The sequence below is a fragment of the Shewanella gaetbuli genome (assembly GCF_023284065.1).
GTDB classification, from domain to species: Bacteria; Pseudomonadota; Gammaproteobacteria; order Enterobacterales; family Shewanellaceae; genus Shewanella; species Shewanella gaetbuli.
In genome coordinates this window covers 57,672-519,044 of record NZ_JAKIKP010000002.1, presented here as the reverse complement: position 1 = coordinate 519,044, position 461,373 = coordinate 57,672, and the positions used below count along the sequence as shown (strand labels likewise).

390 protein-coding genes, 17 tRNA genes, 1 other RNA gene, 4 pseudogenes and 1 riboswitch (2 of these 413 running past the window's edge) are annotated in these 461,373 nt (G+C 41.0%); of the genes and pseudogenes, 271 read left to right on the top strand and 141 right to left on the bottom strand.

Annotated elements, in window-relative coordinates; all coding sequences use genetic code 11:
• Positions 1-554: the 5' end (the start) of a polysaccharide lyase 6 family protein gene (locus L2672_RS04990; protein WP_248994719.1), read on the bottom strand. It extends 1,000 nt beyond the left edge of the window; only the first 554 of its 1,554 coding nucleotides appear in the window; its start codon is at positions 552-554; its stop codon lies off the left edge, out of view.
• Positions 555-860: 306 nt separating this feature from the next.
• Here L2672_RS04990 and L2672_RS04985 point away from each other — a divergent pair, with 306 nt between their 5' ends.
• The 3 genes from L2672_RS04985 to L2672_RS04975 all read left to right on the top strand — a co-directional run bounded on the left by L2672_RS04985 (position 861) and on the right by L2672_RS04975 (position 4,459).
• Positions 861-1,799 (top strand): polysaccharide lyase family 7 protein, encoded by a 939-nt coding sequence (locus tag L2672_RS04985; protein ID WP_248994718.1) that lies wholly within the window; start codon positions 861-863, stop codon positions 1,797-1,799.
• A gap of 75 nt (positions 1,800-1,874) precedes the next feature.
• Positions 1,875-3,740, top strand: a complete 1,866-nt coding sequence (locus L2672_RS04980) for a putative nucleotidyltransferase substrate binding domain-containing protein (RefSeq protein ID WP_248994717.1) — start codon at positions 1,875-1,877, stop codon at positions 3,738-3,740.
• The gene (locus tag L2672_RS04975) at positions 3,740-4,459 is read left to right on the top strand and encodes a 3'-5' exonuclease (protein WP_248994716.1); all 720 of its coding nucleotides are present in this window, start codon (positions 3,740-3,742) and stop codon (positions 4,457-4,459) included. Before L2672_RS04980 ends, L2672_RS04975 begins: the two co-directional genes overlap by 1 nt.
• Positions 4,460-4,627: 168 nt before the next feature.
• Here the strand turns inward: L2672_RS04975 and L2672_RS04970 are convergent, their stop codons facing one another.
• Positions 4,628-5,881 (bottom strand): alginate lyase family protein, encoded by a 1,254-nt coding sequence (locus tag L2672_RS04970; RefSeq protein WP_248994715.1) that lies wholly within the window; start codon positions 5,879-5,881, stop codon positions 4,628-4,630.
• 363 nt (positions 5,882-6,244) lie between these two features.
• Between L2672_RS04970 and L2672_RS04965 the strand changes: the two genes are divergently transcribed.
• Positions 6,245-8,023, top strand: coding sequence for a sodium:solute symporter family transporter (locus tag L2672_RS04965; protein ID WP_248994714.1), 1,779 nt, complete (start codon positions 6,245-6,247; stop codon positions 8,021-8,023).
• A gap of 1,086 nt (positions 8,024-9,109) precedes the next feature.
• On the opposite strand, the gene L2672_RS04960 is transcribed toward L2672_RS04965, so the two are convergent.
• On the bottom strand, positions 9,110-9,835 hold the full coding sequence (locus tag L2672_RS04960; protein ID WP_248994713.1) for a FadR/GntR family transcriptional regulator: 726 nt from the start codon (positions 9,833-9,835) through the stop codon (positions 9,110-9,112).
• 826 nt (positions 9,836-10,661) lie between these two features.
• Between L2672_RS04960 and L2672_RS04955 the strand changes: the two genes are divergently transcribed.
• Complete coding sequence (locus L2672_RS04955) at positions 10,662-11,369, top strand: FadR/GntR family transcriptional regulator (protein WP_248994712.1); 708 nt, start codon at positions 10,662-10,664, stop codon at positions 11,367-11,369.
• A 119-nt stretch (positions 11,370-11,488) separates the two neighbouring features.
• On the top strand, positions 11,489-12,847 hold the full coding sequence (locus L2672_RS04950) for an MATE family efflux transporter (protein WP_248994744.1): 1,359 nt from the start codon (positions 11,489-11,491) through the stop codon (positions 12,845-12,847).
• Positions 12,848-13,647: 800 nt separating this feature from the next.
• On the opposite strand, the gene L2672_RS04945 is transcribed toward L2672_RS04950, so the two are convergent.
• Positions 13,648-14,382: a FadR/GntR family transcriptional regulator gene (locus L2672_RS04945; protein WP_248994711.1), complete on the bottom strand. Its 735-nt coding sequence runs from the start codon at positions 14,380-14,382 to the stop codon at positions 13,648-13,650.
• A 310-nt stretch (positions 14,383-14,692) separates the two neighbouring features.
• Between L2672_RS04945 and L2672_RS04940 the strand changes: the two genes are divergently transcribed.
• From L2672_RS04940 to L2672_RS04920, 5 genes are all read left to right on the top strand, one after another.
• The gene (locus L2672_RS04940; RefSeq protein WP_248994710.1) at positions 14,693-15,007 is read left to right on the top strand and encodes a hypothetical protein; all 315 of its coding nucleotides are present in this window, start codon (positions 14,693-14,695) and stop codon (positions 15,005-15,007) included.
• Positions 15,008-15,253: a hypothetical protein gene (locus tag L2672_RS04935; RefSeq protein ID WP_248994709.1), complete on the top strand. Its 246-nt coding sequence runs from the start codon at positions 15,008-15,010 to the stop codon at positions 15,251-15,253.
• A gap of 113 nt (positions 15,254-15,366) precedes the next feature.
• Positions 15,367-17,634, top strand: coding sequence for a chondroitinase-B domain-containing protein (locus L2672_RS04930; RefSeq protein WP_248994708.1), 2,268 nt, complete (start codon positions 15,367-15,369; stop codon positions 17,632-17,634).
• Between the two features lie 65 nt (positions 17,635-17,699).
• Positions 17,700-18,047, top strand: a complete 348-nt coding sequence (locus tag L2672_RS04925) for a cupin domain-containing protein (protein WP_248994707.1) — start codon at positions 17,700-17,702, stop codon at positions 18,045-18,047.
• Positions 18,044-19,339 (top strand): MFS transporter, encoded by a 1,296-nt coding sequence (locus tag L2672_RS04920; protein ID WP_248994706.1) that lies wholly within the window; start codon positions 18,044-18,046, stop codon positions 19,337-19,339. The genes L2672_RS04925 and L2672_RS04920 overlap by 4 nt, the downstream gene beginning before the upstream one ends.
• A 992-nt stretch (positions 19,340-20,331) precedes the next feature.
• Here the strand turns inward: L2672_RS04920 and L2672_RS17355 are convergent.
• From L2672_RS17355 to L2672_RS04905, 3 genes are all read right to left on the bottom strand, one after another.
• Positions 20,332-21,177 (bottom strand): DUF2971 domain-containing protein, encoded by an 846-nt coding sequence (locus L2672_RS17355; RefSeq protein WP_248994705.1) that lies wholly within the window; start codon positions 21,175-21,177, stop codon positions 20,332-20,334.
• Positions 21,178-21,545: 368 nt separating this feature from the next.
• Positions 21,546-23,726 (bottom strand): heparinase II/III domain-containing protein, encoded by a 2,181-nt coding sequence (locus L2672_RS04910; protein ID WP_248994704.1) that lies wholly within the window; start codon positions 23,724-23,726, stop codon positions 21,546-21,548.
• 11 nt (positions 23,727-23,737) lie between these two features.
• A complete protein-coding gene (locus tag L2672_RS04905; RefSeq protein WP_248994703.1) occupies positions 23,738-25,882 on the bottom strand; it encodes a heparinase II/III domain-containing protein in 2,145 nt (714 codons plus the stop codon).
• A gap of 299 nt (positions 25,883-26,181) precedes the next feature.
• Between L2672_RS04905 and L2672_RS04900 the strand changes: the two genes are divergently transcribed.
• The 5 genes from L2672_RS04900 (at position 26,182) to rimI (ending at position 29,148) form a co-directional block, all read left to right on the top strand.
• A complete protein-coding gene (locus L2672_RS04900; RefSeq protein WP_248994702.1) occupies positions 26,182-26,517 on the top strand; it encodes a cupin domain-containing protein in 336 nt (111 codons plus the stop codon).
• Between the two features lie 25 nt (positions 26,518-26,542).
• Positions 26,543-27,475, top strand: coding sequence for a 2-dehydro-3-deoxygluconokinase (gene kdgK, locus L2672_RS04895; RefSeq protein WP_248994701.1), 933 nt, complete (start codon positions 26,543-26,545; stop codon positions 27,473-27,475).
• A 16-nt stretch (positions 27,476-27,491) separates the two neighbouring features.
• Complete coding sequence (locus L2672_RS04890) at positions 27,492-28,115, top strand: bifunctional 4-hydroxy-2-oxoglutarate aldolase/2-dehydro-3-deoxy-phosphogluconate aldolase (RefSeq protein WP_248994700.1); 624 nt, start codon at positions 27,492-27,494, stop codon at positions 28,113-28,115.
• 232 nt (positions 28,116-28,347) lie between these two features.
• Positions 28,348-28,689 (top strand): hypothetical protein, encoded by a 342-nt coding sequence (locus tag L2672_RS04885; RefSeq protein WP_248994699.1) that lies wholly within the window; start codon positions 28,348-28,350, stop codon positions 28,687-28,689.
• Positions 28,690-28,695: 6 nt separating this feature from the next.
• Complete coding sequence (rimI, locus tag L2672_RS04880) at positions 28,696-29,148, top strand: ribosomal protein S18-alanine N-acetyltransferase (RefSeq protein ID WP_420833127.1); 453 nt, start codon at positions 28,696-28,698, stop codon at positions 29,146-29,148.
• Positions 29,149-30,022: 874 nt separating this feature from the next.
• Here rimI and L2672_RS04875 read toward each other — a convergent pair.
• The 15 genes from L2672_RS04875 to leuS form a co-directional block, all read right to left on the bottom strand.
• Positions 30,023-32,326, bottom strand: coding sequence for a TonB-dependent hemoglobin/transferrin/lactoferrin family receptor (locus L2672_RS04875; RefSeq protein WP_248994698.1), 2,304 nt, complete (start codon positions 32,324-32,326; stop codon positions 30,023-30,025).
• A gap of 281 nt (positions 32,327-32,607) precedes the next feature.
• Positions 32,608-33,573: a lipoyl synthase gene (gene lipA, locus L2672_RS04870; protein ID WP_248994697.1), complete on the bottom strand. Its 966-nt coding sequence runs from the start codon at positions 33,571-33,573 to the stop codon at positions 32,608-32,610.
• Entirely contained in the window at positions 33,573-34,223 is a 651-nt protein-coding gene (gene lipB / locus L2672_RS04865; RefSeq protein ID WP_248994696.1) for a lipoyl(octanoyl) transferase LipB, read from the bottom strand. The genes lipA and lipB overlap by 1 nt, the downstream gene beginning before the upstream one ends.
• 98 nt (positions 34,224-34,321) lie before the next feature.
• A complete protein-coding gene (ybeD, locus tag L2672_RS04860; RefSeq protein ID WP_248994695.1) occupies positions 34,322-34,588 on the bottom strand; it encodes a DUF493 family protein YbeD in 267 nt (88 codons plus the stop codon).
• Between the two features lie 144 nt (positions 34,589-34,732).
• Positions 34,733-35,947: a serine hydrolase gene (locus L2672_RS04855; protein WP_248994694.1), complete on the bottom strand. Its 1,215-nt coding sequence runs from the start codon at positions 35,945-35,947 to the stop codon at positions 34,733-34,735.
• Positions 35,948-36,075: 128 nt separating this feature from the next.
• Positions 36,076-36,906: a septal ring lytic transglycosylase RlpA family protein gene (locus L2672_RS04850; protein WP_248994693.1), complete on the bottom strand. Its 831-nt coding sequence runs from the start codon at positions 36,904-36,906 to the stop codon at positions 36,076-36,078.
• Positions 36,893-37,891, bottom strand: coding sequence for a lytic murein transglycosylase B (gene mltB, locus L2672_RS04845; RefSeq protein WP_248994692.1), 999 nt, complete (start codon positions 37,889-37,891; stop codon positions 36,893-36,895). The genes L2672_RS04850 and mltB overlap by 14 nt, the downstream gene beginning before the upstream one ends.
• A 9-nt stretch (positions 37,892-37,900) precedes the next feature.
• Entirely contained in the window at positions 37,901-39,013 is a 1,113-nt protein-coding gene (rodA, locus tag L2672_RS04840; RefSeq protein ID WP_248994691.1) for a rod shape-determining protein RodA, read from the bottom strand.
• Positions 39,006-40,877: a penicillin-binding protein 2 gene (gene mrdA, locus L2672_RS04835; RefSeq protein ID WP_248994690.1), complete on the bottom strand. Its 1,872-nt coding sequence runs from the start codon at positions 40,875-40,877 to the stop codon at positions 39,006-39,008. The genes rodA and mrdA overlap by 8 nt, the downstream gene beginning before the upstream one ends.
• 98 nt (positions 40,878-40,975) lie before the next feature.
• Entirely contained in the window at positions 40,976-41,446 is a 471-nt protein-coding gene (rlmH, locus tag L2672_RS04830; RefSeq protein WP_248994689.1) for a 23S rRNA (pseudouridine(1915)-N(3))-methyltransferase RlmH, read from the bottom strand.
• Positions 41,446-41,775, bottom strand: coding sequence for a ribosome silencing factor (gene rsfS, locus L2672_RS04825; protein WP_248994688.1), 330 nt, complete (start codon positions 41,773-41,775; stop codon positions 41,446-41,448). The genes rlmH and rsfS overlap by 1 nt, the downstream gene beginning before the upstream one ends.
• Before the next feature lie 101 nt (positions 41,776-41,876).
• A complete protein-coding gene (gene nadD, locus L2672_RS04820; RefSeq protein WP_248994687.1) occupies positions 41,877-42,521 on the bottom strand; it encodes a nicotinate-nucleotide adenylyltransferase in 645 nt (214 codons plus the stop codon).
• 13 nt (positions 42,522-42,534) lie between these two features.
• Positions 42,535-43,566, bottom strand: coding sequence for a DNA polymerase III subunit delta (gene holA / locus L2672_RS04815; protein WP_248994686.1), 1,032 nt, complete (start codon positions 43,564-43,566; stop codon positions 42,535-42,537).
• Positions 43,567-44,061, bottom strand: a complete 495-nt coding sequence (locus tag L2672_RS04810) for an LPS-assembly lipoprotein LptE (protein WP_248994685.1) — start codon at positions 44,059-44,061, stop codon at positions 43,567-43,569. It abuts the gene before it with no gap.
• Between the two features lie 152 nt (positions 44,062-44,213).
• The gene (leuS, locus tag L2672_RS04805) at positions 44,214-46,793 is read right to left on the bottom strand and encodes a leucine--tRNA ligase (protein WP_248994684.1); all 2,580 of its coding nucleotides are present in this window, start codon (positions 46,791-46,793) and stop codon (positions 44,214-44,216) included.
• Between the two features lie 138 nt (positions 46,794-46,931).
• On the opposite strand from leuS, the gene L2672_RS04800 reads away from it, so the two are divergent.
• Positions 46,932-47,432: a zinc ribbon-containing protein gene (locus L2672_RS04800; RefSeq protein ID WP_248994683.1), complete on the top strand. Its 501-nt coding sequence runs from the start codon at positions 46,932-46,934 to the stop codon at positions 47,430-47,432.
• A gap of 276 nt (positions 47,433-47,708) precedes the next feature.
• Complete coding sequence (locus L2672_RS04795) at positions 47,709-47,954, top strand: hypothetical protein (protein ID WP_248994682.1); 246 nt, start codon at positions 47,709-47,711, stop codon at positions 47,952-47,954.
• Here the strand turns inward: L2672_RS04795 and L2672_RS04790 are convergent.
• The 7 genes from L2672_RS04790 to L2672_RS04760 form a co-directional block, all read right to left on the bottom strand.
• Positions 47,951-48,469, bottom strand: a complete 519-nt coding sequence (locus L2672_RS04790) for a prepilin-type N-terminal cleavage/methylation domain-containing protein (protein WP_248994681.1) — start codon at positions 48,467-48,469, stop codon at positions 47,951-47,953. The genes L2672_RS04795 and L2672_RS04790 overlap by 4 nt on opposite strands.
• A complete protein-coding gene (lnt, locus tag L2672_RS04785) occupies positions 48,459-50,045 on the bottom strand; it encodes an apolipoprotein N-acyltransferase (protein ID WP_248994680.1) in 1,587 nt (528 codons plus the stop codon). The genes L2672_RS04790 and lnt overlap by 11 nt, the downstream gene beginning before the upstream one ends.
• A 160-nt stretch (positions 50,046-50,205) precedes the next feature.
• Positions 50,206-51,084 carry a CNNM family magnesium/cobalt transport protein CorC gene (gene corC / locus L2672_RS04780; RefSeq protein ID WP_248994679.1) on the bottom strand — a complete coding sequence of 293 codons (879 nt, stop codon included), beginning with the start codon at positions 51,082-51,084 and terminating at the stop codon, positions 50,206-50,208.
• A gap of 60 nt (positions 51,085-51,144) precedes the next feature.
• The gene (ybeY, locus tag L2672_RS04775) at positions 51,145-51,609 is read right to left on the bottom strand and encodes an rRNA maturation RNase YbeY (RefSeq protein WP_248994742.1); all 465 of its coding nucleotides are present in this window, start codon (positions 51,607-51,609) and stop codon (positions 51,145-51,147) included.
• 2 nt (positions 51,610-51,611) lie between these two features.
• A complete protein-coding gene (locus tag L2672_RS04770) occupies positions 51,612-52,676 on the bottom strand; it encodes a PhoH family protein (RefSeq protein ID WP_248994678.1) in 1,065 nt (354 codons plus the stop codon).
• Between the two features lie 175 nt (positions 52,677-52,851).
• Positions 52,852-54,276: a tRNA (N6-isopentenyl adenosine(37)-C2)-methylthiotransferase MiaB gene (gene miaB, locus L2672_RS04765; RefSeq protein WP_248994677.1), complete on the bottom strand. Its 1,425-nt coding sequence runs from the start codon at positions 54,274-54,276 to the stop codon at positions 52,852-52,854.
• A gap of 92 nt (positions 54,277-54,368) precedes the next feature.
• A complete protein-coding gene (locus L2672_RS04760) occupies positions 54,369-54,746 on the bottom strand; it encodes a hypothetical protein (protein WP_248994676.1) in 378 nt (125 codons plus the stop codon).
• 261 nt (positions 54,747-55,007) lie between these two features.
• On the opposite strand from L2672_RS04760, the gene L2672_RS04755 reads away from it, so the two are divergent.
• From L2672_RS04755 to L2672_RS04710, 10 genes are all read left to right on the top strand, one after another.
• A complete protein-coding gene (locus L2672_RS04755) occupies positions 55,008-56,261 on the top strand; it encodes an FAD-dependent monooxygenase (protein ID WP_248994675.1) in 1,254 nt (417 codons plus the stop codon).
• A gap of 118 nt (positions 56,262-56,379) precedes the next feature.
• Entirely contained in the window at positions 56,380-56,967 is a 588-nt protein-coding gene (pth, locus tag L2672_RS04750; RefSeq protein ID WP_248994674.1) for an aminoacyl-tRNA hydrolase, read from the top strand.
• A gap of 63 nt (positions 56,968-57,030) precedes the next feature.
• Complete coding sequence (gene ychF, locus L2672_RS04745) at positions 57,031-58,122, top strand: redox-regulated ATPase YchF (protein WP_248994673.1); 1,092 nt, start codon at positions 57,031-57,033, stop codon at positions 58,120-58,122.
• Between the two features lie 258 nt (positions 58,123-58,380).
• Positions 58,381-58,457 (top strand) — tRNA-Met (locus tag L2672_RS04740).
• Between the two features lie 45 nt (positions 58,458-58,502).
• A tRNA-Leu gene (locus tag L2672_RS04735) sits at positions 58,503-58,587 on the top strand.
• 46 nt (positions 58,588-58,633) lie between these two features.
• A tRNA-Gln gene (locus tag L2672_RS04730) sits at positions 58,634-58,708 on the top strand.
• A gap of 37 nt (positions 58,709-58,745) precedes the next feature.
• Positions 58,746-58,820, top strand: a tRNA-Gln gene (locus tag L2672_RS04725).
• A gap of 26 nt (positions 58,821-58,846) precedes the next feature.
• Positions 58,847-58,923 (top strand) — tRNA-Met (locus L2672_RS04720).
• An 89-nt stretch (positions 58,924-59,012) separates the two neighbouring features.
• A tRNA-Leu gene (locus L2672_RS04715) sits at positions 59,013-59,097 on the top strand.
• Positions 59,098-59,140: 43 nt separating this feature from the next.
• Positions 59,141-59,215 (top strand) — tRNA-Gln (locus L2672_RS04710).
• Positions 59,216-59,601: 386 nt separating this feature from the next.
• On the opposite strand, the gene L2672_RS04705 is transcribed toward L2672_RS04710, so the two are convergent.
• The 4 genes from L2672_RS04705 to pepA form a co-directional block, all read right to left on the bottom strand.
• Complete coding sequence (locus L2672_RS04705) at positions 59,602-62,334, bottom strand: glycosyl hydrolase family 18 protein (RefSeq protein WP_248994672.1); 2,733 nt, start codon at positions 62,332-62,334, stop codon at positions 59,602-59,604.
• Between the two features lie 482 nt (positions 62,335-62,816).
• Entirely contained in the window at positions 62,817-65,729 is a 2,913-nt protein-coding gene (locus L2672_RS04700) for a valine--tRNA ligase (RefSeq protein ID WP_248994671.1), read from the bottom strand.
• Positions 65,730-65,760: 31 nt separating this feature from the next.
• Positions 65,761-66,210 (bottom strand): DNA polymerase III subunit chi, encoded by a 450-nt coding sequence (locus L2672_RS04695; RefSeq protein ID WP_248994670.1) that lies wholly within the window; start codon positions 66,208-66,210, stop codon positions 65,761-65,763.
• A 153-nt stretch (positions 66,211-66,363) separates the two neighbouring features.
• Complete coding sequence (gene pepA, locus L2672_RS04690; protein WP_248994669.1) at positions 66,364-67,872, bottom strand: leucyl aminopeptidase; 1,509 nt, start codon at positions 67,870-67,872, stop codon at positions 66,364-66,366.
• Between the two features lie 275 nt (positions 67,873-68,147).
• On the opposite strand from pepA, the gene lptF reads away from it, so the two are divergent.
• Together lptF and lptG are read left to right on the top strand one after the other, a co-directional pair.
• A complete protein-coding gene (gene lptF / locus L2672_RS04685) occupies positions 68,148-69,263 on the top strand; it encodes an LPS export ABC transporter permease LptF (protein ID WP_248994668.1) in 1,116 nt (371 codons plus the stop codon).
• Complete coding sequence (gene lptG / locus L2672_RS04680; protein ID WP_248994667.1) at positions 69,260-70,318, top strand: LPS export ABC transporter permease LptG; 1,059 nt, start codon at positions 69,260-69,262, stop codon at positions 70,316-70,318. The genes lptF and lptG overlap by 4 nt, the downstream gene beginning before the upstream one ends.
• A gap of 62 nt (positions 70,319-70,380) precedes the next feature.
• Here the strand turns inward: lptG and L2672_RS04675 are convergent, their stop codons facing one another.
• Both L2672_RS04675 and L2672_RS04670 read right to left on the bottom strand, forming a co-directional pair.
• Entirely contained in the window at positions 70,381-71,682 is a 1,302-nt protein-coding gene (locus tag L2672_RS04675; protein WP_248994666.1) for a DEAD/DEAH box helicase, read from the bottom strand.
• A 212-nt stretch (positions 71,683-71,894) separates the two neighbouring features.
• Positions 71,895-73,688 carry an aminopeptidase P family protein gene (locus L2672_RS04670; protein ID WP_248994665.1) on the bottom strand — a complete coding sequence of 598 codons (1,794 nt, stop codon included), beginning with the start codon at positions 73,686-73,688 and terminating at the stop codon, positions 71,895-71,897.
• A gap of 229 nt (positions 73,689-73,917) precedes the next feature.
• On the opposite strand from L2672_RS04670, the gene L2672_RS04665 reads away from it, so the two are divergent.
• Together L2672_RS04665 and ggt are read left to right on the top strand one after the other, a co-directional pair.
• On the top strand, positions 73,918-75,138 hold the full coding sequence (locus L2672_RS04665) for a M24 family metallopeptidase (RefSeq protein ID WP_248994664.1): 1,221 nt from the start codon (positions 73,918-73,920) through the stop codon (positions 75,136-75,138).
• A 291-nt stretch (positions 75,139-75,429) separates the two neighbouring features.
• Positions 75,430-77,157 (top strand): gamma-glutamyltransferase, encoded by a 1,728-nt coding sequence (ggt, locus tag L2672_RS04660; RefSeq protein ID WP_248994663.1) that lies wholly within the window; start codon positions 75,430-75,432, stop codon positions 77,155-77,157.
• Positions 77,158-77,244: 87 nt separating this feature from the next.
• Here the strand turns inward: ggt and L2672_RS04655 are convergent, their stop codons facing one another.
• Entirely contained in the window at positions 77,245-77,754 is a 510-nt protein-coding gene (locus tag L2672_RS04655) for a prepilin-type N-terminal cleavage/methylation domain-containing protein (protein WP_248994662.1), read from the bottom strand.
• Between the two features lie 465 nt (positions 77,755-78,219).
• Complete coding sequence (gene metH / locus L2672_RS04650) at positions 78,220-81,936, bottom strand: methionine synthase (protein ID WP_248994661.1); 3,717 nt, start codon at positions 81,934-81,936, stop codon at positions 78,220-78,222.
• Positions 81,937-82,278: 342 nt separating this feature from the next.
• Here metH and L2672_RS04645 point away from each other — a divergent pair, with 342 nt between their 5' ends.
• The 8 genes from L2672_RS04645 (at position 82,279) to cobO (ending at position 89,824) form a co-directional block, all read left to right on the top strand.
• Positions 82,279-83,010 (top strand): histidine phosphatase family protein, encoded by a 732-nt coding sequence (locus tag L2672_RS04645; protein ID WP_248994660.1) that lies wholly within the window; start codon positions 82,279-82,281, stop codon positions 83,008-83,010.
• Between the two features lie 18 nt (positions 83,011-83,028).
• Positions 83,029-83,143: riboswitch (cobalamin riboswitch) on the top strand.
• Between the two features lie 122 nt (positions 83,144-83,265).
• Complete coding sequence (locus tag L2672_RS04640) at positions 83,266-84,081, top strand: ABC transporter ATP-binding protein (RefSeq protein WP_248994659.1); 816 nt, start codon at positions 83,266-83,268, stop codon at positions 84,079-84,081.
• Entirely contained in the window at positions 84,081-85,157 is a 1,077-nt protein-coding gene (locus L2672_RS04635) for a FecCD family ABC transporter permease (protein WP_248994658.1), read from the top strand. Before L2672_RS04640 ends, L2672_RS04635 begins: the two co-directional genes overlap by 1 nt.
• Positions 85,158-85,186: 29 nt before the next feature.
• A complete protein-coding gene (gene cobT / locus L2672_RS04630) occupies positions 85,187-86,233 on the top strand; it encodes a nicotinate-nucleotide--dimethylbenzimidazole phosphoribosyltransferase (RefSeq protein ID WP_248994657.1) in 1,047 nt (348 codons plus the stop codon).
• Positions 86,234-86,256: 23 nt separating this feature from the next.
• Positions 86,257-87,039, top strand: a complete 783-nt coding sequence (locus tag L2672_RS04625) for an adenosylcobinamide-GDP ribazoletransferase (protein WP_248994656.1) — start codon at positions 86,257-86,259, stop codon at positions 87,037-87,039.
• The gene (gene cobU, locus L2672_RS04620; RefSeq protein ID WP_248994655.1) at positions 87,039-87,614 is read left to right on the top strand and encodes a bifunctional adenosylcobinamide kinase/adenosylcobinamide-phosphate guanylyltransferase; all 576 of its coding nucleotides are present in this window, start codon (positions 87,039-87,041) and stop codon (positions 87,612-87,614) included. Before L2672_RS04625 ends, cobU begins: the two co-directional genes overlap by 1 nt.
• 12 nt (positions 87,615-87,626) lie before the next feature.
• A complete protein-coding gene (locus tag L2672_RS04615) occupies positions 87,627-89,180 on the top strand; it encodes a cobyric acid synthase (protein WP_248994654.1) in 1,554 nt (517 codons plus the stop codon).
• Complete coding sequence (gene cobO, locus L2672_RS04610) at positions 89,177-89,824, top strand: cob(I)yrinic acid a,c-diamide adenosyltransferase (RefSeq protein ID WP_248994653.1); 648 nt, start codon at positions 89,177-89,179, stop codon at positions 89,822-89,824. The genes L2672_RS04615 and cobO overlap by 4 nt, the downstream gene beginning before the upstream one ends.
• 199 nt (positions 89,825-90,023) lie before the next feature.
• On the opposite strand, the gene L2672_RS04605 is transcribed toward cobO, so the two are convergent.
• Positions 90,024-90,449: a MarR family winged helix-turn-helix transcriptional regulator gene (locus tag L2672_RS04605; RefSeq protein ID WP_248994652.1), complete on the bottom strand. Its 426-nt coding sequence runs from the start codon at positions 90,447-90,449 to the stop codon at positions 90,024-90,026.
• A gap of 144 nt (positions 90,450-90,593) precedes the next feature.
• Between L2672_RS04605 and L2672_RS04600 the strand changes: the two genes are divergently transcribed.
• The 3 genes from L2672_RS04600 to L2672_RS04590 all read left to right on the top strand — a co-directional run bounded on the left by L2672_RS04600 (position 90,594) and on the right by L2672_RS04590 (position 92,428).
• On the top strand, positions 90,594-91,106 hold the full coding sequence (locus L2672_RS04600; RefSeq protein ID WP_248994651.1) for a cytochrome P460 family protein: 513 nt from the start codon (positions 90,594-90,596) through the stop codon (positions 91,104-91,106).
• A gap of 379 nt (positions 91,107-91,485) precedes the next feature.
• Positions 91,486-91,845 carry a hypothetical protein gene (locus L2672_RS04595; protein ID WP_248994650.1) on the top strand — a complete coding sequence of 120 codons (360 nt, stop codon included), beginning with the start codon at positions 91,486-91,488 and terminating at the stop codon, positions 91,843-91,845.
• Positions 91,846-91,891: 46 nt separating this feature from the next.
• Positions 91,892-92,428: a GNAT family N-acetyltransferase gene (locus tag L2672_RS04590; RefSeq protein WP_248994649.1), complete on the top strand. Its 537-nt coding sequence runs from the start codon at positions 91,892-91,894 to the stop codon at positions 92,426-92,428.
• Between the two features lie 155 nt (positions 92,429-92,583).
• Here L2672_RS04590 and L2672_RS04585 read toward each other — a convergent pair whose 3' ends face one another.
• From L2672_RS04585 to L2672_RS04565, 5 genes are all read right to left on the bottom strand, one after another.
• The gene (locus L2672_RS04585; RefSeq protein ID WP_248994648.1) at positions 92,584-93,576 is read right to left on the bottom strand and encodes a DUF4382 domain-containing protein; all 993 of its coding nucleotides are present in this window, start codon (positions 93,574-93,576) and stop codon (positions 92,584-92,586) included.
• A 213-nt stretch (positions 93,577-93,789) separates the two neighbouring features.
• Complete coding sequence (locus L2672_RS04580; protein ID WP_248994647.1) at positions 93,790-95,094, bottom strand: DUF4339 domain-containing protein; 1,305 nt, start codon at positions 95,092-95,094, stop codon at positions 93,790-93,792.
• A gap of 62 nt (positions 95,095-95,156) precedes the next feature.
• Positions 95,157-95,582: a DUF4339 domain-containing protein gene (locus tag L2672_RS04575; protein WP_248994646.1), complete on the bottom strand. Its 426-nt coding sequence runs from the start codon at positions 95,580-95,582 to the stop codon at positions 95,157-95,159.
• A gap of 304 nt (positions 95,583-95,886) precedes the next feature.
• Positions 95,887-97,593: an RluA family pseudouridine synthase gene (locus tag L2672_RS04570; RefSeq protein WP_248994645.1), complete on the bottom strand. Its 1,707-nt coding sequence runs from the start codon at positions 97,591-97,593 to the stop codon at positions 95,887-95,889.
• A 2,049-nt stretch (positions 97,594-99,642) separates the two neighbouring features.
• Entirely contained in the window at positions 99,643-100,950 is a 1,308-nt protein-coding gene (locus L2672_RS04565) for an NAD(P)/FAD-dependent oxidoreductase (RefSeq protein ID WP_248994644.1), read from the bottom strand.
• A 228-nt stretch (positions 100,951-101,178) separates the two neighbouring features.
• Here L2672_RS04565 and L2672_RS04560 point away from each other — a divergent pair, with 228 nt between their 5' ends.
• The 16 genes from L2672_RS04560 (at position 101,179) to L2672_RS04485 (ending at position 125,738) form a co-directional block, all read left to right on the top strand.
• Positions 101,179-101,727, top strand: a complete 549-nt coding sequence (locus L2672_RS04560) for a cupin domain-containing protein (RefSeq protein ID WP_248994643.1) — start codon at positions 101,179-101,181, stop codon at positions 101,725-101,727.
• Between the two features lie 475 nt (positions 101,728-102,202).
• Positions 102,203-102,967 (top strand): gamma-glutamyl-gamma-aminobutyrate hydrolase family protein, encoded by a 765-nt coding sequence (locus L2672_RS04555; protein WP_248994642.1) that lies wholly within the window; start codon positions 102,203-102,205, stop codon positions 102,965-102,967.
• Between the two features lie 5 nt (positions 102,968-102,972).
• The gene (locus L2672_RS04550; RefSeq protein WP_248994641.1) at positions 102,973-104,328 is read left to right on the top strand and encodes a glutamine synthetase family protein; all 1,356 of its coding nucleotides are present in this window, start codon (positions 102,973-102,975) and stop codon (positions 104,326-104,328) included.
• A gap of 65 nt (positions 104,329-104,393) precedes the next feature.
• Complete coding sequence (locus tag L2672_RS04545; protein ID WP_248994640.1) at positions 104,394-105,755, top strand: aspartate aminotransferase family protein; 1,362 nt, start codon at positions 104,394-104,396, stop codon at positions 105,753-105,755.
• Between the two features lie 276 nt (positions 105,756-106,031).
• Positions 106,032-107,132: a polyamine ABC transporter substrate-binding protein gene (locus tag L2672_RS04540; protein WP_248994639.1), complete on the top strand. Its 1,101-nt coding sequence runs from the start codon at positions 106,032-106,034 to the stop codon at positions 107,130-107,132.
• Positions 107,133-107,253: 121 nt separating this feature from the next.
• Positions 107,254-108,390 (top strand): polyamine ABC transporter ATP-binding protein, encoded by a 1,137-nt coding sequence (gene potA, locus L2672_RS04535; protein WP_248994638.1) that lies wholly within the window; start codon positions 107,254-107,256, stop codon positions 108,388-108,390.
• The gene (locus L2672_RS04530; protein ID WP_248994637.1) at positions 108,387-109,286 is read left to right on the top strand and encodes an ABC transporter permease subunit; all 900 of its coding nucleotides are present in this window, start codon (positions 108,387-108,389) and stop codon (positions 109,284-109,286) included. Before potA ends, L2672_RS04530 begins: the two co-directional genes overlap by 4 nt.
• On the top strand, positions 109,283-110,098 hold the full coding sequence (locus tag L2672_RS04525) for an ABC transporter permease subunit (protein WP_248994636.1): 816 nt from the start codon (positions 109,283-109,285) through the stop codon (positions 110,096-110,098). The genes L2672_RS04530 and L2672_RS04525 overlap by 4 nt, the downstream gene beginning before the upstream one ends.
• Before the next feature lie 277 nt (positions 110,099-110,375).
• Positions 110,376-111,662 carry an NAD(P)/FAD-dependent oxidoreductase gene (locus tag L2672_RS04520; RefSeq protein WP_248994635.1) on the top strand — a complete coding sequence of 429 codons (1,287 nt, stop codon included), beginning with the start codon at positions 110,376-110,378 and terminating at the stop codon, positions 111,660-111,662.
• 30 nt (positions 111,663-111,692) lie between these two features.
• Positions 111,693-113,141 (top strand): NADP-dependent succinate-semialdehyde dehydrogenase, encoded by a 1,449-nt coding sequence (gene gabD / locus L2672_RS04515; protein WP_248994634.1) that lies wholly within the window; start codon positions 111,693-111,695, stop codon positions 113,139-113,141.
• Positions 113,142-113,161: 20 nt separating this feature from the next.
• Positions 113,162-114,436 carry a 4-aminobutyrate--2-oxoglutarate transaminase gene (gene gabT, locus L2672_RS04510; protein ID WP_248994633.1) on the top strand — a complete coding sequence of 425 codons (1,275 nt, stop codon included), beginning with the start codon at positions 113,162-113,164 and terminating at the stop codon, positions 114,434-114,436.
• A gap of 166 nt (positions 114,437-114,602) precedes the next feature.
• Positions 114,603-116,720 carry a methyl-accepting chemotaxis protein gene (locus L2672_RS04505; RefSeq protein WP_248994632.1) on the top strand — a complete coding sequence of 706 codons (2,118 nt, stop codon included), beginning with the start codon at positions 114,603-114,605 and terminating at the stop codon, positions 116,718-116,720.
• A gap of 150 nt (positions 116,721-116,870) precedes the next feature.
• On the top strand, positions 116,871-117,533 hold the full coding sequence (locus L2672_RS04500; RefSeq protein ID WP_248994631.1) for an RluA family pseudouridine synthase: 663 nt from the start codon (positions 116,871-116,873) through the stop codon (positions 117,531-117,533).
• A gap of 66 nt (positions 117,534-117,599) precedes the next feature.
• Positions 117,600-118,322 (top strand): DUF599 domain-containing protein, encoded by a 723-nt coding sequence (locus L2672_RS04495; RefSeq protein ID WP_248994630.1) that lies wholly within the window; start codon positions 117,600-117,602, stop codon positions 118,320-118,322.
• A 126-nt stretch (positions 118,323-118,448) separates the two neighbouring features.
• Positions 118,449-119,216, top strand: coding sequence for a substrate-binding periplasmic protein (locus tag L2672_RS04490; RefSeq protein WP_248994629.1), 768 nt, complete (start codon positions 118,449-118,451; stop codon positions 119,214-119,216).
• Positions 119,217-119,429: 213 nt separating this feature from the next.
• On the top strand, positions 119,430-125,738 hold the full coding sequence (locus tag L2672_RS04485) for an Ig-like domain-containing protein (RefSeq protein WP_248994628.1): 6,309 nt from the start codon (positions 119,430-119,432) through the stop codon (positions 125,736-125,738).
• A 210-nt stretch (positions 125,739-125,948) separates the two neighbouring features.
• On the opposite strand, the gene L2672_RS04480 is transcribed toward L2672_RS04485, so the two are convergent.
• The 5 genes from L2672_RS04480 to rpsU all read right to left on the bottom strand — a co-directional run bounded on the left by L2672_RS04480 (position 125,949) and on the right by rpsU (position 130,697).
• Positions 125,949-126,025: transfer RNA gene (locus tag L2672_RS04480), tRNA-Ile, on the bottom strand.
• Positions 126,026-126,232: 207 nt separating this feature from the next.
• Positions 126,233-128,068, bottom strand: a complete 1,836-nt coding sequence (rpoD, locus tag L2672_RS04475; RefSeq protein ID WP_248994627.1) for an RNA polymerase sigma factor RpoD — start codon at positions 128,066-128,068, stop codon at positions 126,233-126,235.
• Between the two features lie 136 nt (positions 128,069-128,204).
• Positions 128,205-129,941 carry a DNA primase gene (gene dnaG, locus L2672_RS04470; protein ID WP_248994626.1) on the bottom strand — a complete coding sequence of 579 codons (1,737 nt, stop codon included), beginning with the start codon at positions 129,939-129,941 and terminating at the stop codon, positions 128,205-128,207.
• An 89-nt stretch (positions 129,942-130,030) separates the two neighbouring features.
• Positions 130,031-130,474, bottom strand: a complete 444-nt coding sequence (locus tag L2672_RS04465) for a GatB/YqeY domain-containing protein (protein WP_248994625.1) — start codon at positions 130,472-130,474, stop codon at positions 130,031-130,033.
• Positions 130,475-130,481: 7 nt separating this feature from the next.
• On the bottom strand, positions 130,482-130,697 hold the full coding sequence (gene rpsU / locus L2672_RS04460; RefSeq protein WP_006080725.1) for a 30S ribosomal protein S21: 216 nt from the start codon (positions 130,695-130,697) through the stop codon (positions 130,482-130,484).
• Between the two features lie 336 nt (positions 130,698-131,033).
• Between rpsU and tsaD the strand changes: the two genes are divergently transcribed.
• Entirely contained in the window at positions 131,034-132,047 is a 1,014-nt protein-coding gene (gene tsaD, locus L2672_RS04455) for a tRNA (adenosine(37)-N6)-threonylcarbamoyltransferase complex transferase subunit TsaD (protein ID WP_248994624.1), read from the top strand.
• An 83-nt stretch (positions 132,048-132,130) separates the two neighbouring features.
• Here tsaD and plsY read toward each other — a convergent pair whose 3' ends face one another.
• A complete protein-coding gene (gene plsY, locus L2672_RS04450) occupies positions 132,131-132,742 on the bottom strand; it encodes a glycerol-3-phosphate 1-O-acyltransferase PlsY (protein ID WP_248994623.1) in 612 nt (203 codons plus the stop codon).
• A gap of 243 nt (positions 132,743-132,985) precedes the next feature.
• Here plsY and folB point away from each other — a divergent pair, with 243 nt between their 5' ends.
• From folB to L2672_RS04430, 4 genes are all read left to right on the top strand, one after another.
• Complete coding sequence (gene folB, locus L2672_RS04445) at positions 132,986-133,339, top strand: dihydroneopterin aldolase (RefSeq protein ID WP_248994622.1); 354 nt, start codon at positions 132,986-132,988, stop codon at positions 133,337-133,339.
• 41 nt (positions 133,340-133,380) lie between these two features.
• Positions 133,381-133,881: a 2-amino-4-hydroxy-6-hydroxymethyldihydropteridine diphosphokinase gene (folK, locus tag L2672_RS04440; protein ID WP_248994621.1), complete on the top strand. Its 501-nt coding sequence runs from the start codon at positions 133,381-133,383 to the stop codon at positions 133,879-133,881.
• A gap of 23 nt (positions 133,882-133,904) precedes the next feature.
• Positions 133,905-134,705 (top strand): undecaprenyl-diphosphate phosphatase, encoded by an 801-nt coding sequence (locus L2672_RS04435; protein ID WP_248994620.1) that lies wholly within the window; start codon positions 133,905-133,907, stop codon positions 134,703-134,705.
• Positions 134,706-134,812: 107 nt separating this feature from the next.
• The gene (locus L2672_RS04430) at positions 134,813-135,652 is read left to right on the top strand and encodes a putative RNA methyltransferase (RefSeq protein ID WP_248994619.1); all 840 of its coding nucleotides are present in this window, start codon (positions 134,813-134,815) and stop codon (positions 135,650-135,652) included.
• Between the two features lie 140 nt (positions 135,653-135,792).
• Here L2672_RS04430 and L2672_RS04425 read toward each other — a convergent pair whose 3' ends face one another.
• Positions 135,793-136,059 (bottom strand): Lpp/OprI family alanine-zipper lipoprotein, encoded by a 267-nt coding sequence (locus L2672_RS04425; protein WP_124017059.1) that lies wholly within the window; start codon positions 136,057-136,059, stop codon positions 135,793-135,795.
• 251 nt (positions 136,060-136,310) lie between these two features.
• A complete protein-coding gene (locus L2672_RS04420) occupies positions 136,311-137,537 on the bottom strand; it encodes a multifunctional CCA addition/repair protein (RefSeq protein ID WP_248994618.1) in 1,227 nt (408 codons plus the stop codon).
• 128 nt (positions 137,538-137,665) lie between these two features.
• On the opposite strand from L2672_RS04420, the gene L2672_RS04415 reads away from it, so the two are divergent.
• Positions 137,666-139,297 (top strand): ExeA family protein, encoded by a 1,632-nt coding sequence (locus tag L2672_RS04415; RefSeq protein WP_248994617.1) that lies wholly within the window; start codon positions 137,666-137,668, stop codon positions 139,295-139,297.
• Positions 139,297-140,400, top strand: a complete 1,104-nt coding sequence (locus L2672_RS04410) for a general secretion pathway protein GspB (RefSeq protein ID WP_248994616.1) — start codon at positions 139,297-139,299, stop codon at positions 140,398-140,400. Before L2672_RS04415 ends, L2672_RS04410 begins: the two co-directional genes overlap by 1 nt.
• A gap of 49 nt (positions 140,401-140,449) precedes the next feature.
• Here the strand turns inward: L2672_RS04410 and nhaD are convergent, their stop codons facing one another.
• The 5 genes from nhaD to L2672_RS04385 form a co-directional block, all read right to left on the bottom strand.
• Complete coding sequence (gene nhaD, locus L2672_RS04405) at positions 140,450-141,697, bottom strand: sodium:proton antiporter NhaD (protein ID WP_248994615.1); 1,248 nt, start codon at positions 141,695-141,697, stop codon at positions 140,450-140,452.
• A gap of 273 nt (positions 141,698-141,970) precedes the next feature.
• Positions 141,971-143,260, bottom strand: coding sequence for a glutamate-1-semialdehyde 2,1-aminomutase (hemL, locus tag L2672_RS04400; protein WP_248994614.1), 1,290 nt, complete (start codon positions 143,258-143,260; stop codon positions 141,971-141,973).
• 27 nt (positions 143,261-143,287) lie between these two features.
• Positions 143,288-144,307, bottom strand: a complete 1,020-nt coding sequence (locus L2672_RS04395) for an aspartate carbamoyltransferase (protein ID WP_248994613.1) — start codon at positions 144,305-144,307, stop codon at positions 143,288-143,290.
• 200 nt (positions 144,308-144,507) lie between these two features.
• Positions 144,508-145,620 (bottom strand): glucosaminidase domain-containing protein, encoded by a 1,113-nt coding sequence (locus L2672_RS04390; protein WP_248994612.1) that lies wholly within the window; start codon positions 145,618-145,620, stop codon positions 144,508-144,510.
• Between the two features lie 29 nt (positions 145,621-145,649).
• Positions 145,650-147,374 (bottom strand): chloride channel protein, encoded by a 1,725-nt coding sequence (locus L2672_RS04385; RefSeq protein WP_248994611.1) that lies wholly within the window; start codon positions 147,372-147,374, stop codon positions 145,650-145,652.
• Positions 147,375-147,501: 127 nt separating this feature from the next.
• Between L2672_RS04385 and L2672_RS04380 the strand changes: the two genes are divergently transcribed.
• A complete protein-coding gene (locus L2672_RS04380; RefSeq protein ID WP_248994610.1) occupies positions 147,502-148,326 on the top strand; it encodes a DUF6776 family protein in 825 nt (274 codons plus the stop codon).
• Entirely contained in the window at positions 148,319-148,669 is a 351-nt protein-coding gene (erpA, locus tag L2672_RS04375) for an iron-sulfur cluster insertion protein ErpA (protein WP_248994609.1), read from the top strand. Before L2672_RS04380 ends, erpA begins: the two co-directional genes overlap by 8 nt.
• A gap of 71 nt (positions 148,670-148,740) precedes the next feature.
• Here erpA and L2672_RS04370 read toward each other — a convergent pair whose 3' ends face one another.
• The 6 genes from L2672_RS04370 to L2672_RS04345 form a co-directional block, all read right to left on the bottom strand.
• A complete protein-coding gene (locus tag L2672_RS04370; RefSeq protein WP_248994608.1) occupies positions 148,741-149,595 on the bottom strand; it encodes a polysaccharide lyase family 7 protein in 855 nt (284 codons plus the stop codon).
• A 164-nt stretch (positions 149,596-149,759) separates the two neighbouring features.
• Positions 149,760-150,263, bottom strand: a complete 504-nt coding sequence (locus L2672_RS04365; RefSeq protein WP_248994607.1) for a hypothetical protein — start codon at positions 150,261-150,263, stop codon at positions 149,760-149,762.
• A gap of 5 nt (positions 150,264-150,268) precedes the next feature.
• Complete coding sequence (locus L2672_RS04360) at positions 150,269-150,655, bottom strand: DUF2750 domain-containing protein (protein ID WP_248994606.1); 387 nt, start codon at positions 150,653-150,655, stop codon at positions 150,269-150,271.
• A 147-nt stretch (positions 150,656-150,802) separates the two neighbouring features.
• Positions 150,803-151,501 carry an aquaporin Z gene (aqpZ, locus tag L2672_RS04355; RefSeq protein WP_248994605.1) on the bottom strand — a complete coding sequence of 233 codons (699 nt, stop codon included), beginning with the start codon at positions 151,499-151,501 and terminating at the stop codon, positions 150,803-150,805.
• 86 nt (positions 151,502-151,587) lie between these two features.
• Positions 151,588-152,700 (bottom strand): anhydro-N-acetylmuramic acid kinase, encoded by a 1,113-nt coding sequence (locus L2672_RS04350; RefSeq protein ID WP_248994604.1) that lies wholly within the window; start codon positions 152,698-152,700, stop codon positions 151,588-151,590.
• Positions 152,701-152,802: 102 nt separating this feature from the next.
• Complete coding sequence (locus L2672_RS04345) at positions 152,803-154,269, bottom strand: peptidoglycan DD-metalloendopeptidase family protein (RefSeq protein ID WP_248994603.1); 1,467 nt, start codon at positions 154,267-154,269, stop codon at positions 152,803-152,805.
• A 134-nt stretch (positions 154,270-154,403) separates the two neighbouring features.
• Between L2672_RS04345 and tyrS the strand changes: the two genes are divergently transcribed.
• Positions 154,404-155,600, top strand: a complete 1,197-nt coding sequence (gene tyrS, locus L2672_RS04340; protein ID WP_248994602.1) for a tyrosine--tRNA ligase — start codon at positions 154,404-154,406, stop codon at positions 155,598-155,600.
• Positions 155,601-155,688: 88 nt separating this feature from the next.
• Here the strand turns inward: tyrS and L2672_RS04335 are convergent, their stop codons facing one another.
• The 6 genes from L2672_RS04335 to ispB all read right to left on the bottom strand — a co-directional run bounded on the left by L2672_RS04335 (position 155,689) and on the right by ispB (position 160,273).
• Positions 155,689-156,165: a nuclear transport factor 2 family protein gene (locus L2672_RS04335; RefSeq protein ID WP_248994601.1), complete on the bottom strand. Its 477-nt coding sequence runs from the start codon at positions 156,163-156,165 to the stop codon at positions 155,689-155,691.
• Entirely contained in the window at positions 156,165-156,791 is a 627-nt protein-coding gene (locus L2672_RS04330; RefSeq protein ID WP_248994600.1) for a trimeric intracellular cation channel family protein, read from the bottom strand. Before L2672_RS04330 ends, L2672_RS04335 begins: the two co-directional genes overlap by 1 nt.
• Positions 156,788-157,177: a DUF2721 domain-containing protein gene (locus L2672_RS04325; RefSeq protein ID WP_248994599.1), complete on the bottom strand. Its 390-nt coding sequence runs from the start codon at positions 157,175-157,177 to the stop codon at positions 156,788-156,790. Before L2672_RS04325 ends, L2672_RS04330 begins: the two co-directional genes overlap by 4 nt.
• Positions 157,178-157,256: 79 nt before the next feature.
• A complete protein-coding gene (locus tag L2672_RS04320) occupies positions 157,257-158,291 on the bottom strand; it encodes a cobalamin biosynthesis protein (RefSeq protein ID WP_248994598.1) in 1,035 nt (344 codons plus the stop codon).
• A gap of 44 nt (positions 158,292-158,335) precedes the next feature.
• A complete protein-coding gene (locus tag L2672_RS04315) occupies positions 158,336-159,034 on the bottom strand; it encodes a 5'-methylthioadenosine/adenosylhomocysteine nucleosidase (protein ID WP_248994597.1) in 699 nt (232 codons plus the stop codon).
• Positions 159,035-159,301: 267 nt separating this feature from the next.
• Entirely contained in the window at positions 159,302-160,273 is a 972-nt protein-coding gene (gene ispB, locus L2672_RS04310; protein ID WP_248994596.1) for an octaprenyl diphosphate synthase, read from the bottom strand.
• 454 nt (positions 160,274-160,727) lie between these two features.
• Between ispB and rplU the strand changes: the two genes are divergently transcribed.
• The 7 genes from rplU to L2672_RS04275 all read left to right on the top strand — a co-directional run bounded on the left by rplU (position 160,728) and on the right by L2672_RS04275 (position 164,928).
• Positions 160,728-161,039, top strand: a complete 312-nt coding sequence (gene rplU / locus L2672_RS04305; protein ID WP_055024329.1) for a 50S ribosomal protein L21 — start codon at positions 160,728-160,730, stop codon at positions 161,037-161,039.
• 16 nt (positions 161,040-161,055) lie between these two features.
• Positions 161,056-161,310 (top strand): 50S ribosomal protein L27, encoded by a 255-nt coding sequence (rpmA, locus tag L2672_RS04300; protein WP_007650346.1) that lies wholly within the window; start codon positions 161,056-161,058, stop codon positions 161,308-161,310.
• A 232-nt stretch (positions 161,311-161,542) separates the two neighbouring features.
• Positions 161,543-162,718, top strand: a complete 1,176-nt coding sequence (cgtA, locus tag L2672_RS04295) for an Obg family GTPase CgtA (protein ID WP_248994595.1) — start codon at positions 161,543-161,545, stop codon at positions 162,716-162,718.
• Between the two features lie 16 nt (positions 162,719-162,734).
• Entirely contained in the window at positions 162,735-163,493 is a 759-nt protein-coding gene (locus L2672_RS04290; protein ID WP_248994594.1) for a threonine/serine exporter family protein, read from the top strand.
• Positions 163,493-163,963: a threonine/serine exporter family protein gene (locus L2672_RS04285; RefSeq protein ID WP_248994593.1), complete on the top strand. Its 471-nt coding sequence runs from the start codon at positions 163,493-163,495 to the stop codon at positions 163,961-163,963. Before L2672_RS04290 ends, L2672_RS04285 begins: the two co-directional genes overlap by 1 nt.
• A 12-nt stretch (positions 163,964-163,975) precedes the next feature.
• Positions 163,976-164,479 carry a type 3 dihydrofolate reductase gene (gene folA, locus L2672_RS04280; RefSeq protein WP_248994592.1) on the top strand — a complete coding sequence of 168 codons (504 nt, stop codon included), beginning with the start codon at positions 163,976-163,978 and terminating at the stop codon, positions 164,477-164,479.
• Positions 164,480-164,541: 62 nt separating this feature from the next.
• Entirely contained in the window at positions 164,542-164,928 is a 387-nt protein-coding gene (locus L2672_RS04275; RefSeq protein ID WP_248994591.1) for a DUF3718 domain-containing protein, read from the top strand.
• 804 nt (positions 164,929-165,732) lie between these two features.
• Here L2672_RS04275 and L2672_RS04270 read toward each other — a convergent pair.
• The 7 genes from L2672_RS04270 to lptD all read right to left on the bottom strand — a co-directional run bounded on the left by L2672_RS04270 (position 165,733) and on the right by lptD (position 174,704).
• A complete protein-coding gene (locus tag L2672_RS04270; RefSeq protein WP_248994590.1) occupies positions 165,733-167,754 on the bottom strand; it encodes a HAMP domain-containing methyl-accepting chemotaxis protein in 2,022 nt (673 codons plus the stop codon).
• A gap of 107 nt (positions 167,755-167,861) precedes the next feature.
• Positions 167,862-168,680 (bottom strand): symmetrical bis(5'-nucleosyl)-tetraphosphatase, encoded by an 819-nt coding sequence (locus tag L2672_RS04265; RefSeq protein WP_248994589.1) that lies wholly within the window; start codon positions 168,678-168,680, stop codon positions 167,862-167,864.
• Between the two features lie 4 nt (positions 168,681-168,684).
• The gene (apaG, locus tag L2672_RS04260) at positions 168,685-169,065 is read right to left on the bottom strand and encodes a Co2+/Mg2+ efflux protein ApaG (RefSeq protein WP_248994588.1); all 381 of its coding nucleotides are present in this window, start codon (positions 169,063-169,065) and stop codon (positions 168,685-168,687) included.
• A 67-nt stretch (positions 169,066-169,132) separates the two neighbouring features.
• Positions 169,133-169,945 (bottom strand): 16S rRNA (adenine(1518)-N(6)/adenine(1519)-N(6))-dimethyltransferase RsmA, encoded by an 813-nt coding sequence (gene rsmA / locus L2672_RS04255; RefSeq protein ID WP_248994587.1) that lies wholly within the window; start codon positions 169,943-169,945, stop codon positions 169,133-169,135.
• A gap of 8 nt (positions 169,946-169,953) precedes the next feature.
• Positions 169,954-170,937: a 4-hydroxythreonine-4-phosphate dehydrogenase PdxA gene (gene pdxA / locus L2672_RS04250; RefSeq protein ID WP_248994586.1), complete on the bottom strand. Its 984-nt coding sequence runs from the start codon at positions 170,935-170,937 to the stop codon at positions 169,954-169,956.
• Between the two features lie 9 nt (positions 170,938-170,946).
• Positions 170,947-172,251: a peptidylprolyl isomerase SurA gene (surA, locus tag L2672_RS04245; protein WP_248994585.1), complete on the bottom strand. Its 1,305-nt coding sequence runs from the start codon at positions 172,249-172,251 to the stop codon at positions 170,947-170,949.
• A gap of 152 nt (positions 172,252-172,403) precedes the next feature.
• A complete protein-coding gene (lptD, locus tag L2672_RS04240; RefSeq protein WP_248994584.1) occupies positions 172,404-174,704 on the bottom strand; it encodes an LPS assembly protein LptD in 2,301 nt (766 codons plus the stop codon).
• Positions 174,705-174,848: 144 nt separating this feature from the next.
• On the opposite strand from lptD, the gene L2672_RS04235 reads away from it, so the two are divergent.
• From L2672_RS04235 to L2672_RS04215, 5 genes are read left to right on the top strand one after another with little or no spacing between them, the layout of a single operon-like run.
• Positions 174,849-175,904, top strand: a complete 1,056-nt coding sequence (locus tag L2672_RS04235; RefSeq protein WP_248994583.1) for an aminoglycoside phosphotransferase family protein — start codon at positions 174,849-174,851, stop codon at positions 175,902-175,904.
• Entirely contained in the window at positions 175,901-176,611 is a 711-nt protein-coding gene (gene murU, locus L2672_RS04230; protein ID WP_248994582.1) for an N-acetylmuramate alpha-1-phosphate uridylyltransferase MurU, read from the top strand. Before L2672_RS04235 ends, murU begins: the two co-directional genes overlap by 4 nt.
• 27 nt (positions 176,612-176,638) lie before the next feature.
• Positions 176,639-177,412: a co-chaperone DjlA gene (gene djlA / locus L2672_RS04225; RefSeq protein WP_248994581.1), complete on the top strand. Its 774-nt coding sequence runs from the start codon at positions 176,639-176,641 to the stop codon at positions 177,410-177,412.
• A 53-nt stretch (positions 177,413-177,465) separates the two neighbouring features.
• Entirely contained in the window at positions 177,466-178,101 is a 636-nt protein-coding gene (locus L2672_RS04220) for a porin family protein (protein WP_248994580.1), read from the top strand.
• 48 nt (positions 178,102-178,149) lie between these two features.
• Positions 178,150-179,097, top strand: a complete 948-nt coding sequence (locus tag L2672_RS04215; RefSeq protein WP_248994579.1) for a D-2-hydroxyacid dehydrogenase — start codon at positions 178,150-178,152, stop codon at positions 179,095-179,097.
• A 136-nt stretch (positions 179,098-179,233) separates the two neighbouring features.
• Here the strand turns inward: L2672_RS04215 and purT are convergent, their stop codons facing one another.
• Positions 179,234-180,430, bottom strand: a complete 1,197-nt coding sequence (gene purT, locus L2672_RS04210; RefSeq protein ID WP_248994578.1) for a formate-dependent phosphoribosylglycinamide formyltransferase — start codon at positions 180,428-180,430, stop codon at positions 179,234-179,236.
• 228 nt (positions 180,431-180,658) lie between these two features.
• Between purT and L2672_RS17350 the strand changes: the two are divergent.
• Positions 180,659-181,068 (top strand): annotated as a pseudogene (locus L2672_RS17350) (DUF3302 domain-containing protein).
• Positions 181,068-182,212, top strand: a pseudogene (locus tag L2672_RS04195) (HlyD family secretion protein). Before L2672_RS17350 ends, L2672_RS04195 begins: the two co-directional pseudogenes overlap by 1 nt.
• A 96-nt stretch (positions 182,213-182,308) precedes the next feature.
• On the opposite strand, the gene L2672_RS04190 reads toward L2672_RS04195, so the two are convergent.
• Positions 182,309-182,815, bottom strand: coding sequence for a DUF4136 domain-containing protein (locus tag L2672_RS04190; protein ID WP_248994741.1), 507 nt, complete (start codon positions 182,813-182,815; stop codon positions 182,309-182,311).
• A 153-nt stretch (positions 182,816-182,968) separates the two neighbouring features.
• Here L2672_RS04190 and L2672_RS04185 point away from each other — a divergent pair, with 153 nt between their 5' ends.
• Positions 182,969-183,277, top strand: coding sequence for a DUF1289 domain-containing protein (locus L2672_RS04185; protein ID WP_248994575.1), 309 nt, complete (start codon positions 182,969-182,971; stop codon positions 183,275-183,277).
• Positions 183,278-183,303: 26 nt separating this feature from the next.
• Here the strand turns inward: L2672_RS04185 and L2672_RS04180 are convergent, their stop codons facing one another.
• From L2672_RS04180 to L2672_RS04155, 6 genes are all read right to left on the bottom strand, one after another.
• Positions 183,304-184,572, bottom strand: a complete 1,269-nt coding sequence (locus tag L2672_RS04180; RefSeq protein WP_248994574.1) for an ATP-binding protein — start codon at positions 184,570-184,572, stop codon at positions 183,304-183,306.
• Between the two features lie 13 nt (positions 184,573-184,585).
• Entirely contained in the window at positions 184,586-185,299 is a 714-nt protein-coding gene (locus L2672_RS04175) for a winged helix-turn-helix domain-containing protein (protein ID WP_248994573.1), read from the bottom strand.
• Positions 185,299-185,730 (bottom strand): DUF3019 domain-containing protein, encoded by a 432-nt coding sequence (locus L2672_RS04170; RefSeq protein WP_248994572.1) that lies wholly within the window; start codon positions 185,728-185,730, stop codon positions 185,299-185,301. The genes L2672_RS04175 and L2672_RS04170 overlap by 1 nt, the downstream gene beginning before the upstream one ends.
• Before the next feature lie 2 nt (positions 185,731-185,732).
• Positions 185,733-186,611, bottom strand: a complete 879-nt coding sequence (locus tag L2672_RS04165; protein ID WP_248994571.1) for a MipA/OmpV family protein — start codon at positions 186,609-186,611, stop codon at positions 185,733-185,735.
• A 201-nt stretch (positions 186,612-186,812) separates the two neighbouring features.
• Positions 186,813-187,406 (bottom strand): TetR/AcrR family transcriptional regulator, encoded by a 594-nt coding sequence (locus L2672_RS04160; protein WP_248994570.1) that lies wholly within the window; start codon positions 187,404-187,406, stop codon positions 186,813-186,815.
• Positions 187,407-187,436: 30 nt separating this feature from the next.
• Complete coding sequence (locus L2672_RS04155; RefSeq protein ID WP_248994569.1) at positions 187,437-188,879, bottom strand: coniferyl aldehyde dehydrogenase; 1,443 nt, start codon at positions 188,877-188,879, stop codon at positions 187,437-187,439.
• A gap of 189 nt (positions 188,880-189,068) precedes the next feature.
• Here L2672_RS04155 and L2672_RS04150 point away from each other — a divergent pair, with 189 nt between their 5' ends.
• Entirely contained in the window at positions 189,069-189,500 is a 432-nt protein-coding gene (locus tag L2672_RS04150; protein WP_248994568.1) for a universal stress protein, read from the top strand.
• A 222-nt stretch (positions 189,501-189,722) separates the two neighbouring features.
• Here L2672_RS04150 and L2672_RS04145 read toward each other — a convergent pair whose 3' ends face one another.
• The gene (locus L2672_RS04145) at positions 189,723-191,264 is read right to left on the bottom strand and encodes a PH domain-containing protein (RefSeq protein ID WP_248994567.1); all 1,542 of its coding nucleotides are present in this window, start codon (positions 191,262-191,264) and stop codon (positions 189,723-189,725) included.
• A 4-nt stretch (positions 191,265-191,268) separates the two neighbouring features.
• On the bottom strand, positions 191,269-191,865 hold the full coding sequence (locus tag L2672_RS04140) for a PH domain-containing protein (RefSeq protein WP_248994566.1): 597 nt from the start codon (positions 191,863-191,865) through the stop codon (positions 191,269-191,271).
• A gap of 118 nt (positions 191,866-191,983) precedes the next feature.
• On the opposite strand from L2672_RS04140, the gene L2672_RS04135 reads away from it, so the two are divergent.
• The 4 genes from L2672_RS04135 to L2672_RS04120 all read left to right on the top strand — a co-directional run bounded on the left by L2672_RS04135 (position 191,984) and on the right by L2672_RS04120 (position 195,112).
• Complete coding sequence (locus L2672_RS04135) at positions 191,984-192,592, top strand: alpha-ketoglutarate-dependent dioxygenase AlkB family protein (protein ID WP_248994565.1); 609 nt, start codon at positions 191,984-191,986, stop codon at positions 192,590-192,592.
• Between the two features lie 119 nt (positions 192,593-192,711).
• Positions 192,712-193,011, top strand: a complete 300-nt coding sequence (locus L2672_RS04130) for a BolA family protein (protein WP_248994564.1) — start codon at positions 192,712-192,714, stop codon at positions 193,009-193,011.
• Between the two features lie 204 nt (positions 193,012-193,215).
• Positions 193,216-193,725 carry an S-ribosylhomocysteine lyase gene (luxS, locus tag L2672_RS04125; RefSeq protein ID WP_248994563.1) on the top strand — a complete coding sequence of 170 codons (510 nt, stop codon included), beginning with the start codon at positions 193,216-193,218 and terminating at the stop codon, positions 193,723-193,725.
• A gap of 100 nt (positions 193,726-193,825) precedes the next feature.
• Positions 193,826-195,112, top strand: coding sequence for an NAD(P)/FAD-dependent oxidoreductase (locus tag L2672_RS04120; RefSeq protein ID WP_248994562.1), 1,287 nt, complete (start codon positions 193,826-193,828; stop codon positions 195,110-195,112).
• A gap of 47 nt (positions 195,113-195,159) precedes the next feature.
• Here the strand turns inward: L2672_RS04120 and L2672_RS04115 are convergent, their stop codons facing one another.
• Positions 195,160-196,179 carry a LacI family DNA-binding transcriptional regulator gene (locus tag L2672_RS04115; protein ID WP_248994561.1) on the bottom strand — a complete coding sequence of 340 codons (1,020 nt, stop codon included), beginning with the start codon at positions 196,177-196,179 and terminating at the stop codon, positions 195,160-195,162.
• A 398-nt stretch (positions 196,180-196,577) separates the two neighbouring features.
• Between L2672_RS04115 and L2672_RS04110 the strand changes: the two genes are divergently transcribed.
• The 5 genes from L2672_RS04110 (at position 196,578) to L2672_RS04090 (ending at position 204,191) form a co-directional block, all read left to right on the top strand.
• A complete protein-coding gene (locus tag L2672_RS04110) occupies positions 196,578-199,136 on the top strand; it encodes a TonB-dependent receptor (RefSeq protein ID WP_248994560.1) in 2,559 nt (852 codons plus the stop codon).
• 265 nt (positions 199,137-199,401) lie between these two features.
• The gene (locus tag L2672_RS04105) at positions 199,402-200,949 is read left to right on the top strand and encodes a tryptophan halogenase family protein (RefSeq protein ID WP_248994559.1); all 1,548 of its coding nucleotides are present in this window, start codon (positions 199,402-199,404) and stop codon (positions 200,947-200,949) included.
• 24 nt (positions 200,950-200,973) lie between these two features.
• Positions 200,974-201,669, top strand: coding sequence for a SapC family protein (locus L2672_RS04100; RefSeq protein ID WP_248994558.1), 696 nt, complete (start codon positions 200,974-200,976; stop codon positions 201,667-201,669).
• Positions 201,670-201,679: 10 nt separating this feature from the next.
• Entirely contained in the window at positions 201,680-203,239 is a 1,560-nt protein-coding gene (locus L2672_RS04095) for a tryptophan halogenase family protein (RefSeq protein WP_248994557.1), read from the top strand.
• Between the two features lie 250 nt (positions 203,240-203,489).
• Positions 203,490-204,191 carry a SapC family protein gene (locus L2672_RS04090; RefSeq protein ID WP_248994556.1) on the top strand — a complete coding sequence of 234 codons (702 nt, stop codon included), beginning with the start codon at positions 203,490-203,492 and terminating at the stop codon, positions 204,189-204,191.
• Positions 204,192-204,236: 45 nt separating this feature from the next.
• Here L2672_RS04090 and L2672_RS04085 read toward each other — a convergent pair whose 3' ends face one another.
• Positions 204,237-205,091 (bottom strand): sulfite exporter TauE/SafE family protein, encoded by an 855-nt coding sequence (locus L2672_RS04085; protein ID WP_248994555.1) that lies wholly within the window; start codon positions 205,089-205,091, stop codon positions 204,237-204,239.
• A gap of 659 nt (positions 205,092-205,750) precedes the next feature.
• Here L2672_RS04085 and L2672_RS04080 point away from each other — a divergent pair.
• The 6 genes from L2672_RS04080 to nagP all read left to right on the top strand — a co-directional run bounded on the left by L2672_RS04080 (position 205,751) and on the right by nagP (position 214,630).
• On the top strand, positions 205,751-208,441 hold the full coding sequence (locus L2672_RS04080; protein WP_248994554.1) for a family 20 glycosylhydrolase: 2,691 nt from the start codon (positions 205,751-205,753) through the stop codon (positions 208,439-208,441).
• Positions 208,442-208,707: 266 nt separating this feature from the next.
• A complete protein-coding gene (gene nagK, locus L2672_RS04075) occupies positions 208,708-209,613 on the top strand; it encodes an N-acetylglucosamine kinase (RefSeq protein WP_248994553.1) in 906 nt (301 codons plus the stop codon).
• An 87-nt stretch (positions 209,614-209,700) separates the two neighbouring features.
• Positions 209,701-210,702 (top strand): glucosamine-6-phosphate deaminase NagB-II, encoded by a 1,002-nt coding sequence (gene nagB-II, locus L2672_RS04070; protein WP_248994552.1) that lies wholly within the window; start codon positions 209,701-209,703, stop codon positions 210,700-210,702.
• A gap of 49 nt (positions 210,703-210,751) precedes the next feature.
• The gene (gene nagA / locus L2672_RS04065; protein ID WP_248994551.1) at positions 210,752-211,921 is read left to right on the top strand and encodes an N-acetylglucosamine-6-phosphate deacetylase; all 1,170 of its coding nucleotides are present in this window, start codon (positions 210,752-210,754) and stop codon (positions 211,919-211,921) included.
• A gap of 56 nt (positions 211,922-211,977) precedes the next feature.
• Positions 211,978-213,135: a transmembrane glucosamine N-acetyltransferase NagX gene (gene nagX, locus L2672_RS04060; protein ID WP_248994550.1), complete on the top strand. Its 1,158-nt coding sequence runs from the start codon at positions 211,978-211,980 to the stop codon at positions 213,133-213,135.
• Between the two features lie 196 nt (positions 213,136-213,331).
• Positions 213,332-214,630: an N-acetylglucosamine MFS transporter NagP gene (gene nagP, locus L2672_RS04055; protein ID WP_248994549.1), complete on the top strand. Its 1,299-nt coding sequence runs from the start codon at positions 213,332-213,334 to the stop codon at positions 214,628-214,630.
• A 226-nt stretch (positions 214,631-214,856) separates the two neighbouring features.
• Here the strand turns inward: nagP and L2672_RS04050 are convergent.
• Both L2672_RS04050 and L2672_RS04045 read right to left on the bottom strand, forming a co-directional pair.
• Positions 214,857-214,932, bottom strand: a tRNA-Thr gene (locus L2672_RS04050).
• 6 nt (positions 214,933-214,938) lie between these two features.
• Positions 214,939-215,014: transfer RNA gene (locus tag L2672_RS04045), tRNA-Phe, on the bottom strand.
• Positions 215,015-215,383: 369 nt separating this feature from the next.
• Here L2672_RS04045 and L2672_RS04040 point away from each other — a divergent pair.
• From L2672_RS04040 to L2672_RS17410, 4 genes and pseudogenes are all read left to right on the top strand, one after another.
• Positions 215,384-215,974: a cytochrome b gene (locus L2672_RS04040; RefSeq protein ID WP_248994548.1), complete on the top strand. Its 591-nt coding sequence runs from the start codon at positions 215,384-215,386 to the stop codon at positions 215,972-215,974.
• Positions 215,975-215,988: 14 nt separating this feature from the next.
• On the top strand, positions 215,989-216,576 hold the full coding sequence (locus tag L2672_RS04035; protein ID WP_248994547.1) for a YceI family protein: 588 nt from the start codon (positions 215,989-215,991) through the stop codon (positions 216,574-216,576).
• A 151-nt stretch (positions 216,577-216,727) separates the two neighbouring features.
• On the top strand, positions 216,728-217,357 hold the full coding sequence (locus tag L2672_RS04030; protein WP_248994546.1) for a peroxiredoxin-like family protein: 630 nt from the start codon (positions 216,728-216,730) through the stop codon (positions 217,355-217,357).
• Positions 217,358-217,564: 207 nt separating this feature from the next.
• Positions 217,565-217,882, top strand: a pseudogene (locus L2672_RS17410) (IS66 family transposase).
• A 26-nt stretch (positions 217,883-217,908) separates the two neighbouring features.
• Here the strand turns inward: L2672_RS17410 and L2672_RS04020 are convergent.
• From L2672_RS04020 to L2672_RS17375, 4 genes and pseudogenes are all read right to left on the bottom strand, one after another.
• Positions 217,909-218,328, bottom strand: coding sequence for a hypothetical protein (locus L2672_RS04020; protein ID WP_248994545.1), 420 nt, complete (start codon positions 218,326-218,328; stop codon positions 217,909-217,911).
• Between the two features lie 6 nt (positions 218,329-218,334).
• A complete protein-coding gene (locus tag L2672_RS04015) occupies positions 218,335-219,996 on the bottom strand; it encodes a hypothetical protein (RefSeq protein ID WP_248994544.1) in 1,662 nt (553 codons plus the stop codon).
• Between the two features lie 348 nt (positions 219,997-220,344).
• Complete coding sequence (locus L2672_RS04010; protein ID WP_248994543.1) at positions 220,345-220,638, bottom strand: class IIb bacteriocin, lactobin A/cerein 7B family; 294 nt, start codon at positions 220,636-220,638, stop codon at positions 220,345-220,347.
• Between the two features lie 121 nt (positions 220,639-220,759).
• Positions 220,760-221,751 (bottom strand): annotated as a pseudogene (locus tag L2672_RS17375) (ISAs1 family transposase).
• Between the two features lie 144 nt (positions 221,752-221,895).
• Between L2672_RS17375 and L2672_RS04005 the strand changes: the two are divergent.
• From L2672_RS04005 to L2672_RS03985, 5 genes are all read left to right on the top strand, one after another.
• A complete protein-coding gene (locus L2672_RS04005; protein WP_275974948.1) occupies positions 221,896-222,528 on the top strand; it encodes a DUF2913 family protein in 633 nt (210 codons plus the stop codon).
• An 85-nt stretch (positions 222,529-222,613) separates the two neighbouring features.
• Positions 222,614-223,387, top strand: coding sequence for a substrate-binding periplasmic protein (locus tag L2672_RS04000; RefSeq protein WP_420833129.1), 774 nt, complete (start codon positions 222,614-222,616; stop codon positions 223,385-223,387).
• Between the two features lie 238 nt (positions 223,388-223,625).
• The gene (locus L2672_RS03995) at positions 223,626-224,135 is read left to right on the top strand and encodes a GNAT family N-acetyltransferase (protein ID WP_248994541.1); all 510 of its coding nucleotides are present in this window, start codon (positions 223,626-223,628) and stop codon (positions 224,133-224,135) included.
• A 75-nt stretch (positions 224,136-224,210) separates the two neighbouring features.
• Positions 224,211-224,468, top strand: coding sequence for a DUF2960 domain-containing protein (locus tag L2672_RS03990; RefSeq protein WP_248994540.1), 258 nt, complete (start codon positions 224,211-224,213; stop codon positions 224,466-224,468).
• An 11-nt stretch (positions 224,469-224,479) separates the two neighbouring features.
• A complete protein-coding gene (locus tag L2672_RS03985; RefSeq protein ID WP_248994539.1) occupies positions 224,480-224,989 on the top strand; it encodes an RDD family protein in 510 nt (169 codons plus the stop codon).
• 131 nt (positions 224,990-225,120) lie between these two features.
• Here L2672_RS03985 and L2672_RS03980 read toward each other — a convergent pair whose 3' ends face one another.
• From L2672_RS03980 to L2672_RS03970, 3 genes are all read right to left on the bottom strand, one after another.
• Entirely contained in the window at positions 225,121-225,912 is a 792-nt protein-coding gene (locus L2672_RS03980) for a CBM9 family sugar-binding protein (protein WP_248994538.1), read from the bottom strand.
• 233 nt (positions 225,913-226,145) lie between these two features.
• The gene (locus L2672_RS03975) at positions 226,146-227,783 is read right to left on the bottom strand and encodes an aryl-sulfate sulfotransferase (RefSeq protein WP_248994537.1); all 1,638 of its coding nucleotides are present in this window, start codon (positions 227,781-227,783) and stop codon (positions 226,146-226,148) included.
• Between the two features lie 667 nt (positions 227,784-228,450).
• The gene (locus L2672_RS03970; protein ID WP_248994536.1) at positions 228,451-228,891 is read right to left on the bottom strand and encodes an acyl-CoA thioesterase; all 441 of its coding nucleotides are present in this window, start codon (positions 228,889-228,891) and stop codon (positions 228,451-228,453) included.
• Between the two features lie 171 nt (positions 228,892-229,062).
• Between L2672_RS03970 and L2672_RS03965 the strand changes: the two genes are divergently transcribed.
• Positions 229,063-229,488 (top strand): OsmC family protein, encoded by a 426-nt coding sequence (locus tag L2672_RS03965; RefSeq protein WP_248994535.1) that lies wholly within the window; start codon positions 229,063-229,065, stop codon positions 229,486-229,488.
• A gap of 18 nt (positions 229,489-229,506) precedes the next feature.
• Here the strand turns inward: L2672_RS03965 and L2672_RS03960 are convergent, their stop codons facing one another.
• From L2672_RS03960 to ettA, 4 genes are all read right to left on the bottom strand, one after another.
• Complete coding sequence (locus tag L2672_RS03960) at positions 229,507-229,980, bottom strand: LabA-like NYN domain-containing protein (protein ID WP_248994534.1); 474 nt, start codon at positions 229,978-229,980, stop codon at positions 229,507-229,509.
• 35 nt (positions 229,981-230,015) lie between these two features.
• A complete protein-coding gene (locus L2672_RS03955) occupies positions 230,016-233,126 on the bottom strand; it encodes a multidrug efflux RND transporter permease subunit (protein WP_248994533.1) in 3,111 nt (1,036 codons plus the stop codon).
• Positions 233,126-234,217: an efflux RND transporter periplasmic adaptor subunit gene (locus L2672_RS03950; protein ID WP_248994532.1), complete on the bottom strand. Its 1,092-nt coding sequence runs from the start codon at positions 234,215-234,217 to the stop codon at positions 233,126-233,128. The genes L2672_RS03955 and L2672_RS03950 overlap by 1 nt, the downstream gene beginning before the upstream one ends.
• 299 nt (positions 234,218-234,516) lie before the next feature.
• Positions 234,517-236,184 carry an energy-dependent translational throttle protein EttA gene (gene ettA, locus L2672_RS03945; protein ID WP_248994531.1) on the bottom strand — a complete coding sequence of 556 codons (1,668 nt, stop codon included), beginning with the start codon at positions 236,182-236,184 and terminating at the stop codon, positions 234,517-234,519.
• 156 nt (positions 236,185-236,340) lie between these two features.
• On the opposite strand from ettA, the gene L2672_RS03940 reads away from it, so the two are divergent.
• From L2672_RS03940 to L2672_RS03895, 10 genes are all read left to right on the top strand, one after another.
• The gene (locus L2672_RS03940) at positions 236,341-237,891 is read left to right on the top strand and encodes a DUF3943 domain-containing protein (RefSeq protein WP_248994530.1); all 1,551 of its coding nucleotides are present in this window, start codon (positions 236,341-236,343) and stop codon (positions 237,889-237,891) included.
• 275 nt (positions 237,892-238,166) lie between these two features.
• The gene (gene glyA, locus L2672_RS03935) at positions 238,167-239,420 is read left to right on the top strand and encodes a serine hydroxymethyltransferase (RefSeq protein ID WP_248994529.1); all 1,254 of its coding nucleotides are present in this window, start codon (positions 238,167-238,169) and stop codon (positions 239,418-239,420) included.
• Positions 239,421-239,521: 101 nt separating this feature from the next.
• The gene (nrdR, locus tag L2672_RS03930) at positions 239,522-239,971 is read left to right on the top strand and encodes a transcriptional regulator NrdR (protein ID WP_248994528.1); all 450 of its coding nucleotides are present in this window, start codon (positions 239,522-239,524) and stop codon (positions 239,969-239,971) included.
• Positions 239,972-240,019: 48 nt separating this feature from the next.
• A complete protein-coding gene (gene ribD, locus L2672_RS03925) occupies positions 240,020-241,156 on the top strand; it encodes a bifunctional diaminohydroxyphosphoribosylaminopyrimidine deaminase/5-amino-6-(5-phosphoribosylamino)uracil reductase RibD (protein WP_248994527.1) in 1,137 nt (378 codons plus the stop codon).
• 55 nt (positions 241,157-241,211) lie between these two features.
• On the top strand, positions 241,212-241,868 hold the full coding sequence (locus tag L2672_RS03920) for a riboflavin synthase (RefSeq protein WP_248994526.1): 657 nt from the start codon (positions 241,212-241,214) through the stop codon (positions 241,866-241,868).
• Positions 241,869-241,935: 67 nt separating this feature from the next.
• Entirely contained in the window at positions 241,936-243,039 is a 1,104-nt protein-coding gene (gene ribBA / locus L2672_RS03915) for a bifunctional 3,4-dihydroxy-2-butanone-4-phosphate synthase/GTP cyclohydrolase II (RefSeq protein WP_248994525.1), read from the top strand.
• A 122-nt stretch (positions 243,040-243,161) separates the two neighbouring features.
• On the top strand, positions 243,162-243,641 hold the full coding sequence (ribH, locus tag L2672_RS03910; protein ID WP_248994524.1) for a 6,7-dimethyl-8-ribityllumazine synthase: 480 nt from the start codon (positions 243,162-243,164) through the stop codon (positions 243,639-243,641).
• A gap of 11 nt (positions 243,642-243,652) precedes the next feature.
• Positions 243,653-244,057: a transcription antitermination factor NusB gene (gene nusB, locus L2672_RS03905; protein WP_248994523.1), complete on the top strand. Its 405-nt coding sequence runs from the start codon at positions 243,653-243,655 to the stop codon at positions 244,055-244,057.
• A 78-nt stretch (positions 244,058-244,135) separates the two neighbouring features.
• Positions 244,136-245,092, top strand: a complete 957-nt coding sequence (gene thiL, locus L2672_RS03900) for a thiamine-phosphate kinase (protein WP_248994522.1) — start codon at positions 244,136-244,138, stop codon at positions 245,090-245,092.
• Positions 245,092-245,583, top strand: coding sequence for a phosphatidylglycerophosphatase A family protein (locus L2672_RS03895; RefSeq protein WP_248994521.1), 492 nt, complete (start codon positions 245,092-245,094; stop codon positions 245,581-245,583). Before thiL ends, L2672_RS03895 begins: the two co-directional genes overlap by 1 nt.
• A gap of 74 nt (positions 245,584-245,657) precedes the next feature.
• Here the strand turns inward: L2672_RS03895 and recN are convergent, their stop codons facing one another.
• From recN to barA, 3 genes are all read right to left on the bottom strand, one after another.
• Positions 245,658-247,316: a DNA repair protein RecN gene (gene recN / locus L2672_RS03890; RefSeq protein ID WP_248994520.1), complete on the bottom strand. Its 1,659-nt coding sequence runs from the start codon at positions 247,314-247,316 to the stop codon at positions 245,658-245,660.
• Between the two features lie 310 nt (positions 247,317-247,626).
• Complete coding sequence (locus L2672_RS03885) at positions 247,627-248,226, bottom strand: YjaG family protein (RefSeq protein ID WP_248994519.1); 600 nt, start codon at positions 248,224-248,226, stop codon at positions 247,627-247,629.
• The gene (gene barA, locus L2672_RS03880) at positions 248,219-251,065 is read right to left on the bottom strand and encodes a two-component sensor histidine kinase BarA (RefSeq protein WP_476707518.1); all 2,847 of its coding nucleotides are present in this window, start codon (positions 251,063-251,065) and stop codon (positions 248,219-248,221) included. The genes L2672_RS03885 and barA overlap by 8 nt, the downstream gene beginning before the upstream one ends.
• Positions 251,066-251,184: 119 nt before the next feature.
• Between barA and rlmD the strand changes: the two genes are divergently transcribed.
• From rlmD to L2672_RS03810, 14 genes are all read left to right on the top strand, one after another.
• Complete coding sequence (gene rlmD, locus L2672_RS03875) at positions 251,185-252,561, top strand: 23S rRNA (uracil(1939)-C(5))-methyltransferase RlmD (RefSeq protein ID WP_248994517.1); 1,377 nt, start codon at positions 251,185-251,187, stop codon at positions 252,559-252,561.
• Between the two features lie 200 nt (positions 252,562-252,761).
• Entirely contained in the window at positions 252,762-254,966 is a 2,205-nt protein-coding gene (gene relA, locus L2672_RS03870; protein WP_248994516.1) for a GTP diphosphokinase, read from the top strand.
• Positions 254,967-255,014: 48 nt separating this feature from the next.
• Positions 255,015-255,872 (top strand): nucleoside triphosphate pyrophosphohydrolase, encoded by an 858-nt coding sequence (mazG, locus tag L2672_RS03865; RefSeq protein ID WP_248994515.1) that lies wholly within the window; start codon positions 255,015-255,017, stop codon positions 255,870-255,872.
• 164 nt (positions 255,873-256,036) lie between these two features.
• Complete coding sequence (locus L2672_RS03860) at positions 256,037-257,674, top strand: CTP synthase (protein ID WP_248994514.1); 1,638 nt, start codon at positions 256,037-256,039, stop codon at positions 257,672-257,674.
• 273 nt (positions 257,675-257,947) lie between these two features.
• The gene (gene eno, locus L2672_RS03855) at positions 257,948-259,249 is read left to right on the top strand and encodes a phosphopyruvate hydratase (protein WP_248994513.1); all 1,302 of its coding nucleotides are present in this window, start codon (positions 257,948-257,950) and stop codon (positions 259,247-259,249) included.
• 97 nt (positions 259,250-259,346) lie between these two features.
• Complete coding sequence (gene ftsB, locus L2672_RS03850; RefSeq protein ID WP_248994512.1) at positions 259,347-259,649, top strand: cell division protein FtsB; 303 nt, start codon at positions 259,347-259,349, stop codon at positions 259,647-259,649.
• A gap of 3 nt (positions 259,650-259,652) precedes the next feature.
• The gene (ispD, locus tag L2672_RS03845; RefSeq protein WP_248994511.1) at positions 259,653-260,351 is read left to right on the top strand and encodes a 2-C-methyl-D-erythritol 4-phosphate cytidylyltransferase; all 699 of its coding nucleotides are present in this window, start codon (positions 259,653-259,655) and stop codon (positions 260,349-260,351) included.
• 16 nt (positions 260,352-260,367) lie between these two features.
• Positions 260,368-260,847, top strand: coding sequence for a 2-C-methyl-D-erythritol 2,4-cyclodiphosphate synthase (gene ispF, locus L2672_RS03840; protein ID WP_248994510.1), 480 nt, complete (start codon positions 260,368-260,370; stop codon positions 260,845-260,847).
• A 12-nt stretch (positions 260,848-260,859) separates the two neighbouring features.
• Positions 260,860-261,954 (top strand): tRNA pseudouridine(13) synthase TruD, encoded by a 1,095-nt coding sequence (gene truD / locus L2672_RS03835; protein ID WP_248994739.1) that lies wholly within the window; start codon positions 260,860-260,862, stop codon positions 261,952-261,954.
• Complete coding sequence (gene surE / locus L2672_RS03830) at positions 261,947-262,696, top strand: 5'/3'-nucleotidase SurE (RefSeq protein ID WP_248994509.1); 750 nt, start codon at positions 261,947-261,949, stop codon at positions 262,694-262,696. Before truD ends, surE begins: the two co-directional genes overlap by 8 nt.
• Positions 262,693-263,328: a protein-L-isoaspartate(D-aspartate) O-methyltransferase gene (locus L2672_RS03825; protein ID WP_248994508.1), complete on the top strand. Its 636-nt coding sequence runs from the start codon at positions 262,693-262,695 to the stop codon at positions 263,326-263,328. The genes surE and L2672_RS03825 overlap by 4 nt, the downstream gene beginning before the upstream one ends.
• Before the next feature lie 40 nt (positions 263,329-263,368).
• Positions 263,369-264,268, top strand: a complete 900-nt coding sequence (locus tag L2672_RS03820) for a peptidoglycan DD-metalloendopeptidase family protein (protein ID WP_248994507.1) — start codon at positions 263,369-263,371, stop codon at positions 264,266-264,268.
• Between the two features lie 75 nt (positions 264,269-264,343).
• Positions 264,344-265,312 (top strand): RNA polymerase sigma factor RpoS, encoded by a 969-nt coding sequence (gene rpoS / locus L2672_RS03815; protein ID WP_248994506.1) that lies wholly within the window; start codon positions 264,344-264,346, stop codon positions 265,310-265,312.
• Between the two features lie 154 nt (positions 265,313-265,466).
• Entirely contained in the window at positions 265,467-265,874 is a 408-nt protein-coding gene (locus L2672_RS03810; RefSeq protein ID WP_248994505.1) for a hypothetical protein, read from the top strand.
• Between the two features lie 79 nt (positions 265,875-265,953).
• On the opposite strand, the gene mutS is transcribed toward L2672_RS03810, so the two are convergent.
• Positions 265,954-268,536 carry a DNA mismatch repair protein MutS gene (gene mutS, locus L2672_RS03805; RefSeq protein ID WP_248994504.1) on the bottom strand — a complete coding sequence of 861 codons (2,583 nt, stop codon included), beginning with the start codon at positions 268,534-268,536 and terminating at the stop codon, positions 265,954-265,956.
• Positions 268,537-268,864: 328 nt separating this feature from the next.
• Between mutS and recA the strand changes: the two genes are divergently transcribed.
• Positions 268,865-269,920 (top strand): recombinase RecA, encoded by a 1,056-nt coding sequence (gene recA, locus L2672_RS03800; RefSeq protein WP_248994503.1) that lies wholly within the window; start codon positions 268,865-268,867, stop codon positions 269,918-269,920.
• Between the two features lie 14 nt (positions 269,921-269,934).
• Positions 269,935-270,384, top strand: a complete 450-nt coding sequence (locus L2672_RS03795) for a regulatory protein RecX (RefSeq protein WP_248994502.1) — start codon at positions 269,935-269,937, stop codon at positions 270,382-270,384.
• A 67-nt stretch (positions 270,385-270,451) separates the two neighbouring features.
• Here the strand turns inward: L2672_RS03795 and L2672_RS03790 are convergent, their stop codons facing one another.
• On the bottom strand, positions 270,452-270,847 hold the full coding sequence (locus tag L2672_RS03790) for a DUF2391 family protein (RefSeq protein WP_248994501.1): 396 nt from the start codon (positions 270,845-270,847) through the stop codon (positions 270,452-270,454).
• 249 nt (positions 270,848-271,096) lie between these two features.
• Here L2672_RS03790 and alaS point away from each other — a divergent pair, with 249 nt between their 5' ends.
• The 16 genes from alaS (at position 271,097) to L2672_RS03710 (ending at position 287,275) form a co-directional block, all read left to right on the top strand.
• Positions 271,097-273,721: an alanine--tRNA ligase gene (alaS, locus tag L2672_RS03785; RefSeq protein ID WP_248994500.1), complete on the top strand. Its 2,625-nt coding sequence runs from the start codon at positions 271,097-271,099 to the stop codon at positions 273,719-273,721.
• 418 nt (positions 273,722-274,139) lie between these two features.
• Positions 274,140-274,334: a carbon storage regulator CsrA gene (gene csrA, locus L2672_RS03780; RefSeq protein ID WP_167675978.1), complete on the top strand. Its 195-nt coding sequence runs from the start codon at positions 274,140-274,142 to the stop codon at positions 274,332-274,334.
• Between the two features lie 342 nt (positions 274,335-274,676).
• Positions 274,677-274,768 (top strand) — tRNA-Ser (locus L2672_RS03775).
• Positions 274,769-274,786: 18 nt separating this feature from the next.
• A tRNA-Arg gene (locus L2672_RS03770) sits at positions 274,787-274,863 on the top strand.
• A 33-nt stretch (positions 274,864-274,896) separates the two neighbouring features.
• Positions 274,897-274,973, top strand: a tRNA-Arg gene (locus L2672_RS03765).
• Positions 274,974-275,002: 29 nt separating this feature from the next.
• A tRNA-Arg gene (locus tag L2672_RS03760) sits at positions 275,003-275,079 on the top strand.
• Positions 275,080-275,087: 8 nt separating this feature from the next.
• A tRNA-Ser gene (locus L2672_RS03755) sits at positions 275,088-275,179 on the top strand.
• A 61-nt stretch (positions 275,180-275,240) separates the two neighbouring features.
• Positions 275,241-275,317 (top strand) — tRNA-Arg (locus L2672_RS03750).
• A gap of 874 nt (positions 275,318-276,191) precedes the next feature.
• Entirely contained in the window at positions 276,192-276,428 is a 237-nt protein-coding gene (locus tag L2672_RS03745) for an OadG family protein (RefSeq protein WP_248994499.1), read from the top strand.
• A gap of 21 nt (positions 276,429-276,449) precedes the next feature.
• Positions 276,450-278,252 (top strand): sodium-extruding oxaloacetate decarboxylase subunit alpha, encoded by a 1,803-nt coding sequence (oadA, locus tag L2672_RS03740; protein WP_248994498.1) that lies wholly within the window; start codon positions 276,450-276,452, stop codon positions 278,250-278,252.
• Positions 278,253-278,261: 9 nt separating this feature from the next.
• The gene (locus tag L2672_RS03735) at positions 278,262-279,392 is read left to right on the top strand and encodes a sodium ion-translocating decarboxylase subunit beta (RefSeq protein WP_248994497.1); all 1,131 of its coding nucleotides are present in this window, start codon (positions 278,262-278,264) and stop codon (positions 279,390-279,392) included.
• A gap of 1,576 nt (positions 279,393-280,968) precedes the next feature.
• Positions 280,969-282,285, top strand: coding sequence for a CmpA/NrtA family ABC transporter substrate-binding protein (locus L2672_RS03730; RefSeq protein ID WP_248994738.1), 1,317 nt, complete (start codon positions 280,969-280,971; stop codon positions 282,283-282,285).
• A 68-nt stretch (positions 282,286-282,353) separates the two neighbouring features.
• Positions 282,354-283,289 (top strand): ABC transporter permease, encoded by a 936-nt coding sequence (locus L2672_RS03725; protein WP_248994737.1) that lies wholly within the window; start codon positions 282,354-282,356, stop codon positions 283,287-283,289.
• Between the two features lie 13 nt (positions 283,290-283,302).
• Positions 283,303-284,175 (top strand): ABC transporter ATP-binding protein, encoded by an 873-nt coding sequence (locus tag L2672_RS03720; RefSeq protein ID WP_248994496.1) that lies wholly within the window; start codon positions 283,303-283,305, stop codon positions 284,173-284,175.
• A 115-nt stretch (positions 284,176-284,290) separates the two neighbouring features.
• On the top strand, positions 284,291-285,553 hold the full coding sequence (locus L2672_RS03715) for an alginate export family protein (protein WP_248994495.1): 1,263 nt from the start codon (positions 284,291-284,293) through the stop codon (positions 285,551-285,553).
• Between the two features lie 354 nt (positions 285,554-285,907).
• Positions 285,908-287,275: a hypothetical protein gene (locus L2672_RS03710; protein WP_248994494.1), complete on the top strand. Its 1,368-nt coding sequence runs from the start codon at positions 285,908-285,910 to the stop codon at positions 287,273-287,275.
• An 85-nt stretch (positions 287,276-287,360) separates the two neighbouring features.
• On the opposite strand, the gene L2672_RS03705 is transcribed toward L2672_RS03710, so the two are convergent.
• Entirely contained in the window at positions 287,361-288,611 is a 1,251-nt protein-coding gene (locus L2672_RS03705) for a dicarboxylate/amino acid:cation symporter (protein ID WP_248994493.1), read from the bottom strand.
• Positions 288,612-288,866: 255 nt separating this feature from the next.
• Between L2672_RS03705 and L2672_RS03700 the strand changes: the two genes are divergently transcribed.
• From L2672_RS03700 to L2672_RS03680, 5 genes are all read left to right on the top strand, one after another.
• On the top strand, positions 288,867-289,289 hold the full coding sequence (locus L2672_RS03700) for a YqaA family protein (RefSeq protein ID WP_248994492.1): 423 nt from the start codon (positions 288,867-288,869) through the stop codon (positions 289,287-289,289).
• Between the two features lie 39 nt (positions 289,290-289,328).
• A complete protein-coding gene (locus L2672_RS03695) occupies positions 289,329-292,184 on the top strand; it encodes a M16 family metallopeptidase (protein WP_248994491.1) in 2,856 nt (951 codons plus the stop codon).
• Between the two features lie 186 nt (positions 292,185-292,370).
• Positions 292,371-293,996 carry a glutamate--cysteine ligase gene (gene gshA / locus L2672_RS03690; RefSeq protein WP_248994490.1) on the top strand — a complete coding sequence of 542 codons (1,626 nt, stop codon included), beginning with the start codon at positions 292,371-292,373 and terminating at the stop codon, positions 293,994-293,996.
• A 19-nt stretch (positions 293,997-294,015) separates the two neighbouring features.
• Positions 294,016-294,453 (top strand): hypothetical protein, encoded by a 438-nt coding sequence (locus tag L2672_RS03685; protein WP_248994489.1) that lies wholly within the window; start codon positions 294,016-294,018, stop codon positions 294,451-294,453.
• Positions 294,454-294,505: 52 nt separating this feature from the next.
• A complete protein-coding gene (locus tag L2672_RS03680; RefSeq protein ID WP_248994736.1) occupies positions 294,506-295,123 on the top strand; it encodes a transglycosylase SLT domain-containing protein in 618 nt (205 codons plus the stop codon).
• 79 nt (positions 295,124-295,202) lie between these two features.
• Here L2672_RS03680 and purK read toward each other — a convergent pair whose 3' ends face one another.
• Together purK and purE are read right to left on the bottom strand one after the other, a co-directional pair.
• Complete coding sequence (gene purK, locus L2672_RS03675; protein WP_248994488.1) at positions 295,203-296,285, bottom strand: 5-(carboxyamino)imidazole ribonucleotide synthase; 1,083 nt, start codon at positions 296,283-296,285, stop codon at positions 295,203-295,205.
• Positions 296,285-296,776: a 5-(carboxyamino)imidazole ribonucleotide mutase gene (gene purE, locus L2672_RS03670; RefSeq protein ID WP_248994487.1), complete on the bottom strand. Its 492-nt coding sequence runs from the start codon at positions 296,774-296,776 to the stop codon at positions 296,285-296,287. Before purE ends, purK begins: the two co-directional genes overlap by 1 nt.
• Before the next feature lie 370 nt (positions 296,777-297,146).
• Here purE and L2672_RS03665 point away from each other — a divergent pair, with 370 nt between their 5' ends.
• From L2672_RS03665 to L2672_RS03635, 7 genes are all read left to right on the top strand, one after another.
• Positions 297,147-297,992 (top strand): hypothetical protein, encoded by an 846-nt coding sequence (locus L2672_RS03665; protein ID WP_248994486.1) that lies wholly within the window; start codon positions 297,147-297,149, stop codon positions 297,990-297,992.
• An 85-nt stretch (positions 297,993-298,077) separates the two neighbouring features.
• Positions 298,078-298,995, top strand: a complete 918-nt coding sequence (locus tag L2672_RS03660) for a hypothetical protein (protein ID WP_248994485.1) — start codon at positions 298,078-298,080, stop codon at positions 298,993-298,995.
• 86 nt (positions 298,996-299,081) lie between these two features.
• Positions 299,082-300,137 (top strand): YfbK domain-containing protein, encoded by a 1,056-nt coding sequence (locus L2672_RS03655; RefSeq protein ID WP_248994484.1) that lies wholly within the window; start codon positions 299,082-299,084, stop codon positions 300,135-300,137.
• A gap of 95 nt (positions 300,138-300,232) precedes the next feature.
• Complete coding sequence (locus L2672_RS03650) at positions 300,233-300,775, top strand: sigma-70 family RNA polymerase sigma factor (RefSeq protein ID WP_248994735.1); 543 nt, start codon at positions 300,233-300,235, stop codon at positions 300,773-300,775.
• Position 300,776: 1 nt separating this feature from the next.
• Positions 300,777-301,418, top strand: coding sequence for a hypothetical protein (locus L2672_RS03645; RefSeq protein WP_248994483.1), 642 nt, complete (start codon positions 300,777-300,779; stop codon positions 301,416-301,418).
• 400 nt (positions 301,419-301,818) lie between these two features.
• Positions 301,819-305,073 carry a S41 family peptidase gene (locus tag L2672_RS03640; protein ID WP_248994482.1) on the top strand — a complete coding sequence of 1,085 codons (3,255 nt, stop codon included), beginning with the start codon at positions 301,819-301,821 and terminating at the stop codon, positions 305,071-305,073.
• Between the two features lie 131 nt (positions 305,074-305,204).
• Positions 305,205-305,780 carry a lipid-binding SYLF domain-containing protein gene (locus L2672_RS03635; RefSeq protein ID WP_248994481.1) on the top strand — a complete coding sequence of 192 codons (576 nt, stop codon included), beginning with the start codon at positions 305,205-305,207 and terminating at the stop codon, positions 305,778-305,780.
• 110 nt (positions 305,781-305,890) lie between these two features.
• Here L2672_RS03635 and L2672_RS03630 read toward each other — a convergent pair whose 3' ends face one another.
• Positions 305,891-306,328 carry an OsmC family protein gene (locus L2672_RS03630; RefSeq protein WP_248994480.1) on the bottom strand — a complete coding sequence of 146 codons (438 nt, stop codon included), beginning with the start codon at positions 306,326-306,328 and terminating at the stop codon, positions 305,891-305,893.
• Positions 306,329-306,725: 397 nt separating this feature from the next.
• On the opposite strand from L2672_RS03630, the gene L2672_RS03625 reads away from it, so the two are divergent.
• From L2672_RS03625 to hpf, 3 genes are all read left to right on the top strand, one after another.
• On the top strand, positions 306,726-309,671 hold the full coding sequence (locus L2672_RS03625; RefSeq protein WP_248994479.1) for a TonB-dependent receptor: 2,946 nt from the start codon (positions 306,726-306,728) through the stop codon (positions 309,669-309,671).
• Positions 309,672-309,758: 87 nt separating this feature from the next.
• A complete protein-coding gene (gene pulA / locus L2672_RS03620; protein ID WP_248994478.1) occupies positions 309,759-314,096 on the top strand; it encodes a pullulanase-type alpha-1,6-glucosidase in 4,338 nt (1,445 codons plus the stop codon).
• A gap of 505 nt (positions 314,097-314,601) precedes the next feature.
• Positions 314,602-314,958: a ribosome hibernation-promoting factor, HPF/YfiA family gene (hpf, locus tag L2672_RS03615; protein WP_248994477.1), complete on the top strand. Its 357-nt coding sequence runs from the start codon at positions 314,602-314,604 to the stop codon at positions 314,956-314,958.
• A 76-nt stretch (positions 314,959-315,034) separates the two neighbouring features.
• On the opposite strand, the gene L2672_RS03610 is transcribed toward hpf, so the two are convergent.
• Positions 315,035-315,757: a YebC/PmpR family DNA-binding transcriptional regulator gene (locus L2672_RS03610; protein ID WP_248994476.1), complete on the bottom strand. Its 723-nt coding sequence runs from the start codon at positions 315,755-315,757 to the stop codon at positions 315,035-315,037.
• Positions 315,758-316,118: 361 nt separating this feature from the next.
• Between L2672_RS03610 and L2672_RS03605 the strand changes: the two genes are divergently transcribed.
• The gene (locus L2672_RS03605; protein WP_248994475.1) at positions 316,119-316,346 is read left to right on the top strand and encodes a TIGR02922 family protein; all 228 of its coding nucleotides are present in this window, start codon (positions 316,119-316,121) and stop codon (positions 316,344-316,346) included.
• Here the strand turns inward: L2672_RS03605 and L2672_RS03600 are convergent, their stop codons facing one another.
• Positions 316,347-316,925 carry a TetR/AcrR family transcriptional regulator gene (locus L2672_RS03600; RefSeq protein ID WP_248994474.1) on the bottom strand — a complete coding sequence of 193 codons (579 nt, stop codon included), beginning with the start codon at positions 316,923-316,925 and terminating at the stop codon, positions 316,347-316,349.
• 140 nt (positions 316,926-317,065) lie between these two features.
• On the opposite strand from L2672_RS03600, the gene L2672_RS03595 reads away from it, so the two are divergent.
• Both L2672_RS03595 and L2672_RS03590 read left to right on the top strand, forming a co-directional pair.
• Positions 317,066-318,109, top strand: coding sequence for an alkene reductase (locus tag L2672_RS03595; protein WP_248994473.1), 1,044 nt, complete (start codon positions 317,066-317,068; stop codon positions 318,107-318,109).
• A 261-nt stretch (positions 318,110-318,370) separates the two neighbouring features.
• Positions 318,371-319,708, top strand: a complete 1,338-nt coding sequence (locus L2672_RS03590; RefSeq protein WP_248994472.1) for a leucine-rich repeat-containing protein kinase family protein — start codon at positions 318,371-318,373, stop codon at positions 319,706-319,708.
• Here L2672_RS03590 and L2672_RS17345 read toward each other — a convergent pair.
• Positions 319,705-322,461: an EAL domain-containing protein gene (locus tag L2672_RS17345; protein WP_248994471.1), complete on the bottom strand. Its 2,757-nt coding sequence runs from the start codon at positions 322,459-322,461 to the stop codon at positions 319,705-319,707. The genes L2672_RS03590 and L2672_RS17345 overlap by 4 nt on opposite strands.
• A gap of 313 nt (positions 322,462-322,774) precedes the next feature.
• Between L2672_RS17345 and L2672_RS03580 the strand changes: the two genes are divergently transcribed.
• Complete coding sequence (locus L2672_RS03580) at positions 322,775-322,963, top strand: ribbon-helix-helix domain-containing protein (RefSeq protein WP_248994470.1); 189 nt, start codon at positions 322,775-322,777, stop codon at positions 322,961-322,963.
• 179 nt (positions 322,964-323,142) lie between these two features.
• Entirely contained in the window at positions 323,143-323,487 is a 345-nt protein-coding gene (locus tag L2672_RS03575) for a zinc ribbon domain-containing protein YjdM (RefSeq protein ID WP_248994469.1), read from the top strand.
• Between the two features lie 95 nt (positions 323,488-323,582).
• Here L2672_RS03575 and L2672_RS03570 read toward each other — a convergent pair whose 3' ends face one another.
• Positions 323,583-324,890 carry an anaerobic C4-dicarboxylate transporter gene (locus L2672_RS03570; protein ID WP_248994468.1) on the bottom strand — a complete coding sequence of 436 codons (1,308 nt, stop codon included), beginning with the start codon at positions 324,888-324,890 and terminating at the stop codon, positions 323,583-323,585.
• A gap of 633 nt (positions 324,891-325,523) precedes the next feature.
• Between L2672_RS03570 and L2672_RS03565 the strand changes: the two genes are divergently transcribed.
• The 3 genes from L2672_RS03565 to L2672_RS03555 all read left to right on the top strand — a co-directional run bounded on the left by L2672_RS03565 (position 325,524) and on the right by L2672_RS03555 (position 328,996).
• Positions 325,524-326,699: an HlyD family secretion protein gene (locus tag L2672_RS03565; RefSeq protein WP_248994467.1), complete on the top strand. Its 1,176-nt coding sequence runs from the start codon at positions 325,524-325,526 to the stop codon at positions 326,697-326,699.
• Positions 326,689-327,750 carry a DUF2955 domain-containing protein gene (locus tag L2672_RS03560; protein WP_248994466.1) on the top strand — a complete coding sequence of 354 codons (1,062 nt, stop codon included), beginning with the start codon at positions 326,689-326,691 and terminating at the stop codon, positions 327,748-327,750. Before L2672_RS03565 ends, L2672_RS03560 begins: the two co-directional genes overlap by 11 nt.
• 130 nt (positions 327,751-327,880) lie before the next feature.
• Positions 327,881-328,996, top strand: coding sequence for an AI-2E family transporter (locus tag L2672_RS03555; protein WP_248994465.1), 1,116 nt, complete (start codon positions 327,881-327,883; stop codon positions 328,994-328,996).
• A 326-nt stretch (positions 328,997-329,322) separates the two neighbouring features.
• Here the strand turns inward: L2672_RS03555 and L2672_RS03550 are convergent, their stop codons facing one another.
• The 4 genes from L2672_RS03550 to smpB form a co-directional block, all read right to left on the bottom strand.
• Complete coding sequence (locus L2672_RS03550; RefSeq protein WP_248994464.1) at positions 329,323-330,552, bottom strand: hypothetical protein; 1,230 nt, start codon at positions 330,550-330,552, stop codon at positions 329,323-329,325.
• Between the two features lie 706 nt (positions 330,553-331,258).
• Positions 331,259-331,399 (bottom strand): integrase arm-type DNA-binding domain-containing protein, encoded by a 141-nt coding sequence (locus L2672_RS03545; protein ID WP_248994463.1) that lies wholly within the window; start codon positions 331,397-331,399, stop codon positions 331,259-331,261.
• 163 nt (positions 331,400-331,562) lie between these two features.
• Positions 331,563-331,918, bottom strand: a transfer-messenger RNA (tmRNA) gene (gene ssrA / locus L2672_RS03540).
• Between the two features lie 76 nt (positions 331,919-331,994).
• Entirely contained in the window at positions 331,995-332,489 is a 495-nt protein-coding gene (gene smpB, locus L2672_RS03535) for an SsrA-binding protein SmpB (protein ID WP_248994462.1), read from the bottom strand.
• 226 nt (positions 332,490-332,715) lie between these two features.
• Here smpB and L2672_RS03530 point away from each other — a divergent pair, with 226 nt between their 5' ends.
• Positions 332,716-333,153: an SRPBCC family protein gene (locus L2672_RS03530; RefSeq protein ID WP_248994461.1), complete on the top strand. Its 438-nt coding sequence runs from the start codon at positions 332,716-332,718 to the stop codon at positions 333,151-333,153.
• A complete protein-coding gene (locus L2672_RS03525) occupies positions 333,143-333,478 on the top strand; it encodes an RnfH family protein (RefSeq protein WP_248994460.1) in 336 nt (111 codons plus the stop codon). Before L2672_RS03530 ends, L2672_RS03525 begins: the two co-directional genes overlap by 11 nt.
• Positions 333,479-333,617: 139 nt before the next feature.
• Here the strand turns inward: L2672_RS03525 and L2672_RS03520 are convergent, their stop codons facing one another.
• Positions 333,618-334,109 (bottom strand): outer membrane protein assembly factor BamE, encoded by a 492-nt coding sequence (locus L2672_RS03520; protein ID WP_248994459.1) that lies wholly within the window; start codon positions 334,107-334,109, stop codon positions 333,618-333,620.
• Between the two features lie 257 nt (positions 334,110-334,366).
• On the opposite strand from L2672_RS03520, the gene L2672_RS03515 reads away from it, so the two are divergent.
• The 6 genes from L2672_RS03515 (at position 334,367) to L2672_RS03490 (ending at position 343,650) form a co-directional block, all read left to right on the top strand.
• Positions 334,367-335,197, top strand: coding sequence for an SAM-dependent methyltransferase (locus L2672_RS03515; protein ID WP_248994458.1), 831 nt, complete (start codon positions 334,367-334,369; stop codon positions 335,195-335,197).
• 40 nt (positions 335,198-335,237) lie between these two features.
• On the top strand, positions 335,238-335,453 hold the full coding sequence (locus L2672_RS03510; RefSeq protein ID WP_248994457.1) for a hypothetical protein: 216 nt from the start codon (positions 335,238-335,240) through the stop codon (positions 335,451-335,453).
• Between the two features lies 1 nt (position 335,454).
• Positions 335,455-337,197, top strand: coding sequence for a GGDEF domain-containing protein (locus L2672_RS03505; RefSeq protein WP_248994456.1), 1,743 nt, complete (start codon positions 335,455-335,457; stop codon positions 337,195-337,197).
• Positions 337,198-338,787: 1,590 nt separating this feature from the next.
• Positions 338,788-340,449, top strand: a complete 1,662-nt coding sequence (gene aceB, locus L2672_RS03500; RefSeq protein WP_248994455.1) for a malate synthase A — start codon at positions 338,788-338,790, stop codon at positions 340,447-340,449.
• Positions 340,450-340,563: 114 nt separating this feature from the next.
• A complete protein-coding gene (gene aceA, locus L2672_RS03495) occupies positions 340,564-341,886 on the top strand; it encodes an isocitrate lyase (protein ID WP_248994454.1) in 1,323 nt (440 codons plus the stop codon).
• A gap of 300 nt (positions 341,887-342,186) precedes the next feature.
• Positions 342,187-343,650 (top strand): HDOD domain-containing protein, encoded by a 1,464-nt coding sequence (locus L2672_RS03490; RefSeq protein ID WP_248994453.1) that lies wholly within the window; start codon positions 342,187-342,189, stop codon positions 343,648-343,650.
• 102 nt (positions 343,651-343,752) lie between these two features.
• On the opposite strand, the gene L2672_RS03485 is transcribed toward L2672_RS03490, so the two are convergent.
• From L2672_RS03485 to L2672_RS03475, 3 genes are all read right to left on the bottom strand, one after another.
• Positions 343,753-344,355, bottom strand: a complete 603-nt coding sequence (locus L2672_RS03485) for a nuclear transport factor 2 family protein (protein ID WP_248994452.1) — start codon at positions 344,353-344,355, stop codon at positions 343,753-343,755.
• A gap of 319 nt (positions 344,356-344,674) precedes the next feature.
• Positions 344,675-345,073 carry a CopG family transcriptional regulator gene (locus L2672_RS03480; RefSeq protein WP_248994451.1) on the bottom strand — a complete coding sequence of 133 codons (399 nt, stop codon included), beginning with the start codon at positions 345,071-345,073 and terminating at the stop codon, positions 344,675-344,677.
• The gene (locus L2672_RS03475) at positions 345,033-345,779 is read right to left on the bottom strand and encodes an AAA family ATPase (protein WP_248994450.1); all 747 of its coding nucleotides are present in this window, start codon (positions 345,777-345,779) and stop codon (positions 345,033-345,035) included. Before L2672_RS03475 ends, L2672_RS03480 begins: the two co-directional genes overlap by 41 nt.
• Before the next feature lie 341 nt (positions 345,780-346,120).
• On the opposite strand from L2672_RS03475, the gene L2672_RS03470 reads away from it, so the two are divergent.
• Positions 346,121-346,339: a DUF3820 family protein gene (locus tag L2672_RS03470; protein WP_248994449.1), complete on the top strand. Its 219-nt coding sequence runs from the start codon at positions 346,121-346,123 to the stop codon at positions 346,337-346,339.
• Here the strand turns inward: L2672_RS03470 and L2672_RS03465 are convergent.
• From L2672_RS03465 to L2672_RS03450, 4 genes are all read right to left on the bottom strand, one after another.
• Positions 346,319-346,825 carry a GNAT family N-acetyltransferase gene (locus L2672_RS03465; protein WP_248994448.1) on the bottom strand — a complete coding sequence of 169 codons (507 nt, stop codon included), beginning with the start codon at positions 346,823-346,825 and terminating at the stop codon, positions 346,319-346,321. The genes L2672_RS03470 and L2672_RS03465 overlap by 21 nt on opposite strands.
• Positions 346,826-346,928: 103 nt before the next feature.
• Complete coding sequence (locus tag L2672_RS03460) at positions 346,929-347,231, bottom strand: NrfJ (protein ID WP_248994447.1); 303 nt, start codon at positions 347,229-347,231, stop codon at positions 346,929-346,931.
• Positions 347,232-347,310: 79 nt separating this feature from the next.
• Entirely contained in the window at positions 347,311-349,044 is a 1,734-nt protein-coding gene (locus L2672_RS03455; RefSeq protein WP_248994446.1) for a bifunctional metallophosphatase/5'-nucleotidase, read from the bottom strand.
• A gap of 151 nt (positions 349,045-349,195) precedes the next feature.
• Positions 349,196-350,254 (bottom strand): CNNM domain-containing protein, encoded by a 1,059-nt coding sequence (locus tag L2672_RS03450; RefSeq protein ID WP_248994445.1) that lies wholly within the window; start codon positions 350,252-350,254, stop codon positions 349,196-349,198.
• A gap of 147 nt (positions 350,255-350,401) precedes the next feature.
• On the opposite strand from L2672_RS03450, the gene rlmN reads away from it, so the two are divergent.
• The 8 genes from rlmN to der all read left to right on the top strand — a co-directional run bounded on the left by rlmN (position 350,402) and on the right by der (position 359,377).
• On the top strand, positions 350,402-351,523 hold the full coding sequence (gene rlmN / locus L2672_RS03445) for a dual-specificity RNA methyltransferase RlmN (RefSeq protein WP_248994444.1): 1,122 nt from the start codon (positions 350,402-350,404) through the stop codon (positions 351,521-351,523).
• A gap of 32 nt (positions 351,524-351,555) precedes the next feature.
• On the top strand, positions 351,556-352,341 hold the full coding sequence (pilW, locus tag L2672_RS03440) for a type IV pilus biogenesis/stability protein PilW (protein WP_248994443.1): 786 nt from the start codon (positions 351,556-351,558) through the stop codon (positions 352,339-352,341).
• Positions 352,341-353,330, top strand: coding sequence for a RodZ domain-containing protein (locus L2672_RS03435; RefSeq protein ID WP_248994442.1), 990 nt, complete (start codon positions 352,341-352,343; stop codon positions 353,328-353,330). Before pilW ends, L2672_RS03435 begins: the two co-directional genes overlap by 1 nt.
• A gap of 102 nt (positions 353,331-353,432) precedes the next feature.
• Positions 353,433-354,548 (top strand): flavodoxin-dependent (E)-4-hydroxy-3-methylbut-2-enyl-diphosphate synthase, encoded by a 1,116-nt coding sequence (ispG, locus tag L2672_RS03430; RefSeq protein WP_248994441.1) that lies wholly within the window; start codon positions 353,433-353,435, stop codon positions 354,546-354,548.
• Between the two features lie 108 nt (positions 354,549-354,656).
• A complete protein-coding gene (hisS, locus tag L2672_RS03425) occupies positions 354,657-355,931 on the top strand; it encodes a histidine--tRNA ligase (RefSeq protein WP_248994440.1) in 1,275 nt (424 codons plus the stop codon).
• Positions 355,932-355,947: 16 nt separating this feature from the next.
• On the top strand, positions 355,948-356,568 hold the full coding sequence (locus tag L2672_RS03420; RefSeq protein WP_248994439.1) for a tetratricopeptide repeat protein: 621 nt from the start codon (positions 355,948-355,950) through the stop codon (positions 356,566-356,568).
• A gap of 11 nt (positions 356,569-356,579) precedes the next feature.
• Positions 356,580-357,809: an outer membrane protein assembly factor BamB gene (bamB, locus tag L2672_RS03415; protein WP_248994438.1), complete on the top strand. Its 1,230-nt coding sequence runs from the start codon at positions 356,580-356,582 to the stop codon at positions 357,807-357,809.
• Positions 357,810-357,910: 101 nt separating this feature from the next.
• Complete coding sequence (gene der, locus L2672_RS03410; RefSeq protein ID WP_248994437.1) at positions 357,911-359,377, top strand: ribosome biogenesis GTPase Der; 1,467 nt, start codon at positions 357,911-357,913, stop codon at positions 359,375-359,377.
• A gap of 84 nt (positions 359,378-359,461) precedes the next feature.
• Here the strand turns inward: der and L2672_RS03405 are convergent, their stop codons facing one another.
• From L2672_RS03405 to L2672_RS03390, 4 genes are all read right to left on the bottom strand, one after another.
• Positions 359,462-360,958, bottom strand: a complete 1,497-nt coding sequence (locus L2672_RS03405) for a DUF3300 domain-containing protein (RefSeq protein ID WP_248994436.1) — start codon at positions 360,956-360,958, stop codon at positions 359,462-359,464.
• Positions 360,959-361,042: 84 nt separating this feature from the next.
• Positions 361,043-362,389 (bottom strand): ATP-binding protein, encoded by a 1,347-nt coding sequence (locus L2672_RS03400; RefSeq protein ID WP_248994435.1) that lies wholly within the window; start codon positions 362,387-362,389, stop codon positions 361,043-361,045.
• Positions 362,390-363,070 carry a response regulator transcription factor gene (locus tag L2672_RS03395; RefSeq protein ID WP_248994434.1) on the bottom strand — a complete coding sequence of 227 codons (681 nt, stop codon included), beginning with the start codon at positions 363,068-363,070 and terminating at the stop codon, positions 362,390-362,392. It abuts the gene before it with no gap.
• 2 nt (positions 363,071-363,072) lie between these two features.
• Complete coding sequence (locus L2672_RS03390) at positions 363,073-363,414, bottom strand: PepSY domain-containing protein (protein ID WP_248994433.1); 342 nt, start codon at positions 363,412-363,414, stop codon at positions 363,073-363,075.
• Positions 363,415-363,702: 288 nt separating this feature from the next.
• Between L2672_RS03390 and L2672_RS03385 the strand changes: the two genes are divergently transcribed.
• Complete coding sequence (locus L2672_RS03385; protein WP_248994432.1) at positions 363,703-364,581, top strand: choice-of-anchor H family protein; 879 nt, start codon at positions 363,703-363,705, stop codon at positions 364,579-364,581.
• A gap of 95 nt (positions 364,582-364,676) precedes the next feature.
• Here the strand turns inward: L2672_RS03385 and xseA are convergent, their stop codons facing one another.
• Positions 364,677-366,002 carry an exodeoxyribonuclease VII large subunit gene (gene xseA / locus L2672_RS03380; protein ID WP_248994431.1) on the bottom strand — a complete coding sequence of 442 codons (1,326 nt, stop codon included), beginning with the start codon at positions 366,000-366,002 and terminating at the stop codon, positions 364,677-364,679.
• A gap of 118 nt (positions 366,003-366,120) precedes the next feature.
• Here xseA and guaB point away from each other — a divergent pair, with 118 nt between their 5' ends.
• From guaB to tadA, 3 genes are all read left to right on the top strand, one after another.
• Entirely contained in the window at positions 366,121-367,593 is a 1,473-nt protein-coding gene (guaB, locus tag L2672_RS03375) for an IMP dehydrogenase (protein WP_248994430.1), read from the top strand.
• A 101-nt stretch (positions 367,594-367,694) separates the two neighbouring features.
• Positions 367,695-369,272 carry a glutamine-hydrolyzing GMP synthase gene (guaA, locus tag L2672_RS03370; RefSeq protein ID WP_248994429.1) on the top strand — a complete coding sequence of 526 codons (1,578 nt, stop codon included), beginning with the start codon at positions 367,695-367,697 and terminating at the stop codon, positions 369,270-369,272.
• A 92-nt stretch (positions 369,273-369,364) separates the two neighbouring features.
• Positions 369,365-369,910 carry a tRNA adenosine(34) deaminase TadA gene (gene tadA / locus L2672_RS03365; RefSeq protein ID WP_248994428.1) on the top strand — a complete coding sequence of 182 codons (546 nt, stop codon included), beginning with the start codon at positions 369,365-369,367 and terminating at the stop codon, positions 369,908-369,910.
• A 316-nt stretch (positions 369,911-370,226) separates the two neighbouring features.
• Here the strand turns inward: tadA and mltF are convergent, their stop codons facing one another.
• Positions 370,227-371,669, bottom strand: a complete 1,443-nt coding sequence (mltF, locus tag L2672_RS03360; protein WP_275974946.1) for a membrane-bound lytic murein transglycosylase MltF — start codon at positions 371,667-371,669, stop codon at positions 370,227-370,229.
• A gap of 488 nt (positions 371,670-372,157) precedes the next feature.
• Here mltF and purL point away from each other — a divergent pair, with 488 nt between their 5' ends.
• The 4 genes from purL (at position 372,158) to cydX (ending at position 379,949) form a co-directional block, all read left to right on the top strand.
• Entirely contained in the window at positions 372,158-376,039 is a 3,882-nt protein-coding gene (gene purL, locus L2672_RS03355) for a phosphoribosylformylglycinamidine synthase (RefSeq protein ID WP_248994427.1), read from the top strand.
• 1,069 nt (positions 376,040-377,108) lie between these two features.
• Positions 377,109-378,665: a cytochrome ubiquinol oxidase subunit I gene (gene cydA, locus L2672_RS03350; protein WP_248994426.1), complete on the top strand. Its 1,557-nt coding sequence runs from the start codon at positions 377,109-377,111 to the stop codon at positions 378,663-378,665.
• A gap of 15 nt (positions 378,666-378,680) precedes the next feature.
• Complete coding sequence (gene cydB / locus L2672_RS03345) at positions 378,681-379,820, top strand: cytochrome d ubiquinol oxidase subunit II (RefSeq protein ID WP_248994425.1); 1,140 nt, start codon at positions 378,681-378,683, stop codon at positions 379,818-379,820.
• A gap of 15 nt (positions 379,821-379,835) precedes the next feature.
• Positions 379,836-379,949, top strand: a complete 114-nt coding sequence (cydX, locus tag L2672_RS03340) for a cytochrome bd-I oxidase subunit CydX (RefSeq protein ID WP_248994424.1) — start codon at positions 379,836-379,838, stop codon at positions 379,947-379,949.
• 132 nt (positions 379,950-380,081) lie between these two features.
• Here the strand turns inward: cydX and L2672_RS03335 are convergent, their stop codons facing one another.
• Together L2672_RS03335 and L2672_RS03330 are read right to left on the bottom strand one after the other, a co-directional pair.
• Entirely contained in the window at positions 380,082-383,135 is a 3,054-nt protein-coding gene (locus tag L2672_RS03335) for an efflux RND transporter permease subunit (protein ID WP_248994423.1), read from the bottom strand.
• Positions 383,132-384,304, bottom strand: a complete 1,173-nt coding sequence (locus L2672_RS03330) for an efflux RND transporter periplasmic adaptor subunit (RefSeq protein ID WP_420833122.1) — start codon at positions 384,302-384,304, stop codon at positions 383,132-383,134. Before L2672_RS03330 ends, L2672_RS03335 begins: the two co-directional genes overlap by 4 nt.
• Positions 384,305-384,494: 190 nt before the next feature.
• Here L2672_RS03330 and L2672_RS03325 point away from each other — a divergent pair, with 190 nt between their 5' ends.
• From L2672_RS03325 to L2672_RS03310, 4 genes are all read left to right on the top strand, one after another.
• Positions 384,495-385,115 (top strand): TetR/AcrR family transcriptional regulator, encoded by a 621-nt coding sequence (locus tag L2672_RS03325; protein ID WP_248994422.1) that lies wholly within the window; start codon positions 384,495-384,497, stop codon positions 385,113-385,115.
• A gap of 127 nt (positions 385,116-385,242) precedes the next feature.
• Positions 385,243-386,148 (top strand): DUF6268 family outer membrane beta-barrel protein, encoded by a 906-nt coding sequence (locus L2672_RS03320; RefSeq protein ID WP_248994421.1) that lies wholly within the window; start codon positions 385,243-385,245, stop codon positions 386,146-386,148.
• Between the two features lie 349 nt (positions 386,149-386,497).
• The gene (locus L2672_RS03315) at positions 386,498-388,222 is read left to right on the top strand and encodes a thrombospondin type 3 repeat-containing protein (protein WP_248994420.1); all 1,725 of its coding nucleotides are present in this window, start codon (positions 386,498-386,500) and stop codon (positions 388,220-388,222) included.
• A gap of 42 nt (positions 388,223-388,264) precedes the next feature.
• Entirely contained in the window at positions 388,265-388,906 is a 642-nt protein-coding gene (locus L2672_RS03310) for a hypothetical protein (protein WP_248994419.1), read from the top strand.
• A 93-nt stretch (positions 388,907-388,999) separates the two neighbouring features.
• Here L2672_RS03310 and L2672_RS03305 read toward each other — a convergent pair whose 3' ends face one another.
• Both L2672_RS03305 and L2672_RS03300 read right to left on the bottom strand, forming a co-directional pair.
• Positions 389,000-389,452, bottom strand: a complete 453-nt coding sequence (locus L2672_RS03305; RefSeq protein ID WP_248994418.1) for an LPP20 family lipoprotein — start codon at positions 389,450-389,452, stop codon at positions 389,000-389,002.
• Entirely contained in the window at positions 389,449-390,159 is a 711-nt protein-coding gene (locus tag L2672_RS03300; protein ID WP_248994417.1) for a FlgO family outer membrane protein, read from the bottom strand. The genes L2672_RS03305 and L2672_RS03300 overlap by 4 nt, the downstream gene beginning before the upstream one ends.
• Positions 390,160-390,426: 267 nt before the next feature.
• Here L2672_RS03300 and L2672_RS03295 point away from each other — a divergent pair, with 267 nt between their 5' ends.
• From L2672_RS03295 to L2672_RS03215, 17 genes are all read left to right on the top strand, one after another.
• On the top strand, positions 390,427-391,641 hold the full coding sequence (locus tag L2672_RS03295; RefSeq protein ID WP_248994416.1) for a flagellar assembly protein FlgT: 1,215 nt from the start codon (positions 390,427-390,429) through the stop codon (positions 391,639-391,641).
• A gap of 125 nt (positions 391,642-391,766) precedes the next feature.
• Positions 391,767-391,842 (top strand) — tRNA-Arg (locus tag L2672_RS03290).
• A 210-nt stretch (positions 391,843-392,052) separates the two neighbouring features.
• Positions 392,053-393,246, top strand: a complete 1,194-nt coding sequence (locus L2672_RS03285) for a UDP-N-acetylglucosamine 4,6-dehydratase (protein ID WP_248994415.1) — start codon at positions 392,053-392,055, stop codon at positions 393,244-393,246.
• 7 nt (positions 393,247-393,253) lie between these two features.
• The gene (locus L2672_RS03280) at positions 393,254-394,405 is read left to right on the top strand and encodes a LegC family aminotransferase (RefSeq protein WP_248994414.1); all 1,152 of its coding nucleotides are present in this window, start codon (positions 393,254-393,256) and stop codon (positions 394,403-394,405) included.
• Between the two features lie 60 nt (positions 394,406-394,465).
• A complete protein-coding gene (locus L2672_RS03275; protein ID WP_248994413.1) occupies positions 394,466-395,290 on the top strand; it encodes a GNAT family N-acetyltransferase in 825 nt (274 codons plus the stop codon).
• Complete coding sequence (gene neuC / locus L2672_RS03270) at positions 395,290-396,441, top strand: UDP-N-acetylglucosamine 2-epimerase (RefSeq protein ID WP_248994412.1); 1,152 nt, start codon at positions 395,290-395,292, stop codon at positions 396,439-396,441. The genes L2672_RS03275 and neuC overlap by 1 nt, the downstream gene beginning before the upstream one ends.
• Positions 396,434-397,111 (top strand): PIG-L deacetylase family protein, encoded by a 678-nt coding sequence (locus tag L2672_RS03265; protein WP_248994411.1) that lies wholly within the window; start codon positions 396,434-396,436, stop codon positions 397,109-397,111. Before neuC ends, L2672_RS03265 begins: the two co-directional genes overlap by 8 nt.
• Entirely contained in the window at positions 397,108-398,190 is a 1,083-nt protein-coding gene (neuB, locus tag L2672_RS03260) for an N-acetylneuraminate synthase (protein ID WP_248994410.1), read from the top strand. Before L2672_RS03265 ends, neuB begins: the two co-directional genes overlap by 4 nt.
• Positions 398,183-398,839, top strand: coding sequence for an acetyltransferase (locus L2672_RS03255; protein WP_248994409.1), 657 nt, complete (start codon positions 398,183-398,185; stop codon positions 398,837-398,839). The genes neuB and L2672_RS03255 overlap by 8 nt, the downstream gene beginning before the upstream one ends.
• A complete protein-coding gene (locus L2672_RS03250) occupies positions 398,832-399,890 on the top strand; it encodes a nucleotidyltransferase family protein (protein WP_248994408.1) in 1,059 nt (352 codons plus the stop codon). Before L2672_RS03255 ends, L2672_RS03250 begins: the two co-directional genes overlap by 8 nt.
• A complete protein-coding gene (locus L2672_RS03245; RefSeq protein ID WP_248994407.1) occupies positions 399,887-400,885 on the top strand; it encodes a Gfo/Idh/MocA family protein in 999 nt (332 codons plus the stop codon). Before L2672_RS03250 ends, L2672_RS03245 begins: the two co-directional genes overlap by 4 nt.
• Positions 400,882-401,592: an acylneuraminate cytidylyltransferase family protein gene (locus L2672_RS03240; RefSeq protein WP_248994406.1), complete on the top strand. Its 711-nt coding sequence runs from the start codon at positions 400,882-400,884 to the stop codon at positions 401,590-401,592. The genes L2672_RS03245 and L2672_RS03240 overlap by 4 nt, the downstream gene beginning before the upstream one ends.
• On the top strand, positions 401,586-402,335 hold the full coding sequence (locus L2672_RS03235) for an oxidoreductase (protein ID WP_248994405.1): 750 nt from the start codon (positions 401,586-401,588) through the stop codon (positions 402,333-402,335). Before L2672_RS03240 ends, L2672_RS03235 begins: the two co-directional genes overlap by 7 nt.
• 2 nt (positions 402,336-402,337) lie before the next feature.
• Complete coding sequence (locus L2672_RS17280) at positions 402,338-402,889, top strand: acyltransferase (protein WP_275974945.1); 552 nt, start codon at positions 402,338-402,340, stop codon at positions 402,887-402,889.
• A 59-nt stretch (positions 402,890-402,948) separates the two neighbouring features.
• The gene (locus L2672_RS03225) at positions 402,949-405,438 is read left to right on the top strand and encodes a 6-hydroxymethylpterin diphosphokinase MptE-like protein (protein ID WP_248994404.1); all 2,490 of its coding nucleotides are present in this window, start codon (positions 402,949-402,951) and stop codon (positions 405,436-405,438) included.
• A gap of 95 nt (positions 405,439-405,533) precedes the next feature.
• Positions 405,534-406,013 (top strand): DUF2947 domain-containing protein, encoded by a 480-nt coding sequence (locus L2672_RS03220; RefSeq protein ID WP_248994403.1) that lies wholly within the window; start codon positions 405,534-405,536, stop codon positions 406,011-406,013.
• 28 nt (positions 406,014-406,041) lie between these two features.
• The gene (locus tag L2672_RS03215) at positions 406,042-406,602 is read left to right on the top strand and encodes a chalcone isomerase family protein (RefSeq protein WP_248994402.1); all 561 of its coding nucleotides are present in this window, start codon (positions 406,042-406,044) and stop codon (positions 406,600-406,602) included.
• 83 nt (positions 406,603-406,685) lie between these two features.
• Here the strand turns inward: L2672_RS03215 and L2672_RS03210 are convergent, their stop codons facing one another.
• The 3 genes from L2672_RS03210 to flgA all read right to left on the bottom strand — a co-directional run bounded on the left by L2672_RS03210 (position 406,686) and on the right by flgA (position 408,329).
• Positions 406,686-407,111, bottom strand: coding sequence for a flagella synthesis protein FlgN (locus tag L2672_RS03210; protein ID WP_248994401.1), 426 nt, complete (start codon positions 407,109-407,111; stop codon positions 406,686-406,688).
• 112 nt (positions 407,112-407,223) lie between these two features.
• Positions 407,224-407,550 carry a flagellar biosynthesis anti-sigma factor FlgM gene (gene flgM, locus L2672_RS03205; RefSeq protein WP_248994400.1) on the bottom strand — a complete coding sequence of 109 codons (327 nt, stop codon included), beginning with the start codon at positions 407,548-407,550 and terminating at the stop codon, positions 407,224-407,226.
• A 71-nt stretch (positions 407,551-407,621) separates the two neighbouring features.
• Positions 407,622-408,329 carry a flagellar basal body P-ring formation chaperone FlgA gene (gene flgA / locus L2672_RS03200; protein ID WP_248994399.1) on the bottom strand — a complete coding sequence of 236 codons (708 nt, stop codon included), beginning with the start codon at positions 408,327-408,329 and terminating at the stop codon, positions 407,622-407,624.
• 417 nt (positions 408,330-408,746) lie between these two features.
• On the opposite strand from flgA, the gene L2672_RS03195 reads away from it, so the two are divergent.
• The 6 genes from L2672_RS03195 to flgE all read left to right on the top strand — a co-directional run bounded on the left by L2672_RS03195 (position 408,747) and on the right by flgE (position 413,940).
• On the top strand, positions 408,747-409,667 hold the full coding sequence (locus L2672_RS03195; RefSeq protein WP_248994398.1) for a chemotaxis protein CheV: 921 nt from the start codon (positions 408,747-408,749) through the stop codon (positions 409,665-409,667).
• 77 nt (positions 409,668-409,744) lie between these two features.
• Positions 409,745-410,584 carry a CheR family methyltransferase gene (locus tag L2672_RS03190; protein ID WP_248994397.1) on the top strand — a complete coding sequence of 280 codons (840 nt, stop codon included), beginning with the start codon at positions 409,745-409,747 and terminating at the stop codon, positions 410,582-410,584.
• Between the two features lie 304 nt (positions 410,585-410,888).
• Entirely contained in the window at positions 410,889-411,287 is a 399-nt protein-coding gene (gene flgB / locus L2672_RS03185) for a flagellar basal body rod protein FlgB (RefSeq protein ID WP_248994396.1), read from the top strand.
• A gap of 2 nt (positions 411,288-411,289) precedes the next feature.
• Positions 411,290-411,706: a flagellar basal body rod protein FlgC gene (gene flgC / locus L2672_RS03180; RefSeq protein WP_248994395.1), complete on the top strand. Its 417-nt coding sequence runs from the start codon at positions 411,290-411,292 to the stop codon at positions 411,704-411,706.
• Between the two features lie 24 nt (positions 411,707-411,730).
• Positions 411,731-412,519, top strand: a complete 789-nt coding sequence (flgD, locus tag L2672_RS03175) for a flagellar hook assembly protein FlgD (protein WP_248994394.1) — start codon at positions 411,731-411,733, stop codon at positions 412,517-412,519.
• A gap of 59 nt (positions 412,520-412,578) precedes the next feature.
• Positions 412,579-413,940 carry a flagellar hook protein FlgE gene (flgE, locus tag L2672_RS03170; protein ID WP_248994393.1) on the top strand — a complete coding sequence of 454 codons (1,362 nt, stop codon included), beginning with the start codon at positions 412,579-412,581 and terminating at the stop codon, positions 413,938-413,940.
• Between the two features lie 9 nt (positions 413,941-413,949).
• On the opposite strand, the gene L2672_RS03165 is transcribed toward flgE, so the two are convergent.
• Positions 413,950-414,126: a hypothetical protein gene (locus tag L2672_RS03165; RefSeq protein ID WP_248994392.1), complete on the bottom strand. Its 177-nt coding sequence runs from the start codon at positions 414,124-414,126 to the stop codon at positions 413,950-413,952.
• A gap of 57 nt (positions 414,127-414,183) precedes the next feature.
• Here L2672_RS03165 and flgF point away from each other — a divergent pair, with 57 nt between their 5' ends.
• From flgF to L2672_RS02945, 44 genes are all read left to right on the top strand, one after another.
• On the top strand, positions 414,184-414,927 hold the full coding sequence (gene flgF / locus L2672_RS03160; RefSeq protein WP_248994391.1) for a flagellar basal-body rod protein FlgF: 744 nt from the start codon (positions 414,184-414,186) through the stop codon (positions 414,925-414,927).
• Positions 414,928-414,938: 11 nt separating this feature from the next.
• Positions 414,939-415,727: a flagellar basal-body rod protein FlgG gene (gene flgG / locus L2672_RS03155; protein ID WP_248994390.1), complete on the top strand. Its 789-nt coding sequence runs from the start codon at positions 414,939-414,941 to the stop codon at positions 415,725-415,727.
• 9 nt (positions 415,728-415,736) lie between these two features.
• Positions 415,737-416,414, top strand: a complete 678-nt coding sequence (gene flgH, locus L2672_RS03150; RefSeq protein ID WP_248994389.1) for a flagellar basal body L-ring protein FlgH — start codon at positions 415,737-415,739, stop codon at positions 416,412-416,414.
• A 31-nt stretch (positions 416,415-416,445) separates the two neighbouring features.
• Positions 416,446-417,525: a flagellar basal body P-ring protein FlgI gene (locus tag L2672_RS03145; RefSeq protein WP_248994733.1), complete on the top strand. Its 1,080-nt coding sequence runs from the start codon at positions 416,446-416,448 to the stop codon at positions 417,523-417,525.
• Positions 417,526-417,572: 47 nt separating this feature from the next.
• A complete protein-coding gene (gene flgJ / locus L2672_RS03140) occupies positions 417,573-418,658 on the top strand; it encodes a flagellar assembly peptidoglycan hydrolase FlgJ (protein ID WP_248994388.1) in 1,086 nt (361 codons plus the stop codon).
• Positions 418,658-420,583 carry a flagellar hook-associated protein FlgK gene (gene flgK / locus L2672_RS03135; protein ID WP_248994387.1) on the top strand — a complete coding sequence of 642 codons (1,926 nt, stop codon included), beginning with the start codon at positions 418,658-418,660 and terminating at the stop codon, positions 420,581-420,583. Before flgJ ends, flgK begins: the two co-directional genes overlap by 1 nt.
• A gap of 12 nt (positions 420,584-420,595) precedes the next feature.
• The gene (gene flgL / locus L2672_RS03130) at positions 420,596-421,798 is read left to right on the top strand and encodes a flagellar hook-associated protein FlgL (RefSeq protein WP_248994386.1); all 1,203 of its coding nucleotides are present in this window, start codon (positions 420,596-420,598) and stop codon (positions 421,796-421,798) included.
• Positions 421,799-421,884: 86 nt separating this feature from the next.
• On the top strand, positions 421,885-422,706 hold the full coding sequence (locus tag L2672_RS03125) for a flagellin N-terminal helical domain-containing protein (RefSeq protein WP_248994385.1): 822 nt from the start codon (positions 421,885-421,887) through the stop codon (positions 422,704-422,706).
• A 253-nt stretch (positions 422,707-422,959) separates the two neighbouring features.
• Positions 422,960-423,778, top strand: coding sequence for a flagellin N-terminal helical domain-containing protein (locus tag L2672_RS03120; RefSeq protein WP_248994384.1), 819 nt, complete (start codon positions 422,960-422,962; stop codon positions 423,776-423,778).
• Between the two features lie 110 nt (positions 423,779-423,888).
• Positions 423,889-424,299, top strand: a complete 411-nt coding sequence (locus tag L2672_RS03115; protein WP_248994383.1) for a flagellar protein FlaG — start codon at positions 423,889-423,891, stop codon at positions 424,297-424,299.
• A gap of 52 nt (positions 424,300-424,351) precedes the next feature.
• Positions 424,352-425,719, top strand: coding sequence for a flagellar filament capping protein FliD (fliD, locus tag L2672_RS03110; RefSeq protein ID WP_248994382.1), 1,368 nt, complete (start codon positions 424,352-424,354; stop codon positions 425,717-425,719).
• A 23-nt stretch (positions 425,720-425,742) separates the two neighbouring features.
• Positions 425,743-426,069, top strand: coding sequence for a flagella biosynthesis chaperone for FliD, FliT (locus tag L2672_RS03105; RefSeq protein ID WP_248994381.1), 327 nt, complete (start codon positions 425,743-425,745; stop codon positions 426,067-426,069).
• 6 nt (positions 426,070-426,075) lie between these two features.
• Positions 426,076-426,480, top strand: coding sequence for a flagellar export chaperone FliS (gene fliS / locus L2672_RS03100; RefSeq protein ID WP_248994380.1), 405 nt, complete (start codon positions 426,076-426,078; stop codon positions 426,478-426,480).
• Positions 426,481-426,821: 341 nt separating this feature from the next.
• Complete coding sequence (locus tag L2672_RS03095) at positions 426,822-428,252, top strand: sigma-54 dependent transcriptional regulator (RefSeq protein ID WP_275974944.1); 1,431 nt, start codon at positions 426,822-426,824, stop codon at positions 428,250-428,252.
• Positions 428,253-428,415: 163 nt separating this feature from the next.
• Entirely contained in the window at positions 428,416-429,531 is a 1,116-nt protein-coding gene (locus L2672_RS03090) for a sensor histidine kinase (RefSeq protein WP_248994731.1), read from the top strand.
• Position 429,532: 1 nt separating this feature from the next.
• Positions 429,533-430,879, top strand: coding sequence for a sigma-54-dependent transcriptional regulator (locus L2672_RS03085; RefSeq protein WP_248994379.1), 1,347 nt, complete (start codon positions 429,533-429,535; stop codon positions 430,877-430,879).
• Positions 430,880-431,032: 153 nt separating this feature from the next.
• Positions 431,033-431,374 (top strand): flagellar hook-basal body complex protein FliE, encoded by a 342-nt coding sequence (fliE, locus tag L2672_RS03080; protein WP_248994378.1) that lies wholly within the window; start codon positions 431,033-431,035, stop codon positions 431,372-431,374.
• Between the two features lie 62 nt (positions 431,375-431,436).
• The gene (gene fliF / locus L2672_RS03075; protein WP_248994730.1) at positions 431,437-433,116 is read left to right on the top strand and encodes a flagellar basal-body MS-ring/collar protein FliF; all 1,680 of its coding nucleotides are present in this window, start codon (positions 431,437-431,439) and stop codon (positions 433,114-433,116) included.
• The gene (fliG, locus tag L2672_RS03070) at positions 433,109-434,152 is read left to right on the top strand and encodes a flagellar motor switch protein FliG (RefSeq protein ID WP_248994377.1); all 1,044 of its coding nucleotides are present in this window, start codon (positions 433,109-433,111) and stop codon (positions 434,150-434,152) included. Before fliF ends, fliG begins: the two co-directional genes overlap by 8 nt.
• Before the next feature lie 49 nt (positions 434,153-434,201).
• Positions 434,202-435,350: a flagellar assembly protein FliH gene (fliH, locus tag L2672_RS03065; protein WP_248994376.1), complete on the top strand. Its 1,149-nt coding sequence runs from the start codon at positions 434,202-434,204 to the stop codon at positions 435,348-435,350.
• The gene (gene fliI, locus L2672_RS03060; protein WP_248994375.1) at positions 435,319-436,659 is read left to right on the top strand and encodes a flagellar protein export ATPase FliI; all 1,341 of its coding nucleotides are present in this window, start codon (positions 435,319-435,321) and stop codon (positions 436,657-436,659) included. Before fliH ends, fliI begins: the two co-directional genes overlap by 32 nt.
• Before the next feature lie 48 nt (positions 436,660-436,707).
• Positions 436,708-437,154 (top strand): flagellar export protein FliJ, encoded by a 447-nt coding sequence (gene fliJ, locus L2672_RS03055; RefSeq protein WP_248994374.1) that lies wholly within the window; start codon positions 436,708-436,710, stop codon positions 437,152-437,154.
• Positions 437,155-437,396: 242 nt separating this feature from the next.
• Positions 437,397-439,022 carry a flagellar hook-length control protein FliK gene (locus L2672_RS03050; RefSeq protein WP_248994373.1) on the top strand — a complete coding sequence of 542 codons (1,626 nt, stop codon included), beginning with the start codon at positions 437,397-437,399 and terminating at the stop codon, positions 439,020-439,022.
• Positions 439,023-439,121: 99 nt separating this feature from the next.
• Complete coding sequence (gene fliL, locus L2672_RS03045; protein ID WP_248994372.1) at positions 439,122-439,646, top strand: flagellar basal body-associated protein FliL; 525 nt, start codon at positions 439,122-439,124, stop codon at positions 439,644-439,646.
• A 27-nt stretch (positions 439,647-439,673) separates the two neighbouring features.
• Positions 439,674-440,699, top strand: coding sequence for a flagellar motor switch protein FliM (gene fliM / locus L2672_RS03040; protein ID WP_248994371.1), 1,026 nt, complete (start codon positions 439,674-439,676; stop codon positions 440,697-440,699).
• Positions 440,700-440,709: 10 nt separating this feature from the next.
• Positions 440,710-441,093, top strand: coding sequence for a flagellar motor switch protein FliN (gene fliN, locus L2672_RS03035; protein WP_248994370.1), 384 nt, complete (start codon positions 440,710-440,712; stop codon positions 441,091-441,093).
• 107 nt (positions 441,094-441,200) lie between these two features.
• The gene (gene fliO, locus L2672_RS03030; RefSeq protein ID WP_248994369.1) at positions 441,201-441,602 is read left to right on the top strand and encodes a flagellar biosynthetic protein FliO; all 402 of its coding nucleotides are present in this window, start codon (positions 441,201-441,203) and stop codon (positions 441,600-441,602) included.
• 43 nt (positions 441,603-441,645) lie between these two features.
• Entirely contained in the window at positions 441,646-442,350 is a 705-nt protein-coding gene (fliP, locus tag L2672_RS03025) for a flagellar type III secretion system pore protein FliP (protein WP_248994729.1), read from the top strand.
• A gap of 8 nt (positions 442,351-442,358) precedes the next feature.
• Positions 442,359-442,628 (top strand): flagellar biosynthesis protein FliQ, encoded by a 270-nt coding sequence (gene fliQ, locus L2672_RS03020; RefSeq protein WP_248994368.1) that lies wholly within the window; start codon positions 442,359-442,361, stop codon positions 442,626-442,628.
• 4 nt (positions 442,629-442,632) lie between these two features.
• Entirely contained in the window at positions 442,633-443,436 is an 804-nt protein-coding gene (gene fliR, locus L2672_RS03015; RefSeq protein ID WP_248994367.1) for a flagellar biosynthetic protein FliR, read from the top strand.
• Positions 443,437-443,447: 11 nt separating this feature from the next.
• Entirely contained in the window at positions 443,448-444,581 is a 1,134-nt protein-coding gene (flhB, locus tag L2672_RS03010) for a flagellar biosynthesis protein FlhB (protein ID WP_248994366.1), read from the top strand.
• Between the two features lie 138 nt (positions 444,582-444,719).
• A complete protein-coding gene (flhA, locus tag L2672_RS03005) occupies positions 444,720-446,819 on the top strand; it encodes a flagellar biosynthesis protein FlhA (RefSeq protein ID WP_248994365.1) in 2,100 nt (699 codons plus the stop codon).
• 29 nt (positions 446,820-446,848) lie between these two features.
• Entirely contained in the window at positions 446,849-448,240 is a 1,392-nt protein-coding gene (gene flhF / locus L2672_RS03000; protein ID WP_248994364.1) for a flagellar biosynthesis GTPase FlhF, read from the top strand.
• Between the two features lie 4 nt (positions 448,241-448,244).
• Positions 448,245-449,126 carry a MinD/ParA family protein gene (locus L2672_RS02995; RefSeq protein WP_248994728.1) on the top strand — a complete coding sequence of 294 codons (882 nt, stop codon included), beginning with the start codon at positions 448,245-448,247 and terminating at the stop codon, positions 449,124-449,126.
• Positions 449,119-449,835, top strand: coding sequence for an RNA polymerase sigma factor FliA (locus L2672_RS02990; RefSeq protein WP_248994363.1), 717 nt, complete (start codon positions 449,119-449,121; stop codon positions 449,833-449,835). The genes L2672_RS02995 and L2672_RS02990 overlap by 8 nt, the downstream gene beginning before the upstream one ends.
• Positions 449,836-449,885: 50 nt before the next feature.
• Positions 449,886-450,269, top strand: coding sequence for a chemotaxis response regulator CheY (gene cheY / locus L2672_RS02985; protein WP_130597773.1), 384 nt, complete (start codon positions 449,886-449,888; stop codon positions 450,267-450,269).
• A gap of 13 nt (positions 450,270-450,282) precedes the next feature.
• Positions 450,283-451,020 (top strand): protein phosphatase CheZ, encoded by a 738-nt coding sequence (locus tag L2672_RS02980; RefSeq protein WP_248994362.1) that lies wholly within the window; start codon positions 450,283-450,285, stop codon positions 451,018-451,020.
• A gap of 15 nt (positions 451,021-451,035) precedes the next feature.
• A complete protein-coding gene (locus L2672_RS02975; RefSeq protein WP_248994361.1) occupies positions 451,036-453,258 on the top strand; it encodes a chemotaxis protein CheA in 2,223 nt (740 codons plus the stop codon).
• Positions 453,259-453,282: 24 nt separating this feature from the next.
• Entirely contained in the window at positions 453,283-454,491 is a 1,209-nt protein-coding gene (locus L2672_RS02970) for a protein-glutamate methylesterase/protein-glutamine glutaminase (protein WP_248994360.1), read from the top strand.
• A complete protein-coding gene (locus L2672_RS02965) occupies positions 454,484-455,002 on the top strand; it encodes a membrane anchored protein in chemotaxis locus (protein WP_248994359.1) in 519 nt (172 codons plus the stop codon). The genes L2672_RS02970 and L2672_RS02965 overlap by 8 nt, the downstream gene beginning before the upstream one ends.
• Before the next feature lie 49 nt (positions 455,003-455,051).
• Positions 455,052-455,846, top strand: coding sequence for a ParA family protein (locus L2672_RS02960; protein WP_248994358.1), 795 nt, complete (start codon positions 455,052-455,054; stop codon positions 455,844-455,846).
• Positions 455,830-457,032, top strand: a complete 1,203-nt coding sequence (locus tag L2672_RS02955) for a chemotaxis protein CheW (protein WP_248994357.1) — start codon at positions 455,830-455,832, stop codon at positions 457,030-457,032. Before L2672_RS02960 ends, L2672_RS02955 begins: the two co-directional genes overlap by 17 nt.
• Before the next feature lie 2 nt (positions 457,033-457,034).
• Positions 457,035-457,529: a chemotaxis protein CheW gene (locus L2672_RS02950; protein ID WP_248994356.1), complete on the top strand. Its 495-nt coding sequence runs from the start codon at positions 457,035-457,037 to the stop codon at positions 457,527-457,529.
• A 69-nt stretch (positions 457,530-457,598) separates the two neighbouring features.
• Complete coding sequence (locus L2672_RS02945; protein ID WP_248994355.1) at positions 457,599-457,997, top strand: DUF2802 domain-containing protein; 399 nt, start codon at positions 457,599-457,601, stop codon at positions 457,995-457,997.
• 186 nt (positions 457,998-458,183) lie between these two features.
• On the opposite strand, the gene L2672_RS02940 is transcribed toward L2672_RS02945, so the two are convergent.
• Both L2672_RS02940 and L2672_RS02935 read right to left on the bottom strand, forming a co-directional pair.
• Positions 458,184-460,754, bottom strand: a complete 2,571-nt coding sequence (locus L2672_RS02940; RefSeq protein ID WP_248994354.1) for a TonB-dependent receptor plug domain-containing protein — start codon at positions 460,752-460,754, stop codon at positions 458,184-458,186.
• A 500-nt stretch (positions 460,755-461,254) separates the two neighbouring features.
• Positions 461,255-461,373, bottom strand: partial view of an RsmB/NOP family class I SAM-dependent RNA methyltransferase gene (locus L2672_RS02935; protein WP_248994353.1) — the final stretch only. Its footprint extends 1,228 nt past the window's final position; the window shows 119 of its 1,347 coding nt (coding positions 1,229-1,347); its start codon lies off the right edge, out of view — the gene reads right to left on this strand; its stop codon occupies positions 461,255-461,257.

The window sequence follows — 461,373 nt, the reverse complement described above, 5'->3', positions numbered from 1 at the left end:
TTAATCAGGTTGTTGTGCTTACCGTATAACGAAATCCACAAGTATTTAGGGTATTCAGCACGTTTGGCGTCAGGAAGGTATTCGTAGTCGTCGTTGAAGAAGTAGAAAGTAGAATTGGTTAGAGTATTGTTGTCACCTCTAAAAACAACACCGCCCATTCTTTCTGCCGGGCCACCTTCGGTGAATACTAATCCATCTAAGGTGATGTTGTTGCCACGTAGATTAAGTTGAACAAGACCGGTAAACCAGACATTACCAGGGGTTGCAGCCTTAATTGTGACGTTGTTTGCTTTAATATCAAACTTACCTAAGTTTTCATATTTACCTGGTTCAATAACTAAGGTTTCCCCATCCTTTAGTTGCTGAATTTTGGCTTTTAATGCTGCAGCGTCTTGGTTTTGTAATAATGCAGAATCAATAATCGTTTTATCGTTCTTTTCTGCCATGGCAACATTGATTGTTGCTGTTTCAGCTACCTTAGTTGAAGGCTCTGTTGCGGCACAACCTCCTAGCAAAGCTAATGAAATTGCCGTAACAATAATGCTCTTCTTCATACTGTCTACCCCGTTATTTGTATTACTAGAAACTAGTTTATTTGTATTATTAATATTTTTGCACTTAAAACTGTGAGGATCTTCATAATTCGTCTATTTAGTGGATTATTTTTAACTAAACCTTATAGCTTGTTCACTATCAATTAACACGTCGTTAGCGGATTTGAACATGTTTTTATCACAGTGAGTGTCGATTTGTTGAAAATATTGATATTAGTCACACTCGATTGTGGTTAAGTATGATTAAGCACTAATATCCACCTATTTTAATGTGGTATTGTATTATTAAATTAAGTGGAGGGTGTCATGTTTTTAAGATTTTTTGTTATATATGTCATATTAATGGTGATTTCTGGCTGTGGGGGTTCTTCTTCTCCAGGAGAAGGGCCTGGAGTCGACCCAGAGTTACCGCCGTGTGATGATTGTGGGTGGAATATAGAACAATGGAAATTAACCATTCCTGAAAGCCGTGATAGCTTTTATGGTTCTGGTGGTAGTAGTGCTGCTGAATTAATACCTGCAACCTGTAGTAATAATCAAACCTTGTCGAATGATACTGATATTGCTTACTTTTGGACTGAGTCTAATCCATCGCAAATGGTATTTAAGGTGGATTTAGGCATTGATGGTGCAACAACACCCAATACTAGTTATGTTCGTTCAGAGCTACGTGAATTATATCGTTTTGATAGCCAAAACCGTTGTTCATCATCGAATCAAAACTGGTCTATAACGGGTTCACATCAGTTAGACTCAACGTTGAATATTATTAACTACCCGCAAATTAGTGGCATCGACCCGAAGGTGATTGTTGGCCAAGTACATGGTAAAGATATTAAGCAAGCTTTAGTTAAAGTGTTGTGGGAAGGCGATGACAAACCCGTTAGAGTCATTTTAAATGACACCTTTGTGCCGAATAATGGAACTTGCGATCACTGTCAGCCCTTTAGTATTGAACTCGGTAAGGCTAAAGCCTATCAAAGCTGGCAATATCAAATTTATGTCGATAAAACTGGCATCACCTTACAGACCATTGTTGAAGGTGATAAAACAGAGCGCACCTTAGAATGGGGCAAGCCAGTTGAAGCGAATAATGGAAAAATGTACACACTTGATACTGCATGGCTAAATGAAGACTATTATTTTAAGGCGGGTATTTACCCACAAATTAAAACGTCTAGTGAATATAGCGGGCAGATATTTGAAGTGGGCTTTACTGATGTCACAGTGACACATAAGCCGTAATACACTTAACCTGAGGGGGAATGGATAACTCCGCTTCAGGACATCTTATATAGACATTGATAAAGGTTAACCCTAATGGATGAATCTCTACTTCCTAATGTGACTCAGTTTTTAGTGCAAATTGATCCATTCGACAAATTGCCTAAAGCTGTCGTGCGTGAACTGGCTCAACAGATAAAGATTATTTATGTTGGACAAGGGGAAGTGGTTGACCTTTCTTCTGATAAACAAGAAAAGCACTTGTATATTATCCGCAGCGGTGAGATGGAGCAGCGTAAGAAAAACGGGGTGTTGCGGGCTCGGTTAGAGTCTGAAGATTTATTTGGTTTTACTTTTTTAGATTCTGAGGTTAACGATGAACAAGGGTATCAAGCCATTGCCATTGAAAACTGTCTGCTGTATTTAATTCCTCACTCTGCTTTGCAAACCTTATTTAAACAAACCCCAGAATATGCTGAACACTTTGCCTCGCAAGCACAGGTGAGGCTGAATTCTGCGTTAGATGTGGTGTGGTCTAATCGCGAAAAAGGCTTGTTTATTCGTAAAGTAAAAGATGTGGCCAGTGGCCGAATTGCGGTGGTCACTGCCGATATGAGCATTCAAGCTGTGGCACACGAAATGCGCATGATAAAACGTACCTCTTGCGCGGTCATTTATGAGAACGATCAAATTGTAGGTTTAATTACTGATCGCGACATGACTAAACGGGTTATTGCTGAGGGTTATCCCATTGATTTACCTATTAAAGGGGTAATGACATCAACGCCACTCATTGTTAGCCCAGACGACTTAGTGCTTCATGCTGCATCACTTATGATGCAATACAACGTGCGCAATTTACCGGTTGTTGAAGACAACAAGGTCGTTGGCTTGTTAACCACCTCGCATTTGGTCCAAAACCACCGTATGCAGGCTATCTTCTTAATTGAAAAAATTAAATATGCGGTCAGTGTTAATGAACTTGCAGAATTAACCGCTGAACGCCAAGCCATCTTTGAAGCCTTAGTGGAAGGTAAGGTGGTGCCTGAAACTATTGGCAAAGTGATGGCGATGATTTTTGATGCTTATACCCGCCGGTTAATCAATATTATGATTGATAAGTTGGGTGAGCCACCTTGTGAGTTTTCATGGATTGTAGCGGGCTCTCATGCCCGCAATGAGGTGCATTGTTTAACTGACCAAGATAGTGCCATAGTGCTTTCTGATGAGGCTACGGCAAATGACCGCATTTACTTTAAGCATTTAGCTGAGTTTGTTACCCAAGGGCTTGACCGTTGTGACTACCCTTTGTGTACAGGCAATTATATGGCTTCTACTGACAAATGGTGTCAGCCGTTGAATATGTGGCAGCACTATTATAAAAAGTGGGTTGCCAATCCAGAATATGAGCGTCTGCTTAATATTAGTGTGTTTTTAGAAATTAGAACCGTATTTGGAAATCCGCAATTTGAAAAACAACTACATGAATGTATGCATACCCATATACGCAATAACAAAGAGTTTTTAGGCATACTGGTTAAAGATGCCACCAATACTAACCCGCCGTTAGGAATTTTTAACTCGTTGGTATTGGAAAAAAGTGGCGAGAACAAGCAAACCTTAAATATTAAAAAATACGCCATTAATTTAATTATCGACCTTGCCCGTATTTATGCGTTAGCGGTGGGCAGCGATGCGTTGCATACCGAAGCCCGTTTTGAAGCAGCTAAAAAAGCGGGGGTATTAAGTGATGATGCCTTTAAGAATATTATGGGGGCGTATCGATTTATTTTATCATTCCGTTTTGGCCATCAACTTGCTGCATTAAAAGAAGGTAAGCTACCTGATAACCATATCAACCCTGATTCATTTGGGAGTTTTGAGCGCAAACATTTAAAAGATGCCTTTAGAATTATTGCTGACCAGCAAGACGCGGCGAAATTGCGCTTTGGAAACCACTAATGGCCATATTTGATTATTTTCATCCGCTATCAAGTTTACAGCGTCAACGCGAAGCTTACCTTAAAACGCATCAACTCCCTGATCTGCTAAAACAGTCATTATCTTGTGAGTTACCCAGTTTAGAGGCTAAATGTGCTGAATTAAGCTTTATTGTGCTGGATATTGAAACAACAGGCTTTGACCCCAAACAAGATGAAATATTAAGTTTTGGTTGGGTAGAGGTCAGTAATCTGCAAATCGATTTGACCAGCAGTCGCCATGTATATATTCAAAATAGCGATAAAGTGAAACCAGAGTCTGCCGTGATCAATCATATTACGCCACAGATGTTAGCGAATGGTGCTTCGCTTCATGATGTTATGAATTATGGTATCAGTCAGCTAGGGAATAAAATTCTGGTGGCACATGGCACTATGATTGAGGCTAGCTTTATTAATGAATACGCCAGAAAGTATTGGAAGGTTCCGCCATTACCCTTGTTATGGTTAGACACGTTATGCTTAGAAAAGCATTTTGCCACGGCAATTGACCACTATTCAGAAGTGGATTTGACCTTAGGTGGTACGCGTAAACGTTATGGTTTACCTGAATATAATAGTCACAATGCGCTGGTGGATGCATTGTCTGCTGCAGAACTGCTGCTAGCACAGCAAAAGCGTTTATCCCGAGGGAGTAAGGACAGTTTTGGTCGCTTGTATCGGTTAAGTCAAAGAAAGTAAAACCAGTAAAATACCTTAATTCAGCCCATTATCGGCAAACATCATTTTGGTTACATATAAAACTCAATTCACTTCCTTGTGAATTGAGCCTGAGATTCTCAGTAAGTCGCTACTCTAATTAAGAGACATCTTTTTGTTAGGCTAGCCCTTACTAAGGGTGTGGCCGTATTACTTCACTCGATAAAGCAGTTCAATATCACGTTGCGCCCACACTTCGGCTAAATTCTTCTCAACCGTGAATTTGTTGAAGTCGAATGCTTGCGCCATTGATACCCATTCAGCTTTATCTAATGCCGAACCCGCTTTTAAATAAAGTGGCGACATACGTTCAATACGACGGGTGTCTTTTTCAGGGAATGGCCATTTAGCAGCAGGATCATTGTAATCAACCATAAATGCGATTGCTGATGTTAACGAAGCGCCTTCTTTATTGGTGTAATTCCACAAGTCGATATCTAGCTTATCACCCAACTGTGCAATGGAGACTAATGGATCAAGGCTAAAGTAATGATAATGATAAGAACGGGTTCTTTGAGCTTCATGTGGCTGCGAGCCGTCTTTAGCAAACTGAGTATCTACACGCACTTTACCTTTTTGAATCATTTGCTTAGTCAGATGAGTATTACCTAAAAAGTAAGCAATACCTGCCACTTGATAGTCGTACCAAGTGCCGTGGTTGTTGGGTGCATAAGCTTCACCTTTTGGTCCGCCACTTAAATCATCAACAATTAACCAGTCTAAATACTCGCTATACCATTGATTAATTGCAGCTTCATCATTGTCTGTCCATGTTGGAGACTGAGACAAAATAGCAATGGCGTCTAGGTTACGCTCTACTAAGGTGCGAGTGTCGATAATTCCGCTTCTACGTCCGTCTGCTACGCCTGGCACACCTTGGCCAAAGTTAACATTAGGGTTCATGCGGGTTTCTTCATTAATATACCAAGTGCGAACCAGCTCGATGGCTTTGTCAGCATAGGCTTGATCTTCGCTGAAGTAATAAGCTAAAGCTAATGCCCGAACAGTACGAGTAAAGGTACCTATTCGCACTGAATCGGTTTCATCAGATTTAGAGGCTGGATTTGTTTTCCCATCAAAACGGATCCAAGGTAAGCCATCAGTTTTGCTCTCATCTGGCCACCAGTACGGACTAATACTCATGTAGTCGTTTTTGTCACCACTGGGAGGAGTGAAGCCTTTGTGGGCAACACTAAATACGTCACTTTTTAGCCCTTGATTGGCTTCCTCAAGTAAGCGTTGATAGCTTTGCTTCATTGAGGTAGTGGCGTTTTCTGAGTTTAATTGAGCACGACTTGCGGCCAAAGTATCTTCATCCAGAAAAACAAAGTTAGCGGCAAAAGCTGAACTGCTTGCCATGACACTTAATAATGCCGCGGTACATAGGTTTTTTGTAATTTTCATTTACTCCCCCTTTTAATAAGTAATACAAATATAGCATAATACGACATCAATTCAGTGAGTTTGATCATGGATTTTGATATGTTCTTTCTTGTTGGGTAGGGCTTAAAGCCCCGCGCAGCAGGGGTTTGGCATGTTGTTGTGCGCAAAATCGTTTTTTGTGTGATGAAATTTGATATGTGTCGCACAATTCATATTGTATTATGTTAATATCATTCCTGTGAAATTTGATGGTTGATTGCTTCAATGTTAAAAAAGCAATTGGTTTAACCTTTAAGTTTGCACATTTTATATGTCGTCCCAGTGAGATTTGTCGTTGGGGTTTACTCTGGTTCCCATAAATCTACTTTAGATAAGGTTATAAAAATGGAGCTAAATACACTTATTGTTGGTATCTATTTTCTATTCTTAATTGCGATAGGCTGGATGTTCCGAACGTTTACCAGTAATACCAGTGACTATTTCCGTGGGGGCGGAAGTATGTTGTGGTGGATGGTAGGCGCAACTGCCTTTATGACACAGTTTAGTGCATGGACCTTTACAGGTGCCGCGGGTAAAGCTTACTCAGACGGTTTTGCAGTGGCGATTTTATTTTTAGCCAATGCATTTGGCTACTTAATGAATTACGTTTACTTCGCTCCTAAGTTCCGCCAGTTGCGTGTAGTGACCGTGATTGAAGCCATTAGAATGCGCTTTGGTAATGCAAACGAGCAAGTGTTCACGTGGACAGGCATGCCTAACAGTGTGATTTCAGCCGGTATTTGGTTGAATGGTTTGGCTATTATTGCATCAGGTATCTTCGGTTTTGACATGACCACAACCATTATTCTTACTGGTTTAGTGGTACTTATTATGTCGGTAACCGGTGGCTCATGGGCGGTTATTGCATCTGACTTTATGCAAATGGTCATCATTATGGCAGTTACCATTACCTGTGCGGTAGCCGCATATGTACATGGTGGCGGCATCACCAACATTATTGATAACTTCCCAACAGACTCGTTTATGACCGGTGGCGACCTGAACTACATGAGCATTTTTGCTGTGTGGGCGGTATTTATCTTCTTAAAGCAGTTCAGTATTACCAACAACATGTTGAACTCTTACCGTTACCTTGCGGCTAAAGATTCTAACAATGCACGTAAAGCCGCATTATTAGCTTGTGTATTAATGAGTATTGGTCCGGTTATTTGGTTCTTACCTAGCTGGTATTTAGCGGGTGCAGGTGTTGATTTAGCAGCAGTTTACCCAGAAGCAGGTAGCAAAGCAGGTGACTTCGCTTACCTATACTTTGTTCAAGAATACATGCCAGTAGGTATGGTGGGCTTATTAATTGCCGCTATGTTTGCCGCAACAATGTCATCTATGGACTCAGGCTTAAACCGTAACTCTGGTATCTTTGTTAAAAACTTCTACGAGCCAGTATTACGTCCTACAGCGAGCGAAAAAGAGTTAATGTTCGCGTCTAAGTTAGCCTCTACCTTCTTTGGTGTGGCAATTATCTTAGTGGCATTATTTATCAACTCGCTAAAAGGCTTAAGCTTATTTGACACCATGATGTATGTTGGTGCGCTTATTGGCTTCCCAATGACTATTCCAGCATTCTGTGGCTTCTTTATTAAGAAAACGCCTGACTGGGCAGCATGGGGTACGTTAGTTGTAGGTGGCTTTGTTTCTTACATTGTTGGTTTTGTGATTACTGCCGATATGGTGCAAAACGTATTAGGTTTAGACCAAGCGTTAACCGGTCGTGAGTGGTCTGAAATTAAAGTAGCTATTGGTCTGATTGGTCATATGATCTTCACCGCTGGCTTCTTCTTAGCATCGACTTTCTTCTACAAGCCATTAAGTGATGAGCGTCAGAAGAATGTTGATAAGTTCTTCGAAAACTTAGCGACACCACTCGTTTCAGAAGGCAATGCTCAGAAGCAATTAGATAACAAACAACGTCGTATGTTAGGAACGCTTATTGCGGTAGCCGGTATCTTTGTGATGGCGATGTTCATCTTACCTAATCCGTTATGGGGACGTGGCATCTTTGTTCTGTGTGGTGCAATTGTATTGTCAGTGGGCTTATTACTGATTAATGCAGTAGATAGCAGTGTTGAAAAAGACGCCGCAGAAGCAAACTCAGAAACAGCGTAATCTATCGATAAGATATTGAAACAATAAAAAACGCAGACTCCGGTCTGCGTTTTTTTATTTTCGGCTCTAACGGAGTGGTGCTTCATTCGTACTAAATATAGAGTACAAGTTTTCCAAACTCCGTTTGGATTAACATCGCAGGATTCCATCCTGCACCGGCCAAAAGGGTATCAACAGCAATACCCTCTATACTCTTTATTAAAGAAATTGGCCCTGCCGCCCCAGACGAAAAATGCTGAAGAGCGCATAATTTTCGATGGGGATTGATCCAGCTTTTAACTTCATTGGTATCTGCCTTCGGTCATTGTCGGCTAATACAAAATCTCTCTAACGCTTCCGATAGGTATCTGAAGTAAATGGATTTACAAATGTCACGGTGGCAGGGATGCCAAGGAGTGACCGTGGCCTAACGTAAGCTAGCTTGGCATCCATGCCAAGCTCACGAGCTTTTCTCGATGCCCTCAATTCAAATTGAGTCTAAAAGTGCTCAGTTGTGTTTTATTGTTTTTTATTTTTTTCTTTTCGTGACAAAAGAGGCTAATTCGAAGAGGCGAAAATTTCAAGTGTAAGCGCGGCGGTGACCGTCCATGACATGGCGAAGTTTCACGGTGTGAAACGCTTTGAGCGAGAGGCATGGATGCCGAACTGGCTGTTTAACATGGATGTTATTCGTCATGGCCGAGCTTTCAGGGACGAACTTGCAGCGTGTCACGGTCGTGCTTGCACGATAGCCTGCGGCAGGCAATTGATTAGATTGAAGCTATGAACTACAGAAAAAACCAATATAAATGAAGTATAAATTCGTGGTCCAAAACGTTTTTGTTCAGAAATGAGTTGGTTGAACTTCCAATTATTAGTTTTATTAAGTTACACAGTTGCTGAACGGCCGAGATTGGCATATATGAGACTGTCAGCTTTGATCAAGCTCTATTTAGTCAAACCTAACAGCTCAAGCTAAGACGTATTCACGTTACAGTAGACAGCGCCCCTTTTATGGGGCTAAATTAAAACCACCTTCTTCAGAAGGTGGATTCTTTACTTTCATTTCAATGTGGTTGTAATAGATATAGCTGATTTTGCTTTAGTTTAAGCCACTTGTTCGTCTGCTAATCGATGGTTGATAGACTGCAAATGTTGCAATGAAATTTGACGCGCTTTGTCAGCGTTACCCGACATGATTGCCTCATAAATTTGCTTGTGTTCATTAAAGCAGGTACCGCCTTCTTCTGAAGAGTGAGCAATAAAGTTTTCAAACATTGTGGTTAAGATATTGCCAAACGGAAGATAGAAGTCATTACCGGTAGAGAAGAAGATCACGCGGTGAAAATCAATATCTACTTGAATCCAAGCATCAGTATCAAGTTCAGGGGCAGCATCTAGTTCACTCATTTTTTGAAAAATTAGCGAAAGCTCTTTGCGTTGTTCAACGGTGGCGTTTAGTGCTGCAAGCGCACAAGCTTCAGGCTCAATGGCGCGACGGAAACCCAAAAATTGCGCACAAAAATGATTGGTGTCTGTTAGGCCTTCCATCCACTCGATAAGTTGTGGGTCTAAAAAATTCCAATGCTTTTTCTCTACAACCCGGGTGCCAATTTTAGGGCGTGATTGCAGCAAGCCTTTAGAAGTCAGCAGTTTTACGGCTTCCCTAAGTGCTGTTCGGCTAATACCAAACTGTTCACATAAGGCCATTTCACCAGGAATAATACTATTTTGTGGCAGCTCACCAGACAGAATAGCTCTAGCGATTTCACGGGCAACATGCAAATGTAAGCTGCGTTTTGAACCTGAGATAGAATTAAATGAGTTTGCCATGGTATGAGTATCATTTGTTATGGAGTTATAACCATAATATAACATGATAAATAGGCCGGGAAAATTAGCCGTGAGCCAGTTGAATGCTGGTGAGGCATAGGGCGCATGCTTTTTCAGCTGTTTATTGTCATACAAGTAGTGTTACCTGTAAGTGTGTAAATTGAGTTTAGTGATCGAAGCAACGTGGCAAATTAACACTACAAAATCTAATCAGTTTAGACTTTGTAAATCATCAAAATTCAGCCTAGTCATAGTATTAAATGGATACGATGATGTATCTCGCCGACAGAGTTAAGGTCAGGCTGTGGCGTGATATTCATCCATATTTTTTAGCATTAAAGTTTGCAAACATGACTTATGACACAATATTGTATGACTAATGGCGTTAAGATTTATCAATGGTTAAACTTTTAATTTAATTTAATTTAAATGTTAATCATGCGATTTAGATCCCATTTAAAATTAACGCCATTCAATTTCCTTTTGCTATTTAGGTATTTTATTCAAAGTATTTACTTGTTTTGTATTATAATATGACTGAATTGTTTGGGCGCTAAAGTTTAGTGAAGGCTAATGTATTTGTTGGTGCAAGGTGAACCTTTTTAGTGGCGGCCATTAGCCTAATAGAACATCACTTTTTACATAAGTTAAGTGTGATTATGCATTGCTGATAAGCACATTATTTATGTCTTTATTATGGGATTTTCCATATTTGCTAATTAAAGGCACTATTTCGGATATGACTCTTTTGGGTGTATCTAACTAATAAATAATAAAAATAATTGCCAGCTCTAGCTGACATTTATGATTAAGGGTTTGTGAAATCATGTTTATACAGGTAGAAGATTCGACAAGACGGATTCACGTTCAAGTTGCTCGGCAAATTGCCAGAAAAATCTTGTCTGGTGAAATACCAGAACAGCAAAAGCTGCCAAGTGAAATGGAGCTTTGTGATATGTTTGGTGTCAGTCGAACGGCATTAAGAGAGTCTACCAAATTACTGTCAGCTAAAGGCTTGATTGAGTCGCGACCTAAAGTCGGCACCCGCGTTTTATCTCGATCAAATTGGCACTTTTTAGATCCTCAATTACTTGATTGGATCCAAGACCTTGAAAATACTAAATCTTTCTTAAGTAAGTTTTTAGGTTTACGTAAAGCGATTGAGCCTGAAGCTTGTGCTTTGGCAGCGACTTACGCGACAATTGAGCAACGTAAGCAGCTGTCTGTTTTGTTTCAAAATATGTTAAGTGCTGCTGAAAATTTTGATTATGAAAAATGGACGGTGAATGATCATCAGTTCCATCAAATTATTTATTTATCTACTGATAACCAGTTTTATATCCCTTTTGGCAATATTCTAACCACTATCTTTAAGTTGTTTATTGATGAGTCGGCAGAAGGTGGCCGTTTTTGCATTAATGAACATAAAGGAATATATGACTCGATAATGTCAGGTGATGCTGAAAAAGCACGCAGTTTCTGTCAACAGTTATTAAAAGATGAAAACCAGCGGTTATCTAAAATTGAAGAATAAGGTTTGAGTCGCTGCTTAATTTACTTGCCATCTAAGTCACTGAATATTGTTAATGATAAAGCACGGTTTCGTGCTTTGTTCCATAGTAAGGTGCTAATATTTAACTTAATTTTATGAAGGTGATAACTTTGTCCCCATACGTTCGCCGTAATATCTCCTTAGCTTGGCCTTTGGCGTTAAATGCATTGTTAATGCAGTCGATGTTGATGATCGATACCCTATTAGTGTCTCCGCTTGGGGAGATCCCTCTGGCCGCTATGGGGATCGCGACTACCATTGTTGCCTTTATTATGGGGATTCAAATGGCACTCGCGAATGGGTCTCAGTTGGTGATGAGTAGGGCCGTTGGTTCGCAAAATTCGCTATCTTTAGCAAAAGCCTGTTGGTCAGGCATGAGTATTAATTTTGCCGTTGCTTTTATATTTTGGATACTACTGGTGGTGTTTGAGCAGCCATTAGTGAATTTGATCACTGATAATCCTCAGCTTCAAGTTGAAGTTATTCGTTATCTGAGCGTTGCTAAATATGTGGTATTACTGAATGCCATAACCCAAGTCTGTATTGCATTATTCAATGGGTTAGGCAAAACCAAAATTCCCTTTAAAGGCTATTTAATCGAGCTACCCATAAATGCTTGTTTATCCTACGTGTTTATTTACGGTACTGCGGTAACGCCCGAATTGGGTGTCGTGGGGGCTGCTGTGGGCAGTTTAGCTGCCATTTTTGTGCGCTTTGTGTATTTAGCATTATGCGTAAAAACCTTACCAGACTTAGATTTAAAGCTAAAAGTAGATGTGCCTGAAGGGCTCAATAACATCAGAAAACACTTTGTCGAGATTTTTCCTGTTGCCGCTAATGTCACCATGTTGTCTATTGGAGTTAGCGTGTATCAATTACTTTATTCACAGTTATCAATTAATGCTTATGTGGCAATTACCTTAGTACTGCCTTGGATGAGAGCTGGCGGACAATTTATAACCGCTTGGGCACATTCTTCTGCCATAACCATTAGTCAGGCCATTGGCTCAAAGCAATTAGCAGACTTAGAAGAAAACGTAAATGTGAGTATTAAACTGGCAGTGTTAATTTCTATCGTCACCATGATTTTCTTTTTTATATTAAGCTTTTTTATCGCCGATATTTATCCTGATATGAAAGCAGAAACCTATCAAGCTTTAGCTATTATTGCGCCTATTTATATCTTTCTTCCTCTTGTAAGAGGCTATAACACGGTTCATGGTCACGTATTACGGGCAATGGGACATACCACCGCAGTGTTCAAAATTAATTTCACTGGCCAGTGGGTGATCTCAATTCCGCTGTGCGCGTTGTTGATTTTGTATTTTGACGCATCCATCTTTTGGGCATTTGCTATTCAACCATTTGAAGAAATTATTAAAGCATACCCGTTCAGATACCTAGCGCGCAAAGCGGTTAAAGAGTTTTCAAACGAACATGCTGAAAGGCTGAGTTATTAAGGTTGGCCTAACGTTTCAGGTAATAACCTTTAGCTAAATTATGGGGATTATATTTTTGGTATTACCATTACTCTGTGGTAAATGATTTTATGTATTACCAATTCTCATATATTGGTTGACAGGCTGAGTACTACAAACTAATATCGTTGTTAACGCGCTGTTAATGTAGTTTTGCTGAAAATGGCATGCTTTATTCACATTGTTGAAAGAGGGTTTTGCATAAACTAGTACACTTATGTCAAACGAGCGTTCAGGTGTGTGGATGTTTTGCAAAAATTAGCAAGGCGTTAATGTTCAGGGTTTATTAGTACTTTTTGTTGTTTATCATAGAGTCGCATAGCACATGTTCCCCCATGACTAGCTTTGCATTGATTTTTGATTTTGATGATATTTTACATTGAAACTGAGCTAATAAATGAGTTGAACAAGGGTATAACACGGACGTAATACTGATTTACCCTTTTGGTCATTTTTGAAGTCGTTCCTTCATAAGCTTCTTATTTTAAGAAGCTTTTTTTATGCCTGTAATGTAATACCAATCGTGATAAATAATTGCTCACCCTAGCTTGTTAAAACACTCGATAACAGCGTTAGACTTTTTGATTGTAGAATAACTACTTATCGAAAAAATCTGCCTTGTTCTCAAGTATTTTTCCTACGCTAATTATGATCACTTACATATCGTGATTGGTATAAATGCAGGGTATCGGTTTTAGTGGGTGAGCAAAAAATTACTGATATTTAGCCATAAAAAACAGTGCTAAGTCGAACTTAACACTGCTTTTAAATCTGTAGCCGAGTTAGCGCTTACTAACTAGGCTTTCAATGGAGTATAAATTGCGATTAGCGTTATTTTTTCGACGTACAGCATCTAAAGCTTGCGCCTCTAGTTTTTCAAATAAAACATTAATTAATCTATTAAAATGCTTGTGCATTGCACTGCGTGCGATGGCGGGGTCATGGCTTGCTAAAGCATGAACAATTTCAGTATGCTCGGCTAAGGTTTTAGTATTGTCGGTACTACACACAATATCATAGTCTTTAATGATTTCTTCGCTTGATGAGCGCAATGTCCACATTTTCTCGAATAGGGTGATAAGCGCACTGTTGCGGGTAGAATACGCAATTATTTGATGAAAAAGCGCATCGGCCTCTTCAACATTTTGCATATCTTTCATTAAGGTGAGCGTTTCTTCTAGCTGAGTGATCTCTTCAGCTGTAATCGTTTTAGCGGCTAATGCAGCTATTTCACCTTCTACCAAAGCTCTTGCTTGGGTGAGTTCAAATGCATTCACTTGTGGGGCGTTATTGGGTTGGTCTCCGGCAATAACATAAACCCCAGAGCCGGTTTTCACTTCAACTTTTTCACGCACCTCTAAAGCAATGATAGCTTCACGCACTGTTGGTCGACTTACATCAAATCGTTCTGCTAACTCTCTCTCAGGAGGTAATCGACTGCCTACAGTAAATTCCCCTGCATCAATGGCAGATTCAATTTTATCTACAATACGCCAAAATAATCGACGGTTTTTCATTTTGATTCCTCTGAAGTCTCTTAACCATTTGGTAAGAACGAAAGTGCCTGAACGCAGATTTTAACATTTCGGTGAAAGACAAATTAACGCGTTTTACGCTTTAGTACAGGCAGTTTAGCCATTTAAACTTAGCACAAGTTAGGATGCATTTGTCAACCTTTGTTAATAATTGGTAAAACAATTTGGTTGACATGGTTAAATTGATTGGTTAGTTTCTATTCCGCACATAGCAGTATTTTGAAGGTGATATTTTAAAAATTTGGGTTTCCGTATTGTATTAGAGTACAAAAAAGTATCTGGGGAGATAAACGTGAAACTAAACAAAAAAGTGGTGATTTATAAATCACAACAAGCTGATTTAGTTGAAGGTGGTACTTCAGGTTCTATCGATGTTAGCTCACTAAATGCGGTTGACTTTGGTAAAGACCAAACCACCTTTGAAGCCACAGGCATTCACAACGAATACAATGAAGATGTTGAAGGTTCAAGCCCTTGGGTAAGCAGCTTTGTATTTTCAACGGTACAAAATTTTGAAACTGAAAAAGCGGGAGCATTTGGCTTCACTTTAGGTTTAAGCCGTACCGATTCTTCTAACCCTGAAGAAAATTTTGGTGGCAGTTCGTAAATGGGTGTTTGTGCTTTGCATGACTCTGCTGGAAACGCAATATCAGATGGCGGTGGTGACTGTACTGGCGGTAGTTCAGATCAAGCTGTTAGTGCCTGTCGAAGCCCAACGCTAACATGGCTAGTTGTTAAAGCACTTAACTTGTTGGACGAGCCGCAAATAATGACTCGTGGTAACGACACCACTGTGGCTGATTATTCTCGCTCAGGATCTAGGTACTTTGTGAGTGCAAAAGTGAAGTTCTAAAGTAAGGTAAAAGTACTCACTCCGACTTCAACAATGAGGTAGGAGTTTATTGGTCCAATAACTTGGATAGCACTTTTACTCGTGAAATAACAATAATAACCACGTGAGTGAATATGAGTGTCAAAATTCAAATATTAACAGCCTGCCTTGTTTGTCTACTAAGTCTTTCTACTTCTGCTGTAGCAAAAGTCTATCCAGTGAGTAATCAACAACAATATCAACAAGTGTTACCAAAATTAATCGCTGGCGATACCGTTCAGTTGGCTAATGGTGTGTGGCAGGACTTCGAAATCATTTTCAGTGGCCAAGGTCGTGAAGATGCGCCCATATCACTTAGGGCAGAAACTAAAGGTAAAGTAATTTTATCGGGCCAATCTAATTTAAGTTTAGCGGGGCAATACCTGCATGTTTCAGGTCTAGTATTTAAAAACGGTTATACCCCAAGTAGTGCGGTTATCGCTTACAGAGTGAATGAAAACCAACTGGCCAATCATTCCCGCGTAACTGAAGTAGTAATAGATAATTACAATAACCCCGACCGACATGACTCAGACCATTGGGTTGCCCTATATGGCCAGCATAATCGTTTTGATCACAATCATTTAGTGGGCAAACGCAATAAGGGCGTTACGGTAACTGTGAGGTTAGGTGGCGAGGCTAATCAGCAAAACCATCATCGCATAGACGGTAACTATTTTGGCCCTCGTCCCACTTTAGGTTCAAACGGTGGTGAGACTATTCGCATTGGCACGAGTCACCATTCAATGAGTGAGTCATTTACTGTAGTTGAAAACAACTTTTTTGACCGTTGTGACGGTGAAGTGGAAATCATTTCCGTAAAAGCGGGTGCCAACCGTATCGTTAACAATACCTTTTTTGAATCCCGAGGTACGCTGACCTTACGCCATGGCAACGGCAATGTTGTCGAGAACAATGTATTTTTAGGCAACGGTGTTGATCATACCGGCGGTATTAGGGTGATTAATCGCAGTCAGTTAATCACTAATAATTACCTAGAGGGCTTAACGGGTTACCGTTTTGGTAGTGGCTTTACCATGATGAATGGTGTGCCTAATTCAGCTATAAATCGTTATCACCAAGTGGTTAATGCCAATGTTCATCACAATAGTTTTATTAATGTTGAACATATTGATTTAGCTGCCGGCAGTGACAAAGAGCGTTCTGCAGTACCTATAGATTCACGTATCAGCGACAACCTGTTTTTCAATCAAAATAACCAAGCGCCTTTTAGTGTTTTTGATGATATTTCAGGAATTCGTTTTAGCAACAATATTGCTAACTCACTTGAAAACAATGTTATTAGTCAGGGAATTAATACTGCCAATATTAAGCTGGAACGTGCTGCCAATGGTTTGTTATACCCGCTTGATGAACAACAAGCTAAATTTGGCGTGAGTAAAAATTTAACTCCGGTACCAAAGGCTGATACAGGAGTCAGTTGGTATCCTAAAACTGAGCCAGAAGTGGCTTTTGACTCAGGTATAAACCACACCTTAGCCAGTGTTGATAGCTTATATCACGCTATAAAACTTGCCCAAAATGGTGATGTAATTGTGTTGGCAGATGGTGACTACGCCATCGATAAAACCCTCATGATTAATAAAACCCTCACCATAAAAGCGCTCAATGAAAAGGCGGCTAAATTAACCTTTAGTAAGTCTGCCTTGTTTGAAATACAAAATGGCGGCAACTTAAAATTAGATGGTTTACATATTAGCGGTGAGCAAAGCCCTGATTCAGTGGGCAATAGCGTAGTCCGAACCAGCAAATGGGGCATGCTAACCAATTACCGCTTTAGGTTAACTAATAGTGACATTAGCCAACTCAATATTAATCATTCATTTCACTTTTTTGATTCAAGCAATCATGCCTTTGCAAACCAAATTCATATTAGCCATAACCGATTTAGCAACATTAGCGGTGATATTTTCAGACTGGATAAAGAAACTGAAGACTTAGGCATTTATAACGCGGAATACCTAACAATTAATCACAACCAGTTTGAGCAAATTGATGGCGCAGTGGTGAAGTTATATCGCGGTGGCACAGACGAAAGCACATTTGGGCCTCATTTAGCGTTCAATCACAACCAGTTAAAAAATGTGGGCATAGGCCAACGCAATAAGGCCTCGGCCAGTGTGTATTTACACGGTGTGCAAGTGGCTGAGCTAAGCCATAACCACATGATAGATAGTGCCAAAGTGGTGATTGAACATACCACGGGTGAGCCTATTTCTAACATTACCCATAACCAGTTTATTAACAGTGGTGAGCCCACAGTGACAGAGCTTTATGCCAAAGGGAAACCTACGGCTTATATGGCCGACAACCATATTTCAACTGGGGTAGATAACCATTAAATAGAAAATGCGCAGGTTTTAGTAATACACACAACAGTTAATTAAAATGTAGTAGGAGTTGAACCATGAAACAAAGTGAACATTTTACTTTTGCAAGCGAAGCTGAAGTTGAAGATATTGGTGGTGGTTTAAAGCGTCAAATGCTGGGCTACAACCATGAATTGATGGCGGTAAAAATTTATTTCGACAAAGGGGCAATTGGTTATAACCATGCCCATCGACATTCGCAAGTTTCATATGTAGTGGAAGGCGAGTTTCACTTCAATATTGACGGTGTGACTAAAATTTTAAAGCCAGGTGATAGCTGCTTTATTCCTCCACATACCGACCATGGTGCAACTTGTCCAACGGGCGGGGTATTAATTGATACCTTTAGTCCTGCTAGAGAAGACTTTATTGAGGACGACAAATGAAAATAGCCAATCTTCGCTGGTGGGTTATTTTTTTAATCGCCCTAGCCACGGTGATTAATTACATTGACCGTTCGGCTTTAAGTGTTTTATGGCCCGATATTGTTGAAGATATTTTCCCCGACGAAACGGCATTAGAGCGTAAGCAAATTTATGCCAATATCTCTATTGTATTTATTTTATCTTATGCTTTTGGCCAAGCCATATTTGGCAAAATATTTGATTGGATAGGGACTCGCTTAGGGTTTGTATTGTCTATCGGTGTCTGGTCATTAGCGACTGCTGCGCACGCTTTTGCTCAAGGTATGTTGAGCTTTAGTATCTTTCGCGCCATTTTAGGTGTGGCTGAAGCGGGTAACTGGCCTGGAGCGGCTAAAAGTAACGCTGATTGGTTTCCTACTAAAGAACGTGCGTTAGCCCAAGGAATATTTAATTCTGGCGCGGCTATTGGTGGCATTATTGCGATTCCGCTCATTGCGTATATGACAGTTTTCTTTAGCTGGCAAATGGTGTTTGTAGTTATAGGCTTAATTGGTCTTTTATGGTTAATTCCTTGGGTTATTTTAGTGAAAGCGCCGCCTAAGTATCACCCTTGGATCACCGACGAAGAACGGGAATATATTTTAACGGGACAAAAAACATCTGAATCAACAACCGATAGCGATGAAGATGAATACAACCCAACAACGGGGCAGTTATTGTCGCACAAGCAAAGTTGGGGCGTGATTATTGCTTCTGCTGCCATTGACCCTATTTGGTGGTTATTTGTCTTTTGGATCCCTATTTATCTAAACGAAGTGTATGGCATGGATGTGAAGTCTATTGGTATATACGGCTGGGTGCCATATGTGGGCGCTATGTTAGGAGCATGGTTTGGTGGCTTGCTAGCGCAAAACCGAATTAAAGCCGGTTGGGATACCAATAAAACCCGTAAGCTAACCATTACCTTAGGTTGCTTAATTATGTTACCAGCGTTACTGGCTATGGCAAACCCAGGTGCACCAACAGTTGCGGTGCTGATTATGGCTGTCATTTTATTTGGCTTTCAAACCGCAATTGGTAATGTGCAAACGTTGCCAAGCGACTTATTTGGTAAAAAAGCAGTCGGAACCTTGGCTGGAATATCTGGCATGGCGGCAAAATTAGGCGCGCTGGGCTTAACAGCTTTAGTGCCTTATTTAACGGCAAATGGTAATTATACTCCGGCGTTTGTTATTGGCGCATCGTTAGCAGTGATTGCCATTATTGCTGTATGGGTGTTAATTCCAAAAATTGAACCAGTGAAAAAACCTTAACTACAGTGATTAATGTTGACTCAAAAATGGGAGGCTTTTGCTTCCCATTTTTTATTTTCAGCCCCTAAACCACCTACTTCAGTAGGTGGTTATCATCAATAAGGCTTTGTCTGAATATCTACTCATGTTATTTGAACTCTGACTTTCCAAACTCCGTTTGGATTAACATCGCAGGATTCCATCCTGCACCGGCCAAAAGGGTATCAACAGCAATACCCTCTTGGAACACCCTGCCGCCCCAGACGAAAAATGCTGAAAAGCGCATAATTTTCGATGGGGATTGATCCAGCTTTTAACTTCGTCGGTATCTGTCTTCGGTCATTGTCGAAAAGCTCTAACGCTTCCGATAGGCCATCCCTGGCCTAACGTAAGCTAGCTTGGCATCCATGCCAAGCTCACGAACTTTTCTCGATGCCCTCAATTCACATTGAATTTGAAAGTTTTTACGTCTAATTAGATGTAAACAAGGTCAAATCGAAGAGGCGAAAATTTCAGATGTAAGTGCGGCGGTGACTACTGACCGCCATGGATGGTGGGAATGTCAAAATTTGTCTGGAACATCACTGACCATGTGATCGCGACATTCCGTTCATCCTGAACATCCCTGCGGCAGGCAATTGATTAGATTGAAGCTATGAACTTTTAGTCAAACTTGACTGTTCAAGCTAAGACTTATTCACGTTACAGTCGACAACGCCCCCTTTTAGGGGACTAAATTAAAGCCACCTTCTTCAGAAGGTGGATTTTTTACTTACTTGAGATTTGAGTTGAAATGTACTTATTTCCCCCGAGCTAGGGTGCCATTTATCGATAGTAAATTTTGATTGTTTTTAATCTTAATTTTGGACAAAGGGGGTTTGGATTATTGAACAGATTATCTGTAACTTAGACGAAAAGTCACTCAACGGGTTAAATTAACTCTGACCCCATTATCTGACCCCATTATTCCTAATAAGCTAACTTTATTTTTGTTTCTGTTTATAACCAGCAGTTCAGGCTTTGGGTACTTGTTTAAGTTCATAGCTGTTTTGGTGCATCATCATCTTCTTGATCTCTGCATGAGGGTATTTGGATTGCATAATATCTTTAAGAAGGTTTACTTGTTCAGTTGGCATCTTGCCGCCGATAACAATCTTTTTTAAAGCATTAGACGGGTACTTCACCAAGGTTTTATCAGAAAGAGAAATGAAACGAACCTCTTGTTCATGTTTCCAATGCTCTGACTTAGTCGATGCTGCTTTAGCCACAATCTGATAACCTTTGAGAGACTCATTTTGAATCAAGTCAAGCTCATTCTTGACAGAAAAAATATCCGACACTTTCAACTCATCTGGCTCATTCTGATAACGAACTTTGAATCCAACCGCTTTTTTTTCTGTTGATTGAAATATTGCTTTTTCTAGCAAATCTTTGTCAAAAACTAAGCAAAATCCCCGAAGCCCATTAGCGTAATGCCCCCACATCCGATTGTCAGTTAAAGCGTCATTTTTCGAGCTTGAATCATAATAGGAAAAGCTACAAATGCGACTAGTAGAGTTCAAGTTTACAATCATTTTGTTTGCCATTTGTAAGCAGCCTTGCTCTAACAGTTCAAGCCTTGACAACTTATGTGGATAATGAAAGCCAGTTAACTGAAAGTAAGCACTATATGATTTAGGATCTTCTGGTATGATTCTTTGGGTCGCAAACCTCTTTAGCTCTTCCGATAACCTCTTATCGATTTTACATTGCCCTTCGAAAGGGTCATTTTGTGTATCTAGTTTTCCAAACCAAAGCTCATTGTTAGAAAGGGCTGTTAAAGCGTTCGTATCAAATGTCCTAAACTTATAGAAATACACGGAAAATCCTTTTTGTTCGATGGGGTATTTACTGTACTTCTATACTTATAACAGGGTCAATTCGATGACTAAAATATCTTACTAATCAGTAGACAAACCTTTATAAAGGTTTGTGGACTTTATTGTTCTTTTTTACTATTGATTGAGTAAACTAAAAAATGAAGGGTAATAACGCGTGAGTTCTTTATAGCCTCTCACGCAAAAAACAAAAATGATCAAACACTATTAAGCATTATCAAACTTAACTACCAACGCACAATAGCTTAAATTGCTCAAAAAAAATGGTAAGCCTAGGCTTACCATTTTTATGTAACTTATTTCATTTGAACAAGCTTGGTGCTTTTAAAGCGCCGATTACCGGTCGTTTGTTATTTAGACGCTGGGTCAACTTCCGACTGCTCAACTTGAGCGAATGCACCTGTCCACGTGTAGTAATGAGAATCAAACTTCACGGTACGGGTTTGTGCATGCTTGCTTTCTGCTTCGTTAGAAATCGCGAAGAAGTAGTCGTTGCCTTTAACGGTTTCGATACGAATAACCGTACCTACTTCATCATGGCCCATTACGTTAACTGACTTCACTTCACCACGAGCGCTTAATGATGCTTCGGTAGATTCATTGAAGTAACCGTGAGTTTCTAATACAGATGCAAACACATGGTTTTTACCTGACTGACGTAAAATCAGTGCTGGTTCGCTACGTAGGTTGAATTCTGGGTCATTTGCGCCAGTGCGGGCAAAAATGACTTCGCTGTCTTCTACTGCACTAGTGATTAAGCTGTAGTAGCTGTTGCCTTGTAACCAAGTGACTAATGCACTTGATTCAACTTTACCTGAACCCACATTCCATAAATGCTGGTAACCATTGTCTTGGCCTAGTGGGCGCAGTTTTGATTCAACTTGGTAATCAAAGTCTGTGCGAATAATTTGTCCATTGTAGTGTACTGGCAAGTCGTATTGATGCTCGGCATCCGCTTGAATTAGGTACACGTCAATCACTAATGGTTTTTCAAATTCAGCTAGCTCAGCAATAATCACACTACGTTGCATGTCGATGCCGTTGTAGTAGTTGCTGATGCTACCGCTCATACCTTGTAATGCTGGGTTATCGGCAACAAAGAAGTGCTTTTGACCAAACTTAGACTCAGCGGTTGCGGTGTCAAAGTCATTTTGGGTCTTTTGGTCAACGGTTACCGTGTTATGAGCAACAGTTTGCTTACAGTATGACTTGTTTTCAGGAATATAACGTCCGCCAAACTTAGGCTCTACGTTAACCCAACGACCAAAGCCATAATCGTTTAGTACTTCTTGGCCACGGTTGAACACACTTAGGTGTAAGCCGTCGTAATGGCCGTGATCTAGTGCTGAGTGATATTGATGATCACTACCATGCTGACCAAACCAGATTAACGCCATTGTGTCGTCATCTTGTGCGTCACGGTGACGTAAAATGCCTACGCCGCCTTTTTCACCTTCAGGGCCGTCGGTAACAAATAAGCTACCCCAGTTAAATGCTGGAATCGTGGTGGCGTCAGCAACTGCATTTGACAAGGTTTGGCCTGATGAATGTACCCACACATCTTGCTGGTGGTTTGCCATACCCAGTAATACTTCACTTTGCTCGTAGCGGTGGAAGCACACAGAGGTTGCCATAATCACACCTTCATCGTTGATAGAAATCGTTTTCGATGAATCATTTAACGCAGGTAAAGTGCCATCAGGGAAGGCTGTTTTAAATACTGCGTAAGAGGTGGTTTTAATCACAGAGTCATTGAACTGGTAAATACCCAGTTCTGGTTGACGACGTTCAATAGCTTCGGCAAATAAGTAAATTGGGCGAAGTGAGAAGCGGTGGTAGTAAGGACCTTCCATGTAGTAGCCGTCTGGCGAGAATAGTTGGTCTAACTGGGCTAAGAAACCGCCGCTGACTTTGTCTAATTTAAGGCCGTATAAGGCTTTGTCTACAGATTCTTGGTCGTTGATGGCATAGCCACAAATACCCACTGCAGCAACAGCCCATAAACCGTGGTTATGAACAATGTCGAAGTCGTGTGCGTAAGTAACCACAAACATTTCAATCATTTGCTTTAGCAAATCATCTTCAATTAGGCGTTTCTGCTCATCAGATAATGTGTGGTAAATACAGCTATAAGCACATGAAGCATATAGCATCCACATGTTTTCATTTAACGTTTGGTGGAACAACTTACCCGGTGGGTTAGAGTCTTTACTAACGTTGCTTTCAAGCGTGGGGTACACGGTTGCGTATGCGGTTAGCATATCAACAATGTAGTCACGGTATTTGGTTTCTTCGGTGATTAAAAATAAACGACCAGCAAGATCCATATGAATATAGTTTTGCTTATGGCGGTTATGTTCATAACCACCCCCTTCGCCATGACCAGGCACTTCAATGCCTACTTCAGTCATGTAAGCGTCTGTTTGCTTAATGTCACGGCTTAATGCGTTGCCTAGCAGGGTATTTTTACCAAGCTCATTGCGCAGTTGAGCAGCTTCGTCGAAGCTAATTAATAATGGTTGATAGCTCATGTCTATTTCTCCTAGGCTACAGGGCGGCTTGATAATGCGTAAAATCCGCTCCAACTGTATTGTTGGCCGTTGAATTCTAATTCGTGCTCAGTGGTGTCTGTGGCTGATTGCTGGTTGCTAATCATCACGGTAACAACTTGGCTTGCAGTGGTGATTTCTACTACTGAACCTAGGTTGTTGTGACCAATCACTTCAATGTTTTTAACTTGACCACGTGCAGTTACCGATTGCTCAAACTCTTCATTGAAGTAGCCGTGAGTTTCTAATACTGACGCAAACAAGGTGTTACCGCCGTTGCTGCGTAGTGTGAATGCTGGCTCGCTACGTAGGTTAAAGCTTGGGTCGTTAGCGCCTGTACGAGTGAAAATAACTTCACCGTTGTCGTTTGAGCTAGTGCCTAACCATGTGTAGTAAGTGTTGTTTTGTAACCAACTGACTAAAGCTGTACCGTCTACTTTGCCGTCGGCTACACGCCATAAGTGTTGATAACCATCTTTGTCGCCGAAGGTGTCTAATTCTGTATGGGTGGTGTAGTCAAAGTTAGTACGAATAATTTGTCCTTCGTACTGGTGCGAGTAGTCATATTGATGCTCGCCTTCACCGTTTAAGCGGTATAGGTCTAGTAATAATGGCGCTTCTAGGCCATCAATGTTAACCATGAATACGCTGCGCTGCATTTCAAAACCATCGTAATGGTCGTTGGCAAATGCGCTCATGCCTTTAATTGAATCACTGTCCACTTTAAAAAAGTGTGGAATACCATGTACGCTGTCTGCACGTTCTACGTCAAAGTAGTTTTGGCACGTTTGGTCAATTGTTACCATGTTATGAGCAATGGTTTGGCGTGCATAGGTTTTGTTTTCGTCTAAGTAACGGCCACCAAATTTTGGCTCAACGTTAACCCAACGACCAAAACCGTACTCACGTAATACTTCTTGGCCTCGGTTAAAGTAAGTAATGCCTAAGGTGTCAAAGTTACCATGACCCATACCGTGTTGACCGTAGTTCATCACAAGTTGGAATACGTCTTGGTTTTTATCCTGCATACGGATAAAGCCTTGAGCACCACTTTCGCCAGTTGGGCCTTCGTTTAGCTCAACACTTGGCCAGAATGGCATGCCAATTTCACGGTCAGCAGTGGCTTGTTCAAATGCTTGTGATAATGCTAAACCACAAGGGTGCATCCATACCGCGTCTTGAATTTTAGCCATGCCTAATAGGTTGTCGTCTAAACCGTAGTGCTTGCTGTAAACACTTACTGCAACTTGAACACCCATATCGGTAATGCCCATAGTGCGAGATGCATCGTTTAATGCTGGGAATTCACCATTAGGGTAAGCGGTTGAAAGCAGTGCTTGAACCGTGTTGCCAATAACGCCATTTTTGTAGTTGTAAATATCCACTTCAGGCATATGGCGGTGTAATACTTCTGCAAATACACACGTTGGACGAATGGCATAACGGTGGTAGTAAGGGCCTTCCATGTAGTAGCCCGATGGCGCAAATAATTGTGAAATTTGTGCTAAGAAACCACCCGTGTCATTGCGGTCTAAACCGTATACCGACATTTCTAAGTATTCACGTTTGCCTACGGCTAAACCACAAATACCCACTGCTGCAACGGCCCAAATTCCGTGGTTGTGAATACGGTCAAAGTCGTGAGCATATTTTACGGTGAACATTTCAAGCATTGGCTCAAAAATACGTTCTTGAATGCGTTGTTGTTGTGCTTCGCTCATTTGTGAGGCAACACAAGAATAAGCAAGACTGGTATAAAATAACCAGCAGTGTTCGTTCAAAATTTGATGGAATAAACGGCCTGTTGGGTTGGTGTTCTTTTGAACATGAAAGTCAAAAGTTAAATATTTATCCGCATATTGCTCTAATACTTCAATCACCCAGTCAGCATATTTTTGTTCTTTGGTGATAAGGAATAAGCGACCCGCTAAATTCATGTAGGTGTAGTTTTGCTTGTGACGGTTATGTTCATATCCGCCTGCTTCACCGTGACCAGGAATATCGATGGGCAGTTGCATGAAAGCATCAACGTCTTTCTGATTAGTCGCGATGGTTTTTCCCATCAAACTTGAGCGACCGACTTCTTTACTTAGTAGTGCTATTTCAGCTTCAGTAAGCAATATGGGTTGCGTTGCCATAGGTTTTTTCACCTTTTTACAGTCATGAATTTAATGTATTGCGTATAAAGTAATACAATATGGTTAATATTTGTATATAATCCTACCAGAAAAATGACCCTGATCACATTCATTGTCACAATCAATATTTAGCTTTCACTGTAACGAATGCACTTGTTTTACTGGTTTTTGTTTGCAAAAAGATTACTTGATATGGTTCACACAAATAAAAACATATTGTATTACAAATCGAAAGTAAGCATTATGATAAAGCAATCTTGACGATACGCAATGATTTAAAGACACCTTGGAGACAAACGATGCAGTTGTTTTTTAATGCAGACGACCATCCTTGGGAGCAAATAAGTGATGGCATTAAGCGGAAAATTGTAGGATTTACCGATGATTTAATGGTTGTTCACCTTAACTTTGATAAAGGTGCTGTCGGTAAACCTCATAGCCATGAAATTCATGACCAAATTGGTTATGTGGTGAAAGGTCGCTTTGAAGCTTGCATAAATGGTCAGAAAAAAATTTTAAAATCAGGTGATGCCTATATTGCTCGAAAACATTTTGAGCATGGTGCGGTAGCACTTGAAGATGACAGCGTTTTACTGGATGTGTTTTCTCCTTCAAGAGAAGACATCCTAAAGTAACTAGACTCTAAATAGGCAGTGGAATATGAATAATCAAAAAATTGCGATAATTGGCGAATGCATGGTTGAGCTTAGATCAACAGGCGAAATGCTAGCGCAAAACTTTGGTGGAGATACATTAAATACCGCATTGTATTTAGCGCGTCTTACCCAAAATGCCAATTTAGCAACCCACTATGTTACTGCGTTAGGACATGATCCATTTAGCAGTAACATGAAAGCCAAATGGCAGTCTGAAGGTGTGCATACTGAAAATGTACTGCACATTGAGGGTAAGCAACCAGGCTTATATTACATTGAAACCGATGATACCGGTGAGCGCTCTTTTTATTACTGGCGTAACGATGCAGCGGCTAAATATTTATTTGAGCAAGCTGACAGCAATGGGTTAATTCAGTCATTACTGACATTTGATGCAATTTACCTTAGCGGAATCTCTTTAGCTATTTTGACCGATGAAAGTCGTGTTGTGTTATTTGATGTGCTAACTCAATTTAAGCAAGCCGGTGGCAAGGTTATTTTTGACAACAACTACCGTCCAACGTTATGGCAAAGCAAGGCCAAAGCACTAGAAAGCTACCAAGCCATGCTAAAGCTGACCGATATTGCTTGTTTAACCTTTGAAGACGAGCAAGCGCTTTTTGGTGATGACGAGGTTGAGCAATGTATTACACGTACTCAAGCGGCTGGTGTCACTGAAATTGTTATCAAGCTTGGTTGTGAACCTTGCCTTGTTATTACTCCTGAAGAACGTATCAGTGTTGCGGCAACTCGTGTTGAAAAAGTGGTTGATACTACTGCCGCGGGTGACTCATTCAGTGCAGGCTATTTAGCCAAACGTTTAACGGGCGGAACCCCTCAAGAATCAGCACAGGCTGGCCATATTCTTGCTGGTACTGTCATTCAATATGCTGGCGCGATTATTCCAACAGCAGCCATGCCTAATTTAAGCATCTAAATAAGTGAGAAGTATTGTGACCACATTAAATGAAAAATTAACTCAATTAAAAGTCATTCCAGTTATTGCAATTGACAATGCAGACGATGCCATTCCGTTAGGAAAGGCTTTAGTTGAAAATGGTATGAATTGTGCTGAAGTCACCTTCAGAACGCCATGTGCGGCTCAAGCTATTCGTAACATGCGTGAAGCTTTTCCTGACATGCTTATTGGCGCGGGCACTATTTTAACCCCAGCTCAAGTTGATGAAGCCATTGAGGCAGGCGTAGACTTTATTGTTAGCCCAGGCTTTAATCCAAAAATTGTGCAATATTGTTTAGATAAAGACTTCCCAATTATTCCTGGTATCAACAGCCCTAGCTTAGTTGAACAAGCGATGGAAATGGGTCTTAAAACAGTGAAGTTTTTCCCAGCTGAGCCATCAGGCGGGATTCAAATGCTAAAAGCATTAGCGGCAGTTTACCCTGTCACATTTATGCCAACCGGTGGTGTTAGCTTAAAAAATGTTGATGAGTACTTAGCGATTCCTGCGGTATTAGCTTGTGGTGGTACGTGGATGTTACCTCCAAAAATGATTGCTGATGGTCAATGGGACGAAATTGGTCGTTTAGTTAAAGAAGCGGTTGCTCACGTAGCGTAATCTTTAAGGCCATTAAACGGTTTAAAAATCATAACGATAGCTGATTATTCAGCGCCAGCCTAACACGATAGTGTAGCATTGAGTTAGGCCATTACGCACCGATAATTCTAGATGCTTGCTGGGGTTGTCGGTGTTTTTTTATGAAGTGGTATTATTAAGATTACCCTGACAGTTTCAACCATTCAGCTAACCTGATACCCTTATTGCACTGCAAAACAAATGACACTTAAATATGGATAAAAACGCTTTTTTAGATGCAATGAACATCACCCGCTGGCGCAGTGCCGACAAGCCGGGTAAGCCTTATCTAATATTGCATGATGTCGATGCTGACTTGTCGCAAATGGCCTTTATTGAACAAGTGCTGCTACTGTTAAATATTGCCCTAGAACAGTGTGATTTTGATTGTGAATTACATAAAGGTCCGCAAGTGGTATGGGATATGCGCAAAGTTAAACGCCGTCCTCGAGTCGCCTGGTTGGTCAGCGCACCTTTGGCAGAGGTTATTAATAGCGTTGAAGAAAAGCGCCTCTTGTGGCAACAAATTTGCCAGCAACTTGATAAAGCAGCTTAGCCCTTTATGTCATCTCCGTTATACCAAATTCACCGTTTATCCGTTGATGATTGCCAAGATATGTTGGCAATAGAATCTGCCGCTCACACGCACCCATGGTCGTTAGCCAGTTTACAAGATTGTTTTGGCCGCTTTTATCGTGTTGAAGGGTTGTTTGAAAACCATCAGTTACTTGGCTTTAGTATTGTGCAGCAAATTATTGATGAAGTGACCTTAATGGACATTTGTGTCAGCCCTACAGTGCAAGGCAGAGGAATAGGGCGCTTACTGCTTGATTCTGTTATTACTCAGGCCAAAGCCCATGCTGGGGTTAAAATTATGCTTGAGGTGCGCCAGTCAAATTTAGCGGCTATATCCCTTTATCAAAAAAGCGGCTTTGTTGAAATAGGCCGCAGACAAGGTTACTACCCTAGTGAGTCGGGGGCAGAAGATGCCATATTAATGGACTTAAGTTGGTGATTGACTAGTTAAGCTTATTTTTTATTGAGTCAGCTTAGCGGTAAGGTTTATATTAAATCACATAAAAAAGAGGTCAGTGCTATGGGCACTGACCTCTTTTTTCAGTCCCTAAACTACCTATTTCAGTAGGTGGTTATCATCAATAAGGCTTTGCCTGAATATCCACTCATGTTAATTGAACTCTGACTCTCCAAACTCCGTTTGGATTAACATCGCAGGATTCCATCCTGCACCGGCCAAAAGGGTATCAACAGCAATACCCTCTTGGATCACCCTGCCGCCCCAGACGAAAAATGCTGAAAAGCGCATAATTTTCGATGGGGATTGATCCAGCTTTTAACTTCGTTGGTATCTGCCTTCGGTCATTGTCGAAAAGCTCTAGCGCTTCCGATAGGCCATCCTTGGCCTAACGTAAGCTAACTTGGCATCCATGCCAAGCTCACGAACTTTTCTCGATGCCCTCAATTCACATTGAATCTGAAAGTTTTTACGTCTAATTAGATGCAAACAAGGTCAAATCGAAGAGGCGAAAATTTCAGGTGTAAGCGCAGCGGTGACCGTCCATGACATGGCGAAGTTTCACGGTGTGAAACGCTTTGAGCGAGAGGCATGGATGCCGAACTGGCTGTTTAACATGGATGTTATTCGTCATGGCCGAGCTTTCAGGGACGAACTTGCAGCGTGTCACGGTCGTGCTTGCACGAAGGCCTGCGGCAGGCAATTGATTAGATTGAAGCTATGAACTTTTAGTCAAACTTGACTGTTCAAGCTAAGGCTTATTTACGTTACAGTAAACAACGCCCCTTTTAGGAGGCTAAATTAAAGCCACCTTCTTCAGAAGGTGGATTCTTTACTGTCTCTGAGCTTGTAACAGTTAGAAGGTGTAGTTTAACTTAACGTTAAAGTAGCGACCTGGCTGAGAGTAAGTTTCTTCAGTAACTCCCATTGAGCCCATTAAGAACTTAGATTGACCCGCCACATCAGCATATTCAATATATTCTTTATCAAATAAGTTATATACCCCAGCGCGTACCGTCCAGTTATCAGTAATACGCACATTGGCAGTTAAGTCCACAACCGCATAACCTGAAGTGTTAAATACTTCGTTGAAATCCATGCCCGGCATAACAACAGGGAAAATATCTAAGTCAGTGGTGCGATCCATTTTATCGGCAAAACGTACTGTCGCGCCGAAGTCTAGTTCAGTATTGCCAACATAAGTGTAGTAATTAGCACCTATGTTACCTTTTAGTGGGCTAACGGTATTAAGGTAATTACCGTCTTGGTCTTCACCATGGGTGTAAGCAATGTTACCCCAAATTTCCACACTGTCACCAATCCACTGGCTTACAGAGGCTTCTGCACCGTACAAGGTCACTTTATCGTAGTTAATGTAGCGGTACTCTAAAGAGCGTGGCATAACACAGCCAAGTGGACCACCGCAGCCGACAAATTCCCAGTCGATGTAGTTATCGGCTTGAGTATAGAAGGTGGTTAATTCGTACTGAGTATCACCATGGTGACCCCGTACCCCTAACTCCATAGTGTGGCTAGACTCTGACTCTAAGTCATAGTTTGCTTGGATCAGTACAGGGAACGGCATTGCTCCATCTTTAACTTCTAGCTCACCCCATTTTTGGTCTGGCGTCGGCATTTTATAGCCATAAGCATACTGGGCATACACGTTGACATCATTGGTAATGTGATAAACAAGGCCCGCTTTGGGCGACCAAAAACCATCACTCATCGCTTCAAAGTCTGCCGGATCACGGCCAGCATCTTCAGCTTGCTGTTGATCAGGGGTGTTTTTAAAGTAGTCGTAACGTAAGCCTAAAATGGCATTTAATTTACCGTCTAAAAAGCTGATGTCGTCTTGAACAAAAGCCCCTACACGTAAACTTTTGGTGTCAGCAAATGAGAAGGTATCAGTGTCTGAAGGAATCCAGTTGCCATTATCATCCATTTTTTGATAATCACGCGGGCGGCTCATTTCAGACTGCTCAACGTCGACACCATAAATAATATTGTGGTCATGGCCGGTTAGCGATAAAGCTTTACTGAAAGTACTGGCAAAACCAACGCGGTATTCATTGAATTCATAATCACGTTTTTCGGTGATTTCGCGGTCAGGGCCTGAAATACCATTAAAGTAATTACGTTTTTCACTTTGATCTGTTTGACCATAATAAAGCACGAAATCGACATTATCGTGAACCACACGTTCTTTGGTTGAACGTAAACGCAATGAGGCATTTAAGGCTTCGGTTTTACGGTCATAGTCAATAGAATCATTATCTTCTGGGGTTTGTTCCCAGCGGTCCAATTGTTGTGTTAGGTAATCAACGGTTAGCTGTAAATTGGTATCGTCGTTAAAGTGATACTTACTTTTCAGCAACAAGCTGTCGGTCACTAAGTCACTGTCTGGCAGGGTGTTGCTGTAGTTTTGCTGTTCTTCACCGTGGCGACGTTGGTAGCTAACGAGGTTATCAAAGTTACCTTGGTTAAATGCACTGGTAAATCCACCGCTGAATTCATCATTCATGCCAGTATAGCCACCATTCGCTGAGAAGTAATAATCTTGGCCAGCTAAGTAATCGTCAGCGTCTTTAGAGGTCATCACCATTACGCCGCCAAGTGCGTCAGAACCATACATGGTTGAGGCTGCAGCTTTTAATACTTCAACTTGCTTTAAGCCTTCAACTTCCGTTAAGCCACGGCCAGTGCCTTCTGCACCTGGGCCAAGAGGCGAGGCATATTGGTTATTTACCCTAACGCCATCTTTCACCATCATTACGCGGTTGCCACCAATACCACGAATGGTGACCGAGCTAGGCTTACCTGCACCACCTTTAACGTCTACGGCGGCTTCGGTTCTAAATAAGGTTGAGAAGTCGGTCGTCATGTTGCGGGCAATAGACTCTTCATCAATGACCACTACGCTGCCAGCAACTTGGTCTAAAGTTTGTTCCATGCGTGAGCCAGAAATAACAATCACATCATGGAAGTTATTAACGATATATAAGTCTTCTTTAGCAAGAATTGGCTCTGGGCTGGTGGATTCTTGTTGGCTTGGTTGTTCAACCACAGGCTCTTTGGTCGTGGTTTCTTGGGCAATAGCGCTTGGAGCTAAAATAGCTGCAATGGCCGCACTGATCACGTTTAACGGAAGCTGTCTCATTATCGCTAACCTTAATTAAAACTGAATAGGAATTACTCTCATCTTTATGGCGGCGGAGTTTACCATGAACATTTATTTACAAAGCGATCATGATCTCAATATTAGTATTGGCTGATTTTTTAATGAGTTATTTAAAATTACTGCTAAAAATATGTTGGGAGATTGTTGTGGTGATACGGTGTGTTTGGAGGGGAATGTTAAAATATTAGTTAATAAATCAAAAATAAAAACGGCGCTAAATGAGCGCCGTTTTTGATGTTAGTGAGCCGTCAATTCAGCGGTTATTTCACTTCTTTACCTTGGGCTTGCAAATCGGCATGGTAGCTTGAGCGCACCAATGGACCACATGCTGCGTGAGTAAAACCAATTTCTTCAGCTAAGGCTTTTAATTCGTCAAACTCCGCTGGTGGTACGTAACGTTCAACTGGTAAATGGAATTTACTCGGCTGTAAGTATTGGCCTAAGGTTAGCATTTCTACGTCATGGGCACGTAAGTCATGTAGCACTTGGGCTATTTCTTCGTTGGTTTCACCTAAGCCCATCATTAAGCCAGACTTTGTTGGCACATCAGGGTGACGCTGTTTGAATTTTTTCAATAAATCTAACGACCACTGATAATTAGCACCAGGACGCGCTTTACGGTAATGCTTTGGCGCTGTTTCTAGGTTGTGGTTAAACACATCGGGTGGCTCAGTGGCTAAGATATCTAATGCCGCATCAATTCGTCCACGAAAATCTGGCACTAAAATTTCAATTTGAATTTCAGGATTTAATAAGCGGATTTCACGTATACAATCAGCAAAATGTTGTGCACCACCGTCACGTAAATCATCACGGTCTACTGAAGTGATAACAACGTACTTAAGCTTCATATCAGCAATGGTTTGTGCCAGTTTTTTAGGTTCTTCAGCATCTGGCTTAAGTGGGCGACCATGGGCAACATCACAGAACGGGCAGCGTCGAGTACAAATGGCACCTAAAATCATAAAGGTTGCGGTGCCGTGGTTAAAACATTCTGCTAAGTTAGGGCATGAAGCTTCTTCACATACCGAGTGCAGTCCGTTTTTACGTAGTGCTGATTTTATATCAAGAATACGTTGGTTTGATGCTGGTAATTTTACCCGTAACCAATCAGGCTTGCGCAGCATGGTTTCGCGCTCAGAGGGAACAATTTTTACCGGAATACGTGATACTTTATCCGCATCACGCAGTTTAACACCTGGTTGTAATCTTTCAGGCCTATTCATTATTCTGCTAATCCTTGATGATGTACAAGTTGTTGGTAGCCCATAACTTGGGTAAATGTTTCAATGAGTTTATCGCCAGCTTCTAGCACAGTTTGCGGGCCGCCTAATGCTTTGCATTGTACCATTTCTAAGCCAGCATACCCACAAGGGTTTATGCGTTGAAATGGGGCTAAGTCCATATCAACATTTAATGCTAAGCCATGAAATGAGCATCCTTTACGAATGCGTAACCCCAAAGAGGCCACTTTACGTTCTTGCACATAAACACCGGGAGCGTCAGCTTTGGGATAGGCTTCAATATCATACTGGGTCAGCATATCAACAATGCTTTGCTCAATATTGGTCACTAACTGTCTGACGCCCATTTTATTGCGTTTGATGTCAATTAGCGGGTAAGCCACTAATTGGCCTGGGCCGTGATAAGTCACTTGTCCACCACGATCCACCTGAATGACGGGAATGTCTCCAGGGTTAAGAATATGTTCACTTTTACCCGCTTGGCCTTGAGTAAATACAGGTGGATGTTCAACAATCCATAACTCGTCTTGGCTGTTGGCATCGCGGTTGTCGGTATATTCCTGCATAGCGTGCCATACAGATTCATAGTCTTGCATGCCAAGGTGGCGAATGTGCAATATTGATGCTGACAAGGGTAATAACTCCAATGGTTATACACGTTCTAGGCGCGTGTTTATTAATTCTTGAGTATTATACTCAAGTTTATGTCAATTGAAGATGAAATTAATGATTAAAGAACGCGTTTTACGCCTTCAATAGCGGCAAGATCTTCGTACGCTTTTTCAATATGCTCTTTACTGGTTACGGTAATGCGGATGGTAATTGAGTAGTAATTACCTTTGCTTGATGCTTTTACCGTTGGAACGTAATCACCAGGAGCAAGTTGCTGGGCAACAGCTACAACACGATCGGCTAGGGTGTCATCAGCATCGCCAATAACTTTAAAAGGGCAAGAATTAGGGAATTCCATGACTTCGTCAAAGGTAGTGTTTAACATCTATTTACTCATTTGTGATTGTTGATACAGATATGGAGGCAATTATACCCGATTCAAGGCTATTTTTTGTCAAAAAAATAAAGCCGCATAATCAGCGGCTTTACCATATTGAAAATTAGTCAGTTATCAGACAAATATTCGGTTTTACTCAAACCAACTTGCAAAAAGCTGTTTAAAGTAATCCATTAGTTTGCTGACCCAACTACCTTCTTGAACTGTGTTTAAGGTAACAAGAGGGAACTGAGCAATGTCTTTGCCGTCTAGTTGGAAATAAACTCGACCGACGGTTTCACCTTTTGCTAATGGCGCGGTTAGTGGCTTAGTGAGTTCAAAGTTAGCTTGTAGCTGTTTTGCTTGGCCACGAGGAATGGTTAGTGGTGTATCGGTCATAACGCCTAAATCGACATTTTCAACATCACCGTACCAAATTTTTTGGCTAACAAAAGTGTCGCCTGCGCGGTAAGGGGTAATGGTTTCAAAAAAGCGGAAACCGTAATTAAGCAGTTTTTTACTTTCGGCTTTACGGGCTGACTCACTGTTGGTGCCCATTACTACGGTAACGAGTCGCATTCCTTCGTCATTTGTTGCTGACGTTACAAGGTTATAGCCTGCACCCGAAGTGTGACCGGTTTTAATGCCATCAACGTTTAAGCTTTTATCCCACAATAAACCATTACGGTTGTATTGTTTGATGCCGTTAAAGGTAAACGACTTTTCTGAATATACTCGATATTCTTCTGGTACATCGCGAATTAAAGCTGCACCAAGAATGGCCATATCGTAAGCGGTTGTTTTGTGGTTGTCTGAATCTAAGCCATGTGAGTTTTCAAAATAGCTGTCGTTCATGCCAAGTTGTTTGGCCCATGAATTCATTAAATCAACAAAAGCATCTTCGGTTCCGGCAATGTGTTCAGCCATTGCAACACAAGCGTCGTTACCTGATTGAATAATAATGCCGCGATTTAAGTCTGCAACTTTAACGGTTTTTCCCACTTCGATGAACATTTTTGACGAGTCAGGGAAGTTTTTAGACCAAGCATTTTTAGTAATTAATACATCATCATCTAATGAAATATTACCCACTTTCACTTCGTGACCAATAACATAGCTAGTGAGCATTTTTGTTAAACTGGCAGGGTTTAAACTTTCATAAGCATTTTCTTCAGCAATGACTCTACCTGAATAGTAGTCCATTAATACATATGCTTTTGCTGCTACATTGGGCGCATCTGGCATCACCATTGGGGCGCGATTTGGCACTGGGCGAGGATCGGGTTGCGGGGTATTTGCCGCTGAGGAAAATGATACTAAAGAAAGTAGCAGTGCTGACGCAATTGGGGCTTTGACAAGATTCATCATGAAATTAGCAAGTCTCTGGTTAATTCAAAAAAAGACAATAAAAACGATTATAACATTAGTCGTACCATTAATAGGCAATGAAATCACATTAAGGTTCATTCATGGACTAAAAAAGTTTAAAACTGGCGCTAGGGCACAATAAAACTTTGTGGGTAGCCGTTCATATGTAAGTTATCGAGTAATTTATTGGTTAAATATATTTTGTCTATTGGCCCAAGTTGAATGCGGTGTAAGCCATTTCTAGAGACAATGCGCGATTTTACGCCGTATTTTCTTTCGAGTTCTTTGGCTAATGTGTTCACTCTTAACTTATCTTTTGATGCGACCACTTGAATATAATGCTGTTCATTGTCGGTGGCTTCATTAACCGCTTTTTGTGCATCCGACTCAATATGAATCACATCTAATCTTACTTTTGCCGTGCCTTTGGCTAACATACCTAAGTGATAAGCTCCTGCGTAGGATAAATCAATCACTCGACCTTGATGGAATGGGCCTCTGTCATTAACTCTGACGATAATTTGCTTATTGTTTTCGAGGTTTGTGACCTTGACATAACTGGGTAATGGCAGGTTTTTATGTGCTGCCGACATGGCATACATGTCATAGGTTTCACCGTTTGAGGTTAGGTGACCGTGAAACTTAGAACCATACCAAGATGCATGTCCGACTTCAGTAAAACCTTTACCTGTTGGCAATACCTTATAGCTTTTGCCTAATACGGTATATTTATTCGGGTTTCCTTGGCGTGAATAAGGCTCGTATTTAGGTACCGCATTTTTGACTTTACTTACATCAGGGGCATTATCAGGGTAACGGTCATCTTTCATCTGATAACGGCCTGACTGGCTGTTGTTATTATCGCTTTTTTTAGCTGATTTAGGCGCAGAGGAACAGGCCGTTAACAGCAGCGTCAAGCCCAAACAAATGAGGGGTATTATCGTTTTAGTTTGCATCATATTCGGCTTTTAATTGCTCGCTAAATTGGTATACCGCCATGGCATACAGTGGGCTTCGGTTATAACGTGTAATCACGTAAAAGTTTTTTAGGCCTAACCAATATTCATCAACTTCAGGCTGCTCAAGTTTGACTAGCATGGCGGGCTGAGACACATCTAAATCTTGGCTTTTAGCTAGACCTAAAGTAGGTGAAAGAATATCTGATACTTTATAATGCAGTCTTTCGCTGGTCCACACTTTGGCTTTTGGAGTGTCATTGCCTTTGTTATATAACCGCAAGGCTACTGGCTCACCCCGCTGCCAACCATGTTGATGAAAATAATTGGCGACACTGCCGATAGCATCAGCTTTGCTATTGAGTAAATCTCTGCGGCCATCACCACTGAAGTCTACTGAATAATGACGGTAACTAGATGGAATAAATTGACCATACCCCATAGCGCCAGCATAAGAGCCTTTAAGGTTGTCGTTGTCGAGTTGTTCTTCTTTAATCAGTGACATTAGGTTGCCATATTCACTGCGGAAGAATTTAGCGCGTGGGGCATAATAAAAACCCAGTGTATAAAGTGCATCTTGCACTTTATAGTTGCCCATGTAGCCACCGTAAAAGGTTTCAATGCCTATAATTGCCACAATAATTTGTGGGTCGACATTAAATTTGTCAGCGGCTTTAGCGATGGTGTCGGCATTTTCTTGCCAAAAGGCGAGGCCTTTTTCTAAGCGTTTTTCGGTTAGAAATATCGGATAATATTGGTGCCAAGGTTTGGCTTCCCAGGGTTTAGTGATGGCATCAATAACCGCTTGGTTGTAGGTTGATTGCTGCATAAAAGCGTCGACTTCTTGCTGGGTAAAGCCCTTTGCAACTTGGTCGGCTATAAACTGTTTTTTTAGTGCATCCACATCAACGTCAGTGGCGGCTTGAGTGCTTATTATTGAGGAAAAAAAGAGCGTAAAAGAACCTAATAAGCGCGTTGTAAATTTCATTAAATCGTCCTATCTATCTATAAACCGTCTATGGGTTTGAATGCTCATTAATATGCCGAATCCTGTCATCAGTGTCAGCATTGATGTGCCACCATAACTTATCAGGGGTAGCGGTACACCTACAACCGGTAATATGCCGGAAACCATACCGATATTGACGAAGATATACACAAAGAAGGTTAAGGTAATACTGCCAGCCAATAAGCGGGCAAAACTGGTTTGTGCTCTAGCGGCGATAACCAACCCTCGGCCAATAACATATAAATAAAGCGCTAAGAGTAAGAAACATCCCACTAAACCAAACTCTTCACCAATAACGGCAAAAATAAAATCTGTGTGTCGTTCGGGTAAAAACTCCAGTTGTGATTGGGTACCTTGTAGCCAACCTTTACCCCACACACCACCTGAACCGATAGCAATTTTAGATTGAATAATATGGTAGCCTGCACCTAGAGGATCTTTCTCGGGGTCAAATAAGGTCAGCACGCGCGTTCGCTGGTAATCATGCATTAGAAAGAACCATAATATCGGTAAAAATATCAGCCCTGCGGCAATGATTCCGCCAACAATTAACCAACTCATGCCCGATAAGAACAACACAAACACCCCAGAGGCCGCCACCAGAATAGAGGTGCCTAAATCAGGTTGTTTGGCAATCAGTAGTGTTGGAATTAATAAAATAATGGCGCCACCAGCTAAATAGCGCTTTTTAGGCGGTAAGGGAAATTTACTGATGTACCATGCCATAGTAATAGGGAAGGCGAGCTTAATTAATTCTGACGGCTGAAACTCCATAAAACCTAAGTTTAACCAGCGTTGTGCGCCTTTATTGATGGTGCCAAAAAAATGCACTCCAAGCAGTAAAATAATACCGGCGACGTAAATAGGCAGTGCCCAACGGCGAAGCACCTCAGGGTTAATTTGCGCCACGCCTAGCATGATGACTAACGATAGTCCCATTCGGGTGAGTTGGCGCTCCATCATGGCGGCACTTTCACCACTGGCAGAATAAATAACAAATAGGCCAAATACCATTAATGCCAACAAGCCACACAACAGTGGCAAGTCAATGTGCATTCGCTGCCATATATTTTTTTTGTGATGATGGGTGTGATTATTCATCTGCTGACTCATTAGGCACGACGGCATCGTCCCTTAACATATATTCATCCAATAATGCTCTGGCGAGTGGCCCAGCATTAGCGCCACCCCAACCGGCATTTTCTAAGACCACAGCCAGTACAATTTGAGGGTTTTCATAAGGGGCATAGGCCACAATTAAGGCGTTGTCCCTTAAATGTTCTGGAATATTGTCAGCATCGTATTTTTCATTTTGCCCAACAGAGAAAACCTGTGCGGTACCGGTTTTCATTGCGGCAGTGTAGGTGGCGTCAGTGAATCGAGACTTATCAGCGGTTTGGCGCATAGCATCATTGATAATATCCCAGTTTCTAGGGTTTTTAAGCTCAATAGGTGGTAGCTCTTCAATGGGCGATTCAAGCGTTTCGTTTTCATTACGAGTGGACTTGAGTAAATGAGGAGAGAAGCGTTGACCTTTGTTGGCCAGCGTTGCAGTTGCGTTGGCTAACTGTAATGGTGTGCTGGTCCAGTACCCTTGACCAATGCCAACTGAAATGGTGTCACCAATATACCAAGGTTGGTTATATCTAAGGCGCTTCCAGTCTCTAGAGGGCATGATACCTGCAGCTTCTTCATGTATATCGACATTGGTTTGTTCGCCAAAACCAAATTGAGCCATAAATGATGACATTTTATCGATGCCAATCTTGTATACTAGGTCGTAGAAAAAGATATCGCATGAATCAATAATAGCGTGGTAAACATCTACCCAGCCGTGCCCCCATCTTTTCCAGTCTCGCCATTTTCTTTCTACGCCCGGTATTTGCCAAAAACCGGGGTCCCATACACGGGTTTTATCGTTAATAATCCGCTCTTCAAGACCCAATAATGCCACTAATGGTTTTATGGTTGATGCAGGAGAGTACTGTCCTTGGGTGGCACGGTTAATTAGCGGTCTGGACTTATCATTTAGCAGCTCACTATAGGCTTTGCTGCTGATTCCATGCACAAATTGGTTAGGGTCATAACTTGGGCTCGATACCATGGCTAAAATACCGCCATCTTGTGGGTCAATGGCAACCACTGAGCCTCGTCGACCATCTAATAACTCCATCGCTTTAAGCTGTAAGTTTAAATCGAGGGTAAGATAAATATCTTGTCCTGGCGTGGGGGGGGTTACTTTTAGGGTGCGAATAACTCGTCCTCGGTTATTCACTTCTTCTTCTAGATGGCCCGGTGCGCCATGCAATAAATCTTCATAATATTTTTCAATACCCTGCTTACCAATGTCTTTGGTTGCCGCATATTTTTTCCACTTGTCACTTTTTTCTAAGGCGGCTTTATCTCGGGTATTAATTTTACCTACATAACCTAATACGTGGGTCATAAGGTCTTCATAAGGGTAATGACGTTTTAAACCGGCTTCAATATAAATCCCAGGAAATTGATGTTGGTTAACCGAAAAGCTGGCGACTTGCTGTTCAGTTAATTTACTTTTGATTGTGAGCGGTTTAAAACGGCGATGAAACTTAAGTGTGTCTTTAAGTTGCTGACGTTCTTCGTCGCTTATTTCGATAATACTATTGAGCTTATCGAAGGTTTCATCTAAATCGGTCACCCGTTCAGGGATAATTTCTAATGAATAGTAAGGTTGGTTTTCAGCCAGTAAATTGCCGTGACGGTCAAAAATTAACCCGCGACTTGGTGCGGTAGGAACCACTCTAATACGGTTGTCATTTGAGCGGGTTTCGTAATCTTTGTGTGACACTACCTGTAGTTGATACATATTCGAAAACAACACAGATAATAATACGAAGACGCAAAAAAAAGTGAACAATGCACGACGTTTGAATAACGACGCCTCTGCGGCATGGTCATGCATGGTAATGCGCTTCTTTGGCGGCACTTAAGTCTCCAAGATTTATTATATTAAAATCGTTAGCGTTGCTTTTTGCTGTTGAATTGTCAACAACCTTAAAACTTGTTTAATGGGTTTCACCAAGGTTATTCACGGTGATAAGGGTGGTTGTTATTCACGCTCCAAGCTCTGTATAAGCTTTCTCCAACCAATATGCGAACCATAGGATGAGGCAAGGTAAGTGCGGATAAACACCAACTTTGGTTAGCTGCGGCTTTACAGGCGGGGGCAAGTCCTTCTGGCCCACCAATTAACAAGCTAACATCTCGGCCATCAAGCTGCCATTTTGTCATTTGTTCTGCTAAGTCTGGAGTTGTCCAGTTTTTGCCGGGTAGGTCTAAGCTCACAATGTGATTGCCTTTGGGAACTGCTGCAAGCATTAATTCGCCTTCTTTTTGCAAGATGCGAACAATATCTGCATTTTTGCCACGTTTTCCCGCGGGGATCTCAATGAGCTCTAACGGCATATCTCGAGGAAAGCGTCGCTGATACTCTTCAAAACCACGGGTGACCCAGTCGGGCATTTTAGTGCCTACGGCAATCAGTTGTAACTTCATTATGCGTTTTGATCAGACCAAAGTTTTTCAAGTTGATAGTATTCGCGAGTTTGTTCTTGCATCACATGAACAATCACTTCACCTAAATCAACTAATACCCATTCACTGTTGTCACGGCCTTCAACGCCTAATGGTTGAATGCCCGCTTTTTTAGCTTCCAAAACCATATGCTCACCAATGGCGCGGACATGTGTTTTAGATGTACCAGTACAAATTACCATGGTATCGGTAATGGTAGATTGGTTTTTAACGTCTAATACAACAATATTTTTTGCTTTTAAATCATCGATTTTATCGACAACAAAATCTTTTAGCTCGGTGCTTTGCACGCGATTTACCTCATTAGTCAAAATTAACGGAGCATTATACTCAATTAACCCCGCTAGACGCAATTAACCGCTGATAAAGTGATAGGTTTACTGAGTAAATGTTAATCTAGGTATAAATGGTGTTGCTGAATATATTTAGCCGTACAAGGGGCTAATAAGTGTGAGGTATCTTGTTGTTGAAGGAGTCGTTGGCGAATGTCAGTTGAGGAGATATCTTGTAAATTGATATCAACAGTGATCACTCGTCCGCATTGTGGTTGGGTCGATAAGGTATTTAAAAATTCTTTGGCGTTAATGCCATATTGATTAAGCAGTGCATGCATTGGGCTTGAATTAGCTAGGGTCCACCCAGGACGCTGACATAAAATGATATGACACTGAGTAAAAATTTCTTGGTACTGATACCAGCTTTGCAACTGAATAAATGAATCCATCCCCATAATGAAATAAAACTGATGCTGGGGGTAACGTTGACTTAACAAGGCTAATGTTTTGGCCGTGTAGGACGGGGTATCACAGGTTAGCTCTATGTCGCAAAGTTGTAATTGCGAGTATTGCTGGCAAACTTGTTCAACCATGGTTAAACGGTGCTGAGTGTCGACATTGGTGCGCTGTTTGTGTGGTGGAATATTATTAGGCATTAACCACACTTGGTCTAATTCTAGCTGATGCTTAACCTCTAATGCAGGTTTAATATGTCCTAAGTGTATTGGGTCAAAGGTGCCACCCAGAATTGCAATTCTCATACTAGATACTCGTCTAATTGAGCTCAATATGCGCGAGACGATTATGGGCTCTGGGATCAAATAATATGCATAAATGGCTCATGCCTATCCAGTCTTCAGCACCATATTGTTTTAAATTTAGCTCTAAGCTTGAGGCTAAAGCCAGCATATGTTCAAGGTGGTGAAGCTCTAATCGACTTAACGCAGCTTGATATAGCGGCTTGCGTTTATCCCATATTCGATATTGTCCCCACAATTTATTTAATTGCTCGCCTTGAGATTGAGCCAGTTTTAGGTTTAGCAGTAGGGTGATTTCTTTAAATACGGCCCACATAAGAATTGGCATTGCTGTGCCTTCACTTTGCAGTTGTGCCAGCATATGTTGAGCTTGTTTTTGATGATTTAGCAAAATAGCATCGGTAAGCTGAAAGACACTAAAACGTGACTGATCTTCAAAGTAGTGGGTGAGTTGTTCTGGAGTAATATTACTGTTAGGGCTAACCAGTTGTAGCATTTGCATGGCTTGTTCAGCCGCCAATAGATTACCTTCAAATAAGTTGAACATCATGGCTTTAGCATCGTGATGAACCGTGAGTTTATAATGCATGATGCGGCCATCTAACCAGCGCTCAAATTGTTTACCCTCTGGGGTGGCGCAAGGAATGTATAAGCCTTTACTGTCCAGAGACTTAAACCATTTGCTATTGGTTTGTTCTAACCCCGCTTTTGGCCCTTGAACAATTAATATAATGTCTGGGTTTGCTTGGCTTAAAATGGTTTGAAACGCTTTAGCGCCTTCAGTGCCCGGTTTGCCATTAGGCAATGTCAGCTCAATAATACGTCGACTGGCGAATAAACTCATTGATTGCCATTCTTGAATTAAGTCTTGCCAATTAAAGCTGGTTTCTTGGGTTAACTGTACTCGCTCATCAAAGCCTTGTTTTTTAGCCGCTGTAATTAACTGTTGCTTACTATTTTCAACCAGCCACAAGTCATCACCAAATAATAGGCAGATTTGCGGCAATGGCTGCAGATGTTTTTTTAATTGATCAGGATAAACCCGCATTTATTCGGTACCGATTGACGCTAATGTTTGAATAATTTGATCGGCAGCTTGAACTCGCATTTCTCGCGTTAATAATTCCATTTCACGACTTTTAGCTAATGCTGTTCGGGGGTCGTCTTGATAATCTCGGCGAATTTCGGCTTGATATTCAATCGGTTCGTTATCTGGGAGAGTGACAGTGTAATTTACAATATATATTAACTCATATTCTGCCACGTTACCCGTTGGGTAAAGGGATAATGTCGCTCGCTCTAATGAATCACTGATTAATCTTAGAGTGGGTGTATTTGGGTTAGCGGCAACAACATCAACACTGTTAATGCGTAAACGGTCGTTAACTAAACGGGTCAGTTCACTGTATTGGTCACTGCTGCTTAAATGTAATTGCTGTAATTCAGCGGGGATCGAGTAACTTCGTTGTAATTTAAATCCGCACCCTGATGTAGCCAGTAATACGACAGAAATGAGCGCCATTGCGATACGTTTCATCAACATAATTGTTATCGAATTCCTTTACTACCATGTCACCATGGTCAAACTTAATATGCCCATCTTAGGAGGAACTCCTAAGATGGGCAATCATTTACCTCACAAGCGTGAGGCTATTGGTTTACTGAGCAATGCTCTGCTCTTATTGATCAACAATGTTATTTAGCAACAATGTTTAGCAGCTTGCCAGGAATATAAATCACTTTACGAATGGTGAGTCCGTCAGAATGTTTCTGTACATGCTCGTCTTCCATTGCCAAGGCTTGCACTTGCTCTTGCGTTGCGTCAGCGGCAACCGTGATTTTAGCGCGTAATTTACCGTTGATTTGTACAATAATTAATTTACTGTCTTCAACTAGTGCGCTTTCGTCCACTTCAGGCCAACGGCTATCTTCAATGTTGTTTTCGTTACCTAACTCTTTCCATAAGCTAAAGCAAATGTGCGGCACAATTGGGTAAAGTAAACGAGTAATAGCAGATAATGCTTCAGCCATCAATGCACGGTCTTGAGCTGACTCTTGAGGTGCTTTTAATAGATGGTTCATCAATTCCATTACCGCAGCAATAGCGGTGTTGAACATTTGACGACGGCCTATATCATCACTCACTTTAGCAATGGTTTTGTGTAGCTCACGACGAAGAGCTTTTTGGTCGGCCGTTAACGATTTAACGTCAAGGGCTTCAGTTGCCCCAGCACTAATGTGATCGTTAGCCAATTTCCATAAACGTTTAATAAAGCGATGTGCGCCTTCAACGCCAGACTCTTGCCACTCAAGCGTTAACTCTGGTGGTGAAGCAAACATCATAAATAAACGTACTGTGTCTGCGCCGTATTTCTCAACCATGACCTGTGGGTCAATACCGTTGTTTTTAGACTTCGACATTTTGCTCATGCCTGTGTAAACCAGCTCATTTCCGTTTTTATCAACTGCTTTGGTAACACGGCCTTTGTCGTCTTTTTCTAACTCAGCAACATCTAATGGCGATACCCACACGCGAGCACCTTTTTCATTGATGTAGTAGTAAGCGTCGGCTAATACCATACCTTGAGTCAGCAATTGTTTCGCAGGCTCATTAGAGTTAACTAAGTCCATATCGCGTAACAATTTGTGGAAGAAACGGAAGTACAATAAATGCATACAAGCGTGTTCGATACCACCAATGTATTGGTCTACAGGTAGCCAATAGTTAGCTTTAGCTGAGTCAAGCATTTGGTCTGCATGCGGGCTACAGTAGCGAGCGTAATACCAAGATGACTCCATAAAGGTGTCAAAGGTGTCGGTTTCACGTAATGCCGCTTGGCCGTTTACCGTGGTTTTAGCCCACTCTTTGTCAGCCTTAATAGGGCTTTGGATACCGTCCATAACCACATCTTCTGGCAGAATGACAGGAAGTTGGTCTTCAGGAGTAGGCATTACCGTGCCATCTTCTAAGGTGACCATTGGGATTGGTGCGCCCCAGTAACGTTGACGAGAAACACCCCAGTCGCGTAAGCGGAAGTTAACTTGGCGTTTGCCTTTACCTTCTGCTGATAATTTTGCGTCAATGGCATCAAATGCCGCTTGGAAGTCTAGACCGTCAAACTCGCCTGAGTTAAATAACACGCCTTTTTCAGTATATGCTTCTTTGCTGATATCCAGCTCTGCATCAGCAGGCTTGATAACGGCTTCAATAGCAAGACCGAATTTTTGGGCAAACTCATAGTCACGTTGATCGTGAGCGGGTACTGACATTACCGCGCCAGTGCCGTAATTCATCAATACAAAGTTAGCTACCCAAATAGGGACTAATTTACCACTAATAGGATGAACAGCATTTAAGCCTGTCGCAACGCCTTTTTTCTCCATTGAAGCCATCGCTGCTTCAGTGGTATCGGCATTTTTACATTCTTCTAAAAATGCCGTTAATTCTGGGTTGTTTTCAGCGGCTTGAATCGCTAAAGGGTGACCCGCTGCGATAGCAACATAAGTCACACCCATTACTGTGTCTGGACGGGTGGTGTAGATATCGAAGCTTTGCTCACTGTTTTCCACTTGGAAGGTCATTTCAATACCTTCGCTACGGCCAATCCAGTTACGCTGCATGGCTTTAACCTGTTCAGGCCAGCCGTCTAGTGTATCGATATCGTTAAGTAATTCTTCAGCATAGTCAGTGATTTTAATGAACCACTGTGGAATTTCTTTTTGCACGACCTCAGTGTCACAGCGCCAGCAACAGCCGTCTTGTACTTGCTCGTTCGCCAGTACGGTTTCGTCATTTGGACACCAGTTTACTGAAGCGGTTTTTTTGTAGACTAGGCCTTTTTCATAAAGCTTGCTGAAAAACCATTGCTCCCAACGGTAGTACTCAGGAGTACACGTGGCAATTTCACGGCTCCAATCATAACCAAAGCCTAGTAATTTAAGCTGGTTTTTCATGTACTCAATATTTTCATAAGTCCAAGGTGCTGGAGAGGTCTTGTTATTGATCGCCGCATTTTCAGCCGGTAAGCCGAATGAATCCCAACCAATGGGTTGTAGAACATTTTTTCCTTGTAAACGTTGGTAACGAGCAACAACATCACCTATGGTGTAGTTACGCACGTGGCCCATATGAAGTCGACCTGATGGGTACGGGAACATTGAGAGACAGTAATACTTCTCTTTGCTCTCGTCTTCAGTGACTTCGAAAGTTTTTTGGTCTTGCCAGTGCTTTTGCACTAAAGCTTCAATCTCTAAGGGATTATATTGTTCTTGCATCAATCTATTTCCGGCCAAGCCGCCCGTTGTTGGATTTGCGCATAATGTTTGATCTAACGCGCATTCGTGTGATGAATAACTGCATAGAATAAACTAGAAGTGATGCTTTAAAAAGGTTCGTCTTAAGGAGTATTCAATATGAGTGGAAGAAGTTCAGCATTATTAGACTTATATCAATCATTATTTGAACAAGTAAAGTTGCAGTTTGAGGGTGATAACTCATTGACTGCTAAAAGTTTGTTTAAATCGGTCACCGAAGGAAAAAACTATTTACAGCTGAAGAAAAAGGCTGATGAACAAGAGTTAGCTTTAGTAGAAGAATTTTTAAAGCGTGACATTGCTAACTTTTTAAAAGCACAAACTGAAGATGATATCAGTTATAGCCCGACGGCAATCGCCATAGAAAATACTTTGTGGAATTGGTTAAGCGGTATCACTGATCGCAGCCAAGTTGAGTGGCATGAGTTACAACAAGATTTTAAACATCATGGCACTTATAAAGCGGGCGAGATTATTAATCAAGGTACGCTGATTTGTGATAATTGTGGTCATAGCATGCAAATTAACTTTCCGGGAGTGATTCCTGAGTGCCCAAGTTGTGACTCAGATGCATTTAGCCGAGAAGCGTTAGCACCTTAATCGATCTTTATGTCAATCGGTTACCGCGGTTTTTGTCATCATTCTTGTGGATTTTTAAAGTCTAGTTGTTTTCAACGATAGCTTTAGCACTAAAGTTTCACAGGAGTGATGCTCATCTTACCCCAAAATATTTTCACCATTAGTTTGGTTGAATAATGACCTAACTCGCTAATTTATTTGGAGTTGTTTAAAGTATTCATTTAAAATTCGGTTATGCTTGAATGGGCTCATGCAATAGCTTATTTATCAATTTAACAAAATTATTAACCGATACTTATGAACCAAAAAGATTATTTAAAAATAGCGTTACTTGTTTCAGTTCCTTTGCTTATTTTGGTACTGATAATATGGGATTTAGGCTCATTTGATGCTGTGGTTAAAACCTATTTAGGTGTGGCGATATTGCTGCTGTTTTACAACTTTATCATTGGGGTCATTTTTTTTGTGGGCGAGCGGTTGTTTAAGCTATTTAAATGGTGCAAAGCCGCTTGGGAGCGAATGTCTGTAAAAAGCGCAGATTAACAGCCTGAAGATTCAATGCTCAACTGTGGCGGTGTTGTCTCATTAGCGGCTTGTACATAATGAAAGTAGCAGTTGTTATTAAGTACTTGACCACTTTCATCTATATCATAGCCAATGTAAGTATTAGCTATTCCTTGGTACTGTATGGTTAGCGCATCATCTAGTTCTATCCATTTTTCAATGTCGGTATTATCTAAGTATCCCCACTTTAAACGGGTTTCAAAAATACCGTCACCATCTAAATCGATATCAATTAAATCGTCTCTGTTGGGGACTTGTCTAACTTGTAGGCTAGTCATTTGTGACTTTGCATACACAAGAGTATTGGCGGTTTTAACCGATGATGAGATATTGTTTAGGGTTGATGCTCTGGCCTCGGAACTTAACCCAATAAACTTTGGTGCCGCAATAATAGCCAAAATGGCTAAAATAATAATCACCACTATCAGCTCAATTAAGGTAAACCCTTGCTGATTTTTAACGAACTTTAAAGTTTGAGGTTGGCTATTTAGCATGCTGACGTCGATGATGTATGGTTATTGATAATAATAGCAAAAATGCTGCTAAAAGCAGTAATGGTGTTTGGCCTATACGTTTAAACCAAGTGTCTCCTTGGTAAAGTTGAACCTCGCTGACTAGTACAGCGGTTTCAAATTGAGGCAGTACTTGTTCGATTTTACCATAAGGATTAACAATGGCCGTTACTCCGTTGTTGGTGGCCCTGAGTAAAGGCTTACCCATTTCAATTGCGCGCATTTGGGCTATTTCCATGTGCTGTAAAGGGCCGTTTGAGGAACCAAACCAAGCATCGTTAGATACGGTGAGTAATAAGTCTGTATCAGTGTGGGTGTTGGCGCGAACCTGTTCAGGAAAGACTATTTCATAACAAATGGCGGCAGATATTTTATAGCCAAGAGCAGATAAATTGGGCTGTACAAAGTCGCCCCGTTGAAACGAGCTCATTGGTAGATTAAAAAAGGGAGCGATAGGGCGAAGCAGTTGCTCGAATGGCACAAATTCACCTATCGGCAGTAGGTGATGCTTTCTAAATTCGTTTTGTCCACCAATTTGATAATCAGCACTATCTTGCTGCTTACTATGATGATTACCCAAGACAATTAATGAATTGTAAAAGTCGTGCTGGTGGCGACTGATAATGCCAGTAATAATGGCGGTATTATTTAGGTTAGCTACTTGGTTAGCGTTATATAAAAACTCTTCGACCATTGACTCAGGTGCCGGAATGGCAGCCTCCGGCCATACCACAAGATCAACACTATTTTGATCGTCAAAATGATCGCGTGTTAAATCCATAAACTTGAGCATAGTTGGCCATAGCGCATCGGGCTCCCATTTCATACTTTGGGCTATGTTACCTTGGACTAATGCTACCTTTATTGTCTTACCTGTAGGGCTGATTGGGTTCATATAGGGTGCAGCAAAGGTGAATGCAGTGAGTATGCTGAGGGTCATAATTAATGGGATGACCTTTTTCAAACTGGCTAACATTAATGCGCCAGCTACTGCAGCAATAACAAAGCTTAATCCCATTGCGCCAACAATACTTGCAAGCTCGCTTAATGGTCCATTAGTTTGGGTATATCCTGCCCAAAGCCAAGGAAAGCCTGTCATCACCCAACCTCGCAACCACTCGGTTAAAATCCACAACGAGGGGAATAGTGCAAGGTATTTAAATAAATAGATTTTGGCTGGTATTGGGTTTGTGGCTGTTAAGGGTAACAACTTATTCAGTAAATAACCGGCTAATGCGGGGTAAATGGCTAAATATAGAGCCAACAGTGCCATGAGCCCGATGGATACTGGTAAAGGCATACCTCCAAAGGTGTCCATGCTGACATGTACCCAGCTTATGCCTATAGCAAAGGTACCAAAACCAAAGCTTAACCAATATTTAAAGGCATATTTAGGGGCTAAAAATTGACTTTGCCAAAGTGCAAATGCCAATGCTATGGGCATGATGGGCCAAATGCCATAAGGCGCAAATGATAAAGCGGTGCTAGCACCTAAGGCAAATGCACTTAATAGACTAAAAAAATTTAGCTGAGAATGGGGATGTAATTTTGCTAGCACATCAAGCCTTTATTAGTGATATCAATGACAAGAGATAAGTGTGATGCTGATTATGCCACGTAGGCGGGTGATAAAAAAATATTAGCCATTAAAAAGCAGCAAAAATTAACTTTATCGCGTTAGCTCAGGTTAATTAATGCTGCTTAATCATGCTAGAAGACTATTCTTCTGTAGCGTCTACTTGGTCTGGGTCAGGCAGTTTTACGCGTAACTGAATGAGTCGGCGAGTATCGGCATTAGTGACTTTAAATTCGATATTATCAATCATAATGGTTTCGTTTCGCTCTGGTAGATGACCAAATGCATGGGAAACCAGTCCACCAACAGTATCAAACTCTTCATCGCTGAATTGAGTACCACAGGCTTCGTTAAAGTCGTCAATTTCGGTGAGGGCTTTAACAATAAATACCGTATTGCTGATTTTTTTGACTTCAGTATCTTCAACTGAACTGTGGTCAAATTCATCTTCAATTTCACCGACAATTTCTTCAAGAATATCTTCAATGGTCACCAGACCAGAAACACCGCCGTATTCATCAACTACAATAGCCATATGATAGCGTTGAGAACGGAATTCTTTGAGTAATACATCAACGCGTTTACTTTCAGGCACTACAACTGCTGGGCGAATAACTTGTGCCAATGAGAAAGGTTCTTCTGAATTTTTAAAGCCATATTTCAACAGGTCTTTAGCCAGTAAAATACCTTCAATATGGTCTTTGTCTTCATTTACAACAGGAAAACGAGAGTGGGCTGACTCAATAACAGTTTCAAGTAATTCATCAACTGAAGAGTCTATTTGCAGAGTAACAATTTGTGAACGTGGGATCATAATGTCACGTACACGAAGATCAGAGACTTCTAACACACCTTTGATCATTTCTCGTGTGTCTTCTGTAATCAGGTCGCGCTCTTCAGCACCAGAGATTACATCAACTAAATCTTCGCGGTTTTGAGGTTCGCCCTGGAATAATTGGTTAATTTTATCAAACCAGCTTTTCTTAGGGGCGCTTGTACTCGGGGGGATATCGTCACTCATAATATTTACCTAAATAAGTTTTAAGGTGTCAGTTAATTTTTTGGCCTTAAAGCTATTTATTTATGTTTCCTTATAGGGGTCTGAAAAACCTAAATGTTGAAGAAGTTGGGTCTCTAAAGATTCCATCTCTTCTGCTTCGTCTTCGATAATATGGTCATAACCTAGCAAATGCAAGCAACCATGTATCACCATATGAGCCCAATGGGCTTCTATGGGTTTATGTTGATCTTGAGCTTCTTTTTCAACAACCTCAACACAGATGATTAAATCACCAATTAAAGGTAGCTCAATTTCAGCGGGTGCTTCAAAAGGAAAAGACAACACGTTAGTGGGCTTATCTTTTCCTCGATATGTATGGTTTAGTTGCTGGCTTTCAAGGGCTTCAACTAAACGAATGGTCAGTTCTACCTCAGGCATAGACTTGCCAATGGCGGTACTGACCCATGTTTCAAATTGCGACTGACTCGGCAGAGACTGTGATTCAACGGCAATTTGTAAGTCTAAATTAACCTTGGGTGATGACATCATTAAGCGCTCTGGTCGTTTTGTGCTGGCAATAGTTTCTTTTGCTCGCGGTCTTGGTAGGCTTTTTCTTTAGCGGCCTTTTCAAGTTGTTCTTTTTGTTCAAACGACTCGTAGGCTTCAACAATGCGTGCCACAACAGGGTGGCGCACAACATCTTGGGCAACAAAGAAGTTAAAGCTAATTTCAGGCACTTCACTTAACACTTCAATAGCGTGTCTTAGACCAGATTTTTGGTGTCTGGGTAAGTCAATTTGGGTGATGTCGCCAGTGATCACTGCGCGAGAGTTAAACCCTATACGGGTCAGAAACATTTTCATTTGCTCGACAGTGGTATTCTGGCTTTCATCTAGAATGATAAAGGCATCATTTAAGGTTCTACCGCGCATATAAGCAAGTGGTGCGACTTCGATGACACTGCGTTCAATCAGTTTTTCAACCTTTTCAAAACCCATCATTTCAAATAATGCGTCATATAAAGGTCGTAAATAAGGGTCAACTTTTTGGCTTAAATCACCCGGTAAAAAACCCAGTTTTTCACCCGCTTCAACCGCGGGACGTGTAAGCAATATACGGCGAACTTCTTGACGTTCATAGGCATCAACTGCCGCTGCAACTGCTAGATAGGTTTTACCAGTTCCTGCCGGGCCAATACCAAAGCTGATATCGTGGCGAGCCACATTATGCATGTAGGTGCTTTGATTAGGTGTGCGAGGTTTAATGATTCCACGTTTCGTTTTTATGCTGATACCTGAATCATCAACACCAGAGTCGGCTTCTAAAGCAATGGCTTCTTGAATGGCTAAATGAACGACTTCTGGAGCTAAATCTGGCGTACTGCCTTTTACCGTTTGGGTTTCAATATATAACTGTTTCAACAGATTATTGGCGTTAAGGGCATTACGCGGTAAACCCACAATGGTAAATTGATTATTCTTGTGAATAATTTCTACCCCTAAACGGCGCTCTAGTTGTTTAATGTTGTCGTCAAATGGGCCGCATAGTGAAGCTAAACGGCGAGTATCTGAAGGTTCCAGATACACATTCATAGTGGTCACTTTAGTGGACAAATAAGGCTCCAATGGCAATGTTGTTTATTGAGTTCAGTGTACGATTCATACTAAACAAAATAAAGGTGGCAATGCCACCTTTATTGTTATTGATATTATACCCACCAATGTTGCAATAAGATCAACCCAATTGCAGGGTTGATATAGGGTGCAAATTGTTGAGGGGCATAAGCGATTAAGGCTTAAATTGTGTCACACCTAGGTCATCGTCTTGCTTATGTTTTGCCAGAATATCTGATGGACGTAAGCTACGACGTAAGTCCATTTCATCTTCACCGCGAACAAATTTTCCGCGTAAAGAGTTGGTGTAAACGTCAACAATTTCTACATCAACAAAACCACCAATAAACTTGTGCGGGGCTTCAAAGTTAACCACACGGTTGTTTTCGGTTCTGCCACGCAGTTCCATAGGGTTTTTAACCGATGGGCCTTCAACCAAAATACGTTGCACAGTGCCTAACATTTGACGACTGTAACGCATAGCCTGTTGAGTAATGCGGTCTTGTAAAATGGCCAGACGTTGCTTTTTCTCTTCGTCTGACACGTCATCAGGTAAGTCTGCTGCTGGCGTACCTGGACGAGCGCTGTAAATAAAGCTGAAGCTGTGGTCAAAGTTAACGTCTTCAATTAACTTCATGGTGTCAGCAAAATCTTGTTGAGTTTCACCAGGGAAGCCAATAATAAAGTCTGAACTGATTTGAATATCAGGACGTGCTTTACGTAAACGACGAATGATTGATTTGAACTCAATCGCCATGTGACCACGTTTCATTTGCGTTAAAATACGGTCTGAACCCGATTGAACGGGTAAGTGTAAGAAACTCACCAATTCAGGGGTGTCTTCGTATACGTCAATAATATCTTGAGTAAACTCAATTGGGTGGCTGGTGGTAAAGCGAATGCGGTCAATACCATCAATGCTGGCTACTAAACGTAATAACTCTGCAAAGGTGCAAATTTGGTCATCATGGGTTGCACCACGATAAGCATTAACGTTTTGCCCTAATAAGTTAACTTCACGTACACCTTGCTCAGCTAATTGTGCGACTTCTAAAATTACATCATCAACTGGGCGGCTGACCTCTTCACCACGGGTATAAGGTACAACACAGAAAGAGCAATACTTGCTGCAACCTTCCATAATGGATACAAACGCCGTTGGTCCTTCTGCACGTGGCTCAGGTAGACGGTCAAATTTTTCAATTTCTGGAAAGCTGACATCGATAACGGCTTTTTCGCCGCGATTAATTTGGTCAATCATTTCCGGAAGACGGTGTAGCGTCTGCGGGCCAAAAATAATGTCTACACATTGGGCACGATCTTTAATCGCCTTGCCCTCTTGAGAAGCCACGCAGCCGCCAACACCAATAATTAGATCGGGGTTTTTATCTTTTAAGGTTTTCCATCTGCCTAATTGATGGAAAACTTTCTCCTGTGCTTTTTCACGAATAGAGCAGGTATTAAGCAGTAATACATCTGCCTCACTTGCTTCTTCTGTCAAGGTATAGCCTTGATATTCGTCTAGTAAATCTGCCATTTTTGAAGAGTCATACTCATTCATTTGACAGCCCCAGGTTTTTATATGAAGTTTTTTACTCATCACTGCTCGCCGGTAAACCTATAGTAAAAATAGCGCGATATTTTACCTGTTGTCATGCCCTGTGGCTAGCATTTGTGCGAGTTTTACTTATATTACTTTGGTTGAGACAATACCCCTTCAAAAGGTAATGAATTAGCTTCATATTGATTTTGAGGCGTTTGTTGGCTGTTTAGAGCCATTTGAACTCCCCAACTATTGGCCATATCTTTAGATTGACTGCGAGCTTCAAAGACAATTTTCTGCTCAAGTTCGCGATTAAAGCCTGCCAACATTTCCGTGGTTCGTTGATATAGGGCATAATCAAACGCATTGCGGTAGGTTATGGTTATTGTTTCCATACTGGTCGTGTTTAGCTGTTGATTATCCCCCGTTTCAGCTTGGGTGTTGACAGAGAATAGGCCAGCGGTCAACAACATAGCCACAAGCCCTGGTTTATTGAATAAATTGCGGTTAACTTGATAACGTTTCATAACTTCCTCACTTTACGCAACAACAAAGTCGCGTAGTAACGTAGCCAACATTGGCTGGTGGAACAGGTGCGGTGTAGGCACCTTTTTTGATACGAACTTAAGTTAGACAATTCCAGTTTAGTCAAGGGTTGCGTGTAAATTATGTTGCCTTTGTAAGCAAGTGTGACAATAACCCCTTATAGCAATATTTGTTCATAATTTGGCCATGAATGACATGTTTGTACACACTTGGCTGAAGTGTTTTTTATCCAAGGAAGTCCCATGACTCAAAATCAACCCAATCTGCAAAACGTGGCATCAACATCTGATGCACAACATCAAGCTAAACATTTTGATGTGATCATTAATGGGGGGGGCATGGTGGGCGCTGCCGTTGCTGTCGGGTTAGGTGAATTAGGATTATCTGTGGCGGTTATTGATACTCGACCACCGCAACAATTTGAACCCAGCCAGCCACTGGATGTTAGAGTTTCTGCTATTAGTGTTGCTTCTGCGCAATTACTTGCAAGACTCGGGGTGATGGATAAGTTACTGGAATTACGTCATGTGCCTTATACCGGGCTGGAAACATGGGAATTAGAAGGCTGTATTACTCAGTTTCATGCTGAGCAAATAAATGAACCCTTATTAGGCTATTTTTTTGAAAATCGCTTAATTCAACTGTGTTTGTGGGACAAAATTGCCACCCTCGATAATGTGACACTGTTTTGCCCAACCAAGGTCAGCGAGTTTCAGCGCATTGCTGCTGATAGTCAAAACACCGCTAGAGTATTAGTTAAACTGGATAACGGTCAGCAGTTAACTGCACATTTATTAGTCGGTGCTGACGGGGCAAATTCACACGTTAGACAGTGGGCCGGAATAGGGGTTACAGGCTGGGACTATGCTCAGTCGGCTATGCTGATTAATATCGAAACTCAAACGCCACAGCAGACAGTCACTTGGCAGCAATTTACCCCCCAAGGCCCTAGAAGTTTACTGCCATTACCCGGTAATCATGCTTCATTGGTGTGGTATGACTCGCCCAGTCGAATTAAACAGTTAATGCAACTTAACTCGCTTCAATTAGCGGAACAAATAAGGCAGCACTTTCCTGCAAGACTTGATAGCAACTTTACCGTACTGGCTAAGGGGAGCTTCGGCTTAACCCGCCGCCATGCACAGCAATATTACCAAGATAATGTGGTGATTGTTGGTGATGCCGCCCACACAATTAATCCGTTAGCAGGGCAGGGCGTTAACATAGGCTTTAAAGATGTTGATCAACTGGTGAGCCAAATTGCCAAAGCGATGGGGAGTGGTGAAGTATGGTGGGATACCACTGTGCTCAAAAAATACCAACAAGCACGATATGGCGATAACTTATTAATGATGACGGCGATGGATGCTTTTTATAGTGGCTTTAGTAATAATCTTTTACCGCTTAAATTATTGCGTAATGGTGCATTAAAGCTGGCCAATATTGACAGCCCTATTAAGCAAAAAGTGCTTAAATATGCTCTTGGGTTAGGGTAAATGGTCAGTGGATGTTTAATGGGTGTTTGTTGACAGCGAGTTTGAGTGTTAAAATGCCGCGTTTTACGGCTGTGTGAAGATAATTTAGCCAGTCCAGTTGATTAAGATTTAGGTCATCATGAGTCAGATTAAGTTAATAGTGGGGTTAGCTAACCCTGGTGCTGAATACGCTCAAACCCGTCATAATGCTGGGGCTTGGTATGTAGAAGAGCTTGCGCGCATTTGTAATACGCCGTTGACACCAGACAGCAAATACTTCGGTTTAACGGCTCGAGTGACGTTACATCACCGCGATGTACGATTATTGATCCCGACGACATTTATGAACTTAAGTGGAAAGTCTGTCGCGGCTTTAGCGAGTTTCTTCCGTATTCTGCCTGAAGAGATTCTGGTTGCTCATGATGAGTTAGACATGCCACCAGGTGTTGCTAAGTTTAAATTAGGCGGCGGCCATGGTGGGCATAATGGCTTAAAAGATATTATTTCACGCCTAGGTAACGACAAAGGTTTTCATCGCCTACGCATCGGTATCGGTCACCCTGGTGATAAAAACCGTGTTAGTGGTTATGTTTTAGGTAGAGCGCCTGCCACCGAGCAACAACAAATTAATGCTGCGGTAGACGAAGCTGTACGCGCGACAGAAATTCTATTTAAAGAAGATATGGTGAAAGCCATGAACAGATTACATTCGTTTAAAGCTGAATAGCTTTGCGATACTCAATTTCAAAAGACATTATCAATTAGATAATTTACATATAAAGGTAAGCATATGGGTTTTAAATGCGGCATTGTTGGATTGCCAAACGTAGGTAAGTCAACGCTGTTTAATGCACTAACACAAGCAGGTATTGAAGCGGCTAACTTTCCGTTTTGTACAATTGAGCCAAACACCGGTGTTGTGCCAGTGCCGGATCCACGCCTAGATGCGTTAGCCGCCATTGTTAATCCACAACGTGTTTTACCAACCACAATGGAGTTTGTTGACATTGCAGGTTTGGTTGCGGGTGCGTCTAAAGGTGAAGGTTTAGGTAATAAATTTTTAGCTAACATTCGTGAAACCGATGCTATTGGCCATGTAGTGCGTTGTTTTGAAGACCCAAACATTGTCCATGTTGCTAATAAAGTTGACCCAGCACGTGATATTGAAGTGATCAACACTGAGCTAGCGTTATCTGATTTAGATACCTTAGAGCGCGCTATTTTACGTCAACAAAAGAAAGCTAAAGGCGGCGATAAAGACGCTAAGTTTGAAGTTGAAGTATTAGAAAAAATGCGTCCAGTATTAGATGAAGGCAAAATGCTGCGTTCGCTATCATTAGAGAAAGAAGAGTTAGCCGCTGTTGCTTACCTAAACTTCCTAACGTTAAAGCCAACAATGTATATTGCTAACGTATCAGAAGATGGTTTCGAAAATAATCCACATCTTGATGCGGTAAGAGAAATCGCCTCGACTGAAAATGCAGTTGTTGTTGCGGTATGTGCTGCAATTGAATCAGAATTAGCTGAAATGGACGCTGAAGAGCGTGACGAATTTATGGCTGATTTAGGTTTAGAAGAACCAGGCCTTGATAGAGTGATTCGTGCAGGCTACAGTTTACTTAACTTGCAAACATACTTTACCGCAGGTGTGAAAGAAGTACGCGCATGGACGGTTGCCATTGGGGCGTCAGCGCCACAAGCAGCGGGTGTTATTCACACTGATTTTGAACGCGGCTTTATTCGTGCTCAAGTGATGTCATATGACGACTTTATCACCCACAAGGGTGAAGCTGGTGCTAAAGAAGCGGGCAAATTACGTGTTGAAGGTAAAACTTATACCGTTAAAGACGGTGATGTGATGCACTTCTTATTCAACGTATAACTTTTTTGAGTTTGAATTTTACTCATCTGTAAGTGGTGACATCATCATTTGTCACCACTACAAATAAAAAATTCACCAATATGATGCAAAAATACGAGTTTTAGGGGCAAAATTCGTTGGAACATTATTCAGTTTGGTGAAGTTATAGCCGAATAAGCAAGAATGATGAAATAAGCAGAAAAAAGCTGTTGACCTAGACAACGTGAATCAGCATAATACGCCCCGTTCCTCGCTAAGAGGGATGAAGAAATACAAAGTGGCAATGTAGCTCAGCTGGTTAGAGCACAGCACTCATAATGCTGGGGTCGCAGGTTCAAGTCCCGCCATTGCTACCATCTTCACTTAATGTGAGTTCAAGATGTAAAACATGAACATGTTGTGCGGGAGTGGTGAAATTGGTAGACACGCCAGATTTAGGTTCTGGTGCCGCAAGGTGTGAGAGTTCAAGTCTCTCCTCCCGTACCATTATTCGAAAGATTGGCTTATAGCGGATTTTTCAAAAAGTTTTAGTTGGGGTATCGCCAAGTGGTAAGGCACCGGGTTTTGATCTCGGCATTCCCAGGTTCGAATCCTGGTACCCCAGCCATTATTTAGTAAGACGTAATCATCTTATGATCGATTATTGGGGTATCGCCAAGTGGTAAGGCACCGGGTTTTGATCTCGGCATTCCCAGGTTCGAATCCTGGTACCCCAGCCATCTTTTTTATTAAGGCAAAAAGATGTGGCAATGTAGCTCAGCTGGTTAGAGCACAGCACTCATAATGCTGGGGTCGCAGGTTCAAGTCCCGCCATTGCTACCATATTTCTAGGTGCAATGGTAAAGTTGCCAGCTAGTAAATATCACGGTTTACTCTATAAATAATTAGGGTATACTCGTAAAAAGTTTGATGCGGGAGTGGTGAAATTGGTAGACACGCCAGATTTAGGTTCTGGTGCCGCAAGGTGTGAGAGTTCAAGTCTCTCCTCCCGTACCATCAAACACATCTAAAGTAATTCCTTTCGATATAAAAAATTTTTTGGGGTATCGCCAAGTGGTAAGGCACCGGGTTTTGATCTCGGCATTCCCAGGTTCGAATCCTGGTACCCCAGCCATATTAAAAAAGCCTGTCATTACGACAGGCTTTTTGCGTTATAAGGCTTCAATAGGCGTTGAAATTGCGGCTATAGATTTCTAGTTAACTATATATTCTAATAGTATTTTTATTGCTTAATGAGCTCAATAACGTCTAGGTTAGTGAGATAGGTCATTGTCATTAAGTGATAAAATCTTAAGACTTAATTTGATTGTATTTCAATTATAATGAGTCGTTTATTTTAAATACCATGTAGCCTAATGTTAGATTTCAAAATGTGAGCCAGCTAAAGCGTATTGAATAGTCAATTGGTATATCCCTTCTACACAAAAATGTGGTTAGCTTTCGCTAACCACATCGAGAATTAATTAAACTATTTCGATTAATTGCGCTAAGGAATAATCGTTAAGGGCATTTTGCCGGACCGATATTTTTCCATACGGTACTTCCCATTCGTGGCTCATGGTTGATAATCCACCAGTTTGCTTGCCATCTCGAGCCATTATGGTCGACCTGCGCCTTACCTTGATAGGCAACATCAGGGTTCCAAGGCAATTCAACCTCAGACATTAACTTCCAAGCTTGCGATGAAGGGGTTGGTTCATCATTTTGATTCCAGTATTTGGCCTTATATACTAAGCCTAAGTGACTAACCGTTTCTTGAGTATATACTGCTGTGTTTATCCATTTATCAAACTGTGAAGCTTTTGGATCAACGGCAGAGCATTTTGAGTTTAGATCAGGTTGTTGAGCAGTCAATGGTATATCTTTCACATGTATTTCCATCGATGCGGAGTTACTCTTGTCACCGTTAGAGGCATTTACAGAGATAATATAGATTTGATCAGCATCAACTTTAGGTGCTTTAATCTTAACGATATTACTCGTTTCACCTGAAATAATAGTAAAACTCTCAGGCACGCTCCAAGAGGTATACGCGACAGGATTAACGTTATCAGTGGATACATGGGCAATGACGTCAAATTCAACGCCCTCATTAACTTGTAATCTATCTGTAGCAAGTTTTACTGGGGGAGCATATCTTTCTGTAGGTGATATATTCGTTAGCTCAATTTCAGCACTGTCGACTTCTCCAAATGAATCACTAACAGTTAATTTAAACTTGTAATGTGTTTTGGAAGAAACTTGTGGAAAATCAATAGTAGCTTGGTCTTTATCAGCATCAATAATCACCACAGCTGGCCCTGAAATTTGTTCCCATAGATAAGATAGTGTTTCATATTCAGGATCATATGATTGCTTAGCATCTAATACTCCTGACATCGGGCCAATAAACTCTTTACGCTGATAACTGTCTTTTTCATAAACATCAATAATCGCTTTTGGTGCCTTATTTTTCTGTTCTGTAACGACAGTAGGAATGTTGGGCGTTGGCGAAGGTTGCCCCGGTAAATTAGTGACAACCGAGTGACCTAAACCATCATGCATTGCATTTATTAGATCTCCATTGTCTCCGTCGATTTCCCAATGAAAAATTCCGCCTAAGTTTTGATTAAGCACATAGTTTGCTTTGGCTTTAACGGAGCGAGGATTGTCATATGTAATTAATCCGCCAGTAGTAGAGTTAAACAAATAAGGGGCTTCAGCTTGTTCATCATAACTATATTTCCAATCCCCTCCCATGTGGTTATCAACGATATCTCGATAATCAAGAGTGCCATCTTCCCACGTACCTTTAATAGGGCCAGTGGCTTCTCCAGTAAATGGGTTACCAGATTGATAGTTATTAACGCCTGTCCAACCTCTACCATATGCTGCAGCACCCAACACTAACTTTTCTGCTGCAACACCTTGTGCTAATAACAGCTCAACACCTTTAGATGCATAGTATTTATTATTAATGGTATTTACTGAAGAGGAATGAAGTGCTGTTTGGTGGTTTAACTCATTATTACTCCATGCGCCATAAAAGTCATAACTCATCATGTAAATGTTATCTAAATACTTAGAGGCTTCGGCATAATCCACTACGGCTATTTTATCTGACCCGACACCAATTGCGGATGTTAACTCATAATAACGCCCTTTCTCAGCGCCTAACTCATCAAGCATGAGCCTTAGGTCTTTTAATATCGAAACATAAGTATCACTATCTTTTGTTTTATCGCCAAGATTCGGGTTGGCTCCGCCTCCACCAGGAAACTCAAAGTCAATATCTACTCCATCAAAAAATTTCCAAGTTTCTAAAAACTCTTTAACAGATGCAACGAAAGTTGCGCGTTTAACAGGGTCATCCATAAAAAAGAAAGGATCTGATAAAGTCCAGCCACCGATAGAAGGTAAAATTTTAAGGGCGGGATTGGCTTTTTTCATCGCCATCATTTGCCCGTAGTTTCCTTTATAAGGTGATGTCCAATCATCAACCCCTTTTTGTGACTTTTGAAGCGCGGCGTATGGATCGTGTATGGCAACTTTAAAATCATCTCGTCCTGTACAGGCACGTTGAAGTGAGTTAAATGAACCCGGAATGGTTTTTAAACTGTCATTTAATCCATCTCCGCCACAGATAGGAATAAAGCCATACAAAAGCCTTGTTAAATTGGCTGCGGGTATTTTGTCAAATGGGTAGTCTCTACCATACACTGCCCATTCTACTGCATATGTGCCGACTATTTTTCCCGAGGAGTTAGTATAAGCGGTATTGTTTTCTACCCATGTATTTGACAGTGGCGATAGGTGACTACCATCGGTATCAGCTATTGTAAGCGACTTTTTATCAGACATTGTACAGCCGTCATTATTACAAGCATTAACATACATATCATATAAGCCACCTTTATTCATTGTAAAGCTGGCTGAGCTTAAAGAACCATCGCCTGTCCATACTTGGGTAAAAGATTGATCTTTACCCTGAACTAACACCGAAATCTGGTTAGCAGGGTCTCCAGACCAAATATTCCAAGATACATCAACTTGTACTTCATCTTTAACTGATTTAATCAGTTGTTCATATGGAACAGCTGATTTATGAACATCAACTAAAGCGTAAGTATAGTCTCCCCAAGAGATTGAGGGTTTTCCTGGTGCTGCCGCATAAGCAGATGGCGTTAATGCAATGGCACTGAGGGGGATTAAGGGTAACCAAGATTTATGGCTAAATACATTGCAATATTTCATGTTAAATCACTCCAAGATAAGTCAGTATTGTGAAGCAAGCTAGGCTTGAATGAGCACTAGCCAATCTTCCCAATTAAAAAATGCATCCCTACTTCCTGAAGCTTTCCAAAAATATTGATTTTTTGGGAGCCCCTCAAATTAAGCTCAATCTGTAAAAATAGGATAACCAGCATTAAAAATACTTCATTAAGTCCAATCTAAAACAATGAATAATCCGCTGCTATTGATTTAAAGTGATTAAATTTTAATTCAATGGTTAATAGCATTTAAACTAACAGTAATGAGCTCAGTAATATGACAACACCGTCGCCAAAGACAGGTGCCCTCATTATTTTGGCGTAAGCAAATGCCATTGGTTTTTTATCACGTGAGGGGGAAGCGAGTTAAATGTCATTAGGCCTTCAGCGTTAGGTGGAGTCGCTAAAAACAAAAGGCAACCCGAAGGTTGCCTTTTAGCAATTTAACAGTGGTGTAATTTATGCTTAAGCTTCTAATTTAGCCAGTTCAGTTTTTTGCTCGTTCATCTTGTCCATGTCACGAGATAAATCTGCTAACTTAGCACGCTCTTTTTCAATCACTGCAGCAGGGGCTTTAGCAACGAAACCTTGATTAGATAGCTTACCTTCAATACGGTTAATTTCTTGGGTTAACTTTTCTAATTGCTTGTCGATACGTGCCATTTCAGCTGCAACATCAATTAAGCCTGCCATTGGAATTAATAACTCCATTTCGCCGACTAATTGCGTGGTAGACATTGGCGCGGTATCGCCTTCAGCAAGAATCGTCATAGATTCTAATTTAGCTAAGGTTTTGAAGAATGCTTGGTTAGCTTCAATACGGGCTTTATCTTGGGCGCTTACACCACGTAATAGGGCATTAAGCGGTTTAGATGGCGCGATATTCAGTTCAGCACGAATATTACGTACAGCCACAATGACTTGTTTAACCCACTCTAAATCTGCCATGGCCACTTCATCGACCTTGTTAGCATTAAATGTTGGGAACTCAGCCAACATTAGGGTATCACCTTCTACACCAGCTAGCGGTTTAACACGCTGCCAAATGGTTTCAGTAATGTATGGCATGATTGGGTGCATTAAGCGCTGCATTTGCTCAAGTACAGTGACCAATGTATGGCGAGTACCACGTTGCTCTGCTTCGCTACCATTTTGTAAAACAGGCTTGGTTAGTTCTAAATACCAATCACAGAATTGGTTCCAAGTGAATTCGTATAAAGTGTTAGCGGCTAAGTCAAAACGGTAAGCGGCCATGTGATCGTCGAAGGTTTTAACGGTTTGGTTAAATAACCCGATAATCCAGCGGTCAGCAAGTGAAAGTTGCATTTCACCTTGTTTACCATCATGGAGTATTTGGCCACAATCTAATGGTTCGCCAGCTTCATTGCTTTCTGGATCAGCTTGAACTTCAGTGTTCATTAACACATAACGAGAAGCATTCCATAACTTGTTACAGAAGCTACGGTAACCGTCTAAACGCTTCATGTCCCAGTTAATGTCACGACCCGTTGATGCCATTGCCGCTAAGGTAAAGCGCAGGGCGTCAGTACCATGAGCTTCAATACCCTCTGCAAATTCTTTGCGGGTACTTTTTTCAATTTTAGCGGCCAGTTTTGGCTGCATCATGTTTCTGGTACGTTTTTCGACCAGCGATTCCAGCTCGATGCCGTCAATCATATCTAGTGGATCAAGTACGTTGCCTTTTGACTTAGACATTTTGTTACCCGCTTCATCGCGAATAAGGCCAGTAACATAAACAGTTTTAAAAGGCACTTGTGGTTTGCCATCTTCATCTTTAATGAAGTGCATGGTCATCATGATCATACGGGCAACCCAGAAGAAGATGATGTCAAAACCGGTAACCAACACATCGGTTGGATGGAAGGTTTTTAGATCTTCTAAATTGTCAGGCCAACCTAAGGTTGAGAATGTCCATAGTGCAGAACTAAACCAAGTATCCAGTACGTCATCATCTTGGCGAAGCACAACTGAGTCAGCTAGCTTATGCTTTTGACGCACTTCAGCTTCGTTACGCCCGACATAAACTTTACCGTTTTCATCGTACCAAGCAGGAATACGGTGTCCCCACCAAAGCTGACGTGAAATACACCAGTCTTGAATGTCACGCATCCAAGAGAAGTACATGTTTTCGTACTGTTGAGGTACAAACTTAATGTCGCCATTTTCAACCGCTTCAATGGCTGTTTTAGCCATCGGCGCAACCGCGACATACCATTGGTCGGTAAGTAATGGTTCAATAACCACGCCACTACGGTCACCGTAAGGCACTTTTAAACCGTGTGGAGCAATTTTTTCGAGTAAACCTAAGGTTTCAAACTCTTCAACAATTGCAGTACGTGCTTTAAAACGATCTAAACCTACATAACGCTCAGGTAGGGCGATTTCAATGTCTTTATTCGGTGTGCCGTCAGTGTTAATCACTTCCACAAATGCACGAACAGCCGCATCTAAGGTGAAAATGTTATACATTGGTAGTTGGTGACGCTTACCGACTTCATAGTCGTTAAAGTCATGTGCAGGGGTGATTTTTACACAGCCAGTTCCAAATTCCATATCAACATAGTCGTCAGCTACAATCGGAATACGACGGTTAACAATAGGAAGTAAAATAAACTTGCCCACTAATGATTGATAACGTTCATCATCTGGATGAACGGCTACCGCGCTATCACCTAACATGGTTTCAGGTCGAGTTGTTGCTACTTCTAAATAGTCTTTACCGTCAGCGGTGAGTTCACCATCGGCTAACGGGTAACGGAAGTGCCACATGTGGCCTTGTTTTTCTTTGTTTTCGACTTCTAGATCAGAGATAGCAGTATGCAGTTTAGGGTCCCAGTTTACTAAACGCTTACCACGGTAAATTAACTCGTCATCATATAAGCGTACAAACACTTCTTGTACTGCTTTTGATAAGCCTTCGTCCATAGTGAAACGCTCACGATCCCAATCGACCGATGCACCCATACGGCGTAGCTGTTTAGTGATAGTGCCGCCTGATTGCGCTTTCCAATCCCACACTTTGTCGATGAAGGTGTCACGACCAAGATCATGACGAGTTTTACCTTCTTCCGCTTCAAGTTTGCGCTCAACTAACATTTGAGTAGCAATACCTGCGTGGTCGGTACCCACTTGCCATAAGGTATTTTTACCTTTCATGCGTTGGTAGCGGGTTAACGTATCCATGATGGTATCTTGGAACGCATGCCCCATGTGTAGGCTACCAGTAACATTTGGTGGTGGGATCATAATGCAGTAGTTGCCTTTTGATTCATCACCATGTGGCTTAAAGTAACCTTGCTCTTCCCAGTTTTGGTATAGAGCCTGTTCGATGGACTTGGGATTGTATGTTTTTTCCATGGGAGCGTTTTATCTCAATCTAAATTTAGTGTTATTTGGCTAATGCTTGGGTTGTCACTTGGCACCCAAGTGTTTGATATTCACGGTAGCGTTTTCTTGCTATCCCTTTTAAAGCATCATCATTAGCCACAAAATCGATAATTTGCGCTAAGTTTACCGCAAAATGAGGGGCTTGGTCTGCAAGATTAATCAGAACTTGACGACTTTTATTTGGCCCAAGCTTGTCAAATCCAATCTCAACAGGTGAGCCTTGTGCAGGCCCTTCTCCTTTGAGGTTGTGAGGCACAAAAGCGCTGGGCTCAAATTGCCATAATAATTCATCAATGGCATAGGCTTGCTGTTTATCATTACAGTGAATATAGACCAGTTTTTGCTGTCTGTAATGTTGCTCAGCAATTTGGCAGGCGGCTAAATAAACGCTGTCGATTGCGTTTGATGCTTGATGATTTTCTGGCATTAATAAGAATAATGCTTGAGTCATAAGTAAGGGCCATTTGCCAAGGTAAAAGATGGGGGCAAGTTTACACTAAAATATCGATGAGGTTAATGATTGAGATGATACAAAAAAGGTGAAGAATGGCTTCTTCACCTTTATGTTAATTGCGATTAACAAATTGCTCAGAATACACTGAGCTTATTCGTCAATTTCAATACCAGAACGATTAATCAAGAACTGAGATAAAATCGGTACTGGACGACCCGTTGAGCCCTTATTGGCGCCGCTATTCCAAGCAGTACCAGCCACATCTAAATGTGCCCAGTTATACTTTTTCGCGAAGCGAGATAAGAAACACGCTGCCGTAATTGACCCTGCTGGACGACCGCCTAAGTTAGTCATATCTGCAAATGGGCTGTCCAATAAGTCTTGGTATTCATCCCATAGTGGCATGCGCCAAGCGCGGTCACCACTTTGTTCACCGGCATTTAAAATCTCATGAGCCAGTGGATTATGAGAGCTAAATAAACCTGAAGCATGTTTACCTAAAGCAACTACACATGCACCGGTTAAGGTTGCGGTGTCGATAACTAGCTCTGGGTCAAAACGTTCAACATAGGTTAAAACATCACACAATACTAAACGGCCTTCAGCATCAGTATTTAACACTTCAACAGTTTGGCCTGACATGGTTGTTAAAATGTCGCCTGGACGATAAGCACTGCCTGACACCATGTTTTCACAACCGGCCAGCACACCAATAACATTAATTGGCAGCTTCATTTCACATAAGGCTTTCATGGCACCAATAACACCCGCAGCGCCACCCATGTCGTATTTCATTTCGTCCATGGCTTCGCCTGGTTTTAATGAAATACCGCCCGAGTCGAAGGTTAACCCTTTACCTACCAGTACAATTGGCTTTTGAGTGCTATCAACTGCGCCTTGATATTCCATAATTGTCATAATGGATTCATTGGCGCTGGCACGACCTACCGCTAAATATGAATTCATACCTAGTTTGGCCATTTGCTCTTCACCGACTGTGCTGACTTTTAGGCTTTCATAGTTTTCGGCCATTTGACGAGCTTGAGAAGCAAGGTAAGCAGGATTACAGATATTTGGTGGCATGTTGGCAACATCACGGCATAACGACATACCTTCAGAAACTGCAGCACCATGCTCAATCGCTTTTTCACCAATGGTGAGTTCACGACGAGTCGGGACATTAAAGACAATTTTACGCAATGGGCGACGGGTTTCACCTTTACGTGTTTTCAATGCATCAAAGCTATAAAGGCTTTGGTGCGTTGTTTCAACAGCTTGACGAACCTTCCAATAAGTGTCGCGAGTTTTAACGTGTAACTCAGTTAAAAAACACACGGCTTCCATTGAGCCAGTTTCGTTTAAAGTATTAATAGTTTTAGTGATAATTTGTTTGTATTGGCGCTCGTCTAACTCACGCTCTTTGCCACAACCCACTAATAATACTCGCTCACTTAGTACATTAGGTACATGGTGAAGCAATAACATTTGCCCAGGCTTTCCTTCAAGATCACCACGGCGAAGAAGGTTACTGATGTAGCCTTCACTGATTTTATCCAACTGCTCTGCGATGCCTGATAAACGGCGCGGTTCGTAAACACCTACAACAATACAAGCTGAACGTTGTTTTTCGGGGCTGCCGCTCTTTACGCTAAACTCCATGAGCACTCCTAGATTCTTAAAGACAAATTTTTATATTTATAAGATAATGTTCTAAATTCTGGCGGTTAGGCCAGAGATAAACGTTAAGGTGATAAGCTATTGGCTTATAGATAAAATGGGCGTTTTAAAATACCCAGCCATTCTGCTGTCAACCATAGTAGTTTAGCACCTTCCGAGCTGGTCAGAAAACTATCAAAACTGCTAAAAGTAGACAGTTTACATGAATGAAACTCTGATACCAGTAAAAAGATAAGTTTAGCCCTTGGATCCTATTTGTGATTGTATTTAGATACTTGATTGGTGAAGTGTTAAAAGCCCAGTTAGCGGTACTCACTGTGCTGTTAACTATTTTTATTAGCCAACAGTTTGTGCGTGTGTTAGGTGATGCTTCAGATGGTGAGTTTCCGGCGTCTTTAGTCGTGACCTTGCTGGGGCTAAATATGCCTCAATTAACCGTGTTAATTTTACCGCTGAGTTTCTTCCTGGGTATTTTACTCGCACACGGGCGAATGTATGCCGAAAACGAGATGGTGGTATTACACGGTGTCGGTGTGAGTGAGTGGTACGTGACTCGGGTGACACTTATTTTAGCGCTGATTAACATGGTGTTTACCGCTTATCTGGCGATCTATGTTTCTCCTTGGGCTGAAGAGAGGCAAAACCAAGTATTAGAGCAAGCGCAATCGGAAGCCGGATTAGCTGCGCTGACTCAAGGGCGCTTTCAGGCCAGCCCTAATGGCAGGGCGGTATTGTTTGTTGAAAAAATAGGCAAAAATAACGACCTTGATAAAGTGTTTGTGGCTCAATTACCCGAAAAAGATGATGAGCAAGGCGTAGCTAATATTATTGTCGCTAAGCAAGGTAAAGTGATTGAAGATGAGTTTGGTAGTCAATTACTGCAACTTGAAGATGGCTTACGTTATCAAGGCAGCCCGAATAAAATGAATTACCAAATTGTTGAATTTGGTGGTTATAAAATGGAAATTAAAGAGCAAGAAGTTGACCAACGTAACCGTAAACTTTCTGCTATGCCGATTGACACATTATTGGATACTCCAGGTCCTGAAGCCGTTGCTGAGTTTCAGTGGCGTTTAGCAATTCCAATTTCTATCCCTTTACTGACCTTGATTGCGGTTCCGTTAGCGAGAGTGAATGTTCGCCAAGGTAAGTTTGCCAAAATGTTCCCAGCCATTTTATTGTACCTAGGTTACTTTGGTTTAATGGTTGCAGGGCGAAAAGCCTTACAAGATGAGGTGATTCCTGCCTATTTAGGTATGTGGTGGATTCATGTTTGTGCGCTAGTCATGGGAGTATTGTTGTTGGGTAAAGAAAGGCCGAAAACCGCCAAGTTGATGAATATGTTCAAGCGAAATAAGCAGGTGAGCGCATGAATATTATCGATTTTTATATTTCAAGGGTCATTATCGGCACCTCTGCAATGTGCTTACTTATTTTAACGGGTCTATCGGGTATTATTAAATGGGTTGACCAATTAAGGGTTGTGGGGCGCGGCAGCTATACTATGATGGATGCGGGTGTATATGTGCTTTATCTTGTGCCACGTGACATTGAAATGTTTTTCCCTATGGCGGTATTGTTAGGTGCGTTAATCGGCATGGGCATGTTGGCGTCTAATTCTGAATTAGTGGTGATGCAGGCCTCGGGAATGTCGCGTTTGCAAATTACCCAATCAGCAATGAAAACGGCCATTCCGCTGATGATAATGGTGATGGCATTAGGAGAGTGGGGCGCACCAGTTGCAGAAAAGTCAGCTAAAGAGCTACAAGCCGTTAAAACCTCTGGTGGTAGTTTAATTGCTTCACATCGAGGAATTTGGGCTAAAGATGGCGACTTATTTGTCAATATTGGCGAGGTTAGAACGGTAAATGATCTGGCAAATGTGTCTTTGTATCAATTTGATGAAAACCTAAAACTGATCAAAATTATTCGAGCAGAAAATGCAAAATTTGAGCAAGATGCTTGGGCATTAACCGATGTGACTACGACTCACTTAACCGATGAGAAAATTGAGTTAGAGCATGAGGCTAGTGAAACATGGCGTTCTAGTTTAACCCCAGACAAACTTGAAGTGGTTTCCGTGAAACCAGAAGGATTATCTATTCAAGGGTTATTAGGGTATTTAGACTATCTTGAAAATAACCAGCAAGATGCCAGCCGATATGAGTTAGCGTTATGGCGTAAAATCATGCAGCCTATAACCGTTGCAGTGATGATTTTGGTGGCGTTGTCTTTTGTGTTTGGCCCATTACGTACAGTAACAATGGGGGCTAGAGTATTGTTAGGTGTGGTGGCAGGTTTTAGTTTTTATATCTGTAATCAGATTTTCGGCCCCATGAGTATTGTATATGAGCTACCCGCAGTGATAGGTGCCGTAGCGCCTAGTTTGTTATTTACCGCAGGTGCATTTTATTATATTCGTAAGTAGTGTTTACTGCTTAATTAATCAAAAAGGCCGCGTTAAGCGGCCTTTTTGATGGATTAAATATATTATTTAATCTTTTTATACTTTACGCCATCTTTTGATTTTCCAACGGTTACGCGGCGGCCTTGCATGCTTTTCTCGGCAATCATTTGTGCACTAGCACCGTCGCTACGTTGTTTGTTTTTAGCGAAACTGCGGCGCTTTTGAATTTGCTTTAGTAATAACTCACGGTTGCTAACTTCATAGCCTGGTACGGTGATACGGCGAATTTTTTGGCCAATTAATTTTTCAATATCAGCCAAGGTGCGTTCTTCTTCACGGCTCACAAATGAAATGGCTACCCCGCTTTTACCCGCACGACCAGTGCGGCCAATACGGTGAACGTAATCTTCTGCTAAAAACGGTAGGTCATAATTAACCACATATTCTAAGTCTGGAATATCTAAGCCGCGGGCTGCAACTTCGGTTGACACTAGTACTCGAACTTTACCTTCCATAAACTCACGGAGTGCTCGGCGACGGCTACCTTGGCCTTTTTCACCGTGAACTACGGCAGAGGTAATTCCGTCTAAGTTGAGTTCTTTTACTAAGTGGTCACAGTCTTCACGTGTGGCACTGAACACTAACACTTTATGCCAGTTTTTAGTGCCAATCAGCTCAGATAATAATTCACGCTTACGGCGTTGCTCTACGGGGTAAATAACTTGGCTGATGGTGTCTGCGGTGCTGTTTTGGTCATTGGCTGCAATCACTTTTGGTTTTTCAAGCATCTCGTTAGCGAGCTTTTTAACCGCATTTGAGAAGGTGGCTGAAAACAACAAGTTTTGACGATTCTTATTTACCGCTTGCAAAATTTTAGCAATATCGGCGCTAAAGCCCATATCTAACATGCGGTCCGCTTCATCTAATACTAAAAAGTCCACATGCGATAAGCTTAAATTGCACGATAAAATATGCTCGAGTAAGCGCCCTGGGGTTGCCACAATAACATCGGCACCGCGCTTTAATTTAACGGCTTGGGTATCCATTTTTACCCCACCATAAATAGTTAGCACGTTAAGGTTCATGTGTTTACCGTAGGCGCTAATATTGTCGGCAACCTGCGCAGCCAGTTCTCTGGTTGGGGTTAAAATTAAGGCGCGGGTATTGGATGCGATAACCTCTTTAGGCTTTTCCATCATTTTTTGCAAAATGGGTAAAGCAAACGCAGCTGTTTTACCTGTACCGGTTTGGGCGCTGGCTAACACATCTGAACCACGACGAATGGCTGGAATAGCTTGACGCTGAATTGGTGTCATTGCCTGATAACCGCATTCAGCGATCGCGCGTAGTATTTCAGGTGCGAAGCTAAAAGATTCGAATTTCATGGTTTCAGTTTCCTAATTAAGCATCAAGTTAAAATGGGTTGAGTTTCATTGTAGCCAACTGATGGCGTGAGCTGGCTATTTTTTCTCGGGCGCGGAGTATAGCAAATTTTTTGCTTAAGTTTGTATACTTGTTGCACTTTATCAAATAATTGCAGTAACAAAAAACGGCGCTCATATAGTGAACGCCGTTTTTAGTGAAGTGTAATTATACTTTAAATGGCTTGTGTTACCTTGTTTAACCAAGCTAAATCATCACCTTGCATATAAGGTGCTAACGTTTGTTGAACTTTGGCGTGGTATTGATTAAACCAGTTTATCTCAGCGGTGGTTAATAACGACTTGTCAATTAACCTTGCATCCATAGGAATGAGTGTTAACGCATCAAACTGGTACATTTCTCGCTCGCTGCCAGCTAATGCTTGGCAAGGTTTAATGACCACAAGGTTTTCAAGGCGAATACCAAACTCGTTGGCGCGGTAGTAGCCTGGCTCATTTGATAACACCATGCCGGGCAGTAGCGGCACGTTATTGACGTTTTTACCGATACGCTGTGGACCTTCATGAACACTTAAAAAGTGGCCAACACCATGACCTGTGCCATGGTCATAATCAAAACCATGTTGCCATAAATATTGACGGGCCAATGCATCAAGTTGTTGACCTGACGTGCCTTTAGGGAAGCGGGCTAAATCAAGGGCGATATGACCTTTTAGCACTAAAGTGACCATCTTTTTCTGCTCATCGGTGACTTCACCAATAGCGATGGTGCGGGTGACATCGGTGGTGCCGTCAATATATTGCGCACCTGAATCGACCAAGTAAATGCTGTTCATGGTCATTGTACTTGGGGTGCCATTATTGTGGTTGTAATGACACATGGCCGCATTGCCACCGGTGGCTGAAATAGTGTCAAAGCTAGGTTCACGGTACTTAGGATCTTGTAAACGATAGCTTTCTAGTTTGTCGGCAAGCTGTGCTTCATCGTGCATTATCCCTTGTTCGACTTGATGGTCTAACCATGCTAAAAATTTTGATACTGCAACGCCGTCGCGAATATGACATGCGGTCATGCCTTCAAGTTCAGCGGCATTTTTTTGTGCTTTAGGCAGTGCGACAGGGTCTAAACCTGCAATCAACTTAGCCCCGCCAGTTTTTGCTTGTAACTGACAAAAAGCATTCGCTGAATGCGGATCGGCTAATAACTTCACACCTTGTAAATTTGTTAATGCTTCACCTAGCTCAGACTCATCTTTTACTGTTACACCTGTACCTACGTGTTCAGCAAATCCTGCTGGTACTTTGGTCAAGTCGGTAAATAAGGTCATGTCACCATTTTTATACAACAAGGCGTTACCCAAAATAACGGGTAAGCGTGGAACGTCATTACCACGAATATTTAATAACCAGCAAAATGAATCTAGCGCCGCAATTAACGCGACATCGGCACCTTGCTTGCTAATTAACTCACCAATTTGCTGGCGCTTTTCAAGGCTATTACGTCCGGCACTTTGATGGCTAAATAAGGTAAAGGGCTGTTGGGGTAATTGTGGGCGGTCTTGCCAATTTGCATCGATGGGGTTTTGTGGAACATCAACCAATTCAATTTGCGCTTTGTCTAATTCAGCTTTAGCTTGTAAATACCATGCGTAGGTATGAAGTCGACTGTCTATGCCCACTTTGCTGCCAGTAGGCAATGTGTTGCAAAGCCACTCAATTTGCGGATCATCGGTTAAACTCAAGTATTGAAATAGTTCACCGTCGACTTGTTGGCGAACTTGTACGGTATAGCGTCCATCAGTGAAAATAGCCGCCGAGTCTTGAAGTACAATAGCCATCCCCGCAGAACCAGTAAACCCAGTTGCCCAATGTAGGCGTTCATTTCTAAGCGGAACGTATTCACCTAAATACTCATCTGCACGAGGAATAATAAATGCGTCGATATTATGTTGGCTGAGCTGCTGGCGAATAGCGTTTAAACGCTGGGAAATAACCGATGATTGTGGCATATAAATAAGGCTCCAAAATGTTGGGCAAAGAAACTGGCTTGATTATCTCAAGCTCGAATAGGTTTACAAGCTGACAAGTTATCATGTTTTAACTTGACCTGAGAAATTGTAACTTTATATTGTATGCAATTTCAAACTCTGGACTTAAACTGCCAAGGCCATTTACGGCGTTGTTTTTGGGTTGCCTTTGAGTTTATCACTTCACAATAACAATAATTTAGGAGCCTTCATGAGTAACGGCATCGGCGGATTAACGCAGCAACAAGCATTAGATAAACTGTCCAATATGACCCAAGGCATTGCACCGATTTCATTGGATGAATATCAAGCTCGCATTGCCAAAGCACAGCAATTGATGCAAGCAGAAAATATTGATGCCATTTATTTAAATGCCGGCACTAATTTAAGTTATTTTACTGGCACTAAATGGTATGCCAGTGAGCGTATGGTGGGCGCTATTTTACCTGCAAAAGGCGAGTTACAATATATTGCCCCGGCATTTGAATTAGATACTTTACAAGGTTTTATGGTGATAAAAGGCCATGTTAACACTTGGCATGAAGATGAAAGCCCGTATGAATTGGTTAACACTTGCCTGGTTAATTTAGGCATTAATCCTGCTAATGCCACATTAGGTATTGATGAGTCTGCAGCATTTTTTATTGCAAACGGTATTGCCAAAGCCCAGCCGACATTAACCCTTGTGGATGCAAAAGCGGTTACTGCGGGTTGCCGGATGATTAAGTCAGCCACTGAAATTGCATTAATTCAGCAAGCAATGAACATGACTTTAGCGGTACACAAAGCGGCTGCAAGCATTCTTTATGAAGGGATTACCACAGATGAGGTGACGCAATTCATTAATGCCGCTCATAAGAAAGTCGGCGCCAGCGGCTCTTATTTTTGTATCGTGCTATTTGGTGAAGACAGTGCTTATCCTCATGGAGTTGTGTCACCTAAAGCCTTATCAAAAAATGATACGGTGTTAATTGATACTGGCTGCCAATTACACGGTTACAACTCAGATATTACTCGCACTTATGTGTTTGGTGAGCCAAGTGAGCGCCAGCGTGAACTATGGAATGTTGAGCAAGCGGCTCAGCTAGCGGGGTTCAATGCTGCGCAAATTGGTGTGGCTTGTGGCGATGTTGATGTGGCCGCCAGAAGTGTTATTGAGCAAGCTGGTTTTGGCCCAGGTTATGCTGTACCGGGGTTACCGCATCGCACAGGTCATGGTATTGGATTAGATATTCATGAATGGCCATATTTAGTGAAAAGTGACCGCACGCCTTTAGCTGCAGGAATGTGCTTTAGTAATGAGCCTATGTTATGTGTGCCAGGTGAGTTTGGTGTGCGTCATGAAGACCATTTTTATATGACTGAACAAGGGGCTAAGTGGTTTACTCAGCCTGCTAAGTCTATAGATGATCCTTTTGATTTCATGGCTTAGTTTTCACTATTTTTTGTGTAATAGCCTGCCTCTAAGCAATAACTTAACTCACTGAAGTATTACGGTATATCTTGCGGTATTTCAGTGAAGTTAAATTTTTGTGTTGTTTTTAAAGCAATGTCCTTAATCCAGTTTATTTTGTTATTTTGGTTTTACGGTTGTTTTATTAACACTGTGGTTTAGGTCAAAAAAGCGCAAATTTCAACCACTTCATCAATGAAACACGTTACCCTTTACTATCAAGCTTGTTGAGCTTGTTTGTCGGTCGACATTGATATTGTGGAGAGTGTTATGCGTTTTTGTTTGTTGCTACTTGGTGTGTTTTCGTCGTTGTGTATCGCCAAAGAGCCCGCGAGCTCATTACCCGTTTTACCGTCTCAAACGGGTCAATCTTTTATGGTGAGTGCGACTAACCCTTATGTGACCCAAACTGGCTATCAGGTATTAAACAAGCAAGGTAATGCCGTTGATGCAATGGTTGCTATGCAAATGGTGATGACCGTTGTCGAGCCTGATATGACCGGATTAGGCGGAGGAACCTTTGCATTATATTTTGATAATAAAAGCAAAAACTTTAGTGCTATAGACGGTCGAGATGCTGCCCCTGCCAGTGCCACACCAGATATGTTTTTAGCAGATGCCACAGCAGGTAATGAGGTATTAGGGCCTCGTACTGTTGCCATACCGGGTACGTTAAAACTGCTTTATCAAATGCATCAGCAATATGGCAATTTACCTTGGTCAGAGTTAGTTCAACCCGCCATTGATTATGCTCAAAATGGCTATGTCATGAACAGTTATACCTACGATATTGTGGTACGTGAACAACACCGGCTTACCCGTGACCCCGCTATAAAAGCCCTGTATTGGCAAGGGGATGAAGTTAAGCCTGCTGGCACTTTGATGACGAACCCCGCCTTAGCTAAAACATTAACGATGATCGCTAAGCAGGGGGAGGCATATATGTATCAAGGCGCGCTAGGTGAGCGTATTGTCAGCAGTATTAATGCGCGTTTAACCGCTGAACAACCTAAATTGTCTATGGCTGATTTTAATCAGTATCACCTTAAACAACGTCAAGTGGTGAAATCTCAGTATGGCGATAATCAAATTTTTTCTTTTGGCTATCCCGCTTCTGGTGGGCTAATGGTATCGCAAACGCTGACGTTGCTAGAGCCATTCAAACTATCAACAATGTCTATGACAAGTGCAGAACCTTGGCGTTTAATGACCGAAGCTATGAGAATTACCCAAGCCGATCGGGTTGCCTATGCTGGCGATCCTGATTACGTGGCAGCACCAATGAAAGCGTTGTTAAACAAAGATTATATAGATGCCCGTAGAAAACTTATTCCGCAATCTGGGGTACAAAATAAGCAGCCACAAGCCGGAGAATTAAGCACATTTTCACCTGTGTTAGATAACACTCCTGAAGGGCAAGATACCGGGCATATTTCCATTGTCGATAAGCAAGGCAATGCCATTGCAATGACCAGTACAGTAGGCACTGGCATGGGCTCTGGAGTGATGGTTGATGGATTAATTATGAATGCACAAATGGGTAATTTTACTCATACACCGCTGGTGGAGGGCAAGCCTGCACAAAATGCCATAGCCCCAGGGAAACGCCCTCGTTCAGCAATGACGCCGTTAATGGTATTAGACAAGCATAATCAATTGCGCTTGGTTGTTGGTTCACCGGGTAGTGCCCAAATTCCGGGGTACGTATTAAAAACCTTAGTTGGGGTATTAGATTGGAATTTATCCGCTCAAGAAGCCATTGATTTACCAAATATTCAATACGGCACTAAAATTGACCGAACTAAAGCAGAAAACATTACTGGTTTACTGGTAGAGAAAAAGACCTTTGCAGAAATGCTGGCACCAGAATTGATGGCGCAAGGGTATCCGGTACATATATTGCCAATGGTGAGCGGGTTAAATGCCATTGAGCTTAAAGATGGCAAGATTATAGGAGCAAGTGACCGTCGTCGAGCGTCTACCTCTATGGGGAAATAAATATCAACGATGCTTTATATCGCCAAGAGATGATATTGCCAATCATATTGCCAAGAAATGGAACTTGGCAAGATGATTGGCAAACAGTTAACACTGAGTTGGATCAGTTGTTAAATCATAACTTGGTAGTTCAGTCGTACTTTTAGCTTCGTGGTAGGTGAGTCGGCAAGTTGCTGGCGCATCTCTTTGCCAAATATACGCATCGCCAGTCCCGTCAGTGTAAATTGTCCATTGCGCATTGTTATCAACACTTATGGTTGGGTCTGTGCTTGAGGTGGCGTGATTAAACTCAGTGCTTAATACGTTTTCTAAATCTGTGTTGGTTGCATGAACATAGCCGTAAACTGTGTAAACCGGTTGCCCGGTTCCAATATCTAAGTCAGTATTCAGTTTGGCTTTTTCGACTCCAGCCAAGCTGGCCTTAGAGTAAACTAGTGAGTTGGCACTTTGAATTGCCCCTTTCATTCCTGCTAATGTGCTGAGTCGGGCATCACCTTGTAAATTGATAAACTTTGGCGCTGCAACTACGGCAAGTATGCCGAGAATAACAATCACCACGACCAATTCAATTAACGTAAAACCTCGTTGTTTTTTCATTGCTGACACCTTAGCTACCTTAGGTAGCTGATTTCAATTGTTGATATAAAATGCTCCTAGCGTCGCTTTATTCAAATTAAAAAATAAACAATTAAGATGAGTAAAATCCTTATTTAGAGTTAATGCTCTAAATCGAAGTTGCGCCTTTTTTAACCAAACCGCAAATTAAAAAATGTTTATATTTAAACCTTGATGCCACAGTAATGAGTATTAACCTGAGTGATACTGCAAGGCTATAGAGTGTGGAGATTTGGAGGCTGGCACTTATTGATTGAGCTTATTGAGTTGATTGAGTTGATTGAGTTGATTGAATTAGGTCTTTACCTCAGCCATAGACTCAACTATACACGCCGCTGAGATGCTTCAGCATTTGCTGATTCACTAACAATTTTTCTAGCAATTTATCTAACAAAAAGGGCAATACGCTGTTTGAGTGTACTGCCCCTTTTGGTTAGGTGTTAACGGTTACTCTGGATCGTAATCCAACACCGGCGCTAACCACTTTTCCGCTTCAGCAACAGTCATGCCTTTACGCTGGGCGTAATCTTCAACTTGATCTTTACCCACATTGGTCACGCCAAAGTAACGTGATTTAGGATGAGCGAAATACCAACCTGATACCGCAGCCGTGGGGAACATGGCATAGCTTTCGGTAATGTTAAGGCCAATGGTTTCATCGGGTTTTAATAAATCCCACAGTAAGCCTTTTTCAGTATGATCTGGGCAAGCTGGATAACCTGGAGCAGGGCGAATACCTTTATAGCGTTCACGAATTAATGCTTCGTTGTCTAGCTGCTCGTCTGCGGCATAGCCCCAAAACTCTTTACGAACGCGTTCGTGCATACGCTCTGCAAAGGCTTCAGCTAGTCGGTCAGCTAAACATTTCAACATAATGGCATTGTAGTCATCGTGGTTAGCTTCAAAACGGGCGACATGCTCGTCAATTCCATGACCGGCGGTAACGGCAAAGCCACCCATGTAATCTGCAACACCAGACTCTTTAGGAGCAACAAAATCTGCGAGGCAGAAATTGTCATTACCCACACGTTCGATTTGCATTCTTAAATGATGAGTGGTCATCTCAACGGTGCTACGGCTCTCGTCGGTATATAACTCAATATCATCATGATTAACGGTATTGGCCGGGAATAAACCGATCACGCCTTTGGCGGTTAACCATTTTTCTTTGATGATGGTTGCTAACATGGCTTTCCCGTCGGCATACAGTTTACGGGCTTCTTCGCCGACAACTTTATCCTCTAAAATTTCAGGGAAATGACCGTGTAATTCCCAACTGCGGAAAAACGGTGTCCAGTCGATTCGTTCCACTAAATCTGTTAATGGGTAGTCTTCAAATACTTGGCGCCCTAGTACATTTGGCGTGTATGGCGTATAGTTTTGCCAGTCATGTTGACAACGGTTTTCACGGGCGGCGGCAATCGAAACAATGGTTTTACGCTTAGTTTGCGACAAGCGTTTTTCACGCATGTTGTCGTATTCAGCATAAGTTGCATCAATGGTTGCTTGGCGTGTTTCATTGCTAACTAGCTTGCTTACCATAGGCACTGCACGCGAGGCATCGGCAATGTATATAGCACCATGTGGGTAATGGGGCGCTATTTTTACCGCGGTATGAATTTTTGAGCAGGTTGCGCCGCCAATAATAGCGGGAATGGTCAATCCTTCGCGTTGGAAGGTTTTCACGTTATGCACCATTTCATCAAGACTTGGGGTAATTAACCCTGACATACCAATAATATCAATATTGTGCTCTTTAACGGCTTCAAGAATTTTCTCAACCGACACCATTACACCTAGGTCGAACACTTCAAAACCATTACACGCGAGTACCACGCCTACAATGTTTTTACCAATGTCGTGTACATCGCCTTTCACGGTTACCATCAAAATTTTACCGTTAGACTGGCCTTCTACTTTTTCGGCTTCAATGTACGGGTTTAAGTAAGCTACGGCTTTTTTCATGACTCGAGCCGATTTAACCACCTGCGGCAAGAACATTTTACCTGCGCCAAATAAATCACCCACCACATTCATGCCATCCATTAATGGCCCTTCAATGACATCTAATGGGCGAGTGGCATTTTGGCGCGCTTCTTCAGTGTCTAGGTCAATAAACTCAGTAATCCCTTTTACCAGCGCATGAGATAAACGCTCATTAACAGGAAGGCTACGCCATGCTAAATCTTCTTTTTTCGCCACTTGGCTGCCGTCGCCACGGTATTTTTCGGCAATATCTAGCAGTTGTTCAGTGTTCGATGAATCCGCTACTGGGCAAGGGCGGTTTAACACTACGTTTTCAACTTTTTCTTTTAGATCTGGGTCAATATCGTCATAAATGGCGAGCTGACCAGCGTTAACAATACCCATGTCCATACCCGCTTGAATGGCATGGTATAAAAATACCGCGTGAATGGCTTCACGAACGGGGTTATTACCTCTAAAAGAGAAAGAAACATTAGAAACCCCGCCAGAAATCATGGCGTAGGGTAAGGTTGCTTTAATGTCTTTAATTGACTCAATAAAGTCGACCGCATAATTGTCGTGCTCGTCAATACCGGTGGCGATGGCGAAAATATTTGGGTCGAAAATAATATCTTCAGGCGGAAAGCCCACTACATCAACTAATAGTCGATAGGCTCGGGTACAAATTTCAGTTTTACGGGCGCGGGTATCAGCCTGACCGTCTTCATCAAATGCCATCACAATGGCTGCAGCGCCGTAACGTTTAACTAAGGTGGCTTGTTCAATAAAAGCTTGTTCGCCTTCTTTCATTGAAATGGAGTTAACCACCGATTTACCCTGAACGCATTTAAGTCCAGCTTCAATGACTTCCCATTTAGAAGAGTCAATCATGATAGGCACACGGGAGATATCAGGCTCAGAGGCAATTAAGTTTAAGAACTTCTTCATCGACTCAACGCCGTCGAGCATGCCCTCATCCATGTTGACATCAATAATTTGAGCGCCGTTTTCGACTTGCTCACGCACAACGTCTAATGCTTCTTCAAATTTTTCTTCTTTAATTAAGCGTAAAAATTTAGCCGAGCCAGTTACGTTAGCCCGCTCACCCACGTTGACAAATAAAGAGTCGCCATCAATGGTTAGAGGTTCAAGCCCAGATAATCGACAAGCAACCGGAATGTCAGGGATTTGTCTTGGCGAGTGATTAATTACCGCCTCGCGAATGGTGCTAATATGGCTAGGGGCGCTACCACAACAACCACCGACAATATTCAACATACCTTGTTGTGCCCACTCTTGAATGACTTCAGCCATTTCTTCAGGGGTTTCGTCATAGCCACCAAATTCATTTGGTAAACCCGCGTTAGGGTGAGCTGACACATAACATTCAGCAATACGCGATAACTCTTCAACATAGGGGCGCAGTTCTTTTGGCCCCAAAGCACAGTTAAGACCAATAGATAACGGTTTAATGTGGCGTAATGAATTATAAAAACCTTCAGTTGTTTGGCCGGTTAAGGTACGCCCTGACGCGTCAGTAATAGTGCCTGAAATCATTACCGGTAAACGAGCACCAATATTGTCGAATACTGTCTCGATGGCGAATAACGCGGCTTTAGCGTTAAGGGTATCAAATATGGTTTCTACCATAATGATGTCTGCCCCGCCTTCAATAAGGGCGGTGGCTGACTCAACATAGGCGTCAACTAATTCGTCAAAACTGATGTTACGAAAGCTAGGGTCGTTAACGTCAGGACTGATAGAGCAGGTTCTGTTGGTGGGGCCTAATACACCTGCTACATAGCGCGGAATACCGGTTTGAGCTGCCACTTCATCAGCGGCTTCACGGGCAACTCGTGCACCTTCTAAGTTCATTTCGGCAGACAATGACTGCATGTCATAATCGGCCATTGCAATGGTGGTGGCATTAAAGGTGTTGGTTTCAATGATATCGCTACCGGCTAACAAATATTTAGTGTGGATATCTTTAATAATTTGACGTTGGCTCAGCACTAACATGTCGTTATTGCCTTTTACATCACAATGCCAGTCTTTGAAACGTTCGCCACGGTAATCGGCTTCTTCCAATTTATAGTCTTGGATCATGGTGCCCATTGCACCGTCTAAAATCATAATGCGCTGTTTTAGCGTTGCTGTAAGTTGTTCAAGAACCTGACTATAAGTAGTCGACTTCGCCATAACCTATTACCTTTTATTGCAGAGCTGTTAGTCATTAACAGCAAGGGTTTTTGCTTTTTTGTCTTTATTTCAATAATAAATAACTTTTCACTTTAGTTTGTGAAAATACTCGATAACGGCGTTAGATTTTTGGGTTGTAGAATAACTACTTATCGAAAAAATCTGCCTTGCTCTCAAGCATTTTTCCTACGCTATTTCTGTAAGCTTATTTATCGTGATTGATATTATTATCTAGTGTTTATTGATAAAAGATAGAAGACGACACTAGAAATTTTTTAGACATTTATACGTATAGACGTCCATAATACGCGAGTTGTTATCTTAAGGGCAAGGTTGAAATAGATGAAACATGTTCAATTACTATTTCTGCGTCATGGTCACTGCCAAGGCGGTGAAATATTACGGGGTAGAACCGATGTTGACCTGTCTGAACTCGGTGTTCAGCAAATGCATCATAGTTTTACAGAACTCAATGAACTGCCAAGCATTATTTTTAGCTCGCCCTTAAAACGTTGCGCGTTATTTAGTGACCTTATCGCAAAACAGCATCGTTTGCCCATAAGGATATTAGACGGTTTACAAGAAATTGATTTTGGTGATTGGGATGGTCAATCTTGGCAATCTTTATATGACACCTATGCAGATAAAATAGACCTGTACTGGGCAACTCCTTGGGATAAAGCACTCACCCCTCAAAATGGTGAGCACTTTATTGATTTTGATAATAGAGTCAGTGCCTGTGTCGCCGCGATAATAAAACAGCTGTTATTACTACCAGCCCCTAAAGCGGCTAATCTCAATAAGCCAGATGCAATTAATAAAGCATTAGTTGTTACCCATGGCGGAGTTATTCGCTCAGTACTAGGGCATATTCTAGGTGATGGTTTTAGTGAGTGCGATGCTAAGTCACCGCAAAACCAGCTTGCCCGTGGCGTATTTAAGCAATTTAATTTACCCTATGGGGCCTTGATTGAAATCGACGTGTTTATTGATGCTAATGATGTGGTGACTGAGCCATTAAAAGCACAACAAATTAGCTGTAGATTAAACTGGCCTATGCCAAGTTTTAAATGATAAACATCAATTATTAAATTATTCTGTTAAGTGACTAGTATTGGGAATCGGGAAAGCCCGAACTGTGCCCGCAACTGTATAGAATACATTGTGTATTTTTAAGTCAGATACCAGCTAGTGACTTTTTACCTAACGCCTGAGCGGGTTACTCAGTGGAGCGTATATGTGCCGTGATAATGTGCCATATTGTTTTTGCCTTAATAAGGCCAACAATGGCGTAAAAGTTATTCCAAAACTGGCGGGTGGGGTTGCTCAATGACCGATACAACCACGCAGCCTCTTGCATTATCCGTGAGCCAACTGAGTTGGACCCATGACGATTGTGCTATTTTAAAAAATATTCAGTTTGATTTACCTGCAAAACAAATGCTGGGTGTGATTGGCCCAAATGGTGCGGGTAAGTCGAGTCTATTACGCTGTTTATATCGGTTTATTTTACCCAGTTCAGGCCATATTAGTTTGTTTGGGCAAAACATTGCTCAGTACAGTGCCAGACAATTAGCCACTAAAATAGCCGTGGTACAGCAAGATACCCCACAGTTTTTTGAAATGAATACGCGCCAATTAGTGGCAATGGGGTTAACTCCCCATAAAGGCTTATTAGATAGCACCACTTCAAAAGATAACCAGCTAATTGATGATGCTATTTTGCAAGTGGGGTTAGCCACTAAAGCTGAATTACAGTACAGCCAGTTGTCGGGCGGTGAAAAACAGCGTGCGTTAATTGCTCGTGCCATAGTACAGCAGCCTCAATTACTGATATTAGATGAACCAACAAACCATTTAGATATTCATTATCAAATTCAAATTTTACAACTGGTGAAAAGTTTGGGTATCACTGTTATTGCATCCATTCATGACTTAAACCTCGCTAGCGCCATGTGCGATAACCTCGTGTTATTAAATCAAGGTGAGTTGATTGCTAATGGTTCGCCAAGCGAAGTCTTAACTGAAGATCAAATTTCAACAGTATTTAAAGTCTGTTGTGAAATTGAGCCTCACAGACAACATGGTAATCCGTTAATTAGTTACTTTTATCATGATGCAAATCAAATCATAGTGGGGCACTAATGATTGTGGCTAAACAACACAAATATTCAATGTTTGTTGCTATTTTAGCGCTGCTTACAGTGGTGTCTCCTTTTTTAGCTGCCAGCTTTGGTGCGGCCAATATTAGTGCCAGTGATATATATCATGCTATGGCTGAAAAACTGCTAATAAGCTCGGCTTCAGACCATACTAGTAATATCACCCAACGTATTGTATTTGAACTACGTTTACCGCGAATAGTATTGGCTTTTGTGGCGGGCGCAGGCTTAGCGCTGGCGGGGAGTGTATTGCAAACCGTGACCCGCAATCCATTGGCTGATCCTTACTTATTTGGCATCAGTTCAGGGGCATCATTTGGTGCGGTGATGGTATTTACCATTTTAGTGGAAGGCATGTTTTCGCCAAGTGATGTTATCGCGCTATCCAATGGGCAAGTTTCTTGGTGGTCTTGGCAAAATTTACTTTTACCCATAGGGGCATTTGTGGGCGCCAGTTTGTCGGTTTTATTGGTGTTGTGTTTGTCTGGCCTTGGCCGAGCGGCTCAAATAGAGCGTATGTTGCTTTCTGGGGTGGCAACCTCATTTTTGTTTGGTGCATTAACCAGTTTGGTTTTATATTTTTCCAGTCCACAAGCGACGGCATCAGTGCTTTTTTGGTCATTAGGCAGCTTTGCTAAAGCAAATTGGGCTGGAGTGATTTTACCCACGATTGTGGTCAGCTTAAGCCTGATGATTATTTTATTATTTAAACGACAAATATCAGCCTTACAAGCGGGTGATGAAACCGCGCACACCTTAGGCGTGAGTGTCGCCAAGCTAAGAATGAGTATGTTGTTATTATGCTCGCTGATCACAGCTGTGTTGGTCGCAACATGTGGCGGAATAGGCTTTGTGGGGCTAATGATCCCCCATTGTATCCGGCTGTTATTACCAGGGCGTCAGCCTATTATTATTACTGCCATTGTGGGCGGGTTATTTATGGTGTGGATTGATGTGATTGCCCGCTGTATTTTAAGTCATCAAGAATTGCCTGTAGGCATTATTACTGCGGCTATTGGCAGTGTATTTTTTTTATTTATTTTACGACATAGGCGTTAAACGTCATTTTAAGTAGTTATGGAGTTGCTATGTTTGCAGTTGATGCGGTTTCTAAGAGCGTTGATCAGATTATTCAACATAAAATAGATCAAAAAACAAAACCTGTAGGAGCCTTAGGTGAGCTTGAGTCTTTAGCCAAAACTATTGCTCGAGTTCAGTTCAGCGCTAACGCTGAGACAAAAAAACTGACTATTAAAGAGCCAGGATTATTGGTTTTTGCTGCGGATCATGGCATTGCACAATACGGTGTGTCTATTGCGCCAAGTGAAGTCACTTCTCAAATGGTGGCAAACTTTGCCAATGGCGGAGCTGCAATTAATGTCTTTTGTCGTCAAATGGGACTTAACCTTGAAATTATTGATGCGGGAGTGTTAAAGCCACTAGGGTTAGAAAATGTTACCGAACATCGCTTAGGTAATGGTACTTCGGCAATTCATTTAGCACCTGCAATGACGTTAGAGCATGTTAAGCAAGGCTTTGAAGCTGCTGATGAAGTGGTTGAACGCCATGCATTATCTGGTTGCAATGTACTTGCGTTAGGTGAAATGGGCATTGGCAATACTTCTGCCGCAGCGGCAATTATGGCAGCCTTATTAGAGTTAGATGTGCATAAATGTGTCGGCCGAGGAACCGGTGTAAACGACAAAAGCTTTGAGTTAAAAAAGGCGTTAGTGAATGAAGCTTTAAAGCGCCATGGTTCAAAGATTGTCTCGCCTGTTCATGCTTTAGCATACGTAGGCGGCTATGAAATTGTACAAATGACCGGTGCAATTTTAGCTGCAACGCAACGAAAAATGCTGGTTCTAGTGGATGGGTTTATCTCAAGTGTAGCGGCATTAGTGGCAGTGAAACTGCACCCTGCAGCACGTGATTATCTAATTTTCACCCATGTTTCGGAAGAGCAAGGCCATCAACTTTTACTTGAATATCTTCAAGCAAAGCCTTTGTTGTCTTTAGGCTTACGTTTAGGTGAAGGCACGGGGGCGGCATTGGCATTTCCATTGGTGCAGGCTGCCGTTAATTTTTATAACGACATGGCTAGCTTTGATGGTGCTGGCATTAATAATCTTGCGTAATTGAGCAGGGAACAAAAGTTTTTATGACCAAAATGGATTACTGGCTTAAGCAACTTAATTTATTCTTTGTGGCGTTAAGCTTCTTCACTCGCTTACCCATACCCAAGTGGGTAGAGTTTGACAATGATAAGCTAAATCACTCAAGCCGTTATTTTGGCCTAGTCGGTGCAGTGGTTGGTAGCATTAGTGCCGTGTCATTTTGGCTGGCGCAACTAATACTCCCCGCAAGTATAGCGGTAATTATTGCCATAGTGGTTGGGGTCATGGTTACAGGAGGCTTCCATGAAGATGGCCTTGGTGATACTGCAGACGGCTTTGGTGGTGGTTGGACGGTAGCAGATAAGCTGCGCATTATGAAAGACTCTCGTCTTGGCAGTTATGGGGCGTTAGCACTTGGGTTAGGGTTATTATTAAAGTGGCAATTGTTAGTCGAGCTCGCATTATATAGTCCTTTAGCGGCAATGAGCGGCTTGCTGGTGGCGCATACTTTAAGCCGAGTATTGGCTGCCAGTATTATATTTACTGAGCAATATGTTCGAGACGAGGACGGTAAATCTAAGCCATTAGCTCAGCAGCAGTCGTTAGATGATTTGTTTATTTTATTCGCCTCTGGCTTAGCGATTTTATTATGGCTAAATGGCGTTGTCGCCTTTGTTTTATTAATGATTCTTTGGGGGCTTAGGTTATTACTGGTCAGTTTTTTTAAGCGTCAGATTGGCGGTTATACCGGTGATACATTAGGTGCAGCTCAACAAATAAGCGAGCTGGTGTGTTACATGGTGATTTTAGCGGTAGGATTAAGTTAATGCTGCACTTAGTCATTGGCGGCGCAAGAAGTGGCAAAAGCCGTTTTGCTGAGCGGCAAGTAGCGGAGTTAGTTGATGCGCAAGCATCCGCTATACAACCTTACTATATTGCCACCGCTACAGCGGGAGAAGATATTGAAATGCAGCAGCGTATTATGCGACATCAACAAGATAGGCTACAGCGTCAGCTTAGCTGGCAAGTTGTTGAGTCACCCTTGGCATTAGCGCAAACCCTTACTGCAATCGATAATCCTAAGCAGGTTATTTTGGTCGACTGTTTAACTTTATATCTAACTAACCATTTATTAATTGATGCAGCCGATACGGAATCTGGTGAGCCATGTTCATCGTGGCACAACGAAAAACAGCAACTCTTAAATGTATTACCTAAACTGCAATCACATATTGTTTTAGTGAGTAACGAGGTAGGCTCAGGCATTGTGCCTATGGGCGAATTAAGCCGTGAGTTTGTTGATCAAGCTGGCTGGTTAAATCAAGCCATTGCAGAATTAGCAGATCAAGTAACCTTAGTGGTTGCAGGCCTGCCATTAGCATTAAAACCCTCTAATTCATGAGCATCATCTTCAATGACTAAAGCCTATTCAGCAGCAGAGTTAAGTGCACTATTTAAAGGTGTCTCAGGCAGCCTTATGGTGCAGGGTACCACTTCCGATGCAGGTAAAAGTACCTTAGTAGCAGGGCTAGGGCGCTTAATGGCGCGTTATGGCGTTAATGTTGCGCCATTTAAACCGCAAAACATGGCATTAAATAGTGCTGTTACCGTTGACGGTGGTGAAATTGGCCGAGCACAAGCACTGCAAGCCGTTGCCTGTAACCTCGCGCCACATACTGATTTTAACCCCGTATTATTAAAGCCCAGTTCTGATACCGGGGCGCAGGTTATTATTCAAGGTAAAGCTTTAACTACTTTAGAGGCAAAATCATTTTTTGGCCCTGACAGTGTAGGTTACAAACAAATGGCACTGAATGTGGTACTGGATAGTTTTACACGATTAAAACAGCAATATAGCGTGGTGGTAATAGAAGGAGCGGGTAGCCCGGCTGAAATTAATTTGCGTCAAGGTGATATTGCCAACATGGGCTTTGCCGAAGCCGCAGACTGCCCTGTGATCATTATTGCTGATATTGATAAAGGCGGGGTATTTGCTCATCTGGTTGGCACATTAGCCTTGTTAAGCCCGTCGGAGCAAGCGCGGGTTAAAGGGTTTGTCATTAATCGTTTTCGTGGCGACATTAGCTTATTACAGTCAGGTATTGATTGGCTTGAGGACTATACCCAAAAGCCGGTTTTAGGGGTGTTACCCTATTTACATGATTTACACCTAGATGCTGAAGATGCATTAATTGATTCGCCAAATTTGCCTGTTAGTCACACTCAAAAATTACACGTATTGGTGCTGGTGTTTCCGCGCATTAGTAACCATACCGACTTTGACCCTTTGAGGTTACATCCTCAAATTGATTTTAAATATGTCAGTATGGCGGATTCACATAAGGCATTCCCCAAAGCTGATTTAATTATATTGCCGGGCAGTAAAAACGTGCGAGCAGACTTAGCCTTTATGCGTGAACAAGGCTGGGATGAGGCATTGAAGTCTCATTTACGTTACGGCGGTAAAGTCATTGGAATTTGTGGTGGTTATCAGATGTTGGGGCAAGTGATTGCTGACCCAGATGGCATTGAAGATGAAGCCGGTGAATCGACTGGCTTAGGTTTGTTAGATATTAGCACCACGTTAACCGCGAATAAAACCTTAACTCAAGTAACTGGGACATTATCGCTGAATCAACAGCAAGCGGATTTTAGTGGTTATGAGATTCACTGTGGGGTGACTGAATTTAGCCCCCTTATACCTCAGTCTAATAAGCAGCCGATTCAAATTCAGTCAAGCCAGCAATACGATGGCCAAGTCAGCGACGATAACCAAATACTAGGCAGCTATATTCATGGGCTGTTTGATCAGCCACAAGCGTGTCAATTATTGCTGCAGTGGGCAGGATTAGCTGATGCCAGTGAAATAGATATTGATCAAATACGCCAACAACAATTAGACAGATTAGCGGATACGCTAGAAACCCATATGGATTTAGCCAAACTAACAGGAATTATTTCATCATGAGCCAGCAAGACCATAATAATGACGAAAATCAGCAAGCCAGCAGTATTGACCAGCAAAAGGCCCAACGTCATAAAGCCCGTCAGCAAAAAGTGAAGCAAGGTGTTGATGCTAAAATTGCCGCAGCTCAAGATGAAAAGGGTATTTTATTAGTCCTTACTGGTAATGGAAAAGGTAAATCAACCTCTGGTTTTGGCTCGGTTGCTCGCGCTGTCGGTCATGGCCACAAGGCCGCTGTAGTGCAGTTTATTAAAGGAACTTGGGCATGTGGTGAACGTAACTTGCTTGAAGGTGCCGGGGTTGAGTTTCATGTGATGGGAACCGGTTTTACTTGGGAAACTCAAGACAAAGAAAAAGACACTAAAGCTGCAATGGAAGCTTGGGAAAGTGCCGAAAAACTGTTACAGGACAAGTCGGTAAACTTGGTGTTATTAGATGAACTGACTTATATGGTGAGTTACCATTATATTGATTTGGAAAGGGTACTTAATGCCCTTAAAAACCGCCCTGCGATGCAACATGTCATCATTACTGGCCGCGCTTGTCATCGTGACATTATTGAATTAGCCGATACCGTGTCAGAAGTTCAGCCCATAAAACATGCGTTTAATAATGGCATCAAAGCCCAGCTAGGCTTTGATTACTAATAAAAAAGTAATAGAAAAATATGGGGTCAGAGTTAATTTTCTCAGTTTGATCTAGTAAATCTAATTGTAGAGTTAGCAGAAAAAGGCTTGTTAGTGTTTAGCTAATAAGCCTTTTTACTTGAATCAGTAGGTTTTTAAGTCGTATTTTAAAGTGTTCAATCTAGAGTATTCTATTGAGGTTTTTGCTAGTGAACACTTATCATCGCAGCTGAGTTAACTCCTGACACGCTTCTATAAGCATTTTTGCTTTTTCAGGGCTAATACCAGTTGTACAGAAGGCTTTCTCTGTTGCTGCGTGACTTTGGGCTGCAAGCTCTTTGCCTTCTTTAGTGACCGATACCACTTTTTGTCGGTCATTATCTAAGGTTCGTTCTAATTTGATTAAGTTTTTTTCGACTAATTTTTTCAATAAAGGGGTCATCGTCGGTTTACTTAGATGAGTACGTTTGGCCAGTTCTGTAATTGAAATCCCATTGGTTTCCCATAGTGCCATCATTACTACAAACTGAGTATAGGTTAGCCCAAGCGGGGCTAAAATAGGGCGATAAATTGCCGTTAAACTGTGTGATGCCGAGTACAGGGCGAAGCAAAGTTGATCTTTTAATCGTGCCGCAGCAATTGTCACGCTATTTTCTCCATTCCTTATTATCAATATTCATTATGCAAATATCCTCAATTATTATCAATTTTATTCGCCTATTTACTATTTGTGTATTTTTATTTTGTGTGCATATAGTACGTATACGAACATATAAAAAGGAGATACAGTATGAAGCGAGTAATGACATTTATGGCAGCGGTTGCCATAACCACTTCTGCAGTGACGATTGCTGATGAACAGCGTGTTGTTTATCCGAAAGGTTATCAGGAAAATTTTGTTGAATACCTCTCGCTAGACCGAGTGCAAAACCCCGACCAATTTATTCGATTATTGGCTAATGATGTTGCAATGCAAGGTCGTGATGAAAATGGCAATTTTGCAGATGGCTCTGTACTGGTAGGTGAAGTTTATTCTGTTAAAAAGAATTCAGATGGCACGGTTAAAATGAGTACTTTAAATCGCAGAATTAAAGATAAGCTATTGCTGGTGGCCGTAATAGAAAAGCAGGCTGAATTTGGAAAAATGCCTGCATCTGTTATTAAAACAGGCAATTGGGATTTTGGTGCATTTAAGCCTGATGGAAAAGTGGCTGCTAAAAACTTAGATGAATGCCGAGCCTGCCATGCTCCGCTAACCAATAGTGACTTCTTGTTTTCGGGTGAGCATATACCCATGAAGTAATACCAATCGTGATAAATAATTGCTCACCCTATCTTGTTAAAATGCTCGATAACGGCGTTAGATTTTTTGATTGTAGAATAACTACTTATCGAAAAAATCTGCCTTGTTATCAAGCATTTTTCCTACGCTAATTTTGATCATTTACTTATCGTGATTGGTATAATAATAAAGCTTAAGCCTTTAAGCATTTTAATACCAATATTGTATTAGTGTTATAGCGTTTATATGGTGTTGTAAATATTAAGTCTGCAGAAGTGTCTGTGGGCTTTTTTATTGCCATTTAAGTGTCTTGGTCAGTTCTTTTTTCGCTAATTTGTTATCATTAACGGTAGTAAACGTTCGCCCTCATTTGAGACTTACAGCACTGTGGAGAATTATCGTGAAAATGTTTAAGCGACTGCTTGGGTGGTCAATTGTGGCTATTGTTATTTTGGTCAGTGGCTATCGTTACCTTAAGCCCAGTATTATCGTCGAAAACCGCTCAGATTTAGATATTGTTTCTAGCCGTGTTGAGTTACCGAGTAGTGGATTAGATTTTGGGAAAATTTTGCCGGGTGAGCAAAACGAAATTTATTACGATTTAGATCAAAATGACGGCAGTATTTCGTTTAGGTTCGTATTGTCTGATGACACTGAAATTATGGGTAAATGTGGTTATGTGACCAAAAATCAGGTGAACCATCGAACAATTATTTATATAGAAGTTTCTAAGCAGGCAACTTGTTTGCTTGAAGAGTAACTTGTTTTCAAGGTTAATTTACAACATTGATTAGCGGATTAAGATAATGATTTATTCCAGTTTTACGGCTGAAAACAGCCAAGAGGTGATTGGGTTATTTAAACAAGTCTTCTCGGCTGCAGAAGGTGATGACGAAGGCCGTGTAATAGCTCAGCTTGTCACTGATATTATAACGACTACAGCAGCTGAAGACTTACTCGGATTTATCGCCACTCAAGATAAAAGTATTGTTGGGGCCATCTTTTTTAGTCGGTTTATTTTACCTAATAATGCGTTAGCTTTTTTACTTTCACCCGTGGCCGTAGCCACTGAAACTCAAGGACAAGGCGTAGGGCAACAGTTGATTAATTTTGGGCTAGAGCAGCTTAAATTATTAGCCGTGAATACCGTTGTCACTTATGGTGATCCGGCTTTTTATACTAAAGTAGGCTTTGAGCAAATTGATGAGTCTATTATAAAAGCGCCTTTTCCATTGAGTCAGCCGATTGGTTGGTTAGGGCAGTCACTCAACCATCAGCCGTTGCAAGCTGTTGTGGGTGATACTCAGTGTGTCGCGGCGTTAAGTCGGGCAGAGTATTGGTAATGACTCTGGCCTCATCATTGTTTGCCGCTCAGGTCAGATGATTTCAAGCGATGAGACTGATAGCATCTTGAAGATAGAATTGATAAAAAAGCCCATTAACAGTTATGTTAATGGGCTTTATTTATAGTAGAAACGTGTTGTTTATCGGCTCGTTATTACTGAACGATTTCAACAAAGTCTATTTCTAAGTTTTCACCTTCAGCTAACGTGATGCTTTCTTTCACTTGCTCGGCAGGATCTGCAATGGTGATTTCGTCATAGGTTTCTGGGTCATCATTGACAGCGCTACAACTAAAGGCCATTAGGTATTCGCCAGCAGGTATGAAGTTGAAGCTATAAGTATAAATACCTGATTCTTCACCCACTTCAATCATTTTTGAAGCGAGTGGAGCAACAACATTGTCAGGTGCGTTAGCTAATTCTGGATCAAACTCATCACCTAACACTTCGCCTTCAGCTAAGGTTGCTTGTGGGTATAAGTAAACAACATTGCCTGTATCTGCTTCACAGTTTTCGCCAGCGGCAAATAAGTTTTCATCGACTGAACCAAAAATTGAGCCAATAGCTTCACTATCGACAATAGTGACACCATGAGGCTTAAGGTTATAGCCATTGCCAGTTTCAACCAGTGACTTACGTAAATTAAAATCGATGGTGTAAGCTTGGGTCGCTTCAGTGGTTACTGTAAAGCTGCCTAGTTTTAGTTTATTGCTTGGGGTTTTTAATGGGTGGGTACCCTCATCATCTACTACGTTACACGCATCCGTAGGTTGGTTTGGGCCGTTGTTTTCAGCACAACCATCAGTATTAATGATTAATTCTTTATATTCACCAATCGGTAACTCAGCTTCTGATAATACTAATAAGCTGTCACCGTTTTGGTAGTCTAATAAATTGATTTGAACAGGGGTTTCTTCGCCTTCTTCATTGGTAAGAAGTAGTTCAATATCTTCTTCATCCTCACGAGTTAATGTAATTGATTTATAAGTCACATTAACTTCTTGTGCATTTTCAACGGGCGCATCAGCAATTGAGAAAGAAACTTTGGCAGTGTTGATAACATCGTCTTTATCATCGCTTCCACAACCATATAAGGTTGCTGCAATACAACAGCCCAAAGCTGTTTTTAGGAAAGTTTTGGTATTCATGCTATTTATTCCATTTTATCTTTCATTGATTTTTGAACGGTATATTATAGCGCTTTTGGACCAAATAGTCATCTGGTCTAGCCGAATTAGTGCTAATTGAGCTAGTTGATAACATGGCTTATTCTTGCAAGTAACAACTTAAAACATTGGCTAATAAAAAAGCCAACATCTATATTTGTTGGCTTTTTGAGCATTGACTATATACAAAGATATTTAGCGTCTTCTTCTACTTCGGCGACGCATTCGGCCTTCTTTATCTGAAGCGGGGGCGCCGTCTGTACCCGTTTTATCTTGTATTTCTAATGAGTCTTCGTCATCAATAGCATCGTTGCTATGCGCTAATGTTACCGGTGAATCTAGGTTAACCTCTTTTTTAGGCTCGACTTTTTTGTCGCCCCTAAAGACCGATTTTAAAATGCTAGTGACCCCTTGAAGTTTAGCTGGAGACTCCGTAATAGCAGGCTTTTTGGCAGCCGTTTCAGTTTTTTCAGTGTTAGCCTGGGTCGTACTTTTGTTATCTGCTGCGGGTGCTTCATCAAGCACTTTTTCTAGCTTTTGCTCAATGGCATTTTTTACTTCATCAGAAAGCTGATTGTTATCAGCTTTCTCTTGCGACTTTTTTAGACTTATATCGTCAACAGACTCCCCCGGCTTCAAGCGTACGGCCACGTTGTCCATACTTGCACCAGGGCGAATAGGTTGAGGGTCTAAAGATGCGATTTTGGGTCTAATTTCGGCAACATTATCCATAGGCGTCGCAACCGGGTCTAATGACAATGATGGACTGGCGATCGGATCTAATGGTGCAGATTTAGTGGCAATAGGGTCTAAAGAAGCTGATGTTGTTGCAACAGCATCTAAGGTTGTTGACTTAGTCGCTACAGGATCTAATGGCGTGGTTATTGTAGCAACTGGATCTGAAGAAAGCTCTGCTACAATGGCTGCATCAATGGCGGGAGAGTCAGCTGATTCAGCCACTTCTGTTTCTATGTTTTTTGCAGGCGTTGGCACTGCGGCTAAGTCTTGTGCTCTTGCTTCTAAACGAGCATCAAACTCAGTGGTTACCTCTAGCATTTCTGTTTTAGCAATCTCTACCGCTTCAAGCAATTCAGCAAATAATTTTTGATAGCTTTCATATTTGGCTTCAATGCCATTGATATTATTTTTAACTTCGTCACTTAATTTATTGGTTAAGCGCTTATAAATATTAATTTCTTGCTCAAGCTCATATAAGTACGTTTTAGAGTACTTAATTGACTCGTCCATTTCTGTTAACTTGTGGCGAATCGATTGCTTAGTATTACTAAACTCTTTAATAAGCGTTGGCGGAATTTGAGCCGGAGATTCTGGAATAGCCACCTTGCCGGCAAACTCACTAATATGGCTTACCGGTAACCATTGTGAAAATGACGGATGCCAACCGTAGCAATTGGGTTGATGTTGCAGAAATTCTAACGCTTCGCTTTCGTTTAATGGCCCTGTTACGTCGCCATCATGTGAAAAAAACCATTTTTTCATAGTCATCATTCTTATTAAATTGTTATCAACAGTGGTTAAATTATTTTCGCCAACCAGTCAGGTTATTTGGTTGCTACGCCAGCAAGTGTTCTTTGTAATGCTTCATATTGCTCATTAACACTGCGGATGGTTGTTTTAACTTCTTGATTTAAGTTTTGAGTAATTGTTTTGGTTTTATTGGTGTCTTTGTCAAAATCAGCAAGAGAGCCACTAATCGTATTCAATGTTGTTTGAATGCGAGTTAATGCACTATTTAACTCTTGTTCTTTTGCAATAAAACGCTCAACCAACTTCTGTGGAATGGCTTGAGGCGGAGTTGGAGGTGTGATGACAATATCAAATTCATCAACATGGCTAACCGGTATCCATTGTGCGTAAGAGGGGTGCCATGCATAGCTATTGGGATTTTTTTCGATAAATTTATTGGATTCAGCGAGTCCTAATGGACCACTAACTTCACCATTATTTGAGAAATACCACTCTTTCATAGTTCCACTCTTATCCTTAATAGTGTTTGTTGTGATTTTGTTATTAAAGCCTGTGCGATTCAATGTACAGGGAAATTGACAGATTCAAACTCTAACCAGTTAATTAACATGCTTATTCTTTGGGTTTTGATTTAATTCTTGCACAAGGAGTATTAATGCTGGTCGTTACATTAACTCATATTTTTTAACATGACTAGTGCTTGTGATTAATCTAATGCTGAATTTGCTTTCCAATAACTTTGCTACCTCTTTCTGTATCGACGTCGCAACATTTTAGCGCTAGATTAATTTTTATTATTGGTCGTTATTCGAAGTCAGCAGCAACCTCAAACTCTACCCATTGCTGTGTTTGAGGGTGCATAAATCCTATAAAACCAGCATGTAAATGCAGCCGATTGGCTTGCTTGCCATAAAGGTCATCGCCCCAAATTGGCATTGCTAATCCCTGTTGATGTGCGCAATGCATTCTGAGTTGATGGGTTCTGCCGGTTTTAGGATATAGATGCAGTAAGGTTTGGTGATTGACTTGTCGATAACGCTGCCATTCAGTCAAGGCAGGTTTACCATGTTCGAAACAGACCAATTGTTTCGGGCGGTCATTAAGATCCACTCGAAGAGGTAAGTCGATTACCCCCGATGGTTGGCGAACAATACCATCCACTAAGGCGATATAGCGTTTTTTCACGGTTCGATTAATAAATTGTTGCTGTAAGGCTTTATTAGCTTCTTTTGTTAGTGCAATAACCATTAAACCAGATGTCGACATATCAAGGCGATGAACAATTAAAGGCCCTGTTGCATTTGGAAATTTTTGCTTCATACGAGTTTGCACAGAGTCAGTGACATTTTTCCCCATGACAGACAACATTTCAGCTGGCTTATTAATAATGGCCAGGTGAGCATCTTGGTAAATAATATCGATGGTTTTATTTGCTGCCGTGTTAACTAATAATGGATCAGGATCGACATCTAACCCTGCTAACATATGAGCCAGAATAGGGCGGCATTTACTATGGCAAGCAGGATAATAATTCTTATGTTGTTTTACTTCTGATTTTGGTGATGCTCCCCACCAAAACTCAGCCATTGCAATAGGTTGATAGTGCTGCTCAAACGCATATTGTAATAATTTAGGCGCCGCACATTCTCCTGCCCCGGCAGGTGGAAGAGCGCTAGGACTGTTGTTAAAAATGTCGTTTAAATCTTTTGATTCACCTTTAATATTTAGAAACTTGTATTGACTGAACAGTTTCTTCTGTAGTTGACTTGACAGTTGTTTACGTTGCTTTTTTAATGCGTTTATTGAGTGAGTTAACTTATGCAATTGCATTGAAATAGCTTGTGTTTTATCTGACCATTGTTGTTTTAATAGCGTTTGTTGGTTTTTTTGTTGCACGCTTTGACGACTCAATTCAATGGATAGGCTTTTATATTCACTTGCAGACATTTGACCGTTATTGAGCGCCGCTTCAGCTTGCTGCCTTTGCTGTTTACGTTGTTTACGGCTATCAACAATATGTTGCCGGTATTGTGCTAGCTCAAGCTCAGCTTGCTGTTGTTGCTCAGCTAACATTGTGGTGAGTTGCTGTAGTTCAGGATCTTGTTCTTGCTTAGTGATTAACTGATTTATCTCATTAATTTGCTTATTTTCGATACTGAAAAAACTATCTTTAGTTAACATATCAAAAACAGGCGGTACAAAGGGGCTATGATGATTTTGATCGGCTAATTTACCTGAAAAGCTGGCAAGAAAACCGATAGTTCCCTCAGTGTTCTTTACGACTAAAACACCAAACATTTTACCAATAATCATCGATTTATCATGATTATCATCAAGACCGAAATTATGCTGCCATGGGTTATTTTGTAATAGCTCTTGTTGTAATTGTAAAGCGGCCTGCTGACAAATGGGAGCAGGCTGATAGTAAAATGGAAAGGTGAAGCGGGTTGGCAATTGATGATGAGCAATTGAGTCATAAAACGGGATGAAACAAGGGTCAAAACTACGCATTAATTGCACTCACTATTGGATTCTTAAACAGGTTCGTTGAACGGCTAACCCCATATAGGGCCATTATTCTGAAAGAGTTTATTTTACCCTGTTGTTATTATTGATGCACCATTGATAGTCGGTTTGACTGTTTGACAGCAACAGTCACCTCTTTATTCCAGCAATGTTAAGTTCGTTATTCCAGCAATTGCTATATCGTCATTCCAGCAATGCTTGTGGGCTGGAATCTTATGTGTTTTTAGGGAATGCAGACCCTCGATAAAAGATCTCGAGGGTGACGGTGTGGGTGCATCGTCCGTCATTCCGTTGATGTTAAGTTCGTCATTCCGGTGATGTTAGGTTCGTCTTTCCAGCAATGCTTGTGGGCTGGAATCTTATGTGTTTTGAGGGAATGCAGACCCTCGATAAAAGATCTCGAGGGTGACGGTGTGGGCGCTTCGCCCGTCATTCCGGTGATGCTAGGTTCGTCTTCCGGTGATGCTAGGTTCGTCATTCCAGAAATGCTAGGTTCGTCATTCCAGCAATGCTTGTGGGCTGGAATCTTATGTGTTTTGAGGGAATGCAGACCCTCGATAAAAGATCTCGAGGGTGACGGTGTGGGTGCATCGTCCGTCATTCCGGTGATGTTAGGTTCGTCATTCCGGTGATGCCAGGTTCGTCTTCCGGTGATGTTAGGTTCGTCATTCTAATTATTGCTATATCGTCATTCCAGCAATGCTTGTGGGCTGGAATCTTATGTGTTTCGAGGGAATGCAGACCCTCGATAAAAGATCTCGAGGGTGACGGTGTGGGTGCATCGTCCGTCATTCCGGTGATGTTAGGTTCGTCTTCCGGTGATGTTAGGTTCGTCTTTCCAGTAATGCTATATCGTCCTTCCAGCAATGCTAGGTTCGTCATTCCAGCAATGCTTGTGGGCTGGAATCTTATGTGTTTTGAAGGAATGCAGACCCTCGATAAAAGATCTCGAGGGTGACAGTGTGGGGGCATCGTCCGTCATTCCGGTGATGTTAGGTTCGTCATTCCAGCAATGCTTGTGGGCTGGAATCTTATGAGTTTTGAGGGAGAGCAGACCCTCGATAAAAGATCTCGAGGGTGACGGTGTGGGTGCTTCGCCCGTCATTCCGGTGATGTTAAGTTCGTCATTCCAGCAATGCTAGGTCCGTCTTCCGGTGATGCTAGGTTCGTCATTCCAGCAATGCTTGTGGGCTGGAATCTTATGTGTTTTGAGGGAGAGCTGACCCTCGATAAAAGATCTCGAGGGTGACGGTATGGGTGCATCGTCCGTCATTCCAGTGATGTTAGGTTCGTCTTTCCAGTAATGCTAGGTTCGCCATTCTAATTATTGCTATATCGTCATTCCAGCAATGCTTGTGGGCTGGAATCTTATGTGTTTTGAGGGAGAGTAGACCCTCGATAAAAGATCTCGAGGGTGACGGTGTGGGCGCATCGCCCGTCATTCCGTTGATGTTAAGTTCGTCTTTCCTGTAATGTTAAGTTCGTCTTCCAGCAATGCTATATCGTCATTCCAGCAATGCTTGTGGGCTGGAATCTTATGTGTTTTGAGGGAGAGCAGACCCTCGATAAAAGATCTCGAGGGTGACGGTGTGGGTGCATCGTCCGTCATTCCGGTGATGTTAGGTTCGTCATTCTAATTATTGCTATATCGTCATTCCAGCAATGCTTGTGGGCTGGAATCTTATGTGTTTTGAAGGAATGCAGACCCTCGATAAAAGATCTCGAGGGTGACGGTGTGGGCGCATCGCCCGTCATTCCGTTGATGTTAAGTTCGTCTTTCCTGTAATGTTAAGTTCGTCTTCCAGCAATGCTATATCGTCATTCCAGCAATGCTTGTGGGCTGGAATCTTATGTGTTTTGAGGGAGAGCAGACCCTCGATAAAAGATCTCGAGGGTGACGGTGTGGGCGCTTCGCCCGTCATTCCGGTGATGTTATATCGTCTTCCAGCAATGCTAGGTTCGTCATTCCTGTAATGTTAAGTTCGTCATTCCAGCAATGCTTGTGGGCTGGAATCTTTCTAGTGTGTTTACCCTTTACAGCAGGTCTTTCAAACGGTGGTAAAGCATGCCTGCGGCTAGCATAGGAGAGCGGAGGTGTGGGCCTCCGGGAAAGGTCATGTGGCCAATTTTGGCAAAGATATCAAATCTTTCTGCCTGTTGGGTAATCGCATCACTGATGAGCTTTGCTGCCATATGTGTAGCGTTAACTCCGTGTCCTGCATAGGCTTGGGCGTAAAAGATATTATTCGCGTCAGGTAAGCGACCAATTTGTGGCATTCTATTGGCACCAATACCCATCATGCCTCCCCATTGATAGTCTATTTTGACTCCTTTGAGTTGCGGGAATACTTTCTCTAAATTAGGCCTTAATGCGGCTTCTATATTTTTAGGGTCTTTACCTGAGTACGTGCATAAACCACCAAATAACAGGCGATTATCAGCAGAAAAATGGAAGTAATCTAATGCGACTCGCATGTCTGCAAAGGCCATATTTTGCGGAATTAAAGATTGGCATACACTATCACTTAATGGCTCAGTTGCTAAAAGATAAGTACCAACAGGTAGCACTTTTCCCCCGACATAATTATTGAGTTTATGGCCAATATATCCGTTACCGGCTAATACTAGATATTGGCAATTTACCTGACCTTCAGCTGTTTTTACTACTGGCTTGTTACCTTTTTGAATGTCAGTGGCTTCACTATATTCATAAATTTGTACGCCTAATTCCCGTGCGACCCTTGCTTCGCCTAACACTAAGTTTAACGGGTGTAAGTGGCCGCTGCCCATGTCGACTAAAGCCCCCTGATAAAAATCTGAATTTATTACCTCACTCAGTTCAGACTTATTTAATAGTTTGATTTCATGCTGATAGTTGGCTTGTTTAAGTGCATTGTATTCATCTTCAAGATCTGTAATGTGACGTTTCTTAACCCCTAAATCGCAATATCCCATGCGTAAATCACAGTCAATATTATGAGTGGATATACGATTTTTAACGATTTCAACAGCTTCAAAACCCATTTGGGTGATTGCTTCAACCCCTTCAGCTCCAATCACATTTTTAAACTGATTGGCGTCGTGACCAATACCTCTAATTAATTCACCACCATTCCTACCTGAAGCGCCCCAACCAACGCGTTTCGACTCTAATACCGCAACACTAAAGCCTTTTTGAGCTAACTCAATAGCAGTATTGATGCCGGTATAACCCGCTCCAACAATACAAACATCCACATTAATGGATTCAGTTAACTTGGGATGCTGATGTAATTCTTTAGCGTGGTGGAAGTAAAATGAGTCAGGGTATTTATCGCTATGAATGGGTGATTGCGCTGGCATAGCGTCTCCAAAGTTTGGGGTTAAAAATAAATCACCAATAATTGTTATTTATTAGTGGCTTTTAATCGACATTGTGTGCATTTTATTTAACACTGAATTAAGTTAGAATACAATTGCTTTATACAGGTGCTTTTAGACAGGATGTACAGAAGTACGATTATGGCGCATGGAATAATGATTTAATTATATTGCAGCGCTGTTAGTGAATGAATTTTCAGGAGATATGAATTGGATATCGGAGCAAGTTTAAAATCTGTCCGTAAAATGCGTGGCCTTTCGCAACGCGAATTAGCTAAACGAGCAGGTGTAACAAATAGCACTATTTCTATGATTGAAAAAAACAGTGTTAGCCCGTCCGTGAGCTCATTGAAAAAAGTGCTAGCAGGTATTCCAATGTCATTAGTCGAGTTCTTTTCTATTGAAGAGGGGACGGTTGGTGAGCAAAAAGTGGTTTATCGTTCTGAAGAGTTACTTGATATCGGCACCGGAGATTTAGTGTATAAATTAATTGGCCGAGATTTTCCGAATAGAGCAATGTCAATTATGCACGAGACTTACCCACCGGGTACAAGTACTGGTGACGAAATGCTCCAACATCATGGTGAAGAGGGCGCTTACGTGATTTCAGGAAAAATCGAGCTGACAGTAGCCGATGAAACTTTTTTATTAGAGCAGGGAGATAGTTACTATTTTAGTAGCGAATTGCCTCATCGCTTCAATAATCCTTTTACTGAACCTTGCAGTATTGTCAGTGCCACTACCCCAGGCGACTTTTAAGCTCATTTAAAGTGGTTTAATTATCTATTTCATTACGTTAATGGGTTAATTCAGGTTAGAACCTTCTAACCTGAATTGTCACATTTTGTAAATAATATTGGTCAATGCATGGATGTGTTTATTGGGCTGATAACGTCACTCTTCATGCTGGTGAACAATTTAAATTGTCCGTTCGTGCAAAATTTTTTTCCTTTAATAGAGTTGTTTAGGCCTATAAAATCAGTATGGCCTGGTAAAACTTCCTGCCAAAAAATAAAAGTTAATTCAGTTGTGTTTTTGCTATTGCCTAGTTTCAAAATTACGTGTAGTGTGTGAAAAAATGAACACGAATTATTAATTTATTAAACAAATATACCCGGTATTAACATCTCTAGATGAACAAAAGAGATATAGCGTTTAATACACAGTAATCACGGTTTGATATTTCGTACGGTTTGAAAGGAATACTGCATTTAGCAGTTCAAGTAGGTGTGATATGTCTTTGTCTAATGTCCCAATGATTGGGGTGGTGGCATGTAATCAACAAATTGGGTTACACCCGTTTAATATAGTGGGTGAAAAATATTTACTCAGTATTGTTAATGGAGCAGGCGGGTTTCCGCTAGTGATCCCATCTTTAGGGCTAGACTTGCCCACAGCAGCATTATTCTCTCGTCTAGATGGCATTCTGTTTACAGGTTCGCCTTCCAATGTTGAGCCTCATCATTATCAAGGTCAGCCCAGCGAAGCAGGAACTTCTCACGATCCCAAGCGAGATGCCACGACATTACCATTAATTAAGGCGGCTATTGACGCCGGTGTGCCTGTGCTGGGTATTTGTCGTGGTTTTCAAGAAATGAATGTCGTTTTTGGCGGTAGCTTGTATCAAAAACTTCATGAAGTTGGCAAATATATTGAACACCGTGAAGATAAAACCGCTTCGGTTGATGTGCAGTATGGTTTATCTCATCAAGTGAATATCACTCCAAATGGGCTACTGCATGACATTTGTGGGCTAGATGTTGCTGATGTTAACTCTGTTCATACCCAAGGCGTTGACCGTCTTGGCAATGGCTTAACCGTGGAAGCGACCGCGCCTGACGGCTTAGTTGAGGCATTTTCGGTCAAAGACGCTAATAGTTTTGCCCTTGCAGTTCAGTGGCACCCAGAGTGGAAAGTACAACAAACCCCTTTTTACCAATCAATTTTTGATGCATTCGGCAAAGCGTGCCGTTTACATGCGGCTAAGCGAGAGAAATAAATACTATGGACAAGTTAATTAAGTTTTTAAAAGACAAAAAGATTACCGAAGTTGAATGTGTTATCAGTGATATGACCGGTATTGCTAGAGGTAAGATTGCCCCAGTTGATAAATTTATTGACGAAAAAGGCATGCGTTTACCTGAAAGCGTTTTATTGCAAACGGTTACTGGTGATTATATTGATGATGGTGTCTTTTACTCATTATTAGATGATGCGGATATTGATTTTGTTTGTGTTCCTGATGAAAACGCAGTGTTCTTATTACCTTGGACTGTAGAAGCAACCGCGCAAGTTATTCATGATTGTTATGATCGCATGGGGAACCCAATTGAACTTTCTCCACGTAACGTACTGAAAAAAGTATTAAAACTTTATGAAGATAAAGGTTGGGAGCCCGTCATTGCGCCAGAAATGGAATTCTATTTGACTCAACGCAGTGATGATCATGACTTACCACTAAAACCTCCAGTCGGTCGCTCTGGTCGCCCAGAGGCAGGACGTCAGTCTTTTTCTATTGATGCTGCCAACGAATATGATCCGCTGTTTGAAGATATGTATGACTGGTGTGAATCACAAGGGCTTGATATTGATACCTTGATTCATGAAGATGGCCCTGCGCAAATGGAAATTAACTTCAGTCACGGTAACCCTTTAGCGCTTGCTGACCAAGTGTTTGTCTTTAAACGCACTTTGAAAGAAGCCGCCTTAAAGCATAATGTGTGTGCCACATTTATGGCTAAGCCTGTAACGGATGAACCCGGCAGCGCAATGCATATTCACCAAAGTGTGATTGACAAAAAGACCGGTAAAAACATTTTTACTAAAGAAGACGGCACTCAAAGCCAACTGTTTTTAAATTATATTGCCGGCCTACAAACTTATATTCCTGAATTATTACCGTTAATGGCGCCAAGTGCGAACTCTTTCCGTCGTTTTTTACCGGGCACTTCAGCACCGGTGAATTTAGAATGGGGTGTTGAAAACCGTACCTGTGGATTACGTATTCCTGAATCTTCTCCACAAAACCGTCGCATTGAAAACCGTATTCCTGGAGCTGATGCGAACTGTTATCTCACGATTGCCGCGAGCTTATTGTGTGGTTATATCGGAATGGACAAAGATTTACGTCCATCAACTCCGGTCACTGGCCGTTCAAATGAAAGCCGCACCAATAATGAACATTGTTTACCACTGACATTAGAAGAAGCCCTAATGGCAATGCAAGATAGCGAAGCGTGTATTGAATATCTTGGTCAGTCATTTACCACAGGTTTTGTAGCGGTTAAACAAGCTGAGCTAGAGAACTTCCGTCGTGTAGTCAGTTCATGGGAACGTGAGTTTTTATTACTGACGGTTTAATCATTCGCTAAGTGGATTTGGCTATAGCTCAACTTAACTCAGTTGAGCTAATTTAAGGGTGTGTTATGACAGATTTAAAAACATTACAACGTGATGATGCAGCGCATTTTATTCATCCATTTACTGACTCTAAAACGTTGGCAGAAAAAGGCACTCGTGTTATTGAACGTGCTGACGGTATTTACCTTTGGGATATTCAAGGTAATAAATTGTTAGACGGCATGGCAGGCTTATGGTGTGTTAATGTGGGCTACGGCAGACAATCAATTGTTGATGCTGTAAGTAAGCAAATGCAGCAACTGCCTTATTACAATAGTTTTTTTCAGTGTACTCACCCACCCGCCATTACTTTAGCTAAAACCATTGCCGACCTTGCGCCAGCACATATGAATACGGTGTTTTTTACTGGCTCGGGTTCAGAATCCAATGACACCAATTTACGTATGGTTCGTCGTTACTGGGACTTAAAAGGCCAGCCAAATAAAAAGACCATTATAAGCCGCGAAAATGCTTATCACGGTTCAACAGTGGCAGGTGCAAGCTTAGGCGGTATGTCGGGTATGCATGAGCAAGGGGATTTGCCTATCCCCAAAATAGTGCACATTGCCCAACCATATTGGTATCAAGAAGGTGCAGATTTATCTCCAGAAGAATTTGGCTTAAAAGCTGCTCGGTCACTGGAGGAAAAAATTCTTGAGTTAGGCGAGGATAATGTTGCCGCATTCATTGCTGAACCTTTTCAAGGTGCGGGTGGCGTTATTATCCCTCCATCAACCTATTGGCCTGAAATTAAACGTATTTTAGCTAAATACGATGTGCTATTAATTCTTGATGAAGTGATCAGCGGCTTTGGTCGAACAGGCTGCTGGTTTGCTGCAGAATACTTTGATTTACAACCTGATTTAATTTCCATTGCTAAAGGCATGACATCAGGCTACATCCCAATGGGTGGCGTAATAATTGCAGATAGAGTTGCAGACGTGATTAAACAGCAGTGCGGCGAATTCACCCATGGGTATACTTATTCAGGTCACCCAGCTGCTGCTGCGGCGGCATTAGAAAATATAAACATTCTCAAGCAAGAAAAAATTGTTGAACAAGTAGCGAATGAAATCGCCCCTTATTTTCAACAGCGTTTACGTACTTTAGCTGAGCACCCATTAGTAGGTGAAGTACGAGGCATAGGGTTAGTCGCTGCCATTGAACTAGTACAAGACAAAGCAACCCGTGCTCGATATAACAGTGACTTAGGCGTAGGGACTTGGTGTAGAGACTTTTGTATTCAGCATGGTTTAGTGATGCGTTCGGTAGGCGATACCATGATTATTTCGCCGCCTTTAGTGATTACAAAAACGCAAGTTGATGAGTTAATCGACAAAGCACTTTTGGCTTTAAATGATACTTATCAGCAATGTTTGTCAGCTTAATAACGGCCTGTTTTAGTTATTTTTATTGCGCTCTTATGAATATTTATTGCCAAACAGTGATTTTTTAACCAGTTAGGTAACTTAATAGCTAGTATTCGAAAAGGTTTTTGATAGAATCCAAAAATTATAGCATTAGCACTTTTGCTGTGATGTAACCGATGCAGAAATACGATGTAGCATTGGATAATTTCCTCGTTAAAAGGAAATGATAATAACGCTTAAAAAGCGAGACACTGTCAGTCATAAACTGGCCATTATCCAAGTAAGGGAGAACTCATGAAGCTACTTAATAAACTGTCTACCATCGCGCTTATTTCAGCGTCGGTATTTGCAAGCACCTCTTTGCACGCGCAAGAGGTCGTAAAAATGTATAACTGGTCTGATTATATTGCCGAAGATACCTTAGCTAATTTCGAGAAAGAAACCGGTATCCGAGTAATTTATGACGTTTTCGACAGTAATGAAGTGCTAGAAGCCAAGTTACTATCTGGCCGCAGTGGTTACGATATTGTTGTGCCATCAAATCACTTTTTGGCAAAACAAATTAAAGCGGGCGCGTTTCAAAAGCTTGACCGTAGTAAGCTAACTAATTACGCCAACTTAAAGCATGATTTAATGAAGCAGTTACAAAATGCCGATCCTGGAAATGAGCACTCTGTACCTTATTTATGGGGTACCAATGGTATCGGTTACAACATTGATAAAGTAAAAGAAGTGATTGGTGAAGATGCGCCATTTGATTCTTTAGAGCTTATTTTTAACCCTAAATATGCTGAAAAAATCGCTTCATGTGGTTTTTCACTGTTAGATTCTGCTGACGATATGCTGCCTCAAGCATTAATCTATTTAGGGTTAGACCCTAACAGTAAGAATCCTGCTGACTATGAAAAAGCGGCAGAAGTATTAACCAAGATTCGTCCTTATGTGACTTACTTCCACTCTTCTCGTTATATTTCTGACCTAGCCAACGGTGATATTTGTGTGGCGTTTGGTTTCTCTGGTGACGTATTCCAAGCCGCAGCACGTGCTGATGAAGCGGGCAATGGTCAAAAAATTGGTTACTCTATTCCTAAAGAAGGTGCCAACCTTTGGTTCGATATGTTAGCCATTCCACAAGATGCCACTAACGTTGAAAATGCGCATAAGTTTATTAACTACTTACTGCGTCCAGATGTTATTGCTCCTATCACTAACTATGTGGCATACGCTAATCCAAACGTACCTGCACAAGAGTTAGTTGAAGAGTCAATTAAAAACGACCCTGCGATTTACCCAACTCAAGACGTTATCGATAATTTATATATTGGTGATATTCGTCCAATGAAGATTCAACGTGTGGTAACACGCGCTTGGACCAAGGTTAAGTCTGGTCAGTAATCATACCCACAAAAAATAGGGCGGATTTTCTCGCCCTATTTTTGACCTCTTTTTACATTATTTTTTGTTGTAATGTGCCCTGTTTGTCAGGTTGCGCACTCCTACTAGGCGGAGCAGTATTATGGTAAACACCTCGAGCGTCACTAATAAACCAACCACAAAGACGCAAGCTGAAGTTCTCGTCAAAATTGATCGCGTAAGTAAGATTTTTGACGATGTTCGTGCTGTCGATGATGTTTCACTGACGATTAATAAAGGTGAAATTTTTGCCCTTTTAGGAGGGTCAGGTTCTGGAAAGTCAACACTGCTACGTATGTTAGCGGGTTTTGAAAAGCCAACCGAAGGACGTATTTTTCTTGATGGCGTTGATATTACCGATATGCCTCCTTATGAACGTCCAATTAATATGATGTTCCAATCCTACGCGTTATTCCCTCATATGAGTGTGGAACAAAATATTGCCTTTGGTTTAAAGCAAGACAAAATGCCTAAAGACCAAATTGCCCAACGAGTAGAAGAAATGCTCAAGCTGGTACATATGGAAAAATATGCTAAGCGTAAGCCGCATCAGCTTTCGGGTGGTCAACGTCAACGTGTGGCATTAGCTCGTTCTTTGGCCAAACGTCCTAAATTATTATTACTTGATGAGCCAATGGGCGCACTGGATAAAAAGTTAAGAACCCGCATGCAATTAGAAGTGGTGGATATTCTTGAAGCGGTAGGTGTAACTTGCGTGATGGTAACCCATGACCAAGAAGAAGCCATGACTATGGCTGAACGAATTTCTATTATGAATGAAGGCTGGATAGCACAAACCGGTTCACCAATAGATATTTATGAAGCACCAAACAGCCGTATGGTGGCTGAGTTTATCGGTTCCGTAAACTTATTTGAAGGCGAGATTGTTGCCGACGAAACCGACCACGCGATTATTCAATCTCCTACCTTAACGCAGCCATTTTATATTGGTCACGGTATCTCAACAGGGGTGGACAATAAGCAAGTATTCTTAGCTGTTCGTCCAGAAAAAACCATTATTACCCGTGAAAAACCTGAAGGTGAATATAACTGGGAAAAAGGCGTGGTGCATGACATCGCTTACCTAGGGGGGATTTCGGTTTTTTACATTAAATTGAGCAATAACCAGATTGTACAATGCTCAATGACTAACCGTGAGCGCCGTGCAGATAACCCAACATGGGAAGACGAAGTTTATATTAGCTGGGAAGACAGCAGCGGGGTGGTATTACACTCATGAAGACTCTATTCAAACGCCTTAAAGGCCGCTATTTAACAATAGGCATGCCCTATTTGTGGCTGCTGATGTTTTTCGCATTGCCATTTGCCATTGTGTTGAAACTGAGTTTTTCGACCGCGGCAATAGCAATTCCGCCATATGAAGCCACTTTTAGTTATGTGGATGAAACTTTATCGATTTTTCTAAATCTCGGTAATTACTTATTATTACTGCAAGACTCCATGTATTACATGGCATATTTAACCTCGTTGAAAATGGCATTAATTGCCACTTTGGGGTGCCTATTGTTGGGCTTTCCAATGGCCTATGCTATTGCCCGTGCACCGGCCAGGTTTCAACCAGTCTTGTTGCTATTAGTGATGCTGCCTTCTTGGACCTCGTTTTTAATTCGAGTTTATGCTTGGATGGGAATTTTAAGTAACACGGGGCTAATCAATAATTTCTTACTGTGGATAGGGGTGATCTCTGAGCCCATTCAAATGCTCAATACTAATTTTGCGGTATACATTGGTATTATTTATGCCTACTTACCCTTTATGATCCTGCCTTTGTACGCCACCTTAGTTAAATTAGATATGAGCTTAATTGAAGCGGCGTCTGATTTAGGCTCTCGCAGTATTAATACTTTCTGGAAAATTACCTTACCTTTGTCAATGGGCGGCGTTGTTGCTGGCTCTATGTTGGTGTTTATTCCTGCAGTGGGTGAATTTGTTATTCCTGAGCTATTAGGTGGTCCTGATTCATTGATGATCGGTAAAGTCTTGTGGCAAGAGTTCTTTAATAATCGTGATTGGCCTGTTGCTTCGTCACTTGCCATTGTGATGTTGGCGTTATTAATTGTGCCGATTACCTTATTCCATCGTTATCAGTCACGTGAAATGGAGAAAGAAGCATGAAGAAATTAAGTTTCTCCAAAGTGATGTTATGGTTTGGTTTGCTATTTTTATATGCACCCATGTTCATTTTGGTTATCTATTCATTTAATGAATCAAAATTAGTTACCGTCTGGGGTGGTTTTTCACCTAAATGGTATGCCGAACTGTTTAAAGATGAGCAGATTTTAGATGCGGTTTGGGTGAGTTTACGGATTGCCTTTTACAGTGCCACTATGGCGGTAATTATTGGCACCATGGCGGCTTTTGTTATGACGCGTTTTCGTCGTTCATGGGCTAAGTTAACCTTATCAAATATGATTACCGCACCTTTGGTTATGCCAGAAGTGATTACCGGTTTGTCATTATTGCTATTGTTTGTGCAAATGGCCGATACCTTTGGTTGGCCAGCAGAACGTGGCATGTTAACGGTATGGATTGCCCATTCAACCTTTTGTGCGGCTTATGTGGCTGTGGTGGTTTCATCAAGGCTTAGAGAGCTTGACCAATCGATTGAAGAAGCAGCAATGGACTTAGGCGCGACCCCATTAAAAACTTTCTTTTTAATTACAGTTCCTATGATTTCACCTGCGTTGATAGCCGGTTGGTTATTGTCATTTAGCTTGTCTTTAGATGACTTAGTGATTGCCAGTTTTGCTTCCGGCCCTGGCTCAACAACCTTACCTATGGTGGTGTTTTCATCGGTACGTTTAGGGGTATCACCTAAAATTAACGCCTTGGCTACCATCATTATTTTAGCGGTATCGCTAGTGGCGTTCTTATCTTGGTACTTTACTCGCCGTGCTGAGCGTAAAATGAAACAAGCCATGGAATAAAAGTGATTTTTAGTGGCACTTAGGTGATTTTGTCACGCCTGTTAAACAGTGTGGGAAACCTGTTATCCCACACTGTTAATTTCTAAATACTTTACTGTCATTTCCCATCGTTCAATTATTCATAATAGTCATTATTTTATACTGATAATGTTTTTTATTGGGTGTTTAATATTTTCAACATTATGTAAATAATTGTGCCTTTTTTGCTAGTTTTTATTTTGGCCTAGGTGTAGGATGAGACAGTTGTATTTTACAATATGCATATAAAGGAAATGTTATGTCCGCAACACCTCATGCTAGTTCATATTATGCCGCGTCAGCTAACGATAAAGTTGAACGCCCTCGTCTTGAATCTGTAATTGAAACAGATGTTTGTATTGTTGGTGCTGGTTATACTGGCCTATCTTCTGCGTTACATTTATTAGAGTCTGGCATGAAGGTTGTCGTACTTGAAGCTGCCCGAATTGGCTGGGGAGCATCGGGGCGAAATGGTGGCCAAATAGTTAACTCTTTTAGCCGCGATATCGATACCATCGAAAAAGTGGTTGGCAAAGAAAAAGCCAAACTTTTCGGTGAAATGGCCTTTGAAGGCGGGCGTATCATTCGAGAGCGAATTGCGAAATATAACATTGACTGTGATTTAAAAGATGGTGGTGTTTTTGCCGCCATGAATAAAAAACAAATGGGTCACCTACAAGCTCAAAAAAGTTTGTGGGAAAAACACGGTTATACCGACCAGTTAGAGCTATTGGACCATGATGGTATTCGCAATGTTGTCGATACTGATCTTTATGTGGGCGGGATGCTAGATAAAAGCGGGGGACATATCCATCCGTTGAATTTAGCCTTAGGTGAAGCCCGCGCCGTTGAGTCATTAGGTGGACTGATTTTTGAAGACTCTGCCGTGACCAATATTGACGATGGACAATCGCCTATTGTTCACACAGCAATGGGGCAAGTTAAGTGTAAGTTTGTGGTGGTGGCGGGTAATGCCTATTTAGGAAAATTACTGCCAGAACTTCAAGCTAAGTCAATGCCATGTGGCACGCAAGTGATCACCACCGAACCGTTATCTGATGATATTGCCGCCAGTATTTTACCACAAGACTATTGTGTTGAAGATTGTAACTACCTTTTAGATTACTACCGACTTACGGGTGATAAACGACTGATATTTGGTGGCGGTGTGGTTTATGGCGCACGTGACCCTGCAAATGTTAAAGCGTTAATCGAACCTAAATTATTAAAAACATTCCCTCAGTTGAAGGGCATTAAAATCGATTATGCATGGACGGGTAACTTCTTAATGACTTTATCAAGACTGCCGCAGGTCGGCCGTATAGGGCATAACATATATTATTCTCAAGGTTGTAGTGGACATGGCGTCACTTACACTCATTTAGCGGGTAAATTAATTGCCGAAATGCTTAACGGTCAAGCAACACGATTTGATGCGTTTGCCGCATTACCTCATTACCCATTCCCAGGCGGTCATGCTTTACGGGTGCCTTTTAGTGCATTAGGCGCTTGGTATTACACCATGCGCGATAAGTTTGGCATTTAGTCCAGCCTATTTTTAGATAAGGAGTGTGTGATGTTGTTAAATGATAAAAGTCTATTAATTGAGCAATGTTATATCAATGGTCAATGGACGAGTGCGCAAAGTGGTGAAACAGTGGCAATTTATAATCCCGCCACGGCTGAGTTAGTTGGCCATGTGCCGGTGATGGGCGCACAAGAAACTCAACATGCCATTGATGCGGCGAATAAAGCCTTGCCTCAATGGCGTGCGTTAACGGCAAAAGAGCGCAGTGAAAAATTACGCCGTTGGTTCGAGCTATTACTTGAGAATACCGATGACTTAGCCATGTTAATGACTTGCGAACAAGGTAAGCCATTAGCGGAAGCCAAAGGTGAGGTGGCTTATGCTGCGTCATTTATTGAGTGGTTTGCTGAAGAAGGCAAGCGCATTTACGGTGAGACAATTCCTGGGCATCAGGCAGATAAACGCCTAACAGTAATAAAGCAACCTGTTGGGGTAACGGCGGCTATTACTCCGTGGAATTTCCCTGCAGCGATGATCACGCGTAAAGCTGCTCCAGCATTAGCCGCGGGTTGTACTATGATAGTAAAGCCTGCACCACAAACCCCTTTTACCGCACTAGCCTTAGCTGAACTTGCCCAACGTGCAGGAATTCCTGCGGGAGTATTTAGCGTGATAACAGGCGATGCGGTGGCCATTGGTAACACCTTATGTGAAAGCCCAATAGTACGTAAGTTATCCTTTACTGGCTCAACTCCCATCGGGATCAAACTCATGGCGCAGTGTGCGCCAACGTTAAAGAAAATGTCGCTTGAATTAGGCGGTAACGCACCCTTCATCGTGTTTAACGATGCCGATATCGATGCCGCAGTTGAAGGCGCGATGATCGCTAAATACCGTAATGCAGGACAAACCTGTGTTTGTGCTAACCGTATTTATGTGCAGTCTGGCGTGTATGAAGCATTTACTGAAAAGTTTGCTAAGGCCGTTAGCCGCTTAAAGGTGGGTAACGGATTAGATGAAGGGGTAACAACAGGGCCATTAATAAATAGCGCAGCGGTTGATAAAGTCACTAAACATTTACAAGACGCCTTAACTAAGGGGGCATCTGTGGTTGTGGGTGGAAAAACCAGTGAACTAGGCGAGTTGTTTTTTGAACCCACTATTTTACGTGATGTGAATAAAACCATGTTAGTGGCGAAAGAAGAAACCTTTGGACCATTAGCTCCCTTGTTTAAATTTGATGATGTTGAAGATGTTATTCAGCAGGCAAATGATACCGAGTTTGGCTTAGCCGCTTATTTTTATGGCCGTGACATCAGTTTGATTTATCAAGTTTCAGAAGCATTAGAGTACGGCATGGTTGGGGTTAATACCGGATTAATATCAACAGAAGTTGCCCCGTTTGGCGGCATTAAATCTTCAGGATTAGGCCGTGAAGGTTCAAAATTTGGCATCGAGGAATACCTCGAAATGAAATACATTTGCATGGCGATATAAGGCGCATAAAGGAGCTGAGAATGAGTAAAACCAATGAAGGATTAATGACCCGTCGTCAGGCCGCTGTTGCCCAAGGTGTAGGACAAATTCATCCTATTTTTACCCAACGTGCTGAAAATGCCACAGTGTGGGATGTTGAGGGGCGTGAATATATTGATTTTGCTGGTGGCATTGCCGTATTAAATACTGGGCATTTACACCCTAAAGTGAAAGCGGCTGTGCAAGCGCAATTAAATGATTTTTCGCACACCTGCTTTATGGTTTTAGGTTATGAAAACTACATCGAAGTTTGTGAGAAAGTTAACCAGCTAGTACCAGGTGACTTTGCTAAAAAAACCGCTTTATTTACCAGTGGTTCAGAAGCGGTAGAAAATGCGGTTAAAGTGGCTAGAGCGTATACCAAACGTGCAGGCGTTATTGCATTTACCTCGGGTTACCACGGACGCACAATGGCAGCTTTAGCGTTAACAGGTAAAGTTGCGCCATATAGTAAAGGCATGGGCTTAATGTCGGCTAATGTATTTAGAGCTGAGTTCCCTTGTGAAATACATGGGGTATCTGAAGATGATGCCATTGCTTCAATTGAGCGCATTTTTAAAAATGATGCTGAGCCAGAAGATATTGCCGCCATTATTATTGAGCCGGTACAAGGGGAAGGCGGATTTTATGCCGCATCGCCTAGCTTTATGCAGCGTTTACGTTTGTTATGTGATGCCCACGGCATTATGTTAATTGCTGATGAGGTGCAAACGGGTGCAGGCCGTACTGGTACCTTTTTTGCCATGGAGCAAATGGGCGTAGCAGCTGATATTACTACCTTTGCTAAATCTATTGCTGGAGGGTTTCCGTTATCAGGTATTACCGGTAAAGCAGAGGTGATGGATGCTATTGGCCCAGGCGGTTTAGGTGGCACTTATGGTGGTAGCCCGCTAGCGTGTGCCGCAGCCTTAGCCGTTATTGAAGTGTTTGAACAAGAAAACTTGCTAGAACGTGCTAATCAGGTTGGCGACAGAATTAAATCAGCCATTAGTGAAATGCAACAGCAGCATCATCAAATTGCCGAAGTACGGGGCTTAGGCGCTATGATCGCCATCGAGCTGATGGAAGAAGGAAAACCTGCACCACAGTATTGCCCACAAGTGTTAAAAGAAGCACGTGATCGCGGTTTAATCCTGTTGTCTTGCGGCACTTACGGTAACGTTTTACGAGTGTTAGTGCCTTTAACTGCACCGGATGAGCAAATTGATGCGGGCTTGCAAATTATGGCTGAAGTATTCGACTTGGTGCTTAATTAAGCCTACGGGTAAATGCTTGTAGTGCCTCGATAAGTTCGCTCATATGTTGAACTCAACAAACCCTATTCATTAATAGGGTTTTTTATTATCAATAAAATGATTTTTATGGATTTTTAACTAAACTTAGTCTGACAAAAATAAATAATAACTACGGAGCAAGGTGTTTATGAAACAACTGCCGGTTAAAACCAAACTGTTATGGATAACCTCTACACTATTTTTGCTAATCGTGTTGACGCTATCTCTTAGTCTTTGGTTTTCACTTTCTGATAAAAATAAGCAGTTATCAACTCAAGTGGATGACACGTTATCAGTAGAGATTATGCAAAAGCTTTCAGCTAAAGCCGGTGAGTATGGTGAGCAAATTGCAGGTTTTATTGAAGAGGCTTATCGAATCCCTTTTTCGTTTGCGGGAATGGTTGAACACACGGCGAAAAACACCCCATTATCACGTGAGCAGCTCGAATCTTTAGTGATTGCGACTATTCAAAAGAATGAGCAAATATCGTCCATGTATGCGCAATTTGAAGCCAATGGTTATGACGGCTTAGATAGTCAATATTATCAAGGAGCGAGCCACAGTATTTTAAACCATGGTGGGTTAGAAATTTATTACACCCGCAATGACGATGGCAGTGCAGAACATCAACAAGTAGATGATGCCCAAGAAAAATACGTCGACACTTTAAATGAGTTCGGTATCCGTGAGGCTGAATGGTATTTGTGCGTTATGGATACTAAAAAGCCGTGTTTGATGGAACCCTATCTTTATGAAGTGACCCCAGGCTATAACGAGTTAATGACCTCGTTAACCGTGCCGGTGGTAGTGAATCAACAGTTCAAAGGTATGGTGGGCGTTGATGTTAACTTGCCAGTTTTTCAAGAGCTTATTAGTCAGTTGTCTAAAAGCTTGTATCAAGGTGAGACAAAGGTAACGCTATTAAGTGAACAAGGATTAGTGGTGGCTGCCAGTCATTATAATAAGTTAGCCAGACCATTATCTGAGTCGATGCCAGCAGCAAGAGCAAAGCAACTCCACAAATTACATGCTAGCCAGCAAACTTTTGCAGATGATGAATACATTGCGGTGGCTTACCCCATTACTATTGAAATGGCGAATGCGACTTGGTCATTAGTGATTGAAGTGCCTAAACAACAAGCGTTTATCGCCATTGAAAAAATGGATGATGCCATGGAAGAAATGGCGGCCTCTTTAGGTAGCCTATTGTTGATTTTGGGCGTGATTGTGTCAGTCATCGCCATTGTGCTAATTAGTTTTATGATCCGCAGTATTATTTCACCGCTAAACATGATCCAACAAAGGGTTGAAAACCTAGGCAGTGCCGAAGGCGATTTAACTCAGACCCTTCATGTAGAAGCCCATGCTGAATTAATTGCATTAGCCAAAGGCTTTAATCAATTTATCAATAAGCTTAGAGGATTGATTATTGGCTTAAAAGATTTAGCTGATAAATCACAAACCGAAAGCCAAAAGTCGGCTCAAATTGCCCAATTAACTCGTGAAAGTGTTAATCGTCAATATGCTGAAATTGACAGCGTTGTGACCGCAGTAAACGAGATGAGCGCTGCAGCACTGGAGGTGGCAAAAGCGTCTGAGCAAACCGCGCACGAAACCGAATCAATGACCACTAATGTTAAAGATGGTGAAGCAAGGCTTACTCAAGCTATGGGCTTTGTAAAAGACATGTCTGTTGAATCTGAGCAGGCACAAAAAGCGGTCAGTTTAGTGGCGCAAAGCAGTAGCAATATTAGCGGTATTTTAGAGGTGATCAGTTCTATTGCTGAACAAACGAACTTGTTGGCATTAAATGCCGCCATTGAAGCAGCTAGGGCGGGTGAGCAAGGCCGTGGTTTTGCGGTGGTGGCAGATGAAGTGAGAGCATTAGCTTCTAAAACACAAAACTCTACCGATCAAATTAGCCAGCTAATTGAATCATTACAGTCTGAGGTGAATAACGCGTCACGTATTATCGACAAAGGCGCTAAAGGCGCACAGCTAGCGGTTGAACAAACTGAAATGGCCTTGAGCTCGCTAAATGCTATTGTGGTTCAAATTAATGAAGTGTCATCGCAAGTCACCCATATTGCCACCGCAGCGGAAGAGCAAAGTATGGTAACGGAAGAGGTCAGCCGTAATATTACCGGTATTTCTGACTCAGCAGCTGAATTATCAAAACTGGCTGATGATGCTCAGCAAAGTAGCCATAGCTTAGCCGACCTAGTGCAGCATCAACACACTGAATTAGGACGATTAAAAACCTAATCCACTGTCTTTAAATATCACGACAGCTCTTGGTTGCCGCCATTGACGTGTCGTGATATTTCACGGTGTTATGGCGTTATGCCAATTACGATTGGTATTGAATAACCCTATGGATTATGCTGAGCTCTGACACACTTCAATTTGCTTATTATGTCTGAATTTATTGCTCCACCTTGCGCTGAACAAATCAGTATTTTGTATCAAGATGAACATCTATTATTGATCAATAAACCTTCTGGCTTATTGAGTTTATCGGGTAAAAATCCACAAAACTTTGATTCAGTACATTATCGATTAGTGCAGCAATTCCCGAATTGCACTTTAGTGCATCGGCTTGATTTTGGAACATCAGGCATTATGCTGGTGGCACTCAATAAACATATCAATGGCTTACTTACTAAACAGTTTCAGTCTGGCTTAGTTGAAAAAACCTATACCGCGATATTGCAACATGAGTTAGTTGAATCAACGGGAGATATCACTCTTCCCATTGCTAAAGCAGAATTTCCATTAATGCAGGTGTGCCATCACACTGGCAAACCATCCCATAGTCGATATCAGCTTGTTGAGGTTGTTAAAGATGCAGATGGAAATCTAAGTTCTAGAGTTATATTTACACCAATAACAGGAAGAACACATCAACTCAGATTACATAGCCAACAAATAGGCCATCCTATTTTGGGTTGCGATTTATACTCAATGGGTGAGTCAGCCAAATTAGCTCCGAGGTTGCTGTTGCATGCCACCACGCTAACCTTTACTCATCCAATATCCGCTGAAAAAATACATTGGCAATGTGAGTGTCCATTTTAAAAAAACATGCAGATGTGATGAAAATTGATATAGTATATTTGTTGTTGGAATTCATAAGGCTGTGAAATGATTGGAACTGCATTGGACTATTTAGCATTAATCACTTTTATTACGTGTTGGCTAGGTTATACCCAGTTTTCAAAACGAAAAGCTAAAACCGCAAACTGCATTGCCCGAGTCATGCATCAACAACGTATTCATTGGATGAGCCAAGTTATCGCTAAAGATGTTCGTGTTGCAGAAGCCGCACTTTTAGCGAATTTAGAACGGAATATCGCGTTTTTTGCTTCTACTACACTACTTATTCTTGCGGGTGTTTTAACCTTATTTTCTCAAGTTGAAAAGCTTGAAACCGTTATCGCTTCTATCCCATTTTCAGTGTCCCCAAATCACGCATTAGTACAAGTTAAGCTGGCGCTTTTAGCAGGAATTTTTGTACTAGCCTTTTTTCAATTTACCTGGTCAATGCGTCAATATGGTTTTGTTAATGTAATGATAGGCGCGGCGCCTTTAGATAAGTCGGGTCGTGATCAAAATCTATTAGCTTATGCAAGGCAGATGGCGGTAGTACAAGATCAAGCGGCTCACTCTTATAACTATGGCTTGCGGTCGTATTATTTTGCTATGGCTGCTTTGTGTTGGTTTTTTCATCCAACTGCATTTATTTTTGCGAGTTTGGTGGTTGTTTATACTCTTTATCAACGGGAGTTTAATTCAAGAGCCGTGCAAGCGATAACGTTAGCACAACAACACTTAGAAAAAGATCCTGCTTATAAAGTGAATGAGTAATGCTATTGGGTTGATTAAAAACGATATTATTACCTGCAAACTGGATTAATATTGATGCTAAATGACTCTTTTGAACTATATTTATAGTTAACGTTAGATTCTAACCTTCATATAAAGAGATCTAGAATGAAGCATATTCTCACGCCGGGAATATATTGTTTACTTAGTATCATTAGTTTGCCACTGAATGCCGCAACGTCGGTACGTATAATGACGTCAGATTATGCCCCTTATACTTCATCAAATGCACATGATTCAGGCGTGGTGTTAGCCATAATTGAGACGGCTTTTGCTACCCAAGGTGTCAGTGTTGAGTATGAATTTGCCCCATGGAAAAGAGGCGAGATGATGGTGGCATCGGGAAAAGCATTTGGTGCGGTGCCATATTTTAAAAATGAACAGCGTCAACAAAACTATGATTTTTCCGATCCGGTTATTTATTCGGTGAATAAGTTTTTCTATAACACAGAGAAATTCCCAGACGGCTTCACTTGGCATACCTTAGAAGATTTTCAAGGTTATCAAATGGGCGGAATACTCGGCTATTGGTACTTACCTGCATTTAAAAAGGCGGGTTTAACCGTGAGTAAAGTCAGTACCGATCAACAAAACTTAGGCATGTTATTACTCAAGCGTAATGATTTTACAGTGATTGATGAATTAACAGGCAAACTTTTGTTAACGCAATACTTCCCTGAAGAAAGCCACAAAATTGCAGTATTGGAAAAGCCTGAAAGTATTGCCGCATTTCATGTGATGATTTCTCGAAAATACCCTGATGCCAAAAAGATGGCTCAACTGCTCAATACAGGGTTACAGCAAATAAAGGCCTCGGGTAAATACCAACAAATTTTACAACGCTATCAAATATCCTCAGAGTTTGCTGCTGAGTAGATTTATACTTGCTTTGGTCGTTCTATCATGAATGAATGTTTTAAATATTTGAAAAGTCTAAGCAGTAATCTGCTGTAAATGTTCTATTAAATAGTCATTTTGACTGAGAAATATCAATAAAATAATCATTTATTAAAAAGGTGCATAAAATTCGATCTATAATGAGCTATGCTTAGTGTCTGTTAATGGATTATCTGATATGAGCAAACGACTATGCAAAAGAATGTGTTAATTAAGCTGATTTATTTTACCTTAGTTGTTTTTTTCCTGACAGCTTGTGATAGTGGCCCTTCTAGAATTAATACTGATGTAGCACCTGAACCCGTACCTGCTCCAGAACCCACGCCTGAACCGGCTCCTGAACCAGATGAAGAACTCACTATCGAACCGGTTATTTTATTACCATTTACTGCCAAAATTAATAAAACTCAAACCATTACTTTAGATGTCTCTAATTATGTTAATCCTAGTGAAGCATGGGAGCTATCTTCAGTTACAGACAATAGCGGATTAACCAGTAATATCTCATTTGACAACAGCACAATTACTTTTACTGGTGCATATACTGGACTTGCTACAATTAATTGGCAGGTAACCCATGGAAGTGACACATTAACCTCGACATTATTAGTGGCGATTCAAGACCCAAATAACCCTGCGCCTGTGACCACTAAGTTAGCGACAATTAAGCTATTAGCCTCCGAAACCCGCACTGTCGATTTAACAGATTATATCGATAACCCAGACAATAAAAATTTAGAATTAATTTCATTTAATCAAAATGATGACCGCTTTGACCAACAAGGCATGAAAGTCACTTATAGCCCTATTGGTTACCAAGGATATGAAACTGCAATCTATGGCATTAAAGATCAAGATGGTAATATTGCTATTGGGCAAATATCAGTAGTATCGAACACCACCACTCAAGCTGGCACGTCAATTAATGCAATAGAACACAGTACATCTTTACACCAAGGTGAAACGGTGACGTATCAATTAAGTGATTTAGTCAGTAGTGTTAACGGCGTTTCACTTAATAGACTTGTGGGAGCGTCAAACCGCGCAAAAATTACTGATAACAGCATTATTTATCAGCCTGGTAATTTTATTGGTAGCGATGAGTTTGTTTATGTAGTGTCAAATGAATCTGGCGGCGTAGATCAAGCTAAAATTCATATTAATGTTACCGAAAATCTCACTAGTGTAGAAAGTAGTTTAAGTGTGAGTCCACTGATCTTTAATGTCTTAGTGGGTGATACCGCTTCTTTTGATATTTCTTCTGCTATTACAGCTGATGATGACTGGGCATTAACTCAAGCGGCATCACAAGGCTCAAATGTCGCGGTTGATTCCATTGTTTCTCCAACCATTAATATTACTGCGCTAACCCCAGGTATTGAGCAAATAGATTATACCGTCACATCAAACGAAAAAGCCTATCAAGGGGCAATAACCGTTATTATTAATGACACTAATAATATTGCGCCAGAAGCCAAAACGGTGACGTTAACAACCGATAATCAAACGGCTATTTCTGTCGATTTATCTGGGCAAATATCAGATGCCGATGGCGATACGGTTGCCGTCAATAAACTTGTGCAAGATGGCGACAAGTTTACATTAGCCAATAATACGGTCACTTATACGCCGGCGGGTTACATAGGCGCCAGCAGTGCAGTTTATGTTGTTGAAGATAGCCGTGGCGCTTTTAATGCAGGGTTAATTATTGTTGATTCAATTGATCCAACAAGCCCCAATAATGCGCCAACTGCAAAAGATTATGTGCAAGCAACTGATGACCAAACTAAGGTTTCTGTTGATCTAAGCGCATTAAACTTGATTACAGACGCCGACAGTGACCCACTTTCAGTGAGTTTATTTGGTCATTCCCGCGCAACACTTTCAGGTAAAGTGATTCAGTATGTGCCTAACGGTTTTTATGGTGTGGATGATGTGGTTTATCGAGTGACTGACGGGCAGGGTGGCAGTGCCATTGGTAAAATTACCTTTATTGTTTCCAGCACAGCGGTGCAAAATAATCATCCGGTAGCAAACGCTTTAACCGTTGATCTTTCGATGAAAACCGTTACAGCTCAGCCTGAGCAAATGATTGATGTCAGTTCGTTAGTCAGTGATATTGACGGTGACAGTTTACAATTAACTCAAGTCTACAGCAGCCAAAACCCTTCGGTTATCTATTCAGCAATGACGATCAAATACACCATGTCTCAACTATTAGATCAAGATAAAATAGTTTATGTGGTTGAAGATGGTAAAGGGGGAGTTGCTCATAATGAAATTATTATTAATTTAGTTAATGCTGCTCCGACGGCAATGGCGATTTCGCAAACTATTGATCCATTTGATACAACAACTCCAAGCCTTACCATCGACTTGACCTCAGCTATAGCTGATGCTGATGGCGATGCATTGAGCTTAACCTCCTTAGGCACAGTTGCTGTGCCTGCCACGCTAAGTCAAAATGGTTTTATATTGACTTATACTCCTAACGGAGAAGAGCGCACAGAAGCCATAAACTATACGGTGAGTGATGGGCATAAATCAGCCAGTAATGTCATCAGTATTGTGTCAGCGTCTCAAGGCATGTTGACCGCCAATGATGTGATGACGACGGCAATGGATATGGATGCTGCGCCATTAACAATTGATTTAAGCTCCTATGTTGCGAATAGCAGTGGACGAGATATTTTCATTAGTAAAGTCTACGGCTCAACATTGGGGACAACCGTAGCCAGCACGACCGACTTAACTTTGGTATACACCTCAAATAATACCAGTTTTGGCACTGATACTTTCTTTTACGAAATTACCGATAATGAGGGGCACTTTGCTCAAGCCCAAATTACGATCACGTTGAATGAACCAGCAGCCCCAGTGATTACTGACCTTAAACTGAGTTACTTTTCAGGAACGGCAACGGCAACAGTGACGTGTAGTGACTGTGATAACAACCGCACTGACTATCAATTTGAAGTGTCCAGTGTGCCTGTTGGTACGAATAGCAATACATACCAGTTAACCGGTAATGATAAATCCAATGAAATTGGTGTGTTAGTGACGGTTAAAAACCAATATTGTACAGCGCAAAACACTGGTATTTCGAATGGGAATGCCTGTAAATTTGTGCAGGCTAAATCCGTCATTCAACCTGTGTATATCACCAATATTACCGGTAATACCAAAGCCTTTGCCGCACTAAAATCAGATGGTACAACCGTGACTTGGGGTGACAGTGCATATGGTGGAGATAGCTCTGCAGTTGCACATGCGCTGGTTAATGTTAAAGAAATCACCAATACTGATAGCGCTTTTGCCGCACGTAGAGTCGACGGTAGCGTGGTTACTTGGGGTGATAACACTGCCGGTGCTGACAGCGCTTATGTGCAGGCCCAATTAGTTAATGTGGTTAAAGTGGTGGGTTCGGCTGCGGCATTCTCGGCACTAAAAACCGATGGTTCGGTAGTGACTTGGGGAAATACACTGAACGGTGCTGACTCATCTGCAGTAGCTGCGCAATTAACCAATATTACGGCTATTACTGCAACAGATTCTGCTTTTGCCGCGCTCAAATCAGATGGCACAGTGGTTACTTGGGGCGATACGGCTAACGGAGGAGAGAGCACTTCGGTACAGGCGCAATTAGTTAATGTTAAATCAGTGGCCTCAACTAGCACCGCATTTGCCGCATTAAAAGGTGATGGTACGGTGGTGACTTGGGGTGACACGGCACGAGGTGGTGATAGTAGTGCGGTACAGGCTCAGTTAACTAATGTGAAATCAATTACGGGTAATGATTATGCTTTTGCCGCATTAAAATCTGACGGTAACACTGTCGTTTGGGGCGATACCACTCAAGGCGGCACGGTTACGGTAAATAATAGTGCTCCGGTTGTTCGTTCGCTTAATAGGGTGACGACCTCAAATACTATTAGTAGCAATAATATCAACACTGCTGACATTATTAGTATTGCAGCGACCCAAAGTGCCTTTGCAGCGCTTAAATCTGATGGCACTGTCATCACTTGGGGGGATGCTCGCTACGGTGGTGATAGCAGTTCAGTGCAATCATTACTGACAGACATTGTCACTATTATCGGAAATGCCTACGCGTTTGCAGCAATCAAAGCGGATGGCACCGTGATTACTTGGGGGCAATTAGTGTCCGGTGGTGATAGTAGCGCCATTTCAAATGAATTGATTGATGTTGAAGGCGTTTTTGCCGGTAGTACAGCTTTTGCGGCAATTTTAGATAACGGCGAAATTATTACTTGGGGCAACCCAGCAGATGGGGGTGACAGCAGTGGGCTTGATGATGAGTTTTATGAAAGCACACCAGTGTTCAGCGATTGCTGCGCCGCACCGACTCCTCCTCCCGCTAACAACGCCCCAGTATTTGATGCAGTAGTTGATTTCACATCATTCAGCGGCAGTAATTTTAGTTATCAAATTTTGGCCAGTGATGTAGACGGCGATAGCCTTAGCTATGAGCTAGTCAATGCGCCTTTATGGATGAATGTTGATGCCACAACAGGCGAGATATCAGGCTACTTAGTTAAAGCTGACGTTGGATCCTATGCCTTTAAAGTGTTGATTTCAGATGGTACAGACATCGTTGAAAGTGTGGGCCGTTATGTTGGAGTTAACCCTAACTCTGCACCTACTATTGACGCTGTTATTGAAATGATTGTTGAAGTAGGGCAGCCGTTTAGTCATCAAGTTATGGCATCAGATGTCGACAACGACACACTCACTTACGCATTAGTCGGTGCGCCACAGTGGATGACCATCGACAGCGCAACAGGTGAAATAACCGGCACAATGACAACGGGGGACTTTGGTGACTATAGCTTTACTGTTACGGTAAGTGATGATGATGTGACCACCCAGGATATGGGGGAATTATCAAGCTTAATAAGGACTAATTATCAGGGTAATAAGTTTATTGAACTTCAAGCAGAATATACTACCCCTGTATTGAGTGAGGTTACCGCTAACGTTCAATCAACTCAAACCATGCCCTTTACAGAGTATGTTGCTTACAACGACTATACCCTTGAGTTGCAAAATGGTGTGATTACATTAGCCAATGGTACATTCACTCCAATAGAGTCATTAATCGTGTATATCAATGGTGAGGATACGCCGACAAAGCTTATCTTCTCACCGGTCATTGATCCGTATACTTCTGCAAACCTTACGATACCTGGACTGATAAGTATTGAAAAGGTCGTAGATTATAACCAAAAACTACTTTATCTACCTGTAGTAAGGCTAGAGAACTGGTCATACAGCTGTGATGGGGTAGACGCATGTTATACATCACCTAATATAGGTGCTGAAAGAACGACATTTGAAAGAACACTAAGCTACATACATGATTTTTCAAATCAAGTTGATTATATGGAAGAAATGAAATCCTTATTTGCAACTGAGTGTTTAATTAATAATAGCTATACAGAATGTGCCACATACGAAAATGACTTGATTACACAAGGGACTACTAATCTTGAAATACCATATTGGTATCGTCAGTTACTTACAATAGGTCTTGAAGGGCACGCTTTGCGAACTGCAGTTATGCGTGATTTTTATGCAGCTGAAGGCGTAGGCGGTGGAGCTAGAGCTAGATTAACTGACTATTATGCTAGCAGTGGTGGTTGGGGCAGTATTTATCATGAGTACGTTAATGATAGCCTATCTAAATATCGCCCAGTGCCAATTAAAACGCTCTATCATGAGTTCGCACATGGTAATGGATACGGTCACTCCAGCGGTATGACATATGGGTGGTCAGACTATTTAAGTGATATATATATGCCTTCTAGAGGGGTTGATTATTATCAATCTCCGCATTTTAGAGTGCCTGAAATTGTAATTGATGCCGAGTTTGAAAAAGCAGAAAAAACAGTGCATTTATCTTTTGTCAAAGAGGGAGACTATAATGCAGATTTGAATGTACAAATTGTGCATGATAATGACTTAACCAACGACCCATTAGACTTTGATGTCATTAAAGGCTCTAATAAGTTAAATCAATTGTCGATTAAATTTAATACTCTACCTTACTCACCGATTTATATACGGGCATGGGATAATTCTGGAGAATATGTCTCAACGGTAAAATATGATGTTCTTGATATCATTCCTAATCTGGTTGAATTAACGTATGAAACTGGTGGATATCGTTACTCGGTAATGCATTCTGATACCGTCAGTGAAAATAGCGATTTATATTCATTAGAGGCAAAATGCCTGCGCATGGGTGCCACGCTAGCACTTAGAGCTGACTATATTGTATTACGGGACTATTTGGTGGCTAATAACTTACTGAATGAGTTACCTCATGATAAATACATCACTAACGACAGACCTGGTGGCTATGCAGATCAAAGGCTTATAATTACATTCATTCCTAATTATGCTTCTGCGTGGATTGGAGCCTCGGAGCTGATGGGAACAGATAAAGGTTATATGTGTATTGAGCCAATTAACCCATAAACAATAGCTAATCAGTTGAAGATAATAAAATCCCCACACAAGTGGGGATTTTTTTGTGTAGTGGTACGGTGATTTTGGCCACCTAATTAGAGGATGTTATGATTAATGCATAGAGGATATTTAATTGAGTAATAATCTGCTACTTATTCGCTACACAGAACGACAGACATGAAAAAGCCGCTTAAATTTCTTTAAGCGGCTTATCAAAATTGGTGGCCCCTCCCAGACTCGAACTGGGGACCTGACGATTATGAGTCGTATGCTCTAACCAACTGAGCTAAGGGGCCGACTTAAGATAGTCGTCACTATCGAAAGCGGGGAGAATTATACGAAGTTTATTCTGGCTTGTCACCCGTGTTTTTCAATGATTTAGCGGATATTTATTTATTTGGTTATCTGTTAATCAAATTAGTAATTTAAAGCCATAAAAAAACCTGCATCAGCAGGTTTTTTGTGTTGTGGTCAGCAAGAATATTACTAACTACCAATCAATCTTATTCGTCTAAGAACGATTTTAAGATCTCTGAACGAGAAGGGTGGCGAAGCTTGCGTAATGCTTTTGCTTCAATCTGACGAATACGCTCACGGGTTACGTCAAACTGTTTACCTACTTCTTCTAACGTGTGGTCGGTATTCATATCAATACCAAAACGCATACGAAGTACTTTTGCTTCACGGGCGGTTAAGCCTGCTAATACTTCATGAGTTGCGTTTTTAAGACTTTCGCTAGTGGCAGAGTCTAAAGGCAGTTCGAGGGTGGTATCCTCGATAAAATCACCTAAATGCGAATCTTCATCGTCACCGATTGGGGTTTCCATTGAGATTGGCTCTTTGGCAATTTTCAGTACCTTACGAATTTTATCTTCAGGCATCATCATACGTTCTGCCAATTCTTCAGGAGAAGGCTCACGGCCCATTTCTTGAAGCATTTGACGAGAAATACGATTCAACTTGTTGATAGTTTCAATCATATGTACTGGAATACGAATCGTACGGGCTTGGTCAGCAATTGAACGAGTAATTGCCTGACGGATCCACCAGGTTGCATAAGTTGAGAACTTATAACCACGACGGTATTCGAATTTATCTACTGCTTTCATCAAGCCGATGTTACCTTCTTGAATGAGATCCAAGAATTGTAAGCCACGGTTGGTGTATTTTTTAGCAATCGAAATAACTAGACGTAAGTTAGCTTCAACCATTTCTTTTTTCGCACGGCGAGCTTTCGCTTCACCGATAGACATACGACGGTTGATGTCTTTAATGCCTGCAATGGTCAAGTCTGTTTCTTCTTCAATAGAGGCCAATTTGCCAATACAACGAAGCACATCTTCTTCAACCATGCGTAAGCCTTCAGCGTATGGCTTGCTGCTGCTGACTTCTGTGTTAAACCATTCTAGGCTAGTTTCGTTGCCTGTGAATGCCTTAACAAAGTTTCTTTTTGGCATTTTAGCTTGTTCTACAACAAGCTTAAGAATAAGTCTTTCTTGAACACGAACACGATCCATCATGTTGCGCATGCTTTTGACTAAGCGATCAAATTGCTTAGGAACTAAGCGGAATTCTTTAAAGAGTTCACCAATGACAAATAAAGAGCCAATAGCTTCAGGATGATCACGACCTTTGTCAGCAATAACCGCTAAGCTTTTTTCATAAGCTTCACGTAGTTGAGTAAACTTCTCTTTTGCTTCTTCAGGATCAGGACCTTTGTTACCTTCCTCTTCTTCGTCATCAGCGTCATCATCTTCGTCGTCTTCATCATCTAAATCTTCATCAGATAATTCAGAACCAACGTGAGTCGCTGTTGGTGCTACATCGTCTTCGTCAGGGTTTACAAATCCAGAGATAATATCAGACAAGCGAATTTCGTCAGCTTCATACTGGTCGAATTGCTCTAAGATCATTGCGATTGCTTGTGGGTATTCACTCACTGAAGATTGAACGGTGTTAATCCCTTCTTCAATGCGTTTTGCAATTACAATTTCGCCTTCACGAGTCAGTAGTTCTACTGTACCCATTTCGCGCATATACATACGAACTGGGTCAGTTGTGCGACCTAATTCGCTTTCTACTGTTGCTAAGGCTGCCGCTGCTTCTTCTGCAGCATCTTCGTCTGTGTTGTCTTCCGACATCATCATGTCATCGGCATCGGGTGCTTCTTCAAACACTCGGATACCCATGTCATTTATCATCTGGATAATATCTTCAATCTGGTCTGAGTCGACCATGTCTGCAGGTAAGTGGTCGTTCACTTCTGCATAGGTTAAGTAACCTTGCTCTTTACCTTTAGCGAGCAACAATTTAAGTTGCGACTGCGGAGTGTGATCCATAGATATCATCCAAGTTTGGGTAACTGAAATAACGACGGGACACTAAGTTTTACTTGGTGTCGCGCAAATCGTCAATTATAGCTGTGTGGACTAAGCTTAGCTAGTCCATGGCGTTGTTTTAACCATAAAAATTTGGTTATTTAGGTTGCTTACCTACGCCTTTCATTATTGAAATCAGCTTAATAAGCTGCAATTTTTCAGCTTTTGTTAAAGTCTGTTTAAGACTGAGTTCCTGATAGCGCTGCTCGATATATTGGTTAGTCAGCCATATCAGGGTTTGTTTAAACTCGGTCAACACATTTTCATCCGCCACTTGATGGTCCCATTGGGCTAGCTTCATTAGAGTGCTCTTTTGTTCGTGCTCTCTATGCATTTCAAGTAGTTGTGCGCTATTCAATTGTTGATGTCGAGTTACTTCAAGCAAATGGTTAAGCAATTCAATGCCTGCCATTTGAATTTTGTTTAATGCTGGTTGCTGTTCCAAGCCATAACCTAAACTAGGTTGTTGTATTAATAAGGCTATCGCTAGTCTTAGAGGCGTTCCTCTGCCTTGTAAACCTTTGGCATTTAATGGCTGCGGTTTCTTTTCCGCGAAGCCTAATTTTTTCTTTAAATCTTCACTGCTATTCATGCCCAGTTTGTGCGACAAGTTTTCAAGCAGTATATTTTGTAAAACAGTGTCTTGTACTTTTTCTATTAATGCCATGGCTTGTTTGGCGAGTGCACCTTTATCAGCGCCATGGGTCGAGCTTAATGTGTCAAACAGAAACTCTGGCAGCTGCATTGCTTGTTGCATTAATGCTTCAAATGCATCTTTACCGATTTTTCTGACCATGGTGTCAGGGTCTTCCCCCTGAGGTAAAAACATAAACTTTACCTGATCACCTGGCTTTAATAAGGGTAGTGCGGTTTCTAAAGAACGCCAAGCTGCTTCTCTACCTGCGTTATCTCCGTCATAACAACATATGACTTCTTTTGCACTACGAACCAAAAGCTGAAACTGTTCAGCCGTGGTTGATGTTCCTAATGAGGCTACAGCATAGTCCACGCCAAATTGAGCAAGTGCGACAACGTCCATGTAACCTTCAACAATTAATACATGTTGCGGGTCTCGGTGACGTTGCTTTAGCTCATATAGGCCATAAAGCTCATTGCCTTTATGAAATATGGGCGTTTCTGGAGAATTCAAGTATTTAGGGGTGCCATCACCTAAAACTCTTCCACCAAAGCCTATTACGCGTCCTCTTCGATCACGAATAGGGAACATTAACCTATCGCGAAAGCGGTCATAACGTTTACCACTGTCATTTTGAATTAACATGCCAGCAGTTAATAATTTGTCTTGTGCGGTTTGGTTTTGACGATAGCGGCCTAATAGTCCGTCCCATCCGTCGGGTGCAAACCCAATCCCGAAGTGCTTAATAACGTCTTCTGATAAACCTCTAAACTCAAGGTAATCAAGCACTTTTTGTTTGTCTTTATGTTGTCTAAGCTGGCTTTGAAAATATAAGCTAGCTTCGTCCATTAATTCATATAAATCACGGCTTAAACCATGATCTTGGCGTTTTGCATTCCCTTGTTCACGGGGGACATCCAAGCCTAACTGTCCAGCAAGTTCTTCAATGGCATCAACAAATTCTAAGCGGTCGTACTCCATGACAAAGTCGATAGCATTGCCGTGTGCGCCACAACCGAAGCAGTGGTAAAACTGTTTGTCTCTGCTGACAGTAAAAGAGGGCGATTTCTCGCTATGAAAAGGACAACAAGCCGAATGATTCTTACCGGCTTTCTTTAACGGCACTTTGCGATCGATTAGATCGACTATGTCAGTACGAGCTATAAGCTCATTGATAAAATCACGAGGGATCGCCATTGATTGCTGTTTTTCTCGAAGTTACTTTATCAATTAATTTAAACAAACAAGCCGTGCAGGTGCACGGCTTATTCAACATTAAAAACGAATTATTTCAATTTAGCGCGGATTAAAGCACCAATAGCGCCCATATCTGCACGGCCTTGAACTTCAGATTTTAATGCTCCCATTACTTTGCCCATGTCCGCCATGGATGCCGCGCCAACTTTAGCGATTGTTGCATCAATAATAGCTGCAACTTCATCTTCAGTTAGTGGCTTAGGAAGAAAAGTTTCAATAACTTCAACTTCAGCAGCCTCAGCGGCGGCAAGCTCTGGACGATTCGCTGCTTCATATTGAGCAATTGAATCGCGACGTTGCTTGACCATTTTGGTTAAGATAGCTATCGCTTGTTCATCATTAACAGTTTCGCGGGTATCCACTTCAACTTGTTTGATGGCGGAAAGTGCCAAACGAATAGTGCCTAAACGTACTTTATCTTTAGCACGCATAGCGACTTTCATTTGGTCTTTTAGCTGATCGACTAGGCTCATAATAAGATTAGTATAAACGTACGCGACGTGCGTTTTCGCGAGAAAGCTTCTTAGCTAGACGTTTAACTGCAGCAGCTTTAGCGCGCTTACGAGCAGTAGTTGGCTTCTCGTAGAATTCACGAGCACGTACATCGGCTAAGATACCAGCTTTTTCACAAGAGCGCTTGAAACGACGAAGTGCTACGTCGAATGGTTCGTTTTCACGTACTTTAATAATTGGCATACGCCATCACCCCTTAGGTGTAGTTGAGTTGGTTATTTAATGTTTTAAGTTAAAAACTTAGACTCAATCTAAATGATTAACTTAGCCCCATAAATAGCCAAAGGCTAATTAAAATGGTGCGGAATTTTACACCGACACATAGGCTCTTGTAAACCCCTTGTTCACTTTGTCTAAATTAGTTTGCTTGTTGTTTGCTAAGACGGGCTTTAAGTAATTGTTTTTATAGCGTTGAGTGCGATCAAAATTGATCGTTTTATTCTAGGGCGATTTTTGGTGGAGAAAATATGTTGCAACGGCTAGAATTAGCCGCTGAATTTTATAGGAACAAAAAACATTATGCGCATTATTGGTATTGAAACCTCTTGTGATGAAACGGGCATTGCTGTTTATGATGATCAGCAAGGGTTATTGTCCCATGTGTTATATAGCCAAGTGAAGCTTCATGCTGACTATGGTGGGGTGGTGCCGGAGTTAGCGTCGCGCGATCATGTGCGTAAAATTGTTCCTTTAATCAAGCAGGCATTAACGCAAGCTGATTCGTCTATTGATGATATTGACGGTATTGCTTTTACTAAAGGCCCTGGCTTAATTGGTGCTTTATTAGTGGGTGCGTGTGTTGGGCGATCTCTGGCCTATGCTTGGAATAAACCTGCTGTAGGTGTGCATCATATGGAAGGACACTTACTAGCGCCTATGCTAGAGGATGATGCACCGGAATTTCCCTTTGTGGCTTTGCTAGTTTCTGGCGGACATTCAATGTTGGTGCAAGTTGATGGTATTGGCCAATATGTTGTATTGGGAGAATCTGTTGATGATGCTGCAGGTGAAGCCTTTGATAAAACGGCTAAGTTAATGGGGTTAGATTACCCAGGAGGCCCTAGGCTGGCCAAACTTGCTGCTAAAGGTGTTGATGCTGGCTATAAGTTTCCACGTCCTATGACGGATAGACCAGGACTAAACTTCAGTTTTTCTGGTTTAAAAACCTTTGCTGCAAATACTATTGCTGCTGAGCCTGATGATGAGCAAACGCGCGCCAATATTGCACGTGCGTTTGAAGAGGCTGTTGTTGATACTTTAGCGATTAAATGTAAGCGTGCGCTAAAACAAACAGGCTATAAGCGTTTAGTGATTGCCGGTGGTGTAAGTGCTAATACTCGTTTACGAGAGTCTCTTGCGCAAATGATGCAAGATTTAGGCGGCAAGGTTTATTATCCACGTGGTGAGTTTTGTACCGACAACGGGGCAATGATCGCTTACGCAGGCTTACAAAGATTAAAAGCAGGTCAAGTTGAAGACTTGGCTGTTAAAGGTGTACCTCGTTGGCCTTTAGATACTTTACCTGCGGTATAATTTAGTACCAACCGTAATAAATAACTGAACATTTACTTAGCGTGATTGGTATAAACTCTTAAAACAAAGCTTAGTCGCAATGGCTAAGCTTGTTTGTTACTGCGCTTTCTTGATACCTTACTTTCTTCACCAATACGTAACCGCTCAATATTATCTTTGTGGCGAATTAAGATAATAGTGGAAAGCATGGCTACCGGCAGCACAAATCGTTCATCTAGCCACCAAGTATAAACCGGTGCTAACACCGCTGTTGCCATTGCTGCAACGGATGAATAACGGGTAAATAATACAAAGACTATCCATGTTGCAATTAAGCAAAGCGCTAAGTCGTGGCCGATTGGTGCCATTGCCCCAAAAGCGGTTGCGACCCCTTTGCCACCTTTAAACTGGAAAAATACCGGATAGATATGGCCAATACAGGCAGCTACGGCAATCAACCCTAAAGAAACTGCATCTAGCCCCATTAAATAACTCAGATATGATGGCAAAGCCCCTTTGAGCATATCAAAAAACAGCACTAACACTGCAGAGCTTACTCCGCCAATGCGTAAAACATTGGTGGCACCAGGATTACCTGAACCATGTTGGCGAGGGTCGGGTAAGCCTCTCATTTTACAAACCAATATCGCACTTGAGATAGAACCTGCCAAATAGGCAAGAATTATCATCAAAATGGTGATGGTTATGGTGTTCAAATTGGTTTCCTTACTCTTCTTAGGGTATTATCGCGCAAAGAATTTAATTGAGCGCTGCTGCAAATCATTTTGCAATAATTCAAAAACGCATTTTGAGTGAATTTAATTCGCTAGCATCGTTTTTACATTGGCTTATCCTACTGCTTTACGTTGCTAGGAAAAAGAGCTAAAGGGCAGATTATCACGGTTTATATGTAATTAATTTTACATTTAGTTAGCTAAAAGGCTTTTAGGGAGGCTTATATGGATAAAGTGCTTATTAGGCAGTTAAAAATAGAAACTGTAATCGGCATCTACGAATGGGAAAAGAAAATCCATCAAACCCTATTAATTGACTTAGATATGGCTTGGGATAATAGATTAGCGGCCAGCAGTGACGATTATCAACACGCATTATGTTATGAAACAGTATCAAACAAATTAACTGCGCTGATTACTGAAAAGCCTATCGAACTAATTGAAACCGTTGCTGAAATGATTGCTCAATGCTTGCTCACTGAATTTAACGTGCCATGGGTTAAAGTGGTGGTTATGAAGCCCGGTGCGGTGCCACATGCTTCATCTGTTGGCGTTGAAATAGAACGCGGCTCAATTTAATGGCACTTACCCAATCTTAATGGCGTGGAATAGAAGATTTAATGGCAACTATTTATATTAGCTTAGGCACTAACATTGAACCTGAGCAACACCTTAAAGCCGGCTTATTAGATTTACAGCAACATTTTGGCAAGCTCACCCTATCACGCGTGTTTGAAAGTGAATCTGTTGGCTTTAAAGGGACAAACTTTTTAAATATGGTGGCAAGTGCTCAAACTGAATTATCAATAGCAGAGGTTGTCGCCACGTTTAAAATGATTGAACAAGATAATGGCCGAATTAAAGGGGAGAAAAAATTTAGCCCTCGTAGTTTAGACATTGACCTATTACTTTATGATGATGTGGTGACACAGCAACCGGTTGAGTTGCCTAGAGGTGAAATTCTGTTTAATGCGTTTGTATTGTGGCCTTTATCAGAGCTAGTGCCAGAGTTAATTCATCCTATTGTGAAGCAAAGTTATCATTCCTTGTGGAATGAATTTGATAAAACCAGCCAAAAAATTTGGCCAATAACGTTTAGTTTACCCCACCAATTACGTTAAATTTCGGAGTGATTTAATTAACCATGGATACCTTACAGGTTATTTTACTGGCCATTATTCAAGGCTTAACAGAGTTTTTACCTATTTCGAGTTCTGCTCACCTTATTTTACCTTCGCAAATTTTAGGCTGGGAAGATCAAGGTTTATCCTTTGACGTTGCAGTGCACCTGGGTTCGTTATTGGCGGTGATTATTTATTTTCGCAAAGAAATTGGCGTGATGATATCCGCGTGGGTTAACAGTATTTTTAAAGGCCAACATAACGACGATAGTAAATTAGCGTGGTGGATATTATTGGCTACCATTCCTGCGGTGGTATTTGGTTTTGCCTTTAAAGGGATGATTGAAACCTATCTTCGTGGCCCTGGGGTTATTGCCATCTCTACCGTGGTATTTGGCTTATTATTATGGGTTGGTGATAAAATGTCTCGTAACGAATTGACCGAGTATCAAACCGGTTGGCGTAAGGCATTGATGATTGGTTTTGCTCAAGCCATTGCATTAATTCCTGGAACTTCGCGTTCAGGAATCACCATTACAGCAGCATTAATGCTGGGATTAACCAAAGAAGCTGCGGCACGATTTTCATTTTTAATGTCTATTCCTGTTATTTCAGGGGCGGCATTATTGATGTCAAAAGATATTATTTCTGGCCAAGAAGCCGTTGATTATCATGCGATGGGCTTAGGTGTCGTAATGTCGTTTATTGCGGCCTATACTTGTATTTTCTTATTTTTAAAATTAATTAGCCGTATCGGTATGACACCATTTGTACTTTATCGTCTTACACTAGGTGCAGTGTTATGTGGCTTTATATTTTTATAATCATTTAGCCGCATATTTAACTGAGAAAGTCGGGCAATAACCCGACTTTTTTCGCATTTGCGATATTCACTTTCATCTTAAAATTGTTCGGCCTTTGGAACCTCGTTATGTCATTGCCTTTAATTTGTCCAACTTGTAAACAATCTCTTCATCAGCACCCTGCATCAAAAGGGTTGTATTGTGATGCAAAACATCATTTTGATGTCAACGCGCAAGGTTATTACCCCATCGTAAAAGTGAAGGCTAAATCGCCGCAATCATCAATGACTCGACAGCAAATGCGCGCTCGGCAGTTTTTATTACAAAGCGGTCTATTTCAGCCATTGGTCGCGTGTCTTCAGCAAACGGTTTCAGAGGTATTAAATAGCGCATCAGCACAGGTTAACTGGCTAGACTATCAATGTATGGATGGTTTTTATTTGACTAAAGTGGAACAGTTTATTACCCAGAACTCCCCTGAACTTAATATAACAGCCTATGGCGTTTCAGATGCTGAAAATGCCTTATTTGCAGCATCGAAGGCGAGTGTTCCTGCAACATTAATATTCAGTACCATGAAAATGTTGCCATTTGCCGATGAGTCGATGGATGTTGTGACGATATTTGATGCGCCATTAAAAGGGCAAGAATGTATTAGAGTGTTAAAGCCTGATGGTCGAATTGTGTTGATTCAGCCTACTCATCAACATTTGTGGCAAATCAAACAGCAAGTCTATGGCGAATTGGCTGAAAAGTCTGCCCAGTTAAATATCCCTAAACGGTTAGTGGTCGAGTCTGAGCAAACGGTATCATTTACAACTGATGTAACAGGTGATCAAGCGTTAAGCTTATTAGACAGTGCTATTTTTGCTTGGCGTGCCAATGATGAAGTTAGACACAATGTAAGATCCAACGCGATATCAGCATTGAAGTGTGAATTTACCGTATTGGTGTTGAAGCAGGCGTGATGTTGGGTCTGTAACGGTTAAGTGCAATGCGGAGTATAAAAACAATTAAGGCTTGATTTAAATTATGCTGTATTACAGCTAATTTATCATCAAGCCCTAATAATCAACCTATTAAAATAAGCTAATTTTTTTCGTTTTTCTTACTTTTTGTAAGAAGAAGCCATGTTGTCTAAACGGTCGTTAGCACGTTTAGCTTCAGCTTGAGCGTCCATAGATGCTGCTTTAGCGCCTTTAACGTCAGCAGATAATTTGCTTTGCTCAGACTTTAATGAACCAACTTCTGCAGATAATTGGTCAACTTTGTTACCTAAATTAGCAACACTTTCTTCTAAAGCAGTAGTGTTTGCACAGCCACCTAGTAAAGCAGTCATGGCAACACCAGCAATCATCAGTACTTTTTTGTTCATGGGTAAATCCCTTAAATATAGGTTGGAGTTTTATAGCAAAAGCCTCTGCTTTTGCAACGGCATAATTATGTCACACATTTCTGTATTTGCTAGAGGCAAATATGAAATTCTTTACTTAAACTAGTTAAATAAATTAAAAATGCAAGTGTTTAGCAAGCTATTAGGCGATTTTAGCGGCAAATTTGCTGATATTAGTGATTTTTCCTCTAAATACCTTAAAAATAGCAGTATAAGCCATAGTGTCGAGGGTATTATTTAAGATTGTTTTTTAAGATTTTAACTTGCTCTATTCGAGTCAAATACAGTTGTTGCTTTATATCTGCTCCTTTAAAACCTTGGCCAATAATATCCTGCACATCAACCTTTTTAGCTACATCAAAACAGGCAGTTAAATATTCACGCTGAGGGTAGCTAGCTTGTTCAAACCCCGTTCGTCCTTGCATATCAGCATGGCAACAAATTAGTAGCTGCTCAAGTCGGTGAGGCTTACGCCACAAGTCAGTTTTGTCGAATATTTTGATGATTGTTTCGGGCTTTAATTCAAACGCATTGTGTATATTCTGATGCTGATCGCTGACAAGTACCGCCAAGTCTCTGTATTCGTTTTGCACCCTAAGTCTTTTGCATAAGGCTTTAATAATGCTAATGCCTTTTTGGCCGTGACCATGATGTTTAGGTAACGTTGCTTTTGGGCTGAGGGCTTTACCCACATCATGAGTTAATGCCGCAAACCTTACTGCTTTGTCCGTTGATAATTTACTCGCGGCGGCAAGCACTAATAGGGTATGGATACCGGTATCAATTTCAGGGTGCCATTTTTCTGGTTGAGGTATACCGAACAAATTGTCAATTTCAGGCAGAATGACCGCCAATGCGTCAGTATCGCGTAAAACTTGAAAAAAGATCTCTGGATGCTGTCCATCTAACACTTTATCGATCTCTTGCCAAACTCGCTCAGGGGTTAAGTGTGATAACTCACCTGATACCGCTATTTGCTTCATCAATTCGACTGTTTCAGGGGCGATGGTAAACCCTAGTTGATGGAATCTGGCGGCAAATCGCGCCACGCGTAACACCCTTAGTGGATCTTCTACAAATGCATCTGACACATGGCGTAATACTTTATTGTTGATATCGTTTACCCCATTGTATGGGTCGACTAAGTCACCATTATTGCTTTGTGCAATAGCATTAATGGTTAAATCCCTTCGCAATAAATCTTGCTCTAAAGTGACACTCTTTGAGGCATCGCAGCTGAACCCTTGGTAACCCGTGCCAGTTTTACGTTCAGTGCGAGCTAACGCATATTCTTGTTGAGTTTTGGGGTGTAAAAAAACCGGGAAGTCTTTACCCACCTGTTGGTAACCCAAAGCCAGCATTTCATCAACGCTACTACCAACTACAACATAGTCTTTATCTTTGATAGGAAGGCCCAGTAATTTGTCGCGTACTGCGCCGCCAACTAAATAGGTATTCATGTTCATTCGCACTGTAAAGGAATAGACTGTAAATCTTACCAGAGTTCGATTTTTGCGGCTAACTTTTGACAAGCTGTGCAGCAAGCATTAACTTGAGCCGTCTGTTTTTGTTTTAGGTGCTTAATCATATGTATAAAGCTTTTTATGGATTAAATGATAATCCATTTTCTATTGCTCCAAACCCCCATTATATGTTCTTGAGTGAACGTCATCGTGAGGCGTTAGTGCATTTAACATATGGGTTAGGTGAAACCGGCGGTTTTGTTCTATTAACGGGAGAAGTGGGGACTGGAAAAACCACCGTTTCACGTTGTTTACTGCAACAGTTGCCCGAAAACACCGATACGGCTTTTATTCTTAATCCGTCGCTGACAGAGCAAGAGTTATTGGCGACGTTATGTGATGAGTTAAAAATTACTTATGGTGATAACCCGAGCATTAAGCAGTTAACTGACTTATTGAGCCAATATTTGTTAGCCAATCATCAAAATGGCCGTAATACCGTGTTGATTATTGATGAGGCACAGCATTTACGTTCAGAAGTACTTGAGCAATTACGGCTGTTAACCAATTTAGAAACAGACACTAAAAAGTTACTGCAAGTTATTTTAATCGGCCAACCCGAATTACAGCAATTATTAAAGCGCCAAGATTTACGTCAATTAGCCCAGAGAATTACCGCGCGTTATCATTTATTACCGTTAAATCAACAAGAACTGGCCTTGTATGTTCAGCATCGCTTACAAGTTGCCGGACGGCATGAACCATTATTTACAGCTAAATCTATTAAACGGCTACATCATTACAGTGGCGGTATTCCACGCTTAACCAATTTATTATGCGAACGAGCCTTAATGGCCGGATTTGGTCTGTCGAAAGTACCAATCGACCACAAAATGGTCGACCAAGCCGCTAAAGAAGTGCTTGGTGATGTTGAACCTGTATCAGATAAACATTGGTATGCCATTGCCGCTGGCATTGCTCTAGTGACTTTTGCTGGGGCATTTTATGGATTTACCCAAGCAACACCAGAGGCAAGTCATCAAACGGAGGGGGCTAACTTACAATCCGCTACAGCCCAACCACAAACAGTCAATCAAAAGAATCTGCAGAGTAACCTCACTTTACCAGCAAAAAATAACACCGCACAAAGGGTGATGCAGCAAGCTATGGCTAGCAGCCAGAATATAGATGTGGCATTTGCAGGTTTATTTGGCTTATGGCAAGTTCAACCCATTAAAGGGTTAACTCCATGCCAAGCTGCTCAAGAGCACGGATTAAGTTGCTATCAACAACAAGGTAATTGGAATAGCATCATGCGGTTAAATTACCCTGCAGTGGTGTATTTACAAGACAGTAAAATTGATCCGTTTTATGGGGTGATTGTTGAGCGTCAATATGAACAAATTTTATTGCAACTTGGCGAGCAACAGTTTTGGGTTAGCAAAGACTGGTTTGATCGTCATTTCAGTGGAACATTTGAAATATTATGGCAACTTGATCAACCACTTCCTCGGGAAATTAGTGTTAGCTCGCCTGCGTCTCAGGTGCAATGGTTAGAAAATAGTTTAGCGATTATTGATGAACGTCCTGCGCGATTAGTTAATCAATTTGATACGCAACTTGAGCAAAGCTTAATGATGTTTCAACGTTTACATGGCTTAAAAGCTGATGGTATTGCGGGCAGCCAAACCTTAGTTCAAATAAACCTGTATTTGAGTCAAAAAGGGCCTAGGCTGACTCGAACGGAGCGTCAATAATGTCAATATTATTAGATGCCGTAACCAAGCAAAAGCAACAATCGTCGCATATTCAAGATGCGGTGTTAACGCCAATACCAAGTCATTCCAAGCCGCAAAAAAATCATCTTGCTGGCAAAATAGCCTTGTTATTCAGCGTGGTTATTTTAGCTATTGCTGCTGCATGGGCCTTAGATAGTTATGTAGAATCCCGATATCTGCAGCATGAAACAGCAATGCCACCTGAAGCACAGCCAGTGACATTGGCCGCGACTTCCGCTGAGGTAAGCAAAGTTGACACAAAGCCAGTATCAAATACTCACTCTACAACAGATCAAACGCAAGAGTTTACATTAGCTGGAAAAGTAGCTTTACCTCGAGCCACGTCATTACCTGATGAGCCAATCTTAAAACGTGCTGCCCCACAAACTACTGAAACAAGTTCCACAAATAGTGCTAACCGCAACAAAATCGTTAATAGCGGCCCAGCAGTCTCAGCTAATCAACAAAATGCAGCAAATAGCGCATTAAGCTTGGCTCAATTGCAAATGCTGAGTGATGAATACGATCAACAAAATGGTTTTGTGTCACAGCCAAGTCAATCAAAGGCGAGTCAGCCTGAAGTTTCTGAAGCTAATGCTGAGGTGCAAGAGCCAATTATTTTAGGCGCTAATGCTAATAAACGAGGCCTGCAGGAGTTAGAGGCATTAAAACTACAAGTTAATATGGCTGCTAATGAGGTTGACTTTAAATCAGTGCAACAGCAACCTGATAATAGTAATAATTTAGCTGATGCATTTGCCGCTGCATTAAAAGAAGTAGAATATGAGCAATCTGCCAATAAAGATGTTAGCGCACCAGAGTTGGACCCTATCCCTAAAGCTAAGCCGCAAGGCATTCCTAAGTATGGCGATTTACCGGCCAGTGTGCAGTTAAGTGTGCCAGAGTTTAATATTGTGGCTCATGTGTATTCATCAGAGCCTAGCCAACGCTGGTTAAATGTGGACGGTGAAGAATTACAGCAAGGGGATATGATTCAAAATAAGTTAACGATTGTTGAAATTCGTCCTCGAGATGTGGTGCTAGAAATTGACGGCCAAGAGTTTAAAGTTCCGGCAATTTAATCTCTCAAATCGGCATAAAAAAGGCGCTTAACGCGCCTTTTTTATTGGGTTAACCATGCATATGTTGGGCTAACACTAGGGTTAATCCGTAACCCACTGAGTAACAAAATAACAGTGCAGGAACATATTTAAGGTAACTAACGAAAGTCAGCTCCTGTACTTTACTCATGGCGATGATCCCCGCCGCTGAACCTATCACTAATAATGAACCGCCCACACCAACAGAGTAGGTGAGCCCCAACCATTGCACCGTGGTTAAGGTCGGATCAGCTTTTAGTAAGGCGGCAGTGAGCGGCACGTTATCTAATAAAGCTGAACCCACTCCGGCAAAAAAGTTTGAAATACTGGGGTCAAACTGACTATAAACCTGAGTCAACATATTCAGGGTGCCGATTTCTTTTAACATGCCAACTAATAGCAAAATACCTAAAAAGAACAACAATGTATCGTATTCTACTTGGCGTATATATTCTAATACCTGTACTTCTTCATCTTTTGTTTTTTCACTTCGGCCAACTAAAAACATAATCGATAAACCAGCTAGAAAAGTGAGCACGGGTGGGATGCCATAAAGTACGTTTAACAGCATGGTCATTACAATGGTAATTAAGAAGATTAAGCCAATAATAATATCCACGGTACTATAACTTTGAGCCATAGGTGTGGTACTGACAGCGCCTTCTGCTTTAAGTGAAAATAATATTGCCAGTAATAAAACACTCACAGCTGCGGGTATCATTAATATCAGCAATTCTGAAATGGCGACTTTACCTGCTAAGAAAATCATTAAGGTGGTGACATCACCGGTGATCAGTGCCACGCCACCAGAGTTAACCGCAAAAATAATCAATACTGCCATTCTACGACGCATTTTACTGTCTAGATTGAAGGTGGTAAGTAACCCTAAAGACACTAGTGTTGCTGTGACGTTGTCGCAAAAGGTTGACAGTATCAGCGCAAACACGCCAACTTGTAACATCAACATTCGAACCGAGACATGCTGCGGAAAGATTTTTTGCACCATCACTTGAATCATACCTTTAGCATTAAGGTAGGCGACAAAGGTCATAGTAGACATGAGAAATAACCATAACGTGGCAATTTCTAATAAGTTCTCGTTGAGCTCTTCAGTGATTAATTGGGTTTGCTCAGTCGTCTGTGCAGCAATGAATAAACTTATCCATGAGATACAACCTAAAAACAGTGTGGTTTTAGCTTTGTTGATATGGGTGACTTCTTCGAAAACAATACTTAGCAGTGCTAATACAGCAAGGGTGATCAGAAAGGTTTCTAACATAGCGGTATCCAATGGAGTGTTAATGGCAACTATAAAGTGCCATGTTTTAGACAGTCTGCTTTTAAGTTTAAATTAAGCTTTAAGCGAGTGGATCACATCACACTATGGTGAATTCTGCAACAAGCTCATTATTTTTTCGAATGGTTTTGGTTGAGGGTTGCTTAACGGTTGGAAGTGGATCTTTTGAAATGACTGTTTTGAAGTGAGTCGGGCAATAAAGCAAAAAGGCCAATCTGTTGAGATTGGCCTTTAAAAAGAGTTAGCGACTTAATGTTACTTGCTCATTGCTGCAAAAACGCGATCAACTGCTGCTAACGTATACTCAAGCTCTTCTTCGCCATGAGCCATTGATAAGAAACCCGCTTCATAAGCAGAAGGCGCAAGGTATACACCTTCATCTAACATTGCATGATAGAAGTGACGGAAGTGCTCCATGTTACACTTAGTGACCTGTTCGAAAGAGGTCATTGGTGCAGTATCTTCAGTGAAGAAGAAGCCAAACATACCACCTACATAAGTAATGCTTAATGGGATACCGTGTTTATCAGCAGCGGCTTTAAAGCCTTCTGCAATACGTTTTGTTTTAGCGGCTAATTCATCATATAGGCCTGGTGCATGTAACGCTTCCATTTGCGCAAGACCAGCGGTCATCGCAATAGGGTTACCAGACAAAGTACCAGCTTGGTAAACTGGGCCAGTTGGGGCAATAAACTGCATCACGTCTTTACGACCACCAAATGCACCTACCGGCATCCCACCACCAATCACTTTACCTAATGTGGTTAAGTCAGGCTTAACGCCGTAATGACCTTGTGCACCGCTCATTGAAACGCGGAAACCTGTCATCACTTCGTCGATAATAAGCAGCGCGCCAAATTCATCACAAATTGCACGTAAACCTTGTAAGAAGCCTTCAACCGGAGGAATACAGTTCATGTTACCGGCAACAGGTTCTAAGATGATGCATGAGATATCTTCAGGGTGTTGCTCGAATAATGCGCGCACTGACTCTAGGTCATTGTAGGTTGCAGTTAACGTATGCTTAGCAAAATCTTCAGGGATACCTGGAGAGCTTGGTTGGCCTAAGGTTAATGCACCAGATCCAGCTTTAACTAATAAGCAGTCAGCATGGCCATGATAGCAACCTTCAAATTTTAAAATTTTGTCACGGCTAGTGAAACCACGTGCTAAACGAATGGCACTCATGGTGGCTTCCGTACCAGAACTGACCATGCGTACCTGTTCCATTGATGGCACCATTGAAATAACTTTTTCAGCCATTTTAACTTCAAGTTCAGTCGGTGCACCAAAAGACAAACCGTTTTCAACAGCCTCTAATACGGCTTGGCGGATTTTAGGGTGGTTATGACCTAAGATCATCGGGCCCCATGAGCCAACATAATCAATGTATTTTTTACCGTCAGCGTCATAAATGTACGCGCCGTCAGCTTTTTCGATAAATAATGGGTAGCCACCAACGCCATTAAATGCGCGTACAGGTGAATTAACGCCACCTGGAATTGTTTGTTTAGCCTGTTCAAATAGCGTTTCGGAACGGGTCATTGCTTATCCTTAAATTTTGCTTGTCGATTAACGGTCTGCTTTACGAGAATACCAATTAACTGGACACTCATACTTCTCTAGTTGATTTTCAACACCAAGTGTTAATGCAAACAGTGCCATGCGTATTAGTAGTCCATTATCGGCTTGACGGAAAATAGCCAAGCTTGGGTGGCTATTTAAATCATTATCAAGCTCATTAGCTTGTTCACGTGAGTCACGTGGTAATGGATGCATGATCACTGTATTAGATTTACAGTGTTGTGTATAAATATTGTGATTTAAACGGAATTTGCCCCGATATTTGTTGGCTTCTTCTTGTGAAGGGAAGCGCTCTTCTTGGATTCGGGTTAAATACAATATATCTGCCTGATGCAGATTGCCTTCTAATTGCTCAGTTATTGTGATCTTATGGCCAGCATTTTCAATGTCAGCGATCACATAGTCAGGCATTGCTAGTTCAGCAGGTGAAATTAATGTGAACTGGATGTCTTTATACATACACAATAGGCGTGATAAAGAGTGCACTGTTCGGCCAAATTTTAAATCACCTACCATCGCTATGTGCATACCATTGATGCTTTGTCCCGAATGGCTTAATTCTTTTTGAATGGTAAATAAATCAAGCAAGGCTTGAGTCGGGTGTTCATTTGAACCATCGCCACCGTTGATAACAGGTACACGACTGCCTTCGGCAAATTCTTTAACAGAAAAGGCATCGGGATGACGCATGGCAATGACGTCTGAGTATGTTGATAACACTCTGGCTGTGTCGTATAGCGATTCACCTTTTGATAACGATGAAGATGCCATTCCTGTGGTTTCACGTACGTGACCACCTAATAAGTTGAATGCACAACCAAAGCTGACCCGAGTACGTGTACTTGGCTCAAAAAATAAATTTCCTAAAATTGCACCATCTAGCACGTTAGTGCGTTTTTCTCGCAGTGCATATGGGGTCATTTTGTTAGCAACATCAAAAATGGTTGCGATAGAATCCAAATTTAATTGGTTTACTGAAAGGATGTGTGAACCTTCGAACTGAGTCATCAGCCTGATTTCCAATTTTTAGGGGGTAAAAGTCACCGGCTTGCACCGTGTTTATTTTACCCAAGTTACGTAGGGTGGCTGAGGCGAAATTGTAGCAGACTATCTAGCTCAATAAAATATCGCAGAGGATAAGATTATCAGATAGTGTTTTTGACGATATCAACAGCGCCAATTGATATCGTCAAATAGATTTCTAGAGATTAAGGTGCGGTCATTAAATGGATTGGATCTTTGTCAGATAAATAGGCCTCGTCGACATCATTTAATTTGTTGTAGTTAATTAACGAGCGGATACCGTCAATGTACTCTTGGCCTCGTTCTGAATATTTATCCAAGGTTCCAGCGAGTTCAAGCCCAGTAATCGGGGCGTTGTTGTGCCTTAATTGAGCACGTAGATCCCGTAGTTTTTGATAAGCATTATGAGTATTTATATTGGTTAGGTAACCAATGACCGACGCTAGCGGAGAGTCGAATCTCGCGATGCCGTAATTACCAAGCTCTGTGCGTTGCTGCTTTGGTACCATGCCGTTACCACTAAAATCCCATTGGCCGAAAAAGGCGTTACCTTCCACGGTAAAGCGTGATGTTGCCCAGCCACTTTCTTCAGCCGCCTGAGCTAACACCAATGACGGTGGAATAATATCGACTCGTGCTAACAAAGCCGCTTTTTGCTCGTCGGTTATTGGGGCTGGCTCATCAATAATTTTATATTTTTGAGCCAGTTTAATGACTTTGTCATCATCGTTGTCGTGGACTTCAATGTAGCGTCTTTCAAGTAGAACCTTTTCATTACTCAATAACACTAATGGCGCCATTAAGCGGAAAAAAATCATTTTTTTCTCATCTACCGGTATTTCGTTTGAGTGCTGTTGCCACTCTTCGGTGACGGTTTCAAAGGTCAACCTTGGTACTTCACGATTACCCTGCTGCCAACTTTCTGTAGTGTAATCTAACGAATCGAACAGGGCTTTAATGGTTTCAAGTGAGTCTACATGAACTAATTTAGGTTTTTTAGTTGGGCGGTCATCTAATATTAACGAGAAGCTTTTTTGTATTTCGTTAGGTTCATTATTGGCAAATTCACTGAGCGGTGCAATTTTGATATCGGCTTTATCATTATCCTCAGCGGTTTCTTGGCGTTGAGTTGTCTTTTTTTCAGGCGGAGTCGGTTCGATGGTGTCAACTGGCTTATTGTTCAGCGAGGTGGCGGTGGCGTGTTTATCATCTTCTGCTGGTGAGCAACTTGTTAGACACAAAGTTAATAGGGCACTAATGACCCCCTTAATTGAATATTTACTATTAATCAATTGCATATATCTCTCTAAATTTTTGATGTTTATTTTTATAGCTGCCCAGAGCGAATTTCTTGTGCCAAGTTGGCCCAACTGATTACGCCGACAATATGGCTTGGTTTGTTACGATAAATATAGACCTCTCCAGCGCGTTTTGCTGCTAAAGCGTCATATACCTCATCAAGAGTGGCTGAATCAGGCAGCCCTTGCATTAAGTGGCGTGATAACGTGGTTGAATCTTCAAAAGATTGAATTTCTAGGCTTAACATTTCTATTTGGCCGTCAGTGTTTCGCACTAATACTGGGCGTCCAGCTGCACGTTTTAACACTTCAAGCAGTAATTCATCGTCATCATTAACCACAACAAAGCGGCGATTCATTAATACCCGCACGCCTTTTTTTTGTAGGCCTTGATTCATGGGCGGAATTTTATAATCTAAACCCATAATTTCTAATTGTTTCAAGAAAATAGACTTAGTATCGAACCCCTGGTAAGCCACTAGGAATGCCGGAATGGTGACAAACATTGCTGGTAAAATAATGCTGGCATCATTGGTTAATTCCAATAAAGCCACTAATGCGGCTAGCGGGGCACTGAGGCACACGCCCATCATGGCGGTCATGCCGATAACAGTATATAAGCCAACATAAGGGGCAATGGATGGGAAAATAGCACTGCTTATTAATGCCAATATAGCCCCCACTAATGCGCCTATTCCATACAAGGGGCCTATTAAGCCACCTGGTACACCTAGCCCGATAGCCGCAATAGTAGCAATCATTTTACCTATTAATAATGCCATTAAAAACCATAAACTGGGGGACTCACTAATGGCCTCATGTATGGCTAAATCACCTGAACCTAATGATTGGGGAAGAAAAATACCCACAATAGTGGTCGCTGTTCCGGCAATCATTAACCGATAAATGAGTCGCCAGTTTTGTCCTGTGGCGGTAACTTTTAATAATGAATAATTAAATAACGCCGCAGTACACCCTAGCCCCAATCCACCCAGTAACAGAATGGGATAATGATCTAGCGGAATATGAATCACGTTAATTAAGTCATACTCATGAATATTACCAAAGACTAGCTGGCTGGATACTGCGCCACATATCGCAGACAACATAATAGGGAAGAAGTAGTGAATTTTGTATTCACGTACAATCACTTCAAAAACAAATAAAACCGCTGCAAGTGGTGCATTAAAGGTGGCCGCAATACCAGCAGCAATACCACTGGCACACATTATTCTAACGCTGTTATCTGGCAGCTTAAACTTTTCGGCCATCACACTAGCGCTCACCGCGCCTAAATGAATGGCGGGGCCTTCGCGACCCACTGAAAAGTTAGTGATTAACGCGATTAGCGCCTGAAAAAATTGTCCTGGGGCAGATTGTAATGGCACCTTACCGTAATGAATTTTAAAACGGTGTAATACATATGCTATGCCCATGCGGCGGTAGCGCTTTGAGCCGACTAATGACACCAACCAAATAAGTAAGGCGCCTATCATTGGTAGGTAAGTGCGCCAGTCTGTCAGTATGTCAGATATATTTAGCGCATGAGTATGGCTATATTGATCTGCCCACACTAAAAGCAATCTAAATAAAATAATGACACTGGATGCGATAACGGCAAACAATAAGGCTAATGCACATAACTGAACACTAATTCTCGCTTGAGATAATTTATCGCGAAATTCATTGTTAAGATATTTGCGTGTCGCCCGTTTGGCGTGAATAATAGCAGCCTTATTTATTCTAAGTTGCACTATTGACTCTTTTTCCTGTGAATCTAAACGGCTCATTAATCGCTAGAGTAACCCTAGCGTAAAAATTAATGAAGTAATTATACTTTTTTAATGAAGTAATTATATTTTAATAAGGCCTTGTTACCTAATGCGAAACTATCATCGTTGGTTAGATAAAATACTTGCATTTGAACGTAAAAAACGTTCATCAGCCATGTACCTAAGAGCGCTCATACTGATATCTTTTTTTGTGGGCATATTAACCCATCAAATTTGGTTGTCTTTTGCCCCAGAGCAAACACCTAACAGCAGTAGTGGTAAGCGTAAGTTAATGCAGGAGCTTGAATTGCAGGCTAAAACCCTCGCGAGTCGCAATCTAGCGTTAACTATAGAACAAGAAGCCAATAAAAACTTACAACAAATGTTCAGTGAGCAGCTTGTTCGTCAAAAAGCTTTAGAAAAAGAGTTAGCCTTTTATCGTGATTTAATGGCGCCAGAAAAAGAAGTTGATGGGGTGACTATTTACAATGCTGAGCTGAAACCGGGAATGTTACCGCAACAAAAGCAATTACAATTGGTGTTGACCCAGCAAAAAAAACGTCAATCAAATATAAAAGTCTCTGTTGATGCCGATTTAATTGGTGTGCTTGATGGACAAGTAAAGCAATACACCTTAACTGAACTGACCCAGAATAAGTACAATATCGATTTTAAGTACTTTTATATTCTAGAGGCTGAATTAGATTTTCCCGATAACTTTGAACTGCAACGTGTGACCTTTAATATCAATGTTAGAGCTAACCGTGGCACCAAAGGGGGCCGCTTAGAACAGTCATATTCTGTAGACGAATTAGCCCCTGAAGATGCTCATCTCACAGACATTGAAAAAGAGTCACGGGTAATACTTGAACAAAACAGTCAGGTATCGGATAATCCATCGCAGAAAACTGAAGTAAGAGGTAGTAATGACTGAACAAACTGATGCAGCAATGCCGATACAATTTACCGATGCCGCGGCAACCAAGGTAAAAGGGCTGTTAGAAGAAGAACAGAACCCTGAATTAAAACTGCGAGTTTATGTTACCGGCGGTGGTTGTTCAGGATTTCAGTACGGATTCACTTTCGATGAAAAAGTTAATGATGGTGATTTCACTATTGAAAAACAAGGCGTGCAGTTAGTTGTTGACCCAATGAGCTTACAGTATCTTGTGGGCGGAGAAGTTGATTATACTTCTGGTCTAGAGGGCTCACGTTTCTTTGTTAAAAATCCTAACGCCACCACGACCTGTGGTTGCGGAGCAAGCTTCTCAGTATAAGTTTGCCAGAAGGCTATATAAACAATGCCGTGCAAATAGCACGGCATTTTTATGGTTATTTTTAATACAGGTTATTTAACCTCTTTGGTAAACGTCAGTTTACTAAACTCAGCATGGCTTTCACCATGTGAAAATTGGTTGTAAACCCCGGCTTTGTAATAGCTTAGGAAGGGTTGCCAGTAGCTGATGTCATGGTTTACAGCTTGTTTATCATCAACCCAGATAGCAAGCTTGCTATTACCGGTGACAATATCAATATTGAGTGGCTTTCCTGCTACATATTGGCCTAAGTCGTAATGCTTATAAGCATTTTCTGCTTTGCACTCTGGGTTGTTGATATTGGCTTTACCGCGTTCCCCTTTACAAATAAGCGCATTGGCTTTGATGATAGCCCAGTAATGCCCCTTAACCCCGTTAGCCTCTTGTTTCCAAACGACCCTTAATAATGGGTGAGGGATATTATTATCACCGGCGTCGTTGGTGCCTTTATTGTGCACCTGCAAATAAGTGATTTCATTTTGGCTGATATCTGAATGGGCCATTGAAGCTTCTGGCTCAATAGGCATAAACTCAGTGCTGAGTCGATAAAAGGTGTTAGGTAAATCTGTTCTGAAGTTTTTATGCACTCGTATTTCATTGCGGCGATGGTCACCGGACATTTTGAATACTAGCGCTTGGTTGTCTTTATTGATATGAAAGTAACGATTAACGACTTGGCTAAAGTCACTGTCTTCTGCCACTTGTATTTGATTGCCTTTTCCTGCTTGTGGATCAGATATTTGCAACTTTGATTGAGACAGAATAGCACTAAATTGTGGCGACTCGTTTGGCACACCATAGTCTGGGTTTGGTTCGTAAATAGTGATATCGGCTATGGCCGAGGTTGATAACATTGCAGCGAAGAGTAGTGGCAGCTTAACAATCATGGTGTTGTTCCTCATTTTTTATATCACTGTATAATATTTGTATTATTATAAGTCAAATATAAATATTGAGAATGATAGTTACAGCCGCACTGGTTAAGCTTGAATAACAGCCATAAAAAATGAGAGCAAATAGCTCTCATTTATCAGGTTCAAACTTGAACTTATTAGCTCATAATATTCATATTGATACGGGGCTTAAACCACGCTTTAACGTGTTTATCAAAGCTAATCCACACCTGAGCAATACCTATTGCAATCAGCACACTGAAAATAACCCAATCAGACACGACCGCTTGAAACAGACCAAAATTAACCGTTGTTGGCCCAGCGACTAAGTTGTCTGGGTCATACATAATAACGGGTAAAAAGCTGTAAAAGGCCAGTTGTAGCACGCTATACCCACGTAACATGTACAGAGCGGCTTTTTGGCGACCAAATACAGCAATAACCATTAATAAAGTTAACCAACATAACATTGCGCCTAAGTCAGACATTGACGGAGCTGACATTAGCCCGCTAATTGCCGCAAGGGTGTAAATGATCATGAGTGCAATTAAGCGCTTGGGTAAAATGGCTTTAGTGGTTAATTGGGTATTTTCTGCCGCTGTGCTTACTGGTGCCGCAGCTTCAGTGGCAACTTTAGGCTTAGGGTCCATTGGGTTAATCATGTGTATTAGTGCTTCTTATTACTTTTGGGAGTAAGGCGTTGGTCTACTTCATATGGCGCAACAACCACACCTAAGTCGTCTTGAACAGGGAACACCGCAATGAATAAATCATCTTCTTCCATGCCGCTAACCCAACGTTGCTGAAACTCATCTAAGTCGATAGCTAAAGGTTCACAATCTTTCCAATCATCCACGGCCCATAGCGCAGCAGTTTCCTCAGATGGCCACATTGGAATGCAATCTTCATCTTCAGTTGTTAGCATGACGCAACCATCATTGTCTTGCAAAGACCAAATAACCTTATTGGCTTTAACTTGTTCAATCATATAGTCGTAACGGCCTTCTGGCGTTAAGTTTAATAACTCTGCAACGGTTTTTTGTTTTGTGCTCATGGAATTCTCATATGGCTATTATCGGCATAAAATACGCCGAAAAAAATCTTCAGTTATGATAACACTGACCCCAGCTTCAAAAAACAAAAGTTTCAAAAAACAAAAAGTCCGAAATATATCGGACTGTTTGATAAAAGCGGCAATAGTTTATTGGGCTTTAGGCGTAAAGCTGCGATAAATAATACCCGCTGCAATAGCGCCAACAATAGGAGCAACCCAGAATAACCATAGCTGTGATACCGCCCAATCACCGACAAATATCGCCGGGCCTGTACTTCTAGCAGGGTTTACTGAGGTGTTTGAAACGGGAATACTAATTAAGTGGATTAGGGTTAAGCCTAAACCAATAGCGATAGGGGCAAAACCTTGAGGAGCTCGTTCATCGGTTGCGCCTAAAATAATTAATAAGAAAAACATCGTCATGACGATTTCACAAATGATGACCGCGGTAATGTCATAGCCACCTGGAGAGTGCTCGCCAAAACCATTTGAAGCAAAGCCTGATGCTAACGAAAACCCTTCTTGGCCAGAGGCAATAAGAAATAAAATCCCTGCACCAACAATGGCCCCAGAAACTTGAGCAATAATATAAGGCAGTAATTCTTTGGCCTCAAAACGCCCGCCAGCCCACAAGCCAAAAGATACTGCAGGGTTTAAATGACAGCCAGAAACATGGCCAATCGCATAAGCCATGGTTAATACGGTTAAGCCAAACGCAAATGAAACGCCTACAAGGCCAATACCGACTTCAGGAAAAGCGGCAGCCAATACTGCGCTACCACAACCGCCGAGTACCAACCACAGGGTTCCTATAAACTCTGCAAGCATTTTTTGTTTCAAATCCATGATGTTATTCCTTGTTTTAGTGTTAATTAAACAAGTAAAGTCCAAATCATGGTAGCTTGCCAGCATTTTTCAATGATAAAAGATAATTATTTTGCTTTAAATTTAGCACCTAAGATAGTTTCTCTGCTGGCACCGGTTACTGCAGGAAGATTGGCTGGTAGGTTATGTTCATGACGCATGGCTAGCCAAGCAAATGCGATTCCTTCTACCCATTGTGGGTCGATGCCTAGTGCTGAAGTCGTGCTAAGTTGATAACCAGGGAGAAGTTTCGCCAATCTACGCATTAATGCTTTATTTAAGGCTCCGCCACCGCACACATAGATTTCACCTGTTTTACTGAGGCTGTTCACATCGTTAGCGATGGTATGACAGGTTAAATCTAGCAAAGTAGATTGAATATCAGCATCTTTTATATGATTAAATTCCGCTAATTGTCGTTCTAGCCATGTCAGATTAAACAATTCTCGGCCGGTGCTTTTGGGGTAAGGTTGGCTGAAGTATGAATGGGATAACATATGCGCTAATAGTGCAGGGTGGCTGGTGCCTGAATCAGCCCATTCGCCATCTTTGTCATATGGCTTTTGTTGCACTTGTTGTATAAAGGCATCAATTAAATTGTTACCTGGGCCGGTGTCAAAACCTAATACTTCATTTGCATTAGCGGGTAGATAAGTAATATTTGCAATCCCGCCAATATTTAAAATCACTCTATTTGTTTCTGCTTGAGTAAATATTTGCTGGTGGAAAGCGGGCACTAAAGGCGCTCCTTGACCACCCAGAGCGATATCTTTGCGGCGAAAATCAGCAATGACATCAATGCCAGTTTCTACAGCGATGGTATTAGCATCACCAATTTGTAAGGTAAAGCCCATGTCTAAATTAGGCATATGCCTCACGGTTTGGCCGTGGGAGCCAATGGCGATAACGTCATTGGGGCTAATATTCTCTTGAGTTAATAATTGGTTCACTGCTTGAGCAAAGAGTAAGCCGACACTTCGGTCGAGTTGACCCATGCGATTTATTTCATCTCTATCGGGTTGGCAAAGTTGTTGTAAGCCTTTTAATAAATGCGTTGGAATGCTTTGAGTATATGCACCAATAAATTTGGGGTAGCCAGAGGCGAAATCAACCAGTACGGCGTCAACGCCATCCATACTGGTTCCTGACATAAGGCCAATATAATATTCAGGCTTTGACATAAAAAGCATTCCTTATTGGGTGAAATCACACAAAGTATGGTTCAACAGGCCAGCGATATGCTGATATGAAAGGTGCTGACCTATTGAAACGTGATGATAGAATTAGTTGCTTGCTAGCCTTTGATCTTGGTTCGCACGTAACTGCGCCATTAATTGTTGACTAATTTTTTCGAAGTTAGCTTTTTCACTGCGTTTGATAGGATCAGACTTAGGCAGATTGACGGTTCTAGGGTTACGATGAACGCCGTTAACAATAAATTCGTAATGTAAGTGAGCCCCTGTGACACGACCGGTACGGCCTAAAGTACCAATAACTTCACCTTGCTTAACCGTTTGGCCGCGTTTAACTTTGCGTTTATTGAGGTGCAAATATTTAGTGGTATAGGTGTCGTTGTGTTTAATAAACACATAATTACCATTGTATTGATTATATCCCGCCTGAACCACTTTACCTCGACCTGCCGCTTTAATTGGCGTGCCAATAGCCGCGACATAATCAACGCCCCGGTGTGCTTTAACTTGCCCTGTTACTGGGTGAAGGCGGCGTGGGTTAAAGTTGGAGCTGACATATTTAAAATCAACCGGCGAACGTAAAAAGGCTTTACGCATACTATTACCTGATTCGGAATAATATTGGCCATCGGTGTATCTTACCGCCGTATAGCGCTCACCTTGGTTGACAAACTCAGCGGCTAAAATACTGCCGCTACGGATAAACTCTCCGTCAGCATATTCTTGCTCAAAAATAAGCGAGAAACTGTCGTTTTTGCGAATATCTAAAGCAAAGTCGATATCCCAACCGAATATGTTCGCCAATTGCATAATATGATTAGCTGACAAACCAGCATCGGTTGCAGCATTCCAAAAATTGCTTTTTATGCTGGCATTAATAAATGACTGCCTAGTTTCTAACTGTTTTTTGTTGATTTTTTCTTGGTATTTATCATCTGTTTTAGAGATGACTAAGGTTGATATTTTATCCATGCGGTAGCTTAGTTCTGCCAGCTCACCTTGTTCGGTTTTGCTGATGGCAATTTCTTCACCGGGGATAATTTTAAGTAAATTTTTCTTTGCTAGAGGCAGTTTAGTGATGTCATAAACATCTTTGGCAGTTAATCCGGCGCGTTTGAATAAGCCGCCTAGGGTGTCTCCTTTCGCAACTTCATAATATTCAACATGTCGCTCACTTTCTAGCGGTTGTTTTTGTTTTACCAGAGCTTGCTTTTCAGCTGAAATATCAGCCTGTAATGCAGCAATTTTTTTATCGATTTCGGAGTCAGACGATAAGGTAGATGTGCGTGCTCCAGACTGCTTTGCGGGAGAACCACTGTGTGACTCTGTTGATGTTTGATTATTTGGCGGTGTAGGGCTTCTAAAGGCGAGAGGCACATCATAGCGTGTATTGGTTTTTAACGTTGATGCACTGAGCTCTGCTGTTTGTGGCTGTTTAGAGGCTTGAACGTCATCAGCCGGCAATAGCATAATCAATACGGTAAAAACAGCCAAGGTTGTCAAGGCTATTTGATGTGCTTTAGGCAGCAACTTAAATAATGTAATCAGCTTTGCCATTGACTTATGTACCAATTTCTCACTCTAGTTGTTATCCCTTAAGTGTACACTCTTTCATTTGCTGTGGCTAACAAGTAACATAGCTGTCTTATTTTTATTTTTAAACGATATATGCGCTAGGAGTTGCAGCAGAAATGGCTGATTTAGATCAAGTGTTGGCAGAGATCAAACGCGGTACTGATGAAATATTACTTGAGGCTGATCTTATTGAAAAGCTTAAAGAAGGTCGCCCACTTAAGATTAAATTAGGGGCAGATCCTACCGCACCTGATATTCACTTAGGTCATACGGTTATTTTAAATAAGCTACGCACTTTCCAAGAGCTAGGCCATGAAGTGATCTTCTTAATTGGTGACTTTACCGGCATGGTGGGTGATCCAAGTGGTAAAAATAGTACTCGTCCCCCTCTGACGCGCGAAGATGTTTTAGCGAATGCTGAAACGTATAAAGAACAAGTTTATAAAATTTTAGACCCAGCAAAGACTCGCATTGAATTTAACTCAAGCTGGCTTGAGCCGCTAGGTGCTGCTGGCATGATCCGTTTAGCCTCAAAACAAACTGTGGCGCGTATGATGGAGCGTGATGACTTTAAAAAGCGTTATGGTTCTGGTCAGTCAATTGCTATTCATGAGTTCATGTATCCTTTACTTCAAGGTTACGACTCTGTTGCGTTAGAAGCTGATGTTGAGTTAGGCGGAACCGACCAAAAGTTCAATTTGTTAATGGGTCGAGAGCTTCAAAAAGCAGAAGGGCAAAAACCACAAACTGTCATTATGATGCCGTTGCTGGTGGGTTTAGATGGCGTGAAGAAAATGTCTAAATCAGCGCACAACTATATTGGTGTGAGTGAGCCTGCTAATGAGATGTTTGGTAAAATCATGTCAATTTCTGATGATCTGATGTGGAGCTACTTCGAGCTACTATCTTTCCGTCCTCTGGCTGAAATTTCACAGTTCAAACAAGATGTTGATAATGGCACGAACCCGCGCGATATTAAAATTCTGTTAGCTAAAGAAATCATTGCTCGTTTCCATGACGAAGCCGCTGCTGAGGGTGCACATCAAGAGTTTATTAATCGTTTCCAAAAAGGTGCAATTCCTGATGATATTGAAACAGTCACTTTACCTGCTGGCGAAGGGTTAGCAATTGCTAACTTACTAAAAGAAGCTGGTTTAGTTAACTCAACCTCTGACGGAATGAGAATGATCAAGCAGGGTGCTGTCAAGATTGACGGAGAAAAACAACAAGATACTCGCCAAGTGTTTAACGCGGGTTTTGAAGCGGTTGTTCAAGTAGGTAAACGTAAGTTTGCTAAAGTGGTATTAAGTTAATCGTCTAAGCTAGCTGTTAACTTTACGACATTAAAAAAGGCTCATTCGAGCCTTTTTTAATGGCTGTATTTTAGGAGGATTTTATTCATCACTGTGACTCTAATTGGTCAGCCATGGTTTGATAATCCATTAAATCCATGTGTTCAATTATTCTGCGGGTGCCCATATCAAATTTTAAGGTGGTGACCCCAGGAACTGCAATATCAATAATTCTACCTGGCTTACCGTATTGATCCCCAGGGCCTCTAAGACGGTAACTGCCAATTATGACTACAATTGACCCATTATTAAACATATGTTCAATGTTTAATCGGTATTCTAAAACCCCTTCATGTGCACGGGTTAAAAATTCAATAATGTGTCGCGTGCCGGTATATTTCACATTAGCTGTTTTATCAAAAAATACGCTATCACGATTATAGAAATGCCTCAGAGAGCGAAAGTCATGATCGGTATAAGCCTTAATATATTGCATCGCTAATTGCTGCTCTTCTGGCATATCGCCAATATTAGCATGGGCAGAGAAGCTCATGAAAATGATAAGGAGTAGGCTAATTAAACGCATTAATGTCTCTTTGTTTTTAAATCGAATGCAGGTAAAGACAGGTGCCATCGAATGGCACTTAATCGGATAATCAAGGTACTAAACATTGCTAAAAACATTGAGGTCATGCTATTGACCCCTGAAGCTAAACATAATGTGTAGCAGATACCGCCAACGATAGACGCGGTCGCGTAAATTTCAGTACGAAGTACCATGGGTACTTGACGACATAATACATCTCGAATAATGCCTCCTCCTACGCCAGTGATCAGTCCCATTACTACGGCAATCATTCCTGAGTGTCCTAATAACAGAGCTTTTTGTGCGCCAATAATAGTAAATAAGGCTAACCCAAGCGCATCGGCAACCGGCAAGGTAATACTAGGAAGTTTATGGGGTTTTCGGACTAATATTAAACAGGCAATAACGGTGGCTAAAATCACAATAAGATAGGTGTGATTGGTGATCCAGAAAACCGGCGTCGTCCCCAACAGTACATCTCGTATACTTCCCCCACCAATGGCGGTTACAGAGGCAAGCACAATAACACCAAACGGATCCATACGATGTTTGCCTGCGGCTAATGCGCCTGATAACGCAAATACCGCGGTGCCACATAAGTCAAAAAAGTATATCCACTGGCTCATTTAGTTAACTCTTTTAAATGAATGTTGAGTGCATCAACAGATATTCTGATTTCAATAACAGATAAGATCAGTGAATAAAGTAATAATAGTAGGCTGATACCAAAAATAATCGAGCCAGTTTGATTAAAGCCGGTATATAAAAAGATCATGCATAACACACAGAATGCAAAGCTACTGACTCCCGCTTCTTGCATTCTTCGGATGATATTAATCCGTTGTTTGAGGTTTTTAATTTGCTGATCATTTACAGGTTTACCCGCTTCACTTAATTGTCTGATCAGTGCAGCTAAGGCAAAAAAACGGTTGGTATAAGCAAGCAAAAGCAACGAAATTGCCGGAAACAATAAAGCTGGCGTGGTTAATGAGACATGTAAATTATTAAACAAAGTTGCTTTCCTAAAAGATGAAAATTTTTACCCCGCAGATGATACCGTTTTTGCGAGAGAATTTACACACTTTGTAAGGTTAGCTAAGGATTTGTAAACACACCCATAGCACAGGCAATAATAAGGTTAAGCTGAGGATAAAAAAGTGGCCATTTTTAACGATGGTAAGGGCGTGTTGAATATCTTGGGCGTTTGGCGGTGAGCCAGCAAATACCTTACTAAGACGGACTTTTTCAAATTGAGTTGCAGCTTGTGGCTGAGCATCAAATGCTAAAGTGGTGGGGGCATTAAATGTGTGTGGGTTGCGGGTAAACTGTTGCGGCCCGCCTAACTCTATACGCAGTAAATTAGCGCCTAGAGAAACGGTCGGATAATCATTGTTAAGCCCTTTTGCAATAATATCTTTTGCTAACATGTGGCGAGCACCAAATTGGCCAAATTGAACTGCTAATGCAAAATGCCATATTAGGCGGGGTAACCAAAATAATACTCGGTTAAATTGAGCAACAAAGCTGGCAAATATACTGAATTTAACGCGATATGGTGACCAACTAGACTCTAGCTTTTTTAATAGTTGAGCTGTTAATACCATTGCTATGCCGCCGAAAGCAAAAAATAATATGCTGGCTACAAGGCCATAAATTGGCGTTGTTAAGGTTTTTTCTATGCAGGTTTTAGTTAAGCCTAGAGAAGAGAGTTGGCTGGTATCTTCTTCAACCGCAACTGCAAGAATATCTTTGGCAGTTTGATTTTCATGTTGTTTGAGTGCGTGTAATACTTGTTGGGCACTTTTAGCAAACTGGTATTCACTAAAACAGCAATAAAGAACAATGATATTGAAAAACCAAGGATAAGCAGCCATTTCCATTAGAAAAATACAGATAACTGCAAAAGGAATGACTAACAACAAGCTAGCAAGTATGCCAGCGGTCATTTGTTGTGATGGAGGCCGATCGGGGTGATTAACCTTTTGCGCTAAAATTTTAGCTAACTCACCAAACCAATACAAAGGCTGCCAATGTTGAGAGAGTGGCGCAAAGTACGCCACTATAAACGCTAAAAGTATTTGCAGGCATCCTTGAATAAGCTCATTTTGCAGCAGTAAATGTTCCATATTTGATTGCATCTTGTTGTTAGCTTATTGGTTTTGCCATGTTATTAAGACTTTATATTTTGCAATAGTGCGATAACCATTAATGCAGAGTGATGGCCAGCCTTGACTAAGTACGTATCAAAATCCACTGACGAGTCATCATTAGCATTATCAGAAATTGAGCGAATAACCACAAAAGGCGTTTCAAACTGATGACAAACCTGGGCAATTGCTGCCGCTTCCATTTCACATGCTGCCATTGTAGGGAAGTTAGCTAGCATCACTTTAGTGCGCTCTGAGTCGCAAATAAAACTATCACCGGTACAAATTAACCCTTCAACCGCAGTCACTTCACCTAATGATGAAATGGCTTGTTTGGCAGCTTCGACTAATGAAGGCTCAGGGATAAAAGCGGCTGGTTGTTGCGCCATTTGGCCTATTTCGTAACCGAATGCGGTAACGTCAACATCATGGTGGCGAACTTCAGACGAAATAACAATATCGCCAATTTTTAACTCTTTTAAAAAGCCGCCTGCAGAACCGGTATTGATAATAGAAGTGGCACCAAAATGCTGAATGACCAAAGTTGTGGCGATGCTTGCAGCGACTTTTCCTATGCCTGAACGAGTGACAATAACGTCTTTATCGGCAATTTTGCCGCTGATAAATTCAATGCCCGCAATCGTGGTGTGAATAGGGGCGTCGATAGCTTGGATAAGATGTACAACTTCGGGCTCCATAGCGCCGATGATACCGATTTTCATGGGGTAACCTTAATCGAAATAAACAAAATTGGTGAGCCGATAATAATAGCATGTCACAAAGGATTTTGTGAAAAGCCAAATGCAATTTAGCGGTTGTTATCGCTGATGTAATGTACCGTGCTGGGGGGAGTTTAGTTGTTATATTCTCGGGGGAGAATATTAACGCGGTGAATATAAACTACAGTGTCGCTTTCCCGTATTGAATTTAGGATACCTTAGATCAAGTTCTATCGCCTAAGGCGTTACCATTCAATACGGGAGTGAGGTTTAGTTTTTGCGATTAACCGAAATATTAGCGAGGGCGGTTAAGGCTGTTTTGTAGTCAGATGCAGGCAAAATAGCAATAGCATCGATGGCTTTTTGTGCTTCTTGCTCGGCTTTCTGTTGGGTGTAGTTCAATGCACCGCATTGATGTAGTGCCGCAACAATTTCTTCAATGGCTTGTGTGCCGTCGCCTTTTTCTATCGCCTGCTTGATTAAGCTTCTGGCACGCTCATCACCATGCTCCATTGCATAAATCAACGGTAGAGTAGGTTTGCCTTCAGCAAGATCATCACCGATATTTTTACCTAGCTCATCGGTTTGCGCGGTGTAATCCAATAAATCGTCAGTTAACTGGAATGCAGTGCCTAAGTACTTACCGTAATCACCTAAAGCGTTCTGCCACTCTTTTGGTGCATCGGCTAACACACCGGCTAATAAAGTGGCCGCTTCAAACAGTTTTGCTGTTTTGCAGTAAATAACCCGCATGTAGGTGTCTTCTGTGGTGTCCGGGTCATTACAATTCATTAATTGCAGTACTTCACCTTCAGCCAATATATTGGTGGTGTCAGCCAATACTTTCAGAACATGTAGACTATCTAACTCGGTCATCATTTGGAATGAGCGAGTGTATAAGAAGTCACCGACTAATACGCTGGCACTGTTGCCAAATAAAGCATTAGCTGTTTCTCGGCCTCTGCGAAGTGTCGACTCGTCGACAACATCATCATGCAGTAAAGATGCTGTGTGAATAAATTCGATAATTGCGGCTAACTTGGTATGTTGCTGACCTTTATAGTCAATTGCGCCTGCTGCCAGGATTGATAACAATGGGCGTAGTCGCTTTCCTCCACCATTTATGATGTAGAAGCCAAGTTGATTAATCAGGGCAACATCAGACTCCAGTTGTTTATAAATAAGCTGGTTGACGGCTTGCATGTCGGAGTCAGCCAACTGACGAATGGCGGTTAAATCCATAGTATTCTCTGGTTAAATTTGGTTGAAGACATTAATAGTCTTACTTTTACAGTCGCAATAAGCTTCATATCTTACAGGAGAAAGTAGGCCTTTTTCAAAGTTGTTATCACTAAAAGTGTGATTTAACGCCACCTTTAACAATCCTGTAGCAGTTTAGTCTTCATTTTGTTGTATTACAGGTAAATTAATTGGCCAATTTTACAATCCGGCAGTGCTTTTAAAGTCGAGCTTTGATAAAATCCCTTCATTAAATTAAGTAAGGGAACGGCTAGTCTGTGTGGTTGGAATTTAGTCAATAAATACCATTCATACGGCTTTTTTAAATGAAGGTGAATTAACACTTGCCAGCATTAAAATCTTCGCGTAGAATCCGCGCCCATTGTCATTAAAAGTTTTTTAGCACCTAATCTCATTAAGAAGAGTTAGCGTGTTAGTCATTTGGAGTAAAATAGCTATGTACGCTGTTTTTCAAAGTGGCGGAAAGCAACACCGTGTTGCTGAAGGTCATACAGTTCGTTTAGAGAAAATTGAAGTTGCTACCGGTGAAACTATTGAGTTTGACCAAGTTCTATTGGTTGCTGACGGTGAAAATGTTCACGTTGGTGCTCCATTAGTAGCAGGTGGTAAAGTTGTTGCTGAAGTGGTTAGCCACGGTCGCGGCGAGAAAGTAACTATTCAAAAGTTCAATCGTCGTAAGCATCACGAAAAGAAAATGGGCCACCGTCAGTGGTTCACTGAAGTTAAAATCACTGCGATTAGCGCATAATTTAGGAGTCTAACTCATGGCACATAAAAAAGCTGGCGGTTCTACTCGTAACGGCCGCGATTCAGAAAGTAAACGTCTTGGTGTTAAGCGCTTTGGCGGTGAATCAGTTCTAGCTGGTAACATTATTGTTCGTCAACGTGGTACTAAATTCCACGCTGGTGTAAACGTAGGTATTGGTCGTGACCATACTTTATTTGCACTAACTGACGGCAAAGTTAAGTTTGAAGTTAAAGGTCCTAATAACCGTAAGTTTATTAGCATCGAAGCTTAATTCTTTAACTAAGCTAGAATCGAAAGCCCTGCCTACCGGTAGGGCTTTTGTGTTTTTTGATATTAGCCCTCGCTGATATTACATAAGTTTTTTGCAGCAAGCGTGAATTGTATTGACTATACACAGCGCTTTTCTGCTCCCTGATCTTTATTGATTTTAGGGTTATAATTAGCGCCATGCTCACAACATAATATGTCTATTATGCTTGATGGTTAGAGTGTTAGGAGTCAGTATGAAGTTTGTTGATGAAGCCAATATCCGTGTAGAAGCCGGTGATGGTGGTAGTGGTTGTGTTAGTTTCCGTCGTGAAAAGTATGTGCCAGATGGTGGACCTGATGGTGGTGATGGTGGCGACGGTGGAAGTGTTTATCTTCAAGCTAACGAAAACTTAAACACCCTTATTGATTACCGTTTCACTCGTTTTCATATGGCTGAACGTGGCTCAAATGGACGTGGGCGTGATTGTACTGGACACGCAGGTAAAGACTTAGTGTTACAAGTGCCTGTAGGGACTCGCGCAATTGATATTGAAACAGAAGAAGCGCTAGGGGATTTAACTACCCATGGCCAAAAGCTTCTGGTTGCCAAAGGCGGTTTCCACGGTTTAGGTAATACGCGCTTTAAAAGCAGTACTAACCGAGCCCCACGCCAGAAAACCTTGGGTACTCCTGGTGAAGTTCGCGCTCTAAAACTAGAGCTAATGCTATTAGCTGACGTCGGTTTACTTGGTTTACCTAATGCGGGTAAGTCTACCTTTATCCGCGCGGTTTCTCGTGCAACACCTAAAGTGGCCGATTACCCATTTACCACCTTAGTGCCTAACTTAGGTGTGGTTAACCCTCGTCCGGGACAAAGCTTTGTTATTGCTGATATTCCTGGGTTAATTGAAGGTGCGGCAGACGGTGCTGGTTTAGGTATTCGATTCTTAAAGCATTTAGAACGTTGTCGTGCATTGTTGCATATTATCGATATTGATCCTATTGATGGTAGTTGCCCTGTTGAATCGGCTAGAGCAATTGTGGCTGAACTTGAAAAGTATTCTCCAAAACTGGCTGAAAAACCACGCTGGATGGTGTTCAATAAAGTCGACTTATTACTTGAAGAAGAAGTTGAAGAGAAAGTGGCTCATATTGTCAGCGAATTAGGCTGGGAAGGTGAAGTGTTCACCATGTCTGCTTATAACCGCCAAGGTACTCAAGAATTAAGTGTCAAACTACTTGATTTCATTGATGCTATGCCTACAGCTGATGCTGAACAAGATGCGAATAAAGAAGTCGAGTTTAAGTGGGATAATTATCATCAAGGTAAAGACGATAATCTTAATGAAGATTATGATGATAGTGACGATTTAGATGATGATGATTTTGACGACGATGATTACGACGTAGAAGTTATCTATCAGCGTTAGTTTATAAAGGATTACTGTGTACGCAGACAACCAAAATGATATTACCCGTTTAGTTGTTCGTAGTGCCCAATTATTGCTTGCCTATGGCGCAGACTCTGACTTAGTTGAAGAGCTCAGTCAGCGCCTAGGCAAGGCTTTAGGGCTTGCTAGTGTAGAACTATCTATCTCTTCCAATGCATTAGTGTTAACTAGTTTAGTGCATGGTCGATGCATTACCACAACCCGTCGTATTCGTGCTCATGGTATTAATATGATGGTGGTTTGTGAGTTACAGCGTTTATGTGTGTTAACGGAAAAGGGCTTGTATGGCCCCAACGAAGTTAGACGTCGCTTGGCTCGTATTGAACCGAGAACTTATCCTGCCAAAGTTGTTGTTCCCGTAGTTGCCTTATCTTGCGCCAGCTTTTGCCACTTATTTGGTGGTGACATCATGGCCTGTTTAATCACTTTTATAGCTTCATCTATTGGTATGACGGTGAGATTATTTTTTGCCAAACGCCATTACAACTTATTGATTAACTTTGCCATTACCGCCTTTGTGACAAACGCGGTGGCGCAGATAGGTTATGTCTACCCTATCAGTGAAACTCCTCAAGTTGCATTAGCAGCCAGTGTATTGATGCTTGTGCCAGGTTTTCCGTTGATCAATGCGATTTCAGATATGGTGAAAGGGCACATTAATGTCGGCATATCCCGCTGGGGAAATGCAAGCCTGTTAACCTTAGCATCTGTTATTGGTATCACTATTGCCATGCAATTAGGGGGCATCTTCTAATGCTAGCGTTAATAGTCAATTTGCTGCATGACGCCTTTTTTTCTGCCATTCCTGCTTTTGGTTTCGCTATTTTATTTAATGTACCTCGTCGTTACCTTGGTTATTGCGCCTTAGCCGGAGCATTAGGGCACAGTGCAAGAACCTTGTTAATGCATTTTGATATGCCAATAGAATGGGCCACCTTTGCGGCAGCAGCATTAGTGGGCATTATCACCATTCAGTTTGCTAAACGTCATTTAGCCCCACCATTGATGTATGCCGTTGCTGCAATTATTCCTATGGTTCCAGGCACTTATGCATTTAATACTGTTATTGCGCTTATTCAATTAACTGCCCATAGTGAGGTTAGCCCAGAGTTAACGGCGCAAGTGATTATCAATGGTTTGAAAACAGTATTTATTTTGGGAGCACTAGCTGTCGGGTTAGCGTTACCGAGTTTATTGTATTATCGAAATCGCCCTATTATTTAAATAAGGATATGTATGCGTATCGCAATGATTGCCGCTATGGCAAATAATCGAGTTATCGGTAAAGACAACCAAATGCCTTGGCATTTACCTGAAGATTTAAAACACTTTAAGGCGATGACATTATCTAAGCCTGTGGTAATGGGGCGTAAAACTTTTGAGTCAATTGGTCGTCCTTTACCTGGGCGTCATAATATTGTCATTACTCGCCAAACTGATTACAGTCCAGAAGGTGTGACTTGTGTTGCTAATTTTGAACTAGCCGTTGAAGCTGCAGGAGAGTGCGAGGAGCTCGTTGTCATAGGTGGCGGGCAACTTTATGCGCAACTGCTACCCAAAGCAGACGTATTATACCTGACTCATATTGATTTGGATGTTGACGGTGATACCTATTTTCCTGAGTGGAATGACGGATCTTGGATATTAAAAGATACCATTTCTGCAACAAATGAAGATGGTTTGCAATATAGCTTTAACACTTTTGCTAAAAACGGTAAACTGACACTTGAGTTACCCTAAATCAATATTTTCACAATGTATGAAAATATTTAGATAAAAACAATTAGTTAAAGGAGTGTCAGATGCGTTTAATTCCGGTGGCCTTAGCCGCCCTGATTGCAGCATCTTTTGTATCTGCCCCTGCAGTAGCGAACACAGATCAATTAGTTGCAAATATTTGTGATTATGTAAAATCTGATGATAAAAACCGTTTGCGTAAAAAGCTTAAAGAATCTCGTGTAAAGCTACGTAATATTTATACGGGTGTGAGTTGTGATGGCAGCAGTTTATTGCGTACTGCCTACAACTCAAATGCAAACGATGTTGGCGAATATATTGCTAAACGTTTAGGCGCAGATGATTTACAAGTACCAGAAGCTGATGGTCAAACGATATTAGATTGGGCTAATGAAAATGGTCATGGTTCAAGTGCTATAACTGCTGCAATCAAAGATCGTATTGGTGGTTAATGTTCTTTAGAGCATTGAGTATCTTAAAATACCGACTTATTAGTCGGTATTTTTTTGTGTTAAATTCATATCAATCGTAATAAATAACTGTTCAGCCTAGCTTGTTATAATATTTGATAACAGGCGTTAGATTTTTGATTGTAGAATCACGGTTTACGGAAAACACTTGCCTTGTTTTCAAGCATTTTTGGACAAAAATGTTTTAGAACATTGATCCGATAATAAGTAACTTAGAAGAAAAGTATCTCTACTGATTAAATTAACTCTGACCCCATTATCCCCACTCGACTGAAGATATACATAAACTCTCATCAAAATAGCTTACTAACAATGTTAATGATCTCCTACTCAAAGGTGTTTGAGACAGAGAATAGTCAGCATCAAATTCACGGTCTGTTCTAGTACATATAAAAGCTGTCCAAACTGATATTTACAGATAATGATATGGCTGAGTAAATTCGGTGTAGTGATGTTTTTGTGGATGGGCGACCTTGGTATTAGCACTGCTTATATTGCAACCTCAATGTCATGCTATTCACATTGATGGCAAACATGTTTTGGCCGAATAGTCTACGGGGGACAGTGTTTCACTCTAACTGTGCCCCATTGGATATAGTGGATGTTGGTAACAGCCGCAGTACTTGTCGGCTTCATCAGTATAGACGGTTACATCCACTTGAGGAAATTCAGCAGGAAATGGCTTCTGGCTAAGCCAAGGCTAGAAAAGATCGTGTTGAAAAATTCAAGGTAATAAAAAAGGCCTTAACGGCCTTTTTATTAACAATAAACATTTGGGGATGAGGATTACACTTTAAACTCACCCACAGACGCTTGCAGCTCTTCAGCAAGTATTGCCACTTGATGACTCGATTCTGCTGTTTGATCAGCGCCTGAGGCTGTCTCTTCAGAAATCTGTGCAATATGCTCGAGCTTTTCTGAAACCTGTTGACTCACTAAGTTCTGCTCTTGTGCTGCATGCGCAATATGAGTACCTGAATCATAAGCCTCATGAACAGACTTAATAATGGTTTCAAGCGCTAAGTTGGCTTGCTCATTCTTATCAACACAGCTATTGGCTTGTGAACGGCCTAGTTCCATAACCGCTACCGCTTCTTGGGCACCTTGCTGTAACACCTCAATCATTTGTTGGATCTCTTGTGTCGAATCTTGGGTGCGTGAGGCTAAGCTTCTTACCTCATCTGCCACTACCGCAAAGCCACGGCCTTGTTCGCCCGCCCTTGCAGCTTCAATTGCAGCATTTAACGCCAGTAAGTTTGTTTGCTCGGCAATACCACGAATTACGTCAAGAATCGAACCAATTGAGGCACTGTCTGTGTGTAGCTTGTTGATCACAATACCTGCTTTAGAGACTTCTTCAGCTAAGGCTTGAATAGTGAGTTTGCTTTCATCGGCTAAGGTACGCATATGTTGAGTTTCAGCATCGGCTTGCTTGATTTGGTCAAGGGCTTGATCTGCACTCATAGATACTTGTTGTGCACTTGAGCTAAGTTCTGTGGTTGCTGTTGCAACTTGGTCTACTTGGCTTTTTTGTTCTTGAATACCAATCGTGGTTTGCGATGTAATGGCTGAAGTTTGCTCTGCCGCAGCAGCTAATTGGTTCGAACGGTCTAAAATGCCGGTGATTAAGTTTCTTAAACTATCCACTAGGCGGTTACAGTTCTTTGAAAGTTGAGCAAACTCGTCGTGTCCTGAGTCATCAAGTTTATGGGTTAAATCACCTGATGCTAAAACGTTTAGAGCTTGGTTTACTTGATTTAAAGAACGCTTTAACGGGTTAACCACTGCAATACTGACGACTATGGCGACCAAAATGGCTATAACTACCACTATCATGGTTTTAATGGCTGCTGAGTCAATAACTTCAATTGCTTGCGAGCTAATGTCGTCAGTAAACCTGTCAATGGCAGAAGCTAGGCTACTCATGGTGGCGTTAGCTGTTTTGGCTTTGTTTTTGGTTACAAGTAATTGTTTAGCGGCTTTTTCTGCGTGATCTAACTGGCGGCCTTTTAAAGCAATAATCGAGTTCGGACCACTTAATAGTTCAAATACTTTTTCTGTTTCATCTGCCAGATCAGTCAAAATATCACTGTCTAAAACCCCTTGGCCTTGTAGGCTTATGTGGCTCAGTTTTCCCTTAGACTCACTTACCATGTAATCCAATTCTTTGGTAATGATTGAGTATTTAGATTTGTCAGTGGTAGCAATTAAATCAAAAATAGTGGTGATAAGATTAATAAAGGTATTGTCGACGGTACTGGCTGAAGCCGCTAAGCTTTTTTCTGTGTCGTCATCACTCATTTCTAGGTCAATAACGTCGAGTAAGATTGATGAAGCATCATCTGCAGCATTCTCGAAATCGTCACGTAATCCCAATAGCTTCTCTTGAGTAGATAATGCTTGGGATTTTTCGGCTAACATGAGGTTAGCGCTGTCTTGATAGCCTTTATAGGCAGACTTTAACTCTGATAATGGTTGAGTCAGTTCACCTTGGTTAGAAATAATGCTTGAAAGAAGGTCTAACTCAGTTTGAAACTTGCTATTTTCCTTGAGCAGTTGTTTTTCTATAACAGGAATTTTTGAAGAGTGGTCGCTGTAAAAAGCTTGTAATGATTCAATTTGTTGGCTGCTTAAGTTTTCACTTAATCGGTTAGTTGATTCCAGAGCTGGCAAGCTGATTTGTTGTAGGGTTTGGGTGCCATCTTTGATGCTGCTATTACCGATTAAGGTCACAATACCAAGTATGATGAGCAATAAGGTAACCGCTGTGAAACCACCGATTACCCTAGTAGCTACGTTTATTTTCATATGTTACTCCAACCTTTTATTATTTTATCCCATTAAGCAGGGTAGGGTATTCAGGTAATGCTAAATGCAATAGTTAAGTATCGGCTAATTGTCTGTAAAGTTTAACCTTAATTTAACTTTTTTTGGATAATTTTCTGATTATTTTCCAAATGCCATAACGTTAAATGTTCTCCCCAGCAGCAGCCGGTATCAAGTGCATGTATGCGTGGTTGGCCCGTTTGTCCCATCAATGCCGCCCAATGGCCAAACACAATCTGATAGGGGCTAGCCAGCTGTAATTTGAAATTAAACCACGGTGAAATATGCTGGTGTGGGTTATCTTTTGGTGGGAGTTTACAGGCAAATTCTAAACGAGTATCGGATGTCAAATAGCGCATACGGGTTAAGGCATTAATACAAAATATTGCCCGCGCTATACCCTGTCGTTCTGGCTGCCATTCATCGGGGGTATTTTGGTACATTTGCGCAATTAACGTATTTAAGTAATCTGCTTGTTGTAGCTGTTCACTGACGTAGTTTGATTCAGTTTGTAATGTAGCTAAATCCCACTTTGGATGCACTCCCGCATGAGTCATAATCAGCTTATGTTCAGGCAAGTAGCGAGCTAATGGTTGCAGCCTTAGCCAATCAATTAACTTACCGCAGTCGGGGGCTGCAAGCAGTGCGGATAAGTTATCACTAGGGTTCGCTTTTTTGAGCTTACCACTAACGGCCATCAGATGAAGATCATGATTTCCTAAAACAACCTTAGCACTGTCACCTAACGACTCAAAATAACGTAAGGTTTCTAATGACTTTGTTCCACGAGCGACTAAGTCTCCCACTGCCCATAGATTATCTTTAGAAGGGTTAAAGTCTACTTTTTCAAGTAGCCGTTCAAGTTCATCAAAACAGCCTTGGATATCACCGACAAAATAATTGGCCATAGAGTTATTGTAAAATTCCTGGAACGGCTAATCGGAATGGTTCAATAGGGGCGGCAAATGACTTGCCATTGCTGTATTCCATTCCATACGAGCCTTGCATAAACCCTAGTGGCGTTTCTAATACTGTGCCACTGGAATACTGGTAGGCAGTATTCGGGGCAATAGTGGGCGTTTCTCCAACAACACCAGGCCCTTTTACTTCACTTTTTTCACCGTTAGAGTTGGTAATTATCCAGTGACGATCTTTAAGGGTAACAGCTTGGTCGCCAACATTTATGATGGTAATGGTGTAGGTAAACAAATATTTGTTATCAGAGGCATCTGATTGTTGTTCTAAATACTCTGTTTCAACTTTTATTTTTACAGGGGAAGGTGTGGTACTCATATTTGGGGTTTCTCGTCCATAAGCAAAAGGGCACATTCAATGAATATGCCCTTTATGGGTAGTAAGGTTAACTATTTGCTGTTTTATCAATATATAGGTTTGCCATTGCAACGTATTGCTCAACAGAGATTTGCTCTGGTCTGAGGGTTGAGTCAATGTTTAATGATTCAAAGTCACTGTCATCTAACATCCCTTTTAAGTTATTGCGTAGTGTTTTTCGACGCATATTAAAAGCGGTGGTACATAAGTGACGCAGCACATTAACATCTTTACACGGCCAAGGTTTGTCATCATAGGGCAGTAATCTCACTACGGCTGAGTCAACCTTTGGCGGCGGAGTAAAGCATTGTGGTGGCACTTCTAAAACTGGCACGACTTGGCAAAAATATTGTGCCATAACCGTTAAACGTCCATAGGCTTTGCTGCCTGGGCTTGCTGATAAGCGTAATACCACTTCTTTTTGCAACATAAAGTGCATGGTTTCAATATGTTGAGCAAACTCAAATAAATGAAACATCAGTGGAGTTGAAATGTTGTAAGGTAAGTTACCAAACACTTTCATTTTTTTGCCATCTTGCTGCAGTTTCGAAAAGTCGAACTGCAACGCATCACCTTGATGAATGGTGAGCTTGTCTTTTAATACTGGGTGGACTTGTAAACGTTCAACCAAGTCTCGGTCAAGTTCAACAACGGTTAAATTGTCAATTGAATCAGCAACCGGTTCGGTTAGCGCGCCTAGTCCTGGGCCAATTTCAACCATAACATGGTCGTTGTCTGGTGAAATAGCACCGACAATGCTGCTGATCACTCCTTCATCCGTTAAGAAGTTTTGTCCAAATCTTTTTCTGGCCGTGTGACCTAAATGTACTTTATTACTCATGAGATAATTTATTTACTCTTGTCGATCATTTCTATGGCTTTATTCAGTGCGCAGAATAAACTGCCACTGTCTGCTTCACCGGTGCCTGCAAGTTCGAGTGCGGTGCCGTGGTCAACAGAAGTTCGGATGTAAGGTAAGCCTAAGGTGATATTCACTGACCGACCAAAGCCAATGGATTTTAACACAGGTAAGCCTTGATCATGGTACATGGCCAAAACGACATCTGCTTGTTCTAAATATTTTGGTTGGAATAAGGTATCTGCCGGTAAGGGGCCGACGATGTCCATTCCTTGTTCACGAAGTTCATTAAGGGCAGGAATCATTACGTCAATTTCTTCACGCCCTAAATGGCCATCTTCACCTGCATGTGGGTTTAGACCACACACATATATTTTAGGTGTGCCAAGGCCAAATTTATTGACTAACTCTTTATGCAATATGCCAATAATATGGTGCAGCCTGTCACGGGTGATGGCTTTTGAAACATACGCCAATGGGATATGAGTTGTCATCAGTGCAACTTGAAGTCCCGGGGTGGCAAGCATCATTACCACGTCTTGACAATTAGCCTGCAAAGCAAAGTATTCTGTATGACCACTGAATGGAATACCCGCTTGATTGATAATGCCTTTATGCACTGGGCCAGTGACTACCGCATCAAATTCTTTTGACATGTTTTTTTCGCCAGCACAGCGAAGTGTTTCAACCACATAAGCACTATTTGCTTCATTTAACACACCACATTCAACAGGCTCTGCTAAGTCAAATGGCATAATTGTTAACGTGCCTGCTTGTTGCGGTTGGGCAGGCTGGTCCGATTGATAGGTTTTTAATGTTAGCGGCAGGTTTAATTTTTTTGCTCGGTCTAGCATTAATTGAGGATCGGCACAAACAACTAACTCAGCAGGCCAATCCTGCTGAGCTAGTTTTATAACGATGTCTGGTCCGATACTTGCCGGTTCACCCGGCGTAATCGCGATTCGTTTGGTCATTGCTATTAATTAGCCTCGTAGATTTTCAGGCTCGAATATTTCGATGTAGGCATCACTGCGCATTTCATCTAACCAGTTTTGTAACTCTTCGTTAAATTTTCGACGAAAAATTAATTGGTGAGCTCGATTGCTGTTAAATTTGTCTGTTGCATCGGTTTTACGACGCTCTTCTAACTGAACAATATGCCATCCATGAGTCGTACGGAATGGCTCGCTTATTTCTCCAGGAGATAAGCTTTCAAGAGTCTGGGAAAACTCGGGGACATATAAACTGGGTTCAGCCCAACCAAGCTCTCCACCTTTAGCGGCAGAACCTGGGTCTTCAGAATATTGACGTGCTAGTTTAGCAAAATCAGCATCACCATTTCTAATATCTTTTAAGAAGTTTGATAGCATCGCTTGGGCACGATCTTCTGACAAAATTGGCGAAGGTTTTAGTAAGATATGACGTGACTTAACCTCATCAATTTCTTGAGTTTGTAAGCCTCGAGTATCCATTACTTTGATAATATGGAAACCTGAACCAGATTTAATTGGACCAAAAATATCACCCTTTTTGGCATTGGTAATCACTTCTGCAAATAGCGTTGGCATTTCATTGATGTTCATAAAGTCCCAAACACCTCCTTCTAGCGCTTTGGGGCCAGATGAAGAGGCAATTGCGGTGCTTTTAAAGTCTGCGCCATCATTTAATCTTTTAAGTACCGCTTCTGCTCGACGACTTGATGATTCTAGTTGAGCGCTAGTCGGATCGCTGGGTAATTCAATTAGAATATGTCCTACTTGGAACTCAACATTTTTTAAGCCTTGTTCTTCAATTAGCTTAACTAAGCTACTAATTTCTTGAGGCGATACTTGAATACGGCGTTGAACTTGAATTCGTTGAATTTCACCAATGGTGATTTCTTCGCGTAATTGTTCACGGTATTGACTATAACTCATACCTTCAGACTCTAACTGCTGCTGCATTTGGCTGACAGTCATATTTTGTTCTTTGGCAATGTTGGCGATGGTTTGATCTAATTGTAAATCACCAATTGATAAGCCTATGCGGTCAGCGGTTTGCAATTGTAGTCGTGTTAAAATTAGACGTTCAATGACCTGAGTACGTAATGCTTCAGCTGAAGGCAACGTTTGGTTTGCTGCTTTTGCGTTAGCCGATACAGTATCGACCATATTGTTAATTTCGCTTTCTAAAATAATGCCATCATTTAATTGGACCGCAACACGGTCTAGTTCTTGTGGCGCAGACATCACGGTTTGGCTCATCGCCAATGCACATAATGCAAAAAAAAGTTTCTTACTGTGTTTCATCCAAAAAATCCTTGGCACTATCATTGGTATATCGGGTTTTGAGCCCAAATCTATTGTTGTCATTTATACGTGTATTTTTAATTTAACACGACATTGGACTGCAGTTTTTAATCTTGGTTCAGCAATTTATCATAAGCTAGCATAAAAGCCGCTTAATTCCTTAAGTAAAGTGGTTTTCTGTAGTTAAATAAACCTTCGTCTAGCATGTCTTCAACGCCTAATGGACCTGAGCCTCCTAATCCTTTTATAACAAAGTTGAGGTAGACGCCTTTTTCAAACTCTTCACGACCATCAATTGACTCAGATAGATCATCGTCATAATTGGTTTTAATGCGGTAATGGTAACTTAGACGAACTGCCCAGCAGCAAGATTCATATTGAAAACCTGTGTAGGTCTCAATGCTACGATCTTCATTTAAGTCATAATACCAATTACCAACAAAATATAAGTCATCCCTTATTGGCCAAGATGTTCTGACACCCGCTTGAGAAATATTAACTCGGTCGTTGGTATTGGTATTGAGTAAATCAGGGACATAACGGTAACTGAATTGAAGCAGTTTGTCGTTACTAGGTCGGAAATCTAAAGTCACTTCCGATTTTTTGTTTTCGTTATTCTCGGTGTCATGTTGCACCGAACCACTAATGAACCAGTCATCATATACGTGAGCATCTATTTCAGCGGCTAATACTGAGGTACTTTGGGGTTCTTGCAAGTATTGATTTTCAAGTAATACTTTAGATTCTTCAAAGTAAATGGTTTGGCCAAGGCTAAATTTAAATTTCTCAAGATTTTGTTCATCTAAAAAACGTGTGGTAAAACCTACGGTTAACTGGTTCGCATCTGCAATTCTGTCGAGCCCCGAAAAGCGTCTGTCTCTAAATAAACCAAAGTAATCTTCTTGTAATTGAGCGGTATCATAAATTCCAATTGCAGATTGGTCTTCGTAGCCGACGTACAAATACTGAAATTGAGGCTCTAAGGTCTGCTTATAATTATTACCCCAAAAACGGGCATCTCGGTCAAAGTTAATTTGCCCTGCAAGCCTAACTTGAGGGATGGTTCGGCTTACTGAGTCATCTAATTGAGTGTCTGACTCAACAGTTTGTTGCCAATACTGAGTTTGCATTAACTTTAGTTCACTGGTGAAGCTTCCCGCAGGACCTTGAATAGGCAAAGATAAGCTTGGTGCCATATGTAAACGTGTTGCTGTTGAATAGTCGTTTTCTTGATGACTAAAGTTAGTTAATTCAGAGTTGAACCTAAAATCAACCATGTCCCATATTCGGTTTTGACGGTAGTTAAAGTTCAGCTGTGGCATAACTTGATAAGGCATTTCATCTTCACCGAGTACTTTAATGTCTTGTACTCGCATGTTGAGATCCCAGTTTTGTTCAAAGTAACTGGCTTCTCCAATTCGTGATAATTGGTTGTCTGTTGAGCGGTTAACGTCTGAGTTCAGGTCATTAAAATAATTATTATCAGAAACATCGGTGTAGTTTGCTCTAACCCGCCAGTTTTCTGTTAATGCTCCTTGGTGGCTCCAATGTAACAAATAGCGGTCTGGACGGTTGGTTAACTTTTTGTCGCTACCTAAATATTCGACATTTAACTGGCCATTTTGCTCTTCACCGGCTAAATATCTGAACTCCGTTTTTGCAAATAAGCCCCTTGAAGACATAAAGTCAGGGGTGATGGTTAGGTCATATTCAGGGGCGATATTCCAATAATAAGGCACGCTTAGTTGCACACCGTTAGTTGTACTAGTGCTGAAACTGGGGAATAAAAAACCCGATTTTCGTTTTTCGGAAACCGGAATGGTCATATAGGGAATATACATTATTGGAATGTCAGCGACCCTAAGTTTAGCATTCCAAATTTCCCCCCATTCTTCTTCACTGTCGATTTTGATCATATCGGCTTCTAACAACCACGACTCATCCCCCGGAGGGCAAGTGGTGAAGTTAGTACCTGAAAGAATAAGGTTATTGTCAGAAGTGATTTGGAGTTTATTGGCATCCCCGTGCGCTTGTTGGCCATTAAACCAATATTCTGCGCCGGTTAACGTGGCACTGTTGCTGGTCATCTGTGCTTGCAAGCTTTCAGCGGTAACGGTGAATTGCTCTTCTTTAAATATCAGATTGCCATTGGCTGATAATTGCTGCTTTTTTTGATCTAATGTTGCTTCATCAGCGGCTATGTGTCTAGCGCCCTGGCTGAAGCTTACGTCACCACTAAAGTGAGCTTGATTCTCAAAAGATGCGCTTGAGTTATCTGAAATAATGACAATATCAGATTCTTTAATACCACTGAGTTTCTCGCGATCATTGAAAGAACGTGAAACAGGAGGCTCAATCAAACACACTGATGGCAGCGGTGTTTCTGCATCAGGCGTTTGTGCAAATACACATTGGGGCAAAAGGCTTAAGGCCAGAAAATATCGGATCTGCATTATAGTCAAATAATTATTGAATTCTGTTCTGGAAAGTTTGGAGAGGTAAAGAAATCCAGCTAGCTGTAAAACAATCCATTCTTTAGCTGTTTCCAAATGTTATGCTGGCTATAATAAAGCAATTTTTGCATAAGAGCCATTGAGATGAGCGAATCAGATTTAAGATTTTCTTTACTAACCACTTGGTTAAGGCAATTTTTTGCCGAAGAAATTACTCCCACACTAATTTGTGGTGATGCCAGTTTTCGTAGATACTTCAAATTTTCCTATAATAATGAAAGTTTTATCGTTTCTGACTCCCCCGTTGAGCTAGTCCCCATAATGCCTTTTATTACCATGGCAAAAGCTTATAAAAAAGTCGGATTATTGGTGCCCGAAATTATCGGATTCTGTGATAAACACGGATTTGTTTTGCAAACCGATGTGGGTGACACGCAATTACTGTCAGTATTAACTCTTGATAATGTAAGCCAATATTATCAACAGGCTTTAGCATTATTAATGCCTATTAGTCAGGTTAAACTGATTGGTGAAGAACACGCTCAGTCACATTATTTAGCTGATTTTGATGATGAATTTGTTAAACGAGAGCTAGGTATTTTCACCGAGTGGCTGTTAGGAAAACATTTAAATTATTCGTTGTCGGAAACAGAGCAGCAGTTACTCGCACACAGCTTTAACATATTAACAGCTAATGTCGCTGAGCAACCCAAAGTTGGCATGCACCGAGACTTTCATAGCCGAAACCTACTGTTAAGCAGTAAAGGTGAGTCGTCAGCGCCACTTGCAGTGATTGACTTCCAAGATGCAGTAATTGGGCCTGTTACTTATGATGCGGTGTCTTTATTACGCGATTGTTATATTCGGTGGCCTGATTCAGTCATAAATCCTCTGATAAGGTTTCATTTTGATTTAGCCAAACAACATGGCTTAATTCAACACGATGTGACTTTTGAGCGATATCAACAATGGTTTGATTTAATGGGCATACAACGTCACATTAAAGCCGCGGGAATCTTTGCGAGATTAAACCTGCGTGATGGCAAACCCGGTTATATGGCTGATATCCCTTTAACGTTAGAGTACATTATTGATATTGCAGCACAGTATTCAGAGTTAGCACCGCTGAGTCAGTGGTTAGCAGAATACATTTTGCCACGAGTACTAACCAATACGCCGATGAAGGAAACGTTGTTATGAAAGCGATGATCCTTGCCGCAGGACGAGGCGAACGATTACGTCCATTGACCGACACTTTACCTAAACCTTTGGTGCATGCTAATGGAAAACCGCTGATTGAATATCACCTAGAAAAGCTGGCTAAGATTGGTATTACTGAAGTGGTAATCAACCAAGCTTGGCTAGGACATATGTTACCTGAACAGTTAGGCAATGGTGAACGTTGGGGGATTGAGATTCACTACAGTCAAGAAAACGAGGCCTTAGAAACGGCAGGTGGAATAAAAAAAGCACTTCCATTGTTAGGTGATGAACCATTTTTATTATTGAACGGCGATATTTATATCGATCAATTGCCAGATGTGTTTTCCGCTTTAACCACCGTAGAAACTGAAAATCTGGATGGTTTTATTTGGTTAGTGGATAACCCAGAACACAACCTAAAGGGGGATTTCGCATTTGCCTCTAAAGGGAGTACTAAACACGCGGGTGATTTGTCACTGAATGGTCAGCCTTGTTTTACTTATAGCGGCATGGGTATATTTAGTCCGAAGATGTTTGCTGATTTACCGCAAGGCTCACAACCTTTAGGGCCTTTATTGCGTCAATCTATTGTACAAGCGCAAACTTTTGGTTGTCACTTTACCCATTTTTGGTGTGATGTTGGTACTATTGAACGTTTAAAAATGCTTAATCATCGACTGTTAAGTCAAACATCAAAGTCATAACGACATATTTTATAGAGAACACAGCCAATGCGAATTTGGGGTAAGGTTTTTGGTTTTATTATCGGATTTATGTTCGGTAAAATTTTTGGTGGCTTATTTGGCCTTTATTTAGGTCATTTATACGATAAGAAACAACGATTCTCTAGCTTAATTCAGCAGGCAGGAAAGCGTCAGGCAATATTTTTAAATACCACATTTGCTGTGATGGGACATGTTGCTAAAGCTTCTGGACGTGTGACCGAAGCCGATATTCATATCGCCACCTTGTTAATGGATAAAATGCAACTCAGTGGTCAAATTCGACAAGATGCCCAAGCTGCATTTCGTTCTGGCCGTCAAGCTGACTTTAACTTACAGCAACAACTCGCTGACTTTAAAAATGTCACCCACAGTCGGCATGAACTGTTGCAAATGTTTTTAGAGATTCAAATTCAAACGGCTTTATCAGACGGCGAATTACACGTTAAAGAGCAACAAGTTTTAACCGTGATAGCCAAAGAACTGGGGTTATCTGCGGTACTAAAAGATTTATTGGCACGTTGGCAGGCGGAGTTTGCTCATCATCAATCTGCTCAAGGCAGTAAAATGTCGATTGATGATGCCTACATGTTATTAGGGGTTAGCGTTGAAGCGACTGACCAACAAGTCAAACGGGCTTATCGAAAATTGATGAATGAGCACCATCCCGATAAATTAGTCGCTAAAGGATTACCTGAAGAGATGATGTCTCTAGCGAAGACAAAAGCGCAAGATATCCAAGCGGCTTATGAAAGTATAAAAAACCAAAGAAACATGCGTTAGCACTGAATTACTGTATTGATGGAACAATAATAATCGTTAGAGGAATTTATAAAATGACAGTTACTCATATTTCAACTTTACTGACTTGCTCAATACTGGCCACGTCAATTTTTTCAGCATCAATAGCGAAAGCTGAAATCTATATTGCGCCTTTTGCGGGCTATAGTTTTGGTGGCAACGGTTTAGAGATTTCAAATGATGAAAGTGAAGACAGTTATAGTCGTCTTAATATCAGTGAAAGTGAAAATTTTGGCTTGATGCTAGGTATGAAAACTAACGACCCCGGCAATGTTCATTTACTTTATAGCCGTCAAACGACTGATTTGCGTAACAAAGCTCTATCGACCGATGTTATCGCTGAGCTGGACGTTAATTATTTGCATCTTGGTGGAACATTGTATTTTCCTAGTGGTCAGTTAAAGCCTTACATCACGGCCAGTGCAGGGGTGACGCATATCCGTCCCAACGGTTTATATTCTAATGAAACCCATTTTTCAATGGGCGTTGGTGCTGGCGTGGCCTATGAGTTAATGTCCAACTTGAGTGTTTTTGCGGATGTGAGAGGCTATGCGACGTTTATGGATTCAAATGGTGGGCTTTTTTGTAATGAGGCCAGTTGCGTGTTTAAAATTCAAGGTGATTTAATGTGGCAAGGCCAAGCGAATATTGGCTTTGAAGTTTCTTTTTAACCAGAGTAATGCCGTTATCCATAATTGAAAGTGGCGGCAAGGAAAACAATGAATATAGTGGTATTAGATGGCTTTACCTTAAACCCTGGTGATTTATCTTGGCAAGGTTTTGAGCAATTAGCTCAGTGTGTGGTTTATGATCATACTGAACAACACGATGTAGTTGCACGTGCTAATAAGGCCGATATTGTGCTAACCAATAAAACCGTGCTTTCGGCGCACACATTAAAGCAGTTGCCTAATGTTAAATATATTGGCGTGTTAGCGACAGGCACTAATGTGGTTGATGTTGAATATGCTAAGCAACACGGCATAGTTGTCACTAATATTCCAGCTTATGGCCCTGATGCGGTTGCTCAAATGGTATTTGCGCATATTTTATCTCACACTCAGCAAGTAGCATTACATGACTCAGCGGTAAAGCAAGGTCATTGGAGTGAACAACGTGATTTTTGCTTTACGCTGGCGCCGTTAATGTCATTGAAGGGTAAAACCATAGGCTTAATTGGTTATGGCGATATTGCCCAGCATGTAGCTAAAATTGCGCTGTCTTTTGGGATGAATGTGCTTGTTCACACACCAACGCCTAAAACTGAGCTAGCACAGGGGGTCTCATGGTGTACATTGACTGACTTGTTACCGCAGTCTCATTTTGTTTCATTGCACTGCCCACTCACCCCTGCAACAGAACAGCTAATAGACCAACCGCTATTGGCACAACTGCCTAAAAATACCTTGATAATAAATACTGCTAGAGGCGGGCTGGTTAATGAGCAAGCACTTGCTGATTGGCTTAACGCCGGTAAAGGCTTTGCCGCGGTTGATGTGTTATCGACTGAGCCACCGAGCCCAAACAATCCATTATTAAGCGCTAAAAATATTACCATTACTCCGCATATTGCTTGGGCGACCAAAGAGGCTAGGCAAAACTTAATGAATATTGCGGTAGATAATTGTCAGCAATTTATAGTGGGTAAACCTGTCAACAGGGTCTAATTATCATCGATAATCGGCACTATCAGATGGGGTTGTTATACGATACCAAACTAAGCAAAAAACTAAGCAAAAAACTAAGCTAAAAAAACGGCCATATAGATTTACTCTATATGGCCGTTTTTAATAAGTGGTAGCTTTAAAAGATAACTTTTATTTCAGCCGCGCATTGTTTCGCTTTTTCAACAGATTGCTCAATGGTGCTGTCTTTGGCGAGCGCCACCCCCAAGCGGCGGCGACCATTAATGTCACCTTTGCCGAAAATTCTTAGTTGAGTATCTTCAAAGCTTAATGCTTTGCCTAAGCCTTGGTAACGAATATTTTCAGATTTTCCTTCGGCTAGAATCACTGCTGAAGCCGATGGGCCATATTGTTCAATTTTGCCGATAGGTAGCCCAAGAATAGCGCGAACATGTAGGGCAAACTCAGACAGATTTTGGCTGATCAAGGTCACTAAGCCGGTATCATGTGGGCGTGGCGAAACTTCCGAAAAGTACACTTCATCGCCTTTAATAAATAACTCAACGCCAAATAATCCGTAGCCACCAAGCGCTTTAACCGCTTTCATAGCCACTATTTGTGCTTTTTCTAACACATGGTCTGGCATGGCTTGAGGCTGCCAAGATTCACGGTAGTCGCCATCTTCTTGTCGATGTCCAATAGGATCACAAAAGTGAATACCATCAACTGCATGAATGGTTAGCAAGGTAATTTCATAATCAAAATTTACAAAGCCTTCAATGATTACGCGTCCATTACCTGCGCGTCCACCTTCTTGGGCATATTCCCAAGCAGGTTGAAGATCCTCTGCGTTTCTTAAAACACTTTGCCCTTTACCAGAAGAGCTCATTACCGGTTTGACTACACAAGGGTATTGAATTTGTTCAACGGCAAGTTTGAGCTCATCAAAGGTATCGCAAAAAAAGTAAGGTGACGTTGGTAGGGCTAAGGTTTCAGCGGCTAACCGACGAATCCCTTCTCGGTCCATGGTCAATTTAGTGGCCATAGCACAAGGCACGACATTTAAGCCTTTATCTTCTAGAGTGACTAATACGTCTGTAGCAATGGCTTCTAACTCCGGAATGACAATATCTGGTTTCTCAGATTCAATTAACTGAGTTAATTGAGCTGAATCAAGCATATTGATGACATGGCTACGATGGGCTATTTGCATGGCTGGCGCATTCGGGTATCTATCCACCCCAATGACTTCAATGCCAAATCGTTGTAGTTCAATTGCGACTTCTTTACCTAACTCTCCGCAACCAAGCAGCATCGCTTTTACGGCATCAGGGCAATTCGGGGTACCGAGTGTTTCTAGTGAAGATGTGCTCATTACAAACCTTATGAGTGTTTTATTTTCAGAACAGTTTACCTCTAGTGAATATGCTCTGGCTATTAGTGGCAAATAAAATGTGATCTAGCACGAGAAAATTATAGCTGTTAGATCACTGCTTTAACGTCAAGTGATTGGAATGTCAGTTTTAAATCATAAACCCTATGTTGCATTGTTGTTAATGGTGTACGCTTTGCCATAGTATTTATTATGTGCTGGAGAGTGCCTATGTTTTTAGATTATTTTGCGTTAGGGATAATATTTTTTGTGGTGATATTTCTGTTTTACGGCATTATCGCCATACATGATATTCCTTATGAAATCGCTAAGCATCGTAACCACCCCCAACAAGACGCGTTACATATTGCCGGTTGGGTGAGCTTGTTTACTTTACACGTGCTTTGGCCATTTTTGTGGATTTGGGCAACCTTGTATCGTGAAGATAGAGGGTGGGGTTCTCAGATAGCCGTAAGCGAGAATTGATTCTTGAAGGAGAAGTGAAGGAGCTTATACAGCAGGTTACTGAATTAAACCAACGGGTCAATGAGCTAGATGCTAAACAATCGACTGACGCAGGAGCTTCAACGATTGTCGAGTCATTGCCTGCCAATACTGATGAGAAGAAGGAGAGTAACTAATGGATTTATTGCTTATCCTGACCTATTCAGCTTTATGTATTGCCATTTTTAAAATATTTAAAATACCTTTAAACAAGTGGACCGTACCTACAGCCATACTTGGTGGTATTGCCTTGATTAGCACATTACTGCTGCTGATGAATTATAACCATCCTTATACCAAATTTGCGCGTGAATATTTTGTCACAATACCGATAACTCCAGCGGTTAAAGGGTTAGTAACAGAGGTTAATGTTAAAGCCAATATGCCGGTTAAAAAAGGGGATGTATTATTTAAGATTGATCCTGTCCCTTATGAGGCTGTGGTTCAGCAAAAACTGGCAGCATTAAAAGAGGCTGAGCAACAAGTCCCCCAATTACAAGCTGCTTATGAAACCGCTCATGCAAATTATAAGCAAGCAGAAGCGAATGTAATACGGACTGAATCGGCATATAAAAGATATCAAAAAGGGCACCGAGATGGCGGTCAGAACTCACCCTTCACTGAGCTTGAGCTGGATAATCGTCGTCAACTTTATTTTGCCTCAGTTGCTCAACTGGATGCCGCTAAAGCTGAAGAGCTAAGAAATCGGTTAGCTTATGAGTCAAATATTGATGGCGTGAATACTAAAGTTGCTGGCTTGCAAGCTGAGCTTGCAAAGCGCAATACGATTTAGATCAAACAATTGTGCGAGCTCCTACCGATGGCGTGGTAACGCAGTTGGCGCTTAGATAAGGGGTGATGGCGGTGCCACTACCTTTACGCCCTGCACTGACTTTTATTCCTGACGAAGAACGATTTGTGGCGGGGGCATTTTGGCAAAATTCATTGTTGAGGTTAAAAGAAGGCGATGAAGCTGAAGTGATTGTTGATGCCATACCTGGGGTCGTATTTAAAGGTAAAGTGGCTAAAAATTTGCCGGCTATGGCTGAGGGTGAGATTCAGTTTAGCGGCAACTTACAGTCATCTAACAAGTTGTTTCAACGTGGGCGAGTACTCGTGCTAATTGATGTGGAAGACCATGAGTTACTCGCTCAACTACCTGCTGGTGTTGCGGGGCAAGCAGCGATTTATACTGAGCACTTCAGCCATGTTGCGATTATGCGTAAAGTCTTATTACGCATGCAAGGTTGGTTGAATTACTTGTTTGGTGAAGGCCACTAACTTGTGGCGACTGAGTTTTAATATCCACCATACAAGCTGTTTGTATGGTGGATTCATTATTTATCATGTAGGTCTTGTAGTTAATTGCTCTTGTAGTTAATTGCTCTTTTGGGGCGGGAATTGCGCTAAAATTTTAATGACCGTTTCAGTGGTTTTAGTCGCTTTTTTCTCGCCACCTTGTTGAAATTCATATTGGTCCGTTCCACGCCAAATGAGTCTATTCTCAGTTGGGTCGATAATATCAATTTGAATCGTTTGCAGTTTTTCATCGTTGCTACCGACAGGAACCCCTACACTGGTACCAACACCAACTCCTCCATGCTTACCCCATGAACCTGTGCCTAAACCGATTGAAAGGCCTGAATCTTGAGGTTTGTCTTCTGTTTTTAAGGCAAAGTTAACTGAAAAATCTCCTTCATTGGCTTTTTGTTCGAACCCTTGAGCCTGCAAAGCATTGCTAATATCTAATTTTACTCGGTCTGATGTGAAAGGGTCTTCAGCATCATGAGTATCTACAATGGTGAAGCTTTTAAGCTGGCTAAAATCATAGCCTACGTCATAGTCTTGTTTCGGGGTACTTTGACACCCCAGTAAGACCAACATGAACGGAATATAGATATTTTTTAAAAGCTTAGGAATAGTGCCTTTTTGGTGGTAGTGACTAGCGAACATAAGCAGATGCTCCAAAAGTGTACAATTTTGCTGCAATTAGTATAACCTTAACTATATCGTCATTTTTTATAATGTGCCTTAACAATGGAACAATTAAGCTTTTTTTCAGTACCAAGCCCTTGTATTGGTGTGTGTCAATCAGACGCCAAAGGATATTGCTTGGGCTGCTTTCGTAGTCGCGATGAACGGTTTAATTGGATGAGTTATACCGATTTGCAGAAGCAAGATATTAACCGCTTATGTAAACAGCGCCGTAAACGTAAGCAGTATGCTTTATATAAAGCGAGTATGCAGCAGCGCCAAGCTTTGCAATCAAGTGTTAATATTCAATTAGATTTTGCGGATGATGGAGAAACCCCTCAAGCCTCTTCAACGCCCAAAGCAGATGACTAAGTTGATTGCCTAGAAGGGAGCTTTGCTTATTTAGGCGTTGGCCAGGTTAAGATAAATTGGGTTTTTTTAGGGGTACTTTCAAGTTTCACACTGCCTTTATGCCGGTGCATAATTCGTTTAATAATGGCCAAGCCCAAACCGTGTCCTTTATTGCCCTGCTTTTTAGACTGACTTCGATAAAACGCTTCAAATAAATGTGGTTGATCTTCTAATGCCACCATGGGACCGTCATTACTGACAATTAGTTGAATATTATCCTGTCCATAATCGATGTCGATTGTAATGGCATGTTTGGCAAATCGTTGGGCGTTAATAATAAGGTTCTGAATGGCTCGCTCAACAAAAGAATTCTCGCCTTTAATAAATATTTGCTCAAACCCTTGAGTATAATTTAAGGTTATCGGATGTTGACTTAACCCTTCTAGCCGGAGTATGAGCTGCTGGCTGATGCCGATGAGATCGCATTTTTCTAATACCGGCTCCACTTGAGTAGTTTCTAAGCTGGCATAGGTTAATAGCTCTTTGAGTAACGTTTCCATTTCCTGAATATCAGTATTCATTTCTTGTAAAAAATCATTACGCTTATCAACATCACTTTGAGGCTGGCAATATTGCGGAAGTAGTGCAAGGGCAAACTTTAGTCTGGCCAGCGGAGTTCTTATCTCATGAGATACAGCATTAGTCAGGTGCTTCTGATTATCAATTAAGCTACTGATATGGTGCGCCATATCATTGAAGGTTTCTGCTAAAGGGTAAACTTGAGAACTGGCGGGAAGGTCAATACGTGTATTCCAATTGGCTTGACCAAACTTTTTAGTGGCAATTTTTAAAATATTTAAATCTTTCGAAAGTGGCCAAACCCAAACAAGTGCGACCAATGCTAATGAGAAATAGAAGATAATAGTAAAGATTCCTCTAATTTTCCCTCTAGGATCAATATCAAATGGGCCAGCTATAAGTACTTGATTACCTACAGCAATGAATTGTGATTGATGTTCATCATCGGTTACTGTGGTCAGTACATTATTGTGCTCAAGTGCGACATTACCTTGTAATGCAATTTGATTTTTTTGTAATAACTTAATGGGGAAATCATGATCTTTGCTGATCTTATCCAGAATAGCTTGACGCTCATCTTCGGGATGTTCAGCTAAGATAAGTGCCAACGCAATGAGCGGTGCATTTACGTCGACATTATCTTCAATGTGAGTTTGCCATAAACTATCTAATGTCCAGCCTATACCTAAAAAGCTTAGGCTAAGTAACAGGTATAGACTGATGAATAGACGTTTCATATGGCTAGAAGGCTTAGTTATTCCACGCTTCAGGCGCGAATAAGTAACCTTGTCCCCAAACGGTTTTGATTCTGAACGGGGTTTCTATACTGTCTCCAAGCTTTTTGCGCAGTCTAGATATACGAACGTCGATTTTTCTATCTTTGCCATCAAAATCAATATTCAGTAAATATTGATAAATATACTGACGACTCAATACTTGACCTGCTTGTGATGCCAGCAACCATAATAACTCAAATTCATGGCTCGTCAGGTCGACTTCGGTATTGCCTAAACGAATGGCTTGAGTATGTGGGTCAATACTCAGTTTACCGAAAGTTAAGCAATGAGATTCAGTTTGATGCGGTTGAGCTTGGCGACGTAACAGATTGTTAATTCGAGCTACTAGCAAGGCTGGGTCGACGGGTTTTACAACGTAATCGTCAGCACCTAACTCTAAGCCTTTAATTTGGTCTTCATTGGTACCTAAAGCACTCATTAGTAGAATAGGGCCTGAGAAGTAATCAGGTAATTTTTCGCAGAGGCTTAAACCATCTAATCCAGGTAACATAATATCGAGCAGAATAATGTCTGGCTTATAGCTGATTAAGCGAGTTAATACAGTATCTCCTCTACGTTCAACTTCAACATGCATGTCATGCGACTTTAAATAATCAACCACTAAATTGGCTAATCTAATATCATCTTCAACTAATAATACTCTATGTGTCGTTTGTGGCGCGGTCATTAAAATAAACTCCAAGGGTTCCGATAACGCCTTCTTACTTGTTGTTTTGAGGCTTTATTTATTTTCAATTTGACACCTGCTAGGGTGAGGTTTGTAGTTTTACTGACAAGTACAAATTGAATATCTTTATCGGTTTTTATTGTTAAGTTGACAGATTTAACGCTTGGATCATCCGAGCACCAACGCGGTATCGTTTGATAATCAGAAATAATACACACGAGCTCTTCGTTAACTAAACTCCATGTCAACAAAAGGTCAATTTCACAGTAATTAAATTGATCATCTGTTAAACAAAAATTAGGCGCAGCATTTAGCTGAGCCTCTTGTTCTAGAGTATCAGCTTTTAAATTAAATGGGCTGCTAAGTAATACAAAAATACCAACAACTAGGTATTTGTATATCCGGCTGTTAACGGCAGGTAAATATCTCAAACCTAAAACCTGTAAGCCATACCAATAAAGTAACCTTTACTGTTGTTTTCATTAACTAATGGGCTGTTTTTAATTGCATCTGAAAACATAGTGTAACGCAGTGCTAACAATGCGTCCCAGTGTTGATTGATGATATATCGTGTGGTTAATTCAACTCCAGAGTCCCAGCCACTGCTTGCTTTATATTGTTGGCTCCAATACTCATTTTCGCTTTGCCGTACACCATAATAGTATTGAATGACTTTGGCGCTTTTCCAATCTGTTTTAAGGGTAAAATCAAATACCCATTGATTTATTGCGTAGCCATAATTCCAGCTAAAATGAGCGATATCGCCATTATGCACGTTGAACATATCGTGCCCGTAGGCCGCTTTTAGAAAGCCCCAAGGCAAGTAATAAAACCCTTCTACACCACCAAAAAGCGTAAATCTTCGACTTTCTAATTCATTAAAGACTTTAGGTTGATCTATAACGCCTTTAGATTTCATCGGCATTTGCAAAATGGAGTCGTTATTGGCACTGGTATTACCTAAAAATAAGTTACTTGGGTCCCAATCATAAAAATAGGCGCGGTCTTCACTATAGCTCGTGGAGATGTTGATGGAAAAGGTTTCAGCTTCTTTTAGGCTGTATCCAATATTACCATTATCGAAAAACCATTTTTCACCATAGTAGGCTATAGAAGGCAAGATATATAAGGGGATGTCGTCATAGTCTTGAAGGGGATTTGATTTTTGGCCATATCCTAAAGCAACAGATATATCCCATTGTTCGACGTATGCGCACTCTGAAGAAGATTCACAAGACTTATTATCTGCAATAACTTCATTATGTTGCATTGCAAACATTAACAGCAAAGCTATTAAGATGGATTTGAGCATAGACATCGCCTTATCTGTTTAAACTGTCGCTTGAAATGCTTATTATTTTGAAACAATAACGTTAAAAGCAACTAACAATTGGCGACATATTATCACTATCTACTTCATGTCTTAATACTAAACTGTAGCAAGATACAAAATGATGCAGGTGTAACGATAATTGGGTGGTGAAAGGCGGGCGGTTATAAACTCGGGTTGAGGCTAATTTGCCCTAATAGCTTGCCACACCAGTTTAAAACTGGCTTGACGATAGAGGCTGTTTTGGCCTAGTTCGGGGTTGTCGGTAAAGAATCGGATTGCCGCGAGGTATTGGCCATGGAAGTTTTCAAGTAGTAAATCTAAGGGGGTGTCCACGATAAACCCTTGCTGTTGGCCTTGTTTAATCAGATCTACCACGAAATGGAGGATATCATTCATGGCTTGTTGGCGAGTGTGTTGGTCTATTTCTGCAGATAACGAAAATTGTAAAAAGAACTTTTGCTTGTAAGGGTTTTCAATTGCCCAGTCAATCGCCTTTTGCCATAAGTCATTGGCGCTATGTTCTATATTATTAGTCATGAGGCGATTTTGGCTAATAGCATAAGCAAACTCTTGCTTTATGTTTAAGAAGAGCTGATTAATGAGATGCTGTTTACTTGGGAAGTGATGAAACAAGGTGCCTGTCGCCACTGCTGATTTTTTAGCAATAGAGGCAGTGGAGGTTGCGTGAAACCCTTGGTCGACAAATAAATGCAGTGCACAGTCTAAAATAGCTTGTTTCTTGTCTTTTGGAGTAGAGTTCACACCTTGTTTCATCAATATTTACCTAGGTCTATTCAAGTGGGATTATCTTAAAAAAAACGTCATTAATGCTTTTTGAATAGCCGTACCATAAGGCGGGTGAACAAACACACCAGTATTGATTTTGCCACTTTTCAGCACGGTTTTCGCATGACTAAAAGTCAAAAAGCCTTCTTTGCCATGGTAATGTCCCATACCTGATGGACCTATGCCCCCAAAAGGCGCATCATCTGCGGCCACGTGAAATACCGTATCATTAATACACACGCCACCAGAATGGGTTTGTTGTAAAATCTGTTGTTGGGTTTGATTGTCAAAACTTAAAACATATAAGGCTAGTGGGCGATCATGGTTATTGACATAACTAATGGCATCGTTAACCGATTTATAGCTAATGATGGGTAAAATAGGCCCAAAAATTTCATCTTGTAATACCAACATATCAGGGCTGACATTGGTTAATAGTTGTGTTGCCAGCTTTCTATTGGTACTAGCGGCGATTTCACTCATGGAATGAGCTTTGCCCGTAGCACAAATAATATTAGCTCCTTTGGCTTGAGCATCCTCAAGGACATTGACTAAGCGTGAGTATTGACGGTCATTAATCACATTGCCATAGTCTGTATTTGTTTCAAAGTCGGGATACATCTGAGTAAACTTTTGTTGGTACGCTGCCACAAACTGTTCGACTTTATCTTCAGGACAAAGAATATAATCTGGTGCAACACAAATTTGGCCAGCATTTAAACATTTGCCAAAAATCACTCTTTCAACGGCAGTATCAATATCAATATCAGGCGCAATAATGGCTGGAGACTTCCCTCCTAACTCTAAGGTGACTGGCGTTAAGTTTTCAGCCGCAGCTCGCATAACGTGTTTACCCACAACGGTTGAGCCGGTAAATAAAATATGATCAAAAGGCAAAGCTGAAAATTGAGCCGCAATATCCGCTTCACCTTCTACCACGGCAACTTCATCTTCTGGGAAGATTTCAGCCAATGCCGTTTTTAGGACTTGATTAGTATTTGGGGTAAATTCAGACATTTTTAACATCGCACGATTACCCGCAGCAATGGCGGTGATCAGTGGCCCAACAGACAGCATTATAGGGAAGTTCCATGGCACAATGATGCCGATAACGCCTAAAGGTTGATATTGCACCGATAACTTAGACGGAGACAAGAGTAACCCCGCGTGACGCTTACTGGGTTTCATCCAAGACTTTAAGTGCTTGATGGTGTAGTTAATATTATTGATGCAGGGGAGAATATCGGAGATGACCGTATCGTTTTCAGAACGGTGGCCATAATCGGCAATAAGGGCTTCAACAAACTTATTTTGGTTTTTAAGAAGCAAGTTTTTTATTTTTTTTAGCTTGTTGATTCTTGCTTGATAATTAGGGGCAGGTGCCAACAAGTATTGTTGCTTTTGTGTTTCTAGTAATTGTTGCAAAGCCGAAGTAGATTGATTTTCAATCGCCATATTCATGTTGGTGTTCTCCTGCAGGTAAAACGGTAGCTGAACAAATAACAGCCGACTGATTAGTCGGTTTAAGCTTATTCGCTTACCAAAGTTAATGCAATGTTTTTGTTTTTTGACTTTTATCATCAATTTTTTTGGCTAAATCGGCTAAAACAAATTATGTTTTGATGAGGAACGAGTGTTAAGGAGTAACTTATGCGAACAAAAAACATATTATGGCCAACGGATTTTTCAGAAACCGCCTCACATGCACTTAAGTATGCGATTGAAATGGCTAATTTATACCAAGTGGGTATTCGAATAGTGCATGTGGTAGATCAACCTTTTGGTGATGAAAATTATATGATTTTAGCGGTTACCCCCGAGGAACTGGCTAAAAACATGGAGCAAGTAGCCGCAGATAAAATGTGTACTTTATTAGCTGAATTACAAACCCAAGCACCTGTTGAGACGGTAATTAGACGTGGAGATGCCGTAACCGAAATTGTTGCTGAAGCTAATTCTGGCGATATTGGTATGGTGGTTATTGCAAGCCATGGCCGTACTGGGCTAGCCCACTTTTTACATGAAAATGTAGCCGAAGCAGTGGCTAATCAAGCTAAATGCCCTGTGCTTGTGGTTAAATAACCTGAGCTGCGGATAACAACTTGCTTTCTAGAGGCTATTTTTACTGATAACTGCGTTAAATTTGTTTGCAATAGGCTAGCTATTGACGCACAAATTTGCCTTGTTCTAAGCAAAAATATCTCTCTAGAAATCTACTCAAAGGTAAACTTTAAATAAGTTTAGTGTGTAAGCTAATCTCTTATCCGCAGTTCAGGTTAAATAACCCATCCCATTTGGGCTTGTTTATATCCATTGTTTGTATTGCTTAGCTACCGCATTTAATGAACGAGCTGTAATTTTATTAGCAACAGACAGCTCGATATAAGGAATATTTATCAGTCCACTTGCTAGGCCTAATTGCACGTAAGCGAGTTGCTGTTTTTTCTGTGACGCTGTTTGGGTAAGGGTGACGTGCTGAATTTTATCAAAGGGAATGCGTTTCCAGTCAGCACCTAGCAAGCCCGTACGCTGCCAAATAGCATGCTTTTCTATGACATATCCCCACTGTTTAAACCTTAAAAATAATAAACCTGCTCCGAGCATCGCTGCTACAAAACTCACTACTAGCAACTCTTTGTCTACTGCGGTCGTAAGCCAGCCAATTAGTAACAATACAAAGGGCATAAAAGGAAGCCAAACCCGTTTATAAAACCAGTCGATATGAATGGGATGATATTCATTGGGCAATGTAATTTCATCTTGGTTTAAACTGGGAAGCTTTTGAAATAGTGAACTAATTTCAGCAGGTCTTACCGAAGGGATTAACATATGCTTTTGAGTTTTTTGTTCAATTTCGCTGCCTTTAACTTGCTTTAAATAAATCGTCCATATTTTTAAAATACGGGCTAATAAAGGCTGATGAAAGTGAATTAACTGAATACGTTTAATGGCTAAAGCATCTTGTTGATGTGCAATGACTCCGCCACTGCGTTGTAATGTTTGTTGACGCTTGTCTAATGAGTAAGGGTGATATTTCAGGACAGACGCTAATATCGATATCATTGAAAATACAATGTAACCAATAACAATTAATGACATAAACAGCGAGGTTTGTAAGATGATATTGTTATGGGTGACTTGAATTGCCCAGTCAAAAATACTCTGTATAACTGCTGACTCTGCCACTTTCTCCCACTCAATTTGCCCCATTACCGGCCCAGCAATAATGGCGAACCAGATAAAATTATTTTGATATAAGCCGAATAAGATTAGATCGCCTAGACTACGCTTAATAATCGGTTGATGGTTATCAATAGTGGATCTTTGGGGAATATTGTCTGCGGTCGTTTGCTCTTTAGCTGATGATAGCTGCAATAACTGTAATTTCAGAGTTTGGGCCTGCTTAGCATCTAAGGCCGCAAGTTTTGCTTCATCTTTACTTGAGCCTGCGGTTTCTATCACTAACGTGGCAAGATCTAGTGGTCTAAAGTAGAAAGGTTGTTCATATCTAATATTTTGAATTCGACTTAATGGAATTTCATCTGTTTTAGTGAATAGTATTCCTTGTTTAACATCTAATTGACTGGCTGAAATTCGAAAGCGAAATTTGGTCCACTGTAAAAACGCAAATAAGCTCAGCAATACCAAAAGTAACAAACCTCCCTCTATTACCCAAAGTAGTGGAATGTCGTTACTCCAGCCAGCGTAAAAGATAGGAATTAACGCATAGGCATTACTTAACATTGCTTTAAATACGCTGGCGACAAAGCTGATAATTGACCATGGCGATAAAGCTTGCCAAGTCGCTTCAAGTTCGAGCTCTGGTGACGGTGATTGCTCTGTCATAGGATTAATCTTCAGGGTCTAAATCAGCTTGTTGAGTTTCAGCTGCTTGATGTAATAAATGCTGGCGAAGGTGTTCAGCCGTTTGGGTGGACAGGCCAGGTAAATGAATTTCCGCTTCACCAGAGCCTGCACTGAAACATTTTAAAGTGGACAAGCTAAAGCGACGCTCTACAGGCCCTTGAGACAAATTCACATGTTGTAATCGGGTGTATGGAAGCGCGGTTGTCGATACCCAAAAAAGCCCTTTACGCATGATAAATTCATGGTCGAAAACCCCGTAGCAAACGGCCCGTGATTGCAAATAAATAAGGCGTACTATGGCTAAGCCTAAAATGAAAAAAGCCCCTATAATGCTAATGTTTATGACTAAAGGTGTTTGGCTAGCCATCACTAAAAAGCTGGTTAACAATATGGTTATAGTTGCTAGCATTGCTGACGAGACAATAAGTTGCATCCTGGGATAGTTTTTATCAACCGCCGTTAAAGAAAGCTTAGATAATGTCGTGAATTGGTCTTGAGCTATATTTGAACCATGATCGTATTGTTCAATTGGACACTGATGCTCGACTTGTTCGCTGCTCTTTGATGATGTTGGCTGCATGTAAGATAAGTTTCCTTAGCATCTGGGGGTATTGTGTATGGCTTTAGTGACATTTTATGTCTGGATGACCGATTTTAACTATATGTTAACTCATGCATCATTTCAATGAAGGTAAAGTATGACGGGCAATTTGTTTGATGATGGTACTAATAACAGTATTACCCCTCCGGTAAGCCATTTTTCTGGGTTTTTATCAGCCCAACAGCAATCATTGTTATTAGCTGAAGTGACGTTATACCCCTTAACGCAGCTCGAAATAACGGTATATGGTAAAAAGCACCTTATTCCGAGAACACAAGCTTGGTTTGGCGATGAAGGCTGCGACTATCGTTATTCAAAGACCTTAATTAGCCCTGAACCTTGGCCACCAATATTATCAAGGTTACGTGAAAAACTGTTTCAAGATTGCCAACTGGATTTCAATGCTGTGTTAGTTAACCAGTATGCCAATGGTTCAGATTGTATGGGCTGGCACAGTGATGATGAACCAGAGATACAGCCCAATAGTGCAATCGCTTCGGTGACATTAGGGGCTTGTCGTGATTTTGTTATTAAGCATAAAACCTTGAAACATAAATTCATCTATCCGCTGCAATCGGGTGACTTATTTATTATGCATCCAGGCATGCAACAAGAATGGCTGCATTCGCTTCCGAAAAGGCTTAAAGTGACCACTCCAAGAATTAATTTCACCTTTAGAAGAATCATAGCTAACTTTTATCGCTGATCTATTGATTGCGATAATTTGAATCTACAAACCTATAATTAACAATTTTCTGCCAAGGTTTGACCTTTTAGTACTTAGCCAGTAATCTTCGGGTTTTATCATTGCAAGAGCAGGTTATTATGTCGGTTGAGCAAACTATCACTGATAAACTTAATCAGTCTTTTACACCGTCACATCTTGAAGTTATTAACGAAAGTAATCGTCATCATGTTCCACCTAACTCAGAAACGCATTTTAAAGTGGTGGTTGTAAGTGAGCATTTTGATGGTAAACGCCCTTTAGCAAGACACCGAGCCATTAACGAAGTACTTGCAGAAGAGCTATCCGGACCGGTACATGCTTTGTCTATTAATACATATACTCAAGTAGAGTGGCAAAATATTACCGAAGTACCTAAGACACCTAACTGCAAAGGTTAGTTGTTATTGTTTAAACCACTATTGTGATAAAACCTCATTTTTATGAGGTTTTTTTTGGCGTAAAATAGGTCGATTTATGCCTATTTGCGCTATGGTTAATTGAATAGGTATAACCGTAAGCTAGTGAGTTATAGAGTGTTGATGTTATCATGCTAAGATTAAGTGGATTTTCCGCTATCGCATTCATTTTTGTTGGAGTTAACAATGCCTTTATTAGATAGTTTTACTGTAGATCATACTCGTATGCACGCCCCTGCTGTAAGAGTTGCCAAACATATGAGCACTCCAAAAGGCGATACGATTACCGTTTTTGATCTGCGCTTTTGTGCACCCAATAAAGATATTTTAAGTGAACGTGGTATTCATACTTTAGAGCATTTATTTGCAGGCTTTATGCGTGATCACTTAAACGGTGACAGTGTCGAAATTATTGATATTTCACCTATGGGATGTCGCACAGGTTTTTACATGAGCTTAATTGGCCAACCATCTGAGCAAACCGTCGCTGATGCGTGGTTAGCTGCAATGAAAGATGTGCTAAACGTTGAACAGCAAAAAGATATTCCAGAATTAAATGAATATCAGTGTGGCACTTATGAAATGCACTCATTAGAACAAGCTAAAGATATTGCTAAAGCCATTATTGCTGCAGGTGTTAGTGTTAATAAGAATGATGACTTAGCATTAAGCAATGACATTTTAGGCACCTTATAACGGTGTTGTAAGACAGATGAATAAAAAGGCCTAAGGGCCTTTTTTAGTGTCTACAATTCAGTATTAGTGAATCTGTTACAACTTACAGGATAGATGTTATATGGCTCAAAAAATTGTCATTGTTGGTGGTGGCGCAGCAGGACTTGCTTTAGCTTCTCGATTAGGGCGTAAATTTGGTCACCAAGGTGACATTGAAGTTTGTTTGATTGACAAAAACACCATTCATATTTGGAAGCCAAAATTACATGAAGTTGCTGTGGGAGTAATTGATCAATCCATAGAAGGCTTGCAGTATCGCGATCATGGTTTAAAAAATGGCTACCAATATATCTGTGGTGCAATAACAGGCTGTGATCCACAACAGAAAGTGATTACGTTAGCGCCAGTGTTAAATGACGAAGGAGACGTCATTATTGGTGAAAGATCTATTGGTTATGATCATTTAGTACTTGCTGTGGGCGGTGTTTCAAATAGTTTTAATACTAAAGGTGCTGAAGATAACTGCATCTTCTTAGACAGCTTAAATAGTGCAAATCGCTTTCACGATAAATTACTTGATGCCTTATTACAGCTTAACGAAACGCAAGATTCTGTGAGTATCGGTATCGTGGGGGCTGGAGCGACAGGAGTAGAGCTTGCGGCTGAACTGCATCATGTTATTGAGTCTGTTAGTCAATATGGTTATCGCAGTATCTCAAAGCAACATCTGCATATTCATCTCATTGAAGCTGCTGATAAAGTGCTGCCTCAACTACCTGAACAAGTCAGTTTTCGTGCTCAATCAGTGTTGTCAAAATTGGGCATCAAACTTCATTTATCGGTTCAGGTAAAAGAGGTTACTAAACAAGGTTTTATCACTAAAGATGATGAGCTTATTGAAGCGAGTATTAAGGTGTGGGCTGCTGGTGTTAAAGGCCCTAAAGTGATGGAGCAGTTTACTGCTTTACCCATTACTGGACGTAATCAGGTTCAAGTTGATGACTGTATGAGAGTAAAAGGCTTTGATAACATTTATGCCTTAGGTGATTGTGCTGAACTGATTCAAGAAAGTGGTAAGCCGGTGCCACCAAGAGCACAAGCTGCCGCACAAATGGCTGAAACCTTGTACAACAATATTTGTTTGAAATTAAAGGGACAAGCCGAAAAACCTTTCATTTATAAAGATTACGGCTCTTTAGTGTCTTTAAGCCGTTTTTCTGCTGTTGGAAACCTGATGGGGAATTTGCGTTCAGGCACATTCTTTGTGGAAGGGCATTTAGCCAGAATTATGTATATCTCTTTGTATCAGAAACACTTAATTAGCTTGTATGGTTGGTTTTCTGCCTTGGTCTATCGCTTTGCCCAAAAGCTGTTACGTTGGAAGCGACCCAAACTTAAATTACATTAACTATTGCAGTTAATGTCATAAAAAAGCCTCATATTGAGGCTTTTTTGTTATCTATGTTGTGGTGCAGATGACGAGTCTCTAAACACTGGAGTTGGGGTAAATATTTTTACCGTTTCAGTTTGCTGTGATTTGTGTTTATCAATCAGTAATTGAGTAGCAATTTGCGCAATTTGTACGTTAGGCTGGTGGACTGTCGTCAGTTTAGGCCAGGTTTGACGTGAAAAGGGACTGTCCTCGAACCCAACAATGGATAAGTCTTTGGGGATATCTAACCCGGCTAATCTTGCAGCAAATAATGCTCCCGCCGCGATTTCATCGTTACAGGCAACAATGGCAGAAGGTCGGTTTTTCATGGCAATCAATTTGTTTGCGCCTTCAACACCAGATTCGAAAGAATATTTGCCATCCAGTATCCAGTTATCATTCACTTTCAGATCATGGTTTTCTATGGCTTGTTTGAATCCTTGTAAACGCTCTTTTGTTGACTCATGCTGGTGATCACCGCTTAAAAAACCAATATCTTTATGGCCTAAATTGATTAAATGTTGAGTAATTTCTACTGCACCATGTTTATCGTCAATTAACACTGATAATCCGTTATCATTTTCCACCATTTCGCCTGCAATAATGCGTACATAATTAGCATTAATATCATCTAACGCTTTAAGAATGTTTGGGTCTTCAGACATCGGTGGAGTCAGTACTAATCCTGCTAATCGAGAATGTTTTACCATTGCGGTTAACTCTTCACAAATGGCGTCAGATTTGGCATTGCAAGGGTGAATTAATAGCTCAAAACCTCTGTCTTTACAGGCGGATAAAATACCATTTTGCATATCAATTACGTAATAGGCATTAGGGTTATCATAGATGAAACCAATAACGTATGAACTTGTACTGGCTAAGTTTCTTGCAGCTACATTGGGTTGATAATTTAGTGCTTTAATCGCTTGATTAACTTTATCGATGGTTGCCTGTTTTACAGAGGGTTCTTTATTGGTCACCCTCGACACCGTTTTTATAGAGACACCGGCATATTTTGCAACGTCATTAATGGTTACTTTCATTTAAAAAAGGCTCTTTAAGTAAGGCGAAAAGTATATTGTTCACCCTAAATTAAATAAAGATTTAAGGATAAATTAAGGGTTTATAGTGCGAGTTTTTTATTAAGTTAGCAATCACCAATTTTAATGTAGTGTTAAAAATTTGAAATCAGTTGCAGACGAGGGGTGTTTTTTACATTTTATTTACAATTATGTATTTTGCTGTTTTATATGGATTTTAGTTGTTTTTGTCTTGTTTTATTTGCGGTGGTTATTAAAAAAAATAGCTCTACTGGTTATTTTGTTGTGGCGCGACTGTTAATTTTTGTGTAATGTTTGTTTCAGACATGACAGCGTTGTCATTCTTTCGGGAATGGTTATGGACTTTAAAACGATAATAAAGTTATGGAAGGGGAACAAAGATGCGACCATCTACCTTTAAAAAAAATGTACTAGCGACTAACATCGCAATCCTACTTGGCAGTGTGGTATCTGTTGGCGCTTATGCTGCAGATGAAGCCGCTGTTGATGAAAATATCGAAAAAATTGAAGTACGTGGTATGCGTGCATCAAACAAAGCTGCAATGAATGAGAAACGCTTCTCAAATGCAGTTGTTGATGCAATTACTGCAGAAGATATTGGTAAATTTCCAGATAAAAATATTGCAGAATCTTTACAACGTATCGCCGGTGTTTCAATTAACCGTGGATTTGTTGGTGAAGGTGCTGAGGTATCGATTCGTGGCGTTGATCCCAATCTAACACAAGTTCAAATGAACGGTCAGTTTGTTGCTTCAACAGCTTGGTTCTCTCAAGGATCAAACGACCGTGGTTTTAACATGGACTTAATGCCATCAGAAATGATTGCAGGTTTGGAAGTCTATAAATCACCAGTCGCTTCTTTAGATGAGGGCGGAGTAGGTGGTACTGTTATTCTTAAAACTCGTAAGCCACTAGATTTAGATAAAAACACGGTATATTTTTCAGCAGAAGGCAACACCAACACACTTGCTGATAGTGAATATGGTGTAGGTGGAAGCGCGTTATACAGCTGGAAGAATGACGAAGAAACTTTTGGTATTCTTGCAATGGTTTCTTCTCTAGAACAAATTGGTCGTGGTCGTAAGGCTGAAAACTATTGGGAAGAAGGTTGGTCTGCATCAGGTATCGCTGGTTTTGACCAAGATAGAACTCGTGACGCTTTTGATATTACCGCCCAGTTCCAAGCGACAGACGATTTAGGTTTTGTATTACATGCTTTCCGTACTAACGTAGATGCAACTAATACTAACCAAAACTTCCTTGTTATCGGTGCTGATGCAGATAGCATGACTAACACTGATGGTTCTCGTATTGCACCAAATGGTTTGCCATTAACGGGTACCGTTAATAAAGCAAATTGGTTAGCACAAGACACCAACACTCGTCGTGCTGAAATGACAAGTAGTGTTGTTGATTTAACATTTGACTACCAAGGTGACGGCTACGAAGTTAGCGGTACTATTGGTAAAACATTTGCAGACGGCGGAAATGGCGGTAATGCGAATGGCTTATGGGGTCAAAAAATCGATGGTATTAACGGTATCACCGTTGATATTGATATGGACCTACAAGATTCTATGAAGTTAGTGCCTAACGGCGTTGATTTAGCGGATGCAAGCTGGCAGGACTTCCAAGGTGGCTCTTTAGCGCGCACTGAATTAGAAGATGAAGAAGTTTATGCCCAACTTGATAGCAAAATATTAGTCGATTGGGGCGCTGTTTCAAGCATTGAAACCGGTGTTAAGTATCGTTCACACGATAATACTTATAGAGGTTTTGGTGCTACGTTAGGTGATACTTCTCATATCACTAATATTAACCAGTTTGCTGATGGCACGTTATCTGATTTTGATGAAGTTGTAACCGGCGGAACACCAACTTCATATGTGAAAATTAATGGTGAATCTTACTGGAATGCATTAAATAGTGCAGTAACCAGTTGGGATGAGCAATTAGGTAACTACAGTAAAATTGAAGAAGATATCTTTGCAGCTTATGTTCAAGGTAACTTCGATGGTGAGTATTACCGTGGTAACGTTGGTTTACGTTATGTAAATACCAAAACGACGGGTAGTGCATATAACGGTAACCTAACTGCAATTGATTCATCTGATGGTGAATACAGCGACTTTTTACCAAGCTTCAACTTAGCGGTTGATTTAGCAGATGATGTTATTTTACGTATGTCTGCAGCTAAAGTAATGACTCGTGCGGGTTACAGCCAGTTAGCTCCAGGATATAGCGGTTTACCATCTGAGCCACCAGAAAGTGGTCGTTATCAAACTCGCCGTGGTGACCCAGGGTTAGACCCATTCCGTGCAACTCAAATGGATATCGGTCTAGAGTGGTACTATAACGAATCTTCTATGCTAACAGGTGCAATTTTCAGCAAAGATATTGCTTCATTTATTAGCACTAAAACAATTTACGAAGATTTAGTTGATGTACCGGTTCCAGGTCGTTACGAAGTGGTTGTTCCTGACCAAGGTCGAGGCGGTAAAATTGAAGGTTTAGAACTTCAATGGCAAACTAGCTTTGATAACGGTTTAGGTGCATTAGTTAACTACACTTACGTAGATGCTAAAGGCCAAACTGATAATGGTGATTCAATTGTATTACCTGGCTCATCACGTAATTCATTCAACCTAACTGGTTTTTATGAAAGTGATATCTTCACTGCTCGTTTAGCTTACACTAACCGTAGTGAGTTCTTTGCCGAAGGTACTGCAATCGGAGCTGGAGCAGATAGCTTTGATGCACAAGACTTCTTAGATGCATCGGTTACATTCCATGCGACTGACTTCTTAGATATCTCATTAGAAGGTGTGAACTTATTGAATGAAATTACCTATCAACGTCATAGCACAGGTGCTGAGACTGTACGTGTAATTACTGACAATGGTTCTCGATACACGTTAAAAGCGGCTTTCCGTTTCTAAAATTAACGTTTATAAAAGGAAGGCATATGCCTTCCTTTTTTATATCATTTTTATTTGCTCGGTGTTATACCCATTGTAATAAATAACTGATCACCCTAGCTTGTTAAAATACTCGATAACGGCGTTAGATTTTTGAATGTAGAATAACTACTTATCGAAAAAATCTGCCTTGATCTCAAACATTTTTACGACGCTATTTCTGATCACTTACTTATCGTGATTGGTATTAGAACGAAGGCGGTAACTGTTCAAAGAGGTGATACTAATGAGTTCAGATGAAATTAACACTATAGTCATTGTTGGGGGCGGCACCGCAGGTTGGTTAACAGCAGCTAACCTAGCAAAATCATTTAACAGCAAAGTCCCAGGTAATATTAAGGTCAAATTGATTGAGTCTCCTGACATACCTACAATTGGTGTAGGTGAGGGTACTTGGCCAACAATGAGAGCAACATTAGCTCGGTTAGGCATAAAAGAGTCGCATTTTTTAGCGACGTGTAATGCGACCTTTAAACAAGGAACAAAGTTTATTGGTTGGCAAAATGACCAGCATCATAATCAATATTATCATTTATTTACCTCCATATTTGATCCAACCCAATTCAATTTAGCTCCTTACTGGTTAAAAGGAGTTGCGGGACAATCCGTTCCTTATGCTAGCGCGGTGAGTGCTCAATCTGCACTGGTCGAATTAGGGTTAGCACCTAAAAAAATTACCACTAAAGAATACGAAGGCATTCAAAACTATGCTTATCATTTGGATGCAGGTAAATTTTCTGAATTATTAAAAGAGCACTCTATTCATTCATTAGGCGTTGAATTTATATCTGCGAATGTGACAGATGTGAATCTGTCATCAGATGGCAGCATTGCTAATGTTCAAACAGACACTCATAACAAAATTGAAGGCGACTTTTTTATAGACTGCACCGGCTTCAAGAGTCTGTTGTTAGGTGAAGCGCTAGGCGTTGGGTTTACTTCAATTAAAGATACGCTACTGACAGACCATGCTGTGACAATACAAGTACCCTACGAGCATGAAGATAGTCCAATCAATGCCTGTACTCATTCTACGGCTCAAGATGCCGGTTGGATTTGGGATATTGGCTTAACTAATCGCAGAGGTGTTGGTTACGTATATTCCAGCCAACATGTGTCACATGAAGATGCAGAAGCCACTTTAAGGCAATATATTGGTGACAGTGCACAAAGGTTAACCGCCAGAAAAATTAAAATTGATCTAGGTTATCGTAATAAATTCTGGCATAAAAACTGTGTCGCGGTTGGATTGTCAGCGGCGTTTGTGGAACCGTTAGAAGCTTCTGCCATTTTTTTAATTGAAGCGGCCAGTAACATGATTGCCGATCAGCTACCGAGTAGCCGACAAGCGCTTCAATTTGCAGAAAGAAAGTTTAATGAATCTTTTATGTTTCGCTGGAGCAAAACCATTGATTTTATTAAGATGCATTATGTTCTTTCAGATAGAAAATCTCCATTTTGGCAAGATAATAAGTTATCTTCAACGATACCCGCTAGCCTCAAAAATGCATTAGCGAGTTGGCAAGAGCAGAGTGTCAGCGCATATGACTTTGCTCATGTTTATGAACCTTTCCCGATGGAAAGTTATCAATATGTTTTATATGGCATGGGCAATAAACCTAAAAACATTGCCGCTAATAGATATACTGATATCGATAAAGCAAAAGCTCAATTTGCACAAGTACAAAAAATTACTGAGCATTTGATCAAGGACTTACCAGAACAAAGAGCACTGTTAAATAAGGTGGCTCAATATGGATTTAATACTATTTAAAATAGCCTAAAAACGAGAATAATTATGACAACAATAGTTCCTTTAGATAGTCAAAAACACCAATCTTTAAGCTTAATTAGTAATGCCGGTTACGCTCATATTCAGCAGAGTCATTTATTGCCGCTTACCGTTCATGAGTTTGCTATGGCGGCTACGAATTTCCCAATTGTTTTTGTTAAAGATGCCCAGACAGGTCAATTTAAGGCATGTGCGTTAGTGGGCTTAAAGCCTGAGCAGAATTTGTTTAGTAAAAACTCACAATGGTTGGGTTCTTACATTCCTGAATTTGCAAAACTTCACCCTTTTGTTGCGGTTAAAACTGAAGCTAACAGTGATAAATATGTGATTTGTATTGATGAGTCAAGTGAGTCTTTATCGCAAAAAGGTGAGGGAGATAAGTTATTTAATGACTCCGTCGCCTCTGAAGTATTAACTCAACGAGGTAATGCCGCTGTCGCTTGGGCGCAAAAAAGTGATTTAACAGATGCATTCATTCGTCATCTTTTAGAGGTTGAAATCATTCAATCTCAGAGCCTATCTATTTCAAAAGAAGATCAGTCATATAATTTGACGGGTTGCTATGTGGTTAATGAAGCCGCGCTAAACAACTTAGACCCTCAAGTATTTATGTCTTTAAAAGATAAAGGTTATTTAGCGCCTATTTATGCAGCATTATTATCTCTTAATCAAGTCGGTAATTTGCTTAAATTAGCAGATTAAGGAGTACGGCATGAGCTCGAAAACAATAAATCAGGTTGTTATCGTAGGAGGGGGAACAGCGGGTTGGTTAACCGCTGCGATTTTGGCAACTAAATTAAATTGTCGAGATTCAAAAAGTGTCCAAATTACCTTAGTTGAATCACCTACAATTCCCATTTTAGGGGTAGGCGAAGGTACATGGCCTACTATCAGAAATACTTTGCAAATGATCGGCATTGATGAAAGTGAGTTCATGAGGGAGTGTGATGCTACTTTCAAGCAAGGTGCTGAATTTGTAAATTGGCGGGACACGCCAAAAGATGGTGAAACACATAGTTATTTTCATCCATTAAGCGCAGTTTTTCACTCAGCATATGATTTTAATTTAGCGCCATATTGGTTGCTAGGGTCTTCTCCTTTACCTTATGACCATGCAACCACGAGTCAAAGTAGAATTAGTCAATTAGGTTTAGCTCCCAAAAAAATCACGACACCAAGCTATGCGGCCATTCAGAATTATTCTTATCACCTTAATGCCAATAAATTTGCAGAGTTTCTTAAAAAGCATGTGACAAATAAATTGGGTGTTAAGTTTATTTCTGCCAACGTTACGCAGGTGCATCTTGATGAAGAACAGCATATTAATAGGCTATCAACCGATATTGAACAAGACATTATCGGTGATTTTTTTGTCGATTGCTCAGGCTCAAAAGCACTGTTAATAGGTGATGCCCTTAATGTCGGCTGGCACAGTATTGATGATGTTATTTTCAATGATACGGCCTTAGCGATGCAAGTGCCTTATCCAGACGAAAATACCCCAATAGCATCACATACCATTGCCACTGCGCAGGAAGCGGGTTGGACATGGGACATTGGTTTACATAATCGCCGTGGTGTTGGTTATGTTTACTCTAGTCGTCACACCAGTGATGAACGTGCCGAAGAAGTTTTACGAGCATACATTGGAGAAGAAGCAGAAGGTATAGAAGCGAGAAAAATCCCGCTTAATTTAGGTTACCGAAAACAATTTTGGAAAGGCAATTGCGTTGCCATAGGCATGTCAGCAGCATTTGTAGAGCCGTTAGAGGCTTCGGCAATATTTTTAGTTGAAGCGGCGGCTAATATGTTAGCTGATACTTTTCCTCGGCATAAAAGTTCTTTAGGCTTTGTTGAGTCTTCATTTAATAAAACGTTTAAATTACGCTGGGATAAAAGCATCGATTTTATCAAGCTTCATTATTGTATTTCTAATCGAGCAGACACTGCATACTGGCGGGATAATGTTGATCCTAGCTCCATTCCTGAATCACTCAAGTTAAAGCTCGAACAATGGAAATATCAACCGCCAACAAAATATGACTTTGATTATGCATTTGAACCTTTCGTGTTAGATAGCTACTTGTTTGTACTTTACGGCTTAGGATATTCAACCAATTTAGCCGCTGATGAAAGTCGCTATAATGATAATAAAATTGCCCAAGCAAAATTTTCAGAGATTAACCTATTAACCCAGCGGTTAGTCGATGAGTTACCTACACATCGACAGCTTATTGATAAAGTCTACCAATTTGGGTTTCAGTCGATTTAGCACTCCCTGATTAAAAATAACCAGCATAGATTTGTGCTGGTTATTTTTTACATCATATCTAACACACTCAAATTGTCGTTTATTTGAGCGCTTGACGCATATTCTGCCTAATAACGGCAGTTCTCGCTTGAAAAAGTTCTGCAACTTGGTAGTTTCAAGTACCAAAATTATTTCAAACAGGTTATAACAAGTCTGAAAAATGATTATCAACCTGAACATACTTAAATGAGAAGCGCCTCAAGGAGCCAAGATGTCAAACCAAATTACCTTACTCGAACAAGCTAAGCATGGTGAACTTAAAGTCACTGCTAGCGATTTTGCTCACGTTGCTGAACAACATATTGTGCCTGTTACGTTACATGAAATTAGCCGTGCAGCGACTGAGTATCCAATCGTATTTGTTAAAAATAGCGATACGGGTGAGTTTCAAGCGGTGGCAATGCTAGGGCTTAAACCAGGTCAGAATTTAAGCGTTAAAGACGGCAAATGGTTAGGTCTTTACGTGCCAGCAGTGATTCGTGATTATCCACTAGGGTTAGTTCTCAATCCAGACGTTAAAGATAAAGTATGGATAGGCATTCGCGAAGAAGCGAAAGAAGTCAGCAAAACTGAAGGTCAGGCTTTATTTGATGGTGAAAAAGAGACGCCATTCTTAGAAGCGCGTAAAAAAGCGCTAATTGAGCACTTTGAACAAGATCAAGCGACTCGCGGTATTTTAGGCTTTTTAGCTGAAAAAGAATTGTTAATTAGTCAAACGCTGACAGTTGATGTAGCGGGTGAGAAACGTAACATTAACGGTTTGTACCTAATTGATGAGCAAAAGCTTAATGGCTTATCTGATGAAGACTACTTAGATCTTAAAAACCGTGGTTTGTTAGGCCCTATCTTCGGTCACTTAGGTTCACTTAACCAAGTAAACCGCCTTGCACGTATGGAAGTATTAGGTCGATAGTCAGCCAATGACACGTTTTGAAAATGGCGCATTAAGCGCCATTTTTTATGCCACAAATAACATCACAAAACCGGTTAACATTATCCATGCTGCGAAAAAAAGTTTCAGTTTTACCACTGAGAAAAATAACGCAATTCGCTTAGCGATCAACCCGCCAATAGCTGCCCCAGGCCCTGCAAATAATAATACCTCAAAATTGGCCATTGAACCCTCACCAAGTGTTAGTGGGGTTGCAGCCCAAACAGTAATCGCACTTACCACCACGCCTGTAGCAATAGAAAGTTTGGCGCAATAGCCTCGTAACATTAAATAAATCACAATAATCTCGCCCACACCGACAGACAACCATGCGGTGATAATGCCGCCAACAAACCCAAGAAAACACAACACCATACAGTCGACTACGCCATGTTGTTGAAAGGGCTCCTTTTGAGTCAGCAAGGCTGATTTTCTTGTATTGTAAATAATAATAGCGCCAAGGGTTATAGAGAATATGCTGAAGCTTAAATGAAGAGAAATTGGCGCAGCCAAGGCGAAGAATTCACTGGCCCATAAACCTAAAATTGAAGTGATTGAAGCAACAATACTAAATGGCGCAAATCCTTGCCAAGAATGGCCCTTGTGATGAGTAAAATAATGATACGCCCATGTTAATGCCCCAGCGGTCATGCCAAAACACTGAATTAAAAAAGAGGTATGAATGGCTTCCCCTTCACTAAATGACAACGCAGTAAAGGCAGGGATAAAGATAACGCCGCCTCCTGCTCCCGTGGCATTGGCAAAAATAGCGCCTGTAATCCCTAATAAAGTGAAACCACTATGGCTTAAAAGAAGTTGCTGTAAATTATCAGCTTGCCAAGCCCAGGCTCCCCATAATAATAGCAAAAGACACAAGGTCATTGTGAACAATGGGTTAGATAGAAAAAATCGTTTTAGAAGCATAAATAAACTAGCTGCATTTTATTATTATATGGGCTAATCGTAACAGTGGTTGGCCTTGTTGTCATGAGCTGTTGTTAATATTTTGTGGGGCGATTGCTGAGGGTGTTTTGTTGTTAACTCCTTGTTTATTATCATTTAAATCATTTGTTAATCTTGAATTAATAAAAAAGTGTAAAAAAGATGTAGATATTCTTAGGTTTTTTAGGTAACTTAGCAAATGACAGCGTTGTCATTTGCTTGTGGTGTACGTTGTTATTTAAGGTCACATGATGAGGAAGAGGTCTCCAATTCATGTTTGATTATGATTTCTCGGTCGGGCGAAGAATCATAATCCTTTTAATATACTTTTAGTCTCTCCCCAGAAACGAGTATAGGCTGGGTACATGTCTTAACAGATTTATGTCCCAGCTTTTTTTTTGCTTCAAAATAGGTGTACACGCTGGGAAGGCTAGCCAAATTCAGATTAACTTAATGTAACCACGTTAGGTTAACCATTAATAAATAATCGATTTTTCAGTGTGATATGCGAACAGATTAATGACGCTAAGGTGTTATTGTTAAAGCATAAATAACTGAACCATCGAAAAATAATAACAACGAGATATATCGAGGATACTATGAAAACGACTTGGGCTCTCAGTGCCATCATGATGTCACTCAGTTTGGCAGCATGTTCTCAATCTAATACTCAATCACCAGACCCTGTTGAAGCAGCGGTGGCATGGCAACAAAGCCAGCTGAATGATTTTGCAAGTCAGCTTGATGTTAAATATCGCATAGTAACAAATATACCTGAGGAAGCTTGTGCTGAGGATGCAAAAGCGGACGAACGTTGTTTTATTGTTGAAATAGATCTAACCAGTTCAACAGATTTGGCTTTAGCTGATTGGGAAATTTACTTCAGTCAAATGCGACCAGTTAAAGCGGTTTTAAATGACCAATTTAATATCGAGAGAGTTAAAGGTGATTTACACCGACTCACGCCAAATAATAACTTTACCGGTTTTAAAGCCGGTGAAACAAAAACGGTTCGCTTTAGAGGTGAGTCATGGTTGTTGTCTGAAGTTGACGGCATGCCAAATTATTATATCGTCGCTAAAGATGCACAAGGCCAAGAGCTTCAACCACAAATTATTGCCAGTACAATGGTGCAGGTTGACCCTGAAACCGGCATGGAAGTTCGCCCTTATGTTGAAGAGTTTGTTGATGCCAAAAGGCAGTATCAACGCACAGAACAAGACAAACTTGTTTGGGCCAAACCAGAGGTATTGTTTAAGCAGAACTCTGCAGTTGCTGTAGATGAAACGGTTGTTTCTTACAGTTTATTACCTACACCTAAAACCCAAACTTTAGCTGATAATCCTAAAAAGGTGTCTTTAGCCAATGGGGTGTCACTAGACAAACAAAGCTTACTAGATGCCGGTATTGAATACCAAGCCATTGAAGCAGCCGTGGCACGTTTAGCGCGTTTAGGAGTGACTGAAAATGAGGCAGGGGTTAAGGTTCGTTTTAGTAAGGCTGATAAAACAACAGACTCTGAAGCGGGGAGTTATCAGCTAACCATTGCCAATGATGCAATTAGCATTACTGCACATGAGGCTAGTGGATTTAGTTATGGTATTGCATCGTTAACGTCTTTACTTAGCTTAAATGATTTAACCGTGTCGACCATGCAAATTGAAGACAGCCCAAGATACCAATACCGTGGTATGCACGTTGATGTTTCTCGTAATTTCCACAGTAAGCAATTTATGCTCGATTTAATTGATCAAATGGCGGCTTATAAACTCAATAAGTTGCATTTGCATATGGGCGATGACGAAGGTTGGCGTTTAGAAATTGATGGCTTACCTGAGTTAACGGATGTGGGCAGTAAGCGTTGTCATGATTTTAGTGAAACGCGTTGTATTTTACCGCAATTAGGCAGTGGCCCGAATAGCGATACTCCTGTCAACGGTTTTTATAGTATGGCGGACTATGTTGAGCTGGTTCAATATGCAGATGCTCGTCAAATTCAAGTCATACCGTCAATGGATATGCCAGGGCATTCAAGAGCTGCTATTAAGGCTATGGATGTGCGTTATAAGAACTTAATGGCGCAAGGTAATGAAACCGCCGCTAAAGAGTTTTTGTTAACCGATGCGCAAGACACCACGGTTTACTCTTCGGTGCAATATTACGATGACAACACCCTAAACGTGTGTATGGAGTCTACCTACCATTTTGTTGATAAAGTGGTTTCAGAAATAGCAAAACTGCATGAGAAAGCGGGGCAGCCTTTAACGACTTATCATATTGGAGCAGATGAAACTGCAGGCGCTTGGTTAGAGTCGCCAATTTGTGAAGCGTTTATTGCTGACAATGAATATGGCATTACCGATATAAAACAAGTGGGCGCTTACTTTATTGAGCGGGTGGCAAACATGTTAGCCGACAAAGGAATTCAGCCAGGTGGTTGGAGTGACGGTATGAGCCATACCAATGTGGCTAAAATGCCGGGTAATTCACAGAGTAATATTTGGGATGTTATCGCCCATAAAGGTCATCAACGTGCTCATCAGCAAGTCAATCATGGTTGGGCTACGGTGTTATCAAATCCTGAAGTGCTTTACTTTGACTTCCCTTATGAAGCCGATCCTAAAGAACATGGTTACTACTGGGCTTCTCGAGCGACGAATAGTCAAAAAGTGTTTAGCTTTATGACCGATAACTTACCGGCTAATGCTGAACAGTGGCAAGATATTGAAGGAAACCCTTTTGAAGCTGACGACCGTAAAGTAGTTGATGAAAATGGCAAACTGATTTCAGGCCCGATTCAACAAGGTAAAGCGGTTGCGGGTATTCAAGGCCAATTATGGAGTGAAACGGTAAGAAGCGATCAAACCGCTGAATATATGATTTACCCCCGTTTATTAATGCTTGCAGAACGAGCATGGCATAAGCCCTCTTGGGAAGTGCCTTATCAATATGAAGGGCAGGTTTACAATCAGCACAGTGGCTTCTTTACTGAGTCAATGCGAGCACAACAAGCTAAAGATTGGCAAAAAATGGCCAATCACTTAGGCCAAAAAGAGTTAGCTAAACTTGAGAAAGCGGGTATTGAATACCGTATTCCAACAGTCGGAGCGGTTATCAATAATGGCTTACTAGAAATGAATGTGGCTTTTCCTGGTCTTGCGTTGGAGTATAAAGAACAGGGGAAACAGTGGCAGGCGTATGCTGAACCGGTAAAAGTATCTGCACCTGTTGAAGTTAGAGCTATTTCGCCAGACGGAAAACGTAAAGGTCGCACTCAGATTGTGAATTAAATGTGACTCTTTTGTGAGTCAATAAAGTCGTCAATATGGTTATATTGGCGACTTTTTTGTTTCAAATGCAATTGAAAATAGACAGGCTTTTACTGTAACCAATTGTTTTTTAAGGCGCGCGGTGTTGGCGCGGAAAAATGTCATTTTTTACTTAAAAAAATAAATGACAACGCTGTCATTTTAGGTGTAACATGGTCTTAACTTATTCAAGGCTGGCAGTAAAATCAGAAAAATAGCAGCCTTAATCAGAATACTAAGGAAAAGTAATGGGTGAGAATCAGCTTAGTAACACACAGCTTTATATTGGCATCGACGGTGGCGGCAGCAAATGTCGTGCAACTATATACAATCAAGCTTTAAAACCGTTAGGTACTGGTGTGGCTGGGCGTGCAAATCCGTTACATGGATTAGAGCAGACTTTTCAATCTATACAGCAATCGACTGAACTGGCTCTTAAAGATGCTGGTTTACCTATAGAAACCTGTAATGAACTGGTAGCCGGTTTAGGGCTAGCGGGTGTTAATGTTGGCCATTTTTATCAACAAATTGCTCAGTGGCAACACCCATTTAAAGCTATGTATCTTACTACTGACCTGCACACAGCTTGTATTGGTGCGCACAATGGTGAGGATGGCGCGGTTATCATTACTGGTACCGGTTCTTGTGGTTATTCTCATGTGGGCGAGCACTCTATCAGTTTAGGCGGCCATGGTTTCGCACTAGGTGATAAAGGTAGCGGAGCATGGTTAGGCTTGAAAGCCGCTGAGCATGTGTTGCTATCTTTAGATGGTTTTGCCAGCTCAACAAGCCTTACAGACAAATTACTCAGCCATTTCAATGTTGATAATGCCATGGGTATTGTCGACAACCTAGCCGGAAAATCTTCCAGTATTTATGCTCAACTTGCCCGTTATGTGTTAGCGAGTGCTAACGAAGGCGATGCCGTAGCCATCGCAATCGTGACTGAAGGCGCTGAATACATCAGTGCATTAGCAAGAAAGTTATTCGAAATTAATCCAAGCCGATTCTCAATGATTGGCGGCTTGGCTGAACCGCTACTTCCTTGGTTAGACGAGGATGTAGCAAGCAAAGTATCACCATCACTTTCACCACCAGAGTTTGGTGCGTGTTTGTATGCCCAAAAGCAATTTAATGCTGCAATTGCCGGTTAACTTCAATAGGCGCTCCCCCCCATTGAGGCGCCAAATGATATTAAGCGACAGCAAATTACAGCATCCCAATTTTTATAAAGGTTTACTATGACTACCAATACCATCATGGAACAAGAAGCACGCACAGCACCTCAAAAAATTGCACAGCAGCTGGCGGATAATGAACAAATCACCACTCAACTGGGTGAGAAACTTCGTGAATTTAAACCTAAGTTTGTGATGATTGTGGGCCGTGGCTCGTCGGATCATGCAGGTGTATTTGCTAAATACTTATTTGAAATTGAAGCGGGTATTCCTACCTTTGCAGCCGCACCATCTGTTGCCAGCATATACGGTAAAACCCTGCAATTAGAAGGCGGTTTAGTGATTGTGATTTCACAATCTGGCCGTAGCCCTGACATTCTTGCACAAGCCAGAATGGCTAAAAATGCTGGCGCTTTTTGTGTGGCATTAGTCAATGATGAAACCGCACCTATTAAAGATATCGTTGATGTGGTTGTGCCATTACGCGCTGGCGAAGAAAAAGCGGTTGCAGCGACTAAAAGCTATTTGGCAACCTTATCAGCAATATTACAAGTGGCTGCTAAATGGACTCAAAACCCTGAATTAGCAACGGCTATCGACACTTTACCGCAAGCATTACAAACCGCGGTTGATGCTGAGCCACAGCTTACTGCTGAGTCATTAAATGATGTGAAAAACCTGGTAGTTTTGGGACGTGGCTTAGGTTATGCCGTGTCTAAAGAAATTGCGCTTAAAATGAAAGAAGTTTGCTCAATTCACGCTGAAGCGTTTAGTAGCGCAGAGTTTTTACACGGCCCTGTGACATTAGTTGAAAAGAAACTGTCTATTGTTGATGTATGTGTCAATGATGAGTCTTATGCAAGCCATGTAGAGCAAATCGAAAATGTGACTCAGCGTGGTGCTGATTTAGTTCACTTGAATCAAACCAGTGACAGTATTCACCCTAGAGTGGCTCCGTTAGCTTTATTACAACGTTTTTATATTGACGTTGCTGCAGTGGCCATTGCTCGAGGTATTAACCCTGATCAACCTGCGGGTCTGAAAAAAGTGACTCAAACACTGTAATATTGACTATTCGTCATAGTGTTAATAAAACAAAAATAACGAGAATAATATGAAACAAATCCTGATTGTTGACCAACTATTTGATGGTGAAGCTTTTCATCAAAATATGGCCGTAACAGTAGAGTCTGGTTGTGTTACCTCTGTGGATAGTGCCGAGGCATTAACCGATGTCGAACCCAATCAAATCACTCGACTCACCGGCACGTTAACGCCAGGATTTGTTGATGTTCAAGTTAATGGCGGCGGTGGAGCATTATTTAATGCTGACCCAAGTGTTGAATGTATTGAAACCATTGGCCGCGCACATGCTCGTTACGGTACTACAGGCTTTTTACCTACGCTTATTACTGATGATGTCAGTGTGATGGCTCAGGCAGCAGATGCGGTTGCACAGGCTATTAGTCAAAATAAAGCCGGCGTATTAGGGGTTCACTTTGAAGGCCCGCATTTAAGCGTTCCTAAAAAAGGGGTGCATCCAAAACAGTTTATTCGTCAAATTTCTGAGGAAGAACTTGCCATTTTTAGTCGCCAAGATCTAGGGATTAAAGTGGTCACACTCGCGCCTGAAAACGTGTCAACTGAGGTAATTAAAACCCTCGTTAATGCCGGAGTTCATGTCTGCTTAGGTCATTCAAATGCTGATTACGAAACCGTGGTCGCGGCACTTGATGCCGGGGCAACCGGCTTTACTCATTTATTTAATGCTATGTCAGCTTTAGGTTCGCGAGAGCCGGGTATGGTTGGCGCAGCACTAGAAAACCAGCAAGCTTGGTGTGGCCTAATTGTTGACGGCCACCATGTGCATAGTGCCGCAGCTAAAATAGCCATTAATGCTAAGCCTCGTGGCAAAGTGATGTTGGTCACCGATGCCATGCCACCCGTTGGTATGAGCGAAAATGCTAGCTTTGAATTGTTTGGTACCCAAGTGGTTAGGCAAGGTGACCGACTGAATGCTCCGTCAGGGGAGTTGGCAGGTTGTGTGCTTGATATGGTGGGGGCGGTGAATAATACCGTAAGTATGCTTGGTATGGGACATGATGAAGCGATTCGCATGGGCTCGTTATACCCTGCGCAATTTTTAGGTATAGACCAGAAAAATAGCCATATCGCTCCAATAGGCTACATTCAAGCGGGTTACAAAGCTGATTTTGTATTACTTGATCAAAATAACCAAGTCAGTCAGACCTTTATTAATGGCAGAGTTGTTTTTGCTAATTAATCAGCCCATGCAATATTGATGGGGCAATTCAGTATTGCCCCTTATTGGAATCGACCATGACCACGACAAGCAATCCAAAACCTGCTGAGCAAACTAAAGCCGCTAAACCTAGACTAATGTCCCTTGATGCGCTCAGAGGATTTGATATGTTTTGGATTATTGGTGGCGAAGGCTTATTCGCCGCGCTGTTTTTACTGACGGGTTGGACCGGTTGGCAAGTGGCTGAACAACAGATGCTACATAGTCAGTGGCATGGCTTTACTTTTTATGATTTGATTTTCCCGCTGTTTATTTTCTTATCTGGTGTGGCGTTAGGCTTATCTCCTAAGCGGCTTGATAAGTTGCCTTTTGAGTCTCGTAAGCCACTTTATAACCATGCCGTTAAACGTTTATTCCTACTCATCGTATTAGGGGTGTTATATAACCATGGCTGGGGGACTGGTGTTCCCTTAGAACCTGAGCAAATTCGCTTTTCTAGTGTGTTAGCACGAATTGGTTTTGCGTGGTTTTTTGCTGCGTTACTAGTATGGCATACCTCTTTAACAACCCAAGTTTTCACTGCTGTAGCCATATTGATTGGCTATGGACTCATACTCTGTTTCATGCCGTTTCCCGGTGGGCAAGCTGGAATATTTACCATGGAAGGCGGGATTAATGCTTATATTGATGGCTTACTTCGCCCAGGTATTGCTTATCAACATAGACCACTAGACCCTGAAGGGGTGTTGTCGACAGTGCCTGCAGTGCTAAACGCATTAATAGGTGTTTTTGTGGGCCAGTTTATTGTCCGTCCTCACTCCAAAGGCGATTGGGCGAAAGTGGCTATTATGTTGTGTTCAGGAATATTTCTTTTGGCGTTGGGCTGGTTAGTCAATCTCGTCATACCGGTTAATAAAGATCTTTGGACCCCCAGCTTTGTATTAGTGACCTCTGGGTGGAGTTTACTTTTTCTGGCTTTATTTTATGCCATCATTGATGTACTGAAATGGCAGAAGTGGTCCTTTGTGTTTGTGGTGATTGGTACCAATGCCATTATCGTTTATCTTGGAAGTAGTGTAATTAACTGGCAATACATTACTCAAAGTCTTTTTGGTGGGGTGATTAATGTGTTTCCTGCTGAAAGCCAGCCGTTAATGACGGTGATCGGCTTTATTACTGTGCAATGGCTTGTGTTGTGGTGGATGTTTAAGCGTAATATTTTTATTCGTATTTAATAAGCGACAAGATTTTTACTCGAGTTTAACTAGCGACAAGTTGTAACCTTTAATTATAAATGACAGCGTTGTCTTAACATTGATAATGTTTTACTATCAAACTAGCTTGGTTTATTGCACTCAATGGCTTTAAGGCTAAGTAAAACCGCTAAGACAATAATGATAAATGACTAAAATAACGAGCAGGTTTATGGAAATGACAGCAACGAAAGATCAACCTAAAAGCAGTTTTGTGCCGATGGCTATTGTCGCCATACTGTTTTTCATACTCGGTTTTGCGACATGGTTGAATGGCTCTTTAATGCCATACCTTAAGCAAATTCTACAACTTAGCCCATTTCAGGCTTCACTGATTCTATTTTCTTTTTATATTGCGGTTACCTTTACCGCGTTGCCATCAGCTTGGGTTATTCGCAAAGTCGGCTATAAAAATGGTATGGCATTAGGTATGGGAACCATGATGCTTGCTGGACTGTTATTTATTCCTGCGGCGCAAACACAAATCTTTGTATTGTTTTTATTGGCGCAACTTGTCATGGGTACAGGGCAAACCTTACTGCAAACCGCTGTTAACCCTTATGTTGTTCGCTTAGGCCCTGAAGAGTCAGCCGCCGCTCGAGTGAGTGTTATGGGGATTCTAAATAAAGGCGCTGGTGTGATCGCTCCAATGGTATTTACGGCACTTATTTTAGACAGCTTTAAAGACCGAGTCGGCACCGAGTTAACCCAAATTCAAATTGATGAAATGGCCAATAGCCTCATTTATCCTTATTTAGGCATGGCAATATTTATTGGTATTTTGGCGATTGCGGTTAAAAAGTCACCTTTACCTGAACTTGAAAAAGAACAAAGTGAAGATGACTCTGAAAAAGGACAAATTAAACAAGCTTTGGCTCATCCAAACTTAGCTTTAGGCGTGGTAGCGTTGTTTGTATATGTTGCGGTAGAAGTAATTGCCGGTGATACAATAGGTACGTTTGCATTAACGTTAGGCGTTGAAAATTATGGGGTTATGACTTCATATACCATGCTATGTATGGTGTTAGGTTACACTTTAGGTATCATTTGTATTCCGCGCTTTATTTCTCAACCAAATGCATTAATGCTCAGTGCTATTCTTGGTTTATTGCTTACGGCAGGCATTGTATTTGGTAATACTGATTCTTATGTTATTGCTAATTTATTGTTGGTGCCATTTGGTGGCGCGCAATTGCCAGATACATTACTAATGATTGCTATTTTAGGATTGGCCAATGCAATTGTTTGGCCTGCTGTGTGGCCGTTGGCTTTATCTGGAATGGGTAAATTAACCAGTACGGGTTCTGCATTATTAATTATGGGTATTGCAGGGGGCGCATTTGGTCCATTATTCTGGGGTTTAACCAGCTCTGCAACATCATTAGGTATGCAAGGTGGTTATATGGTGATGTTCCCTTGTTACTTGTTTATCTTATTCTACGCTGTCAAAGGCTATAAGATGAAAAGTTGGAAGTAATATTTGGTAGTGTTGATATTAACGCTATAACGATTAAGAGAGCCTAATGGCTCTCTTTTTTTGCCTGTTGTTCATTTCTATAGCTTAAATGAAAGTTGGTTTAATGCTTGTAGATTAAATGCTTGTGGCGTCAATATGAATGAAGTCTATCAGCGTTTAGGTGTAGCTGGGCTATTGAAACAAAAGATACAAAAAAGCCACTCATTGAGTGGCTTTTTTGTTTTATTGGTGCCGGCACCAAGAGTCGAACTCGGGACCTACTGATTACAAGTCAGTTGCTCTACCAACTGAGCTATGCCGGCGAATTGTGGTGCCCGAACCCGGAATCGAACCAGGGACACGAGGATTTTCAATCCTCTGCTCTACCGACTGAGCTATTCGGGCAATTAAACTAAGCGTTTAATCATCTACTTCAGACTCAATAACCTTATGCTTTAAGGCCTGTCTCGTCTGGAGTGCGCACATAATATAGGGATGGTTTTTATCGTGCAAGTAGTTTTTTAAACTTTTTTATTGTTCGCTCATATTGTGGTCAAGGTGATGGCTTTTTGAGTCAATAGGAGGCATTTACTCCATTGAAGGCCGTTTAAATAGTGATGATTGAAGTTTCATGAGGCCGTAAACATTCTTATATTTGGGAGAAATACTTATTATTCTAAAAAATAGAAAGGTTTTGCCGAATTTTGCTAATTTAATTTCATAAAATAGTAAGTAAACTGGTTTTCATTAAATAACGTAAGGAAAAGCCGAGCTATGTTAAAAAACACCAACACGGGTTATGGATTGATTGCAATCGCAATGCACTGGGTGTCAGCCATTGCGGTCATAGGAATGTTTGCTTTGGGCTTTTGGATGGTGGACTTAACGTATTACAGCAGTTGGTATAAAACAGCGCCAGATATTCATAAAAGTGTTGGCTTACTGTTATTCGTGCTTATCTTGTGTCGATTATTGTGGCGTTCGATTTCAATTAAGCCACAGACGTTAGCTTCTCATCGCTTGTGGGAAACCCAATTAGCGCACGTTGCACACCGTTTATTGTATTTATTGTTGGTGTTGATCATGATTTCTGGATACCTAATATCCACAGCCGACGGGCGAGGTATTGCGTTTTTCGATTGGTTTATGGTGCCTAGCTTAGGTGAATTATTTGATAACCAAGCTGACCTTGCAGGGAGCTTCCATCAATATGCGGCTTACGTTCTTATTGCTTTGGTGGTTTTACATGCTTTAGGGGCACTTAAACACCATTTTATTGATAAAGATAACACCTTAACGCGTATGTTAAGTCTTAACAAAAGCAGCCCTAGTGCTGCAAATAAGCATGACTCAACCATTAATTAAAAGGATAGATTAATATGAAAAAGTTATTGTTAGCTTCAGCTTTGAGCGCAGCAATGTTGGCTCCTGCGTTTTATAGCGCTGATACTCATGCCGCTGATTATGTGATTGATACTCAAGGCGCACATGCCTTTATACAATTTAAGGTCAGCCACCTGGGTTACAGCTTTGTCATGGGGCGCTTTAATGACTTTTCTGGTGAATTTAGTTTTGATGCTGACAAACTAGAGCAGGGTAAGGTTAATGTGACTATTCAAACCGCCAGTGTTGATTCAAATCATGCTGAACGTGATAAACACTTACGTGGGGAAGATTTTTTAAATGTGGCTAAATTTCCTCAAGCTAGTTTTAAATCTACCTCTATAAACGATTTAGGCAATGGTAAGTTTGTGTTGAATGGTGATTTTACTTTTAATGGTGTGACTAAGCCGTTAGCTATTGATGCCGAAATAGTCGGAGAGGGAGAGGACCCTTGGGGAGGGTACCGTGCAGGCTTTACCGGCACGACTGAATTTAAAATGAAAGATTATGGCGTAAACATGGACTTAGGTCCGGCTTCAGCTAATGTTGAGCTTGAATTAGTGGTTGAAGGCATAAAACAATAACTGAACCATGCTGATAAGGTTAGCCTGACATTGGAATACCGATGTCAGGTAGCCACTTTAACAAGAGTGTGAATATTATTTAAATTGCTGAAATTATTTCTCATTACCAAGGGTCTTGTATCTGTATCGTCAATTTATTTCAGGAACCCTTATGTTTAAAAGTATTGTTATTGCCGCCAGTTTAAGCTTTTTGAGTGTTATCAGTGTTGCTAAACCTATTGCTATAGATGAAAACAACATTAGCCCGTTATTAAATGGTCATCAAATCCCCGATGTAACCTTAAAAACTGTCAAAGGTGATGCGGTTAATTTGCAAGAATTAGTCGCTAAGCAAAAAACAATCCTGTTCTTTTATCGTGGAGGCTGGTGTCCGTTTTGTAATGTACAAATGGGCCAACTTCAGGCTATTGAACCTAAGCTGATTGAAATGGGCTACCAGTTAGTGGGTATTTCACCTGATTCGCCAGAAAAACTAGCAGCTTCAATGACCAAAAATGAACTGAATTATCTATTACTGTCAGATGAACACATGCAAGCTGGGCAAGCGTTTGGATTAGCGTTTTATACCAGTGAAAAAGTCACCTCTATGTATCAAGCAAAGCTAGGGGTGTCGAATACCTTATTTAAAATGTCTTCTGGCGAAGAAAGATTAGTATTACCCGTACCAGCAATTTATATCAGTGATACTGATGGGTTAATTCAATTTATGTACGCTAACCCTAACTACAAAGTTCGTCCTGCTCCAGAGTTGATTATTTCTGCTGCACAGTTAGTTAAATAAACGCTTTTCACTTCCACTCCAGTTTGGCACAAAGCTATTTTGTGCCATTTTTTTGCGGTTTTTTTACTCAATTTACGCTGTTTTATGTTGAATCAATCAAATGTAACAGTGCTTACGACAAATATGCCATAAGGCAGCAAAAATCTACAATTATCATCGATAAACTTTATAAATGACTATTACAGCATCAAGATACCCCCCCCGAAAATGGCATTGGGTAAAGCCATTGTTTTTACGCTGAATCAATTTGAAAAGTTCAGACGTTACTTAAATGATGGCCGATTAAATAACGACAACAACTGAACTGAACGGGCGATAAAGCCCTTTGTGATAGGTCGTAAGGCTTGGCTATTTTCAAATATGCCACGAGGCGCTCGTGCCAGCGCAATCCTTTACAGTCTCATCGAAACCGCAAAGGCCAGCGACCTAGTCGTGCATGAGTGTCTCGCTAATTGCCTGCAAGGCTTGACGGATAACCCAAGTGACGTTGAGTCTTTACTGCCGTGGAATATCAAGCAAAGGTAAATGGCTAGGTGCCGTTAGCTGGACGCTTATTCTATATTCACAGGATAGTACTTTTTATCTTTTTTAATCCACACTTTAAATAAATTTTTTTTGACATAGCAGAAAGATTTTTGCATTTTTAAAAAGTTTTTAAAACTTCTTACGTTGAAAGAGTTAAATCCGTTGGAGAACAATACTTCTAAAATAAGTTTGTTATGACCTTCTTGCCACTCATAGGGATAACACGGGAATTTTCGTTCCCTCTGAACTTGTTTCATTGTTTCTTTATTAATATTGGCCCAGATAATATATCCATTTGGTCTACCAAAGGGATCATTAAATACCTGAACACATTTAGATTTTGAGGAGTTGCTTATCCACTGCAAAAGATATGCAGGAGTATTAATACCTGTATTGCATCTGATTTCTAGAACTTGTTCAAATATACTCTTTGATGAATCGTTCATTGCTCATTACCTGTGATTTACAGCATTACATAGACGTATTATCTTAAGTAAACTTGGGAAAAAGTTGTAATCGTGAATAATAAAATTTTTTTTCGGAAGGTTAGAGATTATTTCCTCAACTTTTTCTTCATTAAAATTTTTACCTGTTATAATGGAGTTACCTCTTGATACTATTGAAAAGGAGTCTCTTTCATGTTCATATTTTATTATCAGGCTATTAGAACTAAAAGCAATGGTATTGGAAATGTCACTTTTTTGAAAAATCCACTTTGCAACTTCTCTGAAACTATCAATGAAATCTTGGACACTATTCAAGTCTTGTGAGATTTTTTTATCCACTTGTTCTCTGATTTGCCCGTTGTAAAAAAATGACGAAAAATATGCTATTTTAAAACATTTTAGAATGGATGTTTTAATTATTACCTGCTTCTTATAGGACTTATTTGTATTGTCAGTCAAATGATTATATACAGTTAAAAGAGCCTCGGCTGTGTAATTTTTAGAATCTTTATTATTTAAAAAATCGTTAAACAACTCTTCAATGGCAAAAGTGCATCTATCAGTAGCTTCCTTAATCTTAGGGAAACCTACGGAAATTTCCCCGTTGTTATGATTAAAAATGTGAAAGTAATCTTTCAGTATTTTTAAAGGTTTTTTTAGTTTTCCAAACTCGATTGATTCACTTTCAATACCAATTAGTTGTGGGAAAAAGTAATTGGTATATGCGTCGAGCTGCTCATAAAAATATTTAATAAGTGGGTCTGAGTTTAAAGATACTCTGTTGTATTTGCTATAAGTGTATATCCATTCAACAGCTGTATCTGCAATACTTTGAACTTCGGAATAAAAAGGTACAGTATCATTACTCGCCGCGTAATTTTTCCCATCAAATACAAAAGTGGTATTTGTAAGGTCGAGCCAACGACCGTCAACTCCTATATTTGATGGGGTTACAGAACCGTGACTTATTCTAAATAAACGTGAAAATGCGAATTGTTTTGCACAGTTGCTTAAGAATTTACTTATTAAAAATATAAATTCTTTGTGACTTTTATACGAATTGCCGAGGTTTAGGCAAGCTTGCCTTGTGCGCTCAACATCGCCATCTATAAACGGTTCAAAGTCTTTTCTAGGCTTAAAAAAAGGTGACCTCAAAAAGTGAGCTGGCCTAGTCGTTACCTCTCTGACTCCTATACATAACTTATGAGTCCATTCTTTTTTAGAATCAAAATTATGTGAACTTTCACCAATAAAAGCCAATGCGTACATGTTCACTACACCTAAAGGCAGTATTTCTGCATATACTAAGTGATTGATTGATTCTGTAATTGCTTCATCAATGCAGTACATACCAGTACTGTGAGCAAAATTATCATGATCCCCAAGATATGGGGTTACCCCAATACCTTTAAGTTGTATATTGCCAACGTTTGCGACTCTCGCACCCCCTCCGTTAAAACCAACACCTAGGCCACCATAGCCTTCAGCGAAAGCTGTAATTTTGCGATTTGTCAATTTAACGTCTTTAAAAAGGGGACTTGGCTTGACTACAAGTGGAATCGAGTTTAAGTCAATAATATCCGTAGTTTGTACGTTATTATTTTTCCATATAAACCTTTTAACAGCGCACTCATACGTTTCTAGTGGTACCTTTCGAACAACGTCCATACTTTGTAACATCCTTTGGGTTGAATTGTTCGTACTGTATAGCGGTTTAATAATTTAAATAAATTATAAAGAAAAATGAGAATAGAATTGCAGGGTGTGTAATCAATTTTATCCCACTGTAAGCAGTGGAGTTTTGATGAAATGCTTTCATATTAGTTTTACCGTATATTAGATTAATTGGTAGTACTGAAAGAAGTATAACAAAACCAAAATTCACACGCCCGACATAACCTGCGGCGATAAAGGTACCGATAACCACAATTAGACTTAGTTGATAAAGTTTCATAGTTATTTTTACCGAGAATTATTAAAGAGGGCGAAAGTAGAGCGCCCTATATAGACAATGTGTTAGCTAAATAAGCCACCAGCAGCGCCAAATCCAAAAGAAGCTCGAGGTGCTATATAACTTCTAAATCCAGATGCTATAGGTCCTCCAATTGCTCCAAGTACTGCTCCACTGCCTACTGCAGTCGCAAAGCCGCCCCATGAAAAACTACCTGATGTCGCCGCACCGCCGAGATAGCCGGCAGCTCCGATAACTGCCCCAGCAGCGGCTCCGGGAGGACCAAAACTTCCGTTAACCATTTCTAGTTCTTCTAAACTTAGCTCACGAATTTCCGAATTTTCTGAAATATTTTCCATTTTAATTTCCTTATTAAGTAAACAACTGCCTGTTTAAACACATTACTAGATGAAAATAATTCTTCAATAATAAACTTTATGCTTTTATAATTTTAATTTAAGTGTTATTTTTTAAGGTTTATCATAATTTGTTGGCAGAAAGATCTGAACGAAATTTAGGGTTCCAAGCTTCCTTCACGTCGGCGCCTAGCTGGAGAGGCTGTTTTTTCTCTTTGTGTTTCTTTAATATACTCAGGGCTGCTCGGTTGAAGAAAACAAGCTGTTTTGTGCCATCTGGAGCGGATACTTTCATTGCACTCTCACGAAAAACAACATCCAATACCCAGTGCAGCCGTTCTCAACTGCCAACTGGTCGCGGATAGCATGAGCGGCTTCCTCGGCAAGAAGCTAACATAGCATAGGGACGAATTGGAAATTGTGCCATTAACAGAGCGCTCGTTAGCGACCTCTATCAGTGGCTTGATACAGGGCTATTTCTTTTTCAGCTATGGTGATAACTCTGCTTTTGTTCGTATTACGGGCCTTTTTTCCTTTCGTTCATGACCGCTGTTAGATGGTTCATATATTTCCAGCTTTTCAATGTCATAAAAAGTCTGTAAATAATGTCTTTACTTTATGCAAGTACACTTATTGATTGCCTTTCACCTAGATCATAAAGTTGCCTTTGCGTAGTGTGATGGTTTTCATACAAGAGACTTGGCAGTACAATGCATCTAGCGTGATATTGTTACTGACATCGTATGCGCTTATGACATGAAGTGCACTTTTAACGTCGCCGCTCCACGCACTGCGCATGGTTTTGCTGTCAATAGCGATAACTAATTTCTCTTCACTTTGACTTTATCATTGAGCCAGTTAAACAGAACCTGCAGTAATAATTCACTGTCCAATGCTTTAATAATGCTTTGCGATACAGTGTCGTCTTGGGAGCTCATGCTAAAATCACGGTACAGACGTAACCAGTCGAGTTGTTCTTTTCAGAATACTTATATCTACTTCCACTCACTTGCACTATTAAGGTACAGTTGAGAGTGTAAGAAAGACGACAGCAACTAAATTGTGTTGAGGATTAATATCTTTGCAAGGATCGGGTAGTATTGTAAGATGTTTCAAAAGGCTTTGTTTGTCAGTAAGTTATGATTGATACTAATCTGTTCATGAAATGGGGTACAAGTTTAACTTAAAGTTCGATTCTGCTCTGCTTTCAATACGTTTTTAAAATAGCTCAACAATTTACGGAATATTGATATTAACTCCATGACTCAAACATACAACGCAGCCGTTTTACAACTGGCTCAAGCTGGTATTCAAGCACTAGTTGATTCAAATACTCAGCATAAAGGCATCCAAACCCCAGCTCAAGAGAGCCACTTTTTATGTAGCTGGATGGTAGATTCATTAAAAACTAAGCGTTTTTCAAAGCTAGTGGCAGATGATTTGACTCAGTGGATTCGTTTAGGTAGAAGTAAAGGGGCAGGGGCTGAACTAAAACGCTTATTAGAGCGTATAGTGTTTCATTATCAAACGGCGAAAACAGAGCAATTAGCTGATGCTGTGCAAAACTTATTAGCTGAATTTGAAGCTTTAGACTGGTTGGTTATTAGTGATACCCCATTAACAGAAAAGTTAAAATTAGAAGGGGATGGCCGCTCAAGTATTGTGGTCTGTGCTAGTCAATTAGCTCAACATATTCAGCAAGGTGAACTCATTAAACCGATATCACTTTATGTTAGAGGTGACGAGCAGCAGCTGGCTACTTTAGCGTTAAAACATGGGTTGTTACTTAGCCAAGCAAATAAAAAAAATAGCTTAATTAAACACCATAAAACCTATGTGGTCAGCCCTAAAAATAACCATGTAAGTTTGTGTTTGTTAGCTCAAACTATTTGATGATAAATACAAAACAGTTGAATTAATAATCTAAGATGATATACCTATAAACACAGACAGTTAGCCGTTATAAAGTGGGTCGAACATTGATAAACAAGGGTGGCAATTGAAACCGTTAATCAATATCATGTTATTCGTGATCATGTTGGCCTTGCCAGGGGCCTCATGGGCTGAAGTTGTTTTAAAATATAATATGAACGCATCCAGTAGTTGGGTGCCGTATTACATTCCCAATAATCCTGATGAACCGGGAATTTTGGGTGAAATAATGCCGCAAATTATCGCCTTAGCTAATATTAAAACTGAAAAACACAATTTTCCGCCCAAACGTACTAATCAAGCTTTAGAAACCGGATTACTGGATTTTGATATTGTTAGCCCAAGTTGGTTTCCTCATGGTGATATGGGTGAGTTATTTGTGCAGTCAAAAGCCATTATTGATATTCAAGAAAACATTATTGTTTTGCCACAAAACGCGCAGAATTGGACAGATATCAACCAAATAAAAGGGCAGAAAATTGGTACAGTTAGAGGTTACTTGTATCACGATGACGATGTGTTCACTCGGGTAGATTTTTTATCAGAGCGAGAACTTGTAAAGGCTTTGCATAAGCAAAGAATTGAAGTGGCTATTTCAGGTGATTTACCGGCATTATATTGGGCTAAGCAACTTAATTTAGACATTAGTTTAGCGGCTATACACTCAAAAGGAGTGTTAGTGATGCGATTAAGAAAAGAGCACCAACACCTGATGCCTAAAATAGATGCGGCTATTGATACTTTAACTGCTGATGGCACTGTGCAACGAATTATCGATAAATATACCAATCAGGAGGTATTTAAGCTTAACGCACAATAGCCATATTTTATGACTGCTGGTGACAGCCCGATAACTGCTTAATTAGGCTTTTGTTTCACTATTCAATTACTGCTTAACCCACTCTGCACAACCCTGTTTAGCTCAATTCAATTTTAACCAACTCAATATAATCAAGTTAGTAGTAACTGCAAACTGCACAAAATCCTCCATAAGATTATGAGCAAAATTAATCTGTCAGTTATAATGCCCATTCGTCCTCAATCAACCAGAATAGAATATGAGCATTAGAAGAGTAATTGAAAGTGATTGGCCGAGCATTATGTCCATTCAAGCAGATTGTTACCATGAAATCACGCCCGAAAGCCTTGAAGTCATGCAAAGTAAATGGCAAGTTTCGCCTGATACCTGTTGGGTTTATGAACATCAAGGGCAAGTGTCTGGCTATATTCTTACTCATGCATGGAAAAAAGGTGACGCACCTAAGTTAGATTCCGTGTTAACTCACCAAAATAATGGCGCATCTATTAACGCTACATCCCACTATATTCACGATATGGCGGTATCCCCTCAAGCTCAAGGACTAGGTATTGCTAAAAAGTTGGTTCAGCAACTTATTAATTTTTGTCAAAACCATGATGGTCGAGGCATTGGCTTGGTTGCTATTCAAGGGGCTGATGATTTTTGGCAACGTTTTGGTTTTGATTATCATACCGATACGAGTGTTGGGTTAACTCGTGCTCTTGAAAGCTATGGTAATGATGCATGCTACATGTATTTAAACCAATAAATCGTTAAATAGCATTGTTTATCCCCGTGAGAACATGGGACAATTAAGGCTTATTTTAAATCGTAAGGATTGTTAATGGCTCGCCAAGTAATTTATACCTTTAAAGGAAAAACAAAAACAATCGCTTTTAGTTATGACAAACATCATGACCTTTATGAAGCTGCCGCTGAGGCTGAAGGAATAGATTTATCTCGCTTTTTGGCAATGGAGCAGCAAATTGCAATGACGTCTAAAAAAGGTGCCAAAGCAGAAAAAGATTTTCGTAAAACGGAATTTGCTCGGTTTGGATTTTCCAGCATTAAATTTGTACGTGAAGAAGACGAGTCAAAATAGGACTGATTAAGATGTTAAATCCTGAGCATGCTAATTTCCCTCGAGCCAGCTTTTTTAGACGTTTAGGGGCAATGATTTATGATTTATTACTGGCGGTTGCTGTGTATATGATTGCCGGTGGAATAGGTTTTGGTGTCTTTTATGGCCTGTATTCTGTTGGTATTGTATCGTTAGGTGGTTTTGAACATATCTCAGATACCTTAAATAATAATCCTTTGTATAAAGGCATATATCAGCTTTGGCTGGCGTTATGTGTGGCAGGCTTTTATGCGTTATTTTGGAGTAAAGGTGGCCAAACGTTAGGAATGCGAGCTTGGCGCTTAAAAGTACAACATCCTAACGGGCAGAATTTAAGTTTTATTACCGCGAGTGCGCGGGTCATTTGGTCATTACTTGGTGTTGGCAATTTATATATTTTGTTAAATAGCGATAAGCTGGCTTTGCAAGATAAAATGACGCGTTCTGAAGTGGTGGTGTTATCGGTTGAGGCGAATCAAATGCGCAATTGGCATGGTGCTTAAACGCGACTTGTATGTGCAATTTAACTATTCGTCGAAGATAGACAATACCATATTACTTAATAGAAAAACTCAGCCGCCTAAGTAATAGGCCGCTGAGTTTTTATTATTTAGTAACCAAGTCGATAAAGTCATTAATTCACTAATTTTATTTTGCCAAATACATCAGCATTTTTATAGCCGAGGTTCTTATCACCATTTATTGGTGTTATTTCGTGAGAGCCAATAAAGCTTTCTCTTTCGGCAGATCCGTCGTTGTCACAATAAGCCAGCATAAAACCGATAATATCACCTGAATTAAGCGCTAAAGGCAGGGCTTGATCTTTATGATTTGCTGCTAGTAGGTCATTATAGCTTTGCGGATATAAGGTGATAGCGGCTTCCCAATAGATAATGTTGGGCTGCTGTTGATCGCGCATCCAACGGCTTTTAACATGATCATTTAACAAAATAGCTTCATTTTGTAAGCCATAGTCAGCAACTTGATTGTCTAACGCTACGTGATAAGCAAAAGCATTGTGATTTGCTTGATGCTCGCCGCCTGAAGCATCTGGGTCAATAAAGATTTCTAAACAATCATCATCCCAATAGGCCACTTTCGGATCAGCGGTTTTATCTAATAAAACATCGTCAATAATCTCGGCTAATAGGAATAATTGGTTATCTCGCCACAGCAACTTATAACGCCCGCTAAAGTCTTGGGCGCTAGGTTGTTCACCCAGTATGAGCTTATCAAGCGGTTGCCAAGTAGCGCGTTGCCAAACAGCGTCGACTTTACCGTCAATATTAATGGCTGATTTGGCCAAGCCTACTTCTAAAGGTAATGTTGGTTGCGGCTTAATATCAGCATTGATGCCAGCGCAGAATAGTAAACTGCAGAATAATAGACTGCTACAAAAACTGAGCTTAATAAGAGTGTGCTTCATGTTGGTCCTTAACATGTCATCGATACAGGGGGGATTGTGTTTTGTGGCTAGATTATAGCCATAATTGCAGAGGTTATTGGGTTTATTGTCGATGAGGTAAAAAAATGCCCCTGAAAAGGTTCAGAGGCATTGTGGATATAAGGTTATTTCAGCATATCGTTAACTCGTATAACTTGCGCACGGTAACCCGTTGCAAACATGTCATGGCTATTAATGTTTATTCGCACTGCAGGTTAAGTTTCGCCATAGCGGTGTTCAACTAAAATTGATTTCACTACGCCAGTGGTTTCGTCCATTTTTACGTTGCCATAACCACCACCAAGACCAAATAAACCAGCTGAGGCAAAGTAGCTCATCATGCTGTTTTTATCAGCTTGATATTTTACAATAGAGGTTACAGGCGAGTAGCCTTCATAGCCTAATTCTTGTTTACCGTATTGCCATACCTGCTCAACTGTCATGTTGGTTTCGTCAATTTTATATTCAACTGACCGAGAATATTTTTCGGTAGCAAACATGGGTTGACCTAAGTGACGACCATCACCATTATCAAACACCGTTAAGGTGCCTTTTTCTGGGACTAAATAAGCCGTATGTGAGGTGTATGAAAAATCAAATTCACTATTAGAACATAGGCCTTTTTCATTGCAGTTTAGCGGCTTGCCTTTGGCGTTCACAGGGGTTAATAGTTTGTCTGCAAAAGCTTCTGACCAACCTTTTTTAGGGCTTAATATCCACTTCACTTGCTTGTCACGGCCAATTTTTATCACAGACGACTGATGACGCGAGCTGATAATAATGCTGTCATCTTTGGGGTCGTAGTCAATTGAATTGACGTGAATCCAATTTCGACCAGTTTCTACACCATGTATATCCCCGTAGGGAGCATTTTTTAAATCTTCAAGTGTAGTTTGATGTCCAATATGTGAGGCATTGATGTTTAAACACACCGCCCCAGCATCTAATGATAATAATGCCGCGTCACGTAGGGGATCTAATATGGTATTTAAGTCCCAGTAATCAACCAATTTACCAGTATTATCCACTTCAATAATTTGGTCGCGGATGGTATTAACTAACATGCCGTCGGGGCGACGATAATCTTTAGCGGCAGCGCGAATAAAAATATTGCCATTAGCCGCTTCCATTCCCTCATGGGAGGCATCAATAAAGTTTCCTGGTAAGCTGTGTTCTGAAATCATTCTCCCCATTAATGACATCTTTTTCCAACCTTGGCCTTGTACCCAAACCATGTTGCCATCTTTAGTGACGTTCATGCCCATGGCATAACCTGCGGTATCAAAACTTTTTGAGTTGTGAGTGGTATAAGGATTTAAATACCAGCGAATATCGCCCGCAGTATCAATAATGAAAAAACCGGGTTTGCCGTCCCACGAGAATGCTCCTGGTGCTTCAAGGTTATTATGCATTAACTGAGATGTTTTACCGTCAGGGTTGGTCCAGTTAACAAAGTACAATCTATCTTTAAAGTCGGTATCAACATGTTCTACTTCGACTAAAGGCGCTTTAGCCCATTGGCTTTCAGAAAATCCCATATCGATATCGGGTGTTAGCATTTGATAGTCATGACTATGTTGTTGGCTATTTTCAGTCCACTTAACGGTGAAGTTGTTTAAATGTGCTGGGTATAAACCAAAAATAGGTACGCCGCCTTCATCCATAATGCGCATGTCATCAACTAGATAAGTAATACTCACACCAGAATCGTCTTTGGGATGTACTGTAACTTCAACATCAGAAATCACGTGACCATTGAGGGTGACTAAAGCGGTAAGTGGCGCATTTTCATATGGATTATGTATCAGATAGCCTAAAGGGGCATCTTCAACAGGCTGAGGTTTCATCCCCATGGGATTTGCTTGAGCCGAGGGTACAGTGGATAAAATAGATAGAGCTAACACAGAATAGATAAGCGGCTTGATCATAATTAAACTCAATTGTTGGTCATCATTATAGTTATATTAAGTTTTTAAACCATAGACATAATGATATGAATGGTTAATAGGCGAGGCTAGATTAACCACTTAATCATAAAGAAGAAAATTGGAGTTTTTAAAGTGATTTGATGATCACAAAGGCATAAATTAGCGCATATGATGGGGAACTTTTTATCACGGCTTTTTGCGAAAAGTAAAGGCTGGTTTTGTGTTTGAAATTGATAAGTTAGGGCTTTAGACCAATGGGTAAAGCGGTCATAAAAATCAGGTGTAAAGCAGGATCGTTCCCTATCGAAAATGATGCGTTTTTCAACATTTGTCGTTTTGGGCTGCTGGGGGACCCAAGAGATTAATATTGCTTATGCCATTTTAGCCGCTGCAGGATGGAATTTTACTATGTTAATTCAAAAGAAGTCTTGGAAACTTGCGTTCTAAACCTAGGATAAACGAAGCACCACGACGTTTGTGTCCTTAGTACATATTCCAAATTCATTTAGGGGTAAAACGATTTACCTGTGAAGGACAATTGCCGAAAAAAGCGATTGATAGGCTTCAGAAATAAAAATTAACACTGACCCCATTACTTAATCGCGTTGCTCAATAAGCTAATCAGGTTTTCGGGCATGGGGCATAATTGGCGCAGGGTGTTCATGCACACCATTTCTATGGTGGCGGTTACAGCAGGTTTATTGGCGTTGGGACGCCATATTTCTTGCTTCCAAATAGTGCGATATTTACTTTCAAAACAGAATTGGGTTCTAACATCAATAATGTCAGCAAATTCAACACCATCATGGCAAATCATATCGGTTTTATATACTGCAAAGCCTAGCCCTTGTTGCTGCCAAAGTTGTTGTAATAGCGGGGCGCCTATTACGTGCTCTCTTGCGCGTTCAAAATACTTTAAAAAGTTAGGGTGATAAACAACACCTGAAAAGTCGGTATCTTCATAGTAAATCTGTACATCAAAGTGAGCGACTTGGCTCCAGGTTAGTGCTGTTTTACTGGCAGGGGGATTCATTAGCTACCTACTTTTTCTAACGCGAATATTGGCTGGTGGCAGTGTAGAAGATTTTAATATTTTTTTCAGAGTTTTTTGTTAATTAAGTTGTGATGTTCAATGTTTGCAAATGCAAGTCATAAACCGTTATAATTTCCATTAGATTTTTCTAATAGATTGTTTGGAGTCAATATGGCTAATAAAATTGTACAAGTGAATACCACGATGGGTGAGGGCTGGAAAGTTACCGCACAGGTAAGAGAGCATACTTTGATTATTGATCAACCGAGTGCGACAAACGAAGGGGCTAATCCACTTGAAACATTCTTATTTTCATTAGCTGGGTGTATTTCTGCCATTGCTAAAATGGTGGCTAAAGATCAAAAAATTCACTTAAGACAGTTTGATGTCTCGGTTAAAGGTGAGTTGAACCCAGCGGGTTTGAATGGTAAACAAAGCGATGATCCGGTGGGTTTCAAGACTATCGATATTATGGCTTCAGTTGATGCAGATTTAGATGAACAACAAAAAAAAGCCTTTTTAGATGCGGTTTGTCATCGTTGCCCTGTTCATGACAATTTACTTAATCCCACTTTAGTGACTCACGCAGTAAATTAATTCAACTTAATCGAGCCATTATCTTAGTAAAGTATGGTCGATAGGGGTGTGCTGCTGGCATTGGTCTAGTAGTGACTTAGCGGTTAAAGGCGGCACACTAATAACATGAGTTAATACCTCATACTTTCGATTTATGGCTTTAATCAATAAATCAAAATCGCCATCACCAGACAGCAGAATCACTTCATTGACGTCTGCGGATAGTTCTAGCATGTCGATGGTGATGCCCACATCCCAATCCCCTTTGGCGGTTCCATCACTACGTTGAATGTAGGGCTTCGTTTTAACCTCAAATCCGATGTATTTTAATGCATCTTGAAACTTAACTTGGCCGTCATCATTTGGGGCAATAGCATACGCAATGGCATGGGTGATCTCGCCTCTTTGTGCCAATTGGCGGTAGAGTTCGCGGTAATTAAAGCTGCGCTCAAAGGCCTGTTTGCAGGTGTAATAAATATTTTGTACGTCTACGAATACGGCAATTTTATACATCTTATTCCTTTAAGCATCAGCTTTATTAATGAGTACTAAGTGGTTGTAGCTTGTTGTTTTTGTGCTGCTATGGCTTTATCTAGTTCGGCGGCAACATAACCCGGTGACTTAGTGGATGCTGAGATCAACCTATACATTGCCGGAATAACGAATAAGGTCACCAATGACGCAAATGCCATACCGAAGAAAATAACCGTACCTACGGCTATACGGCTTTCGCTACCGGCTCCGGTGGATAATATTAACGGAATCGCTCCAATTAACGTGGTAAATGCGGTCATTAAAATCGGTCTTAATCGTCTTGCTGAAGCATCAATAATGGCTTGGTCTAAGCTTAAGCCTCTATCACGTAATTGATTGGCAAACTCAACAATTAAAATACCGTTTTTTGTCACCATACCGATCAACATTATCATACCTATTTGACTATAGATATTCAGACCTTGGTCAGTGAGTGCTAACCCCAAGAAACCGCCAAAAATTCCCATGGGGACGGTTAACATAACAACTAGTGGGTTAATAAAGCTTTCAAATTGTCCTGCTAATACTAAATATGCCACTAGTAAGGCGAGGGCAAATACAATTAATACACTGCTTTGGTTTTCTTTAAAGTCTTTAGATTCACCCGTGTATGAAATTGAGATATCAGCAGGCAGTAACTCTATGGCTTTTTGGTCTAAAAATGCTAATCCTTCTCCTAGGGTATAACCATCGCCTAAATTGGCTTTAAGGGTAATCGATTTTTGCTTATTGCTATGGCTTAACTTCTGCGGTGAGGCGACCTCCTCAATATGGGTGACACTGTCTAAGGTAATTAAATCTCCCTTATTTGAACGCAGGTAAATTTTGCTTAAATCGGCGACATTATTGAAACTGTTCTCTTCGCCTCGCAAATAAACGTCGTACTCTTCTCCGCGCTCAATAAAGGTGGTTTCACTTTTACCGCCTAACATGATTTCAAGTGTTTCAGACACTGATGCAACACTGATCCCTAAATCTGCAGCACGTTGTTTGTCGATAGTAACCACTAACTCAGGGGTCGTTTCGGCATAGTCTAAATCTGCCCCCTCTAGTATTGGGCTTTCGTCTGCCTCGTGTTGTAATACTTGAGCCCATTTAAATAATTCTTGGTAATCGGCACCGCCTAAAACAAATTGTACAGGTTCGCTAGATTGCCCCCTGAACCCAGGCATCATAGGTCTTACCATCACATCTGGAATATCTTTTAAAGTCTCAGCGATTAGGGCTAACGACTGTTGAACGTTCGCTTCTCTGTGTGCCCAATCTTCTAATTGAATAATCACAAAGCCAGTTTGGTCGCCTGCTCGACCACCAAATGCGGGTGCTTGTACACTAAACGATTTAATGGTTCCTTGGCCTAACAATGGCATTAATCTGTTTTCAACAATATCCATGTTGGCAATCATTCGGTTGTAGCTGGTCCCTTCAGCCCCTTTAATAAAGGCGAATAACACGCCTCTATCTTCCTGTGGCGCAAGCTGTGAAGGAATGTTTTGCATCAGTAAATAACTGCCCCCTAAACAGGCAGCAATAATGATTGGAGCAGCCATTTTCCAATTAATCGCTAGGGTGACGCCTTTACGATAAATTTGCTCTAACTGATTAAATTGACGGTCTATCCATTTATTGAATGCATTGGGTTTTACGTTTGCTTTAAGTAACTTACTACCTAGCACTGGGGTAAGTGTTAAGGCTATTAGGGACGAAAACATTACCGAAACAGCCAGCATAACGGAAAATTCGGTGAACAGAAGTCCTACCATGCCATCCATGAATGAGATAGGTAAAAACACCATAATCAACACTAATGTGGTTGATATGACCGCAAACCCAACCTCTTGAGTGCCTTTATAGGCAGCAAGTAAAGGAGGCTCACCTTTTTCAATGTGATGAAAAATATTTTCTACTACCACAATGGCATCATCGACTACTAAGCCAATAGATAAGATTAATGCCATTAAAGTTAATAGGTTAATGGAATAACCTAGGCTATAAGCAGCCATAAAGGCAGAAATTAATGATACCGGTACCGTAACGGCAGGAATAAGCGTTGCCCTGAATTGACCGATAAAAATATACAAGACCAATACTACCAGTAATCCGGTAATGATTAGCGTGTTGTAAACTTCGCTGATTGAACGCTCAATAAATACGTTAGCATCATAATCTACAACTAACCTTGCGCCCTCAGGTAAAAATTGCTGCATATCAGCAACTTCTCGGTGAACCGCTTTAGCTACATCTAGAGGGTTGGCGTCAGATTGCGGGATAATGCCTAAACTTAAATTGACAATACCATCACTTTTAAAGGTTGAGTTTTCATTTTCAGCACCGACAAACACTTTGGCTACATCTTTTAGGTAGATGGGGTTGCCATTGTTGGCGGTTCTGACCACTAAATAGTCGAAGTCTTCTGCGGTGTAATATAGGCGTTTAGTCCGAACTGACATTACTGTGGTGTCGTTACGTACTTCACCACCGGGTGTTTCAACGTTTTCAGCTTTTAATGCACTGACAATATCATTGGCGGTGACATTACGACCCGCCATCAGCTCAGGCTGCAATTGCACATACATTACCTTGTATAAGCCGCCAGAAAGGTTAACTGAGCTAACGCCGGTGATCAGGCTAAACTTATCTTCTAATACTCTTTGGGCGTAATCGGTTAGCTGAGTTCGGTCCATCAATTCAGAACTTAAATTGACGTAAATTGAGGGCTGGCCGGTGCCGTTATCTTTTGACACAATGGGATCGTCAGCTTCATCGGGTAAGCCACGTTGCGCTTTGGCTACTGCATCACGAACATCACTCACGCCTTCGGTTAAATTCCAACCCAGCAAAAATTTGATGGTAATTTGTGACATGCCATTGCGCGTCACAGAGGTCAGTTCATCAATACCACTAATGCCGGTTAGTTGGTCTTCAATGGTTTTAGTGACTTGGCTTTCCATAATAGAGGCTGAAGCACCATTATAAGTGGTCATAACGGTTACAACGGGGTTTTCTACATCTGGCATTTCTCGAACAGATAACTTAGAAAACGACACAAAGCCAAAAACACACAACAAAATACTGAGTACAATGGCAACAACAGGGCGTTTAACGGCGGTATCACTTAACCACATTAGCGAGCCTCCACTGTTGCAGCATCGGTTGGCATATTTTGAGCAACATGAGTTAAGTTATTCACTTTTATACCGTTACGCATATTCACTAAACCTTGTACCACAATGGTGTCGCCAATATTTAAGCCACTATTAATCAGTACCTCATCGTTAACCCTTGCTCCTAATTCCACTTCGGTTTTATGGGCGATATTGTTTTTATCAATTACATAAACAAAGCGTTTAGTCCCTGAATACTCTAGCGCTTGCACAGGAACGATTGGGGCTGAAATACTAGGGAATACTACTGTGGCCGACATCATCATGCCCGGTTTTAATTGGTTGTTCGTGTTTTCAAACTCGGCGCGCACGGTCAGGTTTAAGGTGTCTTCATTAACTCTTGGGTCAATGGCGACGACGGTTCCTGCAAACTGAGTATTTGCCCAAGCTTTACTTGTGGCGCTAATCGCCATGCCATGGCTGAGTTGAGATAAGTAATGCTCTGGAATATTTAAGTCTAAATAAAGATGACTTAAATCATCTAAAGACAATAAAGTTTCAGCGGCATTAGCCATTTTGCCACGGCTAAAGTTTATTAAGCCGACGTTACCTGAGAAGGGCGCCACCAGTGAATGATAATTCAAATCTGCTGTGGCGGCAGCTAGTCTTGCAGAGGCTATATCGACCTTGGCTTTTTGAGCTTCTATTTCAGTTTGGGTAATCGCGTTAACGTTAATCAGCCGACTAAACTCATCTTGTATACGTAATTCATCAACATAGTAGGCCTGCGCTTCTGTGACATTGGCTTTGGCTTTGGCGTCTTCTAATGAAATGAGTAGCTGGCCTTTTTCAACATATTGATTAGAAGTCACGTTAATATGTTTAATTTTGCCGCTAATTTGTGGTGCCAATAAAACAGAATGCTTGGCTTTTAATTTGCCAATGAGTGTTACTGATTGCGATAACGGATGAACATCTACCGTGGCTGTAATAACAGGAATGACTCTTGTGGGCCTATTATTGGGCTGTGGCTTGTCAGCTTTATCTTTACTCACGACATAACCAGCAAACATGCCGATAAAAAGGATAATTATTAAGATGATTTTTTTCATAAGGACTGAGCTCTCAAGCAAGCGGTGCAAGTATCTAGAACAAACGTGCGCTATTGTAATGACCTTTTTGTGTTTGCGGCGTAAAGCAATGTAAATCTGAGCAAGTATTGTGTAACAGGCATAATTTCATTATGGACATAACATCGTTGCTGAGGGGTTATCTTGTGGTTATTAGCGATAAATACAAAAAAGCCATGCACTATGGCATGGCTTAATTAACCATAACTGAAAAGCGGCTTAATTTTACCGTTTGGGCTTATCAGCTAATTCAAGGCTGTGTCATTGTTTTATTCAATATGTTACTTAGCGATTCGTTTGTATTTTAAACGATGTGGCTCAACCACGTCTGCACCATAAGTATTTTTCAACCATGTTGAATATTCAGTGTAGTTACCTTCATAGAAGTTCACTTTACCTTCATCTCGATAATCTAAAATATGGGTAGCAATACGGTCTAAGAACCAACGGTCATGCGAAATCACCATAGCACAACCAGGGAACTCAAGAAGGGCTTCTTCAAGTGCACGTAATGTTTCTACGTCTAAGTCGTTGGTGGGTTCGTCAAGTAATAGTACGTTACCACCGGCTTGTAATAATTTAGCTAAATGAACACGATTGCGCTCACCACCCGATAGCGAACCAATAATATTTTGTTGGTCACCGCCACGGAAGTTAAAGCGGCCAACATAAGCGCGGCTAGGAATTTCCATATTGCCCACTTTCATGATGTCTTGGCCACCTGAAATTTCTTGCCATACGGTGTTTTTGTCGTTCATGGAGTCGCGGAACTGATCAACAGAAGCAATGTGAACAGATTCGCCCACTTCAATGGTGCCGCTGTCAGGTTGTTCGGTGCCGCTAATCATTTTAAATAGGGTTGACTTACCCGCACCGTTAGCACCAATAATACCGACAATCGCCCCTTTAGGAACTGTAAATGATAGGTTATCAATTAATACTCGGTCACCGTATGATTTTGTTAAGCCGTTAACCTCAATCACCTTGTCACCTAGTCGCGGCCCAGGCGGAATAAACAGTTCATTGGTTTCATTTCGTTTTTGATAGTCATTGGTGTTTAACTCTTCAAAACGCGCCATACGGGCTTTGCCTTTTGACTGGCGGCCTTTTGAACCTTGGCGAACCCATTCAAGCTCTTTGGCGATGGTTTTTTGTTTAGCGTTTTCAGTGGCCGACTCTTGTTTTAGTCGAGCATCTTTTTGCTCTAACCATGAAGAGTAGTTGCCTTCCCATGGAATGCCTTCACCACGGTCAAGTTCTAAAATCCAACCCGCGGCATTATCTAAGAAATAACGGTCATGGGTAATCGCCACAACGGTGCCATTATATTCTTGTAAGAAGTGCTCAAGCCAAGCAACCGATTCTGCGTCTAAGTGGTTAGTTGGTTCATCTAGTAACAGCATTTCAGGCTTTTCAAGTAACAAGCGACAAATAGCCACTCGGCGACGCTCACCACCGGATAAAACGGCAATTTTCTCATCCCAATCAGGTAGACGTAATGCATTGGCGGCACGGTCTAAAATGGTGTCTAAATTGTGTGCGTCGGTTGCTTGAATAATCGCTTCAAGTTCGCCTTGTTCTTTTGCTAATGCATCGAAGTCAGCATCTGGCTCGGCGTATAATGCGTAAACTTCATCTAAACGTGTTAACGCATTTTTAGCTTCACTTACCGCTTCTTCAATGGACTCACGAACTGTTTTAGATTCATCTAGCTTAGGTTCCTGTGGTAGATAGCCAATTTTTAGGCCAGGCATAGGACGCGCTTCACCTTCAATTTCGGTATCTAAGCCAGCCATAATTTTGAGCAGGGTCGATTTACCTGAACCATTTAGACCTAATACACCAATTTTTGCTCCAGGGAAGAAGCTTAAAGAAATGTCTTTTAGAATTTGCTTTTTAGGCGGGACAATTTTACCCACTCTAAGCATGCTATATACAAACTGAGCCATGAGATACCATCTTTTTATCAACAAATAATAGCCCTGATTCTAATAGAATATAGCGAGAACTAAAATGGATTTTTACTCGACTGACTATTTTTAAGCTCATTTACTTGGTAACATTTCTGCAACCTCACTTTCAATAAAAATAAAAGGATTATTTTGTTGCAGACTCAAGGACTTTGCCTGCGAATAGGTGTTGGCATCTTGTTGTTATCTTTGCCGTTGGCCGGACAATGTCAAGCAGAACAGCCTAGCTCATCTACCCGAAATGAACATCAACATACTACGACTGAACTCACTTCCTTTTCGCCTGCAGAAAAAAATTGGCTTGGTGCTAGCCTTGAATTATCCACCTGGTTAATTCTTGGAACCGGGCTGTACTCTGCCAGTTCTGAAAGTATGAAAGATGACTTTGATTATGAAATTGAAGGTGATGCGGCAAAATACTTTTATCAACGACTGACCTCAAATGACAGCTGGAAATATGATGACAACGCTCTAGGTATGAACTGGGGACATGCTTATGCTGGGGCCATTTATCATCAGTCATTTCGTAATAATGGCTTTAATTATTATGAATCGGTTGCAGGTACGTTTGTGGCGTCCACTATTTGGGAGGTCTTTGCAGAATATAAAGAAGTGGTCAGTATTAATGATCAAATAGTCACAACATGGGGCGGGGCGGTATTGGGCGAAAGCTTTTATCAACTGGCAGATATGTTACATACTAAAGAGGGGTGGCTGCCAACCGCATTTGCTTGGGTGTTTAACCCAGCTGATACAGTAAAGCGTTGGGCTGGTTATGGTAAAGACTCACGATTTGACCGCAGTAAATCTGTCGATATATTTAATCTTTACACTGGTGTATTACATTCGCAAAAGACAGCGTCAGACTATTCAGTGACTTCAATGCTATTAGGAATGGAGGCCCGTATTGATAATCGTAAAGGCAAGACTGATGGGTTTGTTTCTACTCCCAGTTTAGTTGATATGAACATGGAAGCGGGCATTTCACAAAATGGTATTGAAGATTGGCAAATGCATACTCAAGTATGGCTAGGGGGATATAAAGGACACTCCGCGAGTAATCACTTAGCCACTGACTGGGCGCATAGTTTTTACTTTGGTCCATCTACAGCGATGGAATATACCAGCCTGGGTACTGATGCTGATGAAGATTTTTATGCTGTAGTTAATCTATTAGGCTTGTCAGCGGCAGCAAATTGGCACAATCAATATATTAATATTGAATTTAAAAGTGACATATTTGGTGACTTTTCGATGGTTAAACCTTTTGCCACCACGGACTATTTAGCTCAAGGGCGCAATTTTTGGGGAACTAAGTCAGTCATCTGGGAAGGTGATTATGGCTATGCTTGGGGCCATACATTTAATTTATCTTTTAATATCAACATTGATCATGTGACATTCGGAATGAAGCTCAAGTCACAACGATGGGATTCTTTAGATGATAAAGACATGGAACGAGTGGCGCTTTGGAACCCCAATGTGAACGATTTAAACTTTGAAGATGCTCGCGACAGATATCAAATTTATATTGATTACGCCTTTAATTCGGCGATTTCTATGAGTTTGCATCATGAACAACTTAATCAATATGGCATTATTGAAGGCATTGATAACCCACAAATATACAGTCGTTATGATGACCGGCAAAAACGCACTTGGTTAAGGCTGGCATACCGATATTGATGTACTGGCATAATTATCTTCATTAATTGCAAAGTTTGAAAAATAGAACAGTGTTTTTGATAACTGTTTTTGCGGCTTATTTGGTCATTGTTGTTAATGCTATTTTAATTAAAAATCAGTGAGTATCTGAAACATAGAGCATTTTTAATTTTTACTTGAGTAAATTTATTGTTTGAAGTCAGCTAATTTCATGTTGTAAAGGCTGGGATTGAATTGATTTGCAGAGTAGAATACCGCGCAACCCTACTACTATAGAACCTATCGTTGGAGTCACCATGCTTAAGAAAGCGATGAATATTGCGGATTACGATCCAGAATTATTTAAAGCCATTGAAGATGAAACTTGTCGCCAAGAAGAGCACATCGAGTTAATTGCATCTGAAAACTATACCAGCCCTCGTGTAATGGAAGCTCAAGGTTCTCAGTTAACCAATAAGTACGCAGAAGGTTACCCTGGCAAGCGTTACTATGGCGGTTGTGAGTATGTTGATGTGATTGAAACTCTAGCCATTGAACGTGCTAAAGAGCTATTCGGTGCAACTTACGCGAACGTACAACCTCACTCAGGTTCTCAGGCGAACAGCGCTGTATTTATGGCTCTTCTACAGCCAGGTGATACCGTATTAGGTATGAACCTAGCGCATGGTGGCCACTTAACTCACGGTTCTCCAGTTAACTTCTCTGGTAAGTTATACAACATCATTCCTTACGGTATTGATGAGTCAGGTAAAATTGACTATGACGAAATGGAGCGTTTAGCGTTAGAACACAAGCCTAAAATGATGATTGGCGGTTTCTCTGCTTATTCAGGTATTGTTGACTGGGCAAGAATGCGTGAAATTGCTGATAAAATTGGCGCGTATTTATTTGTTGATATGGCTCACGTTGCTGGCTTAATTGCTGCGGGTGTTTATCCATCTCCAGTGGCTCATGCTCATGTTGTGACTTCTACCACTCACAAAACCTTAGCGGGTCCTCGTGGCGGTATCATTATTTCTGCAGCTGACGATGAAGACTTATACAAAAAGTTAAACTCTGCAGTATTCCCTGGTGGCCAAGGTGGCCCACTAATGCATGTTATCGCGGGTAAAGCGGTGGCATTCAAAGAAGCATTAGAGCCAGAGTTTAAAGTTTACCAACAGCAGGTAGTTAATAATGCTAAAGCAATGGTTGAAGTGTTCTTACAACGTGGATACAAAATTGTATCTGGTGGAACAGAAAACCACTTAATGCTAGTTGACTTAATTGGTCGTGATTTAACGGGTAAAGAAGCCGATGCTGCACTTGGCAGTGCTAACATTACCGTTAACAAAAACTCAGTACCGAATGACCCACGTTCACCATTTGTGACGTCAGGTATTCGTATCGGTTCTCCAGCGATTACTCGTCGTGGCTTTAAAGAAGCTGAAGCGAAGGAATTGACTGGCTGGATTTGTGACATTTTAGATGATGCACAAAACCAAAGCGTTATTGATGACGTTAAAGCTAAAGTGTTAACGTTATGTGCTAAATTCCCTGTTTACGGGTAATTTGCTTTGACAATTATTCTGTTAGCTTAACCTTCACGAGCAAATAGGATAAACTTTAATGGCCGCTAATTTTAGCGGCCATTTTATTTTGTGGAGGCATCATGCATTGTCCATTTTGTAGTGCAACAGACACTAAAGTTATTGATTCTAGATTAGTTGCTGATGGTCATCAGGTTCGCCGTCGCCGTGAGTGTACCCAGTGCCACGAACGCTTTACCACCTTTGAAGGTGCTGAGCTTGTTATGCCTAGAATTATTAAACGAGATGGCAGTCGCCAGCCCTTTGATGAAGATAAACTGCGCGGAGGTATGTTGCGTGCAGTTGAAAAACGCCCCGTGTCTATGGACCAAATTGAACAGGCTATTTCTAAAATTAAATCGACCTTACGCGCAACAGGTGAACGTGAAGTTGATTCAGAAATGATTGGCAACTTAATGATGGAGCAACTCATGAGCCTAGATAAAGTCGCTTATATTCGTTTTGCCTCGGTATACCGTGCATTTGAAGATGTTTCTCAATTTGGCGAAGCCATTGCCAAATTACAAAAGTAGCACTTTACATACTCCAAATTGATATTGATAGAAGGTCGATAATAGGTCATGGCAACATTTAGCGTTTTTGATACTCAAATGATGAGCCGAGCAATTCAATTGGCACGCCTTGGTCAATATACCACTCGCCCGAACCCCTGTGTTGGCTGTGTATTGGTGTTAAACGGTAAAATTATTGGCGAAGGTTATCACCACAAAGCTGGGCAGGGCCATGCTGAGGTGAACGCCATTGCTGATGCTAAAGCTAAAAACCATTCCATTAAAGGCGCTACGGCCTATGTCACCCTTGAACCTTGTAGTCATTATGGTCGCACGCCTCCTTGTGCTGAAGGGTTAATCAAAGCTGAAGTGGCTAGAGTTGTAGTGGCAATCACTGATGCTAACCCACAAGTTGCCGGAAACGGAATTAACATGCTTAAACGGGCTGGCATTGAAGTTGAAGTTGGCTTATTAGAAGAAGAAGCTCTGACATTAAATTTAGGTTTTATGAAACGAATGCAAACCCAAATGCCTTGGGTGAGTGTAAAGGTGGCGGCCAGTTTAGATGGTAAAACGGCGCTGTCTAATGGCGTGTCAAAGTGGATAACCACAACCGCAGCCAGAAAAGACGTACAAAAAATGCGGGCTAAACATTGTGCGGTCATTACTGGTGTTGACACTGTTATTGCAGATAACCCGAGCTTAAATGTGCGGTTTGATGAACTTGGTAGTGTAAAGCACTCTCATGACGAGGCGGATATTTTCCAGCCCTTACGTGTTGTGCTCGACTCAAATTGTAGAGTGACGCCTGAATATCAATTATTTCAAATCAATAGCCCCATTTTGTTAGTGAGCACTAAAGATTATCCTGCGCAAATAAAACAGCAATTTCCTGCACACGTGAGTTTTTTGCAAACGACTACAGACGCTCAAGGCCGAGTATGTTTAAAAACCCTATTACTGCACCTTGGTCAAAGTTGTAACTCGGTTATGGTTGAAGCAGGGGCGACATTGTCGGGCAGTATTATTTCACAGCAATTGGCTGACGAATTAGTGTTATACCAAGCGCCGAAAATATTAGGCAGTGAAGGACGTAATATGCTTAACCTGCCTGATTACCAAACCATGGAAAACTTACCCAATTTAACCCTAAAAGATAAACGAAATGTCGGTCATGACACACGCTTTATGTTTCGTTTAGGCTAAAATATCTGATAATGAATGTTCAACAGAAATGAACAGCTAAAATAAGTGAGTGATTATGTTTACCGGCATTATTGAAGCCTTAGGCACCTTGCGAAAAATTGAGCGTAAAGGCAAAGACATTCGCTTGACTGTGGCTAGCGGCAAACTGGACTTAACGGATGTAAAACTGGGTGACAGTATTGCAACCAATGGCGTGTGCTTAACGGTTGTACAATGTTTAGCTGACGGATATGTTGCTGATGTCTCCGCTGAAACCGTTTCATTAACTGGTTTTGCTCATTACGCTGTCGGCCAAACCGTTAACTTAGAAAAAGCGGTAACACCGACTACTCGGCTGGGCGGTCATATGGTGAGTGGTCATGTTGATGGCATAGCAAAGGTTGAGCAAAGACATAACCGAGGCAACGCCATTGAGTTTTGGTTGAGCGCACCGCAAGATTTGGCAAAGTATATTGCTCATAAAGGTTCGATTACGATTGACGGTGTTAGCTTAACGGTGAATGAAGTTAATGGCAGTCAATTTAGGCTAACCATAGTGCCACACACCGCTAATGAAACCACGTTGATTAATTTAAAAGCAGGTGACAGTGTCAATATTGAGGTGGACTTAATTGCAAGATATCTTGAAAGATTAATGCAACCAGCGCAAGACGAACAACCGCAATCTGGCGTCACCCTGGCAATGTTAGCGAGTGCGGGGTTTATGCGCTAACTCAACTCTATTGCTTACAAACACAATAATAAAACAATAACGACTGAAAATAACAAAAGGTCCCCATATGGCTTTACACAGCATAGAAGAAATCATCGAAGATATTCGTCAAGGTAAAATGGTTATTTTGATGGATGATGAAGACAGAGAAAACGAAGGTGATTTAATTATGGCTGCTGAGTGTGTGACACCAGAAGCGATTAATTTTATGGCGACCTTTGGCCGTGGCCTTATTTGTCAAACAATGACTAAAGCGCGTTGTCAGCAGCTTAATTTACCATTAATGGTCACTAACAATAACGCCCAATTTACCACCAACTTTACCGTGTCAATTGAGGCCGCAGAGGGAGTTACTACCGGTATTTCAGCTCATGACCGTGCAGTAACGGTGCAAGCAGCGGTAGCAAAAGAGGCTAAACCTGCTGATTTAGTTCAGCCAGGGCATATTTTCCCTTTGATGGCGCAAGATGGCGGGGTACTTATTCGTGCTGGTCATACTGAAGCGGGTTGCGATTTAGCGCGTTTAGCAGGCTTTGAAGCTTCAGGGGTCATTGTTGAAATCTTAAATGACGATGGCACTATGGCGCGTCGACCTGATTTAGAAGTCTTCAGTGAAAAGCACGGCATTAAAATGGGGACTATCGCTGACTTAATTGAATATAGAAACAACAAAGAAACCACTGTCGTTCGTGAAGCTAGCTGTAAGCTGCCAACTCGCTTTGGCGAGTTCGACATGGTGACGTTTAGAGATACCATTGATAACCAACTGCACTTTGCTTTAGTAAAAGGTGAGGTTAGTGAAGATGTGTTGGTTCGAGTTCATTTACAAAACACCTTTAACGACTTGCTGCATTCTGAGCGAGATCAAAAACGCAGCTGGCCATTAGAAAAAGCTATGGAGCGTATCGCTAACGAAAATGGTATTTTAGTATTGCTAGGTAACCAAGAACACACCAATGATCTTTTAGCCAAAGTGAAGTTATTTGAAGCAGAAGATCAAGGCCAAGCGGTGGCTAGAGCCCCATGGAAAGGTACTTCACGCCGCGTAGGTGTAGGTTCGCAAATACTGGCTAGCCTTGGGGTGACGTCAATGAAGCTACTTAGCTCACCTAAGCAATACCATTCACTTTCAGGTTTCGGGCTTGAAGTGACAGAATATATTTCTGAATAAAAAATTAACGATTTCAGTTTAACATTTTCAATAATTGCATTGCGCTTAGAGCGGTTGGCTGTGTTATCATACGGCCACTTTCGCCCAAGCAGGGTGCTTTAGCTAAATTAGGTAAGATAAAAATGAACGTAGTTCAAGGTAATATCGAAGCGAAAAATGCCAAAGTTGCGATAGTTGTATCGCGTTTCAACAGTTTTGTAGTTGAGAGCTTACTTGATGGCGCAATTGATACTTTAAAACGTTTTGGTCAGGTTCAAGACGACAACATTACTGTTGTGCGTGTACCTGGCGCTGTTGAGTTACCGCTTGCTGCACGTCGTGTTGCTGCTAGTGGTAAATTTGACGGTATTATTTCACTTGGTGCTGTTATTCGTGGTGGTACACCGCATTTTGATATGGTTGCCGGTGAATGTAACAAGGGACTTGCTCAAGTAGCGTTAGAGTATGATATCCCCGTTTCTTTTGGTGTGTTAACTACAGATACCATCGAGCAAGCAATTGAGCGCTCTGGTACTAAAGCAGGTAATAAAGGCGGCGAAGCTGCACTAGGCTTGTTAGAAATGGTTAACGTACTACAAGAGTTAGAACAACAGTTGGTATAGTAGGAAATTTAATGAAGCCTTCAGAGCGCCGTAAGGCACGTCGTTTAGCCGTTCAAGCCATTTATTCATGGCAGTTAACAGGCAATAATATTGCTGATGTTGAGCATGAGTTTATCACTGAACAGAGCCTAGACGGTGTTGATGTTGCTTATTTTCGTGAACTTTTAGCCGGTGTTTCAGCTAAAACAACTCAAATTGATGAGTTACTAAAGCCGCACTTAGACCGTGACTTTAGTGAAGTTTCACCTGTCGAAAAAGCCATTGTGCGTTTAGCAACATTTGAGCTAACTTTCAAAAAAGATGTGCCTTTTAAAGTGGCCATCAATGAAGGTATTGAGCTAGCTAAGGCATTTGGTGCCGATGATAGTCATAAGTTTGTTAATGGTTTGCTAGATAAGATCGTTAAAAACAGATAAAAGCTAAACGGTATCTTCGGGTACCGTTTTTTATTTGCATAATAAGCAGGTGGGCGGATTTTCCGTACCAAATTCATTGTGAAAGAATTCCAACTTATTGAACAGTTCTTTACCAATCGTGGTCAAAAACGCCGTGATGTAACCTTAGGTATTGGCGACGATTGTGCCTTAGTGCAACCTTGCGAAGGTAAAGTGATTGCCATTTCTTGTGACACCTTAGTCGAAGGTGTTCACTTTTTTGCCGATATGCCAGCCAAAGCATTAGGCTATAAATCTTTAGCAGCAAACTTATCAGATTTAGCCGCAATGGGCGCCGAACCTGCATGGATGACACTTGCCTTATCTCTTCCTGACGTTGATGAAAAATGGCTTGAACAGTTCAGTTTAGGCTTATTTGAAGCCGCAGAATATTATGGCGTGGCATTAATAGGCGGTGATACCACTCGTGGCCCTAAGTGCATCAATATTACTATTCATGGTCAAGTTCCTGAAAAGAAAGCCTTAAAACGCAGTGGTGCTAATATAGGCGACTGGGTGTTTGTGACTGGAACCTTAGGTGACTCTGCTTTAGGTCTGGATATTTTAACTGGCGATAAACAGGTGGCAGAGGAAGATAAAGCGTATTTGATTAATCGTCATTACTACCCAACACCAAGAGTGCTTGCTGGTCATGCGCTGCGAGGATTAGCCTCTAGTGCCATTGATTTATCTGACGGACTCAGTTCTGATCTAGGTCATATTTTAAAAGCGTCTGATGTTGGCGCGGTCATTGAACTAGACTCATTACCGCTTTCTGAGCAATTAACTAATAATGTTGATCAGCAACAGGCATTAGCTTATGCATTAACGGGCGGTGAAGACTACGAGCTGCTGTTTACTGTACCTGAATCACAACGTGGCGCTATTGCTACTGCGTTGTTACACGCAGGGGTTAAGTTTGCTCGAATTGGTCAGATTTGTGCCGGTGATAAACTTAAATTCACTTTAAACGGCGAGCCTTTTAAATCTGAGTTTAAGGGGTTTAAACACTTCTAATGAAATTTTTATCCCAAGATCCCGCACTTAAAAAGTTATCGTTGTCGAATCCTATACACTTTTTGGCTTTAGGTTTTGGCAGTGGTCTTGCGGCTAAAGCACCCGGTACATTCGGCACTGTTGCGGCTATTCCATTATATTTATTAATCAGTACCTTAAGCTTACCTGTATATATTGCATTAACCGTGTTAAGTGTTATTGCGGGTATTTATATTTGTGATAAAGCCTCTAAAGATATGCAAGTGCATGACCACGGTGCGATCGTATGGGATGAAGTAGCGGGGTTACTGATTACCATGATTGCTGCGCCAGCAGGCTGGGCTTGGTTAGTTGTGGGTTTTGTACTGTTTAGAATTTTTGATATTTTAAAACCTTGGCCAATTAAGTGGCTTGATGCCAAAGTACATGGTGGTTTTGGTATTATGATTGATGATGTTTTAGCAGGTATTTTTGCACTGATTTGTTTGCAAGGTTTGTACTACTTAGTGTAGTTATTTGAACGCCATAGCAAATAAAAAGCCGTGAATTATCACGGCTTTTTAGTGTTAATCGATCGTCAATAAGCTTACTGAATTAACTCTCTTGCGTTGGCTAAGGTGTTTTCAGTAATAATATCCCCTGCTAATAACCTAGCCAGTTCATTGACTCGTTGTTCTTTATCTAACGGCTTCATGGTGGTTTCTGTTTGGCCGCCTTTATTAAACTTATTGACGAACATATGCTGGTGGCCATTACCTGCAACTTGGGGTAAATGGGTGACGCAAAATACTTGAGTTGACTCACCAAGACTACGTAACATTCTGCCGACAACCGCTGCCGTTGGCCCTGATATACCTACATCTACTTCATCAAAAATTAGTGTAGGTGTGGCAACTTTTTTAGCGGTAATAACCTGAATACCTAAACCGATACGTGATAACTCACCGCCAGATGCCACTTTAGCTATTGGCTGCAAAGGCTGGCCTGGGTTAGTGCTAACCAAAAACTCTACTTGGTCACAGCCCAAACTGTTGCTCATATCTGGGTTAAAGTTAACTGCGATAGTAAATTTACCTTTAGGCATATTTAGCTCATGAATAGAGCGAGTTACTAATTTATCGAGCTCTTTTGCATAACGTTGACGACTTTGACTAAGCTTTTGAGCATGGGTTAAATAAGCTTGCTGGCTTGTGGCTAGTTCTTGTCTAATTTCATCAAGTCTAGTTTCATCATCAGATAACATGGCTAACTCATTTTTTAGCGCCATATGATGCGAATATAGATCTTCAGGGGCGACATGATGTTTTCTAGCCAGTTGCATCACCTGAGATAAACGCGCCTCTAGGTGGGCAAAGTGTTCGGGATCGAGCTCAAGCCTGCTGAGGTAGTCTTCTATTTCTGAGCGGCTTTCTTGAATCTGAATTAACCCTTCATTCAGCATGCTGGCAACAGGGGCGAGTTTCTCATCCATAGTTTGCAGATTATCAGCTAACTGAATCACCTTGTTTAATAGTGATTCAACGTTATGGTCTTCGTGCTCACTTAATAATGCCAAGCTTGCCTGACATGAATCAATCAGTTCACTGCCGTTGGCGAGCTTTTTATGCTCTTGCTCTATATCCCTAAATTCGCCATCACCAAGATTAAACTCATTCAATTCTTCAACTTGATATTGGAGTAATTGTTTTCTGGCAATACGTTCTTGTTGAGCAAGTTCTAATTGCTTAAGCTCATTTTCAATGTGTTTGGTGCGTTGATAACTTGCTTGCACCGAATCTATTAGCAATTTGTGGTTAGCATAGCTATCTAACAATGTTAGCTGGTGCTCGCTTTTTAGCATGGCGTGATGGGCGTGTTGGCCATGAATACCTATCAACAATTGCCCGATAGCTTTGAGTTGGGTAACCGGCACTGGGTTACCATTAATATAAGCTCGTGAACGACCATCTGAGTTAATGGTACGTCTTAAAATGCAGTCTTCTTCGTTATCGAGATCATTGTCTTCAAGCCAACGTTTAGCTTGTGGAACATCGTGAAGTGTGAATCGGGCACTAATTTCGGTTTTGCTGGCACCGGGGCGAACGGTATTGGCGTCACTTCGGTTACCTAAACATAAACCGAGAGCATCAATAGCAATGGATTTACCAGCACCGGTTTCGCCGGTAATAGTTGTCATGCCGGCTTTAAAGTCCAGCTCTAAAAAACGTACAATTGCAAAATTATTAATACTAAGTTGGCAAAGCATATTGATGTCCTGTCGCTAAAACTAAACCACTGTGTTGATATACAGTATATACTGATTTTTTATACAGTAAAGTAGCCAATTAAAGCTTTTTTGCTTAAAAGCTAGACAATATGGTTTGCTGAGCGCTTAATTTTTTTCACAAAACCTTGGTAGCACTGAATTTACAATCATTTATCTAGTGGGTAAAAAGCCTGAGATTTTTGTGATAAACAGCGCGTTAAATTGATCTGTTAGCCACTTTTAATTTAAAGATAGCTAACAGGTCTAGGTTTGTGTAGAAATGCTTTGAGGGGGAGTGTTCTTGCAATGATTAGTCGATTGAAATGCCGATATTAGATACGCCTGCTTCAATGATATCTTTGCGTAAGCCTTTAACTAAATCAGCTTGGATAGTGGGATTAGCCTCAATGATATCTAATAACATGCCTTGTAATTCTTTCTCTTCAGCCATAACCGGATGAGAAAACACAAAATCATCTAATGCTTCATCCATTAAGCTTTCATCACTTAGGGCTTCAATATAATTAGCCACGGTGCTGGAAGACAATTTGCTGATATTAACAATATCTTCTTCTGCTTTAGCCTGTATTGCGCTCATTAAGGTTGAAATGGCAACCGCAGCATCCATTGCTGGATAAACGCCGTAAGCTTCAAAGTCAGCAGGATCTGGAGTGTTTTCATCTAAACGTTGTAGATGAACGTCGACATTGAATTTAACCTTTTTGTCATACTGACTTTGCCACAGTAGATCTAAAGCAGTCGATAAAACTGTAGGTTGACCAAATTCACAGACTTCTGAAAATAACTGATAATTAGGTAACATTCGCTGGCATAGCGCTACGGCAAAAAGTTGTTTTTGCGGTAAAGAAAGTGCTTTTAAACGTTTAAAAAATCCGGCTTTGTTACTCATGTGGCATATCCATCGATAACTGTTCTAATACTTGTGTTGCTGCTGATTCTACCTTAGTTAGCTCGTCAAGTAACTCTAGTATTTCAGGCTCTAGCTCACTAATTTGAATTTTTTGCTTCAATGATGATTCAATTTCTTGGCAAAGTTTTTGGGTGGTCGGCACTCCGCTATAACAACTGGCGCCATGGAGTTTATGCACTGCTTGCAACATGGATTCATTGTCTTCTTTTTCAAGCGCGAGTTGAATGTTATTAATGGTGTCGGGTATAGAGTCCACAAGAAGCTTGAGCATTTCAAGCGCTAAGGTGGGCTTTTGGTTTGCTTGGGTTAAGCAAAGTTCCCAGTTGAGCGTATGCAGGTCAAAATGGGTAAATTTAGGTTTACCTATCCAACGGTTGATGACTTTTTTTAATGAGGCTTCATCTATGGGTTTGGGTAAATAACCATCCATGCCTGAACTTAAAATGTTTTCTCTTTCTTCGGCAATAGCATGGGCAGTTACAGCAATGATAGGTGTATGACGGTTCATTGAGTCGCGACGAATTTTTTGTGCGGCTCGAATACCGTCAATGCCTGGCATTTGAATATCCATAAAAATTAGGTCAAAGTTTTTCTGTTGGCAGTTTTTAATCGCTTCTTCACCATTTGGGGCGGTGGTGACATTGATCACTAGTTCTTGTAATAAGGTATCAATAAGCTTCAAGTTAGCCACATTATCATCCACAGCCAGCACAGAAACATTGAGTCGTTCCACATTCGTTTGCGTGGCATAAGTTGGCAATTGCAATACTGTTTTAGGGGCTGGAGGATAAATTAAGTGTCTTGCTAATTCGTTATCACTAATCGGTACGGTCAGTAATAAGTCGGTGTGAAGCTTTAAGTGATTATTGATGATGTCTTGGTCGATACAATCATGCAATAAAATCAAACAAGGCGTATGGGCTTTGGCGACTTTTAATTGATGGGTAATTTCATCAGGGCTAGTAAAGCCATGGCAGCTCATCAAAATATAGTCATATTCTATATTGTCTTGTAGGAGTGCAGTATTAAGGTGCTCAATAGTGGCAACACTCGTTAACGTGAGCTGCCAAGACTCTAACCGTCTGTTCAGTGTATCGCGTGTTAGCTCTCGTGGTTCGTATAGCAATATTGACTTATTCCGTAATGTTTCCATTGGCAGTACTTCAGCCACATCAAACTGGCTGAGATTTAACGGTAAAACAAACCAGAAGTTTGAGCCTTTATCAGGGCTGGACGTAAAGCCAATTTGGCCACCCATTTGGTTAATTAGCCTCTTAGTAATGACCAGCCCTAAGCCGGTACCACCGAAACGTCTAGAAATAGAAGAATCTGCTTGCCCAAAAGCTTGGAATAAATATTCCTGCTGGCTTTCATCAATACCAATGCCTGTATCAATCACTTCGCAGCGAATAGTCACGTTGTCGTCTGTTTTCCCTACTAAAACTATTTTTATGACGACACTACCTTGGTCAGTAAACTTAATCGCATTACCCACTAAGTTTGTGATTATTTGGCTCACTCGCATAGCGTCACCACTGACACTTTCTGGGACTTGAGAGTCAATATCAACGACTAACTCTAATCCCTTTTCTTTAGCGCTACCGGCGATAATAGTTAACGTATCGGCAAGGGTTTCTCGTAAGGCAAATGGCATTTTTTCAAGCACCATTTTACCGGCTTCTAATTTTGAAAAGTCGAGAATATCGTTAATGATGCTCAGCAGGTTAGTGGCACTTCTTTCAATAGTTTTAATGTAATCTAACTGACTTGAGTGCAGCGGTGTTTTGATAAGCTGCCTAGAAAAACCGATCACCCCATTGAGCGGTGTACGTAATTCATGCGACATATTGGCCAAGAATTCAGATTTAATACGGCTTGCTTCTAACGCGCGTTTTTTGGCTAAATCTAATTCAACATTTTGAATCTCAATTTGTTCAAGTGTTTCACGTAAATCAGAAGTCGCTTGGTCAATATTTTGCTGCATTTCATCATGATATTCACTCAATGATCCCGCCATAGCGTTAATACCGCGTTTGAGTAAATCTAACTCACCAATTAAGTGACCATCGAGTCGGGTATCCAGTTTACCTTCACGAATTTTAGCGACTACTCTTACCATCTCGGTGATCGGATGGTTCACGTGTTTAACTAACCTGAAAGTGAAAAATAGATTAAATTGCACCCCAATAAGCACAATAATAAAGGCTGCAATTGCCGCACGGTGTTGCTCTAGTAAGGCGTTTTCTTTATTCACCAAAATAGCAATATAACCTAATACTTGCTCTTGTTTATTGTTATAGATAGGTTTTGCCACGCTGGTTGAGGCGGTATTGCTGGGCTGTATTAAATGTTGCAGTGGCAGGTTAGTGGTTCGATTTATAATGGAATTAGGGGCTAAATCGATATTTGAAATTATTGGGCTTCTAATGATTAAAATATCATCTACAGTATCAAACTGGGTTTTATTCAACTCTGAAAGCGGTTCTAAAGTTCGCATAATTTCAAAGTCTTTATGGTAATGCGAGGTGACAAAAAGTTGATTTTGACTATCAAAAATCGCGATAGATAAAATTAATGTTGAGTTGTTCATTTGCGCAGCAGACAAGAGTTTTTTTGTCGACTCACGGTCTTTAGTGACAATGCCATACTCACTTGCAAGTGCTAATGGTTCAATAATATTACTGCCTTTGACCATTAACGAGTCTTCTAATTCATAAAAGCGGTTTATGGTGAAGTAACTTCCAAGTAGAATACCCACTACAATGGTTGGTGCTAAGGCTAGTACAAGTACCCATGATCGAAGGCTATACTTGGTCATATTGTTGGTACTTTTCATGATCTTGGGGCTTATTCCCTTCAATATATTATTGATATGAGTCTAGACTGCCAGAAATGACGCGCTCTTGACTAGTGTTTTATTCAATTTTAGAGGCCGAAATGGCACAATTTTTTAAAGCGAAACCAAATAAATCTAAGCAGTTATCTTCTAAGCTTAGTCTGAAAGTCACCCAATTAGATCACTTAGGTGCAGGAATTGCGCAATATCAAGGGAAAGTCGTATTTGTACCAGGCGCATTACCTGATGAAGAAGTGACGGTGCAATTTACTGAACAAAAGAAAAGTTATGCTAAAGCGAAATTAACTAAAATTGAACAAGTAAGCAGCCAAAGAACCGAACCTGTTTGCCCGCATTATCAGCAATGCGGCGGTTGTAACTTGCAGCACATGGCTTTAGAAGCGCAGCGAGAGCATAAACAACAAGCCTTAATTGACCTTATGAATAAGTTGGGCGGGAATGCATTAGATGACAATAAAATTGCCCCTGCCATTAAAGGTGAAGGCTGGCATTATCGTCGACGTGCGCGGTTAGCCACAGTTTTTAATAAAAATACTCAGCACTTACAATTAGGGTTTCGACAATCAGCCTCCAGTAAAATTGCAACCATTACCCAGTGTGATGTTTTAGCTAAACCGTTATCTGACCTAATTAAGCCGTTTGCGGCAAACTTAAACCAGCTAAAATCTAAAGCGAGCTTAGGGCACTTAGAGTTAACTCAAGCCGAAAATGGCATTTTTGCCGTATTAAGAGTCACGAAAAGATTGCCTGCTTCAGATACACGCTGGTTAGCCGAGTTTGCAGCAAATCAAAAAATTACTTTGTTGATTCAAGATAATGATAATTCGTTAAGCCAAATTTATCCTGAGCCACTTGATGAAACATCAGTAACCCTACCTCACTATTTATTGGCCAGTGATGACAATAACAATCAAGGCGTGACCTGCGAGTTTACCCCTGGCAATTTTGTTCAAGTTAACGGTGCGATAAACCATGCCATGGTTCAGCAAGCATTAACTTGGTTAGCGCCCCAAAAAGACGAACGAATTTTAGATTTGTTTTGCGGTGTGGGTAATTTCTCATTACCACTGGCATCTAATGCACAACAAGTGATTGGTGTTGAAGGTGTACCTGAAATGGTGCAACAAGCTAAGGCTAATGCGCAATTAAATCACTTGACTAATTTATCCTTTCATCATGCTGATTTAAGTGCCGATTTAACCCATGAAAAGTGGTTAGGTAAAATTGATAAACTATTATTAGACCCAGCTAGAGCAGGGGCCTTTGAAAGTTTGCAGTGGTTACACAAAATGCGTCCTAAAAAGGTGGTTTATGTGTCGTGTAACCCCGCCAGTTTAGCGAGAGATACTAAAGTATTAAATGAGCAAGGCTATCAGTTAACTCGGCTAGGTATGGTGGATATGTTTCCTCAAACTCATCATATTGAAGCAATGGCGTTATTTGAGTTAACCGTATAGTGCTCAGTAAGGTTGTTAACTGCATGAAACATAGTCATTTACATTTTAATGAATTGATAAATGACTATGATAGCTTCAATATAGTCTAGTTATTTTATTCAGTGAAAACTGCGGATAATTCATTCAGTTGATCAGCTGTTCAGTTTAAAAAGTATAAAGCATTGCTGTTGGCCTAACAGACAATGGGTAAGGAATTAACTATGGTTTCAGTTCGCGAAGCGCATTTCAATACAGATGAGTTTAATCTTGATGAATGGGTGGCCAGATACATCGAAGATGAACACGATGCTAAATTGTTACTCGACATGCTTAAACAGCTTGAAGCCATGCCTATTGCTGACCCCGCCATACATACCGAGTTGCTTGAACGTGCACGAGAAATGGTCGAAATTCTTGCGCCGCTCAATATGGACTTAGAAACACTACAAGCCTCATTGTTGTTTGTTTTGTTAGAGGCTGAGTGCATTACTGAAGAACAAATTGAGCAGCAGTACTCTAAATCTTTAGCCAAATTAGTCAGCAGTGTTGTCACCATGAATGCCATTGGGGCGTTAAAAGTGTCTCATGGCCGTAGCGCTGAGCCGCAAATAGATAATATTCGTAAAATGTTATTGGCAATGGTTGAAGATGTGCGTGCCGTGGTGATTAAGCTAGCTGAGCGTGTATGTACTTTACGTGCCGTTAAAAATGCCGATGAAGAAACAAGAGTGCTAGTGGCCAGAGAAATTGCCGATATATATGCCCCGTTAGCCAATCGGCTGGGTATCGGCCAGCTTAAGTGGGAGCTGGAAGATATCTCTTTTCGTTACCTGCACCCAACAGTGTATGTTGATATTGCAAAACAATTAGACGGTAAGCGTGTTGACCGTGAAGTATATATCGACAAGTTTGTTAGCCAACTACAAAAAAGACTTGATGATGATCAAATACGTGCCAAAGTTTATGGCCGTCCAAAGCACATCTACAGTATTTGGCGAAAAATGAAAGGTAAAGACCTTAAATTTGACGAACTTTTTGATGTAAGAGCCGTACGCATTGTTACTGACCGCCTGCAAGATTGTTATGGCGCATTAGGCGTTGTGCATGATTTATGGCACCACATCCCCCGTGAGTTTGACGACTACGTGGCTAATCCTAAACCTAATGGTTACCAATCTATTCATACCGTAGTGGTTGGCCCTGAAGGTAAAACGGTTGAAATTCAAATACGCACAGAAGCAATGCATCAAGATGCTGAGTTAGGTGTTGCTGCGCACTGGAAATATAAAGAAGGTGCTAACACGGCCAAGCAAAGCGGTTATGAAGAAAAAATTAACTGGTTGCGTAAAATTTTACAGTGGCAAGAAGATGTTGCTGAAAGCGGCAACTTGGTTGATGAAGTGCGTAGCCAAGTATTTGAAGACCGAGTTTATGTGTTTACGCCAAGTGGCGAGGTTGTTGATTTACCACTGGGTTCAACGGTACTTGATTTTGCCTATTATATTCACTCACAAGTAGGTCACCGTTGTATTGGCGCAAAAGTGGATGGACGAATTGTGCCCTTTACTTATCAAGTGGAAACCGGTGAGCGTATTGAAATTATTACCTCAAAAACACCTAACCCTAAAAGAGACTGGTTAAACCCTAATTTAGGCTATATCAAGTCGTCGCGTTCTCGCGCCAAAATTCAGCATTGGTTTAAACAACAAGACCGCGATAAAAATATTGTTGCCGGTAAAGAAATGCTTGAAACCGAATTGAATCGAGTCGGACTTAAATTAAAAGATGCCGCCATTGCGGTAGAGCGTTTCAACCTTAATGGCATGGATGACATGTTAGCGGCTATTGGCGGGGGCGATTTAAGATTAAATCAGGTAGTTAATTACACTGAAAGCCAACTGCGAAACGAGCCTGATACCGAAGAAGAAATTGTTGAAGATATTCTTAAAAAAGCGGTGCATCGACCTAAAAAATCTAACAAAGGACAGGTTGAAGTTAACGGTGTAGGGAATTTATTAAGTCATATCGCCCGCTGTTGTCAGCCTGTTCCCGGTGATGAAATTTTTGGTTATATCACCATGGGACGAGGAATATCGGTTCATAGAAGTGATTGTGAGCAAGTTAAAGAGCTGATGAGAGCCCACCCTGAACGTGCCGTTGATGTGGTGTGGGGTGAAAACTACTCAGGCGGTTATCGTATTCGAGTACGGGTGGTTGCCCATGACAGAAGTGGCTTATTACGTGATATCACCACGGTGTTAGCGGCAGAAAAGTCTAATGTAATGGCCATGAGTTCTAACTCAGATGTCAAAACTCAAACCGCTTCAGTGGAATTAGAGTTAGAGCTATATAACATTGATGATCTATCAAGAGTATTGTCAAAGCTGACTCAAATTGAAGGGGTTATAGAGTCAAGAAGACTTTAAGCTATTGCTAGTTACAATATTGCTTTTTAACAGATAAGAGCCTTTGAGATGACCGTAAAGCCACACTCGAATATTCAGTCGTTGCTGGATATTATGCAAAAGTTACGCGACCCAGTTGACGGCTGTCCGTGGGATAAGCAACAAACCTTTCAGTCTATTCTGCCGTTTACATTGGAAGAGGCATACGAAGTGGCCGACACCATTGAGCGTCATGCTTGGCATGAGCTTCCGGATGAGTTAGGCGACTTACTTTTTCAAGTGGTGTTTTATAGCCAAATAGCCAGTGAACAAGGGATGTTCGACTTCTCAACGGTTGTCGAACGTATTTGTGCAAAGTTAACTCGCCGCCATCCGCATATCTTTGATACTCAATCATTACTCAATAGCAATGACACTTCGGTTGGCGTGCAACAAGCACTTCAAACCGCCACCGAAGTTAAACAAAACTGGGATGACATAAAAGCCCAAGAGCGCGTTCAAAAAAAGCAGCTTTCTCACCTTGATGATATTCCCCAAGCTTTACCCGCACTAAAACGTGCTGCAAAAATTCAAAAGCGGGTGGCTAAAGTAGGTTTTGACTGGCCTGAGCTTGAGCCTGTTGTGGGCAAAGTTCATGAAGAAATTGACGAAGTGCTAGCTGAAGCAAAATGCTTAGCAAGCGACCCAGAAACCTACCAACCTAAAGTGGTTGATGAAATAGGGGATTTATTATTTGCAGTGGTAAATTTAGCAAGACATTTAAATGTTGATCCTGAAACTGCATTAAGACAAGCCAATAATAAATTTGAACAGCGTTTCAGAGGCGTAGAAGCTTGTGTCAGTGAAAGTGGTAAATCCTTTGAACAACATTCACTTGAAGAGTTAGATAGCTATTGGGATCAAGTCAAACTGCAACAAAAAAATTAATATCGGCAGATTGTAAAAATTTAATCTAACCACTGAATCGAGGATAATTAATAAAATATCCTCGCTTTTGGTTTGTCGAATCGAAGTGGCTTTGGTATACTATCGCCCCGTCCTAGTGCTTTCTTACAAGCACGTATTTTCCAACTCATTTTCTCAGGTTCAGCATGACTACAAGGTATATCTTCGTTACTGGTGGCGTTGTTTCTTCACTAGGTAAAGGCATTGCAGCGGCATCGCTAGCAGCAATTTTAGAGGCTCGTGGCCTCAATGTAACCATTATGAAACTTGACCCATACATCAACGTTGACCCAGGCACAATGAGCCCGACTCAACATGGTGAAGTATTCGTAACAGAAGACGGTGCTGAAACTGACTTAGACTTAGGTCACTACGAGCGCTTTATTCGTACCAAAATGAACCGTCGTAACAACTTCACAACGGGACGTATTTATGAAGAGGTTCTTCGTAAAGAGCGTCGTGGAGATTATTTAGGGGCAACCATTCAGGTTATTCCTCACATTACCAATGCGATTAAAGAAAAAGTCATTGCTGGTGGTGAAGGTCATGATGTGGCGATTGTTGAAATTGGTGGAACCGTGGGTGATATTGAGTCACTACCGTTTTTAGAGTCAATTCGCCAATTAGGTGTTGAGCTAGGACGCGAACGTACCTTATTTATGCATTTAACCTTAGTGCCATTCTTAGGCGCAGCAGGTGAAGTTAAAACCAAACCCACTCAGCACTCAGTAAAAGAGTTACGCTCAATTGGTATTGCGCCTGATGTATTAGTATGTCGTGGCGATCGTGCTATTCCTGCAAATGAAAAAGCGAAAATCTCGCTTTTCTGTAACGTTGAAGAGCGTGCGGTTATTTCCCTAAAAGACGTCGACAGTATTTACAAAATCCCAGCTTTATTACGTTCACAAGGGTTAGACGAATTAGTGATTAAGCGTTTCCACCTAGAATGTGGTGAAGCGGATTTATCTGAGTGGGAAAATGTGATTTATCAAGAAGCTAATCCAAATGGTGAAATCACTATTGGTATGGTGGGTAAATACATCGAACTACCCGATGCTTACAAATCAGTGAATGAAGCACTTAAACATGCTGGCTTAAAAAATCGCGTTAATGTGAACATTAAATATATTGATTCACAAACTGTTGAGGCCAAAGGCGAAGAAGTGTTACAAGGCCTAGACGGTATTCTTGTTCCTGGTGGCTTTGGTGAACGTGGGGTTGAAGGTAAAATATTAGCGGCTAAATTTGCCCGTGAAAACAACTTGCCATATTTTGGTATTTGTTTAGGAATGCAAGTGGCGTTGATTGAGTTTGCACGTAACGTTGCCAATTTAGAAGATGCCCATTCTACTGAGTTCAACCAAGAAACTCCGCACCCTGTTGTTGGCTTAATTACCGAGTGGATTAATGAAGACGGTGATGTTGAAAAACGTCATGAAGAGTCTGACTTAGGCGGTACTATGCGTTTAGGTGCACAACTTTGTCACCTATTAGAGGGGACTAAAGCGGCTAATGCTTATCAAAACACCTCTTGTGTTGAGCGTCATCGTCACCGTTATGAAGTGAATAACAACTATGTTGAACGTCTTGAAAAAGCGGGCTTAGTGTTCAGTGGTTTATCTTCAGATCGTAAACTAGTTGAAATGATTGAGCTGCCAAATCACCCATGGTTTGTTGCGGGTCAATTCCACCCAGAATTCACTTCAACCCCTCGTGACGGTCATCCGTTATTTGAGGGCTTTGTTGCCGCATCGCTTGCTTATCAAAAGAAAGATTTGAGCTAATAAAAATGAAGCCGCTGACTAATAAATCAGCGGCTTTTTTGTTTTTAATGGCAATTTTTATTCACAATTTGCTCTAGATCGCTTTGTCGCAAAATTGGTAGTTGCTGCTAGACTAAATTAGTTTTATCCTAGGCGTTATGAATTTAAATTACCAAATTGAAAGTTAATACCAATAAAAATTGTTTCACATGCACGTTTTTGATTTTTTATCGGCATTAATTTTTTATTTTATTTTAAACTTTCAGTAATACTGACAATTTCTACGAGGAAATTATGGCTAACATTATTAAGGTAATCGGTCGCGAAATCATGGATTCACGCGGTAACCCAACAGTTGAAGCAGAAGTACACCTAGAAGGTGGCTTTATTGGTATGGCTGCAGCGCCATCAGGAGCATCAACAGGTAGTCGTGAAGCATTAGAATTACGTGACGGTGACAAAGCGCGTTACTTAGGTAAAGGCGTATTAAACGCAGTTGCAGCGGTTAATGGCCCTATCGCAGAAGCATTAACTGGCAAAGATGCATTGGCTCAAGCTGAACTTGACCAAATTATGATTGACTTAGATGGCACTGAAAACAAAGCTAAGTTTGGTGCTAACGCGATTCTTGCTGTGTCATTAGCCGCAGCTAAAGCCGCCGCAGCAGCAAAAGGCGTACCTTTATACGCGCATATCGCTGACTTAAACGGTACTCCAGGTGTTTACTCTATGCCGCTTCCAATGATGAACATCATTAACGGTGGTGAGCATGCTGATAACAGCGTAGATATTCAAGAATTCATGATCCAACCTGTTGGCGCGGCTAACTTCCGTGAAGGTTTACGTATGGGTGCTGAAGTATTCCATAGCCTTGCTAAAGTACTTAAAGCTGACGGTCACTCTACTGCTGTAGGTGATGAAGGCGGTTTTGCACCAAACCTTGCGTCAAATGAAGCTGCACTTGCTGCAATTAAAACTGCGGTAGCTAATGCAGGTTACGAGTTAGGTAAAGACATCACTTTAGCGATGGATTGTGCTGCATCTGAGTTCTATGACAAAGAAGCTAACATCTACGACCTTAAAGGCGAAGGTAAAAAGTTCACTTCTGAAGAATTTAACTTCTTCTTAAAAGAGTTAACTGAACAGTACCCAATCGTTTCAATTGAAGATGGTCTTGACGAGTCTGACTGGGAAGGTTTTGCACACCAAACTAAACTACTTGGTGACAAAATTCAGTTAGTCGGTGACGATTTATTTGTAACGAACACTAAGATTCTTAAGCGTGGTATCGACAACGGTATTGCTAACTCAATCTTAATCAAGTTCAACCAAATCGGTTCTTTAACTGAAACTTTAGCCGCAATCAAAATGGCTAAAGACGCTGGTTTCACAGCCGTTATCTCTCACCGCTCTGGCGAAACTGAAGATGCAACTATTGCTGATTTAGCCGTTGGTACTGCTGCAGGCCAAATCAAAACGGGTTCTTTAAGCCGTTCTGACCGTGTTGCTAAGTACAACCAACTTCTTCGTATTGAAGAAGCATTAGGTGCCGCTGCACCTTACAACGGTCTTAAAGAAGTAAAAGGTCAAGCTTAAATTTAGCTTGAGTTAAAAAAGGCCACCACTAGGTGGCCTTTTTTGTTGTATTATAACTATATTCATTATTTCGAGAGATATGGTTTAGTTACGGCTTATGAAGAAACTTATTTTTGCACTCACGGCTTTGCTGGCATTACTGCAATATCGGCTATGGATGGGCGAGAATAATTTATCTGAATATTTTACTTTGCAAACTCAAATAACCGCTCAACAAGAAAGTAACGCAAAACTGATTGCTCGAAATGAAATTCTTAAACAAGAGATTATTGATCTTAAAAGTGGTACAGAAGCCATAGAAGAACGCGCACGTAATGAGCTTGGTCTCGTTAAAGAAGGGGAAACTTTTTATCGTGTAGTGGGCTCAGAATTAATAGAACGTAATCAATTTGGTCAATAATTCATGACAAGTTCAAAATCAACGTTTATTGCTATTGTTCCCGCTGCGGGCATTGGCAGTAGAATGCAAGCGACTATTCCTAAGCAATACCTGCAGTTAGGTCAGCAAACTATTTTAGCTCATACCTTAGATTGCCTATTAACTCATCCTGCAATCAAGCAAGTGATTGTTGCACTGCATCCCCAAGACGAATACTTTGGCACATTAAGCCAAGCTTCCCACCCTAAAATTACTAAGGTAGTTGGCGGCGGAGAGCGTGCAGATTCGGTATTAGCCGCATTACAGCAAGCAGATGAAAATGCTTGGGCGTTAGTACACGATGCGGCAAGACCCTGTTTAACCCATGGTGATATTAATAAATTAATTACTGCTAGCGAACGTTTCCCCCAAGGCGCCATTTTAGCGGCGCCAGTGAGAGACACCATGAAACGCGGTAATAGCGATGGCACAATTGGACAAACAGTTGATAGAGAAAATCTTTGGCATGCGTTAACACCGCAATTATTTCCCGTAGCAACATTAAAAAATCATTTAACTGAAGCGTTAGCCGAAGGGGCGTTAATTACTGATGAAGCCAGTGCCATGGAATGGGCAGGTGAGCAACCGGGCTTAGTCGCTGGGCGAGTGGATAACATTAAAGTGACTCACCCAGATGATTTACAATTAGCGCAATTATTTTTAACTCAACAATCTTCACAATAATGTATAAGGCCTTTTTATGAAAATGCGTATTGGTCATGGTTTTGATGTTCATAAATTTGGTGCAGATAAGCCACTTATTTTAGGCGGTGTTACCATTCCCTATGAAACAGGCTTAATTGCTCATTCAGATGGTGATGTTGTGTTGCATGCGATTAGTGATGCCATATTAGGGGCAATGGCATTAGGAGACATTGGTAAGCATTTTCCAGACACTGACCCAGAGTTTTCTGGCGCAGATAGCCGCGAGTTATTGAAACACTGTTATAAACTGGCTAATGACAAAGGTTTCGTTATTGGTAACTTAGATGTCACTGTTATTGCTCAGGCACCTAAAATGTTACCGCATATCGAAGCGATAAGGCAATGTTTATCTGAAGATCTGACTACGCCTGTAGATGACATCAATGTCAAAGCAACCACCACTGAAAAACTAGGCTTTACTGGGCGTAAAGAAGGTATTGCAGTTGAGTCGGTCGTGTTAATGGTACAAAAATAAGGTTTTTTGATGATTTCTGAACTGCATTACCTTCATGGAAAGCCGAGCTGCAAAGCGGATTTGCGAACTCACAATAGTGACTTTATTGTTGAAGAGATTTTACCGTTTTCACCTACAGGTGAAGGCGAGCATCATATGTTGCATATTCGAAAGTCGGGGTTAAATACTGCGCATGTTGCCGAAATGCTGGCTAAATTTGCCAAAGTACATCCAAAAGAAGTGACCTATGCAGGGCAAAAAGATAAAAATGCTCAAACAGAGCAATGGTTTGGAGTCCGAATTCCTGGTAAAGAAACCCCTGATTGGCAACAACTGAACTCAGAGTCGCTTACGGTACTTTCGAGTAGCCGCCATAGCAAAAAACTTCGTATAGGGGCATTGTTGGGTAATCGATTTATTTTAACTTTACGCAATGTCACTGATTTTGCTGAGTTACAAGATAAGTTCCAGTTAATTGCCCAAACAGGCGTGCCTAATTATTTTGGTGAGCAACGTTTTGGCCATCAGGGTAAAAACCTTATTCAAGGTCGCCAAATGCTAGCAGGCAAGAAAAAAATTAAAGATCGCGGCAAAAAAAGCATGTTTTTGTCTGCTGTGCGCTCGAATATTTTTAATCAAGTGACGTCATATCGTTTAAGCCATCACCAATTAACACCAATAGTGGGTGATTGTGTCATGCTAGCAGGCACTAAAAGCTACTTTGTTGCTGAACAGTGGGATGAAGTATTACTGACTCGATTAGCTGAAAAAGATATTGGCTTTTCAGCACCGTTATGGGGCCGAGGAACACCATTGGCATTGGCTGATTCAGCCTTGATGGAGCAACAAGCATTAGCTGATTTCAGTGAAGACTTAATAGGCCTTGAAAATGCAGGGCTGTCACAAGAACGTCGCTTGCTTATATTACAACCTCAAGCGATGAAGTTGACTCAGCAAGAGCAACATTGTGTGATTGAATTTATGTTGCCTGCGGGCAGTTATGCCACCTCTGTATTACGTGAACTTGTCGATTATACCGATGTACAGCACGCACAATGGCAAGCAATGGTTGCTGAGCAACAAGCGCAACGTGAATTAATAAACAAAGGTGAAAAAGTTAATGATTAATATATTAATCAGTAATGATGATGGGGTTCATGCACCGGGCATTATTGCACTAACACAAGCGTTATCGGCAGTAGGCAGCGTGCTAACCGTTGCCCCGGATCGCAATTGTTCCGGGGCAAGTAACTCATTAACCTTGACGAACCCATTAAGAATTAATAACTTAGAAAATGGCTATATTTCTGTTAATGGAACACCAACAGACTGTGTGCATTTAGCCATAAGACAATTGTGTCAGGTTGAACCTGATATTGTCGTGTCAGGCATCAATGCAGGTGCCAATATGGGCGACGACACTTTGTACTCTGGAACGATTGCCGCTGCAATGGAAGGGCGCTTTTTAGGTTTACCAGCCATTGCGATTTCATTGGCCGGTAAAGAGTTACGCCATTATGAAACAGCCGCTTTTTATGCGGTAAAAATTGTTCAAAGCTTATTGAAAAATCCAATCGACTCGAATCAGATTTTAAATGTGAATGTACCCGATTTGCCAGTAGATGAAATTAAAGGCATTAAGGTCACCAGACTCGGGGCGAGGCATAAAGCAGAAGGAATGATAAAAACTACAGACCCAGCAGGAAAAGATATTTATTGGCTAGGGCCTGTAGGGGCAGAACAAGATGCTGGAGAAGGAACGGATTTTGGTGCAGTGGCATCAGGCTTTATTTCTATCACTCCGCTTACTGTCGACTTAACGGCATACAATCAATTAACTAATTTAGCAGACTGGGTTTCAAACATATGACAGGGGTTTCGTCTACTCTGGCGGTCAATTTAGCACGTAAATTGGCAGAAGCTGGGATCAGAGAACAAGTAGTATTACAAGCGGTTGCAAGCACACCTCGAGAGCTATTTCTTGATGCGGCATTAGCGCATAAAGCTTATGAAAATACTGCGTTGCCTATTGGGCAAGGCCAAACACTTTCTCAACCCTATATTGTTGCCAGAATGACGGAGTTGCTAATACAATCAAAACCGCAGAAAGTATTAGAAATTGGTACGGGCTCGGGTTATCAAGCTGCTATTTTGGCGCAACTTGTGCCAGAGTTATGTACTATTGAACGAATCAAGTCGTTACAAATCCAAGCAAGACAAAGGCTAAAAAAATTAGACCTTCATAATGTTTCATTCAAATATGGTGATGGTTGGAAAGGCTGGAGTAATCGCGGGCCTTATGACGGCATTATGGTCACCGCCGCAGCTAGCACCGTTCCTGAAGCTTTGCTTAATCAACTTGCTGAACAAGGCGTATTGATTATCCCTGTAGGGGATGATGCACAACAATTGCTTAAAATTACCCGCTTTGGAAATGAATATCATTCTGAAGTAATAGAAGCGGTAAAGTTTGTTCCGTTAATTAATGGCGAGCTTGCATAACTTGCCCGTTTAATGACTATCTTTGAAAGGAATTGATAACATGTATTCGGGCTGGTCACAATTATTGATTGTGTTGCTATTAACGGGCTGCAGTTTACAGTCTCAGCAACCTGCACCTGTTGAAAACGCTTCAGCGTCCCCTTATAAGCCGAAATACCAGCGTGGTTCAATTACCAATGGTGTCTACACCGTGAAGAAGGGGGATACGCTTTACTCTATTTCTTGGGGCGCAGGGCGCAATTTTACCGATGTTGCTAAGCAAAATAATCTAAAAAAACCTTATGTTATTTATCCAGGTCAAAAACTTAAATTAACTGATGCCAAAACTAAGTCACCCGTCAAAAAAATAACTCCTAGTCGTTCAGTAAAGACTACAAATTCGACTACTAAACCGAGTAAAATTGCCAAGAATTCACAGCAAGCCTCTGTAAATAAAGATAAAAGCCTAAACGACAACCGCTCAAAAAAAGTACTTGATCAGAAAGCAAACTCTGCGTACTCTGTAACAACTACCCAACAAACTATTAACCAAGGTAACAAGCCGCCAGTAGCTGAACTCCCTAATAAGGTGCGAAAGTGGTTATGGCCCGTTAATGGAAAAATTATTGGATATTTTTCTTCTAGCGAGCAAGGCAACCAAGGGATAAAGGTTGCCGGAAACCGTGGCGATATTATTAAAGCTGCGGCTGATGGGAGAGTCGTATATGCAGGGAATGCGTTACGTGGATATGGCAATTTGGTCATCATTAAACATAACGATGAATACCTCAGTGCTTATGCTCACACCGACAAAATATTGGTTAAAGAGAAGCAATTTGTTAGCGCAGGTCAAACAATTGCACAAATGGGGAGTACAGGGGCGAGTCAGGTAATGCTGCATTTTGAAATTCGTTACCACGGTAAGTCTGTTAACCCATTACGATATCTACCTAAACAGTAATTGTTTAGCAACATAAATATAGGAGGATAAGCAAGTGTAGATTTTAAATCACAATTTAGGTTTGGGAGAGCAAATATGAGCCAGAATTATAACGCTGCAATAGCAGAAGAATCTGTTGATCAAGCTAAACAACCACAAGATGTTGCAGTTGACTCATCGTTAGTACAGCAATTAGAAATTGAAGAAAAAGTCCAAGACGACTTACAAAAAAACTTAGATGCCACTCAATTATATTTAGGTGAAATTGGTTTTTCTCCGCTACTTACTGCGGAAGAAGAAGTCTTTTTTTCACGTAAAGCCCTTAAAGGTTGTGCAAAATCCCGCAACCGTATGATAGAAAGTAACCTCAGATTAGTTGTTAAAATTGCCCGAAGATACAATAACCGTGGTTTAGCACTTTTAGACTTAATCGAAGAAGGTAACCTTGGTTTAATCAGAGCCGTAGAAAAATTTGACCCAGAACGAGGCTTCCGTTTTTCAACTTACGCGACTTGGTGGATCCGTCAGACCATCGAGCGTGCCATTATGAATCAAACTCGTACGATCAGATTACCTATTCATGTGGTCAAAGAATTAAATGTATATTTGCGTACCGCCAGACAATTAGCTCAAAAGCTTGATCATGAACCCACAGCTGAAGAAATTGCAGAAAAGCTAGATGTCTCTACAGGTGATGTCAGCAGAATGCTTAAACTTAATGAACGAATTACCTCAGTTGATATGCCACTTGGCGGTGATAATGAGAAAGCATTGTTAGATGTTATTGCCGACGATGACTGTGTAGGCCCAGATTACAAAGTTCAAGATGAAGATTTATCTAACTCTATTGTGGGTTGGTTAAATGAATTAAACACTAAGCAACGTGAAGTACTGGCAAGACGATTTGGTTTATTAGGCTATGAACCGTCAACACTTGAAAATGTAGGTGCAGAAATCGGTTTAACCCGTGAACGTGTTCGCCAAATACAAGTTGAAGCCTTAAAACGCCTTAAAGATGTATTAGGACAACAAGGGTTATCTGTTGAAGCCCTGTTCAGAGAATAATTAATTAGGACTATATAAGCGGTTTAAAGCATCTTTTTAGATTAACAATAATTAAGCCTTTGCTGATCTAAATAAGAAGCTGCTCACAATTTGCTCTACAAGATAAGGACATGATTGAGTTAAATCAACATGTCTTTTTTATTAGGAGATTTTTATGCCTATTTCAATACGTCCTTTATTACTTGTTTTGGTCGCTTTAAGCGTTACTGCTTGTGTTAGTACCCGTGATACCATGATTGAACAAGGTTATCCTCTGGCCTATGCCGATGGTTTTCAAGATGGATGTGACAGTGGTAACAAAGCAGGTGGAAGCCTGTTTGATCAATTCAAAAAAGATATCACCCGATTTAATAGTGATACCGATTATGCACAAGGTTGGAGTGATGGCTTTCGACAATGTGAAACAGAGCAAGAGTCTATTCAACGCCAAACCAGAATGGCAATAGAACAACAAAAACTGCAAGAGCAACGCAAAGCCAATGATATTGCCAGTAAACATGCCTTAGAAACCAAGGTAATGAAAGGAATTGATACTTCAGGGCTTGAATCGTTAGGTAAATAGCTTAACGGTTTAGATTAATCGAAACGACAAGCCTGTGCCGATAAAATCGAGCACAGGCTTTTTTGTGCTTGTGTGAGAATCAGAGTGATTTAGCTAACTGTTTAAGCTGATATAACTGCTCCAATGCTTGCTTTGGTGTAAGGTCGTCTGGGTCGATTACGGCTAACTTTTCCACTAAAGATGAGTAATCGACTTGCGGTAATTCTAGTGCCATTTGAGTAATGTCATCTGCGCTGATATCTGCTTTGTTATCTCGGCTTTCTAATTGATGTAGTTTACGTTTGGCCGCTTTAATAACATGCTGTGGAACCCCCGCCAGTGCTGCAACCTGTAAGCCATAACTTTTACTTGCTGCGCCTTCTTGAACCGCGTGCATAAATGCAATAGTGTCTTGATGTTCTATGGCATCTAAATGCACATTTACAACACCAGCTAACAAATCCGGTAGCTGAGTTAATTCAAAATAGTGTGTGGCAAACAAGGTGAGAGCCGATACTTTTTTAGCGAGATATTCTGCTGCAGACCAAGCTAAAGATAAGCCGTCATAGGTTGATGTACCGCGACCAATTTCGTCCATTAACACTAAACTTTTGCGAGTAGCATTGTGTAAAATATTTGCTGTTTCTGTCATTTCTACCATAAATGTAGAGCGGCCAGAGGCAAGATCATCCGATGCCCCAATACGAGTAAATATACGATCAACATGACCAATTTTGGCTTGTTGAGCCGGTACAAAACTACCAATATGAGCCATTAAAGTAATTAACGCCACTTGACGCATATAGGTCGATTTACCGCCCATATTTGGCCCAGTTACAATTAACATTCTTCTAGCTGGTGATAGGTTAACAGGGTTTGCTATAAATGGGTCTTGGCTGACTTTTTCAACCACAGGGTGGCGACCAGCTTCAATATTAATCCCAATATCATTGGTCATTTCTGGGCAATGGTATCCTAAGTTCTCAGCGCGTTCGGCAAAGTTGCTGATCACATCTAACTGCGCTGCGGCATTGGCGAATTGTTGAAGTTCATGCAGTTTTGGCAGTAATAAATCAAATAACTCTTCCCACAGCTTTTTCTCTAATGCGAGCGCTTTTCCCTGGCTGGATAATACTTTTTCTTCGTACTCTTTTAATTCAGGCGTAATATATCGCTCGGTACTCTTGAGGGTTTGGCGGCGTTGATAAGATATAGGTACTCGGTCAGATTGAAGCCGACTGACTTCAATATAATATCCATGTACGCGGTTATAACCGACTTTAAGGGTATTAATACCCGTTTGTTGTTTTTCTCGGGCTTCTAACTCTACAAGGTAATCTGTTGCCCCTTCACTTAATCTGCGCCATTCATCTAACTCAGCATTATATCCTTCACGAATTACCCCACCATCACGAATTAGCACAGGTGGGTTATCAATAATGGCTCGCGATAATAATTCATGCTCTGCAGGAAAATCACCCAGTAATTGGATTAAATCTTTAAGTTGCTGCTGTTCACAACCCGCTAAAGTGTGTTTAATTTCAGGTAGTAAGCCCAGTGCCTGCTTAAGCCGTGAAAAGTCACGTGGTCTAGCGCTGCGTAATGCCAAGCGCGCCATAATACGCTCAATGTCGCCCAAGGCTTTTAGTTGCTCATGTAAATCAATATATAAGCCCTGGGTAATTAACTCATTAACGGCATTATGGCGTGCGGTAATTTGCTTTCTGTCGGTAAGAGGCTGATGGATCCAGCGTTGTAACATTCGGCTGCCCATAGGGGTGGCGGTATTATCCAATACCCAAGCAAGGGTATTTTCGCGACCACCAGATAGGTTTTGAGTTAACTCGAGGTTACGTCTTGTTGCAGCATCTAAAATGATTGAATCACTTTGATTAAACCTGACGATTGAATTGATATGAGGCAGGGCAGTTTTTTGAGTGTCTTTAACATATTGCATCAAGCAACCGGCGGCTTGTAATGCCAACCGAGCATCTGCAATACCAAAACCACGCAAATCTTTAGTGCCAAATTGAGTCAATAATAAGTGAACACATGTGTCGTAATCAAACTCCCATTCAGGACGTCGTCTAATCCCTTTTAAGTGATTGATTAACATCATGTCACTGAAGTCTTCGCTGTAAAGTAATTCAGCAGGTTTTGTGCGTTGAATTTCAGCCTCTAAAGCTTCGCGGGTATCTAATTCTGATATAACAAATCGACCCGATGAAATATCTAACGTCGCAAAGCCATAACCCACTTTACCTTGATATAACGCGGCTAATAAATTGTCTTGGCGCTCTTGCAATAGCGCTTCATCAGTTAATGTGCCTGGGGTAACAATACGGACAACTTGGCGCTCAACAGGGCCTTTTGAGGTGGCAGGATCACCAATTTGTTCGCAAATAGCCACAGATTGGCCAATTTGAACCAACTTTGCTAAATATCCTTCTACGGCATGATAAGGGATACCGGCCATAGGAATAGGGTCACCGCCACTTTTACCTCTTGCCGTTAATGAAATGCCCAACATTTCAGAGGCTTTTTTAGCATCATCAAAAAATAGCTCATAAAAATCACCCATCCTATAAAACAATAACATGTCGGCATGGGCCGCTTTCATGGTCAAATATTGACGCATCATAGGAGTATGTTTTTCTAAATCTACGCTATCAAGAGAGGTCATGGGGATCTATTTACTCTACATTTAAAATGGGTGTTTCTAGGAATGTGTATCTATTACAAGAAGTCACATAATTTATGGCGCTAATTCTATCAATTTTTACTTCATTTGAATCAATACAAATACAGATAATTTACCCTTTAATAGTAATTTATTGATTTTTATCGCGAATAAAAAAAATTCTCAACAGGGCTTGATACTGTATGACTATACAGTATACTGATCAGCATATTGACATAACGGGCAACAAGATTGTCGGTTATATACGGCTTTATGCACAACAAATTTTCCATTAATTGCAGCAGCAATTATTGCCTTAAGGGGTTATAAAATGAAGGTTGATCCAAATAAAGAGAAAGCACTTACCGCAGTGTTAGGTCAAATTGAAAAGCAATTCGGTAAAGGCTCAATCATGAAATTGGGTGAAGACCGTACCATGGATGTTGAAACCATTTCAACGGGCTCTCTATCGCTTGACGTTGCATTAGGTGCAGGCGGATTGCCAATGGGACGTATTGTTGAAATTTATGGCCCAGAGTCTTCAGGTAAAACCACTCTAACCTTAGAAGTGATTGCTGCCGCTCAGCGCGAAGGTAAAACGTGTGCCTTTATTGATGCCGAGCATGCACTTGACCCTATTTACGCTAAAAAACTAGGCGTAGATATTGATAACCTTTTATGTTCTCAGCCAGATACGGGTGAGCAAGCATTAGAAATTTGTGATGCGTTAACACGTAGTGGCGCAGTAGACGTTATTATTGTTGACTCTGTAGCAGCATTAACACCAAAAGCTGAAATTGAAGGCGAAATTGGTGATTCACACATGGGGCTAGCCGCTCGTATGATGAGCCAAGCCATGCGTAAGCTTGCTGGTAACTTAAAGCAGTCAAATACTCTACTTATTTTCATTAACCAAATTCGTATGAAAATTGGGGTCATGTTTGGTAACCCTGAAACCACCACTGGCGGTAATGCACTAAAATTCTACGCGTCAGTTCGCCTTGATATTCGTCGTACAGGTGCAATTAAAGACGGTGATGAAGTTGTGGGTAACGAAACCCGCGTTAAAGTAGTGAAAAACAAAGTTGCTGCACCGTTTAAACAAGCTGAATTCCAAATTCTTTATGGCCAAGGTATTAACCGTACTGGTGAGTTAGTTGACCTTGGTGTAGCCCATAAACTTGTTGATAAAGCGGGTGCTTGGTATAGCTACAAAGGTGACAAGATTGGTCAGGGTAGAGCCAATGCAGGTAAATATTTAATTGAAAACCCGGCAGTCGCTGCTGAAATTGAGCAAACATTGCGTGCAATGTTACTTAGCACTGGCGCACCAGCAACATCTGAGCCGGGTGAAAACATTGATATGGAAACTGGCGAAGTTTTTTAACTTCCGCTTAGTTCATGAGTCAATCAGCTAAATCAGTTGCGGTTGCGTATCTAGCGCGCCGCGATTATTCCCGCCAACAAATCCATAAAAAACTCCTCGAAAAAGACTTTGAAGAGCTTGCCATTCAACAAGCGTTAGATTACTGCGAGTCACAGGGTTATTTAGATGATATGCGCTATGCTCAAATGCTGATCCGCAGTCATATTTATAAATGCCATGGGGTAATGCGAATTCAACAAGCTTTAGTGCAAAAAGGTCTTAGTAAAGACGTCATTAAAACGGCTATTGATCAATGTGACTGCGACTGGTTTGAACTGGCAAAACAGAAGGCGGTTAAAAAATATGGCACTCCGCATACTAAAGATTTAAAAGAAAAGAATCGTAGAATAAGACACTTAGTAGGCCAAGGTTTTAGTTTTGATCAAGTGGCTTATGCACTTGATTATGATCCCTATGACGAGTAAGCCTGACGAGTAAATCAAACAAGCACATTATTTAACATTGTTTGATTTATTGACCCTAAAACTATCGTTATTCTTTATCGAAACTATCAACCACAATAGCGCCCATCGAAGCAGGCATACAAATCACGATAATTCGCTTAAATGAGGTTAACGGCTCATCCATTATCGGTAGTTTATCGAGGCAAAGTAATACTAATGCGACGACGCAGGCCGTGATTCCATAAGCCAGTGCAATTCTGGAAATAAACACCCACTTACGATCAGTAATGTTTTGTTGGAAGACACTTTGATAAGTGTACAAACCGAGAAATAATAACGATAAACTTACCAATAATAATAGGTTGATAGTGGGTAAGGTTTCTCCTAATCGCCAGGCTTCTTCAGAAAATGAAATCGGAACAGCAAGCGCAAAAGCGCCCACTAAGATTTGTACTGCATCCTCTGCATTAAAAGTGACTTTCATTTCCACTCCATTTTAGTGTTAATACTTTTTCGACCCGTCATAACATGAAGTCAGGTCATATTATAAAAAATTGCTTTTACAATAGTACACTTATTGATACTTTTCGCTAACTAAACAACGATAGAAAAACGGTGTTGGCATAATCGATTCTCCACCTCGCATATTGGGCTAAATTCAGTATATAATGCCCACATTTACAAGCTTGTTATTCAAGTTTGCAACATTAATATTTCATTTCAGGGCCATTCCATGTTTCAGACAACAGCAGAATTAAGAAGTGCTTTTTTAAAGTATTTTGAAGATAACGGACATCAAGTTGTAGATAGTAGTTCACTAGTTCCTCATAACGATCCAACGCTGCTATTTACCAATGCCGGAATGAACCAATTTAAAGATGTGTTTTTGGGATTGGATAAGCGTAATTATACCCGTGCAACATCTTCACAGCGCTGTGTTCGTGCTGGCGGTAAACATAATGACTTAGATAATGTAGGTTATACCGCTCGTCACCATACCTTCTTTGAAATGTTAGGTAACTTTAGCTTTGGTGATTACTTTAAAGAAGGCGCGATTGAGTTTGCCTGGAACTTTTTAACTAAAACGCTGAAACTGCCAACAGAGCGATTATGTGTCACGATTTACGAGACAGATGATGAAGCCTTTGAAATTTGGAACAAAAAGATTGGCGTAGCTGCAGAAAATATTATCCGTATTGGCGACAACAAAGGCGCGGCTTATGCGTCTGACAATTTTTGGCAAATGGGTGATACCGGCCCTTGTGGTCCATGTACCGAGATTTTCTATGATCACGGTGAGCACATTTGGGGTGGCCGCCCTGGTACACCTGAAGAAGATGGTGATCGCTTTATTGAAATTTGGAACATCGTTTTCATGCAATATAACCGTCAAGCAGATGGTGAAATGAAACCGTTACCAAAGCCATCAGTCGATACCGGCATGGGAATTGAGCGTATTGCAGCGATTATGCAGGGTGTTCATTCAAACTATGAAATTGATGTGTTTAAGACATTAATTGCCAAAACAGCTGAAATTATTGGCGTAACGGATTTAGAGAATAAATCATTACGTGTGATTGCCGATCATATTCGTTCTTGTTCTTTTTTAATTGCCGATGGTGTTATGCCGTCAAATGAAGGTAGAGGATATGTGCTACGTCGTATTATTCGTCGTGCAGTGCGCCACGGTAATAAGTTAGGTGCAGATAAAGCTTTCTTCTACAAATTAGTGCCTACATTAATCGAAGTGATGGGTGATGCTGCCAACGAATTAAAATCTCTTCAAGCCATTGTTGAAAAAGCTTTAAAAGCGGAAGAAGAACAGTTTGCTCGTACACTAGAGCGTGGTTTACAGATTTTAGATTCAGCCTTAAATGAGTTAACTACAGATACTCTTGATGGTGAAACTGTCTTCAAATTATACGATACCTATGGATTCCCCGTTGATTTAACTGCCGACGTTTGTCGTGAGCGTGATATTCAAGTAGACGAAGCGGGCTTTGATGCGGCCATGGCACAGCAAAGAAGTCGGGCTCAGGCAGCAGGTAACTTTGGTGCTGACTATAACAGTAACCTTGTTATTGATACCGATACTGAATTTTGTGGCTATACTGAATTAACAGGGCAGGCAACAGTGGCTGCTATTTATGTTGATGGTGAGTCTGTAGATACGCTAACTCAAGGTCAAACCGGTGTTGTGGTGTTAGACAATACGCCGTTTTATGCTGAATCTGGCGGTCAAGTCGGTGATAAAGGTATATTAACTGCCGACGGTATTGAGTTTAGCGTTACTGACACACAAAAGTTTGGCCCTGCAACTGGCCATCAAGGTGAGTTAACTTCAGGAAATATCAGTGTTGGACAACAACTAGCTGCTCAAGTTGATAAAAAACTACGTCATAGAACTGAATTAAATCACTCTGTTACTCACCTACTGCATGCAGCATTACGCCAAGTATTAGGTTCTCATGTCACTCAAAAAGGTTCATTGGTAAACCCTGAACGTTTACGTTTTGACTTCTCACACTTTGAAGCGGTTAAAGCATCTGAGCTTAAAGAAGTTGAAGAGTTAGTTAATACTCAGATTCGTCGTAATCATCAATTAAAAACTGCCCAAATGGGTATCGATGAAGCCAAAGAAAAAGGCGCAATGGCGTTATTTGGTGAAAAGTATGACGATGAAGTGCGTGTTGTCACAATGGGAGACTTCTCTATTGAGCTTTGTGGTGGTACACACGTTGGCCGCACGGGTGATATAGGCTTGTTTAAAATCACTTCAGAAGGCGGTATTGCTGCGGGTGTAAGACGTATTGAAGCGGTAACCGGCGCAGCGGCAATGGCATATGTTGCGCAGCAACAAGCGCAATTAGATGAAGCGGCTGCATTGTTAAAATCTGACAGCAACTCAGTTGTGGCTAAACTTAAAGCACAATTAGACAAAGTGAAGCAGTTAGAAAAAGACTTGTCACAAATGAAAGACAAGTTAGCTGCTGCAGCAAGTGCTGATTTAGCTGGTGATGCAGTGGAAGTTAATGGCATAAAAGTACTGGTTAAAAAGCTAGAAGGAGTCGATGCAGGTTCACTTCGTGGTTTGCAAGATGAGCTAAAGCAAAAGCTTAAATCAGCCATTATTGTGCTGGGTATTGCTAACCAAGGTAAAGTTAACTTAATTGCTGGTGTGAGCAATGACCTCACTAAACAAGTTAAAGCAGGTGAGTTAATAGCCATGGTAGCCAAAGAGGTTGGTGGTAAAGGTGGTGGACGACCAGATATGGCTCAAGCTGGTGGTACACAGCCTGAAAACTTGGACAAAGCGTTAGCTTTAGTTGAACCATGGTTAACTGAAAAACTAAGCTAAACTGTGCCATTTTACATTCAAAAATAGTAATAGTTAGCCTTAAGCTACTGATATTGTAGTTTAAGGCTTGAGTGCATTGCGCTCTTTTGGCATAGTGGCTATACGTTTATTGACGATATTTTGTAGCGGTATACTGAGTCAATAATCAATAAACACAGCATATTGTGCTATTAAAGATATTCTAATGGGATTTTTTACAGATTGCTCTGTTAAAAGAACGGGTGGAATGTCATATTGTAGTATTTATTGTCATTAGTTGTTTGTAAGAGTTGAGTAAATTGTTGGTTTTTTGATTTCCATATGCTTAATCGTCAAACTTTGTATTTGAAGTTACTATGACTTTTAATCAGCAAACCCTATAATAAACGCATATTACGGACAAAGCGTGTTATGCAGTGTGAACTAAAGGAGCAACCGAATGCTAATTTTGACTCGTCGTGTAGGCGAAACATTAATGATAGGTGATGAAGTCACTGTTACTGTTTTAGGTGTTAAAGGAAACCAAGTACGTATTGGTGTCAATGCACCAAAAGAAGTTTCAGTGCATCGCGAAGAAATTTATCAACGTATTCAATCTGAAAAGTCAGGTTCGTCAGAAGGCGGAAATTTCTAACAAATTTGTTAGTTATTTTGAAACACAAAAAGTCAGCCATGCTGGCTTTTTTTGTTGCTATCATTTTTACTTTTAATCAGCGTTATGACCTACTGGTTTATTTCGTCCATTAAATGTTCCATTTATATCGTGGAATGATTTAAACTTCTTTAGTCATTTTATAGTATTTTTAAACTTTATTGGTATTATGTAGCGCTGCATATTAGTCCGCTTTAGTACTGTTTTTGCATTTAATTGTTGTTTAACCCCTCAATGTGCTTAAAAACAGTTCAAATGGTCATTTGTTTGGGAAAAAGGGTTTGACTTATTTTCGCCAAACAGTAATATGTGCGCCAAGAAAACGGAGAGGTGGCCGAGTGGCCGAAGGCGCTCCCCTGCTAAGGGAGTATGGGCTTTATCTCCCATCGAGGGTTCGAATCCCTCCTTCTCCGCCATTTCTTACAGACATCAGGGCGCGTGTAGCTCAGCTGGATAGAGTACCTGGCTACGAACCAGGCGGTCAGAGGTTCGAATCCTCTCACGCGTACCATTCTGATGTTGTGATAATAGTGAAATATAAGATGCGCGTGTAGCTCAGCTGGATAGAGTACCTGGCTACGAACCAGGCGGTCAGAGGTTCGAATCCTCTCACGCGTACCATTTCATTGTTATTTGTTTTACCCGTTAATGCGCGTGTAGCTCAGCTGGATAGAGTACCTGGCTACGAACCAGGCGGTCAGAGGTTCGAATCCTCTCACGCGTACCATATTTGACGGAGAGGTGGCCGAGTGGCCGAAGGCGCTCCCCTGCTAAGGGAGTATGGGCTTTATCTCCCATCGAGGGTTCGAATCCCTCCTTCTCCGCCATTCATTCATTTTTTGCATATTTAGCAATGTGAACTATGATTGAGTGACATTCCAAGATTAAGCGCGTGTAGCTCAGCTGGATAGAGTACCTGGCTACGAACCAGGCGGTCAGAGGTTCGAATCCTCTCACGCGTACCATTTTAAAAAAACCTGCTTTTTAGCAGGTTTTTTTATGCCTCAAATATCTTATTCAAGCCATTCACTTTACCCGTTAAGTTGCCACCATTTGCCACAATAAGTTTTCAAAGTGATTCCCCATCTTACTGATTTACAGACAACTTATCATTCCATTATGTTTAAAGCCGGTGCGGGTCCTTTAATGATGCTATCTGTTATCGTTTTTTAAGGTTTATAGCTAACGGTTTGTGCGTTACTTATCGCTTAACAGTTATTTGTAAGCGATTTGGGTGGTAGTTTTAGCGGATGGCATAAGTAGACCCTATAAGCGTGGTAAGCTTGCCCTGTTATTGCACAAGCTCAGATCAAACTTACGTTAAACTGAAGTCAAAGCTGGCGTAGCGTTAAATTGTATTTTTATTCAACTTAGGGATATTAAGTGGTAGAGCCTTACAGTAGGCGGTTTTAATATATTTACACCAAATTTAACTTTTATGTTACAAGCGATCTTAATGTGTCGTTTATGCTTTGGTAAACGAATATTTGAGATATGTACAAAAAATACGCCTGATAAATGAATTTTGTATAGTTGTTTTCGATAAAGATAACTATTTTTGGTAAGACCATTTTACATTGGGGTGGTTTTCCTGATATAAAATGTTTATATTTTGTGACATGAAAAGCGTAGTTGCAGAAAATGGAGTGTTTCAGGTTAGTTTAATTAATATTGGTATATAGTCGGTTTTAATTGAATATTTATTCTGAACGCCGTCAAGTAATGAGATACGAGCCAACGGATAGCTACATTAGATACCGCATAAGGTATGTATAGCTTGGCAATTTTCCCAACGGAATTTTACTTATCGTTTATCACGTTTACCTTCAGTGAGGAATTATGACATCAATAAATCAACAATTGGTTGATGCACTTGGCATTATGGTCATGGGGATGGGCTTGGTGTTCATTTTTTTAAGCATATTGATTGTGGGCATCACCATTGTTGCTAAGTTTAACCCGATACCACAACCGGTTAAACCAGTACCAGGTGCAACAAATACAACTACAGCTCAGGGCTTAGACCCTAAATTAGTCGCTGCAATTACATCAGCTATTCACCAATACAGAGCGTAAAGATATTTTTTGGGAGTTTTTATGAGCAAGCCATTAGCATTAACCGATGTCGCACTTCGCGATGCACATCAGTCATTACTTGCAACACGTTTACGTATTGATGACATGTTACCTATTGCCCCTTTACTGGATAAAGTGGGTTATTGGTCACTAGAATCTTGGGGCGGAGCCACATTTGATTCTTGTATTCGCTATTTAGGTGAAGACCCTTGGGACCGTATTCGTGAATTAAAAAAGGTCATGCCTAATACCCCACAACAAATGTTATTACGTGGACAAAACCTATTAGGTTACCGTCATTATGCTGATGATGTTGTTACCCGTTTTGTTGAGCGTGCTCATACTAATGGTGTGGACGTTTTCAGAATATTTGATGCGATGAATGATGTTCGCAACTTAGAAACTGCCGTTAAAGCAGTGAAAAATGTTGGCGGTCATGCTCAAGGTACCATTTCTTACACCACAAGCCCGGTACATACTATTGATACTTGGGTTGATATGGCTAAGCGTCTAGAAGATATGGGCGCTGATTCATTATGTATTAAGGATATGGCTGGGTTATTAAAACCAATGGAAGCCTACGACTTAATAAGTCGTCTAAAATCTCAAACTGACTTATTAGTGTCTATGCATTGTCATGCTACAACAGGCCTGAGTACAGCAACGTACCAGAAAGCCATTGAAGCGGGGGTAGATGTATTAGATACCGCTATTTCTTCTATGAGCCAAACTTATGGTCACAGCGCGACGGAAACCTTAGTAGCAATGGTTGAAGGTACTGACCGTGAAACCAGTTATGACATGGTGCTTCTGGAAGAAATAGCAGCATACTTTAGAGAAGTACGTAAAAAGTATGTGCGTTTTGAAGGGGCATTAAAAGGTATAGATTCACGCATTTTACGCGCTCAAGTACCCGGTGGCATGTTAACTAACATGGAAAACCAACTTAAAGAGCAAGGTGCTGCTGACAAAATGGATGCAGTACTAGAAGAAATTCCTCGTGTTCGTGAAGACTTAGGTTTCTTACCATTGGTGACTCCAACCTCACAAATTGTTGGTTCACAATCAGTTATCAACGTACTGATGGGCGAACGTTATAAGTCGATGACTAAAGAAACCGAAGGTGTATTAAAAGGCGAGTATGGTGCAACTCCTGCACCCGTTAACGCTGAACTACAAGCTAAGGTATTAAATGGTGCACAGCCGATAACATGCCGCCCGGCAGATTTAATTGAACCTGAACTTGATAAGCTACGCGCAGAGTTAACTCAAAAAGCAGCTGATCAAGGTATTACCTTAGCGACTGAAACTGACGACGATGTGATGACCTACGCGTTATTTAATCAAATTGGCTTACAGTTTTTACAAAACCGTGGCAACCCTGACGCATTTGAACCTGTGCCAACAGCGGATGATTTAGTGGTTAAAGATGCCCCAGCTAAAGATTCAAAAAGCCCTGAAACTTATACTGTTAATGTAGAAGGTCAAAGCTTTGTAGTTGAAGTAAGCCAAGGTGGTGAAATCAGTCAAATTCAGCCAGTAGCCGCTAGTGCCGCTAGTGCCAGTAGTGCAGCACCTATTCCGGTAGCACCTGCACCATCTGGTGAGGTTAAGTGCGAAATGACTGCACCATTATCGGGAAATATCTTCAAAGTACTTGTCAACAATGGTCAGTCAGTTAAAGCGGGTGAAGTGTTGCTTATTCTTGAAGCCATGAAAATGGAAACCGAAGTGCGTGCAAATGAAGACGGTATCGTGACTAACCTTGCTGTAAAACAAGGTGACACGGTAACCGTTGGTACACCTTTATTAGGCCTAGCGTAAGAGGACATTATGGAAGGATTAATGGCCTTTTGGGGCGAGACAGGTATTGCACACTTTACCAGTGGGCAACTGTTGATGATGGGAGTAGGGTGTTTATTACTTTACCTCGCAATAAAACGTGGATTTGAACCGTTATTGTTATTGCCTATTGGTTTTGGTGCAATTTTGGCCAACATTCCCAATGCAGGTTTTACCGATGAAGGTGGATTGTTGTGGTATGCCTATCACGTAGGGATTGAAACGGGTATTTTCCCATTATTGATCTTTATGGGTGTAGGGGCGATGACCGATTTTGGTGCACTGATTGCCAACCCTAAAACCTTGTTATTAGGTGCTGCAGCACAGTTTGGTATTTTTGCGACTTTATTGGGCGCAATTGCATTAAACCTAGTACCTGGCTTTGAGTTTTCTATGCAAGATGCGGCAGCGATTGCCATTATTGGTGGCGCAGATGGTCCCACGGCTATCTTCCTCGCATCGAAATTAGCACCAGAGTTACTGGGAGCTATTGCGGTTGCTGCTTATTCGTACATGGCGTTAGTTCCCTTAATCCAGCCACCCATTATGAAACTGTTAACCACGCCTGCTGAACGTAGTATCAAAATGGAGCAGCTACGTGAAGTGAGCAAGCGCGAAAAGATTTTATTCCCGCTTATGGTTGTTGGCTTAACCGTACTGTTTTTACCTGCTGCAACGCCTTTAGTCGGTATGTTTTGTTTAGGTAATTTAATGAAAGAGTCTGGTGTGGTTGATAGATTATCAGGCACGGCTCAGAACGAACTCATTAATATTGTCACTATCTTCTTAGGTTTAGCCGTGGGCTCTAAGCTATCCGCTGAGCAGTTCTTACGTATCGAAACGTTAGGTATTTTAGTATTAGGTGCCGTAGCGTTCTCAATCGGTACCGCGGCAGGTGTTTTAATGGCTAAGTTAATGTCTAAACTGTCTGGCGGTAAAGTGAATCCATTGATTGGTGCGGCGGGGGTTTCTGCTGTTCCAATGGCTGCTAGGGTTGTTAACAGGGTTGGTTTAGAAGCTAATCATCAAAACTTTTTATTGATGCATGCTATGGGACCTAATGTTGCTGGTGTACTGGGTAGTGCCGTAGCAGCAGGTGTATTGTTAGCTGTATTAGGTTAATCAGCTTCAGCTAAAAATTGTTAATAATTAGGCCAACGCCATTCGCGTTGGCCTTTTTTGTTTTCAGCCCCTAAACCACCTACTTCAGTAGGTGGTTATCATCATTTAGGCTTTGCCTGAATATCCACTTATGTTATTTGAACTCTGACTTTCCAAACTCCGTTTGGATTAACATCGCAGGATTCCATCCTGCACCGGCCCAAAGGGTATCAACAGCAATACCCTCTATACTCTTTATTAAAGAAATTGGCCCTGCCGCCCCAGACGAAAAATGCTGAAAAGCGCATAATTTTCGATGGGGATTGATCCAGCTTTTAACTTCGTTGGCATCTGCCTTCGGTCATTGTCGGCAAATACAAAATCTCTCTAACGCTTCCGACAGGTATCTGAAGTAAATGGATTTACAAATGTCACGGTGGCAGGGATGCCAAGGAGTGACCGTGGCCTAACGTAAGCTAGCTTGGCATCCATGCCAAGCTCACGAACTTTTCTCGATGCCCTCAATTCACATTGAATCTGAAAGTTTTACGTCTAATTAGATACAAATAAGGTAAATCGAAGAGGCGAAAATTTCAGGTGTAAGCGCGGCTGTGACTACTGACCACCATGGATGGTGGGAATGTCAAAATTTGTCTGGAACAAATTTGACCATGACATGGCGAAGTTTCACGGTGTGAAACGCTTTGAGCGAGAGGCATGGATGCCGAACTGGCTGTTTAACATGGATGTTATTCGTCATGGCCGAGCTTTCAGGGACCTTTTGATTTATATAAAAAGTGCAGCGTGTCACGGTCGTGCTTGCACGATAGGTCGCTCTTTCACATCTGACCCATAGGGATATGGGAAATGTCAGTGTGATGTATGGAACATCACTGACCATATGATCGCGACATTCCGTTCATCCTGAATATCCCTGCGGCAGGCAATTGATTAGATTGAAGCTATGAACTTTTAGTCAAACTTGACTATTCAAGCTAAAACTTATTCACGTTACAGTAGACAACGCTCCCCTTTACGGGGCTAAATTATAAAGCCACCTTCTTAAGAAGGTGGATTCTTCACTGTTTACGCCTGTAGTCAGTATCATTCAGGTTTCCCCTTCGTTTAACGGTTTATTTTTCTGTCACGCTTGTCTGCCTTAATTGTTATTAACTATCCCTAATGTGGTACAAGATAGTGCATTTCAGTCGTAATGGTGCACTATTTTGGTATTACGTTGGCAGGCACTGCATAGTGGTAAAGTTATAAGTGACTGTTAATAAACAACTTTGAAAGTTGGCACGCTTTCTGGATATACCTATTTAGAAATATCAAACTGATTTTGAATGACTTGTAACGCGATGAGTCGACCATAAAAGAGTTTTTGTTCCACTCAATCGCGGCATTAAAGAACCGATTTATAGCAAAGGCGCTATTGGGTATCCCTAAGTGGGTATCCATAGTGCCTTTTTTATTGAGTATTTATTTTTAACACTGGGGAAATACCATGAAATTGAACATCGCGACGTTGTTTAAACAAACCACTTATCAGCAACTGATTAAACCTATCATTTTAGGGGTAGGCATAAGCGCCTCAATGTTGCCAAGTTTGGCGAATGCTGAGGTGGGGTACCCTGAAAAGGAAGAGCTTAAATTCGGTTTTATTAAATTGACTGATATGGCTCCTATTGCGGTGGCGTACGAAAAAGGTTACTTCGAAGAAGAAGGTCTTTACGTCACTATTGAAGCCCAAGCAAACTGGAAAGTATTACTTGATGGAGTCATTGATGGGCGTTTAGATGGCGCACATATGTTAGCAGGACAACCCATTGCTGCGACTATCGGTTACGGTACCGAGGCGCATATTATTACGCCATTCTCAATGGACTTGAATGGTAATGCCATTACCGTTTCAAATGATGTTTGGGCAAAAATGAAGCCAAACATTGCCAAACAAGCTGACGGCAAACCCGTTCACCCCATTAAAGCGGATTCTTTAAAGCCGGTGGTTGAAGAGTTTAATGCAGCGGGTAAGCCATTCAACATGGGTATGGTATTTCCTGTTTCAACTCATAACTACGAGTTACGTTATTGGTTAGCTGCCGGTGGTATTCACCCAGGTTTTTATGCACCACACAAAGGGGATACTTCTGGTCAAATTGATGCAGAAGCATTGTTATCTGTCACGCCTCCACCACAAATGCCATCAACTTTAGAAGCAGGAACTATCTATGGCTATTGTGTGGGTGAGCCTTGGAACCAGCAAGCAGTATTTAAAGGCATTGGTGTGCCCGTTGTAACCGATTATGAAATTTGGAAAGACAACCCAGAAAAAGTGTTCGGTATTACTGCTGAGTTTGCTGAAAAATATCCTAATACCACAATTCGTTTAACTAGAGCATTAATTCGTGCCGCTAAATGGTTGGACGATAATAACAATGCGAACCGTCCTGAAGCCGTTAAAATTCTGTCTCAGTCTAACTACGTTGGTGCTGATTATGATGTGATTGCGAACAGCATGACGGGAACTTTTGAATATGAAAAAGGCGACAAACGTGCCGTACCTGACTTCAATGTATTCTTCAGATATAACGCCACTTACCCGTATTACTCAGATGCTATCTGGTATCTAACGCAAATGCGTCGTTGGGGGCAAATTTCAGAAGACAAATCTGATGATTGGTACAAAGATATTGCCGCCAAAGTATATCGTCCTGATATCTATGCTAAAGCAGCTAAATCATTGATTGCAGATAAATTAATATCAGCAGCTGAGTTTCCTAACTTTGATACCGAAACCGGCTTTAAATCTCCTCAGAAGCACTTTATTGATGACATCGTTTATGACGGTAGTAAACCGAACGCTTACATTGACATGTTCCCGATTGGTTTAAAGCAAGGCGATAAGCTGTAAACAGCTTAGAGGAGTGAAAGATGACCAGTATTACCTCTATTGCACAACAGGCTTTAACAGATCGGAGCATGATGATGGCGGTATTAAATCAAGGTGCAAAAATAAGTAAATTATTGCTATTGCCCGCCGTTGGCATTGCGGTGTTCTTATTATTGTGGTCAATGACGGCAAACAGTATTCAAACATCTCTGGGGAAGTTTCCTGGCCCTGTGGCGGTGGTATCCCAGTTTGAAAACTTGTATCAAGAACATGTAGACGAGCGATTAAAAGCACAAGCTTTTTATGAGCGACAAGAAACACGTAATGCGGCAAGGGTGGCAAAAGACCCAACCTATGAACCTAAAATTCGTGCATATACCGGTAAAGAGACATTTTGGGATCAAATTGTCACCAGTCTAATTACCGTGATGAGTGGGTTTATATTGGCCGCGGTTATTGCAATACCACTGGGTATTTGGATGGGATTAAGTAAAGGGCTACAAGCAGCAATTAATCCCATTATTCAGATATTTAAACCGGTATCTCCTTTAGCATGGTTGCCTTTGGTGACAATGGTGGTGAGTGCGGTGTATGTATCGCCAGATCCCCTCGTGTCAAAGTCATTCATCAACTCTATGTTAACCGTCACCTTATGTAGTGTCTGGCCAATGATTATTAATACAGCCATTGGCGTTTCTAGCATTGATGATGACCTGTTGAACGTGAGTAAAGTGCTAAGACTGTCAGCCATTACTCATGTGAAAAAAATTGTCTTACCAGCTTCAATTCCCATGATTTTCACCGGTATGCGTTTGTCACTAGGTGTGGCTTGGATGGTGTTAATTGCTGCTGAAATGCTCGCTCAAAACCCCGGTTTAGGTAAGTTTGTTTGGGATGAATTTCAAAACGGCAGCTCTGAATCTTTAGCACGCATTATGGCCGCGGTGGTCACTATCGGCTTTATCGGCTTTTTATTAGACCGTGGCATTTTGACGCTACAAAAATGGGCATCTTGGGATCAATAAGGGAAGTAGACACATGAGCACATTTCTAGATATTAGTGGCGTTGACATGGTATTCCCAACGCCAAAAGGAAGTTTCACCGCCCTTAAAGATGTTAATTTGAAAATTAACAAAGGCGAGTTTGTTTCATTAATTGGCCATTCTGGTTGTGGTAAATCAACGGTGTTAAACATCGTTGCAGGTTTATACCAAGCTAGCAAAGGTGGGGTAATTCTTAAGAACACTGAGGTGAGCCAACCTGGGCCAGAAAGAGCGGTGGTATTTCAAAACCATTCTTTGTTGCCGTGGTTATCTTCATACCAAAATGTTGAGCTTGCCGTTAAGCAGGTATTTGCTGGCAAGATGAACAAAGTTGAGATGAAAGAATGGATTGAGCATAACCTCAAACTGGTTCACATGGATCACGCAATGCATAAGCGCCCAGGGGAAATTTCTGGTGGTATGAAGCAACGTGTGGGAATTGCTAGAGCGTTGGCGATGCAGCCAGAAGTACTATTAATGGATGAGCCTTTTGGTGCGCTTGATGCGTTAACTCGAGCGCATATGCAAGATTCGTTAATGGAAATTCAAAACCAATTAAATAACACCGTCATTATGATCACCCATGATGTGGATGAAGCAGTGTTGTTATCAGACAAAATTGTCATGATGACGAACGGGCCAGAAGCCACAGTGGGAGAGATTTTAGACGTCAACCTTCCAAGACCTCGCGATAGACTCGCGCTTGCTGAAGACAGTGAATATAACCGTTTGCGTTCCGCAGTCTTAAAATTCTTATATGAGAAGCAACGTAAGGTCGAACCGATCATAAATTCTAAACAAGCATCTAAAATGCAAGATATATCACAGAAAGATAACAAGATAGCGGATAAGGTTACCGCAAGTTAACTTTTTGGTTTCAGTTTTGTTACTCGTTACATTGGAAATTAGCTAGGGGATGCCACCTATTGGGGAATGGCTTCACTTGATTGTACTTAAAAATAAAAATTGATAGGGATTGATGATGAATAAAAAACATCTTATTAAGCAGACTGTTAGTAATAAAAAAGCCACAGCGCGTACGTTAGGGTTATCGGTACTAACGTGTTCAATGATGCTAGCAATGGGCACAGCCACAGCTGATGAAGCTAAAGCAACAACGGTAGCTGAAGCGTTTACCCAAGGTAGCGCAAAAGTTGATTTGAATTTACGTTACGAAAATGTCGCTCAAGATAATGCTTTAAAAGATGCTGATGCATTAACTTTACGTACACGTTTAACGTTTGCAACTGCTGATTATTATGGTTTATCTGCTTTAGTGGAGTTTGAAGATTCTCGCCAAGTGGCGGGTGTTAATGACTATAACGATGCTGTGGGTAACAACCCTGAGTATTCAGTGATTGCCGACCCAGAAACCACTGAACTCGACCAAGCATTTTTACAATATAAAAACAGTGGCTTTCAAGGCCGTTTAGGTCGTCAAGTGATTGCGTTAGATAATATGCGATTCATTGGTCATGTTGGCTGGCGTCAAGACCGTCAAACCTTCGATGCATTAGCGCTACAATATGCCATCGATGGTTTTACGATTGATTATGACTACATTTATAAACGTAATCGTATTTTTGCTGAAGCCAAAGATGTTGATTCTAAAGATCACATTGTCAATGCATCTTATAAATTCGGTGTAGGTAAGTTATCTGCTTATGGTTATATGCTTGAAGAAGATAAACCGGTAGAAAATGGTATTGACACCTATGGTGTGCGTTTTGCCGGTGCGACTGATTTAGACGCTGTTAAATTACTGTATGCAGCAGAGTATGCGACTCAAGACAGTGATTCAGCAGGGCAATCTTTCTCTGCTGACTATATGTTAGGTGAAATTGGTGTTGGTGTTAGCGGTATTACCGTAAAACTAGGATATGAAGTGCTTGGCTCTGATGATGGTGAGTATGGTTTCTCTACTCCACTGGCGACGCTGCATGGCTTCAATGGTTGGTCTGATCAATTCTTAAGTACTCCTAAAGAAGGTCTAGCAGATCTTTATGCCTCTATTGGTGGCGGTGTTATTGGTGGTAAGTGGGCATTAATTTACCATGATTTTAGTGCCGACAAGTCTTCAGCCACGGTTGATGATTTAGGTTCTGAAATTAATGCCGTGTTCAGTGTGCCAGTACAAAAGCACTACACATTAGGTGTTAAGTATGCAGCATATTCAGCAGGTGATGCAGGAGCTGCAAAAGTCGATACCGACAAAGTGTGGTTATGGGCGAACGCTAAGTTCTAATTGACCAGATGTTAAATTAACAAACGAGTATGAAAATACTCGTTTTTTTTTGTGATTTTTTTATTCAATGGAAACATTCATCGGCAGATAAGTATAACTGCCATGGGTAAAATCATCTTTACTCATCATTGCTATTACTGACATTGATTTACAAAACTCTGTGGTCTGACTTGATAGGTTAGAGTTTTGTTAGGGCTTTGTTTGATTTTTACTCGGTTATAACTGTCGGTTTTAGTATGAAATGACTTGACGCTTAAAGTCTCTCATTAATATTCCGATAGTCGATAAACTGAAGCATTAATTGAATTCTAAAGCATAACAGGCTCTGGTAACTGGTTAACTAATGGAGTTGTAATGTTTAATAAAAAAATCAGTCAATGGGCATTGATGTCACTGCTTGCTGGAACCTTGGTCGGCTGTGGATCTGACAGTGATGAAGCTTCATCTGATGATGTCGCTTATATTCAATACTATAATGCCTCACCTAATAGTACTTCTACGGTGCTTGCTTTAGATGACTATGGGTATAGTGCAGTGGATTTTGCAGATTCAATGCCCCGCTATAGTTACTCAACAGGTACCGCCGAGCTGGATATTTATGGTCAAGATGAAAACGGCGACACGGTGGTGATATTGAATAATAGCGTGTCGTTAGATAATGACTCTCGACATTTATTTATTTTATATGACGATTATCATCAACCGTCGTTATTAGATGTGATTTTCTCTAGAACCGAGATGGACTCTTTAAATGATGACGAAGACAATAGCTACAGCAAAATGTTGCTAACCGTAGCGAATGTGGCTTCTGTGCAACAAGAGTTTGATGCTTATATATCGTTAGACACCCAAACCATTGATGAAGCCACAATGTTAGGCAATGTGGCTTATGGTAGTTATACCGAGCAACAAATTCTGGATACAGATGAATATATTGTTTATCTCACCAATGCGGGTACCACAGAAGTTGTCTATACCACAGGAACTGTCAGTCTTGAGGTTGAAACCGCCTATAAACTGGTAATAAGGGACAGCTTTGGTGCAGGAGAGTTAAAGGTCACTATTGATGTTGTTGATTCGACAACTACGCCAGTGAACTATGCAGCACTAGAAGCAGCCGCAGATGTCAGGGTATTTAACGGCTTGGAAACCACCAATATTAATTTAGATATCAGTAGCCATCAAGAAGCGCAGTACTTATACGATATTGCCCCATACGGGGTAACCGAGTATCACTCCTTAAGTTTTAATGATTATGCGGTAACCATTAAAGATTCAAGTAGTTTAGCGATATTGTTCGACAATTTATTGGCCTCGTTTAACCAAGATGAAGTGAAAACTATTTTGGTTTATCAAGATGAAGATACCCAAGTTAAAGGCATGGTAATTGAAGAGGATTTACGCCCAAGAGCTTTCGAGTATCAATTCAGTCTGGTTAACTTATCCAGTGACTTTGATGGCTTAGCGGTTTACTTTGTTCGCGATTCTGAAACCATTGATAGTGTTGAATATAAGCTTAGTGATTTAGACTTTGAAGAGCAATTACAATTAACGCTTCCTCAAGATGATTATGAAATCAATATTGTTTATACCGCTGATAACGGTACGCAAACATTGATATATCAATCTGATGTGATCAGTTTACAAGGGGAGTCAAATTTCAGTTATATCTTGACCCCAGACTCATCAAGTCAATTTGGTCACCGACTAACTGCGTTATAATCTCGTTTGTTAATGTCGTTAAAGCACAAAAACAACAATGCCGATAATCACTTATCGGCATTGTTTTTAAGCATCAATAATAAGGTTAAACTGCTTGTTGTTGCTTAACAGGCTCATCAGAATTGAACTGCTCGATATCTAATTGCCCTTCGCTTTTACCTACAACAACCGCGGTCATCATATCGCCAGTAACATTGGTTGCGGTGCGCACCATGTCAATGACTCTATCAATTGCAGCAATAAAGGCGATACCTTCAAGAGGTAAACCAACAGCACCTAAGGTAACGGTTAACATAACCATAGCGCTACCTGGTACGCCAGCGGTACCAACAGATGCAACTGTTGCAGTAATAGCAATTAACATGTAATCGGTCATATCCAGTGGAATACCGTAAATTTGCGCAATAAAAATTGCCGCAATAGCAGGGTAAATACCACCACAACCATCCATATTCATTGTCGCACCTAAAGGTAGTACGAAAGCACTGTAACGCTTCGACACACCCATAGATTCAGTACAGCGCGTACTGGCGGGTAACGTACCAAAACTTGAAGCCGTACTAAAGGCAATCAATTGTGCCGGCATGGCTTTACGGAAAAATTGCAACGGGCTTAACTTAGCGGCAAATTTAATTAATCCACCATAAACAAAAATGATGTGAATTAATGCAGCCACATAAATAGCAATAATAAACTTACCTAAAGGCAATAGCGTGCTGAGGCCATATTCACCAACAACCCACGCCATTAAACCAAACACACCAATTGGGGTTAATTTTAGTACCATGCGAGTTAAGTGGAACATCACTTCTGCACCAGCTTCTAGTACTTTTTTCAGCGGCTCTGCTTTCTGTCCTACTGCATTAATGGCAATACCCACCAGTGCGGCAAATACAATAATTTGCAGTACTTTGCCTTCAGCAAGTGAAGCAAAAGGATTCACTGGGATCATGTTTAACAGGACTTGAGCAAAACCCGGAATATCACGCTCACGCACTTCGTTGGTGGCCAGCTCTAACGAGCCACCCATATCAAACAAGCTACCAATAGTCAGGCCAATAAAAGAAGCCGCAGTACCGGTTAGCATAAACATGCCTAGGGTTTTAAAGCTTAAGCGTTTTAAATTAGTTTGACTGCCTAAAGAGGTAATACTCACCACAATGGCACAAAATACTAATGGGGCAACCAGCATTTTAATGGCACTAATAAACAAGTCACCGAGCGGTTTTAACATCACTGCTGACTCGCCTAATAAAACACCGGCTAAAGTACCTAAAGCAAAACCGGCAAGCACTTTTTGCCAAAAAGGGATGCGTCTAAAAAAGTCTAAAATCATGGGAATCTCATATTTTTATATTATGTTGTGTATATTTTTTGTTATTACATTAGCAGCATAAAAGTGAAATTAATGCAGATGAAACAAAATTAATTGCATTCTATTCATGCAAATACAGACAAACAAAGCCATTTTGATATAACTTATAATTATAAATATCAATGTTAATATATCATTAAGTTTTTACCTTTGGGTCACTTTATTTTGAAGTGAGCTAGGTCAAGCTAAAATCATTTGAAATCAAGAGGGTATAGAGTGGCTGATTTATGGTTAATGTTTTCTGGGGCGTTTTTAGCTGCAACTTTGTTACCTGGGGGATCAGAAATTTTACTTATTGGTTTACTGACCAATAATAGTGAGCCATGGTTAGCATTGTTAATTGTGGCCAGTGTGGGTAACACATTAGGGGCTATGACCAGTTATTACTTGGGGCGAGCAGGCCGTTTTGCTAAATCCCCCAAAGACTTTGAAAATAAGCATTATCAGCGCGCTTTAAATTGGTTCGAACGCTACGGGGTTTGGGCATTGTTACTGTCGTGGATGCCGTTAATTGGCGATATTTTGTGTTTAATTGCAGGATGGTTGAAATTGCCTGTGATGAGCTCAACTATTATGATTCTAATTGGTAAAACAGTTCGTTACAGTTTGATCGTTTTCCTTTTTATGACAGCAGTTTAAGGTACAGTCAACAGAGTAAATAAACTCAAGGAGTGTAATTTGAAAAAGTGGATTCTTGCCGTCGCTATTAGCGCCGCTATTACCGGTTGTGCCAGTGAGCAAACCAACCCAATCAATGAGAGCACATTAAACCAAGCAGCATTGCCTGCCGGTGTTAAGTTAATTGAACAAGTGTCAGTAGCAGACAGTGAAATAGGCATTCCCTATAACAAGTATCAATTAGCTAATGGATTAACGGTGATATTGCACCAAGACAATTCTGACCCTTTAGTACATGTTGATGTGACCTATCATGTTGGCTCTGCTAGGGAATTAGCAGGCCGTAGCGGATTTGCTCACTTATTTGAACATATGATGTTTCAAGGCTCACAAAATGTGGGTGACGAACAACATTTTAAAGTGGTAACAGAAGCGGGCGGAACCTTAAACGGCACCACTAATTCAGACAGAACCAATTATTTTGAAACCGTACCGAGTAACCAGCTAGAGAAAATGCTCTGGTTAGAATCAGACCGGATGGGGTTCTTTTTACCGGCATTAACCAGCGAAAAATTTGAAGTACAGCGCGAAACCGTTAAAAACGAACGAGCGCAGCGTGTTGATAACCGCCCTTATGGCCGTTTGGGTGAGCGATTTGCCCAAGCACTTTACCCCGTTGGACATCCTTATTCGTGGCCTGTTATCGGTTGGCCAGAAGATCTTGAGCGTGCCAGTCTTGATGATGTAAAACACTTCTTCCAACGTTGGTATGGTCCAAACAATGCCACCTTAACCATAGGTGGTGATATTAATCAGCAGCAAACGCTTGCTTGGGTGAATAAATACTTTGGTGAAATTCCTGCCGGCCCAGAAGTTGAGTCAGCCCCTAAAACACCAGTGACATTAGATAAAACCCGTTATATTTCAATGGAAGATAAAGTGCATCTGCCATTGCTATACATAGGTATGCCAACCGTTTATGCCGGTCATCCAGATGAAGCCGCGCTAGACTTATTAGCCAATATTATTGGTGGTGGACAAACCTCATTATTGTATAAAAATTTAGTCAAAGAAGGCTACGCAGTTCAGTCTTCAGTGAGCCACCCTTGCCAAGAACTCGCTTGTCAGTTCACCTTATATGCTTTAGCGAATCCAGCTCGTGGTGCTAAATTAGCTGACTTAGAAGCTAAAATTACCGCGTCTATTGCTGAGTTTGAGCAGCGTGGAGTAACCGATGAAGATTTGCAAAAAGTTAAAGTGCAGTTTGAAGCCAATACGGTGTTCAATTTACAAAGTGTTAAAGGCAAGGTGTCTACGCTAGCCGCTAACCAAACCTTTTATGGCAACCCTAATATGGTGGGTAAAGATCTAGAGCGCTATAGCAAGGTAACCAAAGAAGATGTAATGCGCGTCTTTAAGCAATACATTAAAGATAAACCAACAGTTGTTATGAGCATCGTACCTGAAGGGCAAAGCCAACTGATTGCTCATGCGGATAACTTTACACCTCAAACTCAACCCATCGCTGAAGATGCCGTAACAGGTTTAACTGAAGTCGAGCAGGTTAAATCAAGCTTTGACCGTTCTGTTATGCCTCAAGCTGGCGATGCGCCACAATTAATCGTGCCACAACTTTGGTCAAGTACCTTAAGTAATGGTATTGAAATTATGGGTACTAAAACTACTGAAACCCCCACGGCTGAGTTGGTGATTTATCTTGATGGTGGCCATCGAGCAGTGCCTGCTGAAAAAGCAGGTCTTGCAATGCTAACCGCCAACATGATGAATGAATCTAGCACTAAGCGAACCACTGAAGAGTTAGCCCATGCTTTAGAGCTACTTGGTTCTACAGTGAACTTTAATGCGGGTGAGTCACAGTCTTACATTAAAATCTCCAGTTTAACTAAAAACCTAGATGAGACTTTAGCAATTGTGACTGAGCGTTTATTTAGCCCGGGTTTTGTGGCCGCAGATTTTGAGCGCGTTAAACAGCAACAGTTGCAAATATTACAGCAATCGATGACTAACCCAAGCTACATCGCATCAAATGGTTTTTCTGCTTTGTTGTACGGCAAAAATACCGTTAAAGGTACTAGTAGTTTAGGGACTGTTGAGTCTATTTCGGCTTTAACATTAGATGATGTAAAAGCATTTTATCAGCAGCAATATACTGCCGGAAGTGCTCAAATGGTGATGGTATCTGATTTAAGTCAACAACAAGTATTGCCAAAACTAGCGGGTTTCACTGAGTGGCAGGGTGACAAAACGCCAATAGCACCAATCAATAAGCGCATTTATGCACAGCCCGCCACTATTTACTTAATTGATAAACCTGATGCGGCTCAGTCTGTGATTAATATTGGTAAACGTTCACTTACCTTTGATGCAACAGGAGAGTTCTTTAAAGCCAATTTAATGAACTATCCATTAGGTGGGGCATTTAACAGTCGTATTAATTTAAACCTACGTGAAGACAAAGGATATACTTACGGCGCAAGAAGTGGCTTTAGTGGCCAAGAAGATAGCGGTGAGTTTATTGCTTCAGCCAGTGTACGCAGTGATGTAACTGGCCCTGCTATTAGTGAGTTTATTACCGAAATTAAAGCCTATCAACAATCGGGAATGACCGAGGCTGAGCTTGAGTTTTTAAAGAGTTCAATTACCCAAAGTCAGGCACTGGATTTTGAAACACCTTATCAAAAGGCCGGTTTTATTCGTAAAATCCAGCGCTATCAATTAGATCATCACTATACAACCGAGCAAACCAAGATTATTAATTCTATTTCTCAGGCTGAATTAAATTCACTTGCGAAGCAGAAGTTAGATATTGATAGTATGGTCATATTAGTGGTGGGTGATAAAAATACCATCAAGCCACAGTTGGAAACCTTAGGCTATCCAATTGTTGAGCTATAACATTCATTTATAACAAGCTTGAATTGAGCTAACAAAGCCAATTTGGGTATAATGACGATAAGTAAAACGGTGACAGTTAAACTGTTACCGTTTTTGTTTACAGTTTTTGTGCCAATTTAATGATAATCTCGGTTATTATCGAGTTTAGCCATTAATCACGCGAATTCATCAATAGAGAATAGTATCTTGAAATCTTTCAATGAAATTGTCGACCAGTTAGGCGACAGCGAAGGGCGTGAAGCCTTACTTGGCATGTTACGTGGTATTGAGCGTGAAGCGCTGCGTGTTGATGACGCTGGTCGATTGGCACAAGATTTACACCCAACAAAATTAGGTTCTGCGTTAACCCATTCAAAAATCACTACCGATTACAGTGAAGCACTGCTTGAGTTCATCACACCAGTCAATAATAACATTGAAGCACTGTTAGAAGGATTGACGGAAACTCATGCCTACACAGTGCGCAATTTAAATGGCCAAAAGCTCTGGCCGGTTAGCATGCCTTGTTATGTTGGTGATGTTAAAAATATTCCTCTTGCGCAATATGGCTCGTCAAATACCGGGTTAATGAAAACGCTTTACCGCAAGGGGTTAACCCACCGCTATGGTGCGTTAATGCAAATTATCTCTGGGGTGCATTTTAATTTTTCAGTATCTGACTCTTTGTGGCAGCGATTATTTGATGAAAAGATATCGAATAGTCCTAATCTTCGTTCAGGTTCATTAAACCGTTGTGAATTTATCTCAGAATCTTACTTTGGCATGATCCGCAATTATCGCCGTTTAGTGTGGGTGCTGCCTTATTTGTTTGGCTCATCACCGGCGTTGTGTTCTTCATTTGTTAAAGATCAAACAGTGGGTTTTGATTTTAAAAAAACCGGTAAAGGCACCTTGTATTTACCTTATGCCACCTCTTTACGCATGAGCGACTTAGGCTACACCAATAAAGAACAAGATAAGCTTAATATTAGCTATAACTCTTTGCCTGAATATCTTGAAGGAGTACAAGCTGCGATTAAAATGCCATCAGCGCAGTTTGAAAAGATTGGCGTTAAGGTGGAAGGTGAATATCGCCAATTAAATAGCAATATTTTGCAGATTGAAAACGAGTTTTACTCACCTATTCGTGCTAAGCGTGTGACTTTGCCAGGTGAGAAACCCTCACAAGCATTAATGCGAGCAGGGGTAGAATATATTGAAGTTAGAGCATTAGACGTTAATCCATTTAGCCCTGTGGGCATTGATGCCACCCAAGTTCGCTTTTTAGATTTATTCTTACTTTATTGCTTATTATCACCGTCAGAATTAACGGATGAGCAAGGTGAAGCAGAGATAGCCGCGAATTTGAAATCTGTTGTGTTAGAAGGCAGAAAACCGGGGTTAATGTTAACCCAGAATGGTCAGCCAATAAGCTTACAAGACTGGTTATCTTCAATGTTTGCAGACTTGTCATCTTTAGCTAAATTATTAGATGGAGAGCAAAGTCGTCGTTATCAAAATGCTTTAAGCCATTGGGCAGAGGCTATTAATGACCCTAGCCAAACGCTATCTGGCAAAGTATTAAATGAAATCATTAACAAGGGTGTTGATCATGGTGTTTGGGTACATGCACTAGCCAATAATTACCATGAGTTTTTAAGCACGTACCCGCTAAGTCAGCAAACTGAGCAAGAATATCTGCAAGAAGCGGAGAAATCTTTGGATAAACAGCATCAAATAGAGGCGGAATCTATGCCTAATTTTGATTTATTTTTACAAGATTATTTTAAAGATGTCGCTTCACCTGAACTATACAGCGGTTGTAAATCATAACGGATTATCAGATATGCGCATGACTGCAAAAGCAAAGTTACCTTTTTTTCTACTATTGGTATCGTTAGGCTTGCTCACAGGCTGCGCATCTTCTGACTCAGAATTTCAATGTGGGGTTGTATCAACCTATTTAAAGCCTGACTCTGAACAATATCTTTACCGAACCGTGGTCACTCATTTAGACGGTAAACCCGTTATCTCAAGGCCGAATTACTTTTTGGATGTGGGTGAGCATGAGCTCACTTTGGTTGAGCTGGTTAATTCTCCTGAGTTAAAAGTATCTTTGTCTGCCAGAGGCCCAAAAACCTTAAAAGTAACGGTAGAGCCTAATCAGCGATACCATATTGCCGCACAAATGCAGACCGATAAAATTTATGTTGGCCGCAATAAAAATTTCTGGCAACCGATTGTGTTTCAACAAGAAGAGTATGAATGTCAGCTGGAAGAAAAACGCTAAATCTGTTCATTTTTATTAATTGATCGAAGCTAATATGATAACAAAAAAACCAATGAAACCGTATTTAGCCGTAGTCAGTCTTTGTGGTGTGATGCTGCTGTCAGGCTGTGCTACTCCACCTCCAGCAGAACCTGAAAACCTCTGTTCTATCTTCAAAGAAAACCGCTCTTGGTATAAAGCGGCTGTTAACACTCGGGAAAAGTGGGGTGTACCTGTACATGTGCCATTGGCCATGATGTATCAAGAAAGCTCTTTTAAACATAATGCCGCTCCGCCAATGGAGTATTTTTTAGGGTTTATTCCTATTGGTCGCGCCAGTGATGCTTATGGTTATGCACAGGCAAAAACCATGACATGGGACGACTACGTTAGAGAAACAGGCAATTCTTGGTCAAGCAGAAGTAACTTTGATGACGCAATGGACTTTATGGGCTGGTTTATTTACAAAACGCATAAAGTTAATGGTGTATCTAAGTGGGATGCTAAAAACCAATATTTGAATTATCACGAAGGCTGGGGCGGCTATAAACGTGGCACCTATAAAGCCAAAAAATGGTTAGGACCGGTTGCACAACGGGTTGATGACCGCGCTAAACGTTATGCTCAGCAATACCATACTTGTAAAGAAGATTTGGACTCGTCGTGGCTGTGGCGGTTATTTTTTGGTTAACATTGGCTGAACTGAACTGGAATTCAGATACAAAAAAGGAGCGTAAGCTCCTTTTTAGTGTGAATGAATAATAGTGAGTTTACTTGAACTCAGCGTTAATCCAGTCTAATGGCGCTTGGTACTGCTCTGGCATCCATTGTTTCAATTGTGCAATAGTGTCATTTAAGGCATCAACATTATGTACCGATAAATTCAAATGACCTACTTTTCTGCCCGGGCGAACTTCTTTGTTATACCAGAATAGTTCGGCATTAGGGAGGCTTAACCAACGGTCATCTTTATCAATTCCAATCAAGTTAACCATCACACATTGAAAGTTAACTTGTGGCTGATGGATCGGCAAATCGCACAATGCACGTAAATGCAATTCAAACTGGCTTATATGGCAACCGGCTTGAGTCCAGTGCCCAGAGTTATGTACCCGTGGAGCAAGCTCGTTCACAAGTAAGTGTTCGCCTACGCGGAAACACTCCATCGCCATTACACCAACATAATCAAGGCCATTCATAATGGTTGACAGCATTGCCTCGGCTTCAGCTTGAAGATGACTTAAGCGAGAAAGTGGGGCAATAGAGGCCATTAAAATGCCATCTTGATGTAAGTTTAACGTCAGCGGGTAAAACAGGCAGCGACCATCTTGGGTACGTACACCCACTAATGAAACTTCTTCATCAAAGTTAATGGCTTGCTCTGCAATTGCTTCATTGCGCCAGCTAGCTGGAATTTCAATATTGTCAGCTTGCTTCAACCAATGTTGGCCTTTACCGTCATAGCCACCAGTGCGACGCTTTAATAATACGCGTTCGCCATAAGCTTGGTGTAGTTCAGCTTCAGTGACATTGTCGTCAACTAATTGCCAAGGTGATGTGGCAACCTTTAACTCATCTAATAAGCTTTTTTGGGTAAAACGGTCAGCAAGACGACCAAATACAGGGCCATTAATAAAATGCGCATGTTCGCTTAATTGTAAGCTGGTACTGGATTCTGGCCATTGTTCGCGCTCAGCAGTGATAACATGTGAGGCTTCAATTGGTAAAGTTTTACCTGTTGGAGACATAATATCCACAGGGCGAACATCAATGGCTAAAGGTTGGCCTGCATGGCTTAGCATGGCACCTAATTGGCCATTACCTAATACCCATACGGTGTGTTGTTGGGTCATTACGCTTCTCTCGGATCTGGATTATCTAAAATCGAGCGAGTTTGCTCTTCACGAAATGCCTCTAAGCGCTGTGCTAGAGCGGTATCGGTTGTGGCTAAAATTTGGCTGGCTAATAGGCCCGCATTAAATGCACCTGCGGTGCCAATGGCTAATGTGCCAACCGCAATACCTTTTGGCATTTGGACAATAGAAAGTAAGCTGTCCATGCCCGATAATGCTTTACTTTGAACCGGAACACCTAACACTGGTAAACGAGTTTTTGAGGCAATCATGCCGGGTAGGTGAGCGGCTCCACCGGCTCCACCAATAATTACTTTGTAGCCTTTATCTGCAGCAGTGCTGGCAAAGTCCATTAATTTATCGGGAGTTCTGTGAGCTGATACGACTTCAACATGGTAAGGCACTTGAAGTTTATCCATAATCTCAGCAGCGGCTTCCATTGTAGGCCAATCACTTTTTGAACCCATAACAACAGCAACAAGGGCTTGCATGTTTACTCCTTAATGTACTTATTCATTTTGTATATTTGGCCGATTAGTGTTGACCACTAAATTAGCGTCAATATTAAGGCGATAAAAAAGGTTTCAGATAATATCATGCCGACATACATTTCGCTGCAGTTTAGTGTTTTGTGCTCCTAACACTCAGTTTGGAAAATCGAATATTCCTATTGAAAGCCAGTAATCATCATTTTGGGTGTATCAATTTGTATAAAATCCGCAAAAAATGGGCTTTTTTTGCAAACTAACGTTCAGTTATTCATAAATTGGTATATTGTTAAGGTAATGTTGTGTTGTTTGAGTGTGCCTTTTACTGATTGAGATTTAAGGCTTTTAGAATCATTAGAGAATAAATAGTCACATGGTTGTTAAGTATAAAGTCCCTTTTTTGGCATTTTTAGGCGCTATGATTGTCATGCCTTGCGCCAATACAGCTAACATTGAGGCTGTATTGCTGGGTGAGTTTTCTCCTAATAGAATTGATTTAACTCAAATGAAGCCGATGGCAGTGCTAGATTTACTCAAAAATAACAGCAATCCGCGCTTAACCTTTACCCATAGGCAAATGAGCTTGCCAAGAGGTTGGGTTGAAATAACCAAGTTAGACAATGCCTGTATGTATAACAAAGTTAAAACACCTGATCGCGAGAAACTGGCCATTTTTAGCCGATATCCTATCACTCTTTATCCTCCATTACGCCTTATTGTTAGAGCCAGTGATGGGCAAAAATATGCTAATGAATTTGATTTTTCAACGTTGCAACCCAGTGATTATAAGCGCTATGGCGTTACGGTAAATCGCTCATACGGACGCCATTTAGATGAACAAATATCTCAGCAAAAAGATGCATTATTCTTTCGAGATGGTGAAAACTCCGTAGGGGTAATGGTAGAGATGTTAGCGTTAAATCGCATTGATGGTTTTGTTGAATATGCTGATACCGTCAACGCACATCTTCAAGAGGGACTCATTGAGTTTGACTTTAAAGCCATTCCTATTAAAGGTGTCGATAAACCGTTACCAGGGTATTTTGCCTGTTCAAAATCCGCTAATGGGCAGGCACTTATCAACACCATTAATGAGGCCATGAGCCAGAAGGCCTTTCAACAATCTTTAATCCAAATTCACGATGAATTTTCTTCAATAGATGATAAATCATTATTAACCAGCGAATTGATTGCTTTGTTTGGTGCAGAATCTGAATAATTGCCAGCATGCGTGACATAAAAATAACGGAATATGATATCGATAATGGATAAACAATAACGACTGTATTTTCAGGAGTGGTATTTTGAGTTATTCCAAAATAAAAACAATAATTAGGACTAATATTAACTTTATCTATCAATGTATTGCTAAGCTTATTGTATGCGTAGCAGTAGTATCAACGCTATCAATTCATGCGCTGCAAGCAACGTCTAAGCAAGATAGTCTTATACAAGAAGAACCGATGCAAGGGATACTCCTTGCAGAAACCGATAGTACTCAAAGTGATTTAACCCAATATCAGCCTCTAGGTATGTTCGCTATTTTATTGCAACTGAGCGATAACCAATTTCATTTCGAGCAAAAACAAGCAAGTTATAGTCGATCGTGGAGTGACTTAAATAAACTGGGTAATGCTTGTATGTACAATAAATTTAAGTCACCAGAGCGCGAAGCGGTTGCTTACTTTAGTCAAAAACCTATTACGGTATACCCTCCACTTAGGTTAATAGTATTGAAAAAGAATACCGGAATTGTTGCTGAACCTGTTGATTTAGAAAACCTCCCCGCTTTAATGGCAGGTCATATTGGCGTCGTTAGCTCTCGCTCTTATGGTGAAAAATTGGATCATATTCTCGCTCAGCAGCCGCAAAACTTTTATGTGAGAAGTGGGATGAACTCTACCAATAAACTCATTGAAATGCTGATAAAAGAACGTGTGTTAGGCGTGATAGAATATTCTGCCGAAGCCAGTTTAGTGACTGACAAAATAGGTATTTCAGCAGAGTTTCATGCTATTCCCATCAAAGGGGTGTTAACTCCTGATTTAGGCTATATGGCTTGTTCAAAAACACCACAAGGTAAAGCGTTAGTGGGCATCATTGATCAAGTGATGGCTACAGATGAGTTTAAGAAGGCTTTTATTAATGAACATAATAGCCATTTTAATCAAGAAGAACAGGACTTGTTGAAGCCTGAAATTGATAGGCTTATGCAGTGGTAATATTACTGTAGAGAAATAAATTATTTTAACCCTTTTGGCTTTTAAGTGCGTTTATACCCCTACGCAGATTAATTAAGGGCTGAACCATGTTTGTTTCTCCAGCGTTACATTTTACCACTTTAACTAAAAGAACGAGTTTAATCAGGCGCATTTATATCTTATTTGCGGGGCTGTTAAGTGTTGTTAATGCCCATGCAGAAAGCCCTGTTGATATCGCCCCAATTATCCATCTAAGGAATCTAGTTCAAAGTGGCAACATGGTGGCAGGGGAAACCCCTTTTAGTGGATTCCCTTTTGCCGTTGAAAATAACAGTGTTAACAAGTTAACTCTCTATATACAGCAAGGTCAGTTGCCACCAAAGTATGTGATAGCGACTGAGCAGTTAGTCAATTATTTTCCAATTGATAAGCAGGCATTACTTGACGACAAACGCACACAGACTTCAGAATTATTTAGCTTAAATGCCACTCATGCACCGTCGCCCTATAATCACGATACTCACCTATTACGTATTGTCATTATTGCTTCGCCTACCACGACGTCATCAATAAATTGGACAGAGAAAGTACAGGTTTCGCTCGATTTCAACCCTGAATTAGTACTAGAGTATCGGCTTATTGGATATGAAACCCAACAAGCTCGTCAGCATGAACACCAGCATGACGATAAACTAACTGATACCCATAAAAACACGATAACGGCTTTATATGAGCTGAGATATAATCCGCATTATGATGTTGAAAGACAACAGCTTAAACAAAGTGTTGTTAAGCAAGTAAGGCTTAAAAAAACACACGGACATCAGCGGTTTAGTGATTTTACGCCTTATCAAATGGCTGTGGTTAGGTTGCATTATCAGCCTGATAATATTGATGGATGGCCACAGGCTGCCACCAGCACCACATTTGCAGTGTCAAATGTAGACGGTGAATCTCGATTCGAACATGCTTCAGATGATTTTAGATTTGCTGCAGCCGTCGCAGGTTTTGGTCAATTACTCAATCATAATGCTTATCTACATGATGTTGACTATGCTAAATTAATTGAAATCGCAGCTAGCGCATTAGGCAATGATGAGTTGGGCCAGCGACAAGAATTTCTACATTTAATGCGTGCGACTCAATTACTGACAGAGCCATGACGAGAGAATCAATGACAACAAATTCTAGCCAATTGTTTGCAGGTAATGACAAGTTATCATTAGCAGAAAGTGACTTATCTACCGATGAGCAACTCATGTTGGCTTACCAATCGGGAGATATTAAGGCTTTTGAATGCCTATATAAAAAGCATAAAGGCCCGCTATATCGCTATTTTATTCGGCAGCTAAAAGATGAAGCGCTGGCACAAGATTTATATCAAGATGTGTGGAGTCGAGTGATTAAAGCAGCGGCGAATTACCAAGTGAACGCTAAATTTACCACTTGGTTATATAAAATTGCTCATAACCTCATAATTGATCATGTGAGAGCCGTAAAACCTTTAGACGATACTCAAGCATTAGGTGAAGATCAAACTATGGATGACTTCATGGCCACTGAAGCAACCGAACCTGAGGTGCAGTTTCAGCAAAGCCAGCAAGCTAAAACGCTGCAGCACTGTATTGACTCATTACCCAGCGTGCAAAAGGAAGCTTTTTTGCTTAATGTCGAATTAGGGTTAACTGCCAGTGTGATTAGTGAAATAGCTCAAGCCACTCTTGAGGCCACTAAAAGTCGCATTAGATACGCTTACCAAAACATTAAGACTTGTGTGAGTCAACAGTATCGCGAGGCATAATATGACAACACAATCCGATGAAGAGTTTTTAGCCATTCAAGATGAAATCGTCAACTTGTATCATAAAGGGCCACAACCTGAGCCTAGCGAGTCATTAGATAGCGCCATTATGGCTCAAGCTAAACAGCAGTTGATGACCCAAAGCGATACCGAGGCAAACTTATCGGCACAACAACAGTTAGATGCAGAGTTAACCCATAAAACCAATGTGGTTCAGCTTAAAACTTGGCGAAAGTATACTTGGCAGATATCTACTGCCGCCTCAGTTATTTTGATAGTTGGGCTATTGTTGGTCAACCCAATGATGCAGCAACAGCCAACCTCTACAGACGCAGATGAAATCATGCCAATGCAAATGGATATTGCTGAGCCTATGCAAGCAGAAATGGCACCAGCATCCGTGGCTGCACAAAGGTTGAAGTCTGCCAAGTCAGCGCCACAAGCTCATACAAAAGATGACATTTCCATTGTTAGCCCACAGCAAGGCGTTGAAGTATTAAACGAGCTTGCCGCGCAGCAACAATGGCAGCAAGCCGTTGAATATTTGCAGGTGTTAGAACAGCAGTTCCCTCAAATAAAACAACAGCAACATCCGTTGTATCAACAATATATTGAAATCAAACAGATAATCTTAACCCGTTAATTTATATCAAAAACTCCCTCAGGACGGTAAAGTAATAGTGCTTTACCGTCCTTGTTGTTTTTCATAACGTAATCATTCTGTTACAAGTGTTGGCAATATTCTAGTTAACCTGAACTGCGTATAAGAGATTAGCTAATATACTGATTCATATGATTTTTACTTTCAAATACATTTCTAGAGAGGTATTTTTGCTTAGAACAAGGCAAATTTGTGCGTCAATAGCTGGTCTATTGCAAACAAATTTAACGCAGTTATCAGTAAAAATAGGCTCTAGAAAGCAAGTTGTTATGCGCAGCTCAGGTTAATTAATCGTTACATTTTGACGCTTTAAAAAAAAACACATTCTGGTAACGTGACCATGGATAAAAGATCAATAAAAATAATAGGGAAATAAACACATATGAAATTTCGTCGTTCTATTTTGAGCTGTATGTTAACGCTCAGCTGTGTCAGTGCATTTTCATCAACGGCTTTAGCCAGCAATGGTTACTATCGCGCCCCCGCTTTACATGAAAATACCTTAGTGTTTACTGCTGAGGGTGACTTATGGACTACCCAAGTGAATGCGCAACAAGCTAAACGGTTAACGACCCATGCCGCAGAAGAACTTGATGCGACTATTTCACACGACGGCCAGTGGGTCGCCTACAGTGCCAATTATGAAGGTTCGACTGAAATTTATGTAATGCCCATTGCAGGTGGCGTGCCTAAGCGGGTGAGTTTTGAAAATTCACGAGTAAGATTACAAGGTTGGACCGCAACCGGTGAAATTTTATATTCAACAGACAACGCATTTGGCCCGGCAAATTACTGGGTGCTTAAAACCGTTAACCCGCAAACGCTAAGCGTGAATAACATTCCACTGGCGGACGCTATTGAAGGGGTAATTGACGCTAAAGGTGAGTATGTTTACTTTACCCAATTTGGTTTGCAGGCCAGTGGCGATAACGCCAAGGTGTATCGTGGTGGCGCCAAAGGTGAAATATGGCGCTATAAGCTTGGGGATGACCAAGAAGCACAACAATTAACGACCAGTCATGAAGGCTCAGTACGCCAACCTATGTTATGGCAAGACCGAGTTTATTTTATTAGTGATGCCTCAGGTAACGACAATATTTGGTCAATGTCAGTGACAGGGCAAGATATTAAACAGCATAGTGAATATAAAGATTGGCAAGTAAGAGATGCTAATATTTATCAAGGCAAAGTCGTGTTCCAACAGGGGGCAGATATCAAACTATTTGATCTTGCCACTAACACCGACAGCATTGTTGATATTCAACTCACCAGTGATTTTCCACATCGACAAGAACAATGGATTAATGATCCGCTAGAGTATGCCACGTCAACGCGTTTAAGCCCAAAGGGCGATCAAGTTGTAATCACCGCACGAAGCCATGTGGCTATTGCTAATAAAGGTGAACGTCGTTTAGTGCAAATTGCCACAGACCCTAAAAGTCGAGTCAGAGACGCCATATTAAGCCATGACGGTAAATGGGTTTATGGCATTAGCGATGCGTCTGGTGAACAAGAAATTTGGCAATATCCGGCAGATGGTAGCCAAGGCGCTAAACAATTAACTAAAGACGGTAAAGCACTGCGTACCAGCATGCACTTATCTCCTGATGGCAGATATATTGCGCATGACGATTATATGGGCAATGTATGGTTGTTAGATTTAAACAAAGGCAGCAATAAAAAAATTGCGACTAATGGTGAAGGACTAGGGCCATATCCCGATATTGTATGGTCAAAAAGCAGTGAATATATTGCGTTAACTAAAGCTGAAATAGGCAAGCAACGTCCTCAAATTGTGCTTTATTCCGTTAAAGAATCTAAAGCAAAAGTGATGACATCAGATAAGTATGAATCATTTTCCCCTAGCTTTAGTGATGACGGTAATTGGTTATATTTCTTATCAAATCGTGATTTTAATGCCACGCCATCATCACCTTGGGGTGACAGAAACATGGGGCCAGTATTTGATAAACGCACCCAAATATTTGCACTAGCCCTTAACGAGAAAGCGTTATTCCCTTTCGCAAAACAAACCGAGTTAACGCCAAAGACTAAGGATAACAAGGCTAAAAAGTCTACGGTAAAAGTGGATTGGAAAAATATTGAAACTCGCTTATGGCAAGTCCCCGTTGAATCCGGTAATTATAGCCAGTTACAATCGTCAGATAAGGGCTTATATCTATTAGATACCCATAATGACAAAAGTGCCTTAAAGTGGATTAAGTTTGCTAACAACTCACCTAAAGTAGACGTTTTTGCTGAAGATATTGGCCGCTTTACTCTATCCAATGACAACAGCTCAATTTGGTTACAAAAGCAGTCAAACCCCAAGGATATGTTAATTGTTGATGCAGGGCCTAAGTTACCCAGTGATGTCAGTCAGGCAAAAGTGAATGCACAGTCGTGGCAATTAAACGTATCGCCAATGCAAGAGTGGCAACAAATATTTGAAGATGCTTGGTTAATGCATCGAGATCAGTTTTTTGACACCAATATGCGCGGTTTAGATTGGCAAGCAACTAAGCAAAAATATCAACCGTTATTAGCCAGACTCACCGACAGACATGAACTTAATGATGTGTTTGAGCAAATGATGGGAGAGCTAGACTCATTACATTCACAAGTACGCGGTGGTGATGTTGCTAAAGATCCCAATGCACCAAAATCAGCTTCATTAGGCGCAAGACTACACCTAACTGACAAAGGCGTAGAAATTGCCCATATCTATCAAAATGATCCTGAATTCCCACAGCAAGCATCACCATTAGCAAGAATTGAGGTCGATGCTCAAGTTGGAGATATTATTAATGCAATTAATGGCCAACCGGTTAATAATTTAGGTGATGTGACTCAGTTGCTGCGCAATCAAGAGAATAAACAAGTATTGCTAACACTGACCCGCGGCAAAAAACAGCATAAAACCGTAGTGTTGCCAGTGAATACGAGCACTGATGCAAAATTAAGGTATTTAGATTGGGTACATACTAATCAAACTAAAGTGGCAAAAGCGTCCAAAGATGACTTTGGCTATTTGCATTTATATGCCATGGGTGCGGGAGATATTGCCAGTTTTGCCCGTGAGTTTTATACCAATTATGATAAACCTGGGCTGATTATTGATGTGCGCAGAAATCGTGGTGGCAACATTGATAGCTGGGTAATTGAAAAACTGCTCAGAAAAGCGTGGGCATTCTGGCAGCCTACACACGGAAGTGCCAGTACCAACATGCAGCAAACCTTTAGGGGGGAGCTGGTGGTGTTAGCCGACCAAATGACATATTCAGACGGTGAAACCTTTACAGCGGGCATTAAGGCTCTAGGTTTAGCACCAGTGATAGGTAAGCAAACGGCAGGCGCGGGCGTATGGTTGTCTGGCCGAAATCGTGTAACTGATAACGGCATGGCACGAGTAGCTGAATACCCACAATATGCTATGGATGGACGCTGGATAGTTGAGGGCCACGGTGTAGAGCCTGATGTAGAGGTAAGCAATCTACCTTACGCAACTTACCAAGGTCATGATGCTCAACTTGAGGCGGCAATTGAGTATTTAAAAGGTCAATTAGCTCAACAGCCTATGCCACCATTACAAGCATTGCCTTTGCCAAAAGGTGGTAAAGCTGTAGATATTAAGTAAATTTGGTTTTACAAATGTAACCATAAACCCAAAAGCCTGTAGCAATACAGGCTTTTTAGTCTATATTTACTTTCAGCTGTAGATAAATCCCACTATATTTACGGCATTATCTACAAGGAGATCCACACCGTATGCAATTAAAATCATTGATAACAATCGCAGCACTTTTGGGCTTAACAGCGTGTGCAACAGGAAGTACCCCTGAAGCTAAAAAAGCCAACGCTGTAAAAGAAACCCAAGCTGCATTAGCTGAGATTTATAAACAGCACCCTGCGGCCAAAACAGCCGTGAGTCAGTCTGTTGGTCATGTTGTTTGTACTGGTAGCAATAGTTACTTGTTTGCGTTATCAACTGGTGGTGGTGTGTGTGTGCTAACCGAAGGTGGTAAAAAATCTTATTACCGCTTTGCCACTGCTGGAGCAGGCGCAGGAATTGGTTGGAAGCAAATGGCTTATGTACAAGCATTTATGAAGCAGAGCGCGTTGACTCGTTTTAAAGAGTCGGGTTATGAAGGCCAAGCTCAAGCAGAAGCCAGTGCAAAATATGAGGATAGTGGCGACCAAGCTTCAGCCAATCAATCTGCTGATATTGATGGTGTAAAAACTTACCAAGTTAATTTGATGGGGGCAGCAGCTCAAGCAACGGTCCAAGGTTATAAGTATTGGGAAACTGACTTTTCTGATGACTTTATGGAAAACGACGAATAGCATTTGCTCAGTTTGAGTTGTCCAGCTAATTACTACACGTTAACAATATAAAAGTTAACATTAAAAAAGCCGCAATAGCGGCTTTTTTAATGAATAATTTTTGTCACTGCTTAGTATTTTATTTCTACTTCACAAGCCAACGAGTTAGCAATAAAGCAGTTAGCGTGCGCTTTTTCATGGATCTTAGCAATGGTTTCTGGGCTCACTTCCACATGGTCAGCAAACTCGACTTGTGGGTTTAAAGTCATTTTGACTACCGCAATTTTACCAGCATCATTCTTGCCTAAATCGGCTACAGCGTTATCGGTATACGTTGATACCGGTAAGCGCTTTAAATGTGCAATAGCTAAAAATGTCAGCATGTGACATGAAGATAAAGCCGCTAACAGGTTTTCTTCAGGGTTTATTTTTGCTTCATTGCCTTTGTATTCAGGAGCCGATGAAGCTTGTATTGATTGACCGCTACCATATTTAACTTGGTGATCTCGATTGAACTCGCCTTCTTCAGCGGGTGATGTTTGCCAATCAACAGTGACTTTAAAACCCATCCAACACTCCTAAGTTACTTAATAATATTGCATTGATATCGCCATACTCGGTGCAAATTCAACACTAACACGAGCCTAAAGTCCACCTCTTTGTCTGTTTTTAGCCTTTTCTGCTAAATGATTTAATTATTAGGATTAACCTAAAAATATATAAAACGGCTCTACTTATCACAAGTGGTTAATAAGTCTCAGGAAATGGCTAACAATAAATTTATGCGATGGGTAGATAAAATACCATTTTGTTGCATAATTGTTATGAATACGTATGCATTGTGTTGAGGTGGTGCTGTGTCAATGCCTAGTATAACGGAATTAAAAACTGTTCAATATTCTGCATAGTATGAGTGGTATATCTGAGTGTTGGGCAAATAAAACCTGTATGGGGAAGGGGAAACCAATGCTCAAAAGTAAACCAACCGTGTTGACTTTAGCTTTGGCTGCAGCGGGGATGAGTGTCTTATTGATACCACAAATATCTCAAGCAGCAGATGAAGTTAAACAACCAACCGCTGAACAAAGCGTCGCTGTTGAAACCACAGAACAAAATTCAACTCAAGCTGACACCACTATCACTGATGATTTACCTATAGAACGCATTCAAGTCAAAGGTTATAGCCGCAGCCTTATTGATTCTTTAAATTCTAAACGCTACTCAGACACTGTGTCAGAGCAGTTATCTGCTGATGATTTAGGGGCGTTGCCTGATGTCTCTATGGCTGATGCATTAACTCGCTTACCGGGCATTTCAGCTGTGCGAACCGGGGGGCAAGCAGCTGAGATTAATATTCGTGGTATGTCTGGCGGGTTTGTTTTTTCTACCTTAAATGGACGTGAACAGGTCTCAACAAGTGGTTCACGAAGTATTGAGTTTGACCAATACCCTTCAGAGCTCATTTCATCGGCCGCGGTTTATAAATCGCCTAAAGCATCGCTCATTGAAGGCGGCGTTGCCGGTACAGTTGAGCTGTCGACAGTCAGCCCATTAAGCAGTGATAAACAGCATAGTTTTGTGGTCAATGCTCGCGGAATGTATAACGACAGAGCCAATGAAGTGTATGGCGCTGAAGAATACGGTAGCCGACTCAGTTTTTCATACCAAGGTAAGTTTTTAGAAGACACCTTAGGCGTAGCTGTGGGTTATGCCAGATTAGAACAGCCCAGTGTTGCCACCCAATTTATTGGCCTTGCGTATAACGATTCAAAAGAGCTAGACGGCCTAGAAAATGACACCAATGGGCCGGTTGATAATCCAAATTATGAATACATTAGTGAAGGTTTTGAAGTACAGCATTTAGGCGGTGTTGAAACCCGAAATGGCTATATGGGAGCCATCGAGTGGGCGCCGGTTGATAACTTTGTCTTAAAAGCCGATGCGTTTATGTCACGCTTTGACAGTGAAGCTTTTGCGAGAGGTTATCGGGTAAAGTTTGGTGGCAGAAACGCCAGCGTAGCTAACCCAACCTATGACGGAAACAGCTTAATTGGCGGTACCTTTAATCGCACCTCTAAAAGCTACACCCGTGTTGAAATTGTTAATGACGACAACCAAGATTTTGATGAAGTCAATAGTTACGGCATTAATGCTGATTGGCAAGTAACTGATCGCTTAAACGTTAATGTGGATGTGTCTTTATCTTCAGCTAAAAGTGATTTTAGAAATGGCTTGTTATGGTCAAATGTGGCCGTTGACGCTAATGCCGATACGCCAATATTTGATGAAAATGTCTCAGTGAGTTACTTGCTTAACGGCCTTGATTTACCCGATGTCGGCTTTAATCAAGCTGAAGCGTTTTCAGATGTAGACCGAGTGATGGTCAGTAAGTACGGAATTTATCCTTTTGTGAACGAAGATGAAGTTCAAGCTTATCGACTCGATTTTAAATATGATCTAGACAATGATGTCATCTCTAGTGTGGAATTTGGCGCTCGATACTCAGACAGAACCTACAGTAATGACCGTTCTGTATTTGAATACGGAAACGACGGGGCATTTTCAAAATCAGAGCCTCCATTAAAGCTCACCGAAGATATGACCACTGTGGTTGACTGGCAAGGCGATTTTAGCTATTTCCCTGCTTATTTAGCCGTTGATTTAGATAAAGCGCTCAATGCGTGGTTTCCTGATGGCGTACCACAACCAGTACAAACCTGGGGTAATGCTGGTGGGGTGATTGACCCTAAAGGCTACACCACTAACTATTCTTGGTCTGTGCTACAAAGTGGCGATGTATACGAAGAAGTGTTATCTGCCTATGTAATGGCCAACATTGATACTGAGCTGGGTGGCATTCCCATTACAGGTAACTTTGGTGTACGTATGGTTGATACTGACCAGTCGGCGACCATGCTACAAAATGTCGAAGGCGATGTTGAGCTAGGTGCACAAAATATTGCTGACGAGATTGGCATTATCAATCAAAACTATGCCCGCACATTACAAGGGGTGAGTTATACCGACTACCTACCTTCAGTAAACCTTAACTTTAAAATAACCGACGATTCTCAAATTCGTTTTGCTGCGGCAAAAGTGATGTCACGTCCGCCTATTAATCGTTTAGCAGGTGACATTAGTGCTTCAGTATCCGATGACGGTGAAATTAATGGTTCAAGTACCAATAATCCATTCTTGATGCCATTTTATGCCGATCAATATGATCTGTCTTACGAGCGATATTTTGACGAAGGCGCATTTGTAGCTGCAGTATTCTACAAAAATATTGACTCATTCATCGATACCATAGCCATTGAAAACTTCGACTTTAAAGGCAATGGTTTTAACGTACCTGAATACATCATTGATGAAATCAGTGGCGAACAAATAGCAACCACCAATGGCACTTATACCACCGCAGTTAACAACGCTGAAGGTGGCTATATTCGCGGTTTAGAGTTGGCTTATACCCAAGTTTTTGCCTCTCTTCCTGATGCATGGTCAGGTTTAGGCTTTAACGCCAGTTACTCGTATACCGAGTCTGAAGTGGAATCTATTACTAATTTAGGTGGCGACACTGCAACCCAAGACTTACCAGGCTTATCAAACAACGTGGTCAGCGCCACGCTATTTTATGCCTATGAAGGTTTCGAGACGCGAGTGAGTGCTCGTTATCGTGATGAGTTTGTGTCTGAGCAAGTAGCGATTAACGAACAGGTAGTTAACTTTGACGGCGAAACCGTTATTGATTACCAAGCCTCTTATCAAATTACCGATGGGCTAGGGGTGTTATTCCAAGTTAATAACCTAACCGACGAACCGACCAAAAGTTACTTTGGTACCGAAGCTAAAACCGGCACCTTACAGTACTTTGGTCGCGAATTTTTCTTGGGGTTCACCTATGCCATGTAATCCATTGTTAGTGCCAAAAAATCCAACCCAAACAACGTTAATAATCGTGTTGGAATCACAGCAAAAAATGATCGGGAGTAGTCAGTCATGATGACAAAAGCAACAATATTTAAACTTAGCGCATTAGCGTTAAGTGTGGGGGCATTAGCGGGTTGCGGTAGTGACTCGTCAGAACCGGGTGAAGTTTTATTGACCTGTAATGTACCTAATATTCCTAATGCTGCGGGAACAGAGTGTGTGCCACCACCGCCACTTAACTGCCCAGCGCCTAAGTTTCCAGATGCCAAAAATGAAAGTTGTATTGTGGGATATAACCCAGAATTGCCAGTACCTATGGTGCTAGCAGGTGAAAACCAAGCAGTACTTTATTACAACCGCATAAAAGACAAAGACAACAGCGACAGTAACCCAAACTACCCAGGGTATAAATTACATACTTGGAATAACGATACTTGTGATGCCTATGCGCCACCATTCGACTCAACTGACTGGGCAAATGGCCATTCTTTTGATGGGATTGACCCTAACTATGGTGCTTATTGGATCTTAAACTTAAAAGAAGGTCACAGTGAATGTGCCAACTTTATTGTGCACATTGGTACTGAGGGTTCAGGTAAAGCTTTAGGTGATGGCGACTTAGTGATGAATCTTAAAGCCTATGAAGATTCAGCAGCCCCTGAAGCACAGTTTGATCGCGCAAACTTTACTATTCACGGTGAAAGTGATGTGTATGACTATCCTATTTTAGAGGTTGGTTTTTCAATTGATGGTGCCAGTGCTCATTGGTTAGATCAAAACACTTTTGTATGGAACGAATCACCTGACGGCATCGCAAAGTTTGTATTACACCATTCTGCAGATGCAACTGCAGTCGTTGATGACAAAGGCATGATAGGCGGCGAGCAAATAGAAGTGGTTGCTACTGAGTTAACCGACGAGCTTAAAGCGTTAGCGCCACATTTAGCCACTTGGCCAGCTTATGAGGCTAACTTTGATGCACAGCAAGCAAAAGCTATTGCCAAGCAGCAATTAGTGTTAGCTGCATATGATAGCGAAAACAAAGCTGTTGCAGCCAGTAAAGTACAAGTGGCAAAAGTGCTAGATGATTTATACACCCAAGCTGAAAACGATGCTGACGAAGCACCATTAGGGGTGATGTACGATAATGGCAATATTGTCTCTAAAGTTTGGGCACCAACAGCGCAAAATGTCATGTTAAAAGTCTATGACGCCGCTAAAAAGGAAATTGCTAGCCATCAAATGACAGAAGACACCGCAACCGGTATTTGGTCATATAGTGGCGGTAATGAATTAGACCGCCAGTATTACCAATTTGAGGTGACGGTATATCATCCTGTTAGTGGCAAAATAGAAACATTACTCACAAGTGATCCGTATTCATTAAACGTATCCACCAATGGTCATTACAGCCAGTTTGTTAATTTAGACGATGCTGACTTAAAGCCAGATGGTTGGGATGATCACACCGTGCCGACAATCGCAAATATTGAAGATGCGGTGATATATGAAGGGCATGTTCGTGATTTTAGCGCTCGAGACGAATCAACCTCTGAGGCTAATCGTGGCAAATATTTAGCCTTTACTGAAGACGGTAGTGCGCCAGTAGAACATCTGCGTAAACTGGCTGAAAGTGGCGTTACCCATTTCCACCTATTACCGGTAACCGACATTGCAACCATTAATGAAGATGCTGCTGAACGCATTGATATTACCGATACATTAGCGAAACTTTGCGCCAAAATTGATGATAATGCTGATGCCTGTAAAACAGAAGACACCTCAGCCACCATTGAAGAAGTACTCGCGGGCTTTACCGTGGGTTCTGACGATGCGCAAAACTTAGTCAATGCAATGCGAGGTTATGACAGCTTCAACTGGGGTTACGACCCGCACCACTTTATCGCCCCAGAAGGCAGTTATGCAAGTGATGCAGAAGGCACTGCGCGCATTAAAGAGCTACGTGCAATGAACCAATCATTACATGAGCTTGGCTTACGCGTAGTACTTGATGTGGTATATAACCACACCAGTGCTTCAGGCTTATGGGATAACTCAGTACTCGACAAAGTCGTGCCGGGTTATTACCACCGTTACAATGAAATCACCGGCAAAATAGAATCATCAACCTGTTGTGACAACACCGCAACTGAACATCGAATGATGGACAAGTTTGTTAGCGACTCTATGGTGATTTTAGCGGAGCACTATGGCTTTGATAGCTTCCGATTCGATGTAATGGGGCATATGCCTAAAAGCAGTATTCTTGCCGCCCGTGAAGCTGTTCAAGCCGTTGATCCAGATAACTACTTTTACGGTGAAGGCTGGAATTTTGGCGAGGTTGCAGACAACCGCTTATTTGAGCAAGCCACCCAAGCCAATATGGCGGGCAGCGAAGTGGGTACCTTTAATGACCGCATACGTGAAGCCGTTCGCGGCGGGGCGTTATTTGCTACTGAGCAAAAAGATGATCACCTAAGAGATCAAGATACCCTACGCTTATCGATGGCGGGTAACATTGAAAACTACGTACTCAAAGACTTCAATGGCAACACTGCTACAGGTAATAGCTTTAGTTGGAACTCTCAGCCTACGGCTTATGCTAAAGATCCTGCTGACAGCATTAACTATGTGTCTAAGCATGATAACGAAACACTTTGGGATATTTTGCAATATTCAAATGACACAACAATGTCGATTGAAGACCGTGTTCGAGTGCAAAATATAGCGGCTAGCATTCCATTATTAAGTCAGGGGATTCCTTTCTTACAAATGGGTGGCGACATGTTACGTTCTAAATCAATGGACCGTAACACCTATGACTCAGGTGACTGGTTTAACTGGGTCGACTTTACCAAAGGCAGTAATAACTGGAATGTGGGTTTACCTTTAGCTCAAGATAATGCCGCTAAAATGGAGCAAATTATTGCGTTGTCGGGTAACCCAAATTCAGCTGCATCTATGACTGAAATTGAATTTGCGTCCAGTGTATTTAATGAGTTTTTAGCCATTCGCAAAGCCAGCCCATTACTGCGTTTAACAAATGCTCAAGACATTATTGACCGAGTTGGCTTTCATAATATTGGTAAACGTCAAACCCAAGGTTTGATTGTGATGAGCATAGACGATGGTGCAGGCCTATCAGATATTGACCCTATGGTTGATGCTATGGTGGTGATGGTTAATGGCTCAAGTGAAGCACAATCTCATACTGTCCCTACTGCGGCAGGCTTTAGTTTGCACAGCACGTTAGCTAACTCTATAGATGCTCGCCAACTGGATGCTAACTTTAGCCAAGGAGAAGGCGAGGGAACCTTTACCGTCCCCGCATTAACGACGGCAGTATTTGTTAAGTTGCAAGGTGACACCCAAGGTGAGGGGTTAAGTGCAACGGCAACCGCTGGCGCGCCTGATGTGGTGCCATATGGCAGTACTACGGTATTTGTTCGTGGTGGCATGAACGGTTGGGGTGAGGTGGATGCCTTTACCTATGTTGGTGCTGGCGAATACCGCATAGCGATAGCCTTAGATGCGCAAACCTATGAGTTCAAAGTGGCCTCAGCTGATTGGAGTACCGTTGATTTTGGTGCCCTAAGTGGTGATGTGGCTGACGTAGATGAATCGGTTGCTGAAGCGTTAGCTCGCTCTGGTGCTAACATGAAGTTTACCCCGTCTATGGCCGGAACTTATGTATTCTCACTTGATGCGTCAGACAAAGATAATCCAGTGTTAACGGTATACAACGAAGAGCCATTTATTGGTACGCCCGTGTATTTGCGTGGCGATATGAATGGTTGGTCAACTGACAACGAAATGGTTTATCTCGGTGGAAGCCTATACCGAGCTGAAGTGATGGTTACTGCGGGAAGTAAAGGATTTAAAATTGCCTCAAGTGACTGGAGTACCGTTGACTACGGAAGTGGAGAAGCTGATGGGGTAATTGAGTATGGTGTGGCAAAAGTATTAGCCGTTAAAGGGGCTAATTTAAGCTTCGATTTTGACGCTGATGCCATGTACAGCTTTACTTTTGATATGAGTAATCGCAACGAGCCGGTAGTGACTATCCATAAAACTGACATGTTTGCGGGTAATACAGTCTTTATTCGCGGTGGAATGAACGGTTGGGGTGAGGTTGACGCATTGTCTTATCAAGGCTCATCTGTATACACAGCTGACATCAGCATTGCTGCTGGAGATTATGAATTCAAAATAGCGACTGCAGATTGGTCTACTGTTGACTTTGGGGCTATAGCAGGTGATGAGGTGGTGGCTGAAGACACGACCAAAGTGCTGGCTAAAAAAGGCGCTAACATGAAGTTATCTGTGCCTAGTGATGCAACTTATCGCTTTACGGTAACTGGCCCAAGTGCAGATTCGCCCACATTGAGTGTTTCTAAAGTGAACTAAACAAGGTTTCCCTTTTTAAGCGCAATCATGAGTTGTCATGGTTGCGCTTTTTTATGTTGTAAATTGATAGAGAAATTTAACATTAGGCTGAACTAATCAAACCAAGTGCGGCAATTTCTGTCTAGTAATGAATACCATCGCATTAATTTATATTCATTCGCCAAAGCTATTTGGCTAATTTTTATCTTATTTCAATGGTTTTTAGCCTGCTTTGTGAGCGTCTTTGTAAAGCTGACAAAACTAGCCAACAAATTGACTTGTTTGTGTCTATACTAAGTGTGTATTGTGGTGTTAAATCAAATTAAGAACATGGTTGTTCAATTTTTTTGATAACGACAGAGTATTTGTAAAACAATACAGAATTAAATTACAGATGTGACTTTAATCCCCATTTTGGCACTTTGTTCATTTAATCTCTTGAGATCTACAGTCAACGCCCCAAGTTCTTTTTATGTAGTCGACGAAATAAGACATTAAAAAGACGTAATAACGCTAAGGACACTTTATGAAAATAAATCTTTCTGGTCACCATGTAGATGTTACCGACACTGTTAAGCAACATGTAGAAGAGAAGTTTACTAAGCTTGCAAGCCATTTCCCGACACTTATCTCACTAAACGTCATTATTGCCAAAGAGCATGGCGAGTTTGATGTTGAAGTCAGCACCAATTACGAAGGCAGCCGCATTGCTGCAAACGGCAAAGATGCCGTAATGTACCCCGCAATCGCCAGTGCAGCTAAAAAGCTAGATGCCGCCTTAAAACATCGTAAAGGGCACTTAAAAGCTGACAAGCATGCAAAGCCAGAAGTTACCGCGCCAGAAATTGCCTACGAAAAAGTGCAAGAAATGGATTTACGTTAATCAAGCATAATCAATATAAAACACAAAACGCAGCCTAGGCTGCGTTTTGTGTTTATGGCTATTAAACTTTTAAAGATTAGTCATTAATTTCAGCGTTATGATAAATGTTTTGTACATCATCACAGTCTTCTAATGCTGCAATAAATTTGTCAAAACTTTCAATGTCTTCACCTGATACTTCTGTCATGGTTTGCGGTACAAACGATAAGTTTTCAACCTTGAAGTCAATTTCAGGCATCGCTTCAGTTAACGCAACCTTGATATTGTTGAATTCAGAAACAGGGGCAAATACGCTGATTAAACCGTCTTCTAGTTCAACATCTGTTACATCAACATCGGCCATCATTAATAGCTCTAAAATGGCTTCATCATCATCGCCTTCAAATACGAACACGGCTTGATGTTCAAACATATGCCCCACAGTACCTGGGCTGCCTAATTTAGCATCATTCTTAACAAAGGCTTGGCGAACTTGAGTAAACGTTCGGTTACCATTGTCTGTTAGGCAGTCAACAATCACCATGCAGCCACCTGGGCCAAAACCTTCATATCTTGCAGTATCGTAATCTTCACCACCACCACCACGGGCTTTTTCAATTGCACGTTCAATAACATGTGCTGGAACTTGATCTTTTTTGGCTCGTGAAATTAAGCTTCTTAAGGCCAAGTTACCATCTGGGTCGACACCACCTTGCTTGGCACATACGTATATTTCTTTACCATAGCGTGAATAAAGGCGGGTTTTCTGGCCGGCAGTTTTGGCCATGGATTCTTTACGGTTTTGATATGCTCTGCCCATCTGAAATCTCTTTGTTGTAATGTGAAATACTTATTAGCATAAAGGTATGATCACTCGATATTTATTTTGCTTGAGTCGATCATATTCTTATACCAATGAGTATAAGACTGATAATTGAATTCGATTCTAGCAGGAAACCTGCAAGCTGTTTAGGTGCGACTTTAAAAAACCTGTCGATAAGCTATATTTAGTAGAGACTTATTTGTAAGTTTGACGGTGTAGGGTCGTTAATTTTGACAACAATTATTACAAAATGTATAAGGATGATGGCATTGTGAGTATACTCATAGTTGTTCAGGCTTCAGTTAGCTGAGTGTTGGAGTAAACCCATTCACCAGATTAATCGTTATAAGGGAAGATAATGGCGGCTGATAAATCACAATTGGCAACAATTACCGTATTATATTACGAGGCTCCAGCAGGGCTAGAAATGCACCATGCGGTATTAAAAGATCTGCCGGTTAGTGCATCTGGACGAGTGATGATACCTGACTCATTTAGGCAAGGTAAATCCATTGTCTCTGTATTAAGGGGGGAATGCGACGTCCTTAACTCATTGGGTGAGCGAACTCAATCTCGCGACGATTAACTACAGTAAGCTGTTAAGTAATTTATCTGCTAGCGGTTGCAACACTTCTTCATTGGGATGAGTATGGCCAAAAGTCCGTAAACCGTAAATCCCCATCATTAAATATTGAGCTTGAGTTTGAGTCGATTCCTGTTTATTAATTAAATCCAATGACTTTGCTTTATCTAGTACTTGTTCAATAGCCGTTTGCCACGCGAATAAATTGGCGTGGATCAATTGACTAATATCTTCATCTTGTTCGCCTACCTCGCTTAACGCCTTGGTTAATAAACACGCTTGAGTCGCATCGCAGCTTAAACACTCTTGTACAATGTTGTTGAAGTAGCGTTTAAGGTTTTCAAGCGGGTTATTATCATTATTAAATAATGACTCAAACTGACGGCTGCGGTCATCGTGGTATTGGCTAATGGCTGCAAGTAGCAAGCCTTTTTTATTTTCAAATGCGCAATATATAGAGCCAGGATGAAGCCCGGTTGCTTTGGTTAAATCCTGCATACTGGTTTTGGCATAACCTTTTACCAAAAAAGCACGCATTGCCCCCCGCAGTACTTCCTGGCGATCAAACTCTGCATTTCTCATATCAGTACTCTTTATATTACGCGTTTGTGTTGTGTCATTAAGGGTAATTCTAACTAATTTTGAATAAACATTCAAAAACTACTTGAATGATCATTCAATTAAGTTTATCTTGAACGCATATTCAAGAAAGGAGATTCTCCATGACAACCACTTTATTTCAACCTTACCCATTAAACACCAGCCTGACCCTAAACAATAAATTGTTAATGGCACCATTAACCCGTTGCATGGCTGATGATAACCTTGTTCCTACTCAACAAATTGTGGATTATTACGCGCGTCGTGCTGAGGCTGGTTTAATTATTAGTGAAGCCACTATTATTCGCCCCGATGGCCAAGGGTACCCTAATACGCCGGGGCTATTTTCTGCTGAGCAAATAGCCGGTTGGAAAAAAGTGACCAGCGCAGTTCATGAAAATGGTGGCAAAATTTTTGCTCAGCTTTGGCATACAGGCCGTGTTGCACATCCACACTTTTTTGGTGGCGGTGATGTGTTATCTGCTTCAGCTGTTGCAGTTGAAGGAACGGTTCCTAGAATGCGTGAATTGGAATACCAAACACCCAAAGCGGCAACCAAAGAAGATATTGATTCATTAGTCCATGATTATGCTCAAGCGGCAGCCAATGCCATTGAAGCAGGTTTTGATGGCGTTGAGATTCATGGCGCTAATGGGTATTTAATTGACCAGTTTTTACACCATGACAGTAACCGCCGTGAAGATGAGTATGGTCAAACGCCAGAAAACATGTCTCGTTTTGCATTAGAAGTATTAGATGCCGTGGTGGCCAGTATTGGCGCAGACAGAACCGCAATTCGTTTGTCTCCGGGCGCTTATTTTAATATGGCGGGTGATAAACGAGATCGTGACGTATTTGATTATCTATTACCTGAAATTGCCAAACGCGATATTGCCTTTGTACATGCCGGTATTTTTGATGATTCAATGGAGTTTGATTACTTAGACGGTACGGTGTCGAGCTACCTACGTAAGGTGTACCCTAAAACGTTGGTTGGGGTAGGAAGTTATACTGCAGAGTCAGGCGCACAAGCGATTGAAAGCAACAAGTTTGACTTACTTGCTATTGGTCGCCCATTTATTGCTAACCCCGATTATGTCGCTAAAGTGCGCAATCAACAACCTTTAGTGGAATACAACGACGCGATGTTAGCAGAGTTAATTTAACCTTGACTTGGTTGTTTTAGTTTCATCATTTTAAGGAATGCACTTTTAGTTTGTTATTTTTGACTTATTAAGCGTGCCGCTAAAAAGTATGACCTTCATCAGTCAACCCCATATTACTTTTTCGCTTCCATTTGACCACTGCCATGCAGTGGTCTTTTTTTGTTTAGAGGGGGAGGGGCGTGTTAATTTTGCTAGCAAGTTTAATGGTAATTGAAATTTGGCTTCTTTATAATCAGCGGCTTATTTTTTAAAAAGGCTATTATGCACACTCTTGCTAAACTAAAATCTGGTGAATTACACGGTATTAAGCGTCTTCAAATAGTGGAAGAGTTAACTGAGTTTCCCCAGCAAATAATCGCGTTAAAAGACAGTTTAGAAATATTGGATTTATCCAATAATCAATTGTCTAGCCTACCTGATAATTTTTGTGAATTGGTTAATTTACGCATCGTTTTTTTATCTCAGAACCAATTTACTGAGTTACCACAAGTTCTAAGCCAATGCCCTAAATTGGAAATGGTGGGCTTTAAGGCTAATCGTATTAGCTATATTGCAGCAGACGCTTTGCCTATAACGACCAAATGGCTCATTTTAACGGATAACCAATTAAGCCAACTCCCTCACAACTTTGGTCAACTCACTCAGTTAAGAAAATTAGCCCTAGCAGGTAATGAGTTAACTTCACTGCCAGATTCAATGAAAAATTGCGTTAATTTAGAGCTTATACGCTTATCAGCTAACCAATTAACTGAGCTGCCAGATTGGTTGTTTACTTTACCTAAATTGTCTTGGTTAGCGTTTGCAGGTAATTCATTTAATCATGTCGCAGAATGCTTAAATAACAGCGTACCCACTATCAACCCGCAACACTTGCAGTTAGAGGCTCAAATTGGTCAAGGAGCTTCAGGGGTGATTTACCGAGCGACTTGGCAACATAAACCGCAAAATTTACAACATTTGCCTAATGAGTTAGCGGTTAAAATATTTAAAGGGGCCATAACCAGTGACGGTTATCCAGCAGATGAATTAGATTGTTGTTTGACCGTAGGGCAACATGCCAATTTGATCCCTGCAATAGGCCAAATTAACCAGCAGCAGACACACCCGCATCAACTCGGGTTGATCATGGAGCTTATTCCTGCTGGTTACCAAAATTTAGGTTTACCGCCGTCGTTAATCACTTGTACCCGAGATACGTTTTTGGCTGAAACCGAATTCGCACTACAGCAGATTGTCAGTATCGGCCTACAAATCGCCAATACTATGGCTCATATGCATCATAAAAATGTCAGTCATGGTGATGTGTATGCTCACAATATAATGATTAATCAGCAAGATAATGTGTTGTTTGGTGATTTTGGCGCGGCCTCGAACTTAGTGCATCTTCCAATACATCAACAAGCCAATATGCAAAAAGTTGAAGTGCGAGCATTAGGGTGTTTACTGGATGACTTACTTAACCTAGTCAACCCAAATGATGCAAGGCTTGAACAACGTGCAGTGGCTCAATTGACCGAGATTATTGCAAAGTGTTTTGCTCCAAAGGTAGATGAGCGGCCAAATTTTGCAGAAGTGGCGGCTTTATTAGCCAGCATTTAATGAGTCGAAGTATCGATTGTTTTTGCGGTGGCCAGTTGCGGTAAATAGCATTCAAGCGCCTGCGCTATCGAGGGCTCGGGTTTGCCGAGTAAATATCCTTGAGCATAATCAATATTATATTGATTCAGAAGGGCTAAAATTGACTCGTTTTCAACAAATTCGGCCACCGTGGTAATGGCCATTTTTTGTGAAAAGCTCGCTACAGTTTCAACCAATAATTGTGCTTTGGGATCACTGTCTAAATGCTTTATCAAAGAGCCGTCAATTTTAATAATATCAATATCTAAGCTGAGTAAATGCACAAAGTTAGAATAGCCTGAACCAAAGTCATCGATGGCAATTTTACAGCCATAGGGCTTAACTAATTTTATAAATTGCTCTACCGCGTCATAATTGGTGATTTCTTCACTTTCTAATAATTCAAAGTTGAGTCTTTTACAGGTGTCAGGCTCTTGTTTTAGTAAGGCTAAAATGGCATTTAAGTTTTGCGGGATAGCAATATCATCTAAAGTGATATTAACTGCAAACTCATAGGGTTGATCTTTAAATAATTGTATCGATTTTTGTAGCATGGTACGCATGAGCTGGCTATAAAGCCGTGAATGTCTTGCTGCCTGCATAAATTGGGCAGGTGCTAATACGACCTTATTTGGCAAGGTGATCCGCATTAGACATTCAAATTTTATTGCGCCACCGGTTAAGGGAGCAATCAATTGGACATAAGGTGTTACCCATTGCTCATTGGCCGCTTGTGCAAGCATTTGGCTTAGGCGCATATTATCTTTAAAGGCTTCACTATTCGCCATCTGCGGCTGAAAGATACAAAATTTAAGTCGTTGCTTTTTGGCAACTCGTCGCGCTAAGTCGGCCTGCCGATGAAGTTGGTCAATATGTTTTTGTTGAGGTTTACTGGCTTCATTGGGCAGAAGTGCTCCGCCTATGCTGATAGAAATATAATATTCACTTCCCTCAATGATAAACGCTTGTTGACCAATCATGTCGACAATTTGCTGCGCAAGTTGAGTTAACTTTGCTTCATTGATACTGTTTTCTTGTGATTCCACAATGGCGGTAAATTCATCTGGGCCGGTTTTATAGAGTGTTAAAGGTAATGAAGACGAATTGAGTCGCTTGGTGATTTCTATCAATATTTCATCACCAGCACTAACACCAAAAAAATCATTAAATTCGCCAAAATCGTTAATGTTTAATACCAGTAACGCGGTGATATGTGACGTTGCTAGGTCACTATAAAGCTTTTTTCGATTGGGTAACTCAGTGAGGCTATTGAAGTAAGCTTCTTGATATAACTTGGTATTTTGTTGCTCAATTTGGCTAAAACTATCTTGTAGTGAAATACGCATTTTGTTGAAATTTTCAGATAGTTGTTGAATTTCATCTTGGCTATTAATATTGAGTACTTTGGTCAAGTTGCCACCGACAATATCTTTAGTCCATCGATTAAGTTTTAAAATATCAGAGGTGACTAGTTTACCCACACGGGTATAAAGCCAGCTTGATAAAATAATAACCCCAGCAAAAAGTAAAAGTTGGAAAAACAGCATTCTCAATAGTTCATCACCATACAGTTTTACTTGAATTGAACCAGCATAAAAGCCCTTTAACTGGCCACGATATACAATGGGTTGGATAAATTGGCTGAAGCCTAAAACAAGTTCAGCCGTTTGGGTTCTGGCGGTTTCAACTTGGCTAATATTATAAGGACGAGAACCTATAACAATTTGTCCATTTAACGGGAAGTTCAATGCTTTAGGGAGTAAATCCCGCCAAATACCCTTCATAAAATAGTCATTGGTATTTTTGAACCCCAGATTATTCGCTCGGGTTTGTTGTAGATGTTGGTTTTGAGTGCGATGCTTTAAAGTAATAAGTTCCCCGTGGGGATCTAATACCGCAAAGTCAGACAATGTGATTTGAAATAAACTACTTTGAGTTTTATCAACTCGGGTGGTTGCTGGCACAAAAAATTGCGCTAATGTGCTATCAAGATTTTGCTGTTGGTTTGATAGGTTATTAAAGTTAATGTTATTACCACTCAATATGAGGTGAATAGTGTGAACATTATCAATAAGACCTTGCTTGATCAGTTGCCTATTGAGATGCAATTGATAACTGAAAAATAGCATTTGAGCACAAGCTAAAATCAAGATGTTACTGACCACCAATTTTTTATAAAAAGGTAATTTTTGATGCAGTAACCAATATAATAATGGCTCTAATAGACAAAAAAGTAAAAATGTTCCTGCCAGTGCTAAAGTTAAAACTTGACTCGTAAAAGCAATTTTTGGCCAATCACTAATGTGTAATACTGAGTTTTCTCCTCCCCAAGGGTTAGTTGAAGTTGCAGGGTTTTGTGGGTCTAAAATCCATACTGGCTCAGAGATATTTTTTAGGTAAATAACTAATTTATATTCAATATCACCTGGGTATACAGGTAATTGATACTGCCAAAAACCGTCTACCGCAGACATTTGATAAAAAGATTCATTGGTATTCCAATCATTAAATCCACCACTAATAAAGACTCTGTCTATTTGTGCATTAGGGGGAATCTGCCAGTTTTGACGTATTTCTGACGTTAAGTTGGCAGGGATTTTGATTGGGTAAGGTGTTAATGCGTCTGACTGTAGGCTGTTAATCACTAATGCTTGAATTGGCCACAGCAAAGCAAGAGCAATTAAAATTAACAGCCTTATTTTCCACTTATGTAAATAATGGGCAATTAAACTCACAAATCTAATGCTCTGATGGTGGGTGGTTGTAGTAATAGGTGGCTTATCATTACAATCCTTGAATTATTGCCTGTAAGGGTTTGATTATTGATTTAATAATGTAAATGCATTGTTATATAAATATGCGTTGCAAATACTACAGGGTCAAGTCATAGGTAAAGTATTTTTGTTTATGAGTGCTTTTTAAGGTTAAAGCCCGTTTTTCAATGAGCTTATTACACCACAACTAACTCAATGATGGGGTTGTCCATCGTTAGCCTTAAATTGGTGTGGTATTATAATCAAATGATAATATTTGATAGAGTTTGTTGAAATGGAAAATAAAACCGCTCGCTTCACCGTGTTATTAGACCCAAGTAAAAAGCAAGCTTTTGAGCAACTATGTGCCTCGCAAGATCTCACACCATCTCAAGTAGTTCGACAATTAATTCGAGGCTATCTTGAACAACACGATGTGACCTATGGCAATCAACCGACACATAATCCTAAAGTAAAAATTTAGCCAATATTTGACACAAGCCAGTTGAACCAATGAATGTAGACTGGCTGATATATGATAATTTTATTATAATGCCATTATCATTTTTTGGTTTAGACTTTCGCTGCGCTTATTCGGCTTTATCGGGTAAGTCTTGCACAATGCTTGAACCGTCACCGTTTATAAATTAAAGAGACTTATCCATGAGCGATACCATACCACCTTGTCCAAAATGTGAATCTCCCTATGCTTATTCAGATGGTTCATTATTAATTTGTCCTGAATGTGCCCATGAATGGAATCCGAATGAAGTTGTGGTTGACCCTGATGCCATTATTTTAAAAGATGCTGTAGGTAATTTACTGGCTGAAGATGACAAAGTAACGCTTATTAAAGACCTTAAAGTAAAGGGTTCTTCTTTAGTACTTAAAGTGGGAACCAAGGCTGTTATTAAGCGTTTTGTGGATGCTGACCACGACATTGATTGTAAAGTCGATGGTCATGGGCAGATGATGCTTAAATCAAAGTTTGTTAGAAAGCAAAACTAATCAGTTTTCACGACTGTTTTAAATTCAGTTTTCAATAAAAAGACACCCGCATTAAGCGGGTGTTTTTGTTTGTCGGCTCGATATTAATCATTTGCTTAGATAAACAAGCTACCAAAGATAAAGCCCAATATTACTGCAGAGGTAATTGTTACGACACCGGGGATAAAAAATGGATGGTTAAACACATATTTACCAATACGTGTTGAGCCGGTATCGTCCATTTCTACTGCTGCGAGCAGCGTTGGATAGGTTGGTAATACAAATAAAGCACTAACGGCAGCAAAAGAGGCTACAACAGTTAGTGGTGCAACACCAATAGCCAGTGCGGCTGGCATTAATGCCACTGTCGTCGCGCCTTGTGAATACAACAACATTGAGGCAAAAAATAGCACTAATGAGAGCATCCATGGATGGTCAGTGAGCAATGCTCCTGCAACGTCTTTAATGCCATCAACGTGGGCATTGACAAAAGTTGACCCCAACCAAGCGACACCTAATACACAAATACATGCGGTCATTCCTGAACGAAATGTGGCAGCATTTTGAATTTTTGAAGCATCAATTTTAGTGACTAAAACAATAATAGCAGCGGCACTGAGCATAATGCTCATAATGGCCTCATTTCGTCCTAAGGTGGGGTTAGTAATTAGTCCAATTGAATCAGAAATTGCAGCAGCATAAATGACGACTAAAGTAATCGCTGCTAAAAATATGCTCGTGGCAGTTTTAGCTGTGGGTAAAATTTCGCGTTTTTGGTCAGTGTTGAGTTTAATTAAGCCTTGCGCTAAACGTTGTTGATATACAGGGTCATCTTTTAGCTCGCACCCCAAAAAGTTAGCAACACCAGCACCTATCATACAGGCGATAAATGTTGTAGGAATACAAATCAATAGTAAAGTTAAGTAATCGACCCCTTGTGGCTCAAGCATTGCCGCAAATGCAACAACCGCTGCAGAAATTGGCGAAGCAGTAATTGCCACCTGTGAGGCAATAACAGATATCGATAATGGTCTAGAAGGGCGGATACCCTGTCCTTTAGCGACTTCAGCAATAACGGGTAAAGTTGAAAATGCAGTATGACCAGTACCGGCAAGCAAGGTCATAAAGAAAGTCACCATTGGGGCATAAAAAGTGATGCGTTGTGGGTGTTTTTTCAAAAAACGCTCAGCAATATCGACTAACCAGTCTAAACCCCCTGCAACCTGCATTGCTGCAATTGCCGTGATTACCGACATAATGATCAAAATTACATCAATAGGGATAAACGTTTGGCTAGTGGGGACACCTAACACCAAAGATAAAAATACTACACCCAACCCACCGGCAAGGCCGATGCCTATACCGCCAATTCTTGCGCCTAAGTATATGAACACCAGTACGGTGAGCAATTCTACCACTACCATTTTTTATTACCTCAAGGTGAAACTTTTAAAATTATATTGTGGCAGCATTTTTAACTGAAATTGCTGCCAAGAAATTAGCTTAATTTGATTGTGATATAACCGTAGACAGTGGTTTGACGCATAAACGAAAGCAACTTATCTCAGGGTAGAAAGCCAAATTTGAACTGACAAATTAAGGTATTTTTCTGTATTGGTTATTCAATCAATGAGTATAAAAGGCGAAGTGTGAATATGGATTATTCGAGGCTTTGCAAAACTTTAGTCATACTCGGAAGAGAGTCCGTTCAACTTTGTTAGATTTTAATTTGGTTAGATTATACGCGATTGAAAGAACTCTTTTTAAATCTAGATCAATGTTTGGTGAATTAAATTAGAAAAGTCGGCTTTACTAGAGTGGAATAAGTTAGCTGTTTAATAATAACTTTAAATCAGCATGTTACGGCTAGCTTTGATGTAAGTTTTTGCTAGAAAATGCACTCGTTTATGGTTGAATTTAAAACAATGTTAGTTCTATACTGACAATAAATAACAACGGTTACATCTCGCTAACACTGTTGGTTAGCCATTATTAACACAATCGACTTTGAGTTGTTAGGTTAACAATCATGACATTGATTTAATCCAAGGTAAATTATGACAGACAAGCATAACGAACAATCTTCTACTACATTAGTCGCCACAAACGCGAATAATCAAGATACCCCTCCGGAAGATGTTAATCTTGTTGATACCAAAACAGAACAGTCTAAGAACCCAAAAATTCGAAAAGCGACCAATATTATTCTCATTGTGGTTGGCTTTTTGTTTGTATTTCATCTTATTGCTGACCGTTATATTCCCTCAACCGACCTAGGGCGCATTCGAGGCTTTGTTGTCCCCATTACCCCACAAGTTTCGGGTGAAGTGATTGAAATTTTAGCAACACCTAATACCTTAATTCGTAAAGGAGAAGTGTTAGCAAGAATTAATCCCCGCGATTATGAAATTGCACTGTATACCGCACAGCAGAATGTAACGCAGGCAGGGCAAAACATGGGAGCATTAACAGCAAATGTTACCGCCGCTAAAGCGAAGGTGGTAAATGCTGAAGCCAACTATACTAATGCAAAAGTACAGTCTAAGCGTATTTTTACCATGGTTGAACAACAAGTTATGTCAGAGGCTGATGCCGATAATGCCCGTGCAGCCCTAACCAGTGCAAAAGCCGGAGTGGCCAGTGCAAAAGCTGATTTAGCTAAAGCAGAAGAAAGATTAGGCTCAGAAGGTGAGAACAATACTGCAGTTAAGTCAGCATTATTAGCGTTAGAGCAAGCCGAGCTTAACTTAGCTCGTACAGAGATAAAAGCGCCAACAGATGGTGTGGCTTCAAATTTTCGCTTAAAGGAAGGTTTTTATGCTATTGCCGGTCAGCCCATTATGACTTTTATTTCTGCTGAAGATGTATGGATTGAAGCTAACTTCAGAGAAAATAGCCTAGGTAATATGCAAGCGGGAGATAAAGTTGAATTCGCACTCGATTATGCTCCCGGTAAAGTGTTTACTGGCGAAGTGGCTCATATTGATTACGGTGTTGATTGGGGGCAAAGTGAGCAAACTGGCAAACTTGCTCAAACCACCGGTCAAACTGGTTGGTTAAGACAAACTCAGCGATTTCCTGTCACGATACATTTTGACGATGAACAAGCTAAAGGTATGCGAAGGGTGGGAGGGCAAGCTGATGTGATGGTTTACACGGAAGAAGATTCAATGATGAACCTATTCGGCAGATTTTGGATTCGAGCGGTAAGCTGGTTTTCTTATGTCAGATAATGCAGCTGCGCAAGATAGTTCAAATGCCAAGAATACAGAATTGGTTGAGGTAATATATACCCGCCGAGTGCTACGTTTTACGCTAGGTGTTGGTATTGCTGTAGCTATTTCAGCTTTTTTTGAGTGGCAGTTAGCCTTCATATTGCCCGTGTTTGTTGCTAAATTTTTAGTTGAACGTGTTGCACCGACCATTCAAACTGTATATGAATTGCTCAACTCAATGGTGGTGACAATTGGCATTGCTTGGATGGTGAGTTTTGGCCCTGTTCATTATCCATTTATCCTTTTGCCCTTGTTAGCTTTAATGATGCTATGGGCTTATTATTTATTCTCAAATCCTAAGTGGAACTTTTTCGCCACAATTTTAATTGTTTCTACATTGGTTTTACCTTACTTAGGGATATTACACCCTGGTATAGCCATTTTTGTCGGGGCAGGGATTAGTTTATCGGGTGTTATAGCGGTATTAATTTTTACCTTATTACATATTTTATTACCTGATCTTGCCCCTGAAAAAGAACGTTTTTCAGAGCCTGAACTTTCATCTGACCAGCGTTTTTATGAAGCAATTAGAGCGTTAATAATCTCTTTCCCTGTGATCACCTTTTTCTTTTTGTTTGAAGTAACAGGTGCATTACTCACCATGATTTTTATCGCTATTTTATCTTTGCAAGCCGCAGGCACTAAAAGCATAAAAGTCAGTTTGTTTTTATTGCTTACTAACGGCATAGGGGGCGTGTTGGCTATAGTGTTTTATAACTTATTAGTGATCGTACCTGAGTTAGCTTTTTATGTTGGCTTAACCATGTTTGCTGCGTTAATTTTTGCTCAGAAGATTTATCAAGACCCTGCAAAAGCGCCAATTTTTGCTGGTATCTTTACTGGTTTACTGGTTGTTGTCGGCTCAACGGCTTCGTCAACAGATTCGGATGTCGCGACTAATTTTTATATTCGTATCGCGCAACTATTTATTGTTGGGGTGTATATGGTTGTGGCTTCATTTTACTTAGAAACAAGAAATTGGCGGTTTCTGCCGTCAAATCGTCATTAATTCAATGGAAAATGAGTCTCTTAAGATAACGATGTTAGGTCGTAAGGCTCGGTATTATTCATACAAATATATATTTATTAACTAACATTATGTAAGCAACGGAACACCAAAAGACTAGGGAGAGGGATTTATGAGCGATAAACCAATAACAAACTCGAAAGAGTTTACTAATGCCGCGGTAGATGCTGCCATTAAAATAGCGTTAATTTTTATTATGGTGATTTGGTGCTTCAAAATCATTCAGCCTTTCATCATGCCCATTTTATGGGGCGGTATTATTGCTATCGCCCTTTATCCGGTCGTGTTGTTTGTTAGTAAAAAATCACACTTATCAGTGAGTAAAACCAGCCTGATGATTACCCTTTTAGCGTTGGCGCTATTATTAGTACCTACTTTTTTATTTTCAGGGGCACTTGTTTCAAGTACCCAAGATTTTATTGCTGAAATTCATAATGGCACATTAACCATTCCAGCGCCTAAAACCTCTGTTGCAGAGTGGCCAATCATTGGAGAGAGTCTCTATGAATTTTGGGCTGATGCTTCTGCTGATCTGCAAGACTTCATACAAAAATATGCAGAAGAAATAAAAAGCTTTTCAACATCGGCTGCCAGTGCTGTTGGGAGTTTTAGCTTGACCGTTTTGCAATTTTTAATTTCAATTATTATTGCTGGTGTGTTTATGGGTAAAGCCTCTGGTTCAAGTCAGATGTTCCACAAAGTTTCAGTAAGGCTAGCAGGTAAGCATGGGGAAGAGTTTTCAGACCTTGCTGTCGCAACGGTCAGAAGTGTGGTTAATGGGGTGATTGGTGTGGCATTCATCCAGTCAATTTTAGCCGGAGTTGGTCTGGCAGCAGTGGGCGTGCCCGCAGTGGGTATTTGGATGTTATTGGTATTAATTTTCGCCATTATTCAATTACCCCCCATTTTGGTTTTAGGCCCAATTATTGCCTATGTATTTTCTGTTGAATCGTCGACCACCGCAACCATCTTCATGATCTGGAGCATATTGGTGAGTGCCAGTGACACTTTCTTAAAACCAATGTTAATGGGCCGAGGCGTTGATATTCCCATGTTGGTTATATTGTTAGGGGCAATTGGTGGCATGTTGTTGTCAGGCATTGTCGGCTTGTTTGTTGGCGCAGTCGTGCTTGCGCTGAGTTATAAACTATTTTCAGCATGGTTAGTGGTTGAAACAGCAGAAGTGGATGATGAAGAGCTATCTGTAACAGATACGACAACAGAATAGGTGGTTGACATTGTGTAGTAGCTAATTGATTGGCTACTACACTCAGTTAATTGACTTAACTTTAATGGCGTTGTTATTCAGGCTTGTCCTTTGTATGTTTTTAAGCAAATAAACCTCGGAAGTATTCGCGCTTGTTTAGCTTATAACAACAGATTGAAACTCGTTTTGGCAATAACGTGTCAGCAGAGTTTTTCTGACACGTTACTGGGTAAAATGAGTTAAATTAACTCTGACCCCATTATTTAAATTATTCATTTTTCAGTGCATTTTGGCTGACTTTAAGATTACTTTAACTTATTAATTTGTATCAATTTGAAGTAGCACAGCTAATTACACATAATCAAGGGCCCAGCCTTTTGGCAATACACTTGTCTATTTGAATTAAGACTTTGAGACACTGCGGCATCAGCCTGACGACGAGCAGAATCGGCTTGGCTTTGTGCTGCCCTGGCCTGACTTTCTACAGCCTTTGTATTTCGTAACTTTAACTGCATTTCTTGCTTAGAACGATGCTCTTCCCTCTTTCTGGCAAGAGATAGGTCAAACTCCGCCTTAGCTGCTTCAAACTTAGATCTAAACTGATCGTTATAAACACAAATTTTTGTATATTTATTCTTAGTCATACCTTTGGGCACATCTAGGTTTTCTTTAGAACAAACTCTATTGGTGTATATTCTCTCTAAATCTATCGCTTCTTGGTAATCTTGTTTTGCTTTATGCTCGGCTACTAAAACCGTTTTTTCAGACTCAATTGAGGAGTTAAAAAAACTATTTTCAATACTTACTTTTTGCAAATATTGATTTGTTGGTGACATTTCATGGTATGCCCAATTCCCCGTTTCACGGTACTGTATGGCTGCAAATCCCAAATTAATTTTTGTTTCAAAATCTAAAAATGTGAGTTTTAACTTAATGCTCTTAAAATCACTTGAATAATCTTCTGTCACATAAATGACACCATCACCTCGGTGACTCATATATCTATTAACTGTATCGAACGGGCTAGAAATTTGAATTGCATAGTTATCATTTTCGATATACCCCATGCTATTGATGACACCGAAATGATTAGTATCATCTTCAATCACTTGCATATGCCCACTAAATGAAATTGTGTTTTCAACATCAATAACACCTCTCATAGATGTATTTCTGATGTAATCAATAGCAACTACAGGTTTATGATTTACAGCCTTCCCTAATTGGCCTACTTGATAGATTTGCTCCATATCAGTGTAATCACCTATTGCGAAAGCTCTGCCTATGCCAATTGCAAAACCATCTTTACATTGACCATCCCAATAAATTTGAATACTTGAGTCTAATTCATATTGGCCATCATCTAATTCCTCAATCAAACACTCTTGAGTCTTGTTAACAGGCTGTACCATAAATCGTTTCAGCTCTTTTTTTAATGGTATTTTTGAAATGTTCGAATGGATTATGTAGTTAGCTTGCTCTGTTGAATAATATTGCAAGCTCGACTTAGGAGTGCTTTCACAGCCTGATACGACAAAAAACACAAACGAAAACACAAACGTTATTATTTTATTCAAGATTAATTTTCCACTGAATAGCAATGAATATACATAAGAAAAAATCAGGCTGGTATTGTTAATTTTCGCAAATTTCTGACTTTGAAGGCATGTTATAGCTGCACACCCGAAGAGTTAACCTTAACACCAATATCTCTGACTTTTTATAAAGGTCGCGGATTCTATAGCAAGACAAACACGAGTTCAACACTACATTAGGAGGAATAGTTAGCATGTGTTTCTTTTCTGGAGCTCTGAATGCAGCAGGAATATCAGCTAATGGATTTGAATAAAAAATTCCAGTGTTCACAGCGAACGTCATCATTTCATTGAACCAACTTATCACACGTTTACAGGTTTCAAGCTTACCTTGAGCCTCAAGCGGCTTTATATTTGAATAGCCATAGGTGCGGTTATTTCACCTATAGGTGTCTTGCCTAGATAAGGAAGAATGTATAACTCAAATCGATGTGTAGTGGTATAGTTTTGCAGCATGCTCAGGTGTAACTTGCTGACGTTTAACTTCAAACCAATCATCTACTATTAACTGTAAGGTATTGCTAATAGCTGCTTGTTTCGCTTATAAATCTTGTTGAAGTTGCGCTTGCAGAACAATTTCATTCGCAAGTAACTCCCGAGCCACTCTCTTCTTATGAGCATCTGCTAAAGATAAATCATGACAAGAATCAAGTGAAAGGTTAGCTCTCTTTTTGGTGACAGGTCTTGATTAATTAAAAAGCCAGTGCTTTGACCCATGAGGTTTAACTCTTAGCTGTAAGCCTATGCCATCAGCTAAGTTGTATTCTTTTTCACGAGGTTTGGCTTTAGCAATTTCTGTAGCCGTTAACGGATTTGTTAGTCTTGCCATTGTAACGCCATGTAGGAATATTATGAGGCGATGTCACATTGGGTGTTACTAAAAGTTCTTGGTACAATTAGATCTAATTAGATGTGTAAAGACGCTAAAACTTTTTATTCCTCGGGGTTTAGGCGAAAAAAAAAGACGTCCTAAGACGTCTTTTTTATTTATTTGGTGGAGGCGGCGGGACTTGAACCCGCGTCCAGAAAGCCTACATCCAAGGCGCTACATGTTTAGTCTCTCTTTTGGTTAACCAAGTACACTCCGAAAGACAGGATTGCAATTGGCGAGTCCGGTACTGTTTCGCGGTTCACCCCCGAACAAGGTTCCCTCGCTAGCATGATGTAATATGACCATCAGAATCCACTGCCCATATGCGAAACGTGTGGTTGATGGCTAGCTAGCCTAAGCTGCTAGAGCGTAGTTATCGTCGTTTGCAACTATAACTGTGCGGCTTTTTACGAGGCCAACCGCCCCTCGACATGCTCCCAGGGTTTCGTGAATCCTGTCGAATCCAGAATCGCCCCCAAAGTCTGCTGATTGTATCGAGTTATTAGCAAAATGCCTAATGTAAATTACTCAATTACAATCGTTTGTACATTTATCAACCCAAACGTGACTTTTTCATTACGCGTGACTGTTCAACTTTCCACTCACGTTCTTTGGTATCTTGGCGTTTATCATGATCTTTCTTACCTTTACCTAAGCCGATTTCTACTTTAACCCAAGCGCCTTTACGCCAGTAAAGTGATAATGGCACTAAGGTGTAGCCTTGGCGTTCGATAAGCCCTTCAAGCTTGTCGATTTCGCTGCGCTTAAGTAATAGCTTTTTAGTACGAATAGGGTCGCATACTACATGAGTTGAAGCGGTATTAAGCGGTTGCACGGTACAACCATGCATAAAGGCTTCACCTTGTTTAATGTAGACATAACAGTCAGCAAGAGTCACTTTACCCATACGCAAAGACTTTACTTCCCAACCTTGAAGTTCAAGTCCTGCTTCAATTTTGTCTTCAATTTTAAATTCAAAGGTCGCGCGCTTGTTACGTGTAATCGTGGCTGGTGGATTCTTTGATTTTTTGGAATTCTTTTTTACCATGCTAAATTTTACCATTCAGGCATTTTTGGCCTGCAATTAAACCCAATTTAAAGGCGCTATACCTATTTATAAGGTGCTATAGATAGTATAGATATGGGGAAGAATATTAATAATTCAACGATTATACCTAAATTTAGCCATTGTGTACCCGTAGTTGTATGGTAACTGATGCCTTTTTTATTTATCGTGATAAAATCTTGGCTTTATTTACCTGTAGTGAGTGCGGATGCCTAAAATCTCCAAAAGTGTGTTGGTACGCTTTAGTGCCTTACAAATGTACGAATTAGTTAACGATGTTGAGTCTTATCATGCCTTTTTACCCGGCTGCGTGGGCGGTAAGGTATTGGAATTTGATGGTAAAACCATGGTGGCATCGGTTGATGTGAGTAAGGCTGGAATAAAAAAAACATTCACTACACGAAATCAAGTTGAACAGGGTAAACGTATTGCCCTTGAACTTGTTGATGGGCCGTTTAAACACCTTCATGGGCTGTGGGTTTTCACTGAGTTAACTGATGATGCGTGTAAAGTAGAATTCGATTTAGATTTTGAGTTTTCTAACCCGTTGTCAGATTTAGCATTTGGCCGTGTATTTAAGCAATTAATGTCGTCAATGGTGACAGCATTTACAGATAGAGCAAAGGTTATTTATCGTGACAACTGAACTTAAAACTTTTGCGGTTGATGTGATTTACGCATTACCCGAGCAGCAAAAAATTATCACGGTTATGGTTGAGCCTGGATGCACCTTTATTGAAGCGGTTAAACAAAGTGATATGTGCCGTTTTTTCCCTGAAATTGATTTATCAACGGTTAAGCTGGGCGTGTTTAGCCGCCTAGTTAAGCATGATGAAGTATTACAACCGGGGCAGCGAGTCGAAATTTATCGTCCGCTGATTGCAGATCCTAAAGATGTACGTCGTAAACGTGCCGAAAAAGCAAAGGATGAAGGGCGGATTAATAAAATTACTGGTGCCAAGCTCAGTTAACATAAGCTCAGTTAACATAAGTTCAGTTAACATAAGCTAACCTTTTGATAATAAATTTTTTCCACAAAAAAAGCAGGTAATCCCTGCTTTTTTCGTTTGCTGTAAAAGTCTTTTTAGGACGTTTCAGCTTTAGTCTAGGTTATTCAGAATCAAGTTCAGACTCATTCAAACCACGATTTTCTTCCACTAGCGGTTTCGAATCTGGACGAGTTTCAGGAAGTAACGGGTCATCTTCTGGCTCATTCAATGATGGAAGTGCACTTTGCTCTAACGGAGTATTAAAGTTTTCACTTAACTCGTAATCACCTTCCACTCGGCTAATTTTTTCATCAACAAAGTGAATAATGAGTTCTTTATGAATAATGCTAGCATCACGGCCACTTTTGAAGTGATAAACATAATACCAAGTATCATCGGCAAAACTGTCACGTAATACTGGACGGCCAAGAATATACTCAGCTTGTTCTTTGGTCATATCAATGCGTAATTGATGAACCTGTTGCGCTTCCATATAGTTCCCTTGAGGGACATCTGGTTTATAGATCAACCAGTCAAATACAGAACAACCACTTAATGTAATCGATAACGCCACTGCGCTTATTAGGGTAAGACTTTGTTTTTTGTTAATCATTGTCTGTGCTACTTCCTTAATTCTGTCGGCCATCATACCCAAGCAAGCCCTATCCTGACAAGAGGCGGATGCCACTTGCGGCTATTTTGAGTGAACTAAGTGAGATTAGTTCAATGCCTTTACAAGTTTTTGCCATAAACAAATTGCAAATTAATCGGCGTTACCATGATTATTTTTGTTGTTCTTGTGTTAATTTAAAGTTTAATTATTGCTGCTAACAATATGAGTCTTCAGCTTGTTAAGAACATGTAAGCTTTATGCAAATAAATACTCAGTCTCAAGATAATGATAATAAAGCAGGGCGATTGGTCTGCGTGGGTACAGGTATTCAACTAGCAGGGCAAATAAGTCCTATTAGCCAAAGTTATATTGAAACGGCTGATGTCGTTTTTAGCTTGGTTACCGATGGTTTTTCGACTCGTTGGCTGAATGAATTGAATGATGATGTGCGTTCACTACAGACTTTTTATGCAAAAGAAGGTGAGATTAAAAGTCGACGCCAAAGTTATGATGAAATGGTTGAGGCTATTTTAAGCCAAGTAGCAGCGGGTAAATTAGTCGTATGCGCTTTTTATGGCCACCCAGGGGTGTTTGCTTGTGTGTCTCATATGGCCATTAAGCAAGCTAAACAATTGGGTTATAAGGCGTCAATGTTACCGGGAATATCTGCTGAAGCGTGTTTATGGGCTGATATTAATGTTGACCCTGGAAACGTGGGTTTTCAAAGTTTGGAGGCGACGCAGTTTTTACTTTACAACCACGTCATTAATCCATACTCGTATTTATTACTGTGGCAAATTGCATTAGCAGGAGAGCATACCCTAACTCAGTTTTCCACCACTGAAGCAAAGCTTAATATTTTGGTTGAACATTTGCAGCAATGGTATTCATTGTCTCATGAGGTGATTATTTACGAGGCGGCAAATGTGGCGTTTCAACAGCCTAGGGTTGAAACCATTACCCTTGCGGAACTACCAACGGCTGATTTAAATGCGATTAGCACGTTAGTTGTACCTCCTGTAGCCCAATTAACCCTTAATCAACAAATTTTAACCAAGCTGAATATTACCGCCGCCGAAATCGGCTAAAAAATGTATTATTAACTAACGATTAGGATGAGAGTTTAACATGTCAAACGTTCAAAAATTTGCTCAAGCTTTAGCTACAGATGCTGCTTTATTAGAAGCTTACAACGCTTCACCAGAAAAAGTGATGCTTGAATATGGGCTAACCAAAGAAGAAGTAAATTTGATTTTATCAGGCGACATGTCTGCGCTGAAAAAACAATTAGGCGATCAAGAAATGAAGTCATTTGTTGTTATAGCAACACCATCTGAAAAATAATATGAAATATTGGTTTGTTATTGGCTTGATATTTTTAAATTTGATGCTGGTCAAAGGGCTGAGTGCCTCTGAGCTGTTTGATGACAACTTAAATCAAATTGAAAAGCTATTGCAAACTGACGTAACGCAGGCCGAATCAATGATTGATTCAATGTTAAGTACACTGGATCAATTAACCCCCCAACAAGCCGCGCGCTTTTATACATTAACTAGCATTAAACATTTATATTCTGCAGAACATCAATTAGCTGATAAGGCATTAGATACTGCTTTATCATTTACGCCCTCTGAAGAGGTGTTAACTCAGATATATTTGTACAAAGTAACGGTTAACATATTACTTAAAGATTATGAAAAAGCTTTTTCTATTTTGCAGTTCAATTTGTCACGCATTAAAGAGTTTGAAGATACTCAACTAAAAGTAGCATCTTATGTAAGACTGCTAAATATTCTATTAGATTTAACCGCTTATGACGAAATGCTGTCAACTGCAAAGTTAGTACTTAATTTAAACCAAGGTAAAGACAGTAAAAATGAATGCTATGCCATGCTTTATCATGCGGTGGCAACCTTAAAGTTAACCCAATATTCTCAAGCTAATAGCTTGTTTAAACAGTCGGAAGTATATTGTGCTGAAAATGGCCAGCCGTTAATTGAGGCAATGTCCATTAAGGGGCAGGGCATCAGCTATTTTGAGTTAGACAAGTATGCCGTAGCTAAACCATTACTTGAGGATGCCCTTGAACGCTATGAAGGGTTTAAATTTCAGATTGAGATTAATGATGTTAAAGCTTACCTAAGTAAGATTTACTTTTATGAGGGAAACTTTGATAAAGCGCAACAATATGCCGAAGAACTTAATGGATTAAATGAAGAGAAAATAAATATAGATGTCAAAAAGCAAGCTAATGAAGTTTTAGCGATGTTGGCCAGTAAAAATGGCGATTTTGGTAAAGCCTATCAGCATCAAGTTGTCGCCCATGCATTAGATTTACAAGCGTTAAACGAAGTGAATCATAAACAAAATGCTTACCAAATGGCACGTTTCACGAGTGCAGAAAAAGAACGGGAAAACCAAAGCTTGCTGCAGGAGCATGAAATAATGATGCAGCAAAAAGATCTGATTTTAAAAGAAAAAAGTTCTTCCATTATGTTCTCCACCTTATTGTTTGGTGTGTGTGTTGGCTTAGGGTTATTGTTGCTAACAGCTTGGTTTCAACGTAATAAATTTAGGCAACAAGCTCAAAGAGACGGACTAACAGGCATTTTTAATCGTAAAACCGGTCAAGATTTAGCTGAAAATGAGCTAGTGAATGTGTTATCTCAAAGTAGCCAATATTCGGTGCTAATTTTAGATTTAGACCATTTTAAGACCATTAATGACAGGTTCGGCCATGCAACCGGTGATTGGACTCTTAAAAAAGTTACCCGTGTTGTGCAAGATATCATTCGTCCAACAGACATCTTTTGTCGGTTAGGCGGAGAAGAGTTTGCGGTATATTTCCCTCACACCGATGAGTTAACCGCATTAAAAGTGGCTGAGTCTATCCGTCATGAAATTGAGCAGATAAATACTAAATACTCAGGTCATAACTTTAGCATTTCAGTTAGTGGCGGGGTAAGCTCACTTGATAAAGATGATTTAAGTGTCGACCCCATTTTGAAACGGGCAGATATCGCGTTGTATAAAAGTAAAAAAACCGGCAGAAATAAAGTGCTTGCTTACCAACCCAGCTTTGAATGATCCACCTTACCTTGTATTTACCATCTAATAACCGCCATTCTAAAATCTGTAGTACCTCAGTTAAGCCTATTTCTCTATCTGAGTAAATCAGTCTGGTTATCAGCCTAAGTTTGTATTCAGCATTCTTTACGCCATTTACATCGTTTTCATGAAGGGAGTAAAGCAATAGTGTGATGCTTTATCTGAGCTTGAATGTGACTTTTTGATTATAAGGCGTGATTGCTTGCAGAGTCACTTTGGGACAGAAAGCATTTAGACCTTTGACATATTTCTGGACATAAATGTTTTAGAATACGAATTTTATACTTCATTTATATTGGATCTTTTTCTGAAGCACATTCCTGTGGGCTTAACCAAAACATCCCTGTTTTGGATACTCGCTGGCTCATTTGCACCTTGATTATTGTCTCTTCGATTTGACCTTGTTTTTGACTACCAATCTAAAATCAAAAGCATGAAGTTTATATATTGATGACTTCATTTGATTTAAGGGCATCAGAAAAGGTCGCAGCGGAGTTTTTAAGCGAAGCGCCACGACGTTAGTGGCTACAAGCCATATTCCAAACTCATTTTGGCGCATAAATGCGTTACAGGAAGCCAGTTTTTAATTCATTTATCTCTGCTCAGGTATAGAAGGCCATAGCAATCTAATCAATTGCCTGCCGCTGAGATGTTCAGGATGAACGGAATGTCGCGATCATATGATCAGTGATGCTCCATACATCACACTGACATTTCCTAAATCCCTATGGGTCAGATGTGAAATAGCGGCAATGTTCAGATAATCCAACGAGCCCCCGAAAGACGTCCTTAATAGAAATTGCTGTTTTAGTGTTATTTATGATGCTGATATGACAAAAATTACAATGCAATATTGAGTTATTATCCTCGTTGTTGATTAAGCGTCCCCCGTAAAAACTTATACCAAGTACCTCCAAAACCCTCGATTGAATAAAAAAATTAAATTTTTTTAAATATTTTTTTCATAAAACCATTCAACACAAGATTGATGATCGGATAACACATAAACAATTGTTGCGAAAATGTTAGCCCTTTATTCTCCATCTTACGTAAACGTAAGATTAAAACGCCTGTTTAAATAAGTGTCGCGACTAGATGTTTTTAAGTTGCTGATTATGTTTGATTTTTCATTGTTTCAAAAGGTGGAGCTCAAAACAAAGCTGAATAATCAATATAGCCATATTCGACCAAAGTTTAGTAATAAATTGTTTACAGTTTGAAATTTAGTTACATCAATTTTTCATCGCGGGTTTTGGTGGTTCAATGGTAATACCTTTTTATTTTACACAGTGAATTTTACAAGGTGTAATTTTTTAAATTAATTTAAAAGCATGGGTTTAGTTGCTTTATTTTGTTTTGGTATGACCATTTTTATCGTGGTTTTTTAAGCGTAATTTTACTGAATTGGTAAAGGTTGGACTGTTGCAATTACAACATTTATTTCGTACTTTTTACTCCGAAAACAACATTTGTTGATTTTTATTTAACCAGGCTTAGACAGGTAAAGAACCTAAGCCAAATGAAAATGGCAAACATCAACGTGGCGAAGTTTGTTAAGGGAGAAAAGTTATGACGGCAGAACAATTAGCATCACAATATAGTAAGTCCCATTCTGATCAGTCAGCATTGGTCAATACCTCTGAACTCGTCATCAAAGGCTCCAAAATTACTGGTCAGGACCAAGTATTTAATGCCGGTGCAGTAGGGTTACTTGAAAGCTTGTGTAAAAAGTTTGCCGCAGAAGTCCCGCAGTTACTACAACAACGAAAGCAAAAGCAAGCTCGTATTGATAACGGTCAATTACCTGACTTTTTACCAGAAACTCGTGCGATTCGTGATGGCGACTGGTCTATTAGAGGTATTCCGCAAGATTTAACTGACCGACGAGTTGAGATCACCGGCCCTGTAGATCGCAAAATGATTATTAATGCCTTAAATGCCAACGTTAAAGTGTTCATGGCTGATTTTGAAGACTCGCTTGCACCGAGCTGGCAAAAGGTGGTTGAAGGCCAAATCAATCTTCGTGATGCCGTAAATGGCGATATTGAATTTACGGCTCCAGCAACAGGTAAACAATATAAATTAAATCCCGATCCAGCGGTATTAATTGCCCGTGTACGTGGTTTGCATTTGGTTGAAAATCATGTCGAGTTTCAAGGACAGCCTATCCCCGGTGGACTGATGGACTTTGCATTATATTTTTACCATAACTACCAAAAGTTATTAGCTAAAAACTCTGGCCCTTACTTTTATATCCCTAAGTTAGAAAGTCATTTAGAAGCAAGATGGTGGGCAAAAGTATTTGCTTATGTTGAAGAGCGCTTTTGTCTCAAGCCTGGAACGATTAAATGCACCTGTTTAATTGAAACCCTTCCCGCAGTATTTGAAATGGACGAAATTCTTTATGAGCTACGTTCCAATATTGTTGCACTGAACTGTGGTCGTTGGGATTACATCTTTAGCTATATCAAAACCTTAAAGCGTCATGCTGATCGGGTACTTCCCGATCGCCAAGCGGTCACTATGGACACTAAATTTTTAAGCGCATATTCACGCTTATTAATTAAAACCTGTCATAAACGTGGCGCATTGGCTATGGGCGGAATGGCAGCATTTATCCCTGCTAAAGATGAACAAACCAATTTACAAGTATTGCAAAAAGTACGTAACGATAAAGAGTTGGAGGCCAAAAATGGCCATGACGGTACTTGGGTTGCACACCCTGGTTTAGCCGATACCGCAATGGCCATTTTCAATGATTACATTGGTGGTGACCGTACTAATCAACTGCACATTACCCGTGATGTTGATGCACCAATACAAGCAGCAGAATTACTGGAGCCTTGCACAGGTGAGCGCACTGAAGACGGCATGCGATTAAATATCAGAATTGCAGTGCAATACATAGAAGCATGGATTCAAGGAAATGGCTGTGTGCCTATCTACGGATTAATGGAAGATGCTGCCACAGCAGAAATTTCTCGCACATCAATTTGGCAATGGATTCAGCATGGTAAGTCTTTATCTAACGGTAAGTTAGTCACCAAAGATTTATTCAGAACCATGTTAGCTGAAGAGCTTAAAAACGTTGAACAAGAAATTGGTCAGGCACGATTTGAAGCGGGTAAGTTTACTAAAGCGGCTGAATTACTTGAACAAATTACTACATCAGATGAGCTAGTCGACTTCTTAACCTTACCCGGTTACGAGCTATTAACTCAAAACGATTAACACCGACTTTTAACAAAACAATTAACACCATACTCAATTTAATAAAAAGTATCTTTGCGCTGTATTGGGCAGCCAGGATAAACGACTAGCAGTCACACAGGAAGGAGTCACATTATGACTAAGGCAACACAACTAACTCGTCAACAACAAATCGATGCAATCAAAAAGGATTGGGCTGAAAATCCACGTTGGAAAGGGGTTAAACGTCCATTTACAGCTGAAGAAGTGGTCGCCTTACGTGGTTCAATTGTGCCTGAAAATACGATTGCTAAACGCGGTGCAGCAAAACTATGGGACTTAGTAAACGGCGGTGCTAAAAAAGGCTACGTAAACTCGTTAGGTGCATTAACCGGTGGCCAAGCGGTGCAACAAGCTAAAGCCGGAATTGAAGCTATTTACTTATCAGGTTGGCAGGTCGCGGCGGATGCAAACTTAGCCGGAACCATGTACCCAGACCAGTCTTTATATCCAGCAAACTCTGTGCCTGCTGTTGTTGGTCGCATTAATAACTCGTTCCGTCGTGCAGACCAAATTCAATGGGGTAAAGAAGTTAACCCTGAAGATGAAAACTACATTGATTACTTTTTACCAATTGTTGCCGATGCTGAAGCCGGTTTTGGTGGAGTACTAAATGCATTTGAATTGATGAAATCAATGATTGATGCTGGTGCTGCTGGGGTGCATTTTGAAGACCAATTAGCCTCAGTTAAAAAGTGTGGCCATATGGGCGGTAAAGTATTGGTGCCTACACAAGAAGCGGTTCAAAAGCTGGTTGCTGCTCGTTTAGCTGCGGATGTAAGTGGCGTTGAAACTTTAGTGATTGCGCGTACCGATGCGAATGCTGCGGACTTAATGACTTCTGACTGTGACCCATATGACCGTGACTTTGTTACCGGTGAACGTACAGAAGAAGGTTTTTACCGCGTCAATGCGGGCTTAGACCAAGCTATTTCTCGTGGCTTAGCTTACGCCCCGTATGCAGATTTAATTTGGTGTGAAACAGCTAAACCTTGCTTAGAAGAAGCGAAAAGATTTGCTGAAGCGATTCATGCGCAATACCCAGATCAGTTGCTTGCTTATAACTGTTCACCGTCATTTAACTGGAAGAAAAACTTGGACGACGCCACGATTGCCAAGTTCCAGCAAGAGCTTTCAAACATGGGCTATAAGTACCAATTCATCACTTTAGCCGGTATTCATAACATGTGGTACAACATGTTTGACCTAGCTTATGACTATGCTCGTGGTGAAGGTATGAAGCACTATGTTGAAAAAGTGCAAGAAGTTGAATTTGCTGCGGCAGAGAAAGGCTATACCTTCGTGTCTCATCAGCAAGAAGTGGGTACCGGTTACTTTGACCAAGTGACTACGTGTATTCAAGGCGGCAAATCTTCAGTGACCGCATTAACCGGTTCAACTGAAGAAGAGCAGTTTTAATTTAACATTTAACCATTTTACAGTTTAGTCGCTTTGCGACTGTTGTAACCCCGTGCGGTTCACCTACAGGCCGCGCGGGACTTTTATCCAATCAATTGAGTCAAAAGCGTTTCGCTTTGTTGCTGGTTCTTATTGTTGGGTTTACTTCCTACCCGTAAGATTTTACAACAAATTATGTTGTGGCCCGTAAGGGCCTTTTTTTATCGAGTAAATTTCATCCTTTTATTGAATAAATGTCGCTGATGCTGACAACTTGAGTATACTTGTAACAAGTTGTTATAAAAGAATGATTAAAACCTTATGCCGACAAAACAAAATCACAAAGGCGCAGATTACTGGACAAAGCGTATTAGCGATCAAGAAATGCCTGCGCTCTGTTCAACCGTTAGAGATCTTGAAAAGCTGGCCAAAGATGATGTTTCTTCATTGTCGTTATTAGGGCGAAGCGTGATGCATGACAATGCATTAACCTCTAGAATTTTAAGGGTGGCAAATAGCGCCATTTACAATAAAGGGATTAGCCACGTATCAACGGTTAGCCGAGCCGCAGTAGTGTTAGGCTTTGATACTATAAGAAATATTTGTCTCACTGCGAGGTTATTATCCAGTTTACTTGATAATAGAAACTTATCAGACAGTGTGTTCCAACGGTTACTTCGGTTAATGGGGCAATCGTTTCATGCCGCCATGATTGCAAGAATGATGGTGAATGATAGAGATGAGTCTTTACGTGAAGAAGTGTTTATTGCCACGCTATTATATCGTATTGGTGAAAGCGCATTTTGGAGTACGGGCGGAGAGTTTGTTGATGCTTTAGACCAAAAATTATTGCAAACCCCAGAGCAAAAAGACCAATTAGCGGTTATTCGGGCAGAATTAGGCGCGTCGTTTAATCAGCTCAATCAAGGAATCGCCAGAAGCTGGGGCTTAGGTGAGTTATTACAAAATGCGTTAAATAACCCTGATGAGCGTATGCCTGAAATTCGCTGTATATTTTTGGCAGATAAAATTTCAGAGTCTATCTCTCAACCAGATAAAGACCCTGCAGGGTTTCAAAAACGTTTACAGCAAGCGGCCGATTTACTTGGTATTAGTGTCGAAGAGTTAAATTTACGTTTAGTCCACTGTAACAAAGTCACTCATAAACTTGCCGTTGATTACGGTGCTAAAGAAATGCTTGAGTATATTCCTAATACTGAGAAAATTTTCCAGCAGTTAGACTCCCCAGAAGAAGAGACCGTTTGTCGACTGCCTGATGAAACCGTGCAATTAGCCAAGTTACGTGAACTTACCGGTTTTGCTATCAATAAAACTGATTTTAATCAGATTATGCAAACGGCATTGGAAGGGATTTTCAATGGGGTAGGGGTTGACCGATGTGGAGTGCTCTTGTTGTCACCTAATCGAAAAAGTCTGCAACCACGGGTTGTTTTTGGTGATGATGCACAAACAATGAAAAGTAATTTTGTGATTGAGCTAACTGATTCAAAATCTGTTTTTTCTACGTGTATTCAACAAAAGCAACCTCAATGGAAAGCGCAAACGGGGACTGCTCAGCTGGTACCTCAGATGGGCGGAGATTCAGCTGAACATTTACCCAAAGAGGGGTTTCTTATTGCGCCATTGATGGTTGAAAGTAAGGTTTTAGGAGTATTTTATGCTGATAGACATGCTTCAGCTAGGCGTTTTCAGCAAACCGACTTTGATGCATTTACCCATTTTTCACAATTAGCCAATGTTTGCTTTAATTTATCGATGAAGTAAGCGCCTACGGCTTTGTATAAATGAGCAACGCATTCACAGAGTGCCTTGCTCATTTATTTTTTACAGCTCATTTTTAGTTTTACAGCCGACCTTTACAGTTATTTACTGCTTGATCAAAGTGGTGATCCGCTTAGCTTTGGCATTCGGGATAGGAAAGCTTAAATGGTATTGAGCTATTTTCCACCCTTGAGCGGTTTTCACTAAAGCGCCTGTACCACGGCTGATACCATAGGCAGGGCTAAAAAGTTGTTCATCAAACATCACCACATCACCAATTTGAATTAAATGTCTTGACTGTAAGTCATAGCGCCAGCCTTTTGTGGGGCTGGCATAGGCGCGAAACTGTTCCATATTCCAACGCTCTGTGGCATCGGTACCAATAAAAATAGCGTCTTTATGATACAAGTTAAAATAGGCGTCCCAGTCAGCAGCCATGGCGGTTTCATGTAACTGATTCAATAAGCTGCTGACTTCAAGGTTGTCTTGCTCTGTGAGCCCTTTACTGTCAGATGACGGCTCAATAATGGTATTAATATCGACAATGACGGCTTCAGACTCGTCGCTACTTTGTTCACTACTTAACGTGGTTGTGATTGTTTGTTTGGTTTTTGATGTCGACTTTTCAGTGTCTTGATTGGTACTGGCATTTACTTGAAACGTGGCCAACAGTGCAATAACGCTGAGTTTTATCATGAATGATGACATGGGTTTTCCTTACGATGGCAAACGACAAATTATTATTGTTAACATTATGGTCGTTTGTAGATTTTGGGGGCTGTTTCATTACAGCATTGATATATGATGACGATAAATTAGGCATGAAGCAACAAGGATTTTGAGGGCTAAATTTGTCATGTTATTAGCTTTTATTCGTTATGGTTAAACTGGCTAGACTTAATTTACAGACAAAAAAACTGGCAAACAATAATGAATGCCAGTGTAAGGTTAGGGGGGAGATTACAACTATTTTAGTTAGCGATTATGTCTAAAATTTACCTTAAATTAATATCACTGCAGATTCTTGTTACGATGTTTGTAACTCAAATTTTTGATATAGAGTTTGTTTTTCTTGTTCCGTCAACTGATGATGCTCGTTGATTAAATGCCTGATTAACTTTGATTTAGCTAATTTACTTTGTTGGCTAAATTGCCCAAGTTGGCTAATTGCTTGCTCGCTCAACGTAAATGTGGCTCGTCTAAAGGGAGCATTACTTTGTTCAACAGCAATATTCGCCTCCGCCTTTTGCTTACTCAGGCGGTTAATAAAATCGACCACATTAGTACCATTATTGGCATTATCAAACTCATGGGTTTTGCCAAGGGCATATAAGCTTGCCGTTTCGATAAACTCATCTACCGACATTTGCTTGCTAAACTGGTTATCACATGACGTGGCGTTTTTCTTGAGATCTGCCAGACCCATAGTTCCCCCTCAATGTAGTGACATTTTGTGGCGATAAACGTTGTTCTTTAACTTGCTTAGCATCTTTGGCTTGGAATAACTCACAGGCTATTGCACGCATTTCTTGTGCTGCTTTGCCGTTGGGTTCAATTTCAAAAACAGATAGACCAGACTCTTCACTGTCGTCGTAAATGTTTCTGCTGTAGTTAATGGCATCTAACACATTAATATCGTAAGTGCGGCAAACATCTTTCGCTTCTAAAATGCGATTGGCTTGGTTGGGTAAATTTGGACATTGAGTTATGACAAAAGAAGCGCGCATTTTAGGGTTGATCATCATACATGTTGAGACGATATCATCCATGTGGCTAACGGTTTTCAAATCTCTGCGCTTTGGTCTTAAAGGCATTAACACGTGAGAAGCCACCGACATTGAAGCGCGTAATGCCAGGTTGTCTTGGCCGCCACAGTCAACAATAACGTAGTCATAGTGTTGCTCAAGGCTTAGTAAATCATTACGAATTTTACCATATAGCTGTACGCAATTAATGGCCGGTAAGTCAGGATTGTTATTTCGGGCTTGTATCCAATCTGATGTGGTTCGCTGTGGATCACAATCAACCATTATGACACTGGCATCAGTTTCTTTTGTGAGAAATACAGCGATGTTTTGTGCTAAGCAACTTTTACCGCTGCCACCTTTTTCGCCACCAACTAAAATTATCATCTAATTCACCTCATAATGAGTTATATATTATTACTGTAATCTTGAGGTGAGACTTCGTCAATTAGCTGATTTTTGACACTTTTTTATAATTGTCACCCTGTTGGTTTGTTGACGCTTTTGGCTATAGTGGCAAAAAATTGACCACAGAGAAGTGATAAGCGCTTTATGTTAAAAATATTAATGTTATTAAATGGTTAAATTTATTTTTGTCGGTTTGATGGCCAAGTGACGCTGCTGTAGGACAGGTTAGAATTGTTTTGATATAATCTAAATGTTTTGTTTTAGTGTTTTTTATTTCAAATTGGTATAAGTAAAAGCCACTGTTTTATAAGGTTAAAAGAATGAATCATCAATTGTTAGTTGAAGCGATTAACCAAACAATGCCTTTTGGTAAGTATGCAGGGCGTAAGTTACTCGAGTTACCAGAGCCTTATTTGGTGTGGTTTCATAGCAAGGGATTTCCGGAAGGTAAACTCGGCGAGCAATTAGCGTTAATGTATGAAGTAAAGCTCAATGGCTTAGAAGAAATGTTGCAACCTTTATTGAACAAAGGCAGCTAGTGTTTTTGATAAGGTAAAAGCCGCTAAAGATTGTTGTTTGGTGATTTGTATTATTGAGCGCTGATTTTTAAAGCCGTGTTTTTCAAATAAGGGTTTCGAAAGGTAAGAGGCATCGACAGAAAGTTGTGGGTATTGTTGCTGCTTGGCCCATTGGGTTACGGAAGTGAGTAACTGGCTTGCCACACCTTGATGCTGATAATTGGGGTGAACATATAAGGCATTGATATACCCTTGATGGGTAAAATCAGTTTCTAACCCTATAAAGCCAATAATATTATGAGCATGATCTTGTGCTACCCAAGCTTTATGGCGTTTATATTTTAGTTGCCAATGTTTTTGCGAACGTGGCTTTGCTGACCAAGCATCTTTTTTAGCTTGGTTGTAACGAGGGTGGTTTATAGCTTGGACCGCTAAATGAAACAGCTGGCTGATTTCTTTGGCGTGTATTGGGTGAAACTCAATAACTTTAACCGGTAACCCTGTCATGTTAATGATCAAAATGTCCTTTTAGCTGAGATATAAAAAAGGCTAATTATTTAAGTTTGAACTTGTTAAATTAGCCTTTTTTGTGTTGTTTAGCGACTAAAAATTATTTTTTAGCAATATGGCCAACAAACATAATTTTATCAAATGTGCGGTTCAAGCTAGAGCTTTTAAAGTCAGACATCCACATTTGCTCAGTCATTTCTACTTTGTCACCTTTTGCCACTTCAACTTGTGGACCGGCAGCCCAAAATGTTTTGTCAGCTTCTTTAACTTGCACATATGTGTATCCACCGCCATTCATGGTGTCAATCACTTCACCTTGGTGGATCACGCCTTGAGCCCAAGCTGAAGATACACCTAATGCCAGTGTTGCAGCAGCGAATAATTTAATTAATTTGTTTTTCATTAGTATTTCCTTAATTGAACTCAATAATGAGGGCATTTAAGCACGGGGAAGATTTCTCGTCTGTGATCAATACCTAAGATTAACGATGGCTAATGTAATTAATATTTAAAATTTGCTGTTGACCAATTTTATAGCCGTATTGATTAACAAAATCTATAAATGCTTCTGGTAAGGTTTTGTTGGCAATAGGTTGCTGCCAAATTGCTTTTAAAATGGCGTCATAGCCTTCTCTGCCAGATGCGGTATAGGCACTTGATACGCCAATATATAATTGCTCAGGATGTAGTGGCTGCCACTGCTCTTGTTGATACACTTCAATATTGACTATTCGTTGCCCCGAAGCTTGCTTACCATCATAGCTATAACGAATACCATAAGGGTAGGGGAAGCTACCTGCCCCGGTACCTATTACGCCATTGTTCGTTGCGGCATTAATGGCTGATTCCAGCATTTCAACGATATACTTACCTTGAATTTGGTAAGTCACTAAAGGCAGTTCAAAGGGCAATATGCGGCCTAATACATCAGCAACAGATAGTTGTCCCTTGTTTAAAGACTGCCTAACTCCGCCAGCATTATGTAGCGCAAAATCTAATTTCGGTTCATGTGGCTGAGTGGCTTTAAACATACTTCTACTCACCCAAGGGGCAATTTCGCTGCCATGGGGAAAGTGTTTACTGGGTAAGCGTGTATGAACAAAATCTTTAGGAATATGAGCCAGTATTTGATTTTCTAAAGCGATTAGCGCAGGGCGATATTGGCTTGCTATCACGGCATCAATGTTGTCATCTTGCTGACTGCCCAGCATATTTTTATGTTGGGCTAGCTTTTGACATAGCGCTATTTTAAGCGGCTCTGCAATATTGGCTTCATTATCACAAGTGACATCAATGGTGTCGTCTAACATGAAAAAGTTATCGCCATCAAAGTGGCTCACCCTACCGTTTTCATCTAAGGTTAATTCCACTAAGCCAAGAGTTTCAGCATATTTTCCTGCATGGAATATGGGCGTGTTGTTAACCGTTTCACCATAGGGCATATCTGATAAGCCAATATCAGCAAATTGGCCTTGTAAGGTGTGGGAGTGACCACCAATGATAGCGCTAATGCCATCGACTTTTTCAGCTAACTCTTTATCTTGGTCTAAGCCTAAGTGACTTAACACAATAATGTGTTTTATCCCTTGTTTGTGTAATGCTGCAATAGTGCGTTTTGTGGTTTCAATGGCATTAACAAATAATGTATCAGGATCGGGCCGAGCAATTAACGGCATTTGGTCAAGGGTGATACCAATGATGGCCATATGGGTGTCATAAAAAGGCTTGATAAGTGGTTTGGCAATTTGGTCTTTGACGCAATAATCTAATAGCTGTGGATGATCACGCAATTTACTTTGCTTGGTTTCATCTTCTTGGCTTAAATCCATATTCCCTGCAAGTAAAGGGAACTCAATACGATTTAAAAAGGCTTTTACTGGGCTATTACCTGCATCAATTTCATGATTCCCCAGCACCATTGCATCTGGGCTGAGCAAGTTTAGTAAATGTGAATTGGCTTGACCTTGGAACTCGCGAAAATATAACGTGCCTTGAAAACTGTCACCACCATGAAGAAACAAAAAAGGCTTTTGCTGTTGTTTTGCTTGCTGGCGAGCTTGATTAATTTGATACCCTAAACGCGCATAGCCACCACTTCGAGTTGATAACTGATATGTTTGACCTTGTTCTAAAAGGCTAAACTTAACTTGAGTGGGTTCAAAATTTGAGTGGGTGTCATTGATATGAGCGATTGATAAACGATAAGAATTTGACATATTTTCCTCGGTTGAATGCTCATATGCTAACATTTTTGCGTTAGCCATTGCTAATGTATCACGGCGATATTGATTCGAATGACATTCATGTAAAAATATAGCCCTAGTGTAAACACTAGGGCTATATTGAGCGGGAGTATGACGAGAAGAATTAATTTATTTCGCCATCATCCGATAATACTAAACCTTTATTTTTAATTCGGCGTTGCCATAGCTTTCGAGCAAGTGCCTGCATATCTGGCGCTAAGTCTTTTGAGTCTACAATTTCAAGCCCAATAAGGGTTTCAATAATATCTTCAATGGTCACAATACCAATACCTGAGCCATATTCATCTACCACTAAGGCCATTTTAACATTACGTTTAATCATCATCTGAAACAGTGGCAACACTTTTACCGATGACGGCACAACCAATAAGCTTTTTAAATGGTCGCCAATTTCAGCATTAGGCTTTTGTCTGGTAGATAACAAGATGTCGTTTCGATTGACATAGCCAATAATGTTATCCCTATCATTTTCGTAAACTGGGATACGGGTAAACGGGCTTGAGAGATACTTTTCAATAAACTCTTCATGACTGACATTAATAGGGAGTTTAAATATAACCGTGCGAGGGGTCATAATATCGGTTACATACATGTCTTTTACAGAGAGCATTTGGGTCAAAATTTGTGACTCTTGCTCACCTAACTCACCATTGTCTTTGCCTAGTTTGGTCATGGCACTTAATTCTTGACGAATATATTGGCCTTTATCGCCTTCCCCTAATAGTTTGGTGACTTTTTGTGACATCCAAATCAGCGGCTTAGTGGCTTTTTCCATCCAGTATAAGCATACCGAAACCGTAGGCGCTAGTTTACGCCAGTGGTTTGCCCCTAAGGTTTTTGGAATGATTTCTGAGAAAAATAAGATTAAGAAAGTGAGCACGGCTGAGAACACGCCCAGCATTTCACTGCCAAATACCACAGCAGCTTGTGCACCCGCAACGGCAGCACCGACAGTATGCGAAATTGTATTTAGGGTTAAAATAGACACTAAAGGGGACTCAACATTTTGTTTTTGCTTGTCGAGTAATGCGGCAATTTTAGGGTTGGTCTCGCGTAGATTTTCAATGTAACTAGGGGTTACAGAAAGCAATACGGCTTCAAAAACACTGCATAAAAATGATATCGCAATAGCGAAAAATACAATAACTATCAAAGTTAACATAAAGGTGGGTGAAACTTCCTCGTTGCAGGCAATATTGCCTGAGCGGATATTATCATATTATCAATTGCGGATATACTGGCTAAAACGTGACTCGACCTGTATAATTCGCCGCCCTGTTGCAGGTTTTAGGTGTTTGAGGTTAGGCGAATGAGTGAAAAGAAAATTAATTTATTAGATTTGGATAGAAAAGGGTTACGTGCGCTGTTTACCGAGTTAGGTGAAAAGCCTTTTCGTGCAGATCAATTAATGAAGTGGATTTATCACTTTGGTTACAGTGACTTCGAACAGATGACTAACATCAACAAGACACTAAGAGCCAAGCTCGCGGCTAAGTGTGAAATTGTTGCGCCTGAAATTTCAAGCTATCAAAAGTCTCAAGATGGCACCATTAAGTTTGCGATTAATGTGGGCAGTGGCCAAGAAGTTGAAACGGTTTATATTCCAGAAGATGACCGTGCAACATTGTGTGTATCATCACAAGTTGGCTGTGCTTTAGAGTGTACCTTTTGCTCAACCGCACAACAGGGTTTTAACCGTAATTTGACCGTATCTGAAATTGTAGGGCAAATTTGGCGTGTGTCGCAGTTCTTAGGCTTTCAAAAAGCCACTGGTGACAGACCTGTAACTAACGTGGTTATGATGGGCATGGGTGAACCATTGCTTAACTTAGCGAATGTCATTCCTGCGATTGATATCATGTTAGATGATTTTGGTTTTTCTTTATCTAAACGCCGCGTCACGCTTTCTACTTCAGGTGTTGTACCTGCTTTAGATAAATTTGGTGATGCGTTAGATGTGGCTTTAGCTGTGAGTATTCATGCGCCAAATGATGAGCTACGTGATGTGTTGGTTCCGGTCAATAAAAAATATCCATTGGAAGAGTTTTTAGCGGGGATTCGTCGCTACATTGCTAAGTCAAATGCTAACCGTGGCCGTGTTACTGTGGAGTATGTGATGCTAGATCACATCAACGACAGTACTGACCAAGCACATGAATTAGCTAAGCTAATGAAAGATACACCTTGTAAAGTGAATCTGATCCCATTTAATCCTTACCCAGGTTCACCTTATGGTCGTTCTTCTAATTCACGTATTGATCGTTTTTCAAAAGTCCTGATGGAATACGGGTTAACGGTGATTGTACGTAAAACTCGCGGTGACGATATTGACGCTGCTTGTGGTCAACTTGCTGGTGATATCCGTGATCGCACTAAACGTTTAGCAAAAAAACAAATGCAACAAAATCAGATTTCAGTCACAATGGACTAACTCTTTGTTTGCAAAAAAAATAGGCTAACAACATGAAGCAAGGAATACCTTACTTACTCTTAGTGGGAGTAATAGGTTTTACGTTAACAGGCTGTGTCACCGAGCGAACTTACACAGGTACTGATATTCCGGTTGCTCAGCGCGATATAAATAAACATTCTGCGGCTCGAGAACGTATGCAATTAGGGCTAACTTATTTGCGTAGAGGTAATGGCGAGCAAGCTAAATATAATTTAGATAAAGCAGTAGAATTTGCACCGGACTTGAGTGAAGTTCATGTCGCAATGGCATATTTTTATCAAACCGTAGGTGACTTAGAACGAACCGAACAGTCGTATCGTAATGCGATTAACACCAACGATGCTACAGGCGATGCAAAAAATAACTTTGGTGTTTTTTTGTGTCAGCAAAAAAAATACGCTGAGTCTGAAGCGATGCTGTTAGACGCCATTGAAACACCTAAATATACTCGCACAGCATCAAGCTATGAGAATTTAGGGGTATGTAGTAAAAATGCGGGTAATTTGGATAAAGCCCGTCACTACTTTAATATGGCATTAAAATATGACTCACGTCGTGCCAATACCTTGATTGGATTAACAGAGTTAGATATGGAGTCGTCTGACTATGTAAGTGCTCGTAACATGCTGGAGAAATATCACAGCGTTGCGAATGAAACTGCTGAGAGCTTAGCCTTAGGGATAGAAATAGAGCAGAATCTTGGTAACTTTGATGCAATGAAGAATTTTGGCATCAAATTAATTGCTAAGTTTCCTGCATCGCCTCAAGCCAAAGAATATAGAGCTAACTTGCATTAATGACAAAAGAACAATTAGAAGAACAAATATCTGAGACAACAAACGATTTAAATAATATTGCTACCGTGGGTGCAATACTTCGCACTGCGCGTGAAAACAAAGGCATTACTATAGAATCCGTTGCGCTCCATTTACATTTGCGCCCAACGGTTTTAACCGACATTGAAGCAGATAACTTCGACAATATTGCCTCGAATACTTATGCCCGAGGCTATATTAAAAATTATGCTCGTTATGTTGAAGCTGATGTTGATGCGATTGCCTTGTGTCTTAATCAGCAAATTCCTGAGCATGTTCCACCCACCATGCAAAGTTTTTCTCGTAAAACAACCCGACAAGCAAGGGATAGCCGACTTAATTTGGTGACCTATGTTATTGGCTTTATTTTGGTTGCTATGTTGGTGTTATGGTGGGTGCAAAAATCAGAATTATTGACTCATTCAAATTTTGCTTTGCCTACTGTTGAAGAAATGCAGGCCGATGAAACGCTTGATTACAGTGTTACTCCTCAGGTTTATAACGGTTCAGAAACGCTCAATACTCAGCCAACTTCGTTGACTGAGGTAGAGGTTGAATCGACTCCGGCTGATGAGAGGTTAACGAAGCCTACTGAAACCATTGATGATAACGCTATCGACGGTGATTCATCTAACCTTGCTAATGAGTCAGCAACCCCTGTAAACGAGGTCGTGGCGGTTTCGACTGAGCCAACTTCATTGACGTCTACAGACGCTCAAGCGACATATTCTCAAGTGTCTATGTCGTTTACTGCTGATTGCTGGATTAATGTTGTTGATGTAACGGGGAAGGTATTGGCTGATGGGGTGAAAAAAGCAGGTCATCAGTTTGAAGCATCTGGACAAGCACCGTTTAAGTTAATTATTGGTGCACCACAAGCTGTTACACTGAGCTTTAATGGTGAGCCGGTTAACATGTCACAATATGGCGAAGGTCGAGTGGCTAGACTGACGTTATCAGAAGATAACTAATTAGCATCGCATTTAGCGTTAATAGAAGTTTTAACTGTGGTTGAGTTTGATAGAATAAGTTTAATAGACTCCATTTGATGAATTTTAGTAGAGCAACTTTGTATGTATAACGAATCTCCCATTATCCGTCGACCTTCAACACGTATTTATGTTGGTAATGTTCCAATTGGTGATGGCGCACCGATTGCTGTGCAGTCGATGACCAATACTAAAACGAGTGATGTGGCCGCAACAGTTGCGCAGATTAAGGCGCTAGAAAACGTTGGCGCAGATATTGTTAGAGTCTCTGTGCCCACAATGGATTCGGCTGAAGCTTTTAAATTAATCAAGCAGCAAGTCAATGTGCCTTTAGTGGCCGATATTCACTTTGATTACCGCATTGCCCTAAAAGTGGCTGAGTACGGTGCAGATTGTTTACGTATTAACCCAGGCAATATTGGTAATGAAGATCGCATTCGTAGCGTAGTTGATTGCGCTCGTGATAAAAATATTCCCATTCGTATTGGGGTTAATGGTGGTTCATTAGAAAAAGATTTAATGGACAAATACCGTGAGCCGACACCTGAAGCATTACTTGAATCAGCCATGCGTCATGTGGATATTTTAGACCGCCTTAACTTTGACCAATTTAAAGTGAGCGTAAAGGCATCTGATGTATTTTTAGCGGTTGAATCTTATCGTTTATTAGCCAAGCAAATTCAACAGCCTTTACACTTAGGGATTACTGAAGCGGGTGGAATGCGCTCTGGCTCAGTGAAATCTGCAGTGGGATTAGGCATGTTATTGGCTGAAGGTATTGGTGATACATTGCGTATTTCTTTAGCAGCAGATCCTGTTGAAGAAATTAAAGTCGGTTTTGATATTTTAAAATCATTACGCATTAGAAGTCGTGGTATCAACTTTATTGCTTGTCCATCATGTTCGCGCCAAGAGTTTGATGTCATTGCAACTGTAAATGAATTAGAGCGTCGCTTAGAAGATGTTACTACCGCTATGGATGTGTCGATTATTGGCTGTGTAGTGAATGGCCCTGGAGAAGCATTAGTTTCTCAAATTGGGCTTACTGGTGGTAATCGTAAAAGTGGTTATTATGACGATGGTGTTCGTCAAAAAGAGCGTTTTGACAACGACAACATTGTCGATTCTTTAGAAGCTAAAATCCGCGCTAAAGCCAGTTTAATGGCCAACCGTATCGACATTAGTGATAAAACTGAATAATTTTGTGCCTGTGCTAACAAGCTTACTTTTTAAGGTATGCAGCACGGGCGATGTTTTTTATTGGCGTTCTAACATGATCAGCCAGGCAATATAACGGACGAGTTACCTGTGGCAAAACAAATCCAAGCAATTCGTGGTATGAATGATCTTCTACCAGCCCAAAGCCCTGTATGGCAGAAAGTAGAAGCGATTATCCGCTCTTCTGTGAGTGCATTTGGTTATAGCGAAATACGCACTCCAATAGTGGAAAGTACTGACCTTTTTAAGCGCTCTATTGGTGAAGTCACCGATATTGTTGAGAAGGAAATGTATACTTTTGAAGATCGTAACGGCGACAGTTTAACCCTAAGACCAGAAGGTACGGCATCAACGGTTCGTGCGGGTAATGAACATGGCTTGCTTTATAATCAAGAGCAACGTTTATGGTATATGGGGCCGATGTTCCGTCACGAGCGTCCGCAAAAAGGGCGTTACCGTCAATTCCACCAATTTGGTGTTGAAATCTATGGTATCGGCAGTGCTGATATCGACGCAGAAGTGTTAATGCTGTCTGCAAGATTATGGCAACAATTAGGTATTGAAGAACACGTTTCATTAGAGCTAAATACCTTAGGTGATCCCGCTGAACGTGCGGCTTATCGTGATGCATTAATTGCCTTTTTAGAGCAGCATCAAGACCAGCTTGATGAAGACAGCAAGCGTCGTATGTACACTAATCCATTACGGGTTTTAGATTCAAAAGATCAAAATGTACAATCGTTGCTAGCGAATGCTCCAGCATTGATGGATTATTTAGGCGAAGAGTCGAAAACACATTTTTCAACTTTATGTGAACTCTTAGATGCTGTTGGTATCAAATACACCATTAACCCACGACTTGTTCGCGGGTTAGATTACTATAATCGTACCGTTTTTGAGTGGGTTACAAGTAGTTTAGGCTCTCAAGGCACTGTACTTGCTGGTGGTCGCTATGACGGTCTAGTTGGTCAACTTGGCGGGAAAGATACTCCGGCTGTCGGATTTGCCATGGGGATTGAACGCATTGTTTTAATGCTTGAAACCCTAGCGCTTAATGACGATATTGCCCCTGAAGTGGATGTTTATGTCACTGCAATGGGTGATAAATGCCTAGTTGAAGCAATAAAAATCGCTCAGGAGTTGCGTCAGCAGTGTCCAACGCTTAAAGTCATGAGTCATTGTGGTGGCGGCAACTTTAAAAAGCAGATGAAACGTGCTGATAAAAGCGGTGCACAGTTTGCGTTAATTATTGGTGAAAATGAAATTGCCAATAATCAAGTAGCGATTAAACCATTAAGAAATAACAACGAACAACAATTAGTTACCCGTGAAGAGTTGGTAACTAAAATTGCAGAACTGATTTAATAAAGGGGAAGTGCGCGTGGAAATTTATAGCACAGAAGAACAACAAGTAGATGCTATTAAGCAGTTCTGGAAAGATTACGGCACATCAATTGTGATTGGTGCTGTAGTAGGTTTAGGCGGTTTATATGGTTGGAATACTTATTCTGACATGAAAATAGCCTCGTCAGAGCAAGCGTCTGAGTCATATGACCAACTTACTGCTAATGCTGATAACCCTGCTGTATTTTTAGAAGGCGCGGAGTCTTTTGTAAAAGAGCATGATCAAGCAGGCTATCAAGCGCTATTAGAATTACTGACCGCAAAAGCGGCCGTTGAAGCGGGTGATATCGACAAAGCCAAAGATGCATATAAACGCATTATTGCTGCTAAGCCAGGTGCGGGTGTTGAAACGATAGCAACCATTCGTTTGGCTCGTTTACAAGCTGAGCAAGGCAATGTGGGTACTGCATTAAAAACGCTAGATACCGTTACTGATGATGCTTTTAAGTCACAAAAAGAAGAGTTGAAAGGTGACTTTTTAGTGCGTCAAGGTGATTTAGAATTAGCAAAGCAAGCATATCAAACCGCAATTGATAATGGCGGTGCGTTAACTAACCCAGCATTAACAATGAAGTTAGATAACCTAAACAAGGCATAAGGAATTAGCCAATGAAGTTATGGTGCAAAAATCTGCTTACCGCTGGCTTAGCGATAGCCGTTATATCAGGATGTTCATCTAGTGATGTTGAAGATGAGCCTGTTAGTGAGTTAGCAGAAATACAAGCTACTGTGTTTCCTGAAGTGGTTTGGAGCGAAAATGTAGGCAAAGGTGTTGGCGAGTATTATTCCCAACTAAGACCTGCAATTCGCTACGGCAAAATATATGTCGCTGATCGCGAAGGTCATGTTAGTGCTTATGATGAAAAAACATTAGAGCGTGTATGGCATACAAACTTTCAACATGAGCTAAAAGATTATCTTAAAACAAAAACTAAAGGCATAAACTTAGCTGCAGGTGTCACCGCCGCTCGTAACAAAGTATTTGTGGGTGGAGAGTCGGGTTTATTAGTCGCACTTGATGAAAAAACCGGTGAGATTTTATGGACTGCAGAAGCTAACGGCGAATTGTTGTCTGAACCGACAGTTGCAGAAGATGTGGTTGCGGTTAATTCTAGTAAAGGGGCTTTTGAAGCATTTAATATCGACACAGGTGAAAAGCTGTGGACCTATGAAATGCAACTGCCAAACTTAACCTTACGTGGAACAGGCTCTGCAGCTTATGAAGCTGGTGGGTTTTTCTTAGGAACAGCAGACGGCAAGGTTGCTGTGGTGGTTAAAAATAACGGTCAAGTTGCATGGGAACAGGCAATCTATACCCCAACAGGCGGAAACGAGTTTACTCGTATGGCCGATGTGGATATGAAGCCGCTTATTTTAGGTGAGAACCTTTATGCTGCAAGTTACAATGGTAACTTAGCGTCAATGGAATTAAGAAGCGGACGAATCATTTGGTCGCGTAAGTATTCGAGTTTCAATGAGTTAGCTCATGCGGGCATTAGTTTATATTTAGTTGACGATCACAGCCGTATTTATGCGGTAGACCGCCGTAATGGACTAGAGCTATGGTCTAATACTGAGCTTAAAAATCGTGATCTGACTTCTCCTGCCATTTTAGGTCAATATATCATTGTGGGTGACTTTGAAGGTTACTTACATGTGCTAGACCGTGAAGATGGTAAAATTGTCGGTCGAGTAGAAGTTGATAGCGACGGCTTATATAGCCAACCATTAGTGGTTGATGATAAAATCTACTTACAAGGCCGTAATGGCGAACTTTCTATTGTTGCTTTAGCTGAAAACAATAGTGAGCAAGAATCAGACGTTGCTGCAGACGAATAACCCTGCAGCAATTTCTATACAATAAGGTATAATGTACCTTATTAGAGCCCCTGGAAGCTTTCCGGGGGCTTTTTATTGAGATGTTTTTTAGAGGCAAAACCATGATCCCTGTAGTGGCCCTTGTTGGGCGACCCAATGTCGGTAAATCGACGTTATTTAATCGTCTAACACGTACTCGTGATGCATTAGTCGCTGATTTTCCAGGCTTAACACGTGACCGTAAATATGGTCGTGCTTTTTTAGCTGGCTATGAATTCATTGTTGTTGATACCGGTGGTATTGATGGCACAGAAGAAGGGATTGAAACCAAAATGGCTGAGCAATCTCTTGCCGCCATTGAAGAAGCGGATGTCGTATTATTTTTAACTGACGCTCGTGCTGGCTTAACCGCCGCAGACCAAGCGATTGCCCAACATCTTCGTAGCCGTGACAAAGTGACTTTTGTAGTAGCTAACAAGGTTGACGGTATTGATGCTGACTCAGCTTGTGCAGAGTTTTGGTCATTAGGTTTAGGCGAAGTTTACCAAATGGCTGCAGCGCAAGGTCGCGGTGTGACCAATATGATTGATTACGCATTAACTCCTTATGCAGAAGCTATGGGTATTGAGCGTGATGAAGAAGATAAAGACGCGGTTGATGAACGCGAATACACCGAAGAAGAAGCCGAAGCTGAGCAAGCCCGTTTACAAAGCCTGCCAATCAAGTTGGCAATTATTGGTAAGCCTAATGTTGGTAAATCAACACTGACTAACCGCATTTTAGGTGAAGAAAGGGTTGTAGTTTACGATGAGCCAGGTACGACTCGTGACAGTATTTATATTCCAATGGAACGTGAAGGTCGCGAATATATCTTAATTGATACCGCAGGTGTGCGTCGTCGTAGTAAGGTTCATGAAGTGATTGAGAAATTCTCGGTCATTAAAACCTTAAAAGCCGTTGAAGATGCCAATGTGGTGTTGTTAATTATTGATGCCCGTGAAGGTATTGCTGAACAAGATCTGGGTCTATTAGGTTTTGCGTTAAATGCCGGTCGTGCTTTAGTGATTGCGGTGAATAAGTGGGACGGTATTGACCAAGGGGTTAAAGATCGCGTTAAAAGCGAGTTAGACCGTCGTTTAGGGTTTATCGACTTTGCTCGAATTCACTTTATTTCAGCGCTTCATGGTACGGGTGTCGGTCATTTATACGAATCTATTGAAGAAGCGTATGACAGTGCGACTCGTCGCGTAAGCACTTCAATGCTGACTCGTATTATGCAAATGTCTCAAGATGATCACCAACCACCATTGGTTAACGGCCGTCGTGTGAAATTAAAATACGCTCACGCTGGCGGGTATAACCCACCGATTGTTGTCGTGCATGGTAATCAGGTAAGTAAACTTCCTGATTCATATAAGCGCTATATGATGAATTACTTCCGTCGTTCGTTAAACGTGGTCGGTACTCCAATTCAGTTGCGTTTCCATGAAGGGGCGAACCCGTTTGAAGGTAAAGGTGAAAAACTTACCCTAAGCCAAGAGCGTCGCCGCAAGCGTATGGCAAGTCATGTTCGCGACCGTAAAAAATAATCTTTATCGCTAACATCAGCTTAAAATAAAAAAGGATCTAACATGGTTAGATCCTTTTTTGTTATCAAATTTCTATCATTAGATTTACCGCTCTATTCCACGACTTCTAGCATTATTTGAATGGGATGACCTTGTAGGTGCCACTCTTTGCTGCGGCTGACGAACGGTGTTTGACGGCCTAGCATGACTAGAGTGTCTAACCTGGTTTGAACTTCTAATCTGATTAGCGTTTCTTGCATGATTAGATGGCTTATTCACACTGGGTCTTGATATTGCTGCCCGATCATAGCTTTTATTTTGTCCGTTACTCATACGGTTTGGTTTAATGTCTCGTTGGCGGCTGTTGCTATGAACATCACGTTGCAAATGAGACTGTACTTTAGGTTGTTGTACCGGACGCGTGTTATTACTCGGTCTGGTTAACTCTTTACTTCTATCCGGTCTTGCACGGTCAGAACTAACGCGATCCGGTTTGCTAACCGATGGCTTATTAGGCGCCATACGGTTGTTGCTGTAATTGCTTTTGTCACGACTTTTATCTTTCGGTGACTGATGCAAGCCTTTATTTACCGGCCTAACCTGGGTCGATAAATTATGTTTATTATGGTCACGTTGCACATCTCGCGTTAACTGATGCTTATGTCTATTGGGAGTATTGTAACGTTTGCTAACCGCTTTGTTACGGTATGCAACCCCATGACGATGCGCTGGTTTATGTTTCCAACGTTGTGCACCGCTACTATAAGCTATTTTACGTGGTGCCTTATAATAGTGGCTGTGACGATGATTTATGACCACAATGCGGCGATGTGACCAGTGCACAGAGCCGAAAAAGTAATTAAAGCTAATGTGAACTCGTGGCCCCCAAAATATTGGGCGATGAAAACCATATACCGGACGGGTGTACCAATATACGGGAGGATAAGCGTGCCAGCGCCAGCCACCATAAACGACACGGGTATCATAGTAGGGCACGTAGACGATTTCAGGCTGTGCGGGTTCGATAATAATTTGCTTTTCAACTTTAGTGACTTTCATGTTTTCCATGTCATCTAGGCTGTTAGCATTATCAGCTTCATGGCGTAAGGTTTGCACCATTGCCAACACCGTTTCTTCATCCTCTAAAAAGGCATCTCCTAGGTTTTGTGTCCATTCCAAGTCATCGCTTAATTTCTCTAATACCGTTGGGAAAGCGGTCAGCGCGATCACGCTAGGGTCCCAAGATTGCTTTTCAGCTAAGTCCATTTTGGCTTGTGTCTCTAATTGGTCATGCTTTTTAGACCAACGATGAGCTTGAACCACTTCTAATGGATAGGTCGATGCAATCAATATATGGGTTAACAAGCTGTCAGGGTATAAAGCTATCGGCGCGAGTGCTTGGGCTAATTCAGCCTCAGACAAAGATTCAACCTGTTGTTGGCCGTTTTGCTCTGCAAAGGCTTCTGGCACATAGGCTAATGATATAAAGCTTGAAAGAGTTAATGCCATGAGTGCCAGTAAAGGACGTGCTACCGCTTTCTTCATCGTGGCTAACCATGAAGTGTTTTGTTGCTGTAATGCAATTAAGTGGGTCGGTTGCATATTATCTCCAACACATTGAGTGAATATAGCGAGATAATACCTAGGTGAAAATGAACATAAGCTGAAAGCTGACCAGAGAGTTAATTATTGGCTGAAGATAATTGAAAACTTTGCGCCTCCAAGTTCAGCTGATTGCCCAACCTGAAGCTTGCCTTGATAACTATTAACGATATCGCTAACAATGGCCAAACCAATTCCATGACCTTGTTGGTAGGTGTCAGCTCTTGCACCACGCTCAAAAATGGAGGCTTGCTGTTGTTGGGTTAAGCCAACCCCGTCATCTTCTACTTGAATGGTTAAAGACTCTGCGTTTGAATATATGCTTAATAACACATTATGTTTTGCGGCTTTACAGGCGTTATCCAGCAGATTGCCAATCATTTCGCTTAAGTCGGCACTGTCGCCTTTAAAAATGGCGGCTTGTTGGTTATCTATGTGCAATTGATAATCGATGTCTTTATTGGCATCGTGATAAATTTTACCTAAAGTACGCACCAGTTTTTCAGCAGTATCATTCACGTTTACCCCTAAGTGCCATGCATTACTGCCAACGCTTTGGGCTTTTTTAAGTTGATAACCAATAATATGGTTGATGTGATCAAGTTGTTCTTGGCTGTCTTTATTTAGTTGTGGCTGAGACTTTATTACCGCTAGGGGCGTTTTTAAGCTGTGGGCTAAATCTGCAAGGGCATTTCGGTAGCGGTTTCGTTGTTGTTTTTCAGTATGTAGTAGAGCGTTTAACTGTTTTGCTACGCGGTTCAATTCTTTAGGGTAGGACTGATTTAACTCTGTTAATTTACCCTGTTCGACTAAAGTGATTTCATCACTGAACTGGTTTAGCGGCTTTAACGTCCAAGTTAACCAAACGACTTGGATCACCACAAGTACCAGCATCAAGATGCCAATCCATACCCACAGAGTAGAGTTAAACTCATCAACCTGAAACTGATAATCAGATTCATCTTTTATGATGTGAATGGTTAATGGCACCAATTGATTTTCTGTCGCGAACCTAACCGTAAAGCTATAAGTGACATGTTTTACGCCGTCAATTTTAATGCGATAAAATAAACTTTCACCCGCTTTAGGGCTATTAAGTTCAGGGGCATTGATGTCAAAGAATGAGTCAGAAGACCAAATGATTTTACCTTTAGGATCACTGATTAAGGCATACAAGCCTGAACCAATAACGTTGAATTGGTTTTCCACCAAATGTGGCGGCATATTGAGTTGACTGTCTTCAACTTCTGTTACCGCCAGTACGCTATACATATAAGCTTTAAGCTGATTTTCTATCGACAGCGCGATTTGGCGCTCGAAAGCTTGATTAACAGTAAAACCAATAACCGGTAGCAGTACCATAATAAGCAGCAAACCGCTGGCAATAAACCTTGCTTTTAAAGAATGATGCCAAGGTTTAGATGGGGTCATTTATTCAGCACTCAGTGAACGCAAGCGATATCCTTGACCGCGCAAGGTTTCAATTAATTGATAGTGATTATTGGGGTCGAGTTTTTTACGTAAGCGACGAATAAATACTTCAATAACATTAGAGTCTAGATCAAAATCTTGATCGTAAATGTGTTCAATTAATGTCGACTTAGAGATCACTTCGTCTTGGTGCAGCATAAGGTATTCAAATAATTTAAATTCTGAACTACTTAATGTGACCACTTGGTCATTCATGGTTAAGGCTAATGTGCGGGTATTTAATTGAAGTGGCCCGTTAATAATAATCGGACTGGCTTTTCCGGCAGAGCGACGAATTAGCGCGTTTATTCTGGCGACTAATTCTTCTACTTGAAACGGTTTAGTTAAATAATCATCTGCACCTGCATCTAGACCTTTTACTTTATCTTGCCATCCATCTCGTGCAGTTAAAATTAGTACGGGATAGTCACCACCTTGCTCGCGCAGTTGTTCAATTAAACTAATGCCGTCTATTTTGGGTAAGCCAACATCAATAATCGCCGCGTCAAAAGCCGTTTCCAACGCTTGAAATAAGCCATCTTCACCGTCTGAAGCAACATCAACACTATAATTGGCTTGTTTTAGGTGGTCGGCAAGATTGGCTTGTAAGCTTAGGTCATCTTCAACTAACAATAATCGCATAGTTAATTCCTTGATACTGAACCGGATACGGCATTAACAGTCGCATAAAACACCACGCCATCATCACTGAGTAACTTAACTCTGTAACCGGGGTTTCCATTGACCTGACTTGACTGTACTCGTAATACCTTACCGCCAAATTGTCTTTGAGCACGGCTTGATGCCTGTTGTGGACTTTTGATGGCGAGCTTTTTAGTTGATTTAGCCCCTGGCCCCGGATGTGATACTTGCGAATGGCCATAATCAATAGTGAAACGTTGGCCGTAACTGGGTAGGGATACGCCTAACCAGCAGATTATGACCAAAGGTAAAATTACCCAGCATTTGAGTTGCATAAAGTTCATCTATTTATCCAATAAATCGCTACAGAGGTTGTCAATATGTTTCATTAAAGGCGCTTTTATTCAGTAGTTTGCTGTAAACACTATCATTGCGATTAAGTCAGTGTAAAAGATCCTCTGCTTGATAGAAATAGTCGGGGTTAATTATCTACAGCATTAACTGAATACAAGCTGAATATTTTAGCCATATACAAAAATGTTTACTGATGAACGTTTGTTGCGCGTGTTCAGCTTCAATTCATTTTGCATGCTTTTTAATGTTGTTAAGCCAATAAGCATTAAGGATAGATTATGAATTTGGATTATTTAACAAAATCAATAACAGCGACATTAACAATCTCAGTGTTTGGTGTATATGCTGCATTGCTGACAAGTTCTGCTGTTTTAGCTGAGCCTTCATCTAAAACACTGCCACCATTGTCTGTTAGTGAAGGGCATGCTGTTAATCAACTTAATGGGCAAGATCTGAGTGCATCAATTATTGAAAAACAAATTGAAACGCTTAAACAAATGCCGCAAAACCAGATCAATACGCCTAACAAGATTACTGAACGTGACCAGCGCATTAAGGCCTATCAACAAGGCGAAATAGCGCCTCCTGATTTTAAGGCCACTCAACTTAAACAAGGCATTCAGTCTAATGTGGTGCAAGCGCGAATAGGCTACCGAGACTTTGTTATTTATGATGCATTTAGTCGCTTATTTGATGATTTTAATGGCGACGGTTACTACCATTCTTTTAGTGTGACCTTTGACGCGGATGTATATGGTTTTACGGTTAATGACCCCGCTGATGTTTATGCCGAAATGTATTTAAGTCGTAATGGTGGCCCGTGGGAGCATTACCACACTACAGATGTGTTCACTATTTATGGTGAGTCAGATGAAGATGATTTTGAAGTGATTACCACCTTGGCTCAAGGTTATAAAACTGACTATTACGATGTGCTAATTGATTTGTATGAATATGGCTACCCAGAGGTGGTGGCAACATTAAGTGCTGATGAGTCAGATGGACTTTACGCGTTACCTTTACAAAGTCGTGACCGAGATATCTATTATGAAGAAGAGGTTGGTTATGTTTCCGCCGGAGGGTTATCAATTGGGGTTTTAGGCTTGTTATTGTTACTGGCCTTGATGAAAAGAGGTATGCCGTGTCTACGCAAGTAACTTGGCACTCCCAGTTATATTCAATCAAGCATTAACACCATTTATGCTTCCTTGAACGAGTTTGCCACATTGACTCACTCGTTCAAGTCATAACGTTAAACCACTTTAGAGATAACTTCCCCTTGTTTTAACTGGGTTTTTAATACATCGCCACTTTTCACTTTAGCAGGGTCAGTAAGCACTTTATCATTATGTTTAGTGATCGAGTACCCGCGGGATAAGGTTGAAAGAGGGCTAACGGTTTCTAAGTGATGAACCGCTTGCTGCAAGCGAACATCGGCTTGGCGGAAATAACTTTTAGCTGCATCATTAAAGCGAGTTTGCAAAAAGGTCAGTCTATTGCCTTCTACTTTTAAATGATTAACCGGTGAACACTGCTGTAAACGACTATTTAATTGCTGTTGTTGCAGAGTCAAACGGCTTATTCGATGTTGTAGCGCATTGTTGAGGCGCATTTGTAACTCATCAAAGCGTTGCTCGTACTGCTGTAATCGTCTAATTGGGTCATGGCGCTGTAGTTGGTGTTGTAAAGAGTCTAGTCGACTATGTTGATGCAACTGATAATGACGCATACTTTGCTGCAGCCTTGCCGTCATGGTAATAAGCTTGTCGGTTTTATTACCTTTGTCTTGTGATAATAACTCGGCTCCTGCTGAAGGCGTTGGGGCGCGAACGTCGGCGACATAATCACTGATGGTGGTGTCAACTTCATGGCCAACGGCACTGACTACAGGTATGGCACTGTTATAGATTGCATGAGCTAACAATTCATTATTAAAGCACCATAAATCCTCTAGCGAACCACCACCACGAGTTAATAGCAGTACATCTACTTCAAGGCGACGGTTTGCTTGTTGAATCGCATTGCAAATCAATTGGCTAGCTGCACCGCCTTGAACTTGAGTGGGATACACCACCACCTCAATGGAGGGGTCGCGCCTTGCCAGTACATGCAGTACATCGCGAAGCGCTGCGCCTGTGGCAGAGGTAATGACGCCAATTCTTTGAATATTTTTCGGTAATGGGCGCTTAGTGTCGTTGGCAAATAGTCCTTCAGCGGCCAATTTCATTTTTAATGCTTCAAATTCTTGGGCAAGTAAACCATCACCTGCGGGCAGCATAGATTCTATTAATAATTGATAATCGCCCCTAGGCTCGTAAACACTAATAGCCCCTTTAACTAACACCTGTTGGCCATTGGCTGGACGAAAACGAACAGACTGGTTTCTGCCTTTAAACATGGCACAACGAATTTGAGAAAAATTATCTTTTAAAGTGAGATACCAGTGTCCAGAAGAGGGCGAAGAAAAGTTTGAAATTTCGCCATTTAGCCAAATTTTGCCCAACTGCCCTTCTAAAATTTGTCTGACTTCACCGTTCAATTTAGAGACGGTATAAACATTGTTTTTTGTGGCACTCATGACTGTTCTTATTCTAAGGGTAATAAAAACCTATTTTCCATTTACCAACCACAATATGCAAGGTATAATCCCGCCGCAATATTTCACCCAAATCCTACTTAACTAGGGAGATGTTGCCATGTTACGTTTACTGAAAGATGCACTAACCTTTGATGATGTGTTGTTGGTTCCTGCCCACTCGACCGTACTCCCTAACACCGCTGTTCTCAAAACACGATTAACCGATAAAATTGAGCTAAATATTCCATTAGTTTCTGCTGCTATGGATACTGTAACCGAATCTCGTCTTGCAATTGCAATGGCGCAGGAAGGTGGCTTAGGTTTTATTCATAAAAATATGAGTATTGAGCAACAAGCCGAAGAAGTCCGTAAAGTTAAAATTTACGAAGCAGGTGTTGTTCAACAGCCTGTTACCGTTACCCCAGCTACTAGCTTAACTGATTTACGCGCGTTAACTGAGCGTAATGGTTTTGCTGGCTATCCCGTTGTTAACGATGCACACGAATTAGTGGGTATTATTACAGGCCGTGATGTGCGTTTTGTGACTGATTGGAGCAAAAACGTTGCTGACATGATGACCCCAAAAGATCGTTTAATTACGGTTGCAGAAGGGACTAAGCTAGACGAAGTACAAAAGTTAATGCATTCAAACCGTATTGAAAAAGTATTAGTTGTTGATGATCACTTCAAACTAAAAGGCTTAATCACGGTTAAAGATTTCGAAAAAGCCGAGCGTAAGCCTAACGCCTGTAAAGATGAGTTAGGTCGTTTACGTGTTGGTGCCGCTGTAGGTGCTGGTGCGGGTAATGAAGAACGTATCGACGCACTAGTGAAAGCCGGTGTTGACGTACTATTAATTGACTCTTCTCATGGCCATTCAGAAGGCGTATTGCAACGCATTCGTGACACACGCGCTAAATACCCTGATCTACAAATTGTGGGCGGTAACGTTGCAACTGCAAGTGGCGCATTAGCGCTAGTAGAAGCGGGCGTTAACGCAGTTAAAGTGGGTATTGGCCCTGGTTCAATTTGTACAACCCGTATTGTAACTGGTGTGGGTGTGCCTCAAATTACTGCGGTTTCTGATGCGGCTGAAGCTGTAAAAGCGTTAGGTATTCCAGTTATTGCAGACGGTGGTATCCGTTTCTCAGGTGACTTAGCTAAAGCGTTAGCTGCCGGAGCATCATGCATTATGGCGGGTTCAATGTTTGCCGGTACTGACGAAGCGCCTGGTGAAACTGAACTTTATCAAGGCCGTGCTTACAAGTCATACCGTGGCATGGGCTCGTTAGGTGCTATGGGTCAAAGCCAAGGTTCATCTGACCGTTACTTCCAAAGTGATAATGCGGCTGACAAATTAGTGCCAGAAGGCATTGAAGGTCGCGTACCGTACAAAGGTAAACTAAAAGAAATTATTCACCAGCACATGGGTGGTTTACGTTCATGTATGGGGCTAACTGGTTGCGCCACCGTTAAAGACTTAAATGAAAAAGCGCAGTTTGTAAAAGTGACTTCAGCGGGTATGGGTGAGTCGCATGTACATGATGTGACCATTACCAAAGAAGCACCTAACTACCGTTCAGGTTCTTAATATATTTCGAGGGCGGCTTATGCCGCTCTTATTTTATCGATTAAACATCGCTTAGACATTGGGTTTAGGTGAATGCATCAACCATTATTTAAAGGTAATCCATGAGTAATATCCATGAGCATAAGATACTGATCCTCGATTTTGGATCTCAGTACACCCAACTTATTGCCCGCCGTATTCGTGAAATCGGTGTTTATTGTGAGCTATGGGCTTGGGATGTGAGCGAAGCACAAATTCGTGAATTTGCCCCAAATGGTATTATTTTAGCCGGTGGCCCAGAAAGCGTAACAGCTGATAATTCACCACGCGCTCCTGAATATGTGTTTAATGCTGGCGTACCTGTATTAGGTATTTGTTATGGCATGCAAACCATGTCAGAACAGCTTGGCGGGAAAGTGATTCAAGGTATTGGCGAAGGTGAGTTTGGTTACGCCCAAGTAGAAGTACAAACTGAATCAGCATTATTTAAAAGCATTGAAGATGCTGTTAGCGCTGAAGGCAAGCCATTACTAGACGTATGGATGAGCCACGGTGACAAAGTGTCTGTTATTCCTGAAGGCTTTGTCACAGTGGCTAAAACTGATACTTGTCCATTTGCTGCAATGGCTAATGAAGACAAAAAGTTCTACGGCGTACAATTCCACCCAGAAGTGACACACACTCGCCAAGGTAAGCGTATGCTTGAGCATTTCGCACTTGATATTTGTGCCTGTGAAGCAAACTGGAAGCCTGCATCAATTATTGAAGACGCCATCGAGCGCCTGAAAAAACAAATTGGTGATGATGAAGTTATTCTTGGTTTATCAGGCGGTGTCGACTCGTCAGTTGTGGCCATGCTGTTACACCGCGCTATTGGTAAACAGTTAACCTGTGTATTTGTTGATAACGGCTTATTACGCTTAAACGAAGCTGATCAAGTATTAGAGATGTTTGGTGATCACTTCGGGCTAAATATTGTTCATGTTGATGCTGAAAACCGCTTTTTAGATGCATTAGCTGACGAAGCTGAACCAGAAGCAAAACGTAAAATTATTGGTAAAGTATTCGTTGATATTTTTGATGAAGAATCTAAAAAATGCGTTAACGCTAAATGGTTAGCCCAAGGCACAATTTACCCAGATGTTATTGAATCTGCAGGTAGTGCTACGGGTAAAGCTCATGTTATTAAGTCGCACCATAACGTAGGCGGATTGCCAGACGATATGGAGTTAGGCTTAGTTGAGCCATTACGTGAATTATTTAAAGACGAAGTGCGTAAAATTGGTTTAGAGCTAGGCTTACCTTACAACATGCTTTATCGCCATCCGTTCCCAGGCCCTGGTTTAGGGGTACGTGTTTTAGGTGAAGTGAAAAAAGAGTATTGTGACTTACTTCGTCGCGCAGATGCTATTTTCATTGAAGAGCTACACAAAGCAGACTTATACAACAAGGTTAGCCAAGCCTTTACGGTATTCTTACCTGTTCGCTCTGTGGGTGTAATGGGCGATGGCCGTAAATATGATTGGGTTGTCTCGTTACGTGCGGTAGAAACTATCGACTTTATGACGGCACATTGGGCGCATTTACCTTATGATTTCTTAGGTAAAGTCTCTAATCGTATTATCAATGAAATTGATGGTATTTCACGTGTGGTTTACGATATATCTGGCAAGCCACCTGCAACAATTGAATGGGAATAATCCGTTAATTGTTGTTTATTGACAAAAGACGCTTCGGCGTCTTTTTTTATTTGCTAAAATAACCTTGAATTTATCTTAATATCAGCAAAAACATGCAAAAATCTTCACTCAACACTAATCAACCACTGACCGATAGCGAACAGCGTGCCATTGATGAAAAATGGATGACGTTGGCAATGCAATTAGCCCATGAAGCTGAATTGAAGGGGGAAGTTCCTGTTGGCGCGGTGCTAGTGCAAGATGACGTGCTTATTGCTAGTGGCTTTAATTTAAGTATTTTAAATCATGATCCTACCGCACATGCTGAGATGGAATGCATTAGGCAAGCTGGACAGGTACTTGAAAATTACCGCATGCTAGACACCACCTTATATGTCACTTTAGAACCTTGTGCTATGTGCGCAGGAGCTATGGTGCATAGCCGCATTAAACGGGTGGTATATGGTGCAGATGATTTAAAAACCGGTGCCGCAGGTAGTGTGATTAATTTATTGCAGCATCCAACGTTTAATCATCAACTAGAGGTGACATCAGGAGTGTTAGCTGTTGAATGTGCTAGCCAATTGAGTGCTTTTTTTAAGCGCCGGCGTGCTGAGAAAAAAGCGGCTAAGCAGGCATCTATAATGCAAACGAAATAAGGTTGCTGGTTGTCTGATTTTTTGAGTGATAGAAGAATAACAAATAAGGTTCCGGCGATTGAAACTGACCGGAACAATCAAATGTCTTATTTAGCACTAAAGGAGTTTATTTAACTCATTAGTGGATTGAAAAGCAAAATAGCTATACTGCCTGTTTTTCAATCGGCGCTTTTGCTGTTTTAACATCACTCGTCTTCTTGAACTGATATTATTCGATAATGGCCTTCTCATGGTAATTCCTTGTCAGTTAAGTACTGCTATTGAGTGATTGATAATTGTTTATTACTTCAGTTTTAGTTGCTTATGACTTCAAGTGTTAACCCTGTGGCGCAAGGGTGTCTTCTGCGGGAGTCATTTCTGTTTCAGCAATGGCCTCTTGGGTGTCATCTTCCAGTTCAATCAGTTGTTTTGATTGGTTATCTACCCACACTAGTGTGTCATAGTAACGTCTAATACTATCAACATAATGTACTGCTTCACTGCCTCGGGCATAGCCGTAACGGGTTTGTTTGTAATATTTAGATTGTTGCAATAATGGCAATACTTTTTTAACGTCTCGCCATGCACTTGGGTCCATTCCCATTGACTGAGTTAATCTTCGGGCATCTTCCACATGACCTAAGCCAATATTATATGAGGCTAAGGCAAACCAGATTCGTTGGCTTTCGGGAATAGACTCTGGCACGCGTTTAATCATGTCTTTAAGATATTGCGCACCACCGCGAATGCTTTGTTCGGGATCTAAACGGTTACTAACACCAACAGAGGCCGCGGTTGGCAGTGTTAGCATCATCATTCCGCGCACCCCGGTAGGTGAGCGGGCAGAGGGGTTCCAATGTGATTCTTGGTAACTGGTTGCTGCCAGTTTGCGCCAGTCTAATTCTCCAGCATATTCTTCAAATAAACTGCGGTATTCTGGTAATACGTTATCAATGGCGCGAATAAATGCTCGGGTATCTACATAGTCAAAACGCTTAACGTGGCCAAAATATTTTTCGTTTAAACGTTCTAGGGTGCCAGCACGTTTCTCTTTGTGCCAAAACGCAAGCAGTTTACTCATAAGACGATCACTGTCATTGGGCGGTAATAACCACACTATTTCCACTTTTTCATCTAGAATCATACCTGCGCGCAATTCGGGTAAATAGCGTTGATTAATTAGTAAGCTGTTTGAGTCAGAAATGGTGTAGTTGACTTCACCTTTAGCCACTAATGCAAATAAGTCTTCATAATCTTTATCATCGACCTGACTCCACATTAACGAAGGGTAATTTTTTTGAAGCTGCGTAAGGGTGTATACCGATGATGAATTTGACACTACCGTGATTTCACCAGGGAGTGAGGCTATGTCTTTAGGCTCAGGCGTCCCTTCTTTATACACCAACACCTGGTTAACCTTATACATAGTGGGGCCAAGTTTAAATTGCTTATATCTGTTCGGGGTTTTAGCGATACCAGCGGCAATAATATCTATGTCACCTGATTTTAGAGCGTTAAACAATTCTTTGCGATTGGTAAAAGGTATCATGCGCAGAGGGACGCCAAGATAGTCTGAAAATTTATTGGCCATTTCATAGTCAAAACCTGATTCACCCAACTCTTCCGAGTTAAGATAAATTTGTGGCCCATAGAGTGTGCCGACTTTTAATTCGGTGCGTTTGGCACTGGGTGAAATAATCTGCTCTGGTTGAGGTGTTTCATTTGGCTGGCAGGCCGATAATGCAACCAACAACAGCAAAGCAGCAAATTGTTTAATCATATTTATCAATTAGCAATTTCCAATAAACTTGTTGAAAACGAAGTGTTTTTTTGCAAGAAGCTTAAACGTTGTTAAAGGCGTCGTGGTTGTCAATATTTCGCATACTTTAACAGGAGTTATCAAAATCACATAGTGGCGGTCAAAAAATACTCAATCGTGGTGTTGGCCTAGGTGTTTTTTGAGTGTTTATCGGCCATAAATAAGCCCATTTTAAATACAAAGTTGAGTATAGTTGATATTGATTGAAGCAAACTTAAATAGAGCGATTTTGTTTTAGCCTATTGTGGGGTCGTTGAACTTTTTGATGATGGTTTTATGCTTATAAATATTATATTTTCCTTGTTAAATGTCGCCTGAGGTCAATGGTATATTTTTGCAAAAAGGAAACACTGTTTTGCAGCCTGATGGCAGGTGATTTGTACCGTGCAATTCCCTATAATACCGCCAATTCTGACCCTCCTATATAATTTATAAGGTGAATAGACGTGATGGAAATCATTCGCGGAGCCCCAGCTCTTTCAGCATTTAGAGTTCAAAAACTCATGGAGGCCTGCGAAAACGCAGCGCTTCCAGTGACTAACATCTATGCTGAATACATGCATTTAGCTGATTTAACTGAACAACTAGATGATAATGAGCGTGTACAGCTTGAACGAATCTTAACTTACGGTCCTGCTATTGAGTCGCATACTCCACAGGGACAAGTTGTCTTTATCACCCCCCGTCCGGGCACTATTTCGCCTTGGTCTTCAAAAGCAACTGATATTGCTCATAATTGCGGCCTAGCAAAAGTGACTCGTTTAGAGCGCGGCATTGCCTATTATGTTGAATCTTCAGAGCTGTCAAATGAACAACAAAAACAATTAGTTGATTTATTACATGACCGCATGATGGAAGTGGTATTAGCTGACTTCGAATCTGCTGAAGTATTATTTGCTCGCACTGAGCCAGCACAATTCACCAGTGTTAATATTCTTGCTGAAGGCCGCCGTGCTTTAGAAGAAGCCAACGTTAAACTTGGTTTGGCGTTAGCAGAAGATGAAATTGATTATCTAGTTGAAAACTTTATCCGTTTAAATCGTAACCCGAATGACATCGAGTTAATGATGTTTGCTCAAGCTAACTCTGAGCATTGTCGTCATAAGATTTTTAATGCAGATTGGACAATTGATGGCGAAGTTCAGCCTAAATCATTGTTCAAAATGATTAAAAATACCTTTGAAGTAACCCCAGACAACGTGCTGTCTGCATATAAAGATAATGCGGCGGTTATGACAGGTTCTGTTGCAGGGCGATTCTTCCCAGATCCAGATGGCGTTTATAACTATCACACTGAGCCAATGCACGTGTTGATGAAAGTTGAAACTCACAACCATCCAACAGCCATTAGTCCGTACCCAGGTGCGGCAACCGGCTCAGGTGGTGAAATCCGTGATGAAGGTGCAACAGGTCGTGGTTCTAAGCCTAAAGCGGGTTTAACTGGCTTTACGGTATCAAACCTTAAAATTCCTGGTTTTGTTCAACCATGGGAAAGTGATTATGGCAAGCCTTCACGTATTGTTACGCCATTAGAAATTATGCTTGAAGGCCCATTAGGTGGCGCTGCATTCAACAACGAATTTGGCCGTCCAGCACTAACCGGTTACTTCCGTACTTATGAGCAAGAAGTGTGTAGCCATAACGGTGTTGAAGTGCGTGGCTACCACAAGCCAATTATGATTGCGGGTGGTTTAGGTAATATCCGTGAAGAGCATGTACAAAAGGGTGAAATTACCGTCGGTGCAAAACTGATTGTACTTGGTGGCCCTGCCATGAATATTGGTTTAGGCGGTGGTGCTGCATCTTCAATGGCGTCAGGCCAGTCGAGTGAAGACTTAGACTTTGCTTCTGTTCAGCGTGAAAACCCAGAAATGGAACGTCGTTGTCAGGAAGTGATCGACCGTTGTTGGCAGTTAGGTGATGCTAACCCAATTCAGTTTATTCATGACGTGGGTGCAGGTGGTTTATCAAATGCTTTCCCTGAATTAGTCAATGATGGTGACCGCGGTGGCGTGTTCAACTTACGTAACGTACCGTCTGATGAGCCAGGTATGAGCCCATTAGAGATTTGGTGTAACGAGTCTCAAGAACGTTATGTATTGTCTGTAGCGCCTGAAAACTTACAACAATTTGCTGATATTTGTGCTCGTGAACGTGCGCCATTTGCCGTTGTAGGTGAAGCAACAGAAGAAATGCATTTAACCCTTGCAGACAGCCACTTCAACAATAAGCCAATTGATTTACCACTAGAGGTTTTATTAGGTAAAGCACCTAAAATGAGCCGTGATGTGGTATCCGCTAAAGCGGTGTCGCCAGCACTTGATCAAACTAAAATTGATATTAACGATGCGGTAAAACGTATTTTAACCTTGCCAACAGTGGCTGATAAAACATTCCTTATTACCATTGGTGACCGCTCGGTAACTGGTTTAGTTAACCGCGATCAGTTAGTGGGCCCTTGGCAGGTTCCGGTTGCTGACTGTGCGGTAACGGCTTCAAGCTTTGACAGCTACTGTGGTGAAGCGATGGCAATGGGCGAGCGCACGCCATTAGCATTACTTGACTTTGATGCATCTGCTCGTATGGCCGTTGCTGAGTCAATTATGAATATTGCCGGCGCCGATATTGGTTCATTCAAGCGTATTAAGCTTTCGGCTAACTGGATGTCTCCAGCAGGTCACCCGGGAGAAGATGCGGGTCTTTATCAAGCAGTAAAAGCCATTGGTGAAGATTTATGTCCTGAGCTTGGCATAACCATTCCTGTAGGCAAAGACTCAATGTCGATGAAAACTGCTTGGGAAGAAAATGGCAGCCAAAAAACGGTGACATCACCTATGTCATTAGTGATTACCGCCTTTGGTGTAGTGCAAGATATTCGTAAAACGGTTACTCCTGAGCTTCGCACAGACAAAGGTGACACTGCGTTATTAATGCTTGATTTAAGCAATGGCCAAAACCGTTTAGGTGGTTCATGTTTAGCTCAGGTTTATAGTGAGCTAGGTGATGTTGCGCCAACATTAGATAAAACAGCCAATTTAGCGGGCTTCTTTGAAGTTATGCAACAGCTAGTCGCTGATCAAGCGGTGATGGCTTATCACGACCGCAGTGACGGTGGTTTATTTACCACGCTAGTTGAAATGGCCTTTACTGGTAATACTGGCTTAAATATCAACTTAGCTGAATTATCTGGTACTGATTTAGAGCGTTTATTCAACGAAGAGTTGGGTGCAGTTATTCAAGTTAGTGCTGCCGATGTTGCTGCTATAAAGGCACAGTTTGAAGCTAAAGGCGTGACTTGTACCAATGTGGGTACCATTACTGCTGATAACAATATTCGTATTACTGACGGTGCTCGCGTTATTTTTGCAGATACGCGTACAGCACTTCGTACTTTGTGGTCAGAAACCACTTATCGCATGCAAGCCCTACGTGATAACCCTGAGTGTGCTAAAGAAGAGTTCGAATTAAAGCAACAAGCTGATCAACCTGGTCTTACTGTGAAGTTAGGCTTCAACCCTAGTGAAGATGTTGCTGCACCTTATATTTTAAAAGGCGCAGCGCCAAAAATGGCTATTCTACGTGAGCAAGGTGTTAACTCTCACATTGAAATGGCCGCAGCATTTGACCGAGCAGGTTTTGAAAGCCGCGACGTTCATATGTCAGACATCTTATCTGGCCGCATTAGTTTAGAAGAGTTCCAAGGCTTAGTGGCTTGTGGTGGATTCTCTTATGGTGACGTACTTGGCGCAGGTGAAGGGTGGGCGAAGTCTATTCTGTTTAATGCCCGTGCCCGTGATGAGTTTAGTCGCTTCTTTGAGCGTGACTCAAGCATTGCGTTAGGTGTGTGTAATGGTTGTCAGATGTTATCTAACTTAAAGGAAATTATTCCAGGTAGTGAGCACTGGCCACACTTTGTGCGTAACCGCTCAGAGCGTTTTGAAGCGCGTTTCAGCTTAGTTGAAGTTCAAGAATCACCTTCAGTATTCTTTGACGGTATGGCGGGTTCTCGTATGCCAATTGCTGTGTCTCACGGTGAAGGTTTAGCTGAGTTTGCAAATGCACAAGCCTTAGCAAGTGCTGAAGCGTCAGGCACCATTGCATTGCGTTATGTTGACGGCAATGGTCAAGTGGCGACTCAGTATCCATTGAACCCTAATGGCTCGCCTAATGGTTTAACGGGTATTTGTACCACAGATGGCCGGGTAACGATTATGATGCCGCACCCTGAGCGTGTATTTAGAACGGTGGCTAACTCATGGCACCCAGAAGAGTGGGGTGAAGATAGCCCGTGGATGCGTATGTTCCGCAATGCACGAGTTAAAATCGGCTAGCACTTAATCACCGATAGCCAAATTTGGCTTAATATAAAAGCGACCTTCAATAGGTCGCTTTTTTTATGCGTGCTATTAGCGGTTACATAGTCTGATTGATTACAGCGTCAATAGGCAGTCTTAAACTCGTAACAACAGCCCATGAAAAAAGCCCCAAGCTTTTGGCTTGGGGCTTTCCTGTTTTGCGCTAACAAAACATCAAACTGTGCGTGCTGAGTTATTTAAACTCTTTTGCTGTGTACATTTCAACAAAAGCGCGCTTGTATAAGTTAACAACGTTTTCGAATACTTTAGTCATGGCAACATCTCTCTACAAATCAGGTCATTTAATTAACAAAAATCATCTCAAATTTAAGATAACGATTCCCTGGCATATGCTGCTCGTTTTCTTAATGTGGGTATGATACGAGGGAATAATAAAGACTTCAAACTAGTAAAAATGATAGTTAGGATTAGTTTTTCTAATGGATATTGGTTTTCATTGTCGTTACAGCTTGTATAAAGTGTTGTTTATAAAGGGTTTGGTCTTTTTTTGTTTAATAAAATAAGTATTGGTTAATGTAGTTAGATTGCTTTTTTGGCATCTTTATTCACTTTTATTGACTAAGTTGCGATAAATTAAAGGTTGTTACTTTATTTTAAAAAACACCTATCACTTTAGTGTCCAGTTGTCAATATTCCTTGCGTGGTAATATGCGCACCTACTCAAAACCCATTTAAAGCTGCCGCTTTGATTGATTCACCTCAAATTTCAGTGGTATAAAATGAGAGTATTTATATTTATTTGATTTATAAGTTGCTGATATTCAGAATTAAATTTATACATCGAATGGATATGGTGAGCAAGATCAAGTTTTTGAGAAAAGCGAGACATGGCAACAAGTGTTATGCTTTGCTGGCTCAAAAAATATACAAAGCATATTTATGCTAACAATTTCATGATTAACTATTTTGCAACATATATAGCTAACGTAAATTGAAAGTATGTAAATAAATACGTAAACCCCATTTTATGGCAACAAAAATGTTGCCTTTAGGTATTTGGTTGTACTGAAGTAAGGAGTCGCCAATGATTATCGAAGAGGTTGTTGAGCTATCGCGTTTGCAGTTTGCGCTGACAGCCATGTACCACTTTTTATTTGTTCCACTAACGCTAGGTTTAGCCTTTATTCTGGCTATCATGGAATCGCTTTATGTGATGACTGATAAACAGATCTATAAAGATATGACTAAATTCTGGGGTAAGTTATTCGGGATTAACTTTGCACTGGGTGTGACCACCGGTTTAGCAATGGAATTCCAGTTTGGTACTAACTGGTCTTATTTCTCACATTATGTGGGAGATATTTTTGGTGCACCACTGGCTATTGAAGGCCTAATGGCGTTCTTCTTAGAATCTACCTTAGTCGGTATGTTCTTCTTTGGTTGGGATCGATTCAGCAAACGTCAGCATTTAGCGGTAACTTGGTTAGTTGCCCTAGGGTCTAATATGTCTGCATTATGGATCTTAGTTGCTAACGGTTGGATGCAAAACCCAGTAGGTGCGGTATTCAACTATGAAACCATGCGTATGGAAATGACCAGCTTTGCTGAAGTTATTTTCAACCCAGTTGCTCAGGTTAAGTTTGTTCATACTGTGGCTTCTGGTTACGTAGCTGGTGCAATGTTTGTTCTAGCCATTAGTTCTTACTACATCCTAAAAGGTCGTGATTTACCGTTTGCACGTCGCTCGTTTGCTATTGCAGCAAGTTTTGGTATGGCGGCTATTTTATCAGTAATGGTATTAGGTGATGAGTCAGGCTATGAAGTAGGTGAAGTACAGCGCGTTAAGTTAGCGGCAATTGAAGCTGAGTGGCACACTGAGCCTGCTCCAGCAGCATTTACAGCCTTTGGTTTCCCAAATCAAGAAACCATGGAAACAGACTTAGCCATTAAGATTCCATATGTAATGGGTATTATTGCTACACGTTCATTTGACGAGCAAGTAACAGGTATTATCGACTTAGTTGACGAGCATGAGATTCGTATTCGTAACGGTATGATTGCTTATTCATTATTAGAACAATTACGTGCTGGTAATGACGACCCTCAACTTCGTGCAGATTTTGAGTTAGCCAAAGGTGACTTAGGTTACGGCTTATTATTGAAGCGTTACACTGAAAATGTTGTTGATGCGACAGAAGAGCAAATTAAAGCAGCTGCTAAAGATTCTATTCCGAATGTAGCGCCTCTATTCTGGTCTTTCCGTGTGATGGTTGCTTGTGGTGTGTTAATGCTAATCATCTTTGCTGCAGCATTCTGGCAAAGTACTCGCCATAAGATTGCAGAGAAAAAGTGGGTGCTTAAAGCGGCACTGTATGGCTTACCATTACCGTGGATTGCCATTGAATGTGGTTGGTTTGTGGCAGAGTATGGTCGTCAACCATGGACGATTTCTGAAGTGCTACCGACCTTTATGTCAGCTTCAAGTCTAACAACGTCTGACTTATGGTTTAGTATTATTTCGATTACCTTGTTCTACTCAGTATTACTGGTTATTGAAATGTTCTTAATGTTCAAATATGCCCGTCTTGGCCCTAGTAGTATGAAGACCGGACGCTACCATTTTGAAAACCAAGATGCTTAATCAGAGGACCTAACTATGTTTGATTATGAAGTATTAAGATTTATCTGGTGGGCATTAATTGGTGTGCTGTTTGTTGGCTTTGCCATCACCGACGGCTTTGATATGGGTGTAGGTGCGTTATTACCAATTATTGGTAAAGACGACACTGAACGCCGTATTATGATTAACACCATTGCGCCGCATTGGGACGGTAACCAAGTTTGGTTAATCACCGCCGGTGGTGCGTTATTTGCAGCATGGCCTATGGTATATGCAGTATCGTTCTCGGGCTTTTATGTGGCCATGATGTTGGTATTGTTTGCATTGTTCTTGCGTCCAGTTGGCTTTGATTATCGTTCGAAAATTGAAGATCCAAAATGGCGTAAGTCTTGGGACTGGGCACTATTTGTGGGCGGTTTTGTTCCTCCGTTAATCATCGGTGTGGCATTTGGTAACTTGCTACAAGGCGTACCGTTTAACTTTGATGAGTTTTTACGTGCGACTTACCACGGTGGTTTATTTGGCTTGTTGAATCCATTCGGACTACTTGCTGGTTTAGTGTGTGTCAGCATGATCATGATGCAAGGTGCTGCATGGTTACAAATGAAGACTGAAGGTGAGTTACGTGTACGTGCTGCCAACATGACGCAAATTTGTGGTGCATTGCTAGTGGTATTATTTGCTGCAGCAGGTGTTTGGCTTGCTAACGGTATTGATGGTTATGTGGTTACTTCAGTCATTGATACAGCAGGCCCATCTAACCCAACCACTAAAACAGTAGCCATTGAAGCGGGTGCATGGTTAGCTAACTACGACAAGTATCCTTTTACAATGCTGTTCCCTGCGTTAGGTTTAGCTATGCCTGTATTGGCTATTTTAGCCAGTCGCTTTAACCGCAGTGGTTTTGCATTCTTGTTTAGCTCGTTAGCCGTTGCAGGCGTAATTTTAACTTGTGGTGCAGCAATGTTCCCATTCGTTATGCCTTCATCTTTAGAGCCTAATGTGAGCTTAACAATGTGGGATGCCACAGCAAGTGAAATGACTTTAGAAGTGATGACCTTTGCTGCCATCGTGTTTGTTCCAACGGTATTAAGTTATACCATTTGGACTTACTTCAAAATGTTTGGTCGTTTAAACCGCAAGCATATTGAAGACAACAAAACTTCACTTTATTAATAGGAGCATTCATCTATGTGGTATTTTGCGTGGATTTTAGGTGTATTACTAGCGTGCTCTTTCGGCATTATTAATGCACTGTGGTTAGAAAACACCGAGAATATGGATCGTAGCGATAGCGAAAGCTAACCTATTTAAGTATCTATAATCGACAATGAAAAACCCGCTGATATCAGCGGGTTTTTTTATCTTTATTGTTAGATAAACAGAGTTTATGCCGTAACACAGGCTTTATACCAATCACGATAAATAGCTGGGCAGTTATTGATTACGATTAGTATTAGACTTCATCAACAAGTGATACATCACCGGTACCCAAATTAACGACAGCATAGTGGTCAGTAGGGTTCCGCCAGCTATGGCGATTGCAAAGGGAGGCCAAAAGCCGCCACCTGCTATGATCAGGGGTAAAAAGCCGCCAATGGTCGTTACTGTTGTTGAGCCTATATGTCTGCCACAACTACTCACTGTATCGATAATCAAATTAACATTACCTTGGCGCGCCTCGGGTAAATCTTCTAATTCAGCTAATATAACAATGGCGGCATTAATCGCTAGCCCCATTAACCCTAATAATCCGATGATCACTGTAAACCCAAAAGGGTAGCCAAACACAAATACCGCTAATAAGCCAAGACCCGCAGACTGCATTGCACTTAATAAAATAATGCCGGTTAATCGGAATGAGTTAAATGACAACACAACCGTGGCCAATAACAAGGTCACTACAACCACGATATTAGATAATAAATTGCCGACGGCTTCATTTCTTTTGGCACTTTCTCCACCCACCTCAATGTGATATCCCGAAGGTAAATTGATTTCATCTAAACGCTGGGTGACGTCATTCAGCACTTGCGCAGGCAGTACGCCACTGGTGATATAGGCTTCAATGGTGTTAACTCGTTCGCCGTTTCGACGGGGAATAGCCCCTCGGCTCACACTGACTTGGTTATATGACAATGCCGATAATGGAATACCTGTGCCATTAGCGGACACTAAATTAATTTCCGCTAAGCGGGTAGCTTGCTCGCGGCTGGTGTCGCCAAGTCTTACTCTAATGGGCAGGGTTTCGGTTTGTTCTAAAATACTGCCACCAATAATGCCCGTTGTTGCCATTTGTACTTGGTTGGCGATATCCGTCAAACTGAGTCCACTCATTAAACTGGCATCTTCATTAACCTGTAGCCACAGTTTAGGTGCACCGGGTGACAGTGTTGCTCGAGTATGAATAACATCTGGTGTTGCCATGAGTAACGCTCTTACTTCATCACCAATGGCTTTTAAGGTATCAAGATTTGGCCCATAAACTAATAACTCTACTGGAGCGTTGAAAGGGGGGCCTTGTTCAAGTTTTCTGACTAATATTTGTGCCTGTGGAAACGCCACATCAAGTGATTGCTGTAATTGTGGAATCAATTTATTAGCCGTTTCAAAGTTGCTGGCTTTAACCATGGCTTGTGCATAGTTAGTTGAGCCTTGCTGACGCTGGGTTAGGTTGTAATAAAACGAAGGCGTATTGCCACCTATAACCCAAGTTACACTTTCAATATCTGCAATTTGTTGCAGCTTTTTATCGATCATTTCCACTTGATGCTGGGTGTTTTCTAAACTGACTTGAGACGCCAAGTGAACCTCAATTTGAAACATATCTCTGTCAGAGGGCGGGAAAAATTGCTCGGTCATCTGCCCAGAGGCGATAAAGCCACTGACAGGTAAAATACCCACCACTAATGCAGTCAGAAAAGGCTTATTGAGCGCAATTCGCAGGCTGTATTGAAATGTTTTGGCTAGGCGAGGGAAGGCCATGCCTTGTTGATACCATGCACTATTTTTTTCGCTGCGGCTAAAACGGCCTGCAAGACCCGCAATCAACGTATGTGAAATAATATATGAGCCCAGTAGAGCAAACATCACCGAAATGGCGATGCCACCAACAAATTCACCGGCCGCCCCTGGCATTAACACAATAGGGGCAAAAGCTAGCATGGTGGTAATTGTTGAACCTGCCAATGGTAGCCATAAATGATGCAGTGTTTTACTTACCGCTTGTAACTTGGTCATCCCCTGCTGGCGGCGCTGGGCTATGGCGTCAACAATGACAATGGCATTGTCGACCATGATACCTAGTGCCACCACTAAGCCTGTTACTGACATTTGGTGAATAGGCAAGCCGGTATATTTCATGCAGGCTAAAGTAAACAGAGCGGTTAAGGGTAATGATAACGCCACAATTAAGGCATTGCGTAACCCTAGGGTCAGCATTAATACACTAACAATAATCACAAAGCCTTGAAATAGATTGATAACCAAGTCACCCAAACGAACACTGGTATAGTCTTGTTGATTAAACAGCCACTTCACTTCAATGTTGGCGGGTAAATTTTGAGAAAACTCGTCAAGCGTGTTAACAATGTTTTGTTGCCATTGATCCACACGATGGCTTTCTAACATGGTGGCACCAATCAACACCCCTTGTTGGCTATCGATTAAGGCAACGCTATTGGCCGGCGTTTTAGCTTGACGTTTGATGGTAGCCACATCACCCAAGCGGATAATTTGACCATAGTCATCAATTTTTAAAGGCACTTTTCGAATCCGGCTTTGTGAATCAAGCTCACCAGAAACCTCTACTAAGGCTTTAAATTGATTATTATTAATTTCACCCGCAGACACTTTGCTGTCAGCATTAGTGAGAATTTGGGCAATGCTACCTGGTGTAAGTTTAAGTTGGCTGATTTTATTACCATCAAGCTCAACCAGAATTTCTTCTTCTGGAGCTCCGTACAGTTTGGCAAAATCAGTACCTGACAATAAACGAATTTGGCTTTCTAGTTCTTTTGCATAACGATTTAAGATATCGGCTCTAACCGGGCTGTCATCTTGCCAAACTACTCCTAAAATGGCGGTGCTGGCGTAGCCTACTTGATCATCTAAGGTGCTATTTTGAGCCTGTGCAGGTAGTAAGGGCTTAGCATCAGCCAGTAAATCCCTTGCTCTAGACCAAACAGAGTCAGTTTCTGTAATGGTGTCTTTTAGTTCCAGTTGAATAACAGAAATGCCGGGACGAGAAGTGGACTGAATCAGCTTAATTTCTTCTAAACGTCTTATTTGTGTTTCAAGTATTTCAGTGACTAAGGCTTCAACTCGCTCAGCTGATGCCCCTGGGTAATGGGTAATAATGGAAGCAAACCGGTTAGTGATATGAGGGTCTTCTGTACGTGGCAAACTTTGAATGGCGCCTAAACCTGCCACAATAAGTAACGCAATAAATAAACTGCTTAAACGACCATTTTGAAGGAATGCTTTGATCATAGTGCCACCACATTGCTGGTTTGTTGCGGCTTAACTACCTGACCGACTACCAGTTTATGTAATCCTTCAACCACTAAGGTGTCGTCAGCATTAATGGCGCCTTTAATGTAAGCTTGGTCTTGATTGGTATAAATGATTTCAACATCACGGCGTTCAACTTTATATAAGCTTGGGTCATTTGCTTGCGGGTTGTTGCTCAACACATAAACATTCCATAGGCCTCTTAGGCCATCTGTTAAGGCTGATATTGGTACCCAAAAACCTGCAATTTCAATATTTTGTGAGTATTCAAAGTAGGCTATTTCACCATTTAATACATTGGCATCATTAGGTAAGCTAATTCTTAATTGTACCGTGCGTGTAATACCGTCAACTTCTGCACTGATACCGGCTATTTTCCCTTTATAGGTGTGTTGACCCACTTTAATGCTAACTATCTCACCATTGGATAAACCTTGAGCTACCGTAATAGGAACACCAATATAAGCTAACTGCTGTTGTTGGCCTATGAGAGTAAAAACAGGGCTACCTAAGCCGATCACTTCACCGAGGTTATGATGACGCTTGCTAATTTTTCCATTGAACGGAGCAATCAGAACTGATTTTTCAAGCTTTAAGTTAGTCGCATGCAAACTGGCTTTTAAGCGCTGAAAGTTAGCTTGAAGCCCTGCAACATTTTGTTTTGTTTCATCAAGTTGTTGTTCAGAAACATAGTTTTTGTCTTTTAATGCAAGATTACGTTTTAAGGTACTTTTAGCTAAGTCTAGGTCAGATTGTGTTTGATTTAAGCTGGCTTCTAGTTGCTGTTTTTCAGCTTCAAGTAAGTGGGTATCTAAGCTGGCTAAAGCCTGACCTTTCAAAACACTATCACCGCTATCAACATTAATGCTGTTGAGTTTTCCTGCCAGTTCAAAACCAATTCCGGTGGTATTCGCTGAGCGAATAATACCGGTGTAAGTTTGTAGGTGAGGGTAATGGGTTGAGGCGACTAATTGAGTTGTTGAGACCGTTTGATAGCTGACGGTGTTTGAATGTGGTTTTACCTCACTACCACAGCCACTTAACACCACAATAGATAACAAAACAGCTAATAAGCTCTGCATATATCGATGTATCCTGTTTTTAAGTACAAGCTTTCGCAGCACCATGTCAGTCGATTTATGTTCCATGAGGTGTCTCCAAAAATGTTTTGCAAAGTTTTTGTTAGGTCAACAAAATGTAGCCGTGATGTTAAACTAGACTGTCTAGTCTAAGTTGGTAAAACTAGACTGTCCAGTCTATTTTGTGATTAAATAGTATTAATAGTTAATAATTGGTGGTGTTGGTGCGACAGCTAAAATGCCAAAAGGATAACAATATATGACCACTAATATGGATGTAACTTTATCTAAAAGTGAGCAGAAAAAAGTGCAAATTTTGAACTCTGCCATAGAGTTATTTTGTAGTCAGGGCTTCCCTACTACCAGTATGGATGAGGTTGCTAAACACGCCAATGTATCTAAGCAAACGGTATACTCGCATTTTGGCTCAAAAGATGACTTGTTTGTTGCTGCCATTGAGTCAAGGTGTGTTGTTCATCAATTAACTCAAAACCTATTAGAAGATAGCAGCAACCCAGAGGATGCGTTGAAAACATTTGCGCTGCAATTTGGCAACTTAATTGTGTCTGAAGAGGCTATCACTGTGTTTACCACTTGTGTGGCACAGGCTGACACCCACCCTGACGTTTCGGCATTATTTTATGAGGCCGGTCCAAAACATATTCTGCACCTATTGGAGGTGTACTTATCTGAAGTTAATCAACAGGGGGAATACTTTTTTGATAACCCCCACGATAGTGCGGTTCGTTTTACGTTAATGCTGTTTGGAGAGCTAAAAATGCGCCTTGAACTTGGGATTCCTGTTGATGATTTATTCGCGAAGCGACCTCAGTATTTAATTGATACCGCCACCATGTTTTTAAAAGCGCACAAGTTGTAACAATATCAATTCATTAAAAATGTCATCATATTGAACTACATTTGATAATGCATCGTACTACATTATTATTCTTCGATATTATTCTTCGATATTATTCTTCGATAAGTCACTACAAGGACGACGTTAAATGGTAAACGCGCTTTCAACATCAATTAAGCAGACATTCCCCTCTGTTATCTTAATGAGCCTTGCCAGTATTGGTTTTAGTTCGTCAGTGTATGCCGCAAAATATTCTCCGTTTGAACTCAATGTGGCTCGTACAACAACACAAGAAGCGGATGTCGGTGAAAATCAATTAAAGCGTGATGTTTGGAATGCCAAGTTATCGGCCTCAATGCCAATTAATAAACAATGGATGATTGGCGCCAATGTGGGTTACAACAACCTTGACTATGGTTGGCGTGTTAATGAACAGAGCCCGATTCGAAACACAAATGTGCCGTGGAGCTCTATCAATCAATATAGTGCTGGTCTGTCGTTAATTTACCGTCCTGATAACCACTGGATGTTCTTGTTTGCTCCTAAATTACAATATGCTTACGCCAACAGCGCTTCTTCTTCAAATGCCCAGAGTTACGGCGCTGTAGTGTCAGGCATGTATCGCTTTAACTCAGGTAATATGCTGGGTTTTGGGGTGGCATATTTAAATGATATTTCGGAAGTGCGCACTATTCCTTACTTGGCCGTTAAATGGCAAATTAACGACAAGTGGGTACTTGCTAACCCGTTTGAAGCTGGTTTCAGTGGCCCAGCGGGTCTAGAACTCAGTTACCAGTTATCAAAAGATTGGAACTTTGGGGTAGGTACTTCTCGTCGCACGGAACGCTTCTTAATTGAAAATGACAACACCACCATTGAAATTGAAGAGTGGGTTGGTTTTATTCGCGCGGGTTGGTCTATCAGTAAAAGCGTGAGTTTAAATGCGTATGCAGGCTATTATTTTGGTGGCGAGATAGAGCTTAATCAGCCTATCGCAACTGAAGATATGAGTAATCAAGCAGCAGGGGCGTTAGCGTTTAAGATTAAGTTTTAATTTACTGTTGGTTCATCTTTATTGTGATTAAAAGGTTAATGGAAACATTAACCTTTTTTGTTGCTTTCTTTTTGACGTTATTTCAACGCTTTAGACATCTTACCCTCAATAACTATTAATGTGTTCGCACATCCTTTAGTCACTTTTTAAACAGTTTCTTACGCAAAATTTCAATTCTTAACCTACCCTTTATAGGTTGAAAATTAACCAGCGTATAGGTTGGAAGCCCTTGCTGGAAATCGAATTGGATATCGTGATTGAGGTTTATGTTAATGAGCCTTAGTCCAGGAGGAGAACAATTTTTGCTTTGTATATGGATTAATTACAAGTTTATAACCAGGGAGTGAGCATGTTTAGAATAAATAAACTGACACTTGCGATGACTCTTTTTGGGGTTACCGCATTATCAGGTTGTGGTGGGAGTTCAGACTCTTCTGAATCAGAAGTGACTGCCCCACCTCCACAAACCTACATAGAAATTGGTGGCGGAGGCGTTAAAGGCCCAATGGCAGGAGCTGATGTTACAGCCCACATTCTTAATATACAGCAACAGAATTTACAAGGAGATGAAGTTAGCCAAGGACAAACAGACTCAACGGCTAAAATTATTGATTTAACCATTCCAGAAGATACCAACTCACCTTTATTGCTAACAATCACAGCAGATGCAGACACTATAGATATTACTACGGGTAATGCGCCTGTTATTTCCATGGTCAAAACCGTGATTACGACGCAAATGTTAGCTGACGGCCTTGAGTTTTATGCTACGCCATTAACCACAATGGCCGTTAATTTAGCCCAATTAAATGCAGATAAATCGAATGGTGTTTATGGTGGTAATGCTGACGGTAATGTCACTCAAGAAGAGTTTTTAAATGCATTACCCATTGCAGCAAACCAAGTTAAGTCTACTTTAGGTTTTGGGCTACTTGATGATATTGATATTTTTTCAGCAGCGCCATTAGTGACTAATGAGCAAACGGATAATGCATCATTAGCCAAGGTTGCAGCCTACAGAGCCGCTATTGAAGCCACTTCTGCAGTGATTAAGAATATTACTGAAAATGCCACAGAAAATAATACAGATGTCGCTGTCACTACAGATCAAATTTTGGATGCTTTGGTGATGGATTTAGCGGATGGTTCTATTGATGGTAATAGTGGCGGAGAAGCTATTACAGCTTTTGCAGATGTGTCTAATTTGTCAGAGATGGTTACCGCAGACCCTTCAAGTTTATTTATTCCGGGTACTGAAATTCCAATTACTGATATTCAAACCGTATTAGCTGAAGAAGTCACCGTTACAGGTGCAACTTCAGATACCACAGGGCTTACCGATGGCTCAATTGAAACCACACCTGAAGCGGCAGAAGTTAATCCTGATATTGATGGTGATGGGGTAGTTGACGAAGAAGATGCTTTTCCTCAAGACCCTAATGAAACAATTGATTCAGATGAAGATGGTATTGGTAATAATGCCGACCCAGATGATGATAACGACGGTGTAGCAGATAGTGACGATGCTTTTCCATTAGATGATTCCGAAAGTGTTGATACTGATGAAGATGGCATTGGAAACAATGCTGACACAGATGATGACAATGATGGAGTACTTGATACAGACGATGCATTTCCATTAGATGAGACTGAATCAGTGGATACTGATGGAGATGGTATTGGCAATAATGCAGACCCCGATGACGATAATGACGGTGTAGCTGACACTGATGATGCTTTCCCATTAGATGAGGCTGAAACGGTAGACACTGACATGGATGGCATAGGTAACAATGCTGATCCTGATGATGATAACGACGGTGTCGTTGACAATGACGATGCTTTCCCGCTTGACCCTGAAGAAACTTCAGATGCTGACGGAGATGGTGTTGGTGATGAAGCTGATTTGGATGATGACAATGACGGCGTTGAAGACAGCATAGATAATTGCCCGTTAGTGGCTAACCCTGATCAGTTAGATACAGACGAAAATGGCGTGGGTGATAGTTGTCAAGAATCAACAACAGGCGTATTCGACACTTCCAAGTGGGATGACGGATCTACGTTTCAATAAATCAAACACTTAAAGATTAATAATTGTAAAAAGGAAATTCACATGTTTAATAAATCATTAATTATTATCGGTTTATTGTCTGTATCTTCAATGACAATAGCTGAAACTGTAGTCCCTAATACCTTTGCCGCAGGTGATAGTATTGTTGCAGCAGATATGAATGAAAACTTCAGTGCAATCGCAGGAAGTGTTGATGAGAATATGACACTTATTGAAGATTTAATAGCACGTGTTGAAGCGCTTGAAGCCGGTATGACCAGCAGCGTGGCGGGTAGAACGTATCACTTGGCTCAAATAGGTGTGCTTAATAGAGGTAAAGTGTATGCAGATAATACGTTACATAACACTTCAATGACCGTGGGTAACCTCTCTCAAAATTATACTCTGACGATATCTTCAGGTAATACTTTTACCTTTATAGGCAGTGAAAATGAAGGTGAAACGCATAATACTGGTGCGGTAGAAACCCTAAGTGAAAATTTAGCCGTGAGTGCGACAGGGACCTATGTTCAAGATGGAGCAACGTTAACGTTAACCTTTGACGGCTCAGGTGATGAAGTTGAATTTGTGGTATCAAAAGCAGGTAGTTCATTACTGAGCTCACAGTTTTACGCAGCCAGTGATGACGGCGATGGTTGGACTCGTATTGAATCCAGCTTCTTAGCGGGTGTAGAAATAGAATAGCGTTAATGGCTATTAATCAATAGAAAAACAAAAAGCCCTATGACTTTTTAACTCATAGGGCTTTTATTTTTTATCGCAGAGTGATGTTGATAATTAAAAATAAGTCACTTCTTTAATGCGTTTCGAACGATTTTGTTGTTCATATAAATGCCAAACATGTTCGAAATCCAGCTCAAGCTCAGTCACGTAATAGTCGCCAGTGGGGTAGGTTTTAACTACCTTAGCGCCTTTAATAATGCCACTTACAGATGATCGAACGCTATCATTGGTGAGCATCCACTCACTAACACTACTGTTAGCATCAATTTTCTGACCATAAACTTGTTCAGCTAATTCACGGTAAGCCGCTATTTTTGACGCTTGCATCGCCATTAATACCTTATGCGATTCACTGTCAGATGGTTGGGTTGCTAATGGTGCATAACCTACCGCAGTAATTTTAGGAAAATGATTTGGCGCCTCGGTTTCCCACTGCACATATTTGTCATTGGTGGCACAACCTGAGGCAAGTACTAATGCGGCCAACACCATAATGATTTTATTCATTGTGCATCTCCTAATACGGTATAACGACTCTCTTTGGTGTTTTCAGTACGGTAAATCAAACTGCCCTGAGTATGTACTTTATTAGCGGGTAAAACATAACCCGACAAGCTTTTGCCAGCAACAAATGACTGTACTGCCGACACCACTCGGTTGTTGGTAATATTAACAACACGACCATTAAAGTTTACGCCTTCAGGGGTTAGGTTAATGGTAGACACTAAAATATGTGATACCGGTAAATCGGAGGGAAGCTGTTGCCAGTCTCGACTCAGCATTAACTCACCGTTTTCAGTAGCACGTAAAGTGTTAGAAACATTTAAATCAACCACATTAAACTCATGGGCATGAAACGCCGTCATTAAGCTTTGCTGCAACTGTAATGACAACTCACTCGTGCGGTTAAAGTCGTCAGTAAAAACAGGCGTGGCGACCACTAATGGTTGGTCGGGTCTTAAAGCATCATTTTGCAACACCAGCTCGTTGACTAACTTTTCAGCCCATACGTTAAGCTGCCCTTTGGGAGCGATACCCGCCGCATTGATGTCATACACAAAACGTTGTTGATATACATCATCACTGTCTTGATAACTTACGTGAGCACCGTCGTGGCTATAATCTAAGTTGTGCGCAGTATTCATGCTATTACTGCAGCCCAACATGCTTACTGCTGTCAGCGCTAAAGCGAATGCGGTAAATGATTGCGGCATGATATGTTCCTTTGCATCTTAGCGAGTTAAATTCACTAACACAGTGTGTTTTGATATTTCTTTATCGGCACCATTGATTAATTCTTTACCGGTATCGCTAAAAATTATTGATGAACATTTCGTTGTGGTGGATGACGGTTTAAGCGCGTCAATATTGTCGATATTTATTAGGCATAGATTTTGCTTTGATTTATACATTACAGTGAAAATAATCCGTAAGCGGTTGTTTTTAAGCATAGATGACGGATATCTGACGCAAGGTGAATTATGTTTGGTACGCTGAAAGTAAAACATGACGGAAAAGTGTTGCCACAATTAGTAAAACCGTTGATGGCTATAGGTTGCTTATTGGCTATGTTATTGCCGTTTCATACAAATGCCGAGCAAATTGAAGTTACCGGTTCGGCTAAAATAGTTAATAACAACATTGATAAAGCCAGAGAACAAGCCATTAATCAGGCGTTAAATTATGCCAGTTTGCGCTCGGGAGTCAGCTTTAACAGCCAACAACAAATTAGCCAAGGTAGCCTTACACAAGATACTTTTTCAATGCAACGAATGGGTTCAGCCAGTAATATTGAATTGGTAAGCGAACTTGTTAGTGGCAATAGCATCACCGTAGTGTTATCGCTATATATTGATGATGCTTCACAGGTTGAACAATGCCAGCAATCGGCACTTAAAGCCGCAATTTTGTTGCCTCAAGCGGATATAAGACACCCAGTACAACTGAACTATGGTCATTTAAATAATTTCCCCGAAGCATTGACCTTGAGAATGGGCGAAATACTTAATAATCAGTCACAAACTAGCTTTGCCAAAGTACATGCCAATGAGCGTTTATATAATAAAAATGATTTGGTGAACTTTAAAGGTTACCGCATCCCGAGTTGGTTAGGAGAATTAACCGACACACAATACATCTTAAAAACTGACATTTTAGATATGTCTACCGAGCCCTATACCAGCAGTTTTTTGGGCCTAGTAGAACATACTCCATTAAGGCAGTTTACCTTTAAGTTACAGTTATATCATGGCATTAGTGGTGAAGTAGTGTGGTCTGAAACATTATCAACCAATGCCGAATGGGATTTTAAACGTCAAGAAACCGTAATGCCAAACAGCCAACGTTTTTGGTCATCGGCATACGGACAGGCAATTTATGCTCAACTGCAGCAAAGTATTATCTCAATGGATGACGCGTTAAATTGCCGCCCAGTATTAGGTCAAATAGTTGCCAAACAAGGCGACAGAATTATCATTAACTTAGGGCGAAATAACGGCATAAAACTTGGAGATAAACTGCTAATTGTGCTTCAGAAAAATATTCCAGATAGACTCAACAATATGCGCGCTTTAGTGACTGAAAACACGACAAAAGTGAGTGTTGATCAGGTGAGTGAAGACACCGCCACCGCAGTGATAGCAAATATAGACTCAGCAGAAAATATTCAAATTCAAGATATTGCCATAAAACTGTAGTTGTTTATTCGTGGTCAAAGAAGATAAAACACCGACGTATAATTATTAACCGATTAAATACAAAAGGTTTTAATTGTCGGTTTTGGTCTTTCCATCATCAATAAAACCAGTATAATCTTTTGCGTCTCCCTATAGCTCAACAGGATAGAGCAGCCGCCTCCTAAGCGGCCGATCAGGGTTCGAGTCCTTGTGGGGAGACCATATTCCTTCTATTGCTTACCCAACATTCTTGTCGTATTTTCTCTCGCCTTATCTAATCTCAGTGGTAAATCATTGATTAGTTTCATATAGTATATTGTATGGTGCTTTCTGTACTGGAATGAAAATTGCAGTCACATCTTATCGTGTTCATCAGTGTAAAAATTCTGACGTTAATCAGTTTCATTAGCTAATCATTAAGGGATGCATATAATGCAAGAGTTTGATTTATCTTTAATTGGTCGCAATGCACCTTTGCTTGCAGATGATATTGCTGCTGAGTCTGAAACTCTTAATCGTTTGGTTTCTAGTGGACGTTTTTTAGTGCTGGGTGGAGCTGGTACCATTGGTCAAGCAGTGACGAAAGAGATTTTTAAACGTCATCCTATAAAATTACATGTTGTTGATATTAGTGAAAATAACCTGGCTGAATTAGTGAGAGATATTCGTAGCTCTTTTGGGTACATAGAAGGGGATTTTAAGACATATGCATTAGATATTGGCTCGGTTGAATATGATGCTTTTTTTGAGTCTGATGGCAAGTATGACTATGTACTGAATTTATCTGCTTTAAAACATGTCAGAAGCGAAAAAGATCCTTATACATTGATGCGTATGATTGAAGTCAATGTATTTAATACTGACAAAACAGTGAAGCAAGCCATTGCAGCTGGTGCAAAAAAATATTTTTGTGTCTCTACTGATAAAGCAACTAATCCTGTCAATATGATGGGAGCGTCTAAAAGAATTATGGAAATGTTTTTGATGCGTCGTAGTCATCAAATTGATATTTCCACTGCTCGATTTGCCAATGTTGCCTTTTCTGATGGTTCTTTATTACATAGCTTCAATCAAAGGTTATCGAAACAACAACCTATTGTGGCTCCCAATGATGTTAAACGCTATTTTGTAACCCCGAAAGAGTCTGGTGAGTTATGCCTAATGTCATGTTTATTAGGGCATAATCGTAATATTTTTTTCCCTAAGCAAACCGCTAATTTACCGTTATTATCATTTGCTGATATTGCATTAATGTATTTGTCTCAAAAAGGTTATAGCCCTTTTTTATGTGACTCTGAACAGCAAGCAAGAGCATTAACCACGACCTTGCCTGAACAGGGACAGTGGCCTTGTTTATTCACCCAAAGTGATACCAGTGGTGAAAAAGAAATTGAAGAATTTTTTACCGAAAACGATGAGCTTGATATGCAGCGTTTTGTTCAACTTGGTGTCATTCATCACCCTGATGCTTTTGATGAGCATCAACTGAACTTTTTCGAAAACGAGATAATTCGCTTAAAACAGGAAAAACGCTGGAATAAAGCACAGTTGGTTAACCTGTTTAATCAAATGATACCGGAGTTCGCTCATATAGAAACGGGTAAATCTTTAGACGGTAAAATGTAGGACTATTATGAATATTGAACATATTTGCCAGTTTATTCGCGATACTTTTCAAACTGATGAGTTTGTTCCTTTGCATGCTCCAACTTTTGTTGGTAACGAAAAACGCTACGTGATGGACACCATTGATAGTACTTTTGTTTCTAGTGTAGGCAAGTATGTTGATGAGTTTGAGCAAAAAATTGAATCTTTTACTCAGTCTCCCAAAGCGGTTGCTGTTGTTAATGGTTCGGCTGCATTACAAATGGCGCTTTACTCAGCAGGCGTGAAGCAAGGTGATCTCGTACTCACTCAAGCACTGACTTTTGTGGCTACTTGTAATGTTCTTTATCATTTAGGTGCTCAGCCTATTTTCATTGATGTGTCTGAAACCAGCTTGAGCCTGTGCCCTAATGCATTGGAAAGGTATCTTAATCAACATGCCACAATTACTGAACGTGGCTGCATTCATAAAACCACGGGGCAACGAATTAAAGCATTGATGCCAATGCATACCTTTGGTCACCCCGCTGAAATGGATGAGTTAGGGGTGATCAGTAAAAAATGGCAATTACAGCTGATAGAGGATGCTGCTGAAAGTTTAGGTTCAATGTACAAAGGCCGTCATACAGGCACCATCGGCGATTTTGGTGCAATCAGTTTTAATGGTAATAAAATTATTACAACTGGTGGAGGTGGCGTTGTGCTGTGTGCCTCAAGTGAGGCTGGGCAGCATGTCAAACATATTACGACCACAGCTAAAGTGCCTCATGCTTTTGAGTTTTATCATGATGAACCGGGATTTAATCATCGTTTGCCTAATATCAATGCCGCGTTGGGATGTGCTCAAATGGAAGTTATAAATGAACTTATTGCTAGCAAGCGTGTGCTTGCTATGCAGTATCGTGAGTTTTTTGCGGGTTCTGATTTTCAGTTTGTTGAAGAGCCTTGTTATGCAAAATCTAATTATTGGCTTAATGCCGTTATATGTCCCAGTGTCGAGTCGAGAAATACATTGCTAAATGAAACGAATAGTCATGGAGTAATGACTCGCCCTGTATGGACGTTAATGCATCATTTGCCTATGTTTAAAAATGCACTAAGAGGTGACTTAAGCTATTCCCAGTGGCTTTCACAGCATCTTGTTAATATTCCTAGCAGTGCGTTGTGTGTAGATAGATAGCTATCGACCAAACCATATGATGTTGTGTCTAATGTTGAATCACAAAAGAAGAGAATAATGATGAGCCATAATTTTAAAATTGTTGATGTCACTACCAAAGATGAATTGAGCAATTATTATGATGCTATTGCTGAGTTATTTTTAGAGTCTTTCGAAAAGCCCTTGTCTAAATCTTTGTGGCAATGGGCTTACATTGACAATCCATTTGGTGATCCTATCGTTTCGATGGCTTTTGATGGTGAAAAACTGATCGGTCACTACGCTGTTGTCCCGATGAATTTAGAGTCAGAGAACGAATCTATTTTAGGTTTTTTATCAATGACCACTATGGTTGGAGTAGATTACCGAAAACACGGACTTTTCCAAGAATTAGCCGAGCGTGTCTATGAGGTGATTAATGCATTTAATCAACCAGCGATGGTGTTTGGTTTTCCAAATGAAAACTCTACTCCTGGATTTATAAGACGATTGCAGTGGGTTATTTCGGATGAGTATAGGGTGATGCAAGTTACTCCATTATCAATGGATTTTGCCATAGAAAAATTAAAAAGTGTGAATACGACTGGTGCGTTAACGCTGAATATGGAAAACCCTGATGTTCAATACTGGAGAACTCACAAACCTAGTCAAGAGTGGAATTATATCAATGGTTTAGGTGTAAAACCTTTTGATGATATTGCTGATATTATGCACATAGGTTTAAAGGGACGCTTGCAAGATTTATCCAAAGGACAAAATTACAATATTATTTTACCGATTCAAGATGATGAAAGTTTACCTGAGGGGGTGACTACATCGTTTGGTTATCGTTTTGGCTACCGTACTTTTAATATGACAAACGAACCCAACATCTTTGTACAGATGTCTATGTCGGATATATTTTAATGAAAATTTTAGCACTGACCTCGATTAGGTCTGATTATGATTTGTTAAGCCCCTTGTATCATCGACTGCATAATGATGTTGATATTGAATTGAAGTTACTAGTGGGTGGAACACATAACACTTCCATTCATGGTTATAGCGTAAAAGATATTCATCGAGATGGTTTTGATGTGCTTCTTGAAATTGATAGTTTACTTCATAGTGATAGCGCAAAATCCAGACTTAAAAGTGCATCCATTTTATTGCTATCAGCGGTTGATGCTGTTGCGGCATTTTCGCCTGATTTAATTATTTATGCTGGTGATAGAGAAGATGTGATGGTGGGCGCATTACTTGGGGGATACTTATCCATTCCCACTTTACATTTTTATGGGGGGGATCATGCTTGTGATGGATATATCGACAACCCCATTCGCCATGCGGTAAGCAAGTTATCGACGGTACACTTTGTCAGCACAGAGGTGCACCAAGCACGTTTATTGGCATTAAAAGAACCTGCTAATCGCATTTTTAATGTGGGAAGCATTGCGCTCGATAAGTTTAAAGCAGTTGCGCCAATTGAGGGAATAAAAGAGTGTATTGCTGGTAAAGCCGTCGATAAACCCGCTGCGCTGGTTATTTTCCATCCTATAAAGAGTGAGGTGCTAAAAGCTCCCCAGATTATTAACGATATGCTGATGACGTTAATAAAAAATGGCTATCATTGCTTTATAGGTGCCCCTAATAGTGACCCAGGGAATGCGTTAATTGTTTCAACATTGTCAGACTTAGCTGCAAAAAATACTGCAATAACACTGTATGGAAATTTACCCCGGGATGAATTTGTTAGCCTTTTTAAGGCATGTAACCTCATTGTGGGTAACTCGTCGGCTGGGTTGCTTGAGTCAGCAAGTATCCCAATCCCTTGTTTAAATGTTGGCTTACGTCAAAGAGGCCGAGATTGTTCAGATAATGTTGTGTTTGTAGACTCCTCCGTAGAAGCTATTCAAACAGGGTTAAATGAAATAGCTTCAGCTGATTTTGTGGCTAAAATGAACCAAGTCACTAATATTTATGGTGATGGTAATTCTGCGAAAAAAGCCCATGAACTAATTAACACTATTGATTTTAAATCGCTTATCAATAAGCCTGAGGACCCTTTATATGTCTAATAAAAGCGTGTTAGTGGTGGCCCCTCATGCTGATGATGAATCACTTGGTTGTGGTGGAACATTATTAAAGCACAAACAAAATGGTGATGAAATTCATTGGTTAATCGTCACTAATATGTCTTCTGATTCAGGTTATTCTGAGCAGGCCATTTTAAAACGGCAACATGAAGTCGCGGCGGTAACAAAGCAATATGGTTTTAAATCTGTTCATCAGTTAGCGTTCTCGCCAGCATTTTTAGACACTGAATCAAAAAGTAATTTAGTTAGCGCTTTTTCATCGATTATTAATCAGGTAAAACCTCAAATTGTCTATAGCCCATTTCGCAATGATGTTCATAGTGATCATGAGGTTGTATTTGATATTGTTGCATCTACCACCAAATCTTTTAGATACCCCTTCATTGAAAAAATATTAGCTTACGAGACATTATCTGAAACCGATTTTAATATTAAGCCGGGTAATGCGATATTTAGCCCTAATGTTTTTGTGGATATATCTGAGTTTGTAGAGAAAAAAATAGCCATTTTATCGTTATATACATCTGAGTTAGGTGAATTTCCATTTCCACGTAGCTTAACAGCAGTCAAATCTTTAGGGCACATTCGAGGTGTTCAGGCAGGATGTGAGTCTGCAGAAGCGTTTATGTTGCTAAAAGAGATAATCAAATGAAGCAAACATTGGTGATAGCTGAAGCGGGTGTCAATCATAATGGTTCACTTAATATGGCGTTAAAGCTAGTTGATGCAGCAGTTAAAGCTGGGGTTGATATTGTTAAATTTCAGACCTTTAAAGCAAAAAATTTGGTAACTCAGTCTGCAAGTAAGGCGCAATATCAAATAAAATCAACTGGAGCTGAAGAGTCACAATTGAGTATGTTGACCCGTTTAGAGTTAAGCCATGACGAACATTTTCAGCTACTCGAATACTGCAGAAGCCAAAATATTGAGTTCTTATCAACGGCATTTGATTTTGAAAGCTTAGATTTTTTGGTTAATCAAATCAGAGTGAGCCGTTTAAAAATCCCCTCAGGTGAACTAACTAATAGTCCGTTTGTGTTGGCTCATGCGCGAACAGGATTGAACATTATTTTATCAACCGGTATGGCCACGCTGGCAGAGGTTAAGCATGCTTTAGCGGTTATTGCATTTGGGTATACCGAGTCCAACAATGCCGCTCCATCACAGGAGGCATTTGAAAAGGCTTTTCAATCTGAAGCCGGTCAGCGAGCCTTGAAAGATAATGTCATTCTTTTGCACTGTACAACTGAATATCCTGCGCCTTTTAATGAAATTAATTTAAATGCGATGGACACTCTACGCGATCAATTTGGGCTAGTCGTGGGTTATTCTGATCACAGTAAAGGGATTACTATTCCTATTGCCGCGGTTGCCAAGCGTGCACAGGTTATTGAGAAACATTTTACCTTAGATTGTACATTACCCGGCCCCGATCATCCGGCGTCGATAGAGCCAGACAAGTTATCGTTAATGGTTAGCGCTATTCGAGAGGTAGAACAAGCTCTTGGAGATGGCATCAAAATACCCACGCCATCAGAGTTAAACAATCTCCATGTCGCCAGAAAAAGTCTTGTAGCTCAAACAGACATTATCAAAGGCGAGTATTTTACTGACAATAATTTGACAATAAAACGCCCTGGTAATGGTATGTCACCCGACCATTTATGGCGCCTAACATCTGGGGAAATTGCCAGTAAAAACTACCTCGCTGGAGAGTTAATTGATGAGTAAATCATTAGTGATGATAGGAAGTGGTGGGCACGCCTGCGTGTTAATGGACTTGATTGAACAACTTGAATTGCCGCCTGTAGTCGCCTATGTCAGCCCCGATGTAAGCTTTAATAATCAAGTGTTTAACGGGATTACTCATCTGCGGCATGATGATGATATTTCACGTTTCTCACCAGATGATGTTCTGCTAGTTAATGGGGTGGGTAGCTTACCTAACCAAGCACATCGTCAAAAACTTTGTCAGTTTTATCATCAGTTAGGTTATCAGTTTGCCACAATTATTTCACCGAATTCCATTGTGTCTAAATCGGCAATATTGGCACAAGGTGTGCAAGTTATGAATAACGTAGTGATACAAGCGAATACACGAGTGAACGCTCATACCATTGTTAATACTGGTGCTATTGTTGAACATGACTGTGACATAGGGGCAAATAATCATCTTGCACCCAGAGCGACAATTTGTGGCAATGTCACCACAGGAGCAGGAGTTCATATTGGTACGAGTGCTACGGTTATTCAAGGAATCACCATTGAGCAAAATGTTATTGTCGGAGCGGGTGCTACAGTGACCCATAATATTGAGCAAAACAGTATTGTGTATGGTTTCCGATCGCAGGTTGTAAATAGGACCCAACAACATGAATAAGTATTGGAAAGATGTCGCTTTAAGCCCAGAACAGTCGATACGTGATGCACTTGAAATTATTAATCAACATGCATTGCAAGTAGCATTAGTTGTGGATGAGTCTGATGCTTTACAAGGCGTAGTGACCGATGGGGATATTCGTCGAGCGTTATTAAACAATATGACTTTGAATGTACCTGTCAGCAAAGTCATGAACCCCAATCCTATTACCGCCAATATTGACACGCCTAAACAAAAGCTTATTCGCTTGATGGAGCAAAAAAGTATTCTAGCCGTCCCCTTAATTAGCGATGAAAAGGTGGTTGGCTTACAAACATTAAAGCAAGCATTAAACCAGCCATATTATGAGAACCCAGTACTGATTATGGCTGGAGGATTTGGTACTCGGTTAAGGCCTTTAACGGATAATTGTCCTAAACCGATGTTGAAGGTAGGTAACAAGCCATTGTTAGAAATGACAATATTAAATTTTGCCAAAGCAGGCTTTGTTAATTTTTATATTTCTACCCATTTTATGCCTGAGCAAATAAAGTCATATTTTGGCGATGGTAGTCGATTAAATGTCAATATTACTTATGTTCATGAACAAAGCCCGTTAGGTACAGGTGGGGCGCTAGGTTTATTACCAAAAGATTTACCGCAACTGCCACTGATCATGATGAATGGCGATGTGCTCACAAAAGTCGACTTTCAACGTTTATTGGATTTTCATAATGAGAATCAAGCGTATGGAACAATGTGTGTGCGTGAATATGAGTATCAAATTCCTTATGGTGTGATAAATGGGCAAGGCAACACAGTGGTCAGTATGGAAGAAAAACCCACCCAACGCTTTTTTGTTAACGCAGGAATTTATGTGGTTTCTCCTGAAGTGGTGCAACAAGTTCATGCAAACCAAGTGGTGGATATGCCTAGCCTTCTGGAGGCTAACATTGAGTCAGGAAATAAAGTTTTAATGTTCCCATTGCATGAGTATTGGCTGGATATTGGCCGATTAGATGATTTCAACCGCGCTCAAGCAGATATATGTGCGCTGGGAATGAGTGAATGAAGACACTTGTTGTTATTGGGCTGGGAAATATTGCCACCCGCCACAGAAAAAATTTGCGGTATTTAATGCCAAAAGCCAAAATTTATGCAGTTTCGGCTAGTGGACGTAGGGTTAATTCTCATGTGGAGTACGCTGATGAAGTACTAAATTCTATTGAGCAAATCATCCCACTTAATCCTGACTTGGTCATTATAGCGTCTCCGGCAACTTTTCATGCAGAACATGCTATTCCGCTTATAGAAGCAAAAATTCCACTATTAATTGAAAAACCAGTGTGTACTTCGGTTGAACAAGCCACACAACTCGAACATCTCTCGCAGCAACATCAAACTCCAACTGCTGTGGGGTATTGCTTACGATTTATGCCCACGGCACAAAAGTTGAAAGCTTTACTAATTGATAATGTTATTGGTGAGGTATTTCATTGCTCTTGCAGTGTAGGGCAATATTTGCCCCATTGGCGTCCCACTAAAGATTATCGACAAACCGTATCGGCAAATGCGCACCTAGGTGGAGGAGCGCTTTTAGAGCTCAGTCACGAATTGGATTATTTACAATGGCTGTTTGGTGACTGGCAAGTAAGCCATGCCATCTTAAGGCAGTCAAAACAGCTTAATCTTCAGGTTGAAGATATTGCCGATGTAACACTTCATAATAGCAGTGGAGTTATATGCCAGTTACATATGGATTTTTTACAACAACCTGCCCAACGGCACTGTGTCATTGTTGGCTCTTTAGGGCGGATTGAATGGGACTTGATAGAAAACAGCCTGACTCAATATTCAATAGAAGGTAAAAAGCAGCATTATTGGGAACCCGAATGGGATCGGAATTTAATGTATATTGAAATGCTTAATGCATTTATTAATGTGGCAAGTGAAAACTCATCAGAGACTTTTGCGACACAAAACATCGCCTCAATTACAGCAGCAACCAACACAGTTCGCTTAATAGAGACCATTAAAAATAGTGCTCAATATGTAGGTGAAGCATGAAGGTTTATGGATTTATCTTTGCAAGAGGTGGCTCAAAGGGGTTACCTAAAAAAAATATTAAACCTCTATGTGGTAAGCCGCTGATCAAATACGCTATTGACTGTGCGCTAGCAACCCCAATGATAGACGCTGTATTTGTCTCGACTGAAGATGCTGAAATAGCGCAGATTTCAAAAGATGCAGGCGCTATTGTGATAGACCGTCCAGCCGAATTGGCATCAGATACCTGTGCAGAGTGGCTATCTTGGCAACATGCCTGCCAATGGGTATTACGACATTATGGTGAATTTGATTATTTTGTTAGCTTACCTGCGACCAGCCCACTTAGACATGTTGATGATATTGTTGCATCGGTTGACGCGTTATCAACCCCAAATGAAATGACATTTGATGCATGTATTTCAGTGACCCCAGCTAATAGAAGTCCATTTTTTAATATGGTGACTCGAGATGCAGATGGCGAAGTGAATATCGTCAATCAGCATCAAGGCTTGTTTGCAAGGCGACAGGATGTGCCAGACGTGTATGACATCACTACAGTGGTCTATAGCACCACACCGTCTTACGTGTTAACACATGATAATTTGTTTGCAGGAAAGCTCACAAGTATAGAAGTGCCTAAAGCTCGTGCTATCGATATAGATGATATTTATGATTTTCTGCTAGCCGAAGCCATTTTACAGCATCAAGGTGATGAATTATGTTGAAAAATAAAACCATTCTTGTTGTTGGTGCAGCAGGCTTGTTGGGGAGTAAAGTGATTAATGCGCTTTTGCAAGCGAATGCTCAAGTGATTGCAACTGACATCAACTTAACGGGGTTGCAGCAACAATTTGATACCGGTAAAAATCAAAACATTACTCTAGTGTCCTTAGATATCAATAATGAAGCAGAAGTGAAGCGTTTTTTTGAGCAGCAGCCTCAATTAGAGGGTGTGGTTAATTGTGCTTACCCTCGCAATAAACATTACGGCAAATCATTTTTTGACGTGAGTTTATCTAGCTTTAATGACAACGTGGCGATGCATTTAGGGAGCTCATTTATCATTATGCAGCAAAGTGCCGCGCTGTTTTTACGCCAGCAAAGCCCTATGTCTATTGTCAATGTGTCTTCTATTTATGGGGTTGTTGCACCAGATTTTGATATTTATGAAGGAACCCCTATGACTATGCCGGTTGAATATGCTGCGATAAAATCTGCCATTGTTCATTTAAATAAATATGTAAGTTCATTTATCAAAGATAGCCGTTTCAGAGTAAATAGTATCAGCCCTGGAGGATTGTTTAATCATCAACCACAAGCCTTTTTAGATAAATATCAACAACGGACTATGGGGACGGGGATGTTATCTGCCGATGACATGACCGGAAGTGTATTGTTTTTGTTATCAGATCAGTCTAAATACATGACCGGACAAAACTTAATAATTGACGATGGTTTTACGCTATAAATATGATCAATAAAATAACATTTTGGCTAACCAGTAAAAGAATAGGGCCTGATATCCCGTTAACTCATTGGTTGCTACATTCTAGAAGACTAGGACAATGGCTGTGTCGTAAAAAGTTTGCCCAATTTGGTCAAAATAGTGAAATGCGCCATGGGAGTTATGCTGTCTGTACTGATTATATTAGCATTGGCAAAAATGTGGTTATTAGGCCGTCTAGTATGTTATTTGCCTCATCTCATGGTGCTAGTGATTGTAATATTATTATTGAAGATTATGTATTAATGGGCTCTGGTGTTCATATATACACGGCTAATCACTGTTTTTCAGACCCTAGTGTGGCTATTTATTTTCAAGGTCATGAAGGGGTAAAACCAGTAACAATATTGTCAGGTGCATGGTTAGGGGCAAATGCAATTGTATTGCCCGGAGTCACAATAGGCCGAAATAGTGTTGTAGGGGCCGGTAGTGTTGTTACAAAAGACGTGCCGGATAATACGGTGGTCGCAGGGCAACCCGCAAAATTTATTAAGCGAATAGAGCATTCGTCTTGTTAGGTGGCGTAGCTGTTTTATTTTCAATGTGCTGGCCGGATAACTTTTAAGGATATATCAGTATGTTACCTGAATCTGAAATTTTAAATGTCTTTGCTGTCAGTGCATTTGATGAGTATTACTTACCCAGTATTAATCGCAATACATTTGAAAAACTAGACTCTAAAAGTTTATTTGATAAGCATTTTAAATCATCTTTTGCGATGGAAGATACCTTACATATTATCATCGGTCTAGACTCGGGTTTGCTTGCTAATTATGTGATGGAAAATAAGCCAGCAGAAGGAAGCCATTTTATTTTTGTTGAAATTGATGAGGTATTTAAATTATTAAACATCGATATTCCATCAGAAAAAAATCATGTTCAGGTGTGCCACTTTTCTGAACTTGAAGGCTTATTGTCAGATAGTCGTTTAAGCGTTTTTTTAGCCAAAAGGCAATATTGTATTCATCGCTCACTTGCCGCCGCAGGAGATTATTTACTGCAATACTCTTTATTGGGAACCCAAGTTGATAAATTGGTCGATGACATTGTTTATCAGGAAAGTATTGGATTTTCTCAAAAGGTATTTATCCGAGAGCAATTACGTAATATTTGTGAAAACCGCTTTCAAGCCAAAGTGTTTTCGGGTCGTTTCGATAACATGACCGCTATCGTCGTTGCTGGTGGCCCCTCATTAGATGAAACCATTGGTTGGATTAAAGATAATCAGTCAAAATTAATTATTTTCGCTGTATCACGAGTCGCAGGAAAACTGTCAGAAGCAGGTATCGTACCGCACATTATCGTGTCTGTAGATCCTGAAGACTTTAGTTTTGAAGTTAATCGAGGCATGTTAGCACTAGCGGGTAAAAGCATCTTTGTTAATTCATATCACGTGAGTTCAAGATTATTGTCGCAATGGCAAGGGTTAACTTTATATATGGGCTCTCGATTACCTTGGTCACAGGTGCTTGATGGCGATAATATTCAAACAATGGGGCCGACAGTGACTAATTCAGCCGTCCATTTAGCCATTAACCTAGGGTTTAAAAAGGTATTATTAACAGGCTCAGATTTTTGTTTTTCAGCTGAGGGTTTTACTCATTCAAAGGGATCCTTAGAAACGAGCCTTGGCCCCAATTTAGGTTTTATTGGTGAATGGGTTACTACATACGCAGGTCATAAGGCTGAAACAGCGGTACAGCTTAAATTAGCCGCAGAATCATTGGCTAATGATGTGGCTCAACATCCACAAGTGAGTGTTTGTAACCTGTCTAAAAACGCGACAAAAATTGATAAAATTCCATATTGTGAACATACCAGTATCGTTTTAGAAGACTGTCATCTTACCCCAGCTGACTTTCATCAAATGGTTGAGGCCATCTATTTAAATCAATCTACTGAAGATGACTTCTATCAAGTGTTAAATCAAACTACAACGGCTAACGACACTTTTAATTGGTTAGTGGCGCAAACACAGCAAGCATTATTGGCGTTACAAAAGGTCAAATCTGAAGTGCACTCAACTAGTTTGGCTGATGTTTCTACGCAAGTTGATTCCATTGAAGCTGAAATAAATCATCGTTATAGTGATTTTTCAAAGTTGATTAAGTTCTATGGTTACCTTGAATTTTCAGCTTTTTTGAGTACTAAAACCCAACAAGATTGGGATGAAGAACATATGCTGCAAATGTCATTAAGTTACTATCAAGCCTTTCACGATATCGCTAAGGATCTTGCAGCGCAAACCGCGTCAGCGATAAGTCGGATAAACAACCGTATAAATGAACGTAAAGCAAATGTGAGCTTATGTGATTTAGCTAAAACTTGGCGGGCAGACTACCAACCAGGAAGAGTACATATTTGGCAAAAGTATCACGCGAAGCCATTAGAAAAGCTATCCCCCCCTGAAACAGCAATGTTTACTGAGTTGGAAGCTGAGTTTCATCAACAGTTTATACGTCAGCCTCAGGTTTATATTGATGTCGTTAAAAACCAATCAGCTTCTAAAAAAGTATTAGAAAAAATCTTACATCTTGTTCATCACAAACATGTTGAAGGATTAGCTTATTTATCTCGTAACTTGTTACCACTGACTCAACACGATGATGATGCAAAATATCTATATAGTTTATCATCCGCTAATCAGTTGTTTCTTGAAAATAAGCCCAGCGAAGCGTTACAGGCTATTCAGCAATACAAAGGTAAGCATGATGAACATTATTTAAAGCTCACTTTACAGCTCTCTTTGACCCTTGCAAAACTTGATTTAGCCAGTGATACCTTACAAAAGTTGATTGAGTATTCAGACTTATATTTACCGTTTTATGCTCATGTCTTACGTTTACAAGGCCATTTGAATCAAGCAGTAAATATCTATCTAGATTATTTAGAAAAATACCCTAGTGATGTCACCACATGGTTGAAGCTGGGTATGTTTATGGTTGATGTAAACCAAATCGACTCCGCCTTCACTGCATTTTCTAATGCCTTAAATGCTGATCCCAATAATCAGGTAGCCCAAGACTATATTCATCAAATTGAACAAGCTTGCCAGAACGCTGAATAATAAGGTGATGAAACATATCTTTTTAGCGTGAAGGTATCGCAGCCCAGTTAGGTTTAACGTTATAATCGCGTTTTATCATTTTCTGGAGTACTTTTTTGTCTCATACCTATATTCCTTTTGAGTCCTACAAACGTAAATGGATTTTCAACCACAAAGATTTGCCTGTTAGTGATGAAGACAAGGCGCTAATTTTGCCGTTGTCTGATAAGAGTGCGATGGAAGTGTGGAATAAATGGATTAGCAATAAAAGTAGCCGTGCAGAGCAATTTGCCAAAGGGGATTGGCCTGCAAAGCAAGATGCTTGGTCTGAAACAGACCATTGGCAGTCTGCTTGGGATTCAAACGATAATGCTCTACCGGAAGCGATTACTGCTCATATTCAATGGCCTGATGATGCCAAGGTTTATTTTTGTTATGAAAAGTATCAAGTAATAGAGACTCGTTGGGATGTATTTGTTCGTCATTGGAAATGTTTTTTGTTTTTTGATGATGGCCCATTATTGGTGTCGCCAAATCATAAACAAGCATTGATGTTTGAGCAAAATGGCCAATATAAATTAGGTACGCGAGGATAATTGCCCCGTTTATTAGAGAGTATTATTAATGAAGTTTTTTCCCATTTTAGCCCTAAGCGCAACGTTACTGGTTAGCAGCACGGTAAATGCCAAAGAAGTGGCCGGTGTTGAGGTCAATGACACTCTAACCATTGAGCAACAAGCCTTAACCTTAAATGGTGCGGGTGTGCGCAGTAAGTTTTTCATGGATTTATATGTGGGTAGTTTGTACCTTGCTGAACCTCAACAAACAGCTGAACAAGTTATTGAACAGCCTGTGTCAGTGATTCGATTAAATATTACTTCAGGGATGATTACCTCTGACAAAATGATCGATGCCATTGAAGAGGGTTTTGACTTAGCCACCAAAGGTGACACCTCGGCGATTCAAACTGAAATTGATCAGTTTATGGCGCTATTTAGTGATGAAATAAAAGAGGGTGACCAATTTACCTTTATTATGAAAAAAGGTGAGGGTGTTAGCAGCTTAAAAAATAATGTTACCCAAGGTGATGTTAAAGGTGAGTTGTTCCGTCAAGCGCTTATCAATATTTGGTTAGGGGATAAGCCCGCGCAAAAAAGCCTAAGAAAAGCGATGTTAGGCCAGTAATTAAAGCAGGTTTATTTAATAAATGAAACGGCGCTTAATGCGCCGTTTTTTATGGCAGTTTATCTGAATGTAACAAGGCTAAATTAAGCTTTAAAATCGTTGCCTAAAGTGGAAATAGTAGAGGTTTTACCTTTGTCGTTATATGTCATGCTGGAGACATTGCGAGTGGCTTGTAGTGCTTGGGCAAAGCGATTCATACTGGCAATATTTAGTTCTATTAAGCTGGCATTTTGTTGGTTTAAAGACTTACATTCTTCAAGTATGGCTTTGGCTTGCTCGACTTTTTCGGAAAGTTGACTATCGCTGGATAATAAATGGCTATCAGGGTGATTAGCTAAGGCGTCATCATGACTTTTAAGGGTGTCTAGATACTGTTGTTTTTGTTGAGACAGTTTGAGTAACTGGTCTGCATCTTGTTGTTGCAGAGCTTGCTTTTCTGCAGATATGAGGGTTTTCAGCGACGACAAAACAGCGTGCTGTTGGGTTAAAAGTGTGGCGATTTCTGTCATAAATAACTCGTTATTGTTGTTTTGAATACACGTCTCTATAACGCCAATATGGCGCCTAAATAATTTCTAGACGATTAAAACAACTAACGATTACATGACAAGGTTAGTTATTTTATTCGTCTTGTAGCTTTAACTCGCCTAATTCAGCTTCAAAGCTGGCGATATTGGCCGCGAGTTTTTCTGGGTCAACTTTATAGCGACCTTCTGCAATCGCTTGCTTAATCTCGTCCACTTTTTGTTGGTTCACTTCTGGCAAGTTAGCAATTTTAGCTTGCGCACTTTGTAACTCTTGAGCCTGAGAAGTAATACTTACCGAATCTGACTTTGCCGTCGTATTCGTTGTTGAAGATGTTGCAGCAGCACTAGAACCCTTTGCATCTCGCGAAGTATTTACGGGTGATGGTGTAGCTGTTCTAAGCTTGTTTATGTCAATTGCCATGTGTGGCTCCAGCGTTAATTTTGGTTTTCCAAACAGGCTATCGGCCTAGCTGAAAAAAACTTTAGCTTATTTTACATTCTAACTTCAACTTCGCCAATGCCAATTACTGTGGCTTCTAATTCTCTGTTTGAATTAGAATTTTTGACTCGAATAGTATCGCCAATATTACCATCACGTAATGCTTCACCTACGGTTTTAATTTGCAGGTTGTGACTTTTTGCATAAATTGATACACCGTCACCTTTGCATACAAAGCATAAGTGATTACTTAAAATGGGGTTGCCTTTATTAATCCGGCGTTTGGTTTTTGTGCCAATAACGGCATTAAGATCACTGAAAAATCGACCTCTAAGACTGTATTGATCTAAGTATTCGATATTGAGCTGCTCTGGGCTGATGACACTGTCTGGTGACAGTATTTCGTTTGCCACTACCACTGGATACATAATTTCGACTCTGACAGATAAAAAGATTTGCCAAGGGTAGTCATAGTCTGGGCTATCACAACTCACTCTTACCGTATTATTGCGGCCAATCTCTCTGTCACTGGCTAATTCAACCTTAACAGGCGGGTAGCACGCGGGTGGAACAAGTCGACCACTCAGGTCTTGGGGGGTGATGATGAGTTTGGCATTGGGTTCTAATGCAATTTTTTTTCTTACCGCCTCTTCAGCCATCTCGGTGATGGTCGATATAGAGGGTACAGTGGCTTTTTCATCAGCCAATACCGCTAATGAATTGAACAATATATAGAAAAAGCAGACAAAATATAATTTCATAATAGAGATATTAGCTTGTTTTATCAGATTGCACCTATACTTAGTTGGCGCATGAAAATTAAGTTATGGATGTTTAGTTATTATTTGAACCATAAGAAATTTTTAGTCATAACCATTTTAATTTAGTGATTGTTTGCTAAGCTTTACTGACAATAAATTGACTTCAGAATTTATGTTAGTTTGCTGTAGTTGTAAAAACGCAATGCTTAACAACTATTTAGTCACTTTTATACTTAATGATGTAGCAAGTATTATGCCCATAGTTGGCGATGCTTGTGAAAAACCAACATTGCGTTTGTTAAGGCTTGAAAGTGTCAATGAATGGGGCAGCCATATCAGATTGTTTAGTTTTCTAAAGTTGGCTAAAAGCAGCTAGTATTAATTTATTCGGATAGTTTAATAAAAAAAGGCAGTGTTATGTCGAGTATCATGGAATCCGTCAACAAACGTACTCAATTGGTTGGTCAAAACCGATTAGAGTTGTTGTTGTTCAAGCTTAATGGACGTCAACGTTTTGGTATTAACGTTTTTAAAGTAAAAGAAGTATTACAATGCCCGCCATTAACCAGCTTACCTAAACTGAATCCGTTTATTAAAGGTGTGGCGCACATTCGTGGTGCGACTATTTCGGTGATTGATTTAAGCGCCGCTACAGGTGGCCGTCCGTTAACTTCAACTGAAAACTGCTTTATTATTATTTCTGAATATAACCGCAGTGTTCAGGGCTTTTTAGTGAGTTCAGTTGAACGTATTATCAATATGAATTGGGCGGCGATTATGCCACCACCACAAGGCGCTGGTCGCTTTTCATATTTAACTGCGGTCACTGAAATTGAAGGTGAGTTAGTTGAGATTTTAGATGTAGAAAAAATTCTTGATGAAATTTCACCGGTAAAAACCTCGATCAGTGATGAAGTGAATGAACAGCTCACTATTGATAGAGAGCAAAATTACCATATTATGGTCATTGATGACTCTGCGGTTGCTAGAAAGCAAATTATCCGTTCGTTAGAGTCATTAAACTTGCAAATTGATACCGCCAAAGATGGTAAAGAAGCTTTAGATAAATTAAAAGCGATAGCCAGTGAAATGGATAACGTTGCCCAAGAGATCCCGTTGATTATTTCTGATATTGAAATGCCAGAAATGGATGGTTATACCTTAACTGCAGAAGTTAGAGATGACCCTAAGCTTAAAGATATTAAAGTGGTACTTCATACTTCTTTGAGTGGGGTATTTAACCAAGCTATGGTCGAAAAAGTAGGCGCTAATGACTTTATTGCGAAGTTTAATCCTGATGAATTAGCTGCAGCAGTTAATAAACATTTGAGTTTGTAAATTACAATAATTGGGGTTATTAGTAACAACGCCATATTGCCATGATTTAGTGGCTATTCATGCTCATTAATTAGGATGTGAATGTGACAAACAAATCACTCGCAGAAGCAGAGTACAACCAGTTTAGGTTGTTTTTAGAACAACACAGCGGCATTGTACTTGGTGAAAATAAACAGTATTTAGTACGCAGTCGCTTAGCACCTTTAATGGGTAAGTATAATTTACCTTCTTTGTCTGAAGTCGTTAAATGTTCAATGAAACCGACTGAAAGACAAATGCGTGCTGAAGTCATTGACGCCATGACAACCAACGAAACCTTATGGTTTCGTGATAAATATCCTTTCGACTTACTGACTAATACCTTATTGCCCGAATATTCAAAGTTAGGCCGCCCATTACGTATTTGGTCTGCCGCTTGTTCCTCTGGGCAAGAGCCTTATTCATTAGCAATGACTGCGTTAGAGTATCAACAACGTAAACCGGGGGCGTTACCTGGTGGTGTGGCTATACAAGCCACTGACTTATCTCCGTCAATGCTTGAACGCTGTAAAAATGCTGAGTATGACGGTTTAGCGTTGGCACGTGGTTTATCTGCAGAGAGAAAGCGTCAGTTTTTTGATGCTTTGCCCAATGGCAATATGAAAATAAAGGATAATGTAAAACGCTTAGTGAATTTTAGAGCCCATAATTTACTTGAAAGCTATACCTTATTAGGCAAATACGACATTATTTTTTGTCGTAACGTGTTGATTTATTTTTCACCAGAGGCAAAAGCCAAAATATTGCGGCAATTCGCTGCCGCTTTAAACCCAAAAGGCATTTTATTTTTGGGGGCATCAGAGTCTATTGCGGGGTTAACCACTGAATTTGATATGGTGCGTTGTAACCCAGGTATTTACTACCAAAAGAAAACCTAATTTTTACGTCAATCTTGTGGCGCTAACCAGTTAGCGCTATCACCACTCTTTTAATTTACCTCGCTGATTTTCAAGCCTTTACAGGTTATACCTTCATTACAGATACAGTTTGTTTTATGGCAGGTTCAGTCGTAAAAGCCTTAATTTACAGGGCTTAAATAATCTTGTTACTTCTTGATAAACCCTCATGGTTGTTGAGCCATTTATGAAGCATGGCTGCGTCTTTGTATATTTCAATCTAATATTTTTAATAGTGGCATATACCTTGCTTTATTCTTGTCAGTGAGCTGAAGGAGGCAATTTTATGGCGATTAATTTTGATAACGCGTTGGGCGTACACCAATACACTTTAGGTGTAAGGGCTAAACGTGCTGAAGTGCTGTCGAGTAATATAGCTAATGCAAATACGCCAGGCTTTAAGGCCCGCGATGTCGATTTTGCCTCCGCTATGCAAGCCGCCACTTCTCGCCAACAAGGGCTATCGATGACTAAAAGCCACGAGAAACATTTCGATTTAACGGCGCTTAGTCAGCAACATGTGAAATTTAGAGTCGTAAATCAGCCTGATACCGGCGACGGTAATACGGTTGATATGCAGCAAGAACAGTCTGCTTTTATGCAAAACTCGTTGGAATATCAGATGTCTTTAGGGTTTCTTGAAAGTAAGTTCTCTGGAATGCGTAAAGCATTACGAGGTGATTAATTATGAGCCTATTTAATATTTTTAATGTGTCTGGTTCAGGCATGTCAGCACAATCGGTTAGGTTGAATACCACCGCCAGTAATATTGCTAATGCTGAGTCCGTGTCCAGCAGTATTGACCAAACTTATCGTGCAAGGCACCCGATTTTTGAAGCTGAAATGGCTAGGGCACAAGGGCAACAGTCTGGTTCTCACCGAGTTAATGTCAGCGGTATTGTAGAAAGTGATAAACCGCTTATCAAAGAGTTTGCTCCTAATCACCCTATGGCAGATGGTGATGGCTTTATTTATAAGCCGAACGTTAATGTGATGGAAGAAATGGCCAATATGATCTCGGCATCTCGCTCTTATCAAATGAATGTTCAGGTGGCTGATGCAACAAAATCTATGTTGCAACAAACACTTAGAATGGGTAAATAACATGATTACCTTAGGAGGTAAGTTGTGAGCCTCGTTAATCCATACAGTAGTCAATCTTTGCCTCAAATGGCATCGACGTCTAACTCAGCCACTTCTTCGACAAGTACTGTACAGACAAATACGACTTCATCGACATCAACTGGTAACCCGTTTTTAGACGGTATTCGATTACCGGAAGAAAGTAATATTCCTGAAGCAAATGATCAAATGCTCAAGCAGGAAGACTTTTTTGCCCTGTTAAGCCAACAGTTGTCGATGCAAGACCCTTTTAAACCGGTTGATAATGATCAGATGATTGCTCAAATGGCGTCGTTCTCAACTGTAGATGGTATTGCTAATCTTAATGACGAAATTCTTAATCTAAACAGTGTGATGAGCTCAAGCCAAGCCTTGCAAGCATCCAGTTTAGTGGGCAGAAAAGTTCTTATTCCGTCAGATACGGGGGCAATAGGTGCGGGTAATCCTGAAATTTCGGGTGTTGTAAGTACTCCAGAGTCAATAGATACCATTACGATTCGAATAGAAGATGAGTCAGGACAGCTAATTAAAACCTACGATATTGATGGCAGTGCAGGTGGCAATGTTGATGTGAGCTGGGACGGGCTTGATAAAAACGGTGAGCCGGTTGCTGAAGGCAATTATGCCATTAAAGCGAGCGGTAAGGTCGATGGGCAATCACAAGACTTGCCAGTATCAACCTACGCACATGTTACTAGCGTGTCTTTAGGCACGGCTGCAACCGGTGCAATTTTGAACTTACGTGGTATTGGCGGTATCAAGTTAACGGATGTGTTAGCGGTATCTGAATCTTAAATAAATTTATCAAGTGACAAATTATTGTCATTGGATACAAAAATAGTTCGAGGTGAAATATGTCTTTTAACATCGCATTAAGTGGTATCGCAGCCGCTCAGAAAGATCTCAACACAACAGCAAATAACATTGCCAACGTCAACACGATTGGTTTTAAAGAGTCACGTGCTGAATTTGCTGATGTGTATGCAAACTCAATTTTTTCTAATAGTAAAACGGCAGTGGGTGGTGGTGTGACAACCACTCAGGTGGCGCAACAGTTCCACCAAGGTAGTTTGCAATTTACCAGTAACTCGTTGGATATGGCGATTAGTGGTGGCGGGTTCTTTGTCACCTCTTCTGAAATTGGTACCCGTGATCAGTCATTTTCGCGGGCAGGTGCCTTTAAAGTAGATTCAAATAATTACATGGTTGATTCAGCAGGTAACTTCTTACAAGGTTTTCCTGTCGACAAAGACGGTAATTCTACCTCGGTAAGTTTAACGACCACTCAACCGATTAAAATTCCTGATACAGCCGGTAGCCCGGTAATGTCGAGCAATATTGGTTTGCAAATGAACTTAAATGTCGGTGAAAGTGCTTTAGACCCAGCTGCATTTGACCCAAATGATCCCGACACATTTAATAACTCCACCTCAGTGACTATTTATGATTCATTAGGTGAAGCCCATATTATGACAACTTACTTTATTAAGCCTGAAGAAGGTTCATACACAGGCGAGAGTAACTGGGTTGCTTATTATGCGGTAGACGGTAAACCCGTCAACTTAGATGGCGCAGCAGGGCAATATGATGTTGACACCACGGGTGACGGTAATCCAGATAGCACTCGAAATGTCCAAACAGCTGGCGGCTGGACAGGTGCGGTAATGAGGTTTAACGATGCTGGTGCCTATACAGGTAGTGACCCTGCGGTGATTAAAACTGAGCAGTTAGGGGTAGGTGGTGCTAACGTATTAGGCCCTGGCGCTGACGGTACTCAAGATATTACTGTTAGCTTTAATAACCCGACTCAGTATGCTTCTCCATTTGAAGTGACCGAACTTACCCAAGACGGTACTACCGTTGGTCGTTTAACCAATGTAGGTATTGGCGCTGATGGTTTAGTTACTGCAAGTTACAGTAATGGTTCAACAGTGCCATTATCACGTGTTGCGCTGGTTCGTTTTGCTAACGAACAAGGGCTAACACAAGTGGGTAACACCTCATGGAAAGAAAGTTTAGACTCAGGCCCTGCATTGGCGGGTGAGGCTAATAGTGGCACATTTGGTAGTATCCGCTCTTCGGCGTTAGAGCAGTCAAATGTAGATTTAACCACAGAATTGGTTGACCTAATTTCAGCGCAGCGTAATTTCCAAGCCAACTCTCGTACCTTAGAAGTTAACAATACTCTTAACCAAACGGTACTTCAGATCCGTTAATTATTCTTTCTATTCATTAGCTTCAAGGTGTTGCCACAACGGCAACACCTTGCCATTTTTTTCACTTCTCAGTTTGTAAATTTCATCAACGGTTATTTTTTGACACTTCAATAATATTTTATTAAAGCGCAATAAATCTTTCTTACACACAATCAGTACCTTACCTTGGGTTAAATTTGTTGGCATAACCTTTGCTTTATCTAGTTAATCTCTTTATTTGAAGAATTTTTGACGGAGCGGCAAATGGACAAATTTTTGTATGTTGCAATGACCGGCGCTAAGCAGGGTATGAATGCCTTAGCCGTTCGTGCCAACAACTTAGCCAATGCCAATACTGATGGTTTTAAATCAGATATGACTCAAGCTAGAGCCATGCAAGCTTTTGGTGAAGGTATGCCTACACGGGTGTTTTCAATGGTCGAAAGCCCAGGTACTGACTTTTCATCTGGGCCGCTAAAAACCACCGGACGCGATCTGGATATTGCCATTAAAGGTGATGGCTGGATTGCGGTACAAGCCCCCGATGGGTCAGAAGCTTATACCCGCGCAGGTCACTTAAAGTTTGATGAAACTGGTTTGTTAGTCAACGCCCGTAATACGCCCATTATGGGAGCTGCTGGCCCCATCGTATTACCGCTTCCTATTGATAAAGTTCAAATATCGCCCGACGGCATTATTTCGGTTAGACCCCAAGGAGCCACCGCTGAAGTAATAGAAGAAGTTGCCCGCATCAAATTAGTTAACCCGGGTAACGACCAAATGATGCGAGGGGAAGATGGCTTATTTCGATTGATGTCAGGGCTTCCTGCGCCAAATGACCCTACCGTTCAAGTAGAAAGTGGCGCAATTGAAGGCAGTAATGTCAATCCAGTACATGAGATGGTGGCAATGATAGACATTCAGCGCCAGTACGAAATGCAAGTCAAAATGATGAAAAATGCCGAAGAGATAGACCGCGCATCTTCATCGTTATTAAGAATTGGTTAGGAGTATTTATTATGCATCCAGCTCTGTGGATTAGTAAAACAGGTTTAGACGCTCAGCAAACTGATATTGCGGTTATTTCAAATAACGTGGCGAACGCCAGTACCATTGGCTACAAGAAAAGCCGCGCAGTATTTGAAGATTTGCTTTATCAAACCGTCAATCAAGCTGGTGGTATCAGTGCCGACAACACCAAGTTGCCCAATGGTTTGAACTTAGGTGCGGGGACTAAAGTCGTGGCAACCCAAAAAATGTTCACTCAAGGCAATATGTTAACCACCGACAACTCATTAGATTTAATGATTGAAGGCCCGGGCTTTTTTGAAGTTGAAATGCCAGACGGCACAACGGCTTATACCCGTAACGGCCAGTTTAGCCTTGATGATACCGGCCAAATAGTCACCCCAGGTTCAGGGTATGTGGTACAGCCTCCGATCACCATTCCAGAAGATGCCACTAGCATTACAGTGTCAGCCGAAGGGGAAGTGTCGGTAAAACTTGCGGGCGGCACAGAAAGCCAAACTATTGGTCAGTTAACGATGACCGATTTTATTAATCCGTCAGGGTTAGACCCACTAGGTCAAAACTTGTATACCGAAACCGGAGCAAGTGGTACGCCGATTCAAGGCACTGCGTCATTAGATGGCTTAGGTGCCATTAGACAAGGTGCGCTAGAAACCTCAAATGTGAATGTGACGGAAGAACTGGTTAACTTGATTCAAAGCCAACGTATATATGAGATGAACTCAAAAGTGATTTCTGCGGTTGATCAAATGTTGTCTTACGTGAACCAGAACCTCTAGGAGGCAATGATGAGTAAATTTCTTGTAATAGCCACGACAGCGATATTACTAGTAGGTTGTAGTTCTACTCCTAAAAAGCCGATTCCTGACGACCCATTTTATGCGCCTGTTTATCCTGAAGCGCCGCCAACACAAACGGTGGCAACAGGCTCAATTTACCTTGATTCGCAAGCGGCTAGTTTGTATTCGGATATTCGTGCCCATAAGGTGGGAGACATCATTACAGTGGTGTTAAAAGAATCGACTCAAGCCTCAAAAAGCGCCAATAACGAATTGAAAAAAGATACTGGCCTGAGTGTTGACCCTATTTATGCGGGTGGCGGCAATGTCACCATTAAAGGGGTGCCACTAGATTTACGTTACTCAGACAGCATGAACACCAAGCGTGAAGCTGATGCGGACCAATCTAATAGTTTAGATGGCAGTATTTCAGCAAACGTGATGCAAGTGCTCAGTAATGGCAACTTAGTGATCCGCGGTGAAAAATGGATATCAATTAACAATGGTGATGAATTTATTCGAGTTACCGGCATTGTAAGAAGCCAAGATATCACGCCCGATAACACCATTGAGTCAACTCGTGTGGCTAATGCACGTATTCAATACAGTGGTACAGGCACCTTTGCAGATACCCAAAAAGTTGGCTGGTTAAGCTCATTTTTCTTGGGCGAATGGTGGCCTTTCTAAGGGGACAGTTATGAATATCAAATCAATACTTATGGTGTTATTCAGCGCAAGTTTACTGATTGCCACGCCAACACAAGCACAAAGAATTAAAGATATTGCTAACGTACAAGGTGTGCGAAATAACCAACTGGTTGGTTACGGCATTGTCGTGGGGTTGCCGGGCACAGGTGAAAAAACTCGTTATACCGAACAAACCTTTAAAACCATGTTGAAGAACTTTGGTATTAATTTGCCTGATTCTGTTAGACCCAAAGTGAAAAACGTTGCCGTTGTCGCGGTACATGCTGATATGCCTGCGTTTATCAAGCCTGGGCAAACATTAGATGTCACCGTGTCGAGTATTGGTGAGGCCAAAAGTTTACGTGGCGGCACGCTTATTCAAACCTTTTTAAAAGGGGTTGATGGCAATGTATATGCCATTGCCCAAGGCAGTTTAATTGTCAGTGGTTTTAGTGCTGAAGGCTTAGACGGCTCACAAGTGATTCAAAATACGCCTACTGTGGGCAGAATCCCTGGTGGTGCTATTGTTGAACGCAGTGTTGCTTCGCCCTTTGCGAGTGGCGATCACTTAACCTTTAACTTACGCCGTGCAGATTTCTCTACAGCCAAAAGAATGGCAGATTCAATTAATGACTTACTTGGTCCAGGTATGGCCAGAGCGCTTGATGCCAGTTCAATTCAAGTGAGTGCACCTCGTGATGCTTCTCAACGGGTGTCGTTTTTAGCAACGCTTGAAAACGTAGAAGTAGAGCCTGCAGATGAGTCAGCTAAGGTTATTGTTAACTCTCGAACCGGCACTATTGTGGTTGGCCAAAACGTCAAATTATTGCCTGCAGCTGTGACTCACGGTGGGCTAACCGTCACCATTGCTGAGGCGACTCAAGTATCACAACCTAATCCACTTTCGGGCGGAGAGACTGTGGTAACCACTAACAGCACTATTGATGTGGTTGAAGAAGATAATCGCATGTTTATGTTTAACCCTGGAACCACATTAGATGAGCTAGTACGCGCGGTTAATTTAGTGGGGGCAGCGCCTTCAGACGTGTTAGCAATCTTAGAAGCATTAAAAATGGCAGGCGCTTTGCATGGTGAACTTATCATCATCTAAAAATTGTCACTTGTTTAAGCACAAGAGCAGTTAACACTGAGGCTATTATGGAAAAGTTGTCAAATTCTTCGCACTTTCTGGATCTAGGGGGACTGGATTCACTCCGTGCTCAAGCCCAGAAAGACGAGAAAGGGGCACTTAAAGAGGCGGCAAAACAGTTTGAAGGTATTTTCATTCAAATGCTAATGAAAAGCATGCGAGATGCCAATGCTGTATTCAAAGCCGATAGCCCGCTTAATAGCCAAACTACCGAGTTTTTTGAGCAAATGCGTGACCAGCAAATGTCGTTAGATTTATCTAACAAGGGCATGTTGGGTTTGGCTGAATTAATGGTGCAACAACTTTCGCCAGAAGACAGCCCAATTACACCTGCATCTGTATTGCGTGGCAATACACCACAAACTAGCAGTAGCGTTAACGTGACCGGACAGGCTGATGAAACCTCAGCCAAGCTTAATCAGCCAGTCACATCTGCTGCAACCTCAGCTTTTGTATCACCTAAAGCAATGGATGCCATTTTATCGGGTGACATTTTAGTGAGCCAAGCTCAAGGTTATAACGGCAACAATTTGCCATTGTCAGCACAAAATCCAATGGAAACTCAGGTTGTAAATGCAAACCAACCTAGTGAAGTAAGTCGCTTTAAAGACCCTCAGCATTTTATTTCAGTGCTATATCCTCATGCTGAAAAAGCGGCAAAATCATTAGGTACAACGCCAGAAGTATTGATTGCTCAGTCAGCTTTAGAAACCGGTTGGGGGCAAAAAGTCATTCGTCGCCCTGATGGCAATATGAGTAACAATTTATTCAACATTAAAGCGGATAAACGTTGGCAAGGCGATAAAACCTCAGTTAATACTCTGGAGTTTGAAAAAGGCGTGGCGGTGCAGCAGCGAGCAGATTTCAGAATGTATGACTCCTTAGAGCAAAGTTTTGAAGATTTTGTGTCGTTTATTTCACAAAACGATCGCTACCAAGATGCGCGAAGTGTTGCCAGTGAGCCAAAACAGTTTATTCATGCACTTCAAAAAGCGGGGTACGCCACTGACCCACACTATGCCAAGAAAGTGATTAACGTTATGAGTGCAGTTAAAGAAGGGCTAAAAGCAGTTTTGCCCGGGGAGTCTAAATAATGGCTATTGATTTATTAAATATTGCACGCACCGGTGTATTGGCTTCCCAGTCACAACTTGGGGTCACCAGTAATAATATCGCTAACGCCAATACTCAAGGTTATCACCGTCAGGTTGCCACTCAATCTAGTCTTGAGTCACAACGTTTAGGGAATAGCTTTTATGGCACAGGTACTTATATTTCTGATGTAAAAAGGGTTTATAACGAATTTGCCGCCCGTGAACTGCGTATTGGACAAACAAGCTTAAGCGCAGCAGAGGCCACCTATACAAAAATGAGCGAGCTGGATCAGCTTTATTCTCAAATAGGGAAAATGGTGCCAGAAGGCTTAAATGACTTTTTTGCGCAAATAAACAGCGTGGCAGATTTACCTACTGATTTGGGGATACGAGATGGCGCACTCAGTTCTGCAGAGCAACTGGCCAAAACCATTAACCAAATGCAGTCATATCTTGACAATCAAACGAAACAAACCAATAGCCAAATTGAATCTATGGCTACTCGAATAAATGAAATCAGCAAAGAGCTAGGTAACATTAACTTAGAACTGATGAAAAACGGTGGTCAAGACAGCCAATTATTAGATAAGCAAGATGCGTTAATTCAAGAGCTAAGTCAGTACTCACAAGTAAACGTGATTCCGTTAGATACCGGTGCTAAATCAATCATGTTAGGCGGCTCGGTGATGTTAGTGTCGGGTGAAGTATCAATGTCTGTTGGTGTGACTGCGGGCGATCCTTTTCCTAACGAGCCACAAATTACTGCCAATAGCGGTAGCCAGTCATTAAAAATTGATCCCACAAAATTAGGCGGGCAATTAGGTGCCCTGTTTGAGTTTCGTTCAGAAACATTAGTACCAGCAACCCAAGAGTTAGGTCAACTGGCTTTAGGTATTGCAGATGCCTTTAATGACATGCAATCACAGGGTTTCGATTTAAACGGTGAGCTGGGACAAAATATTTTTCGAGATATTAACGATCCATTAATGGCAACGGGTCGCGTGGGTGAGTATTCCACTAACACCGGTACGGCAAAGCTTAGTGTTAATATTGATGATGTGGGTGAACTCACCGGCAATGGTTATGAATTGTCATTTACCGCCCCAAGTACTTATGAATTAAAAGATATTCAAACCGGTAACGTAACCGCTATTACTCCTGATGCTTCAGGTAATTTAGTGTCACCAGAAGGGTTTACGATTAATGTAGCCAGCGGTGCGATGGCCGATGGCGATAAATTTGAAATCCGCCCGTCAGCTGGCGCATCTTCTGGGTTAACCATGATCATGACCGACCCTAAAGGTATTGCCGCTGCAGCCCCAAAAATTACGGCAGATGCCGCCAACTCAGGTGACATGAGTGTGAAAGTCAATCAAATTGACCGCACCGTTGCTGGTTTTCCGCTTACCGACGCTGAACTGACCGTGCGTGTTGATAGTGCCACTAACACCTTTGAAGTGTTTGACTCAACAGGGGCTTCTGTTGGCGGGCCAACTGCATTTACTCCTCCACAAATTAATACCGGATTCGGTTTCAGTTTTGAAATAGAAGATAGTTCAGCTGCGGGAGTCACCGACAGTTTCACTTTTGACCTGTCTTTTGCTGAGGGTGATAACACCAATGCAGTAAATATGGCTAAATTTGCTGATGCAAAATTAATGAATGGTGGCACAACCACACTCATTGGGGTATTTGAAAACACGAAATTAGACATCGGCAGCAAAACCAAATCTGCTGAAGTGGCAGTAGGATCTGCTGATGCAATTTATCAACAAGCATACAACCGTGTTCAAACTGAATCAGGGGTTAACCTAGACGAAGAAGCTGCCAACTTGATGCGATTTCAACAAGCTTATCAAGCCTCCGCACGCATTATGACCACGGCACAACAGTTATTTGACTCATTAATCAGTTCTGTTCGTTAGGAGAATTAGACTATGCGTATTTCTACCGGACAAATGTTTCATCAAAATACCACTAACATTTTGAAAAAACAGTCGGATACAAATCAAATTTTAGATCATTTATCTACGGGCAAAAAAATAAATACCGCTGGGGATGACCCTGTTGGAGCCATTGTCGCTGATAATCTGAAACAGCAAAATAATTTAGTTAATCAATATATTAAAAATGTCGATTATGCCACAAACCGTTTATCTATTGCTGAAAGTAAGTTGGGCAGTGCTGAAACTTTGGTGACAACTATGCGTGACCAATTTCTGCGCGGTGCAAACGGCAGTTTAAGCTCAGTCGAGCGGCAAATGGTTGCCGATGAAATGCGTGCTAGCCTTGACGAATTGATTTCAATAGCTAATACCAGAGATGAATCGGGTAATTATTTGTTTGCTGGTTTTAAAACTAATGAGCAGCCATTTGCCTTTGATAATAATGGCGAGGTGATGTACAGCGGAGATAGCGGAGTCAGGCAAAGCGTAGTGGCTCAAGGCATTACCGTGGGCAGTAATATACCGGGTGATTTGGCCTTTATGAATTCGCCTAATCCGTTAGGTGATTATGGTGTCAATTATTTGTCTGGCCAACAGGGCGATTTCACTCTAACAAGCGCTAAAATCACTAATCCAGCGGCACATATTGAAGATACCTACACCGTTAACTTTGTTGCTAACGGTGCCAATATTGATGTGGAAGTGTTTGATTCATCAGGCACATTAACCACGACTATCGCTAATTTTGATCCTGCAACCCCGATAAGCGTCAACGGTATTGATATTACCTTAGACGGTAACCCCACAGCTGGCGATAGTTTCACCATAGAACCACAAGAAAACATCAGTATTTTAGACAGTTTAAATCAAGCTATCGCGTTACTAGAAAGTCCTGATTCAATAAATACCCCTGACGGGAAATCAAAGTTGGCACAACTATTGAATAATATTGATAGTGGTCAAAATCAAGTCAGTATTGCTAGAGGTGTATCTGGTAACAGCTTGAAGGCGCTAGAAAGTATCAGTGTTAACCATGGTGAAGAGCAGCTTATTAATAATAGCGCTTTGTCGACGCTTGAAGATTTAGATATAGCTGAAGCGATCAGTGAGTTTGAAAAACTTCAGTTGTCTTTAAATGCAGTATCAAGTGTTTTTGGAAAAGTCGGTTCGCTTTCTTTGTTTGATTATATCTGACCAAGAAAAACGTCGTAATCGTTAAATTGTAAAATTTAGCCAAGCTCCACAGTCTTGGCAACAAAACTAGGAATGAGGAATTATTTATGGCTATTACAGTTAATACCAACGTGACTTCAATGAAAGCACAAAAGAACTTAAACATGTCTACAGGTCAATTGAACACGTCAATGGAACGTTTATCGAGTGGCTTAAGAATTAATAGTGCAAAAGATGATGCTGCAGGTCTTGCTATTTCGAACCGTTTGAATTCACAGGTACGTGGTTTAGAAGTGGGTATGCGTAACGCAAATGACGCAATTTCTATCGCGCAAATTGCAGAAGGTGCAATGCAAGAACAAACCAACATGTTACAACGTATGCGTGATTTGGCTATTCAGTCTGAAAATGGTGCTAATAGTGCAGATGACTTAGCGGCATTAAAAGCTGAAATGGATCAATTAGCCACTGAAATTACTGCAATTGGTAATAGTACTGCATTTGGTAATACTAAACTAATGACGGGTGATTTTTCGGCCGGTAAATTATTCCAAGTTGGTCACCAAGAAGGTGAAGATGTAACCGTCACCGTAAATACTAATAATGCAAGTTCATTATCTGTTGGCGCACTTACTGTACTAACCTCTGCTGGTCGTAACTCAGCGTTAGCTAAAATTGACGGTGCGATTAATAAAATTGATACTCAGCGTGCAGCTCTTGGTGCGGTTCAAAACCGTTTAAGTCATAACATTAGTAACAGTGCCAATACTCAGGCAAACGTTGCAGATGCGAAGTCACGTATTGTTGATGTGGATTTTGCAAAAGAAACTTCTGCAATGACTAAGAACCAAGTATTACAACAAACTGGTTCAGCTATGTTAGCTCAGGCTAACCAATTACCTCAGGTGGCATTGTCACTTTTAGGTTAATTTTTATTGATAATTTTCTTCAGCCTCTTTTGAGGCTGAAGTTGTTTTTAAAAAATAGTGAAGTTTTTTATATAATAGTCGGTTGTTTTTCTTGATTTTTTTATTTTTAGTTATTTTTGTTTATAAAAAAAGCAAAAAATTACTAAAGAAAAAAAATAACTTGCCGTTAAAGATATTGTAACGAGCAAGACCTGTCTGACTTGAGTAAAGCAAACAGGCATATCTCAAGTCAGTAACAAATGAGGAAGCAATCATGGCTATTACAGTAAACACTAATGTTACATCATTAAAAGCTCAGAAAAACTTAAATCATTCTAGCGGTGCGCTTGCAACTTCAATGGAGCGTTTGTCTAGTGGCTTACGCATCAACAGTGCGAAAGATGACGCTGCAGGTCTGGCCATTTCAAACCGTTTGAACTCTCAGGTTCGTGGTCTTGAAGTGGGTATGCGTAATGCAAATGATGCAATTTCGATTGCGCAAATTGCAGAAGGCGCGATGCAAGAGCAAACTAACATGCTACAACGTATGCGTGACCTAGCAATTCAATCCGAGAATGGTGCAAACAGTGCAGACGATTTAGCTGCACTTGAAGCAGAAATGGATCAGCTAGCCCTAGAAATTACCGCAATTGGTACGACAACTGCATTTGGTAATACCAAACTAATGACCGGTACTTTCTCTGCAGGAGCTAAGTTCCAAGTTGGTCATCAAGAAGGTGAAGACGTTACCATTAAAGTTAAGAAAACCGATGCAGGTACTTTATCAGTAGGTTCGTTATCAGTAGCAACATCTACTGGCCGTAATGCTGCGATTGGTAAAATTGATGCTGCAATCAAGAATATTGATTCACAACGTGCAGACTTAGGTGCGATTCAAAACCGTTTGTCACACAACATCAGCAACAGTGCCAACACGCAAGCAAACGTTGCAGATGCGAAGTCTCGAATTGTAGATGTCGATTTTGCAAAAGAAACTTCTGCAATGACTAAGAACCAAGTATTACAACAAACAGGTTCTGCCATGTTAGCTCAGGCTAACCAATTACCGCAGATTGCCTTATCATTGCTATAACCTAAATATGGTTTTCAGTGAAAAGGGAGGTTCGCTTGCGGATCTCCCTTTGTTGTCTTAAAAGGATGATTGATAAAGGCTTTGGTAATGAGTATTAATTGAGGTGAACCATGGAAATTCAAACTAATACAGCGACTCAATTTACCGCAAGGGCAGAAACAGTTAAGCAAGATTTAAACGCAAAACCTGTTAACACCAATGTGCAAAATGTTGAAAAAACAGAGCTTGAACGACCTTCATTGATTCAAGCCGTAAAACCAACAGATGAAAGTGCGAATGAAAAGGCATTAAATGAATCATCACAATCATTAGAGGTTGTAGCTAACGATTTAGCAGATATGGTTGCGTTAATGCAAAAAGGACTTAAATTTTCAGTTGATGAAGATTCAGGTAAACAAGTGATAAAAGTTCAAGATATTGAATCAGGTGATATTATAAGACAGATACCCAGTGAAGAGGCGCTCAAATTAGCCGAAAAGCTAAGTGAGGTTTCAGGTATTCTTATGAAAATAGAAGTTTAATTTGTCCATAGCAACTATGCTTCAGTAAAGGGCGATTAGGTAAGGAGCGGATATGTCTTTAACAGCTACTGGAATTGGTTCCGGATTAGATATTTCTACCATTGTTCAAGTGCTTGTAGATTCTGAAAAAATACCTAAAGAAGCACTATTTAATCGTACTGAAGATCAGATTAATGCCAAAGTCTCTGCTATAGGCACGCTTAAAAGTGAAATTTCAAAATTTCAAGATGCTATTGAGAAACTGCAAAGTGGGGAATTACTAAGCCAGCGAAAAGTTTCGACTGGTGACAGTCAATTTTTTACTGCAACAGCTGGGAAGCTTGCTCAATCAGGTAGCTACTCTATTTCCGTTGAACGATTAGCACAAGCCCATAAAGTTGGCGGCGCCTATGCTGCAGATCCCAAAGCCGCAATAGGTGAAGGCTCACTTGATTTTACGGTAAATGGCAATAGTTTTTCAGTAGATATTGACGCTGCTGATGACATGTATGCTATTGCCAGTAAAGTTAACTCTGCTTCTGACAATAGTGGCGTAGTCGCCACTGTGGTGAAAACAGATTTGGGTAACAGAATCGTATTTGGTTCTGAAGAAACGGGTGTTGCTAATCAAATTAGTGTTACAGCAACAGACACTAGTGGCACTGGATTATCAGATATGTTCAATGGCGCTAGCTTGTCAACTTTAGTTAATCCTCAAGACTCTATTATTTATGTTGACGGGCAAAAATTAACGTCATCCAGCAATACCGTAGATGATGCCATTGCTGGAGTGACACTTGAATTAACTGATGCAGATATTAATTCCACCTCAACGTTAAAAATCGAGCAAGATACTGATGCAGTAAAAGACAATATTCAAGAGTTTGTAGATTCATACAATAACTTAATCTCATCCATTGAAAAGTTATCATCCTATGATGTCGACAGCGAAAAAGCTGCTGCATTACAAGGTGATTCGATGATTCGATCTCTGGAGTCTCAATTACGGAAAATGGTCAGCGAACGGGTAACCGTCGATGGAGGTGAAATTGCTTTGTATGATATTGGCATTTCAACAGACCGTTACGGAAAGTTAAATGTTGATAGCACTAAACTCGAAGAAAGCCTCACCAATAATATGGCAATGATTGAAGGATTGTTTTCTACCCCTGATACTGGTTTAGCGAATCGATTTGATAGTTTAGCAGATAATTACGTGAAAACGGGTGGGTTAATCGATAGCAGAAATAACTCCTATACTGAAGAAACAAAACGCCTCACTTTACAAAGAGAAGCGTTCAGTTTGAAAATGGAACAGTTAGAGTCTAGGTTATTAAAACAGTTTAATACCATGGACTTAATTGTGGCACAATTAAATCAACAAAGTGCAGGTTTAGTCGAAAGGCTCAACTCACTCCCTGGTTCTATTAGTAATAAATGATTTTGATAGCAGGATAGAGTTTAGTGTCTTCTCAACTTGAACAGATTAATATTAGCCTTTTTAATTTATTAAAAGAGTTAGATGAACTACCTGCAGATGCTCAAGCTGCAGATGAGTTGGTATTGTTGTTGCATACCCAGATGGAAGAGCGTCAAACTTTAGTCAATGAGTTATTGGTGAAGCCCGTTTATGATGGACTAGCCTCTGAGTTAAGTAAGCAAATTGATTTAACTAATTCACTTAGCGTGATGTCAACCAAAGTGATGAATAAGCGTAAAGAGCTTTTAAACAAAAGACGCTCGAATAAGAAAAAAATTAATGTTTACGAATACATAGACTCTAATAGGTAGGTAATTATGAGAGGTTCGTTAAAGTCTTACAGAAAAGTTTCACTTGAAAGTGAGATAGCCGTCGCGTCACCACATAGAATCATTCAAATGATGTTTTTAGGTACTTTAGAGCGTCTTGCGCAGTGCCGATATGCCATAGAAAATAAAGACTTTGAACAAAAAGGCATATTGATTGGCAAAGCCATTGGGTTAATTAATGGTTTAAATAGTAGCCTTAATATGGACGCTGGTGGAGAAATCTCGCAAAACTTGAGTCGCTTGTATGATTTCATGCTGGTTAGATTGTCAGAAGCAAACTTGAATAACGATGTTAATGCAGTTGATGATGTATCAAGTATTATAAAAACCATTAAAGAAGGTTGGGATGCTATTCCGCAAGAACAGCACCACCTTACCGCCGAAAATGATTAAGATTCTTACCACTTTCACTTAATCAGCAAACGCTAATTGAATTAATTTCATTAGCGTTTTTTAGTTTTAATCTGATTAGTTGCATGAAAAATCAGCGATTATGCACTAATATCAAATAAGATAACTATTTAATCATTGAAGCGCTTGCTTATGTAGCATGGTTAATACAATATTTACTTTTAAAGGCAAAAATCATCAATTTATATTTACGATTCTGCTTTATAATTGATGAAACTTGTTTGCTTAAGTCACAATTTGTGACGTTTTATGATGTGGTTTTGCGTATAATCACGCAATCATACTTTTGAACTTATACTTATAATAAGCTTTTGGCCTACTGAATGATGCAAATAGAACAACGAATCTTAATTGTTGGTAACCTTTCTGAGCGCGTAACTCGCTTGTGCTGCATTTTTGAATTCTTAGGTGAACAATGTGAAATTGTGAACACTGAGGGCCTGTTACCTCTTGTTGAATCAGCTCGTTTCAGAGCCATTGTTGTTGTATCCGATAACATTCCAGTTGAAACCATTAAAAATATTGCTGCAATTGCACCGTGGCAACCCTTATTGCTTTTAGGCAATGCTCAGGTAGAGCTTTCTAGTGTGTTAGGGGTGATCGAGGAACCTGTTAATTACCCGCAACTTACCGAGTTACTTCATTTTTGTCAGGTCTTTGGTCAAGCTAAAAAAGATCAAGTTCCTACAAGTGGCAATCAAACCAAATTATTTAGAAGCTTAGTTGGCCGTAGCCAAGGCATTGCTAACGTCAGGCATCTTATTAATCAAGTGGCCAGTTCTGATGCGACCGTTTTAGTGCTAGGCCAGTCTGGAACCGGTAAAGAAGTGGTTGCGCGTAATATTCATTATATTTCTGACCGCCGTGATGGGCCGTTTATTCCGGTTAACTGTGGAGCTATTCCGCCTGAATTATTAGAAAGTGAGTTGTTTGGCCATGAGAAGGGCTCTTTTACCGGAGCGATATCCTCTCGAAAAGGCCGTTTTGAGCTTGCCGAAGGTGGGACATTATTCCTCGATGAAATTGGTGATATGCCGCTGCAAATGCAGGTTAAATTATTACGCGTATTGCAGGAAAAGGTGTTTGAAAGAGTCGGTGGTAGTAAGACTATCTCTACTGATGTGCGTATTGTGGCTGCAACTCACCGTGATTTAGAAGCCATGATAGAACAAAACGACTTTCGTGAAGACTTATTTTATCGCTTAAATGTTTTCCCGATTGAAATGCCCGCTCTGAGCGAACGTAGTGAAGACGTGCCATTGTTATTACAAGAGCTTGTCAGTCGCGTGTTTAATGAAGGTCGTGGTAAGGTCAGGTTTACTCAGCGAGCAATTGAATCGTTAAAAGAGCATTGTTGGTCGGGTAACGTTCGTGAGTTATCTAATTTAGTTGAGCGGTTAACCATTCTGTATCCAGGTGGATTGGTTGATGTTAACGACTTACCGCAAAAGTATCGTCATATTGATGTGCCAGAATATTGTGTTGAAGTTAGTGAGGAGCAGCAAGAACGAGATGCGCTCGCTTCTATTTTTAATGATGAAGAGCCGATTGATATTCCTGAGTCACGTTTCCCTGCAGAGTTACCGCCGGAAGGGGTTAACCTTAAAGACTTGCTGGCTGAACTTGAGATTGACATGATTCGCCAAGCACTAGAGCAACAAGATAACGTGGTTGCAAGAGCGGCAGAAATGCTAGGCATTAGGCGAACGACCTTAGTTGAAAAAATGCGTAAATATGGCATGAGTAAAGAGTAAGCCCATAACCCGCGCGCCATACACTAAAAAGCACATCAACATGATGTGCTTTTTTTTGGCATAATTAATGCAGTTACCCGTTATAAGTAATTCTTTTGACGGAGTCGCTATGTTAAGTGCACAAGCGGTAACACAGTATAAAGATTCGAATTTTAAGCATAATATGCTTTTGTTGGATGAGTCTAAAAATGCTACCTTGCAATCAAGCAACGCACCTGCATTTCAATATGACAGTAAATTGACTCACTTGCCGGAACAAAAGGTTGAGGAAGCGGCCAACATGTCAAATCAAATGGCACACATCTTACAAGCTCTTCCATCTGGCGTGGTGATTATCAATGGTGATGGTGTTATCACATTAGCGAATCCAATGGCGTCTGAATTATTAGGGCGACCATTACAAGGGTTGCGCTGGTTTGATGTTATTCAACGAGCATTTTCGCCTCAAGATGATGATGGGCACGAAGTGTCACTTAAAAATGGTCGCAGAGTTAAATTAGCTATTACGCCATTAACGCCTGAGCCGGGTCAATTAATTGTATTAACAGACTTAACTGAAACCCGACTATTACAAAAAAACTTATCCCATCTGCAACGGTTATCGGCATTAGGGAAGATGGTGGCGACCCTTGCACATCAAATTAGAACACCTTTGTCGGCAGCGTTGCTCTACGCCTCAAACTTAGCCAGCCCCAAGTTAGCTGAAGAATCTAAAAGGCGTTTTCAATCAAAACTTGTTGATAGGTTAAATGAGCTTGAGCGACAAGTTAATGACATGCTGCTGATGGCTAAAGGTCGTCAAGATGCTAAGTCAGAGCAAGTTGCAATAAGTGATATTGTTAATATTGTTATGGCAAACTGCGATGTTATTGCCACTAAAAAGTCCTGTGAGATTTTTCAAGAGTGTCATACTGACGCAACGTTGCTGGCTAATAAAGATGCACTGAGTTCGGCAGTTAACAACCTTGTGATGAATAGCTTAGAAGCGGGGGCGACTAAGATTAAAATTTTGGCTCATGAGTCTAATGAGCAAATTATGTTAGATGTGATTGATAACGGGAAAGGGCTGGATGCAACGATGCAGCAACAGGTTTTAGAGCCATTTTTTACCACAAAATCACAAGGTACAGGTTTAGGCTTAGCGGTTGTTCAATCAGTTGTACGAAATCATGGTGGTCAATTACAATTATCTTGTAAGCCTCAAATGGGCTGCCAAGTACGACTGTGGTTTCCCAAAATGAATACTGATGAAAGTAACATTGCGGATAAGGAGGTCTAAAATGTCTGAAGGAAAGCTACTGCTTGTAGAAGATGATGCTGACTTAAGAGAGGCATTGCTGGATACATTATTACTGGCACATTATGAATGTGTTGATGTTGCTAGTGCTGAAGATGCCATTCTAGCCCTTAAAGCACAGACTTTTGACTTAGTCATTAGCGATGTACAAATGGATGGGATAGGCGGGTTAGGCTTGTTAAGCTACCTACAGCAAAATTTACCTAAATTACCCTTATTACTGATGACGGCTTATGCCACCATTGATAGTGCCGTTAATGCGATAAAACTGGGGGCGGTTGATTATTTGGCGAAGCCATTTGCGCCTGAAGTATTATTGAATCAAGTATCACGCTATTTGCCTCAAAAGCAAAATCATGACCAGCCGGTGGTGAAAGATGAAAAAAGTTTAGCTTTATTAGGCTTGGCTCAGCGCGTTGCCGCCTCTGATGCATCAGTGATGATTATGGGGCCAAGTGGTTCAGGTAAAGAAGTGTTGGCTCGCTATATTCATCAAAATAGCTCACGAAAAGAGCAGCCTTTTATTGCCATTAATTGTGCCGCTATTCCAGAAAACATGCTAGAAGCGACTTTATTTGGATATGAGAAAGGCGCATTTACAGGCGCTTATCAAGCGTGTCCAGGAAAATTTGAACAAGCGCAAGGTGGCACATTATTATTAGATGAAATTTCAGAGATGGAATTAAGCCTGCAGGCTAAACTATTAAGGGTGCTTCAAGAGCGTGAAGTTGAACGCTTAGGTGGCCGAAAAACCATTAAGTTAAATGTCAGAGTATTGGCAACATCTAACCGTGACTTAAAATCTATGGCAACATCCGGTGAGTTTAGGGAAGATCTTTATTATCGGATAAATGTGTTCCCATTAACTTGGCCAGCATTGCATCAAAGACCGGCGGATATTTTACCGTTAGCCCGTCATTTAATGACCAAGCATGCTAATGCTTTTAATATTCAGCCTGTTCCAGAATTAGATGAAGTTGCAACTAGAAGATTACTGGCGCATCGATGGCCTGGCAATGTCCGTGAACTGGATAATGTTATTCAACGTGCATTAATTTTAAACAATGGCGGCTTGGTCACGGGGCAGGATATTATTATTGATTCTGCGGATGTTGCTCAACATCAAGATAATGGACAGCCAGAAAGCGCTATAGAAGTTGAAGGGCTTGGTGGAGAGTTACAAGCTCAAGAACATGTCATTATTTTGGAAACCCTTAATCAATGTAATGGCAGCCGTAAACTGGTTGCCGAAAAGCTAGGCATTAGTGCGCGAACCCTCAGATATAAAATGGCAAAAATGCGTGATGCAGGGATCCAATTACCCGCATAAGTATTAGTCCACACTTATTTTGCTTAAAATGCACACAAAAGCTACCTGTTACGGTAGCTTTTGCTTTATCAAATTCCATATTGGCACTCAAATTGCTTTATCTATATTAAGACAGATAGATATCGTCAAATATTCGACGAACGGAGTGTTAACATGCAAATCAATGGCAATCCATTACTTCAAGAAATGCAATCTTTGCGCGGTGAAATTTCTCCTTCTATAGGCTCAAAAATTAGCCCTAACTTGACACAACAGGTCAACAATACCACTGGTGCAGATTTTGGTCAGTTGTTGTCACAAGCAGTAGGGCATGTAAGTGGGCTACAACAGCATTCATCAAACTTAGCTACTCGTTTAGATATGGGTGACACCACGGTGACATTATCCGATACCGTTATAGCGCGTGAAAAGTCAGGTGTCGCATTTGAGGCTACTGTACAAGTACGTAATAAACTGGTTGAAGCCTACAAAGAAATTATGAGTATGCCAGTGTAATTGGCACCAATTTGTTGCTAAAGATTAATTGATAAAAGTAGGGACATATTGTGAGCACAGACATAATGGTTGGTTCTGATACCACAGCAGATGCGGGAATAACGCAAGAAAATAAATCTGGTTTGCTTGGCAATATTGGCGGGGCAGATATGATGCGTCAAGTGACCATGATTTTGGCACTTGCGGTATGTTTAGCTTTGGCCGTCATTATTATGATGTGGGCTCAAGAGCCTGAATATCGTCCCTTAGGTAAAATGGAAACCTCTGAAATGATCCAGGTGTTGGACGTTTTAGATAAAAATAAAATTGACTACCAAATTGACGTTGATGTGGTCAAAGTTGCCGAGCATCAATATCAAGATGTGAAATTACTTTTGTCTCGTGCAGGCGTAGAAAGCAGTAGCCAAGTTGATGACTACCTAAGTAAAGACAGCGGTTTTGGTGTTAGCCAGCGCATGGAGCAAGCACGCTTAAAGCACAGCCAAGAATTAAATTTAGCCCGCGCGATTGAAGAGTTAAAAAGTGTTACCCGTGCCAAGGTTATTCTAGCGTTACCAAAAGAAAACGTATTTGCCCGCAACGCCTCAAAACCGAGTGCCACAGTAGTGGTTAATGTTCGACGCGGCATGTTAGGACAAGAGGAAGTTGATGCTATTGTTGATATTGTCGGCTCAGCAGTACAAGGCTTAGAGCCCTCACGCGTAACAGTAACCGACTCAAATGGACGTTTGCTTAATTCAGGTAGCCAAGATGGTGCTTCAGCCCGCGCAAGAAGAGAATTAGAACTGGTTCAACAAAAAGAAGCAGAATACCGTAATAAAATTGACTCCATCTTAATGCCGATTTTAGGGCCTGAAAACTATACTTCTCAGGTTGATGTCAGTATGGACTTTACTGCTGTGGAACAAACCGCAAAACGTTTTGACCAAGATTTACCTGCATTACGCAGTGAAATGACGGTAGAACGTAACTCATCAGGTGGGGTTGCGGGCGGTATACCGGGAGCACTGACCAATCAACCCCCTATGGATGCCGATATTCCCGTTGATGCGGCAGACGCGGCTGAAACTGCCAAAGCTAATGATACCCACAAAGAGGCTACGCGTAATTTTGAGCATGATACCGTTATTAGCCATACCCGCCAGCAAGTGGGCCAAGTTAGACGTGTCAGTGTATCGGTCGCATTAGACTTTAAACCTGGCCCAGTGGGTGAAGATGGACAAGTAACCCGCGTACCAAGAACCGAACAAGAGTTAACTAATATTCGTCGTCTTCTTGAAGGTGCGGTTGGCTTTAGTAGCCACAGAGGTGATGCGTTAGAAGTCGTAACCGTGCCGTTTATGGATCAATTAATGGAAGAGTTACCAGAACCGAATATGTGGGAACAACCTTGGTTTTGGCGTGCGGTTCGGTTAATTTTAGGCGCATTAGTAGTATTGGTATTAATTCTGACCGTTGTCAGACCGATGCTGAAACGCTTAATCAATCCTGATAGTGTTGATATGCCAGCTGAAGCAAGATTAGGCCACGAATTGGCTGAAATAGAAGACCAATATGCCGCAGATACCTTAGGCATGCTGAATACCAATGATGCAGAATACAGTTATGCCGATGATGGTTCTATTCAAATACCGAATTTACATAAAGATGATGACATGATTAAGGCGATTAGAGCCCTAGTGGCCAATGAGCCTGAATTATCCACTCAAGTAGTTAAAAACTGGTTACAAGACAATGGCTGATGAAAAAGTAGAAAAAGCAGAGAAAGTCGCGTTTGATCCTGATTCAGTAACAGGAATTGAAAAAACCGCTATTTTACTCTTGAGTTTGAGCGAGGCCGATGCCGCGTCAATATTAAAGCACCTTGAGCCTAAGCAGGTACAAAAGGTGGGCATGGCCATGGCAGCGATGGAAGAATTTGGTCAAGAAAAAGTGATTGGCGTACATAAACTTTTTTTAGATGACATTCAAAAATTCTCGTCTATTGGTTTTAATAGTGAAGAGTTTGTCCGTAACGCGTTAACCGCAGCATTAGGTGAAGATAAAGCCGGTAATTTGATTGAACAAATTATCATGGGCAGTGGTGCCAAAGGGTTAGACTCATTGAAGTGGATGGATGCAAGGCAAGTGGCTACTATTATCCAAAATGAGCATCCGCAAATTCAAACTATTGTGTTGTCTTATTTAGAGCCAGATCAAGCGGCAGAAATATTCAGCCAATTTCCTGAGAACACGCGCCTTGATTTAATGATGCGAATTGCCAATTTAGAAGAAGTTCAACCTGCTGCATTGCAAGAGTTAAATGATATTATGGAGAAACAATTTGCAGGCCAAGGTGGGGCGCAAGCTGCGAAAATGGGTGGTCTTAAAGCTGCTGCTAATATTATGAACTACCTTGATACTGGCATTGAAAGTCAAATTATGGAAACAATGCGTGAGTCTGACGAAGAGATGGCGCAACAAATTCAAGATATGATGTTTGTGTTCGAAAACCTCATTGACGTTGATGACCGTGGTATTCAAGCCTTACTGCGTGAAGTTCAGCAAGATGTGTTGATGAAAGCCTTGAAAGGTGCTGATGATGCGCTGAAAGAGAAAATTTTGGGCAATATGTCTAAACGTGCCGCAGAGTTGCTACGTGATGATTTAGAGGCGATGGGGCCGATTAGAATCAGTGAAGTAGAAGTGGCTCAAAAAGAAATTCTTTCGATTGCGCGTCGTCTATCTGATAGCGGTGAAATCATGCTCGGCGGTGGTGGCGGAGAAGAGTTCTTGTAACGCAGCCTAGCAGCGAATAATGATAATGCACTCATAAATGGATAATGATATGACTGACTCAAAAGTGGCCAAAAAAGTATTACAGGTTGAGGATGACCACGAGTTCAGTCATTGGCATTTACCTGACGTGACTGAAAATGAAGCCGACAAACCGTCTAACTTATTTGGTAAGCATGGTGCAGCTTATAAAAGTGACCGTCCTAAAGCCGATTTACCACCGCAAATGCCAACTATGGCAGAAATTGAGGCCATTCGTGCTGATGCTGAACGAGAAGGTTTTGAACAAGGCCAACAACAAGGGTTACAGCAAGGTCTTGAGCAAGGGCGATTAGAGGGATTAGCCCAAGGCCATCAAGAAGGCTTTGCACAAGGTGAGCAACAGGGTTACGAGGCTGGAATGACTAAAGCTGAAGAGCTTATGCAGCAATTTTCTGGCTTAATTAACCAGTTTGAACAACCTTTAGTTATTCTTGATACTGAGGTTGAAGCCGAAGTCGTATCAATGGCAATTTCAATGGCAAAAGCTGTCATTCAACAAGAATTAAAAACCCACCCAGAACATATTGTGGCAACCATTCGGCACGGGGTTGATGCATTGCCCATTAAGGAGCAAAAAGTCAAAATTCGTTTGCATCCTGACGATGCTAATTTAGTGACAAACTTATACGGTCAACAACAATTGCAGCAAAATGATTGGTTTGTGGAAATTGATCCCAGCCTTAGCCAAGGCGATGTGTTTATTGAAAGTTTACGCAGCAGTGTCAATTTAAGTGTGGCGCAACGGACGTCACAAATTTTTAGTGGATTAGAAGCGCAGTTAACTCAACTACATCATCAAGTTCAAGAAAACAAACAAGCGGGCAGTGTTTATACCACCGCAGAAGTTGATGACCCTGCGCAAGAGATAGCCTCCCTCAAACAACGTGCAGTTGAAGACTCTATTGAAGAAACCAATACCAAGCAGAGTGCTCAAATAGAGGCTGAAGTGGATGTTGAGCCAGAGGCAGTTGATGCTACTGGCGAAACGGTCACTGATGAAGTTAACGATAGTGCCAAAAATGCTGGCAATGCCACGATTGATGAAATGAGCGAGAGTACAGATGGCATTAATGACAGCTTACTCAAGGGGGAAGGTGATACCCAAGACCCAAACATAGGTGAGTCTGATGATAAATCGTCAACATCAACTGCTGAATAAAATAAAGCTTCATCATCAAACTGTTACGCCATTACGCCCTATTGCTAGTGGTCAACTGGTGCGGGTTGTGGGGCTAACACTTGAAGCAACAGGTTGTAGAGCCCCTGTAGGCAGTTTATGTTCTATCGAAACCATGGCTGGTGAGTTAATTGCGGAAGTAGTCGGTTTTGACGACAAATTATTATATTTAATGCCAGTAGAAGAGCTTAGAGGCGTGCTTCCTGGTGCCAGAGTGCAACCACTGGGCGAGCAATCTGGCTTAAATGTCGGCCTGAGTTTATTAGGCCGAGTATTAGATGGCAGTGGTCAGCCTTTAGATGGTTTAGGGCCACTAAATACCCATGAGCAAGCTTCAAGACATCCACCCTATATTAACCCGTTATCACGTCGCGCGATTACTGAACCATTAGATGTTGGTGTAAGAGCCATTAACGCGATGCTAACCGTAGGTAAGGGCCAACGTATGGGCTTATTTGCGGGTTCGGGAGTAGGTAAAAGTGTGTTGTTAGGGATGATGACCCGAGGCTCAACCGCGGATGTGATTGTGGTTGGCTTAGTGGGTGAACGTGGACGAGAAGTAAAAGAGTTTATTGAAGAGATTTTAGGTGAAGAAGGCCGAGCGCGCGCTGTTGTGGTTGCTGCCCCAGCAGATACTTCACCGTTAATGCGTTTAAGAGCGTGTGAAACCTCTACCCGTATAGCTGAATATTTTAGAGATTTAGGTCATAACGTATTATTGCTGATGGATAGTTTAACCCGCTACGCCCAAGCACAACGAGAAGTGGCCTTGGCGGTAGGTGAGCCACCTGCAACCAAGGGGTATCCGCCTTCAGTATTTGCTAAATTACCACGACTGGTTGAACGCGCTGGCAACGGTGGGCCTGGTCAAGGCTCAATTACTGCATTTTATACCGTGTTGACCGAAGGGGATGATCAACAAGATCCCATTGCTGATGCTTCCAGAGCTATTTTAGACGGCCATATTGTGTTATCGCGTACGTTAGCTGACTCAGGTCATTATCCCGCCATTGATATTGAACAATCGATTAGTCGGGTTGCGCCCATGGTGGTCAGTGATGAGCATTTAGAAGCCATGCGACGTGTCAAACAAATGTATTCACTGTATCAACAAAATCGTGACTTAATTTCCATTGGCGCCTATTCACAAGGGAGCGACCCTAGAATTGATAATGCTATTCGCTTACAGCCAGCAATGAATGCCTTTTTAAGACAAAACTTTAAAGAAGCCATTAATTTTGAGAATAGCGCATTAATGATGTCGCAAATTGCAGGTCAGTGTCAGAATTAATTCTGCAAAACAATTCGTGATTTAAGTTAATATTGAGTAGGCGGAAATATGCGCAACGATCCATTGTTCACCGTGTTAAAGCTCGCCACAGAGGCGGAGGAACAAGCGGCTTTGCAATTGAAGTCAGCTCAGTTTGAACGACAAAAAAGGCAAGGGCAATTAGAAGCGTTAAACAACTACCGCTTAGACTACATGAAGCAAATGAAAGGTCAGCAAGGTCAAAGTGTCAGTGCCAATCACTACCATCAATTTCATCAGTTTATCAAGCAGGTCGACACCGCTATTGCACAGCAAGTTGCTTCAGTTAAAGATGCTGAGCAACAGGTAGGGTATCGCCAAACACATTGGCAGGAAAAGCAACAAAAGCGCAAAGCAGTAGAAATGCTTATTGAGAAAAAACGTCAAAAAGCGTCCATCGCACAAGCTAAGCAAGAACAAAAAATGTCTGACGAATTTGCCATGCAACAATATTTTCGCCAACGAAATAAACATTAATACACGGTTAATCTCTCATCCTGCCAGCTTTCACAAAAAAGCTCATTAACCTTATATGAGATTATATTCATTACCTCTGCAATATCTTTATCAAATGATTCGTTTTGGCATCTAAATTGCTTTAATCGTATAAATAATAACAAATCGTCATTCAAGTGACGGTTTCGGTTACACAAAATGGCAGTTTACGACGCTAATTGCACATTGAAGTGTTACATCGATTGAATTTTTTGGAGCATAATATGCAACAGATGAATCATATACTTTTGAGTGGCAACCAATCGGTTCCGACTTCCAAAGATGCTGTGCAACTCTATGATGATAAAGGCTTTATGTCAGCCTTTGATAAGGCGAGTAAAGCATCGTTCAATTCATCTCATAGCCAAAAATTTCACTCATCACCTGATGCGAAAGAAGCATTCAATCAAGCATTAGATTTGTCAGAGCCTTTAGATGAAAATAATGTTGAGCTTATTTTTGCACAATTAGATTTGGCGGAGTCGTTCGGCAAAAATAACGCTGACGGAAATCTTTTGCCGCTTGATGAAACCACCGCCGATGACCTTGATGGCACAGAGCTTGAGATTGATTTAGACGCAGATTCAACATCATTTAAGATGCTAACCGCAGCAAATGGTGATTTGGCAGAGGTTAAAGTGCTTCATGATAAGCATGATATAGATCCTGAACTAGAAGCATTACTCGCGCAGCTGTCACAAGAGCATCAGCACAAAAATAGTCTAGCTGAGTCAGAGAGTGACATTACCGAACAGAACTTACCGCCAGAATTATTTGAAAATGCCATTATACTCCCAACTGAGACTGAATCTAATGTGCAATTCTTAACATCGTTAACGACGTCAGAACTCGATAAGTTGATGGATTTTTCCAAGCTTTCTAAACAAGAATTGAGTGCATTAAGTCGTCAGGAATTGGTGCAAATAATCAATGATTACAATTTACAAGCGCCCGTTGTCGATGAGTCTATTTTGACTTTATTAGAAACGGGATTGTCAAAAGAAGCGAATGGGGGGAGCGGCAATCAAGTTCACACTCAACCTATGACGCCCGCAAGTATTAATACATCACACCCTGCTACGGCAAACCTAAATGCGGCAAGTATCAATAATGAAGCCATTTTAGGGGATAAAAGCCGTGTTGATGGTGTTATTTCTGCCAATGTAAATGCTGAAAAATCAGTAAAGTATGCTATGTCAGTAGAAATGATTGACGCCAATGAAAAATCGGCTAATAAGACGGTATTTAACATGAGTGCAGAGCAAGCGAGAAATACCGAGCTTGCCATGAGCTCGATGTCAGACAAAGTAACCGAGTCAGCGTCAGTAGACATTAAATCACTGCAAAACCAAAGTAGTTTTACTCCCGTGCATAAAAGTGAAGTACCTCAATTTCAGTTGTCATTAAAACAACAAGGGGAATCGCAAGTACAGATGCAAGATATGATTCAACGTTTTTCACCCGTGATGAAACAGCAATTGATTACGATGGTGAATAACGGTGTTCAACATGCTGAAATAAGACTAGACCCTCCAGAGTTGGGGCATCTAACGGTAAAAATTCAAATAAATGGCGATCAAACACAGGTGCAATTTCAGGTGGCACAATCACAAACTCGTGATTTAATTGAACAAGCGATGCCAAGATTAAAAGATATGTTACAGCAAGAGGGATTACAGCTGGCAGATAGTCATGTGTCGCAAGATGGAGAAAATCAAGCTAATCAACAAGAAGGCTCTGCTGAAGGCTATGGTGAATCTTCTGAACTGGTTGAAAATGCAGCAATAGAGAGTGGTTTGCTTCAAAATCATTCAGACAGCATACAAACAGGTATAGATTATTACGCTTAACTCGGTAATTTATGCCAATATTCTAGTGAGAAAAGAATAATTTATCCGATAAGTCAGTTATATTAATAGCAGTCGTAATAAAAATATTTAGGGACAATCATGGCAGAAGAATTAGAACTTAATGAAAATGCCCCAGAAGCAAAAAAAGGCAATAAGCTCATTTTGTTCGGTGGTATAGGCGTAGTGGTGGCAATATTAATAGGTGTCGGCGCATGGTTTTTTATGGGTTCTGATGATTCAGAAGTCTCTGCCGCAAACGCCACAGAAGGGGTTGAGACTGTATCAACTGCTCCAAATACGGCACTTGAAGCTAATTACGTGGGTATGCCAAGACCGTTTTTATTCAATTTACCGGGTATTGAAAGGGCAAGGCTTGTTGAAATTAAAGTGCAACTGATGGTGCGTGGCTCTGAAGATGAAACAACGGTAAAAAAGCATATTCCGCTAATTGAAGATGCACTTTTAACGACGTTTAGTTCAGCAGATGTCCAAAAGTTAAGTACTCAAGCAGGTAAAGACGAGCTCAGACAATTGGCGTTATTAAACGTTCAAAATACATTGCAACCGGTTACCGGAAAAACCATCGTTGAGAAAGTGTTATTCACTGGTTTTGTAATGCAATAGTCCTGACTAGATAGTTAAGGTGATGATGTGAGTGATTTATTAAGCCAAGACGAAATTGACGCGCTACTGCATGGTGTTGATGATGTTGAAGAGGATGAGGTTGATAGCGGGGAAGATGCCCGCTCGTATGACTTCTCGTCTCAAGACCGTATTGTCCGTGGACGAATGCCAACATTGGAAATTGTGAATGAGCGTTTTGCTCGTCACTTGCGTATCAGCATGTTTAATATGATGCGTCGCGCCGCGGAGGTGTCAATTAACGGTGTGCAAATGCTGAAATTTGGCGAATACGTACATACTTTATTTGTCCCGACCAGTCTAAATATGGTGCGTTTTAGCCCATTAAAAGGCACCGCATTGATCACCATGGAGGCGCGACTCGTTTTCATCTTGGTTGACAACTTCTTTGGTGGTGATGGTCGTTTTCATGCAAAAATTGAAGGTCGCGAATTTACGCCAACTGAACGCAGAATTGTTCAGCTATTATTAAAAATTATTTTTGAAGATTATAAAGATGCTTGGGCGCCGGTGATGGATGTTGAGTTTGAGTATTTAGACTCAGAAGTGAACCCTGCTATGGCAAATATTGTTAGCCCTACAGAAGTAGTGGTGATTAACTCGTTCCATATTGAGGTTGATGGCGGCGGAGGTGATTTTCATATTACTTTGCCGTACTCGATGATAGAACCGATACGTGAACTGCTAGATGCGGGTGTACAAAGTGATAAGCAAGACACGGATATGCGCTGGTCACAAGCCTTACGTGATGAAATTATGGATGTGCAGGTAGGCTTTGATGCCAACGTGGTTGAACATGAGTTGACCTTGCGAGATGTCATGGACTTTAAGCCGGGCGACATTATTCCCATTGAGCTGCCAGAGCATATCATGATGCGCATTGAAGACTTACCCACTTATCGTTGTAAGTTAGGTAAATCTAGAGACAATTTGGCATTGAAAATCAGTGAGAAAATACCCCGACCTGAAACGGTTAAATCAGAATTACAATTAGTCACGCGTAAAGGTAAGTCGCGTGATATTTCAGATTTATAAGGTGAGATAGATGAGTACAGAAGACACAGGTGATGATTGGGCAGCCGCAATGGCGGAGCAAGCACTGGAAGAAGCCCAGCAAGTTGAGCTTGATGAACTTGTAGATGATGCTAAGCCTATTTCTAAAGAAGAAGCTGAAAAGCTAGATTCGATTTTAGATATTCCTGTCACCATTTCTATGGAAGTGGGCCGCAGCTTTATTAGCATTCGTAACTTATTACAACTTAACCAAGGCTCGGTTGTTGAGTTAGACCGAGTGGCAGGGGAACCGTTAGATGTGATGGTTAACGGTACGTTGATTGCACATGGCGAAGTGGTTGTGGTGAATGATAAGTTTGGTATTCGACTCACAGACGTGATCAGCCAAACTGAGCGAATCAAGAAGTTAAAATAAGCTAAACTGCATATAACATTCGCTTGATAAAGGCGATTGTTATTGAGGACTGCATTTAAATGGCGTGGGTTAGTTATTTTTTGTGGCCAATTTATTAAGGATAATCGGTGTCAATTTTTTCTGTCATATTATCTCAAACAGTGACAGCGGCTGAGCCATTAGCCGCTGTCGATACGGTTTCAACAAGTGCGAGTAACACCGCTTTTGTATCAACGCTAGCCAATATGCTAGGTGGCTTAATTGTTGTTATTGCCTTAATTTTTTTGCTTGCTTATATCGTCAAAAAGCTAAACCTTGCGCCTAGTCAGCATGGCATTATTAAAACCATTGCCACGACTCAAGTCGGCCATAAAGAAAAAATTATGCTGATAGAGGTGAACGAGCAACAATATTTAGTGGGGGTCACTGCCTCGCAAGTTAATCTGCTAGATAAGATGGCACAACCCGTTGAATCGAATACGACATTTGCTAAGAATTTACAACAAGCTAAGGAAGCAAGTAATGACTAAAACGCAACAAGGATTGCTGTTAATACTGATTTTCTTTTGTTTGATGCCGTCTTTAGCCGTCGCTCAAGATGGCGTTTTGCCCGCGCTTACCGTAACAACTGGGCCAGATGGCGCAACCGAGTATTCGGTGACCATGCAAATTCTGCTGTTAATGACCGCCATGAGCTTTATTCCAGCTATGGTCATTATGTTAACCTCATTTACGCGGATTATTGTCGTGTTGTCTATTTTGCGACAAGCATTGGGGTTGCAACAAACACCTTCAAATCAAGTGCTTATTGGTATTAGCCTGTTTATGACTTTCTTTATTATGGCGCCAGTGTTTGACCGAGTTTATAAAGAAGCGGTTGAGCCCTATATGAATGAGTCAATGACCTTAACCCAAGCCTATGACGTGGGTAAAGAGCCGGTTAAAAGCTTTATGTTGTCGCAAGTGAGAACCACAGACTTGCAAACCTTTATTGAAATATCTGGCTATACCGATATTCAAAGTCCAGAACAGGCACCGATGAGTGTCATTATTCCCGCCTTTATTACCAGTGAGCTTAAAACCGCGTTTCAAATTGGCTTTATGTTATTTGTGCCGTTTCTAGTGTTAGACCTTGTGGTTGCCAGTATTTTGATGGCAATGGGTATGATGATGTTGTCACCAATGATTGTGTCATTACCTTTTAAAATCATGTTATTTGTATTGGTTGATGGTTGGAGTTTGGTGATGGGTACACTTGCTAATAGCTTTGGGATTTAGGAGGGAGTATGTCTCCTGAGTCGTTAATTGATATTTTTCGTGAAGCCCTGTCTGTCATTGTGTTGATAGTGTCGGCAATTATTTTACCTGGTCTAGCGATCGGGTTAGTGGTTGCGGTATTCCAAGCGGCGACATCAATTAACGAACAAACGCTAAGCTTCTTGCCTCGTTTGTTAATGACCTTATTTGCATTAATGTTTTTAGGCCATTGGCTTGTTCAAACCATGATGGACTTCTTCTTTGAAATGGTGAACCTCATTCCAGTAGTCATAGGGTAATTTCATGGAGATTTTGTTTGATGAAATAAGTCAAACAATTGCCATGTATTTATGGCCACTGTTTCGTATTTCAGCCATGTTAATGACCATGACGGTGTTTGGTGCGAATACGACGCCTGCTCGTATTCGGTTAATGTTATCCATTGCGTTCACCTTTGCCATAGTGCCTGTATTGCCTCCGGTTGAAAATGTTGAGTTATTTGCATTAAGTTCAGTGTTCATTACCTTGCAACAACTATTAATTGGTACTGCTATGGGGTTTGTCAGCTTAATGATGATGCAAACATTTGTGTTAACGGGGCAAATTATTGGTATGCAAACCAGTTTAGGTTTTGCTTCAATGGTTGACCCCGGTTCTGGTGAGCAAACCCCTGTAGTGGGTAATATCTTTTTGTTGCTAGCCACATTAATATTTTTGGCGGTTGATGGTCATTTGTTGATGTTTAAAATGATCGTGGCCAGTTTTGAGACTATTCCTGTTTCTCTTGAAGGTATTAATATCACCACGTATCGCAGTTTGGCTGAGTGGGGCGCATATATGTTTGGCGCAGCACTGACTATGTCTATTTCAGCTATTGTGGCCTTATTACTGATTAACTTATCTTTCGGGGTGATGACCCGTGCATCGCCGCAATTAAACATTTTCTCTATTGGTTTCCCTGTCACCATGGTCAGTGGTTTGTTGATCCTTTGGCTAACATTAGGGCCAATAATGGCTCACTTCGATGAGGTATGGCTGGCGGCACAATTGTTAATGTGCGATATCTTGCAGTTGCAATGTCAAATTGACGGCACAGTGGCTTATTAATGGGGGCGTAGATGGCAGATAACGATACCAGTCAAGAACGCACAGAGGAACCCACCAGTAGGCGCCTAGAACAGGCGCGTGAAAAAGGACAAGTTGCTCGCTCAAAAGAATTAGGCACTGCAGCGGTATTATTGGCAGCATCAGTTGGCTTTGCGATGACAGGCCCTGCCATTGCTAAAAGCTTACATGCCATGATGAAGCAGATATTTGAAATGGAACGCGATCAAATATTTGATACTAACTCAATGTTTAGGGTATGGGGGGTGGTTGGTAGCGAATTAGGCTGGCCGTTAATTAGCCTTATTGCGTTGTTAGCCTTGGTGTCATTTATCGGGAATATTGCACTAGGTGGATTATCGTTTTCGGTTAAAGCCTTTATGCCTAAAGGCAGTAAAATGAATCCTGCTACAGGCTTTAAGCGAATGTTTGGCACTCAAGCATTAGTTGAACTCACTAAAGGTATCGCCAAATTTTCAGTGGTTGCAGTTGCAGCATATTTATTATTGACCATCTATTTTTACGACATACTGACATTATCCAGTGATCACCTTCCTGGAAATGTTTATCACGCCTTAGATTTATTAGTGTGGATGTTCATTTTATTATGCTCTTCCATGTTATTAATAGTGGTTATTGATGTGCCATTTCAAATTTGGAACCACAATAAACAGCTGAAAATGACCAAACAAGAAGTTAAAGATGAATATAAAGACACTGAGGGTAAACCAGAAGTAAAAGGCCGTATCAGGCAGGTTCAGCGTGAAATGGCACAACGGCGTATGATGACCGAGGTGCCTAATGCTGACGTTATTGTGGTTAACCCCGAGCATTATGCCGTTGCGGTTAAATATGATGTTAGCCGATCCTCTGCGCCATTTTTAATTGCCAAAGGGGTTGATGATGTGGCATTTAAAATTAGAGAAATAGCTCGCGAGCATGAAGTTCCCATCGTGTCTGCACCGCCTCTTGCGCGGGCAATTTACCATACCACCAAAGTTGATCAGCAAGTTCCTGAAGGACTATTTACTGCCGTCGCACAAGTGTTGGCTTATGTGTTCCAACTTAAACAGTACCAAAAAGGCAAAGGGCGCCGCCCAACCCTAATTCCCCTTAATCAACCTATTCCAGATGAGCTTAAACATTAACCTTGTTACTGGTGTTGTGGATAATTTATTCAGACAAGCTTGTTTTTCCTCAATAAAAAATTAAATTCCCCCTTTTGGCTTAGTTTTTGCTTTTACCTTGATAACGTGTCAAAAACTTATCAATAAAGGTAATTTTGAATGGATGTGAAAACCGCCTTCGGCCAATTTAAGCAAATAAGACCTGCTAGTTTTAAGGGGATTGGTACGCCTTTATTGGTGCTTGCTGCATTGGGGATGGTGGTATTACCTATACCGGCATTTTTGCTGGATATCTTATTCTCTTTCAATATTGCTTTAGCCTTAGTGGTGTTACTCGTCGCCATTTATACTGATAGACCTTTAGACTTCGCGGCATTCCCGACGGTGTTATTAGTCGCAACCCTACTTCGATTGGCATTGAACGTGGCTTCTACTCGAGTGGTATTACTAGAAGGGCATAATGGCGGAGATGCTGCGGGTAAAGTTATTGAAGCATTTGGTTCGGTGGTAATTGGCGGTAACTATGCCGTTGGTTTAGTCGTGTTTTTAATTCTTATTATTATTAACTTTGCCGTAGTCACTAAAGGTGCGGGACGTATTTCAGAAGTGAGTGCTCGTTTTACACTCGACGCCATGCCCGGAAAACAAATGGCAATCGATGCAGATCTAAACGCAGGTATTTTGAATCAAGAGCAAGCTCGTATTCGCCGTGAAGAAGTGACTCGTGAAGCCGATTTTTATGGTGCAATGGACGGTGCGTCAAAGTTTGTTAAAGGTGATGCGATTGCCGGTATTATGATTCTGGTTATCAATATCTTAGGCGGTTTTGTTATTGGTATGGTGCAGCATGATTTAGATTTTTCCAGTGCTGTTGAAATCTATACTTTGTTAACTATCGGTGATGGCTTGGTGGCGCAAATACCTGGACTGTTATTATCGATTGCTGCGGCATTAATGGTGACCCGTCAAAATGAATCTGGCGATATGGGTCAGATGATGATTAGCCAAATGTTTGACAGCCCTAAATCATTATCCATTGCAGCAGGTTTATTATTTGTAATGGGTATGGTGCCAGGTATGCCACACATTGCCTTTTTAAGCTTTGCTTGTATCACTGCAGGAGCAGCCTATTTTGTTCATAAACGCATTCAAGATAAGAAGATTCAAGCATTAGAATTGGCTAAAAATGGCCCTGCTGAAGTGAAAGATAAAGAGCCGAAAGAGCTGAGTTGGGACGATGTTCGCCATGTGGATATTATTGGCTTAGAAGTGGGTTATAGATTGATCCCGCTGGTGGACAAAGGTCAAGGTGGTGAACTACTAAGCCGCATTAAAGGCGTGCGTAAAAAGTTATCTCAAGAGCTCGGCTTTTTAGTGCCAGCCGTACATATTCGTGACAACCTTGATTTATCACCCAATGCCTACCGTATTCAATTAATGGGCGTGGTTGTAGGTGAAGCTGAAGTTCGTCATGATTGTGAGCTAGCCATTAATCCAGGTCAGGTATACGGCAAACTGGATGGAATTGAAACCACAGACCCTGCCTTTGGCTTAGAAGCCGTATGGATAGCCCCTGAGCAGCGCGAACACGCGCAAACTTTAGGTTACACCGTTGTCGATACCGCTACGGTTGTGGCCACCCACATTAGTCAATTATTAAGTAATAATGCCGCCAAACTATTAGGTTATGAAGAGGTTCAGCAATTGATGGACATGCTGGCTAAACAGTCTCCTAAATTAGTGGATGGCTTTATTCCTGACATCATGCCGTTGGGTAATGTGGTTAAAGTCATGCAAAACCTATTGAATGAAGGTGTGTCAGTGCGCGATTTACGCACCATTGTACAAACCTTATTAGAGTACGGTGCTAAGAGTAATGATACTGAAGTACTGACTGCTGCGGTACGTATTGCGTTAAAACGCATGATAGTACAAGAGATATCTGGACCAGAGCTAGAGATTCCCGTCATAACATTGGCTCCTGAGTTGGAACAGATGTTGCATAAGTCTATGCAGGCGACAGGTGGGGAAGGTCCGAATATTGAGCCAGGCCTTGCAGAACGCATGCAACAGTCATTATTAGATGCTTCACAGAAGCAAGAGATGGTAGGTCAACCAGCCATTTTATTGACATCAGGCATGCTACGTTCAACCTTGTCTAGATTTGTTAAATACACTATTCCAAATTTAAGAGTGATTTCGTACCAAGAAATCCCAGATGAGAAACAAATACGCATTGTTTCAGCTGTTGGTCAATAGTGATAATGTCAGAATTAAGAGGTGTTTAAGTGAAAATTAAACGATTTTTTGCCAAAGATATGCGTGCAGCATTAGCACAAGTTAAAGATACCCTCGGTTCTGACGCGGTGATTATGTCCAATAAGAAAGTCGCGGGTGGTATTGAAATTGTGGCTGCTGTTGATTATGACGAGCCTAAAGTGGATGTGGCTATGAAACAGCCTGCACCCGGTTTTATGGACTTAAGTGAAGATAGAGTGTCATTGGCCAGCAATAATGCCATTAAAGCAAAAACGAAAGTAAGTCCGCCTCCTGCGGCAGATTCATTACAGGCATTATTAGAAAAACAGCAGAACCGGTTAAGTCAATTTCCGCCAGCACAAAAGAAAGATCCTGAGCTGCCAGAATGGGCTAGACAACTTCAAGGTGCATCAGAAAAAACATCACCGAAAATCATGCCACAACAACCTGCTGCTTTTGATAAACCAGTTAAAAACTCTAAAACCAGTTTAGCTGAGGTTGAAGCGCTTAAAGAGGAAATGGCTTCTTTACGTAACTTGTTGACACATCAAGTTTCTTCTTTAATGAGTGATCAAAAAAAGCGTAAAGATCCGGTTGGTGCTATGCTTGAAAGTAAATTGCTTGCAGCAGAGTTTTCAACCCCCGTTGCGGCCAAGCTTTCGTCACTGAGTCAGCACTATAATCCAGCTGAATTAGTCCGTTCTTTGCCTCAAAGTTTAGCGAACCTGTTAGACAACCAAGGTGATGATATTGTTAAGCGTGGTGGTGTTGTGGCTTTTGTGGGGCCTACAGGAGTTGGAAAAACCACTTCTTTAGCGAAAATAGCAGCCAGATTTGCCGCTCATCATGGGGCCGACCAAGTGGCGCTAATTACCACAGACCATTATCGAATTGGCGCCTTTGAGCAATTAGCAACTTATGGCAAAATAATGGGCTGCCCTGTGAAACAAGCTCATGATCTTGCTGAATTAGAACAAATTTTATATCAATTTAGAAATCGTAAGTTAGTATTAATAGATACCGCTGGTATGGGGCAACGTGATTTACGCCTATATCAACAATTGGATAATTTAACCGCTAACAGCCGAATCCCTATTCGTAGTTATTTGGTGATGTCAGCAACAGGGCAACGTAGAGTGTTACAAGATGCCGTTAATCACTTTAAACGCATCCCGTTAGCCGGTGCAATTTTAACCAAATTAGATGAATCGGTATCAATTGCAGGTGCACTGAGCGTTCTTATCCAAAATGAGTTACCATTAAGCTATGTAACTGATGGCCAACGTGTTCCTGAGGATATGAAAGTCGCAGATACCTTAGCGCTAGCAAAACAAGCTTTAGCTGCTTTAAATGAAACAGAACCACAAACGTCTCAAGACACAACCGCATGGTCGAACGAAATGACTTATGCATTCGAGTAAGAATATGACCCGTGATCAAGCAAATGGTTTACGTATGATGAATCAACCAAATAACGAAAAAGTCAAAGTAATTGCCGTATCCGGTGGTAAAGGCGGGGTAGGGAAGACCAGTGTGTCAATTAACACGGCAGTCGCACTTGCTGAAAAAGGAAAGCGTGTTTTAGTGTTAGATGCTGACCTTGGATTAGCAAACGTGGATGTCATGTTAGGCATTCGCGCCGAGAAAAATTTATCTCATGTTTTATCGGGTGACGCAGAACTTGACGATATTATTGTCAGAGGCCCTAAAGGCATTGGTATTGTACCTGCTACTTCAGGTACGCAAGCAATGGTCGAACTAACACCAGCACAGCATGCGGGGTTAATCAGAGCATTCAGTGAAATGCGTACCCAGTTTGACATTTTAATTGTTGATACTGCCGCAGGGATTTCTGACATGGTACTGAGCTTTTCTCGTGCCTCTCAAGATGTTCTTATCGTCGTCTGTGATGAACCTACCTCAATTACTGATGCTTACGCATTAATAAAAATCTTAAGCCGTGAACACGGTGTATTCCACTTTAAAATTGTTGCAAATATGGTGCGCAGTTTACGAGAAGGAATGGAGTTATTTGCTAAACTTAGCAAGGTTACCGACAGATTTTTAGATGTTGCATTAGAATTAGTTGCCACAGTGCCATTTGATGAAAACCTCAGAAAATCTGTTCGCAAACAAAAATTAGTTATTGAAGCCTTTCCAAAGTCGCCAGCGGCGATTGCGTATCATGGGCTAGCAAATAAAATAATGAGTTGGCCAGTACCTGAGCAACCCGGTGGTCACTTAGAGTTTTTTGTTGAACGTTTAGTGCAACGAAAAGAAACCCAAGAGGATAGATTGAGTGAATAAAGCCGCTGCGTATACTCAGTTTGACAATAAAACGTCCGTTGTTGAACAGTATGCTCCGTTGGTAAAAAGAATTGCTCATCATATGTTGGCGCGGTTGCCCGCTTCGGTCCAGCTTGATGACTTGCTTCAATCAGGCATGATGGGTCTACTTGAAGCGTCATCTAAGTTTGATGGCAGCAAGGGGGCTAAATTCGAAACCTTTGCCGGTATTCGAATTCGCGGAGCAATGATTGATGAAATTCGCCGCGGAGATTGGGTTCCACGTTCTGTTCATCGAAACAGTCGTCGGGTATCTCAGGTTATTGATGAACTAGAACAAGAGCTTGGCCGCGATGCTCGTGACACAGAAATTGCAGAAAAACTTGATATGTCGCTAAATGAGTACCATCATATTTTAAATGATGTTTCTGTGGGTAAAATCATAGGCATAGACGATCTTGGTGTTTCATCAGATATTTTAGTGACCGAAGATGAAACCCCTGATGAGACATTTGAGTCGTTAGCGGAATCACAGTTTCAATCAGCACTTGTCTCAGCAATTAAGACATTGCCAGAAAGGGACGCCTTAGTACTTTCGTTATATTATGACGAAGCACTGAATTTAAAAGAGATTGGTGCAATACTTGAAGTAAGCGAATCAAGAGTTAGCCAGATATTAAGTCAGGCCATGCTAAGATTAAAAGCCAAGCTAAAGCATTGGACACAATAACAATATATTACTAATTAGAGCACTTGAGTGTCAGCTCACCGGAGGAAACCTTGGACAAGAATATGAAGATTCTTATTGTTGACGACTTTTCAACAATGAGACGTATCATTAAGAACTTGTTGCGAGACTTGGGGTTCAACAATACCCAAGAAGCAGATGATGGCTCAACCGCCTTACCGATGTTACAAAAAGGCGAATTTGACTTTGTTGTAACAGATTGGAATATGCCTGGAATGCAAGGCATTGATCTATTAAAGGCGATTCGTGCTGATGATTCATTAAAACACTTACCGGTTTTAATGGTAACGGCTGAAGCCAAGCGTGAGCAGATTATTGCCGCTGCACAAGCTGGTGTGAATGGTTATGTGGTGAAGCCATTTACCGCTGCGACCTTAAAAGAAAAGCTTGATAAAATTTTTGAACGTCTCGCGTAAACAAGGATAAGTTATGCAGCCAACATTATCGGGGTTAATTTCTCTCGAACAGGCTCAGCACCTTGTTGAACTGCTTAGCGCGGGAGAGCAAGAAAAAGCTGATGAAGTCATTAAAGAGATTGCTGCACCACTGCAGCGTGAACTATTTGAAGAGGTAGGCAAATTAACTCGTCAACTTCACAGTGCTCTGCAAGACTTCCAATTAGATAACCGTTTATCTGAACTCGCTAATACCGAAATACCGGATGCTAAAGAGAGGCTAAACTACGTTATTGATATGACAGAACAAGCTGCAAATAAAACCATGGATGCAGTTGAAGAATGTCTACCTTTGGCCGATACAATCATTAGCAACATACAATCTGTTACCCCTATGTGGGATAAATTGATGCGACGTGACATCGCGTTAAGCGAATTTAAAACGCTTTGTCATGATGTGCAGCAATTTATGGCACACAGTGAACATGATTCAAATCGTTTGCGCCAATTGCTGAATGAAATACTGATGGCCCAAGACTTCCAAGATTTGACGGGGCAAATGATCCGTCGAGTTATTGATTTAGTTCGTGAAGTTGAAAGCAATCTTGTGGCAATGCTAACCGTGTTTGGTGACAATGCTGCGCAAGCGGAAACTGTTGAAAAAGATAATAAAATAAAGGCAGAGGGCCCAATAATGCACGCTGAAACGCGTGACGACGTGGTTGCAGGTCAAGATGAAGTTGATGATTTGCTATCCAGTCTGGGTTTCTAATTAGGAGTCAATTGAATGTCATTTGATGTTGATGAAGAGATACTCCAGGACTTTTTGATTGAAGCGGGTGAAATTCTAGAGCTTCTACAAGAGCAACTTGTTGCACTTGAAAATAATCCTGATGACAGTGATTTGCTTAATGCAATTTTTCGTGGTTTTCACACCGTAAAAGGCGGTGCTGGCTTTTTAAGCTTAACGCCGATGGTCGATGTGTGCCATGAAGCTGAAAATACTTTCGACCTATTACGCACAGGTAAGCGAAGTGTTAATTCAGAACTGATGGATATTATTTTGCAAGCGGTTGATGCAATTAACACCATGTTCGAACAAACCCAGCAAGGTCAAAATCAAGACCCTGCTGATGACGAGTTACTTGAAAAATTAAAGTTACTCAGTTCTGGTGCTCCATTACCTTCAGAATTAGGCGAGCAGCCTGCAGAAGACATCATCATTGAAGACGCGGTAGAAGAGGTCGTTGAAGAAGTTGAACAACCTGTAGAAACCAATGCTTCTGATGCAGAAGATGGCAATATTGACGAAATTGATGAGTCAGAATTTGAAGCCCTTTTAGATGCGTTGCACGGACAAGGTAAAAGCCCAACCTCTGTAGACACTTCTGTTGAAACACCTCAAGATATTGAACCCTCTTCCGATACCGTTGCCTCAGATGAAATTACCGATGACGAGTTTGAAGCACTGTTAGATGAGCTACATGGAGCAGGCAGCTTTAAGGCGGCAGCAGAAAATAAACCTGCTGCAAAGGTTGAAGCTCCTGAACATGCTGTTGATTCAGACGATATCACTGACGACGAGTTTGAGAAACTGCTTGATGAGTTACACGGAAAAGGTTCTGCACCAACAAAATCGGTTGATGCTGCCCCCGCTCAAGCGCCTAAACAGCCCGCACCCTCTGCGACTAAGCCACCAGAGCCAGTAAAAGCTGCTGCACCAGCTTCTGCGGCAAAAGCACCCGCTCCAGCGCCTAAAGCACCAGCAGCGAAACCGGCTGAAGTGGCCAAAGACAAAGCGCCGACTAAATCAGCGCCAGCCGTACCGCAGGGTGAAACTACCGTTCGTGTCGATACTGCAAGGTTAGACCAAATTATGAACATGGTCGGCGAGTTAGTATTAGTCCGTAACCGTTTAGTGAGTTTAGGCATTACCCGTGAAGACGAAGAAATGTCTAAGGCTTTAGCTAATTTAGATTTAGTGACTGCAGATTTACAAGGTGCGGTCATGAAAACCCGCATGCAGCCCATTAAGAAAGTCTTTGGTCGATTCCCTCGGGTTGTGCGTGACTTAGCAAGAACATTAAATAAAGAAATTGATTTAATCATGATTGGTGAAGAAACTGATCTTGATAAAAACTTGGTAGAAGCACTGGCCGATCCCTTAGTGCATTTAGTGCGAAATTCTGTGGACCATGGCATTGAAATGCCATTAACACGTGAAGCAAACGGTAAACCCAGAACCGGAACAATTACCTTGTCTGCCAGCCAAGAAGGTGACCATATTCTTCTGAAAATTGAAGATGATGGTGCCGGAATGGATCCGCAAAAGTTAAAGGAAATAGCCATAAGTCGAGGCGTATTAGATGAAGATGCTGCGGCAAGAATGTCTGATACTGAAGCCTATAACTTAATTTTTGCCCCAGGCTTTTCAACCAAGGTTGAGATTTCAGATATTTCTGGCCGAGGTGTGGGAATGGACGTGGTTAAAACCCGTATCACCCAGCTTAACGGCACAGTACATATTGACTCTATGCAAGGTAAAGGCACCGTTTTAGAAATTAAAGTGCCACTGACTTTAGCTATTATGCCGACATTAATGGTTGATGTGTCTAAACAAGTGTTTGCTTTACCGCTATCAAGTGTGAATGAAATATTCCATTTAGACCTGACCAAAACCAATATTGTTGATAGCCAACTTACTGTTATTGTTCGTGATAAAGCTGTACCGCTGTTTTATTTAGAGCATTGGCTACACCGAAATAAAACCACCTTTAAACATGGCGATAAAAAGCATGGTCATGTGGTGATTGTTCAGCTAGGCACAAAACAAATTGGTTTTGTGGTGGATGCATTAATTGGTCAAGAAGAAGTGGTCATTAAACCGCTAGGCAGTATGCTACAAGGTACGCCGGGTATGGCAGGAGCGACAATTACATCCGATGGCGGTATTGCGCTAATTTTAGATGTGCCAGGTTTATTAAAACATTACGCCAAAAATAAAAAATAAAAGTTCCAATTTTTAAGGAATGAAATGGCTATAAAAGTATTAGTAGTTGATGATTCGAGCTTTTTTAGGCGTCGAGTGAGTGAAATTGTTAATCAAGATCCTGGCCTTGAGGTCATAGGCGTTGCGGTTAATGGTCAAGAAGCCGTTAAGTTAGCCGCAGAGCTTAATCCTCAAGTCATCACTATGGATATAGAAATGCCTGTTATGGATGGTATCTCTGCCGTTAGAGCGATAATGGCGAGCCATCCAGTGCCAATTTTGATGTTTTCTTCTTTAACCCATGATGGCGCTCAATCAACCTTAGATGCGCTTGAAGCTGGGGCATTAGATTTCCTACCCAAACGGTTTGAAGATATTGCCACTAATAAAGATGAGGCTATTCAACTATTACAACAACGCATTAAAGCCTTAGGTCGTAGAAGAGTATATCGCCCAATCTCGCGAACAACGCCTGCAGCAACATCAAGCACAACATCAACCCGACCCATCTCAACCAGATTGAATAGTGCTTCGCCGTCGTCATTATCTACCAAGCCTACATCTAGTCTGAGCTCACGCTCAAGTCTAACCGCCAATAAGCCAGAACCATTGCGAAGAGCACCTGCTCACTCTAGTGTAGTGACCAGTAAAGCGTCGTCAATTAGAGCCAGTGGTAAAAGCTATAAATTATTATTAATCGGTACTTCAACAGGTGGGCCGGTTGCGTTACAAAAAGTGTTAACCCAGTTTCCTGCAAGTTACCCACATCCTATATTGTTAATACAACATATGCCCGCCGCATTTACCCCAGCATTTGCAGCTCGGTTAGATAGCTTATGCAAAATTAGCGTTAAAGAAGCCACCAATGGCGATGTATTAAAACCCGGCTGTGCGTATTTAGCGCCAGGAGGCATGCAAATGCTAGTGGATAAATCGGGGGGGGCAGGACGAATAAAAGTCATTGCCGGAAACAGTGACATGAACTACAAACCTTGTGTCGACATTACGTTTGCCTCAGCATCAAAAGCATTTGGGGGAGATATTTTAGCGGTAGTGTTAACGGGCATGGGAGCCGATGGGCGAGAAGGCGCCAGAATGCTTAAAAGTGCGGGGGCCAATATTTGGGCTCAAGATGAGGACAGTTGTGTGGTTTATGGTATGCCGCAAGCTGTAGCCGCAGCAGGACTTTCTAGCCATTCAATAGCCTTAGATGACATGGCTGAAGCCATATTAAAAGAGACTTGTCGTGGCTAACGTTAACCGAAGCAAGCACTTTGTTAAACCCATTCAAGGTAATGTGTTGGTTAGCTTGCTCATATTTTTATTGGTAACAGCAGTAATAGCCTTAGGCAGTTTATATATTGAAACCTATAAACGAAATACTTTACTAAAAGCGGAAATCACCCGTTTAGAGCAGTCGCAAGTATTATTAATGGTACCTGATGAACAAGCGGCTGATATCGCCAACTGGTTGAAGCGCCACCCTGATCAAACCCAAGCAATTTTGATGCAGGCAGGCAATGAAAAACAGCTAACGATTACTGATTCTAATGCGCCTGGATTACTTGAAAAAGAACCCAAAAAAGTGCTGATTGGCCCAACAGACATTGAACCATCAGCGGCAGCGAACACTGCGGATATCAATCAAAATCAAACGGATGTGTTGATGTCTGAGGACGAACAAGGGGTAAAGGTAATTCGTTTACCCCACGGTGGTATAAGAGTGACAACCCGTGACTTACCACAAGAATCACAATCAAATTAATGGTTAAATTAAATCTTAGGGTAAAGCACGCCACAAGAGGGATGAATTTTTGAAAGTCTGGACGGTTGCCAATCAAAAGGGCGGTGTAGGTAAAACAACAACAGTGGCAAGCTTAGCGGGTGCATATGTTAAGCGTGGCAAACGTGTGCTGATGATTGATACCGACCCTCATGCATCATTAGGCTATTATTTAGGTATTGATTCTGAACAGGTGCCAGGTTCGTTATATGATGTATTTGTTAATCATAAAAGCTTAACTACAGAATATATTGAACAATACATTGTACCTACTCAAATTGAAGGGCTAGATTTACTCCCCGCAACTATGGCGCTAGCCACATTAGACAGAGCATTAGGTCACCAAGAAGGCATGGGCTTAGTGTTACGCAATTTATTACAGCTACTTGAACATAAATATGACATTGCCATTGTTGATTGCCCACCGGTTTTAGGGGTATTAATGGTTAATGCATTAGCAGCCAGTCAGCATATTATTATTCCAGTGCAAACAGAGTTTTTAGCCATCAAAGGGCTTGACCGTATGATCAAAACCATGGAATTAATGGGCCGCTCAAAAAAGACTCGTTACAGCTTTACGGTTGTGCCAACAATGTACGACAAACGCACTAAAGCTTCACCCTTAGCGCTCACTTATATGCAAGAAAAATATAATAAAAGCTTATGGCCAGACCAAGTGATTCCCGTTGATACCAAGTTTAGAGATGCCAGCTTAGCGCATTTGCCTGCATCTCATTATTCTGCAGGCAGTCGAGGGGTTAAAGCGTATAATGCGCTATTAGATTATCTAGAATCGCAGGAGTTTGCTCATGTCAAAATCGGTTGATGAAACTGTTTTTGATTACTTCGCTATGCTGTTGACCGAGCCGTCAACAAGTACTAACGAAAAGACAGACAATATCAATAAAAATACCCCTGTGGATGACCCTAAACTCAGCAAGGTGAGCCGTGCCAAATCATCCTCTGCCAGTGTGGCTGAGTCATCTGCTAAGACTGCCAAATCTAAAAGCTCCACAAATGATGTTGGTACTAAAACGCTGACACCACCAACGACTGCTGACAATAAAAGTTCAACAGAATATGTGGCAAAAACCGCTTCAAACGATAAAGCTTTATCACCTGCCACACCAATAAACAGGCCTGACACTGCTCGAACCACACGCTTTATTGAGCCTGAAACCTCTATTAATAAACCCGCACTAGAAAAGCTATTGTCAGCGGTATCTGAACCTCAAGTGACTAAAGTTCTGCCTGCCGCAAAATCAGCCATGAGTGTGGACGAAATTAAAGCCAGTGCAGAAAAAATGCGCCAAACGTTGGCTTCTAGTGCTGGTAAAGTAAGCAAACAAACCACAAATCAGCATAAAACGACGCAAAAAAGTGAACTTGTCGATAAAGAAATCAATTCCTTAGTCGATATAAACACTAAAGAAACCACGGCAAAAACAATAAATAAAGCTATCATTAATAATGATGAGCAAAAGGTCACCCCAGCAGAAACGCAAACAGGAGCTACACCTCCTAGTATTACTCAAAGTATACAAGAGGTGTTAGATGATGAGTTTCAAGTATTGTTTTTTAAGGTGGCTGGGTTAACGCTTGCGGTGCCGTTAGTGAGTTTAGGTGGCATCGTTAAAGTGGAGCGTTATAACCATATTATTGGCCGACCTAAGTGGTTTCTTGGGGTACAACCCCATCGGGATGAGCAAATTAATGTGGTTGATACATGCGCGTGGGTGATGCCCGAAAAATATTCTCCTGAGCTAGCAGAGTCGGTTGAGTATCAATATATTGTGATGTTAGAAGACTCCCGCTGGGGATTAGCATGTGAGTCATTAATTAATTCAGTAAAAATTGACAAATCTCATGTCAATTGGCGTGAGAAATCCGGTAAACGCCCTTGGCTAGCCGGAGTCGTAAAAAAACAAATGTGTGGCATATTGCATGTTCAAGCGCTGATTGAAATGCTTGATGCAGGTTTAGGGTGTCAGGATACGATTGACCGAGGTTAACTATGAGTGATTCTAGAAGTGTAGCAGCTGTTGCTGCGGGTTCAGACGATGCAGTATTACAGTGGGTTACATTTAAATTAGACAATGAAACCTATGGCATCAACGTGATGCAAGTACAAGAAGTGCTTCGTTATACCGAAATTGCACCTGTGCCAGGGGCGCCACATTATGTACTGGGCATTATTAATCTTCGCGGTAATGTGGTTACCGTTATTGATACCCGTTCACGTTTTGGTTTGCAATCGTCAGATGTCGATGACTCTACCCGAATTGTTATTATTGAAGCGGAAAAACAGGTCATTGGTATTTTAGTTGATAGTGTGGCAGAAGTGGTTTATTTACGCCGTTCAGAAATCGACAATGCCCCTAATGTAGGGACTGAAGAAAGTGCCAAGTTTATTCAAGGTGTGAGTAATCGCGATAACGAACTCCTTATTTTAGTTGACCTAGATAAACTTCTGTCTGACGAAGAATGGGCAGAATTATCTGATATATAAATAATTTTAAGTGACAAAAGGCCAGCTCATTCAGTATGCTGGCTTTTTTATGGGGTTTGAGAATAAAACATGGTTGATGAATTAGTAATTGTAGCCTTGGTTTTTACCATTGTTTGTTTAGCTTTAGTGCTGTTTCTTTATAAGCAATCCAGTAAATTAAAGCATAAAGTTGACGCATTAACGGTGTTAGTAAAAGAAAGCGATCGCCAACGTGAAGCGGTAAAGCGCGAGCTAAATGAATTACGCAGTGGCACCATTGGAATGGGACGTAAAGTCGTTGAGCTAGAAAAACAGCTTGCTAAGCAAACGGAATTACTTAACGAAGCTAATCAACAAGACCCTCAAGCTAAACTGTATTCCAGAGCCGTGAAAATGATTGAGTTAGGTGCAGGTGTCGATGAGCTTATTCAAGAATGTGAGCTACCTAAAGCAGAAGCTGAGCTATTAGTGAGACTACATAAAAAGTAACCCTAAAATACAGCTGCACTTATCACTTATCACTGAGCACAGACCTTATATGAAATTAAGCCAGATAGATTGTTATCTGGCTTTTTTGAATCCCAAAAATGCTCTACTACTATCAAGTATTTTTTACGGTAATTCTGAACCCTTATATCCGCTGTTTGTTAAAACATCTTATTGAATCCTATGGCATTAAAAACTATAGGATAATTTTCCATATACATAACGCCCAGTGAAGCCATAAGGCGAAAATCCAGAATAGGGGAAAATGTTTGAGAAGGTAGTGACATCTTCAACCAATTCTCGTGTTGGTTTTGGGTAAACATCAAATAAGTTATTAGCACCTACCGTGAAATCGAAGTTGTCAGTGATCATGAATTTCACATCTAAGTCAGTAAGCCACTGCGCAGGAATAACTTCGTTACGTGCTTCAATTGAACTCGGGTCTTGGGTTTCTCCGTAGCGAGTGGTGCGCAGCGTAATTTTATAAATATCGTAATTCCAATTAGCACTTAAATTAAGTTTATTCTTAGGAGAACCCACTTCAAATCGACGCAGCTCAACATCTGAAAAGAGGTTGTTTTGATCATTACCTGCACCTTGTAACTCTTCAGGTGGGGGCAAAATATCGGTGACCTCATTGTCGTTAATATTTAAGCCAGCATTGAACAATACGCTGCCGTAATCATTTGTTCGTAGGGTGTAAGACGCGATGAGATCAATCCCTTGGGTACGCGAATTAATGGCATTAAGAAAAAAGCGTGCACGGGTGGCACCTGTGCCATCAAGTAAGGTTTCAATGGCATCACCAGACAGGTTATTTGATAATACGATGCGGTCATCAATATCAATACGATAAAAATCTAAGGTTAAGTTAAAGTCGGCATTAGGAAAATAAGTCATGCCAATACTGTAGTTATTTGATTTTTCAGCATCAAGTCCCGGGCTACCTAACGCCTTTGCTTCATCGCTTGAGGGGGAAAAGGTACCCGTTTCAGTGGGTTCTCCATCAACAAATACGGTTGAAATAGAGGTAAAATATTGCTGTTGCAAAGATGGCGCTCTAAATCCGGTTGAAACAGAACCGCGCAGGGCAAAGTCATCTGTCACACTAATACGGTTTGACCACTTCCAGTTAAGAGTACTGCCAAAATCAGAATAATTTTCAAAACGGGCCGCAATAGCCATGTTCCACTTTTCCATGACATCAGCTTCTAAGTCAATATAAGCACTCCAGTTATCGCGATCATTACTGCCTGCCGATTCAGGCGTAAAGCCTGGGAATACTTGGGCCCCTGCAGCACCAAAAGGCCCATTGACGAGGTCGGTTATAGTACCGCCCGGTCCAAAAGTGCCACGAAGATATGAGTTTTCTTCTCCAGCGCTAATCTGATAGTTTTCTTGTCGAAACTCAAAACCAGCAGCCAAATTCATATCATTGGCAAAGGCGGAGACTGGAATTAAACGTGAAGCATCCAAGTTGACAAGATATTGGGCATATTTTAAATCACCCGCATCAAACTCGGTTTGGCTGCTTGGCCCAAGGGAGGTGTTAAGAGTGTTGACCACGCCATAATTAAGCTTATTGGCGCCATAATTAAAGGATAGGTCATAATTCCATTCACCTGCGCCTCCTTTGACCCCAGTGATAACGGATTGGTCAGTGATGTCAGTGGTAATAGCAGGAAGAAAACCGTCAGGGTATATGGCAAGTACATTGCGTGAGTCTTGGGCTCGTCTATAGAACCCTGAGCCTGTTGAGTCACGACTACTAATACCCGCGGTAAGATAAAACTCAGTGTCATTGTTGAGAAATTTACCCGCGTTAATAAATAGCGCCATGTCTTGGACTTCACCATTGCCGAAAACATGGTTATAGCGGTTTACTGTAAGCTCTTGTGGGTCTAGGCTGCCATCACCTTGGCGCGCATAGTTTTCCCTAGGGTCAAAGTCTGCACGGTTTGATGCGTTGCGATCACGATATTCACCGGCTACAGCAACAAAACCATCATCAGCCCAACTAAAACCAACATTACCGCGTAAGGTGAGAGTTTGGCCATCTGTACGTTTACGATCTTCTCCGGTGGTAAATGCTAAATCGCCATTATTGTATGTTGTTACTTTTTCTAGGTTAGGCACACCATCCATTTGCGTTAAATTACCACCATAGGTTGCCGAGAATTGTCCCCCTTGGTCATTGTCTATAAGAACAATATTAATCACCCCTGCAATGGCATCTGAGCCATATTGGGCCGCGGCTCCATCACGAAGTACTTCAATGCGTTTAATGGCGTTAGCTGGAATAGCATTAAGATCGACTGCTGATGAGCCTCGACCAGACGAACCATTGAGATTTAACAGAGCACTAGTGTGTCTGCGTTTGCCATTAACCAGCACTAAGGTGTGATCAGGTGCTAGGCCACGTAATTGAGCAGGACGTACATGGTCGGTACCATCGGTGACAGAGGGCTGCGGAAAGTTAAAGCTTGGCAGCAGGGTGTTGAGAATCATGTTTGTTTCAGTTAACCCTGTCGACTGAATTGCATCTTGGTCAATAATATCAATAGGAACAGGAGACTCATTAACTGTTCTACCAATGCGTCGAGAACCAACAACAGTGATTTTTTCGATATCGGCCTGATTATCGTTGTCATTTTGTTGCGCATAAGTGTGGGTACTGGCTGTGAGTAAAGTGCCACATATTACGCTAATAGCTAATGTGGAATAGGTTAATTTAGGTAGACTGTCATCCATTGATTTCATACATTGCTTTCCCTATGTTTTTGTAAATTGGTTTTGTAAATTATGCAAATGAAGGCGTGAGATTTATTCAGAAAGTGTTTATTTTTCTTATATAAAAAGGATGTATCATCAATAACCATAGTGAGTGGTTTAAACAAGATATTTTCGATGTTTACTTATGTTTAAAGATGATTAAATTAGATGGCTAAAATTAATGACGAATATTTAACGAGTTAATATTTTTATCTTGGTTTTTGTTTATTTAATTCTTGGACTAAATATTTTGTAGGACTGCGTGGGGTTGGACTTTTATAGAGCAAGGTATAGAAAACATCAATTGTAGAGTGTTTTTATTATATGAATAGCATTATAAGGTTTATGAATTTTAGCCGAGGCTACTAATTTAATGAGTAGATTGTGGGTAATTAATATTAATAAGCCAGACTCTAAAAGTCAGACCCCAAAAAGCAGGGCGCCAATAAGCCTGCAAAGGTTGCGGCTTATTGACGGCAAGCATTAAATTAACAGGATATTTTGCGCATTTTTGCGACAAACATTCCGTCAGAGTTGGCTGTTTGTGGCCAGATGGTGAGTGAGGTGGCTTGTTCACCGGTAAAGGGATGAGTAATGGTTTGCAGCT

Coding starts and splice junctions, on each gene's coding strand:
- L2672_RS04985 (WP_248994718.1), top strand. CDS start 861: ATGTTTTTAAGATTTTTTGTTATATATGTCATATTAATGGTGATTTCT.
- L2672_RS04980 (WP_248994717.1), top strand. CDS start 1,875: ATGGATGAATCTCTACTTCCTAATGTGACTCAGTTTTTAGTGCAAATT.
- L2672_RS04975 (WP_248994716.1), top strand. CDS start 3,740: ATGGCCATATTTGATTATTTTCATCCGCTATCAAGTTTACAGCGTCAA.
- L2672_RS04970 (WP_248994715.1), bottom strand. CDS start 5,881: ATGAAAATTACAAAAAACCTATGTACCGCGGCATTATTAAGTGTCATG.
- L2672_RS04965 (WP_248994714.1), top strand. CDS start 6,245: ATGGAGCTAAATACACTTATTGTTGGTATCTATTTTCTATTCTTAATT.
- L2672_RS04960 (WP_248994713.1), bottom strand. CDS start 9,835: ATGGCAAACTCATTTAATTCTATCTCAGGTTCAAAACGCAGCTTACAT.
- L2672_RS04955 (WP_248994712.1), top strand. CDS start 10,662: ATGTTTATACAGGTAGAAGATTCGACAAGACGGATTCACGTTCAAGTT.
- L2672_RS04945 (WP_248994711.1), bottom strand. CDS start 14,382: ATGAAAAACCGTCGATTATTTTGGCGTATTGTAGATAAAATTGAATCT.
- L2672_RS04935 (WP_248994709.1), top strand. CDS start 15,008: ATGGGTGTTTGTGCTTTGCATGACTCTGCTGGAAACGCAATATCAGAT.
- L2672_RS04930 (WP_248994708.1), top strand. CDS start 15,367: ATGAGTGTCAAAATTCAAATATTAACAGCCTGCCTTGTTTGTCTACTA.
- L2672_RS04925 (WP_248994707.1), top strand. CDS start 17,700: ATGAAACAAAGTGAACATTTTACTTTTGCAAGCGAAGCTGAAGTTGAA.
- L2672_RS04920 (WP_248994706.1), top strand. CDS start 18,044: ATGAAAATAGCCAATCTTCGCTGGTGGGTTATTTTTTTAATCGCCCTA.
- L2672_RS04910 (WP_248994704.1), bottom strand. CDS start 23,726: ATGAGCTATCAACCATTATTAATTAGCTTCGACGAAGCTGCTCAACTG.
- L2672_RS04905 (WP_248994703.1), bottom strand. CDS start 25,882: ATGGCAACGCAACCCATATTGCTTACTGAAGCTGAAATAGCACTACTA.
- L2672_RS04900 (WP_248994702.1), top strand. CDS start 26,182: ATGCAGTTGTTTTTTAATGCAGACGACCATCCTTGGGAGCAAATAAGT.
- kdgK (WP_248994701.1), top strand. CDS start 26,543: ATGAATAATCAAAAAATTGCGATAATTGGCGAATGCATGGTTGAGCTT.
- L2672_RS04885 (WP_248994699.1), top strand. CDS start 28,348: ATGGATAAAAACGCTTTTTTAGATGCAATGAACATCACCCGCTGGCGC.
- rimI (WP_420833127.1), top strand. CDS start 28,696: ATGTCATCTCCGTTATACCAAATTCACCGTTTATCCGTTGATGATTGC.
- L2672_RS04875 (WP_248994698.1), bottom strand. CDS start 32,326: ATGAGACAGCTTCCGTTAAACGTGATCAGTGCGGCCATTGCAGCTATT.
- lipA (WP_248994697.1), bottom strand. CDS start 33,573: ATGAATAGGCCTGAAAGATTACAACCAGGTGTTAAACTGCGTGATGCG.
- ybeD (WP_248994695.1), bottom strand. CDS start 34,588: ATGTTAAACACTACCTTTGACGAAGTCATGGAATTCCCTAATTCTTGC.
- L2672_RS04855 (WP_248994694.1), bottom strand. CDS start 35,947: ATGATGAATCTTGTCAAAGCCCCAATTGCGTCAGCACTGCTACTTTCT.
- L2672_RS04850 (WP_248994693.1), bottom strand. CDS start 36,906: ATGATGCAAACTAAAACGATAATACCCCTCATTTGTTTGGGCTTGACG.
- mltB (WP_248994692.1), bottom strand. CDS start 37,891: ATGAAATTTACAACGCGCTTATTAGGTTCTTTTACGCTCTTTTTTTCC.
- rodA (WP_248994691.1), bottom strand. CDS start 39,013: ATGAATAATCACACCCATCATCACAAAAAAAATATATGGCAGCGAATG.
- rlmH (WP_248994689.1), bottom strand. CDS start 41,446: ATGAAGTTACAACTGATTGCCGTAGGCACTAAAATGCCCGACTGGGTC.
- nadD (WP_248994687.1), bottom strand. CDS start 42,521: ATGAGAATTGCAATTCTGGGTGGCACCTTTGACCCAATACACTTAGGA.
- holA (WP_248994686.1), bottom strand. CDS start 43,566: ATGCGGGTTTATCCTGATCAATTAAAAAAACATCTGCAGCCATTGCCG.
- L2672_RS04810 (WP_248994685.1), bottom strand. CDS start 44,061: ATGTTGATGAAACGTATCGCAATGGCGCTCATTTCTGTCGTATTACTG.
- leuS (WP_248994684.1), bottom strand. CDS start 46,793: ATGCAAGAACAATATAATCCCTTAGAGATTGAAGCTTTAGTGCAAAAG.
- L2672_RS04800 (WP_248994683.1), top strand. CDS start 46,932: ATGAGTGGAAGAAGTTCAGCATTATTAGACTTATATCAATCATTATTT.
- L2672_RS04795 (WP_248994682.1), top strand. CDS start 47,709: ATGAACCAAAAAGATTATTTAAAAATAGCGTTACTTGTTTCAGTTCCT.
- L2672_RS04790 (WP_248994681.1), bottom strand. CDS start 48,469: ATGCTAAATAGCCAACCTCAAACTTTAAAGTTCGTTAAAAATCAGCAA.
- corC (WP_248994679.1), bottom strand. CDS start 51,084: ATGAGTGACGATATCCCCCCGAGTACAAGCGCCCCTAAGAAAAGCTGG.
- ybeY (WP_248994742.1), bottom strand. CDS start 51,609: ATGTCATCACCCAAGGTTAATTTAGACTTACAAATTGCCGTTGAATCA.
- miaB (WP_248994677.1), bottom strand. CDS start 54,276: ATGAGTAAAAAACTTCATATAAAAACCTGGGGCTGTCAAATGAATGAG.
- L2672_RS04760 (WP_248994676.1), bottom strand. CDS start 54,746: ATGAAACGTTATCAAGTTAACCGCAATTTATTCAATAAACCAGGGCTT.
- L2672_RS04755 (WP_248994675.1), top strand. CDS start 55,008: ATGACTCAAAATCAACCCAATCTGCAAAACGTGGCATCAACATCTGAT.
- pth (WP_248994674.1), top strand. CDS start 56,380: ATGAGTCAGATTAAGTTAATAGTGGGGTTAGCTAACCCTGGTGCTGAA.
- ychF (WP_248994673.1), top strand. CDS start 57,031: ATGGGTTTTAAATGCGGCATTGTTGGATTGCCAAACGTAGGTAAGTCA.
- L2672_RS04705 (WP_248994672.1), bottom strand. CDS start 62,334: ATGAAATATTGCAATGTATTTAGCCATAAATCTTGGTTACCCTTAATC.
- L2672_RS04700 (WP_248994671.1), bottom strand. CDS start 65,729: ATGGAAAAAACATACAATCCCAAGTCCATCGAACAGGCTCTATACCAA.
- L2672_RS04695 (WP_248994670.1), bottom strand. CDS start 66,210: ATGACTCAAGCATTATTCTTATTAATGCCAGAAAATCATCAAGCATCA.
- pepA (WP_248994669.1), bottom strand. CDS start 67,872: ATGGAGTTTAGCGTAAAGAGCGGCAGCCCCGAAAAACAACGTTCAGCT.
- lptG (WP_248994667.1), top strand. CDS start 69,260: ATGAATATTATCGATTTTTATATTTCAAGGGTCATTATCGGCACCTCT.
- L2672_RS04675 (WP_248994666.1), bottom strand. CDS start 71,682: ATGAAATTCGAATCTTTTAGCTTCGCACCTGAAATACTACGCGCGATC.
- L2672_RS04670 (WP_248994665.1), bottom strand. CDS start 73,688: ATGCCACAATCATCGGTTATTTCCCAGCGTTTAAACGCTATTCGCCAG.
- L2672_RS04665 (WP_248994664.1), top strand. CDS start 73,918: ATGAGTAACGGCATCGGCGGATTAACGCAGCAACAAGCATTAGATAAA.
- ggt (WP_248994663.1), top strand. CDS start 75,430: ATGCGTTTTTGTTTGTTGCTACTTGGTGTGTTTTCGTCGTTGTGTATC.
- L2672_RS04655 (WP_248994662.1), bottom strand. CDS start 77,754: ATGAAAAAACAACGAGGTTTTACGTTAATTGAATTGGTCGTGGTGATT.
- metH (WP_248994661.1), bottom strand. CDS start 81,936: ATGGCGAAGTCGACTACTTATAGTCAGGTTCTTGAACAACTTACAGCA.
- L2672_RS04645 (WP_248994660.1), top strand. CDS start 82,279: ATGAAACATGTTCAATTACTATTTCTGCGTCATGGTCACTGCCAAGGC.
- L2672_RS04640 (WP_248994659.1), top strand. CDS start 83,266: ATGACCGATACAACCACGCAGCCTCTTGCATTATCCGTGAGCCAACTG.
- L2672_RS04635 (WP_248994658.1), top strand. CDS start 84,081: ATGATTGTGGCTAAACAACACAAATATTCAATGTTTGTTGCTATTTTA.
- cobT (WP_248994657.1), top strand. CDS start 85,187: ATGTTTGCAGTTGATGCGGTTTCTAAGAGCGTTGATCAGATTATTCAA.
- L2672_RS04625 (WP_248994656.1), top strand. CDS start 86,257: ATGACCAAAATGGATTACTGGCTTAAGCAACTTAATTTATTCTTTGTG.
- cobU (WP_248994655.1), top strand. CDS start 87,039: ATGCTGCACTTAGTCATTGGCGGCGCAAGAAGTGGCAAAAGCCGTTTT.
- L2672_RS04615 (WP_248994654.1), top strand. CDS start 87,627: ATGACTAAAGCCTATTCAGCAGCAGAGTTAAGTGCACTATTTAAAGGT.
- cobO (WP_248994653.1), top strand. CDS start 89,177: ATGAGCCAGCAAGACCATAATAATGACGAAAATCAGCAAGCCAGCAGT.
- L2672_RS04600 (WP_248994651.1), top strand. CDS start 90,594: ATGAAGCGAGTAATGACATTTATGGCAGCGGTTGCCATAACCACTTCT.
- L2672_RS04590 (WP_248994649.1), top strand. CDS start 91,892: ATGATTTATTCCAGTTTTACGGCTGAAAACAGCCAAGAGGTGATTGGG.
- L2672_RS04585 (WP_248994648.1), bottom strand. CDS start 93,576: ATGAATACCAAAACTTTCCTAAAAACAGCTTTGGGCTGTTGTATTGCA.
- L2672_RS04580 (WP_248994647.1), bottom strand. CDS start 95,094: ATGAAAAAATGGTTTTTTTCACATGATGGCGACGTAACAGGGCCATTA.
- L2672_RS04575 (WP_248994646.1), bottom strand. CDS start 95,582: ATGAAAGAGTGGTATTTCTCAAATAATGGTGAAGTTAGTGGTCCATTA.
- L2672_RS04570 (WP_248994645.1), bottom strand. CDS start 97,593: ATGCGTAGTTTTGACCCTTGTTTCATCCCGTTTTATGACTCAATTGCT.
- L2672_RS04565 (WP_248994644.1), bottom strand. CDS start 100,950: ATGCCAGCGCAATCACCCATTCATAGCGATAAATACCCTGACTCATTT.
- L2672_RS04555 (WP_248994642.1), top strand. CDS start 102,203: ATGTCTTTGTCTAATGTCCCAATGATTGGGGTGGTGGCATGTAATCAA.
- L2672_RS04550 (WP_248994641.1), top strand. CDS start 102,973: ATGGACAAGTTAATTAAGTTTTTAAAAGACAAAAAGATTACCGAAGTT.
- L2672_RS04545 (WP_248994640.1), top strand. CDS start 104,394: ATGACAGATTTAAAAACATTACAACGTGATGATGCAGCGCATTTTATT.
- L2672_RS04540 (WP_248994639.1), top strand. CDS start 106,032: ATGAAGCTACTTAATAAACTGTCTACCATCGCGCTTATTTCAGCGTCG.
- potA (WP_248994638.1), top strand. CDS start 107,254: ATGGTAAACACCTCGAGCGTCACTAATAAACCAACCACAAAGACGCAA.
- L2672_RS04530 (WP_248994637.1), top strand. CDS start 108,387: ATGAAGACTCTATTCAAACGCCTTAAAGGCCGCTATTTAACAATAGGC.
- L2672_RS04525 (WP_248994636.1), top strand. CDS start 109,283: ATGAAGAAATTAAGTTTCTCCAAAGTGATGTTATGGTTTGGTTTGCTA.
- L2672_RS04520 (WP_248994635.1), top strand. CDS start 110,376: ATGTCCGCAACACCTCATGCTAGTTCATATTATGCCGCGTCAGCTAAC.
- gabD (WP_248994634.1), top strand. CDS start 111,693: ATGTTGTTAAATGATAAAAGTCTATTAATTGAGCAATGTTATATCAAT.
- gabT (WP_248994633.1), top strand. CDS start 113,162: ATGAGTAAAACCAATGAAGGATTAATGACCCGTCGTCAGGCCGCTGTT.
- L2672_RS04505 (WP_248994632.1), top strand. CDS start 114,603: ATGAAACAACTGCCGGTTAAAACCAAACTGTTATGGATAACCTCTACA.
- L2672_RS04500 (WP_248994631.1), top strand. CDS start 116,871: ATGTCTGAATTTATTGCTCCACCTTGCGCTGAACAAATCAGTATTTTG.
- L2672_RS04495 (WP_248994630.1), top strand. CDS start 117,600: ATGATTGGAACTGCATTGGACTATTTAGCATTAATCACTTTTATTACG.
- L2672_RS04490 (WP_248994629.1), top strand. CDS start 118,449: ATGAAGCATATTCTCACGCCGGGAATATATTGTTTACTTAGTATCATT.
- L2672_RS04485 (WP_248994628.1), top strand. CDS start 119,430: ATGCAAAAGAATGTGTTAATTAAGCTGATTTATTTTACCTTAGTTGTT.
- rpoD (WP_248994627.1), bottom strand. CDS start 128,068: ATGGATCACACTCCGCAGTCGCAACTTAAATTGTTGCTCGCTAAAGGT.
- dnaG (WP_248994626.1), bottom strand. CDS start 129,941: ATGGCGATCCCTCGTGATTTTATCAATGAGCTTATAGCTCGTACTGAC.
- L2672_RS04465 (WP_248994625.1), bottom strand. CDS start 130,474: ATGAGCCTAGTCGATCAGCTAAAAGACCAAATGAAAGTCGCTATGCGT.
- rpsU (WP_006080725.1), bottom strand. CDS start 130,697: ATGCCAATTATTAAAGTACGTGAAAACGAACCATTCGACGTAGCACTT.
- tsaD (WP_248994624.1), top strand. CDS start 131,034: ATGCGCATTATTGGTATTGAAACCTCTTGTGATGAAACGGGCATTGCT.
- folB (WP_248994622.1), top strand. CDS start 132,986: ATGGATAAAGTGCTTATTAGGCAGTTAAAAATAGAAACTGTAATCGGC.
- folK (WP_248994621.1), top strand. CDS start 133,381: ATGGCAACTATTTATATTAGCTTAGGCACTAACATTGAACCTGAGCAA.
- L2672_RS04435 (WP_248994620.1), top strand. CDS start 133,905: ATGGATACCTTACAGGTTATTTTACTGGCCATTATTCAAGGCTTAACA.
- L2672_RS04430 (WP_248994619.1), top strand. CDS start 134,813: ATGTCATTGCCTTTAATTTGTCCAACTTGTAAACAATCTCTTCATCAG.
- L2672_RS04425 (WP_124017059.1), bottom strand. CDS start 136,059: ATGAACAAAAAAGTACTGATGATTGCTGGTGTTGCCATGACTGCTTTA.
- L2672_RS04420 (WP_248994618.1), bottom strand. CDS start 137,537: ATGAATACCTATTTAGTTGGCGGCGCAGTACGCGACAAATTACTGGGC.
- L2672_RS04415 (WP_248994617.1), top strand. CDS start 137,666: ATGTATAAAGCTTTTTATGGATTAAATGATAATCCATTTTCTATTGCT.
- L2672_RS04410 (WP_248994616.1), top strand. CDS start 139,297: ATGTCAATATTATTAGATGCCGTAACCAAGCAAAAGCAACAATCGTCG.
- nhaD (WP_248994615.1), bottom strand. CDS start 141,697: ATGTTAGAAACCTTTCTGATCACCCTTGCTGTATTAGCACTGCTAAGT.
- hemL (WP_248994614.1), bottom strand. CDS start 143,260: ATGACCCGTTCCGAAACGCTATTTGAACAGGCTAAACAAACAATTCCA.
- L2672_RS04395 (WP_248994613.1), bottom strand. CDS start 144,307: ATGACTCAGTTCGAAGGTTCACACATCCTTTCAGTAAACCAATTAAAT.
- L2672_RS04390 (WP_248994612.1), bottom strand. CDS start 145,620: ATGCAATTGATTAATAGTAAATATTCAATTAAGGGGGTCATTAGTGCC.
- L2672_RS04380 (WP_248994610.1), top strand. CDS start 147,502: ATGCGAAACTATCATCGTTGGTTAGATAAAATACTTGCATTTGAACGT.
- erpA (WP_248994609.1), top strand. CDS start 148,319: ATGACTGAACAAACTGATGCAGCAATGCCGATACAATTTACCGATGCC.
- L2672_RS04370 (WP_248994608.1), bottom strand. CDS start 149,595: ATGATTGTTAAGCTGCCACTACTCTTCGCTGCAATGTTATCAACCTCG.
- L2672_RS04365 (WP_248994607.1), bottom strand. CDS start 150,263: ATGATTAACCCAATGGACCCTAAGCCTAAAGTTGCCACTGAAGCTGCG.
- L2672_RS04360 (WP_248994606.1), bottom strand. CDS start 150,655: ATGAGCACAAAACAAAAAACCGTTGCAGAGTTATTAAACTTAACGCCA.
- aqpZ (WP_248994605.1), bottom strand. CDS start 151,501: ATGGATTTGAAACAAAAAATGCTTGCAGAGTTTATAGGAACCCTGTGG.
- L2672_RS04350 (WP_248994604.1), bottom strand. CDS start 152,700: ATGTCAAAGCCTGAATATTATATTGGCCTTATGTCAGGAACCAGTATG.
- L2672_RS04345 (WP_248994603.1), bottom strand. CDS start 154,269: ATGGCAAAGCTGATTACATTATTTAAGTTGCTGCCTAAAGCACATCAA.
- tyrS (WP_248994602.1), top strand. CDS start 154,404: ATGGCTGATTTAGATCAAGTGTTGGCAGAGATCAAACGCGGTACTGAT.
- L2672_RS04335 (WP_248994601.1), bottom strand. CDS start 156,165: ATGCGTTTAATTAGCCTACTCCTTATCATTTTCATGAGCTTCTCTGCC.
- L2672_RS04330 (WP_248994600.1), bottom strand. CDS start 156,791: ATGAGCCAGTGGATATACTTTTTTGACTTATGTGGCACCGCGGTATTT.
- L2672_RS04320 (WP_248994598.1), bottom strand. CDS start 158,291: ATGGAACATTTACTGCTGCAAAATGAGCTTATTCAAGGATGCCTGCAA.
- L2672_RS04315 (WP_248994597.1), bottom strand. CDS start 159,034: ATGAAAATCGGTATCATCGGCGCTATGGAGCCCGAAGTTGTACATCTT.
- ispB (WP_248994596.1), bottom strand. CDS start 160,273: ATGGATTTAACCGCCATTCGTCAGTTGGCTGACTCCGACATGCAAGCC.
- rplU (WP_055024329.1), top strand. CDS start 160,728: ATGTACGCTGTTTTTCAAAGTGGCGGAAAGCAACACCGTGTTGCTGAA.
- rpmA (WP_007650346.1), top strand. CDS start 161,056: ATGGCACATAAAAAAGCTGGCGGTTCTACTCGTAACGGCCGCGATTCA.
- cgtA (WP_248994595.1), top strand. CDS start 161,543: ATGAAGTTTGTTGATGAAGCCAATATCCGTGTAGAAGCCGGTGATGGT.
- L2672_RS04285 (WP_248994593.1), top strand. CDS start 163,493: ATGCTAGCGTTAATAGTCAATTTGCTGCATGACGCCTTTTTTTCTGCC.
- folA (WP_248994592.1), top strand. CDS start 163,976: ATGCGTATCGCAATGATTGCCGCTATGGCAAATAATCGAGTTATCGGT.
- L2672_RS04275 (WP_248994591.1), top strand. CDS start 164,542: ATGCGTTTAATTCCGGTGGCCTTAGCCGCCCTGATTGCAGCATCTTTT.
- L2672_RS04270 (WP_248994590.1), bottom strand. CDS start 167,754: ATGAAAATAAACGTAGCTACTAGGGTAATCGGTGGTTTCACAGCGGTT.
- L2672_RS04265 (WP_248994589.1), bottom strand. CDS start 168,680: ATGGCCAATTATTTTGTCGGTGATATCCAAGGCTGTTTTGATGAACTT.
- apaG (WP_248994588.1), bottom strand. CDS start 169,065: ATGAGTACCACACCTTCCCCTGTAAAAATAAAAGTTGAAACAGAGTAT.
- rsmA (WP_248994587.1), bottom strand. CDS start 169,945: ATGAGTAATAAAGTACATTTAGGTCACACGGCCAGAAAAAGATTTGGA.
- pdxA (WP_248994586.1), bottom strand. CDS start 170,937: ATGACCAAACGAATCGCGATTACGCCGGGTGAACCGGCAAGTATCGGA.
- surA (WP_248994585.1), bottom strand. CDS start 172,251: ATGAAACACAGTAAGAAACTTTTTTTTGCATTATGTGCATTGGCGATG.
- lptD (WP_248994584.1), bottom strand. CDS start 174,704: ATGCAGATCCGATATTTTCTGGCCTTAAGCCTTTTGCCCCAATGTGTA.
- L2672_RS04235 (WP_248994583.1), top strand. CDS start 174,849: ATGAGCGAATCAGATTTAAGATTTTCTTTACTAACCACTTGGTTAAGG.
- murU (WP_248994582.1), top strand. CDS start 175,901: ATGAAAGCGATGATCCTTGCCGCAGGACGAGGCGAACGATTACGTCCA.
- djlA (WP_248994581.1), top strand. CDS start 176,639: ATGCGAATTTGGGGTAAGGTTTTTGGTTTTATTATCGGATTTATGTTC.
- L2672_RS04220 (WP_248994580.1), top strand. CDS start 177,466: ATGACAGTTACTCATATTTCAACTTTACTGACTTGCTCAATACTGGCC.
- L2672_RS04215 (WP_248994579.1), top strand. CDS start 178,150: ATGAATATAGTGGTATTAGATGGCTTTACCTTAAACCCTGGTGATTTA.
- purT (WP_248994578.1), bottom strand. CDS start 180,430: ATGAGCACATCTTCACTAGAAACACTCGGTACCCCGAATTGCCCTGAT.
- L2672_RS04190 (WP_248994741.1), bottom strand. CDS start 182,815: ATGTTGGTCTTACTGGGGTGTCAAAGTACCCCGAAACAAGACTATGAC.
- L2672_RS04185 (WP_248994575.1), top strand. CDS start 182,969: ATGGAACAATTAAGCTTTTTTTCAGTACCAAGCCCTTGTATTGGTGTG.
- L2672_RS04180 (WP_248994574.1), bottom strand. CDS start 184,572: ATGAAACGTCTATTCATCAGTCTATACCTGTTACTTAGCCTAAGCTTT.
- L2672_RS04175 (WP_248994573.1), bottom strand. CDS start 185,299: ATGACCGCGCCACAAACGACACATAGAGTATTATTAGTTGAAGATGAT.
- L2672_RS04165 (WP_248994571.1), bottom strand. CDS start 186,611: ATGCTCAAATCCATCTTAATAGCTTTGCTGTTAATGTTTGCAATGCAA.
- L2672_RS04160 (WP_248994570.1), bottom strand. CDS start 187,406: ATGAAACAAGGTGTGAACTCTACTCCAAAAGACAAGAAACAAGCTATT.
- L2672_RS04155 (WP_248994569.1), bottom strand. CDS start 188,879: ATGAATATGGCGATTGAAAATCAATCTACTTCGGCTTTGCAACAATTA.
- L2672_RS04150 (WP_248994568.1), top strand. CDS start 189,069: ATGCGAACAAAAAACATATTATGGCCAACGGATTTTTCAGAAACCGCC.
- L2672_RS04145 (WP_248994567.1), bottom strand. CDS start 191,264: ATGACAGAGCAATCACCGTCACCAGAGCTCGAACTTGAAGCGACTTGG.
- L2672_RS04140 (WP_248994566.1), bottom strand. CDS start 191,865: ATGCAGCCAACATCATCAAAGAGCAGCGAACAAGTCGAGCATCAGTGT.
- L2672_RS04135 (WP_248994565.1), top strand. CDS start 191,984: ATGACGGGCAATTTGTTTGATGATGGTACTAATAACAGTATTACCCCT.
- L2672_RS04130 (WP_248994564.1), top strand. CDS start 192,712: ATGTCGGTTGAGCAAACTATCACTGATAAACTTAATCAGTCTTTTACA.
- luxS (WP_248994563.1), top strand. CDS start 193,216: ATGCCTTTATTAGATAGTTTTACTGTAGATCATACTCGTATGCACGCC.
- L2672_RS04120 (WP_248994562.1), top strand. CDS start 193,826: ATGGCTCAAAAAATTGTCATTGTTGGTGGTGGCGCAGCAGGACTTGCT.
- L2672_RS04115 (WP_248994561.1), bottom strand. CDS start 196,179: ATGAAAGTAACCATTAATGACGTTGCAAAATATGCCGGTGTCTCTATA.
- L2672_RS04110 (WP_248994560.1), top strand. CDS start 196,578: ATGCGACCATCTACCTTTAAAAAAAATGTACTAGCGACTAACATCGCA.
- L2672_RS04105 (WP_248994559.1), top strand. CDS start 199,402: ATGAGTTCAGATGAAATTAACACTATAGTCATTGTTGGGGGCGGCACC.
- L2672_RS04100 (WP_248994558.1), top strand. CDS start 200,974: ATGACAACAATAGTTCCTTTAGATAGTCAAAAACACCAATCTTTAAGC.
- L2672_RS04095 (WP_248994557.1), top strand. CDS start 201,680: ATGAGCTCGAAAACAATAAATCAGGTTGTTATCGTAGGAGGGGGAACA.
- L2672_RS04090 (WP_248994556.1), top strand. CDS start 203,490: ATGTCAAACCAAATTACCTTACTCGAACAAGCTAAGCATGGTGAACTT.
- L2672_RS04085 (WP_248994555.1), bottom strand. CDS start 205,091: ATGACCTTGTGTCTTTTGCTATTATTATGGGGAGCCTGGGCTTGGCAA.
- L2672_RS04080 (WP_248994554.1), top strand. CDS start 205,751: ATGAAAACGACTTGGGCTCTCAGTGCCATCATGATGTCACTCAGTTTG.
- nagK (WP_248994553.1), top strand. CDS start 208,708: ATGGGTGAGAATCAGCTTAGTAACACACAGCTTTATATTGGCATCGAC.
- nagB-II (WP_248994552.1), top strand. CDS start 209,701: ATGACTACCAATACCATCATGGAACAAGAAGCACGCACAGCACCTCAA.
- nagA (WP_248994551.1), top strand. CDS start 210,752: ATGAAACAAATCCTGATTGTTGACCAACTATTTGATGGTGAAGCTTTT.
- nagX (WP_248994550.1), top strand. CDS start 211,978: ATGACCACGACAAGCAATCCAAAACCTGCTGAGCAAACTAAAGCCGCT.
- nagP (WP_248994549.1), top strand. CDS start 213,332: ATGACAGCAACGAAAGATCAACCTAAAAGCAGTTTTGTGCCGATGGCT.
- L2672_RS04040 (WP_248994548.1), top strand. CDS start 215,384: ATGTTAAAAAACACCAACACGGGTTATGGATTGATTGCAATCGCAATG.
- L2672_RS04035 (WP_248994547.1), top strand. CDS start 215,989: ATGAAAAAGTTATTGTTAGCTTCAGCTTTGAGCGCAGCAATGTTGGCT.
- L2672_RS04030 (WP_248994546.1), top strand. CDS start 216,728: ATGTTTAAAAGTATTGTTATTGCCGCCAGTTTAAGCTTTTTGAGTGTT.
- L2672_RS04020 (WP_248994545.1), bottom strand. CDS start 218,328: ATGAACGATTCATCAAAGAGTATATTTGAACAAGTTCTAGAAATCAGA.
- L2672_RS04015 (WP_248994544.1), bottom strand. CDS start 219,996: ATGGACGTTGTTCGAAAGGTACCACTAGAAACGTATGAGTGCGCTGTT.
- L2672_RS04010 (WP_248994543.1), bottom strand. CDS start 220,638: ATGGAAAATATTTCAGAAAATTCGGAAATTCGTGAGCTAAGTTTAGAA.
- L2672_RS04005 (WP_275974948.1), top strand. CDS start 221,896: ATGACTCAAACATACAACGCAGCCGTTTTACAACTGGCTCAAGCTGGT.
- L2672_RS03995 (WP_248994541.1), top strand. CDS start 223,626: ATGAGCATTAGAAGAGTAATTGAAAGTGATTGGCCGAGCATTATGTCC.
- L2672_RS03990 (WP_248994540.1), top strand. CDS start 224,211: ATGGCTCGCCAAGTAATTTATACCTTTAAAGGAAAAACAAAAACAATC.
- L2672_RS03985 (WP_248994539.1), top strand. CDS start 224,480: ATGTTAAATCCTGAGCATGCTAATTTCCCTCGAGCCAGCTTTTTTAGA.
- L2672_RS03980 (WP_248994538.1), bottom strand. CDS start 225,912: ATGAAGCACACTCTTATTAAGCTCAGTTTTTGTAGCAGTCTATTATTC.
- L2672_RS03975 (WP_248994537.1), bottom strand. CDS start 227,783: ATGGGGATGAAACCTCAGCCTGTTGAAGATGCCCCTTTAGGCTATCTG.
- L2672_RS03970 (WP_248994536.1), bottom strand. CDS start 228,891: ATGAATCCCCCTGCCAGTAAAACAGCACTAACCTGGAGCCAAGTCGCT.
- L2672_RS03965 (WP_248994535.1), top strand. CDS start 229,063: ATGGCTAATAAAATTGTACAAGTGAATACCACGATGGGTGAGGGCTGG.
- L2672_RS03960 (WP_248994534.1), bottom strand. CDS start 229,980: ATGTATAAAATTGCCGTATTCGTAGACGTACAAAATATTTATTACACC.
- L2672_RS03955 (WP_248994533.1), bottom strand. CDS start 233,126: ATGTGGTTAAGTGATACCGCCGTTAAACGCCCTGTTGTTGCCATTGTA.
- L2672_RS03950 (WP_248994532.1), bottom strand. CDS start 234,217: ATGAAAAAAATCATCTTAATAATTATCCTTTTTATCGGCATGTTTGCT.
- ettA (WP_248994531.1), bottom strand. CDS start 236,184: ATGGCTCAGTTTGTATATAGCATGCTTAGAGTGGGTAAAATTGTCCCG.
- glyA (WP_248994529.1), top strand. CDS start 238,167: ATGCTTAAGAAAGCGATGAATATTGCGGATTACGATCCAGAATTATTT.
- nrdR (WP_248994528.1), top strand. CDS start 239,522: ATGCATTGTCCATTTTGTAGTGCAACAGACACTAAAGTTATTGATTCT.
- ribD (WP_248994527.1), top strand. CDS start 240,020: ATGGCAACATTTAGCGTTTTTGATACTCAAATGATGAGCCGAGCAATT.
- L2672_RS03920 (WP_248994526.1), top strand. CDS start 241,212: ATGTTTACCGGCATTATTGAAGCCTTAGGCACCTTGCGAAAAATTGAG.
- ribBA (WP_248994525.1), top strand. CDS start 241,936: ATGGCTTTACACAGCATAGAAGAAATCATCGAAGATATTCGTCAAGGT.
- ribH (WP_248994524.1), top strand. CDS start 243,162: ATGAACGTAGTTCAAGGTAATATCGAAGCGAAAAATGCCAAAGTTGCG.
- nusB (WP_248994523.1), top strand. CDS start 243,653: ATGAAGCCTTCAGAGCGCCGTAAGGCACGTCGTTTAGCCGTTCAAGCC.
- L2672_RS03895 (WP_248994521.1), top strand. CDS start 245,092: ATGAAATTTTTATCCCAAGATCCCGCACTTAAAAAGTTATCGTTGTCG.
- recN (WP_248994520.1), bottom strand. CDS start 247,316: ATGCTTTGCCAACTTAGTATTAATAATTTTGCAATTGTACGTTTTTTA.
- L2672_RS03885 (WP_248994519.1), bottom strand. CDS start 248,226: ATGAGTAACAAAGCCGGATTTTTTAAACGTTTAAAAGCACTTTCTTTA.
- barA (WP_476707518.1), bottom strand. CDS start 251,065: ATGACCAAGTATAGCCTTCGATCATGGGTACTTGTACTAGCCTTAGCA.
- rlmD (WP_248994517.1), top strand. CDS start 251,185: ATGGCACAATTTTTTAAAGCGAAACCAAATAAATCTAAGCAGTTATCT.
- relA (WP_248994516.1), top strand. CDS start 252,762: ATGGTTTCAGTTCGCGAAGCGCATTTCAATACAGATGAGTTTAATCTT.
- mazG (WP_248994515.1), top strand. CDS start 255,015: ATGACCGTAAAGCCACACTCGAATATTCAGTCGTTGCTGGATATTATG.
- L2672_RS03860 (WP_248994514.1), top strand. CDS start 256,037: ATGACTACAAGGTATATCTTCGTTACTGGTGGCGTTGTTTCTTCACTA.
- eno (WP_248994513.1), top strand. CDS start 257,948: ATGGCTAACATTATTAAGGTAATCGGTCGCGAAATCATGGATTCACGC.
- ftsB (WP_248994512.1), top strand. CDS start 259,347: ATGAAGAAACTTATTTTTGCACTCACGGCTTTGCTGGCATTACTGCAA.
- ispD (WP_248994511.1), top strand. CDS start 259,653: ATGACAAGTTCAAAATCAACGTTTATTGCTATTGTTCCCGCTGCGGGC.
- ispF (WP_248994510.1), top strand. CDS start 260,368: ATGAAAATGCGTATTGGTCATGGTTTTGATGTTCATAAATTTGGTGCA.
- surE (WP_248994509.1), top strand. CDS start 261,947: ATGATTAATATATTAATCAGTAATGATGATGGGGTTCATGCACCGGGC.
- L2672_RS03825 (WP_248994508.1), top strand. CDS start 262,693: ATGACAGGGGTTTCGTCTACTCTGGCGGTCAATTTAGCACGTAAATTG.
- L2672_RS03820 (WP_248994507.1), top strand. CDS start 263,369: ATGTATTCGGGCTGGTCACAATTATTGATTGTGTTGCTATTAACGGGC.
- rpoS (WP_248994506.1), top strand. CDS start 264,344: ATGAGCCAGAATTATAACGCTGCAATAGCAGAAGAATCTGTTGATCAA.
- L2672_RS03810 (WP_248994505.1), top strand. CDS start 265,467: ATGCCTATTTCAATACGTCCTTTATTACTTGTTTTGGTCGCTTTAAGC.
- mutS (WP_248994504.1), bottom strand. CDS start 268,536: ATGACCTCTCTTGATAGCGTAGATTTAGAAAAACATACTCCTATGATG.
- recA (WP_248994503.1), top strand. CDS start 268,865: ATGAAGGTTGATCCAAATAAAGAGAAAGCACTTACCGCAGTGTTAGGT.
- L2672_RS03795 (WP_248994502.1), top strand. CDS start 269,935: ATGAGTCAATCAGCTAAATCAGTTGCGGTTGCGTATCTAGCGCGCCGC.
- L2672_RS03790 (WP_248994501.1), bottom strand. CDS start 270,847: ATGAAAGTCACTTTTAATGCAGAGGATGCAGTACAAATCTTAGTGGGC.
- alaS (WP_248994500.1), top strand. CDS start 271,097: ATGTTTCAGACAACAGCAGAATTAAGAAGTGCTTTTTTAAAGTATTTT.
- csrA (WP_167675978.1), top strand. CDS start 274,140: ATGCTAATTTTGACTCGTCGTGTAGGCGAAACATTAATGATAGGTGAT.
- L2672_RS03745 (WP_248994499.1), top strand. CDS start 276,192: ATGACATCAATAAATCAACAATTGGTTGATGCACTTGGCATTATGGTC.
- oadA (WP_248994498.1), top strand. CDS start 276,450: ATGAGCAAGCCATTAGCATTAACCGATGTCGCACTTCGCGATGCACAT.
- L2672_RS03735 (WP_248994497.1), top strand. CDS start 278,262: ATGGAAGGATTAATGGCCTTTTGGGGCGAGACAGGTATTGCACACTTT.
- L2672_RS03730 (WP_248994738.1), top strand. CDS start 280,969: ATGTTGCCAAGTTTGGCGAATGCTGAGGTGGGGTACCCTGAAAAGGAA.
- L2672_RS03725 (WP_248994737.1), top strand. CDS start 282,354: ATGATGATGGCGGTATTAAATCAAGGTGCAAAAATAAGTAAATTATTG.
- L2672_RS03720 (WP_248994496.1), top strand. CDS start 283,303: ATGAGCACATTTCTAGATATTAGTGGCGTTGACATGGTATTCCCAACG.
- L2672_RS03715 (WP_248994495.1), top strand. CDS start 284,291: ATGAATAAAAAACATCTTATTAAGCAGACTGTTAGTAATAAAAAAGCC.
- L2672_RS03710 (WP_248994494.1), top strand. CDS start 285,908: ATGTTTAATAAAAAAATCAGTCAATGGGCATTGATGTCACTGCTTGCT.
- L2672_RS03705 (WP_248994493.1), bottom strand. CDS start 288,611: ATGATTTTAGACTTTTTTAGACGCATCCCTTTTTGGCAAAAAGTGCTT.
- L2672_RS03685 (WP_248994489.1), top strand. CDS start 294,016: ATGACTGCAAAAGCAAAGTTACCTTTTTTTCTACTATTGGTATCGTTA.
- L2672_RS03680 (WP_248994736.1), top strand. CDS start 294,506: ATGAAACCGTATTTAGCCGTAGTCAGTCTTTGTGGTGTGATGCTGCTG.
- purK (WP_248994488.1), bottom strand. CDS start 296,285: ATGACCCAACAACACACCGTATGGGTATTAGGTAATGGCCAATTAGGT.
- purE (WP_248994487.1), bottom strand. CDS start 296,776: ATGCAAGCCCTTGTTGCTGTTGTTATGGGTTCAAAAAGTGATTGGCCT.
- L2672_RS03665 (WP_248994486.1), top strand. CDS start 297,147: ATGGTTGTTAAGTATAAAGTCCCTTTTTTGGCATTTTTAGGCGCTATG.
- L2672_RS03655 (WP_248994484.1), top strand. CDS start 299,082: ATGTTTGTTTCTCCAGCGTTACATTTTACCACTTTAACTAAAAGAACG.
- L2672_RS03650 (WP_248994735.1), top strand. CDS start 300,233: ATGTTGGCTTACCAATCGGGAGATATTAAGGCTTTTGAATGCCTATAT.
- L2672_RS03645 (WP_248994483.1), top strand. CDS start 300,777: ATGACAACACAATCCGATGAAGAGTTTTTAGCCATTCAAGATGAAATC.
- L2672_RS03640 (WP_248994482.1), top strand. CDS start 301,819: ATGAAATTTCGTCGTTCTATTTTGAGCTGTATGTTAACGCTCAGCTGT.
- L2672_RS03635 (WP_248994481.1), top strand. CDS start 305,205: ATGCAATTAAAATCATTGATAACAATCGCAGCACTTTTGGGCTTAACA.
- L2672_RS03630 (WP_248994480.1), bottom strand. CDS start 306,328: ATGGGTTTTAAAGTCACTGTTGATTGGCAAACATCACCCGCTGAAGAA.
- L2672_RS03625 (WP_248994479.1), top strand. CDS start 306,726: ATGCTCAAAAGTAAACCAACCGTGTTGACTTTAGCTTTGGCTGCAGCG.
- pulA (WP_248994478.1), top strand. CDS start 309,759: ATGATGACAAAAGCAACAATATTTAAACTTAGCGCATTAGCGTTAAGT.
- hpf (WP_248994477.1), top strand. CDS start 314,602: ATGAAAATAAATCTTTCTGGTCACCATGTAGATGTTACCGACACTGTT.
- L2672_RS03610 (WP_248994476.1), bottom strand. CDS start 315,757: ATGGGCAGAGCATATCAAAACCGTAAAGAATCCATGGCCAAAACTGCC.
- L2672_RS03605 (WP_248994475.1), top strand. CDS start 316,119: ATGGCGGCTGATAAATCACAATTGGCAACAATTACCGTATTATATTAC.
- L2672_RS03600 (WP_248994474.1), bottom strand. CDS start 316,925: ATGAGAAATGCAGAGTTTGATCGCCAGGAAGTACTGCGGGGGGCAATG.
- L2672_RS03595 (WP_248994473.1), top strand. CDS start 317,066: ATGACAACCACTTTATTTCAACCTTACCCATTAAACACCAGCCTGACC.
- L2672_RS03590 (WP_248994472.1), top strand. CDS start 318,371: ATGCACACTCTTGCTAAACTAAAATCTGGTGAATTACACGGTATTAAG.
- L2672_RS03580 (WP_248994470.1), top strand. CDS start 322,775: ATGGAAAATAAAACCGCTCGCTTCACCGTGTTATTAGACCCAAGTAAA.
- L2672_RS03575 (WP_248994469.1), top strand. CDS start 323,143: ATGAGCGATACCATACCACCTTGTCCAAAATGTGAATCTCCCTATGCT.
- L2672_RS03570 (WP_248994468.1), bottom strand. CDS start 324,890: ATGGTAGTGGTAGAATTGCTCACCGTACTGGTGTTCATATACTTAGGC.
- L2672_RS03565 (WP_248994467.1), top strand. CDS start 325,524: ATGACAGACAAGCATAACGAACAATCTTCTACTACATTAGTCGCCACA.
- L2672_RS03560 (WP_248994466.1), top strand. CDS start 326,689: ATGTCAGATAATGCAGCTGCGCAAGATAGTTCAAATGCCAAGAATACA.
- L2672_RS03555 (WP_248994465.1), top strand. CDS start 327,881: ATGAGCGATAAACCAATAACAAACTCGAAAGAGTTTACTAATGCCGCG.
- L2672_RS03545 (WP_248994463.1), bottom strand. CDS start 331,399: ATGGCAAGACTAACAAATCCGTTAACGGCTACAGAAATTGCTAAAGCC.
- smpB (WP_248994462.1), bottom strand. CDS start 332,489: ATGGTAAAAAAGAATTCCAAAAAATCAAAGAATCCACCAGCCACGATT.
- L2672_RS03530 (WP_248994461.1), top strand. CDS start 332,716: ATGCCTAAAATCTCCAAAAGTGTGTTGGTACGCTTTAGTGCCTTACAA.
- L2672_RS03520 (WP_248994459.1), bottom strand. CDS start 334,109: ATGATTAACAAAAAACAAAGTCTTACCCTAATAAGCGCAGTGGCGTTA.
- L2672_RS03515 (WP_248994458.1), top strand. CDS start 334,367: ATGCAAATAAATACTCAGTCTCAAGATAATGATAATAAAGCAGGGCGA.
- L2672_RS03510 (WP_248994457.1), top strand. CDS start 335,238: ATGTCAAACGTTCAAAAATTTGCTCAAGCTTTAGCTACAGATGCTGCT.
- L2672_RS03505 (WP_248994456.1), top strand. CDS start 335,455: ATGAAATATTGGTTTGTTATTGGCTTGATATTTTTAAATTTGATGCTG.
- aceB (WP_248994455.1), top strand. CDS start 338,788: ATGACGGCAGAACAATTAGCATCACAATATAGTAAGTCCCATTCTGAT.
- aceA (WP_248994454.1), top strand. CDS start 340,564: ATGACTAAGGCAACACAACTAACTCGTCAACAACAAATCGATGCAATC.
- L2672_RS03490 (WP_248994453.1), top strand. CDS start 342,187: ATGCCGACAAAACAAAATCACAAAGGCGCAGATTACTGGACAAAGCGT.
- L2672_RS03485 (WP_248994452.1), bottom strand. CDS start 344,355: ATGTCATCATTCATGATAAAACTCAGCGTTATTGCACTGTTGGCCACG.
- L2672_RS03480 (WP_248994451.1), bottom strand. CDS start 345,073: ATGGGTCTGGCAGATCTCAAGAAAAACGCCACGTCATGTGATAACCAG.
- L2672_RS03475 (WP_248994450.1), bottom strand. CDS start 345,779: ATGATAATTTTAGTTGGTGGCGAAAAAGGTGGCAGCGGTAAAAGTTGC.
- L2672_RS03470 (WP_248994449.1), top strand. CDS start 346,121: ATGAATCATCAATTGTTAGTTGAAGCGATTAACCAAACAATGCCTTTT.
- L2672_RS03465 (WP_248994448.1), bottom strand. CDS start 346,825: ATGACAGGGTTACCGGTTAAAGTTATTGAGTTTCACCCAATACACGCC.
- L2672_RS03460 (WP_248994447.1), bottom strand. CDS start 347,231: ATGAAAAACAAATTAATTAAATTATTCGCTGCTGCAACACTGGCATTA.
- L2672_RS03455 (WP_248994446.1), bottom strand. CDS start 349,044: ATGTCAAATTCTTATCGTTTATCAATCGCTCATATCAATGACACCCAC.
- L2672_RS03450 (WP_248994445.1), bottom strand. CDS start 350,254: ATGTTAACTTTGATAGTTATTGTATTTTTCGCTATTGCGATATCATTT.
- rlmN (WP_248994444.1), top strand. CDS start 350,402: ATGAGTGAAAAGAAAATTAATTTATTAGATTTGGATAGAAAAGGGTTA.
- pilW (WP_248994443.1), top strand. CDS start 351,556: ATGAAGCAAGGAATACCTTACTTACTCTTAGTGGGAGTAATAGGTTTT.
- L2672_RS03435 (WP_248994442.1), top strand. CDS start 352,341: ATGACAAAAGAACAATTAGAAGAACAAATATCTGAGACAACAAACGAT.
- ispG (WP_248994441.1), top strand. CDS start 353,433: ATGTATAACGAATCTCCCATTATCCGTCGACCTTCAACACGTATTTAT.
- bamB (WP_248994438.1), top strand. CDS start 356,580: ATGAAGTTATGGTGCAAAAATCTGCTTACCGCTGGCTTAGCGATAGCC.
- der (WP_248994437.1), top strand. CDS start 357,911: ATGATCCCTGTAGTGGCCCTTGTTGGGCGACCCAATGTCGGTAAATCG.
- L2672_RS03405 (WP_248994436.1), bottom strand. CDS start 360,958: ATGCAACCGACCCACTTAATTGCATTACAGCAACAAAACACTTCATGG.
- L2672_RS03400 (WP_248994435.1), bottom strand. CDS start 362,389: ATGACCCCATCTAAACCTTGGCATCATTCTTTAAAAGCAAGGTTTATT.
- L2672_RS03395 (WP_248994434.1), bottom strand. CDS start 363,070: ATGCGATTATTGTTAGTTGAAGATGACCTAAGCTTACAAGCCAATCTT.
- L2672_RS03390 (WP_248994433.1), bottom strand. CDS start 363,414: ATGAACTTTATGCAACTCAAATGCTGGGTAATTTTACCTTTGGTCATA.
- L2672_RS03385 (WP_248994432.1), top strand. CDS start 363,703: ATGAATTTGGATTATTTAACAAAATCAATAACAGCGACATTAACAATC.
- xseA (WP_248994431.1), bottom strand. CDS start 366,002: ATGAGTGCCACAAAAAACAATGTTTATACCGTCTCTAAATTGAACGGT.
- guaB (WP_248994430.1), top strand. CDS start 366,121: ATGTTACGTTTACTGAAAGATGCACTAACCTTTGATGATGTGTTGTTG.
- guaA (WP_248994429.1), top strand. CDS start 367,695: ATGAGTAATATCCATGAGCATAAGATACTGATCCTCGATTTTGGATCT.
- tadA (WP_248994428.1), top strand. CDS start 369,365: ATGCAAAAATCTTCACTCAACACTAATCAACCACTGACCGATAGCGAA.
- mltF (WP_275974946.1), bottom strand. CDS start 371,669: ATGATTAAACAATTTGCTGCTTTGCTGTTGTTGGTTGCATTATCGGCC.
- purL (WP_248994427.1), top strand. CDS start 372,158: ATGGAAATCATTCGCGGAGCCCCAGCTCTTTCAGCATTTAGAGTTCAA.
- cydA (WP_248994426.1), top strand. CDS start 377,109: ATGATTATCGAAGAGGTTGTTGAGCTATCGCGTTTGCAGTTTGCGCTG.
- cydB (WP_248994425.1), top strand. CDS start 378,681: ATGTTTGATTATGAAGTATTAAGATTTATCTGGTGGGCATTAATTGGT.
- cydX (WP_248994424.1), top strand. CDS start 379,836: ATGTGGTATTTTGCGTGGATTTTAGGTGTATTACTAGCGTGCTCTTTC.
- L2672_RS03335 (WP_248994423.1), bottom strand. CDS start 383,135: ATGATCAAAGCATTCCTTCAAAATGGTCGTTTAAGCAGTTTATTTATT.
- L2672_RS03330 (WP_420833122.1), bottom strand. CDS start 384,304: ATGGAACATAAATCGACTGACATGGTGCTGCGAAAGCTTGTACTTAAA.
- L2672_RS03325 (WP_248994422.1), top strand. CDS start 384,495: ATGACCACTAATATGGATGTAACTTTATCTAAAAGTGAGCAGAAAAAA.
- L2672_RS03320 (WP_248994421.1), top strand. CDS start 385,243: ATGGTAAACGCGCTTTCAACATCAATTAAGCAGACATTCCCCTCTGTT.
- L2672_RS03315 (WP_248994420.1), top strand. CDS start 386,498: ATGTTTAGAATAAATAAACTGACACTTGCGATGACTCTTTTTGGGGTT.
- L2672_RS03310 (WP_248994419.1), top strand. CDS start 388,265: ATGTTTAATAAATCATTAATTATTATCGGTTTATTGTCTGTATCTTCA.
- L2672_RS03305 (WP_248994418.1), bottom strand. CDS start 389,452: ATGAATAAAATCATTATGGTGTTGGCCGCATTAGTACTTGCCTCAGGT.
- L2672_RS03300 (WP_248994417.1), bottom strand. CDS start 390,159: ATGCCGCAATCATTTACCGCATTCGCTTTAGCGCTGACAGCAGTAAGC.
- L2672_RS03295 (WP_248994416.1), top strand. CDS start 390,427: ATGTTTGGTACGCTGAAAGTAAAACATGACGGAAAAGTGTTGCCACAA.
- L2672_RS03285 (WP_248994415.1), top strand. CDS start 392,053: ATGCAAGAGTTTGATTTATCTTTAATTGGTCGCAATGCACCTTTGCTT.
- L2672_RS03280 (WP_248994414.1), top strand. CDS start 393,254: ATGAATATTGAACATATTTGCCAGTTTATTCGCGATACTTTTCAAACT.
- L2672_RS03275 (WP_248994413.1), top strand. CDS start 394,466: ATGAGCCATAATTTTAAAATTGTTGATGTCACTACCAAAGATGAATTG.
- neuC (WP_248994412.1), top strand. CDS start 395,290: ATGAAAATTTTAGCACTGACCTCGATTAGGTCTGATTATGATTTGTTA.
- L2672_RS03265 (WP_248994411.1), top strand. CDS start 396,434: ATGTCTAATAAAAGCGTGTTAGTGGTGGCCCCTCATGCTGATGATGAA.
- neuB (WP_248994410.1), top strand. CDS start 397,108: ATGAAGCAAACATTGGTGATAGCTGAAGCGGGTGTCAATCATAATGGT.
- L2672_RS03255 (WP_248994409.1), top strand. CDS start 398,183: ATGAGTAAATCATTAGTGATGATAGGAAGTGGTGGGCACGCCTGCGTG.
- L2672_RS03250 (WP_248994408.1), top strand. CDS start 398,832: ATGAATAAGTATTGGAAAGATGTCGCTTTAAGCCCAGAACAGTCGATA.
- L2672_RS03245 (WP_248994407.1), top strand. CDS start 399,887: ATGAAGACACTTGTTGTTATTGGGCTGGGAAATATTGCCACCCGCCAC.
- L2672_RS03240 (WP_248994406.1), top strand. CDS start 400,882: ATGAAGGTTTATGGATTTATCTTTGCAAGAGGTGGCTCAAAGGGGTTA.
- L2672_RS03235 (WP_248994405.1), top strand. CDS start 401,586: ATGTTGAAAAATAAAACCATTCTTGTTGTTGGTGCAGCAGGCTTGTTG.
- L2672_RS17280 (WP_275974945.1), top strand. CDS start 402,338: ATGATCAATAAAATAACATTTTGGCTAACCAGTAAAAGAATAGGGCCT.
- L2672_RS03225 (WP_248994404.1), top strand. CDS start 402,949: ATGTTACCTGAATCTGAAATTTTAAATGTCTTTGCTGTCAGTGCATTT.
- L2672_RS03215 (WP_248994402.1), top strand. CDS start 406,042: ATGAAGTTTTTTCCCATTTTAGCCCTAAGCGCAACGTTACTGGTTAGC.
- L2672_RS03210 (WP_248994401.1), bottom strand. CDS start 407,111: ATGACAGAAATCGCCACACTTTTAACCCAACAGCACGCTGTTTTGTCG.
- flgM (WP_248994400.1), bottom strand. CDS start 407,550: ATGGCAATTGACATAAACAAGCTTAGAACAGCTACACCATCACCCGTA.
- flgA (WP_248994399.1), bottom strand. CDS start 408,329: ATGAAATTATATTTTGTCTGCTTTTTCTATATATTGTTCAATTCATTA.
- L2672_RS03195 (WP_248994398.1), top strand. CDS start 408,747: ATGTCGAGTATCATGGAATCCGTCAACAAACGTACTCAATTGGTTGGT.
- flgB (WP_248994396.1), top strand. CDS start 410,889: ATGGCGATTAATTTTGATAACGCGTTGGGCGTACACCAATACACTTTA.
- flgC (WP_248994395.1), top strand. CDS start 411,290: ATGAGCCTATTTAATATTTTTAATGTGTCTGGTTCAGGCATGTCAGCA.
- flgE (WP_248994393.1), top strand. CDS start 412,579: ATGTCTTTTAACATCGCATTAAGTGGTATCGCAGCCGCTCAGAAAGAT.
- L2672_RS03165 (WP_248994392.1), bottom strand. CDS start 414,126: ATGCCAACAAATTTAACCCAAGGTAAGGTACTGATTGTGTGTAAGAAA.
- flgF (WP_248994391.1), top strand. CDS start 414,184: ATGGACAAATTTTTGTATGTTGCAATGACCGGCGCTAAGCAGGGTATG.
- flgG (WP_248994390.1), top strand. CDS start 414,939: ATGCATCCAGCTCTGTGGATTAGTAAAACAGGTTTAGACGCTCAGCAA.
- flgH (WP_248994389.1), top strand. CDS start 415,737: ATGAGTAAATTTCTTGTAATAGCCACGACAGCGATATTACTAGTAGGT.
- L2672_RS03145 (WP_248994733.1), top strand. CDS start 416,446: ATGGTGTTATTCAGCGCAAGTTTACTGATTGCCACGCCAACACAAGCA.
- flgJ (WP_248994388.1), top strand. CDS start 417,573: ATGGAAAAGTTGTCAAATTCTTCGCACTTTCTGGATCTAGGGGGACTG.
- flgK (WP_248994387.1), top strand. CDS start 418,658: ATGGCTATTGATTTATTAAATATTGCACGCACCGGTGTATTGGCTTCC.
- flgL (WP_248994386.1), top strand. CDS start 420,596: ATGCGTATTTCTACCGGACAAATGTTTCATCAAAATACCACTAACATT.
- L2672_RS03125 (WP_248994385.1), top strand. CDS start 421,885: ATGGCTATTACAGTTAATACCAACGTGACTTCAATGAAAGCACAAAAG.
- L2672_RS03120 (WP_248994384.1), top strand. CDS start 422,960: ATGGCTATTACAGTAAACACTAATGTTACATCATTAAAAGCTCAGAAA.
- L2672_RS03115 (WP_248994383.1), top strand. CDS start 423,889: ATGGAAATTCAAACTAATACAGCGACTCAATTTACCGCAAGGGCAGAA.
- fliD (WP_248994382.1), top strand. CDS start 424,352: ATGTCTTTAACAGCTACTGGAATTGGTTCCGGATTAGATATTTCTACC.
- fliS (WP_248994380.1), top strand. CDS start 426,076: ATGAGAGGTTCGTTAAAGTCTTACAGAAAAGTTTCACTTGAAAGTGAG.
- L2672_RS03095 (WP_275974944.1), top strand. CDS start 426,822: ATGATGCAAATAGAACAACGAATCTTAATTGTTGGTAACCTTTCTGAG.
- L2672_RS03090 (WP_248994731.1), top strand. CDS start 428,416: ATGCTTTTGTTGGATGAGTCTAAAAATGCTACCTTGCAATCAAGCAAC.
- L2672_RS03085 (WP_248994379.1), top strand. CDS start 429,533: ATGTCTGAAGGAAAGCTACTGCTTGTAGAAGATGATGCTGACTTAAGA.
- fliE (WP_248994378.1), top strand. CDS start 431,033: ATGCAAATCAATGGCAATCCATTACTTCAAGAAATGCAATCTTTGCGC.
- fliG (WP_248994377.1), top strand. CDS start 433,109: ATGGCTGATGAAAAAGTAGAAAAAGCAGAGAAAGTCGCGTTTGATCCT.
- fliH (WP_248994376.1), top strand. CDS start 434,202: ATGACTGACTCAAAAGTGGCCAAAAAAGTATTACAGGTTGAGGATGAC.
- fliI (WP_248994375.1), top strand. CDS start 435,319: ATGATAAATCGTCAACATCAACTGCTGAATAAAATAAAGCTTCATCAT.
- fliJ (WP_248994374.1), top strand. CDS start 436,708: ATGCGCAACGATCCATTGTTCACCGTGTTAAAGCTCGCCACAGAGGCG.
- L2672_RS03050 (WP_248994373.1), top strand. CDS start 437,397: ATGCAACAGATGAATCATATACTTTTGAGTGGCAACCAATCGGTTCCG.
- fliL (WP_248994372.1), top strand. CDS start 439,122: ATGGCAGAAGAATTAGAACTTAATGAAAATGCCCCAGAAGCAAAAAAA.
- fliN (WP_248994370.1), top strand. CDS start 440,710: ATGAGTACAGAAGACACAGGTGATGATTGGGCAGCCGCAATGGCGGAG.
- fliP (WP_248994729.1), top strand. CDS start 441,646: ATGCCGTCTTTAGCCGTCGCTCAAGATGGCGTTTTGCCCGCGCTTACC.
- fliQ (WP_248994368.1), top strand. CDS start 442,359: ATGTCTCCTGAGTCGTTAATTGATATTTTTCGTGAAGCCCTGTCTGTC.
- fliR (WP_248994367.1), top strand. CDS start 442,633: ATGGAGATTTTGTTTGATGAAATAAGTCAAACAATTGCCATGTATTTA.
- flhB (WP_248994366.1), top strand. CDS start 443,448: ATGGCAGATAACGATACCAGTCAAGAACGCACAGAGGAACCCACCAGT.
- flhA (WP_248994365.1), top strand. CDS start 444,720: ATGGATGTGAAAACCGCCTTCGGCCAATTTAAGCAAATAAGACCTGCT.
- L2672_RS02995 (WP_248994728.1), top strand. CDS start 448,245: ATGACCCGTGATCAAGCAAATGGTTTACGTATGATGAATCAACCAAAT.
- L2672_RS02980 (WP_248994362.1), top strand. CDS start 450,283: ATGCAGCCAACATTATCGGGGTTAATTTCTCTCGAACAGGCTCAGCAC.
- L2672_RS02975 (WP_248994361.1), top strand. CDS start 451,036: ATGTCATTTGATGTTGATGAAGAGATACTCCAGGACTTTTTGATTGAA.
- L2672_RS02970 (WP_248994360.1), top strand. CDS start 453,283: ATGGCTATAAAAGTATTAGTAGTTGATGATTCGAGCTTTTTTAGGCGT.
- L2672_RS02955 (WP_248994357.1), top strand. CDS start 455,830: ATGTCAAAATCGGTTGATGAAACTGTTTTTGATTACTTCGCTATGCTG.
- L2672_RS02950 (WP_248994356.1), top strand. CDS start 457,035: ATGAGTGATTCTAGAAGTGTAGCAGCTGTTGCTGCGGGTTCAGACGAT.
- L2672_RS02945 (WP_248994355.1), top strand. CDS start 457,599: ATGGTTGATGAATTAGTAATTGTAGCCTTGGTTTTTACCATTGTTTGT.
- L2672_RS02940 (WP_248994354.1), bottom strand. CDS start 460,754: ATGAAATCAATGGATGACAGTCTACCTAAATTAACCTATTCCACATTA.